We start from the raw sequence: 456,607 nt of genomic DNA on the forward strand, positions 1-456,607 counted from the left end.
GGTGCGCCCCACTCGGTCGTCTTCGCCGGTTTCTCCGCGGACGCGCTCGCGACGCGGATGAACTCGGCGGACAGCGAGTACCTCGTCACCTGCGACGGCTACTACCGCCGCGGCGACGCGCTCGACCACATCTCGAAGGCCAACGAGGGTCTCGCCGACGTCGACCACGAGGTCTCCGACGTCGTCGTCGTCGACCGACTGGGCGACGACCTCGAGCACTCCCTCGAGGACGGTCAGCACGACTACGACGAACTGGTCGACGAGCAGGAGGGCGCCTCGGTCGACCCCGTCTCTCGGGACGCCGAAGATATGCTGTTCCTGATGTACACGTCGGGGACGACGGGCCAGCCGAAGGGCGTCAAACACACGACCGGCGGCTACCTGGCGTACACGGCCTGGACCAGCCACGCCGTCCTGGACCTCGAGCCCGACGACACCTACTGGTGTTCGGCCGACATCGGCTGGATCACGGGCCACTCCTACATCGTCTACGGGCCGCTCGCGCTCGGGACGACGTCGGTCATGTACGAGGGGACGCCGGACTACCCCGAGAAGGATCGGCTGTGGGAGATCATCGAGCGCGAGGAGGTCGACGTCTTCTACACGGCGCCGACGGCGATCCGCGCGTTCATGAAGTGGGGCAAGGAGTACCCCGCCCGGCACGACCTCTCCTCGCTGCGCCTGCTCGGGACCGTCGGCGAGCCGATCAATCCGCGCGCGTGGAAGTGGTACTACAAACACATCGGTAACGAGGAGTGCCCGATCGTCGACACCTGGTGGCAGACCGAAACCGGCGGCATGATGATCACGACGTTACCCGGGATCAACACCATGAAACCGGGCACCGCCGGACCGCCGCTGCCGGGCATCAACGCACAGGTCGTCGACGCACAGGGTGAGGAGGTCGGTCCCGGGAAAGCCGGCTACGTCACCGTCGACAAGCCGTGGCCCGGGATGCTCCGCACGCTGTACAAGAACGACGAGCGGTTCCTCGACGAGTACTGGCGCGAGTACTCCGACGAGGACGCCGACGAGTGGGTGTACTTCCCCGAGGACGGCGCGAAGATCGACGACGACGGCTACATTACCATCCTCGGCCGGGTCGACGACGTCATCAACGTCTCCGGACACCGCCTGGGAACGATGGAGATCGAGTCCGCGATCGTCGGCGTCGAGGGCGTCGCCGAAGCCGCGGTCGTCGGCGGCGACCACGACGTCAAGGGTGAGGCGGTCTACGCCTACGTGATCCCCGAGGACGGCTACGAGGGCGGCGACGAATTCGCGGACGAGATCGTCGACGGCGTCGTCGACGCCATCGGTCCGATCGCGAAGCCCGAGGAGGTCGTCTTCACCGACGAGCTCCCGAAGACTCGCTCGGGCAAGATCATGCGTCGACTGCTCGAGGACATCGCGAGCGGAAACGAGCTCGGAAACACCTCGACGCTTCGGAATCCCGAAGTCGTCGACGAGATTGCAGAGCAGGTACAGGGCGACTGAGCCGGCCGCATTCTTTCATCGGCAGACAGATGACGGCCACAAACGCGAACCCGATAATATGACAGACAATACCAGCCAAGACCCGGACCGAACCGCCGAAACGGACGGCAGCGTGACGTCCGAAACGATCCACGAGGTCGAGGAGAATAGCACCTCGGATGAAAACCAACGCGATTCGACGAAAAACTCCCGTGAAGTGGCGACCGACGGCGGGATGAGCGACGTGGAGCGAGAAAAACAAATCGAATACCTCGACGTCGAAATCAACCTGTTGAAGCCGGCAACCCCGTTTATGCGGGATCACCTGCGAGTCATCTGGCTCGGCTTTGCAATCTGGGTGTTGACGACGTTCGGACCGATCACGGCGACTCGTCTTGCACCCGGCGTGATGACGAGCCAGATGCCGGTTCTCAGCTTTCCGTTACACTACTTCCTGATCGCGATTGTTGGCCCATCGGCGGCGCTGATCCTCTCGGTGTGGTACGCACGCAAGCGCGACCGGATCGACGAGAAGTACGGGATCGAACAGCCGACGGCCGCGTCGGAGACGACCGAAACGGCTCCGGATGACGCGGCGGCAACCGATGGAGGGAGCCGGGAATGATGGATCTTTACGTTCCGCTACAGGCGAGTGAAGAGCTGCTTCCGGAGGGACTCGACATCTCGTTCAAGCTGGTCCCGGCAATCATCGTCGTCGGGATGATGCTGACGTTCCTCGCGGCTGGATTCCTGTACAAGGTCGCCGATACGGACGACATGTGGGTTGCCGGTCGTTCGATCGGGAACCTCGAGAACGGGATGGCGATCGGTGCCAACTGGATGTCGGCCGCATCGTACCTCGGGATGGCGGCCCTGATCGCGCTTTCGGGCGTCTACGGGCTGGCGTTCGTCGTCGGCTGGACGACGGGCTACTTCGTCCTGTTGATCTTCATGGCCGCGCAGATGCGCCGGTTCGGCAAGTACACCGCGCCGGACTTCGTCGGCGATCGCTTCAATTCCGACGCCGCGCGTGCCATCGCAGCGATCACGACGTTCCTCATCGGATTCGTCTACGCGCTCGGGCAGGCTCGCGGGATGGGACTGGTCGGCATGTACATCCTCGGCGACTGGTCGGCGGCGACCGGTGGCGCACTGAGCGCCTACCAGGTGATGATGGTGGTCTTCATGATCGTCACCATCGCCTACCTGACGCTTTCGGGGATGCTCGGTGCGACCAAGAACATGGTCTTGCAGTACGTTATTCTCATCGGCGCGTTCCTGCTGGGACTGCTCGCCACCGGCTGGGCGGGAGGTTACTCGACGATTCTCCCACAACTCGAGTACGGACAGCTGATTACCCAACTCGACTCGGAGTTCTCTGACCCGTTCGCGGGTGGGAGCTACTACCTGTGGATCGCGACGTGTTTCAGCCTGGTCTTCGGGACGTGTGGACTCCCGCACGTGCTGGTCAGGTTCTACACGGTTCAAAACGAGCGGGTGGCCCGCTGGTCGTGTACCTGGGGGCTGTTCTTCATCGCGCTGCTCTACCTGAGTGCCCCCGCGTTCGCCGCGTTCGGGACGGCGCTGTACGGTGAAGAGATCGGTGCCGTGTACGGCGAGAACGGGATGACCGGTGCAGCCGGTGACGTCATCGTCGTGTTGGCATCGCAACTCGCAGGATTACCGACGTGGTTCGTCGGCATCGTCGCGGCGGGCGGTATCGCCGCTGCGGTCGCGACGACGGCCGGCCTGTTCATCGCTGCATCGTCGGCGATCTCCCACGACATCTACGCGAACATCATCAACGAGGACGCGACGCAGCACCAGCAGGTGCTCGTCGGTCGTCTGAGTATCATCGCGATCGGCGTGCTCACGATCATCTTCGCGCTTAACCCGTCGGCACCGGTCGCCGCGCTCGTGTCGTTCGCGTTCTCGCTGGCCGCGATCGTGCTGTTCCCGATGTTCTTCCTCGGACTCTGGTGGGAGAATACGAACCGGCCGGGCGCGCTCGCCGGAATGACGAGCGGACTGATAATCTGGCTCATCCCGATGTTCAACGAAGGTCACTTCGGCCCCGGCTTTGGCGTCGAGTGGCTCGCGACCTGGATGCCGGCCATCGGCTCCGGCCTCATCGGCGTGCCTATCGTCTTCGCCATTACCATCGTCGTCTCGCTGGTCACCGACGAGCCGCCGCTGGAGACGAAACAGATGGTTCGACAGTGTCACAGCCCCGAACCGATGCCGAGAGACAAGACCGCGGCGGACGTCGTCGCCGAAAAGAACGGACGCGCCCCTGCGGACGACTGAACTATGTACGAACGAATACTCGTCCCCACGGACGGAAGCAACGTCGCGGAATTCGCGGTCGACAGCGCGGTCGATCTCGCCGAAAAGTACGGCGCCGAAGTCCACGCGCTGTACGTCGCCGATACCGACGCGGTCGCGTACAGTCTCGGTACAGAGCAGGTCGACCGCATTCGGCAGGGCGACTTCCAGGGTATGACGGAGTTGCGCGACGACGCCGAGAGCGCGACCGAATACGTCAAAGAGCAGGCGGAGGGCCGCAGTCTGACCGTCGTCGAACGCCACGCCGGCGGACAACCGCACCGAATGATCGCCGACTACGCCGAAGACAACGACATCGACCTTATCGTCATGGGGAGCCACGGTCGGTCCGGAGTCCGACGCGCACTGCTCGGCAGCGTCACCGAGCGCGTGCTGCGCTCGACGCACACTCCCGTGCTGGTCGTCGACTACGAGGACAGCGACGACCGAACCGCTAACGCACAAGACTGACGTATTACCGATTCTTTTCTCACAGTATGAAACGATCACCGTCGGCACAGTCGCGAGGACCCGCGCGATGAGCCTCGCCGACCGCTTTCGCGAGCACGTCAGCGAAAATCAGACCGGAATGCTCTACGATCTGATGTTCGCCGTCGCCTGGGTCGGCCTCGTGAGCATCCTCTTCGATTTCGTCTTCACCGACGCACCAACGTGGGCGTTCTACATGTTCCTGCTCGCGGGGATCCCGGCTTACTTCGGGTTCTTCTTCTCGCTCGAGATGGCGAAACAACAGCAACGTCAACGGTGACGGTGACGGCGGCTTCGCCTGTAGGGCCGATCGTTCGCCGACTCGAGTGAGAGGCGGCGGTGATCACACGCCGTCGGCGAAGGGCAGGGGACCACCGTTCGACTCGAGTCGCTAGTCGTTCTCGGCGGCGGCGAGATATCGCTGTCTGAGACGGAAAGAGAGGATGCTCGCGCCACCGAAGATGATCGGGAGTGCGACGTCGCCCGGCGACCCCGAAAGCGCTGGAAGCACGCTCATTCCGGCCATCATCGCGAAGAGGAGCGACAAGAGTCCGGTGATCGGAGCGCCGAATCCGTCCGGAAACACCGACGCCTTTCCGTTTGATTCGTTGCTCATACGGAGCCCTTCGAACCGCGGTCGCTAATAGCTACGCTTCGCCGGCTCTCGATCGCTCGAGATCGCGCTACGCGTCGCCGGTCGTCGACGGCAGGCCGCCGGGACGCGGGAGCGGCCGATACTACAGCCGCGTACTCGACGGTTCGATCGCGGGTGTTCTCGAGGGCGCGTCGGACGAGCGAGCCTGCCGCCGTTCCGGGTGAGCCGGCGCGTCGGCTTTGGTTACGACTCGCGTTCGTCTTCCTCCCAGTACGACGTCTCGTCGTCGATGCGGTAGTAGCCCTCGAACGTCCGTTCGTCGCGGCCGCCCGGCGGCGAACCGACGTAGAGGCCGAACTTGCCCATTTCGGGGTAGATAGTGACGTCCGGCTCGTTCATCGTCGAGATCGCCAGGTATCGAAGCGCGTCCTCGCTATCGTTGACGACCCGGTGGCCGCCGCTTTCGTCCGCAGGCAGGGTCACGAAGTCGCCGGCCGTCAGCGGTTCCTCGCCGTTTGCGGCTCGGAGGAGTCCGTCGCCGGACAGGACGTACAGCGCCTCCTCGTTCGCCGTGTGATAGTGGTAGGGCCACGACCGCATCCCCGGTGAGAGTTCGTAGAGGCTACAGCCGAGATCGGACGCGCCGACGGCACTCGAGAGTTCCTTTCGGCGGAACGCCGTTTCCTGCCGGTCGTACTCCGTCCAGTCGACGGCCGAGTCGTTGACCTTTTCCATGCGATGAGATCACGTGGTTGGGCTAAATAACAGTTATCGGGCACTGATTGCAGGCCGAACGTCGACACCTCTAGTAGTCGCTGAAAATCAATGCACAGCCGTCGTGCGATCGGTGTGTAAATCGGTTTAGTTGGTACTATAATGCGCGCAGCACTGACTCGGAACGAGCGACGCTGCAGGCGATTAGCCACCGCTGGACCGAAAGCGAAACCCCCTAACCTCGCCCGGGAGTGCACTCGAGCATGCACGACGATAGCGAGGTCGCCGTCCTCCGGCTCGGCCACCGTCCCGGCCGCGACGAACGGATGACGACCCACGTCGGACTGACGGCGCGGGCGCTCGGGGCCGACCGCGTCTGGTTTCCCGACAACGCCGGCCAGTCGCTCGAGACCGTCGAAGACATCACGAATCGGTTCGGCGGCCCGTTCGAGGTCGAACTCACGGACGCTCCGAAGGCGCTCATCCGCGACTGGGAGGGCCGAATCGTCCACCTCACGATGTACGGCGAGCGGATTCAGGACGTCGAGACGGAGATCCGCACGACACGGGAGAGCGAGCCGCTGCTGGTCGTCGTCGGCTCCGAGAAGGTCCCCTTCGACGTCTACGAGGCCGCGGACTGGAACGTCGGCGTCACCAACCAGCCCCACTCCGAGGTGGCCGGACTGGCGGTCTTTCTCGACCGCCTGTTCGAGGGGCGCGAACTCGAGCGGGAGTGGGAAGACGCCGACCGCGAGGTGATTCCGACGGAGACGGGCAAGCGCGTGGAACCGGCCGACGAGGAGTGAGGGTGGGATCCGCAGATTCGGACGCAGACCGCAGTCGACCTTCCGCGCCGTTCGAACTTCCTTCTCGAGTTCTCTGACAGTACTCGAAAGCGACGATCATACAGAGAGAACCCGGTCCCCACGAGATAGTGCAGTATCTTCCTCGCACCGTAAACCATCTCCGGGTTCAGGGAGTGTGGGAATAAATATACCGTATCTAACCACATGCGTGGCAGAACTAATTCTATCATCTCCTGTACCCACACACACAAACGCTTCTAAACTGTATAGGTCAAAACAAACTCGATTCTGTTACCGACGCGAAATTATATACGTAAGTTTCAGTGTCATCACTATAGAACTGGCTGACGCCGATCCGGCGGCGCGCGACGGAAACGTCGCACGACTCTTCGAGGAAACTGCAGCCTACCGCGGGAACGCGCTGGCGATGAGACACCAGGACGAGCGGACGACTCACGCCGAGTTGCGTGAGCGGACGGCGGCGTTCGCGGGCGGACTTCAGGACCTCGGTCTCGAGCCCGGCGATTGAATGCTGGTCTTCCTGCCGAACTGTCCGCAGTTCCTCGTGGCGGCCCTCGGCGCGTTCAGAGCCGGCGTCGTGTTCTCTCCGGTGAATCCGCAGTACAAACGCCGGGAAGTCGCGTATCAGCTCGAGGGTACGGAGGCGACGGTGATCGTCACGCATTCGTCGCTTCAACGGATCGTCGACGAGGCCCGTGAGGGGGCAGGCTGGAGCCGGACGTCGTCACCGTCCCGAGCGAACACGCGGAGCGCGACGGACGATATCGCGTTCGTCGACGCTCTCCCGCGGACGACCAGCGGGAAGTAAAGAAGTACGAACTCCTCGAGGACGACGAGTCGTCGCCGGCGTGAACCGGCGACACGGCTGGAAGCCACGCCGCGCTCAAAAGACTTAATGGGTGCATGGCGTTACGTGTAGGCAATGGCTTTTGAGGACCTGCTCGAGGATCCGGTCATCCAGAAGTACTTGCACGAGCTGGTCGGTCCCACGGGGATGCCCGTCGCGGCGGCGCCGCCGGACGGGGAAGTGACCGACGAGGAGCTTGCGGAGGAACTGGACCTCGAGTTGAACGACGTGCGGCGCGCGCTGTTCATTCTCTACGAGAACGATCTCGCCGGCTACCGGCGGCTGCGCGACGAGGATTCGGGCTGGTTGACGTACCTCTGGACCTTCGAGTACGACAACATCCCGGAGAACCTAGAGGAGGAGATGTACCGGCTCCACGACGCGCTCGAGGACCGCCGGGAGTACGAGCGAAACCACGAGTTCTACCTCTGTGAGATCTGCTCGATCCGCTTCGAGTTCGGCGAGGCGATGGACTTCGGCTTCGAGTGTCCGGAGTGCGGTTCGCCGGTCGAATCGATGGACAACGACCGACTCGTCAACTCGATGGACGACCGCCTCGACGCGCTCGAGGACGAACTCAACATCGACGCGGACGCCTGATGGTCGTACTCGCAACCAAACTCTACGTCGAGGGAGACGCCCGCCAGCGCTCGCTCGACTCGCTGCGGTCGCTCGTCGACAACGAGATCGGCGAACTCGACGTCGAGTTCGACCTCGACGTTCGCGACGACGACTTCCCCGAAGTCACCCTCGAGGGCGAAGACGCCACCGTCGCGGGGAACGTCCTCCGCGAGGAGTTCGGCGAAATCGTTCCCGAACTCGAGGCCGGCGAGACCTACGTCGGGACGCTCGAGTCCTGGGACGAGGACGGATTCGTCCTCGACGCCGGACAGCCCGTGCGGATCCCCGTAGACGAACTCGGACTCGGTCCCGGTTCGCCCACCCAGATCCGCGAGCGGTACGGACTCGTCCAGCACCTGCCGCTGCAGTTCGTCTACGAGAGCGAGGACGACCCCTCTCGGCTGGCCGACGAGGAGCAGGATCGACTCTACGAGTGGAGTCGCGGCGACGGTCGGCTCAACGTCAACAGCGCGACGCGCGCGGAGGTACGGGCGACGCTCAACCGCGCCGGCCACGCCCAGGACTACGTCACCGTCGAACGGCTCGGTCTGCTCGAGCAGAGCGTGATCTGCACCGAAGGGACCGATCCGCCGGGTCTGCTGGCGAGCGTCGGCGAGTATCTCCCCGCAGAACTGCGGTGTGTCGTTCCGTGACATGAACCGACGGCTCGTTCTCGCAGTGATCGCGGTCGCGCTGCTGACGTCGTTAGCGGGCTGTTCGATGATCTTCGGCGGCATCTCCGACGAGGAACTCGACCGCGAGCAGGAGTACGACGATCTTCACGAGAGCGACGCCGATGTCGCCGTCGACATCGACAGCGGGAGCATGATCGGGGGCGGCGAGTTCCGCGCGGTCTACGATCTCAACGAAACCGAGGAGCTGTCGCTGTACCGCTCGAACTTCTACCGCGAGCAGGCACTGGACATCCACAGCGTCCGGTACTGGTACCCCAACGGAACCGAAGTGACGGGCTCCGACCTCGAGGTCGATCAGGGCCGCTCGAGCACCGAGGTCCGCGTCCCGGACGGGAACGGCACGCTCGCGTTCTCGGGTAGCGCCGGCAGCAGAACGTTCCAGCTCCCGGCGTACGTCGAGGGATCCTACGAGGTGACGACACCCGAAGGCTACCGGACCACGAACTTCCTGTTCGGTGACGTCAACCCGGGCGGCTACGAACGAGAGATCGTCGACGACCAGGAACGGCTGGCGTGGAACGACGTCGACAGCACGATCTCGCTGCGATACTACGTCGCCAGGGACATTCCGATCTTCGTCGGTCTCGTCGGCACCGTCGTCGCGCTCGGCGGGGTCGGGATCGCGTACTACTACCGGAAGGTCAAACAGCTCCGGGAGCAGCGCGAGGAACTGGGGCTCGACGTCGACATCGAGGACGATTCGGACGACGGCCCACCGGGATTCAACTAAGTCGCGCAGCTCTTCTACCGCTACTTAGCTGTTGATCGCGCGTTCGTCGAGCCAGACCACTTCCTCGCCGGCGAGCTCGAGGCGGCCCTTGACGAACCGAGTCGTCGTCGCGGTCCGTGGCGGTTCGAGCGCGCTCGTCCGGACGGTTCTCGCGGCGTCGACGTCGTCAACGAGCCAGCCGCGATGCGTCCCGTCCTCGTCCGTCTCGGCGAAGACGAGCAACTGAGGTTCGTCGACTCGAGCGGTAGTACGCAGCGCCGAGGTAAGGATCCGCGCGAGATCGGCGACGCGAACGCGCTCACCGGCGACGGTCACCGTGCCGGCGTTCCACGGATCCGACGTCCCCTCGAGAGAGCGGTCGTTCGTCACACCGAGGACGGAAGCGACGGCGTCGACGGCGACGGCGTACTGGTTCTCCGCGAGCGTGAAGGTGAGAAGCTTCGTCGTCTCGCCGTCGGACCCGTCGTTACGGTTCTGCGACGCGGTCATCTACTACGAACACGCGTCAACGGAGAAAAATAAAGGTTCCGAAGCGGATTATTTCCGAAAGCGCGCCGATCAGTTCGTCCCGAGAATTATCGAATTCAGTGAAAGACACGAGAGTCAACGTTTTACCGCTGGACTGTGAGTTGAAACCAGGAACATGGCCCCGGAACTCCCTGAAAAGCTCCTCGGTATCGACATCGACGACGCGGACGATCGGCGGTCCGGGAAACCGGACGATGCGGCGGACGAAACTGTCGAACTCGAGCGCTTCGTGTTCTTCCACGTCGGTGAACACCGACTCGCGTGTCCCGTCGACGAGGTGAAGACGATTACGGCGGTACCGAACGAGATGACGCGGGTCCCGCGGGCGCCGGCAGCGATCGAGGGACTGACAGATCTTCGGGGGGAGATCACTGCCGTAATCGATCCCCAGGTGCACTTCCCCACTACCGAGGAAGGTCGTGGGCGGGAACGACTGCTGGTCTTCGACCGGCCGTCGGACGAGCAGGCGGCGGCGGTCCGTGCCGACGACGTCCGCGGCGTCGACCCCGTTCCGAAATCGAACGTTCTCGACGCGGATGCGGTCGAGGATCGACCCGTCTCGGGTGACGCGCTCGAACACCCGGTGGTCGATGCGATTCTCGAGCGCGAACGCGAACCGGAGTTCGGCACCCGGCGTGGTAGCCCCGCGACGGAGACGGTCGATACCGATATCGACGTCACCGTCGGGACGGGAGACGAGGCCACACTCACAGCGCCCGACGAACAGCGCGCTCCCGGCGCTGACTCAGAGGGCGAGTTCCCCGCCGAAAACGACGTGACTGTCATCGAGGCGACACCGCTACTCGACGTCGAAAAACTGCTGTTAGCGTCCGGTCACATCAGATAAGCCGATCTATTATATCCCACTTTTAGCGCCCAGTTCTCGGTTTCTCACCGATCCCCGACGTTTATCACAACTGATAACCGAGAGACAGCATTTATGGTAGTTGTATCGCAACCAGGGGGATGGTGTACTACTGAATGTCGACAGGGGTGCTCATCGTGGACGACTCTCATTTTATGCGCAATCTCCTCCAGCAGATACTCGAGCAGGAGTACCATATCCTCGCAGAGGCGTCCAACGGTGCCGAAGCCGTCAAACTGTACAAGGAGTACGAACCCGACATCGTCATGATGGACATCGTGATGCCGAAGTGTAACGGCATCAAGGCGACCGCGGCGATCAAGAAGATCGACCCGGATGCCCGCGTCATCATGTGTACGAGCGTCGGCCAGCGTGAAAAGATGAAACTCGCCGTCAAGGCGGGAGCGGACGGATACGTGACGAAACCGTTCGAGGAACCAAGCGTCAGAAAAGCGCTTTCGGACGTCATCGCGGCATGACGCGCGTACTCGTTGTCGACGACTCCCGGTTCATGCGAACGGTCATCGACAACGCGCTTACGGAGGCCGGCTACGAGGTACAGACGGCGACGAACGGTGCGGACGCCGTCGACGCCGTCGCCGAGTACGATCCGGACGTCGTGACGATGGACGTGCAGATGCCCGGTCTCGACGGTATCGACGCGGTCGAACGGATTATGACGGCGAATCCGACCGTCGTTCTCATGCTCAGCGCCTACACGGAGCGCGGCGCCGAGGCGACGCTGGACGCACTCGAGCGCGGTGCCGCCGGATTCGTCCACAAACCCGACGGCTCCGGTTCGAGAAACGTCGCCCACCTCGCCGACGAGGTGGTCGAACGGGTCGGCGAACTCGCGGACGCGGACGTCTCCTCGCTCGCACTTGCGCGCGTGTCGGCGACCGCTCACGCGACGCGGTCCGAGCGATCGGGTCGACGGGCTACCGCGGCGACGGCGGTTTCGGCGACGGGTTCGACGGAGACGATCACCGAGTCGCAGCCACGGCCGGAACGACGTTCCGGAGCGCGATTCGGCGTCCCCGGAAACGAGGTCGAGGTCGATGCCGAGATAGCGGCGAACGAGGCGGCGACAGACGAGTTCGTGTCGAACCCGACGATCGTTCTCGGGGCGTCGACCGGCGGTCCGAAGATTATCGAACGGACGTTCGAACGGTTACCGATCGAACTCGGTGCGAAACTGCTCGTCGTCCAGCACATGCCGGCGGGATTCACCGGCCGCTTCGCGGCCCGTCTCGACTCGCGAAGCGAGTACGACGTCCGAGAGGCCGGAGACGGCGACCGTCTTCGAGCCGGTGAGGCGGTGATCGCACCAGGCGATCACCACCTCGAGATCGCGGCCAGCGTCGGCGGACGGCTTCGGCTTCGACTCGACGACGGCGACCCGCGCCACGGCGTCCGGCCGGCGATCGACGTGACGATGGAGAGCGCGGCCGAGCGGGTCGACGATCCGCTCTGTGGCGTCGTGCTGACCGGAATGGGTCGCGACGGCGCGGCCGGTATCGAAGCCATCGGCGGCGGCGGCGGCCACACCGTCGCGCAGGACGAGGCGACGAGTCCGGTCTTCGGCATCCCCGGACAGGCGATTCGGACGGGTCACGTCGACGACGTCGTACCCGCGGACGGGATCGTCGACGCCCTCGTCGACGTCTTCAGTGTGGAAGGTGAGACCGATGACTGATTATGTGACAGACTTCGTTCAGGAGAGCGAAGAGCAAATCACGGAGTTGAACAACGCGCTGCTGGCACTCGAGCAGTCGCCGGACGACGGCGAGGCGATGGAACAGATCTTCCGGATCGCACACACCCTCAAGGGGAACTGCGGTGCGATGGGTCTCGAACCGGCGAGCGACCTCGCACACGCGATCGAAGACCTGCTCGACGCCGTTCGCTCCGGCGAACTCGACGTCGACGCCGAGACGATGGACGCCATTTTCGACGCCGTCGACGAACTCGAGACGATGATCGGCGAGGTTGCCGACAGCGGCGAAATCGACACCAATCCTTCGGAAACGATCGAGTCACTGCGGACCCAACTCGAGACGGAGAGAAGGACGACGATCGACTCGCTTTCGCCGGCCGAACTCGACGCCGTGCTCGCGCGGTTCGAGCCGCCGGCCGACCCCGACCACGACGCCTACCTCGCCCGACTCGCGATCACGCCTCACGAGGAGATCAACTACGGCGAACTGGTCGTCGAGGCGCTGATCGACGCCTTCGATCTGCTCGGAACCGAGCCCCCGCGAAGCGCGATCGAGGCCGACGACTACGGTGATTCCTTCGATGCCGTCTTCGGCACCCCAGTCGGCGAAGCTGCGATCGCGTCGGGGCTCGAACCGGTCGAGGAGGTCGACGAGTTCGAGATCGTCTCGGTAACCGATCGTCTCACTGCCGTCGAGGAGGTCGAAGACGACCTTTCCACGGACGAGGCCAAGGATCTCGAGGTCGACGACCTGCTCGCGGAGTTCGACGAGTTCGATAACCTGGACGAGCGAGTCGAGGAGTTCGAAGACGACGAACTCGACCCGTTCGAGAATATGGGCGACGCCGGCTCGTTCGACGATCTGCTCGGGGACGAAGTCGACGACCTCGGGCCGGAAAGCGAGCCGACAGCTGGCTCCGACACGGCGTCGACGGCAGCAGCGGACGATTCCTCGGCGGTGGACCCTGACGACGAACCGGATGCAGACGAACCCGTCGACGACGCCGGTGCGGTTTTCGACGAACTGAAAGACGAAGTCGAGATGGTCGGCTTCGACGAACTCCAGGACGAACTCGCCGAACTCGAGTTCGACGAGTTCGACGACGACGAGGAGGTCAGCATGTCGGAACTCCTCGGCGACGACGTCGACGACGATCCCTTCCTCGCCGGCGACCTCGAGGATGACGTTGGCCTCGAGGCGGACGAGGAACCTCTTGAGGCGGACGAGTTAGACCCTTCGGGAGACGAATTAGGCCTCGAGGCGGACGGTTCGGATCTCGAGGACGATGCGCCAGCTCTCGAGCAGCGTGGCGATCAGCAGGACGTCCAGTCTGACGACGAACTCGGCGACGATCACTCTCCGGAACCGGACGAAGCGCCGTCTCCGGAAGCGAACGAGACACGGGCTTCAGCGCCGGACGACGAACCCGCTGTCGACGACGAGGACGCTATCGAAGAGGCGGACGCCGAAGCTGAAACGGTGTCCGTTGACGCGGATTCGGACGCCACGGCCGACGTCGAAACGGCCGCCGACGCCGATACCGAGCCGTCGGGAGCAAACGTAGCGTCTTCGGCAGAATCGGGGCCAGCGGCGGACGCTGGCGACGATCACGACGAGCAACCGGAGATCGGCGACGACAAGTCCGGTACGGAACTCGAGGACGACGGCGGACACCTCGAGGAACGGAGCGACCGAACCGGGGGCGAGGAGGACGAAGTGCCCGAGGACGTGGACGCTGAAGATGCGATCGAATCGGCGTCGACAGCCGGCGAACGACCGCCCGAATCCGATGCTGACGAAGCCGATGTGGACGATACCGACCCGGTCGCAGCGGATCGAACGTCCGCGGACGGTTCCGAGACGGAGTCGGCCACGGCCGCCGTGCCGGACGACTCCGGATCCGAGGCCTCCGCGACGGACGAGAACGAGTCGAGTGTCGCGTCGTCACCGGCCGAGCCGGAGATGGACGACGTGACGGCAATCGCGAACGCCGAGGACGCGCTCGAGACGGACGGCGTGACCGACACCGCTGACGACTCGACTGTCGACCAGTCGACGAACGTTGCCGGTGAGAAAGAGGACGTCGAAACGATCGACGATACCGAGACGGTCACCGACGTGGACGGATTCGATGCGAGCGACGACACGGACGGATTCGACGAAAGCGATGACACGGACGGATTCAGCGGGAGCGACGAGGCTGACACGCTCGAGACGGCGGGGTTCGGCGAGGACGAACTGAACGAATCCGACCCGTTCGACGTCGGGACCGAGGATGCAGACGAGTTCGAAACGACGTTCGGCTCGGAATCGCTCGAGGCGAGCGGTGCGGAGGCGTTCGAGACGGAGTTCGCGGCGTTCGACGGCGAGTCCGAGAGCGAGGAGCCGGACTCGATCGAGTCCGAGGACGACGCAGCCGACGACTTCGAAGAAACGTTCGGTGATCCGTTCGCCGACGACGCGGGATTCGAGACCGACTTCGACGACTCGTTCGCGGACGAGGTCGGGACGGACGACACCACGTTCGCCTCGGAGTCGGATGCATCCGCGGACGGTTTCGATACGGACGCGACCGGTGACGACGGGACGAAAGGACCGATCGTCGACGAACCCGATCTCGAGATTCCGGACGTTACCGTCCCGGAGCGGTCGGATCGGACGCGCGGAGACGATGAAGGTGACGAGGATACCCAGTCGGTTCGCGTCGACGTCGAGCAGATCGACTCGCTGCTCACTCTGGTCGAGGGGCTCGTCACGAGCCGCGTTCGGCTTCGACACGCGATCGACGAGGGGGACGACCTGCGAGCGATTGCGGCGGAACTCGACGACCTGGAGGACCTGACGACGGAACTCCAGGAGACGGTGACGAACGTTCGGCTCGTTCCGCTGAACACGGTTACGAACCGGCTCCCGCGAGTCGTTCGCGACATCGCTCGCGAGCAGGACAAGGAAGTTGTCTTCGAGATGACCGGCGAGGACGTCGAACTCGACCGGAGTATTCTCGATCGGATCGGCGATCCGCTGATTCACCTGGTTCGAAACGCCGTCGACCACGGGATCGAACCGCCCGAACAGCGAGAGAACGCGGACAAACCGCGGGAGGGGTCCGTGACGGTTACCGCCGAGCGGGCCCGTGATCGCGTGACGATTACGGTCGCGGACGACGGGAGCGGTCTCGATCCCGACCGACTTCGGTCCGAGGCCGTCGAGGCGGACCTCCTCACCGACTCCGAGGCGGCCGACCTCTCGGACGACGCGGCCTACGATCTCGTCTTCCACCCGGGACTGTCGACGGCCGACGAGGTGACCGACGTCAGCGGACGCGGCGTCGGGATGGACGTCGTCGAGCGGACGATCGAGGATCTCGACGGGACCGTCACGGTCGACAGCGACCCCGACGAGGGGACGACCGTCACGATGACGCTGCCGGTCTCGATCGCCATCGACGACGTGCTCTTCCTCGAGAGCGGCGGCGAGGAGTTCGGTATCCCGACCAAGGCCGTCGCGGACATCCAGGCCGCCGAAGCCGTCGAGACGGCCGACGACGACTGCCCGTTCGTCTCCCTCGACGAGGCACTCGAGACGCCGGAGGCGAGGACGGACGGCGACGGAATGATTGTCAGAATCCGCGACGATATTCGGTCGATCGCGCTGGGCTGTGATCACGTTCACGGCCAGCAGGAGGTCGTCGTTACGCCGTTCGAGGGCTTCATGAGCGACGTCCCCGGGGTCAGCGGTGCGACGGTCCGCGGGCGCGGCGAAGTGGTCACCATTCTGGACGTAACGACGCTATGAACGAACACACACCCCCACCGAGCAATCCATGACGCTGAAGGTAGACATTCGGAAACTAAGTTTCATAAACGAACTGGCAAAAGTCGGGACGAACGGCGTCGCCGACAACATGAGTAAACTAACCGGCGAGGACGCGCAGATGGAGGTGACGAAGACGAACTTCATCGCCGTCGACGACCTCGAGGCGCAACTCGATCCCGGAAAGCGCGTCGGCGTTCGCGTTCGACTGCTCGACCCGCCACACGGACACATCCTCGTCCTGTTCCCGGAGGCGAGCGCGAAGAAGATCACGGCGATCATGCTCCAGGACGTCGTCGACGACATGTCCGGCGTCTCGGGGAAGATGGCCAGAAGCGCCGTCGAAGAGATGGGGAACATGATGGCGAGCGGCTTCATCGACGGCTGGGCCGACGTGCTCGGTCGTGGGATCGACACCGCCGCGCCGCAACTCGTCTACGCGTCCGCCGGGGACATCGCCGTTCGGACGGCGGGACTCGGCGGCGACGACCTCGCGCTGTTCTTCGACTCCGATCTGACGGTGCCGAGCTATCAGATCGAGGCCGAGATCTACGCGTTCCCGGAACTCGAGGAGTTCGTCGAGATGGTCAACGACCTCGAAGTCACCACAGCATGAAACTCGACGTCAACGTACTCGGGACGTTCTACCGGATGGCTCGAGAGGGAGCCGGACTGGCAGCGGGCCGGCTGACCCACATGACGGGCGTCGAGACGCGAGTCGGCGTGACGAAACTCAACTTCATGCGCGGCCGGGAGATCGGTCGGGAGTTCGCTGACTCGGCGCAGAAAGTCGGCGTTCGCGTCAAGCTCACCGGGGCCATCGAGGGCTACTCTGTCATCGTCTTCGACCGCGAGAACGCCCTTCGGATCGTCGAGACGCTGCTCGACGAGACCGATTCCGAGGAGTTCGACGAGATGGCCAGGAGCGCGACGACCGAGGTCGGCCACATCATGAACAGCGGCTTCATCGACGGCTGGGCCGACGTTCTCGAAGCCGTCATCGACGTCTCGACGCCGGAGTTCGTCGAAGGCGCCTCCGCCGAGCCGTTCTTCGGCGACATCGACGAAACGCCCGCGGAGGACGACCTCGCACTGCTCTTCCAGAGCCGGATCGAGACCGTTGGCACCGAGATCGGCTTCAGTCACTACCTCTTTCCGAAGCGGGAGTCGATGGCACGACTCCTCGAGCAGCTCCGGACGAGTGAGGGTATCGACTACGACAAACTCGACGGCTTCGACCGGATGGCCGAACGCGGTGCCGAGGAGGTCGCCGAGACGGCGACGACGCTGACCGGAATCGACACCAGCGTCGAGATTCGGCGGCTGAACTTCGTCTCGCTCGAGGCGATCCCCGAACAGATCGCAGAGGAGATGCTCGTCGGCGTCGCCTTCGAGTTCGACGGGTTGCCGAGTGGCTACCTGCTGTTCCTGTTCGACGAGGACTCTGCCCACGAGATCGCCGACGCGATGTTGCCGACGGCGGTCGACGAGGACGGGTTCGGCGAGATGCGCACGAGCGCGATCACGGAACTCGGAAACATCATGGCGAGCGGCTTCCTGGACGGGTGGGCGAACGTGCTGGATACGACGATCGATCACTCGCCGCCGGAGTTCATCCACGACATCGGCGCTGCGGCCGTCGACCCCGTCATCATCCAGCTCGGCGAGAACCAGGACTTCGCGTTCGTCTTCGACACCGTCGTGATGGCCGACGGGAAGGAGTTCGACTGCGAGGTGTACGCGATCCCCGACGAGGACGACCTGGAGCGCGCGCTGAACGACCTCGACGTCGATCGAATCGAGGACGCGCCGACGACGGCCGAGTTCCAGGAGCTCGAAAACGTATGAAGACGTACGGAAGCGAACCCGGCGCACCGCAGTCGGTCCAGGTCGGCATCTCCGAACTGGCCGTCAGCGACGGCAACGACACCCTCCGATCCTACGGGCTGGGCTCGTGTCTCGCGATCGCCCTCTACGATCCCGACTCCGAGATCGGCGGCCTCGCTCACACGATGCTCCCCGACGGCGACAACGCCGACAACAGCGACGTCAAGCCGGGGAAGTACGCCGACACCGCGATCCGGGCGCTGCTTCGACGGATGGTCGAGCGGGGCGCCAGCTACACGACCGTCGAGGCGAAGCTCGCCGGCGGCAGCGACATGTTCGAGTTCGAGAGCTTCGGCGACGGCGTCGGCGATCGAAACGTCGCCGCCGCCCGGGCCGAACTCGAGAAACTCGGCGTGCCGATCGTCGCGGAAGACGTCGGCGGCGACTACGGCCGGACCGTCGAGTTCACGCCCGGCTCGGGAACGCTGCTCGTCAAGACGGCGAGCAGCGAGGAGAACGGAGTGACCGAACTGTGAGCGCAGACGAGGCGTTCGTCGACATTCTCGAGTTCGTCGAGTGCGAACTCGAGTTCGCGACGAGCCACTACAACGACAGCTACCTCGATCGGCGCATCTCCTCCCGGATGCGCCGAACCCGAACGGAGACGTATCGGGATTACTTCGCCCTCCTCCGTCGGGACTCCGAGGAACAGGTCGCGTTGCTGGACGCGATGAGCATCAACGTCACCGGCTTCTTTCGAAACCCCGACGTCTGGTCGGGAATCCGTACGGTGCTCCGGACGCTCTCGAAGCGAAACGAGACGGTCCACGTCTGGAGCGCCGCGTGTGCGGACGGTCGCGAACCGTACTCCGTGTCGATGCTCGCTCACGACGATTCCGAGATCGACGACTCTCGCGTCCACGTGCTGGGAACGGACATCAGCGAACCGGCCCTCGAGACGGCCAGATCCGGCGTCTACGAGGAATCCAGAACCGTCGATCTGGGTGACCAGCTCTCCTTTCTCGACGAGTACGCGCAGTACGTCGATGTCGACGGACGTCGGTACCGGGTCGCCGACGACGTTCGACGCAACGTCCGGTTCGAACGACACGATCTGATCAACGACGATCCCAAGGCCGGTTTCGACCTCGTCGTCTGTCGCAACCTGTTCATTTACATCGACAACGACTACAAGCGACCGATGCTCCGGACCATCTCCCGGTCGCTGCACGCCGACGCGTACCTCGTCATCGGTAAGGCGGAGACGATTCCGCCGGCGCTCAAGTCCGCGTTCTCCGTTCAGAACGCCCGGCTCCGAATTTACCAGCAGGCAACGAGCGGGAACGGTCAGACGGGCGGTCGCACCGCGAACCCGAGTTCGCAATCGTAGCGCGTCGGCCGCTTCCTCACCTTTCTGAGACGAGCGTCAGAACGTCAGTGCGTTCTCGACAGCGTTTTCCGGTCTGCAGTCTCTCCGCGGCTACCGAGTCTGCGGAAGGTATCACGAACCCTTACATCGGCGTCCGTCGACTATTCACGAACGATGACCGATCTCGACGTGGATCCGTTCGTCGCTCGCGGCCTGTCGATCGTCGGTTCGACGCCGCCGACGACGGAACGCGAAACCCGTACCTGGCTCGTCGAGCCGTTTCTCGAGGCGCTCGGATGGTCGCTCCGTGACGAAGGATGGTGGACCGATCGAACGCTCGAGGACGCGCGATTCGAGTACGTTCTGGCCGTCGGTTCGATCCCGGCCGTGTTCGTCGCCGTCGAACCCTGCCCGGAGTCGCTGGACGAATCCCGCGTCCCGGAGCTGCTCGAGGCGATGGCGTGGACGGGCGTCGACCGCGCAGTCTACACGAACGGTCGCGAGTACCTCCTGTTCGCCGGGACGACCGACGTCGAGCAACTGGCCTGTCGACTTCCGTCGCTCTCGGACCACGAATCGTCGCTGCGACACTACTCGCGTGCAAACGCCCGGGATCGTCTCGAGCGTGGCACCCGCGAAGCCGTCGCTCGCCAGCTTGCCGTCGAACGGACGGCGATCCGCGACTCGATCGTCGACGAGCTGACGGCCGCTACCGGCGACCGACGCCACGCGGACGAGTTCGAGGCCGGCGCCGAGCGATTGCTCGACCGGCTCGTCGTCTCGTTCACCGACGAGGACCGTGACGCGGTGAGCGACCGGGATGGCATCTCACTCGAGTACACGGGGTCATCACTCTCGACCGACGAACTCGATCTCGACGACGGCGATCGGACCGAAACCGGCACGACGGAGCCACAACAGGACGAGTCAGACTCGAGTCCCGACGTGAATTCGGAACTGGCCGACGGCGACCGGCCAGCGTCCGATCGCGACGACGACGACGGCGAGTACGTCGTTCGCTTCTTCACCGACCGCGGGTCGATCGGTGCGATCGGTCACTCCTCGGCTACGCGGGCGCTCGTCCAGGCGACCGAGTACTGCCTCGACCGCGGGCTCGCCGGAGTCTCGGTTCCCTGGAGCCCGTCGAACGGGGACCTCGAGACGGTCCTGAACGACGAGCCGATTCGCGCCGACGGCTCGCCGATGGGGTCGCCACGGCAGCTTTCGAACGGCTACTACCTCGAGACCGACGGCGACGTCGACCGTCAGGCGAGCCGGGTCGAAGCGCTGGCGTCTCGAGCGGGATTGCGTGCGATGCTGACCGGCGACTGGGAGTAGCGAAGAAGAAGAGTCAGTAGTCGATGTCGACGGTCACGACAGTTACCTGTACCTGGGTAGCATCACAATTGTTCCAGTCATCCTCGACGGATTCCCAGGCTCGGTCGTACGATGTGTCCTCGACTTCGATCGAAACGTCGTCCGAAACGCCGTACGTTGCGCTATTCCGCTCTTCGACGCGCATCGTGAATCCGACGCCGTCACTGCTCTGTATCGATCGGCTGTCCGCGTCGATTTGCACGAGCGAGACGATCGCGGTGTCATCGCGGCAGGTCAGCAGCGGGTCCTCGAGCATGACGCTCCCTGACTCGCTGGCTCGAACGACTCCGCCGCCTTCGTACGCGATCGTCTCGGAGTCGTACTCGTAGTTGAACGTACCGAGCTCGACCCTCTCGTTTTCCACGGTCGAGAAGGCGCTCTTGGTTCCGATGGGGTCACCATCGACAAAAACGTTGATCTCGGTCCCGCCGCTGCCGGTCGTTACCGTCCCCTCCCGGAGCGACAGTTCACCGTGTCGTTTATCGATCGCGTCGTACCGGAGGACGTCGTTGAAGTTGTCCGCGAGGGCGTCCATCGCGCGTTCGCCGTTTCGAAGCTGTTCGCCCTCCTGGTAGCCCTCCATCGCCTGGAAACCGGTCATCGACAGCACTGCGACCGACGTCATGATGATCCCGAAGACGAGCACGAACGAGAGCACCTCCGAGACCGCGCGATCCTCGTCGCCCGTTCCTGGTGTTCGATTTCGTCGCATCAGTTCGCCTCCTCTAGTGTGATTTCGTTCTCGGTATCGTCGTAGACGATTTCGATCGTTCCACCCGAGACCAAACTCCCGTCGTCGATATCGACACCGTCTGCGAGCGGGACGTAGACGACGACGTCGACGTCGGATGCCGACAGCCGGACGCAATCGGTCTCGCCGTCGAGCAAGGGCGCGTCGCAGTCCTCACGCAACTCTACGGTGTATCCCGTGTTCGAAACGGTCCGCGGGTGATCGGCGGTGACTCTCACGTCGTCCGCGCCGGAGTTCTCCATTCGATCGACGTTGTCGATCTCACTGGCGAGTCGCTCACCGACGGTCTCGAGCGACGAGTCGACCGAGCGGTCGGTCTGCGCCTCGAGTACCGAACTTCCGGCGATCAGCAACATCGCGACGAGGATCGTCGTAATCCCGATCGTCAGGACGTGCGTGACGGAGATGGAGACTGCACGGTCATCGGTAGCGAATCGGTCGCCCCTCGTCATTGTCGTTCCTCGTAAATATCCACAGTCTTCGTTTGTCCGTAGGACACGTCGTGCGACTCGTAGGTGATCCTGACCTCGACGGACCATGCTCCGTGGTGTTCGTCTGCGAGTCCCAGATCCTCTTCTCCCTTCGTAACGAGATCGTACGTTCCGCTGATATTGCCGTTCGCATTATCAACCGCGATCGTATCGTACTCGGTAGTCGGATCGATCAGTGACACGTCACAATCGTTGTCCGTCGGAACGAGTACGTCACCAGTAACGAGGTCGACGCGAGGCTCATCGTGATCAATAGCGCACGTGTTCCCCTCGTAGTCCACCTCGAACGCTCCGTTGCTTTCTACGAATATTAGATTCTCGGAATTTCCGCCTGATTCGACTTCTATCTCGAGTTCCCCGTCTTCTCCGCCGCTTTCGAGTTTGTATTCGAGGTGACCGATTTGATTATCGATGTCAATCTCGAGTGGATCGATACTTTTGTCCCGGACGACGGTGGCGTCCTCGTCGACCTCGATGAACTCGATTCGGGCCGTTTCCGGTCGGCTGTTCGCTTTCGAGTTCAGATACGTCTCGTCGAATCCCTCCGTAGCTGCGGTCATGTCCGATTCGTAGTCGGATCGATTCTCCGCGCTCCACTCGAGGTTCCCCTGATGAGCGAGCCCACCGACACCCGCTCCGAGTTCGTACTCGATCGTGTTGGTATCGAGTTCGCTTTGACTCGAGGACCCCGAAGAGAGTGCCTCCGTGTAGAGAATTCCGTTAAATACGACGACGATTCCGAGTACGATGAACGCCAACGTGATCGCGCCGATGAGGATGATCTGACCGCGATCTCGAGAATCGTTAGCACTGCTTTCCTGCCGGTCTCGAGAGCGAACGTCACTTACCATACGACCACCCGTACTTCGACGACGTTGTAGAGAGGATCGTCACCCTCATTCGAGACTGGATACGTACTGCTATTCTCCAATGTCGACGGATTATCACTCGGGGCCGTCAGAATATCGTCCTCGTACAGCGTCACGGTGTAACTCGCAGTGAAGGCGTCCGGCGGCGCCGACCCCTGGTACACCAGTCTGGTCGCGTTGAACTCCCCGCCGTCGTTGGCGACGAGTTCGACGTTGTAGCTGCGACCTTTATCGGCGAATCTCGACTCGAGGATCTCGCCGAGCGTCGACTGGTTCGCGAAGGAGCCGACATCGTACGTCCGTTCTCCATCGGGCCCCGGCTGACTCGCGTTGTGGAACCCTCCCTCTCCGTCATTCGCATCCTCGTCCCAGTTCCGAATCGTCTCCGAGAGATCACCGTCCTGCGCGGCGACGACGAGGGCGTCCTTCGTCTCCTGCTGGAGTTGATTCTGAACCCCTCGATCCGCCGTCCCGCTGGTCGTCGGCATGATGACGACGGACTGGAGCGCGAGGAGGACCGCCATCAGCACGACCATCGCACCGATGAACCCCTCGAGCGTGTAGGCCTGCCCGCGATCGGTTCCTGACGTGGTGTCGCTCTCGAGCATGGTATCACCAGACCCTCACGACGAGCCGATAGGCGGGCTCGTCTTGGAACTCGGTAACGAGTTCGAACTCGTCGCTATCGGCGAACGTAACGATTCGAGCCGAACTCGCCGCGGACTGGTCGTCGTACGTCGCGGTCCCTGTGACGAGCGATCCCTCGTCCTCCTCCTCGAGAACCTCTCCGTCGAGCGTCTCGAGGCGCACACTCACGTGGTCGAAGACGGCGTCTCCGTTCGCCCGTAATCCGAGGTCGATCAGCTCGTCCTCGTCAGCCATGTACGGATCGACGAATTCCCCGCCGTCGATCTCGTTCTGATCTCCCGCGGAGAGTTCGTAGACGAGTCGGTCCGCGATGCGGTCCGCTTGCGCCGTCTCCGCGCCGCCTACCGGAGAGTCGAACGGCGTCGTCAGCGACGGAATGTACGAGAAGACGAACGCGATCGACAGCAGGAAGACGCCGATGCCGACGGCGAAATCCTGGGTCGTCTGGCCGCGGTCCGGCAGCGAGACCGAAATCGTTCTTGGCCGCTGTTCGCATGTTCGTTTCCGGCTTCGATCGGAGGATCGGTTTCTGCGTCTCATGTCAGGCCACCATCACCCAGCCGACGAGCGCGATCGACGCCAGTCCCACCGCGTACTTGAGCCCGCTCAGCACGTCGGCGTCGCGCATGTAGCCGCAGATGAACCCCGACATGATCGCCTGCAGGGTCACCGCGTGGAAGAACAGCACGGAGAGCATGTCGACGTCGATGTTCTCGCTGAGGTTGGCGTCGGCGAGTTCGCCGTCGCCGCCGCCGTCGCCGCCACCGCCGGTCTCGAGACCGGCCATCGTATCGATGAACTGCGTCTTGAGGATCGCGATCACGGCGAGCACCGTCAGGAACGTCATGATGATGATCACGACCTGCATCATCGTCCGCGACTTGCGCTCGCGTTCGATATCGTCGTGGTTCTCGCTGGCTTGAGCGGCGGTGCGGAGGACGGACGAGATCTGGTTCGACGCTTCCTGCGCCTCGGAGATCAGCCGCGTGGTTCGGGCGAGACGCGGAATGTGGTACTTGTTGTTGAACTCGATGAGCGCCTCCTTCAGGCTCATTCCGTAGTTGACCTTCGTGTGCATCATCTCGAACTCGCGAGCGAGTCTGCCGCTCGTCGTGTCCGAAACCGACTTGAGCGACTCGAGCAGCGTCAGTCCGGTATCGTTCGCACTCGAGAGCTTTCGCAAGTCCTCCGAGAGGTTGTTGACGACGGCGTTTCGGTTTCGTACGTTCCACTCGCGGAAGATCGCCAGCGGGATCGCGACGACGTACAGCGGCAGGTAGATGTAAACGAACGTTCCCCAGACGGCGCTCTCGAGCAGCCCGTCCCAGGAGGTCGGTGCCGAACCAGTCATGATGGCCGTCGAGACGATAACGAGCATCGCCGGAACGGTAAGCGCCAGCGTGTACAGCGGGTTATCCCGGAAGAAGATGTGCGGCTGTCGCAACACCGACACGGTTTCGTGGGTTCCCTCGCGGTTCTTGATCCGGTCGAAGACGCTGTGCTCGCCCGTGAACTGTTCGACGAGGCCGAGGTTGAGCAGGCTCTGTTCCTGGGCGCCCTGGACCCGCCGGTTGCCGTCGCCGAGGGAGAGGTAGCCGTCGCCGGGCTCGTCCTCTTTCACCGTCGAAAGCATGACGAGAAACCCGACTCCGATGAGGGGAATCAGCCCGTAGACGGTCATGTAGAGCATCTGATTCGAGACGTCCGCGTCCGGGATCATCTGCATGATCACCATGATGATGATCAGCAGCAGCGGGAACAGCGACAGCGTCATGTACATCTCCCCGAAGAGTTCGAGCGTTTCGAGGGTGATCTCCTGTTCCTGCTTGGCGGTGCGCATGTGCTTTTCCTTCTTGTCCTCGAGGAAGCTCTCCATGTCGCCGCCGCTGTTGACGATCGAGAGCATATCCGTCAGAAACTGCGAGAGTTCGTCGCTCGGCGTCTCGAGGGCCTGTTTGCGGATCGCCGTTCGGTAGTCAACGTCGAAGTAGTCCGACTCCTTGACGATGCTCTGGAACTCCTTTGCGACCTCGCCGTACGTGTCGTCGGCCTGGGCCATCGCCTCGATGATTTCGAGTTGGTTGAGCCCACCGACCGACAGCGCGTACATGAACGAGACGGAGTCGGTCAGGAGCATGTTGATCTGGCGCTTCCGGGCGGAGGCACGCGAGTACGGGATCGAAACGAGTGAACCGAAGCCGATCGCGAAGCCGATCGATCCGAACACGATTCCCGTTACGGTGATGAGAGCCGGAATTCTGAGCAGCTCGATGATCGCGAGGACCGTCTGGCTCCGGACGGGAAACCCGAGAATCTCGTCGACGTGGATGATTCCGGTGGCGAAGAGCGCGTAGCCGAGAATCGTCCCGACGATCCACAGACAGAGCCCGGTGATGACGCCGATACCGAGCGCACGCGAGAGGTAGAGTTCGACGGTGTCGGTCATCCGCGCCTGCGCGAGCTTCGTCTCGACGTCGGCGACGAAATCGCTGTCCTCGCTGAACAGCCGCGCGTACAGCGGATAGAACCAGTCTCCGAACGAGTCGGCGCTCCCCGAGAGGGATCCGGACCCCTCGCTGCTGTCGGTCCCGAGGCTCATGCGTCCGATTCCTCGTCGTCTGCGTCGTTCTCGGCGGTTGCTTCCGTTCTGAAGATCGAGTCCTCGTCGGAATCGCTGGCGCCATCACCGGCTTCGTCCTCGCTCGTTCCGGCGGCGTCGCCGAAGATCGATTCCTCGCCGCTCGCCGCCTCGTCGGTTACCCCAACGTCGATCGTCGGGGGGTCGGGCTTCTCGGTCTCCGGGCTATCGTCGGCCCCGACGTCGATGCTCGGGACTTCCGCATCGCGCTCGGCCGTCTCGGCCGCCGTTGTCGCTTTCCCTGTCTCGGCCGCCGCTGTTGCTTCGCTCGTCCCGTCCGTCCCACTCGTCTCTCCAGCCTCGCTCGTTTCCGCCGCATCGTCCGTCTCCGACGGTTCGTCGCGATCTCGCTCCGACTCGGCGTCCGTCGGCGTCTCACTTCCCGAATCGTCAGATGCGTCGTCCGCCGTCGCCTGCTGAAACTCGCCGCTAAACGCCGCAGTCGACTCCTCGTCGGGAGCACTCGGATCGAAAATCGAATCGAAACCCGTCTCCGTAAACTCGTCGTCCGGCGTGTCGGCGTCGGACTCGTCGGTTTCGTCCGGCGGGTCGCTCGCGTCGAGTTTCTCGAGCGTCTCGTTCATGTCGTCGAACAGGCCGCCGAAATCGCTTTCGTCGGCGTCGTCCGTCGGCAGTATCTTCGGCTCGGCCCCGGAGCCGTCAGCATCGGATCCGTCGTCCGAGTTCGTCTGCAGGTCGCTGTCTTGGTCCGCCGTGTCGGTGCCGTCGCCGATGGCAGGAAGGTCGGCCGTCGAAGCGGGTGTCTCCGTCGGCTGTCCGTTGGGTTCGCTCTCGTCGTCCGCCGTCTCGGCAGGGGCCGGCGACGAAGTGTCCTCGGACGAAGTGGCAGCCTCCGCGGTGACGTCGAATCCGGCGTCGTCCTCGAGCCACGATGGCGCGTCGCTCGCGTCGCTCGTCGCTGTCGTGAACCCGTCGTCTTCGTCGTCGAACTCCCAGGCGTCGATCGTGCTCGAGAAGTCGACCGGTTCGGTGTCGGAGCCGTCGACCTCGATGGTCGACTCCGCGTCGACGTCGCCGAGTGTACTCGCGAGACCGCTCGGAACCTGCCCGCGGTACTCCTCGAACAGCGACTCCTCCGCTCGCTCGAGGAGATCCATCGAGAGGTTGTACGTCTCCGAGGTCGCTTCCGGCCGCGGGACGAGTTCCTCTTTCTCCGGATCGACGTCGATCAGCACGCTCTCCATCTCGCGGAGATCGTCGAGGCTGTCCTCGAGTTGCCCGTTCGCGATGAGCGTGAGGATCGTATCCGGATCGTTGATGAACGCCTGAACCGTCGCCGCGACCTCGGCGTACGTGTTCAGCCCGTTTTTGATGAGGTAAGCGATGATGACTTCGCGCTTGAACAGTTCCTCCTCGAGTTTTTCCGTGCTCCAGCCCCGGTCGAACTGGATCGCCTCCATGGTGTTCGAGTCCCCCATCCTGAGGTACTCGTCGGTCTCGGCCTGCCACTGGTAGACGTCCTGGACGTTGATCTCGTCGTGTTCGGCCTCGTAATGGTTGATCTCGGTGAGCGACTTGTTTCGGCGGACCTTCCGACCCTGGACTCTGGTCTGGGTCTGGATCGAGACGAGATCCAGTGCGGTGAACATCGTCTTCGAGACGTTGATGGGGTCCGTCGTGAACCGCTTCAGTACCTCGTCGACGGAGTCGGCGTGGAACGTGGTGTAGGTGGTGTGACCCGTCGACATGACCTGGAACAGCGTTCGCCCCTCCTCACCGCGGATCTCACCCATCACGATGTAGTCGGGTCGCTGTCGCAGCGCGGCCTCGAGCAGGTCGAACTCGTCGACGTCACCCTGCGAGTCGTCGGAGAACGAGGGACGGGTCACGGACGCGATCCAGTTGCGCTGCGGGAGTTCGACCTCCCGGGTGTCCTCGATGGAGACGATCTTCGCGCTGGACGGGATGAACAGCGAGACCGCGTTCAGCGAGGTCGTCTTCCCGGACGCGGTACCGCCGGCGAAGATCAGGCTCTTGTGGTTCTCGATCGCGAGCCAGAGGAACGCCATCTCCTCCAGGCTGAAGGTGTTCCAGTTGATGAGGTCGATCGGCGTGAACGGGACGTCCTTGAACTGGCGGATCGTGTAGTTCGTCCCGTGGTCGGACACTTCCTTTCCGAGGGTCAACTGCGCACGGGAGCCGTCCGGGAGGGTCGCGTCGACCTGGGGGAGGCGTTTGCTGATCCCCTTCCCCGAGCGCTGGGCGAGTTTGACGACGAAGTCGTCGAGTTCGTCCTCGCCGTGATAGATGTTGGAGATGATCTGCTCGTACTCCGAGTGATAGACGAAGACGGGCGAGTTGTAGCCGTCGACGGAGATGTCCTCGACGTTGATGTCGTGTTTGATCCCGTCGATCCGCTCGTAGCCGATGAAGTTCCGCTTGAGCAGATAGAGCAGTTTCTCGACCTGGTACTCGCTCATCGTGTCCGGATCGTCCGCGAGAAGCGCCGGCTCCGGTCGCACGGCGATTCCCTCGAGTTGGCTCGGCCCCGAATCCTCGTCGTCGTCGTCTTCGTCGAGGAGACTCGTGATCGACTCGAGCAAGCCGGCTTCGGTGCTGCCCGACGTCTTCTCGAAGAGGTCGTACCGTTTGAGTAGCTTTCGCGTCTCCTCCTCGATGACCGTGCGTCGACCGTCCTCGCTGGCTTTCTCCTTGACTCCCTCGTCCGAGTACTTGATCGCCGTCCTGAGTTTTCCCGAGAGGAACTCCTGGAGTTCGGCCTCGATCTCGGTCCGGTACGGCTCGATCATGTAGTACTTCTTCTCGTTTTCCTTCTCGGAGTGGAAGATGACGACGCAGGCGTAGGGTTTGTTCACCCAGTAGCGCTCGACCTCCCGGAAGTGAGTCTTCTTCTCCATCGGGACGGCCTTCTCGAGGTCGTAGCGGTTGGTGACGGTCGTGTTCCCCTCCACTGTCGAAAAGAACTCGTCTTCGTCGAGATCCTCCTGGACGTCGACCGTCCGTTCTTCGACGATATCGTCGAGTTCCATCGCGGCGTCGTCGCCGGCGGCGAGTCGCTGCTCGAGGGTGTCGAACCCGAGCGCTTCCTCCCTGTCGTGGCGAACGATCTCCCCGTCGTCGTCGCGTGGCCGGTTCCCGTCCTCGTCGTAGTAGTACTCCCACTTGTAGTGCTCCCAGGTCCAGACGTCCTTGACGACCGGCGTCGTCTCCGGGTCGACGTACTCGAGAAAGATCTCGTTGAGCACGTTCCCGTTCGCTCCGGCGACGTCCGTGATCAGCTCCTCGAGGTCGTCGGGGTGGTAGCCCAGATAGGATTCGGGATCGAACTCGACTCGGTCCCAGTCGTCACCGCTCGGAACCGACGGCTCGACCGGTTCGTCCGTGTCGAGTCCGAGTTGATCCTCGGTTTCGGGTTCGTCCGGATACAGAGCCGATACCTCGTTTCCGTGCCCGTTCTCCTCCATGAACTCCGCCCAGGTGTACGTGCCGACGCGAACGTCCGGTTCTGACTCCACCTCCGTCGATCGATCCGCCTCCGACACAGGACCAGACGCCTCGCCGTCAGAAAACTGTCCGGCGTCTGACTTGTCGGTCTCGTCAATAGCCATTATCCCGACCTCTCGTTCACCCCTCAAAAAACTCATCCGCTCATTACCAGTTCTGATAATCTCGTTTCCGTTATGATTTGTCACGAATCGAACGAAACGTTCGCCCGGCTGATACCGGTCGATCGTGGCAATTTTCCTTCGAATACAGCTGCAATAGAGAAGTATATTTATTTTGTATAAAATTGACACAAAGCGACTATATAGCCAACGAGCTCCGGACGGAAGAAACCGGACGAGCGATCGAATGCTTCGATGAGATGTTCGGACGAACGAAACCGCCCACCGGGGTGACGGACCGGTCCTGTGAACGCCGTTCCGATCACGAAGGACCATCGGGGAAAGGACTTGGTAGTATCGCTCCCGACAGGAGGAACGATGACGGATCTATTCGATCTCGACGGGCGAGTCGCGCTGGTAACCGGCGGCGGACGCGGTATCGGACGGGCGATCGCGATCGAACTCGCGAACGCCGGCGCTGCGATCGTTCCGACCGCTCGGTCGACCGCCGAAATCGAAGCGGTTGCCGAGGAGATCGAAGCGGCCGGCGGCGACGCGCTCGCCGTTCCCGCCGACGTGACCGATCCGGACGCCGTCGCCGACGCGGTGGACCGAGCCGTCGACGCGTTCGGTGATCTCGACGTCGTCGTCAACAACGCGGGAATGAATCCGGAGGACGCGCTCGGTCGGCCGGAAGACGTCTCCAGGGAGGGGTTCGATCGCACACTCGAGGTCAACCTCGGCGGCGCCTACGAGGTGACGACCACGGCGGCGGCGTCGCTCCACGAGAACGGCGGCGGATCCGTCGTCAACGTCGCGAGCGTCGGCGGGATCGTCGGCCTGCCGCGTCAGCATCCCTACGTCGCCTCGAAACACGGACTCGTCGGGCTTACGAGGAGCATGTCGCTGGACTGGGCACCCGAGATCCGCGTCAACGCCGTCGCGCCGGGATACGTCTCGACGGCCCTGACCGAGGAGGTTGAAGCGAACGACCGGCTTCGGGAATCGATCCTCGAGCGCACCCCGCTGGATCGGTTCGCCGACCCCGAAGAGATCGCCGGTCCGGTCGTCTTCCTGGCGAGCGACGCCGCCAGCTTCGTCACCGGCGCCTGTCTCTCGGTCGACGGCGGGTGGACGGCTCGTTGAGGGTGGGGGGTAGTGCGTGTAGCTGGTACTCGAGGATGTGGTTCGCTCGAGGTGGCGCACACTCGCAAGAAGATGGTGTGTAAGCGGGCGCGGCGGGATTCGAACCACGCGAAGACGTGCTCGGTTCGCTGCGCGCGACTTCTCTAATTCGAATCCCGGGCCCGTTGCGGTCACTCACGTCCGTTCGCGACCGCAACGGGCGTGGCGGGATTCGAACCCACGATCAGAAGGTTAGGAACCTCCTGCCCTATCCGCTAGGCCACACGCCCCGTCGGAAAAAAGCGCTAGTTCGATTCCGTTTCGGTTTCGGTCTCTTCCTCGGTGGTGACCGGTTCCGTGTCGACGAAGTCGTCGTCGGTGTCGAGTTCGCCCTCCGCCTTGGCGGCGGCGAACTCCTCTTCCTCGCCCTCTTCGAACCCGGCGTCGCGCATCTCCTCGAGTTCGGTTTCGACCTTTTCACGCCCCTTCTGGAACTCGCCCATGGCTTCGCCCGTCGACCGTGCCAGCTTCGGGATCTTGTTTGCCCCGAAGAGCAGAATGGCGATGAAAAGGATGATCAGTAGTTCCGGACCCCCTGGGATGGGGGCAAACAGCGGTGCAATTTCGAGTGCCATCTCTATGCGTGGCTTACCGACTGGCAATTATAATCTTTTTGGACCGGACGGTAAATTCGTGAGGCGGACATTCAGCCGCTGGAGAGAGATCTCTCGGAAGATACGGAAAACGGAACCCCGAAATCAACTGTTCGAACTGGGGTCGTCGCGTCTGCTTCGCGCCAGCCGTTTCGATTCCCGCGTGAGCCACTCGCACCGATGAACCGGGCTACCGGGAACGAAACTGTCTTTCCCGTATGGACGTAACTCACGTCCGATGGTAGAAACTGGAGACGCCGCACCGGACTTTACGGCACCGCTCGCAAACGGCGACGTCGACTCTGTTACGCTCTCCGAGGACCTCGAGGACGGCGCGCCGATCGTCCTCGCGTTCTTTCCCGGCGCGTTCACGAGCGTCTGTACCGACGAGATGTGCACGTTCCAGGATCGGCTCTCGGCGTTCGACGAGGTCGACGCCAGCGTCTACGGCGTGAGCCGCGACTCGCCGTTCACGCTCAACGAGTTTCGCGACCAGAACGACCTCGAGTTCGGCCTCATCAGCGACCTGAACAAGGACCTCATCGAGGACTTCGGCGTCGAGATGGACTTCGACGACCTGGGCGTCTACGGGGTCGCCAAGCGCTCAGTGTTCGTCGTCGACGACGACGGCGAGATCACCTACGCGTGGGTCAGCGACGATCCCGGCGTCGAACCCGAGTACGCCGAAGTCGAAGACGCGGTCGCCGACGCAGCGTAAGCTATCGTAGCCGCTGAAAGTCACTGCACACCCGATCGCACGACGGGAGCGCGGTTCGGAGCGAGCGAAGCAAGCGAGAACCGCGGACAGTGCGACCGGTGCGTGAATCGTTTCAGTTGTCACGGTACCCGCAGCGCTTTTTTAGCCCGGAGCCGACGTTCGGATATGAGCGATTCTGCGACTGACGATCGAGACGGACGCGTCTACGTTCCTGATGCCGACCATCATTTCCCCGATCAGAAGCTCAACCAGGTCCTCGAGTTCATCGAGGAGGACGAGGAGATTCAGACCTACCTCGAGGCCCAGAACATCAACGCCGTCGACCGGATGCGGTACAACGATCACGGCGAGAAACACATCGAGATCGTTCGCAACCGCGCACTCTGTCTGTACGATCTGCTGAAGGCGGGCAACGTTCAGTTCAACGGCGCCAGCCAGCAGGGCCTCGAGGAAGCCGACGAGGCGGTCATCGTCGCGCTCGCGGCGACCCTCCACGACGTCGGCCACGTCGTCCACCGCGACCAGCACGCCTACTACTCGATTCCGCTGGCCGCCGATATTCTCGACCGGGTGCTCCCCGAGTTCTACGACGTCGCCGACACCGTCCGGATGAGAGGCGAGGTCCTCCACGCGATCCTCTGCCATCATACCGCCGAGACTCCGCTGACGACCGAGGCGGGCGTCATTCGGGTCTCCGACGCGCTCGACATGGAGCGCGGTCGATCGCGGATCCCCTACGAGCAGGGTGGCCGCGGAATCAACACGCTCTCGAGCCAGGCGATCAGCCGCGTCTCGCTTCACGAGGGTGATTCGCGTCCCGTCATGGTCGAGATCGCGATGACCAACGCCGCCGGCGTCTACCAGGTCGACAACCTGCTGAAGGCCAAACTCCAGGACTCCGGTCTCGAGGACGAGATCCGCATCGTCGCCGTCAACACGAACGAGAATCGCGAACAGCTGGTCGAACGAATCGAACTCTAGCGCGAATCCGCCGTTTTCCCGCGTCTCTGTACGAGCGTAATCGACGCCTCAGCAGAGCCTGTACCGACCGTCGACTCGCTCGAGGTGGCCGCGGCTGCGAAGGGTCCGCGTAATCGAGAGCACCGCGCCCTTGTCGACGTCGAGTGCGGTACAGATCTCGTCGGCGGTCGACTCCGATCGGACGTGAAGATAGAGGTAGATCAGCTTCGCCTGTGCTGATTCGAAATCGTCGGGTAACGATACGTCCGGTTTCGATTGCCCGTCGAGTTGCATACTACATCATCCGTAGTTCGACGATATTAAAACTGAGTATCGTCACCTGTCGAAAATCGTAGCACGATACCGACCAGAACGGCACGGAGCAACGCGAACAGATCCGGTGAGTCCGCGTCTCGAGCGATCCCATTCCGAGTCAGGGCGCTTTTGTCGCCGCTCACCGTCTCATCGGTATGAATCTCCAACTCGTCGCACTCGGTCTCCTAACCGGTGCGTGCACCGGCGCGTTCTTCGCCCTGTTCGACGTTCCGATCCCGGCACCGCCCGAACTCCCCGGGCTCATGGGTATCGTCGGGATCTACCTCGGCTACAAACTCGTCGAAATGTCTGGCGTCAGTCTCGACGTCCTCGAGTCGATCGGATTCTAACGTCGACTGTCGAACGGGGTCGTGTCAGGAACTGACATCCAGCTCGGCGGCGAACTCGCGAGCGCGTGACCTGATCGACTCGGCGTCGGCGGCGACGACCTCGCCGTCGCGCTGCAGCACCTCGCCGTCGACCATCGTGAACCGGACGTCGTCGCCGTGGGCGACGAACGTCAGGTGCGAGAGCGCGTCGTGGATCGGCGTCGCGCGGGTGATATCGGTCTCGAGTCCGACGATGTCGGCCTTCCATCCCTCTCGAAGCTTGCCGACGCGGTCGAAGCCGGCCGCCCTGGCACCGTTGATAGTCGCCATCTCGAACACCGTCCGAGCCGGCAGCGCCTGGGGCTCGAGGCGGTCGACCTTCTGGAGCAGGCTGGCCTGGCGCATCTCCGTGAACGGATCGAGCGTGTTGTTGCACGGCGGGCCGTCGTTGCCCAGCGCGACGTTGATCCCCCGATCCAGGTAGTCGAGCACCGGCGCGACGCCGCTGGCGAGTTTCATGTTCGAGGAGGGGCAGTAGGTCACGTGGGTACCGGTCTCCGCGAGCACCTCGCGCTCGGATTCGTCGGTCCAGACGCAGTGGGCGAGGACGACGTCCTCGCCCGTCAGCCCGACCTCGTTGAGCCAGTGAATGTTCCGCCGGCCGGTCTCCTTCTCGACGGTTTCGATCTCGCCGCGGTTTTCGCTCGCGTGGGTGTGAATCGTCACCCCGTCGTAGGCGTCCGCGAGCTCTCTGGTTCCGCGGAGACACTCCTCGGTACAGCTCACGGCGAAGCGAGGCGTCACGGCGTACCGAATCCGACCGTCGGCCGCGCCGTGGTACTCGCGGATGAGTCGCTCGCTCTCGGCGAGCGCCTCGTCGGTGTCCTCGAGCAGTCCCGGCGGCGCGTCCTTGTCCATCATCACCTTCCCGAGTCGGCCGCGGATCCCGAGGTCGCGGGCGGCCTCGAACGCCTCCTCGGCGTGGGCGACCGAGAGGTGATCGATACAGGTCGTCGTCCCGCTCTCGATCATCTCGAGGTAGCCCAGTTCGGCGGCGGTGCGCATCTCGGTGGCCGAGAGCGACGCTTCCATCGGGAGGACGTACTCGAAGAGCCAGTCGAGCAACTCGGTGTCGTCGGCGATGCCGCGACCGAGACTCTGGACCGAGTGGACGTGTGCGCCGACCGATCCCGGCGCGAGCAGGTCACACGAGTGGCGCTCGTGGTCCGGATACTCCTCGAGACACGTCGAGCGGTCCCCCACGGCGACGATCACGTCGTCCTCGACGACGACCGCACCGTCGCCGATGACGGTGTCGGCGTCGGCGACGACTGTTCCCGACAACAACATTCCTTCTCTCGATAGCCGGTCCGATGCCTTATCTCTGTGGATGCCTCCGTACGGTGTCGAGAACGCAGCCGGTGGTTCCCGTCGCCGTGCGCCCCTTTCGGGCTACCCGGCCGAAGGCGTTAGGACGCTCGCCACTTCGTCGACGCTTTCGCGAGTCCCCCACGCGAGGCAGATGAGGGCGACGAACGTGAGATAGCCCACTCCGAGCGGTAACACGAGCAACGGCAGCTAGTCGGCAACCAGGTAACCGGCGAGGATGAGCGCCGGAACGAGAACGAGGTTCGATCGAACGAATCGCTCGAGTCCCATCTACGTGGAGGCACGCTGGACGAGACGTATAGCCCTGCTGATCTCGGTCAACAGCCGATACCGTCGAAAAAGACCCGCGACGGTCAGTAGCTGCGGATCTTCGGCTCGTAGGTTTTGTCCTCGCCCTCGAGGATCACGGGCCGGTAGAAGATCGACGGCTCGCCGTCGTCCCAGGAGATGAGCGTGTGCTTGAGCCAGTTCTCGTCGTCGCGCTCCTGGTTCTCCTGGCGCCAGTGAGCGCCGCGGAACTCGTTGCGCACGAGCGCGCCGAGCGCGATCGTCTCGGCGACGTCGATCAGGTTGCGCGTCTCGTAGGTCTGCTGGAGGTCGGTGTTGAACGTGCGCGAGGGGTCGTCGACGTAGACGTCCTGGTACTCCTCGCGGCACTCGCGGATGATCTTCAGCGCCTTCCTGATGCCGTCGCCGGTGCGGAAGACGTTGACGTAGTCCGTCATCGCCTTCTGAAGCTTCGCACGGATCTCGGCGTGCTGGACGCCGTCGTCCTTGTCCATCAGGTGGTCGACGCGCGCCCGTTCCTGCTCGACGGCGCGCTCGAGCAGTCCCTCAGCCTCTGTTGCAACTCCGCCGTCGGCGGCGACGCCGCCCGAACTATCGAGGCCCGCCTCGCCGGGGGCCACGGGCAGTTCCGTCTCGGTCTCGTCCTCGACGTCGTCGCCGTAGCCCGTCTCGATCTCGGCCGCGCCGAGATCCTCGCCGGCGGCGTGGCGGCCGGCGCGCTTTCCGAAGACGATGAGTTCGGGCAGGGCGTTGCCGCCCAGGCGATTCCCGCCGTGAACCGAAACGCAGGCGCACTCGCCGGCGGCGTAGAGGCCGTTGATGCAGGTCTGGCCGTTCTCGTCGACGTCGATCCCGCCCATCGCGTAGTGCTGGCCGGGTTTGACCGGCATCGGTTCGACGAGTCCGTCGACGCCCTCGAAGTCCTCCGCGAGGTGGAGGATGTTCTCGAGGCGGTCGAGGATGCGGTCCTCGCCGAGGTGGCGCATGTCGAGGTGGACGTACTCGTCCTCGACGCCCCGACCCTCGCCGACCTCGGTGAGTTCGGCGCGGGCGACGACGTCGCGGGAGGCGAGTTCGCCGGAGTTGTTCGCGTAGCCGTACTCGAACATGAATCGCTCGCCGTCGTCGTTGTAGAGGATGCCACCCTCACCGCGGACACCTTCCGAGATGAGAACGCCGGTGGATGGCAGCGAGGTCGGGTGGAACTGGATGAACTCCATGTCCTCGAGCGGCGCGCCCGCACGATAGGCCATCGCGTGACCGTCGCCGGTACAGGAGACGGCGTTGGTGGTGTGGTCAAACGCCTGGCCCGGACCGCCGGTCGCGAGGATGACGCCCTGGTTCGCCTTGAACCCTTCAACCTTGCCCGACTGGACGTCGTAGGCGACGACGCCCTCACACTCCCGGTCGTTCGGGTCGGGTTCGTCGCCAGTTACGAGGTTCATCACGTACCACTCGTCGTAGACCTGGATGCCGCGCTTGACGACCTGTTCGTACATCACGTGCAGCAGGTGGTGGCCGGTTTCGGCTCCGGCGTAGGTCGTCCGCGGGTAGGAGAGGCCGCCGAACGGTCGCTGGGAGACGCGGCCGTCCTCCTCGCGAGAGAACGGCATCCCCCAGTGCTCGAGGGTGATCGTGTCGTCGGGGGCGTCCTGGGCCAGCGTTTCGACGGCGGGGGCGTCGGCCAGGTAGTCCGACCCCTTCATCGTGTCGTAAGCGTGGAGTTCCCAGTCGTCGCCCTCCTGGAGGGCGGCGTTGATCCCACCCTCGGCCGCGCCGGTGTGGCTGCGGACCGGGTGAAGTTTCGAGACGATAGCCGTGTCGGCTCCCGCCTCGTGCGCTGCGATCGCGGCGCGAAGGCCGGCGCCGCCGGCGCCGACTACGATGACGTCGTGTTCGTACATGTTACCAGAACTTCAGGTTCTTCTTGACCGCTTCCCGCTTGAGCTCCTGAATGTGCTCGGTGAGCGGGATGTCCTTCGGACACACCTCGGTACAGGAGAACTGGGTCTGGCAGCGCCAGACGCCGTGTTCCTGCTCGACGATGCGGAGTCGGTGCTCCTTGATCTCTTCGTCCTCGCGTTCGTCCATCGCAAACCGGTAGGCCTTGTTGATCGCCGCGGGGCCGAGATACTCGTTGTCGCCCGCCGCGATGTTACACGAGGACATACACGCGGCACACCAGATACAGCGCGTGGACATCTTGACCTTCTCGCGGTTCTCCCGCGACTGGCGCTGCTCCTCGAGGTCACCCTCGGGGAGGTCCTCCTGCTGGAAGTACGGCTCGACCGCGTGCATCTGGTCGTAGAAGTGGTCCATGTCGACGACCAGGTCCTTGACCACCTCCTGGTGAGGCAGCGGTTCGATCCGAATCGGCTGCTCGAGGTCGGAGATCTGGGTCTTGCAGCCGAGTTGCTGTCTCCCGTTGACGAAGAAGGCGTCGGAGCCGCAGACGGCCTGCCGGCAGGAGTGGCGGAACGTCAGCGAGGAGTCGAACTCGTCGCGGGCGTACATGACCGCGTCGAGGACGGTCATCCCCTTCTCGAAGGGGACGTGGAAGTCGTCGAAGCGAGGTTCCTGTTTGGCTTCGACCTCGGGATCGTAGCGGAACACCTTGATGTGAACCGTCTTTCCCTCGAGGTCGGACTCGTCGACGGTCTCCTCCTGGGCCAGTCCCTGCTCTTTCTCCTTGAGTCGCTTGTCCTGTGGCGACTCCGCGCCCCGCATCTCGGGGTCTTCCGGTGCTTCCTGTGATTCGGGTTCTTGCGGTTGTTCTTGTTGCGTACTCATATTAGGTCCACCCCGCCATCGCGATCGCGACGTAGATTCCCTGGGCGATGAGTGCGGCGCCGGCGAGCACCAGGACCGAGAGCACGACCTTCTTCTGCGTGCCCTCGAGACCCTGGTTGACCAGGGCGTTGTAGACGCCGTTGACGCCGTGGAACGCCCCGGCGATCAGGAACAGCACCATCGTCACGAAGTATCCGATAGTGCTCATCCGCTCTTGTGTCCCAGCGAACGTAACTTCTGCGGCGTGGTTGACGAAGTGCAACTGGAAGAAGTGGAAGGCGAGAACGACGACGAGAAACGCCGCCGTAATCCGCTGGAGCAGCCACGCGGTCCCGCCGGGTGCGAACGAGGAGTAGCGTTCTGCCATCAGAAACCCACCCCGTCCATGAAGGTCGGCACGCTCGCGACGGTGATGACGCCGGTCAACACCAGCGAGGCGTAGAAGCTCTTGTCCTGCGCCGAGAGTCCGACGCCGAGATCGACCATCAGCAGTCGGAGGCCGTTCAGAATGTGGAAGACGGCGACGGCGAGCAACCCGACTTCGAGCACCCGCACGATGAACAGCGACTCGAGTCCCTGAATCGTCGTCGTGTACACGTCCGTTTCCTGCTGGATCAGCGCTGCATCGCCGCTCGCTGCGCCGATTGCCGTACTCAGCACGGCGATGTGGGTAAACAGGTAGCCGATCAGCATCCACCCGGTGAACTTGTGGAAGATCCACGCCCACATCCCGGCTGAGAACTCCTTCCAGCGACCGAAATCCTCGATGAGACCGCGATTGTAAGACTGACTCATACGCTCATGTGGAGGGTTTGACCGTGAGGGTATAGAAGTTACCTTTATCGTGTTCACTTACCGTATTCTCGAGCGACGACTGTCGATACAGAAACAGGTTCGTCGACGAGGGGAGGCTACATTCGAAGCTGCGACTGTGACTCGGTTTTCGTCCGCTCGGTCTCGAGCACCGTGCGCGTATCCGCCGAGAGTCCGACGAGGTGACAGAGCGGGTTCCCCGGGTAGACGACCGGGTTCTCGAGGACGCCGACGATAAGCCCGGTAAAGGGCGCTTCGACGGTGACGATATCGTCTTTCTCCTTGAACGGGTTGGTGATTGTACAGATCACCTCTCCCTCTCTGACGAGCCCGCCGCGACCGCGCTTCATGTCGACGATGCCGCCGGCGTCAGCCCGGAGCCAGGTCTTCTCGTCGTCGGCCGAGATGACGGTGCGCCAGCCGGGCCAGTGGACCGCGGAGTCGCGGTGGACGCCGAACTCTGCGAGCACGCTCGCGACGCCGGTGAGCGCGCGATCGATCAGTCCCCGCTGGAAGCGGTGGGCCTCTCCCATCTCGACCGTTACGGTCGGGACGCCCGCCTCGGTCGCCTCGCGCCGGAGGGTCCCGGAGGGTCCCTCGCCCGCGATGATGACGTGGGAACTGAACGCGTTCGCGAGTCGGGCGACTGAGGAGTCGTCCATGTTCGCCCGGACGTGGAGCATGTTCGTCCGCCCCCGCGTCGACGTGTGGAAGTCGACTCCGAGATCGCAGGGCTCGATGAAGTTCGAGAAGATCCGGTGTGCCATCCGCCTGGCGCTCGTCGAGCCCTCGCGTCCGGGAAACGATCGGTTGAGGTCCCGGTCGTAGATCGGGAGATACCGCTCCTGGGCCAGAAATCCGGGAACGTTCATCACGGGCAGGCAGACCAGCGTGCCGTGGAGTTCGGAGTGGTCCCAGTCGTGTGCCACTTCGCGAACGACCTCGATGCCGTTGAGTTCGTCGCCGTGAGCCGCCGCCGAGAGGAAGACCGTCGGGCCGGGGTATCTTCCGTTGATAATTGTCACCGGAATTCTGACCGGGTCGCCGAGGTACGTCTCGCTGATTCCGTATCGGATGTTCGCCGATTCGCCGGGGTCGACTCGTCCACCGTTGTACGTGAACGCGTCGTCCATCGCGTCGGCGTCGGACGACTCCCTCGAGGAACCGACCATCGCATCGTCACCGCTCATACACCAGTTTTCGTCGGCACGAACGTGAATCTTTGTCTTGGCCGATCGTTTCGAACCCCCCTAACGAGTCAAACGAACGATAGGGTGACTTTCGGTTCCGGGGCATACGTTTTGTACGAGGGCATGGTACGATCGAGCATGGAAATTCGCGAAGCTACCGAATCGGACGTCGACACCATTCGCTCGATCGCCCACGATTCGCTCGCATCCACTTACACCGACTTCCTCGACGAGGAGACGATCAGTAACGCGATCGACCAGTGGTACGGGGACGCGTTCGCCGACGATCTCGACGACGACCACTTGCTGATCCTTGTCGTCGAACGCGACGGCGAGATCGTCGGATTCTCCCAGAGCGAACTGGTCGGCCAGCAGTACGAGACCGGACAGCTACAGTGGCTCCACATCGATCCCGACCACCGGGGGAGCGGAACCGGCGTCCGACTGCTCGTTCGCACCCGGGAGAAGCTCCTCGAGGAGAGCGCCGACCAGGTCCAGTGTTTCGTCCTGGAGGACAACGAGGGCGGCAACGAGTTTTACGCGGCACACGGCTTCGAGCAGGCCGACCAGCGCGAGGTCGAGATCGGCGACGAGACGTTCATCGAGAACGTCTACGTCGAGAGCGAGATCGAAAGCGGCGAGGACTGGAACGCGATCGACGAACTCGACGTCGACGACGAAACGGTCTACGTCAGCTACGGCGAAGCCGTCCGCGGCTCGCAGGCGCCGTTCTACGGCGCCTACGAGACGGAGGATCAGTCCTCCCGCTACGGTTGGTTCTGCGGCAACTGTGACTCGATCGACAACGCGATGGATTCCATGGGTCGCATCGAGTGCAATACCTGCGGCAACCGGCGCAAGGCGACGCGATGGGACTCCTCGTACCTCTGAGCGGTTCGCCCCGAAACAGAGCGGTTCGGTTCTCCCGTTTCGGTGTCGCATCGAGTCCGTCTCGAGCGGACTCTCGCGAACGAGTCGGGTACGGTATCCGAACCAAACCGGGTCGTAGGTCGGCCGTAACGGGATGTGACACCGTGAGACCGGCGAAGCGGCGATGTCGTCCGTCGGCCACGCGATCCGCTCCGCAAACCCGGTAATCCCGTCCCTGATCGTTCTCCTCGAGCGGTTACTCGACGCGTACCGGGCGGCCTCGTGCCCGTTGGCCGGCGTTACTATTCTCGTTGTGACTGTTGTCGCTGCATTACGAGAGTTGTCGCTGCATTACAATTGCCCGTTCGCTCCATGATTTCGATCAGGTTCCGGTCTCCGCCGGTATCCGTCGCAGTGCGTGAGTGACGTACCCGTACTCTCCAGTCATATGAACAGACAGTCTCACATCATCCGCGGTTTCAAGGCAACGCTGGTCGCGCGAGCGATCTACATGCTCTCGAGCGCGCTGCTCATGCTGGTCCTGGCGCGATATCTCCTCGATCCGGACGGCTACGGCGCGCTCTACTGGGCGATCGGCATCCTCGCGGTCGTCCAGCTGGTCGCAGACCTCGGACTGGGCAAGTCCGCGGCGCGGTACTTCTCAGAGTATCGGGAGAAGGATCCGGGCCAGATTCCGCACCTGATTAGATCGGCGGTTGCGATTAAGATCGTCCTTCTCACGGTGGTCACGTCCGCGCTCCTGCTCTCTCACGAGTGGCTCGCCACCGTTCTCGGCGACCCGGAAGTAGCCCCGTTTCTCGCGGCGGGCGCGCTCTACATCGTCGCTTTCTCGTTTAGCGGCTTCTCACAGATCGCGTTCCAGGGGTTCAACAACCTCGGCTACAGCGCGATCATTCAGGCGATCAGCGGCTTCGCTCGCCTGGTGTTCGCCATCGCGTTCGTCCTTCTCGGCATGGGCGCACTCGGCGCTCTCTTCGGCTACATCGTCGGCTACACCATCGCCGCCGTCGTCGGGCTGACGATCCTCTACCTCGAGTTCTACACCAAGCACGAACCCGCAGACGAGTACGAGTCCGGACTCTCGCGTCGCCTCGTCGAGTACAGCATCCCGCTGACGGCCACCCGGAGCGCGAACGTGATCGACAAGCGGATCGACGTCGTGCTGGTCGGCATCTTTCTGACCCCCGCGGCGGTCGCGTTCTACACGGTCGGCAAGCAGATCACCGACTTCGTGCTCGCGCCCGCCGAGTCGCTCGGTTTTACGATCTCCCCGAACTTCGGCGAGCAGAAGGCGGCCGGACAACTCGAGGAGGCGCGCCAGATCTACGAGGCCTCGCTGACGAACGTCCTCCTGCTCTACATTCCTGCGACGGTCGGCCTCGTGATCGTTGCCGACCCGTTCATAACGATGGTCTTCGGGAGCAACTACGCGGGTGCGGTCCCCGTTCTGCAGATCCTCGCAGGATTCATCATCCTGCAGGCGATCACGAACCTGACGAGCGACAGCCTGGACTACCTCGGCCGCGCGAGGTCCCGTGCGATCGCGAAAGGAGGGACGTCGGTGGCGAACTTCGGGCTGAATCTCGTACTGATCCCGACGTTCGGCGTCGTCGGTGCCGCCGCGGCGACGGTCGCCACCCACACCGTCTACGTCGCGGTGAACCTGTACATCGTCCACAGCGAACTCTCCCTGCGACTCGAGCGGCTCGTGCGGACGGTCGGATGCATCTGTGCGATTACGGGCGTGATGGCCGTCGCCGTACTGCTCGTCACGCCGTTGATCTCGAGTTTCGTGATGCTCGTCGGCGCCGTCGCGATCGGCGTGCTCACGTGGTCCGTCCTCGCCGTCACGACCGGAATGATCGACGTCCAGGAGGTCCGGTCGGTGATCACGTGAACCGGGCCGCGCGTTTTGTCGGTTGCAGTCGCCTATGAACGCTTATCAACACCGTTCGTGTCTAGGAGATATGGCCGTTACCGAACCCGTCACCGTCGGGGTGTTGAGCCTCCACACCAGCAAGGAAACGAAGGCGATACTCAACGCCGTCGACGCGCTGGGACACGATACGGAGTGGCTTCGAGCGGAGAATACGTCGATCAGCGTCACCGGCGGGAGCGTCTCCATCGAGCCGTCGGTCGACGTGATCGCAAACCGGATGCTGCTGTCGAACACCGAACAGCCCGCCGAGGAACTCGGGCTCGCGAACACGTTCTCACAGCTCATTCCGATGCTCAACGAGCCGTCCACGGTACTGACGGCGATCCACAAGCTCTCGACGGCGACGACGCTCGCGGCGAACGACGTCCGGACTCCCGACGTCACCCTCGCGCTCAACAGCGACCAACTCAACGCCGCGCGCGGTCAGTACGGCGAGGAAGCGGTCTACAAGACGGCGATCGGGACCCACGGCGGCGGAACGTGGAAGGTCGGTGCCGACGATCCGATCAACGCGAAGGTGGGGAACCGATACGCGTTCCTGCAGGAACTCATCGACCGCGACGACGCTCGCCACCGCGACGTCCGCGTCTACGTCGTCGACGACGAAGTCATCGGCGCGATGTACCGCTACGCGCCCGATAACGACTGGCGAACCAACGTCGCGCTCGGCGGCTCCGTCGAGGATGCGACCGACGACCTCCCCGAAGAAGCCCGGCAGATGGCCCGTCGTGCGTCCGAGGCGATCGGTCTCGACTACGCCGGCGTCGACCTCGTCGAGGGCGACGAAGGCTGGTTCGTCCTCGAGGTCAATCCGACGGCGGGATTCAAGGGGCTCTACCAGGCGACCCAGATCAGTCCGGCGCCGTACATCGCCAAACTCGCGATCGAACGCGCCGGCGGTGAGGTCGACGAGGAGCGCGTTCACGACCTCTCGAACGTTCTCGACGACTCCCGGCCGATGGCCCAGCCCATAGAGGCGACGTCGCCGGAGACGGAACCGTCCGTGATCGGCTACACCGAGGAAGTGGTTCTCTCGGGAACCAGCGGCTCGAAATCCGTGCTGGCAAAATCGGACACGGGTGCGACGCGGACGAGCATCGACACCGGTCTCGCGGCCGACATCGGCGCCGGGCCGATCAAATCCATCACGCGAATCCGATCCGGCAGTAGCAAGACCGCGAAGAGCCGTCCCGTCGTCGACGTCGTCGTCGGGGTCGGCGGCAACCAGCACACGGTCACCGCGAGCGTCGAGGACCGCAGCCACATGGACTACCCGGTCATCCTTGGCCGAGATATCCTCAAGAACTACCAGGTCGACGTGAGCCGACGATCGGATGCGGACACACCCGACACCCCCGAAGAAGAGGAGTAATCGAGGGTTCGGTCGAGACTGTCGCGCGACGATCACCGGCTGCCGATCGGTACTGATTGCCCTCGTTCGATCGCTTCCAATCGCCGCAAACCCACCCCGGACTCGATCTGCAACGTCGTTTTTCGGTACGGAAACTATCTCGAGAAGATGGCCCAGTTCAACCGGGAGCGCATCCCGGAGGGGGTCGGCCACGCGAAGGGCGGTCGGCGCGTACGGGACCTTCACCTGCACGAACGACGAGCCCTCGAAGCACACGACCGCCGAGATGTTCTCCGAGGAGGGCAAGGAGACCGACCTGGCCTCGTGGAAACCCTCGGGCTGTGACAGGTTTCAGCAGCCACGCTGAATACGGAGCGAGAATACATCACTGACAAAAGTTCTCGGCTTCGAAATATTTCTTGGGCTGTATCGAAGACTTCATTCCGAAATAGACAATCTTAACATGCGAAAGCAGCAATTGTCCGATGATGAACGGGTCAGAACAAGATTGGTGGCCGAATCAGTTGAACTTGAAGATCCTCGACCAGAACGCCTGCGAAGTCGGTCCGATGGACGAGGAGTTCGACTACGGTGAAGAGTTCGAGAAACTCGACCTCGACGAGCTGAAGGCGGACATCGAAGACGTGATGACGACGTCCCAGGAGTGGTGGCCGGCGGACTACGGCCACTACGGGCCGCTGTTCATTCGGATGGCGTGGCACAGCGCCGGCACGTACCGCACCAGTGACGGTCGCGGCGGCGCGACCGGCGGCACGCAACGCTTTGCGCCCCTCAACAGCTGGCCGGACAACGCGAACCTCGACAAGGCTCGCCGAGTGCTCTGGCCGGTCAAACAGAAGTACGGCGACAAACTCTCGTGGGCCGACCTGATCGTCCTGGCCGGGAACGTCGCCCTCGAGTCGATGGGATTCGAGACGTTCGGCTTCGCCGGTGGACGCGAGGACGAGTTCGAGCCCGACGAAGCCGTCGACTGGGGGCCCGAAACCGAGTGGGAAGCCTCCGAGCGCTTCGACGAGGACGACGAACTCGACGAACCCCTCGCCGCCACCGTGATGGGCCTCATCTACGTGAATCCGGAGGGCCCGAACGGTGAGCCGGATCCGGAGTGGTCGGCGGAACGGATTCGGGAGTCGTTCGGCCGGATGGCCATGAACGACGAGGAGACGGCCGCGCTCATCGCCGGCGGACACACTTTCGGGAAGGTCCACGGCGCCGACGACCCCGACGAGCACATGGGTCCCGAGCCCGAGGCGGCCCCCATCGACCAGCAGGGCCTCGGCTGGGAGAGCAGCCACGGCTCCGGGAAGGGTTCCGATGCGATCACCAGCGGAATCGAGGGGCCGTGGAACGCCACGCCGACGATGTGGGACACGAGCTACCTCGACAACCTGCTCGACCACGAGTGGGAGCGCGAAGAGGGTCCCGGCGGCGCGTGGCAGTGGACCACGACGGACGACGCGCTCGATGGCGTCGCACCGAGTACCGAGGGCTCGTCGGAGAAGGAAGACGTGATGATGCTGACGACGGACGTCGCCCTGAAGCGGGATCCGGAGTACCGGGAGATCATCGAGCGCTTCCAGGAGAACCCGCGCGAGTTCCAGGAAGCCTTCGCGAAGGCGTGGTACAAGCTAATCCACCGTGACATGGGCCCGCCGATCCGGTTCCGCGGCCCGGAGGTTCCGGACGAGGAGATGCTGTGGCAGGACCCCATCCCCGACGCCGACTACGAACTGATCGGGGACGAAGAGATCGCCGAGCTCAAAGAAGAAATCCTCGCTTCGGAGCTGTCCGTCTCCCAGCTGGTCAAGAGCGCCTGGGCGGCGGCATCGACGTACCGCGACAGCGACAAGCGCGGCGGAGCGAACGGCGCCCGCCTTCGCCTCGAACCGCAGAAGAGCTGGGACGTAAACGAGCCGGAGCAACTGGAGACGGTGCTTTCGACCCTCGAGGAGATCCGGGAGGAGTTCAACGGCTCCCGATCCGATGACGTGCGAGTCTCGCTCGCCGATCTGATCGTCCTGGGCGGCAACGCGGCCGTCGAGAAGGCTGCGGCGGACGCCGGGTACGACGTGGAGGTTCCGTTCGAACCGGGCCGCACCGACGCTACCCAGGAACAGACCGACGTCGAATCCTTCGAGGCCCTCGAGCCGGAAGCCGACGGCTTCCGCAACTACCTCGGGCTCGAGAGCGACCGCTCGGAGGAGGAGCTCCTGGTCGACAGGGCCGACCTCCTGGACCTGACGGCTTCCGAGATGACGGCTCTGGTCGGCGGCATGCGCGCGCTGAAGGCCAACTACAAGGATACCGACCTCGGCGTCTTCACCGACCAGCCGGAGACGTTGACCAACGACTTCTTCGTGAACCTGCTCGACATGGAGTACGAGTGGGAGAGCTCCGAGGAGTCCAGGGACATCATGGAGCAGGAAGCGTCCTCGGAAGCTCAGGAGATCTACGAGCTGCGCGACCGCGAAACGGGCGAAGTCGAGTGGACGGGGACCCGCGTGGATCTCGTCTTCGGTTCGAACGCGCGGCTTCGGGCCATCGCGGAAGTCTACGCATCCGACGAGAACGAGGAGAAGTTCGTTCACGACTTCGCCGATACGTGGAGCAAAGTGATGACGCTCGACCGCTTCGATCTCGAGTAAGCGTAGCAGAACGTCAGAATCGGTGACCGTCGACGACGAACTGCTGGCCGTCGAGGACGAGATCCCCGACGCCGACGTCGTCGCCGACCTCGTCGAGTAACGCGCTCGCGGTCCGGCCTCGAACCTCGAGGGCCGCCGTTCGATTTCTTCGCGTTCGTTCAATCCGCGATAGGCCGTCCGCTCTACAAGCGGTCACTCGCCACGGAGGACGATCTCGTCGTCCGTGACCTCCGATATCTGCGCCGGTTCGATCGGGTAGTTGTCGTCACCGTGGCCGCCCCAGTCCAGCCGGGCCTTGAGCCGGTCGGTCAATCCGGGCTGAGGATCGATGTACGCCGTCTGCCCCTCGACCTCCGCGACGATGCCGACCGTCTCGCCGCGTTCGTCGACGACGTCTTTCCCCTGGTCGTCCTTCGAGAGTTCGATCGCCGGCTCGCCTGCCGGCGGTTCCGATTCGGTATCGGCCATGCCTTCCGCTCCGGCCGTCTCCATCTCCGATTCAGTGCCTCCGGCAGCCACATCCATATCCGATTCAGCAGCCCCGGCGGCCATCGTCTCCGAGTACTCCTCGACGTCGATGATCTCACCCTCGAGCAGATCACTGCCGATCACCTCGGATGAGACCAGTTCGGTTTCCTCGAGGACGAACCGCAGCCGCCGCTCTTCGTCGATCTCCTCCTCGAGCGTTCGCCGCTCGATGAGTTCGCTCCGGACGGCGTCACCTTCGGCGCGGTTGCTCCGGATGACCTCCTGTTCGAGGACCTCGTCGGGCGTGACGTCTGCGCGGACGACGTCGCTCTCGAGGATCGACCGCTGGACGCTCTCGAGTTCGATGTTCGTCTGGATCGTGTCGCTCTCGAGTTCGCCGTGCTGTTCGACGTCGACGTCGACCACGCGACTCTCGACGGTGTAGCGTTCGATCTCCTCGATCGTGTCCAGACGGCTCTCGTCGACGAGTACTTCGATGGTCTCGTCGTCCAGGAACTCGGTCTCGACGACGTCCCGGCGCAGCAGTTCGGAGTCGACGATCTCCCGTTCGACGACGTCCGACTCGATCACTTCGCTCTCGATCGTGTCCCGTTCGACGACCTCCGTCTCGACGACCTGCGTCTCGACGATCTCGGTCGTCACGGTCTCGCCCCGCCGCAGCGAATCCTCGAATTCGTCCCGGCCGAGGTCGGCCCGTTCGAACGCCCGATCGCGCTCGACGAGTTCGAAGAAGCCCAGGCCCTCGCCTTCGCCCGCCGTCTCTTCTTCGTGGTAGACGAACACCAGATCCTCGTTCTCGAACGTTTCGGTGAACTCGTCCCAGGTGTACTCTTCGTGGTCGCTCCCGAGTTCGTCTCGGTGAGCGAACGAGTGACCGTGACCTTCGCCGCCGCGAATCGAAACGGGGACGGCGTCGTGGGCTTCGGCCCACTCTCTGATTCGTTCGGGATCGGTCGTCATTCGCCGTTCGTCGGGCGCGTCGTGGGGTGTATCGTTTGCCATCGGGGGCGGTAGAACCAGTCTGTACTTTAGTCAGCGTGGTCGTCTTGTCGATCAGTCTTTCCTTTCTTCCGACCCCGGAGGGGGCCTGCAGTGGCGGGGTCGTAATCGACGGTTGTCCGGTTCCGGTGGTGATCGTTTCGCGGCTCGATGAGTCACAGTGATCGATTACCGGTGGACAGGTTCACTCCGATTCGTATTCGGCCCAGACGTACCGCGTCGCGACGCTTCGATACGGTCGCCACGGTTCGGCGATCTCGCGCATCTCCCCGCGGGTCAGCTCCTCGCCGTTCCCGTACAGCGCCTCGATGCCGCGACGAACGGCGAGGTCGCCGAGGGGGAGCACGTCGGGCCGCTCGAGAACGAACAGGAGGTACATGCGCGCCGTCCACGCGCCGATACCCTTGATTTCGGTGAGGGCGTCGATCACCTCCTCGTTGGAGTGTTCGGCCAACCCTTCTCGGGTGTAATCGTTCCGCTGGAAGGCCCTCGCGGCGTTCCGTACGTACTCAACCTTGCTTCGAGAGAGCCCCGCCTCACGGAGCGCCGCCTCGTTCGCGGCCAGTACGGTCTCCGGCGTCACGTCGTCCTCGAGGAGGTGGAACACCCGCTCGCGGACGGCCGCCGCGCTCGCGGTCGAGAGCTGCTGGTTGATGATCGAGATGCAGAGTCGCTCGTACTCGTTCCAGTTCGGTTCGACGTAGGGATCGTGTCGCTCGACGAGGTCCGCCATTACGGGGTCCCGACGGAGGACGGGGTGTGCCTCTTCTAACATGCGCAGTTGTGGATACACGGTTACGGTTCCGAGAACGGATATGCGTCTCGGTTGGGAAGATAGCGGCTGGCGGGGAACGCGCTCGAGCGACGTGACGACCGTACTAGTGGTATTATTACATAATAATTGGATATATTTGTCAAAACATTCTATAAGCAGTCACTGGTAACGAGGTTCAGGCCATTCGTATGTTCACCGATGACTCACTAACAGGATCGACGAGACGTGCGGTGCTGAAGGCTGCCGCGGGCGCGCTGGGAATCGCAACCGTCGGCGGCGTCGCGAGCGGTCACAAGTACACGACGGACGGCGGTCTCGGCGACCAGTTCGACGGAAACCGCGCTGACGCCGCGGAACACACCGACGTCGTCGGCTATCACAGCCTCGGCGGGATCGGTTCGGCGTCGCTCTCCGGTTCCCCCGACGACCCCCACTACGGCGGACTCAGCGAGCTTCGAGTTCACGACGATATCGCGGTCATCTCGGCGTTCTCCTCGCGCGACGAGACGCCGGGCCGCGGTATGGCGATTCTCGATATCGGTCAGTTCACGCGCGCCGAGAGCCGCGAGCGGCTCGAGTCGGCCGAGCTCACCGTGCTCTCGTTTTTCGGCAACGAGAACGACGGGGCCGCCTGCATGGACGTCAAGCTCTCCGACGACGGCCGGTACGCCTTCATCTCGAAGCAGCCGTTTACCGCGCTGTTCGACGAGACCGAACTCGCCCTCGCCGACGACGATGCCGACAGCGGCGGCGCGGACGCGGCGGCGCTCGAGGTCGTCGACATCTCCGATCCCGGCAATCCCGGGCTCGTCACGCAGACGTCGCTGTCGGTGTGGACGCTCGGACCGCACAACGCCTGGTACCACCAGATCGGCGGGACCGAGTACGTCTTCACGACCCACGGCGAGGACGGCGTGACGGGCGGGATCAACGTCTTCGAGTTCGATCGGGAGGCCGGAACGCTCGACCACGTCAACTGGTGGAACTACTCCGCGGAGTTGGCCGAACCCGAAACGGAAACCGACACGGACGGCGGCGAGGCCTACGCTCACGACATCGTCGTTCAGGACGATCCGCGGTTCGGAACGCCCGTCGCCTACCTCGCGAACTGGAACGCGGGGACGCGCCTGCTCGACGTGAGCGATCCGACGGCCATCGAAGAACTCGGCGTCTTCGAGCAGGACCGCGCCCACCACTCGGTGCCGGCGCCGACGCTTCAGAACGGCAAGCGCGTGTTCGTTGCCGGCCACGAGAACCCCTCGAGCCACGAGGACGGCGGCTACGTCCGAAACGAGGGGGAGAGCGGCCACTACTACCTCGTCGACGCGGATCCGATCGACGACGTGCTCGCCGGCGAGCGCGACGATCCGGTCTATCTGGGCGCCTCGTCGACGCTGCGAGAGGACGGCGTCGAGCCCGCGACTCGAACGGCCTTCGAGACGTACGAGGACAACGGACGGACGGAACTGGATTACTGGATTCTCTTCGAGTCGACGGACCAGACGTTCGACGAGACGCCCAGTTTCGAGGAAGAGGCCGCAGACGACGACCGCGAGTACGAGGGGTTCGACGACTTCAACCTGAGCTCCCACAACCTCGACATCGACGCCGACGGAACAGTCGTGGCGGGACACTACCACGCCGGGACGCGGTTCCTGGAAATCACCGACGGCTTCGACCTCGAGTCGGCCGGCCACAGCCGCGTCGGCGCGGATATCCCCGAGGACGCGTCGCTCGAGGCGCTGTCGACGGGAACGCCGTTCCACTGGTCCGCGGTCATCCGCAACGGCGTCACGTTCTCGAGCGGGATCAACGAGGGGCCACAGGCCATCGCACACGAGGACGTCGCGGTCGGCGAGGACACGCCGGTCGACGCCGCGGTCGAACGCGAGGCCGACGCCTCGCTGTTCACGGCGGGCCAGACCAGCCAGGTTCGGATTCACGTCGACAGCGACGAACCCGTTCAAGTCCGGGACCGCATCCCGGGCGACTGGGAGGTCGTCGGCGGCGACGTGACGGTCGACGAGATCAGCGGCGGCGATCGCAAGGTCGTCACCGCCGACGAGACGGTCGAATCGGGTACGGTTCGGTACTTCGTCGAGGTCCCGTCCGAGTTAGCCGAGACCGGCTCCTACACGGTCGGTCCGGTCGAGTACGCTCGCCCCGATGCCGCGGGCGAGTACGGCGGCGGCGTCAGCGTCAACAACTTCTGCTGGCGCAAGGAGAACGGCGAGACCGTCACGAAGACCGTCGTCGGACTCGATCTCTGACCGAACTCGGAAACGGCGGATTTACTCGAGGTGGTGGTAGTCGAGTTCGTACCCCTCCTCGAGTGCGTCCCGGACCGGCTCGCTGGGTTCGGCGACGCCGCGGCGACGGACCGAGAGCCACCCCTCGTCGGCGGAAACCAGGAGGTTGGCGTGCCAGTCCGACTCGGTGTCGGGGTGGTCGGTCCGGTAGTGGGCCCCGCGGGATTCGGTTCGTTCGAGGGCGGATCGAAGCATCGTCTCGGCGACGGTGAGGCTAAACGAGAGGTCCACGGCGTACTCGAACGAGCGCGAGGTGAGGTCGCCGTGGACGCGAATGTCGGCCGTTCGCTCCCGCAACGTCTCGAGTTCCGCCAGCCCCTCCCGGAGCCCCGCCTCGTCCCGAAGGATACCCGCGTGCTCCCACAGGAGTTCGCCGAGTTCCTCGAGAACCGCCTGCGGCGCGACGTCGCCGTCGGCGTCCGCGAGGCCCTCGAGCGCCCGGAACTCCTGTCCCGCCAGCGCTCGCTGGTCGTCGGTCACGGTGAGATCGCGATCCTCGTCGGTCAGTTCGCTCGCGACGTGGTCGCCGACGAGTTTCCCGACCGCGACGGTTTCGGCCAGCGAGTTGCCGCCGAGGCGGTTCGCGCCGTGGACGCCCGCGACCGACTCGCCGACGGCGTATAGTCCCTCGACCCCGGTCTCGCCGGTTCGGAAGTCGATGTCGACGCCGCCCATCGTGTAGTGTGCCGTCGGCGCGACCTCCATCGGCTCCTCGGTGATGTCGACCCCGAGCGACTCGAATCGCTCGACCATCGACGGCAGTCGATCGCGGACGTAGTCGGGATCCCGGTGGGTGATATCGAGGTAGACGCCGCCGTTGTCGGTACCGCGCCCCTCGCGGACCTCCCGGGCGATCGCTCGCGCGACGACGTCTCGGGCGTCGAGTTCCATCTGATCGGGCGAGTATCGCTCCATGAACCGCTCGCCGTCCGTGTTGTAGAGCCGTCCCCCTTCGCCGCGAACCGCCTCGGTGACGAGACGGCCGTCCCACTCCTCGCCGTAGCGCTCGCCGACCATCCCGGTGGGGTGGAACTGGACGAACTCGAGGTCGAGCAGCCGCGCTCCGGCCTCGAGGGCCAGCGCCTGACCGTCGCCGTTGTTCTCGTCGTCCCGGGAGGAGTGACGCCGATAGAGCGCCGAGAAACCCCCGGCCGCCAGCACGACGCGGTCGGTCCGAAACAACAGCCCCGTCCCGGTCTCCATGTCGAAACCGACGGCCCCGGAGACGCGTCGGCCGTCCGAGAGCAGCCGCGTGATCATCACGTTCTCGCGGTAGGGGACCTCGAGTTCGCGGGCCCGGTCGATCAGCGTCTCGAGCATCGCCTCCCCGGTCCGGTCGCCGACAAAGCAGGTGCGGCGATACGACTGGGCGCCGAAGTAGCGCTGGTTGATCTTCCCGCCGTCGGTGCGGTCGAACGGCATCCCCCACTCCTCGAGTTCGCGGATCCTGTCCGGCATGTGCTTCGCGGTCAGTTCGACCGCCTCGGGATCGTTCAGGTGGTGTCCCTCGTTCAGCGTGTCCGCCGCGTGGATCGTCCAGTCGTCGTCCGGGTCGAGCGATCCGAGCGCCGCGTTGACGCCGCCGGCCGCCCACGTCGTGTGTGCGTCGCCGTGATCGCGCTTGCCGATCACCAGCGGTTCGATCCCCGACTCCGCGAGTGCGATCGCGACGCGAGCACCGGCCGCGCCCGCCCCGATGACGAGCACCGGCGTGGTGACGACGTCGTACTCGAGTCCGTCGACCGAACTCGCGTCCCCGCCGTCGATGCGGTTCTCGACTCCCGCGCCGGTGACGACCGCCGACTCCTGGCGGTCGTCGATTGGTGTTTCTGTCATCAGCGTGAGAGAGGGGACGAACGGATTTAGGTGTCGTCCCAAACGGCGTCGGGGCGACAGAACGGTCTCCGACCGGCGGTTGACAGCCCGAGGCTTAGGAGACTCGTGGTCGAAACGGTCGACAGGATGCAGCCGGTCGTCCACCTCGTCGTCGGCTACCTCTGTTACGCGGCGTACACCCGGTGGGACCGCGACGAACCGCCCGCCGAAGCTCCCGCGATCGTCGCGATCGTCGGCGCGGCGCTGCCCGATCTGATCGATAAGCCGCTGCACGCCGCGGGCGCTGTTCCCGTCGGACGGACGATCGGCCACTCGTTGCTATTCGCCGCGCCGATCGTAGCTGCCCTCTGGCTGCTGGCGCGGCGCCGTAACCGGGCTCGGCTGGGGCTCGCCTTCGCGATCGGTTACGGCTCGCACCTCGCGACGGACGTCCCGTGGCACGTACTCTCGGGGGACTACGACGAACTCGGCTTTCTGCTCTGGCCGGTTACTCACACGCCCGACTACACCGGCGTCAAGCCGCTCGGAGCGGTTCCCGGTCTCGGACTCGAGGCCACGACGCTGTGGCTCGAGGCCGTCGTCCTCGTCGGCGGCGTCGCTCTGTGGTGGATCGACGGACGGCCGGGGCTCGAGTGGATCAGAAATCGGATCGGGTGATCGAGGCGCCCCTGACAACTCGGTTGCTGCAGCCGCCAAAAATATGGAGGGACGAGATAACTCTCAGCCAGCGATTCGGTCGTCGTGAACTCCGAGATTCGGCGCGGGCTGCGGACGCTGTGGCGTGACGAACGCGGGTCGACCCTCCTCTCGCGATTCTTCCTGAAAAGCGACGAAGATCGAGGAGGTTACTCGTCCTCCTCGAAGGTGTCCGGCGTCTCGGGTTCGACGCCGGCGAGTCGCATCGCGTTACCCGTCACGCCGAGACTCATCCCCATGTCGCCGATGACGACCGCGTGGATCACGGTCACGATACCGAACGGTGCGCCGGCCGCAAGCACGGCCTTGACGGCCAGGCTCGCCCAGATGTTCTGCCGGATGACGCCGTTGGCCTTGCTCGAGAGGTCGTAGAGGTACGGCAGTCGGCTGAGGTCGTCGCCCATCAGCGCGACGTCGGCCGTCTCGAGCGCGGTGTCCGTCCCCGCCGCGCCCATGGCGATGCCGACGGTGGCGGTCGCGAGCGCGGGCGCGTCGTTGATGCCGTCGCCGACCATCGCGACGCGGCCCTCGTCCGTCTCGTACTCGGCCTCTAACCGGCGAATGGCCTCGAGTTTCTCGTCGGGCAGCAACTCGGCGTGGTGCTCGTCGATCCCGACCTCGCCGGCGATGGCCCGCGCGGTCCCCTCGTTGTCGCCGGTGAGCATCACGACGCGGACGCCCTGCTCCTGCAGTCGGGAGACGGCCCACTGCGCCTCCGGACGGACCCGATCCGCGACGCCGACGACGCCGATCGGTCCGTCCCCGGTGCCGACGATCACGACGGTCTTGCCCTCGGCCTCGAGGTCGGGGACGACCTCGGCGAGCACGTCGAGACACGCCTCGCGCTCGCACTGGGACCGTGCCTCGTAGCCCATCGACTCGAGAGTCAGCCCGCCGTCGGTCGTCGCGTGGACGTGTTCGAGATCGGCCAATCCTTCAAAGAGGTCGGGTTTGCCGACGTAGTGTGTGATCCCGTCTACCTCGGCACGGACGCCCTTCCCGGTCAGCGCCTCGAACCCGGAGACGTCGGGATCGTCCGGTTCGAGCCCGCGCTCCTCGGCGTGATCGACGATCGCTCGACCGATCGGGTGCTCGCTCCGGCGCTCCGCGGCGCCGGCCCGGCGGAGCACGTCGTCCTCGTCGGCGCCCTCGAGCGGGATGACGTCGGTCACGGAGAGGTCGCCGGTGGTCAGCGTCCCGGTCTTGTCGACCGCGAGGACGTCGCTCTCGCCGACCGCCTCGAGGTGGCGACCGCCCTTGATCAGCACCCCGTTCTTGGCCGCGCTCGTGATCCCGGAGACGACGCTGACCGGGGTACTGATGACGAACGCGCAGGGACAGGCGATGACGAGCAGGGTGAGTCCGCGAAGGAACCACGTGTTCCAGGAAGCCCCGACGAGCAGCGGCGGCAGTGCGGCGACGGCGAGGGCGAAAACCACGACGATCGGCGTGTAGACGCTCGCGAACTGGTCGACGAACTGCTCGCGCTTCGTCTGCTCGCGCTCCGCGTCCTCGACCAGCCGGACGATCCGTGCGATGGTCGAGTCGCCCGCCTCGCTCTCGACTTCGACCTCGAGATAGCCGGATTCGGGAATCGTTCCGGCGTAGACCTCGTCCCCCTCGGTCTTGTCCGCGGGGACACTTTCGCCCGTGATCGGGGCCTGGTCGACCGCGCTCTCGCCTTCCAGCACGATTCCGTCGGCCGGAATCTTCTCACCGGGCCGAACCACGACGACGTCGCCGATCTCGAGCGTGTCGGCCGGAACGGTCTCCTCGGAGCCGTCCTCGCGTCGCACCGTGGCGGTGTCCGGCGAGAGGTCCATCAGCTCCCGGAGCGAGTCGCGCGCGCGGTCCATCGAGAACCGCTCGAGCAGCTCGGCGACGCTGAAGAGGACGGCGAGCATCGCCCCCTCGAAGGGGTGGTGGGTCGCGACGCTGGCGACGATGCCGGCACTCATCAGGAAGTCGATGTCGAGGCTTCGGTTTCGCACCGAGTAATAGCCGTTTCGGAGGATCGGCGCGCCGGCGATGGCCGCGGCCGCGACGAAGAGGGCGTGCGAGAGATCGTACTGCTGGCCCGCGATTACGCCCAGCGACGGATCGAGCGCGGGGAGGACGAACTCGAGGACCATCCCCACGACGAGGAAGGCGGCGCCGATACCCGTGCCGACGGCTCGACGGCTTCGCCAGACCGCCTCAGATTCGGCCGTCGAGTCGCGCTCGTCGGCGATCGGCGTCGCCTCGTAGCCGGCGGATTCGATCGCCCCGGTGATCGTCTCGGGATCGGTTCCCTCGACTCCGGTCACGGTAACTCGTCCCGTTGCTGGTCGGGTCTCGACCTCGGCGATCCCCTCGACGTTCGCGAGCGCGTTTTCGACTTTCGTCGCGCAGGACGGACAGTCCATGCTGGGGACCGAGACCGTGAGTTCGGATTCCGACGATTCGATCCCGTAGCCGGCCGCCTGGACGCGCTCGCGGATCGCCGACTCGCTCGTCAGCGTGGGATCGTAGTCGACGACGAGGCGACCGCTGGTTACCCGCGGCTCGAGACGGTCGATGCCGTCGAGTCGTTCGACGCTGTTTCGAACCTTGCCGGCACAGGAGGGGCAGTCCATCTCGGGGACCCGCAACTCGAGCGTGCGACTCGAGCCCGGCCGTTCGGTGGAGGGCTCGCTCATCACCTACTCGTAGTTCCTCGGACGCTATACGGATTATTTGGCGTGCGCCAAATCTGGGCTAGAGCGAGCTGCCCGCGCCGGGGACCGAAAGCGCCTCGAGCGAGTCGTCCTCGCCGACGAACGTCGCCGCGAGGGCCGCCTCGGCGCGCCGCAGCCGGTAGGAGAGGGTCGATCGGGGGACGTCCAGTCGGTTGGCGAGCTCCGAGAGTTCGATCCGTCGCGGCGTCTCGTAGTAGCCGTGTTCGACGGCCGCCCGCAGCGCCTCGCGCTGTTCGGCGGGGACCGAGTCGTCGGGACCCGTACTGTGGCGGTCCGGGTCGAGTTCCGTCAGCCGAAGCATTTCTATGCCCGTACACTCGCCGACCTCCTCGCCCAGCGCGTCGAAGAAGTCGTGAATCGGTGCGTCGCTGCCGAGGACGATCCGCCAACGGTGGCGCCGGCCCTCGCGGTAGGTCTCGAACAGTAGCCCCTCGCCGAAGTGCTCGAGCGCGACGTGGGGGACCGACGTACAGACGTCCGTGCGGGCCCAGTAGGTGTAGACGACCAGCGTGTCGCTCGACCGGTCCAGTACCTGCGTCTCGCACTCGGCTCCGCAGTGGTCTTTCACCAGACAGTCGGCGAAGTAGTCCGCCGTCTCGTAAGCGGCCTCGAGTTCCGCGAGCGCTTCTTCGGAGCCGGTCGCGAGATCGACCCGCCAGAGGCTGTCGGGGGTGACGTGACACGACAGCGACCGGATCGAGGCGTCGGGATACGCCGCGAGCACGTCGGCGACGGGGTTCGTCCCCGGATCGTACTCGAGGGCGAAGACGAATTCTCTCATACCAGTCGTACGGGACGGGGCGAAAAAGGGTTCCCGGTCGCTCGCGTAGTGTCGATAGTGATCTCGGCCGTGATCCGGTGGACTCGGGGACTGTGGACGTTTTACCTGGCGTACACGAAGACCGGCGTCCACGCGGCGTCGGCGGCAGCGTTCGCTATCTTCGGCCTGCTGGTGTTCGTCGATTCGCTGTTCGCCGCCCTGGCGATCGGCTCCTACGTGCTTCCGCCCGTAGTCCTGTACGTCCTCGCGGACGATCCGATCGACGAGTACGTCCGGGACGAGAGCCCGGTGGAAGCAATGGTCGTTCGAGACGCCTCGCGGCTCGCAGAGGAGACTACCACGGACGGCGGAGCGGGCGAGACGGATCGTACCACGATCGCCGATGAGGGCGGGTCGAGCGCCGATCGCTCCGCTGGCGATACTGATTCGGATAGCGACGACGGCGACACCGACTCAGACAGCGATGACGGCGACACTGATTCGGACAGCGACGACGGTGATACCGACTCCGACAGCGACAGTTGAGCGAGGGTGTCGCTCGAGAACCAGACTGACATAGATGGCCGGGAACCCGGTCGGCGGAATCCGCCGACCCGGAGACTCGGGGAAGGGCAGGCAGCTCATCGATACTCACCGTGAGTGAGCCCGACGGGCGAACGAGCGGGCCGACGACTGATGGGAACGAGCGACTGAAAGGAGTGAGAGAACGGAAGGAGGAGGCTTTTCATCGAAGCTAAGCGGGATCTTCGATCCCGCGAGGTCGTCGGCGCGAAGCGCCGACTGCTCGAGGAACCTCTGGTTCCTCGCTGTCCGAGAGAGCTTCGCTCTCTCGAGATTTTGCCGAGGGCCGGCGAAGCCGGCCCGCAGAGTAAAAGTTCGTTCTTAGAACCCCTTCCCGAGCATCTCGCGGGCGATGACGTTCTTCTGGATTTCGGTGGTGCCCTCGTAGATCTGGGTGATCTTGGCGTCGCGGTAGAACCGCTCGACGGGGAAGTCGTTGACGTAGCCGGCGCCGCCGTGGATCTGGACGGCCTCGTCGGCGACGTCGACGGCGACGCGGGAGGCGTACTCCTTGGCCATCGACGCGAGTTTGGTGATGTCCTCGCCCTGGTCGACCTTCCAGGCGGACTTGTAGGTCAGGTTGCGGGCGGCCTCGGTGTTCGTGGCCATCTCGGCGAGTTTGTGCTGGATCGCCTGGAACTCCGAGATCGACTGGCCGAACTGCTCGCGGTCCTCGGCGTACTCGAGGGCCGCGCGGGTGGCCCCCTTCGCGATGCCGACGCCCTGGGCGGCGACCGCGGTACGTGTCTCGTCGAAGAACTGCATCTGCTGCATGAAGGCGGCGTCCTCGGTCCCGACGAGGTTCTCCTCGGGCACGCGGACGTCGTCGAAGATGAGTTCGGCGGTATCGGAGGCGCGGATGCCGAGCTTGCCGGTTATCTTGTCGGCCTCGAAGCCGTCGCGGTCGGACTCGACGACGATCTGGCTGAAGCCGTTGTAGCGACCCTCCGCGTCGGGGTCGGTCTTACAGAGCACGACGAAGAAGTCGCCGATGCTGCCGTTGGTGATCCACATCTTGTTGCCGTTGATCACCCACTCATCGCCGTCCTTCTCGGCTTCCGTCGAGACCGAGGAGACGTCGGAGCCGGTGTCCGGTTCGGAGATCGCCGCGCCGGAGATCTTCTCGCCCATCGCGACGGGCTCTAAGTAGCGCTCCTTCTGATCCTCGGTCCCGAAGTTCATGATCGCCTCGCAGCCGAACGACGTCGAGACGATCGAGAGGGCGATTCCCGGATCGTAGGAGAACAGTTCCTCGGTGATGATCGCGGTGTCGAGGATGGAGTAGCCGGCGCCGCCGTAGTCCATCGGGATGTAGGCGCCGGTCAGGCCCATTTCGGCGGCCTTGTCGATGACGTCGTGGGGGTACTTTTCTTCCTCGTCGTACTCTTGGGCGACGGGAACGATCTCGTTCTCCGCGAACCGGGTAACCTCGTCGCGGATCTGCTCTTGTTCTTCGGTGAGGCCGAATTCCATAGACGATCGTTACCTATGGAGCGGTAAAGAGGTTTGTAACCGTGAGTAAACGGAAGTATAGTTTTCTTTGTGAAATAGGGAAACGTTCAAACGGCTCCACATTGCATAGATAACCATGGATATCGACGATATCAACACCGTCGCAGTTCTTGGAGCGGGTAACATGGGCCACGGTATCGCGGAGGTCGCCGCGATAGCAGGTTACGACGTCAACATGCGCGATATCAAGGACGAGTTCGTCCAGAACGGCTACGACCAGATCGAGTGGTCGCTGGGCAAACTCGCCGAGAACGACCAGCTCTCCGAGGCGGAAGCCGACGCCGCCCTCGAGCGCGTGACGCCGCTGGTCGACATGGAGGAAGCCTGCGGGAACGCCGACGTCGTCATCGAGGCCGTTCCGGAGAAGATGGAGATCAAGCGAGACGTCTACGAGGAACTCGAGGAAGCCGCGCCCGACCGCGCGATCTTCGCGACGAACACCTCGAGCCTCTCGATTACGGATCTGGCCGAGTTCACCGACCGTGCCGGCCAGTTCTGCGGGATGCACTTTTTCAACCCGCCGGTCCGGATGCCCCTCGTCGAAGTGATCTCGGGCGCCGAGTCCGACGAGGAGACGCTGGATCTGATCGAAGAACTCGCCGAGGACTTCGAGAAGTCGCCCGTGCGCGTCCACAAGGACTCGCCCGGTTTCATCGTCAACCGCGTTCTCGTGCCCCTGATGAACGAGGCCTGCTGGCTCGTCCACGAGGACGAGGCGACGATCGCCGAAGTCGACTCGACGACGAAGTACGACATGGGGCTGCCGATGGGCAGTTTCGAACTCGGCGACCAGGTCGGCAACGACATCAGCTACCACGTTCTCGAGTACATGCACGAGGTGCTCGGCGGGGCCTACGAGCCGTGTCCGCTGCTCGAGCGGAAAGTCGAGAACGAGGAGCTCGGCAAGAAGACCGGCAAGGGCTTCTACGACTACGAGGACGGCGAGGGCGTCGACATCCCGACCGACGAGCAGTCCGACCTCGTCAAGGAGCGCCTGACCGCCACGATGGCGAACGAGGTCGCCAAGCTGATCGGCGGCGACGTCGCTCCGCCGGAGTCGATCGACGAGGCGACGAAGCTCGGCGCCGGCTTCCCCGACGGACCCGTCAAGCTGGCCGACGAGTTCGGCCTCGAGAACGTCCTCGAGGCGCTCGAGGACGCCTACCAGGAGACCGGTCACGAACGGTACGAGCCCGCTGACTACCTCGAAGAGCGCGCGAGCGAGGGCGGCTTCTACGAGACGACCGAGGACGAGGACGGCGTCGAGTTCGACGCTATCCGCATCGAGCGCCCCGGCGAGATGGTCGGTCACGTCGTGCTCGACCGACCGCACCGGATGAACACCATCAGCGGCGAACTCCTCGACGAACTCGGCGAGGCCGTCGACCTTCTCGAGGAGGACGACGAGGTTCGGTCGATCCTCATCACCGGCGAGGGCGACCGCGCCTTCTCCGCGGGGGCCGACGTCCAGAGCATGGCCGCCGGCGGTGCGGATCCGCTCGGCGCCGTCGAACTCTCGAAGAAGGGCCAGTCCACGTTCGGCAAACTCGAGTCCTCCGAACTCCCGGTCGTCGCGGGTATCGACGGCTACTGTCTCGGCGGCGGGATGGAGCTGTCGACCTGCGCGGACATCCGCGTCGCGAGCGAGCGCTCGGAGTTCGGTCAGCCCGAACTCGACCTCGGGCTGATCCCCGGCTGGGGCGGCACCCAGCGACTCGCGAACGTCATCGGCGAGGGGCCGGCGAAGGAGATCATCCTCACCGCCGATCGCTACGAGGCCGACGAGATGAAGCGATTCGGCTTCGTCAGCGACGTCGTCGACAACGCGGACCTCGAGGAGCGGGCGTTCGAACTGGCCGCCGATCTGGCGGGCGGCCCACCGATAGCGACGAAGTACACCAAGCGCGCGATGCTCGCGGGCCGCCACGACACCGACGCCGGCCTCGAGTACGAGGCCGCCGCGTTCGGTCAGCTGATGGCGACCGACGACCTCATGGAGGGCATCACAGCGTTCATGGGCGACGAGGATCCGGAGTTCGAGGGGAAGTAAGGCGACCGTCGAACGACTCGCTCTGCTCGTGGTTCGGAAAGGGTCCGGAGTTCGAGGAGGACGTGAGCGGCCCACGGAGCCGCCTCGCACGGTCGCGAGCGGGTGACGACGGCAGCCGAGGTCTGGCTCGGATTCACCCGTTCCAACGAAGACGTATCGAACTACCTTCTAGTAGCCTATTTTACACGTAGTCGCGAAATTTATCACAACACGGAACTATCTATAAACCGTGGCGGTAACCGATGACGAAAACGGAAGGCGATCAGATGAGTGACGAGCGAAACGTGCTCGTCGTCGACGACGAGTCGCAGCTTGCAGATCTCTTCGCGACGTGGCTCACTCCGGAGTGGACGACCGAAACGGCCTACGATGGGACGGAAGCGATCGAGAAGATGGACGCGTCGGTCGACGTCGTTCTGCTGGACCGGCGGATGCCGGGTCGATCCGGCGACGACGTCCTCGAGGAGATTCGTGCGGACGGATACGACTGTCGCGTCATCATGGTAACGGCGGTCGACCCAGACTTCGATATTATCGAGATGGGGTTCGACGACTACCTCGTCAAACCCGTCTCGAAGGAGGAACTCCTCGATCAGGTCGCGGAGATCGCCGGCCGCTCGGAGTACGAGTCGACCATCCGGAACTACTACGCGCTCGTCTCGAAGAAGGCGTTACTCGAGTCCGAGAAGGGAGACCACGAACTCGCGGACAGCGACGAGTACCAGGACCTCCGTGAGAGAGTCGAGGATCTCGAGCACCGCCTCGAGGAAACGGTCGACAGTTTGTCGACCCACGACGACTTCGTCGGCGCGTTCGAGGATCTCGACTCCGAGTACTGAGTTTTCGGATCGCGACGAGTGTCGATAGTCGAGCCGTCTCGCCCGTTCCGGAAGCCGCCCTCTCCTCCGTTCGATCGCACTGACGCCCGGCTACGGCGCCTGTCCGTAGATCAGGTTGCGCTGGACCTCGTTTGCACCCTCGTAGATGACGGGGATACGGGCGTCTCGATAGACGCGAGCGATTCGTCGCTCGTCGAGGATCGATCGGCCGCCGTGGAACTGCATCCCTTGCTCCGAGATATCGACGGCCGCTTCGGTCGCTTTCGTCTTCGCCATCGCCGCCCAGTAGCCGGCGTGGTCGTTGGTCTCGACCTTCTCGCAGGCGCGCCAGGTGAGCGCTCGAGCGCTCTCGAACTCGAGGAGCATGTCCGCGAGGCCGTGCTGGACCGCCTGGAACTCGTTTATCGTCCGGCCGAACTCCTCGCGGTCGTGGGTAAACTCCCAGGCCTCCTCGATGGCGGCGGCGGCGATGCCGAGGCCGTGGCCGGCGACGATCGCTCGACCGTGGTTGAAGAAGTCGGCGAGCATCATGAACCCGGCCCCCTCGTGGCCGATCAGGTTCTCCTCGGGGATCCGGCAGTCGTCGAAGGTGATGTGGGCCTGCTTCGAGGCTCGCATCGCCATCTTCTCGGGGATGTGTTCGGCCTCGTACCCGTCCGCGTCGGTCGGCACGATGAACATCGAGTGGCTGCCGTAACGGTTGTCCTCGTCGTCACCCGTCCGCGCGTAGAGGGTTATCCAGTCGGCTTCGACGCCGTTGCCGATCCAGTACTTCTCGCCGTTGATGACGTACTCGTTTCCCTCTTTCTCGGCACGGGTCTGCATCCCCGCGAGATCGCTCCCCGTCTCCGGTTCCGAAACGCCGAGGCCGGAAATCTGGTCGCCTGCCGCGACCGGGCGGACGTACCGCTCGCGCTGCTCGTCGGAGCCGTACTCGTAGGTGATCTCGCAGCCGAAACTCGCCAGCTGGAGGGTGAGAGCGATGCCCGCGTCCGCACGGTAGAACTCCTCGGTGAGCGCGAGCAGCTGCGGGAGCTCGAGTCCCCGGCCGCCCCACTCCTCCGGGATGTCCTGAGCGACGAGGTTCGCCTCCTGGCCCGCCTCGAGGATCTCGTGGGGGTACTCACCCGATTGAAAGTACTCCTGGGCGTTGGGTTCGATGTGTTCGCGGGCGAACTCGCGGGCCTCGGTTTTGACCTCGCGTGCGTGTTCCGGAACGACGCTGGGGTCCAGCAACTCCATACCGTGCCAGTCGATATCAATACCCAAATAGGCAGGGCCGGCGTGATACTCCGAACGACACCGACTCGAGCAGGGTTCGAGAGAGGAATCAGAGCGACTGCGCCGCGTCGTCCGGAGGAATGTCCGTCCCTCGTAGTCGCTGGATGTCCCAGGCGACGTCGGTAACGATGTGGACGTAGAGGACGGCGGCCGTGACGACTGCGAGCGGCAGGCTCGCGAGAGCGAGTGTCGGAACGAGGACGCCGGTGAGAAGCAGGTGGCTCAGCAGTCGCGAGAGTGCGCCGACGTCCCCCCGGTCGAAAATTCGATCCTGATCGGTGAAGGCGGCGAGCGGATTGACGAGACAGAACCGGAGGGCGTTCCACGTCCCCGTCTTGAACCGAGCGATGAGGAAGTGGTCGAGGTCGATGAACACGCCGAGAGCCGTGCCGTAGGCGACGACGACGAGGCCGGGAACGGTCGCACTGCCGACTTCGACCGGTCCGAGTGCGGAGACGAGAATTGTGGAAACGACGAGCGAAACGGCCGCGTGGTGTTTCGAGTAGATCGGGTCTCACCTGCTAGAAGCGACGACGCAGAGCCACTAAATAGTCTCCCGGTCCTCAGCCGGCGAACCCGGAAAGCAGCCAGTCGCCGTCCTCGTGCTCCTCGTCGGCGATTCCCGGCGCGCTCACGAGGACGAATGCGCTCTCGTGATCCCCGTTGCGAATCTGGCGCGTCGACTCCGGCGGAATCCACAGCGCGTCGCCGGTCTCCATCTCGACGGGTTCGTCGTCGATGATGACCGTCGCCTCGCCCTCGATGAGGACGTACACTTCCTCGTGTTCGTTGTCCGCGTGGTCGTGTGGCTGACTCTTCCAGCCCGGATCACAGCGTGCAACCGTCACCCCGACCTGCTCGGTCTCCAGCGGGTCGCTGAGAAAGTGCATTGCACTCGAGACCTGATCGACGTCCTCGTAATTGACCTTCCGGTAAGACATAGCTGGCAATACGTCGGGCCGATAGTAAAACTACGCGTTCCGTGAAAATAGGCCGTCGTCCGGATCGGCCCGTCTCTCCGTAGAAGCGACGTCCGGCGGGGTTCGTCGGAAAAACGTCACGGAGAGCAGTCCTCCGCGGCCAACCGGCGTTGTTCGAAACTGGCTACGCGTTTCGTCTGACGACGGAGTACCCGTCCAGAACAGTTTCCGCGGTACGGGACCGCGTTCGCTGGCCGGCCCTACTGTCCGCTGCCGTCCTGCGAGATCGGATCGAAGCTGTCGACTGGCGTCACGGAGTAGTCGACCGTCAGCGCGTCCTTGGTCGCCCGAATCTTTCCGACGAACGTCGAAATATCCTCGAGTTCACCCTCGAGAACGAACAGTTCCATACAGTAGTGGTCGCCGACGTGGCTGTGGAAGTTCGAGGCGACGAGGTCCTCGTGTTCGTGACGCAGGTGCATCATTTGCTCCTCGACGCTCGTCGTCTCGTAGTCGAACAGCACGGTGACGATGCCCATCAGATCGCGGTCCTCGAGTCGGGTGTCCTCGAACTCGCCGAGGAGGTTGCGGGAAGCCTCCCTGACGACCTCACTGCGACCGGTGTAGCCGTGTTCGTCGGCGAACTGGTCGAGTCGCTCGAGGAGTTCGTCCGGCATCGAGACGCTGACGACTGCCATGTAATAACTCAGTGCCGTTCAACTATTAAGGTTTACTATCGTCTCTGGAAATCGACCGCAGCTAGTCGGTATCCGAGACGATCAGTTCGACTTCATGGTACGTATCGGCCACACAACGTTTTGCCGATCCGCGGCAAGGGTGGGATATGTTCTTGCCACACCAAGCCTGGCCGGATCTCACCGACTACGTCGCGAGGGACTCCCTCGCGGTGATTCCGCTCGGATCGACGGAACAGCACGGGCCCCACCTGCCCGAGGGCACCGACTATCTGATCGCGAAGGCGCTCGCTCGAGCGGCGACCGATCGTACCGGTCACCTCTGTACGCCGCCGATTCCGATCGGCGTCAGCTCTCACCACCGACAGTTCCACGGGACGATGTGGGTCGATCCGCCGGTGTTTCGCGACTACGTGGAGAACCTCTCGCGCAACCTCACGTACCACGGGATCGACCGGATCGTCTTCGTCAACGCTCACGGCGGCAACGTCGCTCACCTCCGCGAAGTCGGCCGCCGGCTGCACGAGGGCGGCACGGCGTACGCCATCGAGTGGATGTGGGACGAATCGATTCCCGGGCTCATCGAGGAGGTTTTCGAAACGCCGGGGCCGCACGGCGGTCCGAAGGAGACGGCGATGATCATGCACATCGCAGCGGAACTCGTCCACGACGATCGCCTCGAGGAGGCCCGAGATGGCGGCGCGGTCTTCGATTACGATACCGAGCGCGTCCACGGCGCGACGACCTTCTACGACTCGATAGAGAACAGCCCGAACGGCGTTTTCGGCGACCAGACCGACGCGACCCCCGCGGTCGGCGAACGGCTCTTCGAGGCCGCAACCGACCAACTGGTCGCGCTGCTCGAGTGGCTCGACGAGCAGCCGTTCGACGTGCTCAGGCCCGAACCCCACCTCGATCCTCACCCCGGAATCGGAGGATAGCCCGGTTCTGAGTGCGCGGGATGCACAGACGGGCACCTTCGAGCAATCATCCATTACCAAATCTATCACTCTACGCAACTCTTCGTCGGTCGACGGCGTTTTCGCCGGACGGAGTTCGTTACGGCCGGGTTCGCGTTCACGACGTCTGGCTCTCCGTCGCCCGAATTTGCCAGACACGGTGCCTCGAGCGTGCGATTTGACCGCTCCGGGTGCAACCGGCCGTCCGTACGAACGCGCTCGAACGAGAATCGTGGATTCGAGCCCGGATCGGTCCCGAAAAGCGAACGAGGTCGGCGTTCGTTCGTGAATGAAACTCGGCAGGTTCGCTCGGGCAGCGGTCACAGAACCGGATGATAACGCGGCGAGGAGTATCGGTCGGCTGGCGGCACTGGCGCCAATTGTCGTTTATCACTAGCCGGTACGACGACGTTCGGGTCGTCCCCCGTCGGCCCGTCCCGCCGGCAACTCGGTTCCGACACGGATCGGGCACGGTCCGCTCGAGACGCAATTCGGGGTAACAGACACTTCAATTGAAGTGTGATTGTCCGCCCAAATAAGTTGATTCAATGATATTTTGATAGGCACTCAATTACGAAGACAGAGACGCGACAACGCTGTTCGTACATGGTACAGCTCCAACCCGTCCAACAGGTACAGGTCCCCGAATGGCTCCAGGATCCCGTTGCAGAGCTCGTCACGTTCCTCCCCCGCCTGATCGGTGCGCTGGTGATCCTCTTCATCGGCTGGATCATCGGCCGACTCGCTGCAGGCGTCGTTCGGCGCCTCGCCGACGGCGTCGAACTCGACCGCATGGTTCTCGAGACGCCGCTCGGCCGCATACTCGGTGGCACAGAACAGGCCGTCTCCAGTGCGTTCGGCTCGCTGGCGAAGTGGTTCGTCTACGCCCTCGCGATCCTGGCGGCGGCGAACGCCCTCGCAATTCCGACGCTGTCGGAGTGGATCTCGACGGCCGTCTCCTACCTGCCGGCGTTTATCGCCGGGCTGCTCGTCATCGTCCTCGGGTTCGTCGTCGCGGACTTCATCGGCGACGTCATCGAGCGGACGCAGGCGGCGGCCGAAACCGCGTACGCCGGCTGGTTCGCCAACGGCGCCCGGATGTTCCTCTACTTCACGGCGATCGTCATCGGTCTCGACACGATGGGGATCGGCGTCGGCATCCTCTACGTCTTCGCGCGAGCACTCGCTTGGGGACTCGCCGCGGCCGTCGCCATCGGTGCCGGTGTCGCGTTCGGCTGGGGCGGCAAGGACTACGTCTCCGAGAACATCGACCGCTGGATGGGGCGCGCTTCCAGCGTGTCGCCCGACGAAGGTTCCAGCACCGGCGGAGGATCAGGCTCGAGTGATCGGTCCCGTAGTCGGACTCGCGGCACCGATCGTGAATCCGGGTCCGAACCCGGTCCGGGTGACGACGACTGAACCGCACAGTGCGAGTTACTCCGGGGTCGATCGAACCTCCGGCGCTTTTTTGATCGACTCGTCCGGAAAAAGCGGTTTAACCGGGACGACGATGAACGACTTGACGAGTTGGCCGCCGCTCGGTCGCCACTTCTCGAGACGTGCGATCGAGTGGGTCTCGGCGTAACACGCCTCGACCCGGTCGAGAGCACTCTCGAACGCGTCCCTGTCGAACTGGTCGTCCCGGACGCGGTCGCTCGCTACTGCGATCCCGTTCGTTCGTGCGTACACGTCGAGGCGTCCCTCGAACGCGTACTCCAGTTCCTCGATGCACTCGTGGACCTCACCGAACGCCGATCGATCGTCCTCCGTCGGAAAAGAGACGTACGCCTGATACCGATCGGGTTCTTCCGTAATGTGTCGCTTCCAGAGTCGCTTCGCGAACGCCAGACTCCTTCCCCCTGGAAGTCGCGACGCGATATCCACCCCTGCGGGAGCCGCTCGACGACGGATCGCGAGCGTCCACATCGCCTTCGACTGGATCGCCTTCCACATCCGTTCTCACGTTCGACTCGTCGCCACCGGTAATACGTCCTTTGTTGTCGACCGCGGACGAACGGTGATCACGCCCGCCCGGTTCGACGCGGCCAGTTCGCGAGAGTTTTATACGACAGGCCGAAACCTGCCCAGCAGGCATGACTCGACCGTTTTTCGCCGTCCGGTCGCCGCTGCTCGTCGGTTCCGTCACCGCCGTCGCCGTCGGCGTCGGGGTTAATACCGGATTGGAGTCGCCGTACCGGCTCCTCCCGGCGCTGTTGTTGCTGACCGGCGGCGTCGCCGGCGTGGCTAACGGCGCTCGCGACTACACCGTCGATCGGCTCCGTCTCGCGACGAAACGCTGGTGGGCGCTCGCGTTCGTCGCGTTCCTCCCGTACGGACTGGCAACGGCCCCCGCGAGCGAATCGGCGGCGGCCGTCGGCGACGCGTTCGCCGGACCGATCGCCGCGATCGTACTCGAGTCGATCGCCGGGGCAGCAGTCTGCTGTGCAGTGGCGATAACGGTACTGTACGGCTTCGCCACCTACGGCATCCATCCTGGACGCCGGTCCCCGGAAGAACGCGTCCTGGTCGACGGGCCCGAAGAGTAGCGGCTGCAGTCAGCCAACAGCTATTTATACGGGCGAGTGCTGGTCCCACGAAAACGGTGCTCGACGTGGTTTCAACAGCTCCTCGTTCAAATCGGCTCCTGCTCGCCGTCTCGTTCGCGCTGTTCGCCAGTGCTGGTGCGGTGACTACGACTGGGGATAGCCTCGGTCCGACCGCGGGTGCGACCGCGTTCGCTGTCGGCGGCGTCTACTGCACCGCACACTACGCCGACCGCGTTTCTCGAAAGGAACTCGCCCAGCTTTCGCTCGGGCTCTGGATCGGCTTCCTCGCCATCGCGGGCCTTCACCTCGTCGGCCTCGGAACGGTCGCATCGGTCGTTTCCGGCTCGACGACGCTCCTCGTCCACTCGCTGATGGCGGTCACGTGGGCGTCGTTGCTCTCGTCCTGTTCGGCGACGGTCTTCCTCGGCTTCCGCGAGTACGCACGAACCGGGACGGAACTCCCAGAGGAACAGGTGCTCGAGGGCGAAGCGAACTCCGATTACTCTACGCGGTAACTCACGGCGATCCCCTCGCCGAGCGGGAGGACGATCGTTTCGAACGCGGGATCCGAAGCTACGCGCTCGAGGTAGTCGGCGATCCCCTGCGTGTGTTCGTCAACCTCGACCGGAGTCCCTCCTTCAGCAATCGCGAGCAGTTTCTCGAAGTCGATCGGTCCCGCAGTGATCGCGTTGTCCGCGACGACGACGCCGCCGATGGGGACCTTCGGGCGGACGGCGTCGAAGGCGTCGACGTACCGGTGTTTCTGGTGGTCGATCAATACCACGTCGAACGGCCCCTCGTAGTCGGCGATCGTCTCGAGCGCGTCGCCGAGTTCGTACCGCGCCAGGTTCTCGTACCCTCCCGCCGCCATGTACTCGCGGGCCTGCTCGAGCTCCACCTCGTCGACCTCGGTCAGCACGATCTCGCCGTCTGCGGGGAGCGCGTCGGCGAACCAGTAGGCCGAGTAGCCGTAGCCGGAGCCGAACTCGAAGATACGCTCGGCATCCGCGAGTCGGGCGACGAACCGAAGGAAGCCGCCGACCTCGGGCCCGACGTGGGGGAACCCCTCGGCGCGGGCGTACTCGTCCATCCCCCGGAGCGTCTCGTCGGGTTCCGGGCCGACTGCACGAACGAAGCGACCGATGTCGTCTGGAAGGACGTCCGTCATACCAGGTCGTACGGTCCGGGACACATAGAGTTCCGGGACGGCAACGAGTTCGATCGATGCGACACAATACTACGACCGTCGGTGATCGAGGACGTCTCAGCCGAGGACGCTCGCGCGTAGCGGACGGATCGTAGCCGGTCGGCTTCCAGATCGTCCCGGGCTGACACGACGAGGCGACGGCGTTAGGTTCGCTCGAGCGTTCGAAAAGAAGGCGTAGTCTGTCGTCGCCGGCGGCTCTTCGGCGACTATTCGGTCGAAAGTTCCGCCACCGCACCGGCGAGCACCCGCGTCGCCGTCGTGCAGTCCTCCCAGTCGGTCCACTCTCGCGGGTTGTGCGAGATGCCGTCTCGGGAAGGCGCAAAGAGCAGGCCGGCGTCGGTGACTCGCGAGACGCGCATCGCGTCGTGGGCCGCACCCGAATGCATCGAGAGCGCTTCGACGTCGGCGTCCGACGCCCCCGCGTCGAAGGCCCGTCGACACCGGTCGCTCATCGGCGCGGGCTCGAGTTCGAGGTCGCGGCTGAACGACGTCTCGACGCCGCGTTCGTCGCCGATCCGGTCGAGACGCCGCTCGGCGCGCTCGAGGATCGTCGTCATCGTCTCGTACTCGACGTCGCGGACGTCGACGCCGAGTTCGGCAGTTCCAGGAACGACGTTCGTCGCGTTCGGTCGCACGTCACAGCCCCCGACGGTCGCGACGGCCGTGTTCTCGCCCGCGACCGCGTGCTCTCGGCCCGCCCGTTCGAGGTCGAGGATCAACTCGCTCGCGGCCGCCAGCGCGTCGCGTCGCTCGTTCATCGGCGTCGCACCCGCGTGGTTCGCCTCGCCGACGATGCGCGCGGTCGACTGACTGATCCCCGTGATCGTCGTCACGACGCCGACGGGAACGCCGGCGCTCTCGAGCCGAGTATCCTGCTCGACGTGCAGTTCCAGAAAGGCGTCCCACGCGCTCGCGTCGAGTCGGCCCTCGCCGCGGTACTCGATCCCCGCGAGTGCGTCCTCGAGAGTCGTCCCCTCGCCGTCGGTCAGCGCGAGCGCGTCGTCGACGCCGCGCTGTCCGGTCGCGACAGCCGATCCCAGCATTCCGCCGCCGAAGCGCGAGCCCTCCTCCTCGGTGAAACAGACGACCGCGATCGGCCTGTCGGGTTCGAATCCCTCGTTTCGAAGCGTGCGGACGGCCTCGAGCGCGCCGTAGACGCCCAGCGGCCCGTCGAAGATTCCGCCTTCGGGGACCGAGTCGAGGTGGCTTCCGACCGCGACGGGTGCGGCGTCGGGGCCTGCGCTCGGCGGCGTCCACGTGGCCGCGATATTTCCGACGGCGTCGACCTCGACGGAGAGGTCAGTCGCCTCGCACCGGTCGACGAAGCGGTCTCGAGCCGCCCGGTTCGCCTCGGTTCCCGCGAGAACGGTCCGACCGCGACCGGTCTCGGACTCGATCGCGCCGAAGGTCGCGTTCGTCTCGATGTCCGTTCGGAGTCGCTGCTGACTGACGTCCATACGTTGTCGTTTCGCGCCGGGCGGGAGACGGTTTCGCTCCGTGAGCGGACGCCACGTTTTTTGCCGCTCCGAACCGTCGTCTCTCCCGGAATGAGTGCCGAACATCCGCTCGCGGAGTACGTCGACAACCTGGTGTACGAGCCGGTACAGGTTCACGAGCACGGGATCGACCTGACGGTGAGCGCGATCTACGAGGTCGCCGCCCCCGGAAGCATCGACTTCGGCGGCGACGAACTCGAGGACGCCGATCTCGAGCCGGTCTCTACGGAGCTTCGCGACCCCGACGACGAGTACGGCTGGTGGGAACTCGAGGGCGGCCAGTACGTCTTCCAGCACAACGAGTTTCTCACCGATCTCGAGGAGCCGCTGTTGCTCCAGCCCACCAACGAACTGCTCGCCCGCGGCGGCTCGCATCCGACGGTGCAGGTGGCCTCACACCTGCCGCTGATGCCGCTGACCGTCACCGGTTCCGGACTCGAGATCAAGGAAAACGCGCGCGTCTCGACGCTCGTTCCGATCGGTACCGGACGGTTCGAGTGAGCCGCCGATTTCGGTCCGTGTCGTCGAACCGGACTACAGCGGCAACGGTCCGCGGAGTTGTCTCAGTGATCTTCGGACCGGTCCCGCCGTTCTCGCTCGAGCCGCTGACAGCCGACCACGAGCGAATCCGGGATATCGATCGCCATCGCCTGTAAACTCTCGAGGACGACGGTGACTTCGTCGAATCGCGATCCCCGAGCGGCGGTGAGCGGGTCGGTCTCCCACTCGACGAACTCCCCCTCTTCCAGCATCGGTAGATGACGGTGGTACAGGTCGCGCCGAAGCTCCTCCGGATCGGGGGGAACGTTCGGATTTACCGCCGCTTCCGGGAGCGAGATCGACTCGTCTGCGGAACGGTCCAGAAGAGAGACGACCAACTGTCGACGGGGTTCGGCCGAGAGGGCGTCGAACACCCGATTCCATCTGCGAATAATACGCTTTCCGTTTTCGAATCGGACGGCTGTCATACGCTTCGATACGGTTCGTTCCCAATAAGGGATGGCCCCACCGACAATATTGGTAATTACCCGGTTGAAACGAGAGTCTCTCGCGGGAGCATCCGAGCGGTAGGTCCCCCGTTTCCTCCCGTCGAATCGGCTCGAGCCGCCGGTCGGATCACTCCTCCTGGCGAAGTAGAGCCGGCACCCTACCGGTTGCAGCGCCTACCGGCCCTCGAACTCGGGCTCTCGATCCTCGAAGAACGCGGTGGCGCCCTCCTCGTGGTCGTCGGTCCCGAAGACGATGCCCTGTGCGGTCGCCTCGTCGACCAGCGCCTGTTCGATGGCTTTCTCGATCCCCTCTCCGACGAGCCGTTTCATCTGCCGCATCGCGACCGGCGGGCCGGAGACGATCTTTTCGACGACGTTCTCAACCGCCTCGTCGAACTCCTCGTCGGGGTAGACGTGATTGACGAGTCCCAGTTCCGCGGCGCGATCCGCGCCGACGATATCGCCCGTGAGGACGAGTTCCTTCGCGACGTTCTCGCCGACGATCCGCGGCAACAGGTAGGAGGTGCCCGCGTCGACGCTCAGGCCGACCTGGCGGAAGACGAAACCGAAGGCGGCCTCCTCGGTCGCGAGCTGGATATCGCAGGCTAGCGCCAGGTTCGCCCCGGCGCCGACGGCGGGGCCGTCGACGAGTGCGATCGTTGGGAGCGGGAACTCGACCAGTCGCGCGATCGTTTCGTTCGTCGTCCGTTCGAGGAGACGGACGCGTTCGTCGATCGGCATCTCGGACTGAATCCCCTCGACCATCGCCTCGATGTCGCCGCCGGCCGAGAACGAACCGCCGGAGCCCTCGATTACGACGCAGCGGGCGTCGGTCTCCTCGATTTCGTCGAGCGCCTCGACGATGCCCGCGCCGATCTCCCGCGAGAGCGCGTTCCGCCGATCCGGCTGATCGAGGGTGATCGTCGCCGCACCCTCCGCCTCGATCTCGAGGAGGACTGCCTCGCCGAGCGCCATCACTCGGCCTCCGCCTCGACGTCCTCCTGGTCGCGGAGTTTGAACTTCTGGACCTTCCCCGTCGTCGTTCGTGGAAGTTCCTCGACGAACTCGACCTCGCGGGGGTGTTTGTACTCGGCGAGGTTCGTGAGACAGTACTCCTTGATCTCCTCGGGCGCGACGTCAGCGTCGGGAGTTGGCACGATATACGCTTTGACGGTCTCGCCACGGCGCTCGTCGGGAATCCCGACGACGGCGGCGTCGGCGACGGCCTCGTGCTCGAAGAGCAACTCCTCGACCTCCCGGGGATAGACGTTGTAGCCGCCGGTGACGATCATGTGCTTCTCGCGGTCGACGACGTAGAAGAAGCCGTCCTCGTCGTGGTAGCCGAGGTCGCCGGTGTGGAACCAGGTCTCGCCGTCGGCCTCGGTGAACGCCTCCTCGGTCGCCTCCGGGAGCCCGTAGTAGCCCTTCATCACGTTCGGTCCGGAGACGACGATTTCGCCCGTGATTTCCGTGAGATCCGCGTTCTCTTCGTCGATCGGTCCCTCCCCGACCGGCTGAACCTTCTCGAAGTCCTCGTCGACGACGCGGGAGTCGACGCCCGGAACGGTCTTGCCGACACTGCCGACGCGTCGTCCCTCGATCGGGCTGTTGAAGTGCGTGATCGGACTCGTTTCCGTCAGTCCGTACCCTTCGTAGAGCTGTACGTCGTAGAGTTCCTCGAACTGGCGGAGGACCTCGACGGGGATTCCGGAGCCGCCGACCCCGCAGAGCCGCAGCGAGGAGAGGTCGAACTCGTCGGCGTCCGGCTGGTTGATGACGTCGTTGTACATCGCCGGGACGCCGTGCATCAGCGTCAGTTCCTGCTCTTCGATGATCGAGACGGCCTCCTGGGCGTCCCACTGCGGGACCGCGTAGTAGGTTCCGCCGCTGAACAGCGTCGCGTTCATCACGACGGTCATGCCGTAGATGTGGAACAGCGGCAACACCCCGAGCTGTTTGTCGTCGGGGCGGATCCCGTCGGGGATGAGTTCGTCCGCCATCGAGGTGTTCGACTCGAGATTCCGGTGGGTCAGCTGCACCCCCTTGGGCTGGCCGGTCGTCCCGCTGGTGTACGGCTGGACCGCGACGTCGTCGTCGTCACGCTCGACGATGTCGGGTGCGCCGGGTACCAGGAACTCCGCGAAGGGAATCGCGCCCTCAGCCTCGCCGCCGACATCGTGAGACGACGTCTCACTGCCCGGTGAGCTCCGCTCGCCGACGCTGACGACGTGCTCGACGCTGGTGTCGTCCCGTACCTCCTCGACGAACGGGACGAGGTCGGCCAGCGCGACGACGACGTTCGCCTCGCTGTCGGCCAGCAGGTGGCCGATCTCGCGAGCCTTGTACTGCGGGTTCATCGGGACGACGACCCCGCCGGCCCGCAGCGTCCCGTGGAAGGCGATCACGAACGGCGGGACGTTCGGCAGATAGAGTGCGATCCGGTCGTCCTCGCCGATTCCCCTCTCCTCGAGTGCGGCGGCGAACGCGCCGGTCTGGCCCCAGAACTCCTCGTAGCTCGTCTCCTCGCCCCGGAAGCCGACCGCGGGGTTCTCCCCGTACTCCTGGACGGTCTCCGCGACGTGGTTGACAAGATTTGTCATGGCTCACGGCCAACGTTGCCGTGTGTCGTAAAAAAGATTTACATTGTTCGGATTATCTCGGCAATAGTCTTACCGAGGATAAACGTCGGAAACCGACCGATCGATCGGAAGCGACGCGCCGCTCGTCGAGCGGTTTCCGACGCGGGGTATTTATCGCCGCCGTCCCTAGTCCCGTCTCGATGTATCAGGACGTCCTCGTTCCGACCGACGGAAGCGACGGGACCCGACGAGCGATCGCACACGCCCTGACGATCGCCGACCGCTTCGATGCGACGGTGCACGCGCTCTCGATCGTCCCGCAGGGACCGCTCGGGACGGTCGAAGAAGAGGAGACGACCGCGGCCGCACGCCGGGCCGTCGAGCGCGTCGAGTGCGAGGCCGGACGGAACGGAACCGCGGTCACGACCGCGATCGAGTACGGCATCCCGCACGAGGAGATACTCGCCTACGTCGAGGACAACGGAATCGACATGGTCGTCATGGGGACGCAGGGCCGAACGGGACTGGATCGGGTGCTGGTCGGAAGCGTGGCGGAACGCGTCGTCCGCCTGGCCGACGTTCCGGTCGTCACCGTTCGGCTGACCGACGAAATTCGGCTCGAGGACGCCGAGGAGGTCGAACGACTCGCCCGCGAGCGAGCCGAATCGGACGGCTACGAGGACGTCTCGCTCCGCGACGAGCCACACCGGACGAGTGCGTCGTGGACCGTCCCGCTCGAGACGGCCAGCGGACCCGTCTCCGTACAGGTCGACGCGGTCACGGCCGACGCTCGAATCACGACGGCGGCCTGATCGGTCGTTGCTTCGAACGGATCAGATCTGCCGCAAACAGAAAAAGCGGTGCGAAGATACCCACCGAGACCCCACAGTAACCCCGTCGAAGCTCGCTTATCTCAGCGGTTTCACGTCGGCCGGAACGAGCGAGGACGCGTAGTTCCTGCCGATCGTGAACGCGAACAATGCGGTGGCGATCGTGCCGAGCACCATCCCCGGAATCGCGACCGCTCCGATCGCGAGTGCGAGCGTGAGACTGGTTTCGACGGCGCTGATCGCGGCGTACACGCCGATCGCGGAGGACAGCAACAGACTGGCACTCGCGACGGCGAGGACGGTGGAACGCTGCCGCAGCGTGCCTCCTCGTCCGTCTTCGTCTCCGGACTCGTCGGTATCCGTCTGCAACTCGAGGTACGGTCGGAACAGTTCGAGTTTCTCCGTCGGACGGACGATACCGCGAGACTTGTTGTACTCGATGATGCCTTCCTTGTCGAGTTTCGGAAGGTGTGACTGGTAGAGCGGGATGTAGACGCGCTGGCGTTCCGTCGAGGACAGTTCCGCGACCGTCGTGTCGTTTTCCTTGGCGGCGACGTACTCGGCGACGTCTCGCATCTTGACGGCGTCGTTTTTCTCGAGGAGGTACCGAATCGAGTCCCGACGACGGTTCGTCTGCAGAATGTGAAAGATGTCGTCGTCCGGGAGCGTTGATACATCCGTGTCGGTGCTCTGCGCGTCGGAGGAGGGTTCGTCTGCGGGATGTGGAGGGCGGTCTGTTTGGAGGGACATCGTCTGCACTCAAACTGTGAGATCAACACTACATAATCTTTTTCTTATTTCGCCTAGTGAAAATTACTATTTCTTTTTTATGGATGGTTTCGTGACATTCGTTGTATTCGTACGGTGAATCGGATAATTCGTCGTATTCCCGTCCGAGAGCGCGAGCCACGGTCTGTGACCGACGGTGACGGTCTCGAGGGCAGCGACAGCGGCGCGGCTCGACGGAACCTAACCGAGACTATCGGGTGATTCGATTCACGACCGGCGTCGCCGTGATCCCGTGGACGAAAATCGAGATCAGGATTACCGCCCCGACCAACGCCCACAGCAGGTCGGCGTCGGCGAACGCGCCCTCGTTCAGACCGTGGGCGAGGTAGTAGAACGAACCGATCCCCCGGATCCCGAAGAAGGCGATCGTTCCCCGCTCGCCCCACCCGCGATCGAATCCGAGCAGGGACGTGATCCCGGCGAGGGGCCGAACGACGAAGACGATCGCCACCGCGGCGAGGATCGCCTCGAGCGTCAGCGGCTCGAGGAGACCGCCGGCGATCGCGCCGCCGAAGAACACCATGATGACCGCCATCGCGGTCTGCTCCGACAGCTCGCTCATCTGGTGAAGCGCCTCGTTGTAGTCGTGCGATCGCTCGTAGTCGCGGATCATCACCGCGGCGACGAAGACGGCGATGAACCCGTAGGCGCCGACGAGTTCCGTGATTCCGTAGACGAACAGCGTTCCGGCGACGGCCTCGAGTCCCTGAACCGACTTCGAGATCTGCGTCTCGGGGTTCGTCAGGAAGACGAGCCGAGCGACCACCCAGCCGAGGAGGATGCCGAGGATCGTGCCGACGACGATCTTGTAGACGACGTCGATCAGGAGCCACTCGCCGGCCCAGTTGCCGGGAGCGATCCCGACGAGTGCGATCGCGATCGCCAGGTTGGTGAACGGAAACGCGAACCCGTCGTTCAGCCCGGCTTCGGAGGAGAGCGCGAACCGGACCTCGTTCTCGCGGTCGATCTCGTCCGCGCCGTCTGCCTGCCCGTCGCCGTTCGGTCCCTCGCCGGGGTCCGCGACCTGCACCTCCGAGGCGAGCACCGGATCGGTCGGCGCGATACACGCCCCGAGCAGAACGGCCGTCGGGAGGAACAGTCCGACGTACCACCAGCCGAGCAGCGCCGCGCCGGCGATCGACAGCGGCATCGCGATCAGGAGCAGTCGCCAGGTCGACATCCACGCGCGCAGTCCCGGCGGACGGTCGATCTTCAGCCCGACTCCCATCAGCGCGATGATGACGCCGAACTCCGCGAGCCGTTCGGTGAGCAACCCCTGCTCGAGCGGATCCGGCGCCGGCAACCCGGTCGGGAGTCCGAACGCGAGCAGCCCGAACGAGACGAAGAAGATCGGAAGCGAAATCGCCCTGTCGGAAGCGAATCGCGGCAGGATCGAAACGCCGAACAGGACGACCCCGATGAGAACCAAGCCGACGTCGTACAATTCGAGAGCCATCGATACTGCAAATCAACGTGTACTCGGGCATGAGTAACGGGCTGGCAACTGCAGAACCAACGCCTATTGCCGGGGGGTTCGGAACGTTTGCTATGGAATCAGGATTTCCCTCTGGGAACGCGAGTCGGTCGCTACGCCGGCGACGGCTCCTGCAGTTGGGCGGACTCGGCGGGTTGTTGCTTCTGAGCGGCTGCACCGAAGACGTCGGCGAGGAACTCCCGCCGAATACGGAGTGGCCCGTCGCCGAACTGAAGCCGGAGTTACCGGTGGCAGAGAGGACGGAGGTCCTCGAAGAGCGCATCCAGGCGATGGCCGACGCCGAGATCACCGACGAGGACGAGTTTGCCGAGGCCTTCGACGAATACGCCTTCGAGATCGAGTCCGTCGAGCGAGAGCAGGAGGTCCTGACGGTCGAGTACGTCAGCACCGAGCGGTACGCGGAGGGAACCCTCCACGACGTCGCGCCGATCGCGGGTGCGTTCGCGGCGCTGCTCGAGTCCGACTACGACGCCCTCGCACTCAGCATCACCACCCTAGACGGGGCGCCGGCGGCGTACGGGTCAGCTTACGTCGAGGCCGAGTGGGCCGAGGCCTACAACGAGGGGGAGCTGACCGCCAAAGAGTACGGCGAGCTGGTGGAGGGAACGGTCGAGTCCGAGCGCCAGCCCCCGGAAGTCGAGACCGAACCGGACGAGTGAGCCGGCGACGATCGGTCCGCAGCGCCGCCGCCGATCGAGTTCTCGCCGGGCGCCACCTCGTCCGAGAGGCAACACCGCGGGCCGGGTTCGGACGGAACTGACGGGTCGATTCGATCGATAGGCGCCGACCGGTCCACGCCGGTGAAACATATGTCCCGCTTCGGCCCCTCGAGTGCGTATGGACAGCCGGACCGACGTTCTCGTCATCGGCGGCGGCGCAACCGGAGCCGGGATCGCCAGGGATCTCGCGCTCCGAGACGTCGACGTAACGCTAGTCGAACGCGACGGACTCTCGGCCGGAACCTCGGGGCGATCGCACGGGTTGCTCCACAGCGGCGCGCGCTACGCCGAGGCCGACCGGCCGGAGGCACGGGCCTGTCTCGAGGAGAGCCGAATTCTGAAGGAGATCGCGGGAGTCTGCGTCCGCGATACGGGCGGGCTATTCGTCCAGTTGACCGAGGACGATCCGGACTACTTCGAGGCGAAACGCGCGGCCTGCGAGGAGGTCGGTATCTCGACCGAGGTCGTCGACGGCGAGACGGCCCGCGCGGAGATTCCCGACCTCAGCGACGACGTCGAGCGGGCGATGCGGGTTCCCGACGGCGTCGTCCTCCCGTCCCGGCTGGTCGCGGCGAACGCGGCGGATGCGCGCGATCACGGTGCGCGAATCCTGACTCACGCCCCGGTCACGGAGATGAGTCGCGAGCACGGCCGCGTTACCGAGGTTCACCTCGGCGGCGACGTCGACGAGACGATCGCGCCGACGTACGTCGTGAACGCCGCAGGTCCCTACGCGGCGTCCATCGCGGGCCTGGTCGGCGCGAGCGTCGGTCTCCACCCGACCAGGGGCGTCATGGTCTCGGTCGAGTACGACCGACTCGAGCCGGTTCTCAACCGGTGTCGCGATCCCGACGACGGCGACATCATCGTTCCGCACGACGACGAGGTCGTCCTCGGAACGACGAGCGTCCCGGTCGACGATCCGGAGGAGTACGAGCGAGCCGACTGGGAGATCGAGCGCTCGGTCGCGGAGTGTGCGAAGATGCTGCCGCCGGTCGCCGACGCCGCCCACGTCCGGACGTGGTGGGGCGTTCGCCCCCTCTACGAACCCGAGGAAGCCGCGCTGGACGAGCGCGGCATCTCCCGGGGCTTTCACCTGCTCGAGCACGCCGACGAGGGCGTGGATAACTTCGCCACCGTCGTCGGCGGGAAGCTCACGACGTACCGGAAGATGGCCGAAGCGACGGCGGATCTGGTCTGTAACCGACTCGAGGTCGAGGCCGACTGCGAAACCGCGACGCGGCGGCTCCCCGGCGCGGCCGATCCGGAGCGGGTCGACGAGTTCGTCGCCGAATTCGACGGCCAGGGACCGACGGACGCGGACCTCGTCGGCGACTGATCGGCGCAGAACGACTCGAATCGAACGGCTCGATAACGGAGAAACCGACTCGTCGCGCCAGCAGGAGACGACCGGCCACCCCCAGCTATATACTCGATAACGCCGTCCGTTGTCACGGATCATGGGAGCAACTGCCAAGGTAATCAAGCTCGTCGGGAACTCGAGCGAATCGTGGGAAGACGCCGCACAGAGCGCGCTCGACGACGCGGACGAGACGCTCGAGAACATCAGCGGTATCGAGATCGACTCACAGACGGCGGACGTAGAGGACGGCCAGATACAGCACTACAGAACGACGGTCCACGTGTCGTTCGAACTGCAGCGATAACGGGTTCGGTCCAAAAGCGGTATCAGACGGCTTCCCCGTCGCGACCGGGGCTGGAAAACGCTCCAGTCGGACCGAGAAGCCGCGGATCGACCGGTCGGTCCGATGCGAACTGGGCTACTCGAGGACGACGATCACGTCGCCCATGTCGACGCTCTCGCCCTCCTCGACGGCGATCTGGGAGACCGTTCCGCCGCGGGAGGCGACGATGTCGTTCTCCATCTTCATCGCCTCGAGGACGACGAGCACGTCGCCCGCCGCGACCTCGTCGCCGACCTCGACCTCGACGCCGAGGATCGTCCCCTGCATCTCGGCGTCTACCGTCTCGCCCTCCCCCTCGATCTCGGTCTCCTCGCTGGAGCCGCCCGCGGGTTCCGGCGGACTCGCGGCCTGACTGCCGCCGTCGCCGGTCGGGATCGCCGGCGCGCCGTGTTCCTCGAGATTGACCTCGAAGCGCTTCCCGTTGACCTCGACCGTGAACTCGCGTTCGACGGACTCCTCGTCGTCGGCGCCGCCGGTGTCGGCGGCACCCCACTGCTCCTGGGCGTCCGCGATGCGGCTCTCGTCGAGTTCCTCGTCTAAGTACTTCGTGGTGTGCGTGCTGGCGACGAACTCCTCGTCGGTGAGCATCAGCCGGTGGAACGGGATGATCGTTGGGATGCCCTCGATCTCGTACTCCCGGAGCGCGCGCAGCGATCGCTCGAGACACTCCTCGCGGTCCGCGCCCCAGACGACCAGCTTCGCGATCATCGAGTCGTAGTCCGTGACGAGTTCGTCACCCTGCTTCAGCGCGTCGTCGAGGCGGACGCCGATCCCGCCCGGCGGGTCGTAGGTCGTCAGCGTGCCGCCGGTCGCCGGCGCGAAGTCCTTGGCCGCGTTCTCGGCGTTGATCCGGAACTCGATCGCGTGGCCGTCGATCTCGACGTCCTCCTGATCGAAGTCGATCGTCTCGCCGGCCGCGATCCGGATCTGGCGCTTGACGATGTCGATACCCGTGATCTCCTCGGTGACCGTGTGCTCGACCTGGATTCGGGTGTTGACCTCGAGGAAGAAGTAGTTCGCGTCCGGACTCAGCGGGCCGTCGCGGCCGGGTTCCTCCTCGACGAGGAACTCGACGGTGCCGGCGTTGGTGTAGTCGGCGGCGGAGACGCCGCGACGTGCTGCCTCGCCGATCTTCTCGCGGAGTTCGTCCGTCAGCGCGGCCGACGGGCCCTCTTCGATGACCTTCTGGTGGCGGCGCTGGAGCGAACAGTCGCGCTCGCCGAGGTGGCGGACGTTGCCCTCCCCGTCGGCGAGGATCTGGACCTCGATGTGCCGGGGCTGCTCGAGGTAGCGCTCGAGGTAGACCGAGTCGTTGTCGAAGTAGGCCTCGCCCTCGCGTTTGGCGCTCTCGAGTTGGTCTTCGACCTCGTTCTCGTCCCAGACGACCTTCATGCCGCGGCCGCCGCCGCCGCCTTCGGCCTTGATAGCGATCGGGTAGCCGTACTCCTCCCCGAACTGCTCGACCTCCTCGGGTTCGGTAACGGGGTCGGTCGTGCCTGGCACGATCGGGACCTCGGCCTCCTCCATGATCTTCCGGGCTTTCGTCTTCTCGCCCAGTGACTCCATCGCGCCGCTGGCGGGACCGATCCAGGTAATTCCCTCGGCCTTCTCGACCTTCGCGGCGAACTCGGCGTTCTCCGCGAGGAACCCGTACCCCGGATGGATCGCGTCGGCGTCGGCCTTGCGCGCGGCCTCGATGACTGCCTCGTGATCGAGATACGAGTCCGCCGCGCGCGCCGGACCGACGTTGTAAGCCTCGTCGGCGTACCGGACGTGCCCCGAGTCCTTGTCCGCCTCGGAGTAGATAGCGACGGTTCCGACGTTCAACTCTTCGCACGCCCGCATCACGCGGACGGCGATTTCCCCGCGATTCGCCACGAGAACCTTCCTGAACATTCCTGCTAAAACCGTCACGGGGCGCCTACCTTACTTTTTCGCAACGATTCCGTCAACTACAGAACGTATTTTGGTTGACGGTCCGAAGACGGACCGGGACGCTCGCGGCGTTGGCTGGCGATTTCCCCGGATCTGACGCCTCGAGGCGTCAGAACCGATCCGTTCGGCCCGCGGCGCTCCAGGGATCGGTTGGCGCATCCCGCGGGACGCGGACGTGGCGCTGCTGCTGGGCGCGGATCCGGCCGCTGAACGCCCACCGCCGGTTGTCCCAGGTCTTTTCGTCTTCGGACGCCGCAGCCGCCGCCAGCGCCTGGTCGTGGAGGTGTGCACCGATGGCAGCGACGATCGCCGCCGCTTCCTCCGAGTCGGCGTCGTCCGGCAGTTCTAGATCGACGCCGGCCGGAAGGATACCGGCCAGCGGGTCGGCGTCGGCCGCGTTCGACTGGTGCTGTGCGGTCATCTCAGAGCGGGATGTTGCCGTGTTTCTTGTCCGGGTTCTCCTCGCGTTTCGTCTCGAGCATCTCGAGGTCGGCGATCAGCCGCGGCCGCGTTTCGGTGGGGAGGATGACGTCGTCGAGGAAGCCCTTGTCCGTCGCCGTGTAGGGGTTGGCGAACTCCTCGCGGTACTCCTCGATGAGTTCGTCCCGGAGCTCGTCGGGGTTCTCTGCCTCGGCGAGTTCCTGACGGTAGAGGATGTTGACCGCACCCTGCGGGCCCATGACGGCGATTTCGGCGGTCGGCCAGGCGTAGTTGACGTCGGCGCCGAGGTTCTTCGAGGCCATCACGCAGTAGGCGCCGCCGTAGGCCTTGCGCGTGATTACCGTCAGCAGCGGGACGGTCGCCTCCGAGTACGCGTAGAGAAGTTTGGCGCCGTGACGGATGATCCCGCGGTGTTCCTGGTCCGTTCCGGGCATGTAGCCGGGGACGTCGACGAAGGTGACGATCGGGATGTTAAACGAGTCACAGAAGCGGATGAATCGCGAGCCCTTCATCGAGGCGTCGACGGTGAGCGTGCCGGCGTTCACGCGGGGCTGATTGGCGACGAGACCCACCGAGCGACCGTCCAGCCGGCCGAAACCGACGACGATGTTCTTCGCGAAGTTCTCGGCGACCTCGAAGAACGAACCCTCGTCGAGCACCGAGTCGATGACGTTCGTCATGTCGTACGGTTTCTGCGGACTGTCGGGAACGATCGACTCGAGCGCCTCGTCGCGGCGATCCGGATCGTCCCAGGGATCGACCCGCGGCGGATCCTCGACGTTGTTCTGCGGCAGGTACGACAGCAGACGCTTGATGTCGTCCAGAGCCTGCTCTTCGTCCTCACAGGCGAACTCGGCGACGCCGGTCTTGCCGGCGTGGGTCATCGCACCCCCGAGTTCCTCGTGAGTAACGTCCTCACCGGTGACGGTCTTCGTGACGCCGGGACCGGTGATGTACATGTGGCTCGTATCCTTCACCATGAAGATGAAGTCGGTGATCGACGGGGAGTAGACGGCCCCGCCCGCGCAGGGACCCATGATCCCCGAGATCTGAGGGACGACGCCGCTGGCTTCCTGATTACGCCGGAAGATCTCGGTAAACCCGGCGAGGCTCTTGACACCCTCCTGGATTCGCGCGCCCGCGGAGTCGTTGAGCCCGATAACCGGTGCGCCGACCTCCATCGCCATATCCATCACCTTGCAGATCTTCTCGGCGAAGACCTCGCCCAGCGAGCCGCCGAAGACGGTGAAGTCGTGCGCGAAGACGAAGACGGTTCGACCGTTGACCTCGCCGTAGCCCGTGACGACGCCGTCGCCGGGAATCTGCTTCTCCTCCATCCCGAACTGGCTGGTCTGGTGGGTCCGGAGCTGATCGAACTCCGTAAACGTCCCGTCGTCGAGGAAGTAGTCGATCCGCTCGCGGGCCGTCATCTTCCCCTTGTCGTGTTGTTTTTCGATCCGTTCTTCGCCGCCGCCCATCCGGGCCTCCTCCCGGAGTTCCTCCAGTTCCTCGATCCGGTCCTCCATCGTCATGCCGGGAACACCTCCGTCGGTCTCATACGCCGTTGTGTGACGACCAACAGGAAAAGAATTCCGTAACCCGCCACAATTAGTCATGACCCAATTACGCGGGGACGAGAAGCACTACGAAAAGTTATATATGACTCCTCTTTTAACGAGGGGGATATGGTACAACGTGAAACATGGGCCACGAGAACAGGGTTTATTCTCGCGGCCGTCGGGAGTGCAGTGGGGCTTGGTAACATCTGGCGATTCCCGTTCGTTACGGGAGAGGGCGGCGGTGCAGCCTTCCTGCTGGTCTACCTCCTGTTCGTCGCGCTAGTTGGCTTTCCGGCGATCCTCGCCGAGTTCGTCGTCGGTCGAAAGACCGAGCGAAATCCGGTAGGTGCACTGAAGGAGTACGGCGGTGACGCCTGGAAGTACGTCGGGGGAATCTTCATCGTCACCGGTTTCGTCATCCTCTCGTACTACAGCGTCGTCGCCGGCTGGTTCATTCGATACTTCCTCGAGGGGTTCACCGACAGCTACGCGGGACACCTCGCCGGATACGAGGGCGCCGCCGCGGAGGCTGGCCAGCCCGAGACGGTCATGATGTTCCTCGACTTCGCGACGGGGCTCGAAGCGTTCGTGTTCCACACCATCTTCATGGCGATCACCGTCGGGATCGTCGCCCTCGGTATCCGCCGCGGGATCGAATTCGCGGTGAAATTGATGGTTCCGGCAATCATCGTCCTGATGGTCGTCCTGGCGGTCTGGGCCGCGACGCTTCCGGAGGCTGGGACGGCGTACAGCTACTACCTGTCACCGGACTTCGGCGTCGTTGCCGAGAACTGGGCCAACATCCTCCCCGCCGCGGCAGGACAGGCGTTCTTCACCCTGTCGCTGGGGATGGGCGTGATGATCACGTACGCCTCCTACCTCGGTGAGGACCGCAACCTCACCCAGGACGCGGCGCTGATCATCGGCTTCGACACCGGTATCGCGTTCCTCACCGGTCTCGTCGTCTTCCCGATGATCTTCGCCGCCGGTGCGGATCCGGGGACCGAGGGGGCCGGTGCGATCTTCTTCAGTCTCACCGAAGCGTTCGCGACGATTCCGGGCGGCCGCTGGCTGGGTATCCTGTTCTTCGGAACCGTCGCCATCGCCGCGCTCTCGAGTGCGATTTCGCTGCTCGAGGTCGTCACCTCCTACGTCATCGACGAGAAAGGGATCGAGCGGTGGAAGGCCGCACTCGGGATGGGTGGTATAATCTACCTGCTCGGCGCGCCGGTCACGTACGACATGATCTTCCTCGACCTGCTCGACCTGTTCGCGGACGCGATCCTGCTCGTCTTCGGTGCGTTGATGCTGGCGATCCTCGTCGGCTGGGTCGCACCGCAGGTCGCTATCGATGAACTCGAGAAAGGGATAGGTAGTCTCGACGGCCTCGGCCAGGCGTGGATCTGGGCGATCCGCGTGCCGATCATCATCGTGCTGGTCGTCTCGCTATACCTCGGCATCGTCGAGTACGTCGAATTCCTCACCGGACCGTTCGCGGAGTGGACGGACGGGAACCTGTAACGGGCGCAACGTCGGTTTCGTTTTTGCGGCTCCGATCGACGGATCGTCCGCGGAGTCACCGGCGCGGTCCCCTTCCACGAACCGCCGGCGGGCGTCGCTATCGGCGCTCCGCTGAGACCGAACACGCGGTTTAAACGCCGCTTCCCTTCTCGAGAGCGGCCGTCCGCCCGTCGAACCGGCGACCCAAGTTCCAGTTCGGAGGCAAACGCGGTAACTGAGGCATTTTCTTTCCCGGTGAAGGCCGCGTTATCATCACACAAACTCTATATATGGTTGCGTGCGATCATATGCCATGGGTAGGGAACTCAATCGACGAAGGGTGCTCAGTGGAATCGGTACTGCTGGGGCGCTCGGTATCGCCGGCTGTATCGGTGACGAAGGTGAAATCGAAGGGGAAGGGCCCGATGTCCTGAACATTATCGGATATCCGGAAAGCGGCATCCAGATCTTCCGAGACTACTACTCGGAGTTCGGCACTGGCTCGGCCGAGATCATCGTTCCGGACGGCCTGCTCGACGAGGCGCTGCCGGGTGAGGTCGGCGAGGACATGAGCGACGTCACGGGGACTGCGCCGTCCTCGGCGGGCCCCAACGAGCAAGCGTTCGAGGAGATGTACCAGGACGAGTACGGCGAGACGGCCGGCGTGTTCAACTCGCACACGTTCGACGCCGTCGCGGTGATGGTCCTCGCGAACATCGCCGCGGGCGACAACGATGGCGAAGCCCTCCGGGATCAGGTGCGCAACGTCGCTAACCCGGACGAGGGGGACGAGTACGGACCGGACGAACTCGAGGAAGCCGCCGAGGCAGTCGCGGACGGCGAGATGATCAACTATCAGGGCGCCTCGAGCGCGGTCGACTTCGACGAGGTCGGCGACCCAGCGGAGGCAGCGTACGACATCTGGACGTTCACGGAGGATGGAACGGAGACTGAAGACACCGTCAACTTCGAGGGCGAAGGTCCCGGTGGCGACGCAGCTGACGAAGTCCAGGGTGGAACCGATCGGGACGAGGTGAGCGTCGCCATCCTGCTCCCGCAGACGGGCGATCTCGGTGAACTCGGGAGCCTGATGATCCAGGCCGGCCAGCTCGCGGCCCAGGAGTTCGGGGGCGTCGTCGACATCGATCTGCAGGTTGAAGATACCGCGACCGACGAGGACACGACCCTGAGCGCGGGGGAGTCGCTCATCGACGCCGGCTATCCCGCGATCGTCGGAGCGGCGTCGTCCGGCAACTCCGTTCCGCTCAGCGGCCTCACCAGCAGCGCCAACGTCGTCCAGTGTTCGCCGGCGAGCACCGCGCTGAGCCTCTCCGAAATCGACGACGATGGGTACTTCTTCCGGACCGCACCCAGCGACCTCCTGCAGGGTCAGGTGATGGCGGAAGTCGCCGCCACTCGACTCGAGGGTGCAACGACGTCCACACTGTACGTCAACAACGACTACGGTCAACAGCTCTCCGAACAGTACACGGAGATGTTCGAAGACGAACAGGACGGCGAGACCTACAACCAGGTCTCGTTCGAACCGGAACAGGGGTCGTACACGAGCGAACTCGAGTCGGCGCTAGCTGACAACTGATCGAGCCGTCTCGACGGTTTTTTCGGTGCACAACGGGTCTCGAGCGACGTCTCCGATCCGGTTGGTGCGGTCGGCGGCTGGAGAGTGAGACCGGACTGACGCGCTCGCGAATTCCGTCGCCGGAGCGGTCGTCGATCGCCGACGGTGGGTGAAAAAGCAGCGCCGTGGATTAGCCGCCGAGGAACTGCTGACGAACTTCGTCGTCCTCCAACAGCGCTTCGCCCGTGTTCTCGTAGCGGTTCTTCCCTTGCACGAGGACGTAGCCGCGGTCACATCGGCGCAGCGCCTCCTTGGCGTTTTGCTCCACGACCAGAACCGCGGTACCGCTCTCGTTAATCGAGTCGACGTGGTCGAACATCTCGGCGACGAGATCGGGTGCGAGCCCCGCACTCGGCTCGTCGAGCAACAGCAGATCCGGATCGAGCATCAGCGCCCGTCCCATCGCGACCATCTGTTGCTGGCCGCCGCTCATCGTTCCGGCTTTCTGGTCGCGGCGCTCCTGGAGGACGGGAAAGTGGTCGAAGACCGTCTCGAGCGCCTCTTCGGGCACCTCGTCGAGGATGTACGCGCCCATCTCGAGGTTCTCTTGCACCGTCAGTGACGGGAAGACGTTGTCGTTCTGGGGAACGTACCCGATCCCCTCGTGGATGACATCTTCGGGGGGGCTGTCGGTGATGTCTCGGCTCTGGAACTCGACTACACCGTCCATGTAGGTCGTCAGTCCGAAGACGGACTTCATGGCCGTCGACTTGCCCGCGCCGTTCGGACCGACGATCACGACGTACTCGCCCTCGGCAACGTCGAGAGTGACGTCGTAAAGGATCTGCAGGTCGCCGTACCCCGCGTCGAGGTCGCGAACTTCGAGCATAGACATCTACACCTCACCTCCAAGGTAGGCCTCGATAACCTGCTCGTTCGAGGTGATCTCCGCCGGTCTCCCCTCGGCGAGGACCGATCCCTGGTGCATCACGATGACGTGCTCGCAGTTGTCCATGATGACGTCCATGTCGTGTTCGACGATCAGGAAGGTGTAGCCCTCCTCGCGCAAGCCGTGGATGTGCTCGAGGAGCTTCTTCTCGAGCGTCGGATTGACGCCCGCAAACGGCTCGTCGAGCAGCAGCATCTCCGGGTCGGTCATCAGCGCCCGGGCCATCTCCAGGAGCTTGCGTTGCCCGCCGGAGAGGGTTCCGGCTTTCACCTCGGCGAGGTGTTCGATCTCGAAGAACTCGAGGGTATCCCACACCCGTTCCAGAAGTTCGCGCTCTTGCTGTTCGACTCCCTGTCTGACGACGGGCGTCACGGAACGCCAGAGCGCTTCTCCCTCCTGGTGTTTCGCCGGAAGCATCAGGTTTTCCAGGACGGTCATGTTCGGCATCTCGCGGGCGATCTGGAACGTCCGAACGACTCCGTAGTCGACGACCTCGTAGGGAGACAGCCCGGTGATGTCTTGCCCTCGGAACGTGACCGTGCCCGCGTCCGGTCGGTGAGCGCCGGTGATGCAGTTGAACGTCGTCGACTTGCCGGCCCCGTTCGGGCCGATCAGACCGGTCATCGACCCCTCCTCGACCTGGAACGTCGCACCGTCCACGGCAGTGATACCGCCGAAGCGTTTGACGAGGCCGCGTACCGTGAGCGCGACGTTCTCGACTCGATCCGAATCCGGCTCTTCGACGGACGTAGGCGTCGACTGATCGCTCGCTGCGTCGCTCACGTCGACTCACCTCCGTCTTCGACGGCGACGCCATCTGACGGACGTCTCGTAAGTGGGATCGCCGCCGCCGTCTCCTCGCGATGGCCGAGTAACCCTTCCGGCCGTCGTTGCATCAGTACGATGAGCGTGATCCCCATAATAACGAACTGGAGGGTCAGCAGGTTATCGAACGTGTACCGCAGCAGCGGTATCGGATCGGCCGCCAGCAGGGCTCCGGACCCTTCCGCGAACGTGTTCGGGGCCGCTTCGACGTCGACCCACGAGTAGATCAGTCGACGGATGTACCGCGGCCCCTCGAAGAGGACGGCCACGAACAGCCCGGATCCGAGGATGCTTCCCGTGTTCGATCCCGCGCCGCCGATGATCAGTGCGATCCAGATGAAAAACGTAACGTGCGGGCGGAACGCGTCTGGCGTAACCCCAGTCCGGCGGAATCGCCACAGGATGCCCGCCAGCCCCATAAGCGCACACCCGAGGACGAACACCTTGATCTTGAACGTGTTCGTGTCCTTCCCGAGTGACTGTGCCGCCTCCTCGTCTTCGCGAATCGCCTTGAGTACGCGCCCGAACGGCGATCGGCTGGTTCGCTGGATGAGCCAGTAGAAGCCGACGAGAAACAGGAGGAGGACCAGCGAATACGCGAGCGCTCGCGCCTGTCGCGGCCCGAATCCGAACCACCGATTCGTCGCGTCGACGAAGGTCGTGAACGCGGGGAGATCGAAGATGAAATTCATCGGATCCGAGTAGTTCGCGATGATTCCCCGACCGCCGCCCGTTCCGAGCTCCGTCCCGAAGATCGTAAAGCTCTCTAACGGGCCGGACTTGAGAGCGAGGCGCACGATCTCGGAGAACGCGATGGTGACGATCGCGAGGTAGTCAGCGCGCAGTCGCAACGCCGGAAGCGCGACGATGAGTCCCGCGATAGCGGCCGCGAGAACACCGCCGGCCACGGCGATCGGCATCGGAAGGCCGAGGCCCGGATACTGGGCCGCACCCGTCGTCTCGACGGGTTTGGCGAGCATCATCGTCACGTACAACCCGATCGCCATGAACCCGGCGACCCCGATGTTGAACAGTCCGGTGTAGCCCCAGTGTAAGTTCAACGCGAGGGCGACCATGCCGTAGACGGCGATGAGGTACGTCAACTGTCTGAGCGTGTTGACGATACCGTCCATCGAGTATCCGAGCGCCAGCCCGATCGCCGCGTACACGACGTAGATGGCGCCGATGACTGCCAGGATCTTCACCGCGTCGTACTCCCAGTACTCGTCGAACCGATCTCGTACGTTGATTTCGTTCGTGCTCATGCTGTCGTCTTCCCTCCGAACAGTCCCGATGGTTTGATCAGCAGTACGACGATCATGATGAGGAACGCGGTGATCGTGGTGAAGTCACCGCCCGGTAACCAGATCAGGGAGAGGCGCATCGCCAGTCCGATGACGATTCCGCCGACGATGGCGCCGTAAACCGAACCGATACCGCCGAGGATCACCGCGGAGAAGATAAGCAGCAGTAACAGCCAGCCGAACTGATAACTGATCGTTCCCGTCCAGAGCACCATGAGGTACCCCGCGACGCCCGCCAGGCCGCCGCCGATGATCCACGTCCAGCGAATGACGCGTTCGGTCGGAATGCCGGTCACCTGCGCGAGGTCCTTGTTGTCGGACATCGCGCGCATCGCTTTCCCCAACTTCGTTTTCTGGAGCAGGAGGTGGACACCGATCATGAGGCTACCCGCCGCCACCAGCAGTGTGAAGTCGTGCATGTCGACGTTGACGGTTCCGTCGACCAACAGGAAATCGAACTCCGGCAGTCCGAAGGTGCTCGTCGTTCCGCGCGTACGCGACGAGTAGACGAACACGAGGAGGTACCGGAGCGCGAACGCGACCCCGATACTCGCGATCAACAGCGGAATCCCGCCAGAACCGCGCATCGGCTTGTACACGTACCGATCGATAAGCAGGACGAGTGCGGCGGTGGCGACGCCGGTGAACACGAGGCCGATCAGAATCGCCAGCGGCGTCGACCAGATCGAAATGCCGATCTCAGCGCCCCCGACCCCGCGCTGCGGGGCGACGAGGGCGAGGTGTCCGAAACTCACCTCCTCCCCGAACATGAGCGTTCGTCCGGCGATGAGATACGTTATACCCCAGCCGAGAAACGCCCCCGTCGAGATGTAGTCCCCGTGGGCGAAATTCGCGAAGTTCAGGATGCTGTACGTCATCGAGAGGCCGATGCCGGCCAGTCCGATGATCAGACCGTACATCAACCCTTGCCAGGCGTACCTGCCGATCCGGGAGATGCTGTATCTCCCCGTCACAACCCCGTGGACGAGATCCACGGCCAGTACCAGGGTCACGAATACTGCGAGTACGAGCATAATCTGCTCGAGAGTGAGCCCCCGCCCTCGATTTACCACCTCATCGACAGTCGCCATTGGTACCCCTCCACATAGTCACCTACTTTTTCGGACCCCCTGTTATATGTTCCGGTGTGACACGGTGTTGTGACCCATAACAGGTGCGTTCGGCCGGATCCGTTTCACACGCCGTCCGATTAATCCGCCACTAGCGAGCGACGGTTGGAGACCGGGACCCCGGTCTCGTTAGGCCTCGCCGTAAACGGGCACGGCTGCACCGCTCGTCACTGCCGCCCCGTCGCTACAGAGAAACGCCAGCACGTCCGCGATCTCGCGCGGTTCGACCCACGAGTCGTGATCGGCGTCGGGCATCATCTCACGGTTCATCGGCGTGTCGATCACGCTGGGCATCACGCAGTTCGCCCGGACGACGCCCTCGTTCTCCTCGGCCAGCGTCTCCGTCAGCAGTCGGATTCCGGCCTTCGTGATCCGGTAGGGACCGTCACCCTCCCCTCCCTCGAGCGACGACCGAGCGCTGATGCTGACGATCGATCCTTCGGACTGCTGGAGGTGGGGCAGCGCGCGCTTCGAGGCCAGGAAGGCCGTCTTCAGGTTCACGTCGACCAGCAGGTCGAACTCCTCGAGGTCGGTCTCCTCGATCGGATCGCCGCCGCGCCAGGTGCCGGCGATGTTACAGAGGTGATCGATCCGACCGTGGTCGTCGACGAGATCGTCGACGAGGCGCGCGACGTCGTCCTCGTCGGTCAGGTCGGCCTCGTAAAAGTGGGTTCCGGCGTCGGTCTCGAGCAAACTGCCCTCGTCGTCGGGTTCGACCACGTCGACGGCACAGACGGTCGCACCGGCCTCGCGAAAGCGGTCGACGGTCGCGCTTCCCAGCGCACCGCTCGCACCCGTGATCACGGCGACGGTTCCGTCGAAGTCGACGTCGAAGGCTGTCTTCGGTGACATACCGTCCCCTCCAACGGCAAGACAGATCAATCGTCGGGGCGCTGGCGGCAACGTCTGCGGAGCCGGGAGTGAGAGGGATCCGGCGAAGAAGAACCGTCAGGAGGAGATCGGCGGAAGCGAGGCTCGCTCGAACCAGAAGCGCTCGATCGCGCTCGCGATCCGCTCGAATGCGGCGGGGTCGGACGGCTTCGTGAGGTAGGCGTTTGCGGCGCGGTCGTAACTCTCGTTGACGTCCTCGCTGGCGTTCGAGTTCGTCAGCACGAGTACCGGTAAGTGAGCCAGTTCGCCGTCCGCTCGAACCGCCTCGAGAAACTCGAATCCGTCCATTCCGGGAAGTTCCAGGTTGAGAAGCACGAGGTCCGGAACCGGATCGGTCTCGTCGACGCGCTGCTCGAGGAACTCCAGTGCCGCCTCGCCGTCCGGCACCACGTCGATCGTGGTTTCCGTCGAAACCGCCCCGAAGGCCTCACAGACGAGTTGCGCGTCGTCGGAGTCACTCTCGACGAGTAACATCCGTACGCGGTCTTCGGCCGCGGCGTCGTATCGGTACTCCTCCAGGACCGAGGACCCCGAGGTCAAAACATATTGACTTTTCATACTATACTGAAACTATGACTGTTTACTTATCGTGACTATATAAGTCTGTTTGCCGACAGGCGACGATTACTGATCACTCCTATATGGCGAATAGTTATTCGTGGGGCGCTGAGTCTCCCGTTTATTACGACTACACGGACAATCTAAATCATATCGGAACGGTATCATATGTGCGGAGTCATCCCGGTCGGCAGCTGTGACGGAATCGGCAGACCACAGGCTAAAGCCGTCCCCCGTCGTTTCTCCGTTCGAATGCGTCTGATCGCTCATCGCGGCTTCGCCGCGACGGCTCCGGAGAACACGATCGCTGCCGTTCAGTCCGCGGCAGCCCAGGCCGACGCCGTCGAGTTCGACGTGAGACGTTGCGGATCGGGCGAACTCGTCGTGATCCACGACGAGACGATCGATCGGGTCACCGGGAGCGTCGGCACGGTCGCCGACACCGCACTCGAGGAGCTGCGGACGCTCTCGGTGTTCGAGTCGGACGAGCGAATCCCGACGCTCGAGGAGATGCTCGAGGCGCTCCCGCCACACGTCGAGGTCAACCTCGAGATGAAAGAGCTCGGTATCGCCGGGGACATCCTCGAGGCCGTCACGGCCGTCGAGAATCGGGTCGTCGTCACCTCCTTCCTGCTCCCCGAACTGCGATCGATCCGGGAACACGACCGTGACCAGCCGACGGGACTGCTCGTCAGCCGGCGACTCGAGTCTCCGGTCACCACCGCCGTCGAACTCGATTGCGACGTCATCGGTGCGAACTACTGGCGCTGTCTGACGACGCGTCTCGTCCCCCGGGCGAAGGCGGTGGGACTCGAGATACACGCCTGGGCGATCGAGCGATGGACGACCGCGCGAGTGCTCGGACTCCGCGGCGTCGACTGTATCTCCGCGGATCGTCCGATTCAGCTCGTCGGCCGCTGAAACGACGCCACGGCGCTACCTGCCGGCTACGAAAGCTGATCACAGGCCCACGCCGCCCGATCGCGTACAGTCGGCTCCGGATCTCCGGTCGCGAGCCGCGAAAGTTGCTCGCGGGCTTCGGTGACGTTCCCGTAGCCGAGCGCGACGCAGGCGTTCGCGCGGACGGACGGGGACTCGTCCCCGAGCAGTTCGAGCAGTTGCGTCCGCGCAGGATCGACGACGTTCGGTCGTCCGGCGGCGACGCGGCCGATCGTGACCGCCGCGTTGGCCCGCGTCTTCGCGTCGTCGCTCTCGAGGGCCGGGGCGATCACGGGGCAGGCCTCCTCGACCGCGGACGGCGTCTGATGAGCGACGTCGGCCAGACAGCCGATCGCGTTCCGCCGCAGCGAGTCGTCGTCGTGATCGGCGAGTTCGATCGCGTGCTCGACGAACGAGAGCGACGAAAGCGAGAGCTCCGAGCGAGCGACGCGACCCAGCACGGTGAGCGTCGGGACACCGTTCGCCTCGGGGTTCGCCGCCAGCGCGTCCGAAAGCAACGGTACTGCCGGCTCGAGCGCGTCCGGATCCGTCCGCGAAACGCGCATCAGCGTCCGGAGTCCCCAGCGGTCGTACCCCCGACGAACCGACAGCACGGCGACGATCGTCGGGACGTGACCCGCGACGGCCTCCGGCTGGTCGGCGGCGACGGCGGCGAGACAGCGAAGCAGGTGTCGCGTCGCCGGTGCTCGTTCGTGGTCGGCGGCGAACCAGATGAGTTCGTCGACCGACGGAGCGACGTCGGCCGGCGCCTCTCGCGCCAGTTCGGCGAGACAGTACGCGACGTCTTCCCGGGCCTCGAATTCCGGTCGGGTCAGCAACCCCCGGAGCTTCGGAACCGTCGGCACGTACGCGCCCGGTCGGTCGTCGATCCCCTTACGGATCGTTCGTACGGCGGCCTGTCTGGTTTCCGGTTCCTGAGCGTCGAGCCGTGCGAGTACCGACGGCAGATCCGCCGTGCCGGATCGACGACTCTGCTCGACGGCCTCGCCCCCATCCCCGTCCATCTCGTGTGAGCCATGCGTGAAAGTCAGTAAAAGTGTTCCGACCGTTTTTTCCATCCCGGTTCGCACAATCGGCGGCTCAGGCGAGCCATTCGTCCGGCTTCGTGTCGTAGTCGACGTCGTCGGCCGAGAGGTGTTCGACCTCCTCCCAGGGGACGTCCTCGATCGTCACCTCGGTCCCGTCGTACCGGAGCAGTTTCCCGCGCTCTTCGGGTTCGGGTTCGCGGTTGCGACGCTTTGCGACCTCGACGTCGTGTTCGTCGACCTCCTTGACGATCGTCAGCAGGTTCACGGGACGACCCCAGAGTTCGAAGATCCGCTTCAGCGTCTCCCGGGCCTGCCCGAGGTCGAGCATCACGCCGTTGTACTGGTGGCCGAGCAGCAGTTCGTTCGCGTTGTTGTAGTTCCCGTCGTAGACGGCGATCGTCGGCTTCCCGAAGTTCGTGAACTGCAACAGCAGCTTCTTTTTGACGTCCTCGGCGGCGTCGCTGGCGACGTGGAACTGCCCCGTCGCTTGCGAGTGCTCGTAGGTGAAGTAGTTGTTCTCCGTGATGAACTCCTGGGTGAGAAACTCGTCCAAGAACGTGACGTCGTTGTGGCTCTCGCGGACGTCGAAGAGCCGATCCCAGCCCGCGGCGAAGTCGACGTCTTCGAGCGCCTCCCCGACCGACGCGTACCGGGCGTCGTCGAAGAGGTAGCGGCCGATCCGCTCGAGTTCGTTCTGGTTGACCCGGCTCAAGAACCCGCGGTTCTGACGCTCGACCAGCGAGTAATGTCGGCGGGCCAGCCCCTCGTAGGTGAGCAGCTTCCAGGGGTACTTTTCGACGCTAATTTCGCCCACCCGAGCGCGCTCGAGCGCTTCGTCGTCGATCCACTCGTCGGGAAGCTCTGCGAGATCGTCGAGGCTCTCGGCATCGATGCTGGCGAGCGCTTCCGGCGGCTCCAGGATCTCGAGGACCTCGTCGAAGTCGACGACCTCCGTCAGGTTGCGCCAGGAGATCCCCTCGACGCGCAGCAGGCGCTCGAGCACCTCGCGGCGGTTGGTCGTGTTCTCGACGTACTCCCACAGCTCCATCCCGAGACTGTAGGGGTTGAGACCGCCGGAGGCGAGCACCTTCGCCATGTGATCCGCGTAGTTTACGAACTCGTCGTCGCCGGCGAACACCTCGTCGGTCATCATCGTCGACTCCCAGTAGGCGGCCCACCCTTCGTTCATCACCTTGGTCATCTTCTGGGCGGCGAAGTAGTACGCCTCCGCCCGCATCATATCGAGGACGTCCCGCTGCCAGGGCTCCATCTCGACGGCGCGCCCGGCATCCTCGTCGTACCGTTTGCCGTGCTCGCGGACGAACGCCAGCACGTCCTTCTGGGGCGTTTCGGGGAAGTTCGAGGGGCCATCTTCGCCCTCGAGCTTTTCGATCCACTCCTCGTCGAACACCTCCCCTTTGATCTCGTCGGAGAGCCCCAGTTCGTCGAGTTTCGCGGCCAGGTCCTCGTCGATCTCCTCGACGGGGCCGTCGATGTCGAGTCGACGGGTAAACACCTGGTGCTGGTCGATGTTGTCCTCGAGCGAGAGACCGTGATCGATCCACTTCTCGACCTCGGCGCGGTCGATCTCGGGATCGGACATGTACTCGTCGATCGAGCGAGCGTGACGCTCGAGCATGGCCGCGGCGTTGACCTGCCCCTCGTCGGACTGGCCCCGAGTGAAGAGGCCGAACCACTCGTTGTTCGCGAAGAAGTCGGAGTGGGCCTCGACGTGCGTGATGACCGCCTTCTGGTCGGCCAGCGTGTTCGACTCCTGGAGGAACGCGTGAGCCGGGTTGTCGTTGTTGACGATCTCGAAGGCCTTGCCGCCGCCGTACTGGCCTTGTTTCTGCTGGCGGTCGTACTGCATCCCCCACCGCCAGTGGGGGTACCGCGACTGGAACCCGCCGTAGGCGATGAGTTCGTTCATCTCGTCGTAGTCGATGATCCAGTAGTTGACCGGGTACGGCTCGAGGCCGAGCTTCGTGGCGAGGTTGCGCGCCTCCAGAACCGGTTCCTCGAGGTCGGTCGCGATCGCCTGTTTGCGGAATCTGTCGGCGTTTGAGTTGGACTTACTCATCGGTCTCACTCTCCGTGCTGAGAATCTCGTAGATCGCGTCGGTCACGTCGTCCTTGCCGTTGACGTAGGCCACGGCCACGTCGGCGGCGTCGGTGCCGAAGTGGCGCTCGAGTTCCTCGGCGTGGGTGGCGTTGATCGCGTTGCCGCTCGGCTGGGTCTCCACGTAGGCGTGAAGGTTCGCCGGGATCTCCTCCATCAGCGGAATCACCCGTTCGCCGGTGTCGTTGCTCGAGTTCTCGGAGTCGCCCGCCGCGAAGACGTAGCGGTTCCAGTCGGTCCAGGGGTACTCCTCTAACAGCTCGGCGGCGAGTTCGTACGCGCTCGAAATCTTCGTTCCGCCGCCGGATCGGATGCCGAAGAACTCCTCGCGATCGACCTCCCAGGCGTCGGCGTCGTGAGCGATGTAGACGAACTCGGCGTTGTCGTACTTCCCGGTGAGATACCAGTCGAGCGGCGTGAAGGTGCGCTCGACGAGTTCGCGTTTCTTCTCGCGCATCGATCCGGAGACGTCGCGGATGTTGACGACCACGACGTTTTTCTCCTTCTCCTCGATGATCTTCGGGTAGCGGTAGCGCTCGTCCTCGCGGCGGAAGGGGACGTGTTTGATCCCCTCGCGCTGGATCTTCTGCTGAACGCTCTCGCGCTCGACGTTCTGCTCGACCTCCTCGATCGAGGCCCACGTGTTCCGTTCCTGGGACGGGATATCGTCGTAGGCGTCCTGGATCCAGGCCATCGACACGGGTAGGTTCTCGCCGCGGGCCCACTCGAAGACGTCGCGGGGGCCGAAGCCCTCGATCTTGCACACCTCGCGGAGGTACTCCTCGTCGAAGTCCATCGCGAGTTTGCGCTTTAACCCCTCCTTGAACATCCGCTCGAAGTCGAGCGTGCTGTCGGGTCCGGTTCGGGTGAGGTCGGTGAAGGGACCCTCCTTCTCCTCGACGACCTTCTTGCCCTTCGGATCGAGGTCGAGCCCGAGTTCCTCGTCGAGTTCCTGCGCGAACTCCTCGGGGTCCATCTCGTAGTACTCGTGGTCGCCACCCTCCTCGCCGGGTTCGTCGCCGTCGCCGTCGTCGTCACCCGGCTGGGGCTGTGGCTGGCCGACCGGCTGGCCGACGTCGGGGGTACCGCCGTCACCCTGTCCGACGCCGCCCTGGTCGCGCTGATCGTACTCGAACTCCGGCAGCGAGACGATCTTGACCGGAATCTGGATCTGGTCGGATCGACTGCCGCCGAGGTCGCCGTACTTGATGAAATCGGCGAGGTCCTCGCGGCGGTCCTCGCCGACTTCTCGGAATCGTTCGAGGTCGTCTCTCAGTCCCATCTGTAGCACACCTGTCCCATAACGTGTCTGCTGGTCAGTTCGGCCGACGCCTCGGAGTAGTCGAAGCGCTCGACCATCGTCTCGATCGTCTGTGCTTTGACCGTCTCGGTCTCCGTCCCGCCCGGCGGGTCGTCCCACTGGCGCGGGTCGAAGTCTTCGAAGGTCCGCTCGACGTCGTCCCAGTCGTGGCTCTCGAGGACGGACCTGATCACCGGGATCGCCGCCAGGTCGACGTCCTCGACCGAGAAGTCTTCGTCGCGGTGCTCCCACGCGTGGCGGTTCAGCGACGTGATCACCTTCTCGCGGCGGAAGTTCCGCACGCTCTCGCGGGGCGTGTTGCCCTCGTACTCGGCCTCGGAGAACCGGCCCAGATGCTCGATCTCGAACAGCTTCATCTTCAGCGGATCCGGCTCGACGCGCTCGCCGCGGTCGTTGTACAGCGGCTCCTCGGTCTCCCAGGCGTAGACGTGTTCGACGTACTCGGCGACGGTCTCCTCGTCGACTCGTTTCTCGTGCATGATCGCCTCGATGACGTCGCTTTCCTGCTGATCGAAGACGTAGTTCTTCACCGGAACGACCCGGTTCTCGAACTCCGAACGCTCGCCCGTCGAGAACACCGGCGCCTCGGATAACCCCTCGGCCATCGTGTTCAGCACGTCGCGAGGCATCACGACGTCCTCGACCGGGAGCTCCGAGTGGTGGCGATCCCGGTCGGTCTGGAGCAGTTCCGCCAGGGTATCCCGCGTGTAGGTGACGGGAATCCCGTGATCGCCGTCCTGTCCGTCGTCGTTGAAGTCGAACTCCTCCTTGTCGCGGCGCGTGTCCCCCTCCTGGAGGTAGCCCTGATCGAAGATCAGCGCCTTGTCGACGAGGTCCAGCCCGTTCGGGAGGTCCTCCTCGTCCAGTCGGGTGACGACCGCGTACAGCGCCGCCGCTTCGAGCGCGTGCGGGGCGAACTCCCGAGGCCGCGTCTCGCCGTCGCGGTCCTTGACTTTCACCGTCACCGGTTCGCGGATACGGTCGGCGAGGTCGCCGTAGCGGTCGTCCTCCCAGACCTCCGTCTCGTTGGTCAGTTCCCGGCGGATGAGCTCGGTCTCGAGGCTCAGGTTCGTCAGGTAGCCGAACTCGTGTCTGTCGAGCCGCCGTTTGAGCGCCTTCAGCGGATCCATCCCGTTGCGATCGGAGTGCTGGTTGAGTTGCGCCTCGAGATCGGGATTCGAGATGATCAGCATCTGCGTGTCGACGTCCATCCCGATCCCCTGATCGAGTTTCACCGACTGTTCGTCGGGAACGTTCAGCAGCTTCTGCAGCAGGTCGGCGTGCTGGGCCGCGTCCTCGACGACCGTGAGGACGCCGTTACCCTGCGACAGCACGCCGTCGTAGCTGAACGCCTGCGGGTTCTTCCGCCCGCGCGAATCCAGTTCCTGGAGCATTCCGTGCATCCACGAGCCGACGAGTCGCTCCTTGGGACGGCCGTCGTCCTCGCTGTGGAGGACGCCGACGCCCTGGCCGATGCCGACGACGTAGTTTTTCACGCGGAGGTGCTGGTCGTCGGCGATCGCCGAGAACAGGGCTTCCTCCCCTTTGCGGCGGTAGTGCTCCTCGAGGTAGTTGTACGCCTCCCGAGAGAACGGATCCAGCGCGGCGTCGACCCGAACGGGGACGTGATCCTCGAGGTGGCCGTTTAGCTCCCCGAGGAGGTCCTCGCGGATCTCGTCGGGGAAGACGGAGAGCGGATGCGCCTGGACCGGACTCTCGTACCAGTTCGTGTCGTCTACGGCGGTCGAGTCGGTGCCGTAGCTCAGGCCGCGCTCCTCGACGTCAGCGGTGGTGACGTTCCACTCGACGGTGTATCGGCGCCCCTCGGGCGTCTTCGAGTACTCGCGCAGCCCGTTGACCAGACAGCGCTTGAGTTCGGACTTGCCGGTCGCCGTCGGGCCCTCGAACCAGATGATCTTCTCGTCCTTCGCTCGGCCCGCCGCGATCGACCGGAGATCGTCGACGAACTGGTTCAGCACCTCGGTGTTGCCGAGAATCGCGTGTTCGCCGTCGTTGTGCGGATCGTCGAAAAATCGGTAGCGCTCCTTCTCCTCGCCCTCCTCGACCACGGTACGGGTGCCGGCGGCCTCGATCGCCTCGAGCAGGTACTTCGAGGCGTGGGAGGCGATCGTCGGGTTCTCGAAGACGCGGTCGACGTAGGTAGCGAGGGTCATCGGCTCTTCGTAGGTCTCCTCCAGGGTGCGGTCGGCCTCGCTGACGTAGTCGCGTCCGGTCATGTTAGTCTTCCATCTCGGCTTTGGCGACCTCGGCGCCGGCGAACTCGAGCACTTCCTTGGCCCCTTCCTCGGAGTAGCCCTGTTCCATTAGCGCGTCGATCCACGCCGAGCGCTCGTCGTCGTCGAACTCGTTGGCCGACACCAGCGCCGAGAAGTTGATGTTGTGCTTCTTGTCCTCCCAGAGCTTGCGCTCCAGGGCGCGGCGCAGGCGCTCGTTGTCCTGCGGGTTGAACGCCTCCCCCTCGCGGGCGCGCCGGGAGACCCAGTTGCTGACCTCCTGGCGGAAGTCCTCCTTGCGATCCTCGGGCACCGCGAGCTTCTCCTCGACCGAGCGCAGGAACGTCTCGTCGGGCTCCTGTTCGCGGCCCGTGAGCTCGTCCTCGATCGTGTCGTCGTCGATGTAGGCCATCACGTGGTCCATGTACTTCTCGCCCTGGCGCTGGATCTCGTCGATGTCGTAGGCGAGGGCGTGACGGACGTCCTCGATGGCGCGCTCGCGGTACTCCTCGCGGACCGTCTCGAGGTAGCGGTAGTACGTCTCGAAGTTCTCCTCGGGAACCGAGCCGTGGTGCTCTAAGTTCTCCTCGAAGAAGTTAAACACCGTCAGCGGCGAGAGGAACCCTCGAGAGCGGTGTTTGGAGTCCATGATCGCCTCGGCGATCTCGTCGCCGATAAAGCGGGGTGAGATTCCGACCATCCCCTCGCCGATCTCGGCTTTCGCCTCGGCCTCCTCGCGGAGCTTTTTGATGTCGATGTCGTCGCCCTCGTCGATCTCGCCGTTGTACGCCTTGGCCTTCGAGAGCAGGTCGACCGTCTCGGTGTCGGGTTCTTCCACTCTCGTCAGGACGCCGAACAGTCCCGCCATCTCGAGCGTGTGCGGCTCGACGTTGATGTCGGGGACGTCGGCGTTGTTCAGCATCTTGTCGTAGATGAGCGCCTCGTCCTCGTAGGAGAGGACGTACGGGAAGTCGATCCGCTTGGTGCGGTCGTTGAACGCCTCCATCTTCTCGTCGCCCTTCTTGTCCTTGTACTCGGGCATGTTCGTCCGCCCGACGATCACCTGGTCGATGTCGATCCGGGGATTGTTCTTCGGCTTGATCGTCTGCTCCTGGGTCGCGTGGAGGAAGTCGTAGAGGAATTCGCGCTGGAGTTTCAGCAGCTCCTCGCCGGAGAAGACGCCGCGGTTGGCGTTACAGAACGCCCCCGAGTAGTCGAACGCGCGCGGATCGCTCTCGCCGTAGATGGCGATCTTCGAGTAGTTGACGTCGCCCGTTAGCTCGGTCTCGTCCTGGTTCTTCTTGTCCTTGGGTTCGAACGTCTCGAGACACTGGCGCTTGTTCTCGTCGGCGATCAGTCGGATGACCTCCACGTGGTTCTCGAGCACCTGCTGGAGGTCGTCCTCGTAGTAGGCGAGCAGCCTGTCCATGTAGAACTCGCTTTCGGGGTCCAGGGCCTGCTCGTTCTGGACCGTGTACGGCGCATCGAGTTGCTCGTTCAGGTCGTCGATCACCCGCTGGCGCTGCTCGAGGGGCAGCAAGACGAGCGGATCCTGGTTCATCGGCGACCGGACGACGTCGTCGGACGGGTCCTGGTCCTGGATGACGTCACAGAGGTTGGTCCACCGGAACGTGTACATCCGCCCCTCCTCGCGGAGCGTGTAGTCCTCGAAGTACTTGCGGACCTGTTTGTCGAAGTGTGACTTCCCGGAGCCGACCGGCCCGAGCAGGAGCTTGATCCGCCGTTCCGGACCGAGTCTACGAGCGCCCGATTTCACCTTGTTGACGAACTCGTGGATCGACTGGTGGATCACCTTCCCGTAGAAGGTGTTCTCGCCGTCGCCGAGCGGGTCCTTAGAGGCGAGTTCGTACTCCACCACCCCTTCGGTTTCGTCGTAGGTGGTACCGTAGTAGTCGAACATGTCCGCAACCCGTTGGTGGGCGTTGCGGGTAATCTTCGGGTCCTCGTAGCACTCTTCCAAGTACCAGTCGAAGGACTTGGTCTCCCGCAGGTCTGCGGGCATCGATTCCTTGTAATCCGTACTGAGCTTCTCGAGCGTCTCGATGTCACCGTTCATGGTATCATTGCCAGTTGCGGTTTCCCCCGTCGTCGGGTAGTATCGGAGTTGACGTCGTTCGACCAGCCGCGGCATCGCGTTGCCGGACCGTCGGGATCCGCCGTCCCGTCGAAGCCCGACACAGACCCCACGCGCTCGGTGCTCCCGGCGAGACGGCTCGCAGAGAGCGCGAACCTGTGCGGGCGGCGTCGATGTGCCATGCCATATGTGATCTTTCACCACTCGACGTCGCGCGAGAACCGGGTTACCGGTCTCGGACGGCGGTGCGCCGGGGACGGGCGCGGAGTGGATCGGTCCGACGAACGGATACCGATAGTATTTAATGAGTGAGTAATCCAGCTACTTAAGGTTAGCCCCAAAAGGTATTTATCAGAACTTTATTTCAGGCAACCCGTGTAGAACGTATCGATCGTAACTGATACCACGTACCACGGAGGAGGGTCAATGAAATAAATTCTCGGCCTGCAAACCCCGCGTTCACCGACGCGCGTTCGTTCATCGAATCTCATATATCCTCGAGAGAGCGGTTCTTTTCGGACTCCTGTCCCGGTCCGATCCAGCGCACGCCGGTGGACCGTCACTCCGTCCGCGGGTCGACGACGCTGATTTACGGGCGCCGTCCCTACCGCCGGCCATGACCGAACTCGAGTCGCTCCCCGACGGCTGGGAGGTCTGGTCGGCCGGCGAAGACGGCCGCCTGGTGCTCGCCTACCGACCGGACGTGTTCAACGGGGAGGCGTTTCCCGCGGCCTGCCTGCCGACGCTGTACCTGACACACGGCAAGCGGACCCGGCGGCCGGGAACGAATCCGACCGACCGCACCCTCGAGAACGACTGGTTCGTAACGCTCTACCTCGAGCCCGACGTGTCGCTGAACGACACGCACCGGTTCGAGACGCGCGCGGAGGGGGTCGACTGTACGCTAAAGCTCGCCCGGCAGTTCGACGACGGCGAGATCGACTACCGCGACCTGTACCAGGTGCCCCGAGAGCGGTACTTCGAGCGGCTCGACGAACTCACCGGCTCCGTCGTACAGGACTCGTAACTCCGGAGCGCCGTCCGGACGACGGGACGTGAGGCTTAACCAGCCCTGGCGACTATCGGTTCGTATGTCGACTGTCACCCTCGTCGGATCCCGCCTGGCGGAGTCGGGAACCGAGTTCGTCTACCACGGCGAGGCCGACGGCTGCGCCGGCTGTCCGTACCGAAGCCAGTGTCTCAACCTCTCGGCCGACACCAAGTACCGCGTTACGTCCGTCCGCGAGAACGCCCAGACGCTCGAGTGTGCGATGCACGACGAGGGGGTTCGCGCCGTCGAGGTCGAACCCGTCTCCGTCGCGGCGAACATCCCCTCGAAGGGCGCGTTCGCCGGCAGCAAGACGAGCCTGTCCGGTCCCTGTCCGTACATCGAGTGCCCGAGCCACGAGTACTGCGAACCCGACGGCGTCGCGTTCGACGAGGAGTACCGCATCCGGGATATCGTCGGCGATCCGCCACACGAGGTCTGTCACCTCGACCGCTCGCTGGAACTGGTCGAACTCGAGACCGAGGACTGACGGTCGCCGAAAATCCGGGACCGAATTCGGATCGCAGCGTAGGGTCGCCGATCAGCGGATCGAACGTCTCATCTCTCCAACCGGTGCTCGGATCCGGCGATCCCGACCAGTACCGTCCCGAGCACTCCGATGATTCCCGCTCCGACGAACGCGGGTGTGTACGTGCCGACGAGGTCGTAGACGAGACCGGCGAGCCAGGGCGCGGTCAGCCCGGAAACGGCGAACGAAAGCGACACGAGCCCGAAGATCGCGTTCGGGTTCGCGGCACCGAACAGATCGACCGTGAGCGGCGAGAGAAGCGCTCCGTTGCCGCCGTAGGCGATGCCGAAGACGACGGCGAAGCCGTACAGCGCCGCCGCCGAACCCACGAGCGGGAGAACCAGCGTCGAGGTACACATCACGGCGGAGCAGACGACGAACGTTCGAACGCGACCGGTCCGATCGGCCAGACTGCCGATGCAGATCCGGGCGGCGGCGGTCGTGATGCCGATCGTCGCGAGCGCGAGCGCGCCCGTTCGCTCGTCGAGACCGATTTCGCCGGCGTACGGGACGATGTGGACGAGCACAACGTACAGCGACGCGTAGATGAGCACCCAGCCCGCGAACACGAGCAGGAAGGATCGCGACGTCGCGACTGCGATCACCTCCCGTCGATAGGTCGTCCACTCCGCGGGCTCGCGGTCCGGAACGCCGCCGGGAAACTCCTCTCCGGGATCGACCTCGCTCGAGGCCGGATCGTCGGCGAACAGCGGCGTCACGGCCGCGACGGCGACCGCCGCTCCGGAGACGAGCGCGAGGAGGGCGAGCCGCCACCCGAGGGCTGCGACGAGGACGCTCGCGGCCGGTGCCAGCACGACCATTCCGACGCCGAGTCCGGCGGTCGTGACGCCGGTCGCGAGACCGCGACGGCGCTGGAACCACCGGGGGACCGTCGCGTAGGAGACGACGTAGATCGCGCCGAGTCCGATCGCGACGACGACCCCGTAGGAGAGCAGCAACGCCCCGTAGGAGTCGGTGCGACTCGTCCAGACCCCGCCGATCGCGAGCGCGGCCCCGCCGACGAGCAGCAGTCGACGAACGCCGAACCGATCCGCGAGGACCCCCAGCCCCGCCGCCGAGAGGTAGATCACGACGGTCTGGACGGAGAACACGAACGAGATGCCGGACCGAGAGACGCCCAGGTCTCGCTGCATCGGCTCGAGAAAGACCCCGAAAGCGTAGGAGAGGCCGAAGACGATGAGCGCGCCGACGAAGCCCCCAGCGACGACGTACCACCCGCGGTAGACGATTCCGTCGCCCGTCCTGTCCGCAGTGTTACCGCGGGAGCGGACAGGGTTATCGTCGCGATCCATCCCGTATCACTGGTCCGTGAATTCACATAGTCTTTAGTATGTGGTCAGTTCACATGGACATATGTCGACCGAATCACCGGCGGCACGTGGCAACGTTATCGAACGAGCGGGGGAACGCATCGCGGACGCGGTCGAGCGGTGGATGCCGAGCCCGTTCCTGTTCGCGATCATCCTCTCGTACGTCGTGTTCGTGGTAGGAATGGTCGTTCAGGGGGAAGGGCCGACGGACATGGTGTTTCACTGGTACGACGGCTTCTGGGCCTTCCTGACGTTCGCGATGCAGATGGTCCTGATCATCATGACGGGATTCGTCATCGCGTATCACCCCTACGTCAACAGCGCGCTCCAGCGGCTGGCGACGATGCCACGGACCAACAAGCAGGCGGTCGTCCTGGTTGGCGTCGTCTCGATGGCGCTGGCTTGGGTTCACTGGGGGTTTAGCCTCGTCGTCGGCGCGATCTTCGCCCGGGAGATGGGGAAAGCCGCCTATCGTGAGGGGATTGAGGTCCACTATCCGCTCCTCTGCGTCGCCGGCTACATGGGACTCGGACTCACCTGGCACTGGGGACTATCCGGGTCGGCACCGCTCTTGCTCGCGACGCCGGGCAACGAGTTCATCGAACTCGGCATCGTCGACGATCCCGTCGGTACGTCGGCGACGATCTTCAGTTCGTACGCGCTCGCGCTGACCGCCCTGTCGATCGTCTTCGCGGCGATCGTGCTCTACCTGCTGACGCCCTCGCCGGAGCGGTCGAAGGGCATCACCGAGTACATCGCCGAAGAAGAGCTGTTCGAGGCTACGCCGGACGGCGGGCGCGACGAAGAGGTGACGGACGAACCCGCGCCGGAGCCGAACGCGGACCGGCGTGACGAGACGCTGCCGGCGGAGCGGATCGACAACAGCCGACTCCTCGGCGGATTCATCGCTCTGACCGGCGTCGCCGTGGTCGGCTGGCAGTTCTGGACGCTCGGACTCGACGCGCTCGACCTGAACGTGCTGAACTTCGCGTTCCTGTTCGTCGGCCTCGCGATCTACACCCGTCCGGCCGTCTACCGCGAGCGGTTCGGAGAAGCCGCGGAAGCCGCCGCGGGAATTATTCTCCTGTTTCCCTTCTTCGCGGGGATCCAGGGGATGATGGCCGGCTCCGGGCTCGCGGAGACGATGGCCGAAGGAATGCTCGCGATCTCGACGCCGGAGACGTTCCCCGTGATCGCCTGGCTCACCGCGGCCGTGGTCAACCTCTTCGTTCCCTCCGGAGGCGGCGAGTGGATCGTCCTCGGGCCGTCGGTACTCGGGGCCGCGCAGGATCTGGGAATTCCGATCGGACACGCGACGATGGCCTACGCCGTCGGCGACGCCCACACGAATCTGCTGAATCCGTTCTGGGCGCTCCCGCTGCTCGCGATCACGCAGATCAGGGCGCGAGAGATGTTCGGGTACGCGATCGCCATGCTACTCGCGCTCGTTCCCTTCCTGGCGGTGGTGCTGTACTTCCTGCCGTACTGATCCGCGAATACTGATCCGCGAATATCCTTTCCACCGTCCGGAACGAAGCGAGCGACGGCACTGCAGCACCTCGTCCCGTCGGCGTCGGTATCGTCGTCGAGCGAATAGCCGAAAATTATCGGTGCCGCGGCGCCGTTACCGTTTCTCGAGCGCCTCCTCGTCGAGCCAGCTGGTCGCCCAGCACGCGACCTCGTCGAACACCGGCTCGAGCGATTCGCCTTTCTCCGTGAGGCTGTAGTAGGTGGCGATCGGTGCGTCCTCCTCGAGACGACGCTCGACGAACCCCGTCTCGCCGAGGTCGTCGAGCACGCGCGAGAGCGTCCGCGCGTTGGCGCCGGTCGCCCGTTTGAGTTCGTTGAACCGGTGTTCGCCGTCGAGCAGCGCGTGGAGGACGGCGAGTCGCCACTGTGAGCCGATCTGTTCGAGCGATTCGACGACGGGACAGGCGTCGTCGTGGTCCTGGTGCTGACTCGAGGATTCGGGGGGTGCCATCGTGGAAATCTACCCGCCGCTACGACTCGATGCAGTATACCAGTTCGGATTAGAACCAGCTATCACACAGTTACCGAAGACGCTGCGGTGGCTCAGCGAGCGCCCGCTTCCTCCTCGAGGACCGTTTCGATCCGCTCGAGCGCTCGCAGACAGACGGGCGCGTATCCGGACGCGCGCAACGGGAGTTCGAAGACGAGTCGGCACCGGTCGTCGCCGAGGTCGTCCACGCGGTGGCCGGTTACGGGCAGTCGGGCGACCTGCCACGTCCAGCGGTGATCCGCACAGGAGGTGATTTCGAACGGCAACCAGACGCCGGGGAGACTCACTCGCCCGGTCGTTCCCGTTCGAACCCGACGATCCGTCGCTTCGACGCCGGTGATGAGCGGCGACCACTCCGGCCACCGCTGCGTGTCGACGAGCAGATCCCAGGCTTCCTCCGACGGGGCGGCGAAGACGTGCGAGGCCTCCAGTCGGCGGCCGTCCGGGGTCGACGCGACCTGGAGCCGAGTCATAGCCCCTAGTAGGCGGACGATCGTTAAGGGCGTTCGTCCGCGCGTACCGTACCGGAACCCTTCAGCCATCGGTGGCGTTCCTCGCGGCCCTGAATCGCCGCCTGCTCACCCCGGCAGTTCCGTTCGAACACTGACAGTTATGTGGGCGGCGTCGAACTATTCTACCAGTGACAGCAGATCCGACTCGGCGCACCGTCCTCGCCGGCGCACTCGCCGCCGGCGTCGGCGGGCTGACGCTCACGTCCGCCCGGGAGTTGCTCGAGCAGTTCGCGCCCCTCTCGGGAACCGCCTGGGACGCCGCCGACAGGACGTTGCCCGAAGCCGTCGAGAGCCCGTACGGCGCCGCGACCGTGCGATACGACGACTACGGCGTGCCACACGTCGACTCGGAGTCCGAACCCGCGGCGTACTTCGCCGTCGGCTACGTGCAGGCGTTCGACCGCCTCGCGCAACTCGACCTGCAGCGGCGGGTCATGCGGGGCCAACTCTCGGAACTCGTCGGCGATGCGACGCTCGAGGACGACGAGTTCCACGTCGCGATGGACTTCGCGGGCGCGGCCGAGGCGACCTGGGAGCACGTCGCCGAGACGCCCGCCGGACCGCTCGTCGAGGCCTACGCGGACGGCGTCAACGCGGTCGTCGACCGCGGCGCACTGCCGCTCGAGTTCGAACTGCTCGGCTACGAGCCGGAGCCGTGGACGCCCGCCGACTCGATGCTGATGGAGAAGCAGATCTCGTGGACGCTGACGGGGAACTTCGGCGAGCTCCGCCGCGCGCTGATCGCCGACCGACTCGGCGAGGACGTCCTCGAGGAGCTCTACCCGGAACGGATGGACCACGACGTTCCGATCCTGCGGGAGTCGGTGGATGGGGAGACGCTCGAGCGACCGTCCATGACCGAGAGCGAGCCGGTCGATCCGGCCCTGACGAACTGGCTCTCTCGGTTCGAGTCGCCGACGGGCGTCGGCTCGAACAGCTGGGTCGTCTCGGGCGACCACACCACCAGCGGGCAGCCGATCGTCGCCTACGATCCGCACCTCTCGCTGATGGCGCCGCCGCTGTGGTACGAACAACACGTCGAGACGCCCGAAACATCGGTCCGCGGCGCGACCTTCCCCGGCGTCCCGTTCGTCATCACGGGCGCGAACGAACACGGGACCTGGTCGTTCACGAACGTCGGCGCGGACGTGCTGGATTGCTACCGGTACGAGATCGACGAGGACGGCGAACGATACCGCTACCGTGGCGAGTGGCGCGAGTTCGAGACCGAGGAGCGCGAGATCGCCGTCGCCGACGGCGAAAACCGGACGCTCACCCTCAGGAAGACCGTCCACGGACCGGTGATCGAGCGCGAGGAGCGGACGGTCGGGGTCGCCTGGACCGGCCACACGGCCACGCGAACGACGGAAGCGATCTACGAGTACGAGCGAAGCGAGGGGATCGACGACCTGCTCGAGGCGACCCGGCGGTTCGACCTGCCGACGCAGAACCTCGTCTACGCCGACGCCGACGGCCGGACGCTGTACTACGCGACGGGCAAACTCCCGGTTCGGGAGATCGACGGCGAGGCGGTCTCGGGGAATCGGATCTTCGACGGCTCCGCGGCCGAGGGTGAGTGGGAGGGGTTCACCCCCTTCGGCGACTCCACCTGGGACGGGTTCGTCCCCTTCGAGGAGAAGCCCCACGAGATCGATCCGGGCGTCCTCGCGACGGCCAACCAGCGCGTCGTCGACGATCCCGAACACTACATCGGCGTGGCCTTCGCGACTCCCTACCGCGGCGCGCGCATCTACGACCGCCTCGACGAGCGCGTCGAGTCGAGCGAGCCGACGGATCCCGACCTTCACCGCACCCTTCAGAACGACATTTACGACGCCCGGGCCGAACACCTCGTCCCCGAGTTGCTCGAGTCGCTGGAGGCGCACGACGATCGCTCGGACGAACTCGCGGATGCCGGCGAGACGCTCGCCGCGTGGGAGTACGAGATGGAGGCGGATTCCCGCGGCGCGCTGATCTTCGCCCGCTGGATAGACCACTTCCGACGACTGGTCCTCGAGCCCGAGTTCGACGACGCCGGCCTCGACGAGTCGTACTATCCCAACGACTGGGTGATCGCGACGCTGCCCGAGGAGAGCGCGTTCTTCGAAGTGCGGTCGCGAGCCGAGACGATGGTCGAGGGGCTCGAGGGTGCCCTCGACGAAATCGACGAGGAAGGGTGGGGCACCTACGGCGACTGGAACTCGACGCGCGTGATCGAGCACCCGTTCGGCCCGGAAGCGCCCTTCCTCAACTACCCCGAGAGAGCGGCGGACGGCTCGCGGGCGACGGTGAAGAACTACCGCGTCGAGACGGCGGTTGGCGCGAGCTGGCGCATGGTCGTCGAACCCGGCGGCGACGCCACGGCAATCTTGCCCGGCGGCAACTCCGGGGACTACTTCTCCGAGCACTACGCCGACCAGTTCGAGCGCTGGCTCGCGAACGACCAGAAACCGATGGACCGGGTGCTCGAGGGGGAGCCCGACGTCACCTTCGAGGAGGGGTCGTCGTGACCGCAAACGATCGTTTTGCGGATGGTCGACGGGTCCTCGAGCGCGTGCGAACGGAGCCGCGGGTGCACGGAATCGCCGTCTTCGCGGTGGTCGGTGTCGGACTCGCGCTCGCGTGGCTCCACTGGTTCGGCCTCGTCGTCGGCGGTGCGCTCGTCGGGCTCGTCTCGCCGAGCGTGTGGCGCGGTGTCGCCGGCGCACTCGGCTTCGGCGTGCTCGTCCTGGCGGCGTTCGCGATCGGACTCGGCGACGCCGCGTGGCGCGTCCTCGAGATGTCCCCGATCGTCTACGTCACCGTCGCGAGCGCACTCGGCTTGCCGGCGTTCGGGGCACTGGTCCGGGGGATGGTTTGAGAATCGAGAGCGAGAATCGTCTGCGCGTATTCGCCCGCTACGGACGTCCGAGGAGACGTCGTTCGTCACCGACGACTGACGGCGAACGAGAACTCTCGTCGGTTGCCGGCCCACGTACTGTTTTTTCGGTCCGGTTCGTACGCGCCGGTATGGAGTACACGACTCTCGGAGACACGGGGATGGAAGTCAGCCGACTCTGTCTCGGCTGCATGAGCTTCGGCTCGAGCGACTGGCGCGAGTGGGTTCTCGATGACGAGGAGAGCGAAGAGATCCTCGACCGCGCGATCGATCTCGGGATCAACTTCTTCGATACGGCGAACATGTACTCGCGAGGCGAGTCCGAACGCATCCTCGGCGAGGCGCTCGAGGGCCGCCGCGAGGAGTCGGTCGTCGCCACGAAGGGCTACTTCCGGATGCGCGAGGACGACCCGAACTCGGGCGGCCTCTCCCGGAAGGCGATCGAACAGGAGCTCGCGGCCAGCCGCGAGCGACTCGGGATGGACACGATCGACCTCTACCAGATCCACCGCTGGGACGACGATACCCCGATCGAGACGACGATGCGAGCGTTAGACGACGCCGTCCGCCGCGGCCACGTGCGCTACGTCGGCGCCTCCTCGATGTGGGCCCACCAGCTCGCCGAGTCGCTGCACGCGAGCGATCGGCTGGGTCTCGAGCGGTTCGCCACGATGCAGAACCACTACAATCTCGTCTACCGCGAGGAGGAACGCGAGATGCTCCCGCTCTGTGACAGAGAGAACACTGGCGTGATGCCGTGGTCCCCACTGGCTCGAGGGTATCTCACGCGCCCGCACGAAGAAATCGATACGACGACGCGCGGCGAGACGGAAGAGCACATGTACGAGCATCCCTACCGCGAGGGCGGCGGTCGGGAAATCAACGAGCGCGTCGCCGAAGTGGCCGCCGAGAAGGGTGCGACGATGGCTCAGATCGCCCTCGCCTGGCTGCTCCACAAGGACCGGGTCGACGCCCCGATCGTCGGGACCACGAGCGTCGAACACCTGGAGCAGGCCGTCGAGGCGCTCGAGATCTCGCTCTCGTCGTCGGATATCGCGTACCTCGAGGAGCCGTACGAGCCGGTTCCGGTGTCGGGTCACAGCTGAGTGGCGGCACCCGCTCCACCGGGCGAACGGCACCGATTGGGGGACCGAAATCAGCTCATGAACAGCCGCCGACCGGCCCGCTCGTGGCGCATGCCCATGATCTCGGCCAGCGGCGCGAACGAGGTCATCGCCGTCACGTCGGCGTCGGCGTACCGCTCACAGACCTCGGTGACGACCGACTGCACCGACTCGAGAACGGCCTGAATCTCGGTGTGGCCGAGCCGACCGAGCCGTTGCGCCGCGCCGAGCAGCCCTGTCACGATACGAGTACGCGTGCGCGAGGCAGGCCTCGAGTCTCGGAACTCGGCACCGACCGCCTCGACTCGCGCGATGCGGTGACGGAGTACCTCGCGGTCTGATCCGGACGTCCACCGCTTCCGGAAGTAGTTCCGGCGCTGGCAGTCCGACGCGAGCGCGTCGACCGACGACGTCTAGGAGAACCGCGCGGCGATGTCTGCCTCAGTGATGATACCGACGGTCTCGCCCGCCTCGGTGATCATCACGGCCTTGTAGTGTTCGAGCAGATTGCTGATCTCGTCCAGCGTCGCGTCCTTCGACACCGTCGGAAAACTCTCGCTCATGTGTTCCTCGATGGGTTCGTCGCGCGCCTCGGAGTCGAGGTGGACGAGATCGCTCTGACTGATCGAGCCGACGGGGATGCCGTTCTGGATGACCGCGAGCTGCGAGTAGGCTTCGGCCTCCATCTTTCGGGCGGCCTCGCTGACGGGGTCGTCCGGCGCGACGTTCACGACCGCTTCGTTCATGAGGTCTTCCGCGCGGACGACGTCGCTTTCGGCTTTCTCGAGTGCGTTGACGATCCGCCGCAGCGTCGAGAGGCGCGGATCGACGTCACCGCCCTCGATTCGGGCGATCAGCGGCTGCGAGACCTCGGCCTTGTCCGCGAGTTCGCTCTGGGTCAGCCCCAGTTCGGTGCGGCGCTGGCGGAGGTCCGCTGGCGTCGGGAGTTCCATACGAACCAATAACTACGGGTTATAGAAAGGTGTTTGGGTGCCGTCGAATCCGGCGACAGCGGCTACTCGTCTTCCTCGGTTTCGATGATCTCGACGACGGAGAGCGGGACGTCGCGCAGCGCGCCGCCGACCTCGCTCTTCGCGATGCGAGAGGCGTGTTCCTCGCCGTCGGCGTTGAACACGTCCATCTCGAGCGCCAGTCCGACCAGTGCGGTGTCGGCCGCGACGAACGCGGAGTCGAAGGGCTCACCGCAGGCGGGACAGCCCGTTGCGCCGACCTCGACCTCGACGTAGTCCATGCCTTCGCTGTTGAGTCGTTTTCCGGCCTCGCTGACGGCGACGCCGATCGCATCGTCGATCTCCTCGACGTCACGTACCAACCATGCTGCTTCCATCGCGACGAGATAATTTCCCATATCGGGTGGTCGGTCCGGGGGGTTTCCTGCTTTGCGGTTCCGGTCGCCGTTCGTAACGATCGACCGGTACGTAGCGCGCACGGGAATTCGATAATGCGCATAAGTTACGAGAATTGAGCGAGTCGATTCGGACCAAGATAGCCGGATGTCGACTCGAATCCGCTCTGAGTTGGTGAATCAACAACTGAGTTTGAACCGCAAGCAGGCGTCGACCTCTATCTGAGTGTACAATAATTATGTATTTCGAATTTCAGTAAGACATATATATGGGCTCGGGCTGTCCTTCGAGTGAACGCCGATGAAATCCCGCGTGCACCGCGCGACGCTATTCGCACTGTACCAGCTCTGCATTGTGGTCGGCATCATCGCGATGCCTGTCGCAATGGCCACCCGCCGAGTCGGGTTTACCCTCCCCCTCCACCGACTGATCGAGAACGTCGGCGAAGCGTACGAAGCCGCACAACACGAATGAGCTGACGATACTTCTCTCCGTCCCGAACCGTCGAGCCACCGGCATCGACGAGAGCCGCGAAGACGGCCGGGAGTGGACGCAACCTCGCCCGCGAGCGGCGCCGTCCGGCACCGGAGGACGAGTCGTGCCATCGGACGAAAGCGGAAACGACGGTTGTGACCGCCGATGTTTTATATGCTCCCGGTCGTAACGTTCGGTCAATGCGTACGCCTACTCACGAGTCGGAGTTCTCCCGGACGAGCAGCCAGCTGTCGGCTGATATGAACCCGTACGAGCCGGAAGTCGGCTCCTTGCCCCAGAACGACCTCTCGCGTGCCGACCTCGATAACGTCAACAAGACCGGCACGACGACGATCGGCATCACGACCGCCGACGGCGTCGTCATCGCGACCGACATGCGCGCCAGTCTCGGCGGCCGGTTCGTCTCGAACAAGAACGTCCAGAAGGTCGAACAGATCCACCCGACCGGTGCGCTGACGATGGTCGGCAGCGTCGGCGGCGCCCAGTCGTTCATCGCGAGCCTCCGCGCCGAGGTCAACCTCTACGAGTCTCGCCGCGGCGAGGCCATGAGCATCGACGCGCTCGCGACGCTCGCAGGTAACTTCGCCCGCGGCGGTCCGTTCTTCGCCATCCACCCGATCCTCGGCGGCGTCGACGAGGAAGGGAGCCACGTCTACAGCATCGACCCCGCCGGCGGCGTCATGGAGGACGACTACACCGTCACCGGCTCCGGGATGCAACTGGCCTACGGTCACTTGGAGCAGTCCTACGAAGAGGGCATGTCCAACGAGGAGGCGAAGACGGTCGCCGCTCGCGGCATCAAGTCCGCGGCAGAGCGTGACACCGGCTCCGGTAACGGCGTCTTCCTCTGTGAGATCACTGACGAGGGCGTGGACATCCGCGGCCACCACGACTTCGACGACGTCATCTAAGGCGGTCGTTCGTCCCAGCTTCTTCGCCGCTACCCGTTCGTCCGTGAGCATCGCGGCCGCCGCGCCCGCAGTCAGTGGGGAGCCGCCGCCGTCGTTCTCGAGTCGGGCTAACAGTTATACCGCACGTTGTTGGGTGATACCACATGGCGACAGAATACAACCTCGAGGACTACGAGACGGCTCGCGAATCGTTCAGCTGGGAGGAGATCTACGCGGACGCCGACTGGGACGCGCCGGAGTCGATAAACGTCGGACACGAGGTGTGTGATCGCCACGTCGCGGACGGCGATCGCATCGCGCTCCGCCAGGTCGGAGTCGACGGCGAGTCGCGGACGCTGACGTTCGAGGAACTGGCCGATCGATCGAACCGGTTCGCGAACGTACTGACCGATCTCGGCGTCGACCGGGGCGAGCGCGTCTTCTCCTACATGCCCCGAATTCCGGAACACTACGTCGCGCTGGTGGGGACGCTCAAACACGGCGCGGTCTTCGGCGGCATCAACGAGCGGTTCGGTCCCGACGGGATCTCCTACCGCCTCGCGGACTGCGACGCGTCGGTCGTCGTGACCACGAGCGAGAACCGCGAGACCGTCGCCGAGGCGCTTTCGGACGCGCCGTCGGTCGAACACGTCCTCGTCGTCGACCGCGGCGACGGCGTCGAGAGCGAGGAGGTCGACCTCGAGTCCGCGCTCGAGGACGCCTCGTCGACCTACGAGACGGTCCGAACGAGCGGCGAGGACGACGCGCTGCTGTACTACACGAGCGGGACGACCGGCCCCGCGAAGGGCGTCCTCCACAAGCACCGCTGGGTGACCGGCGTCGCGGCGACCCAGCGGTTCGCGGGCGATCTCCGAGAGGACGACCTCTACTGGTCGACGGGCGACCTCGGCTGGCTCACCGGCCCGATCAACACGCTCGGGGCGTGGTTCTGGGGAACGTCGCTGTTCACTTACGAGGGAGAGTTCGATCCGGAGACCTGGGCCGAGTTGCTCGACGAGTATCCGATCACGGTGCTGTTCAGCGTGCCGACGGCCTACCGGATGCTCCGAGAGAACGCGGAACTGCTCGAGGGATGCGATCTCGACCTCCGCCACGCCCTCTCGATCGGCGAACCGCTCTCCGCCGGGGTCGTCGAGTGGGGCGAGGAAACGCTCGGCGTGACGATCCACGACACCTACGGCCAGACCGAGACGGGAAACATGATCATCAACAACTATCCCTCGATGGAGCTCCGGCCCGGAAGCATGGGGAAGCCGCTTCCCGGGATCACCGCGGAGATCGTCGATCCGGAGAGCGGAGAGCCGCTCGAGCCGGGTGAGACCGGCGAGATCGCCCAGCGCGGCGACTACCCGTGCTTTTTCGCCGAGTACTGGGAGAAGCCCGAGAAGACCGAGAGCTGTTTCGTCAACGGCTGGTACCTCTCGGGCGACCTGGCCCACAGGGACGAGGACGGGTACTTCTGGTTCGAAGGGCGAGCCGACGACGTCATCATCTCCTCGGGTTACCGAATCGGTCCCTTCGAGGTCGAGAGCTCCCTCGGCGAGCACCCGGCCGTCGCCGAGGCGGCGGTCGTCCCGAAGCCGGATCGACAGCGCGGGACCATCGTCAAGGCCTACGTCGTCCCGAGCGAGACCGCCGACCCGTCCGCCGAACTGAAAGAGGACATCAAGAGCTACGTCCGCGAGGAACTATCGGCACACGAGTATCCCCGCGAGATCGAGTTCCGCTCCGAACTTCCGAAGACGGTCACCGGCAAGATCCGGCGCACCGAACTGCAGGACGACGCCGCGGAGGAAGTCGACGAGGCGGCGTGAATACCTGAAAAAGCGGTCGTCGCTTCCGTCCCCTCTTTCGGTGGGGTGCGGTTCACTCGACCTGCTGTGAGGCCTCGAGGTCCGCCGTTTCGGCTTGCTCGCGAGTTGCCGTCTCGGCTTCCTCGGTGTCGACCGTCTCGGCTCGGTGGCGCTCGGGCGTCTCGATCTGCTGTGCGCGGCCCGTCTCGCTCGAGCGATAGATCGCGTCGATCACGCGCTGGACGGTCAGCGCCTCCTCGATCGTGTTCGTTTCGGGTTCGATGCCCGCGGCGACGGTCTCGAGGAACGTCGCGTCCTGTTCCTTGTGGCCGGTCAGCGAGGAATCGCCGGTCATGTTGACGTCCGCGTAGTGGTCACAGCCGACGGTTCCCGCCTCGAGGATCTCCATGTCGGTGGAGCCGATGTCGAACTGCGCACCCGCGTCGGTTCCGCGCACGCGGAAGTCCATACTCGGTTCGCGGTTCGTCGCCCAGGCGGCCTCGAGCGAGATCGTTTTCCCGCCCTTACAGCGAATGAACGCGGTGACGGAGTCGTCGACGTCGTAGGCCTCGGCCTGCGCGTCCCAGGCGTCGCCGAAGCCGTCGGGATCGGCGTACTCGCCGTTCGTGCCGAAGGTCGTCCTGGCGACGCCGCTGACCTCGACGATCTCCGGAAAGTCCATCGCGTACAGCGCGAGATCGAGCGCGTGGACGCCGATATCGAGCAGCGAGCCGCCGCCGGCGAGATCCGGATCGGTGAACCAGGAGCCGGGACCCGGAACGCCGCGCCGGCGAACGTAGTTCGCTTCGACGTGAGTCAGGTCGCCGAACCGGCCGCGCTCGTCCTGCTCGTCGAACATCGCCATCGACGCGGCGTGGCGGTTGTGGAAGCCGACCATGCAGATCCCCTCCGCGTCAGCCGCCGCGTCGGCGATCCGTTCCGCGCTCTCGAGCGTGTGCGCGAGCGGTTTCTCGACGAGAACGTGACAGCCGGCCTCGAGGGCGTCGACGGTGATCGGCTCGTGGAACCGGTTCGGCGTCGTCACGATGACGGCGTCGACGTCGTCGTCGACGACGAGTCCCTCGTGGGTCTCGTAGGTCCTCGCCCCGAACTCGGTAGCGAACTGCTGTCGCTGCTTCTCGACGAGATCCGCTCCGGCGACGACGTCCGCGCCGAACTGTTCGACACTTCGCGCGTGGAGATGGCCCATTCCGCCCAGGCCGACGATACCCACGTCGATTCCATCACCGATCACGGAGAAACCCCCCATTTCTCACCCGTTGTCTCAGTTGTCGTGTGAAAAATACCGTATTTCGCTGTCGTTTGCGAGTGACCCCGAGCCATACTGGAACGCGGGGAGCAACCGGAATAAGTATTGTGTCCCGTAAATCGGTACGACAGCGCTGTCATATTAGATTTCTTATACTATGATCGGGTGTGACAACGCGGTTGTAGATCGGGTAGTGAACTATTACCGGACTCACGGCGATATCAGCGGGATAAATCCGCACTTTCACTGAAGACTCACGGCGACTGACCGGACCAGCTAAGGGCGTCGAGAAGGGATCACCCGGCGATGGTCGCAGTCACGATCTGGAACGAGTTTCGACACGAGCAGGAAGACGAGGACGCCGCCGCGGTCTACCCCGACGGGATCCACGCGACGATCGCCGACGCCCTCGAGGACGATCACGAGGTGCGAACGGCGACGCTCGACGAACCCGAACACGGGCTCACCGAGGACGTCCTCGCGGAGACCGACGTCCTGCTGTGGTGGGGCCACATCGCCCACGACGAGGTCGCCGACGAGATCGTCGACCGCGTCCAGGAGCGCGTGCTCGAGGGGATGGGACTGCTCGTTTTGCACTCCGGGCACTTCTCGAAGGTCTTCAAGCGACTGATGGGGACGACGTGTAACCTCCAGTGGCGCGAGGACGGGGCGACGGAGCGGCTGTGGGTCGTCGACCCCGGCCACCCGATCGCTGACGGCGTCGACGAGTCGATCGAACTGCCGCAGACGGAGATGTACGGCGAGCCGTTCGACGTTCCCGAACCCGATCGGCTGGTCTTCACGAGCTGGTTCGAGGGCGGCGAGGTGTTCCGCAGCGGCTGCTGTTACCGTCGCGGAAGCGGACGGATCTTCTACTTCCGACCGGGCCACGAGACGTATCCCATCTACGAGAACGACGAGATTCGGCAGGTGCTTCGAAACGCCGTCGACTGGGCGAGCCCGACCGGCGGGTCGCCGCGGACGTTCGGCGAGCGGGAGTGAGGACGGGAACGGCTCAGCCGCTTCGCTGCGTATCGACCAGCTCGACGGTGACCTCGAGATCCGTCCCGGTCGCGGTCTCTAACCGCTCGCGAACCGTGTCGGCGAAGTCCGGCGGCTCCCGTTCGCCGGGCGGCCGCTCGGCGAGGACGACTACCGATGGCCGGGTATCGGCGTAGACGTCGACGAGTTCGTACTCGACGGCGATCTCCTGAAACCGCAGGTCTTCGAAGGCCGGGTCGTCGCTCATCGCCTCGAGTTCGGTCCGGATGTCGTGTTCGACGGCCGCGGTCTGGTAGGTGCCGTAGGTGGCGCCGCCGAGGACGACCGAGAGCACCGCGATCGCGACGAGAAGCACGACGATTCGGGAACGGAGTCGGCCGTAAACGCGCTCGATACGGTCCGTACGGTAGGGTCGGTAACCCGAGGCCCACAACAGAATCAGCGCGGTGAGGTTGATCGAGAGCAGGTTGACGAGGACCAGCGTCCCGGCGGTGAGGACGACCGTCGGTTCACCCCAGGCGATGCCGAGACCGGCAGTCGCGGCGGGCGGAACGAGCGCGACCGCGATCGCCACGCCGACGAGTACCGAACCGACGTTGCGGATGAGACTGATGACGCCGGCGACCCCGGAGCCGAGGGCGAGAAAGAGCGCGAGCAGATTCGGCGTGATTCGTTCGCCGATCTGGGGAACCGTCGTAATATCGAATCCGGGTGGAAGCAACACCGTCCCGCGGAGTGTCCAGCCGATCGCGGCAGCCGTCAGAACCGTGACCGCGAGACCGGTCGTCTGCAGGACGATCCCGCGCGCTGCGAGCTCCTCGTCGTCGACCACGACGCCGACGCTCGCCGCGAGCGCCGGCCCCATCAACGGGGCGACGACCATCGCACCGATGATCGTCGCCGCGGAATCGAGCAACAGTCCGGCCGTTGCGATAACGGTGCTCACCACGAGCAGGATGAAGTACGTCGAAGCGGTCGGTGCGAGGTCCTCCGCCCGCGACTGTAACTCCTCTCGAGAGATTCTGGCTCCCTCGAACTCCCTGGACAGGTCATCCGTTCTGTCCGAGACGATCGTCTCCGCGGCCGTGACGACGGTGTACGACTCCGGATCCAGTCCGGCGGTGCGTAGCGCCGAGAGCAGCGGCTCGACGGCCGCCGGCGGAACGGGAATCGAGACGACTGACTCGAACTCTCCGCGACTCGTCTCCTCGGAAACCGCGTAATCGACGCCCGTCGCGTCCGCCGTCTCGAGAACGGTCTCTAGATTTCCGCTCGGAACGAACACCTGTACGAGACGCATACACACGCTACCACAGTGGCGGTGATAGCCTGTCGCCACAGGGGGGAGACTGTCCGAAAATCGAGCAAGTGGCGGTTCCGGAACAGTAACCTAGAGCTCCTGGCGGCCCTCGTCGGTGATGACGCTCTCGATCAGGGTGATGGGCGTGGCGTCGTATGACGGGTTCTCGATCGTGAACCCCTCGGCAGGCTCCGACATCACCTCGCTTCCCGGTCGGAACTCGTTTTCGAAGACGAAACCACTGTCGACGATCTTCGAGGCGGAGCCGACGACGGTGACGGGAACGCCGAGCTGGCTCGCCGTCGACGCGATCGGGAAGGTTCCGACGCGGTTGTACAGCGTCTCGTCGACGATACAGTCCATGCCGATAAGGACCCGGTCGCACTCCTCGAGGTAGACGCCGTGTGCGCTGTCGGTGATCAGCGTCGCGTCGACGCCCTCGAGGTCGGCGAGCGACCGGGCCGTCTTGCGACCGATGAAGCGCGGCCGAGCCTCGGTGATGTAGACGTCGAACTCCTTGCCCGCCTCGACACCCCGCTCGAGGGCCTCGAGAACGGTCGAGGAGTAGTCGTGAGTCAGCAGCGTCGCGCCGTCCTCGAGGTGCTCGAGGGCGTTTTCGGCGGCCAGGTCTTTCCCCGACTCGACCCGGGAGACGACCGCGTCGATCCGCTCCTTGGTGAGTCGCTTGGCCTCGTCGACGTTATCGATGTCGGCTTCGGTGACGTCGTCGACGACCTCCCGAACGGCGTTCTGGAGCGAGGCGTGCGAGGGGTTGGCCCGCCGGAGGACCGAGCCGTTCCGCTCGAGGGCGCGCTCGTACTCCTCGACGGTGGCGAACTCGCGCTCGAGCAGTTCCTCGAGCGCGCGAGTCGCGTTTACGGCCACTACCGAGGAGCTGTGCGTCTGCATGTCCTTGATCTCCTCGACCGTCTCGTCGATCATATCTCCACGAATTCCCGTGAGGGCAAAAGGTGTTCCGGGTGGCTGCGGCGGTCCGTCGCCCCGCCGATCCGCTCAGGCCTCGAACTCGAATATCCGTCGCAGTTCGCTCTCGATCCGGTCGCGAAACTCCTCGAGGACGGCGTCGAACTGCTCGCCGTCCGCGCCGACCGCGGCTCGAACCTCCTCGACGCGCTCGTCCGGCAGTTCGACGTCGAACTCGCCGTCGCCTCGATAGACGGGTTCGCTCTCGCTCAACACCTTCCGGTCGACCGCGCGGAGCACCTCGGAGTCGTACCGGCCGTGAAGCTGCTGGTAGGCGTTCGAGTACGCCCGCTCGAGTTCCTCGAAGTAGTGGACGTACTTCTCCTCGAACTTCTCGGGATCGAACTCGGTCATGGCGGGTTCTGGGAGAGCGAGCGAGTAAACGGTTCGGAAAGTTTCGATTCGGCGGCTATCCTTTCCAGTCTCTCCCGCAGGTTTACGTTCTCGACCGCCCTAGGGCCGCCGATGACCGTCGCCGTCCGCTACACCTGTCCCCACTGCGGTGCCGTCCACAGCCTCGAGCGACCGCCGGATCTCGCGGACCGCTCCGTCACCACGGTCTCCCAGCCGGGGTGGGAGTACGCCGAACCCGACGATCCTGGCCGGGAATTCGCCGACGGCATCGCCTTCGTCTGCGGCGAGGACGGGATCGTTACCGACCTCGAGGGCGACCCGGTCGAGGGCTGCGGTCGCCCCTTTTACCTGAACTTCGTCAGGTACGAGCGCGGGATCGAACTCGAGCCGGATCCGCCGACTTACGGCGGGCCGCGGTTCGATTTTAACGAGTAGGGAACGACCGGTCAAAGCGATACGGACAGGTCAATCACACAACATTCATAGTATTTCTTTCCAGAGAAGATTATATGAACGAGAGATGGTTTGATTTCGTACTGCTTCTCCTGTGTCTCCTGTTCGGCCTTTCTGTGGCAACTATAGGGCTCGAATTCGGTTGGACCGTGGTTGTCACCGGATTCGTGTTCGGAAGTGTTCTGATAGCAGCCGCCTCTCCTCTGTTCTCTGAATCGTTTATTTTGAATCGCGTTCCGTAGTGTTCAGTTCGCACCTGTACGTAACGCGGTGTCTTCTCGAGTCAACCTGGTTGTACTCTTACCGTGTTCGAAGGCCTAGCTGGGAACTCGAGCGTTCTATTCGGACCGACAACACGGGATCGCCACACCCTCCCCAACCGATTCGCTCACTCACTCCGTTCGTTCGCTCATCCCTCGTGCGGCGTCGAACTGTGCCTCACGCTGTGTTCGGCACAGTTCAGCGCACGCCACCGTCGGTAGTACCGATCGAGCTGATGTACGGAGTGCTTCTATCTCACGGGCGTAGAAATCCCGTATCGCCGGGGCAATGGCACGCTCTCTTCGCCTCCTGTTCGATCGAACTCCATCACTTCACCCATCGCCGTTCACCGCACTACATACAGGGCGTCGCTCCCGCCGGACGAGTCGAGACTCGGTATCCGAACACAACCCTTTTCGACGGCGGGCCATACCCTTCGGACATGGACGAAGACGCCGTTCGCGACCGCCTCCGGACGGTCGAGGATCCGGAACTGGGGGACGACATCGTCTCGCTGGGGCTCGTCAACGAGCTTTCGGTCGACGGCGACGAGGTCGACATCGACCTCGCGCTCGGGGCACCGTACTCGCCGACCGAGACCGATATCGCCGGCGAGGTCCGCGAACTGCTCGTCGAAGAGGGTCTCGAGCCGAACCTCTCCGCGAGCATCCCGGACCGCGACGCGTTCTCGAGCGACGAACAGGTGCTTCCTGACGTCAAGAACGTCATCGCCGTCGCCTCCGGGAAGGGCGGCGTCGGCAAATCGACCGTCGCTGTCAACCTCGCCGCGGGGCTCTCGAAACTCGGCGCCCGCGTCGGTCTCTTCGACGCCGACGTCTACGGTCCGAACGTGCCGCGGATGTTCGACGCCGACGAGCCGCCGATGGCCACCGAGGACGAAACCCTGGTACCGCCCGAAAAGTACGGCGTGAAGCTGATGAGCATGGCCTTCCTCACCGGCGAGGACGACCCGGTCATCTGGCGCGGTCCGATGGTCCACAAGGTCATCACCCAGCTTACCGAGGACGTCGAGTGGGGGAGCCTCGACTACCTCGTCATCGACCTGCCGCCGGGGACCGGCGACACCCAACTGACGATGCTCCAGACGATGCCCGTGACGGGCGCCGTCATCGTCACGACCCCGCAGGACGTCGCGCTGGACGACGCCCGAAAGGGGCTCGAGATGTTCGCCAAACACGACACCGTCGTGCTCGGGATCGCCGAGAACATGTCGACGTTCGCCTGTCCCGACTGCGGCGGCGAGCACGACATCTTCGGCTCCGGCGGCGGCAGGGAGTTCGCCGAGACTCACAACATGCCGTTCCTGGGAACGATTCCGCTCGACCCGACCGTCCGCGAAGGTGGCGACGGCGGGAAGCCGACCGTCGTCGAGGACGAGGGCGAGACGGGCGATTCGTTCCGGACGATCACCGAGAACGTCGCGAACAACACGGGGATCGTCCACCGACGCGGCGTCTCGGAGACGACGAAGCGTCAGTCGCCCGCGCCGGACCGATGAGCGACGACGCCGACGGGCCGGCGGAGTTCGATCCGGATCCCGAGCGGGTCGCGACCCTCCGGGAGATCGCCGACGAGATCCGCGGCGAGAGCAGCGAGCGAAAACAGCTCGCGAACATCCTCTACCGGACGAGCGACCTCTACGACGAGGACGAGGACACCTCGCCCGAGGAGATCGTTCGCAACGTGAAGTTCATCCTCGAGGTCACGGAACGCGGCGGCCTCGGTCGCTGAGCGTCCGCGTTCGATTCACCCGTCGCCAGACGGGTCGCTTTTGGTTCCCTGCACCGAGACTCAACCGTGGACGCGAATCAGCGATCTCGGGCGAACCCGTACGGCATGGACGAGGAGTGTCGGAACTGTCCGTCGCTCTGTGAGACGCGCACGCAGGTCGTCCACGGCTACGGCGACGTCGGAGCCGACTTCCTCTTCGTCGGCGAACGGCCGACTCCCCGCGCCGACGAGATCGGGATCCCGTTTCTCGTCGACGAGGACGAGTCGGACGGGGGAACGTCGCTTCGTCGGATGCTCGAGCGCCTCGGCCTCTGTGACGCCACCTCCCCGACCGACCGACCCGAAATCGAGAACGTCTACCTGACGAACCTCACCCGGTGCCGGGATCCCGACCGGAAGCCGACCGACGAGGAGATCGGCAACTGCGAACCCTACCTCAACGCCGAGATCCGGATGATCAACCCCGAGATCATCGTTCCCGTCGGCGAGCGCGCGCTATCGGAGATCGGCGTCGAGTACACGACGACGCCGGTCGAGGACCTGTGCCTCGAGTCGGACCACGCGACGACGATCCGGGGTCGCGGCTTCGAACTCGTTCCGATGATCGAGCCGCGCGAGCAGACGGACGAGCAGACTCAGGCGTGGCTCGAGCGCTTCGTCGAACTGATGGCGTCGGATTACCGGCAGACGAAGGGACGACGAGAACGGTAGCGAATCGGGCGGCGCGACGCTCACCAGTACGGGTTCTGCCGCCAGCGCCTCGACCGCGCACCGGCGACGATCAACGCGCCGACGACAGCGACGGCGACGGCGAGCGTGCCGATCGTCGGTGCGAGCCACGCTCCCGGGGACTCGAGCGCGTAGCCGGTGAGGAATCCGAAGAGACCGAGAGCGACCAGCGCGACGATCACGAGCGTCGCGAACAGTCCGGTACTCGAGCGAGTATCCATACCGGAACGACGGTCGCGGGTCACATAACTCTAGTCGGCAGGACGGACAGTTCGCTCCGCGCGGAAACCCGTCGCGTTCAAGGGTCGCGGCGACCGACGGATGCGTATGATCGTCGTCGTTCCCGTCGACCCGCCGCGCGAGGGCCTCGTCCTGTCGTCGCTCGTCGATCGAACGCCGCTGACCGAAGCCGAAGCGGCCACGCTCTACGAGGCGGCCGTCGTCGACGTGCTTCGGGCCGTCGCCGCCAGCGGCGGCGAACTCCTGGTGAACTACCGCGACGCGGAGACGCTTCCGGAGTCCGCGGTCGTCGGCGATCCGGAGGACAACATTCGCGATCTGGCGGACGCAGCCCTCGAGGACCTCGAGGACGTCCGGTTCGAACGGCAGGTTGGCTCGACGCGCGCCGCCCGCGTCGGAAACACGGTCTCGCACCTGCTCGAGCAGGAGGATGCGGGGAACGTCGGGATCCTCGAGCCGACGGCACCGCTGGTCGCCCGGACGGAGATCGACGGGGCGGCGATGTCGCTTCGCCGCCACGACGTCGTTCTCGGTCCGTCCTCGGCCGGCCGCACCTACTTCGCCGGCTTCGGCGAGTCGGTCGACTTCACCGACGCCTACGCGGTCCCCGAACTGGCGACACTCGCCGAACGGGCCGACGACGCCGGACTCGGCGTCGGTTTCGCACCGATGCTGCCGACGATCGCGACCGAGTCGGGACTGTGCGCCACGATCGCCGGCATCCGGGCTCGAGCGGTCGGCAACCGCCCCGGTGCAGCGGCGACGGCAGCCGTCGTCAAGGAGCTAGGGCTCGGTGTTTCGGACGACGAGTCGCTCGAGCGCGAGTAGACCGATAACCCTTTTTGAACGGGTGGAGAAGGCGTAGGTGAGGTGGGGTGGCAGAGCGGCCTAACGCGCCTGCCTTGAGAGCAGGTGGCTGTCAAGCCTCATGGGTTCAAATCCCATCCCCACCGTTGCTGTCGCGAACAATTTCGTGAGCGACAGCGAGGTCGATGGATTTGAATCAGGGAGTGAAGGGACCAACGCGAGCGGAACGACCGTGGTTCAAATCCCGTCCCCACCGTTTTCTCACGGGAGTTCAGGTGGTTCAAATCCCATCCCCACCACATCTGCGACGAACGGTACGTGAGGAGCGAGGCGTGAAGGACGGATCTGAATTAGACCAGTCGCGCGCAGCGAGAGCGCGGTCGCGCTGCGACCGCGATTGCGAGCGGTGAAACCGTGATCGAGCGCGTCTGGGGGTGGTTCAAATCCCATCCCCGCCGTTGCCCGTTCAGGCATGATCAACACGCCGTACTCTCACGAGAAAATGATTATCATCTCTATAATAATGTCTCCGCTGCCGGGAGTCTCCAGTAATGCCAAACCAAACGAATACCCGGAGGCGGTTTCTCGCACTCTCCGGAGCAGCGACGGTTGCAGGCCTTGCCGGCTGTATGGGGACCGATTCGGACGCGTCGGAGAACGGCGGTAACGGCTCGTCGGACGAAAACGGCGACGGAAACGAGTCGACCAGCTACGGACCGCCGGAACTCCAGGTCGAAACCGAGTACGATAGTCGCGAGGAGTTCGAACAGCCCGGCGAGCAGTTCGACAACTTCGAAGATCTCGATCCGTGGGAGGTCGTTCAGGGATCTGCGGAAGCAGACGAAGACGTCGTCTTCGACGGCTCCCAGAGCCTCAGGCTCAGCGCCGAGGACAGTGAAAACGTCGTCGTCGAGCGGCGGATCGACACGACGGACATGAGTGACCTCGAGCTCTCGATGGCCGTCCGGACGTCCACGCCCTCCAATATCGCGATCGACATTCGGCTCATCGACATTTACGGCGGCTACGCCCACCACCAGCTTCGGTCGGTCACCTACCGTGATTCCGATCCCGGTTGGTTCCGAACGAACCCCGGTGTCTTCGAGGAGAGTTCGATGCCCCTCGAGCGAGACGTGGTCGAAGAGATCCAGATCATCGTCTACAACACCGACGACGAAGCGGAGGTGTGGGTCGACGATATGCGAATCCACGAGAAGCCCGAGAAGGGCTACGTCGTGCTCTGCTGGGACGACGGCGTCGAGGACTTCTACGACACGGCAAGCCCGCTCCACGACGAGTACGGCGTCAACGCGGTCCAGGCTGCCGTTCGACAGTGGACGCGAAATCAGCGCGACGGGATCATGACGGTCGCTCAGCTCAAAGAGCGCCAGGAGGCCGGCGACCAGATCGTCGCCCACGGTACCCACACGCAGTTCGCGGAGATGGACGAAGCGGATCTCAGGGACGCACTGCGGCGGGACAAGAACTGGGCCGTCCAGAACGAATTCGAAGGCGGACACTACATCGTTTATCCCCACAACAGCTTCGACCAGACGGTTCTCGACGTCGTCTCGGACTACTACTACGCGGGCGGGTTCAACCAGTCCGGCAACGTCAACCTCACCGGCGTCCACGGCTTCGATCCGCTAGCACTGCCGCGGACGATCGGCCACGACCTCGATATCTCGCTTCGAGCTGTCGACCTCGCCGCGAAGCACCGACAGTGTACGATCCTGAACTTCCACGCCTTCGACCAGGACAACACGCTGGACGAGGGCGAGTACGAACAGCTGCTCGAGCACATCCAGAGCAGGGGCGACGACGTCGAGGTCATCGACTTCGACGACCTCTGGACGATGCGTCGCGAGGGACACCGACCGGACAACTGACTAACAGGACGCAGATCGAAACTGTACTCTCGCTGCTGCTGTGCGGGCCGAACTACCGGTAGACGCCCTGGTATCGCTCTCGGTAGTCGCGCAGCGCGATCCGAGCGCGGCGTCTCGAGGCAAATCCGAACCCGACCGCGAGGCACCCGTCTTCTGCACACTCCCACCGGAACGTCTCCGTCTCGGAATCGCGTCCGACCGAGACGTCCGTTCCACACCGCGGACACCGCCACCCCCACCGCGTGTCGCCTGCGTAGTCTCTCGAGCGAGTCATGCCAACCCTGTGTCGAGATTGAACTCACCGGTGAAAGGAACACGGCTGAACAGAGTCTCGCTATTTACGGCTCGACGAACCGTTCGGCTCCAAGCGCTCGAAAAGGGTCCGAAGAGCGGGAGTCGGACGACGCGCTATCGGTAGGACAGTTCGAGTTCGAGCGCTCGCCCTAACAGGTCGTCGTCGTAGCGCTCCCCGGTCTGATCCGACCGGCGGTCGTGGATCACTCGCACCTTCTGGACCGTGTTCCGGAAGTTCTTGAACGTCGCCTCGTCGACCATCTGCCCGTCGATGGTGACCGCGCCGGTGCCCTCGCGCTTGGCCTCGTTGAAGCGCTCGATCTTGTGCACGTCGCGCTCGAGTTCCTCCGGCGTCGGCATGTGAATCGTGTTCGCCTGGATCGTCTGCTTGGGGTACAGCGACCAGGAGCCGTCGAGACCGAGTTGTGCCTCGTGTTCGACCTGATCCGCGTACTCGTCGGCGTTGTAGAACGTTAGTCCGGCGCGTTCCTTGAACAGGTCGTCGAAGGGGCCGCCGATCGAGAGCAGGTCGCCGGCGCTGGCCTCGTTCGACAGGGCCTCGAGCAGGCCGTCCCAGCGTGGGCGGCCGTCGCCGAGGTCGCGTCCGCCGAGTTCGGCGGTGTAGTCGACGGGACCGAAGACGAGCGCGGTGAGTCGGGAGTTCTCGCCGAACTTCGAGATTTCCCGGAGATCCGATCGAGCGCGGCCCGTCTCGACGATGATCGAGAGCCCGATCGAGTCGTCCGGATAGCCGTGTTCGCGCTCGGCCTCCGCGACCGCCGCGGCGGCGCGCTCGACGTCCTCGAGGCGGCCGACCTTCGGGACGACCACGCCGTCGATCTCGTCGCCGACTTCGGCGACCAGCCGGTCGATCTGCTCGCGGCCCTTCTCGCGGTACTCCTCGTCCTCGTAGCTCCACTCGACGCGGGGCCAGATCTCGCCGGGGAAGTCGTACTGCGGGACCTTCTCGACGGTGTTCTCGAGCCCCTCGGCTTTCATGTCCGGCGCGGTGCCGTCCTCCAGGTCGGGGACGAGCCAGTCGGGCGCCTGGAACCCCTCCGCTTCGAGGGCGGAGACGAGGTACTTCGCCGTCTCCTCTTTCGGGACGGCGGCCGGTGCGGTCTGGAACGTGCGACAGAGTCGGATGTCGTCGGTCATGCGTGTGCGTGTGTCTGTGGTGTAGAGGTCGGTCGTAGACGGTTCAGCTCGAGCGCCTTCGGATCTCCGCGATCCGGGTGCCGGAGTACACCGGCTCGTCGTCCTGGTTGAACGCGATGTGCTCGAAGCGGACGGTGCCGGCCTCGTCGTTGGCGCCGTCGTTCTCGGACGGCGTCCGGGAGCCGGTCGAGGGTTCCCCGACGCTGTCCTCGGCCTCGAGCACGCGCGTGAACGCGTAGACGGTATCTCCGGGGGTGACGAACGTGTGGAACTGCTCGTCGTCGAACCCCACCTCGCGGTAGGTGTGCTCGTCGGAGCGGGCGTGGCCGAGCGCCGTCGACCGGGTGACGTCGCCGTAGGTGACGATGTCGCCCGACGGGGAGTCGGCCATGACGTCGGCGTTGTGGTGCTGTTTGGCCGTGTTGAGCGTCGACAGCGGCAGCCCGGCGACGGTCACGTCGTCCTGCGTGCGGCCGCGCTCGTGTCGGTAGGCGACCGCCGCGTCGCGGTTCTCGACCTGCTCGAGCGCGTCGACGAAGTCCTCGAAGTACCCGCCGTCGGGTGTGACGAACTCGTCTGGAAGGGAAGGGCCACCGTCGGAGCGCAACTCCGACGAGGATCGCGAACCTTCGGTTCGCTCACCGTTCTCAGGGTCCTCGGCGGCAGCCGCGCCGCCTCCGTCCGTCGCAACGGGTTCCCGCCGCGGGATCATGTTCGTCCGCTCGTAGGAGCACACCACCTCCCCCGTTTCGGCATCCCTGCCCCGGGTTCGCCAGGTGACGATGCCGTACTCGGGTCGGGAACTCGAGGTCGCCGTACCGACGACCTCGCTCTCGACGTGCAGTTCGGCGCCGGCGTAGACGGGCGCGCCGGGGAACCGGACGTCGGTGCGTCCGAGGAAGTAGCCGCCTTTCTCGCTCAGGTCCTCGACGGTGATACCGAGCGTTGCGGCGGTGAGGTAGTCCGGGTGAATCGGCGGTTCGTCGAAGCCCCGTTCCTGCGCGGCGTCGGTCCGCCAGTAGGCCGGATCGTGGTTGAGCGTCTGGCTCATCCACGCCTCGTTGCCCCACCGCGTGAGCGTGAGTCCGGGGTCGTGTTCGATGAGGTCACCTTCTTCGAAGGCCTCGAAGTAGTTGCCCTTCTCGCGGGTGTCGGCCCGCTCGAGCGCCCGTGCAAACGTGTCGGAGTCGGTCCAGTCGATCGGTTTGGGTGCGTCCTCAGTCATCCGCAGTCACCTCGTCCGTGTTCGCGGGTCGTCGTTCTCGCTCTCGTCGAGCGACGGTTCGTCGCATTTCGTTTTCGACGATCATGTATCCCTCGTCGAAGCCCATTCCGGGCTTTGCGAGCACCTGCGCGGCGTCGGTCGCGAGCGCGACGTGTGCGCAGGCGCGCGCGGAGGTTTCCGTCTCGTTGCAGGTACCCCCGAGGTACGCGCGGGTATCGGTACCCCCGCAGTACCTGACCGCCTGTCCGCTGCGGTGGACGCCCCCGAGATCGGGGGTCTTGATCTGGACGACGTCGGCCGCACCCGCGTCGACGAACTCCCGGACGTCCTCGAAGGTGTTGCACCACTCGTCGGCGACGATGTCGACGCCGACGGTGGCGTCCCGGAGTCCGTCGCGCAGTTCGACCATCGCTTCGATCTGACCGGCGCGGTCGCCGACGTCCATCGGCCCCTCGATCTGGAGCGGGTACGGCGCTGCGGCCTCCTCGAGCGCGGCGAAGTAGTCGATCACTTCGTCGCGGTCGTAAGGGGCGCCGAAGAGCTCGCCGATCATTCCGTACACGTCGATGTGGAATCTGGGTTCGTAGCCCTCCGGTCCGAGTTCTTGCGAGCGTTCGACGAGCCACGCGACGTACTCGAGCAGGGCCTCGCCGTCCGGACCGATCTTCTCGACGCTGTTGATCAGCGCGTGCGGGAGGACCGGGACGCCCTTGATGAACATCTTCTCGGCGTTCGCGTAGCGGGCGTCGCCGGACTGTCCGAAGACGGACACCGGCTCGCTCGCCGGCTCCGTCTCGAGTTCGTCGGCCAGAACGTCGGTCTTCGTCACTCCCTCGGCTCGTGCGGCCGCGTCGAGCAGCGCCTGCGAGACGCCGTACCGGATCGCCGTGTGCAGTCGGCTCCCGTCGACTTCGAGTTCCTCGAGCAGTTCCGCGTTCGCGAGGAACTCCCTCGCGTCGCGGCCGACCAGTTCCTCGGCGACGGCGCCCTCGATCACGGGGACGTACGCCTCGGCCCGGAACAGCGGATCGCGCCCGCCGGCGCCGGAGTACTGGACCGCGGCGCAGTCCCCGCGGTGGACGCTGCCGTCCGCGAGTTCGACGTCGACGATGAGCGTCTCGCCGGCCTGACGGATCTCGTCGAAGCCGTCGGTGACGGGGTCGCCGTCGTAGGTGAACCCGTCCTGACGGGCGCCCCGCTTGATCGCGCGCTGGTCGTCGAAGAAGAACCCGGCGTAGCCGGGCGTCGCGTGGATGGCCTCGATCCGCATCAGGCATCACCCTGCGGTCGGCCGATGAGCTTGCCGTCGCTGATCGCGTCGACGTCGTCCGCGACCATACGGAACGACTGGTCGCGACCCTCGGTGTCGGCGCGCTGTGAGAGGCGGGCCTTGTGGATCTCTTTGATTTCGTCGTCCATCTCGAGGTCGCCCCACTCGAAGATCCGCACGCGGCCGTGGTCGTCGCGGGCCGGCAACACGGTGCCCTTCGCGCTGTCGCTCGGGGCGAACGGCACGTCGAGCGCGCCCGAGTCGAACGCCTCGAGCGTTCCCCGGACGACGTCGCCGTCGCCGTGCGCGAAGATCGCGTCCATGAGACACCGGGTTTCGCGCTCGATCAGGTCCTGTTCCTCCGCGATGCCGTCGATGTCGATCTGCTGTTCGATCGCCATGTCGATGACCTGTCGCGTCGTTCGGAGTCCGGCGGCGTTCGCCTCCTTCGTCGGCACGCCCTGGAACTCCTGGGGCGACTTGGTGATGACCTTATCCGGCTGGGCGATGGCGGCGGTCATCCCGCCGAGTCCGATGACGCCGTTGGCGCGGGCCTCGTCCGGCGGGAACCCGCCCATCCACTCGTGGAAGACGGTCGTCACGCACACCTCGTCGGGCAGATACTCGTCGCCGAGTTTCTGGAGGGCGTTCAGCGCGGCGACGTCCTGGACGACGTTGCCGACCTGGCCGTAGCCGAGGGTGATCGAGCGCACTCCCTGTGTCGCCGCCATCTTTCCCTCGACGATCATGATCGCGATCGCGATCGAGGGCGGCACGAGCGTCCCCGTGAGGGGGCCGAACGGCTCGCGGTTGATCCGCACGCCGCGTTCGGTGTAAGCCCCCGCCAACCGGTCGACGAACTGCCACTTCTCGATCGTTTCCTCGAGTCCGTGGCGCTTGGTGTAGGGGATGTTGTAGGAGATCGGGCCGCCCTCGAAGCTCTGGAAGCCGCCGGCGAAGGTGATCGCCGCCAGCAGCCGCGCGTCGGGCGTGCCGTGGCGCACCTCGATCGGGGCGTCGATCGCCTCGATCAGGTCGCGACAGCCGTCGATTCCGTGGTTCACGGCCGGAAAACCGTTGAGGGTGTCGTCGCCCGTCTCGCGGGCCTTCTCGAGTCCCTCCTCGGCCTTCTCGTACTCGTTGTCGCGCGTGTACGAGTCGATCGTCGTCGGCAGGAGATCCGCTTTCCCCTCGCCGTGGAGGTACTCGAGCAACTCGATCTGGTCCTCGAGTCGGGGGACGCCGGCCCGAGGCTGCAGGAGCGGCTTGTCGGCGGACTCGAGGACGTCCGCGAACTGCTTGTGCGCCGGCAGCGATTCGTGGTAGGCGACGGCCTCCTCGAAGTCGACAGCTCCGCCGGTAGTCCAGCCGGACCGAATTTCTTCGTCGATACGCCGTAGCTCTTCGGATGGTATTCGTTCGTCTCGTATCATCGAGGTGGTAGCTATGAGGTGACGGTGACCTGCTCCGACTCGGTGGTCGTAACGTTGAGGTCTCGCTCGAGGGCGGCGATGGCTTCCTCGGGATCGGTCTCCGAGTCGAAGACGCGGTCGAATCCGAGTTCCTCGAAGGTCTCGCGCGTCTGCTCGAAGTCGTCCTGCCCGACGGCGAGGTTACCGCCGATGTAGGTGCACGCGTCGACGCCGGCCTCCTCGAGGACGTCGTGGAAGCCCTGGCAGTCCTGCTCGGCGTGGCCGTAGAGCGAAGAAACGAGTACAGCCTCCGCGGAGTGTGCTACTGCGGCGTCCGCGAAATCCTTCTGGGAGGTCTGGACGCCGAGGTTGACGACGTCGAAGCCAGCTGCACTGAGGGCCTGCTCTAGGATGGTAATGCCAACGACGTGGGCGTCGGAGCCGATCACGCCGAGGACGACCGTTCGGGACATCGTGTCCACAACCATGATGAATCGCCGTATAAACTTAATGGTCGATCATGATAATACTCCTTATACACCCTAACAGCCCCCCTTTGGCACACAACCACACCTTCATGATCTATTGCAAAGGTTTTTGCGCCTGTCCGCAGACAGTCGGTTCCATGGGTGCACTCTCGAATCTGCGAGTGATCGACCTGACGCAGGTGCTCGCCGGGCCGTACTGTACGATGTTGCTCGCGGATATGGGTGCGGACGTGGTCAAGATCGAACGCCCCGGCGGCGACCTGATCCGGTCGAACCCGCCGTTCGTCGAGGACGCCGAGGAAGAGGCCTACGGCGGCTACTTCCAGAGCGTCAACCGCGGCAAGCGAAGTCTCGAACTCGACTTCAACGACGACGAGGACCGCGAGGACTTCCTCTCGCTCGTCGAGGGGGCCGACGTCGTCGTCGAGAACTACCGTTCGGGGACGATGGAGAAGTACGATCTGGGCTACGAGACGCTCGAGGAGCGCAACCCGGAGCTGATCTACTCTTCGATCCGGGGCTTCGGCGACCCGCGTACGGGCGAGACCCACCGCCAGGGCCAGCCGTCGTTCGACCTCATCGCCCAGGCGCTGGGCGGCGTGATGGAGATCACCGGCCAGGAAGACGGCCCGCCGACGAAGGTCGGTCCCGGTATCGGCGACCTCTTTACGGCGACGCTGAACTGTATCGGCATCCTCGCCGCGGTCAACCACCGCGAGCAGACCGGGAAGGGGCAGTACGTCGACACCGCGATGTACGATGCCATGCTCAGCATGACCGAACGCGCCGTCTACCAGCACTCCTACACCGGCGAGCCGCCCTCGCGTCGCGGGAACTCCCACCCGACGCTGTTCCCGTACGACGCCTTCGAGACCCGGGACGGCTACGCCGTCGTCGCCGCCTTCGGGACCAACCACTGGAACGAGGTCTGTGCGGCGATGGATCGGGAGGATCTGGCTGCGGAGTATCCCACCGCCGCCGACCGTCTCGAGCACCGCGACGAACTGCGCGAGGAGATCGCCGCGTGGGCGGCCGACCTCGAGACGGAGGCACTCGTCGAGACGCTCGAGGGCCGCGTTCCCGTCGCGCCGGTTCAGAACACGGCCGACATCTTCGACGACCCGCACGTCCAGGACCGGGAGATGCTCGTGCCGGTCGAACAGCCCGGTTCGAACGAGACGGTCGAGATTGCGGGTTCGCCGATCAAGATGACCGAGACGCCGCCGGAACCACACGGTCGCGCGCCGCTGCTCGACGAGCACCGGGAGGAACTCCTCGGATCCGAAACGGACGTCGAGACGGCGGCTGACGACTGATCGGCGGTTACGACTCCCCGACGCGATCGAACCGAGTTTTGCGAACTGCGGTCCAGTATACGAGAACAGCAGCCGTCGCATCGGTCCGGTAGAGTTCGGCCGGTGTGCTCTCGTCGGTGACGAACGTCGAAGTCCTCGTCGGGAAGGAGTAATCCTTTTGCGCCCCCCACACACACCTCGGAGTATGGACTGGCCACACGACCCGGACGGCGAGGAGGGGAGCGAGGGCAAGCGGAAGTACGACATGGCGATCATCGCCAAGAAGGTCGACGAAGACGAGGACTTCCCCCTCGACCGCGACGAGTTCGTCGCGGAGTACGGCGACGACCCGATCCGAATCAACTACGAGCGAGTGGTCCCGCTCCGCGAGATCTTCGAACACGTCGAACCCGAGGAGTTCGAGACGATGGTCGACATGCACAAGGCCGTCGGCGCGGCGATGCGCGCCGGTAATTTCTGGGAGTACCACCCGCAGGGTGCAGACCCCGAGAAGAAACGCGCTTGAGTCGGCATCACGGATCTGGATTACGTATCACTTATACGACGGCGTTCGAAACCTTCGGTCACCGTGACTAACACGCAGGTTACGCTCCTTCAGATCGACAACTACGGGCCGTGGACGGTGACGCCCGAGCCGCGACGGGAGGCCGACCTTCAGACGCTCCAATCGCGGCTGTACGCCGATATCTCCCAGTTCGTCGGCAACCGCGGCGGATACGTCTTCTTCACTCGCTTCGACAACATGATCGCCGTCACGAACGGACTCTCCTTCGAGGACCACGCCCTCCTCCAGGAGTCCGTCGGCAACCGCTACCCCGTTACGCTCAGTCTCGGCGTTGCAACCGGAAAAACGCCCGTCCAGGCGCTTTCGGACGCGACCGCCCTGATCCAGGACGCCGGCAGCGCCCAGGACAAGAACCGCCGCGAGTGTCTCGAGGGCCGCGTCATCGACGACGACCACCGAACCGACGACGACGTTCAGATCGCTCACTTCGACGTCATCGACGCGACCGGCGAGTACACGGACGAACTCAACGCGTTCGACACGTTCATCGAGATCGAGCAGGGGTACGCCTCGCTCATGCGCTACATGCGCGAGGCCCACGACAGCCTCGCCTTCTTCGTCGGCGGCGACAACGTCATCGTCGTCTGCCCGGATCTCGAGGAAGGGGAGTACGAGGATGCGATCTATCACGTTCAGGAGGAAGTCGACGTCGAACTCCAGGTCGGCGTCGGTCGAGGGAAAAGCCCCCACGAGGCGGGTATCGCCGCGAAACACGCGCTGGAGGTCTGTCGCGCCGACGGAACCAGGGTCGAACTCGGCTGGTAACCGATCCCCACGAACCGCAGATCTTCGCTACGTGTTCACTTAACGGTGCCGGAGGTAGTTTTTAGCCCGTCCGTGAGCTTTGTTCACATATGGAATCGGAACTGTCAGTCAGGGACGTCCTGACAACTGAATACGTCGGCGTCAGCGAGTCTGACCCTGTCCTGGGCGCCGTTCGACTGATGCGCGAGGAGCGATCGGGCTGTGTGCTCGTCGTTCGCGGGTCGAAGCCGGTCGGGATCATGACCGAGTGGGACGTGCTCGGACTCGTCGCGGACGAGGGCGATCCCGCCGAAACGACCGTCGAGGAAATCATGACGAGCCCCGTTATTTCGGTCGGTGCCGACTGGTCGCTCGCCGACGCCGCCACGACGATGGCCCGTCAGAACATCCGCAACCTGGTCATCGAGAGCGACGACGGGATCCTCGGTCTGCTCACTCAGCGCGACGTCATCGCCGCCGCCGGTTCCTTCCAGGCCGCGACGTCTCCGACCGGCGGATCGAACGATTCGCTGCTCGAGCCGGACCGCCCGATGGACGAGACGGCTCGAGCAGCCTCCGGCGAGGAGGTCGACGCCCAGTTACTCCCGAACGGCGGCGACGAGTTCTCGACGCAGGGCGTCTGCGAGGCGTGCGGCTCGCTCGCGGACTCGCTGTGGGATGCGAACGGACAACTGGTCTGTTCGGACTGTCGATCGGTGTGATCGCGCGTCGCTCAGCCTCGATGGCAAGGGCTTTCGGCCCCTATGACCGACCGACGAACGATGAGCGACGACGCTGACGCCTGTCCGAACGACGACTCGCGAGACGCCAGCGACAGTTCCGAACGGCAGTGTCGCACATGACCGCGAATCCACGACCGGCTATCGAACCGGCGACGCAGGACGATCTCGAGGCGATCACGGAGCTGTGGGTCCGACTGGCTCGCGACCAGCGCGACCACGACTCGTTCGTCCACGCCGACGCCAACCGCGAGACGATGCGAGAGACCCTCGCGGCGCACGCCCACACCGACGGACTGCTCGTCGCACGCGATGACGGCCGCGTCGTCGGGTTTACGTCGTTCTCTATCGAACGCGGCGCGCTGTCACTGGACGCGACGCGAGGGGTACTGTCGAACATCTACGTCGATCCCGCGTACCGCGAGCGCGGGGCCGGGACGGCGCTCCTCGAGGCGGCCGAGGGAGCGCTTCGCGAGCAGGGCGCGGAGGTCGTGATTCTCGAGGTGATGGCGGACAACGAGGCGGCGAGACGGTTCTACGAGCAACGGGAGTACGAGACGTACCGGGTCGCGATGAAACGATCGCTCGGGAATCCATCGGAAAACGATACACACTCAAAGGAGGACGGCTAACCAACCGACTGCGCCAGGGGAGCATGGGCGGTTCATGCACTCGACTTGTAATCGAGACTTCGTGGGTTCAAATCCCACCCCTGGCTCTTTCCGTTCGAGCGGCAGTGAGAACGAAAGAGCGACCGGTGGGATTCGAATCAGGGAACAGCTTTGCTGCGACCGCAGTTCAAATCCCACCCCTGGCTTCCTGACGGACACTCCTGTGCGGCCGTCGGTAAACACGTAGTACCACACACATGGTACACCGTCCACATTAGTCGACTGTCAGGTCCGGGGAGAGGGGAGTCGTTCGGCTCGGTGTTAGCCTTCATCCTTCAGTAAATCTGATATAGAACGAACGACGGCCGTATTCAGTTCTGCAATCGGATCGTCGAATAGGTGCAAATTCTGCAACGTTCCGTTTCAGAATTCGAAACCGTTCGATAGGTATAAACGCCTGTGTCGGTCCGCGACGAAACTGTTCTATCTCTACACCCGTCAGCTGCTAGTTTCTTATGTAGCTGATAAGGAGTCGGTGCACCAACGGGTACAGACCGGATGCAGACTTTCGCTACGGGCCCAGAAACAGTTGAGGAGCGCCCGTTCGCGAACTGAGATAATTTCCCCTCAGATTACTTCGAGTATATGTATTACTTACCCGTTTCTAGGGAGGAACGTGACGTCGAACGACTCACGTAATTGGCTGACAGGTAGACGATCGTATCTGAAGGGGTGTCTCGCTGGGATCGGGACAGCACTTTCGGTCACTGGTGTCGCGGCTGCAAGCGCACAAGAGGAGCAATACAACACCGTCGTCGACATGGTCGATGCCGGTGCGGATCCGGAAGGGAACGAATCGGTTTCCTCTGTTATCCAGGAACATATCGACGACAACACGCTTCTCAAGTTCCCCGAAGGAGAGTACTACATGGACCAGCAGGTCCGGTTTACCTCCTTCGAGAACGTCGGCATCGTCTCGGAGGCCGGGGCCAAGGCGACGCTGGTTCCGGCGAGCTACGACGACTTCGACGGGCCACCCCGTCTGTTCCGACTCGGGACCGGTTCGAATCCCGGCCGCGACCTGCACTTCGAGGGGTTCCACGTCGACCAGACCGCCGAAAACACGGGAATCCGCGTCATCAACGCCGAGGTCGAAGACGGGCTTCACGTGAAGCACGTCTTCATCCACGGCGAGCACGACAGCGGAACCTGGGGTCCTGGACTGTTCAACATTCGCGACCCGAACGGAGAGGGTGTCGTCGAGTGCTTCCGAGCGTTCGACGGTGGGACGTTCTCCGATGAGACGCCGAACAGTGGAACGGTTCGACGGGGCCCGACTGGGATCCACGTCAACAACCACGTGGGAGCGCTCACCTTCAAAAACTGTGTGCTCGGTGGCTTCGCGGGAACCGGTCTGTACGCGTCCAGCGACGGCCGAGTCGACGTCGAGGGGGGCTGGTTCGAGAACAGCGTCACCGGTTCGATCCGACTCGGTGTAACCGAGGGACGGATCGAAGACGCGATCCTCGTCGTCGACGATCCGATCGAGGACCGCTCGGTACTCCAGCATCCGATCCGCCTCGATTACGGCAACCAGATCGAGGTCAAGAACGTTACCATCGACGCTCCGGACCCGAACGGCAACGCGGTCAGGGTGATGGAGGGAGTCGACGACGCGACGGTCTCGAACACCCGAATCCTCGTCGGAGGCGATAGCACCGCGGTCCGGATCGACGAGGGCGCGGGGGCGACGACGTTCGAAAACGTCGAAGTCGAAATGGACGGCGACGCGTACGCGTTCCGTCTTCTCGGTGACGACGCCGGTGCAGTCACGCTCCGGAACGTCGATATCACCGGCGACGCGAGCGGCTCTCCGGTTCAGCCGGCGATCTTCTGTACGCGAAACAACTGTACGTTCGAGAGTATCGCCGTCGATCAGCCGGGCGACAGCCGTCGACGGGGGCTCGAACTTCGCGGCGAGAACTACGTCGTCTCCGACAGCGAGTTCGAAACGACCGAAATTCCGATCGTCGTTCACAACGCGGACGACGTTCTCATCGAAAACACCTACGCGGAGGCGGACGAGGGCAACTACTCGGTGCGTATTTTCGGCAACTCCGGCGCTGTCACTCTCCAGAACAACGAGTTCCCTGATGGCGTAGACGACCGCCGGTAATTCGGCCACGAAACGGCAGGGGATTTCGCGGTTCGTATCGATCAGTGGGTGATCGATTCTTTTCGTCCCGAGTGGTTCTCGGAGTGACAACGACGCCGCACTCTGGCAGAACGTTCGCTCGAGAACTGCAGATCTGGCCATCCACAACCGACTTGCAAGTACGGGACGATTCCCGAAATCGATCACAGCACGAGCTTGTAAGACGAATAGTATCTGTTGAACAGTTCCCACAAAAAAGAATTTTACAATTTTAACCTCCAGGAGGTACCCAAATAGATCTTCAATGTACTATTTTGTACTGAACTGGGCAGAGATGTGTGACAAGATCGAGCTGAGGACAGTGGATTTATATACCCCGACAGAAAGATTCCGATCAATGCTACTCTCAGTCGATCGCTCGAACACAGCTACCGCGAAGCCGCTGAGTTACGAGGTAATCACCGCTGTCGCCGAACGAGAGGGTGTCGAACCGACTGAAATCGAGCCGCCGAAGTACGACGCACTCTACGAAGTCGTCAACCCAGAGGCCCTCGATTCTCTGTTTGCGCCGCGCGAGAACGGCGCCCACCGAGCGACCGGACATGTCGAATTCGACTACTGTGGCTACCACATCGTCGTGACTAGCGACGGCGAGGTCGAGGTTACCGATCACGATCAGCAGCACGACTAGGTTTGCGAACGCTACCGACGCGCTGACTAGCTCCGACTGACTCGAACCTGATCAGCAACAGCCAACTCGAGCGTACGCCCATCGGTTCCGGGCCCGTCGCGGTTACTCGCCCCGGCACGCCGCTTCGAACACCGACTCGTGAAGACGATCCGCGACGAGATTCATCAAGGGCTCCATGTTCTTCGTGTCCGCACGGTTGTACTCGACGAGCGTCTCGAGCGCGCCGTCGTCCCCGCGCTCGTACTCGTGCCAGAGCCGAACGGCGTCGCGGCCGCTGAGATCGGGCATATCACGGTCGATGCCGAGATCGCGCTCGATCGTCTTCAGTCCGCCGTCGAGGCCGACCTTCTTGCACGGATACATGAGGTCGACGTGGGGCACCGTGACGTCCAGATCGTAACACGTCTCGAGGAACGGTACGTCGAAGCGCTGTCCGTTGAAGGTGACGAGCAGCGACGCCCGCTCGAGTTCCGACGCCAGCCGCCGAGCGGTCAGGTCCCGACCGTTGACGAACGTCTTGGTCTCGCCGTTGCGGTGGAGACTGACCGTCGTCACGTCGTTACAGCTCGCGTCGAGACCGGTCGTCTCGATGTCCAGAAAACAGGTCTCCTCGCGGACGTTCTCGTAGAGGCGCCACCGGCTCGCGGCCGGCAGCGCGTCGGCAAAGACGGAGACGTCGCCGCGCTCGAGGTGATCCCACCCCTCGTCGATGAACGACTCGATCCGGTCGGCGACCGTCTCGCCGACGACGCTGCCGTCGAACTCCTCCCAGTGGGTGATTCCGTTCTCCCAGAGCCGGCGTTCGGTGACTTCCCCGACGCCCCGGACGGGAATGAAACTGTTCTCGATTCGCACACCCGTGTAGGGGACCCAGCGGGGCAAAAGCGCTTGGTTCCGCACGAGCGGATCGGGAGAGGTGATCGAACGGAAATCTCACCGATCACCCGGCTTTTCATCCCGGCGGCCGTAGAGCAGGTATGGCCGAGTCCGACGACGACGACGACCTCGCCGACGCCATCCGGGAGCTCACGCGAACGATCGACGAACTTCGAACCGAACTCGAGGACTCGCGAAACCGGACGCCGCGTCGACCGCCCGCGCTTCGTCCGCCGACGCCCCGTGAGCTGCTTCGGGTGGCCGACGAGGTCGCCATTCCGGCGCTGCTCGCGGGCCTCGAGTCGAGCGTGCGCGCGCTCGAGGCCGTCCAGCGCGGACTCGAGATCGTCCGAACGGAACGGGAGGTTCGCGAGCAGGTCGACGAGACGACAGACCGGACGAGGACGCGCGCGAGCGACCTGCGCCGGACGACCCTCTCGCAACTGGACACCGTGCTGGCCGAACTCCAGCGGGCGGCATCCGACGGATCGCTGCCCGCAGACGAGGACGCGCGCGATCTCCTCACGGAGGCGCGCGAACTCCGCGACGAGGTCGACAGCCGACTACAGCGCGCCGTGAACGACCGGGATCCGGACCAGAGGGGACCGATTCAGATCGACATCGAAGACTCGGGCGAGGGCGTGGATTCCGCCGGCGACGCCGAGGACCTCGCGGACGACCCCGATCCGAGCGTCGACGTCGATGCGGAACTCGAGACGCTCAAGGACCGGTACACGCCGGACGAACGCCCGGACGGGGACGAGACGGACGGCAGCGACGCGGAAGACTCGGAGGACGCCGAAGGCGCGAACGACGGACGCGACAGTACCGAAAACGAAGACGACGGCGACGATCAGGCCGGTTCGAACCGGTAGCCGTCCCAGTCCTGACTCTCGGGCTCTCTGATGCCGGCACCGGGTTCGCGAAGCTCCTCGGCGTAGACGGGGCGGACCTCGTCGCCCGTCTCGACGTCGCCGGTGGTGAGTTGGACGAGCGCCCGGACGGACTCCTCGTCCTCGTCGACCGCGTCGCCGACGTCGAACTCGACGATCGCGAGGTGGTTCGGTTCGCGGACGCCGGGCGGGGTTGCGGTGCTGGTCGTCCACGTCACGACCTTCGCGGTGTGCTCGCTCAGATCGATCGTCTCGACCGGCTCCGCGCCGTTCCGGCTGCGCGGGTGGCCGGGGTAGCTGATCGTGCCGTCGTCGTAGCGGGTTGCTTCCATCGTCATCGTGCTGCCTCCATGATCGTGGTGATAACGCAGTTCCCGAAGCCGCCGACGTTACAGCAGAGGCCGACGTCGGCCTCGACCTGTCGCGGACCGGCCTCGCCGACGAGCTGTTCGTAGATCTCGACGCCCTGTGCGACGCCGCTCGCCCCGAGTGGATGCCCCTTCGACTTGAGGCCGCCGGAGGTGTTGATCGGCAGTTCGCCGGTGTCTCGCTCCGTGTACCCCTCCTCGACGAGCTTCCAGGCCTCGCCCTGGTCGGCGAAGCCCAGTCCTTCCATCTGGAGGAACTCGAGGATGGTGAACATGTCGTGGAGCTCCGCGACGTCGATATCTTCTGGGTCGCGGCCGCTCATCTCGTAAGCGCCCTTCCCGCTTTCGACGACGCCGCCCATAACGGTCGGATCCTCCCGTTCGTGGACGACGTGCGTGTCGGTCGCGCCGTCGATCCCCGAAATCAGGACGTAGTCGTCGGCGTACTCCTCGGCGACAGACTCCGGACAGAGCATGAGGGCCGCCGAGCCGTCCGTGATCGGACAGAAGTCGTACAGCCGCAGCGGGTCGGCGACGATCGGCGACTCGAGCACCGTCTCGAGGTCGACTTCCTTCCGGAACTGCGCGTGAGGGTTGTCGACGCCGTTCTTGTGGTTCTTGACGGCGACCTTCGCGAGACTCTCGCGGGGCGCGTCGAACCGCTCGAGGTAGTGACGCGCGGTCATCCCCGCAAACGAGGGGAGCGTGACGCCCGTCTTGTATTCGACCGGGTGAGTGAGTGACGCGATGACGTCGGTCGCCTCGCCGGTCGTCCGATGGGTCATCTTCTCGCCGCCGACGAGCAGCGTCATCTCGCTGGCGCCGCTGGCGACCGACTGCCAGGCGGCGTAGATCCCCGCACCGCCGCTGGAACTCGTCTGATCGATTCGCTGCGTGTACGCGGGTATCGCGCCGAGGTCGTGTGCCAGTCCGTTCATCACGCCGGTCTGTCCCTCGAACTCGCCGCTGGCCATGTTCGAGACGTACAGGTGTTCGACGTCCGTCGCGTCGACGCCTGCGTCCTCGAGACACTCGAGTCCGGCCTCGGCGAGGAGGTCCTGGATCCAGCCCTCGCGTTGCCCGAACTGGGTCATCGAGCAGCCGATGATTGCAACACGTTCCATATCCTACGGGACTCGAGTCAGCGATTTATATGGAGGGGGTCGCGGCAGCGTTCGAGAGCGGTGGGCTCGGGACGGCATGGGGAGCGCCGTCGTCGAGGCGTCGAAAATGTCGGCTCTCTGCTGCTATATCTGTGAATAATTTGTGGATAGAAACGCTCATTAGGGGAACAAGCCGTTCGAATCGGTGGGGAATGGCGAACAGGGACGATGTGACACGAGAGCTAGCAGAGTGTATCGAGTGCGGCTCCGTTTACGCGGCCAGGCGCTGGCCCGACGGCGACATTCAGACGATCGGTAGCGACGGCTGCAGCTGTGGCTCGACCGATTTCGTCCTCGTCGACGACCTCGAGAGCGTCGATAGCGACGGCTCGCCCAGCGGAGTCGGAACGGAGTGAGAGCCGAACGGGGCGCTCGAGGGGCGAACTACGCCGATTCCGCCGCGGTCGTCTGGAGCTCGCTCGCCCGCGAGCGCGCCTGCGAGATCACGGCGGGCCGCGCCTCGAAGGCGACGAGGACGTCGTCGTCGCCGTAGGTGACGTCCTCGACGTGAGCGTTGTCGTGAAGCCACGAGACGACGCTCATCGTGTCTTCGGTCATCGGGAGGACGAGTCGTTCCTCCTCCCAGTCGGGGAGTTCCCTGTCGATCCGCTCGAGCAGCCCATCGACGTTCGTCCCCTCCCTGGCGCTGACGACGACGGGGTTCGGTGCGAGCGCCGAGAGTGCTTTCCGCTTCGTCTCGAGTTCCTCCTCGTCGACCTTGTCGGTCTTGTTGAGCACCGTGACGATCGGCGCCTCGTTGCGCTCGTAGAGGGTGTCGTGGCAGGTGACCAGCTTCTCGTGGATCTCGTCGACGTCCTCGCTGACGTCGACGACAAGCAGGACCAGATCCGCCCGGTAGACCGAATCGAGCGTCGACTTGAACGATTCGACCAGCCAGTGGGGCAGATCGCTGATGAAGCCGACGGTGTCGGTCACCAGCACGTCCCGCGGCTCGATCGCGGCTCGCCGGGTCGTCGTCCCGAGCGTCGTGAACAGCTTGTCCTGTGATTCGGCGGTCGTGTCGAGGTCCGGGTGGAGATCCTCGTTCTCCTCGACGTCGAGATCGGACGCGAGACGGCGCAGTAGCGTCGATTTTCCGGCGTTGGTGTAGCCGGCGAGTGCGACCAGATCGAAGCCCGAATCCCGCCGACGCTCCCGGCGGTGTTCCTCGGTCTGTTCGATCTGCTCGAGTTCGTCCTTGATGCGGCTGATCTGGGCCTTGATGTCCCGCTCGCGGCTCTCGTCGTACTCGCCCAGGCCCATGAAGCCGGGGTGTTCCTCGCGTTTGGCGAGGCTCGTCTTGGCCTCGGCGCGCGGCAGTTCGTAGCGGAGTTCGGCGAGTTCGACCTGGAGCTGGGCCTTTCGGGTCTGGGCGCGCTGGCCGAAGATCTCGAGGATCAGCGTGAACCGATCGATGACTTCCACCCCCTCGGGCAGCAGCTGGCCGAGGTTGTACGTCTGGTACGGACCGAGCCGGTTGTCGAAGATGACCGTCGTCGCTTCGGTCCGTTCGGCCGTCTCGGCCAGTTCCTCGGCCTTTCCTTCGCCGAACTGGAGGGCCGCATCCGCCGTTCGCGACTGTGTGAGTTCGCCAACGACGGTGTAGCCCGCGGCTTGGGCGAGGTCACGGATCTCGGTCGTATCTGCGGTTCCGGTATCGACGCGTTTGGCAATGATCGCGTTCATGCGGGGGGTCCTGCGTGCATCGGGCGTGCGTGCGTACTCGAGACGGATCGCTCGTCACCGGTACGATCAGCCGTCGTCGTGGCGCGTTCGCCGCTCGTGTAACGGCGCGCGCGCCCGGACACGCTACTGATGCCGGCCGAACACCTCCGTTCGACTGCCGTAGCACATATGTCGAGTTATGCGTCGGATCGTCTTGAATCCCGTGCACGATACGCTGTCACACGGCGGCGGTCGAACGCCGGTCGGAGCCACAACAGTCATTATCGGTGACGCGAATGCCTGCCGTGATGATCGACGTCGATCCGACGGCGCTCGGGCTCGAGTTCGGTGCTGGTGCGGTGGTCGGTGGACTCATCGGCTTCGCAGCGAAGAAAATCGCAAAGCTGCTCGCAGTCATCGTCGGCGTACAGCTGATGCTCTTTCGGTATCTCGAGTCCCAGGAGATCGTCGTCGTGGACTGGAATCGCCTCTCTGCCGGTCTCGTCGGCGCCCAGGAGTACACGCCGGGAACGGAGGTCCACTGGCTCGAATCGGTCCTCTCGACGCTGTCGCTCGGTGCCGGCTTTACCAGCGGCTTCCTGGTCGGCTTCTACAGAGGGTAGCTTATCCGGCCGGACGCCTACCGCGTATCGAGATCGTCTTTATCCTTGATGAGTTCGGTTTCGGCCTCGCCGCTCGAGTGCTCGTTGACGGTGTCGTAGAAGTCGTTCTGTAGCCCGGCCGGGAACGTCAGTACGCCGATCCACGAGCCGTCGGCCTGCCACTCCTCGCGTTCGAGGTCGCCGAATCCGCGGATCTTCGACTGGGCGCTTCCGGCGTACTCCGCGGGAATCTGGACGGCCATCGTCACCTCCTCGAACCGGATCGGGATCACCGGTCGCAGGTCGTCCAGCGCGTCGTCGACCTGCTGTTGAACCGGTTCCATCGGGTCGACCGTAAACCCCGCCTCCTCGAGCGCGTTGTCGATCCGCTCCGGGGGATGGGGCGCGTTGTCCATCTGGGGATTGACGGCGTTGCGCGTGATGGTATCGATCAGCTGTTTGCGCTTCTGCTCTTGCATCTCGCGGCGCTGCTCTGCGGTGATCTGGATCTCCCCTTCCCTGATTACCTCGGGAATGATCTCGAGGGGATCGGTCGTCTCGAAGACCGTCTCGAGGTCGTCTTCGGCCGGACGGTCGCCGCGGGCGGCGTTTTCGAACACGTCTTCGGCAGCGATAACCTCCTCGAGGTCGCCCTCGAACTCGCCGCGCTTGATCTCGAGTGCCGCGTCCGGGTCGACCAGCACTTCGAAGCGCGCCCCGTGTGACTCGAGTCGCGCAGTCACCGCCTCGTCGAGTGATATCATACCGGAGCATACCTCCGGCCGGTTAAAAGAGCTTTTCCTGCCGAGACGCCGTCGGCGGGTTATCGTCGACCCCGTGACGCTCGATTACTCGTCGGTCTCGTCTTCGCCGTCGTCGAGCAGGTCGTTCTCTTCGAGGTGGCTCTCGATGCGGTCGTAGTCGAACTGTTCGAAGCGCTCCGTCTCGACGTCGATGGTGGCGAGTCCGACTTCGTTCGGCAGCAAGGAGCCGTCGTTGACCGACGCGAGCGCGTCGAGCGCGAGCGAGATGCCGCCGTCGAGGTCGGCCTCGTCGTCGTAGTTCTCCTCCAGGTACTCCTGGAGTTCGCCGCGGTCGGAGCCGACGGCGAGGGCCTTCCACTCGTAGGGCGTGCCGGAGGGGTCGGTCTCGAACAGGCGCGCCTCGCCGTTCTCGACGCCGCCGACGATCAGCGCGACGCCGAACGGGCGGGCACCGCCAACCTGCGTGTACTGCTGGATGTGGTCGGTAACTTCCTTCGTCAACGTCTCGACGCCGACCGGCTCACCGTAGCGCAGCTGGTTGACCTGTGCCTGACGGCGGGCGAAGTCGATCAGCTGGCGAGCGTCGGCGACGTGGCCGGCGCTGGCGATGCCGACGTGGTTGTCGGCCTTGTGTATCTTCTCGACGCTCGAGTCCTCGAGCAGCGGCGACGGGACTCGCTTGTCGACGGCGAGAACGACACCATCACTCGTTCGAACGCCGATGCTTGCTGTTCCTCGCTTGACCGCCTCGCGAGCGTACTCGACCTGGTAGAGTCGGCCGTCGGGCGAGAAGATCGTGATGCCTCGGTCGTATGCCTGCTGTTGTTGTTGTCCCTGCATAGTATCACGCTAGATTGTAATCGAGGTCTGTCGCACCCGCAAACGCATCATCGAGTCGCACGTCTGCAGACCCGTCGCGCACGACGGCGACTCGCTCCTCGTTCCCGAACACGACGTTTCTCTCTTCGGATTCTTGCCGGCGGCGTCCTAAATAGTTTTCTTCACCGGCACGGATCGTACCACTGATACCGCGGATCCGAATTCCGACCGGAGAGCCGTCTATCTCGTCGATACAGGCGATCGCCGCTCGAGCGGGCTCCGTCTCGCCGCGGCGCACCCTGACGATCGCCGACCCGACTCCCTCGCCGAACTCGAACCTGACGACCGTCAGATCGGCCGCCGCGCTGCCCGGATCGCCCAGCAGGTTCTGGCCCGCGTACCAGCACTCCCGCTGGAACGCCCGCCTGTCGATCGAGGCGTCGGGCCACCCCTCGAGTTCGACGGTGAGGTATCGCCAGCGGGGCTGGAGATGTTTTGGCAGGTGTTTCATTCGCGTGGCTGCGTCTCAGGCGTCTCGGCGCCGGCCATCGGACCGCGCTCGGCGACCAGCACGCCGACCTGGTCGTGGACGCGTTCGACGGCGGTCAGCGAGAACCCCGCGTTCGTGAAGGCGTCCGCGAGGGTTCCGACGGTCGCGGGGTCGTCGACGTCGGGCGAGTAGAACGGCTCGCTGGGGTCCGGATCGCCGAAGAACATCACGTCGCCGAGGATGAATTTACGCGGCTCGAGGTCCGCGATCACGTCGATCGCTTCGCGCTTTTGCTCGTCGGAGAGGTGGTGCATCGCGAAGTTCGAGGTCACCACATCGACCGGCCCGTCGTACTCGGGTTCGCGGAAGGTTCCGCGGTCGAACTCGAGGTTATCGAGCCCTGCTTCCTCGGCCTTCGCTCTGGCCTCGTCCATCATCCCCTCGCTGATATCTCGGCCGACCACGCGCTCTGCGTCGGGCGCGAGGGCGAGCGCGATAGCGCCCGTTCCGGTCCCCAGGTCGAGCACGACGGCATCGCTCTCGGGGCTGGCGTGTTCGATCACCAGGTTCGCACAGGCGCGGTACTCCTCGGACTTCGAATCGTCGTACTCGCTGGCTTTCTCGTCGAAGCGGGCCGCGTGATCCTCAAGATTCCTCTTCATACCTGCCCCGTTCGACCCCCGGCTCAATGAACGACTCGGACTGGATCTGACGATTCCGCTCGATCAGTCGCCCCCACTCGGCGAGCCCGTCCTCGATAAAGTCGCTCGAGAACCCGATCTCCTCGCCGAGCGCCTTCAGCTCTCGGGGTGCGCGGAGTTCGAGGTGCGAGCGCGGATCCGCGCTCACGACGTAGGGTGCGTCGTAGTAGTCGACGATCTCACCCAGCTTTTGCAGCGACTGGATGGTCCGCACGCGGCGGCCGCCGCTCGCCCGGAGCACGCCTGAAAGGTTGAACTCGAGTCGAACGCCGTTCTCGACGGCGGCTTTCGCGAGGACGTGGTTGACGTCGCCACTGCCGGCCATCGGCCCGGCGAGGACGTCGATCTTCGGCTGCTCGACGGCGAACCGGTTCAGGGCGTTCGAGCCGCCCTCGAGGGCGACGATGGTGTGGGAGGGGCGGTAGTTCCCGACGGAGCCGCTGGCCTGCTCGGGGTCGTCGGCTCGGATCTCGACGCCCTCGACGACGTCGATCCCGTACTCGTCGGCGATCCGGTCGGCGTCGTAGTCGGCCCGGTCGCTCGAGTGGTTGCGCACGACCACGCCCTCGAAGCCGTAGTCGGCCGCCGTTTTCGCGAGCCTGGCGACCGTGCTCTCTCCGTCGGGGTGGGCGTGGACGGCCTCGTACATACTCGAACCGTCTCACGGCTGCGACTTGGGCGTTGCGCCACGGACCAGCCCGACGATGGAAGCAACAAGTGCAACGAACGGCCAGGAACGCGACCGAACGAACGTGAGGGCGCGTGACTCGGGGAAAGGCAGGCCGTTCACCGAGATACACCGCGAGCGCCACAGGCGCGAGCGGGCCGACGACCGATGTGAGCGAGGACGAAGGACGAGCGAACGGAGGGAGGAGCGCTTTTGATCAACCTTTTACTGAGTGCCGACGCGCCGTGTGGCAGCTACGCTGCCGTCGGCGCGGAACAAACGTGGTTCGAGACGCCTTCGGCGTTTCGTCATCGCGAGAGAGCTCTGCTCTCTCGAACGACAGAGTAAAAGGTTGTTAGTTGAGAATGCTCTGTGCCACTGTCGCGAGCTGACCGTTGTCGGCCTCGTTGAGGCGATCGTCGCCGATCTTCAGGCGCAGGCGCGGACGGCCGACATCGATCGGGACCTTCTCGGTGTCGATCAGGCCCATATCCTCGAGTTTGGTCTTCGTTCGGCTGAACGTCGCCTTCGAGGCGATGCCGACGTCTTCGCCCCACTTGCTGATGTCGTAGAGCAGCGCCTCGTTTTTGGCGGCGACGAGCAGCGAGATGGTGACTTCGTCGAGGCCGTCGCCGTCGCCGCGGGCGGTCTCGAGCGAGTTGAGGATCGCGGTGAAGTCCTCCTCGGCGTCGGGACTGATCTCCTCGGAGAGCGTCTCGCGGACGTTCGTGATCGGCGGCGTCCGGAGGTTGAACGTCGGGGCGTCCTCCCAGCGGGCCGCGTAGGCGTCGCGGGTGTCCTCGACGAAACTCTCGTCGTCGGTGATGAGTCCGCCGACGCGGTCGCCGGCGTGGACGACGGCGACGACGCGGTCTTCGGTGATCAGCAGCGAGTTCTCGGGAGCCTCCTCGAGGGTCCGAAGCGCGAGCGCGTCCTCGGTGATGAGGTCGGCGGCGTTCGAGGCGACGATGAAGTCGTCCATGACGTCCTTGAGCGTGCGTTCGTCGGCGAGCATGTGTACCGACGGGAGCGTCCCGTCGAACGACGTCGCGACGGAGACGAACTCTTCGATGGCATCCCAGGAGGGATTGACCATGTAGACGTCCCCGGACGCATCTTCGAGGATCGATTCGAGGATATCGTCAATTTGGTGGTTGAGTAAATTCGAGGTCATGCCAGTACAGAAGTAAACGAGATACAATTACTTAATTTTGGTGGCCGTTTCGCCGTCAGAACCCTTTCACGACGGCTGAACTGGACTTTTTGATCCAGAACCCATCAATTCTCCATAGTTGTTCACCGGCTGGAGAATATATTATTTTACGTATATTGATTCTGATTGTTACTGTCGGAAATCTGCCCTCTACCTGTAGTTGTATCGAATATTACAATAAATATATAACCTCCATCTGTTATTGTAAGATCGTATGGGAGTCATTGACTATCGGCTACGGACGGTGTGCGACTTCGTCGAACGACAGTTGATGGATCGGCAGGTGGAACAGCGACTTATCCGCGCCAGCGGCATAAGCACCTATAGCGGCCCGTAGATCGGTCACACTGCCTACCGGCGATTTTGGAGGTCTCGACCGAGCGGTCGTCGAAACCCGTCAGTCGTTCCGTCCGTCTCAGGCGAACTGCGGCCAGAGTTCTTCGGACCAGTAGACGTCACCGTCGTAGATGACGGACGCCTCGGTGTCCCTGAGCAGCGACGACAGCTCCGATCCGGTCACCGTAAAACTGGATTCGTTGCCACAGAGGTAGGCGTACTCCTGGTCTACGGTGTGCGGAACGTAGTACGATCCAGTTGCGCGCGTCGAGTAACAATCGAAGGTCAGCAGGTAGCGGTCGTCCTCGAGTTCCTCGAGCGTCGCCGTCGCCGGAAGACGGCTGTCGCTCTGGGTGAGCGAGTGGGTGCCGTCACCGACGACGGCGTAGTCCTTTCCCATCATGATGCGTCTGCGCGCGAGACGCAGCGCCCGTTCGATGCTGAATCCGTGGACGAGGAGTTTAGCGAACGTTGAACCGACCTTGACGGCGTGGTCGTTCAGGACCGTTCTGAACGTCACCGCGCCCGCGACGCTCCCCTTCTCGACGAGATTCATCCCCTGGTAGAAGGAGCCACAGGCGTTGAGAAAGAACGTCTGTGCGGAACACTGCTCGAGGCTCGCGGTCGAGAGGTAGCCGTCGGTACAGCGGAGTCCGTCGGTTTCGCAGTGGCCGATGTAGTGGACGAAGTCGTAGTCGTCCTCGAACACGCGGGCGAGTTCGGCCGTCGTGAGCCCCTCCTCGACGGTAACGTCCATCGTCACCTCCTTCGATCGACGGCGGTAGATCGCCGCGACGTCGTCGTGCTCGCCGGCCATATCGGGATCGTTCAGAACGACGCAGATCGAGGTCGACTCGCTCGAGCGCTCGAGGTACTCGAGGCGGTTGTGGTAGGCTGCGGGTGTGGATTTGAACACGTCGATCGGAACCCCGTCGGCGAGCCAGCCGTGGATCCGCGCGTCTCTGAGATCCGGCTTGACGATATCCACCGAGGCGACCCGTCCGGAGTGAGCCCTCGGCCCCGACGGTTCGTCGCCGCCGCGGTAGAAGTCGGCCAGGGAGCGTTCGATCAGTTCCCGCCCCTCGAGTTCGGACGTTCGCGGCGTGTAGAGCATGCTCATGCGGTCGAGCAGGAAGGGAAGCGTCTCGGCGAGTTCGTAGTCGGGACTCACGTACGTCGCGAGGTGCCACTCGGGAAGGCGGTGTTCGACCGCCTCGTACGGCACGTCGAGGTACGCCGCGAGTCGATCGGCCGCGGACGTCTCGTAGAGGCTGTTGCCGTCCAGTCCTAGCACCTCGAGGAGGCTCGACTCCGCGAGCGACGTCCCGTAAGGGCCGGCGTTGCGAACCAAACAGTCCAGGAAGAAGGTCTTGCGGAGGAGCCGTTCGACGGACCGCTCGAGACCGGGCATGGACGTGAGCCGTGTTTCGATTCCGTGATCAGGAATTCGAAGTCGGGGTCGCGTGCGGCCGCCGCCGTCGGTTCCGCGGCTTCCGGGGTCTCCGTCGGTCGTTCGCACCGTCGCCTGGAGGTAGTACGCGAGCGGTGCAGTGACGTACAGCGACTCGTAACAGGGCGGGACGACGAGTTCGATCCCGGTGTCGTGTCTCCTGGACCGGATTTCGTCGGGAATGTCGAGCTCGTCGCCGGACTCGATCAGCGGCGGGTGTCCGCGGAGCGTCGGGTAGGTGCGATCCGGTCGGTCGGTCTTGTGCGAGGACGCGAGGTGGGTGATCGCGGTCGCGACGTCGGCCGGCGAGTCGGGGACGGTTATCGTCCCCGCGGGAAACTCGTGGCGGCTTCTGAAGCCGACGATGACGCGCGTTCGTTCCGGAAACGAGACCACGATCGACTCGAAGTCGTCGGTCTTCTCGATGGTGGCCGGCCCGGAAAAGCGAAGGTAGCTCTTGATCTCCGTGTCGACGTCGACGACGTACTCGCTGGGCGGCAGGGAGAGGGGGTCACCGCTGTGATCGAGTTCGTATCGGGTGCTCGAGCCGAGCGCGAAGGCGTAGACGATCGCGTGCGGGAACCGGAGTTCGTCCGTCGTGACGGTGACCGTCTCGTCGACCGGACGGGAAATCTCTCGGCCGGATCCGGAGACCGCGAGATTAGATCCCTCTACCGAGAGTTCCGCGTTGTCCGTGTCCATGACGTGGAGCGTATCCCCCGCTGACGCCCACTCTATCATTCGGTACGCTGAATGTTCGCCCGATAAGTTAGGTGTATCGGACGGGACCTCTTCGTGACGGCCGACGGGCCGAACGCGACCGCGCGTATACTGGCACGACTCGCCGAAGACGGGTACACTTATACGGTCACCAGACCGCACACCAGACATGGAACACGAGCACGTCCGGGAGGTCGATCCCGCCGTCGCCGACGCTCTCGAAGCGGAGGTCGATCGCCAGCGAGACTCGCTCCAGATGATCGCCAGCGAGAACCACGTCAGTCGCGCCGTCGTCGACGCTCAGGGGAGCATTCTGACGAACAAGTACGCCGAGGGCTACCCCGGTTCCCGGTATTACGGCGGCTGCGAGCACGCCGACGAGGTCGAACAGCTCGCGATCGACCGCGCGAAGGAGCTGTTCGGCGCCGAGCACGTCAACGTCCAGCCCCACTCCGGCACGCAGGCCAACCAGGCGGTTTACTTCGCGATGCTCGAGCCCGGCGACAAGATTCTCTCGCTGGATCTGACCCACGGCGGGCACCTGAGCCACGGCCACCCCGCGAACTTCGTGGGACAGCTGTACGAGGTCGAACAGTACGAGGTCGACACCGAGACGGGCTACCTCGACTACGAAGGCCTCGCCGAGCACGCCGACGAGTTCGAACCCGATATCATCGTCTCGGGCTACTCGGCGTACCCGCGCGAGGTCGAATGGGGCCGAATCCAGGAGGCCGCCGACGACGTCGGCGCGCTCCACCTCGCCGACATCGCTCACATCACGGGGCTCGTCGCCGCCGGCACTCACGAGTCGCCGGTCGGCGTCGCCGACTTCGTCACCGGCAGCACTCACAAGACCATCCGCTCCGGACGCGGCGGCATCGTCATGTGCGACGAGGAGCACGCCGACGACATCGACGCGGCGGTCTTCCCCGGCGGTCAGGGCGGTCCCCTCATGCACAACGTCGCCGGCAAGGCCGTCGGCTTCGAGGAAGCGCTCGAGCCCGAGTTCGAAGACTACGCCGAGCAGACGGTCGCGAACGCGAAAGCGCTCGGGGACCAGCTCTCCGAGCACGGTTTCTCGCTGGTCTCGGGGGGGACCGACAACCACCTCGTGCTCGTCGACCTCCGCGAGAGCCACCCCGACACCAGCGGCGGTGACGCCGAGGAGGCCCTCGAGGAGGCCGACATCGTCCTCAACGGGAACACCGTTCCCGGCGAAACCCGCTCCGCGTTCGATCCGTCGGGGATCCGCGCCGGCACGCCCGCGCTGACGACTCGCGGCTTCGACGAAGACGACTGTCGAACCGTCGCCGACCTGATCGCCCGAGTCGTCGACGCGCCCGACGACGAGGACGTCATCGCCGAGGCTCGCGACGAGGTCTCGGCGCTCTGTGAGGAGAATCCGCTCTACGAGTAGGGAACCGTCTCCGACCGCTTTTTTGCTCGCGCTCGCCGGGACTGTCAGTCGCTGGCACGCGGCTTATCCGGCCCCTCGATGTACGGCCGGCCATGTCGAAGCGTCCGACCGGCACGACGATGGACGACGATCGATTACACGAATTCAGAGAGACCGACGAGACGACGGCATCGACGCTCGCGATCGACGTCTCGGCGCTCGCCGACCGGATGCGGGCCAGTCCCGGCGATCCGACCGACTGGACCGTCGACGACGACCGGCGCGAGGAGTTCCCGATGCTCGTCGTGAACGCGATCGACGAGGCGGAAACCGACGACGTCGACGAGACCGCACTCGATATTGCCCGCGAGGTGCACGAACGGCAGGCGGAGCAGCTGATCGAGACGGCGGACGATCCCGAGTACCGCGACGCCGTCTCGGAGTACGACGTCGCGGTCACCGACGTGCGCGATACCTCGGAGTGGGAGTTCTCGGAGCCGGGAACGAGTCGCTGAACTATAGTAGCTACTGGAATTCAGTGCACATTCGACCGCACGGCGGCTGTGCGATCGGTGTGTGAACCGTTTCAGTTGTTATTGTAGTGGGCCTCGGCGGAGCCGCGACGCTCGTCGGATTGGTCCCGTTCGATTGCCGTTGGCGAACCGGATTGGTCGTCGAGGACGGCCATACTCTGTTCACGACAGGAACCCTCGAGTTACCACACGAACATGGATATGTTGCTGTTCTCGAGCATGAGTATGGGCACGAACCCGAGGGTTGATTAGCCTCGCGGCCGCCCACTCGAGTGATGACCGAGATCATCGACGGCAAGGCCGTCGCGAGCGAGATCCGTGACGACCTGACGGGCGCGATCGAGAACCTGGCCGACGCCGGCGCGCGACCGGGGCTGGCAACGGTGCTGATGGGCGACGACCCCGCGAGCCAGACCTACGTCAACATGAAGCAGCGCGACTGCGAGGAGGTCGGAATCGAGAGCATCCACGTCGACGTCGACGGCGACGCCCCGCCCGAGGAACTGTACGACGCGATCGCGGACCTCAACGACGATCCGGCGGTCCACGGCTACATCGTCCAGGCCCCCGTTCCGGACCACGTCGACTACCGCGACGTGATCCGCCGGGTCGATCCGCGCAAGGACGTCGACGGCTTCCACCCCGAGAACGTCGGCCGACTCGTCGCCGGCGACGCTCGGTTCCGTCCGTGTACCCCCCACGGAGTCCAGAAGCTCCTCGAGTCCGCCGGCGTCGACCTCGAGGGCGCGGACGTGACGATCGTCGGTCGGTCGGACATCGTCGGCAAGCCGCTGGCGAACCTGCTGATCCAGAAGGCCGAGGACGGCAACGCGACGGTCACCGTCTGTCACTCCCGGACGAAGAATCTCGCAGAAAAAACCCGACGCGCAGATATCGTCGTCGCGGCCGCGGGTGCCCCCGAACTGATCGACGGCTCGATGATCGGCGAGGGTTCAGTCGTGATCGACGTCGGCGTCAACCGTGTGGAGGCGGACACCGAGAAGGGGTACGAACTCGTCGGCGACGTCGAGTTCGAGAGCGCCGAGGAGCAGGCCAGCGCGATCACGCCCGTTCCCGGCGGCGTCGGCCCGATGACTCGCGCGATGTTGCTCTACAACACTGTCAGAGCCGCGAGCCAGCAGGAGGACGTGGCCGTCGACCTTCCCTGACGACGACCGTTCACGCGTCGACGCTTTTCTTCACTCGACCCCGAACTCGAGTCCCTCGAGTCGTTCCTGCGCCTGCGTGAACGCGAGGTCGTCGCCGCGGAGTCCGTTCGCGAGGTCGCGGGTCGCGTCGACCAGCCGCTCGGCCGTTCGGGGATCGACCTCGCCGTCGAGCATCCGGATCCGCTTGACGTGTTCGCCGAGCGTCTCTACGGCGGCGCGCTCGGCCGGCGTCAGCTCCCGGTCTTCGGTCCAGGTCCGGATATCTCGACGGTACTCGCGAACCGCGTTCGCGTACGCGAGTCCGCGAGCGCCCCGGAGCGTCGGCGGAACCCCGTCGATCGGCGGCCGCTCGCCCTCGTCGGCGTCGCGCAACAGCGAGAGGAAGTACAGTTCCTCGCGCTCCTCGAGGCGGACCTCGCGGCCGACGACGTCGGCGACGTGAAGCAGTTCGGCCGCCGCCAGGTAGGTGTCGTCGAGTTCGCGGAGGTCGCCGGCGCTGATGAAGCCGCGACGGCGAACGTATTCTCGCGCGTGCTCGCGCGAACGATCCGCGAGGTCGTCGGTCGAGACGTCGTCGATGGCGTTTCGCACGCCGGTGAGGTCGAACTCGACCGACAGGTCGGTGTGTTCGGTTCGGTCGTCGAGTCCGACGCTGCGGAGACTGCCGCAGGCCGGACAGCCGACGCTGCCGGTCTCGTAGTACGACCAACGCGTCCCGCAGTCCTGACACTCGCGCTCGCCCCGGATCTTCATGTGCGAGGCTACGGTCGGAACGCCCAAAAGACCCATCGACCTGCGCTACGGCTCGCGGAGCAACAGGACGCCGGCAGCCGCCCCGCCGACGCCGATCGTGAGCCAGTACGTACAGGCGCGGTAGATGAGCGCGACGGTCAGGGCGGCTGCCGGGCTGAGACCCCCGAGGGTCGTGAGGACGGCCGTAACCATCGCCTCGACGCCGCCGGTGCCGCCGGGTGCGGGGACGGCGGAGCCGAGCTTTCCGAACGCGACGGCGAGGGCGACGACCGAAAGCGGGAGCTGATAGCCGAGCGACGCCGCCCCGACGTACACCGGGAGCATGAGAAAGGCCATCCCGAGATGGGCGTACGCGGCCGCGACGACCACGGTTCGTCTGTCGGCCGTGATCGTGCCGACGGTGGCGTAGAACCCCTCGAGACGGCTCCGAACGGATTCCGCGGCGAGACGGTCGTCGAACCGGGTGGTGAATCGACCGATAAGACGACGAACGACGTTCGCCACGCCAACGACCAGCGAGTAGACGAGTTCGGGTTGCCGCACGACGAGGACGACGACGGTGGCGATAACGAGAAACAGCACGCCGAAGGCCACGAACTGGTTGATCAACCCGTCACCGAGCGCGTCGTCGGCGACGATCAGTCCGAGCGCGGCGAAACCGAACGTGTAGTAGGGAGCGTAGTTCAGGAGGTCCGCGGAGAGAACGCTCGCGAGTCCGTCCTCGTAAGCCATCTCCTCGTCTCGAGAGACCAGGTAAGCGACGAATGGCTCCGTCGCGATCTGTCCGTACGGCGTGACGTACTTGACGAACATCGCGGTCAGGAACAGCCCCGCGATCTGTCCGCGGGAGAGACCCTCGTCGATCAGCGAGAGGAACTGTTCCCAGACCAGTCCGCGAAACGTCAGCGCGAGGAGCCCGGAGAGAACGCCGAACGTGAGGAGACGGTAATCCGCCCGTGAGAGCTCCGCGAGAAGATCCTGGCTGCCGACGACACTTATCAGGACTACGAGGAGAAACACGGCGAACGTGAACCCGACCGCGATCCGTCGTTTCACAACGCTAACGTCGCACCGGGTATTCAATTGTGTTGTCATCTTCGTGCGGCTGTCGCCGCGGAAAATCACTCGTTGCGTTGTGGATCGCACTCACGATGCGTGTTTAACCGGGCAACACCCCGCTATTGGTTCGCCGTTCCCGGAGACGAGCGTTCCGCCAACCGATTCTCGTTCGATGACGTTCTCGATCGGTGAACGATACGTGTCCGATGAGAGTCATGAGATCCTGTCTACTTTTCAATAGGTCATTAACGTACGGCAGGTGCAGGCCACATCGAAACCAATGTGAGCGTTCTATCTGGAGATATGTCACGCCCAGAACTCAACCGACGTAAGTTCGTTGCTGCAGCAGGTACCGCAAGTGCGCTCGTGCTCGCCGGCTGTGCCGACGAGGGCCCTGGCGACGAGGAAGACGACGAGATGATGAACGACGACGAAGAGGAGCCGGGTGCTGACGGCGAGGAAGATAACGACACGATGGGCGACGACGAGGACGAGACTTACACGCTGACGGTAACCGTCGAAGACGAGGAAGGTGAACCCGCCGAGGGTGCGACCGTCACCCTCGAGGAAGCGGACATGCTGGACGATGACGACGAGATGGAAGACGACGACGGAACGGGCGAAGACGGTAATGAGACGGAAGAAGACGATAATGAGACGGAGGAAGACGACGGAATGGGCGAAGACGGTAATGAGACGGAAGATGACGACGGAACGGGAGAAGACGACGAGGAGATGGACGAAGACGATTGGGAAGACGAAACCGACGAGGACGGTGAAGTCGAGTTCGAGGACCTCGAGGACGGCGACTACACCGTGACCGCCGAACACGAGGGCGAAGAAGCCGAAGAGGACGTCGAGATCGACGGCGACGACGAGGAAGTTACGGTGACGCTCGGCGAGGATGGCGAAGACAGCGAGACCGACGAAGAAGAGGAGGACGACGACGGCATCTGATCGGCCGGCCGCGCCCGAATCGACTCCGAACCGACGCCGTCGATGTGTCCTATTCGCTTTTTCGAGCCGAACCGAGACCGGAAGCGGTCCGTAGCGTTCGAACTGAGTCGATCTGGTCGACGGAGTTGAAACCACGCCGCTGTTAGGTCTCCCCTTGCGATTCGGTAACAAGGGTCTTTTGTGAAGGCGAAAGACACCACTTACCCCTGAAACGGATTCGAGTGGCGATTACGGATCGAGCGCGGGCGTGCTAACGACTCACTAGCAGTCGGTCACGGCGAGCTTTTTTGCGTGTCACCGAGGTAGTGGGGGGTATGCGTGACGAGGAAGAAATCCGGGAGCAGTACGAGTTCCTCGAGGAGCAACTCGAGAGCGAGGAGATGCGACACGACGGCGTCAGAGAGATGTTTACCCACTATAAACGTGCGCTCGGCTGGGTGCTCGAAGAGGAACACATCTGAGCGTCCCACAGTCCGGCGAGACGTATCATCTGGTCAGCCGGTTGCGACATGTTTAAGTACAGGGAGCGGAATCTTTCAAGTGACGCTTCGCTTGGAGGGCCGAAGCGTCAGCGGGGACCAATTCAGGGCGGCAAGCGGTCGTGCGACATTTTCCGTCGTACGACTGCTTTCCTGTTTCCTGTTGCTGACTCACGTCCGAGCGGTTAGCAACTCGTTTGCAGCTGTCCGAGTAGTGCCAGATAACAGTGGTACGGACACCGGTACAAACGAGACGCACTGTAAACATGAAACTAGTATTATGTATCCAGAGCCGTCCGATCCATCACTGAGATTACTATTTAAAACTGGCCGAAACAGCTATCTTCGATGGTAATATCCCTGTTTCGACCGAAACAACCCGATAGCCTTATTAAAATTCGACAGTAAGAACAGGTGGTACTTTCCCAATGTACGACCTGACAGGATTCCAGCGTGATCTACTCTACGTCATCGCTGGCGAGGACGAGCCCCACGGACTGGCGATCAAGGAGGAACTCGAACAGTACTACGAGAAGGAGATCCACCACGGCCGCCTCTATCCGAACCTCGATACCCTCGTCGACAAGGGTCTCGTCGAGAAGGGGCGCCGAGACCGGCGAACCAACTTCTATACGCTGACTCGCCGCGGTCGCCGGGAACTCGAGGCGCGCAGGGAGTGGGAAGCCCAGTACGTCGATCTGTAGGGCGTGGTCTCCTCACGGGCGGTTACCGCGATCGTCGGACTGGGGGCCGGACTCGCCGTGAGTGTCATCGCCTGGATATACCTCGACACGTTCCTGCTGTTTCTGTTCCTTCCGTTCGTTCCGTTTCTGTTTCCCGGCGGGAGCCGCGGTACCGAACCCGAACGCGAGTATCGCCGGTGCCCCCGCTGCGGGTTCGAGACGACGGACCCGGACCACGAGTACTGTCCTCGAGACGGGGAGCGACTCCGGGAGCGAACGACCGACGATCGCGGTGGAGTGCGGTGAGATCCGAGGTATCGCTCGGCGGAAGAGGTCCCCAGCCCGGGCGCCGATGAGGTTCGAAATCCGGCAGACCGTTTATGTGCGCCCGCGGTGAACTACGTGGAGTGAACGAGGTCACGTTGCAGGTCGCGGAGGGGCCGCTCGACGAAACCGTCGTTCGGATCGCGCTCGCCGGCGCGCTCGGGCTGTTCCTGGGACTCGAGCGCGAGTGGTCACAGAAATCTGCCGGGATCCGGACCTTCTCGCTGATCAGTCTCCTCGCCGCCGTCTTCACGATTCTCGTACTCGAGACGGACATCGGAGAGAGTTTGCTGATTCTCGGTGGACTGCTCGTGATCGTCCAGGGAATATTGCTCGCCACGCAGGGACTCATGGGCGACGAGGAGGCCGGGCTCTCGCTGACGACGTCGGTCTCGATGCTCGTCGCCTACGGCGTCGGTGCGCTCGTGGCAGCCGGGTTCATTATCGAAGGCATCACCGTCGCCGTACTCTCGTCGCTGCTGCTCGTACTGAAGCGGGAACTCCACGAGTTCGCGTGGGGGCTCTCTCGGGAGGAGATGCGCTCGACGGTCGAGTTCGCCATTCTCGCGTTCGTTATCTATCCGCTGCTCCCGGCCGAGACGGCCCTCGATCTCGGCGGCCTGACGATCCCGCTCGAGCCGCAGGTTATCTGGCTGATGGTCGTCGCGGTCGCCGGTATCGGGATCGTCAACTACGCGATCGTCTCGACGTACGGCGGTCGCGGTATCGCCGTTACGGGCTTTTTCGGCGGGCTCGCCTCGTCGACGGCCGTCGTCGGGACCATGCTCGATCACGTTCGCCAGCGACCGGAGGCCGCTTCGTACGCCGTCGCCGCAATCTTGTTGGCGAACGCGGCGATGGCCGCGCGGAACCTCGCGATCGCCGTCGGTTTCACGATCGGCAGCGGCACCGCCGTTCTTCTCGAAGCAATCGTTCCGCTCGGAGCCGTCATCCTCGTGGCGTTCGCTATCGCCGGACTCACGGCCGACTGGAGCGAATCCGGTGCGATGGAGCTCGAGAGTCCGTTCTCGATGAAGAACGCGCTCGCGTTCGGCGCCGTCTTCCTCGTCGTGCTCGTGTTCGGGTCGCTCGCGGAGACGTGGTTCGGGACGCTGGGTTTCTACGCGACCGCCGTCGCGAGCGGTTTCGTCTCGAGTGCGGGTGCGACCACGTCGGCCGTCGTCCTCTACCGCGGCGGACAGCTCACCGCTCCGGAGGCGACGATCGCGATCCTGCTGGCGACGGTCTCGAGCATTCTGGTCAAGGCCGCGCTGGTGGCAACCTCTTCGAACCACCGCTTCCGCAACCAGGTCGCAGCCTACAGCGCGTTGTTGCTGCTCGGCGGTGCGTTAGCGACCCTGGTCGTCGTCATCTAACGGCGACGAACAGGTCGGACATGTTTAATTGATGCGGTCCAACAGGACTGCATGGACCGCGATACGGTCGAACCCGAGGTGGAGACGATTCCCGGTGAGCGAGCGAAACGGTGGGCCGAGTACCACCACCAGTACGCCGCTCCGAGCACGTACGTCTACGAATTCGTCTGGGACGCCCAAGCCGAGGCGACCGGTCCGTTCTGTACGGACGTCGACGGCAACGTCCTGCTCGACTTCACGAGTCACGTCGCCGCCGCCCCGCTCGGCTACAACAACCCCGTCATCCGCGAGAAGCTCGAGGAGTTCGATCTCGTCGATCCGCTGAAGATCGCCGGCCAGGACTTCTACGTCAGCGGCGGCTGGCCGCCGGAGGAACCCGAGTTCCCCGGCCCGACCCAGCTTCAGGATCGACTGATCGCGATGACCGACCACTACGACATGGATCGGGTCTTCCTCTCGAACTCCGGCGCGGAGGCCGTCGAGAACGCGATCAAGAGCTGCTACGCCGCCGGCGGCCACCGCGCGTTCACCTTCGACGGCGCGTTCCACGGCCGCACCCTGGGTGCCCTGTCGCTCAATCGTTCGAAGGCCGTTCACCGCACCGGCTACCCCGAAGTGCCCGGCGTGATCAGCGTCCCCTATCCATCCACACGGGAGGCCTACGAGGCAGACTGGCGGACCGACGGTCCCGGCGGGAACGTCATCGCCGACAAACTCCATCCCGACCGCGGCGTCGTCGACCCCGCGGAGGTCGCGTACATCATCCTCGAGCCAATCCAGGGCGAAGGCGGCTACCGCGTCGCCCACCCCGAGTTCGCTCGCGACCTCGAGGAGCTGCGCGAGCGCTACGACCTGAAGATCATCGCCGACGAGATCCAGTCCGGGCTGGGTCGAACCGGCGAACTCTGGGGCGTCGATCACCTCGATCTCACGCCCGACGTCATCACCAGCGCGAAGGGGCTTCGCGTCGGTGCGACCATCTCCCGGTCGGACGTCTTCCCCGAGGAGACGGGACGACTCTCGTCGACCTGGGGTGCCGGCGACGTGATGGCCGCGATGCAGGGCGTGCTGACGATCGATACCATCCACGAGGAGAACCTCCTCGAGAACGCCCGCGAGCGCGGCGACCACCTCCGGAGCCGTCTCGAGGAGTCCGACGCGCCCGGACTGATCGACGTCCGCGGACGCGGGCTGATGCTCGCCGTGGAGTTCGATACCAAGGAGCGACGGGAAGCCGTCGTCGAGGCCGCGTTCGAGCGCGGGCTGCTCACGCTCGGCTGCGGCTACAAGACGCTTCGACTGCTGCCGCCGCTCGACGTTACCGAACGGGAGATCGACCTCGGTGCGGATCTCTTCCTCGAGGCGATCGACGACGTCGCCGCGGAGATCCGGACGCCATCCTCGTAGGATCGCGTCGCTTCGTACCGATTCGCTTCCCCACGAAAGCCGCACGCTCTTGCCGTCACCGGTGCTACAGTAGCCACTATGATCGGTGCACTCACCGTGGGGCAGAAAGCAGTAAAATTCGGCTACAAACGCTACGGAGTTCCGGGTGCGGTCGCCGCAGGAGGGGCCGTGCTGGTCGGATACGTCGCCGTCCGGCGGGCGCTGAACGCGGCCGCCGACTCCGATCGCATCAACGAATCCGTCGACGTCGAACTGCTCCAGTCCACGGCCGAAAACGAGGGACTGGAGGCGATAGCCGATCCCGACCTCCTCGACGAGGCGATCGATCCGGAGGGACAGGGCTCTTCGGTCGCGATGAACGACCTCGAGTCCGAGAACGCCGACGACCTCGACGCCGGTTCGATCGACGATATCGACGACCTCGACGACAGGTCGACCGACGACGCCTCCGACGACACGCGGGACGACTCGAACGGAGAGCGATAGCGACCGGCGCTAATACCGACGCAGTCGGCCCAAAAAGGCGTATTCGACGGCCGGCGAGATCGGTTTCCGGGCGTCGAGGGTGGCGTTCACTGCGACGAAGGCGTCTTCGTCGGCTATCGGCACTTCGACGCCGCCGGCCGGGAGCCGACGTATCCGTTCGATCACGGTCACAGCTACGCCGAGTTCGAGGACGCCGACGCGCGGATCGACGACGGCATCGTTCGCGTCACCGTCGAGAACACGGCGGAACGCGACGGACGGGAGGTCGTTCGAGTCTACGTTCGTCCGCCGGCGGTCTCGAACGCCGACCGACCGGTTCGCGAACTCGCCGACTTCGAGAGCGTTGCGGTCGCCGCTGGCGAAGGCGAATCAGTTGCGATCGATCTCGACGAACGAGCGTCGACGAGCGAGCGCTGGCCCGCTACGACGAAGCTGACGGCTGGACGGTCGATTCTGGCAAGTACGCCCTCGAGATCGGCCGTTCCTCGCGGGACGTTCGTGGGACGCTTCGGATGGACGTCGACGGTCGGTTTCGAGAAATGGTTCGTCGTTCGCTCGCTCCGGCGGCTGACTCGAGGGACGACCGCCGCTAACGGTCCCTGAGTTCCGCGACGTGATCGATCCGCTGCTGGACGAGGTCGGGTTTGCCGATGTCGTGGCGCATGTGGAGTCCTTCTTCGCCGGCGACTGCGAGCGCGTCCTCTGCAATTTCCTCGGCCTCAGTGATCGAGTCGGCGAGACCGACGACGGCGAACGAACGCGAAGTGGTCGTGTAGACGCCGTCGTCTCGCTCGTCCACGCTGGCGTAGTACAGCAGTGCGTCGCCCGCACTCTCCTCATCTACTTCCACCTTCGCGCCCGCCTCAGGATCCGTCGGGTACCCCTCCGGTACGGCGTACTTGCAGACGGTCGCCTGGGAGGCGAAGGAGAGGTCCGGCAGCCGTTCGCCGTCCCGGGCGGCGGTCAGGATCTCGAGGAAGTCGGACTCGAGAACGGGGAGCGTGTTCATCGCCTCGGGATCGCCGAAGCGGGCGTTGAACTCGATGACCTTCGGCCCCTCCGCGGTGAGCATGAACTGGCCGTAGAGGATCCCGCGGTAGTCCTCGAGCGCGTCGGCGGTCCCCTTGATGATCGAGACGGCCTCGGCGTAGTCCTCCTCGGTCATGAACGGAAGCTCGAAGGTGGCGTCGGAGTAGCTCCCCATCCCGCCGGTGTTGGGTCCCTCGTCGCCCTCGTAGGCGCGTTTGTGGTCCTGCACCGCGGGGGCGGTCCGGACCTCGTCGTTGGCGACGAACGCCTGGATCGTGAACTCCTCGCCGACGAGCCGTTCTTCGAGGACGATCCGGTCGTAGTCGGAGTCGCGGATGTACTCCTTGCCCTCCTCCGGGGTGACCTGGTCGCCGATGACCTTCACACCCTTGCCGCCGGTCAGTCCGGCGGGCTTGATCGCGAGGTCGCCGTCGTACTCGTCGATGAAGTCGCAGGCGGCGTCCGTGTCGTCGAAGGTCTCGAAATCCGGACAGCCGGGGATCTCGTTCTCGGCCATGAACCGCCGCTGGAAGGCCTTGTCCGTCTCGATCCGGGCGTCGGCTTCCTTCGGTCCGAAGGCGTAGATGCCCGCGTCCTCGAGTTCGTCCGCGACGCCGGACTCGAGGGGCGCCTCGGGGCCGACGACGGCGATCGTCGCCTCGACTGACTCGGCGTACTCGCGGACGGCCTTGGGGTTGGTCGTCTCGAGCGTCTCGAACTCGGTCGCGATCCGAGCGATACCCGGGTTTCTGTTACCGGCGCAGGCGTAAAGGTCGGCCTCGCTTTTCTCGAGCGCACGCGCGATGGCGTGTTCGCGGCCACCGCCACCGATCAGGAGCACCGTCTCTGTCATGGTCGATAGCGGAACGCACGAACCTGTAAACGTTGCTCTTTCTTCGAGTGCGTATTATGCACGAACGCGACCAGGGCCGGACAGTCGAATCAACGAAACGACTATACAGCCGCCCACAACTGTCACGTGCGTGAAACGCCGTCCGTTCCTTCAAGCGATTGCAACCGGAGGTGCCCTCCTCTCGGCCGGCTGTGTGGAATCGATCCCGTTCACGACGACACGACTCGAGTCGGAGGACGTGTTCGAGGAGCACTGGTACGAGGAGACGGAACTGATCGTCCAGTTCCGCGAGGACGTCGACGTCGAACGCGCAGTCCTGACCGAACTCGGGACCGACGAGGAGTACGAGACGGTCGAACGGCCCGGTTCGACCGTTCGATTCCCGGTCGTCTTCCCGGAGCGACGGGAGACGTACCTCTCTCGTTCGTTGCGCGTCGCAGCCGAAACGCCTGACGGAGAGGCTCCGCTGAGGGTGGGAGGCCCGGTCCACGCGTACGTAGACGTGGTCGAATCCCTTCTGGACGGTCGAGCCCGACTCGAGATCGAAAGCCAAACCGACGCACCGCTGCTCGTCGGGTTCGTCGGCATCTACGGCGACGTCCCGAACCCGACGGCCGACCCGCAGAGCGATTCGTTCGACCGGTCGACGCTCGAGACAGGACCCGGCGTCGTCGGCGTCGGCGAGAACCGGCCAATGTCGCCGTCCAGAACCGATCTCGTCGTTCCGCCCGGAGAGACCCGGTCCTTCGAGACGACGTACGCGCCGTTCGCGTTCCCGAACGACGCCGACGAGATCGACTGCGACGGTACCGAACGCCGGGGGCAGATTGCGGTCGTCCACGGCTCGGGGGGCAGCGCCGCCTACGGCTTCACGTACCGTCTCGAAGGCGACCCGGAGGCCCTGGACGGGGACGCGACGGTCTGTGACGGACTCGATTCCGGGTGATCGGCGGAAACTGCTCTCTCGCAGACGCCGACACGGCGGTTCCGCGACCGGTCGGTTCAAGGTATCAGCATCAAATACGGTCGATATGAACTCGGCCGGTCCTCCGCCGACGAAACGCGAGAACACGAGTTACGAACGACACGGCGACATCGTCGAGGATCCGTACCTCTGGCTCGAGAACGGCGGCGAGGCGGTCGACGAGTGGGTCGATCGACAGAACGAGTACGCCGACGCCTTCCTCGAGTCGGTCGACGTCCGCGAGGAGTTGCGACCCCGGTTCGAGTCGCTCGCGCGGACGATCGACTACGGGACGATCACGGCCGCTCCGGCGGGCTACTTTCAGGAGGTCGAACACCCCGAGGACGACCAGCCGGTCCTGTACTTCCGGGAGTCGCTCGAGGACGAGCGGGAGGTCCTCGTCGACCCCAACGAGTTCAGCGAGGACGCCACGAAGTCGATGGGGTGGTGGACCGTCTCGCCGAACGGCGAGCGCCTCGCGTACGGCGTCGACGAGGGGGGCAACGAGCTGTACGACGTGGCCGTCGTCGAAGTCCTCTCGGGAACCGTCGTCGAGGAGCTGTCAGACCTCGGCCGCGTGAATCCCGGAATGTTCGCGTGGACACCCGAGGGATTCTACTACGGTCGCACCGGTCTGGTCGACGAGGCCCAACTCGAGAAGGCGATCCGCTACCACGAGCACGGCGACGATCCCGACGAGGACGAACTCGTCCGCGAGGTCGACGAGCCGTCCACGTGGCCGCTTCTCTCGACGGATCGGGACGGAACCCACCTGCTCGTCGCGCTCGTGACCGGCTGGGAGCGAAGCGACCTGCTGTACGTCGAGGTCGGCAAAACCGATCTGACGTCCGTCATCACCGATTCGGAACACTTCTACACGCCGTTGATCCACGGCGACACGGCGTACGTACGAACCGACCTGGACGCACCGTACTACCGATTCCTCGAACTCGATCTCTCGGGCGACGTCGGCGAGGTCGACCCCGCGGAGTTGCCCGAAATCGTCCCCGAACGCGACGCGATCGTCACGGGTGCGACGATCGCGGACGATCGCCTGCTGGTCCAGTACGAGCGCGCGGCGGTCTCCGAACTCGAGGCGTTCGACCTCGGGGGCGACCACCTGCGCTCGATCGATCTGCCCGGGACGGGGACGGTGACCGGGCTAAGCGGCAACCGCGACGCGCCCGAGGCGTTCTTCAGCTACCAGTCGTTCGACCACCCGCCCGCGGTGTTCCGCTACGACCTCGACGCGGACCACGCCGAGGAACTGGACCGACCCGACGTCGCCCTCGAGTTCGACGTGACCGTCGAACAGGTCCGGTACGAGTCGGCCGACGGGACCGAGGTCCCGATGTTCGTCGTTCATCGCGCCGGCCTCGAGCGCGACGGCGACAACCCGACGCTGCTGTACGGCTACGGCGGCTTCGAGAACAGCCTGACGCCGGGCTTCCAGAAGTTCGGCCGCGAGTTTCTCCGCTCGGGCGGGGTCTACGCCCAGGCGAACCTCCGCGGCGGCGGCGAGTTCGGAAAGGAGTGGCACGAGGCGGCCCGCCACGAGCACAAGCAGAACACGTTCGACGACATGATTGCCGCCGCGGAGTACCTGATCGACGAGGGGTACACCTCGAGCGAGCGGCTGGCGATCCAGGGCGGCTCGAACGGCGGGCTAACCGTCGGCGCCGTGCTGACCCAGCGGCCGGACCTGATGACGGCGGTCTGCTGTCACGTTCCCCTGCTCGATATGCTTCGCTTCCACAGCTTTCTGCTCGGCGCGTCCTGGACGAGCGAGTACGGGTCGCCCGACGATCCGGAGGCCTACGAGTGGATCGAGGAGTACTCGCCGTATCATAACGTATCGGGCGGCGAGGACGGCCCCGAGTATCCGGCCGTCTTCTTCAAGACCGCCGAGGGCGACACTCGCGTCCACCCGGTTCACGCCTGGAAGATGGCCGCCCGCATGCAAGCCGTCGCGGACGGCGGCCCGTTCCTCTGCAAGACCAACCGCGACACCGGTCACGGGACGGGCAAGCCGACCTGGATGGTCGTCGAGGAGCAACTGGACGTCTGGTCGTTCGTCTTCGACCGGCTCGAGGGCGACTACGTCGAGCCGTAGTCCGGACGCGGAGTCCCACGGTCGTCGCGTTTCGAACGCCCGACGCCTCCACGCGATCGATCGAATCGACTACAGTCGGTCGCTCGACGCATTCTGTTGCGACCCCCGGTACTATGACGGCCACAGGTGTAGGCCGGGTACATGTCCGAGGGGGCCTCCCGCTATCGGTGGCGATTCGTCGTCGCCGCGGCGCTCGCCGCCGGTCTCGCCGGCACCTACCAGTTCGTCTGGCCGGTGCTCCGGGATCCGATCGTCACCGAGTCCGGCGCCTCGAGCGTCACGATCGGGACCGTATTCACCGTCCTGGTCGTCACCCAGACGCTCGCGGCGTTCCCGTCGGGGTGGGTCCGCGACCGCGTCGGGCCGCGGATCCCGATGCTGGTCGCGACGCTGTTCGTCGTCGTCGGCTACGCTGGCGTCGCGCTCGTCCCCGGGGTACCCGAACTCTACCTCTGGTTCGCGATCGGCGGCGCGGGCGTCGGCATCGCCTACAACGTGGCGATCAACACGCCCGCGGAGTGGTTCCGCACCCGCCGCGGGCTGACGACCGGCGTGGTGAGCATGTCGTTTAGCCTGACGAGTTTCGTCCTCGTTCCGGTCCTCCGCTGGAGCGTCCACGCCGACTACGCCGCGACGATGCTCGCGCTCGCGGCCGCGGCGGGCGCCACCTCGCTGCTCGCCGCGCTCGTCCTCCGAGACCCGACGCCCGGAGGCGGAGCCGTCGACGCGACCGCGACCGACGGCGGAACCAGGCCCGTCGGTGACGATGCCTCCGCCGAGCCGGAACGAGTCGTCCCCTGGAGGGCGATGATCCGAACCCGTGAGTTCTGGCTACTGTATGCGATCTTCGTCGCCGTCAACGGCGTGGGGCTCATGGTCCTCGAGAAGGCGGTCACCTACGGGAGCCAGCTGGGTTTTACCGGGGCCCAGGCGACCGCTGCGGCGGCGGTCATCGCGCTCGGGCAGGGGATGGGCGTGCTCTTCGGCGGGGCGGCCTCCGATAAACTCGGGCCGAAACGAACGATCGCCGGCTCGCTGTTCCTCTCGGGGATCGCCGTCTGCGGGATCGTCTCGGCGGACCAGCTCGGCCTCGGCTGGGTCTTCGTCGCCTGTGTCGGGCTCGTGATGTTCTTTCGGAGCCCCGCGTTCGGCATCCTGCCGGGCGTGGTCAACCAGCGCTACGGACAGGCGTACGCCTCGGAGAACTACGGCGTCATGCTCACGGCAAAGCTCTGGGGCGGCGTCTTCGGCGGCACCCTTACCAGCCTGCTCGTCGCGCGGGTCGGCTGGTCCGCGACGTTCCTCGTCGGCGCGGCGCTGGCCCTCGGCGTCGGTGCGCTCGCGCTCGTCGCGTTCCACCGTGAAACCGCATGAGCGGGACGGCCAAGAGCTACGAGTAGAACAGTGGCGGCCGGCGATCGCCGCCGTACTCGCCGTCAGGCAGGTAGGCGTCCAGCACGTCGACGTCCTCGTTCCCGAGAAGTTGATCCAGCACGTCGATCGCACACGCCCGGTGTAACGGCTGGTTGTCGTTCCCGCACTGGTCGTCCATCACGCAGGCCGGACAGCCGTCGGCGCGGCCGCAGTCGCAGTCGGCGATCAGGTCGCGCGCCCGCACCGCGACCGCCTCGAAGTTCTCGTAGATCGCCCGCGCGAAGCCGAGCCCGCCGTCGATCCCGTCGTAGATGAACCAGCCGCTGACCGGCTCGCGCTCGAGGCCGTTCGCGATCTCCCGAACGGTGGCCTCGGCCGCGGCGACGTTCCGGGGTTCCGCACCGCTCGCCGTATCTCCGGATTCCGCGTTCGGCTCCTGCTCGAGGTGCGAGTCGATCGAGAGCGTCGCGAGTCCGCCGAGGTCGCGCTTGTCGACCATCAACTCGAGCGGGGCGACGCCGATCGTCGCGTGCTCGGCGGCGTGGAGGCCGCCGGCGTAGCCGAGGTGTGCGGTCTCGGCGAGGTCGCCGTCCATCTCCGGCACCGAAAAGTCGCGATACTTCTCGACGAGTGCGGTCTCGACGCGGTCGGGCACCTCGAGCCAGCAGAGCTGCGTCTCGATCGACAGCGGCGGGTTCTCGGTCGGGATCCCCTGCTCCTTCTTCTCGCCGCCGTGGACGGCGACCTCGTCGTAGGTGCCGTGGTAGACCAGCACCCGGCCGGAGCCGAAGTGGAGCGTGAACGCACCGACGTCGCGGGACTCCTCCGAGACGGCGTCGAGAACCGTCACGTCGGTTCGGGTCCGCGTGTAGTAGTCGACGTCCGTCGGCCGGAGCGTCACTGTGGGTCGCGGCGAGCTACGGTCGACCTCGCACACCTCGTACTGCTGACCCTGGTGAAGCCTGACCGCTCCTTCGTGGAAGTCCCGCAGAACGCGCTCCTCGGCGAGGGGCTCCATCCCCGGGTCGTGCGCCTCGTCGACGCCGTCCGCGAGTTCGACCTCGTACTCCTCTCCCGACGTCGCGTACAGCGAGATCGATCCCTGCGGCCGCGGCGGGCCGACGTACGAGACGCCCGTCTCGAGGTGGCCCGCAAGCTGGCCCGCGCGCCGCCACATCTCGACGGCGCGCTCGAGGCGCTCGCGGTCGGCGAACTCGTCGGCGTCGGCCTCCTCGAGCGCGAGTTCGTCGGCCGCACACCGGAGATGTCGAGCGAAGACGGCGTCGTTGTCGACGTCGACGACCGCGTCCTCGACGTCGCTCTCGAGCAGGTAGTCGGGATTCGAGACGACGTACTGGTCGAGGGTTCGGTGATCGGCGACGAGCACCGAGAGCGCGCGCTTGGTGCCACGGCCCGCGCGGCCGATTTGCTGCCAGAACGACTGTCGCTGACCGGGATAGCCGAGCTGGACCGTCGCGTCCATCTCGCCGACGTTGATCCCCAACTCGAGGGCGTTCGTCGAGGCGACGCCGTCGAGGATGCCCGTTTTGAGCTGGTGTTCGGTGCCGTGGCGGTTGGCCCGCGAGTGACCCGCGTGGTAAGGCTGGATCGCGCTGCCGCGGTCGGGGTTCGTGTAGTACCGCCGTCGGTCGCGGCGGTGTTTCGACGCGCGCTTGACCGAGAGTTCCGCCAGCTTTCTCGAGGGCGTAAACAGCAGCGTCTGGGCGTCGTGGTAGGTCAGGTGCGAGAGCAGTTTCGGCGCCTCGACGGTCGCCGGGACCCGCTCGACGATGGCGTCCTCCGTCTCGTCGGTCTCGCCGCCGCCCTCCTCTCCCTCCTCACCGTCCTCGCTCTCTCGCGCACGAGGCGGGGGATTCCAGAGCACGAGATCCCGCGGCCCCGTCGGCGAGCCGTCCTCGTCGACGACGGCGACCGGTTCGTCGATCAGCGCGCTCGAGTGCGCTCCCGGATTGCCGATCGTCGCGCTCGTGAGGACGAACTGCGGGTCGGCGCCGTAGTAGTCGAGGACGCGCTTCAACCGGCGGACGATCCAGGCGACGTGCATGCCGTGGACGCCGGTGTAGGTGTGGGACTCGTCGATCACGAGGAGGTCGCAGGCCGAGAGGAATCGCGCCCAGCGGTCGTGATCGTGCAGGTAGGTGTTCACCCCCGCGAAGTTCGAAATCACGACGTCGGCGTCCTCGCGGATCCGCCGGCGCGTCTCGCCGGACTCGGTGTCGCCGTCGTAGACCCGAACCGAAATATCGAGTCCGAGATCGTCGAAGAAGTCGTTCAGTTCCCGCTCCTGGTCCCGCGAGAGCGCCTTCGTGGGGTAGAGCACGTACGCCGTCGCGTCCTCGTTTCGAGCGCGCGCCTCGAGGTAGTTCCGGGCGATCTGGAGGGCGTAGATCCGGGTCTTGCCCGATGAGGTGCTCGTCGCCGCGCACACGTTCTCGTCCCGTCCGAGCGCGGAGAGCGCTTCGGCCTGGTGAGAGAAGAGGTCGTCCTCGAGCGGCCCGGCGAGTTCGGGTCGGAGCACGTCCGCGTTCGGGGCCGTCGCCGCCGAACGGCCGGGAATCTCGAGGACGGAGACGTCCCCCTCCTCCCGATACCGGGGGAACGTGTCGATCAGCTCCTCGCCGGTGATCGGGATCGTTTTCGAGGAGTTGGTCCGCTCGTCGTCTTCGGTGTGCATATCAGAAGTCACCCAATCCGGTCTGTTCGCCGTCGGTCGCGGTGTTCGAGGCCGATCTTCCCGAGCCGGAATCGCTCGAACCCGTCGATCCGGTCGTGTTCCCGTCCTGCGGCACCCGTTCCGCCTCTCGGAGTCGCTCGTAGACGCGCCACAGCGCTCGGCAGTCGTCCTCGCAGTAAGCTTCGTGGCGGTCCCACTCGAGTTCCCGGCCGGTTCGCATAAACCGCTGGTAGGCCGCCGCAGTTTGCGCCCCGTCGAGGCCGGTCTCCCTCCCCTCGTAGCCGAGCGCGTCGGCGACGACCGCGAGTTCGTTCGTCCGGCCGGGAAGGATCGCGTTCTCGTTCCCGACCGCCCAGTAGTAGAGGTCGAACTGGGGGATCGACTCCCACTCGTCGACGTAGTAGGGGAGGTGGCGGGCGATGAAGGCTCCGAGGTGGCGGTAGTCGAACCGCCAGCCGTTCCAGGTGAGCAGCGCCCTGTTCGGGTGGACGCCGAGGAGCCAGTCGCAGAAGGCCTCGAGCACCGACACCGGGTCGTCGGGATCGTCGCGCTCGACGAACGCGCGGTGGGTGTCCGTCGCGGGATCGTAGACCCCGACCTGCCAGACGATCGTCGGCGAGAGGCCGTCGGTTTCGACGTCGAGACACAGCGGCGGCTCCGACCAGTTCTCGCCCGGCAGCGACTCGTCGGTGAGTCGTCGCGGCTCGCCCGTCTCGAGGACGGTCGCGTGGTGATGCATCGTACGCGCGCGGGTTCGACCGACGCCGGGACAGTCGGCGAGCGTCTCGATCGGCGTCTCGAGAAGCGCCGAGCGCGCCGTCACGCCGCGCTCAGCGAGCCGTCCGGCGGTTTTCGGGCCGACTCCGGAGACCGCCTCGAGGCCGAAGTCGGTCGCCGCGCGCGTGTCGGCGGCGACGGTACCGTCGGCTGCGAGTTCGAGGATGCCGATCGATTGCGAACCGCCGTATCCCTCGGCGGGGCCCGATCCCTGTACGCGAACGGAGACGCAGTCGTCGCCGGCGGGTTCGCAGCCGAGCGCGGGATCGTGATCGACGGCGCGGATCGTCCCGGACTCGGCTTCGAGGTGCCACAGCGCGTCGTAGCCGGCCGGTTCGCCGCCCGTCAGGACGGTCGTTACGCGGCCGGCGGGGAGCGCGTCGGTCAGCGCCGGCGCGTGCTCGAGAGTCGTCTCGAGGGCCGTCGGTCGGGTCGCCGTCGCGACGTCGTCGCAGACGAGGGCGACGACGTCGGGATCGCACAGCGCGTTCGAGACCGCGTCGGGGGACACGCGAAGCGCGCTCGGTCCCTGGACGGCTGCAACCTCGAGACCCGGTGCGAGCGGCTGTCGGGAGATGCGACCGTCGCCGGTCTCGAGCGGCGGGTGAAAGGTCGGCGCGTCGAACGTCCGTCGAACGCGGGCGAACGCCTGCGACTCGCGCGACGGGCCGAGCACCCAGACGCCGTCGGGCTCGAGGGTCGCGTCGATATCCCGAAGCGTCGCGATCGGCCGATCGGCGATAGCCGACGGCGGGAGGGCGAGCAGGCGGGCGCCGTCGCGACCGGTCATTGATCCTCGAGAGACGTCCGGAGACAAAGAGGGTTTGGTCACCGGGGTGAAAGTGAAGGCGTTTGTACGGGCGATTCAAATGGAGCGACAATGCAACAGTACCTCGATCTCGTCGACTCCGTGCTTTCGGACGGGTCGTACAAGCCCAACCGAACCGGCGTCGACACGATTTCGTCGTTCAGCGAGCACTACGAGGTCGACCTCCAAGAGGGGTACCCGCTGCTCACGACGAAGCAGATGGACGGCTATCGGTGGAACTCGATGCTTCACGAGGTCTGCTGGTACCTCTCGGGCGAGGAGCACATCCGCACCCTTCGCGAGGAAACCAAGATCTGGGACGCCTGGGCAGACGACGAAGGGCGACTCGACACCGCTTACGGCCGGTTCTGGCGGCGGTACCCGGTTCCGGACGGAGAGAGCCAGCTCGAGGGCGAAAGCTGGCCCGACGCCTCCCAACAGTGGGTCACCGAGGAGGAAGACGGCCGCCGCACGTTCGACCAGCTCCAGTACGTGATCGACACGCTCTCCGACTCGCCGAACTCCCGGCGGCTCGTGGTCAACGCCTGGCATCCCGCCAACGCGGCCGTCTCGATGCTGCCGCCGTGTCACTACTCGTTCGTCTTCAACGTCCAGGGAGACCGGTTGAACTGCCACCTCACTCAGCGCTCGGGCGACGTCGCGCTCGGGATTCCGTTCAACATCGCCGCCTACGCGCTCCTCACGAAGGTGATCGCCCAGCAGACCGGCTTCGAGCCCGGGACCTTCGCCCACACCGTCGTCGACTCGCACGTCTACTGCGGCCGCGGCGAGCGCGGCGAGTGGTACGCCGACAACCTCGAGGAGCTCCAGTCGAGGCTCGCGGACGCCGACGAGCGCGAGGACTACCTCGAGGTTCGCGAGTGGCTCGAGTCCGAAGCCCCCGCCGAGGTCGAGGGTGAGGAACGCTTCGATCACGTTCCCGGCCTGCTCGAGCAGCTGTCCCGCGAACCGCTCGAACGACCGACACTCGAGGTCGCCGACGTCTCCATCGACGAACTGTCCGCGGACGACCTCGAGTTGAAGAACTACGACTCCCACGAGGGACTCGAGTTCGCGGTGGCCGAATGACCGGGAGTAGCCGCGACGCCGCGGAACCGGCGGCGCTCGAGACCGACCTCGAACTCGCCGCCATCGTCGCCGTCGCCGACAACGGGGTGATCGGAAACGACGGGGAGATGCCGTGGCACCTCCCGGCGGATCTGGCCCACTTCAAGGAGACGACGATGGACCACCCGGTGATCACGGGTCGGGTGACCTACGAGGGAATCCTCGAGGCACTCGGCGAACCGCTCCCGGGACGGACGACGATCGTACTGACGAGCCGAGAACTCGAGACGCCCGAAAACGCCGTCGTCGCCGGAAACCTCGGGGAAGCGCTCGAGGCGGCGGAGCGGGCCGCCGAGCGCCACGACGGCGCTGAGAGGGCGTTCGTCGCGGGAGGCGCCACGGTTTACGAACAGTTCCTGCCCGCACTCGATCGACTGCTCGTGACCGAAGTACACGACGAACCGGTCGGCGATACGCACTTTCCGGACTGGGATCGGGACGCGTTCGAGGAGGTGTCGCGCGACGAGCGCGACGGCTTCGCGTTCGTCGAGTACGTCCGCGGGCGCGGGTAACCGGCGCAGTGCGATAGGTGGCACGTCCGGTTCTTTCGTCCGCGCGGCTTTCGAACTGGAGGGGAAACGCGTCGGCGGTCCGGAGACGCGTCGCTTCTTCGACAAGATCGGAGGAAATATTCGCGTCCTTATTACGGCAACACAATGACCGTTTGAGAGGGGCGACGGAAAACCGAGCAGTTCGGCGCGGAACCTGCTTCGGTCGTACGGTCTGACTATCGATCGGCGCCCGACGGGTCGACGGCCAGCGGTGACCGAGAAATCCACGGCCAAATCGCTGTCGGAACCCCGAACGGTTACGAAGCGTGATCCGTTTTCCGTACTGATTTCCCGACGAACAGTCCGTGGAAATCATCTCTTTTGTCGTATGAAACGTTTCGGCCCGCGGCTTTGCTGTCGCGAACCGCTCCGCAATCCGACCGCGACGCGACGTCGCGTCCCGTCGAGCAGCCGCCGCCTGCGAGACGGATCGATCTCGATTCTCGAGAGCGACGCGACGTAACGATCCAGAACGCAGAACGAGAACGGCGAAACCCGTTCCGCCCGATAAACGACTATTGGTAGCATCCGTCGGCCGCATTCTCGTAATGTGCCGGAATCCGTCCATAGTTGGGTCAACGGGCGCATTTTCTGAGTACGGTTCGTCTTAGACCGTGGAACGATCGGGGCCACTTATGCCAGAATTAGATCAAGAATCGTCTACCCCGAACAGGGGAACGCCGGTGAGAGACATGACAAAAGATAACACTGAAACCCTCAACGACTCGAGAGATTCGCTCGTGAAGAAGGGGGCGCTCGCCGCGACGGCGGTCGCCCTCGGCGCAGGCGCGACGGCGGGAACCGCTTCCGCCCAGGAAGACGGTGAGGTGGTCGTCCCGGGCGACGACTACCACCCCGATCTCGACTTCGAGGTCACCTCGCAGCTGGACGAAGGGTCGAAGAACGACCTGCTCGAAACCGCCGGTCTGGACGCAGAGTTCTCCGACCCGGACGACTGGGACGTCTACGTCATCAACTACGATATGGGCGGGTCCGCCCAGGCGCTCGGCTACCTGATGACGGAGGACCTCGACATCGAAGCCGGTGACAGCGGCACGATGGACGAGGATGCAACGATTCGCAACTCCGAGCTGAACCTGATGGAATTCACGCCCTGATTTCGACGACGGAGCGAGCCGCTCGAGACGGTCGAAGGGAAAGCGAACGGTTCGGCGTGGAACCCGTTTGAGTCGTGCGATTTCGACCGCCGAGCGACGTCCGGGTTCCCGCTGGTTCGAGGCCCGCAAACCGGTCACCCGCGTCGCCGAGACTGTTCCGTTTTGCACGGCCGGGACGACGCTCGACGGACCGACGGCCAGGAGTGACCGAGAAACCCAGGGCGAAATCGCTGTCGGAACTGCTGACGATTGTGGAGGATGATTGGTTTCCCGTACTGATTTCCGGACGGACAGTCCTGAGAAATCATCTATTTTGTTGTACGAGTGTCCCCGATCCACGATTCTTCTGTCGCGGAATCCCGAGAATTCGGCTACATCCGGGGTGTCGTACCGACGGATACCATCCACCGCGTACGAGGCGGATCGATATCGGTTCCTATCAGCGACGTGATTTAACGGGTCCAAAACGGGTGCGGCAAAGTCCGTTCCGCCCGATAAACAACCATTTCTGATATCTGTCGCCGATCTCCGCGTGATGTGCCGAAATCTGGGCGTATCTCGGCCAATGACCATATTTTGCGAATACAGTTCGTCTTAGACCGTGAAACGATCGGCCTCACTTATGCCAGAATTGGATCAAGAACCGTCTACCCCGAACAGGGGGAACAAAAGTGAGAGACATGGTAGAAGACAACAACGTATTCAGTGACTCGAGACGCTCGTTCATGAAGAAGGGGGCGCTCGCCACGACGGCGGTCGCCCTCGGCGCAGGCGCGACGACGGGAACCGCTTCCGCCCAGCAAGACGACGGCGCTGACGTGGTCGTGTTCGGCGACGACTACCTCCCCGGTGTCGACTTCGACATCGCCTCGCAGGCGGACACGGGAACGAGAGACGACGTGTACGAAGCCACCGGTCTGGACGAAGAGTTCTCCGACCCGGACGACTGGGACCTTTTCTTCATCAGTTACGACACGGGCGGCTCCGCCCCGACGCTCGGCTACCTGATGACGGAGAACGGCCTCAGTGCCGGCGACAGCGACACGATGGGCACGGACGGGTCGGTTCGCAACTCCGAGCTGAACCTAATTGAAGTAACCCTCGGCGCAGCGGCGGAGGAAGAGGAGCCGGCGGAGGAAGAGGAGCCGGCGGAGGAAGAGGAGCCGGCGGAGGAAGAGGAGCCGCCGGAAGAAGAGGAGCCGGAGGAAGAGAATGAATCCGGCGGCGGCGGCGGCGGTGGCGGCGGCGGCGACTGACGCGGCTCACCGATCCCTATTTTTCTGGTATCGGACCATCTGATAGAGCGGATCTAGAAACCGTTCGATCGGAAGCTGTTGGCTTCCCCCGACTGTCGAGATTGATCGCGCTACCCGGTCTACCGGGCGATTACCGAGTGACGATACACCGAACGAACGGCAGCACTCGATCCGTCCCCGTGAATCGATTCCGATCGCTCGATCGCCCGCAGTGAGAGCGTTCGATCCTTCGACCGGTCGCCCGGCGGGCTTTTACAACTCCTGGCCGTAGACGAATCCAATGAGCCACCCGACGGAGCGCAACCGGCTCGAGGAGGAGCAAAGCCCCTACCTGCGCCAGCACGCGGACAACCCCGTCAACTGGCAGCCCTGGGACGAACAGGCGCTCGAGACCGCCCGCGAGCACGACGTCCCGATCTTCCTCTCGATCGGCTACTCGGCGTGTCACTGGTGTCACGTCATGGCGGACGAGAGCTTCGCCGACGAGGAGGTCGCCGAGGTGCTCAACGAGCACTTCGTTCCGATCAAGGTCGACCGCGAGGAGCGTCCGGACGTCGACAGCATCTACATGACCGTCTGTCAGCTGGTCAGCGGCGGCGGCGGCTGGCCGCTCTCGGCGTGGCTCACGCCCGAGGGCAAGCCGTTCTACGTCGGCACTTACTTCCCCAAGGAGCCGAAGCGCGGACAGCCGGGCTTTCTCGACGTTCTCGAGAATCTCCGCGGCTCCTGGGAGACGGACCGCGACGAGATCGAGAACCGGGCCGACCAGTGGACCGAGGCGGCGGCGGACCGACTCGAGGAGACGTCCGACGCGGTCGGCGCCGCGGAGCCGCCCTCGAGCGACGTCCTCGAGCGCGCCGCGGACGCGGCGCTCCGGAGTGCGGACCGCCAGTACGGCGGCTTCGGCTCCGGCGGACCGAAGTTCCCCCAGCCGTCGCGGCTGCGCGTGCTCGCCCGGGCGTACGACCGCACCGGCCGGGAGGAGTACCTCGAGGTGCTCGAAGGCTCGCTCACCGCGATGATCGAGGGCGGGCTCTACGACCACGTCGGCGGCGGCTTCCACCGGTACTGCGTCGATCGGGACTGGACGGTGCCCCACTTCGAGAAGATGCTGTACGACAACGCCGAGATTCCGCGGGTCCTGCTCGCCGGCTACCAGCTCACGGGTGAGGATCGCTACGTCGAGGTCGTCGCGGAGACCCTCGAGTTCGTCTCCCGGGAGCTCACCCACGACGAGGGCGGCTTCTTCAGCACGCTCGACGCCCAGAGCGAAGATCCCGAGACCGGCGAGCGCGAGGAGGGCGCGTTCTACGTCTGGACGCCCGCCGAGGTTCGGGACGTCCTCGATGACGAAACCGACGCCGAACTCTTCTGCGAGCGCTTCGACATCACGGAGTCGGGTAACTTCGAGGGGCAGAACCAGCCGAACGTCGACGCGTCGATCCCCGAACTCGCCGAGCGGTTCGACCTCGAGGAGAACGAGGTCGAAGAGCGGCTCGAGTCCGCCCGCGAGCAGCTGTTCGAGGCCCGCGAGGAGCGGCCGCGACCCAACCGCGACGAGAAGGTGCTCGCGAGCTGGAACGGGATGATGATCGCGACCTGCGCCGAGGCCGCGCTCGTGCTGGGCGAGGACGAGTTCGCCAGTATGGCGGTCGACGCCCTCGAGTTCGTTCGAGATCGGCTCTGGGACGCGGACGAGAAGCGGCTGTCGCGGCGCTACAAGGACGGGGACGTGGCCGTCCAGGGCTACCTCGAGGACTACGCCTTCCTCGCACGCGGAGCCCTCGGTTGCTACGAGGCGACGGGCGACGTCGACCACCTCGCCTTTGCCCTCGAACTCGCCCGCGTCATCGAAGCCGAGTTCTGGGACGACGAGCGAGAGACGATCTACTTCACGCCCGAGAGCGGCGAGTCGCTCGTCACGCGGCCCCAGGAGTTGACCGACCAGTCGACGCCCTCCGCCGCGGGCGTCGCGGTCGAGACCCTTCTCGCGCTCGACGGCTTCGCCAGCGAGGCGCAAAGCGCCTCGAGCCGTGCGAGCGGGCAAAGCCCGCGAGCAGAAGCCGTCGACGACGAGGAGTTCGAGGAGATCGCCGCGTCCGTCCTGCAGACCCACGCCGGTCGCCTCGAGTCGAACGCGCTCCAGCACGCGACGCTCTGTCTCGCCGCGGATCGCCTCGATGCGGGCGCGCTCGAGGTGACGGTCGCCGCCGACGAACTGTCCGCGGAGTGGCGAGACCGCTTCGCCTCGCGGTACCTGCCGGACCGGCAGTTCGCGCTCCGGCCGCCGACCGAGGACGGCCTCGAGGACTGGCTCGACCGACTGGGGCTCGAGGGCGCGCCCGCCGTCTGGGCCGGTCGCGAGGCCCGCGACGGGGAGCCGACGCTGTACGTCTGCCGGAACCGAACCTGCTCGCCGCCGACCCACGACGTCGACGAGGCGATCGCGTGGCTCGACGGTTCGAGTACTGGTGGGGAAAACGCAGACGCCGAAATCGAAGACGACGTGCCGTTCTAGCGACGATCAGGCCGTTTCCGTCTCGAGTTCGGCCTCGAGTTCCTCCGCGAGCCAGACGGCCGGCGGGACGTCCTCCTCCTCGACGAAGCGCGTGATCTCCTCGCCCGCGTCGTCTTCGACCACGATCGTCGGGATGTACTCGATATCGTACTCGTCGACGCCGGGGCCCTGCTTGTCCTGGTCGAGGGCGATCTCGTCGATGCGCTCTTCCGGTACCTCGGCGGCCTCGAGCGCCGCGCCGAAGTCCGGCAGCAGGGCGCGACAGTCCTTGCACCAGTCGCCGCCCCAGACCTTGTAGGTCAGGTCGCCGTGGGCGGCGAGCGTGTCGACGGTGTCGTCGTAGGAGGCGGCGTCCCACGTCGGGTTCGGCCGCATGGTTTCGAGACTCATGGACACGAGTTTCGCGCCCGGCGGCTTAACGACCGCGTTTCCGACGGGCGTTGCGTTTGAGTGACCGATCCGTTACTCGCGTGCGACGAACGCGACCGGCGCCGAGTCGGTAGCATTTTTACACCAAACCCAAGAGTTATCACCATGGTATTCGACTCGATCGCCGAACCAGGTCACGAGCAGATATCCTACTTCTCCGATCCAGAGACGGGCCTGACGGCCATCGTTGCGATTCACGACACCACTCTTGGCCCGAGCCTCGGCGGGACACGTATCCTCGACTACGAGTCCGAAGACGCCGCACTGACGGACGTACTGCGGCTCTCGGAGGCGATGACCTACAAGGCGGCCGCGGCGGACCTGCCGCTGGGCGGGGGGAAAGCGGTCATCATCGGCAATCCGGAGGAAGTCAAAACCGAGGACGTCCTCGAGGCCTACGGCCGGGCCGTCGACTGTCTGGCCGGCCGCTACGTTACCTCGGTCGACATCAACTCCGGCGCCGAGGAGATGGACATCGTCGCGCGCGAAACGGACCACGTCGTCGGCGTCAGCGACGGTCTGGGGAACCCGTCGAAGGTCACAGCCCACGGCGTCTTCCACGGTATCCGTGCCTCCGTCGAGCACGTCTACGGCACCGACTCCGTCAGCGACCTCGACGTCGTCGTTCAGGGACTGGGCAAGGTCGGTCGCCTGCTCGCCGAGGAATTACTCGAGCACGGCGCCTCCGTGACGATCTCCGACGTAAACCGGGACGCCGTCGACGACTTCACCGACGCCTACGACGTCGACGTCGTCGCGCCCGGTGCGGTCTACGAGCGGTCATGCGACGTCTTTGCACCCTGTGCGATCGGCGCTATCGTCAACGACGAGACGATCGACCAGTTCGAGTGTGACATCGTCGCCGGCTCTGCGAACAACGTCCTCGCCGAGCGGCGTCACGCGGCCGCACTCGCAGAGCGGGACATCCTCTATGCGCCCGACTACGTGATCAACGCGGGTGGGCTGATCACCGTCGGCAAGGAGTACCTCGGTGGGACCTACGACGAGGCTTACGAGGGGGCCGAAGCGATCGGCGACCGACTCGGCGAGATGATCGAGCGTGCCGAAGACGAGAATCGCACGGTCCTCGATGCTGCGGAGGCGTACGCCCAGGAGCGGATCGACGATTCTGAGAGGGTGACGCCGGCACTGCCGTCGAACTAGCTGCTATCGCTGCTCTCTACGCGTACTGCCCGCCGATCGGCCCGTTTCTCCCTCCGTCGTGTCACCACCGGCACGTCCTGCCGAGGTCCAGTACGGGTTTACGTCTCGACTTCCTACGCGTTTCCAATGAAGGGAAGCATCCTGGACACGATCGGCTCGCCGCTCGTCCAGGTCGACTCGCCGGAGGGGGCGACCGTCGCCACCAAAGTCGAATCGTTCAATCCCGGAGGCTCGGCAAAGGATCGGCCGGCGCTCGAGATGATCCGGGCGGCCGAGCGAGACGGGAAAATCGAACCCGGCGACTGGCTCGTCGAACCGACTAGCGGCAACACCGGGATCGGCCTCTCGCTCGTCGCCGCCGCTCGCGGGTACGACCTTACGATCGTCATGCCGGCCTCGAAGTCCGAGGAACGCCGCCGGGTCATGGCCGCCTACGGCGCCGAACTCGAACTCGTCGAGGGCGAGATGACGGACGCTCGCGCTCGTGCGGACGAACTCGAGGCCCGGGGGGCGGTCCAACTCGGCCAGTTCGAGAACCCCGCGAACCCCGAGGCACACTACCGAACGACCGGCGAAGAGATCGTCGAACAGGTTGGCGACCGCGAGATCGACGCCTTCGTCGCCGGCGTCGGCACCGGCGGCACGCTGTCGGGCACCGGTCGGCGGCTCCGCGAGGAGTTCCCCGAGATGGACATCATCGCCGTCGAACCGGCGCGAAACGCCGTTCTCTCGACCGGCGAATCCGGAACCGACGAGTTCCAGGGCATGGGTCCCGGCTTCGTCAGCGACAACCTCGACCTGGACCTGATCGACCGCGTCGAGACGGTTCGGCTCGAGGACGCCGAGGACGAGTGTCTCCGGCTCGCCCGCGAGGAGGGCATCCTCGTCGGTCAGTCCAGCGGCGCGACGAGTCTCGTCGCCCAGAAGATCGCCGAGGAGATCGCTAAACCCGAGACCGACTGTCCGGAGGTCCCGGGCGTCTTCGACGGTCAGCCGCAGGCAACCCCCGAAACTGACGGGGGTCAGAGCCCCGAGGACTGTCCGCTGGTCGTCACCGTCTTCTGGGACAGCGGCGAGCGCTACCTCTCGACCGGGCTGTTCGGATAACTGGTTGCTTCGGTAACAAAATCAGTCTTTCACCTTCCCAACCGAATTTATATTAGGCTCGCCTGTGAGGAAACGATGACAGACAGCACCAGGCGCGGTCTGCTATGTGGCGGGGCAGGATTGCTCGCACTCACCGCCGGGTGTATCGCGGACGATCTCGGCGGGTCGTCCGAGCCTGACGACGGAACCGACGGTGACGACGACGCTATGGGCGATAACGGAGCCGACGACGAATCCGACGACGGGTCGACCGACGACGAGGAGACGGGAGGGACCGAAACACAGGCGTTCCGGTACGGCGAGCCCGCGACCGAACCGAACGCAACCCTGTTCCTCGAGCGCGAGGAGGCCGAGGAGTGGCTCGATGAGCGACGTATCGGCGGCGACTCCGAGGACGCTGTCGCCGAGATCGTCGACGAGACGTCGTTCGAGGAGTGCTCGCTGACCTCACTCGAGGCCGGCGCACCGAACCTGTGTTACGAACTGCTCCTCGAGTCGGCTACCGTCGAAGACGGGAGACTCGACCTCGAGGCGGTCGTCAGCGACGAGGAGAGCGACGAGATGGGATGTGCCCAACAGGAGACGACGGTCGGAGTGCTCGTCCGCGCGTCGGACGGCGGCGAACCGGTGACCGACGTCTCCGCGACCGTCGTCGACCGCGAGGGGAGCGAGTACGAGTTCGAACTCGCCAGCGATAGCGACAGCGACGGGAGCTCCGGTTCGGACTCGACGTCCGACGGCAACGGCGAGGAGGAGACGGACAACGATTCAGACGACGAGTGACGCTGCGTAGTGACCGCCGGACGTGGTGTCTCGGCGGTCCCGCTGACTTACGGCGAGTACTCCGACTCCGTGAGCCGCACGACGAGCGTCTCGTCGACGTCCCGGAGGTCGTACGTCGGCAGTTCACCCCCCGTTCGGCGGACGTACAGCGGTTCGACGAGCCGCGGCAGCAGGGTCGTCGGACCCATTCCGTCGGTTTCGGTCCCGTCGGCCGGCTCGTCCTGTTGTTCGTCCTCGCCGGCTCGCTCGAGTCCGTAAATCTTGCAGAACTCGTCGGTGTCGGCGGGCGCGACGGTACCGTTGCGCAGTTCGCGGGCTAGCGGTCGCGAGAGCCACTCCGTCTCGTTCACCGAGGGTTCCTGGACGAGCGCTTCGTCGACGAACCGGGTCAGGTACCAATCGAGATCGTTCAGCAGCGAGACCGCCGCGCCGATGCTGACGGTCCGAACCGCGAGCGCGTTCTCGAACGGTCGCTCGAGGTCGTACGTCGCGAGCGCCTCCCGGGACGTCTCTCGCGAGAGCAACTCGTACTGGAGGTTCACCTCGGGGTCGCCGACGAGACAGACGCGGGTCACTGTTCGGTGGTGGGAGTGTCTCGATAATGTGCGTTTCGTCTCCCAGTCGCGAATTCCGGGCCCGACGATCTCGTTACTCGGTCGGTTCGTCCGCGTCGCCCCGTCGACGGAGCCACTCGAGGCCGAGCGCCCCGCCGACGATTCCGGCGCCGGTGGTGAACCCGGGCATTCCGTCGTCAGTATCGGTGTCGTCTTCGGAGTCCGACGTCTCGTTCCCCGTTTCGTCTCCGTTCCCGGTTTCTCCGTCGTCTTCGTCGTCGACGGCTCCGCTCTCATCGCCATCGCCGTCATCGTCGTCTTCACCGGAGCCGCCATCCTCGTCGATCAGGTCGCCATCGTCTTGCTCGTCCGGACAGTCGGATTCGGTGTCTTCCGGACAATCGGACTCGGTCTCGTCCGTCTCGTCGTCTTCGCCGTCGGTCTCGTCCGGGCCCTCGTCTCCGTCTTCACCCTCGGTCTCGTCGTCCTCGTCCTCCTCGTGTTCTTCGCCGTCTTCCTCCTCGTCGTCTTCGGCTCGAAGGGCCAGCAACTCTCCGTCGCGGCTGACGTAAACGGTGTTCTCGTCGGCGGCGATCGACATCCCGGCGGCCGTCCAGTCGCGATCGTCGAAGGTGTATCGCCACGCCTCTTCACCCGTCTCGAGGTCGTGGGCCATTAACCGATCTTCGTCCTCCGCTTCCTCGGGCCGATCGGCCGGATCCGGTCCGTACGCAGTGATGACCGTGTCTCCGACGAGTGCCGGCATGCTGTGGTCGGAATCGAGGCTCCACGCGTGCGCTCCGCTATCGGAGAGATCGTGCACCGAGAGGCTGCCGTTTCTCCCGTTAGCGAAGTACGCGTCATCGATGATGGCGTGAGTGAGCGTGATGGAGGTACTGCCGACTACCTCCCGGGAGGACATGTCGAAGAGAGACGTGGCGTCGTACCCGGGAAAGATGGCAACGTGGCCCGAACCCGCAGTAACCTCCGTTACCGACTCGTCGTGCTGCACCGTTACCTCCGTCTCGCCCGTCGTCGGATCGAGCCCGGCGAACACTCCTCCATCAGCCCCGACGGAAGAATCGAACGCGTAGACGGTCTCCTCGGAGACGTCGCCTATCAGCAACTCGTCGGCCGTTCTCTCCCCGTCGTCGGTCTCCACCGTAACGCTCTCGCGCTCCCACCGGATCGAACCGTCGTCAGCGTCGAGCGCGTAGACGGTGTAGTCACTCGACGTATAGACCATGCCGTGACCGACAGCGATCGTTTGGCTGCTGATCTCGCTCTCCCAGCGGACCTCACCGGTCTCGGCGTCGATCGCTTGGATCGGATCGCCGGCCACGTAAACGGTGTCGTCGTCGACAGCGGGCGTTCTTTCGGCCCCGATATCTCCCGTTTCCCACTCTTGGGAGCCGCCTTCGGCGTCGAGCGCGTACACGCTTCCCCCGGTCTGGGTATAGATACGGCCGTCAACGACCACGGTCGAATCGATGTCGTACGGCCCGTCGTACCGCCAGGCGACCTCGGTGGGACGCTCGACGTCCGAGGGTTCATCTCCACCCCCACTGCCGTCGTCCTCTCCGTGTTCGTCTGCGGCCGTCGAACCGATCGACGCGAGTCCGACGCCCGTCGAAAGCGCTGCACCAGTCGCGAGTATCGAACGGCGATGCCAACGTGGCATACCGGTCACAACCCTAACTGGTTCTATTATTATCTGGTTATTATCCGTACGTATCCGATCCACAACTATTTACCAACGACGAGAAAACGATGGATACTCGCGAAACGATGGGGTTTCGGGTAGTTGTTTTACAGACTCAACACAGGTAACGAATAGATCAGTTCGAGCGTTCACTCGGAACCAAGTCTCAAAACCGCGCGACGAGCTACCGTTACGGCTCGACCAGTTCGGCGTTCTTCGCGGCCTCCTCTGCCCGCTCGAGCAGGTCGTCGGGTTCGACCGCGAGCAGCGGCTCGAGTCGGGCGTTGGTCTCCGCGCGGTCGGGCGCCACGCGGTTGCAGCCGGCGTCGATCGTCGAGTCGGTGAACGTGCCGATCTCGCGGGCCTCGGCGACGATCTCGTGTTTGTCCCGGGTGAGCAGCGGCCGGTGGATCGGCAGGCGGGTGACGCGGCTCGTGACGCCGAGGTTCTGGAGAGTCTGGCTCGACTTCTGGCCGACGGCCTCGCCCGTGACGATGCCGTGGGCGTCGACGCGGTCGGCGAGGACCTCGGCGGCCCGGTAGAAAAAGCGGCGCATCGAGAGCATTCGGCCCTCTTCCATCGTCTCGACGAGCACGGAGAGCGTCTCGCCGCCGGGGATCTTGTAGACCTGCATGTCGAAGTTCGGGGCGTACTGCGAGAGCACGCGGACGGTCTCCATCGCGCGCGCCTCGTGGTCGATCCCGCCGAACGGCCCGAGATCGACGTAGACCGGCACGACCGGGCTGCCGCGTTTCATCATCTCGTAGGCGGCGACCGGCGAGTCGATCCCGCCGCTGATCAGCGCGATCACGGGCTCCTGCGCGCCGAGCGGGAGGCCGCCCGGCCCGGAGCGCTTCTCGAGGTAGATAAACGAGGCTTCCTCCCGGACCTCGATACCGAACGTGATATCGGGATCGTCGAGGTCGACTTCGGGCTCGAACTCGTCCTCGACGGCCTCCCAGATGGCCGTCCCGCCCTCGCGAGCGAGGTCCTCGCTCCCGTAGGGAAGGCTCTTGTCCGCCCGTCGGGCGTCGACGGCGAAGGTGCCGCCGTCGTAGCGGGTGCGGGCCGTCTCCACGAGGGCCTCGAGGATCGCTTCCATCTCGGTGCCGACGGTGAGACACGGGCTCGCGGAGACGACGCCGAAGGCGTCGGCTGCGGCCGCTGTCGCGTCCTCGACCGCTTCCTCGCTCGTGTGGATCAGCGGCCGGTTCCACCGGCGCTCGACCTCGCCGGGGATCGACCGGTCCGCGAGGAGGGCTTCGAGGTTCTCGGCGAGGAGTCCCTCCATGTACCGCTTGACGGTGTTGCTCTTGGTGTTGACGTCACCGTGACGGAGGAGGACGGTGTCGGCTCCCGGCGGGTGCATACATCGGTATAGCCAACCGCGGCTATAAGGGGGTTACGAGGCAGGGACGGCGCGGTTCCGGCGAGGCTCAGCGCCCGGTGACCTCGAGCGTCTCCTCGACCGCGGTGCCGACCTCGTCGGCTCTCGCGTCGTCGACCGGGACCAGCGGTGGCCGAACCTCGTCGGTAGAGAGCACGCCGCGGTGGACGAGTCCCGCCTTGGTCGCCTGGGCGAAGCCGTAGGACGCACACAGCTCGAACAGCGGCGCGATAGCGTCTGCCTGGAGCTCTCGGCCGCGACCGGTCTCCGCCTCGTCGACCAGCTCCCGGAACGCTCCGGGAACGACGTTCGACAGCGCGTTGATCCCGCCGTCGGCGCCCATCCGTAGCGCCGGAACCACCAGGGAGTCGTAGCCCATCAGACAGAGGAAGTCGTCGGGTGTCTCCCTGATGACCGACTGGAAGTACGAGAGGTCGCCGCTCGAGTCCTTGATCCCGACGAACCCGCCGCGTTCCGCGAGGGCGGCGACCGTCTCGGGTTCGATTCGCCGGCCCGTACACTGGGGAATGTTGTACAGCAGCAGCGGAATCGACGTGGCGTCGGCCACCGCCTCGAAGAACCGCTGATTTCCCACCGGCGCGTTGGCCGCCGTGAAGTACGGCGGCACCAGCGCGGCGGCATCGGCGCCGACGGAGACGGCGTTCTCGACGTGAGCGACGGTTTCGTCGACGCTCGTCGCGCCCGCGCAGGCGACGACCGGCCCGTCGGCGTGGTCGACGGACAGTTCGACCACGCGCTGGCGCTCCTCGGGAGCGAGGCTCGGGAACTCGCCGGTCGTTCCGCAGGCGAAGACTCCGTCGATTCCGCCCTCGTGGAGGTGCTCGAGCAGGTCGACCAGCGCGGACTCGTCGATCGATCCGTCGTCGAACGGCGTCACGGTCGGGCACGTGATACCGCGGAGCGCGTTCCGGAGATCCATGGTTGAGACACCGTCTCTCGAGGCAAAGCCGTTATCATCGCGGCGATACAGCGGCGGTTCCGAAGGACGGACGTCGACGGTCGGCTAGATGGCCGACTCCTCGACGGTCGGACTCAGACTCCCGGTGTGGGAGTAGACGCCGATGACCAGGACCACGCCGGCCAGCAGCGGGATGATCGCACTGATTGCGTACATCGTCTGGAAGCCGACCGCATCGGCGAACGGCAGCGCGACCAGGGGACCGAGTCCGCCGCCGACGTCGCCGAGGACGTTGTTCGTTCCCATCGCTCGCCCCATTCGCTCCTCTACCGTGAGATCGGCGAGCAACGCGGTCAGCGGGCCGCCGACGCCGCCCTGGCCCGCCCCGATCAGCGCGCAGGCGAGCACGACGTACCAGAACGACGGCGCCACCGTGAGGACGGCGAAACCGGCGCAGGCCGTCACCAGGAAGAGGACGAGAACGGGGACGCGGGCGCCGAACGAGTCGCTCAACACGCCGCCCGAGATCGTGAAGATCGAACCCGCGAGAACGGAGACCGCCATCAGTACGCCCGAGGTCCCCTGCTCTCCGTACTCGATCCCGTAGCCGAACGCGGTCGTCGAGATCGTGAGCGTCTCGGCCTGTAAGTACAGCACCAGCGTCGAGAACAGCACGCCGATGTACGCGAAGTAGAGCCCGAAGTTGACCAGTCCCACGGTGAGCGCGGGCAGCGTTAGCTCGAGGTCCCACGGTTTGACCGAGGAGTCCGAGCCGTCGACGTGGGTTTCGGGAACGACGAAGTAGGCGATGATGCTCGCGAGACCGGCGAACGCGGCGGCGAGAACGAACGCCTCGACGTTCCCGTACGTCTCGCTGACGAGTCCGCCGAGCACGAGTCCCGCGGGGAAGCCGAACGTGATCCCCGCCCGGACGATCCCCATGCTCGTGCCGCGCGAACTGGAGTCGCTGACGTCGGCCGTGATCGTGTACGCGGTCGCGAACACGAGCGCGCTACCGAGGCCCCACATGATTCGGGCGAGGACGAACCACGCCTCGGGGACGTCCGGCAGGAACCCCATCGACGGACGGGATGCGATCAGCGCGATCACGTAGCCGAACGTCGCGACGCCCTCGATCGCCAGTCCGGCGATGAACGGCTTCCGGGTTCCGATCCGGTCGACGAGAACCCCGGCGGGCGCGTTTGCGACCAGCCGAGTCCACCGATTCGCTGCGAGGATGACGCCGACCATGAACGCCGAGATGCCGAGCACCTCTCCAAGGTTCGGCAGTATCGGGAAGATGACGCCGCCGCCGAAGCCGACGAAGAAGGTACTCGCGACGACGGCGAAGACGACGCTTCGTGGGCGGGGACTCGAGTCGGACACGTCGATCGTACCTACTGTTTCGAATCGTAACAGCTAGGGGACGGTAGCCCGCCGGGGGAATTGATTCTATCGAAAGCGGAACCGATTGCTCTTGCGGACCACGACCGGTATCGACGGTAGAGTCGCCACCTGGGCGAGTTATCGGCTGAACGCGGACCGGTTGGTTTCGGACGGAAGCGGCGGTCCGCTGGTCGCGGGTCGTCTCTCGAGTCACGGTCACCTCACTTCCCCCGAGAGTTCGGTCGGTACGGAGCCGCCGACCGCCCTCCAATAAAAGAACGCGCCCCCGGTGCGCACGCTCCGATACCGGTCGGCGAGAAGCGAAGATCGAGGTCGAAGCTGGTATCCGGGACGGAACGGACTGCCTCGAGCGCTCAGAAGGTCGTGAGTTCGCCGTCGATGACCTGGCGGGTGATCTCGGTGACGTTGCCGAGTTCCTCGTCGACGATGGCCTCGACGTCGGCTTCGACGTCCTCGAGCGAGACGTCCTCGGCGGTGACGACGTGGACGTCGGCGACGTGTGGCTCGTCGATCGGGCGGCCGATCTGGGAGAGCAGGCGGACGCGCAGGTCGCGGATGCCGTCGACGTCGGCGACGACCTCCTCGGCGATCGACGTCGAGAGCAGGTTGTAGATCTTTCCGATGTGGTTGACGGGGTTCTTCCCGCTCGTCGCTTCCATCGACATCGACCGATTGGGCGTGATGAGGCCGTTCGCGCGGTTTCCGCGGCCGACGGAGCCGTCATCGCCCTGCTCGGCGGAGGTGCCGGTGACCGTGAGGTAGATCGAGCCCTCCTCGTAGTCGTCGGCCGTGTTGACGTAGACGTTGACGTCGCGGTCGGTGTGTTCGTTCGCGACGGAGGTGACGAACTCCCTGACGTCCTCGACGGCGTCGGCGTACTCGTCGAGGTCGGCGACGTACTCGTCGACCATCGCCGCCGCGACGGTGACGTCGATCTGGTCACCCTCGCGCTTGCCCATGATCTTCACGTCGGGGCCGAGTTCCGGGTTGGTCGCGGCGTACTCGCCGTTCAGTCGTCGCTCGGCCTCGAGGACGATCTGCTCGGTCTCGGTCAGCGGCGCGTGGCCGACGCCAAAGCTCGTGTCGTTGGCCATCGGGACGCCCACCGGACTGGAGGGCTCGTCATCGTCCGCCGGATTCGACTTCTCGTCCTCGCCAAAGACCTCCTGAAGGTCGCCGCTACCCTCCCCGAGTTTGACGTCGACGATGATGTCCTCGCCGTACTCGAGCTGGGGGATCGTCTCCTCCAGGTACTCGCGGGCGGCTCGCAGCGCGATCGTCTCCGTCGGAATCGTCTGCCCCTCGTACCGTTTGGTCGCGCGGCCGACGATCAGCAGATAGATCGGATCGACGACCTCGCCGCCGCCGAACGCGGGTGCCGCTTCTCCCGCGACGAGCTGGGTCTCGTCGGTGTTGAAGTGCAGTACCTCACCGACGCGGTCGATGTACTCGCGTGCGAGCGCGCCGGCGACGCTCTCGGCGACGCCGTCGCAGATCGAGTCCGGATGACCGATCCCCTTTCGTTCGACGATTTCGACCTCCTGATCCTCGACTGCCTGGCGGTCGATCGGTTCGACCCGGATATTCCGTTCGCTCATTATCGGGGATAGATGGTTCGAGGTTCTATAACTTCCGGAAACAAATCTGGACAGAAAATACCCCGTGGTAATCGAATCTCACGGCCTGTTCGAAATCCGGACCTTCCCGACGGCACTCCGCGGACGGACGCGACGGCTCGCTCTAACCGTAACGCTCGAACCGAAGCGGCGATGACGCGTCCCGGAGAGTGTGCCTACTTTCCTGAAACTCCGCGTCGAGACACCGCTCAGCGCGCCGACGTCGAGATCAGCCGTTCGATCGGGACTCGAGCAGTAGCCCGAGATACGACGTTCGAAGTTGATCGTCCGGATCGAGCCCGAGCCGTTCGAGCACCTCGTACGCACCCTCGCGCGCCGACTCGAGGTCGGCTTCGCCTTCGACCTCGGTCTCGACCTCGACGTACTCGCCGACGCCGTCGACCGAATCGAGCGTGACCGTGTACCCCTCGAGCGCGAACCGCTCGCGATTCTTGCGGACCGTCGCGGCGGCGTCGAAGCCGAGTTTCGTCAGGATAGCGTCGATTTTCTCGTCGCTCCCGACTGCGGTTTCGATCTCCTCTCGCGTCTTCGATTCGTCGTCGACGAGCGGTCCCTTGTAGGTGAGACGCGTCACCTCGTCCCCGCTCTCGGGGCGCTCGGACCGGATACGGAGCGCCTCGTCGGTCTCCGGAAACGACCGGTGTGGCGCGTCGTAGTAGGTGTCGGCCTGGACGACGGCGTCCGCGGGCGTCGCCTCGAGTTCGTCCAGCCGATTGCGGACGCGCTCGAGATCGGCGGGTACCTTGATCTCGACCTCGTACATACGGTCCGGAACGGCGACCGCTCGTAAGTATCGGTCGCTCTCGGGAGAAAACGTCGTCCTTAAATGTAGACGGGGGGACGTACAACGTATGACCGAGGAAGAGGAGGCCGAACTCGAAGAGCAGGCCGATGACGTCGACGAGAACGCAGACGACGCCGCCGAAGCCGAAGGGCTTCAGGCCGGCGACTTCATAACGCTCGCCTACACGGCGTACACCGTCGAAGATGATCAGTTGGTCGACACGACCGACCCCGACGTTGCCGAGGAGGAAGGGGTCGACGACCAGGCGGAGGAGTTCGAGCCGCGCACGCTCGTGCTCGGCGAGGGTCACATCTTCGACGAGGTCGAAGAAGAGATCATCGGCAGCGAGGTCGGCGACTCCGGCACAGTGACGATTTCCGCCGAGAACGCCTTCGGCGAGTACGATCCCGACGACGTACAGACCGTCAGCGCCGAGAAGATCGACGAGGACGACCGGTACCCCGGCGCGAACGTCCAGATCGACGGCAAACAGGGCTACATCAGCACGATCGTCGGCGGTCGCGCTCGCGTCGACTTCAACCACCCGCTGGCCGGCGACGACGTCGAGTACGAGTACGAGATCGTCGACGAAGTCGACGACGTCGAACAGCAGGCCGCCGGCCTGTTCGAGATGTACCTCGGCATGGAGCCGGATCTCTGGATCGAGACCGACGAGGTCGAGGAAGAGGTCCCCGTCGAATCCGACGAGGATGAGGACGAGGACGCCGAACCGGAGTTCGAGACCGAGATCGTCGAGAAGGAGACGCTCTACCTCGAGGCCACGCCCCAGATGACGATGAACCAGCAGTGGATGATGGGCAAACAGCAGATCGGTCAGGACGTCATCGACAAACTCGGCGTCGACCGCGTCATCGTCCAGGAGATCATCGACGGCATGGGCGGCATGGGCATGCCCGGTATGATGGGCGGTATGGGCGGCGCAGGCGGCGAGGCCGACATCGAAGAGGCCCTCGAGGACGCCGACGTCGACGCCGACGAGATCGTCGAAGAGCTCGAAGGCGCCGAAGAGTAACGACGCAGTTTCTTTCAGTTTTCGCCGTTCGTTCGTCGACCACTGCTCGCTCCGCAGCGCGACCGCCGGCGGGTTTCTCCCGACTGGATAAGCCACGACGGGCGGTAATGAAAGGGGCGTTCCGTCTCGAGGAACCCGGACGAAGTCCTCGCGAACGGAGTGAGAGAGGGGGCAGCGAGACGGTACGCGTCTCGCAGAGCAAACACCGCAGGGAGGGAGTCCTGCGACCGACCGAGGCGCGTGGTTCGAGAGAGCTTGGCTCTCTCGTCACTGAGCGGAGCGAAGCTCCGCGAGGTCGTCGGGCGGCACTGCCGCCCGACTGCAAGCGATTCCTTCGGAATCGTCCAGTCCAAAAGAGCGCGAAGCGCTCTTTTGAAGATCACGAAAATCGAAGATTTTCGAACGACAGCGAATCCCGGGAGTCGAGACGGAACGGGGCTTTCGACACGTTCGTAGCGGAACGGTGCGGGGCCCGTTCGACGACGAAACCGACTAGGCGATGTCGCGACTCGTGTCGATCGCGACCTCCTCGGTCAGTTCGAGTTTGATCGCCTCGGTCGGCTGCCGTCCGCTGCGGAACTTCGGGATGGAGAGGTGGTTCTCGAGTTCGCTTCCGGTGATCTCGGTCCGGAGGTCGAAGACCGCGTCGGCGGCGTGGTGGGTCCGCATCCTGTTCGTCGGCTCGGTCTCACCTTTCAGACAGTGCAACACCGCGATACCGTCGGTTTCGAGCATTCTCGTCTTGAGATCGTTGAGGAAAGCGACGTAGTCGTTGGCCTCAGCCTGCTCGAGGACGTCGGCCGTGTCGACGATGAGGTTCGCCCCGTCGGGAAGCGCCCCGACGAACCGTCTGGCTTCCTCGAGCGGCGCGTCACCCGTCACGTGTCGGACCGTCGGACTGCCGACCGTCGACGGGGAATGTTCAAGTGCGTGACGAATCGATTCGGTGGATCGCTCGGTCGTCAGATAGAGCGTTCCGCGTGCGGCCGTCAGCTCGTACAGCAGGAGCTCGGACTGGCTGGCCGGATCGGCCGTGAACGCGACGATACAGCCCGGCGGCACACCTCCGTCGAGCTTCCGATCGAGCACGTCGATCCCCGTCTTCAGCCGACCCACCATACGATTGTGACCATTTGTAACAGACTCTGTATAATTCTTTGCTTTCCGTAAATTTAGTTCCGTTGACACCATCTCGCCGGGAGCTGATCGAACTCGAGACGGGCTCCGACGAATGGGGAGATTCAAGGGGGCTGCAGATGGCAGTTCCAACAGATGCGCCACGATCACGTCATCACGAGCAAACAACTCTCGCGGTCGGACATCGAGACCGTCCTCGACCGGGCGGCCGAGATCCGCGACGATCCCACGGCCGTCGCGGATCGTCACGCGGGGGCGTTGCTCGGCCTGCTCTTTTTCGAGCCGAGCACGCGGACGAAGATGAGCTTCGAGACCGCGATGAAGCGACTCGGCGGCGACGTCGTCGACATGGGGTCCGTCGAGTCATCGAGCGTGAAAAAGGGGGAGACGCTCGCCGACACGGTGCGAGTCATCGAGGGGTACGCCGACGCGCTCGTCCTCCGTCACCCGAAACAGGGTGCGGCGACGATGGCGAGCGAGTTCGTCGACGTCCCCCTGTTGAACGCCGGCGACGGGGCGGGACAGCATCCGACGCAGACCCTGCTCGACCTCTACACGATCCGGGAGAACGCCGGCCTCGAGGACCTGACGATCGGTATCATGGGCGACCTGAAGTACGGTCGGACCGTCCACTCGTTGGCGTACGCGCTCTCGAACTTCGACGCCCACCAGCACTTCATCAGCCCGGAGAGCCTTCGGCTCCCCCGCGAGGTCGTTTACGATCTCCACCAGGAACAGGAGCGGGCCCAGGTCCGCGAACACGAAGCGCTCGAGGAGATCCTGCCGTCGCTGGACGTGCTCTACGTCACTCGGATCCAGCGCGAGCGGTTCCCCGACGAGACGGAGTACCAGAAGATCGCCGGCGAGTACCAGATCGACGTCGACACGCTCGAGGCGGCGAGCGACGATCTCACTGTCATGCACCCGCTGCCGAGAGTCGACGAGATCGCGCCCGAAGTCGACGAGACCGAACACGCGGCCTACTTCGAACAGGCACACAACGGCGTTCCCGTCCGGATGGCACTGCTCGATCTGCTCCTCAGCGACGACGAGGGTGAGACCGATGAGTGACGACGACCACGAACTGCGCGTCAGCAAGATCCGGAGCGGAACCGTCATCGACCACGTTCCCGGTGGCCAGGCGTTGAACGTCCTCGCGATCCTCGGCATCGACGGCAGCAAGGGCGAGGAGATCTCCGTCGGGATGAACGTCCCGTCGGATCGACTCGCGCGCAAGGATATCGTGAAAGTCGAGGGCCGAGAGCTGAGCCAGGACGAGGTCGACGTCCTCTCGCTGATCGCACCCGACGCGACGATCAACATCGTCCGGGACTACGACGTCGTCGAGAAACACCGCGTCGATCGCCCCGAAGTCGTCGAGGGCGTGCTCTCCTGTCCCAACGCGGGCTGTATCTCGACGGGCGACGAACCGGTCAGTTCGACGTTCGACGTGTTCGACGACGCCGTCCGCTGTTCGTACTGCGGGACGATCGTCCGCGAAGAGATCGCGTCGCTGATCGACACCTGACCGGATCGTCCGTTCCCGAAGCGTCGCCCGTTGTGAAGAATTTCAGAATTGATAAATGGATCCTTCTCGAGTACTCGAATGGATATGTCACGCACTATCAAAATCCTGATCGCCACGTTCGTCATCGTCGCCCTCTGGAAGGTCGTCTTCAGCGGCCCCTCGGACGTCGAGTACGAGTACGAACCCGAAACGCAGTAACGCACCGTTCCGAACGGCTTACGAGTGCGGCGCCGTACAGTTTTGGTATGTACGGCGTCGTCACGCGTAACGCGGAGGAAGTCCGCTGGCCGGAGTTCGACCGCGGTTTCTACGAGGTCAAGGACGTTACCGGTCGGTCCGCCGAACCGATCGCCGACGGTGTGAACATGGTGTCCTGTTTCGGCGACAACGCCGCCGCCGACGCCGATCCGTCGCTCGTTCCGGTCGACGACCTCGGCCGGCCGGCGACCCGGGATCGGCAGTACTTCGACTGGGCGTACGTCTGTCCCTCCCGGAAGGACTACCGCGAGGGGCTGTTCGAGATCATCGACGACTGCGCCGAGGCGAACGAGGACGTTCGGCTGGACGACATCGGATTCCCGCGGGCCGAGTACTGTCGCTGCGGAATCTGCGAGCGGAACTTCGAGGAGAGCGAGTACGACGACCGGTTCGACTGGCGTGCGAGCGTCATCACCGAGTTCGTCGCCGAGGCCGTCGAGCACGTTCCCGGTCGCGTCTACATGACGCTCTACCCCGATCCCTACCCGGGCCACCTCTACGAACGCGCGGGGATCGACCTCGAGGCGCTTGAGGAGTACGTCGACGAGTTCGTCGTTCCGCTGTACGACACGGCCTACGAGACGACCTACTGGCTCGAGACGATCGCGAAGGGGTTCGAGAGCGCGCTCGAGACGCCGTTCAGCATCGAACTGTACGCGGTCAACGTCGACATCGACAACCTGATCCACGCGACGGAGGTCGCGGAGGCGTACGGAGAGGACGTCTTCTTCGGCTACGAGGCGTCGAACGCTCGAGCCGCGCTGCGACGGCGACGGGCGGACGACCGCGAGGGCGTCACTCACGGTGAGCCAGAGGGCGACGCCTGACTCGATCGAGCCCGAGTGACGCCGTCGCGGCGATTCGGTCGAGCATACTACGACTCGAGTCGCTTTCGATGGGACGGCGACGGCTTCCCTCGCGAAGGTGCTGAGCATTGGTACCGTTGAACATACACTTTTGGTTCTTCGCCCCGAATCGACGACCGTGTACGACCGCATCCTGCTCCCGACCGACGGCGGCGCACCCGCAGAGCAGGCGCTCGAGACCGCACTCGATCTCGCCGAGCAGTACGAGGCGGAGTTGCACCTGCTCAACGTCGTCGATACGACGATCTTCGCCGGCGAGGTCGAGACCGGGCCCGTCATCGAGCAGTTCGAGCAGACGGGATCGGCGACCGTCGAAACCCTCGTCGAAGAGGTCTGCGAGCAGGGACACGATCGAGTCGCCGGGAGAGTCGTTCACGGCCGTCCCCACAGCGGGATTCTCTCCTACGCCGAGAAGAACGACATCGATCTGATCGTGATGGGAACGCACGGACGGACGGGTCTCGACCGGTACCTGCTCGGGAGCGTAACGGAGAAGGTCGTCCGACTGGCGGACGTGCCGGTGTTGACGGTTCGTCACGGATCGGAGTAAGTGGACGGCGGTAATGGACAACGAGAACGGGTAGCGAACGCGTTACCTGGGAGGACGAGGGCTGTTTTCGGCTCGAGTGACGCCTCTCCAGAGATCCGGCTGTCGTCCGAACCCGCGGTTGAACGACGTCTAGCCGTCGAAAAACCCAGAATTTGAACCGTGATCGACCGGCGTCGAACTCCTGGAAGTCGCGGTTACCGCGTGTCGTCGTCCAGGAGATCGTCGTCGTCGTCGCCAACACGATTATCGTCGTCATCGCCGATGAGATCGTCGTCGTCATCGTTACCGATGAGGCCATCATCATCGTCGTCGCCGATGAGACCGTCATCGTCGTCATCGCCGATGAGGCTGTCGTCATCGCGGGTGCGGCTATCATCGTCACCGATGAGATCGCCGTCACCGGGACCTCGTTCGGTGGTCGTGTCGTTACCGCCGATCATGTCGTCGTCGTCGGTGCCTCGCTCGGTGGTCGTGTCGTCACCGCCGATCATGTCGTCGCCGTCGGTGCCTCGCTCGGTGGTCGTGTCGTCACCGCCGATCATGTCGTCGCCGTCGGTGCCTCGACCGGTTTCGGTCCCGGCTGTCGATCCAGCACCGGCGCCGGCACCCGCACCCGCCGCACCGCCGGACTCGAGGTCGTGCTGAAGATGAACCTCGTCGCTGGTCACTTCGGCGACCGACTGCTCCTGGAGGGGGTACGTGTCACCGTTCGTACCCCCCCAGCCGAGTTTCGCCTTGATCGTGTCCGTGATTCCGGGGTCGGGTTCGACGTGTGCGGTGCCGTGTTCGACCTCCGCGACGATGCCGACCTCGTCTCCCTCTGCGTTAACAACTGCCTTGCCGATGTCGTCGTCGGTAAACTCTGGGGTCATTACGATTTGAAATACGACGGAGAGCCGTACAATGGTACTGCTTGCGGTGGCTTGCGACTCGAGTAACAGACGGGGAGGCTTTCACCGGGTTCCGTCGAGTTGGGTCCGGTCGTCACTCGTTGAACTCGGGATCCCGTCCTTCGAGGAACGCGGCGACCCCCTCCTCGTGGGAGTCGGAGGAGCGCGCCTGGACCTGGAGCACGTTCTCGTAGTCCAGCGCTTCGTTCCAGTGGCGGCCCATGTTCTCGTGGAGCGCCTGTTTCGTCATCCCGATAACGTCGGTGGGCCGACGACCGAGTCGGTCGACGGTGTCACGCACCCGGTCGTCCAGTTCGTCCGCGGGAACGGTCTCGTTGACCAGGTCCAGGTCGGCCGCCCGCCCGGCGTCGAAGAACTCACCGGTGAACGCGAGTTTCTTCGCCGCTCGCAGGCCGATAATGTGGGGGAGCATGAACGTCCCGCCGGTATCCGGGATGAGACCGACCCTGACGAACGCACAGGAGAACGTGACGTCCTCGGCCGCGTAGGCGATATCCGAGAGCGTGACGATCGCCAGCCCCGCACCGACGGCGTCGCCGTTTACCTTCGCGACGATCGGAACGGGGCACTCGAGCATCGCCTCGACGACGCGGCCGAACGTCTCGGTGACCTCCGCGTAAGACTCCCGGGGCGCGGCGGGCTCTTCGGTCATCGCTTCGATGTCACCGCCGGCGCTGAAGGCGTCTCCCTCGCCGGTGATCGTGATCGCGTGGTACTCCTCGGGATCGGCGCTCTCGACCGTCTCGGCTAGCTCGGTGGCGATCTCTCGGGTGATCGCGTTGAGTACGCTCGGTCGATCGAACCTGATTTCGAGAACGCCGTCCTCGCTGTCGACGTGCATAGCTCGAGCACGTCGTTCACGACTAATAATGGTACTCGATTCGCGACCGGCACGCCGCTTCCCGGCTGACGACCGCTAAAATAGTGAAACCGACCGATAGCGGACTGATTACGGACGGAACGTTAGTCCGACGGAACCGGCGGGGCGGTCGCCTCCTCCTCGGCCACGTTGAGCTCGGAGGTAACCAGCGCGCGGTACGCCCGGCGGAGTCGCTCCGAGAGGGCCTGGTGGGAGATACCGAGTTCCTCGGAGAGCTCCTGCATCGAGACCTCGCGCGGGATCTCGAAGTAGCCGTGGTCGATCGCAGCGACCAGCGTCTCGTACTGTCGTTCGGTGAGTCCGCACTGGGAGTGAGACTCGTCCGCGACGTCGAACAGGCGGACGATCGTCGGCGTGATGTCGCGATCGACGAGTTCGTCGTAGAGCGAACTGACGTCCTCACGATCGAGGACCCGGACGCTCAGCAGCCAGGAGCCGTCCGAGGCCGACGCGCTCAGGACGGTTCCGCCCTCCTCGAGGACGAGTTCGAAGACGTCGACCGTCTCCGGATCGAACTCGATGTCGAACAGCCAGCGATCCTCGTCGCTGCTTATCAGCGAGTACTCCTCGACTGCGGACGCGTCCGACAGCGCCTCCTCGATCTCGGCCTGGGATGGGCCGGAAAGCCAGAGGCAGTGGCCGCTCGAGGCGATAACACGCTCCATCTCGCACGTGAGCGATGGAGCGGCTTCGAACAACTCCGCCAGTCCGGTTCCGTCGCCCGGGATCTCGAGGTCCGCGATCGATGTCATAGTTCTCACCTACAGGTACAGTAGGAAACGCAATAACCCCACTTCCAAAGTGATTTGCAACCGCGATAGTGACTCTCAATTTCTACAGAGATTTCATTCTATTCACGTGTGAAGAACTGAAGTCGTTTGGTTATGATCGATCAAATTCGTGGTAGAGAGTCCCTTACGGGACAGTATACCGGGTTTTCGACCGCGTCCGGTCTCGGGGTTCGTCGCTCGAGGGCTCGAGAACGCGGCTGGTCGACGGCGGGCCGGATCTCGTGACCGATCGTCGGCGCCGTCGTCGTACCGAGTACGGTCGGGATTACGCGGTTTCGCGATGACTCACGGAACTGTTCGCTGTGAGAAACCGGGTAGACGCGACTTCTGCCTCGGAGTCAGTCAAACCGGACGGGAGCCGTTTACTGAGTAGTTCGATTCAGACGGCAGAAAGGCTACCTCTCTTTCCGCCCTACCCAGCTGTTACGAGTCAAAGACACGCAGATCAGCACAGTCTTCCACACCTCGCCCAGAGATTTTCCTCGCAGTTAACGAGGAGTTGCTCTATGCGTCGTCAGCGTCGTCGATCTCTTCGACTTCCTCCGCATAGATACGGAAACCGTACGTAAGGTCGGCAGGAGCGCATTGGCCACCTGTGTTCCAAAAGTCAGCTGTTTCACCCGGCTCGAGCTCGACCGCGGTGTGGAACTCACCGTCCGGCCCTCTAACGGTGAGCCGATAGTCCTCAGTGATGTTTTCCACCGTTGCGGACTTACCGCAGCGTTTACTATCGTAGATCGGAGCGTAGTCGCTATCTCCAAACCCGATCGAAGCGTCCGTGACCTCGAGTTTCTCTTCGAGCTCAGCGTCGAGGTCGAAGTCGGGCTCTAAGTCATCGACATGCACGTACGCGTTGAAATTTGAAATTCGGACCCTGTACCCAGCTGCTTCCTCAACCCCCTCAGGATCTATACCGACTGAGTACATTCGGATCTCGCCTTCGTCGAGTTGCTCACGTCCACTCGGACCAAGGCGTGGATTCCCAGTGATCGTCTCACCGTCGTCGTCATAGACGGTTGTACCGGACCTAAAGGAGAAGTGATACTTATCGGCGCTGGTTTTCTCAAGTTCAATGCGAACCTCAACCTCGGTTCGGTCTGCGTCACGCCAGACGAGGGCGTGGTCTCGAACCTCCAGATGCTCTTCGGCTTCTTCGGAGAGGGTCACTTCGCCTTCTGCATCGATCTCCTCGTTGTGATCGTTGACAACTTCGGCGTCATCGATCTTGTAGTCTTCCGTTCCGATCTGAACCATATATCGTTCGATGTCCTCGGTACAGGACCCCTCAATCTCCTTGCTATCACTTTTACCTGGCTCGAGGTTGGTTAATCCGCGATCGATATCATTGCTATTTGCGGTGGCACTGATGACGGAATCCTGGGTAACGTTTCGGGCACTTATATTGATTCGACATCGACCACTACCAGGTTCATCCACCCAGCTGAACTCGTGATCGATCTCGAGCTTCTCCTCGAGCTGGGGATGGATGTCGACATCAGCCTCCATCGCGTCGGCCGATAGGATGGCGCCGAAATTCGCAACCTGGAACGTATACTGATCGGCCCCATCGCAGTCATCGAAACTGATCGAGTAGACTCGGCTCTCGCCCTCTCCGGGATCATCCCTACTCATACTCGGGCCTGATTTCTCTGCGATCGTCTCACCGTCGTCAGAGTAGAGCGTTATCTCGGTATCGAAGAAGACGTGGTACTCGTCTTCGCTGCTGGTTCGCTCGAGTTCCACGTAAAACTCGCACCCATCCCCACTCGATTCGAGATCGTGATTTCGGACGTCCAGATGCGCTTCAGCTTCCTCAGGAAGGATCACATCGGGTCGCTCTTCCGGTTCGTCGTTAGAATCGTCCTCTTCAGTGTCCTCGTCCTGCTCCTCGTCTTGATCCTGTTCGTCCTCCTCTTGGATCTCGTACTCCTCTTCTTCGTCCGACTGCTCGTCATCCTGATCGGGATCCTCGCTTTCCTGGTCCTCCTGATCGTCGGCGCTATCGTCCCCACCGAGATCGTCGTCCTCACTGAAATCGTCGGCACCGTCATCTTGGTCGTTCTTCTGATCATCGAGGTCGTCGCCATCTTTCTCTTCAGCGTCGTCCTCGAGCTCGGAACAGCCAGCGAGCGCAGCAGAGAATGTAATACCAGTACTCGCTAATACCGTTCTTCTATCCATACTGAAAGTATCAGACACAGCTGTTGATAAGATTGGCGGAAAGAACTGTACATATGAAATATTTTAGAACAAGATGCTACCATCACGCAATTTTATATGGGCTCGTTCCGTTTCATTATTGCAGCAGAGACGGGATCTCGTTTCATACTTTGAAAATTAGATACCGTCAAGAGAGAATTTTGGTATCTCTCAGCGGAGCATGACGAGGGGCACAACGATAGCCAAGTACTGGAACCATGACGGATAGACCTGGCTTCAGCGGATCCGACAGCGATGGGTCTGCTGATCGTTCTCGGCATCACGCTGTTCAGCGGCTCGTTTGCTGTTCTGATGGAAGCCTAATGCTTTGATCGCGACTCAACGTCGTGAAGGAAGGAATCGGGGTTGACGCGATTGTGAACTACGCTGAGACGTTCCAGTTCGCTCTGCTCGCTCACGGGCGTCGGCGCTTTGTGCTGACTGCTCGAGGGCTCTTCGATCCCTCGCGGGCTGTGACTCGTCTACTTCAAATCGCTCTAGTCGCTTTCGCTCGTCACGAAATAGTTCGTCGCAAAAGCGGGCCGGGCGCGATTTAAACACGCCCACCTTTTACCTGCGCGGGCGTGCGGCGGCTTACGCCGCCGTTCCTGCTCGCAAAAGCTGGACCAAAAATTGAAGAGTCAGCCACTGTCAAAAGTGGAGCTACAGGTCTCTTGCGCGCGTCAGGCCTCGGGTCGAGTCGCTCACGCAACCATGACAACAAACGACCTCGACCCGATCGACCCCGGAACAACGCTCGAAATGTACTTGCAATCCCGGCAGAGCGAACTCGCTAATAGTTCACTTGCAGCGCATCGACGACGGTTATCTCTGTTCGTCGATTGGTGTGACGAAGCGGGGATCAATACTCTCGACGAGCTGTCTGCCCGAGACCTGCACGAGTTCCGCGTATGGAGACAGCAGGGGATTAAGAAAGATAGTATCTCACCAGAGACGCTCCGTTCTTCATTGTTGACATTACGTGTCTACCTCCGATTTGCAGCTTCGGTGGATGCTGTCGATCCCGATCTTCCTGAACAACTCGTACTACCAGCCGAAGCGAAGCGAGCAAGAGACGTAATGCTCGATACGGATCATGCTGAGGAGCTTCTTTCACACTTAAGTAAGTTTGAGTATGCGACCACCCCACATAGTATGCTGCGCATTTTTTGGGAGACGGGTATCCGTTCAGGAACACTCAGAGCATTAGATCTGGATGATTATCGTCGAGATCAACAATGCCTTAGAATCCGGCATCGGCCGAAGACTGGAACACCCTTGAAAAACGGCAATGACGCGAATCGTCTCGTTGCAATCAAAGAGCGGACGTGCCGTATTCTCGATGATTATATCGACGAGTACAGGTACGATGTGACAGATGAACACGGACGACGACCGCTATTCAGCACGGAATTCGGTCGTCGATCATGCCAATCTGTTCGGGCGAACGCCTATTTTTGGACATGCCCGTGTAGAGTAAACCTGCAGTGCCCACACGGGCGAGATCCGGATACGTGTGAGAGTAATAACTGGGAGGATGCATCAACGTGCCCGAGTAGCGTATCGACGCACCCAATTCGACGAGGCTCAATCACGCATCACCTCCGTGAAGGCGTACCTGTAGCCGTAGCGTCCGACAAAACGGATGTATCACCATCTATACTAGACGCCCACTACTCAGAAATTTCCGAATCGGAGGCTATGGAGGTGAGAAGAGATTATCTGAGCAATATTTAAAGACATCTCAAGACCAGTCTCGTAGAATATTAAGCCATACAACCGTTACTCGTCATCTTCACCATTATTTTCGCTGTCCTTTAGTACCGAATATTGCATCGTCAATATGTAGTGTAGGCCACCTATGATTAACACCCCAACAACGACGAGAAGGGCGACTTGAACCCAATACGCAAGCGTCACGAATAGGAGAATACCACCAATTGAGAGAGTGAGAACACCAACAACCAGTGCCGAAAGAGCATACCGAAGACGTCGGCCCTTTGCTCGCATTACCTTGATATTGTTCTTGATGTTCTTTGAGTAACTCTTTGTAACTAGTCCAGGGTAGTCCTCATCATCAATGTTACCTTCATTTAGAGCATCTGCGAGTTCAACCCTGAGACCGAATCCAGCCGTCGTACTTAGAATACACAGTGCAGCAAAAATAAGCGACACAACCAGCGCCGAGATCCCCACACTTACCGCAACGATCACAGGGAGATGTTCTACGGTCAGTTGTACAGTTACGTCGGCTGAGAAGACTGATATACCAGTGAAAAGCACCCCTAAGAGAATACCGACTAACCGCGCAACCCTCCAAGCCTTCGTGTCAAAATTCTCAATTGCAGACAACTGGCTATCTAGCATATCCTGATAGCGGTCAGCTAGATCCTCCTTCGCTGAGAGTTCACTCTTTTCTACAATCTCAATGTCATTTTCCGCTTGTATTAGAACTTCAGCGTCCTCTCCCATTAGTATTAGAATTCTCCAAGTTCAGGTTGTGTAAGATCTTTTCGAGGCTCGTCAGGGCCGTTCGATGTATCTGCTTTCACCAATTCTTGGAGTTCCCTGTCCTCCATTTCAACAGTATTTTCACAGTGCCATTCGGCAAAGAGGTGAGCTAAATCAGAGTGTTCACTTCGGTCGCTAAGTGCGTCGTTATATTCTCTGCGCTTGTCTCGAAGATTTCGGAATTTTATGTAGTACTCACCCTCGGAAATTTTCTCGGCAGTTTCTGCAACACACATGTACTCCAACGTATTGGTCACCCATCCCTCATGCACACCTCCACCGGGAATGTAATCATGATTCAGACGCTCAGTAAGGTCATTTACATCGACGACAAGATCAAGAGTCTTGGTTGGATCCCTTCGTTGCCATATGATTCGCTGGTCATCGTCCAGAAGGTCGTATAGGACTGTGTGCCAAATATAACACGCGAGATACAGTGACGGAGGCTCACTATTGAATAATACCCCGGTCGCCTTCCGATCATAGAAGACCGCGGACGGAATATCGACGTTCTCGAACGTGCCTCCTTCCATCGACATACGTGTGCTCATCTGAAGCCTATCGGGTAGGGGGTCATCTCGGAAATTGTCCCCAACCATTGAGGCCCTTTGGAACTGGTACTTTGGATTGGTATCTTGGTCAATATACTTGTAGCTCAGCAACACCAGATTTGAATTGATACTCAACTTATCGCTCTCAAGCGCTTTCTTGATACGAAGCTTTTCGGTTTGGAAGTTATCCCCATGAATTAACAGCACAATATCATGCTGTGGAGGAACGGTTGACCCACCGTTTCCGGTGTGGAACTGCAAGTCCTGGTCGTATCGTTCCAGCTCGCGGAGTTTCGATTCAAATTTGGTCTCTACTGATGGTAGCTGTTGGTTCACGTCAAATACGATGCCATAGTCTTCATTGAACAGTACTGAGAAGCTTGGTTCTATTGGCTCATCTGAATCGTTGGGGTAATACGCTGGGAATCGGTCAAATTCGAACGTGTCGTTGATATCGTACTGCTCAATGAGGAAATGTTCCCAACAGGACACTACGTCAACGTATTGGTCATAGGCTCGAAAGTTTTCAAATGTGCTTTCAACGCACTCCCGGTACTCTTCCTCACCCATGCGTGTCTACCCCTCTGAGAAATAATCGTCAAAATCGCGTTTAGATCCGCGTCCGACGGATATTTCTCCTTCGCGGAATCCCTCAAGAATTTGGTCTGTAATTCGGGAGAGAGCCTGTTGGGAGGCGTTGAAGCCTGGAATGATGGAGACATTGCTGTCGGAGGTGAGGAACACGTCAGCTGAGGTCCCGTCGTTGAAATCAAGAACGGACGCATGCATGTATGGATTGTCATGATATACAGTGACAGAGGATTTGCTCAGGCCGTCTAGTGCGCGGATTAACCGGTAATTCTCTTCACGGCCTTCAATCGCCCCCTCCCGGTAGGTGATTTGTATGGGTTCGGCCTCTCTGGAACCGTATTTCCGAGATCGGTTAGAGAATAGGTCACTCTTGTCAGAAATGAGTGACGCAATGTTTTCCAGCAAGAGCTGAAAGTAAATTACACTTTCACCATCAACGAAGCGGGATTCACCCTTTCGAGAAACTTGTCCGCTGAATTCGCGGGATGATTGCCTGACTTCAAATTCCAGTTTATCTACGTAGTAGGCCTCTTCGTTGACTTCGGGTGAATTGAATACCTCGAAGTAGTCGGTGTCATCAAAATACCGAACATCAGTGTTTGCTCCAGGGGACTTGATAACCGCTCGCGTAGCAATAAGTTGTCCATCGATACTATCATCCAGTGCTTCGAATAGACGCCGAAGGTCACTGCTGTCTATGAAGGACAGAGTCAGTTCTGGTGGGAGAGCCTGGAGGTAGCGCTTGAGTCCGTATTGGTAGAAATCGTTGTCAGAGATTGTGTATGCAGTATAGACCTCTGGGTTGGTGTGTGAGAAGAGGTAGAATTCACCGTTGACATAGCGGTATCCATCTTCGTCGTATTCTTCTCCCTGACCCTTTAGCCGTCGTGTAAGAGAAGCAGTAACGAACTCGCCTTGATCTTCAATCTCAATACGGAACCCATCTGGCTCAAATTCATTGAAGATTTTGACTGGAGATCGTTCTGAGACGAAGGTAATTGCTCTAACGGGGTCGTCTTCACGTTGTACCCGCTGCTCGGTATATTGCGACAATTTGGAGAGCGTATCGATCTGTGCGAAATCGAGCAGTGTTCCTGATTTTTCCATCCTTTCTCTTCGTGGTGAGCGCGAGCGTCAGGTTGGTTGCTTTATGATTTTCTGACGGGTTGTTTAATGTATCTTTCCTTCTACGGTTGCCTACGATGTTGTACCCGAACTACCCCACCTGGATTGACTCGCAGATCTCATGTGTTAGACTCTAATGCGGAAATGGATATAACTGGGTGAACCGGATCGGAAGTGAAATACGAGACTGATAGCGGACTCTACTGGAGTTCGCTTAGCGTGGTGTATTTACGAACCATCTCTGCTGCCCATACACTACGCTAAACGTGGTGTGCGCCGGCTCATTTCTGACCAGAATCGTATTTGCGTATCTGGATCTGCAGGTACCGGTTCGACTGTTGAACAAATCGACCTTTCAGGCGTGAGGCGTCCAAATTCGACCGTCTCAAAATCACCGTTTCTAACAACCAAATCGCACGTCTGTGCTTTCTATACAGGATATCGCGTGCGAATCTCTGACGACCAATGGAGTAGCGCTAGGGAGTTCTGAACGAGGCTATCGTTCTCCGACTTGCACGTCGAAAGACGTCGTAATCAGTTCCCCGTCGGGTTTCGTTTGGAGGAAGAGGCGGTATCGACCGGAAGTAGGGAATCGGACAGCGAATCGAACGACTCCATCCTCCGGATCCGTCTCTTCAGGGTGGACGTGGAGATACCCGAGGTCTCCGTCCCGAAGCGCGACGAGGTGACCGAGTGCACCGAGGTAGGGGTCGAGGCGAGCGCCACCATCGTCTCCGCGCACTTCGAACTCGATACTAACAGTCTCGCCAGCGGGGATCTGCTCCGGAGTGAGTTCGACAGTGTACCCCTCGACCACAGCCTCGCGCGTGGTTTGCGGACGGTCTTCGTACTGGGCCGGACCCGATGACAGTACGTCTACGCCGAGTGTTGTCGGCTGACCATCCACGAGTACGTCAACGAATGCCCGATAGACGCCAGGATCCGGAAGGACAAACTCGGCGGACCACGTCCCATCATTGGCAAGTGTCGGGTGGAGATGCTGGAACCGAGTAAGGTCACGACGGACAAGAATCAAGTGAGCGAGTTGATCGTGCGTCTCTTCGAACGCAGTGACTACGTTTCCATCCTCCGTGTGAATTTGGTACGTCCACTTGTGGGTCTCCCCTGACTCGACTCGCGTCTCGGACGCCTCAAGTTGGAGTCCTTCCGCTGCGACAGTGAGGCCACCGGGGAGCGCGTGACTACCTGCGTCAGTGTAGCCGTGAGGAGCGTCGTGGCCGCGATCATTCGTCCCATGCCCAGAATCGTGGTGTTCGTCAGCCATATGCAACGTATGCTCGCCAGCACCTACTGTCTTGTTCCGCTCCAAAGGCGGTCAGCAAACAGAGTTACCAGCAACGGGAGTTACAGGTCTACGGAATCTCGGAGATTACATATACGGATACTCTTGGTCTCTCTGCAGGCGCTGTCGCCGTTGCTCGAACTCCTCGTCAGTCAGGTCCCCGCGGGCATACGCTGTTCGCAACTCTTCGAGCGCACGATCGTGTCCGAGAACCTGACCGCCCACAAGACCACGGTACAGTAAGTATCCGATACCGAGTAGGACGAGGAAAAAAGAAGCCTCATTCCGAGGCCCCAAATCGGTGAAACTCCCATACCTGAGCCGCCACTCCACCACCCCATCATTCCCATCATCGGCATCGCAAACACCATCATCAACAGGGGAACGAGCACGATGACAGCGAGTACGATGAGGACTATTCGAAGGAGCGAGTCGCCCTGATGTTACTCTCAGTGATGTGTTCAGCAGTATCCGGAATCAGCTTCGCCAGTTCGTCGAGCGCACTGGATGCGCGATGAACGCTGCGCATCTCGATCCAGTGCCCGAGCAGCATGATGTCGATCAAAGTCACGAGCTCTCAAAAGAACGCGGTCTGTGAGGGGAAGACGAGGGTCGCCAAACTGTAGACGAACGCCACGCTGATTGCCATGGAGATGAGTGTCATCATCCCCGGCGAGTGATCTCGCACTTCCGGGACGGCCATCTCCAAGAAGGGTATCCCACCGTAAGCGAACACAATCACTGCGAAGACAGTGTTGATCCATTCGCTGCCGGAGAACGCCGGGACAGAGAAGCCCAGACAATTCTGGAGCATCGGGCTGTATAAGAGGACGGGAATTGAGAGCAGCGTCGAGACGGAAAATCGCCGCTGGAACATCTGCTCGTGGCCTTCGTGCATCCCGCCGTGACCGTCATGACCATCGGTGTTGATCGTGTGTACTTTGGTGCTCTTCGTGGGATGGCTGGGCTGCGTAACGGCCTCGCATCCGTCATCGAAGGGGGCCTGCTCTCAGAGTTTAGCACCCATCACTGACAAGTGAGTGACTCCGTCAAAATCTTGGTAGTCATCGATTCGAGACCCAAGCACTGTTTCACTGTAAGAACCCGTTCTGCGTCGCTGCTTCGTTCGATGAATATTCAAGCGGTGATTTGTTTTCTCGAATACGGCCAGTTTGGCTGTACGCGAATCCCTGTGGAAACCACTCCCTTGTTCGACCATCAAACGAAAGCAAAATCAGGCCTGTTCGACCGATAATCGCTGCCCTATCCGACGATTATCGTGTGTCAAATGGAGGTGCGCTGTAGGCTCTAGTTCGATCATCTATCGAAGTCCGATCTCCTTGCCAGTGTGAACCTCAATAGAGCTATCAAATACGAATAACGTATTCCACAATAAACAATAGACTGATAGCGGAATCTGTTGGGGTTCGTTTACCGTGGTGTATTCATATACCATAGAATTCCAGCAACAAACGATCCGATAAACGCCTGAATCAGAACCTCCTCGATCGAGGTTGGTGGAAGGTATTCTGAAATGAAGTAGAACAGCACTGCTTCAAGGACATCACCCTCCCCGAATAGATGTGTAAGCCCAGTTAGGAATGACAGAATACCTCCCCCAAAAAGGTACATCGAAATAAAACCCACTACGGTTAGCGGTGTTTTGATGATGTATTTCACGAGTCCTCTTTCGTAACCGAATGCTTTTCCCATATTCTACCCCCTACCAATGCAATTGGGATTATAACAATATAGACTTTCAGGAATAATTGGATATAAGATCGGTAGTGAGTTCTGCTGGAGTCCGAGTCGGATGGCCAAGTACCGTCTTAACGCACCTAATCTATCGTAGATTGATTACCAGCCACTTACGCGAGATACACTCGTAGTGCGGACGAGTGAATCATTGTGTACGGTGACAGTGAATAACGGTACCACGGAGCAGTATCGTGGTGGTGTGCCATGTATCCATGACACGGTACTGGCACTCGGATCAGTACCAGGATAGTGTACCAAGTTTCTGTACCACGGTACAGATCCGTGCTCTAGTACCATGGTCCTGTACCAAGAGCCAGATACAAGCGAATGTTCCTCGTCAGTGTACCGTAACGAATCAAAATCACCAATAATTCACTGACCTACTTGACGGCACTAAGAGCGGAGAAATTGACCACGTAGTCGTGTGGAATATCTCTCGTATCTAACGTCAGGGTTCAATACTCTAACAACTCTTCGATACGTACGAAGAGAATGAAGTAACGGTGTGGACTCACCCAATATAATCTCTAATGATTCAAGGCGTGACTCGTACGCCGTCGCGCGGCTCATCATGTTCGTTCATTTCTTGATTGATGTTCTACGATCCTATGAGACGTGATGGAAAGAACACCTGAAAAACAAATCTTTAGAAGTGTAATTTAGACACCCAGGTTACTTAATTGGGGGCGGGGGAGCAAAGAGTGCCAACAATGACAACAACCGAAACCACACTCAATGCGACCACTCTAAAGGAAATCCACGAACTCAATCGGGAGCACTTTACCGATTTCCGTGACAACTATGATGTCGTGTTTGAAAACGACAAACTCGTCGTGTTCTGCGGGGCAAACGCCGAACTCAACGCAGTAGCTGACTACTACGACGTGCCGTATAGTGTCGTCTGTGAAATGATGTGGGACGAGTGCCCCTCCCATCTCGGGAGTGGCGTCGGCACTGCGTTCGAATACGGCACCCCGTTCGTCGTCAAAAAGTAACCCGCGTTGGCATAACTGGGAGTGTTACCTCGGATGGGCTTCCGCTGCTGGAACCACAGACTATGCACACAATCACAGACCGAAACGAGACTGAGCCAATGCGCACGATCGGCATTGATCCCGACGACATCATCGCCGCGCTCCAACTCAACGCAACGCTTGACGGCGAAAAATACTTTTTCAATATCCAATGGAACGGGACATGCTATGCGACCGCTGAACTCGTCGTATACGATCCGAACGAACCCTTCGACCCAACTGACGAAGCGTTGATCGCTCCGACCGCATTCGTGCGAGACAGTGCAATATGGGGCGTACCGCCGACACGCGACAAAATTAGCACGGAACTCGCCGAGATGAACCCGTCCTCAAGAGACGTGGACGAAATCCACGCACGAAGCGTCGCTGCGTGGCGACGCGAAGTCCGCAAACGCGTCGTGACCGATGTCATGCTCGATCGGATTGACAGAGAGGTAGCGCGCGTTGAAATCACTGACAATGATGAGCAGCAACCCTGAGCGGTGGCACCTCCATTGGTTCAACTCCTGGGCAAGGCTACCGTCAACAACTAGCCAGCAAAGATTCAACTATGAACGCAAAAGCTGAATTAGACTTAACCGACTTTGGGACCAAAGAAACGTTTCAGAAACTCCTGGACAAGCACGGTCTTGAATACTCCGGAGTCGAGTTACCAACCGAACTCGAAGGTGTGGAACTACCTGGTGTACACGTGTGGAGCGGTGAAGAAGTTAGAATCCACACGACGTGCAACCCGTTAACGGGTGAACACACTACGATCGAAGCGACTCAAGACCTCGGGTGGGCGTCGTTCGTCACGATCATGGGCGAGGAAAAGGCCGCGGCAGACCTGTACTGCGACGTTTTGTGCACGGCGAAAAACGTCAAGGGTGAGATCGACCCGCTCATGACTGACAATGGGCGCGTGATAGCATCAACAACAATTCTAGAACCGTAGTGAATAGACATCATTCACTCGATAACTCAGCTGAGTAAAAGTCATGCAAAATTCTGACTTACTCAAACTGATTGGTCTCCTTGAGACTCTCGACACCACACTTCGAGATTCTCCACTCACTATCCTCGTCCTCGACCAAACCCCGATCTCGAAGTTTCGGTAATTGCTCGCGGAGCTCTTACTCATCGTTCCGTTCGGACGGCGAACTCGTGTTCGTGAGCGACACGGTATCTGTCGCCAAGAGTTACTGCATACGGAGTACATCAACAGCTGAAAAGCCATTCCAGAACGAGTCGTCACTCATACTTCTGCTTCGTCGCATCAGATGTTAATCGTTTGTCCGTGTGGATTGGGCCCTAATCCGGCCCACAAATGATGAGTGAGTTATGGCTCTCCGTTTGGAATCTGCGGAGTGGCCCTGTAACCAATGAAGTGGTTGTCTTTAGTCTGCAGCGGAAATTAGGCCCATATATAGAATAGATAGCACAAACTACAGTCAGGTATATTCCGAGAATAGATTGTAATTTTCTATACATTAGTATCTCATCACTGTTTGAGACATAAAATAGGCCTAATTCGACTCTCCGATGGAATCTTACCGGAGAAGGGACCCCTCGTTTGGAGTGAGCATGTTTCAATCCGGACAATTCTATTTGTGATATTGAATCGCCATGATTTCCAACGAATATTACAATTCAGAACATGTCATATTCTGTCTGTAGATTGAACATCTTCAGAGGAGGGTGCGTAGATTCCAAACGTGATTTGGTTGCCGTACAGCGTTTTCAAGCAAAACACGGTATAGACCAGGTTCCAAACGGTCATTTAGGCTGAGAGTCCCCCAAAACCCATTTTTAGGACTTCTAACGATTATTCTATGGCTAATAGGGCTGGATAGTATAATGGTCAAAAACCACCCAAAAGGAACTGAGTGTGTGCGACTGCAGGAACGGAGATCAACGACCATACTCGTAGAGTGTCTCGTCGTACCACTCGACACCGCGGTTCGAAATCCGTGACACTGTTGCTGCAGGTACTCCGGTTGCGTCCGCGACGGCACGCACGGACTCTCCCCGCTCCCGGCGGTCAATAACCTCTTCAACGATCTCCCATTCGGGACCGTGACGTTCTAGATGGCACTTGTCGTCAGCGAACGTAAGACCGAACGGGACCGATCCTTGGTAGCACCCATTCCGCTGCCGTTCACGAATCGCTGCCTTCGCTTTCTTAATCTCCTCTTCTTTCGTTTGTCGTTCAACACGCCGGTGAATGTCGAATGCGAGGTCGTCGGTTTGCACGTCGTCGCTCACGTATGCGAACTCGCAATTACTCTGCACGGCGGCGTGTTTGATCACGTTGAAGTACTCATCACGGCACAACCGTCGGTCGTCCCACGCGACGAGTAGATCGTACTCACCACGTCGAATCGTATCAACGGTCTCTCTCACGTCGTCACGTTGATCGAGAAGCCCATCCGGGTCGTCACGGGTGAGTGTGCTGAACCCAGACTGCACGCCTAAGTCGAGCGTGTGAACGTTGTCAGCGAGTTCCTCAGCGAGCGCCGGGACTTTTTCACGCTGCAGTTTGAGACCGACGTCATCATCGCTACCTTTCGACTTGCGAATCCACGCGAGTGCCCGGGTCACTGGTTATCACCCATGTTTTCCGCTTCGGTGAATTCTACTTGGACCTTTCCGTTCTCCGGGTTTATCGACCACTCAACCTCGATGTCTGACTCTACGGGAACATCTTTGATTGCGAGTATCTCTCTCGGGACAGTCGAAGCATAACTGTTTTGCGAACGCTTCCACAGCTTCGTGGTAAACTTCATGCTTCTCCACCTCTGAAGAGGTGATTTCGGTTGTCTCCAGTCATGTTCTATTACATGTTATACTGAGTGTTATATCTATTTAAAAGATAGGTGGGTTGTTCAGGTGTTTCAGCTACCCCGGTCTATGAAACGATCATCAGCAAAATAGAAATCGAGGGGTGTCAAACAACCACACTGTTTAACGACCATGTATTGGTATCAGTGGATGTAGCACAGTTTCATCATTTATATATATATGATTAAATCTGGTCAGGCGATACAGCAACTACAGATGCATAGTTATCGGAGAGCCAGTGATGGAACAGATAGTTTGCTCACTTGTTGGTTGGGGATTAGTTTGAAGGTAGCCAACTGCTCTGTAATCCCTCCACGATACACTTAATTATCATTAATACAAATACGCCAACACTATGGGTGGAGGAGGAGGCGGCTACAATCGCCCGTCTAATAGCGGCGGATCGGGAGAGGGTTCTGACAATTCTGATGAAGATGGATCTAATAGCGTACCTCCTCCTGAATCAGATTCTGAGGGGGAGACGACTGGAGATCAGTCTGATGGGTCAAATGGAACAAATGACGAAGCGACTCCAGAAGGTCTACCAGCAACTGGTGGTGGGGGAGGTAGCGGTGCACCAGTAGCTGGCCCCGGAGAAGGGTCCGATGTCACGTCTGAAGAGGATGATTCAGAGTCTGTAGAGGAAAATACCGACTCTAAAAAAGATGAGCAGAAAAGTGATCAAGAAGATTGTGGGGAGGAGCATGAAGAAGAGCGAGGCGATGAGGAGGCTGACGATAATCAGGAAGAAGACGAAGAGGATGACGAGGCCGATGATGAAGAAGACGAGTGTCTAATTGCAGAATCAGCTCTTCTCCACTCGCCGAACCCGGAACCGTTAGAAGATGCAGTTGAGGGAGATATCTGTTCAGTACGTCTTCGAGAGAAGGCAGTCTGTGTTGTAGATTCACGAGGAAGGACCATCGGAGCTATCGCTGAACCGTGGGTTAGTACATTGAAGGAGTGTATCGAACAGGGCCGACAGTATCGGGCTCGGATTCTCGACATCGATGGTGGGAAATGCGAAGTCCAAGTAACCAATAAGTGTCTGCTTCACAAGGACATCAATCTGACCGCTATCAATACTGCAGTACGGGATCAGCTTCATCCGGAGCTTCCCTTGTCAGTTGAAACAACGACTGAAGAGGTGGTTATTGTCACCGCTGACGGATCCAAAGTTGGCGACGTTCCTGATCCATGGGCTCAACTTTTTAAGGAGTGTATCGATCAAGGACGGTCATACCAGGCAGAGGTTCGTGATGTTACACCGGAGTATTGCAAAGTCAATATTCAGAGCGACACAAGTGACGAATGATTATCGCAGGTGGCACTTATCACGAGTTGTGCCAGTTTCCTCCTGACACAGCTTTCTTTGGGTCAGGTGTACGAGCAGCCGCAGCTACTGAGACCATCGTCTCCTCTCGTAACCAACTCCACACATACATCGGGCCTGCCGACAAAGAGACACTCGAAACTTACGCGGCCACGTTTGACTTCGATGTCCACATAACCGGAATTCCAGAGACAGTTAGCTTCGATTATCTGCATAACCACTCAAATCCCGTGCTCTCTCCATCAGAGGCATCCAACTATAATCGTAAACTTTCAGGAATTAGTGGAGACGCAATCCTACGATTCGGGCTCCTTGAAGGGACAGCAATTGTTTCCGGTGAGCGCGTTGTCTATGACCCTCAATCAGCAGATCCTGTCTCGTTCCATGCGAACGGCTCAACTGCCGATGAACTCGCTCTCGTTCTGAACTGTGACGAAGCTGCGCAACTATCTGGAGAAGACGACTTAGAATCGATTTTTACAGAACTCATGACAGGCACTACTGCCGCAGACGTGGTCGTCCTCAAGCGGGGAGCCAGAGGGGCAATCGTTAGAACACCCAGTATGACAACCCGAATCCCAGTTTTTCAGACGAAATCTATTTGGGGAATTGGAAGTGGGGATGTGTTCACTGCTGTCTTTGCTGGGGAATGGGCCGAAAACGGCGAAACTGCCGTAGACGCTGCAATGACCGCTTCAAAGGCGACAGCGTATTACTGTAGACATCGGCATCTGCCGATTTCCAAAGAACTCGGTGAATCAGTATCCAATAGTGGTTCATCAACATTTATTTCACCGAACGCTACTCCTCCGACGGTTTATCTGGCAGGACCGTTCTTCGACATTGGCGAACGGTTCGTTGTTGAGGAAGTCAAACACCTCTTGGAGGGCGAGGGAGCTAACGTAATTTCACCCGTCCATGATATTGGTCGAGCTGCTGATTACGATAGTCCAGAGGAGGTAGCACAGCAAGACTTAGATGCAATTGAGCGAGCAGATCTCGTGTTTGCGTTATTGGACCATTTGGATTCTGGAACGCACTTTGAGTTGGGATATGCTCGGAAGGATGGGACACCAGTTATCGGGTATGCGAATGATTTCGATACAAGCAGTGAAACCATGCTTTGCGGCTCTGGGTGTGAGGTGTATGAGGATCTGTCATCAGCGATCTATAATGCAATCTGGAGGGCATATGCCTGAGTCCGTTCTATTATTATCCGGCGGTCTCGATTCTGCTACACTTGCATATACACATAATCCGGACCTTACGGTGACTGTTGATTACGGGCAATGCTGTGCGGACGCAGAGATCCAAGCCTCAGCACAAATTGCCGATCAGCTGAATCTTGAGCATGAGGTCATCGATGTGGATTGTAGAAGTTTAGGTGCTGGTACAATGGCAGGCCAGCAGGAGACTGACCTCGGTGATGCTCCGGAGTGGTGGCCATACCGGAATCAACTCGTGATCACGCTAGTCGCAATGGATGTCGTTCGTCGAGATGCAGAGCGATTGTTAGTCGGTGCGGTCGCCGACGATCAAGACCATGCTGATGGGCGGGAAGAGTTTTTCGAGCTAATGGATTCTCTCCTCTCTTTTCAAGAAGGAGATCTCAGGGTTGAAGCTCCGGCAATAGATAGAACAACAGAAGAGTTTGTACGCGAAGCCAACCCTCCTGAATCACTCCTCGGGTGGACTCATTCTTGTACAGCATTGAACGCCGCATGCGGCGAATGCGGTAGTTGCAAGAAACGGCAACGTGTTCTCACTCGCATCTACTAGATATCGCACGGTTACGACCACTAAGTGGGTTCACCAATGTACCTTCTACCGTCGAAACTATAGTAGCCACTGAAACTGTTTACACACCGATCGTACAGCACTCGTGCGATCGGGTGTGCACTGACTGTCAGTGGCTACTATATTTCTATCAACGGCCGATACCCTACTCTTCTGTTTCTTCTTCTAGAAGTTCCCGTGCGCGCTCTTCCCCTACTTCCCCGATTAGGTCCGATAATGACTCACGGGACACGGTGTCGAGGTACTCTTGAGACTGAACGTACATCTCTACACGTGTTCCTGTCGCCTCAGCAACGGCCTGTGCTGCTTCGAAGGCAGCTCGATTATCCCGATCCGCATCCTTGTCGTCAAACGAACTCCCCCATCGTCCTGGTATGTAGATAGGACCGGCTCCATCTTCACTTCGGTTGTACTGGAATCGAAACCGACCCATACAGTTGTAGTGCTCGTACAGACCAAGAGCGACCTCTATTGATACGTCAACGTCACCCCCACGCTCAATTTCCTCTATTCGCCACTGCTTGAACTCCGAGCTAAAATTATCGGACCCCATAATGTCCACTTTCAGAATGGCTGCATCAGTATTCCGGTGGACACACTCTGGCTCTAATGGGTGAATTGATGTGCTAAGTAGGTTCAGGCGATAGTCGAGATAGGCTTTGGTGAATCACTATCAATAGATAGTGGCATGGATTCGTAATTTAGAATTCTATCTGAAACTGAAGCGGATGGTTCGGTAACAACGTGTGTGTATATTAACCACAAAACCAAAGTGATAATAGATCTTATAGATCTATCTGTGTCCGTCACGACCTAGGGGATGCAAACGGGTTCAAATCCCCAGAAGGGAATGGGCTCAACACCCAGTCGGTAGGGAAGGTACTGCTGAACCTGGGCAAAGTGGCGGTCACAGGCGGTATTGAAGAGGTGGTCATCTACATTGGAAAACAAATGCTGAGAAAGATTGCAGTACGACTTAACGAGAGGTATAGCATCAAACCGAAAGCGGCCAAGTGGGGCATGAGGGTCGTCAATCGGGTCAAATCCCGACTAAAGTCTCACATTCCCTTTTCCCTCCCGACAACAGACTGAGTTTCTACACTATACTTGCCGTAATTTCCACACCATTATTTGGCGAAAAATCCACCGCCAACTACTGCTATAGGTCTTCAACATAGGGGTCTCCAGCCCTTTCTTTACTAGCAAATAAATAAACACTGTCCAGTCGAATTCCGTAGGTTTATGCCAGCAGAAAGTCCTGTCGACAGTGCCGACGCGCGCCGGCACCTCACAGAATCCTTGTGTGGTGACCCTCTGCGCAGTGTGGTGACTGCGCAGATCTCCACATCGTCTAGTCATTATTTACTCAAAAGCCGACATTAGATGCGCTTATATGCAGGATTTCCGTTTGGAATGTGGTCAGGATAGTCATTTGCTGAAAAACGCCCGACAGCGATCAATTTACGTTTGGAATCTGCGCACCTTGTTGTGTGGAACTCGAATAGGATTTTGATTGATCAAGGACGTTATTAACTGTCCTACGCTATAAATAGCTCAGTTAGAATTATCCGATCTCACTCCAAACAAGGGGTGGTCCATATCTGTTTCCGGACTAATGGATAGAGAATGTGAAATCACTGCAGTAAAATATAAAACAATGAACTACTGTGTCGACATGAGTGTTCGCCCAAGATCGGCACTCCACAACCACCACTTATGCCAATACAATTTGAGTACACATGTCAGACGTGCACACGAGAAGTAGTCTGGATATACAATGAAGACGCACATCAAATTGAGGAAAGTACCAGGATAGGTTGTCCTGGCAAGGGATGTACCGAGATTCATGAAGTCAATACACGGAGACTCGATAAAGAAGAAGGCGACAGTCTCGCTATTGAATTCAAATACCTGTGTTTGAATTGTACAAATGAAATAAAATGGGTGTACGATGAGGAGAAGAACGGGATTAGAGGGAGGAATTTAATGGGGTGTCCCGGAGATGAGTGCACTTCGATTCATGAACTATCTACAAGCAGACTCAACGGGGAAAATGGATCTGTTCCGATTGAGATCTCCTAATACGTAGATAGGGACATAATTGACTCCGTAGTCACCTCAAAGTAGTGTAAAACTTGGAGTACGCTCCTGGGATAAAATAAGGTGTTTTGACGACTACCCCCACCCCCCTCATTTCGGACGTTCTTTTGACTAAGAGTAACCCACTACTCCAGCTACCATGAGTGATTAGGCGTTTTGACAACCACATTCTCCTCTCATTTAGATATTGCTTAAGTTGAGGATGTAGAGGAATGCATATAGGATCAGTAGTGATCTGGATTCGGGTTAGATGTATATAAAGAAATCGCACCAATCAACTGATGGAAATTCATATGGTGCTCTTAGATGCTCTTAACCACATTCAGATAATAGAACGTAACTTGAAAGGGGATAGAACACCCGGTATAGTAAAGTATATAATAACGTTCTAGATAGTAGTAGTAGTAGTAGTAGTACTCCATACTAGGATTAGATGTCTCGCAGAACCATGTAGGATCAATCACTAAGCACAAGATCTATTTAACCTATAATCTCCATAGAGCGTCTGTACCTACCGGTTCCAAGAATTCATAATCGCTCGCTTTCAGTTCCTCATCTGTGAATCACTCCCCCACCCCCTTTCGAGACTAACTACGCGCGAAATGAGGGGGGTGGGGGTCCCCATCTCTCAACAGGTCATAAACAGTATCGGCTATCAGTTCAGTAGTGTCTGTCAAGGGATCTCGTAAACACAATAGATCAGTGATTTTGATGGTGGTTATCGCTCTCATCGTTAGGATGATGTTTGGGTTCTTCACTCAGCTAAAAGTATATTAATTACTACACCATTCTTCTACACAGTTTCAAATGGACACACCCTTCCGAACTCGATCGCACAAAACGGAACCGAATCCATTAGCGGATATCTTTGAAACTAGAGAGCCATTCACAGAGGGATTCATCCCAAACAGGATTGTTGAACCTGAAGAGGAATTCCAGCAGCTCGTGTTTACCTTCCAAGAATATGTATCTGGAATGGAGATGAAGGATATATTTGTATATGGAAGACCAGGTGTAGGGAAGCGTACAGTAGTTAAACACTTGATAAGACTCGTTAGAGATGAGATTGATAAAGAAATCAATGTAGTGACCATCGATTGTAGATTACACAGTACAATTTATCAAATATATATTGAACTTGCTAACAGCCTAACTGAGGAAAGATACAAAGAAGGATATCCAGAGCAAACTCTCTTAACGTCGGCATTCTCTCAAATAGAGAAATCGGATACACCACATTATATTCTTGTAGAGAATATGGAGCACCTTAGTCCAAGCGAGTGTCTTTTCTACGAATTTGAGACAAGCTGGTCAGAATATGGATCTCCTGATAATGAACTCGGAGTTATTGGTTTTTCTAATGAAAATAAAATCAGAGATGCTCTACTAGATCATTCAGCAAAGAGGCTACTTAGTAGAGCACAAGTTGCGGAAATCAAATTCCATACGCATGACTCCCAACATCTCAACGATATCTTAGAACTGCATGCAGATATAGCATTTGTAGATGACGTACTCAATTCAGGTGTTATACCCAAATGTGGGGCGATAGCAGCTCAACTCACTGGTAGCGCAAAAACAGCCTTACAATTACTTGAACTATCTGGATATATCGCGTCTCAACTGGACGAAAAAGAGGTAACAGAGGATCATGTGGAGTTAGCCAAAGACGCATTGGAAGAGCTGGAGGTGTTTTTGACCTTCACTCAAAATCTGAGCATTCAAGAGCAGTTACTTTGTGTTTTGATTACTGTGGATAACGTTGTTACTGGGGAAAGAGTTACTTCTAAAAAATTATATAAGGAATACATTGATGATTGTGAGGTGTTTAATTTAGATCCTGTTTCAAAACGGCGTGTTCGGGATTACATTCACACCTTGGAAGACAATCATCTTGTTACATCCACTGAACACAATACTGGAAGGCGAAAAGGAAAATGGTATGAATACCACCTATTACCCCATCCAAAACCGGTTGTAGAGGCAGCTGTCGTAACAGCTCCACAATTTGAGCGCATACTTCAACAAAAAGGTGCAACAGTTGGAGATTTGAATAATGATGCAGAGTTTAACATAAACCTTGAGCATTTTACAATGCGTTCTCTCTAATGTGTTTTTGGTACATTTAACTCCTATCGTCTTTCCACTTACCGAAATCCGTCAATTCAAGATATCGAATCGATAAAGAGGAGTAATAACTACACAGATATACACAACTTGTTCTCTCTCCACTGAATTGATAGCGAGCGCATCAATTCCCATATAGTCTCCCTCCTGTCTGAATTGCTGATTACAACTGGAGGTCTCATAGCTACTAACCAGTTTGCAATAAGCACTGACAAACTTCACCTCTAGTTGTGAACTGACTACATCTTCTTACTGAATTCTGTTCTTAAGGGTTAAACGAAGTACAGCTTCGGCACCGAAGTGAATCTTTGATAGTCTGTAGAGGATTCTCTGCGGTAAGTTCTCGATCACAAGACGAACATTGAGCGTTTTCTGTGGGTCCGATACCGTTCCCATATCCGACAGTGACTGTTCGGATTACTCCTTCCTCAGCCAATTCGATATCCATCTCTCCTCGCTCATACTCTACTTGCGTTACCGTGAGAGGGGCCACTCGAACGTCTAACGCGTGGCGCTTACGGATCTCTTCCTGCTTCTGAGGATATCCCTGATCTCGTTGCTCGTGCAGGTCTCTTAATTCCGAATCAATCTCCTCGTACTCTGCTTTCAGCTTTTTTCTCTCCTTAAGTGCCTCTACGCGGTCATCTTGGTCACTACCGTTGATCGCTTCACTCAGTTCGTCGATCTTCGAGGATAGCTTCGAACGTTCTTCTTCCAACTCTTGGATACGTTGTTGTTGCAGCTCGCGGTACTCTTCGACCTCTGCGTCTGCAGCTCTGGATGCCTCTCTGTGAACTTCGTCAATTTCGGTCTGCACCTTTTCCATTAGCTGACTCTGAGCGGTGTCGAGAAGTGAACGAGTGTCTGTTTCCGAAAACGACGATTGAGAGTTAGTAGATATCTTGTCTGTGGTCATCGACGTCATTCGGAGAAACGTCTCTTCCAACTCTGGAAGGCTCTGTTCCGAGTGACCATCTATGGCGATGGCCCGAAGGAACTCTTGCTGATACTCACTGACGGTCTCGATACTCACCCGGAAGAGCACCACAATCGCCGCTCGGTCGTAATATGGTGTGAATTGGGTTTCCTTTACTTCAACATCGCTTCCCTCCAGCCACTGTGGTATCTCTACTTCGGCCTGATCGGTTTCTATCGTCAGCTTTCCCGTGGGATGACGTTCACTCGCTTCTCTGAGAATCCGCTGGAAAAACTCACTCTCCGGATGAAGAGGCTCTCCAGTAAACTCCTCATCGATGTCGTCGCCAGTGAGTAACGACATCTTCCCGGCTGGCAATCCCGTGTCCTCATTCTCGGGGACGATAACCTCCCATTTGTCCCCTTGTTTCTCGATAGTACCGCCAAGCGATTCTAAGTAGCGTTCGGTAAATTCCTCGACTGCGGACTGTGTAACCGCGAGGGCTGCATCAGTCATCGCTTTCCCCCAGATCAAAGCCTTCGAAGACACCGCTGTTGAACTCCTCCAGTTTGTCAGCGAGTTCGCGTTGCTCCTGTAAATCGACGGCCATCGCATCGAAGTCGTTCTCCAAATCGACTTCTGAATCAGCATTGACCAGTCGCTCGAAAATCTGGTCTTCGAAACTCGTCCCGGACTCTTCTAATCGACTCAGGATTGAACTCAGTTCTCCCACACTCTGTTGGAACAAGTCGATTTTATGGTAGAGCCGCTCCAGCACGTATTCTTCAACAGTATCCTTCAGTGCCATATTGAAAATGAAGACATCTCGTTTCTGTCCGATACGATGGACACGCCCGATCCGCTGTTCAACGCGCATCGGATTCCACGGTAAATCCATGTTCACCAGCAAATTACAGAACTGGAGATTGCGTCCTTCACTCATCGCATCGGTTGAAACGAGGATACCTCCTTGCTCCTCGAAGTTCTCCACGATCTCCTCTTTCTCACTACTGGAGTGCCCGCCATGGAACGCGTGAACTGTATACCCCTCTGAGGCAAGTCGGTCGAGCACCTGTCGTTGGGTCGCTCGGAACTGCGTGAAGACGATCACGCGCCCCATCTCGACATTGTCGCGGGCCTCTTCGACGATGTCCAGGAGTCGCTCCTGTTTCGTTACCGTATCGATATCTTCGATCAGGTCCAGAATTGACTCCAGTTCGTCCGCGTGAGTGAGTTCAGATTGCTCATAGAGTCGTTTCTCGATTGTTTTCTTGAGCGCTACGGGGCTGCTAACGACCTCCTTCTGGAGGAGCATCAACACGAGCTTCTGTCCCTGATTCTGGCTGTAGGCACCCTTGACGTAGTCAGAGACTGCTTGGTAGAGTTCACGTTCCTTTGGAGTCGGATCGAACGTCCGTGTATCGACAGTTCGGTCCGTGAAGTCAATATCCGTGTCTTCTCGTCGGTTCCGGATCATCACCTTGTTCAGTCGTTCCTGTAGCTCGTCTCGGTTCACCAGCGTCTCCTGATTGCTGTTCACGAAGTACTGATGGAAGACATCGCGTGTGCCGAACAGGCCGGGGCGGAGTAGCGAGACGACGTTGTACAAGTCCGTTAATTCGTTCTGGATTGGCGTTGCCGTCAGGAAGAACGCGTAGTTGTACGTGAGCCGGTCGATCAGGGCATATCGGTCTGTCTCTTCGTTCTTGACGTAGTGTGCCTCGTCGAGTACCAAAACGTCCCAGTTGCGGTCAAGTACCGTCTGTCGGTGTCGTTCACTCTTCGCAGTGTCGATGCTCGCAATGATGTAGTCGTGTGCGTCAAAATCCTCGAACTCATCGTCATAGTTGCATACAAAGTCGAGGCCGAACTTCTCACGGAGCTCAGCCTGCCACTGTTTCGCCAGTTGTGCAGGCGTGAGAACGAGCACGGACTCATCCGTGTCCCGAAAATGCATCTCCTTGAGAATCATCCCGACCTCAATGGTCTTTCCAAGTCCGACCTCGTCAGCAAGGAGGGCTTTCCCATCCATCTCGAAGAGGGCTCGGTAGGCTGCATCCACTTGATGTTCGAGTAGCTTGACGGAGTTTTCGTCCAACTCCTTCAGCGACCGAAGTTCAGAGTCCGGCTGACCCGCCTGAAGACGAACGGCCTGGATACTCTGTAGATGGTTCCCATCGGTAGTGTCGGTAGATAGGGAGTCGAGAAGATCGTCCGCAGGCTCGTGTGAGACCTCAACATCGACGAGGTCGTAGCCTCTCATACTTTCGTAGAGACAAGTATGCGTGAAATACGTTTTGTGACCGACAACCCTGATCAGTACATCTTACGAGACTCACAAAACAGACTGAACCCACAGGACCATAGTGCTTATTGGGTGTCAAAGGAGTCTGGTAAGTATCAAGATGGCACAAACCGGATCTTTATCAAATACCCTCGAAGACACGGTGACTCTCAGCCGTGAACTTCGAGAAGACGGACAGATCGATGGTCAAGTAAAGCTCTACAACGTTGACGACGACAACGAATTCGAGTCCGACGCGGAGCTCTTCTTCGAACGGACGCTGATGACTCAGGGGCTCCGAGAGGCCCTCTCGATCCTCCGAGATTCCTTGACTGGCGATGACCCACGGGGGACGCACATCCTCTATGGCCCGTACGGCAGTGGGAAGTCGCACCAGATGGTAGCACTATACCACTGTTTTGATGACCCCCAAGCAGCAGGCGCATGGACGAGCGATTCAATCGAAGGGTTTGATGCTGCGCTCCCGGAGTCGGCAACGCCGATTACGGTCGCCATGCAGAACGAACAGTACGAGTACCTCTGGGAACCGTTCTTCGAGGCACTCGATTACGATCCTGGAACGTTCAGCTCGGGCGGGTATCCCGATATGCAGACGATTCAGGAGGCTGTCGGCGACGAAACGGTCGCGTTCTTCGTGGACGAACTGGAGGACTGGTTTGACACACTCCAGGGCGACCGCAAGAGTGCGAACAAAGCCTTCCTTCAGTCACTCCTCGAATCGACGGCGCTCTCGGACCTCGAACTGTACACTATCGTCTCGGTGCTCCGTGAGGGTTCCGAGGTTCACGACATTCTGAACCGGGAACAGGCGGTCGAGGTTAATATGAACAACCAGGTGGACAAACGCGAGGTCCTTCGCCACCGCCTGATCGACTCCGTGGACGAGAATGCTGCCCGTGAGATCGTCAACGGGTACTTTGATGCCTACGACCAGTCCGACCACGTCACCATTCCCGACGGTCTGCTGTCGGAAATGCATGACCTGTATCCGTTCCATCCCGTGCTTCTGGACGCGCTTGAGACGCGCTACTACGCCGACGAGGACAATCAGAACACGCGCGGGATGATCTACCTCTTCTCGAAGGTCCTCTTGCAGATGCAGGATCAGACGGACCTGATCACGCACGGCGACATCGACGCCATCGAGTTCGAGGACGAGCTGGCGAAGATCAATTACGAACGGTTGAACGCCGCAACTGGTGACATCAAAAGCCGTGTCGACACAGATGAAGTTCCTCACGGTCGCCGCATCTTGAATACGATTCTGCTATACTCGTTGAAGCCCAGTGAGGGCGAGGGGGCGGAGGTCTCTGAGATCGTGATGGGGGCCTACCAAACGGACGACCTCGTCTCCGACGTCGTGCTCAACCTCGAACGACTCCACGGTGTCGCGTGGCACCTCCACAAACTGAACGGGAAGTATGCTATCCGTGACCGTCAGAACCCGAACGCACTTATTCGAAATGCAGCTGTTGATGTCTCGGAGACGTCAGCGAAAGCCGAGATCGCGGACTTCATTACGGATATCTTTGGCTCGAACGCGTACCCGGTCGGGTTCCGGACGAACGACATGCGGGACATCCCGGATGACCGTGAGGTGAAAGTCGTCGTGAAGGACAGTCAGTGGGTGCAGGAGGAAGTTAAGAAAGTAATCACGAACGATGGCCGCGGACGCGAATGGCGCAACACGCTCGTGTTCGTCCAGCCATCCGGTGACAAAGCCATCGAATCAGGCACGCGGTACATCGACAAGGCGCGGTACATCGAGGGAGCGCGGCAGGTACTCGCGGATGAGTCCCTCGACAACGAAATCCGCGCGTCGATTCGGGGTATGAAGGAGCAAGAGGAGAACGAACTCCGTGAAGAGCTTCAACTCCTGTACGGCGAAGTCATTGACGGCGAGAATCTGTTGGATGACGACGAGTGGGCAGACGTAGAGCCGATGGATCTCGACGTTTTCGTCCTCGATGACGCCGAACTCGACGCGACAAATATCGCAGATTCAGCTGCTGCTGACCCGTTCGATCTTCAGTCGCACGTCTGGGATATCGCTGAAGACCTGCTGGAGCGACGCGGGGAGATCTCGGTCGAAGACATCTACGAGCAGTTCCTCCGCGACCCGGAACTCCCGATTCCCGGAAGCGCGAACGACGTGCTGAACGCGACGGTCAAGGCGCTCTCAGACAAGCCGGTTCTCGCCCGTGATACAGGTGGATTCCGCGACGACCTCTCTGGAAGCTCGCTTGATACCGTCCTCGTCCGGCAAGATGACGTGGACGTGTGGGGTGTTGATGACGTCGAACAGGAACTACGCCAGCGCTTCGGTAGTGGGACGACGGCGCTCGATATCGGAGACTTCGAACTGGAACTCGTCGAAGATGGGGAAATCTGGCTCGATGGCGATAGCCACGACGTCGTTATGCGTGCCATTGGTCGGCTCGCCCGTGAGGCACAGTATGTCATCGTGAAAGGGAACGAGATTCTCGACAAGCCGCAGTCCGACGCAACGCTCCGCGATGTCGGCGGTGCGGATGTCGTCGGTGCATCGTCCCTCGTGGACCGCATCGAGACACACATCAACGAAGACGGCTACGCGAACCTCGACACGATCATCGGCGAAATCCGCGGGGAGGAATCGGTGTTCCTCCCGCCGGACGAGACTGAGTCCGTCGCCCGCGAGGCGGTCAACGATTTCCTTGTGGACGACTACGTCTTGGAAGCCGGCGGTCGATACCTCGGGTCGCTTGGCGACCGCGACCCGACGACGGTGAAGATCGTCCCGACGGTTCCCGACCGGATCGGTGACCAGATTCTGGAATACATCGAGGACCTAGAACCGGGTGACCAGTTCACGGTGAACAAAGTCACCGATCGGTTCGACAGCAGCGTCACCGAGTATATGGTACGGACATACCTGCTGGAGAACATCGGGAAGGACGAAGAACCAGAGTACGTCGTCAACACGACCGGCTCGGAGAAAGCCTCCGACTGGGTACCTGGGTACCCGTTCCGGAAGGCCGACACGGAAATTCCCACGTGGCGCTTCGAGTACAACGGTGACGACGTCGCTGCGATGCGGAGCAAGTGGCGGAACAATCACCAGACAGGGAGTGTCGATTACGGCGACGTCACGTTCATGCTACCGGACAGGGAGGGTGTTCCCGGCGCTCTTCAGGGGACCGCCGACGTCGATCGGACGCAGGTCAGCCTAACATTGCGGTCTGGGCAAGACTACACGAAAGTGCAGGACCTGTTCGAGCGAATGCCCGATGAAGCATCGAGTCTGAAGATCGAGATCAGTTTCCAGAAGTAATCTATCAAGGTCTTATACTGCTGTCACAGCGTTCCTGTGTACCGGACTCTAGAAAGCTATTCAACATTTCAGTATACACACTCAATATGGCTCAATACGAGAATTACAAAAATACCGCAGTTAACTCTTTCCGGATTGCTGTTGAGTTATTTAATCGGCCCTTCAATAACGGTCGAACGGAAGGTGTGCTGATATTTCTTGATCACAGTTTTGAAATGTTACTGAAAGCAGCGATTTTACGAAGGGGTGGCGAGATCCGAGGTGGGGGAGGTACCGGTCAGACGATCTCGCTGGAAAAATGTGTAAAAAGGTGCCGAGATGGAACAAGAGATAATCAGCGGATGCAATGTCTATCGCCTTCCGAATCAGCCGCGGTTTTTTCGCTAAATAATTTGAGAGACTATGCCCAACACGAGCAGGTTGATGTCACAGAGCAACAGCTGTATTTACAGTCAAGGCAGTGTACAGACATTTTTGAGCGTGTGCTTAACAATGTATTCAACGAGTCGCTATCCGATTACCTCCCCGGTCGTGTATTGCCTCTATCGACTACACTTCCAGTAGATATTTCGGCTGTTATAGACCGAGAGATGGAAGAGATACAGAATCTGATGCGGGATGGTGCCACTAACAAGGCTAGAAGGAAAATGAAAGCCTTGGATTCGTTGGAACGGGGTCTCGCTGATGAAGGTCAAACACCTGATCTTAGTGAATTGAATTCAAAATTAGAGTCAGTTGACGATCAGGAGATAGACGAAATCTTTCCGAGTACTTTCGCAGCGCTTTCTGACGGTGTAGATTCAGGAGGCGGCATTCGGATAAATTTGGGATCGGATGATCCCGGTATTCCTGCACGGTACGTTCCTGAAGATCAAATTGGCGAAGAGGATGATGTATACCTATTCACAGAAAAGAATATACATGGGCGATATCCTTTTAATCCAATGCAGTTCAAGAAACAGGTTGATTCTGAATTATCAGATGATTGCAGTTGGAAAAATGAACTCTCTTTACCAAGGCTGAAGACGATCTTAATGGAAATGGGGATTTGGGAGCGAGATGAATTTCATCAATCCGAATTATCACTAGGGGCTGGCGATACCCGGCCCGGTTATAGTCCGAAATGTGTGGATCGGGTTGTAGATACTATTGAGGCAGAAGAGGCCATCGTGGAGGATGCTTGGGATAATTGGAAATCTGAACTAGGTTACTGATATCTTCGACCCCCCTCGTTAAGGATGACTATTGTCAAACCAGCCAATTGTACTTTTCCGGTTAGTCTCTAACCAAGAGAACGCACACTTATGTGGCTCGTGGATAATCGCATCTACATACTGAATAATGTCTGAGCAATCTGGATCTTCACAGGGTCGGCAGGAACGGACGGAACTCCCCATCGAACGCGGGTTCCCCATTGAGCGCGTGAACGAGATCGCCGAGAAAGAGGGAAGGGCGAAGATGTACTACCGGCCGATCTACACGATGCACAAGTGGTGGGCGCGACGCCTCGGCTGTGTCTTCCGTGCGATCTCTCTCTACACACTACTTGACGATCCGGAGAAGGTCTCGGTGTTCGAACCGGGCCACGAGGGCAGCACCCTCGCAGCCTACGGTGACGACGCCGACGGCGAGTCCGATCTCGATGTCGCCTCGCTCCTTGAACGTGTGGATATGACTGACCCGGAGAGCCTTTGGGAGCTCTACCCGAAGGACGTTCAGGTTGAGGACAAGAAGATTCTCGATCCGTTCATGGGCGGTGGGACATCGCTCGTCGAGGCGTCACGCTTCGGCGCGGAGGTCGTCGGCAACGACCTGAACCCCGTCGCCTGGTTCGTCACCAAGAAGGAACTCGAAGCGGGCCAGACCGACGTCGAAGAGCTTGAGGAAGCCTTCGAGCAGGTGAAAGAGGAGGTTGCCGACGAGATCACCCAGTACTACAAGACGCCTTGTCCGAACGGCGACCACGACGCCGACGTGATGTACAACTTCTGGGTGAAGGAACTAGACTGCATCTCTTGTGACTCAGAAGTCTCGCTAACTAATGACTACCGGCTTGGTAAAGGTAGGTATAGCGAAGATGACCGTTATAATGTAGTCTGCCCTGAGTGTGACTTCACTAACTTAGTGAAAGACTGGCATGAGGAGACTGTTTGTGGAGATTGTGGCAATGGATTCGTTCCGGATCAAGGGACTGTCGGACAGGGGAAATACACTTGTCGTGATTGCGGGCAGAAATATAAGATTGTAGATGCTGTAAACGAGCAGGACGGATTCTCTACTCGTCTGTATGCGATCGAGTACTATTGTTCGGTGTGCGAACAACAGGGAGCCAATAAGAGTGAATATAAGGGGTATAAGCGGGCTGAAGAGGAGGATATCAAACTCTTCAATGAAGCATGCAAACAGTGGGAAAACACAGATGAACACAAAAAATTTGTACCTGATGAAGAGATTCCGTTAGGAATTCTGTCAGATAGTTCAGCGTTTGAAGGCGGTATCGGCGGTGGACACAATATCCTGCGACAGGGGTACGAAGAATGGGCTGATATGTTCAATGAACGCCAGCTTCTTTGTCTGTCTAATATCTTAAGTCAGATTGACGAAATTGAGAACGAGAACATTCAAGAATATCTGCTCTTGGCGTTTTCTGAGAGTCTGAACTATAATACTATGTTGACAGACTATAATCCCGGATATAACAAAATCCAACCGATTTTCAAAACAAACGCCTTCAGGCCTCCAGTAAAACCTATAGAAAACAATGTGTGGGGGACTGATGAAGGGTCAGGCACATTCTCTGCAATGTGGGATATGGTGAAAACAGGAGTTGACTACGCTAATGCACCAACAGACCGTTACGTCACGAATGGAGAAACAAATAAGACTGCAGAATTTGAGCAGACAGTCGGTAGTGCGAGTGAGTTGTTCTGTGGTGACGCCCGAAAGTTGGATTTCGAAGACGAATTTGATGCAGTAATAACTGACCCACCATACTACGATAATGTGATTTACTCCGAACTATCGAATTACTTCTACGTATGGCAGCGTCTGCTATTGAAGGAACGCTACGATCATTTTCAACCTCACGAAACACCAAGAGCAGAGAGTATCGTTGCGAATCCCGCGGAAGGCAAGGGAGCTCCAGAATTTGAATCTGAATTGAAACAGGCATTCAGTTCGGTTCACAAAGCTCTGACATCAGATGGATCACTCACCTTCACTTATCACCACGCAAGTTCAGAGTCTTGGGGAGAACTGCTTGAAGCCCTCTGCGAGGTCGGATTTGAAGTTACCGCCACATATCCACTCACGGCAGACATTAACAAATTCATTGAGGGCGAAGCCGTCTCCTTCGACATCGTCGTCGTCGCCCGCCCTCTAGACGACACCGAGCCCGCCTCATGGAAGTCGCTCCGCCGTGACATCTACCGCACAGCCCGCCGCACCCGAAAACAACTCGAAGAGAACCGCGACCTCTCACGTGGTGACATCGGTGTGATGGAGATGGGGGCGTGTTTCCGCGAGTACTCGAAGCACCACGGTAAGGTCCAGCGCGACGGCGAGATCATGAGCGCGAAGGAGGTCGTCCAGGAGATCTACGGCATCATCCAGGAGGCCAGCGACATCGGCGTCGAGGACGTCTTCATCGACCTGCTGGACACATCGAACGTCTCCTACGACGACGTGAACAAGCTCTGCCGCGGGACCAATGCCACCCCGGAGGACCTCAAGGAAACGTGCCTCTACAATCAGGATGACGGCTTCGAACTCGGTACCTGGGACAACGAGAAGCGCCAGGCGTACATCCAGGAGCGTGTCAATGGCGACGGCGGCGACCACCTGTCGAACCTCGACAAGCTCCAATTCCTCCGCTACCGCTACGAGAAGGGTCAGGCTGTCCAGAACTACGTCGAGAAGTGGGATGTTGATGACGACATGCGTGAGCTCGCTGGCCGACTCGCGGACGTGACTGGCGACGACACGTACACGCGCGTGCTTGGGGACCGAGACATCACGAGTTACTGAAGGTCGTACCCTAACTCTACGCGGCTACGTTTTTCCTCCGTCGATTCCGATATTGTCAGTGATGTTTTCACCGCCTCTCCTGCTATAGTGATCTATGACTACATCTGGCGAGACAATCGTCGGCGTCGATGCCTGCCCGATCGGATGGTTTGCGACAGTTATTCACAACGACGGCGTCAGAACGGAGACCTACGAAGAGTTCGAGACACTCAGTGAAACCTACACTGAAGCAGACAGAATCCTCGTAGACATCCCTATTGGACTCCCAGAAGACGAGCGACGTCGATGTGACGAGGATGCAAGCGATCTACTAGGTAGCCGGGGAATGTCGGTCTTCTACCCGCCGTGTCGAAGCGCAGCTGAACTCACTCATTACGAAGAGGCGAACGATGAACACCGCGACCAAATCGGCCACGGACTTTCTCAACAGGCACACAATATCGGTCGAAAGAGTCTGCAGGTCGCCGACGTCGTTGGAGAGCGATATGACGGGGTGGTGCGTGAGAGCCATCCCGAACTATGTTTTGCTGCCCTGAACGGCCAGCCAATCGCCTATTCGAAATCTTCAGACCGAGGTCGCGGGCTTCGGATGAAACTGCTCAGTAACGAACTCGACGACGCCGAAGCGCTTTATCGGGATACACGAGATGAATACCTTCTCAAAGAGGTCCGAAGAGACGACATCCTCGACTCTATGGTGCTTGCCGTCGCCGCGCGAGATGGGAACTTGACGACAGTACCCCCGGATCCCTCATCGACTGAACCACGAATCTATTACCCGGAGTTCGATGTGCCGATCTTGGAGAGATAATGACATCCCAAGGTACTTTCTACCCTCCCTGAGCAATCAACTGTATGGAATCAGGAAAGAAATCGTTAGAGGAACTGACGACAGCGGGGGTGTTCCACGTTCCGGAGTATCAGCGCTACTACTCCTGGACCGAACCAGAGTGGGACGACCTCTGGACTGACCTCTACACGCTTCCACCGGACAAACAGCACTACTTCGGGACGATCATCATCCAGAAGACGGACAAAACGGAAAGCGGCGGGAGTACCAGTGGCTACGGCTCTTCCAGAGCGAAACCGATCAATCTCCTCATCGATGGCCAACAGCGCCTTACCTCGCTTTCGCTGCTGGTCCGCTCGATGACGGAGTGTCTGGAGAAAATCGCGCCGGAGACGGATCACGAGGCTGAGATCCTCGATGACGTCGAAGAGATGCGCGAGACGCTTCTCGTTGAGGACAACATCTACCAGCTCCAGTTACTCGACAAAGAGGACAACAAGTACCTCGAATGGCTGCTCACTGGGCACAACGTTCACGAGCCGGAGCGTCCGTCCCAGCGGAAGATGATCGAGGCGAAGGAATACTTTGACGAGCAACTCGACGACCTCACTGCATCCCCCAATGTCGATCCCGTGGACGTCGCTAAGAAACTCAAGCAACTCTGGGAGGCCATCCTAGAACTCGAACTGATGGTATATGTCGTTGACGCAGCCAACCCCGAAAAGGCGACACTAATCTTTGACAGCGTCAACGACCGCGGTCGGTCGCTCTCAACGTTCGATAAGACGAAATCTTTCCTGATGCGGATGGCCTACCTCGCTGCGGACGATGAAAGCGAGGCGCAGGCAACCATTCACCGAATTCGGCAATCCTTCGGGGAAATGTACAATGACCACCAAACGATGCTTGAGTCGCCATATGTCACCGACATCAGCGATGATGCGGTCCAGCGCTACCACTTCATCTCGTACTTCGACTGGTCGAACTCCGACGAGTACAGTGATCCTGCCTTCCTCAGCGAACTGAAAGAGCACGTTCGTACGCTTCGGCGGGAAGATCCCCAAGCGTGCTTGGAATACATTCGAGACTACACCAACAGCTTGGAGCGCGGATTCAACGCATTAGCAAAAGTGCTTGACTGTACCGGCGATGACGAAATTTCGAACCTCGTCTACCGAATACACCGTCTCCGTCATGCGACGAAATTCTACCCGTTGCTCCTCAAAGCGTGGCCGACCCTCAATGACGATGAAAAACGGGATCTACTGAACGCGATTGAGACGTACATCTTTCGCGTCTATTCGATTGGCAACCATCGTAGCCACACCGGAGAGTCCAGCCTCTACGTCCGCACACGGGACATCAGCGAAGACAGTCCCGCTGACGTCTGGGTGAGTAAGGTAGTTTCTCTGATGAACCGATACGAGGATGACTCGCAGTTTCGGCGATCCCTTACAGCTTCTGACCTGTACTCGAAAGCGAGCTCGCAGGATCTCCGGTACCTCTTCTACTTCTACAACAAACATCGAGCTGACGAGAAGGGTGAGCGCGGTGGACCAACGCTCACGGAAGCGATGAGCAACGATTACACGGTCGAACACATTTGGCCACAAAGTCCTGACGAACTCCCGATCGAGAACGCCGACGAGTATCCTAGCCCCGAAGCACGGTACGACGCGTATGTTCACCGACTCGGGAACCTCACGCTGGCGAGCAGACCGTGGAACTCGAAGTGGGGTAACGCTGAGTTCGAGACAAAGCGCGACGAGGGGTACGTGGAGTCGAAACTCTGGGTGCAATGGGACATCCAGAACGAGTACGACGAGTGGTCCGTCGAAAACATCGAGAACCGCGAGGAGACAATAATCGAGTTTGTCCTCGAAGAGTGGGCGGCACCCGAGACACGTCTTGGCGATATCGAAGAACCTGCAGACGCGGTTGACCGGCTTACGAAGGGGGAACAGTTCGTTCTCAAGGCGCTTCGCCAGAACACCGGCGGCGCGGTTCGTCGTGTCATCCACGGAGATGCGAGCGAACTTCCCGATTCACCGTTCGAAGAACCAAATTCGAACGGCAAAGAACGAAGCGAGGTGGGTTCAATTCTGAGTCGCCTACAGAACGTTGGCCTTGCTGAGCAGAATAAGTATACCTGGTCACCTACCGATGAGGCACTCGCCGCTGAGGTCCCTCCCTAACATCCGATTGCCGTAGCCCGCTTGAACTTGTCACACCGAGCTAGAATCAATCAATCACAGGTGATGAAACGGTTATTCTGTCTCATACGTGAAGTTGAGTATGAAGAACCATGCGACAAGCTGAAAGCAGACGCCGACGAGCGTGCCGACCAACCAGACTTCGACGCGTTACTCCCGCCGGAAGGCTTCGTCCGCGAAGACTGAAGTACCGTACCCCTTTTTGACCCCTCGCCAACATTCCGTAGGTAATGGCAGGACCTGGACAAATACCCGGACAGTATAATCTTGTTATCGAAGGTGCCTACGAAACCTTCGAACATCAGATCCCTGTGGAAGAGTTCCTCCAGCGGCTCAAGAAAGACGATGTCCCCAAGAAGGTGAGTGTCGTCGGACTCTCAGATGCCTTGAGTGATGACGACCTGGCGAACGAACTCGCCCATGAGATGGACCGACGTGCGAACGATCTGGAGTATCAGAGCCCCACGGTACAGTTCGTTGTCAAAGGATCGTTCCACCGAAGCGGGAAGACCTACGACCTTCGATACGATGATGAACTCTACCCTCTCCAGCAGATCTTCGGTCCACAGCTTGAACGGAAAGAGGACGGAGAGTGGCTCGTCGCGCCGTTCTAACGCGCTACAGAAGTTTCAGTGGTCCTTCTTTCTCGACTTCACCACTTCCGTTCAGGAAGTACAGGTCGATCCACTCCTGACCCTGTTCACGGCAGAACACAGGGATGCACGTTGTCGTGTGCTCGTAGCGCTGCTTACAGCGCGTCTCGATTTGCTCCCGCGTCCAGTCACCGTCCTGCTCTAGGTCGTACCGATTGCGGACCTCCCACGAGTGCTCGTCGGCGGCAGCCTTGAGAACGCGCAGCGAGAAATCCCGAACGTCCTTGAAGATGAACGGCCCACTCATTGATTTCGCTTCACTCAGATCCGCCTCTTCGACGCCGTCGAGGCATAGTCGATTCTCTGCGACAGCGCGGAAGGCTTCGAGTTCGGTTGATTTCCGAACGAGTACGTCGTGCAGGTAGCCGTGGACGACGTTGCCGTATCGGTCCAAGGTGAATTCGCCCTCAGGTGAGACAATTTGCAGTTCAGCACCAGTTTGGGTGACTCGCCGGCGCTTCGGTTCAAGTAGCGGACAGAGGAACGCGAGTCGGTCAGCGTGGAGGAGGTAGGCGTAGCTGAACAGTCGTGACCTGGACGGTGATTCCTTAACCGGATCGTGACCCTCCGCGTAGTACTTCGAATCCAGTACGGCCAGTGTCTCGTCACCCTCCTGCAGCGCGTGGTCCGGTTCGTGGTATATTTGTCCCTCTCCCTCGAACGGATTCACGGACGGTGACCGAACGGGTGTCACGTCGTCGAGGTCGCCGAGGTGGTCGTAGGACTTGATGTACGAGAGCTCGCGCTCGATGACGACCTGAGAGTACTGTTCAAACAATGACTCCATGTTTAGGACGTAATCTACGACCAACTCTCGCGGACCGTCACGAAGTTGCTGGCCGAGTGACGACGACATCACCGCTTTAGCGACGTCGAACGCCTTTTGATAGTACCGTCGCTGCTTCGGAATGTCACTGAGCGAGAGGCGTCGATACTCGTCCATCCGGTCCAACCCGCTCCCGACACCCATACTCTCCAAGCGTTCCACCTCTCGGTGAACTTCCGAGAAGATGCGGTCGTACGCAGGGTGGTCGTTCTGCTGCGAGTTCTGTCGGAAGAGCCGAAGCAGGGTCTTTCCGGCGAAGTGGAGCAGCGAGTTCGCGGCGTTATCGTACTCAGTCTCGTTGCGGACCCAATGTGGCTCCAGCGTCCCGCGCGCGTGGTTCAAGAGCGTCTGTTCGACGTCGATCTCACCCCGCCCATCGAGACTGTCGAGTCGCCGGATGACCAGATCGCGGATGTACCCTTGTCGGTGAATCGTCTCTAACCCGTCGAGGTAGTTGATTGCCAAGACCACAAAGACGTCGTCGAGGTGGATATCGTCGGAGAGGAAATCCTGCAGCGGGATCCCATGATACTCGATGGACCGGTTCTGGTCGTAGACGGCCAACAGCATGTCGAAGATGTGCTCCCAGTCAATCTTCGGATCGACCTGTACTTTCGACGACGGTGTGAGGCTCACTACGCCGATGATGTCCGTCGCCTCGACGTGGATCACCTCGTTCTCGTCTCCGTCTACGGTGACCGTCACGACCTCGTACTCCTGATCGCCGTTGAGTGCCGCCTGACTCTTCGTGAAGACGCCTGGACTCTTTTGTGTGAAGGAAGCGCGACGAAGCTGGTCCCCGATGGACGACGGACAGCCCTCTATCCGGATCTCCCCTCGCTCGGGGACGTTGAAAGTGTCTTGCCCGTACTCGTAGACTTCGTCAACGGTGCTCATTATTCGTAGGAGCCCATCTGACGTCTTTCCTGTTCGAGTTCTCGTTCGGCTAACTCAGCAGCAGGGGCGAGGTCGAACTCCTCGAACTCTCCGTTCATCGCGCGGTAGTGTTCTGCGATTCGCTCGATTTGCGGGAACGCGGCGGCGTTCAGGAGTCGCGGAACGATGTACGTCCGGAACGCCTGTCCGACCGCATCAGTCTGGTCGTACTCATACTCGCCACCCTCCCGACAGCCGACGCCGAGGAAAACGGCGACGTCGCGGTAGTGCATCGGACCGAAGCGCATGATCGATCCTTGCGACGTCGATTCGTGACCGTGATTAATTCCCTGATAATCGCGCTCGAACAGTCGAAGGATCTCGCTTTCGCCGAGATCCGTGTTTTCGGTGACGTGTGTGGTGATCCAATCTTTGAACAGCTGCCGGCGTTTGTCCTCCTCGTACTCGTCCAGTTCGATCATGGCGAACCGGCGGGTGATCGCGTTGTCAAGTTCGTTCACCGTCCGGTCGGACATATTCATAGTGCAGATGATGTTCACCCGCTCGTCGAGTTCAATTGTCTCACCTTCGTCAGTCTCGAAAATGGTCTGGTGAGGATTCTCGATAGCAGTATACAGCGGGCCAAAGATTTTGGAGATATCTGCGCGAGTGATTTCGTCTAGGATCACGCCGTATTGGACGTCAAATCGACGGGCACGCTGTACGGCCTCCGAAACGCAGCCTAATTTCGTACGGTAGCTCAGAGATTCTCCGGTATAGTCTGGGCTGATGCCCCCGATGATATCTGACGGTGTCCACGAAGGCGTTGCAGTATTGAGACTGTATCCGATACCGGTGTCTTGGGCCAGCTGTTTTGCGAAGGTTGTTTTCCCTGTACCAGTAGGACCGTACAGAACGACTGGCTTTCCGGTTTTGAGGGCAACCTTTGCGTTTCGCATCACATCGTCTGGGACAAGGACTTCCTCAGGTGTTTCATCTCCTCGCAAACTCACGAGACGCTTAAGGCTGTCAGAAGCAATCGAGGATTCCAAGACTGCACGTCGAACTTTACCGAGTCCACGCTTTCCATCGTGGATCCTATCCAGTTCTTCGTCTTCGATCAAATACCGAACTACGCTTTCGTCTTCTGCGTTTTTGATTGCATCTACAACATCCTCCTCGACGCGACGAAGGATATCTATCTCCTCCTCTGCATCCTCTCGTGTGTAGACCTCGTCAGATGAATTACCCATTTATAGAGAGAAGCCATGGAAACCTTATAAATTCTCTCGAACGAATCTGTCAGACCAACTTCTTCGGTAGATAGGTGTCAGAGCCAGCAATGAATAGCGGAATGTCTGCAATTGAATGACTCAAATCACAGTATGACGATATCCCGGCAAAAAGGAGTAACAGAGAACATCATCAGTAACTGACTCGTGTTACAGAACTGTGGTACTGTATCATGGTACAGGAGCGTGGTACTGGAATTCGGTACTAGATCGTGGTACACAATCTTGGCACTACCTCCTGTACCAGTAATCAGGTACTGGACCCCGTCACGCCTCTACAATATAGTTCGATTCTTGAAGGGCGCACCAACTTTGCATAGATATTTAATAGCCTATCCAGGAATCGAAAGCAGAATGCCACTACCATACCCCGAACAGGCTCGATTCTACGGACTTGACGAATACCAGGTTGACGTTCTCTTCATCATCACATGGTGGTATAACGGGAAATGCCTGAAAATGGGCAATGAGAAACGGCAGCTAGGGACTCATTCCGAACCCCAACTTCGGGAATTGTTCAGTGGATGGTCAGCTGAGGAGTACTCTGATCATGAAGACGCTCATCAACAGTTATTGGATCGGGGCTTTCTACGCGAAGGATGGATTTGTCGTCGAAAAATCGATTGGATTCCGACCGAGCAAGGACTTCAAGCCATTCGTGACATCTTCAAGGACTGTGCAGATGATTTTAACCTCCGCCCTGGCTGGGCTTCAGAGGATGACTCCGGTCCAATTTTCGGAGATCCGAACGAACTACTCCTACACCGGAAAGGTGTCGAGGCTGCTGCCCACTATGTGGAGAATTACACGTGGGTCGAACGCCTCACCTGGTACCCAATATTAGGTACCCACGAACATCATCCAGATCTTAAGATGCGCACGCCACAGAAGACTTTAGATTGGTTTGTAGAGGTTCTCACTAGCACAGGTGATCGTGATGGATGGGTTGAAAAGTGGGAAAGTTACAAGAAACGGTTTGTGAAAGTGTGGTGGATCTTTGAGGGACGGTCGGATATGTGTGCCTTTTTCAACAAGCTACACGATGAAAGGATCTACACGCTTGATGGTGGTCCGTTCTCTGAACCATACAAAAATTGGTCAGCAGACGCTGTGAACCGGAAAATTTGGCGCAGCCGTAAGGTTGGGAACAACGATCAAGAAGCGGCACATCTCGTTAGTACGATTACGAGCCTTGTTGAGGCCGAGTCAGATGATGTGACGGAGTGGTTTGATACCCACTTTGAAATGAGAGATACACTCAATCCAGTCCAGCAATATCACGGGGTAGATGAGTTCGGTAACGAGAAATGGTCAGGAATCCGAAAATACTGAAATACCGGGTGTATAGACACTTACCGAATGGGAGACGTGGGGTACCGCAGTGTGGATGCATACACAGATTTCGCCGTTTTGAATTCAGGTGTCTATGACTCTCTCTGGCCTGTGTATCTGTGTAGAGGTGCTCTCTATCCCTGTGTAAAATTCCCCCGGCTGTGCAAATCACCATTTACACACATTCTATAACAATTCTAGACTATTGGTTCGAGAATTTGTTCGTGCTCTTGTTCAACAATTCACTACAGTAGTGCGACTATATTATTACACATACATTTCCATCATCAGCCTGTACAAGGGTCGTTAGCGTGATTGGCCTATTCGTGATCATTTGAGGGCCACCGGCCATCCAGTGCGGTCCCACCGAAATCCAACTCGTCCAGCGTTCGGCTACTATCCTTACGTCGTGGCCGATCCTCCTTAGGATCAATACCGGCGTCGCGGAGTTCCTCGTTGGTGTATTCCTGTGTCCCTTCGCCTGTGGTAGCGTCGATGACATCATCGAGTGCAGAGAGCGCCTCAGTGCGGGTGTCTGCATGAGCATCAATTGTTAGGATTTCGTCTCTCGCAGTCCATGTCCCCTTCTCATCCTTCAGGAGTGTAATGATGCGCTCGTTCATATAGGAGTGTACGTAATGAGATTACAAAAACATCCGCTTAGACTCAATTTCTCAATAAGTATTGTCGATGTGCCAATGAGCCATATATGCTGCAGCGGCAGCAGGCTCAGGTTCCATGGCTTAGCGTCGCCAGGCCCATTGAGGCGAGCGACATCGAGATACGCCTAACGCCTGTCAGCAATCCACTGTGGCAACCAGTGTGAGTACAGGAGCGAGTAACCACACACCACGTACCGACCGCAGTAGTGTGCGAGGAAGCAGTCTTCACCGAGTTACTTGTCAATGATGGCCAACGATATCTCGAACATACCTGATCTCAGTAAAGAATCTACTACCACGCGCGAGTAGCGAACGCGCACTAAGCGTTGCGCGGTCAGAACCAAACGAATCCTGCGACCCCACGGCGATCATACTCAACTCGATCAGTAGGATCCGAATTTGCTCAGGTCCGATCACGTCACGAACCGCAGTCATGCAAGCACCGCCGATTGGATTATGGATACCAATTCAGCGCTGATGAGAACTGCGAATACTACACCAGTCACCCATAAGACCCACGCAGGGACCATAGAGGCGAGGGTTAGGACCGCGGCGGTAGCAGTGAGAATCGCCGCGATAGTCGTGACGCCCTGTAACCCGATCATCACGGTCTAAGTGAGGTGTGGTCTGACTAATAATCGACCCCGGACAGCTAGCGCAGCCAGCAATCCCACTCGCGCGCACCATCTTGTTAACGCCCATAGCTTTAACACGTACACCCTCGAATCGCGGGATGACTCTGACCCGAGCAACCCGACGTTGCGCACCGTCTCGCAGAATGCGTGCCAGCGCAAGCTCAACTCGACGCATGCTGGCGATTACTCTGGACTCTGTTACGCAAGGCGCAGAAGCGGGCCGGGCGCGATTTGAACACGCGACCGTCTGATTAAGAGTCAGACGCTCTGCCGGACTGAGCTACCGGCCCTGTACCTGCGACTTTCGGGTGTGGACAAATATACGTTTCCCTTAGCAGGCGTCGTGTGAGTGGTCGCCAAGCCGCTTGTAACCGTGTCCCCCACGTTCGCTGACGTAACGTGCCAATGTTCGGGACCGTTAAGTACGGTCGGTTCGACCACACTGTCACATGAGTACGGGGGTTACGATCTCGTCCATCTCGGATTACGCGATTCTCGGCTGCGGGAGTGTGGGGTACGCCGTCGCCGAGGAACTCGTCGAGCAGGGGAAGGACGTCGTCATTATCGACCGCGATGAGAGCCGCGTCGAATCCCTGCGCGATCAGGATCTCGACGCCCGCACCGCCGACATCCGCGAACCCGAGTCCGCCGACCTCGTCGCCGAACGCGACGTCGTCTTGATCCTCGCCTCCGACGTCGAGGCGAACAAGAAAGCGGTCGAGCACATCCGTTCCAGAAACGACGAGAGCCAGTTCCTCGTCGCACGCGCGAGCGACCCGGTCTCCGGCGACGAACTCTCCGACCTCGGCGCCGACATCGTCATCAACCCCTCGTCCGTCATCGCGGAGTCCGCGCTCCGGGCGCTCGAGTCCGGCGAACTCGAGTACAACGCCGGCAAACTCTCCCAGCTGGTCGAGGAGACGGACTCGCGGCTGGCGATCCTGACCCAGGACAGTCCCGATCCGGACTCGATTGCTAGCGCGGCCGCGCTGCAGGCGATCGCCGACCATCTCGACATCGAGTCGGACATCATCTATCTGGGCGACGTCGGCCACCAGGAGAACCGCGCGTTCGTCAACCTTCTGGGAATCGACCTCGTCCAGTGGGACGAGATCGAGGACCACTCGGTGTACGACACCGTCGCGCTCGTCGATCACGCGACGTCCGCCGAAATGAACCTCACGGTCGACATCATCATCGACCACCACGAGGCCGAGGAGACCCACGATCCCGACTTCGTCGACATCCGACCGAACATGTCCTCGACGTCGACGATCATGACGAAGTACATCCAGGAGTTCGATATGAACGTCTCCGAGGAGGTCGCCACGGCACTCCTCTACGGGATCCGCGCGGAGACCCTGGATTTCAAACGCGACACTACCCCCGCCGACCTGACCGCTGCGGCCTATCTCTACCCCTTCGCGAACCACGACACCTTAGAGCAGGTCGAGTCGCCGTCGATGTCACCCGAGACGCTGGACGTCCTCGCCGAAGCGATCACCAACCGGGACGTCCAGGGGAGTCACCTCGTTTCGAACGCCGGATTCGTCCGGGATCGAGAGGCGCTCACGCAGGCCGCGAGTCACCTCCTCGATCTCGAGGGCGTCACGACGACCGCCGTCTTCGGCATCGCCGACGAGACGATCTTCCTCGCGGGTCGTTCGAAGGACATCCGTATCAACATCGGGAAGGTGTTAGCCGACGCCTACGGCGAGATCGGCGAGACCGCAGGCCACTCGACGCAGGCCAGCGCAGAGATTCCGCTGGGTATCTTTACCGGGATCGAGATCTCGGAGGATACCCGCGATACGTTGCTCAAGCTAACCGAAGAGGCGGTCAAGCGGACGTTGTTCGACGCGATGGGTGTCGACGGCAGCGAAGGGTCCAACGGGAACTGATCAGGCGACGATCTCGTCTTCCTCTTCCTCGTCCGGTTCGCGAACCCGTTCGATGACGTCGTTGACGAGAATCACGTCGCCGACGGATCGGACCCAGCGGTACGGGACGATTACGCCCTGTCCGATCTTGGCCTCCTCGCTAAACAGTTCCGAGTTCAGGTTGCCGAGCGCGAGTCCCTGAATCGTCTCGCTGTCGACGTTCAACTGGAGGTCTTCGACCTCGCCGACGAAAACGCCGTTGTTCGAGTAGACCTCACGACCGACGAGAGAAGTGATCTCCTGGTGTGTGTCGTCCATACCAGCAGTCATGTGTGGGTGACTCTTAATTCTTGGTCAGACGTAATCTACACGAATCTGTGACTGTATCTCTGCATGATCGGTTTGCTGCGGTGTAACTGCTCACTCCACCGCCGGGTCGGGAGACAGGCGCCGGGCGTTCGTCCATATCGTCTCGAGTCGCTCTCTCGCCCACTCGAGTGCGGCGGGCGTCTCGTTGACGACGAACCCGCGTATCGCGTCGTCGACGCAGACGGCGACGATGGCCGCAGCGTCTGCCTCCTCGCTCGCCAGTCCACTGCCGTCGACACGCTCGACGACGATCAGCGCGTACGGCGGCGTCCGCTCCGTTTCGTGGATCGTCAGTCGTCCCGTCTCGAGCGCCGCGACGGTCGACTGACGGCGATCGACGAGCAACGTCTCGATGTCGGCACTCGGCAGGGCAACGGCGACCGAGATCCCCTCGTGGATCGCGTCACGGTAGGCGTCGATGACGTGGTGTCTAACGTCGGGGAGGACCGCGCGGTGAGAGTCGCCGGTCGCGAGCAGTTTCTCGAGCGCGCGTTCGGGTTCGATTCGCTCCGCGCGAGGTGTGTGCAGCGTCGAACCGGGGGCCTCGCTCGCGGATGTGAGCACGACGTTACAGCCTTCCAGAAACGGCGGATCGAGCGGTACGTTGGTCGCTATCGGCGCGAAGAGGTGGCTCACGCTGGCAGCAGTGGTCAGACGATCCGCGAGTCGATCGAACTCCTCGAGCGCGAGTACTCCGGCGACGGTCGTTCGGTACCGGCCGTTCGTCCGTTCGATCAACCCGGCCGTCTCGAGGTCCGACACCGCCCTGTCGACGGTCGACCGCGACCGGCCGAGTTCGGCGGCCAGCCCGCTCGCATCTAGCGCGTCCGTCACGAGTCGTTCGAGGATCGTCCGTCGGGCGCTCACGACGTCCAGTACCTCGTCCTCCTCGCTCATCGTTCTCCCTCGCACAGATACCGAAATAAGAATGACGATCGGCGCTTTCCAGTACCAACGGGCAACGGCGACGTTCCTACATAAATTACGGAAATGTTTAAATACGATTAGGCAGCGAATGAGGTGTCGTTCGGGGAATGAGGGTATATCAACGGCGATCGATAGGTGAACTGCCGGGGTGCCTCTGACATCCGGCAGTTTTCGGGAGGGGTGGTGTGCCCGGACCACCCCTCTCGAGCACGTTTTCGGTCCGACTGGGAGCCGCGAAATTCGACGAGGGCTACCCGTCCTCTCGAGACCGCGTTTTTCCGGAGAAGAGAGTTCGTCACCGACGGTCGGCTATCGGACTCCTCACTCTATCGTACCGACTGAAACGGGTTACACGCCGATCGCACGACGGCTGTGCACTGACTGTCAGTGGCTACTATAGTATCGCATCGACGGCCGCGTGATCGGCGAGCAACGCCTCCATTCGATCGACCGTCTCCGCATCTCGAGTGCGCCCGCTCCGGACGACGTCCTCCGCGCGCTCGACCGTCGTCAGCGTATCCGTTTGCACCGAAAGGATCGGGACGCCTTTCTCGGTAGCCTGGCCGAGGATTGCGCCGGACGGCCGATGTCCACCCGTCAGGATAAGACAGCGGACACCCGGCGCCTCGAGCGCGGCGGTGTGGATTTCGGCCCGATCACCGCCCGTGATGACCGCGACGTCCTTCGTGCGTCGAAAGTGGCGCAGGGCGCTGTCGGCGCTCATCGCACCGACGGTAAACCGCTCGACGTAGGCGTCGGCACCCTCCTCGACGAGCATCGACGCGCCCAGTTCGTCCCCGAGATTCGCGACCGTCACACCCGAGAGCGTTCGTTCGCTCGGAATCACGCCGTGAACCGGGATTCCGCGCCCCTCGAGGAAGGGGACGACGTCCGTCTCGAGCTGATCGTACGCCGCGTCCGCGACGTCGTTGAAGACGATACCGGCGAGTCGATCGCCGAACGTCTCGACGGCCGCGAGCACGTCGTCGACGTCGCCCGGAACCTCGTAGGGAGCGACCAGCAGCACGCGTGCGTCGAGCAGATTTGCGAGGTCGACATCGGTGAGGTCGACGATTCCTCCGACGTCGTACCGCCCGCCGCCCTCGAGAAACATCCGGTCGTGATCGGCCGCGAGTCCGTCGAACGCTTCTCGGACGCGCTCGCCGAGTTCGTTCGGATCCTCGCGGCCGCGAACCGCCTGCTCGACGAACGTCGGCGAGTAGACGACCGGCTCGAGGTCGTGCATCTCGGCCTCGAGATCGAGCAGTTCGCGGGCGAGCATCGGATCCTCATCTACGGTCTTTCCGACGTTGCTCTGCAGGCGAGTCCCCTTCGGTTTCATGTAGCCGACGCTGTCGCCCTTCTCGCGGGCGAGGCGGGCGAGCGCCAGCGTGATCGCCGTCTTGCCGGTGCTCTCCTCGAGCGAACTGACGAGGAGCGTCCCCGCGTCGGTCGTGGTGTCGGTCGATTCGATCTCCGTGTCGGTGTCGGTGTCAGTCATAGTTCCTCCGTGTCGACGGTGAGTCTGAGGTCGATCGCCCGTACGCCGTTCGGGCCGGCGACGAGCGGGTTCACGTCGAGTTCGAGAATCGACGGGAACTCCGTTACCAGCTGTGAGAGCCGCTGGATCGTCTCGACGATGGCCTCGACGTCGGCCGGTTCGCGGCCGCGGGCGCCGCGCAACAGCGGCGCTGCCTTGATCTCGTCGACCATCCCGCGAGCCTCGCCCTCGCCGATCGGGGCCACCCGGACCGAGGTGTCCTCGAGGATCTCGACGAAGATGCCCCCGAGACCGAACAGGAGCAGCGGGCCGAACTGCGGGTCGCGGTTCATCCCGACGATCGTCTCCGTCGACTCGTCCATGTCGAGCATCTCCTGGACCTGGACGCCCAGGATCGACGCGTCGGGCTGGTAGTTGCGCGCTCGAGCGACGAGATCCTCGTAGGCGTCGTAGACGTCGTCGTCCTCGACGCCGACTTTCACGCCGCCGATGTCCGACTTGTGGGTGATGTCGGGGCTGACGATCTTCATGACGACGTTGCCTTCGATCGACGCCGCGACGTCGCGGGCCCGGTCGGGATCGTCGACGATATCGCCGTCAGGCGTCGGGATACCGTAGGCCTCGAGTAAGTCCATCGACTCGACGCCGAGCCGGTTGTCGTCGCGGTCGCGGGCGCGCTCCAGAATCTCGCGGGCGCGATCGCGATCGGCGTCGAAGCCGGTCGGTTCGTCGATCGTTCGGTCCCGCACGTCGCGGTAGCGAGCCAGCGCGTCGACTCCCGCCACCGCTCGCGAGGGGTCGAAGTAGTTCGGGATGCCGAACTCGCGGAGGACCTCCTCGGCGGCGCGCGCGCGGTCGCCGCCCATCAAACAGGTGACGACCGGCTTCTCGTACTCTTCGCGTTTTTCGATCACTACCTCGGCGAGTTTGTCGTACTTGAGGACGGCCGTGGGGGCGCTGACGACGACCGCGCTGCCCACGTTCGGATCGTCGAGCGCGACGTCGAGTGCCGTCCCGAAGCGCTCGACGTCGGCGTCGCCGATGGCGTCGATCGGGTTGTAGACGTTCGCCTCCTCTGGCATCGCCTCCGCGAGCGCGTCGATCGTCTCGTCGGTGAAGTTCGCCATCTCAAGGCTCGAGTCGCCGACGGCGTCGGTGGTCAACACCCCGGGGCCGCCGGCGTTGGTCACGACGGCGACGCCGTCGGTGTCGGGTTCGGGAAGTCCCGACAGCGCCCGCGCGCAGTCGAACAACTGCTGGACCGACGTGGCGCGGATTACGCCCGCCTGCTCGAGGCCGGCCTCGTAGGCCCGTTCGCTGCCGGCGATCGCACCGGTGTGCGAGGACGCGGCCTGCGCGCCGGCGTCCGTTCGACCCGATTTGACGAGGACGATCGGCGTGTCGTCGGTTACCTCGCGGGCCGTTTGCACGAACCCCTGACCGTCGTCGATGTCCTCGAGGTAGCCGATGATGACGTCCGTCTCCGGATCGTCGCCCCACTCGCGGACGAAGTCGGTCTCGTCCAGCACGGTCTTGTTGCCCAGCGAGACGACGTCCTGAAAGCCGATCCCCTGCTCGTTCGCCCAGTCGAGCACGGCCGTGATGAACGCGCCAGACTGACTCATAAAGGAGATCGACCCGTCGAGGGCGTTTTCGGGGCCGAACGTGGCGTTCATGTCGACCGGCGTCGACATCACGCCCAGACTGTTCGGACCGACGACGTTGAGATCGTACTCCGCGGCGATCTCGCGGAGCCGTCGCTCGCGTTCGGCCCCCTCGCCGCCGGTTTCTGAGAAACCCGCGGTGATGACGACCACGTCGTCGGTTCCGGCCTCGGCGACGTCCTCGAGCGCGTCGATCACGACGCTCGGCGGGACGACGATCAGGGCCAGATCGATCGACGGCGCGCTCTGCACGTCCTGATAGCACTCGAGTCCGAGGACCTGATCGCGGTTGGGGTTGATCGGGATCACCTCGCCCGCGAACTCGTCCTGCAGATTCTCGAGGATCGCCCGACCGACGGCGCCCTCGCGATCGGTGGCACCGATCACGGCGACGGACTCGGGTGTAAAGAGGTCAGATAACCGTCCCATCGCCCGGAAGTTGGGCGAGGAGCGGGTTAAACGTATAGCGTGGTCCCGCCGTCCGGGAACGGCACTCACGCGCTAGTGCATCGAGATCGCGGTTCCGGATCGGTTGGAGACGAGAAGCGCCAGCAGGTAGATCCCGATCGCCACGACGACGATCGATCCGCCGGGCGGCAGCCCCTGCGAAATCGCGAACGCGAAGCCGCCGAGAATCGACGCCTGGCCGAACAGGATCGAGAGCGAGAGCGTCTCTCGGAAGCCGTGTGCGACCTCCGAGGCGGCCGCGACCGGAATTACCAACATCGCAGCGACGAGGATTACGCCGAGAATCTGCATCGCGCCGACGACGACGACGGCCGTCATCACGATCAACAGCGTGTTGTACCAGGTGACGTTGAGTCGGGCGACGCGGGCGGCCTGCTCGTCGAAGGTGATGAACAGCAGTTGTTTGTACGTCAGCGCGACGACGCCGACGACGGCGACGGTGAGAATTGCGACCATCCGTGCACCCTCGGCGGGGATGACGGCGGCGCTGCCGAACAGGTAGTCCTCGATGCTGACGCCGGAGAATCCGCCGCGGCCGTAGCTGATGATGAGCGTTCCGACGGCGAAGCTGCCGGTGAGCATGATCGCGATCGGGACGTCGCCGTACGTGTTGGTCCGCTCGGCGAGGAACTGCACGAGAAGCGCGCCGATCACGCCGACGACGAGCGCGGCGAACAGCAGCGAGCCGTCCCACTCGGTCGTCGCGCTGAACAGCAGTCCGATAGCGACGCCCGCGAAGGCGGTGTGGGCCAGCGTCTCGCCGATCAGCGCCATCTCCCGGTGGACGAGGTAGGTGCCGACCAGCGGCGCGGCGATCCCGATAAGCACGCCCGTCGCGATCGACCGCAGCATAAACGAGTAGCTGAAGACGCTCGTCCCGAGGAGGTAATCGAGCCACATGCCCGCGATCATGAACTGGTCGTAAAGCATCCCCGCGTAGGGGTACTCCTGGAGCCACTCGAGCGTCAGAAAGCCGATCATCACAACCGCCAGCAGGCCCGTAAGCGCGATACCGACTCGCTCGAGGGCTCGTCTGGTGTCGTGGTGCATCAGTGGTGGTGGTGAACGACCTGTCCGGTCGATCCGTACGCCTGCTCTAGGGCGTCGCTTTCGACGAACGATTCCGTATCCCCGTGGTGGTAGACCTCCTGGTTGATGCAGGTGATCCGATCCGCACGGTCGGTGACGACGCCGATGTCGTGTTCGATCAGGACGATCGTGATTCCGGCGTCGTTCAGCGAATCCAGGAGCCGGTAGAACGCGTCTCGCGATTCCGCGTCGACGCCGACGGTCGGCTCGTCGAGTGCCAACAGATCCGCTTCGGACGCGAGCGCTCGGGCGATGTACGCTCGCTGTCGCTGTCCCCCCGATAGCTGATTGACCCGGCGATCGGCGAGATTGGAAATGCCGACGGTTTCCATGGCGTCGTCGACGATCTCGGAATCGGTCGCGGTCAGCCGCGAGTGGCCGGCGTGGGCGAACCGCCCCATCGTGACGGCCTCGCGGACGGTGACCGGCATCGTCCCGCCGCGGCTCGTGGCCTTCTGGGAGACGTACCCGATGCGGCTTCCCTGATCGAACTCGTCGACCGGCTGGCCGAACAGTTCGATCGTTCCGCTATCGGGCTCGTGCAGGCCGAGCATCAGGTGCAGCAGGGTCGTCTTCCCCGACCCGTTCGGACCGACCAGTCCGAGAAAGTCACCCTCTTCGATCGTCAGTGAGACGTCTCGAACGGCGACGGTCTCGCCGTATGCGAACGTCACGTTCTGGATGTCGACGATCGGGGTCACAGTAGCTTCACCAACGTCTCGAACGCGGATATTCTTATGTCTTCCATTTCGGTGATCGGGTTCGTTCCGGTCGTCCGCGCTCATTCGGCATCGAGCGCCTTCGCGAGCGACGGAAGGTTGATCTCCTCCATCTGTTCGATCCATCCGTAGCCCCGTTCGTTCCACTCCTGGAGCGTCCCCCCGGTCGCCGTGATCGGTTCGGACCCGGTCGCATCGGTTTCGTCGAGTAACACGTCGACCATCTGCGGAACGTCGTCGCCCGGGTTCTGCGTCTCGAACGGATCGTAGAGGATCGTCTCGATGTCGTGTTCCTCGACGACGCCGATCAGTTCGGACACGTCCTCGCTCGACTCCACTGCATCGGGCGAGACACCGACCGGCGTCCGAAGTTCGAAGCCGTAGCGCTCTTCGAGGTACTGGAACGAGTCGTGGCCCGCGACGACGGCAACCTCTCGAGTCGCGTTCTCGGCGAGTTCCTCGAACCGTTCGTCGACCTCGGCCATCCGGTCGGTGTAGTCGGCCGCGTTCTCCTCGTACTGCTCCGCGTTGTCCGAATCGAGTTCGCCGAGTCCCGTCGCGATCGTCTCGACCATCTCCTGTGCGAGGACCGGATCGACCCAGACGTGGGGGTCCGCAAACTCCGTCGATTCGTCGTCGGGTTCCTCGACGACTTCGACGGAAGCGTTGTCCTCGCTCGTGTCCCAGACGACCTCGCCGTCGGCGACGAGTTCGAAGACGATCATCGTCCGGCCGGTCTCGGCGCCGTGTAACTCGACGTGATCGCCCTGCGGTTCGATCTCGAGGACGTCCGGATCCGCACCGTCGACGACCCGGGCCTCGAGTTGGAACGGCTCGTCCTTCCCGAGCGGGAGAACGCGGTCCTGCTCGTCCTCGAAGACGCTCTCGATCGCGACGTGCTGGTCGAGGATCACGTCGGGAACGCCGCCGTGCCAGTGGCTGTCGTGCCAGTACCCGACCTCCTCGCCGGTTCGACGGTCGTAAATGCCGAACTCCGCGACCTGGACCTCCGCAGGATCATCGTCGTACTCGTCTTCGGGTTCGCGGTCGTCGTCGCTGCCGCGATCCACCGGCAGTAGCTGGCTCTCGAGTCCCTCGAGGCCGTCGATCAGCGCGACGTCCTCGGCCTCGAGGTCGGCTGCGACGTCCTGCGCCCAGGCGAACTCGGGACTGTCGAGATAGATGAAGGCCGCCGATTCCGCGATCTCGCGCTGGAGGTCGACCGGCGGCTCCCAGCCGTGGCCCATCTCTCCGGTTTCGACCGGGTTCTCGATCTCCATCTCGTCGCCGACGACGTGGTTTGACCAGTCGGCGAGTGCAAAGAAGGAAGCGTAGCCGTCCTCTCCGGCCCCGCTGTCGGCGCCGGGTTCGCTCAGACAGCCGGCGAGGGCGCCGAGCGCGAGCGCCCCGGCGCCGGATCGCAGAACTGCGCGGCGTGAACGAGTCATACGAGAGACTACGCCTGCGCGGATAAAAGGGTTATTATCTCTAGCAGGTTGATTAATAACTCGTGGTAGCCCTCCGCTCACGATAGCAATCGGGCGGAGACGATCTGGACCGTCGCAGTCTTTTGTCGGAGAAAACGACACGCGAGTTACTCACGGCGTCGCGACGAGTTCGTTCGAGCGATTAGTGGTCGTCGTCGTGACTGTGGTCGTCGTCATCGTCGTGGTCGTCATCGTGACCGTGCTCGTCGTCGGCGTGGTTCTCCGCGTCGTCGTACTCCTCGACGACTTCCGTCTCGAGTTCGGGCGAATCCCAGTCCGAGTGATCGTCGTGCCATATCTGGACGGTAATCTCGGTGATCCCCGTTTCTTCGCCGGTCAGTTCGAGGTGATCGTCGTGCGATTCGATCTCGACGTTCTCCGCCGCGCCCTCGACGACCTCGGCCTCGAGCTGGTACTCCTCGTCCTCTCCGAAGACGATCTCCTCGCCGTCGGCGTCCTCGGCGTGGACTTCGACCGAGAGGGTGTCCTCGAGCGGAACGTACAGCGGACCGCCGTCCCAGTGGTTGTCGTGGACGTACGCGAGCGGTTCGTCCGCATCACGGTCGACGAGTTCGAACGTCTCGACGTTCATGCGATCGTCATCGTCGTGACCGTGATTATCATGGCCGTCATCGTGGTCGCCGTGGTCGTCATCGTAATCGTCACCGTTAGCCTCGTCGTCACCGCTGTCCTCACCCAGACAGCCGGCGATACCGAGTGTCGCGATGGAACCGGACGCCGCGAGCAGCGTTCGGCGGGTCGAACGGATTTGGTTAGTCGTCATTGATAGGTACCATCCGTAGAGTGAGAGTAATTAGTAATGAAGTTGGCGATCTTATTAACCTCCCCGCGGTCGTTTGATCAGACTGTTAGGAAGGTATCGTCTCGAAGTCCGCCGTCACTCCGCATCGGCAACGGGATCCTTGCTCGCGAGGGATCGCAGTATCTTTCCAACGAACGCGCTTTTCGCGCCGATTTCGATCCCGAAAACGAACCGTCTCACGGAATCGGCAAGACGCTCTCACTCGGCGACGGACGCCGGCTCCGCATCGGCGTACTGCCGCAACGTCTCGGGAGCGATGGGAAATACCGCCGTCGGCGTTCCCGCAGCCGCCCAGACGGTGTCGAACTCGAGCAGCGTCTCGTCGACGACGACGGGAACCCGTTCGTCGTGACAGAAGGGCGGCACGCCGCCGATCGACCAGCCGAGCGTCTCCCTGATCCGGTCGGGGGACGCCATCGTCACCTCGTCCGCCGGCGCATCGAAGGCGGCTCCGAGGGAGGGTTCGCTGACTCGGTTGGCCCCGCTCGTGACCGAGATGACGAGCGAATCGTCGATCTCGAAGACGAGGGAACTGGCGATCTGTGCGACGTCACAGCCGACGGCGTCGGCGGCGTCCGCCGCAGTTTTCGTCCCGTCGGGGAACTCCTCGACGGCCGGGTCGAAGCCGTGCTCCTCGCGGACCCGTTCGGCGAACGTCGCTGCACGCGGGTGCATATCCGGTCACTCCGATGCGAGGGATAAAAAGTCGTCGGCCGCGCGAGGACGGCGATCACTCGAGCGAGATATCGAGGGCGACGCCGTCGAGCCGACGGTAGGCGGGGATCGGATCGCGGACGACCTCGAACGCGTCGAACCGGATCACGAGCCGTCCGGGATCGATCGTCGTTCGAAGAACCGGCCCGCGACTCGTCACGGTAACGTACGGCGGCGCGGGAACGGGTCGAGCCTCGAGTTCACAGTCGGCTGCCTCGACCGCGTCGGCGAGGAGAAGCGGTAGCTGCTCGAGCAGACCGGCCGACTCGAGTGCCGCTCGCAGGGGAACGACGACGCGATCGGGATTCGTCGTTCTGGAGGTATCCCAGGGCTCGGCGACCCGGTTTGCACAGTCGTTGACGCCCTCGACGAGCGGCCGCCACTCGTCCTGAATTCGGCGGCGTGCCGCCCGAACTGGATGGGACACGAAGCGAAATGGGAGGGGGATCCACTAAGCTTTCCCGACTTCCACCGGCGTCATCGGCTCCGGTCCTCGATCGTGCCGATCCGGAGCGTGTCGACCCGCGAGGCGATCTCGTGGACCGCCTGCTTCCACTCGGGTTCGTCACGGACCTCGAGTTCGCGGCGCAGGCGTTCGTTCTCCGCCTCGAGCGTCCGCGTCGTCGCTTCGAGTTCGTCGACTCGGTCCTCGAGTCGGTACCGTCGTTCCCGGTGCGCCTCGAGGTTCTGTTGGAGCATGTTTCGCTCCCGCCGGAGTCGCTCGCTCCCCTCGCGCAATCCCTCGTTCGTTCGTCGACTGCGAGCGAGTCTGCGTTCGCGAACCGCAATCTCGTCGGCCTCCTCGTCCTCGAGGGTGATTCGGCCCGACCGCGTCGCGTTGACGACGGCGCCCGCGAGCAGAATCAGCCCGCCGAAGTACAGCCACGTGAGCAACAGCAGGATCGCTCCGACCGGTCCCGCCGCCTCCGAGTCGGACGCGACGGCGACGTACACCTGGAAGAGCGACTGGAGTGCTGCCCAGCCGACCGCGGCGACGACGACGCCGGGGAGTATCTCGCGGACGGAGACGCCGACGTCCGGGAAGAAGTAGTACATCGGAAGGAACGCGACCGTGAGTCCGACGACGAGCAGGAGCGGGTTCACCAGTCCGATGAAGGGAATCTCGGGGAAGGCCGCGAAGACGACGGTCGCGCCCCCTGCGGCGAGGAGTGCGAGCGCGATGGCTCCGAAGACGATGAACGCGTCTCGAAGCTGTTCGAAGAAGGAATTCTCACTGGCGGACTCGTAGATCTCCGAGAAGGCGGTGTCCAGTCCGCGGAAGATCTTCAGCGACCCCCACACGAGCGTGACGAGCCCGATGATCGATGCGCCGGTCGTCGCGGCCGACCCCTCGATGGAGTCTTCCAGCAGAACCTGGCCGCTCTCGGGCAGGAAGCCCTCGGTCGTCGCGGCGACCTCGGTGGCGAGTTGTTCGTCTCCGACGATCGAGACGAGAAAGAAGACGAGCACGAGCAGCGGAATGAGTGAGATGAACGCCTGGTAAGCGATGCTCGCGGCCATGAAGGGAACGTTCTTTTCCTGGATCCCGGCCACGACAGCCTTCACGAACGAGACGGTTCCACGGGCGTCGGCAGTCATAGGAGACGGATCCACCCCAAGAAGGATAGATCAACGGCTTGCAGCGACCTCGCCGATGCAACAAAACCGCGTGGAACCGAGAATTCGTGGCCGGTCGAGGCGACGACCCGTATCGCGCTCTCGCGACCGCGGAGATCGCAAACGATGTTGCGTTCGATCTCTCGCCGAATGAAAGGTACAATCTACTCGACACTCGCGGAACCGATACGGTTCGAGCCAGTTTTCGAGTCGGTTTCTCGATTATCAGCACGGCCGACTCGACGAGAGAGGATCGTGGAACCCGAACATGAGGGTGCGATTTAGAAATGTCTTTTTCTCGTTTCGTAAAAATTGTTTTGTCAAGGGTAACGTTTAAGAGCGAGGCGCGTGTATTCCTGCGTACGATGAGCACCCAGAAGACCGTCCGTCAATCGGCCGACGCCGTCGAGGAGAACGAACTGCGCCTCGAACAGGACAAAGCCGAGCAGATCGTCGACGCACTGAACACGGAGCTCGCGAACGCGTACGTGCTGTACCACCAGCTCAAGAAACACCACTGGGTCGTCGAGGGCGCTGAGTTCCTGCCGCTCCACGAGTTCTTCGAGGAGGCCTACGAGAACGTCGAGGAGGCCGCGGACATCATCGCCGAACGAGCCCAGGCGCTCGGCGGCGTCCCCGTCTCCGGACCCGCGAACCAACAGGAACGCGCAACGGTCGAGTTCGAGGGCGAGGACGTCTACGACATCCGGACGATGATGCAAAACGACCTCGAGATGTACGGCGAGATCATCGCGTCGCTGCGCGACAGCATCGAACTCGCCGATAACCTCGGCGACTACGCCACCGCCGAGATCCTGCGCGAGATCCTCGTCACCACCGAGGAAGACGCCCACCACTTCGAGCACTACCTCGAGGACGACACCCTGGTGCTCGAAGAGGCGACGAAGTAAACAGTCGGACGACGACGGACCCGCGCTGGCAATTCGTTCTTTTTGAAATGCCGTACGAGAGGAAGAGACGTCTCTTCGTCGATCAGTCCGAGTGAGAGGAGAACCCGATCGCTACGGCTCGAGGTCGACGGCGAGGTCCGTCGCGATCCAGCCGTCGGTGTTGTTTCGTTCCGTAAAAACGATTTTTCCTGGGCGGGGCTCGTGCCTGCTCACGATTGCGTCCGGCTCCTCGACCGGATCCTCGAGGTCGGCGTCCTGCCGTCGGGCGGGTACGTCCATCGAGTTGGATTAGGTGCGCCTAAATCTAAAAAGGTTTTGGTCGACCTAGTAACTCGAAGTGAAGAGTGTCCTCCCGTTCGTCGATCCGGTTGGCTGCGATCGCGGGCGGCGAACGGGTAGATCCGAGCACCCCCTCTCGAGACGACTACATCCCCGTTCGCTTGGCTCGCCGGGCGTACTTTCAAACTCGTCACCGTCGTAGCCGCGCCTATGGAGTTCGACGTTATCCAGGGAAATATCGCCGAACAGTCCGCCGGTGCGCTGGTCAACGCCGCCGGCACGAGCCTCGAGATGGGCTCCGGCGTCGCCGGCGCGCTCCGCGATCGGGCCGGCGAAGAGATCAACGAAGAGGCCACGGAAAAGGGGCCGATCGATCTCGGCGAGGCCGCTGCCACCGACGCGTACGACCTGAACGCCGATTACGTCATCCACGCCGCCGCGATGCCGCACTACGGCGATGGCCAGGCGACCGGCGAGAGCATCCGCGACGCGACGCGAAACGCCCTCGAGAACGCCGACGACCTGGGGTGTCGGTCGATCGTCGTGCCGGCGCTCGGCTGCGGCGTCGCCGGCTTCGACCTCGAGGCGGGTGCCGCGATCATCGGCGAGGAGATCGAGAACTACGAGCCGGAGCACGTAGAGGAAGTTCGGCTCATCGGCTACAGCGACGAGGAGTACGAGGCGATTCGCGCGGCGACCGGAAAGGCGACCGAATCCGAGCAGGGAGAAGCCGAAGCGGACCGATGAGAAGCGACTGCGACTGGATCGTCCGTAATCAGGAGAGCGAGAGACCGCGAATCTCGACGCCGTCGCCCTCCTCGACGCGGCCGATAATCTGACCGTCCGTCTCGTCGACCAGCGACTCGGCCTGCTCGTCAGGGAGTGCGACGACGAAGCCGGTTCCCGTGTTAAACGTCCGGTGCATCTCTTCGTCGGTGACGTTCCCCTCCTCCTGGACGAACTCGAAGATCGGCTGGGCCGGCAGCGGATCGTCGATCACGTACCGGCGCTCGCCCATTCGCTCGAGGTTCGTCCACCCGCCGCCGGTGACGTGTGCCGCCGCACGCACGCCGTGTTCGCGCATCGGCTCGAGCAGGTCCGTGTAGATCCGGGTCGGTCGGAGCAGTTCCTCGCCGATAGTCACGTCGGAGTTCGGCGGGAACGGATCGGTGTAGTCGTGTTCTCGGGTCGCCGCCTCGCGAGCGAGCGTCAGCCCGTTCGAGTGGATTCCGTTCGAGGGGAAGCCGACGAGCGCGTCGCCGACCCGGGCCTCGCCCTCGAAGATCTCCCCCTTCTCCGCGAGCCCGGCGCAGGTGCCCGCGAGGTCGAAACCGGAGACGACCTCGGGCATGACCGCCGTCTCGCCGCCGAGCAGCGTGAGGTCGGCCTCCTCGAGGCCGACCGCCAGCCCCTCGCCGATCTCGTTCGTGAGGTCGTCGTCGGGCTCGTCGACCGCGAGGTAGTCGACGAAGGCGACGGGTTCGACGCCCGCCGCGACGAGGTCGTTGACGTTCATCGCGATGCAGTCGATGCCGATCGTCGAGAAGTCCTCGATCGCCTCGGCGACCAGGAGCTTGGTGCCGACGCCGTCCGTCGCGAGCGCGAGGTAGCGGTCCCCGATGTCGAGCAAGCCGGCGTACTCGGTGGTCAGATCGCTCCCGAAGGCCTCGAGCAGCGCCGCCGTCGCGTCCTCGCTGGCCCCGATGTCGACGCCGGTGTCGGCGTAGGTGAGTCGCTCGCCGTCGGTGTCGTCGTCCGCTGAGCGCGTCATACTCCAACGACTGCGTGGGGTGTGCAAAAGATCACCGGTCCGGGCGGCGAACCGCTAGAAGGGAAACCCGAACACCAGGTAGAATCCCGCCAGAACCACCAGACTCAGCCCGAAGACGGCGGCGAAGACGAGCTTGTTCCACTCGAGGACGGACTTTCCGTCGAGCGGGCCGAAGGGGATCATATTGAACGCGGCCAGGAAGAGGTTGATAAGGACCCCGAGGTGGCCGACCAGCTCGAGGATGCCCGGGAAGAGCATCAGTGGGAGGAACAGCAGCGCGAGCAGGTGGTTGGTCACCGGCCCCGCGATCGCGATCAGGCCGTTCTCGCGCTTCGTGATCCGACCGCGGTGGTAGACCGCGCCGGGGGCAGCGAAGAGGAAGCCGATCAGCGCGCTCATGATCGCCAGGAACAGCATCTGGTAGTCCGCTCGGAACTCCGCGGTCTGGCCGTGTTCGATCGCGACGACTTTGTGGGCGAGTTCGTGCAGCAGGAAGGCGACGCCGACGGTGACGAAGCTCAGCCCGATCATCGTGACGAAGTGACCGACGCCGACGTCTACGACGTGAATCGGCGCCAGCAACAGCGCGAAGGCCACGCTCAGGGTGACCCACGCCGCCGCGAGGTCGAACAGCTCCTTGTCGCTGAAGGAGAGCTCCGAGGTGGTATCGGTTCGGTAGCTCACGTTATCACCCCTCTGATCAGCTCGAGGCTGTTCTCGGCGCCGCGGATCAGCTCGTTCATCAGCGCGTCGACGCCGCCGACCTCCGGCGCCAGCCAGGGGAGGACGACGAGCGGGAACAGCACGGTCGCGATCATGCTCCCGACGTTAGTCAGCGCGACGATCATGATCAGCCGGAACAGCGGCACGTCGAACATCTCCTCGAGCGCGTCGCTCATCGATCGCTCGGTGTCACCGATGATGGTGTTGAGCGTCTGGATGTCCCGGACGTTGACCGGACGATGTTTGAGTTCGACGTAGCCGGCGAACCAGCCTGGCGCCAGCAGCGGGTTGATGCTGGTGAGCCAGGCGACCGAGCCGCCGACGCCCGCGCTGGTCCAGCGAGCGCCGGCCAGCCGAGCCAGCGTGAACGCGAAGATCCCGTTGAACAGGAACCACGCCAGGAAGAGCTGAAGCAGGAAGGTGTTCTGGACTCCCGCCATGATCAGCAGGAAGAAGAACGCGAGGAAGCCGACCGTCGCCAGATAGCCGACGATCTTCACCGGCGAGAATCGTCGTCCCGACGCCGTCCCGGTCAGCGACTCCATCGGGGGGAGCTCGTTGGGATTCCGGAGATACCGTTCGATACCGGCCTTGTGGCCGGCGCCGACGACGGCGACCACGTGGTATCCCTGCTCTCGAAGCCCGTGGAGCTTGTGTGCGATGTAGGCGTCGCGTTCGTCGATCAGGGCGTTGGCGCCCCGCGGACTGAACCGGCGGAACTCCTCCATCATCGCCGCGACGACGTCGCCGTCGGTCATCTCCTCGATATCGATCTCGTCGATCTCCTCGACGTCGCCGCCGAGCGCCTCGAGGACCGTCCCGAGGACGGCCCCGACGGCGACGCCGACGCCGAGTCCCGCGAGGGAACCGACGGTTCCGCGGAGAACGTAGCCGCCCGCGCTCTCGAAGGTGGTCGCCGAGAACGGGCCGACGAACGTGTTCGTCCAGACCACCGCGAGACAGCCGGCGATACCGACGACGACGCCCGCGAGCAGCCGAATCGAGAAGCCGCTGGCGAGTCCGCCGGTGTACCGGTTCGCCGACTCGATCGAGGGCAGAAAGATCAGCCCGAGGAGCAGTCCGCCGACGATACCGACGCCGCCGGCACCGACGTACTGCAGCGTCCCGGCACCGGTGATGCCGAGCGACAGTAGCTCGCCGAAGCCGAACAGCGGCGCCAGGAACGCCCCGAAGATGAGGCCGAGGGCTAGACCGATCGTCGCCCCGAAGGTCAACCCGATCGTCCGCGGATCGGTGACGCCGAGCGCGAGGCCGCCGACCATCTTCAGCTTCTCGGTGAACGAGAGCCGACTCCAGAACCGCTGGATCGTTATCTGGATGTCCCGGTCGACCAGGGCGACCCCGCTTCCGTTTCGTTCGGCGGCGTCGATCGCGGCCCGCATGTCCGCACCCGGTTCGATGTCGAACCTGTTGCCGAGCCTGGACTGGACGTACGAGAGCATCCAGTAGGCCAGAAACTGAAAGACTGTGTTTCCTGAAAGGAGGTCCTTCGCTTCGATGTCGTCGGGGGCACCGCCCTGCATCTGGCGGTACCGGCTCTCGTCTAGTTCGACGGCAACGACGTCCGGATCCGCTTCGTCGACGGTTTCGTGTACGTCGTCGACGCTCGCCTGGGAGACGTGTGCCGTCCCCAGTACGTCGACGGAGCCACGCCCCTCCGAACCGGGATCGGGTGGCTCCGGGACGTCGGCGTCGCCTGCATCACTCATTAGGGGAGTCAACTCGGCGACGACTTTTACCAGTATCGAAGAAGAGAACGTTACGCACACCCACACCGGCCGGCCCACCCGGCAAACCTAATTGCGGGCGTAGGCAACCCCCCGTCGATGACCGATCTGATGGAGACGCTGGTCGAGAACCGGGAGATGGTGCAACCGAACCACGCGAATATGCTCGAGGTCGCCCACGGAGGAAACGTGATGAAGTGGATGGACGAGATCGGCGCGATGTCCGCGATGCGGTTTTCGGGAGAGACCTGCGTCACCGCCCGGGTCAACCGGATGGATTTCGAGCGGCCGATTCCGGTCGGCGACACGGCGTTCATCACCGCGTACGTCTACGACGCGGGTACCTCGAGCATCAAGGTTCGCCTGATCACCGAGCGCGAAGACCTGCGGACGCGGGAGCGCGAGAAGACCACCGAGTCCTACTTCGTTTACGTCGCGATCGACGACGAGAACCGGCCGACGACGGTCCCGGAGCTAACCGTGAGTTCAGACGAGAGCGAGCGTCTTCGGCGGGCGGCTCTCGAGGGCGAAAACGGGGACTCCTGACCGCGGACGGAGCGGAGTTTCGGTTCGATAGTATCGACGGCGAACGAAGGTGCAGGTATCGGAACGGATAACCGGAGCATACCGGCGAAAAAAGCTAAAGCGGTACTGGGCCAATGGCCGGCATGGTCGCGCTGGACACGGTCTTCGAACTACTTCGAGACGAGCGGCGGCGGCGGTACGTCCTCTACTATCTCAACGATCGGGACGGTCCGGTGTCGGTCAGAGAACTCGTCACGGTGATCGACGAGTGGGAGGACGATCCGGCCGGCCGTCACGACTCCCTGGACACGTTCGAGGAGATTATGGTCGAGTTGAAACACGTTCACCTGCCCCGTTCGTCGGAGGTCGAGTTCATCCAGTACGATCCGGACCAGGGGCTCATCCAGATCCAGGGGTCGCCGCGGGAGTTCGACGCTCTCGTGACGGTCGCCCGGCTGATCGAGAAGCCGGATCAGTAGAGGTCCCGCAGGCCCTCTCGAGTGCGCTCGCCTCCGAGTCGCAGTTCAGGTTGCGGGCCGCTCACGACCGACCGTTCACGATCGACGAGCCGACCACGGTCGCGATCGCGCGACGTTTCAGGAGCGCGAAGCCGAGTGCGACCAGTCCGAAGCCGACGATCGCCAGCGCGCTGATCGACTCCCCGAGCACGAGGACGCCGACGATCGTCGCGACCACCGGAACCAGGTACGCGACGAGCGCCGCCTCGAACGCGCCGTTCTCCTCGAGAATGGTGAAGTAGATCAGGAAGGCGATCGCGGTCGAGAACACGCCGAGGTAGACGATCGCGCCGATCGCCGCCGGGGCGGTCGCGTCCGTTCCGGGGAGTTCGCCGAGCCAGAGGCTGACGGCGTGCAGGACGAGCGCGCCGACGAACATCGACCAGCCGGTCAGCGAGACCCGTCCGATGTCCGGCCCGGCCCGCTGGACGAGGACGCCGCCGAGGGCGACGCTCGCGACCTGCCCGACGATAATCAGCCGAGCGAGCGTGTCGCCCGCCAGCAGGTCGTTCGGATCCGGCTGGACGACGAACCCGATTCCGAGGAAGCCGACGGCCACTCCGGCGGCGCCGATCCCGGAGAGGCGCTCGCCGAGCAGCGCGAGCGCCCACAGCGCGGTGAAGATCGGAACTAACCCCTGGATGATCGCGGCGACGCCGCTCGGGACGGTCTGCTGACCGACGAACAGCAGGCCGTTCCCGGCGACCAGGAACAGCCCGCCCCCCGCGATGGCGGCCAGGTTGTTTCGACCGCGAGGCCACCAGTCGTCGGTTCGGACGACGGCGTAGCCGAGGAGCAGGACCGCGGCGGTGTCGTACCGGGTGGCGGCGAACAGGATCGGCGGAAGGTATTCGAGGCCGACGGAGATCGCCGGAAACGAGAGCCCCCACAGCACGGAGAGCAGCAGGAACAGCGAGACGTCGAGAAAGCGGATCACGCAGGACGATACGCACGATTCCCGTAAGATGGTAGCGATTCCGGCACGACCCGCTGAGACCGTCCAGCTCGACTACAGCAGGCTCTCGACGTCGGCGAGCGACTCGAGGACGTGATCCGGTTCGACGGCCGCCGACTCGAGGTCCGCCCGATCCGTGACGCCGGTGAGGACGACGGCGGTCGTCATCCCCGCCCGATTCCCGAGTTCGATATCGGTGTCGAGGCGGTCGCCGACGACGAGCGTCCGTTCCGGGTCGGCCCCGAGGTAGTTCATCGCCGCCGTCGCCGCGACGCTCGAGGGCTTGCCGAGGATCGCGTCGGGTTCGCGACCGGCGACGGCCTCCATCGCGGCGAGGATCGCTCCCGATCCCGGGATCAGCCCGTCGTCGACCGGAATCGTCACGTCGGGGTCGGTGCCGTAGAACGAGGCGCCGTCCTCGAGCGCCCGCAGAGACTCCCACAGCGTGCCGTACGAGAAGTCGCTGTCGAACGAGCCGAGCACCACGTCGGCCGCCTCGGGATCGTCCGTCAGCTCGACCATCGCGTCCGCGAGGATCGACTCGAGACGGTCGTCGCCGACGAGATAGACCGTCTCGTTGGGATGAGTCGACGCGAGATACTCCGCCGACACCGTCGCCGACGTGAGGACGGCCGTCGGATCGATGTCGATTCCGTGTGGCTCGAGTTTGCTCCGGTAGTGAGCGCTGCCGCGCGTCGGGTTGTTCGAGAAGAGCAATCGCGAACAGCCGGCCGCCTCGAGCGCCGCCAGCCCGTCGGTCACGTCGGGCAGGAGTTCCTCGCCCCGGACGATCGTGCCGTCGACGTCGAGAATCGCCGCCTCGTACTCGGTCATCCCGCAGTGCTACGTACGGCCCTGGATTGAGTGTTCGGATCCGCGAACCGAGAGCGGCAGGTATTTGCCCGACCTGTCCCGTACGATCGTCGAGAGACCACCGTCGGATGACACTCGTCCCGCTGCTCGTCGACGTCGGAACCGCCCTCGAGGAAGCGACCGGAATCCTCCAGTACGTCCTCGTCTTTCTCTTCGCGGCGATTCCGGTGATCGAGATCCTCGTCGTCGTGCCGATCGCGATCGGTCTCGGGCTCAATCCGGTGGCGACGGGGGTCGTAGCGTTCGCCGGCAACGTCGGCTCGGTGTACGCGTTGCTCCTGTTCTCCCGACGGATCGTGGCGTGGTGGACCGGCCGCCGGGGGAACGACGGGGAACCGAGCGATCGGTACGCTCGAGCGCGACGACTCTGGGATCGGTACGGACTCCCCGGCGTCGCACTGGGCGGCCCGATACTGACCGGCGTCCACGTCGCCGCGCTCGTCGCGCTGCTGGCCGGGAGCCGGAGCCGCACCGTCGCGGTCTGGATGACGATCGGCATCGCCGTCTGGACGGTCCTTCTGGTTCTCGGCTCGGTCGCCGGCTTCTCGCTGCTGGGAGTCGTGTGACCGCCCGCCGCCGGTGTGGGAATTCTTATCCGGCGACCCGGCGTACGACGGAGTATGGGACTCGAGGTCGAAGCCCCCGATCCGCCGGAACTGTCGTTCGTCGATCCGAACGAGTACGACGACGCCACGATCAGCGCCGACGACCCGACCGAGATCGACTACCGCCGGGAGGAACTTCAGGAGTTCCTCCGCGAGGGCGCCTGGGAGGAGGCGTTCGACGAGTGGCTCGAGGACACCGACCTCGAGGAACGCGAGTACGGAATCGCCCGCGACCTCGATCTCTTCTCGGGGTTCGACTTCTTCTGGGACGACTTCGCCGACCGCGTCGGCTACCACGCACCCGGCATTCCGGAGGACTGGCAGGAACGCGAGTACCACCCGGGGCTCGATACGTGGGGCACCGTCTCGTCGATAAACGCCGAGTTGACCGAGTTCGGCCAGATCGTCTCGATCGTCCTCAAGGAGGAGTACATCGACTGGGAGGCCGAGTACGAGCCACCGGAGGACCTGCCGGACTTCGACTGATCGGCTCGAGTCGGCCCATCGAACCGGCGGTGTGACTACCCGCACGGAACCGCGATATTCTGGAGGGCGCTATCGCAGTCCGGACACGATCCGAGCGAGTCGGTTCGTTCCCGATATCCACTGCGACGACACTCGTAGTGCGATTCGGCCGGCGTGTACGGGTCGGTGAATACCGCGGCGAGACGGGAACGGTTCGCACGACAGGAGCGCGGTTCGGAGCGAGCGAAGCAAGCGAGAACCGCGGACGGCGCGATCGGTGTATGAATCGTTTCAGTTGTTACTATGGGCTACATCGTCGAGACAGCCACCAGGAGCGGACGGTTCCGAACCTCCCTGTTACTGCGTCGCAGCGATCGCAAACGTCTCGGGTCGCTCTCGAGCGGACTCGATCGCGAACCCGGCCGCCTCGAGCTGGGCGACGGCCTCCTCGAGCGAGAACCGTTCCGTGATCGGCGGGCCGGACTCACCGGATCCGTCGGCCGACCAGTCGACGGTCGCCAGCCGTCCGCCGGGACGGAGCACGCGTGCGAGTTCGGCGAACGCATCGTCCGAAGAATACTCGTGGTGCGTCATCGTCGAAAACGCCCCGTCGAGGTGGTCGTCTTCGAAGGGAAGCGACGCGACCTCGGTCGTCACGAACTCGACGTTCTGCGGAACCCCTTTCTCTCGATACTGATCGTGCATCGCCGCCTGAACGTCGACCGCGTAGATCGCGTCGACGAACGGTGCGACGTCGTCCGTGTAGAATCCGGTTCCCGAACCGAGATCGGCGACGACGTCCTCGCCGGTCGGCGCGAGCATCTCGAGCAGTTCTTCGCGCGAGCAGTACCGGTACCGCGACGGGTCCTCGAGCGCGTCGGCGCGCTCGATCGGATACGTGTGAAAGCCCATACTGCCGTTCGGACCCGACGGTACTTCCCGGTTTCTGGAGCCTGCGGCGCCGTCGTGCCGTAGGTTCAGTTGTTTGACCAGTTCGGCGATCGGACGGGTCGGGGCGGTCTATCAGTCGTAGAGCGCGTCTCGAGCGTCGGCCTCGCTCGCGACGTCCGGGTGGATTCGCTCCTCGTTCATCGCGTCGACGCAGCACGAGAGACAGAGGAGCTGGTAGTAGTTCGGGCCCTGCCAGGTCTCGCGCTCCAGCCACCACCCCTCGACGTCCTCGCCGTCGACCATCCGGTCGCAAGCCCGGCAGGGTTTCGACGTGCACTGCGGGTTCGGTCTCGGGAAGTACGTGTCCATACGGGGTCGGTCTCGAGAGGACCTTATTGTTAATGTGACGACTAGTCGGGCGCTCGTGGTCGCTTCCCGTCGGAAGGCACCCACCCGACGGTCGAGGGCGACCCCGGTCTCGCTGCGGTCGGGGGACCACCCGGATCGACGACCAACCGGTGCGCGCCCCACCCGCGTGAGTACCCGTCGCCTGACGACCGTCCGGGCGATTCAGGCCTCGAGCGTCCCACCGCGACCGATCGTTTCGAGACGGGAACCGAGCGTACGAGCGGTCTACCGTCGACCGGTTCCGGTGACTACCGCCGGTATTCGCGGGGTACTCGGTAGCGGACACCGTCGTCCGTGGCTCGATCCGCAATCGGAGGATACTCACTCGCTCGAGGAAACGGTCGAAACGAAAACAGCATGTCGGTCCGGGAGACGATCGCTCGACTCGCGCGGTTCGACGTCCTCCTGCTCACCGCGGGAATCTGGTTTCTCGCGAAGTTTCTCCGGTACGCCTTTCCGCCGCTGTTCGACTCGTTTCAGGCCGGCTACGGCGTCTCGAACGCCGCGCTGGGAACCGCGTTCACCGGGTTCATGCTCGTCTACGCGGCGATGCAGTTCCCTTCGGGCGTGCTGGCGGACCGACTCGGGCCGATAACCGTCGTGACGGCGGGCGCGCTGGTCGCCGCGAGCGCCGCGCTCGCGCTGGCCGTCGACGCCGCGTTTCCCGTGCTCGTCGCGGCGATGCTCGCGATGGGAGCGGGTACCGGCGCGCACAAAACCGTCGCGGTGCGACTGCTCGCTCGAGCGTATCCCGCCCGGACGGGTCGCGCGCTCGGCGTGCTCGACACCTTCGGCGCGTTCGGCGGCGTGGTCGCTCCGGCGGCAGTCGTCGCGGCCGCGGGACTCCCCTTTCTCTTCGTCGACGGCTGGCGTGCGATCTTTCTCGTTGCCGGACTCCTCGGTTTCGGACTCGCGGCCGCGTTCCGATTCCGAATTCCGGCGCGGTCCCCGTCCACTGCCGACCACGGTGACGCCGCAAATCACGGCGGCAGCGTTCGCCGGTACGCCGCGCTCTTTCGCGACCGGCAGTTCTCGGCGTTCGCGCTGCTGACCGTCCTCTTCTCGTTCACCTACAACGGCGTGGTCGCGTTCGCCCCGCTCTACCTGACCCGGGAGGCCGGCCTGACGCGGACGACCGCGGGAATTCTCTACAGCGGCCTCTTCCTCGCGAGTCTCGTCCAACTGGTGACCGGCGACCTGAGCGACCGGATCGGCAGGCTTCCGATCGTCGTCGCAACGCTCTCGCTCGCGTCGGTTTCGCTGCTCGCGTTCGTCTCGCTCACCGGTACCGGAAGCGCGATTCTGCTCGGCGGGACGCTCGTCGCGGTCGGCCTCGGATCCCACGGTTTTCGGCCCGTTCGCGGCGCGTACCTGATGGCCGCGATCCCCGACGACGTCGCCGGCGGCGGGCTGGGAATCGTCCGAACGCTGTTGATGGCCGCCGGCGCGGTCGCCCCGGCGGTCGTCGGCGTCCTCTCGGATATCGCCGGCTTCCGCCCCGCGTTCTGGCTCCTGGCCGGATCGATAACGGGCGCTACGCTGCTCGGAGCGGCGCTCTGGGCGCTCGAGAATCGTCCGTGAGACGTCGTCGAGACCGACCCACGACCCGCCGCTCCCGCTGGCATCGCTTTTTTGCTGTCGTTCGTGGAACCGCTGCGTATGTACTCGCTGATCGACCTCGACAACGTCGACTCGCACGAACTCGACCAGGAAGCCCCCACGCTGTTGCCGGTCGGACTGGAGCTACAGCCCGAGCAGATGCGACCGAGCGTCTGGCAGTACGAGGAGGGCGAGGAGAACGCCTACCACCGTCAGAACGAGCAGGAGGAGCTGTACGTCGTCCTCGAGGGAACCGTCGACGTCACGATCGAACGCGAGGACGAGCGCGACGTCGTCACGCTCTCGAAACACGACTTTCTCGTCGTTCCGCCGGAGTCCTGGCGCCAACTCAGGGCCGTCGAGGAGAGCACGGTGCTCGTCATTGGCGCTCCGAACGTGAAAGACGACAGCATCCTCCCGGAGTGACGGCGAGAGCGGAAAATCACGCTCGGCCTTCGAGCAGGACCGCGACCGCGAGCAACAGGAGGCCGACGACGGCCGCGACGGCGCCGACGGTGACCGCACCCGCAAGCGCGACGGCCCCGCCGGCGACGAGTCCCGCACCGCCACCACCGGCCGCGACGGCGGGGACGACGCCGGCTGCCTCGGTCGATCCGGTTCGGACCGACTCGAGTTCCGTCCGGAGTGCGTCGATCTCGTTCCGGAGGTCGGGTGTCCGGTCCGCGGCCGATTCGTCCGACACCGCCTCGAAATCGGTCGTAAGTTCGTCGACCTCCGCGGCGACCGCGTCGACGCGCCGTTCCTGTTCTTCGAGCCGGTTCGCGTGCTCGCTCGTCCGCTCGTCGAGCGCCGACTCGACCGCGTCGACTCGGTCCGAGACGTCGCTTTTGCTCACTTCGAGCCGCGATTCGACCGTCTCGAGGTCGGCTGCGAGCGAGTCGAGGGCGGTCGAGTCCGAAACCTCGTCCTCGAGATCGGCAACCGCATCCGAAACGCTTCCAACGGTCTCCTCGAGGTCCGCGTAGTCGTCGGTCAGCGACTCGAGATCGTCGTCGATCGCTTCGACGCGCTCGTCGGTAGCAGCCGCCGACCGGAGCTCGTCGGTCGCTCGCTGGACGGTTTCGATTCGGTCCTCGAGCGTCGCCGACCGCTCCAAGACTGACGCTTCGAGCCCCTCGAGTTCGTCCTCGAGGGTAGTCTCGACGCCGTCGATCCGCGCGTCCGTCCGTTCCGAGACCTCCTCGAGCCGGCCCGAGACGCCGCTGATCCGGGTTGCCTGTTCCTCGAGACGGTCACCGATCCCGTCCGTCCGGGAGCCCAGCCCGCTGAGCCGGTCGTCCATCTCGTCGAGGGCGTCCGCCAGCCCGTCGACGCGAGCGTCGATCGGTTCGAGATCGGCCGTCGTCGCGGCTCGCTCGCTGAGGTCGTTCAGGCACGTCCGCAGGTTTTCGAGTTCCGTCCCGACGGTTTCGCTCCGGTCGGCGACCGCTTCGAGGTCGGTCTCGACTGCCGAAATCTCCTCCTCGAGATCGTTACGTTCGCTCGACGCGGTGTCCACGAGTTCCACGAGCGCACCGTCGAGGTTCTCGACGCCGTCCTCGAGTGCGGCGAGATCGTTCGAGAGGTCGTCGACCGACGTTTCGAGTGCGTCGACTGCCTCGCCGCTCGCGTACGTGTCGCTCTCGTCCACGAGTGCCGCCATATCGTCCGCGACGGCCCCGAGTTCCTCGTCGAGTTCCTGCAGGTCGGCCGCCGGCGCGGATCGTTCCTCGACGGACTCGACCGTGTCAGCGAGATCCTCGAGATCCGCGCTCACCGACTGGATCTCCTCGTCGCGGTTCGCGAGGCGGTCGAACAGCTGGTCGATAGCGTCGTTCGCCCGTTCGGTCTCGCGCTCGTGGTCGAGCGATCCGTCGAACGAGAGCGTGATTCCGTCGGCGTCGGCATCGGTTTCGCGGGAGTCACCGGCAGTAGCTGCTTCGTCGGCTTCGGCCGCCGGTTCGTCGACGGCGACTCCGTCGTCGCCGGTGACACCGTCTCGCGCCGCCGCGAGTGCTCCTCTGGCCGCGCTCGCAGCCGGGTCGTCGGCCAGTCTGACACCCCGAACGGAAACGGGGAGATTCGAGGCGTCGAACCGGCCGCCAAAGAGGTACTCGACGCCCTCGACCGCCCCCTCGCCGCCGATCGCGAGCGGGACCGCGAGCCCCTGCTGGAGTTCGCTCTCGTCGGCTTCTGCCCGGATCGCGTCGGCGAGTTCGCCGACGAGATCGTCGTACGCCTGTGCGAGCGCACTCTCGATCTCTCCGGTCGCCGCGTTCGGATCGAGTTCGAACTCCTCGAGCGCCGCTGCAACTCGTGCCGGCGCGTGTCCGGTGTCGGCCGCCGCTCGGTCGACGAGCCAGTCGCCGCCTTTCGCGACCGAGAACGCCATCGCCGGGACGCCGTAGTACGCGAGCGCGACGCTCGTGGTCTGACGGTCGATACAGACGCCGAGACCGGTGTAGTTGTCCGTCGCGAGTTGGTCGTAGACGACGGCGAACCCCCTGCCGATGGGGGTCGGGTCGACGTCTCGTGCGGCGCGAATCGACTCGAGAACGCCCTGGTGCGTTCCGGCCGTTGCGGCCGTGTCGACCACCGTGCCCGGCGTCGTGTAACAGCCCCGCCCGTCCGTCTCCTCCGGGAGAACGGCGTCGACGATCGACTCCAGTGCCGGACGCGCGTACGCCTCGTCCACGAGCACTCCGTTCCCGAACAACTCGCAGGGCTCGTCTTTCGCGGCGTTCGCGGCCGAACCTACGACGTACACCGTATCGCCGACGTCGACCGTCAGCGTGTCCGCCAGCGAGAGCCCTGCCGACTCGAGCGCCGGTTCGGCGACGGGAGCCACGACCGGCAGTTCCGACCTCGCCGGTTCGTCGCCGTCCGTAACCGCCGTAATCGCCCCGGATCCGATATCGAGACCGTATGCCATGACCGCGGGAACTCGGAGCGTCCTCTTGGAGGTTTGGTCTCGAGTACCAGAAGTGAAAATTAGGCTGTTGCCGCCTGATAGGCGCGGGTGTATCAACTCGAGAGGTCGACGCCGATACGAGTGATACCACACTGGAACGGGCGAGTGATCGCATTCAACCTATTTACCGCTCGCCGATGTCGAACGCGCTATGTCGGCAGATGACGCGTTCATCCGAACGCTTCTCCTCTTCGTCGCGATCGTGCTGCTCGTCCCGTTTCTCGTGATGCTCGTGCTGATGCCACTGATGGGATTCTGGGGTGGAGGCCACATGTGGAACGGCTGGAGCGGAGGGGGAACGATCTGGACGTGGGTGCTGCCGTGGGCTGTGTTTCTGGTGGTGATCCTCGGCGGTGGGTATCTCCTAGCCCGTTCGCTGGACAGAGGCGAGCGCCAGAAAACGGACCCCGCACTCGAGGAGTTGCGGGTAGCGTACGCTCGGGGTGAACTCTCCGACGAAGAGTTCGAGGAACGGCGCGAACGGCTCCGGCGCGAGCGATAATCGGTCGATCGGCCGTCGTTCACCCGCGAGATCCCTCGTACGAGTAACAGTTCCTGCGTTCCTCGAGATGCGACACGAGCAGGGACGACAGAGCCCAGTTATCGATTCGAGAGCGAGTCGTCGACGGCCACGCCGTCCCCGACGGACAGCGTCGCTCCCCACGCCGACTCCGGAACGCGGGTGTTGACCATCAGCCGGAAGTAGTGATCGAACCACGCCTCGCTCGCCCACGCCGGCAGGGTCGCCTCGCGCCGCTCGACGAACCGCTCCCGGAAGCCGTCGGTTTCCTCGCCGGTGTCCGGATCGCGCGTCGGGACCACGCAGCGCTGGCACGGGTTCACCCCCTCGAAAGAAGTCTCGCCGACGGTGAACGGGACGACTCGACCCGGTGTCTCGTAGAGTCGATCCTCCCAGAACGCCGGAACGTCGCCTACGACGAGATTGGGCCGGAGGCGGCGACACATCTCGGCGGCATCGATGCCGTCGTACCATGAGGCGACCGCCTCGAGCGTCCCGCTGCTAATAACGGTCGGTCCCGAGGCGTCCGTATCGTCGGGAAACCCGCCCTCACCGTCGCGGACGACCTCGACCGGATAGCCGAGTCGATCGGAGAGCCATCCGGCGAGTTCGTCTCGATCACGTTCCAGGTGGAAGGTGGTCGCCTCGTCGTCGTCGTCGCGATCACGAACCGTCACCGTCGCGCGTTCGAGGTCGTACCCGACCGCCAGCAGGTGAATCTGGGATTCGCGTTTGCCGTTGACGTACGGGGCGTCGTCGGCCGTCTCCGTTCGGTCCGTCGCCTCGACGATCGCGTAGCGGCGATCCCAGTCGAGCCCACCGTTGGCGACGATCTTCGCGGTCTCGACCGACGTCGCGTCGAGCGACTTGATCGGGTGAACGCGAATCCGCTCGAGGACAGTCATCGACCCGGGTATCGCCTTCGCTCTCGTTTAGCACTGTCCATTGTCAGCGCCGCCGTCCCGAAAGCGTCGATCGGCGTCGATTGTTCCGCTCCCGTTTCCACGACGATCCTCCGGATACCGATCGACTCTCAGCGGGCGAGTTATCGGCGTTACGGATAGCTGTTAAATTTTATTCTTATGCGAGTACGATCTCAGAACCATATTGATTCTGAGAGGAGTATTGGAATTACAATATGGCCGAGAACATCCGTGATGACGTAGGAGATGCATACATCGCTCGATGGGAAGATAGGACGTGACATATCCGAATCAAAATCCTGCAGGTTTATACATCAGGAAGTTGGTGGCTCAGGTGTATGTCCGAAACCGGAGCGGAGTCACGTCCGCTGGGTCGGCAGCTTCCCGATCCAGTTACCGCGTCGAACGTCCGGTACAATCCACCGCTCGAGGAGCTTCGTGAACTCGCCAGAGCCGACGAGACGACGACCGAGTTCGGTTCGCCGTCGTACGTCAGCGACGTTCGCTCGCGGAGTTCCGACCGAACGAAGAACGCCGTCGATCACGGGTTCTCGGAGCGCGATCGCGAACTGGTCGACGAGGCGGTCACCGCCGTCGGAAGCCGCGAGATGCTCTGCGTGGACCGGCTGATGGGGCGACACTCGGAGGCGACCTTCTGCTGTCGGTTCTACGTCCCCGTCGAACACGCTCGAATCGCCCTCGCCTGGGCGAACCTGTTCGAACCGAGCGACGGTCGGGAGCCGGACCTGCGAACGGTACAGCTCCCCGACTACGACGAAACCGCGATCCGAATCCGACCCGACGACGGATTCACAGCCGTCCTCGGCAGCGACTACACGGGCGAAGCGAAGAAGTCGTTTCTCCGGCTGTTCATGTATCGCATCAAACAGCAGGGCGGACTCGGTCTCCACGCCGGGAGCAAGCGGGTGCGCGTTCGCGGCGCTGACGGCGAGTTACGGAACGTCGGACAGCTGTTCATGGGGCTCTCCGCGACCGGCAAATCGACGCTCACCGCACACGGCTGCTGGCTCGAGGAGCCCGAAGGCGCTACCATGCTCCAGGACGACGTCTGTGCGCTGCTCCCGGACGGGTCCGTGCCCGGCAGCGAGGGGAAGGGACTGTTCATCAAGACGATCGGCCTCGACGAATCCGAGCAGCCGGGTCTTTACGAGGCCGCGACGAACGAGTCCGCCATCCTCGAGAACGTCGCCGTCGACGACGACGGCTCGGTAGACTTCGACGAGCCGCGGTACACGGCGAACGCCCGCGCGATCGTTCAGCGCGACGAACTCCGGAGCGCGGCCGACGATATCGATCTCGAGGAACTCGATCAGGTCTTTTTCATCACGCGGAACCCGCTCATGCCGCCCGTCGCGAAGCTCTCGACCGAGCAGGCCGCCGCGGCGTTCATGCTCGGCGAGTCGATCGAAACCAGCGCCGGCGATCCGTCACGGGCCGGCGAGTCGATCCGCGTCGTCGGAACGAACCCGTTCATCGTCGGCCCGGAGGGCGAGGAGGGGAACGTCTTCTCCGACCTCATCGATCTGCTCGACGTCGACTGTTACCTGCTCAACACGGGGTATCTCGGCGACGAGACCAAGGATATTGGCGTCACCGAATCGGTGACGATCCTCACCGAGACCGCCCGCGGCACGATCGAGTGGACCGACGACGACCGCACCGGGCTGACGATTCCGGAATCGGTCCCCGGTATCGAAATCGGCGACTATTACGTCCCGGACTACGTCGACGATTACGACGCAACCCTCGCCGACCTTCGACTCGAGCGCCGCGAGTACCTCGAACAGTTCGACGAACTCCGCGAGGGGATTCTCGAGGCGGCCTACTGATCGAGAATAGAACGCGATCGGGCACAATTCAGTTGTTCGTGAACGTGACCTGTACGGATTTCGACTGATCCGATCCGGGGATGTGAGCGTGTGTTCCAAACGCCACACCTGATAGTTGGCAAACCGACAATAGGAGCACCGTTCAGCGCCGTTATACCGGGACGAGATTCGGACGATCGTTCGGCGAAACGTGCTTCGTAATTAGTGTTTTCTGCCTCGAGAGTTGTCGGTATTCCGGATTACGTCGCGGAACGAGATATTTATCACTGAAATGGCAGTACCAGTTTAAGCAGCACGACACCCCGTATCAGGAACGCGGGACATGAGCGTACGCAATATACTCGTTGTAGTAATCGCACTGATGGTACTCGGCTCTGGCGGAGCCGCAGCGGTCGCAGCAGGGCCCGCTGCCATGAGTGTCGACGAACACGAGAACGACGAACTCACGGAAGAGGAACCGGACGACGCTCCTGACGGTGAGGGGCTTCACGTAACAATTGAACAGGCGACCATCTTCGTCGTCGCCGATGACAATGAATCGGCTGAAGAGCCGATTGACGGCGAACCGGTCGATGAGAACGGCGTCGAAGACGAGCCCGTTGACGAGAACGACAGCGGCATCGACGACAACGACGAGATCGAGGACGAGCCCGTCGATGAGAACGGCGTCGACGACAACGACAGCGACATCGGCGACAACGGCGTCGACGACAACGACGAGATCGAGGACGAACCCGTCGATGAGAACGGTGTCGACGACAACGACGAGATCGAGGACGAGCCCGTCGATGAGAACGGCGTCGACGACAACGACAGCGACATCGGCGACAACGGCGTCGACGACAACGGCGTCGATGACGACGAGGTCGAAGATGAGCCGGTCGATGCTCCTGACGGCGAGGAGATGCAGGTAACCATCGAGCAGGCCACCATTTTCGTCCACGTCCACGACGCTGGCGAGATGGTCGACGAGAACGGCGTCGAAGACGAGCCCGTTGACGAGAACGACGAAGCTGACGACTACGACGAGGAGGAACCGGTAGACGAGAACGGTGTCGACGACAACGACAGCGACATCGGCGACAACGACACCGACGACAACGACGAGATCGAGGACGAACCGGTCGACGAGAACGGCGTCGACGATAACGACAGCGACATCGGCGACAACGGCGTCGAAGATGAGCCCGTCGACGAGAACGGCGTCGAGGAAGAACCCGTCGATGAGAACGACGTCGGCGAGGACCAGGAAGTCTCGATCAGCGAGGCGACCGTCTTCGTCGTCCTCGACGAACACCCGATGGAGGAGGAGCCGGTTGACGAGGAAGAGCCCGTTGACGAGAACGGTGTCGATGACAACGGCGTCGATGACGACGAGGTCGAAGATGAGCCGGTCGATGCTCCTGACGGCGAGGAGATGCAGGTAACCATCGAGCAGGCCACCATTTTCGTCCACGTCCACGACGCTGGCGAGATGGTCGACGAGGAACCGGTTGACGAAGAGCCGGTCGACGAGAACGGCGTTGACGAGAACGGTGTCGAGGAAGAGCCCGTTGACGAGAACGACGAGGCTGACGACTACGACGATGGCGTCGACGACAATGACACCGACACCGTTGCGGACGAACCTGCCGACGATGGGAATCACGCTTACGACGGATCGATCGAGGTGACCCTCGAGCAGGTGACCATCGTCAACCTCGCCGACCACGAAGACGAATCGGTCGAGGAGAACGATGTCGAGGAAGAGCCCGTCGATGAGAACGACGAGGCTGACGACTACGACGAGGAGGAACCGGTCGATGAGAACGGCGTCGACGACAACGACAGCGACATCGGCGACAACGGCGTCGACGACAACGACAGCGACATCGGCGACAACGGTGTCGATGAGAACGGTGTCGAAGATGAACCGGTCGATGCTCCTGACGGCGAGGAGATGCAGGTGACCATCGAACAGGCCACCATCTTCGTCTACGTCCACGACACCGACGAGATGGTCGACGAGGAAGAGCCGGTTGACGAGGAAGAGCCGGTTGACGAGGAAGAGCCGGTTGACGAGGAAGAGCCGGTTGACGAGGAAGAGCCGGTTGACGAGGAAGAGCCGGTTGACGAAGAACCGGTCGACGAAGAGCCGGTTGAAGAGGAGCCAGTTGAAGACAATGAGTCCGTCGACGACAACGACTTCGAGAACGACACCGAGGAAGAAGCGATGACGTCCTGCTAGCGCTTGCAGGGTACGCTGACCACTTCCTCCCGCTCATTTTTGATCGAGGACCACTGACTCGAGTCTCTCGACCGGCGAACGAGAGATCGGTACGAGAGTGCGTCCGCTGGAGGAGAGACGGGACTTCGGCCGCGTAGTGACCGAACCGGGAATCGTTCGTACGGCGAGAATGTGGCAGTACTTGCCACACATAGACACTGTTATGTGTGCCGAGTTCTCACAGCCGATAATGAACGCACAGGTACGGAAACCGACGATGCGGGTATGTGAGGAGTGTGACCGAGCCGAACGGTGGGACGAGGACCTCGAGGCGTGGCAACTCGTCCGTGAAGACGGAGAGCGACAGACTGGAAATCCCCACTGCATTCACGAGTGGGACATCAACGGTGCCTTCAATCCGATTACGGGAACGATCAACGGCGCGTAGCCGCCGTTCGTCATTGCCGTTCTTCTCGCGTTCTCGGAGCAGGCCGACAATTCGACTACCCTTTTGACGGCGTCCGCCGTACCCGCGAGTATGCCGACCGTCTACGTTACGGCGCCGCCGGAGAACGCGGAAACGATCGCCGAAACGCTGGTTCAAGAGCGACTCGCCGCCTGCGTCAACCGACTGTCGACGACGTCCACCTACCGGTGGGACGGCGAGATCCACCACGACGACGAGGTGGTACTGCTCGCCAAGACGACCGACGACGGCTACGACGACCTCGTTTCCCGCGTTCGGGAGCTCCACCCCTACGACGTGCCCTGCATCGAGCGGTTCGACGAAGCACACGTCCTCGAGTCGTTCGCGGACTGGCGCGCGGAGAGCGTAGACTGACGTTCGAGACGGCCGTCGTTCGGCGGTTACCGCGCCCCGATTCGCACGTGAGTCGGTGACAGGCGCTGACTGCCCGAAAAAGCAATCCTTAAAACTCGCGCACGGGTTGTGACGGGTATGGCTGGAACCATCGAAGTGCTCGTTCCGGGTGGCCAGGCCAACCCTGGCCCACCGCTCGGTCCCGAGCTCGGACCGACTCCCGTCGACGTACAGGCGGTCGTGCAGGAAATCAACGACCAGACCGAAGCGTTCGACGGCACCGAAGTCCCCGTCACCGTCGACTACGACGACGACGGCTCGTTCTCGATCGACGTCGGTGTCCCACCGACGGCGGCGCTCGTCAAGGACGAGGCCGGGTTCGAAACCGGCAGCGGCGAACCCCAGAAGGACTTCGTCGCGGACCTCTCCGTCGAACAGGTCAAGAAGATCGCCGAGCAGAAACACCCCGACCTGCTCGCCTACGACACGAAAAACGCCGCGAAGGAAGTCGTCGGCACCTGCGCCTCGATGGGCGTCACCATCGAGGGCGACGACGCTCGCGAGTTCAAGCAGAAGGTCGACGACGGCGAGTACGACGACGCGCTGGCCGCGTAAGATCCGGCATTTTCGTTTCGAGACGACCGACGACACCGAGCAGTGACGGGCACTGCGTGTCGCTGCCGGACGCTATTCTCGCTCGAGCGGAGCCACCCCAGGAGCGTCGCGCTACTACATCCAGATTGTGCGCGACGAAGACGAGTTCGCCGCGCTCGAGTTCGCCGTGTCGTCGATCGAGCCACCGCAGTCGTTCGGCGGGATCGAGCGTCGGTTCCGGAAGCTCCCCGAGCGCGTCGGCGATCGTCTCGAGAGTGCGCACCGCCGACGCGGTTGTCGATCGGGGCGGTGCCGTACTCCTCCCCTCGAGGTAAACCATCCCGAAGCCCTCGTGGCGGGAGGGACGGCAAGCACGTGCGATCGCTCGTATACGGTCACGGTCTCGATCGCGTCGTCCGGGACGCGGCCGGTGAACTCGACGCGATCCGTGATCTCGAGCGTCGCCGCGCGGTCACGAACCTGGGCAGCGTACGCCGGATCGACCGCGTGGCTCCCGACTACCGTCAGTGGTGAAGTGATGGGAGTGTGGCCTCCCCTCGGGCCCGGGCGAGATCGGGAACCGAGATAGTGCCGGGCGACGATGGACCGCGCGACCGAGACGGCGTACATGAATCCGACCACCGCGAGGAGCGCGTAAACTGCTCTGTCGGCTGACACTCGACGTGAATCGCGTCGAAAAACGAACGTCGCTACTCGAGTCGAAGGACGCGCGTCCACTCGTGTCCGCACTCGCCACAGGTCAGCGCCACCGTCACCTCGCCGTTCTGGCGCTGCTTTTCCATCTGGCCCGCCGTTCCGCTCTCACAGTTCGGACACTGAGTTTTGATTTCCTCTTCCATGCTCTGCTCTCGACCCTCACTGTTCATCAATGACCGGCTTGCATATTACTAAGTCGCGAAAAACCGACTGTTCGGGTCTCGGGACGGGCTCGACCCGTGGAAGGTCAGTGGACGCTGGACATCGGTCTCCAGTTACCGGTGGTGGCGTATCGCCTGCAGCATCCAGAACAGCACGTAGCCGCCTTCGAGGAATGCGATGATGACCGCACCCAGATCGACGAACGAGAGCAGGGAGGCGAGACCGATCTCGAGAAGCGCGTCCGTATCTCCGAGTAGGCATGCCGAGGATAAACACCACTCGAGAATCGGCGAGCAACGTCCGTCGACGTCACTCGTCGCTGCCGATCGAAATGTCGGAGAGCGTAATTTCGACGTCCTCGACGGTGATATCGAGCTGACAGACGTAGTAAGTCGTGTCACCGTAGTCGACGGTCAGCCCTTCAGTCTGGATCGACAGCGAGTCGATCGTGTGTGTTCGCTCCTCGATCGTTACCGACGGGAGTCCGTCTCCCGTAATTTCAGCGCCGTCGATATGATACTCGTTATCCTCGATCGAGACGTCGACGCTGCCGATCTCTTCGACGTTCGTTTCGCCGGCGGCGGCGACTGCTGTCGCCGACAGCCCGCCGAGACACGTGGCGACGACGAGTACGACTGTGAGGATCTGCGTGCGTGAGCGCATACTCGTATCAGATCACCACAAACTCATTGACTGAATGGTTTGCACTATCAACGAGTATAACACCGGTACCGTCCGTTCGTGTTCGACGGTGCGATCGCTGACTGCTCACTCGTAGGTCAACAGCACCTGCACCGCCTCGTCAGGACTGGTCTCGAGTAGTTCGTACGCCTCGCTCGCGTCCTCGAGCGGGAACTCGTGTGGGGAGAGCTCGAGGCGCTGTAACCGATTCTAGACCGTTTTGTGGCGACGATCGCGGTTCCATCGAACGGAGAGGCGGGGAGCGATTGTGCTCACCTGGCTGCTCCGGCTGTCGATCCGATCGCGGTGGAAGCGACCGCCGAGGCCGACCGTCGCCGGCTTCGTCCCGTGCTACGAACCGACGAGAACGCGTCCGTCGAAGCCGGTCGTCGCGACGGCGTCGAGCGCGTTCGGGTCGCCGGAGAGTTCGTCGGTGAGATCCGCCCGCGACCCGGCGACGCCCTCGAACCTCGAGTCGACGTCGATCCCGTCGGGATCGAGCGACCGGTCGGCGCCGAACGTCTCGGAGAGTCGACGCCGCCGCTCGTACCGGTCTACCGTGACGAGCGTCTCGAGGGTGCGTCGTCGAGCAGCGCCGTCGTCAGGAGGCCGACGATCCCCTGGCCGAAGACGGCGGCGGGTTCGTCGAGCAGCGGTCGTCCTCCAGCAGGAACGTGACCGCCGTCTCGAGCGTGGCGAAGATAGCAGCCTTCCGCAGCGAGACGTCGTCCGGGCCAGGTTCGGGACGGGACGCGTCTAAACTGCAACCGTCTGCGGCGCGGTAAACGAGAGCGTGTGCGCGTTCAACACTGGTGTCCTCGACCATGTGGGAGCGTCTGTCTGCGGGCGGCACCAGTCACGTTGGAAATACGTTCGATCGGGAAACGCTCGACCGTTTGTGCGAGCAATCGTTTTCGTCACGAAATCGGGGCCGCGTCGGAGCACTTCGTCGAGCGTACCGGGCAGAAATCGAGTGGTACACCCCAAGTGACGGCCCAGAGAGGTACGAGGTGGAGCATCCTTACACGACGAACGCGGTCGATATGACTGCACTACGAGTAATTCAGTTCCCCGTATCCATAGATATCAATCGAATAACAAAACTGCATGACCCAGTTGGAGGCTGCTATGCAGGTCACGTATCTCGAATCGGCCGCGATACTTATCGAAGGCGAAGACGCGTCGATCCTCTGCGATCCCTGGCTGATCGACGGCGCGTACTACGGTTCGTGGGCGCACTACCCCGAACCGGAGTTCGAACCGGAGGACTTCGACGACGTCGATTACATTTACATTTCACACATCCACCCGGACCACTTCGATCCCGATACGCTCGAGCGGATGGATACTGACATTTCGATCCTCATCCACGACTACCGGTGGGACTACCTGCGGGACGCCGTCGAGGATCTCGGATTCGAGGCGATCGAGCTGCCCCACGGCGAGCGGACGCAGCTGACCGGTGACCTGCACATTAACATCCTCGCGGCCGACGGCTGCGACCCGGAGCTGTGCGGGAACTACTTCGGCTGCTCCTGGTACGACTCCGAGGCCGAGTCGCCCGGATCGACGCAGGTCGACTCGATGGCCGTCATCGACGACGGCGAGTTCACCGTGATCAACACCAACGACGTCCCCTTCGGTATCGCTGAATCGAGCTGTCGAAAGGTCAAACGCGACTACGGAGACGTCGACCTCCTCTGTCACCAGTACAGCGCGGCGCAGTTCTACCCCCAGGCCGTGACGAATTACGGTCACGAGCAGAAAATCCGCGAACGCGACCGCGTCGTTCGCGAGAAACACGAACTCGCCATCGAATTCATCGACGTCTTCGAACCGGCGTACTACATGCCGTTCGCCGGAGAGTACGTGCTCGCGGGCGACCTCGCCCACCTGAACGAGTACACGGCCAACCCGCCGCGTGAGGAAGCCCTCGAGTTCTTCGAGAACGCCGTCGATCCCGACGAGCACGAGTGCGTCTTCCTCAACTCCGAGGAACACATCGACCTCGAGACCGGCGAGCGTTCCGCCCCGTTCGAACCCGCCGATCCGGAGACGAAGCAGCGCTACATCGAGGAGGTGCTAGCCGAACGGTCGTTCGACTACGAGAAGGACCCGATCCCGACGCTGTCGGAGCTGCAGGCGTACGTCCCTTACGCCTACGATAATCTAGAGGAGAAGCGCAAGGAGATCGGCTACAGCACCGATACGACGGTGCTCGTCTCGACGGTCGACGACGTCTACCTCGAACTCTCGATGGACGGCGGCGGCTACCGGTACGTCACCGATCCGGACCTCGAGGTCTACGACGGCTACCTCAAGATGGAGGTCGATCCACGGCTCCTGAAACGCCTCTTCGAGGGACCTCACAGCGCTTACTGGGCGGACGCGAAGATCGGATCCCACCTCGGGATCAGCAAGGAGCCGGACATCTACGAGCGAGGGTTGTTCCTCTGTTTCGGCTCGTTCCACACTCACGGATACGACGTGAACCCCGCGCCGAACGAGGCGCCGAACGCGAGGGTCGCACAGGATTGAACGGAGCGTCATCAGCGGCGCGATCGGCGCGAGTACGCGTCGTAATCGGCGAGGGTTCGACGAGCGCGACGATCAGCGGCCCCTGTGCGACCTCGTCGACGACTTCGGAAACGGAGAGGGTGCCAACGGCGACCGGTTCGTTGACGAGATACCGGAAGGCGATCTGGGCGCCGGTGAACGGGATTTCGGCGAAGTAGACGAGACGACGGTGATAATCGACGGGAGCGAGGACGATTCCGAAGAGGAAGCCGGCGGTCGCGAGCAGGAACGCCACGCCCATCCGGTGCGGAAGAAACCCGATACCGAGAACCAGGTGGACGGTCGCAGAGGCGGTCGCCAGCGCGATCGCCGCCCGGTGAAGGGCCGTAAGCGATTCGAGCGCGATGGAACCCTCAGAACCGGCCATACCGACGTGCTACCGGAAGTACGAAAAACGTTTTTCGGCGGCGATCGATACCTCAGATCTTGTTCGCGGGCGGAATCGTCCGCTCGTCGGGGCTGGTCGTTTCGCCGACGCCGAACAGAACTCGTACCCCGGCACCGGTTCCCAGGATCGCGGCGATCCCAGTAACGACGACGGCGACCGGCACCGATAGCGCGGAGACCCCGCTCAGGAGTGCGCCGAGTACCACCCCGATCCAGAGTCGATCCTGCCCGAGTCGCGTCGCGATCGAGATGCCCACGGCGACGAAACCGAGCGCCGTCAGAACCGGGAGAAAGGAGAGACTCAAGACGAGCATGATGACGCCGAAGAACATCCCGACGCTCGTCTCGAGCAAGAGGTAACCGCCGCTCGCGAGGCCGCCGAGAACAAGCGCGGTAGGGATGCCGATACAACTCGAGATGACGGGGCTCTGCCGGGACTTCGTGACGATCCGCGTGCCGTGTCCCTGGAGCAGTCCGAGAACGACCGTCGCGAGGAGCAGCGTCGCGGCGAACTGAACGCCGACTCGCTCGAGTGGGCCGAGCGACTGGAGCAGTTCGAGTTCGCCCCGGATCGTCGCGAGATAGCCGATCGTCTCTCTGGTCGAGCCGTCAGCGGAGTATAATAAGTTTGTTGGCCACATATACTGTTTCGATACATTCTCTATGGTTAATGTTTTCGGTTCGCACGACGGAGAGATCGATCGGCGACGGGGAGTGTTCCTGTAGCCCGTTCGGTCCGGAGACACACGGGCGGTGGAGTTCGACGGGTTTAAGTTCAGCATGGCACTTCGTTCAACAGAGACAGGCATTGCCTGTTTCACTGACCCGTAGGAGCACTCCTGCGTACTACGGAGGTGAACGATGGCAGATTCGGATATTGAAACAGCAGTAACTCGCGCACTCGAGGACGCGCCCGATCGGAATTTCACCGAGACGGTCGACCTCGCGATTAACCTGCGCGATCTTGACCTAAACGAACCGTCGAACCGTGTTGACGAGTCCGTCGTCTTGCCGTCCGGAACCGGCCAAGAGACGCAAATCGTCGTTATCGCCGAGGGAGAAACCGCCGTCCGTGCCGAAGAGGCAGCGGACGAGGTTCTCTCGGAGAGCGACGTGGCCGATCTGGACGACGACGAGGCCAAAGACCTCGCAGACGAGACGGACTTCTTCATCGCCGAAGAGGCGATGATGCAAGATATCGCCCGGCACCTGGGTACCATTCTCGGTCCCCGAGGGAAGATGCCGGACCCGCTCGGTCCCGACGACGACGTCGTCGAGACAGTCAACCGGCTCAAGAACACCGTGCAGATTCGCTCGCGCGACCGCCGCACGTTCCACACGCGCGTCGGCGCCGAGGACATGAACGCCGAGGATATCTCCGATAACATCGACGTTATCCTCCGGCGACTGCACGCGGACCTCGAGAAGGGGCCCCAGAACATCGATTCCGTCTTCGTAAAGACGACGATGGGCCCGTCGGTGGAGGTGGCCTAAGATGAGCGCACAGGCTGAACGCAAGACCGAGAACCTTCCCCAGTGGAAGAAAGAGGAAGTCGAGGAGCTCGAACAGCTCATCGACGACTACGAGAGCGTCGGCGTCGTCGGTATCGCCGGCATTCCGAGCAAGCAGCTCCAGGACATGCGTCGTGACCTGCACGGCACCGCCGTGCTGCGCGTCAGCCGCAACACCCTGCAGGTTCACGCCCTGGAAGACGCCGGATTCGACGAACTCGTCGGCCACATCGCGGGACAGGTCGGTCTGGTTGCGACCAACGACAACCCCTTCGCGCTCTACAAGGAACTCGAGGCGTCGAAGACGCCCGCACCGATCAACGAGGGCGAAGTCGCCCCGAACGACATCGTCATCCCCGAAGGGGACACCGGTGTCGACCCGGGTCCGTTCGTCGGCGAACTCCAGAGCATCGGTGCGAACGCCCGGATCGAAGACGGTTCGATCCAGGTCATGGAGGACTCGACGGTTCTCGAGGCCGGCGAGGAAGTCTCCGCCGACCTCGCGAACGTCCTCAACGAACTGGGTATCGAACCCAAGGAAGTCGGTCTCGACCTTCGCGCCGTCCGGGCCGAAGGCGTCCTCTTCGATCCCGAGGACCTCGACATCGACATCGAAGCCTACGAGAGCGACGTTCGGACGGCGGCCGCTCGCGCCCGAAACCTCTCGGTCAACGCGAGCTACCCGACCGAGACGACGGCGCCAACCCTCATCGCCAAGGCCACGGGCGAGGCCAAGAGCCTCGGCCTGCAGGCCGCGATCGAGGACGAAGACCTGATGCCCGACCTCGTCGGCAAGGCCGACGCGCAGCTTCGCGCGCTCGCGGCCCAGATCGACGATGAGGAAGCCCTGCCTGAGGAGCTTCAGGGCGTCGAGGCGCCCGCCGCCGAGCCGGCTGCGGACGACGAAGACGAATCGGCAGACGACCAAGAGGAGACCGAGGCCGAAGCAGCCGACACCGACGACGATGACGACGAAGACGACGGTGACGGCGCGGAAGGACTCGGCCAGATGTTCGGATAACACCAACTGGAGAATTCAACAATGGAATACGTTTACGCTGCACTCATCCTGAACGAGACGGACGAAGAGATCAACGAAGACAACCTGACGAACGTACTCGACGCCGCCGGCGTCGACGTCGAGGAGTCCCGTGTCAAGGCGCTCGTCGCCGCACTCGAGGACGTCGACATCGACGACGCGGTCTCCGAGGCCGCTGCCGTCCCCGCCGCCGGTGGCGCCGCAGGCGGCGCCGCGGCTGGCGAAGCCGCAGGCGACGAGGACGAGGAAGTCGAAGAGACCGAGGACGTCCCGGACACGACGGACGACGACGAGGACGACGAGGACGAGGACGCCGGTGGCGAGGGCCTCGGCGAACTCTTCGGCTAAGTCGCGACGCGACGATCTCGACCGATCCCGATTTCTTTCGACGCGGTGACGCAGTAGCTACTTGTCCGTACCGCGTGATCGACCAGGTATGACAACTACCGTGTACTTCGACCTGGACGGGACGCTCTGTGCGTACGACGTCCCCTTTAAGGAGCAGTTCGCGACGACGGTGTCGCCGTACGGCGAGCCGACGGAGGCGGCCTACGAGGCCTACGTTGACCGGCTGTTCGACGCACTCGAGAACTGCGAGTCCGAACCGTACCGTCGCGCGTTCGAGGACGCCGCGGAAACGACGGAGTTCGAGGCGGCACCTGCCACGCTCGCCAGCGATCACTGCGAGACGGAACTCGAGGCGTCAGTCGTGTCCGCAGACGCGAGGCGCGTAGTCGAACGCGTCTCCGAGAGGAGTCCGACCGGCATCCTGACCAACGGCGACGGGAGGCAGCAGCGGGCGAAGCTCGCGCGCCACGGACTCGGCGAACTCGTCGACGAGGTACTCGTCTCGAACGATATCGGTGCCCGGAAACCCGCGGATCGGATCTTCGACCTCGCGAAGGAGCGACTCCCCGCGGACGAGCACGTCTACGTCGGCGATAGCTACGAGGAGGACATCGTCGGCGCTCGGTCTGCGGGGTTCCGAACGGTCTACGTCGACGAAACCGGGACCGGAAGGAACGATGCCGACGCCGCCGACGAAGTCGTCTCGAGCGTCGAGGAACTGCTCGAACCGAACGCGCTTCCCGACTCGATCAGCACACCCTTCGAACGGTCTGGAGAGTAGCACGCGACTCGTCCCCCCGCGAATTTAAATCACAGGACGCGGCCAGACCGGTCGATGGTCGGCCTGCCAATCGAGCTCGTCGGCGACCTCGAGCTGACGCTGCGATTGCTCGCCTGGATCCTGGCCGGCTCGATGCTGGGCACCGTGAGCGGACTCGTCCCGGGATTACACGCCAACAACTTCGCGCTGTTGCTCGCCGGCGTCGCGCCGTCGGTCCCCGGCCCGCCGCTGTTCGTCGGCTGTGCGATGCTCGCGGCCGGCGTCGTCCACACGTTTCTCAACGCCGTTCCCGCGATGGCGCTGGGCGTGCCCGACGCCGAGATGGCCGTGACCGCCCTTCCGGGCCACCGGATGGTGCTCGCGGGACGCGGCTACGAGGCGATCCGCCTCTCCGCGCTCGGAAGTCTCCTCGCCGTCCTCGCGGCGGTCCCCCTCGCCGTGCCGATAACGTGGGGAGTGACGGCCGCGTACCCGACGATCAGGGACAACCTGTCGCTCGTGCTGGCGGCCGTCGCCGTCGCACTGGTCGCTTCGGAGCGGACCTGGCGTGCCAGGGGCGGCGGCCTGCTCGCGTTTGTCCTCGCGGCGATCCTGGGCGCGCTGACGCTCGATCTCTCGCCGGACGCGCCGCTCGAGGCCGGCGGTACGCTCGCCCCGCTGTTCGCGGGGCTGTTCGGTGCACCGGTACTGATCGACGCGATCCGCGGAAGCGGGATTCCGCCGCAGGAGACCGGGACGATCGCTATTCCGCACCGACTCGTCGGCGCGACGGCGCTCGCCGGTGCACTGGCTGGAGCCGTGGTCGGCTACATTCCGGGTATCTCGGCGGCGATCGCCGCCGTCGCGGTGCTCGTATTCGTTCCGGGAAACGCGGGTGACCGGGGCTACATCGTCGCCACGAGCGGCGTCGACACGGCGAACACGATCTTCGCGCTGTTCGCCCTGGTCGCCATCGGACAGCCCAGAACCGGCGTGATGGTCGCCTTCGACAGCGTGAACGCGCCGCTCGAGATTCCCGCCCTCGTTTCCGGCGTGCTCGTCGCCGGGGTCGTCGGCTTCGTCCTCGTGCTCACGGTCGGCGACGCCTACCTCGACCTTGTCGGTCGAATGGAGTACTGGAAGATCTCGGCCGTCGTGCTCGGCGGGCTGCTCGTACTCTCGTACCTCTTTACCGGACTCATCGGAATCGTCGTCTTCGTCGCCGCGACGGCGGTTGGACTGATCCCGGTCCGACTGCGAGCCAGGCGTGTTCACCTGATGGGAGTGCTGATCGGCCCGCTTATGTTCGGAATCTGGGGATAGGAGACTCGTCGTCCGAACGTTTCGTAACACGGTTGCTACGCGCAGGAATATTCGAGAGAACGCCGCGTTACGTCAGGTCAAGTAGATAACGGAAGGGCAATCGATTTCACGGATAGCTGTCAAGAACAGCGTGCTGAATGCAGAGGACACATTCAGCGGATTGTTACCGACAGGTGGGCTTGATACCAATTGGGAGTTCACGGACTGCTTACGGCTGGAAGCGTAAATGAGAAGATCGCGCCCTCGCCGGGTTCGGACTCGACCCAGATCTCGCCGCCGTGGCGCTCGATGATCCGCTCGCACAGTGCGAGGCCGATGCCAGTTCCGTCGTACTCGTCTTGGCTGTGAAGGCTCTGGAACACCTCGAACACCCGGTCGGCCTGCTCCGGGTCGATGCCGATCCCCTCGTCGCTGACCGAGATCACCCACTCGTCGCCGCCGTTGGCCTGCTCGGCGGAGACGTGCACTCGCGGAGGATCGTCGCCGCTGTACTCGATCGCGTTGTCCAGCAGATTCTGGAAGAGCTGGCGGAGTTGCCCGGTGTTGCCCATGGCGCGGGGGAGCCCTTCGGCAGTGATCTCGGCATCGTGCTCCTCGATTTTCACTTGGAGGTCCTGGTGGACGTCCGCAAATACGGCGTCGAGGTCGATCGCCTCGAGGGAATCTCCGCGAGTGTCGACACGGGAGTACTGGAGGAGACCGTCCATCATTGCGCGCATGCGGTCGGCGCCGTCCACGGCGAACTCGAGGAACTCCGCTCCTTCCTCGTCGAGGGCATCGGCGTATCGGTTTTCGATAAGTTGGAGGTAGGACGAGACCATCCGCAGCGGTTCCTGAAGGTCGTGGGAGGCAGCATAGGCGAACTGTTCGAGGCGTTCGTTGGACTCCTCGAGTTTGTCGACCACCTCCTTTAACCGTCGCTCGCGCTCCCTGCGTTCGGTGACGTCTTGGGCGGCCCCGCGGAACGAAACAACCTCGCCGTCGACGGTCTCCGGAACGCCCTGCAGTCGAAGCCAGCGCACATCGCCACTGTCCGTCCGGATCCGTACCTCCACGTCAAAGGGATCACCAGACTCGAGCGCGTTCTCGACGGCTTCTTGGACGATCGGCTGATCGTCCTCGTGGTACATGGTGAGGGCCTCCTCCAGCGGCGGCTCCTCGTCGGCGTCCACCTCCAGAAGCTCGAAGATGTAGTCGGTCCAGAACACGTCCTGTGTCTCCACGTCGATCTCCCAGCCGCCAACGTCTGCAATGCGCTCGGTCTTCTCGAGCAAGTCCAGTGCTCGTTCGAGCTCTCGTTCGCGATCTTTCTGCTCGGTAATGTCGCTCGCCATACCGATCCACTCGACGATGTCTCCGTCCTCATCCAGCATCGGTACCGCACGCGAGAACGTCCAGCCCAGGCCCCCATCGACCTGCTCTACCCGGTGTTCCAGCTCGAAGGAGCTCTTGGTCCGGATCGCTTCGTCGATGGCCTCCATGACGCGTTCCTGGTCGTCCGAGTGAATGTATTTGTTAGTCCAATCACTGGTCGATTCGTGTGTATCGGCGATGAAGCCTTGGCCTTCGAGGTATTGCATTTCGCTCCAATCGGGGCTCATGCAATACACTACGTCCGAGCTAGCATTGACCAACGCTCGGAATCGTTTCTCGCTCTCCTGAAGCGCCTCCTCGGTCTCCTTGCGCTCGGTGATATCGCGCGTCGTCCCGGCGATGGCTTCGACTTCCCCCTCGTCGTTGAGTACGGGGGCAAAGATGTAGTCGTAGATTCGCCGGCCGAGCTCGGCGTGTGGGAACGCTACCTCGCCGCGGACGGGTTCTTTAGTCTCCACGACCTGGTCAATCTCGCGTTCGTGCATTTCCGCGTGCCACGGCTCGTAGCCGATTTCCCGCGGGGTCTTTCCCATGGACTCTTCGAGGGTCTGGCCCCACATTTCCAGCAGTGCGTCGTTGGCGAATACGAAGCGGTAGTCGAGGTCGAACGCGTAGACGAGGTCGGGAGTACTGGAGATGATGGTCTCGTAGAGCCGCCGCTCCTTCTCGGACTCAACGGGCACTCTCGTCAGCTCCGGCTCCGCTTCCTTTCGCTCGGTGCTATCAGTATTCGCGGACGACTCCGAAGTCTCGACGGCGTATGCGATTGTTACTCCTAACTCCGCGAGCGATTCTCGTTCAGCCGCGCCAAATCCTTGCGGCCGGTCGGTAGCCAGTTGCAAAACACCGTATAGCGTCTCTTCGTAAACGAGGGGGATGAACGCGCAGATTTGATAGTCGTGGTTGAGGGCATGCTCGCGCCAATCCTCGCACGGTGGGTCGTCAACGAGATTCCGTCTGATCGTAACCTCCCGTGTGCGCACTGCCTCGTTTACCAGTTCCTGTTGGGGTGACCCCTCAGTGATGGTGATCCCATCGAGCGTGTTCTCCGCAATCCCGGCGGAGGATGCTGGAATTACCTCTTCTTTCTCCGGATTATAGCGCCCGATCCACGCAAAGGAGTACGACTCCGATGCTGCGAACTGCTCGCAAACGCGTCGTTGAATCTCGTTTTCAGCGGTGGCTGACACCAACGCTCGGGTGACGTCTCCTATCACCTCAGTTACGGAGTGTTGTCCGCCAAGACTCATTGGTAGCACCATACCGCCAGAATTGGTTTACTCCTAACGATGTCGGAAGTCGAGATGTTACACTCCTCACTCATCGCTGGAGCAAGTGAAGGATCCCGCGATCGACGTTATCCAGTTCCGAGAGCATACGTGCGATTTGAGTAGCGAGCACCATGTATGCTGGGACAGCACACGGCAAAACACCTTATTCACTCTGTTATAACCGCATACCTCGTTACCGCTGGTACCGTGGAAGAACGAATGCGAGATACGCGCCTCGTATTCGGCACGGTTCTATCAAAGTATCCGAAATAGGGCGGATATACCGGTGTGAGGTTTGCACTCTATAACGAACCACCTGATTCCGAGACGGTTTCGCTCCCGAGCGGGAGCCCGAACGACGGTCGTTACCGGGACTCGCACTCGCGAACTGCCGCCACGAGGGCGGCCACGCGCTCGCTCGAGACCGGATTCGTCGTCTCGCCGCCTTCTTTGAGCGCCGTCCCGACGACGACGCCGTCGGCGCCGGCCTCGAGGCAGTCGCCGACCGTTTCGCTCGTGACGCCGCTGCCGAGGAACACGGGCGCTCGCTCCGGGTCGCGTTCCGCGAGCACTCCGGCGACCCGTTCGACGTCCGCGAGCGCCGCCTCGGCGCCCGTTCCGGGCCCCGAAACGACCACGCCGTCCGCCCCGCCGCGTTCGACCGTCTCGAGCGCCGCCTGCCGGATGTCGGCGTCGCCGACGGGCGTCGCGTGCTTGACGTGGACGTCCGCGAGGATCGCCGCGTCGGTGTCGATCCGGTCGCGAAGGCGCAGCGTCTCGTGGGCTTGTCCCTCGAGGACTCCCTGGTCCGTGGCGGCCGTCCCGATGTGGACGTTCACCCGGACGAAGTCGGCGTCGGCAGCGGCAGCGATCGACATCGCGGCCGCGGCGTCGTTCCGAAGCACGTTGACGCCGACCGGGACGTCGACGGCACTCGTCAGCGTCGTCGCGAGCGCCGCCATCTCCGCGACGGTGTGGGTCGGCACGTCGTCGGGGTAGAACGGCGCGTCGCCGAAGTTCTCGAGCATAATTCCGTCGACGCCGCCGGCCTCGAGTCGCTGTGCGTCCTCGAGCATCTTCGTCCGGATCGCGTCGCGGTCGTCGGTCGCGGAATCGTATCCCGGTGCGCCGGGAAGCGGCGGGAGGTGTACCATCCCGATCACCGGATGGGTCGCGTCGAACCGGTCGCGAAGATCGATAGCCATAGCGAGGGTGGCTTGGCGAGAGGGATAAGTGTACTCTCCTCGGACGCTCCGGCAAGGGCGTCGCCCTTCACGCCCGTTAACTCCCAGTGGTCGCAACGACCGAGCGATGACTGACCTGTTTGCGCCGCTCTCGATGCGGGATCTCGAGGTTCGGAACCGGATCGCCGTCTCGCCGATGTGCCAGTACTCCTGTGAGCCCGACGGGTTGCCGACGGAGTGGCACCGGGTCCACCTCGGAAGCCGCGCCGTCGGGGGTGCCGGTATCGTGATGACAGAGGCGACGGCCGTCGAACCGCGGGGTCGGATCACGCCCCGCGACCTGGGCATCTGGAGCGACGAGCACGCGGCCGCGCTCGAGCCGATCACCGACTTCGCCCGCGAGCAGGGGGCGACGCCGGCGATCCAGCTCGCTCACGCGGGACACAAGGCGAGCAAAACGCGTCCCTGGGACGGAAACGAACCGATCCAGCCCGACGACGGCGGCTGGGAGGTGCTCTCGCCGTCTTCCGACGGCTATCCGCCGTTCGGCGGCGAGCGGCCCGCGGTACGTGAGATGGACAACGACGACATCGAGGCGGTGATCGACTCGTTCCGTGCAGCAGCAGAGCGCTCGCTCGCGGCCGGCTTTAAGATCGCCGAGGTTCACGCGGCCCACGGCTACCTACTCCACGAGTTCCTCTCGCCCGCGACGAATCGGCGCGAGGACGAGTACGGCGGGAGCTTCGAGAACCGGACGCGGCTCGTTCGCGAGGTGACCGCGGCGGTTCGCGACGTCTGGCCCGACACCAAGCCCGTCTTCGTGCGGATCTCCGGCACCGACTGGCTCGACGACCGACCGTCCTGGGATCTCGAGCAGTCCGTCCGCCTGGCGCGCGAGCTCGACCAACTCGGGGTCGACCTCGTCGACGTCAGTTCGGGCGGCCTTCACCCCGAACAGAACGCCCCCGTCGGACCGAACTTCCAGGTTCCGCTGGCCGAACGGATCGGCGAGGAGACGGACGTCGCGGCCGGCGCGGTCGGCGGCATCACCGAGCCCGAACAGGCCGACGCGCTGGTCCGGAACGAGCGCGCCGACCTCGTGCTCGTCGGCAGGGAATTCCTGCGCGATCCGTACTTCGGCCTGCACGCCACGGACGAACTCGAGGGAGAGTCGATCGAGTGGCCGATCCAGTACCGACGCGCCGTCCGATAGTTCGGCCGACGGGGCGTACGAAGCAATATACACCCGAACGTGATCTCCCGTTCTCCCAGTTCTCGGGAACGGGCAGTACGGTTCATCCCGTTCCGACCGAAAGCGTTCGGTACAGGCCATGACCCGATCGACACTCACCCGACGAACGATGTTGAAGGCCGTAGGCGCATCGACCGCCGTTGCGGTCGTCGCTGGCTGTCTCGGTGACGACGACACAGGCGAGGAGAACGGTGACGACACCGACGGTGGTACCGACGGAATCGAGATCGACCCCGGGACGGAGATCCTGTTCGAGGCCAGAACGAGCGGCTGGGAGGGCCTCGAGCCTGCGGAGATCGAGGACGAACAGAACCCGACGATCATCCTTCAGGACGGCGAAGAGTACGAAATCGGCTGGGCGGAAGGCGACGGAAGTCGACACAACATCGAGATCTGGGACGACGACGGCGACGTCGTCGAGGGGTACGAAACCGACCTCGCGAGCGATCCCGGCGACGATCAGATCCTCTCGATTACGGCTACCAACGAGATGGCCGCCTATCGGTGTCGACCGCACGGCAGTATGCAGGGCGACATCCGCGTCGAGTAGCGGCCGTCGCTGACGGGTCTCGACTCCCACCGCAGCGGCGAGTGAAACGCGCTCGAGGGTTCTCTTTCGCTCAGTCGTCGGTCGTCGAGATCCCGGTCTCCTCTCGAGGCGAATCACCGATCCGGAATCCACCCTTTCGCGTCGAGTGGACGCGCTGCGGATAGGGAATCTCGATCCCCTCTCGATCGAACGCCGCTCTGATCGCTTCGATCATGTCCGTCCGCGCGTCGAGCGTTCGTCGCATCGTCGGCTGACCGATCCAGGCGTGACACTCGAGGAGGATCGACGAATCGCCGAACTTCTTCGTGACGGCCTGCGGATTGGGCGCGTTCTTGACCGACTCGAGGTCGTCGACGGCGTCGACGGCGACCTCGCGAGCGCGTGCAACGTCGGTGTCGTAGTCGACCCCGACCTCGACCTCGAGTCGGAGCTGATCGTTTTGCGAGTAGTTCGTCAGCTGGCTGTTCGTCACTTCGTCGTTCGGGACGAGAACGTGTTTGTCGTCGAAGGTCTGGATCTTGGTCGTGAAGATGGTGACGTCGGTGACGATCCCGCTCGTCTCGTTGACCTCGATCCAGTCGCCGACCCGAAACGGTCGGGAGAAGAGGAGTACGAAACCCGCGAGCATCGCCGTCAGCGTCTCGCGTGCAGTGAGCGCGACGACGGCCGTAATCGCCCCTGCACCGATGAAGATGTTCGTCAGGTCCACCTGCCATACCGTAAGCAACAGCGTCACGGTAGCGGCGATGATCGCCACGTCGGCGACGTGATAGGCGACCTCACTCTGGTGTTTCGTGAACGCACTCGTCTCCGCCAGCTTGTCGATCGAGCGGTTGACGAATCTAATCGTCAGATAGGCCGTGGCGATAGCCGCAGCCGTTACGAGCTGGCGGGCGACGTCCCATCGGGAGAACGCCACCGACTCGAGCGTGTACTCGAGGACGAAGGTGACGCCCCAGATCACGGTAAAGCTGTAGATGGCACCGGCCACGACGAGACCGAGCACGAGGATGGAGCTGATCTCGGCGAGTTGCCGGCCGTGTCGACGGCGGACGACGTCCTGAACGCGGGACGCGCTTGCTGTGCCGAGGACGATCAGCGCCAGCAGGAGGGCCGTGGCGAGCAACTGTACTTCGAACGAATCGAAATAGGTCCGCTGGATCCATCGGATCGGATCCGGACGCAGCGATGTCTGAAGTAAGCGGGCAGCCAGGGCGGTAGTCGACATTCCGATGTTCATACTGAAAGACTGTAGCTACTTGAACGGACTCCCAGAACGATTCACAGCCCGCTCCAACGTGTGCGCTGTGACACCGACGTCCATCGACAGGCGGACCACGGCTCCGGCGGCCCGCACACAGGGTCGGCTACTCGTCGGTCCACTTGATCGAACAGCCCTGGGACGGCTGCCACTCGAGGTCGACGTCTTCGTCCGCGAGCGTGCTGTCGATCGCCTCGCGAACGTGGAATCGCGTCGGTTCGTCGTCGGGGTTCAGGGCGTCGTCGAGTCGGCCGTGGTAAACCAGCCTGAACTCGCCGTCCTCTCGGCTGAAGAGAAACGGATCCGGCGTACAGACCGCGCCGTACTCTCGAGCGACGTCTTGGCTCGCGTCGCGGAGGTAGGCGTCGTACTGGATCCGTCCCTTCTCGACGTACTCCTCCATCTTCTCGAGCGAATCGTCGGGATACTCCTCGGCGTCGTTGGGATTGATGCCGACGACCGAGACGTCGTCGTACTCGGCGGCCAGTTCGTTCAGCAGGTCGAACTTCGCCTCCGCGTACGGACAGTGGTTACAGGTGAAGACGACGAGCAGCGCCTCGTCGTCGGCGAACGACTCGAGCGTGTACGTCGAACCGTCTGCGCCCTCGAGCTCGAAGCCGGGTGCGGCGTCGCCGGCCTCGAGTTTCGAGTCGGACTCTTTCAGAACCATACCAGTCGATTACCGCCATTCGGCCTTATAGATTCGGCTCTCGACGGACAGCGACGGAGTCGAACGAAACCCCTACTCGAAGATAAAAACGGGATGACTCCGGGATCAAGAGCTATACTCCTCGTTGATCGGCGGATTCAGGTAACACGCGTCGATGATCACGAGAATCCCGACGACTGCCGCTGGAACGAGCGTCTGTTCCAAGCTCGGGTCGGCCACGATCGAGACGATCGCTGAAACGACGAACGCGAGCAGGATCAACCCGAGCTCGAGGTCGTACCGAGAGATCACAGTAGAAGCCTCGATCAGTGTTTCCGGTGGAGTCGGTGGCTGCGACAGAGCCGAAGAGTGGCGCTAACAGACACCTCGCCTCGGCACACACCAAGAGGAGACGAACTGGAAAAAGCGACGGGCAGGAACGTGCAAGTTTTCGATAGAATCCGTCGGGTGACGGTTCGAGTGCTCGTTTTTCGGTATCGATCGAATCGACGGTGGATCCTCGTTCACTTCGAAACGATCCGTCTATATCGGCAGGTGCGACCGGTCGGCAGAGCTCTCGAACAGGGTCGCGTTCACCGCTTCTTCGTGGATCCCGCGGGGGACGACCCACCTATTTGTACCAGCACTGTAATCGGTCTGGTATGCAGACACTCGAGGTCACGGACGAACAGCACGCGTTCATCCAGCAGTTGCGGGAAGCGATCGGCGAGAACGTCGTCGGGAAGTACGGATTCGTCCGCGAACGGGACGCCGTCCAGTTTCTGATCGACAACCTGGACGACGATCTCGAACTCGAGGTCGACGGCGAGTCGACGGGGGCCGGAGCCGTCGCCGACACCGTCAGCGCCGCGATCGACGAGGGAGCGGCGGCGACCGACCTCGAGGAGGTCTCCTACATCGAGGACGAGGTCGTCGAGGGGGACGACGAGACCGAAGCGGACGGGAGAGCGGAGGACGAGGATGATGGTGACGAGGACGAACCGTCGTCGACCGCCGATAGCGAGGACAGCGGCGTCGACGCCGAGGGAGGCGACGAGTCCGACGGCGAGGATGGCGGCAACGCGGACGACGACGACATGCTCGACGAGATGATGAGCCTGCTCGAGACCTACGACGAGAAGTGGGAGGAGTCGTCCTCGGCGGACTACCGGTACACGGTCACGCTGCCGGACGGGTCGACGAAAGACGTCCAGACGAAAGACGACGTTCGCGCACTGTTATTCAAGAACTACCGATAATTCCCGACCGCCGGGTGCCGACATCGGTAGTCGACTGATGCCGGCGGTGCCGTCGGATGCAAAAAACCGGGGATGGACAACGTTTTACTTCCCGCTCGCGCTTGAGGTGGGTATGAGCGAACGCGAGGTGCTCGAGTTGCTCCGTGAGAACGCGCGATACTCGACGGCCGACATCGCGCGAATGACCGACCTCGAGGAAAACGAGGTCGAGGCGACCATCGAGGAACTCGAAGCAGCGGGGGTCGTTCGCGGCTACCAGGCCGTCGTCGACTGGGACAAACTGGAGGACGAACGCGTCCGCGCCGAGGTCGAACTCAACGTTCGCCTCGACCGCGAGACGGGGTACGCCGACATCGCAGAGCGCCTCGCGCGGTTTCCCGAAGTGAAAGCCCTGCGGCTGGTCAGCGGCGATTACGACTTCGACATGGAGGTCGAGGCCGACTCGATCCGCGAGGTCTCCCAGTTCGTCAGCGAGAAGGTCGCACCCGTCCCCGAGATCACCCAGACGGTCACCCACTACGTGATGACCTCCTACAAGGAGAACGGGATCGAACTCGGCGACGGCGACGAGGACGATCGACTCTCGTTCTCGCCATGACGATCGAACTCTCGGATCGCGTGAAGGCGGTTCCGCCGTCGGGCATCCGGCGGTTCTTCGAGATCGCCGAGGAGCGCGACGACGTCATCTCGCTCGGCGTCGGCGAACCCGACTTCTCGACGCCGTGGGCGGCCCGCGACGCCGCGATCGCCTCCCTCGAGCAGGGCAAGACCTCCTACACGGCCAACCGCGGCATGCGCGAACTCCGCGAGGCGATCGCCGATTACGCCGCGGACCGATTCGATCTCGGCTACGATCCCGCCGAGGAGATCATCGTCACCGCCGGTGCGAGCGAGGCGGTCGACCTCGCCTTCCGCGCGTTCGTCGACCCCGGCGACGCCGTCGCGATCGCCCAGCCGTCCTACATCTCCTACGAACCCGGCGTGATCTTCGCCGGCGGCGAGGTGCTGTCCGTCCCGACGCGAGAGGAAGACGAGTTCCGGCTCACCGTCGACGCGCTCGAGGAGGCCGGCGCCGGAGACGCCGAGATGCTCGTGCTCTGTTACCCGAACAACCCGACCGGTGCGATCATGCGCGAGGAGGATCTCGAGCCGATCGCCGAGTTCGCCCGCGAGCACGACCTGACGGTGCTCTCGGACGAGATCTACGCCGAACTCACCTACGACGGGGAGCACACCTCGATCGCGACGCTCGAGGGGATGCGCGAGCGAACGATCGTCTTCAACGGCTTCTCGAAGGCCCACGCGATGACCGGCCTCCGACTCGGCTACGCCCTCGGGCCGGCCGACGCGATCGCCGCGATGAACAGGATCCACCAGTACGCGATGCTGTCGGCGCCGACGACCGCCCAGCACGCCGCCCTCGAAGCGCTCGACTCCTGCGAGAACGACGTCGGGGAAATGGTCGACCAGTACGACCGACGCCGGCAGTTCGTCCTCTCGCGGTTTCGCGAGATCGGAATGGACGTCTTCGAGGCGAAGGGCGCGTTCTACTGCTTCCCCGAGGTTCCCGACGGCTTCACGGCGGAGGAGTTCGCCGAGGGAGTCCTCCGCGAGGAGGGCGTCGCCGTCGTTCCCGGCGACGTCTTCGGCGCGGGCGGCGAGGGCCACCTCCGAATCTCCTACGCGACCGGTCTCGGAGACCTCCGCGAGGCGCTCGCCCGAATCGAGGCGTTCGTCGCGGATCACGCGTAAAACGCCGATACGACGCGCCGCCTCGTTTTCCCGTCAACGAAGATACCACCGTTGTTACGTCTCCGGAACCGACCACCGAGCGAATGGATTTCGTCGAACGGTACCAGACGGTGCTCGTCGCCGTCGCCATCGTCGGGGGGCTCGCGGCCGGACAGGTCGACGGCGTCCCCTCGCTTGCGGAGCGACTCATCCTGCCGTTCCTGATGGTGATGCTGTTCGCCGCGTTCGCCGGCATTCCGTTATCGAGACTCCGGGCCGCGTTCGGCAACCGGCGCGTCGTCGGCTCGAGCCTGCTGGTGAACTTCGTCTGGAGTCCGCTGCTGGCCGTCGTCCTGGGGGCCGTCTTTCTCCGCGACCATCCCGCGCTCTGGGTCGGGCTGATCATGCTCATGGTCACGCCCTGTACGGACTGGTACCTGATCTTCACCGACCTCGCCGACGGGGACGTCCCGCTGGCGACGTCGCTGCTGCCGTACAATCTCGTCCTCCAGCTGGTGTTGCTTCCGGTCTACCTCTACTTCCTGGCGGGGACGCTCGTCGAACTGCCGCTGGCGGTGCTCCTCGAGAGCGTCGCGGTCGTCCTCGTCCTCCCGCTCGTCCTCGCGGGCCTCGCTCGACGGGGGCTGACTCGATGGCGGAGTCGTTCCTGGTTCGCGGAGACGTTCCTGCCGAAGCTGAGCCCGATCCAGATCGTCTTCCTCTCGCTCGCGATCGGCGCAATGTTCGCGTCGCAGGGCGAACTCGTCCTCGAGCGTCCCGGACTCCTCGTCCTGATCGCGGTTCCGATCGTGGCGTTTTACGCGATCAACCTCGGGCTCGGCTTCGCCCTCGGCCGACTCCTCTCCTTGTCCTACGACGAGCTGGTCTGTTTCAACAACACGATCCTCTCGCGGAACTCGCCGACAGCGCTCGCGATCGCGGTCGTCGCGTTCCCTCACGAGCCGCTGATCCCGCTGGCCTTGGTCGTCGGACCACTGCTCGAGCTGCCGCTGTTGAGCGTGATCTCGCAGGTTCACCTGGCGATCCGGCGCCGGGAGTGGTGGCCCCTCGAGCGCGGCAGTCTACCGTCTCGAGGGTCGTAAGGATCGTCGACGACCGCCGGCGTCCCGCCGATACCATCAGCAACGGTTTTCCCGGTCCCTCTCGCGGTCGTTCGTATGGTCGACTACCGTCCCATCCCGGACGAGCGGGAGGTCTTTCACGAGTACCGCAGCTACGCGTTCAGGCCCGAGGAGGGCCTCCCGCCGTACGATCCCGACGAGCACGAGGATCCGCGGGCGACGCGCGGTGCGCGCCGCGCGATCTACGACGACACCGACGCTGGCGACGAGCGCCCGCGAACCGTCTGTCGGCACTACTGGCTCGAGGCGCGCGTCCGCGGCGAGGCCCACCCCACCGCCGGGCTGGCGTCGGTCGCCACGCCGCCGGAGTACCGCCGTCGCGGCCACGTCCGGCAGCTTCTGAAACACTCCCTCGAGGAGTACCGCGACCGCGGCGACCGGTTCTCGATTCTGTGGCCGTTCGAGTACCGCTTCTACCGGCAGTACGGCTGGGACACCGCGAACCGGCTCGTGAGCCACGCGTTCGAGCCGGACGTGCTGTCGTTCGCCAGGGGCGCCGACGCCGACGGCTCGTTCCGCCCGTTCGGGGCCGACGACTACGACGCGCTCGAGCCCGCCTACGAGGCCGCCGCCGAGGGGCTCGCGCTCGAGCGCGACGACGAGTGGTGGCGCCACCGCGTTTTCGGGGGCCACGACGTCGACCCGTTCGTCTACGCCTACGAGCGCGACGGAGAGGTGGCCGGCTACCTCGTCTACGCGATCGGTTCGGACGGCGACGGGCGGACGATGCGCGTCTCGGAGCTGATCGCCGTCGACACCGACGCCCTGCTGGCGCTGCTCGCGTTCTGCTACGACCACGACTCGCAGGTCGGACGGATCGAACTCCGCGTCTCCGAGACGGTTCCGATTCGGGAACTGGCGATGGAGCCCGACGAGATCGAGACGACGATCGACGACGGTCCGATGGTCCGCCTCGTCGACGTCGCGGAGACGCTCCCCGCGCTGTCGCCGCCCGACGCGAGCGCATCGCTCACGCTCGCGGTCGAGGACCCGTTGGCCAACTGGAACGACGGACGGTTCGCGCTCGAGGCCGCGAGCGGACGGCTAACCTGCGAGCGGCTGGACGCGGCTTCGGACGCCGGTTCCGACGCGACGCTCGATGTCGGTGCACTCTCACAGCTCGCCGTCGGCGCCCGGTCGGCGACGGACCTCGAGCGCACGGGCCGGCTCGAAGCGGATCCCGACGCGGTGTCGACGCTCGAGTTCCTGTTCCCGGAGACGGACGTTTACTTCGGCGAGTACTTCTGAGCGCTCACACCACGTTCCGCTCGACCCGCTCGATTCCGGCCTCGAACCGGTCGCTCGAGAGCGCCTCGATGTCGACCAGCGACGCCTCGCCGTCGACGATCAGTTCGGCGACGATCCGGCCGGTCGCCGGTGCGTGCTGGAAGCCGTGGCCGGAGAAGCCGGCCGCGGTGACGAGTCCGGGAACCGTCTCCTCGAGAATCGCGTTGTCGTCGGGTGTGACGGCGTACAGGCCGGCCCAGCCGCGCTTGATCCGGGACTCCGGTCCGAAGTAGGTCGTCCACTCCGAGGCCGTCTCGAGGACGTCGGCGGCCCAGTCGAACTCGATCCCCCGATCGTAGCCGTCCGGGTCGCGGTCCGGGTCGTCGTCCGTGAGGTGGCCGCCGACTAACGCCTCGCCGTCTCGCTCGGGCCGGAAGTAGGTCCCCGTCTCGAGGTCGATCGTCAGCGGGTCGGTCTCGGGCACCGGTTCCTCGGGATCGACGACGACCATCTGGCGTCGCTTCGGCGCGATCGGCAGCGAGACGCCCGCCATCTCCGCGACCCGTCGGGCCCACGGCCCCGCGGCGTTGACGACGAAGTCGGCCTCGAGTCGGCCGTCCGGTGTCTCGACGCCCGTAACGCGCCCTTCGTCGCGGCTCCCGCTTCCCTCAGCGTTCCGGAGCACGTCGGTGATCAGCGTCTTCGTCCGGATGTCGACGCCCGCGTCGGCCGCCGCCCGCGCGTACGCCTGCAACGCGAGGTGCGGATCGGCGAAGCCGTCGGTCGGGGAGTAGGACGCGGCCACGAATTTCTCCGGATCGATCCCGGGACAGTGCTCGCGGGCGGCGTCGGGATCGAGTATCTCGCTCGGAACGCCGCGCTCGTTCTGCATCTCGACGGCCTGTTCGAGCGCCGACGCGGTTTCCGCGGCGCGCGCGAGGAAGAGATAGCCCGTTCGCCGATAGTCGATGTCGGTCCCGAACCGCTCCTCGAACGTGTCCCAGACCGCCATGCTCGCGACGGAGAGTTCGACGTTGGTCGGCGTCGAGAACTGGGCCCGGATGCCGCCCGCGGCCCGTTCCGTGCTGCCGCTCCCGATCGATCCCTTCTCGCAGACCACGACGTCGACCCCGCGCTCGGCCAGCGCGTAGGCGCTCGAGAGTCCGACGATCCCACCACCGATAACGACGGTGCGCATGTGGGTTTCGTTGGCACGTGTGAGGATAAGCGTTCGTTCGCTCTGCAGCGACTGTCACCGAGTCCGTTCGGTTCGATCGTCCCGGAACCGGTCCGGCGAGAGGCGCCTGCGGACCTCGGGATCGACCTCGTCTGCGAGCATCTCGCGGACGACGTCGGCGACGGCCGGCGCGAGGGTAATCCCCTTCCCCGTCATCCCGACCGCGACGAGGTAGCCGTCGACGGCCGTCTCGCCGACGATCGGGCGCCCGTCCGGCGTGACGGTCCGGTACCCGACCCACTCGTCGACGACCGACGCCCCTTCGAGCGCGGGGACGGCGGTCTCGAGGGCCGTTACCGACTCCGCGAACCCCTCGGGGAGGGAGCGATCCCGCAGGTCGTAGCGCTGTCCCTCGACGTACTCCGTTCGGTACGCGCCGATCCACGCCCCCGTTTCGCCGGCGGGGCGGACGTACCGCTTCGACTCGAAGATCGCCGTCGGACACTCGAGCGGCTCGCGACAGTCGAGGGCGACCATCGGTCCTCGCGTGTGACAGAGCGGCAGCGAGACGCCGACCAGTTCGTTCAGTTCCGGCGCCCACGGCCCCGTCGCGTTGACGACGCGGTCGGCCTCGAGCCGGCCCGCGTCGGTGTCGACGGCCGAGACGGCGCCCGAGCGCGTCTCCACGTCGGTCACGCTAACGCCCGTCCGGACGTCGACCCCCGTCTCTCGAGCGCGGTCGGCGAACCAGTTCGCGACCGCGGTCGGATCGCAGATCCGGTCGTCCGGCGTGTAGAGCCCGCCCTCGAGGCCGGCGGGCTCGATCCCGAACTCGGCGAGTTCGGCCGGCTCGAGGAACGACGCATCCGTTCCGTGTTCGCGAAGTGTCGCTGCGGAGTTCTCGAGTCGCTCGGCGAACGTCACCGTCTCCGCGACGTAGACGATTCCGATCCGATCGGCCTCGAGATCGCCGCCCTCGAACAGCGGGCGGTAGGCCTCGTGTGCGCGGTTTCGAAAGCGCAGGTCGAACGGCTCCGGGTCGACGGCGGTCCGCATCAGGAGGCCGGCGGAGGCCGCCGTCGTCTCGGTCCCGATCCGGGAGCGCTCGATCAGGGTCACGTCGTGGTCGGTCGGACCGAGCCGCGACGCGATCGCCGTACCGACGATCCCGCCGCCGACGATGACGATGTGCATACCGTCTCGTACGACGGCGGGCGATAAATCACCATTCTCGACGTTCCGTCGTGTCGGCCGGCGTCCCTGATACACACTGAAGTGCTCCCCTCGCGATGGTCGCGACATGGTGCGGATACTCTCCGACGAGGACGTCGCGTCGGTGCTCGACCTCGAGGAACTCCTCCCAATCGTCGCCGACGCATTCGAGAAACAGCACGCGGGCGCCGTCGAACGACCGGAGCGCCCACATTACCCGATCGGAACGGGCCTCGATCCGGATGCCCCGAGCGAGCCGACCGGGACGGGTCTCTGTATGCCGGCCTACGTCCACGGCGCGTCCTACGCCGCCACGAAACTCGTCGCCGTCTGCGAGGACAACCCGGAGCGCGGGCTGCCGACCGTCACCGCGCAGATCGCGCTCACCGACGCCGAAACCGGCCAGCCGGTCGGCTACCTGGCGGGGAACCGGGTCACCAGCGCCAGAACCGGCTGTATCGGCGGCCTCGCGGTACGCGAACTGGCGGCGGACGGTCCGATCGATCTCGGGGTGATCGGCGCCGGCACGCAGGCCCGGTGGCAGACGCGAGCGATCGCCGCCGCGGTCGGGACGGATCTCGAGTCGATCAGGGTTTACTCGCCGAGCGACTCCCGCTTCGCCTGCGCCGAGGAACTCGAGGGTGAACTCGGCGTTCCAACGACGCCGGTCGAGAGCCCCGGCGAAGCCGTCTCCGACGCGTCGGTCGTCGTCACGGCGACGACGAGCACCGAGCCGGTCTTCCCCGGCGACGCGCTCGCGGACGGAACGCTCGTCGTCGCGGTCGGCGCGTACACGCCCGAAATGCGCGAACTGGACGAGGAAACCGTCGACCGGGCGGAGCAGATCGTCGCCGACGTCCCGACGGAGGCCGCCGAGACCGGCGACCTTCGCTCCCACTCCGACCGCGAAATTCGGCCGTTCGGCGGCGTTCTCGCCGGCGAGTTCGGTCGCGAATCGCCGGACGAGCGTATCGTCATGGCGAGCGTCGGGACGGCGGTGCTCGACGCCGCGGCCGCCGAACTCGTCTACGACCGGGCCGCCGAGGACGAGGTCGGAACGAGCGTCCCGCTCTGAGAACCCCCCGTGCGGCCACGACACTCAAATACCGCGTCCGTGAAGCATTCGTCTGTATCGATGATCGAAACCGGAGCTGGGAGGCCCCGCGCTCGTCGCGAGGGTTGGATGCGGCGCGAACGGGGTAGACAGTCGTGACCGCTGGGTCAGCAGCCTACGTCGATCGCGTCACGGACGCCTTCTTCGCCCTCGACACCGACTTCCGATTTACCTACCTCAACGAGCAGGCGGCAGCCCTGCTCGAGGGGTCGCCTGGAGAACTGATCGGTCGGGCCGTCTGGGACGAGTTTCCCCGCGCCGTCGAGACGCAGTTCCCCGGCGGATTTTACCGGGCGATGGACGAGCAGGTCCCGGTGACGTTCGAGGTGTACCACGGTCGTCTCGAAAGCTGGTTCGAAGTCCGGGCGTACCCCTCCGAAACCGGCCTCTCGGTGTATCTGCTCGACGTCACCGAGCGAAAGGCCCAGGAGACGACGGCCGCCCAGCACGCCGCGGTCATCGAGGCTATCGACGACGGCGTCGTCACGCTCGACCGAAACAGACGGATCGTCGCCGTCAACGGGGCCATGACCGCCCTCCTCGACGTCGACCGGGACGAACTGATCGGCGAGCACGTCGAGGCCGTCACCGAACTCGCCGGGATCGACGACGAGGACGCTATCGCGATCGGCCGAGGGATCACGGACGTCGACGCGGGCAACGCCGAACAGCGTCGACTCGAGGTCCAGTTTACCGACTGCGAGGGAATCGACCGGGTCGGCGAACTTCGGATCGTTCCAGTCCAGGACGAGACGGCCACCGTCGCAACCGTCGTCCGCGACATCACCGACCGCCGCGAGTACGAGCGCATCGTCACCTCGCTCCACGAGGTCACCCGGTGGCTTCTCGACTCCGACGATCCCGAGGAGATCTGTGCCATCGCCGTCCACGCCGGGAGCGACCTGCTCGACCTGCCGATCAGCGGCGTCTGGCTGCTCGAGGAGGAGCGCGGCTATCTCGAGCCGATCGCGGGAACGGCGGGTGCCTACGAGGAGTTCGGGGGGCTGCCCCGATTCAACCCGGGCGAGGGTCTCGTCTGGGAGGTGTTCGAGTCCGGCGAGATCGAACGCTTCGACGACCTGGAGAACGTCGACGAGCTGTACAATCCCGACACGCCGATCCAGTCCGAGATCATCGCACCCATCGGGACCCGCGGCGTGCTCATGACCGGCTCGTTCGAACCGTATCAGTTCGACGAGACGGACGTCGATCTGCTCTCGACGCTCGTCGAGAACACTCGCGCCGCACTCGACCGGGCCGACAGGGAGCGCGTCCTCCGCCGGCGAACGAAGCAACTCGAGCAGCAGACGAAACGCCTCGAGTCGATCGCCGACGTCCTCTCGAGCGACCTGAAACACCACCTCGAAACGATCGCGGACGCGCTCGAGGACGACGTCGACGCGGCCTGGGAGTTCCCGCTCGCAGCGGACTCGGTCGAGACGACCCTCGACAGGACCGAACACCTCGTCGACGACGTCCGGGAGTTCGCGCGCAACGCGTCGGACGTCGGAACGCGCACCCGGATCGAACTCGCGGACTCGATCGAGACCGCCCTCGAGTCGTCGCAACTCGAGGGCGAGACGGTCGTCTTCGACGAGCGGGCGACGCTCCGGGCGGACAGGGAGCGGTTTCGGCACCTCCTCGAGTCCGCGTTCGACAACATCGCGGCCCGCGCCGGCGACGACGACGTGACGGTCCGGATCGAACTGTGCGGCTTCGGGAGCGACGATCGATCGCGAGGCTTCCGCGTACTCGACGACGCGGCCGCAGTCGCGACCGACGGACGAGATGGAGCGTTCGGACCGACCGTCGACGACGAGACGGCCATCGACGGGCTGGGACTCGCGGTCGTCAGAGCGATCGCCCAGGCCCACGACTGGACCCCTGCGATCGAAACCGACGAACGCGAACGAACCCGAATCGAAATTCGAAACGTAACGACCCTCGAGCGGCGAGAACAGTAACGAGCGTCAGTCCGGGCACGTGGGGATCCGGGCGATCTCCTGGTAGAGCTGCCGGTAGCCGGTCCGCTCGAGCAGTTCCGCCCGGGTCTCGTCGACCTGGACGCGGAGCACCGCGAGCCGGTCCTCGAGTTCGGCGTACTCCTGGCTCGATTGCAGTTCGGCCTCGCTCTTCCGGCTAACCAGCATCGCCTTCTTCGAAGCGAGGGTGAAAAACTCCCGTAACTGTTCGTCGTAGGCGCGTCGCAACAGCAACTGATCGATACTGTTCCGGAGTTCGTTCCTGGACACCGGCTTGAGGAGGTAGTCGTCGAATTCCGTGTCGACGCTATCCGGGTCGGGTTCGGCCGCGGTTACCATCGCCACCCGTAACTCCAGTTCGCGGTCCCGGATCGCGTCGAGCACGGTCGTCCCCGACTGGCCTGGGATCCGTCTGTCGAGCAAGACCACGTCGAACGCCTCGTCGATCGCCTCGACCGCCTCGGTCCCGTCGTGTGCCGTCTCGACGCGACACCGATCCTCGAGCCAGGATGCGTATAGCTCGGCGAGTTCGGGCTCGTCTTCGACGATCAGTACGGATACGTTGTCGGCAGCCATCGAACGAAACACTTCCCTAACTGGCGGTTCGTTGTAGTCATCGTACCGGTAGCATATGAAAATATCGGGTGCTCCGGCGAGTTTTGCAGGGGTACCCGCCACAGTTCGCCGAGCGGAGCCGTCCCGTCGCTACTCGAGTTCGCGTTCGATCGTCGCGCGCCGGTCGGCGATGGCGGCCGCGTCGGTCGCGATCGTCCGGTCGCCGACGCTGATCTCGAGCGTTCCGTCGGCCGTCGCGCTCCCGAGGTCGAAGACCGGTGCGACGTCCTCGAACGCCTCGCGGACGGTCGCGGGGTCCTCGGTCTGGATCAGCGCGCGACCCGGCTGTTCGTGGAACAGCGCGCCCGCCGAGTCGCCGCCGGGAAGCGAGACCTCGAGACCCGCGTCCGCGGTGACCATCTCGGCGAGTGCGACAGCTAACCCGCCGTGACTGACGTCGTGGACCGCGAGCGTCGAGTCGTCGTTCGCGACGGCAGCGAGCGCCTCGACGACGGCGGCGGGCTCGTTCGGAAGAGTCGGGAACCGGTCGCTACCCTCGAACTGCGCGAGGTACTCGGAGCCGCCCAGCCGGCAGTCGTCCGACTCGAGGCCGAGATCGCCGACGAGCAGCAGATCGCCGTCGGATTCGACCGACAGCGGCGGCGCGTCGTAGCCGTCCTTCGTGCCGACCATCGCGAGCGTCGGCGTCGGCGGGATCGGCCCCGCGACGGAGTCGTTGTACAGCGAGACGTTTCCGCCGACGACCGGCGTCGAGAGCGTCTCGCACATCTCGGCGAGGCCGTCGACGATTCCAGTGAAACCGCCGTAGACGTCCGGCTTCTCTGGGTTGCCGCCGTTCAGGCAGTCGACGGCGGCCAGCGGCGTCGCGCCCTTGGCCGCGATGTTCGTCGCGTTCTCGAGGGCGATCGCTCGAGCCCCCTCCCGGGGTGCGGTCGTCGTCCAGTTCGGCGCGGCGCCCGACGAAATTGCGAGACCTCGTCCGGTCTCGCGGTTACCACCGCTCGACTCGTCCGCGGAGCCGCGCTCCGCGCTCGCCTCTCGAATCGCGATAATCGCCGCGTCGTCGCCCGGCCCCACGCTGGTCCGGACGCCGACCTCGTGGTCGTACTGGCGGTAGATCCACCGCTTCGAGGCCGTGTTCGGGCTCGAGACGACCGTCTCGAACGCGTCCTCGAGATCCGCATCGGGAAGGTCGGTCTCGGGTTCGGTCGGCTCCTCGGTCTCGAGGTCGTTCATCGGCGCGCCCTCGCCGAGGAAGGAGGCGTCGACGTCGACGACGGTCTCGTCCCGGAAGGTACACACATAGTTCTCCTCGGTCACCTCGCCGATGACCGAACAGCCCAGGTCGAACCGCTCTGCGATCTCGCGGACGCGCTCGACGTTCTCCGGTTCGACCTCGTAGCACATCCGCTCCTGGGACTCCGCCAGCAGGATCTCCAGGGCGTTCATGTTCGGTTCGCGCTGGTGGACGCGCTCGAGTTCGATGCGGGCACCGAGGCCGCCCTTGGCGACCAGTTCGCTCGAGGCGCCGCCGAGGCCGGCGGCACCGAGGTCACGAGCGGACTGGATCAGGCTCTCGTCGACGAGGACCTCGTTGGCCTCGATGAGCAGCTTTTCCGCGTAGGGGTCGCCGACCTGGACCGCGGGACGGTCCTCGGTCTCGGCATCTTCCGCGAGATCCTCGCTGGCGAAGCTCGCACCGCCGAGTCCGTCGCGGCCGGTGCCGTTGCCGACGAGCACCAGCTCGTTGCCGGGCTCCTGTGCTTCGGCGGTGACGAGGCGCTCCTCGTTCGTGAGGCCGACGCAGGCGACGTTCACCAGCGGGTTCCCCTCGTAGTCGGGGTGGAAATCGACGCTGCCCGCGACCGTCGGCACGCCGATACAGTTGCCGTAGTGGCTGATGCCCTCGACGACGCCCTCGAGGAGGTACTTCGAGTGCTCGCGGTCGAACTCGCCGAAGTACAGCGAGTCCGCGAGCGCGATCGGGTAGGCGCCCATCGAGAGCGTGTCTCGGACGATCCCGCCGACGCCCGTGGCGGCGCCGTCGAACGGGTCCACGTAGGAGGGGTGGTTGTGGCTCTCGATTCCCATCGTGATGTACGTGTTCCCGTCCTCGCTCCCGGGCAGTGCGACGACCGCCGCGTCGTCACCCGGCCCGACGACGACCTGCTCGCCCTCGCTGTCGAACGCCGACAGCAGCGGTCTCGAGGAGCGGTACGCGCAGTGTTCGCTCCAGAGGTTCTCGAACAGCGCCGCCTCGGCCGGCGTCGGCTCTCGCCCGAGCTCGGAAACGACGAGTTCGCGGTCCGAATCGGCAAGACTCATTCACCTAGGTGATGAAAGTCGGTCGATAAATGGGTTTCTATATGCACGTTTGTGTATTGTATCGGGTCGGTCGGTGGCAGTCACGTCTGGCCGAGTTCCGATCGAGCGGTTACCCAGGATCTCCATCGAACACTCGGACGGAACGTTCCGTCTGGCGGGCGCTGTTTCACTGCACGATACACGGACCGCCACGCGGATACAACAGTAATTTCCTTTGGAAAATTACTTGTATCGATCGTGAATAGTCAGGTCTGCTCGAGGGTCCCGTCGATCGACCGCTGACGCACGTTCCTCCACCGCCGAAATCGGCCCTCGTCCCGCACCTCCGCGCTCGAGCAGCGAACCGCTGCGACGGGGGCTCTCACCGACCGTCCCGTTTCTCCGCTCGCGACCCGGTATCGGGGCGTTTTTGACCGATCGCGAAAAACGTACACGCGTGCTGTCGGTCGAACTCCACGTCCACTCGTCGCTGTCCTACGACGGACGCGACTCCGTCGATCTCATCCTCGAGCAGGCCGAAGCCGTCGGACTCGACGCGATCGCCGTGACGGATCACGACGAGATCAGCGCGAGTCTCGAGGCCGCCGAACGCGCGCCCGACTACGGACTGGTCGGCATTCCCGCGATCGAAATCTCGAGCAAGGCGGGACACATCCTCGGCCTCGGCGTCGAGGAAGCGATCGCGCCGGGACTCACCTACGAGCGAACCCTCGAGGAGATCCGATCCCAGGGCGGGCTGGCGGTGATCCCGCACCCGTTCCAGGAGTCTCGTCACGGCGTGATGGCCCGGATCTCCCGCGAGGAACTCGCCGAGGCCGACGCCATCGAGGTCTACAACTCGCGACTGTTTACCGGGCGAGCGAACCGCCAGGCCAAGCGGTTCGCCACGTCCCGCGATCTGCCGATGACGGCGGGCAGCGACGCCCACATCAGCGAGATGGTCGGACAGGCGGTCACCCGCGTCGACGCCGACGAGGGGTCCGCCGACGCGATCCTCGAGGCGGTCCGCGAGGGGAAGACCTCGGTCGAAGGAAAACGGACGCCGTGGCACATCAGCTTCCGGCAGTTCAGCGGCGGCGTCACGCGGCGCATCAGGAACACCGTTCTGGGGCTGCTCCGATGACGCTTCGCGGCGCCGATCCCGACACCGTCCGCGAGGCCGTCGAGTCCGGCGACCCGTTGCCCGGAACGTTCGGCTTCGCCGGCGAGGTCGACGGCCGCCTCGTCCGGGACGTGCTCGGACGGATCCCGCTGTTCGTCGAACGCGAGCCCGACGAGTCGCCGGACCGGCAATGGGCGTTCGAACCGGCCGCCCTCGAGGATCCGGTTCGCTTTCCTTCGGGGTCGGTCTCGCGGTCGGCCGGAGCCGACCCGGAGCGCGTCTGGTCGCTTCCCGAACCGACGCCCGAGAGCGATCCGGACGCCGCCCTCGACGCTCTCGACCGAGCGATTCGGACGGCCACGGATCAGGTTCGGTCCGACGACTGCGCCGTCGCGTTCTCCGGCGGCGTCGACTCGGCGCTGGTGGCCGAAGTACTCGACGCACCGCTCTACGTCGTCGGTTTTCCGGATAGCCACGACGTCGAAGCCGCACGCACGGCCGCAGCGGCGATGGATCGCGAGCTCACGGTCGTCGAACTCGAGCCCGCGGACCTCGAGCGAGCGGTCCCGGAGGTCGCTCGAGCGATCGGGCGGACGAACGCGATGGACGTCCAGATCGCGCTTCCGCTGTATCTCGTCGGCGAGCGCGTCGCCGCCGACGGCTACGAGACGCTGGCGGTCGGACAGGGCGCCGACGAACTGTTCGGCGGCTACGAGAAGGTCGTCCGACTCGATCACCGCGTCGAGGCCGAGACGGTTCGCGGTGCGGTCCGCGAGCAGATTCTCAGCCTGCCCGGACAGCTACCGCGAGACGTGCGTGCGATCGAGGCTGCGGGGCTCGAGCCCGTGACACCGCTGCTCCACGACGCCGTGATCGACGCGGCGCTACAGTTACCGGACGAGCTACTGGCCGACGAGAAGACCCGGAAACGAGGCTTCAGACGCGTGGCGGCGCAGTACCTTCCCGAAGAAGTTTCGAGCCGGGACAAGAAGGCGGTCCAGTACGGCAGTCTCGTCGCCCGCGAACTCGACCGACTCGCTCGCCAGGCCGGCTACAAGCGCCGGATGGACGACCACGTTACGAAGTACGTCGAGTCGCTGCTCGAGGCCGAGTGAGCGTCGAGCGACGAACTGTTCTCGAGCGAGTGCCTACGACGGCAGCGGGCAGAGACTCGCGGTGAAGACCACCGTCTCGTCGGTCTCGTTTTCGGCGCCGTGATCGACGCCGCGCTCGTGCAACGCGACGCCGGGCGCCTCGATCTGTTCTCGTTCTCCGTCCTGGAGGACCGTCACTGTCCCCTCGAGGACGTGGAACACGTTCGTGCTGTCGCCGTGTTCGTGCGGCTCGAGCGTCGCGCCCGGTCCGAGCGCGAACGCCTTGACGAGTACGTCGTCGGTGACGACCAGTTCCGCGGTTTCGACCTCGCCGTCGGCCGGCTCGAGGTCTGCGAGCGCGTCGGCGTATCTGTCGAGCGTCATCGGTTGCCGGTTCGGCTTACGGTCGTATAAATCTCGGACACACGAGGGCGATTCTGTCGAGTTGCTCGGACTTCAGAACGGCAATTCGTTACGTAGGGATGCACAACGAACTTTTTCCGCCTCGGGTTCGCTCGCTGTGCTCGCTCACCCTCGGCGCAAAAACTTCGATGAAAAAGGCCGCTCGCTCGCTTCGCTCGTTCGCGGGTGCTGCGCTCGAGCGGCTACCGCAGCGTTACCTACTCCGCCTTCACGTATCGGTGACTGGAAGCGTAAACGAGAACATCGATCCCTCACCGGACTCAGACTCGACCCAGATGTCGCCGCCGTGGCGCTCGACGATCCGTTCGCAGAGCGCGAGTCCGATGCCGGTCCCGTCGTACTCGCCGTGTGTGTGAAGGCGTTGGAACACATCGAAGATGCGGTCCTGGTCGGCCGGATCGATACCGATGCCCTCGTCGCGAACCGACACGACCCACTCGGAGCCGTCGCGTTCGGCCGAGACGCGGATCTGCGGCGGTTCGTCGCCGCTGTAGGTGATCGCGTTCTCGAGCAAGTTCTGGAACACCTGGCGGAGCTGGCTGGCGTCGCCCTCGACGCGGGGGAGGTCGTCGGCGGTAATCTCGGCGTTGCTCTCTGCGATCTGAACCTGAAGATCTGACAACACGTCGTCGAAGACGGCATCGAGGTCGATGGGATCCAGTGGGTCGCCCTGAGATTCGACCCGCGAGTATGCGAGCAGTCCGTCGATCATTGCGCGCATCCGATCGGCACCGTCCACCGCAAACTCGAGGAACTCCTCGCCTTCCTCGTCGAGTGCGTTCTCGTAGCGGCGTTCGAGAAGCCTGAGGTAACTCGAGACCATCCGCAACGGCTCCTGAAGGTCGTGTGAAGCGGCGTAGGCGAATTGCTCGAGCCGTTCGTTCGACGCTTCGAGTCTATCGATCACCTCTTCCAACCGTTGCTCGCGCTGTTTGTGCTCGGTAACGTCCTGGGCCGCCCCGCGGAGCGAAACGACCTCATCGTCGACGGCCTCTGGAACGCCCTGCAGCCGAAGCCAGCGCACTTCGTCGCTGGCTGTACGGATTCGCACCTCCACGTCGAAGGAATCGCCGGAGTCGAGTGCGTTCTCGACAGCACCTTCGACGATCTGCCGGCCCTCCTCGTGGTACATGTCGAGGGCCTCATCCAGCGGCGGCTCCTCGTCGGCGTTCACCTCCAGGAGCTCGAAGATGTGGTCGGTCCAGAACACCTCCATCGTCTCCGGGTCGATCTCCCAGCCGCCGACGTCCGCGATGCGCTCGGTCTTCTCGAGCAGGTCGAGCGCCCGTTCGAGTTCGCGTTCGCGCTCGACCTGCTCGGTGATGTCGCGTGTCAGCGCTATCTGAGCGATCGTCCCATCGGGGCGACGCAGCGGCGCTGCATGCGTTTCCATGTGTCGGCGCGTCCCCTCCAGACCGACGACGTCGAATTCCAGGGTCCCGCGTTCACCCCGACAGATTCGCTCGTTGAACTCGCGAAACGCCTCGCGGTGGTCGGGGGCGATCAGATCGTAGACGCATTCGCCGATCACGTCCGATTCCGAGTCGGCTTCCACCATGTCCAGGCCGGCGGGGTTCATCCGAAGCAGGGTACCGTCGGCGGCAACGGTTTTGATGCATTCGGGCGTGGTCTCGATTAGCGAACTCAGATGCGCCGTGCGCTCGCGCAGTTCCCGCTCGCGCTGGCGGCGCTCGAGTTCGTATTTCACCCACTGCCCCATCAGGTGGTGGAACGTCCGCTCGGCCTCCGAAAACTCCGTTTCCCGGGGCTGGTTCGAGAGGAAGAAGAACGTCCGGTCGTCGTCGTTGTCGAGTTCGAGGTACATGCCCAGGTACGTCCGGACGCCGAACCGTTTGTAACAGAGTTTGCTTTCGAAACCGCGGCTGACGGGATCGGTAACCCCTGCAGTCTCTCCGTCGTCCGAAACCAACCGGCAGTAGGTTTCGGAGAGCGGGTACTGTTCGCCCGGTACGAGGTGGTCGTGCTCGCCGTTGATCGTTTCTACCTCGAACAGGTCGGTCTCGGGATCGACCCTGGCGATCCCGCCGAAGTCGAGATCGAAGTGCTCACAGCCCAGTTCGATGACTGCCTCGAGCTTTTCGTCGAACGTCCGGTCGGGAGTGGACGTGATCTCGTACAATCTCCGTTGGGCCCGTTCCCGTTTCCTGCGCTCGCTAATGTCACGGACCACCGCGAGCACGACTGGACGGCCGTTGTGCACCATCCGAGACGCGGAGATCTCTGCCGGGATCTGGCCCCGGTCTTTGGTGTGACAAGAGAGTTCCTCTACCCAACCAGTGCCGTCCTCGAGTACCTCCTCGACGAATTCCTGGAACTCGTCGAGTTCGTTGGGGTGAACGTCGGAGGGACCGAGAGTCAGCAATTCGTCGTACGTGTAGCCGAGCATCTCGGTTGCGGCCGGATTCGCGTCGACGATCTCGTCCGCTTCGGGATCGACGACGAGAATAGCGTCGTGACTGCTCTCGAAGACCCGCTCCAGGAATTCTTGACGCTCCTTCAGCCCCGTCTTCACCTCGGTCCGCTCCTGCAGCGTCCCCATCATCCGATCGACCTTCGTCTCCATCTTCTCGGAACCGAAGAATTTCTCGGGTGGTGTGTAGTAGAAATTCTGCGAGACGGTGCCGTCGGAGACGATGTGTGGGTGGGTTTTGATAACGTCGTGGATAACCGCTGCCGGGAACCGCTCTCGGTTGTACTGGCACATGACGACGTAGTCGTCGTCCTGGTAGAGGGAATTGAGCACGGCCTCGTACTCGACCAGTTCGTCGGCGCTCGTCTCCCCGTCCAGTGCCCACGTCATCTCGGCGGCCGCTCTGAGTCCCGTATGGTCGCCCTCGCCGATCGCCCGTTCGAGCGACTCCTCCCAGAACTCGAGCATTTTAGTCCGGTCGAACTCGCCGGTTCGGCGGTACGTGTCCGCTGGCGTGAGGACGGAGAGCGCACCCGATTCGAGGGCAGCGTCCACGTCGATGCCGTGGTCCCGCATCGCCGTTAGGACGTCTTCCCTGGAGTTGTCGTCGGCGACGTACAGACAGCGCTCGCCACGTTCGAGCCCCTGAGAGATGAACGGAATTGCAGCTGAAAACTGGTCGTCGCGGCTCTCGTAGACGAGTGCGAAATGATCGTTTGAGTGGTCGTGGTCGTCGAGGGGTTCGGCCGGACCGCGGAACGCGGGATTCGACTGGAGTGCCTCGTGCCCAGTCTCGAAGCTCACCGATTCGTCCGGTACTTTGTTCGAGGATGAGCGCTCACTCATACATCACCCCCGCACCTGCTCGAAACTGGCACCATCTCACCTGAATCAATCCGCTCGAGAGGGTGATTGGAAGGAGGAGAGAAGAAGACCGCCTGCCGATCCGCATCCGCCGATCCGGTCGCCGACATCGGGATACCGTTCATACAGAGAGTTGATACAGCCAAGATAAAAAAGGCTATTGTAGTCTGTATTCCCACGGTTACGACCACTTAGTTGAGGGCGCGAGAACGTGGTAGATACCGTCCTCTACTGAAAGACGACAGTCGAGTCGTCGAAAAGCGCTCGAGCCGGCTCGAGAATTCCTCAGTCCTCGACTTCGGTCGGGAGGGCGTCGTCCGGCTCGTCGGGGGCGTTCTTGGCGACCGTTCGGCGGTTGGCCTCGCCGATCCGATCGGCGACGTTGCCGACCAGCTCCTCGAGGATATCCTGGACCTCGCTGTCGTCGTCCTTGACGAGGGCGCCCTTGCTGCCGTCGGCGCCGAAGTCGGGGTGGATCGGAACCCTGCCGACCATCGGCACGTCGTACTTGTCGACGATGGTGTCGGCACCTTCGGTTCCGAACAGGCCGTGCTGGTCGCCACAGCTCGGACAGACGAACGAGCTCATGTTCTCGACGATGCCGAGGACCGGCGTGTCGTGTTTGTTGAACATCTGGACCCCCTTCCGGGTGTCGTCCAGCGCCATCTCCTGAGGCGTTGTCACGACGACTGCGCCCGTAACCGGCATCGACTGCAGCAGGTTCAGCGTCGCGTCACCGGTACCCGGCGGCAGGTCGACGATGAGGTAGTCGAGGCGTCCCCACTCGACGCCGTCGAGAAACTTCATCATGAACTTATTGACCATCGGGCCGCGGAGGATCGCCGGATCGTCCTCTTCTTCCATCATGAACCCCATGCTGATCACCCGGACGCCGTCGGAACGCGGCGGCACGATGTCTTCGTTCGGCGTGACGCCGGGATCGCTCTCGACCGGCAGAATTCGGGGGATGTTCGGCCCGTGAATGTCGGCGTCGAGGAGGCCGACCATCGCGCCGCGTTTCTCGAGACCGGCCGCGATGTTAGCCGCGACGGTCGTCTTCCCGACGCCGCCCTTCCCCGAGGAGACAGCGATGACGTTGCGCACCCGCGGCAGGACCTCGTCGTCGAAGCCGTGTTCCGCGCCGGCGTGAGCGCGCAGGTCGGCCTCGAGTCCCGCTTCGTCGCAGACCTCTCGGATCCGGTTGCCGAGTTCCATCTCGGAGGGTGCGTACGGCGCGTTGAACGCGAGCGAAATCCGGGCGGTCTCGTCGTCGATCGTGACGTCGTTGACGAGTCCGAGCGAGACGATGTCCTCGCCGATGTCCGGATCTTCGATGCCCTCGAGTTTGATCTTGAGTTCGTGTTCTGTGATACTCATGGTGCGTCGAGATGCTCTACGCGAACGGAAGGGGTGGAGCGGGATACGTGTGATGGTTCGGTCCCTGAAAACCAGGGTAACGAGAACGAACGACGGTAAACAGCGACGAGAGCGATCAGTGACTGTCGCCGCCAGCGCAAAAAACGAGCGAAACGGTGATCGGCTGCGTTACGGGCCGGGAGCGCTGAGCGGCTCCGGCATCCCGCCGTAGAACACGATGCCGATGATCACGGTCAGGATGAACATCCCGATCCACATCTGGGCCGTGATGGCGACGAGATAGGAGACGCCGAGCAGCCCGGTGCTCGTATCGCGCGGCTCACCGAGGAACCACGCGGCGACCATAACGTACACGGGAACGAGGATCACGGCGAAGATGAGCCAAGTCCCGATGTTGGGGAAGCCGGTCAGCCCTTCGGTGCCGTCGAACCCGTGGTAGAGCACGTGCGAGAGGGCGTTCGAAAGTGCCGGAATCATGCTTCAACCTCCGGCTTCTTCGTACTTTCGTCTACCGGTTCGTGTTCGTGTTCGTGTTCGTGACCGTGATCGCCACGGAGGTGTTCGACCGCGTGGAGTTCGACCACGGGCACGATCTTGGCGAGGACGAGGAAGAACAGCGTGACCATGCCGACCGTCCCGACCAGGGAGAGCCACTCGATCGCGCTCGGGAAGTACTCCCCGGGGGTCGCCGCGTAGATCTCGAAGGTGGGGTGCATGAACCCCTCGACCACGAACAGGATCTTCTCCATGAGCGTCGCGAGGAGCACCGCCACGCCGGCGACCATCGCGCGAACCCTCGTGAACAGCGCCGGACGGATCGTCTGGGCGAAGATGAAGACGAGCGTGCCGAAAACCATGCTCATCGAAAGGAGGTAGACGGGATGGTGGAAGGTGGCTTCCTGTGCGACGCCCACGTCGATCGGCGCCTTGAACAGGCCGACGACGTTCTGCTGGAGCTGGAGCCAGAGGAACAGCAGGCAGAAGAAGCCGAGCCACAGCAAGAGACCGCGGAAGACGTCGTCGGTCATGATGTGCTCCCAGTCGTAGGCGCGCCGGAAGGCGGCCGCGACGAGAATCACGCCGCTGATCGCCGACGTCAGTGCGATCGTGAGGAACTGCGGACCCTGCACGGCGCTGAACCAGGCCGGCATGCCCGGCAGCACGGCGAACAGCCACGGAATGACGCCGCCGTGAAGCAGCAGCGGTGCCATGATGATGATCGCGAGTGCGAGCCACCAGACCATCCGCTCGACGATCTCGTCTTCCTGCTCGGTGTAGCCGAGCGTCATGACGTTATAGATCGGATTGAAGTGGTCCGGAAGCTGGTCGCGAAGTCGCGTAATGTCGTACCGGAGCGTCAGTGCGAGGTAGGTCGCCGTCAGCACGAAGTATGCCGTGATGACGGTCACGTCCCACACCAGCGGCGAGTTGTTGACCGTGATGTGGTAGTGGCCGAGGACGCTCGTGACCATCCGGTCGGGACGGCCCATGTGGACGAGAATGTAGAACCCAGCCGCGGAGAGGCCGGCGAGCGTCAGCATCTCTGCGAGGCGGGCGACCGGCATGTACCGATCCATCCCGAGCAGTCTGACTGCCGCGGAGAGGATGATACCGCCGTGGGCGATCCCGACCCACCAGATGAACGCGCCGATGTACAGCCCCCAGGTGACGCCGCCACCGCTCCCCCAGTCGGAGAGTCCGGTGACGACCATTCCCTGCTGGAGCTGATACATCCAGGCGACGAGGAACGCTCCGAGTGCCAGGGCGGAGACGGCGAACAGCGCGAAGAACTTCTTCGACGTGTTCTGGATCGGGCGGAGGATGTCCGCTTCGGTCGGGGTCTTCGTGCTCATAGCGACACCCCGGCGTCACCGACCGTCTCCTCGTCGGTAACGTCCTTGCGCTTGTCGACGAGACTTACGGACTCGCCGTTCGCGCGTTCGTAGCTGAGGTCTTCGTACTGAACGCCGGTTCCCGTCGGCTCGTCCTTCTGTTCCGCGTTCGGACCGGGCTCGTTGCCGAGGTAGATGATGTTCGGGTTAGTTCCGACGTCTTCGAGGAGCCTGAAGTTCGAGGCGGGCGTGCCGGCGAACTGCTCGAGCAGGAACTGAGCCGCTTCCTCGTCCGGCTCGAACTCTTCCTCGTCTTCCGATTCTTCGTCGTCGGCTTCCTCCTCCTCTTCCTCGGCTTCTTCGTCGTCGCCGTTCTCGTCTTCGCCGTTTCCGTCGGACTCTTCCTCTCCGTCGTCGGCGCCTTCCTGGTCGCCCTCCTGCTCTTCGGCCAGTTCCGGTCCGTCCGCGAGGTCGAGTTCGGCGAGAACTTCCTGGCTCTCGAGGTCGAGTCCGTGTTCCGAGAGCGCGTCGAGGACGTCCTGAATGTCCTCTTCGGTGTCGGCGTGGTCGCCGTCCGTCTCGGCCAGATCGTCGGTGACGATATCGACCGCGACCATGAGCGCGAGCTCGTCCTGCTCGAGGTCGGTGGCCTCGATGACCGAATCGAGGTCGTCACCGGCGCCGTCGAGACTCTCCTCGAGGTCGTCAGCGGACGGCGGGTTGAGCTGTGCGAGCGTTCGACCGCGGCTCGGGTTCTCGGCGTACCGCTGCGGGTCGCTGGTCGAGTCGTTCATGTCGCCGAACTGAATCGCGTCCGGCGGACAGGCCTCCTCACAGGCGGTCGTGCCGACGAACTCCTCGCCGCGGTGACCGTCCTGGCGGGAGGGGCACATCGTACACTTGCTCATGGTACCGCGTGGGGAACGACTGTCGACCCAGCGGCCACGCTCGTCCTCCATGTGGTTGCCTTCCATCCCGTCGTGTTGTTCCGCAATCTCGTCGGTCGAGATGTCGGGTTCGTCCCACTGGAAGTAGTTGACGCCGTAGGGACAGGCGACCTGGCAGTACCGGCAGCCGATACAGACGTCGTAGTCGGTCAGGACCAGCCCGTCTTTATCGCGGGTGTGACGGGCGGTCGTCGGACAGACCTTCTCACAGGGCGCGTCGGTACAGTGCTGGCACGGCCGAACGAGTCGGTTTCGGCTCGTGCTGCTCGGCGCACCGGCGTCCTCGTACTCGAGGACGTACATCCAGTTGACCCCCTGGTCGAGGTTGTTCTCCGAGGAACAGGCGGTGACGCAGGAGAGACAGCCGTCGCAGCGCTCGAGGTCGATGGCCATCCCCCACTGGACGCCCTCGCCGTCGCCGCCTACTCCGACGTCTCCGTCTTCCTCTTCGGCAGCGGCGAGCGCTTCCTGGTTCCCGTCGTCGACGGTTCCCCAGGCGCCGAGACCGACGGCGGCGGCGCCGGCCCCCATCTTCTTCATCACGTCACGTCGAGGCTCTTCGCCGTCGCCCTCGAACTTCTCGAGCATGCTCGAGAACGTACCCTTCGCTTCCTCCTGGGCGTTCTCGTAAGCTTCCTCGGTCGGACGATCGTCGACGCCGAACTCGTCCATCACGTCGTCGTGATACTTCTCGTGGAAGTCGGCCTCGGAGAGTTCACCCTTCGTGACCCGCATCGCGTCTTCGGCCATCTCCATCCCGAGATCGGTGTCGTACTCCGTGTCGTCGAGCATTCCCTCGAGATCGTTCTCCCACTCTTCGCCGAGCGGGTGGAACGACTCGTCGTCCGTGCTCATTACCGGAGAACACCTCTGGACGTGACGGTTCGGTTACACGCCAGTACGTAGTTGGATACAGTCATATGTCTCCTCTATCCCGCACTCACGACTAAACGTTGTTGAAGTATCGACCCGATTTCCAACTACTGAGAATGGCACCGAATATGTTCGTCTCTATATTACGGCCCAGCTCGCAAACGATCGCAGTCCACGGCCACCTCGAACGACGCCCGTCGTCGAGTTCGGAACCCCACGAGTTACCGAGGCACACCTTCGTCTCTGTTAGCCGCTCGCGAGCTGATCCTCGAGCGACCCGGGACGGCTGTCGGGGAACTCCTCGACGAACCGCTTGATGATCGCCTCTTCGGCCCGATGGAGCGTCTCGCTGCAGGTCGACTTGGCGATGTCCAGATGGTCGGCCAGTTCCGTCAGCGAACAGCGACGCGGGGTGTCGTAGTACCCCTCGTCGACGGCCGTGACGGCCACTTCGAGCTGTCGTTCCGAGAGAAGCTGACTCTCGTAGAGCCGCTCCCGGACCTGTTCGATCCGATACCGGAGGCCGGCCCGCTCGAGTCGGTCGGCGAGCGCTGCGAGCTGTTCTCGCGACCCGGTGACGTCGATCACCGCCTCGCCGTCCTGGATTTCGACCGGGAGATCGATCGGAATTCCGGACTCGCGAGAGGAGAACAACAGCAGGGGGGCCGTCGTGTCGAAGTGAACCGTCGTCTCGTCGTCGGTCCGTCCGGCGGTCGAGAGGTTCGAAATCTGCGGGTGATCGTCCAGCTCGCCGACCGCCTCGGTGACTTCGGAGCCGGTGAGGCGAACGAGCGCGAAGCCCGATCCCGCGCCCGGGACTGCCTCGAGCATTCGGAACGTCGTCTCGGGGTAGGCCGTCGAGACCTGCCACATCCAGACCTGCTCGGGCATCGTGATGGTGAGTGTCGCCTGGGCCATGCGAACGGGTATCCCTACGGTCGTCACGGGGAATACCACCATCCACATTCCTACGGCGTGAGAACACACGGCGAACATGTTCCCCTGATGTCCCCCGCCGCTTCGAAGGCAGTAGTCCGTCCGAGGGGTCGTCAGCGCAGGTGATCGAGCAACAGGTCGGTCGTCCGCTCCGGCTCCTCGTGGGGAACCCAGTGACTCGTCTCGGGGAGGCGTTCGAGCCGACCGCGCTCGCAGAACTGCACGCTCGCGAGTCCGAGTTCGGGGACGAGCGCCTCGTCCTCCTCGCCCCAGACGACGACCGTCGGCTGCTCGAGGGGGGGTCCCGCGGCGCGTCCGGCGGGTAGCGTGCGAGCGCCCGGTACCAGTTCAGCATCCCGGTGAGCGCGCCCTCCCGTCCCCAGGCCCGACGGTAGTGAGCCAGCTCCGCTTCGGCGAACGTTCCGGGGGGACGCGGTCTCCCGCAGCGCTCGCTCGAGGAGTCGGAAGTCGCCGACTCGACAGAGTCCCTCCGGGAGCCACGGCAACTGGAACGCGAGCACGTACCAGCTTCGCCGAAGCTGTTCGGGATTCGACGCGAGTTGCTGGCGAAACGCGACCGGATGAGGCGCGTTGATGATGGCCAGGCGGTCGACGACGTCCGGGTACCGGAGCGCGAGATCCCAGCCGACGGCGCCGCCCCAGTCGTGGCCGACGACGTGTGCCGTCTCGCGGCCTTCGCTCGCGATCAGGTCGACGATATCCCTCGAGAGATCCCGGAGCTGGTACGCCCGCACGTCCTGTGGCTTCTCGCTCAGGTTGTACCCCCGTTGATCGGGGACGACCACCCGGTAACCGGCCTCGACTAGCGGTTCGATCTGTTCCCGCCACGCGTACCAGAACTCGGGAAAGCCGTGGAGCAACACGACGAGCGGATCGTCCGCGTCGCCGGCGGTAACGGCGTGCAGCCGAACCCCGTTCACCGTTCGGGACGTCGATGTCGCCTCGGCGAACGAGAGGATCGACGCGTCCGTCTCGAGGGGCGCTGGAGGCGCGTCCATACGTCCGGTTCCGGTTCGCGGCCGGATTTACGTACCGGTCGCGGAAGGGACTCCCGTCTCGGCTGGTCGGCGCGAAGTGATCCGTGCGAACGCGTTCGACACTTCCGTTTCCGGAGAGTCAGCCGCTCTCGTCTCGCCGCCGAAACGCCGGAGCCGAGCACGCGCTCGAGCACGGAGATCAGAAAGCCCGACCACGCGCTCGCCACGGTCGAACCGTGTCAGGTCCAGGCTCGAAGACAGTCCGCCGAGCAGAAGTACAGATCGACGGACTCACCGGGGGTGGAGTCGGTGTGCGTCGTCAGCGTGTACGCGACCTCGTCGGTTCGACAGTTGTCACAGCCCATACCGAACCCGACTGGAGAACGGGATATGATTATGCACCGATTAGCGCGCTGCCATCGCAGTTAGCGACTGATTACGACGGGCGCAATCCGACGTTGATACAGAGCGACTGGCCGCTCAGACCGGCGCACCTTTCTCGGCCTCGAGCAGTTCGTGGTACCGGTTTCGGATGGTGACCTCGGAGATGCTGGCGACCTCGCTGACGTCGTTCTGGGTGACCTTCTCGTTGGTCAGCAGTGCGGCCGCGTACATCGCGGCGGCGGCGAGGCCGACCGGGGACTTGCCGCTGTGAACTTCCTCCTCCTTGGCCGTCTGCAGGAGGCCGCGGGCCCGTCGCTCGGTCTCGTCGGAGAGGCCGAGGTCGCTCGCGAACCGCGGGACGTAGCTCTCGGGGTCCGCGGGCTGAACCTCGAGGCCGAGCTCCCGAATGACGTACCGGTACGTCCGGGCGACCTCGTCCTTTTCGACGCGGCTGACGGCCGAGATTTCGTCGAGGCTGCGCGGCGTGCCGGCCTGACGGGCGGCCGCGTACAGCGACGAGGTCGCGACGCCTTCGATCGAGCGGCCCGGGAGCAGGTCCTCCTCGAGGGCGCGGCGGTAGATGACCGACGCGGTTTCGCGGACGTTCTCGGGGAGGCCCAGCGCGCTGGCCATCCGGTCGATCTCGCCGAGAGCCTGCTTCAGGTTGCGCTCTTTGGAGTCGCGGGTGCGGAACCGCTCGTTCCAGGTGCGAAGCCGCTGCATCTTCTGGCGCTGGCGACTCGAGAGGGACTTGCCGTAGGCGTCCTTGTCCTGCCAGCCGATGTTCGTCGAGAGCCCCTGGTCGTGCATCATGTTGGTCGTCGGGGCGCCGACGCGGGACTTCTCGTCCTTCTCGGCGGCGTCGAACGCTCGCCACTCGGGACCGCGATCGATCTCGCCCTCGTCGACGACGAGCCCGCAGTCCTCACAGACCGTCTCGGCGTGCTCGGCGTCGGAGATGACCCGACCGCCGCACTCCGGACACTCTTCGCGCTGTTCCGCCTGCTCGTCCGTCTCCTCACGTTCGCTCGAGCGTCGCTCGTCGCTCCGGGTTCGGATAGTGGATTCTGTCATCTGTGGGAAAATCCAGCCGGGGTAGGCTGAAAACGCTCTACTCCTTCGTAATGTAGTCGATGCACTTAAATACTCCGATAGTATTGCGCGCGTTTCAGCGACTATACCGCCGTTACGAGCGGATCGAGAAATCGCCTCACCGTCGGCGGTATCGAAACCCTTACTCTCCGGAGGCCGGTGAGATCTCGTATGAGCGACGACGCCGTCAGTCCCGAGGAGGTCCGCCACGTCGCGGAGCTGGCTCGCGTCGACCTCGCGGACGACGAGGTCGACCAGTTCACCCGGCAGTTCGCGGACATTCTCGAGTACTTCGAGACGCTCGACGAGGTACCGGAGGTCGACCGCGACGCGGATCTGACGAACGTAATGCGTCCGGACGAGAAACGCGACTCACTCGACCGCACCGAGGCGCTCCGAAACGCCTCCGAAACCGAGGACGGCTACTTCAAAGGCCCGAACGTCTCCTGATCATGTCGGCGAACATTTTCATCACGGAGGAGGAGATCGACGGCGACGACGACGGTCCGCTGGCCGGCACGACGGTCGCAATCAAGGACAACATCTCCACCGAGGGCGTCCGGACGACTTGCGGCTCGCGGATGCTCGAGGAGTACGTCCCGCCCTACGACGCGACGGTCGTCTCCCGACTCAAAGAGGCGGGGGCGACGATCGTCGGCAAGGCGAATATGGACGAGTTCGGGATGGGGACGACCAACGAGACCTCCTACTTCGGTCCGACGGACAACCCGGCGGCACCCGGCCGCGTCCCCGGCGGGTCCTCCGGCGGCTCGGCCGCTGCGGTCGCCGCCGGCGAGGCCGACGTCGCGCTCGGCACCGATACGGGCGGCTCGATCCGCTGTCCCGCCGCGTTCTGCGGCGTCGTCGGCATCAAGCCGACGTACGGACTGGTCTCGCGGTACGGACTGGTCGCCTACGGCAACAGTCTCGAGCAAATCGGCCCCTTCGGCGAGACCGTCGAGGACGCCGCGGAACTGCTCGACGCGATCGCCGGCAGCGACGAGCGTGATGCGACTACCCACCCGGAGGGTGACGACTCGAGCTACGCCGACGCCGCCACCGGCGAGGTCGACGGCCTTTCGATCGGCGTTCCCACGGAGCTACTCGAGGGCGCCGACGAGGGCGTCGTCGAGACCTTCTGGGACGCGATCGCCGATCTCGAGGAGCAGGGCGCCGAGTACCACGAGGTCAGCCTCCCCTCCGTCGAGCACGCCGTCGAGGCCTACTACGTGATCGCGATGTCCGAGGCGTCCTCGAACCTCGCCCGGTTCGACGGCGTCCGCTACGGCCACGACGCCGACGTCGAGGGCAACTGGAACGAGACCTTCTCGCAGGCACGCAAGGAGGGCTTCGGCGACGAGGTCAAGCGCCGGATCCTGCTCGGCACCTACGCGCTCTCGGCGGGGTATCACGACAAATACTACAAGAAGGCCCAGGACGCCCGCGCGTGGGTTAAACAGGACTTCGACGAGGCGCTCTCGGAGGCCGACGTGCTCGCGTCGCCGACGATGCCGGTGCCGCCGTTCGAACTCGGCGAGAGCCTCGACGATCCGCTCCAGATGTATCTCGCCGATGCCAACACGGTGCCGGTCAACCTAGCCGACCTCCCTGCGATCTCGGTACCCGCCGGCGAAACCGACGGTCTCCCCGTCGGCCTCCAGCTCATCGGTCCGGCGTTCGGCGAGGAGCAACTGATCCGCGCCGGCAGCGCGATCGATCGATAACCCGTTTCGGTCGGGACGATCCGCTATCTGGTTGGATATCCGAACGGTTTATTTTTATACACCGTTCGCGAATGGTAGGCCACTGAACGGATTACGCAGGTGGCATGTGATAGAGATTGCACCGGACGAAGAGGTCGCGTTCGACGAGTTCGCTCGCGTCTGTGATCTCGTCGACGGTTACTTCGACGAGACGATCGACGAGGTGGCGATACAGACGCCGGTGTCGCGACGGCAGCTCGTGGCAATCCTCGCGAGGGTACAGCTCTCCGGCCGACAACGCGCGGTCGAGAGCGGCATCCAGCAAGCCGACGTGGTGTATCGGTCGCGCGAGGAAACGTTCCTCTGGTTCACCGACGAGTTCTGGACCGACATCGGCGGGCAGCACGACCTCGACGCCGACGAGCGGCGAGCCGCTCGAGCGGTTCACCGGCGGGTGATCGGCGTCGTCGACGGAGACGACGCTCGGGACCGTGATCCGTTCGTGCTCGTCGGACGGTTCGGGCCGTACGAATCGCCGTGAGCGGCGTCCGCTTCGGCCGGTCGAGTCCGATCGTCGATCGACTCGAAGAGAGCGGCCGTTACTCCTCGTACGCGAGATTCATGATCCACTGCGAGAAGGCGTCGCTGTTGGGATCGACCTCGTCCTCGCCGATGAACGGCGAGAGCATGTCGCCGGCCATCAGCAGGGTGAAATCGAGGTCCCGTGCGGTCGGCGAGATGTAGTAGGTGTTGTGGCCGTTGTAGACGGTTTCCTCGCGGTCGACCAGTTCCTTCTCGACGAGCGATTCGACGATTCGGCTCCCCTTGCGCGAGGAGACGTCGAGTTCCTTCCAGAAGTCGCTCTGGTGGATACCGCCGGTCTCGCGGACGAGTTCGAGTCCGGCACGCTCGTCTTCGGAGAGCTCTGATTCTGTCGCAGAGACGCTCACGGTGACCACCTCTCCGTGCTCGCCGCTACGGGCGCGAGTGCGTTCATACTCGTATGAGGCAGGGCGAGCCGCTTAAATGTGCCCTTCGCGCTCTTCCAGCGAGTCGGTTCCGACCGCGACCGACTCGTAGCTCGTCTCGCAGGGCGGCTCCGGAGCGAACGCGTACCGAGACCGTTCGCCCAGGGCGATCAACGAGGAGGAACGGGTGCCGAACCCGTCCCCGTGAACGCAGACGCCGTACTCGTGATCCCCGAGCACCGTTCCGGCTCGCTCGAGCCACTCCTCGGCCGTCTCGTCCGATTCAGCGGCCAACTCGCGACGCAGCCTGCGACCGTTTTCCGCCTGTTCCCGCGCCGCATCGGGCCGGATCTCTGGAACCCGAGCGTCGTCGTCGACCGCGACGTTGACGACGACGTGGACGCCGGGGTCGAAGTCGGTTCGCTCGAGGTCGCCGCCCCACTCGTAACAGAACGCGTCCGTCTCGTCCGCGATTACGAGGTAGAACCCCTCGTACTCCCGGCTCTCGGTCTGCTCCTCGACGATCGTCGCTGCGTCGGCGGCGGAGCGGGCCTCGAGGACGTCCGCGACGAGCAACCCGCGGGATCGTTCACCCGCGAGGTCGGCGTCGCCCCACCGGTTCGTGATGCCGGCGAAGACGCCGAACTCGTTGTAGCCGATCCAGGTCCCGCCCGCTTCGACGTCCCGCGGCGCGACGATTCGCGGCTTCTCGCGGTAGACGTCGGGCGGCAGGGACTCGCGCTCGAGCGCTTCGTCACGGTTTGCGGCGACTGCGACGGGTGTCTCGTCGAAGACCTGCCAGGCGAGCGTGAGCGTACACACGGTCCGGGATAGGAGCGCGAACGCCTTAACTTCGCGTCTGTTCGACGGCTTCGAGGCGCGGTTCGCGAGTAGATTACGACGACCGCGACCAGTCGGAAACGTCGATTCCCGACTCGAGCAGGCGCGTTCGCGTCGCCTCGCGGTCGACGGTCCCCGACGGCGTCCGCGGAAGCGACGCGACGACGGCGATCATCTTCGGCCGCTTGAATCCCGCGAGGCGATCGTCGCAGTGGCCGAGGACGGACTCGAGGGCCAGCGATTCGGCGGCGGTCTCAGACCGGCCTCCAGCCGGTCCGTCGGCTCCCTCGGGAACGACGAGCGCGCCGACGCGTTCGCCCCACTCGCGGTCCTCGAGACCGACGACGGCGGCGTCGGCGACGCCTGGATGCGAGCGCAGCACCGCGACGACCTCGCCTGGGTCGACGTTCTCGCCGCCGGTGACGATCCGGTCGCTTCGGCGGTTGAGCACCCACAGCCGGCCGTCCTCGTCGGCGTAACCGACGTCGCCCGTGTAGAGCCCCCGGCCGCCGAACGCTGCGTCGGTTCGCTCGGGCTCGAGGTAGCCGGGCGTCACCGTCGGCCCCGAGACGACGAGTTCGCCCGGTTCGCCTATCGGAACTCCCTCCCCATCGTCGTCGACGACCGTCACGTCGGCGAAGAGGAGCGGCTGGCCGACGGTCCCCTCCTGAGTCCGCGTCTCGGCGGGCGTCGCCGTGGCGATCTGGGAGGCCGTCTCGGTCATTCCGTAGGTCGGGTGAACCGGCACGTTGGCCGCGTGGCAGCGCTCGAGCAGTTCGCTCGAGGCCGGCGCGCCGCCGAGGAGAACGAACCGGAGCGCCTCGGCGGGCTGCCAGCCGGCGTCGAGCAGCCGCTTGCACATCGTCGGTACCAGGGAGACGCCGGTCGCGTTCTCGCGCTCGAGAATCCGGGCCGTCTCGCGCGGTTCGAACGCGCGCTGGATCACGACGGTGGTACCGTAGAGCACGGACCGAACGACGGGGGCCAGCCCGCCCATGTGGTACATCGGGAGACAACAGAGCCACCGGTCGTCCGGATCGACGCCGAGCCGGAACGCGGAGGCCGTCGCGCTGGCGACAAGGTTTCCGACGGTCAGTCGCACTCCCTTCGGCTCGCCGGAGGTCCCGGAGGTGAACATGATCAGTTGCGTCTCGTCGCGCCCGAGCGAGACTGGTTCGACGGTCCGATCCCCCTCGAACTCCGACTCAGTTTCGCGCCGGTCCGAGTACAACGCCCGGACCCGCTCTATCTCGGGATCGTCGACGGACCAGACGCACTCGCCCTCGAGCGCCGCCTCGTCCGCTAGCTCGAGCGCGCTCGATTCGGTCCCCGCCTCGCAGACGATCGCCTCGAGCCCCGTTCGGTCGACCTTCGCGGCGAGTTCACCGGTCGTCTCGCGGACGTTCAGCGGAACGACCGTCGCGCCGAGTCGCATCGCGGCGAAGAAGACCGTCGCGAACGCGGGCCGGGTGTCCATCAGGACGCCGAGCCGATCGTTTTGGGGGTTCCCGAGCGCTCGCCGGATACCTCGAGCGGCGTCGTCGACTCGCCGGTCGAATTCCCGGAAGCTCCAGCGATCGTTCGTCTCCATATCGACCACAGCCGTTCGCTCGGGCGTCGCCCGGACACGGTGTGTCACCAGGTTGTGAGTCGGCCAGTCGACCGGCGCGCCCGTCACTCGTTCCACACCCCCTCGACGCCGAGTCCCTTCGCCTGCGGGACGACCGCCGAACCGTTCTCGAGCAGGACGGGATCGCGGCCGAGGTCCTCGGCGAGCAGCTCTCCGGTCGCCAGCCCGCAGGCCGGCAGATCCGGGATCGCCGCCGCGAGGTGGACCGCACCCGTTCGGGCGACGACGCCGTCGATCGTCGTCGTCACCAGCGGCGTGATCTCGAGTTCGGCGATCCACGCGGTGATCTGCTGGGCGACGTCGAGTCCGCCGAGGGCCATCGGTTTGATCGCGAGGACGTCCGCGGCCCGGGCTTCGCAGATCGCGTCGACGCCGTGCTCGAGCAGCCCCTCGTCGAGGGCGACCGCGACGCCCTTCCCCCTGAGTTCGGCGTGGCCCTCGAGCGCCCCGGCCGGCAGCGGCTGTTCGACGATCGACACGCCGACGTCGGCGAAGGCCTCGATCGCGGCGGCGGCTTCGTCGTAGGACCAGGCGCCGTTCGCGTCCGCGCGGAGTTCGACGTTAGGACCGACGGCCTCACGGACGCGGCGTACTCGTTCGACGTCCTCGTCGACGCTTCGGCGGCCGACCTTGAATTTGCAGCAGTCGAAGCCGCGGTCGACGGCGCGTCGTGCCGCCGTCACGCTCTCGTCGACCGATCGATCCCCGATCGTCGCGTTCACCGGAACCCGCGCGACGAGCGCGTTCGGGCTGAAGTAGCGGTAGAGCGGCGTCGACTCGGTCGAGGCCTCGAGATCCGCGAGTGCGAGCGAAACGCCGTGTCTCGCGGCGACCGCCTCGTCGACCGCCGCCAACGCCTCCCTCGCGCTACCGCTCCGGATCGTCCGCTGTGCCCGCTCGAGCGCGGCGGCGCAGTCTTTTCGGGACTCCGTCCAGCCTGGAAGCGGGGTCGCCTCGCCGTAGCCGACCGCCCCGTCGCTGTGCCGGGTAACGCGAACGAGGAATCCGTCGCGGGAGCCGATCGTTCCGCTCGCGGTCTCGAGCGGCGTGGCTAGCGGCAGCGAGAACGGACGGTGCTCGAGGTCGAGTGTCGGTTCGTCGGTCATAGCAGCACGAACCCTCCGGCGAACAACAGCGCGTACATCGCGAGCAGTTTCCCGGTCTGCTCGAGGGCGGGGTTGAGCGCCTCGCCGTCGGTCCGCGTCAGGACGGTTCGCGCGATCAGCGCGGCGTAGGGAAGCGTCACGAGGGGCAACAACACTTCGGGACCGAACCCTTCGCCGAGCCAGAACCACAGCGGCGTGAGGTAGGCGAGCGCGAGCAGGGCAGCGAACTCGAGACGACTCCACCGATAGCCGAGGCGGACGGCGAGCGTCCGCTTTCCGGTCTCCGCGTCGGTTTCCCTGTCGCGGATGTTGTTCACGACCAGGACGGCCGTCGAGACGCCGGCGATGGGGAGGCCGGCGAGGATCGACTCGCGGGTCACCGTCCCCGCAGGAACCGTCGTCGTGAACGGCTCGAGGTGGGCGGCGGCCTGGACGTAGTACGTCCCGGTCACGGCGACGAGTCCGAAGAAGACGAAGACGAACGGGTCGCCGAGGCCGTGGTATCCCAGCGGGTACGGTCCGCCCGTGTAGGCCCATCCGCAGCAAACGCTCACGAGACCGATCACGAGAATCGGGACGCCGCCGACGTAGACGAGGTAGGTTCCCGAGAGGATCGCCAGCGCGAACGTGACGATCGTCGCGAGTTTGACCCGTTCCGGAGCGATGAGTCCGGACTGGGTGACCCGCGTAAAGCCCTCCCGATCGTCGGTATCGGCGCCCTTGATCGCGTCGTAGTAGTCGTTCGCGAAGTTGGTTCCGATCTGGATCAGTGCTGCACCGATTACCGCCATCAGCGCCGGTATCGGGGCGAAAACGCCCTCGTAGACCGCGAGTCCGGTCCCGACGATGACGGGCGCCGCCGCTGCGGGCAACGTCTGCGGGCGTGCGGCTATCACCCACGCCTTCGTCCGCGAAATATCGACTTCCGCCGTGCTCATTGCTCGAGTAGTCCCACTCGAGGAAGTGTCAACGTTGGCATTGCGGTCGAGAGTGAGCGACCGACCACCGGTGCGTTACCGACGGGAATGGCGGACGAGCAGCGTCGCGATACCGAGGATCGCTGCGATCGCGGTGAATCCGGGAACGGAATCTGCATCGTCGCCGTTACCCTCGGTCGTCGTCTCGTCCTCGTCTGCGTCGTCGCTCGCGTTCGACTCGTTCGCCGCCGGTTCGTCCGCGAGTGTGACACCCTCGGGGTCGTCGTCGCCGTCGAGGGCGTCCTCCGGTTCCGCCCCCTCGTCGGGCTCCGCGCCGCCCTCGACGTGGACCGTGGCGTCGCGTTCGACCGTATGCTGCGGGTAGTCGGTTATCAGCATCGTCGACGACTCCGTGATTTCGATCCTCTCCGTCGTCGGCTCGGCGTCGTCGGCCACCTCGAGCGTGAGCGTGGCCGCGGTTCCGGTTCCCTTTGTCCCGTCGCCGGACGGCGTTCGCTCCTGACCGATCGTTACCGTCCCCGCCTCAGCCTCGATCCCGGCCGCCCCTTCGACTTCGGCGTCCGGATCGTCGCCGGCGAGCATCGGTCCGTGCTCGACGTCCGTCACCGTGAAGACGGCGGGGTCGTACGCGACGGTAGCGGACAGGTTGTCGATCCCGTTACCGCTGTAGTCGCCGTGATCGCTCACGACGAGTTCGAGCGTGACGGTCTCGCCCGCGTCGGCGTCGACCTCGCCGGAATCGAAGGAGACGACGGTTATCCCGTCGCCGGCGCTGGCCGGCGCTGCGGCGATCCCGAGTGCGAGCGTGAGACAGCAGACGAGTGCGAGCGCGACGGCGGCGCGCGGCGGCGATCGCCCGGTCATCGTTCCTCCGGAACGGTTAGCTCGAGGGGTGGCATCTCGAGAAACGCCGTCTCGTACCCCTGGTGGCGAGCGACCTGCGGGGGCGAGTCGATCGTGACCGTCACCGAATCGCCCGGCCGGATCGACGACAGCGACGCGCCGTAGTGGAGGTCGTACTCGCCGTCGATCGTCTGCTCGAGCGGCGATTCGGCGACGACGGAGCCACCCCGTTCGACCGTTGCGCTGAGGGACATGTCCGCGAGCGGGACGCGGTTGTACGGCGTCCGCGGCGAGACGAGCAGATACCGGTCGTCGCCGTCGGCCAGCCGGGATTCGGACTCGAGAAGGGTTTCGAGAAACGCTGCGTCGCCACTTCGCGGCAGATCCGTCGTCGACTCGGGGACGTCGTCGCCGTCGGAGTCGACGAGGAGCGTCCCGGGGTATTCGCCAACGCCCGGGAGCGCGGAGTAGGGGACGCGGTACCAATCGTCGTGACCGTGCGCTTCGTCCCCCTGGTCCCCATCCTCGCCTTCGTCCGTATCCCCTCGCTCTCCGTCCTCGTGGTGCTCGTCCTCGTCAGCTGAGCCGCCGTGGTCCATCGGCTCGAGGGCGCCGCGTTCGCCCCACAGGCTCTCGTCGAGGTAGTCGACGCCGCCGACGACCTCCTCGCGGAACGCGTCGTCGTAGACGAACTCGAACGTCGCGGTTTCGCGTTCCTCCAGTCGCCCCTCGAGTTCGCCGGTCTTCCGAGTCGAGAGCGGCGGAACGGTCACCTCGACCGTGTACGTTCCGTCCTCGGGGAGGGGAACGTTGTCGCCGAAGTGAAAGCCCATCTCCTGGGAGATCATCGCCCACGGCGACCGCGGGGAGCCGACCCGTTCGCCGTCGCGCTCGAGGCGAATCTGTGCGCCCTCGTCGACCGGGAGGACGGTCCCGGTCGCCTCCTCCCAGAGGACGAACATCATGTGGACGCCGCGACCGTCGTCGGGGCTCTCGCGCGAGATCGCGTCGCCCGCGCCGTCTCCGGCGACCAGCCAGAACGGGTGGGGGTACGAGAGCATCGGTGCGAGCCTGTACCCCCCGGCGTCGACGGGCTCGAGCATCCGCATCGCCTCGCGGTGCGTGGGGACGTACACCGCCTCGGGCGGATCTTCGACTCGGACGGTCTCTGGAACGGCCGATACGTCGTCTTCGTCGTCCTCGTCGGTTTCGGTGTCGTTTCCGAGACAGCCCGCGAGCGCGAGCGTCCCCGTCGCTACGCCTGTTCGTCGAACGAAGGTACGTCGGTCGATGGTGTCTCGATCCTGCATGGATTGTCGGTCGTGGTAGTCGTCTGGTGCGTTCAGATCGGCCCTACGAGCCAGTATCGGTTTGCGGCCGGGCCGATCGAACGGGGAGTCGGCGGCCGTCGTTCGCGTCAGCGGTCGGCGACCGGATTCGCCGGCGGCAGCGAGCGCAACGACCGCGGCGGTAGCAGGTAGTTCCCGCGCCGATCGACGAAGACGTAGTGACGAATTCCGTTGTTCGCAGAGGGAACGTCGAGATCCGCCCCCGTCATCGCCTCGCGGACCCGGACGAAATCGCCGATCCGTCGCTGGAGGGCGATGAAGTGGAGTCCGGGACGATCCCCGTCGACGGTGTTGACGTCCCGTCGCAGGAGCGACGGCTCGCCGTCCTCCCTGGCTCGAGCCGCCTTCTGGGCGTGGCCGACGACGTTGTGCTCGCGGGCGTCCGCTTCGGTCGCCTCGATTCGCTCGTCGGTCAGCCCGTTCGACGCGGCCAGCTTCTCGCCGACGTCGCCGACCCGCTCCTCGACGGCGTGCTCGCGGCTGAACAGTTTCGCGACGCGCTGGAAGTGATTATCCTGCTCGAACCACGTCTCGAGCTGAATCGCCATCGAGGAGACGTGCTGGGTCGTTCCGCCGGCGAAGGGGCCCGACTCGATCGTCACGCGGTCCTCCGTCGCCTGGCTTCGATCGAAGCCCGCACGAAAGCCCATGAAGAACGGCGCCTCTTCGGGGATCGATTCGGGAACCCCTGGAACGGCCGTGTGGTCGGCAGGGAGCCCCTCGCCGACGAATCCGGTCCGGCGGTGTTCCTCGAGTCGGTCGAAGGCGTCCGCGAGCGGCGTCTCGATCTCCACTCCGTTGGCCGTCTCCCGGTCGCCGAACAGCGCTTCCTCGGCCTCGAGGACGACCCGCGAGCGGTCGCTCGCGAGGTGTAATACGGCGTCGTACCCGTCGAACGTCGGCTCCTCCTGATCGGTCAGCGCGACGGGTTTCGGGAGATCGGCCGACTCGGGCAGCGACGTATCGAACCGGTCGAAGTACGCCGGCGTGTAGCCGAGCGTGAAGACCAGTCCCTCGTTGCTCCACTCGTAGGCTCGTTCGAGCGTTCGTAACGCGTCTTCGGTCGTTCCTCGGGCGTCCTCGTCGACACCGTCGGTGAGCGACAGCGCGATCAGAACGTGGTGGGCCGGCGGCCGAACGTTGCCGTGGTCGTCCGTCGGCAGGACGTCGTTCCAGGCGTGTTGTCGGTCGGGAAGCGAGTCGTAATCGCCGGTTCCCGTCGGCACGTCCGCACCCTCGGCGGTGAGTTCGAGGCAGGCGCTGAGCGCGCTCGCACCGCCGGCGGCGACCAGCGCGCGCAGCGTCTGTCGTCGCGAAAGCGAGGCGCGATCGAGGGACGTCACTACGCGATCGTCCGGGAGCGAACGAACAAAGCATTTCGTTTCCGTACAGCAAAGACCGCTATCGGTGACCGCACCTGCGGCTCAGTAGTGCCACGGATAGTCGTCGAAGTCGGGTTCGCGGCCCTCGACGAACGCGTCGCGGCCCTCCTTCGCCTCGTCGGTCATGTAACCCAGTCGCGTCGCCTCGCCGGCGAACACCTGCTGGCCGACCATCCCGTCGTCGGTCATGTTGAACGCGTACTTGAGCATCCGCATCGCCGTCGGGCTCTTCGCGTTGATCCGGTCGCCCCACTCGAGGGCCGTCTCCTCGAGTTCCTCGTGCGGGACGACCTCGTTGACCATCCCCATCTCTTCGGCCTCCTCGGCGCTGTACGTTTTGCCGAGGAAGAACACTTCGCGGGCCTTCTTCTGGCCGATCTGCTTGGCGAGGTAGGCCGAACCGAAGCCGGCGTCGTAGCTCGCCACGTCGGGGTCGGTCTGGAGGAACTTGGCGTGCTCCTCGCTGGCGAGCGTCAGGTCGCAGACGACGTGCAGCGAGTGGCCGCCGCCGACGGCCCACCCCGGAACCACGCAGACGACGACCTTCGGAACGTGGCGGATGAGTCGCTGGACCTCGAGAATGTGCAGTCGTCCCTGTTCGGATGCACGGTCTTCATCACCCTCGTACTGGTATCCGTCCTCGCCGCGGATCGTCTGGTCCCCGCCGGAACAGAACGCCCAGCCGCCGTCCTTCGGGGAGGGACCGTTCCCGGTCAGCAGGATGCAGCCGACGTCGGTCTGGCGTTTGGCGTGGTCCAGGGCGTCGTACAGTTCGTCGACCGTTCCCGGCCGGAACGCGTTGCGAACCTCGGGTCGGTCGAAGGCGATCCGGACCGTTCCGGAGTCGACCGCCCGGTGGTACGTGATGTCGCGAAAGTCCCGATCGACGTCCTCGATCGGCTCCCACTGCTCCTCGTCGAAGAGTTCCGAAACCATTGGCTCGAGTTTGGTGGCCGTCGGGTGAAATAGGTTCGCGTCGCCGGCCGGCGCGCTCCGAACCTCTCCGGGAGGCGACGGTCTTCGCGCCGTTAGTCGTCGCTTCCGCCCCCGGGAGCGCGATCGAAGCCGACGGCCTGCCCGTCGCGGTTCGGATCGGCCGCGCCGATCAGCCGGTCGCCGTCGACCTGGATCGCCTGCACGTTGCCGAGTTCGCTGGGTTCGTCGTCCCAGACCTGTCCCCACTCCGCGGTCGTCTCGCGGACGTGCTCCGGAACCCCTTCGTCCCAGATGATATCCATGCAGTCGTTCGTGAAGATCGTCGGCTCGGTGATCGACTCGAGCGGATCTAGGCCGTAGACGTAGTGGTGAAGCAGCGTCTGCGCGACCGAGGTGATGATCGTCCACCCGCCCGGCGATCCCACGGTGAACTCGGGCGTGCCGTCGCGCAGGACCATCGTCGGGCTCATGCTACTCAGCGGGCGCTTCCACGGTTCGACCTCGTTCGGTCCGCCGGGTTCGGCGTCGAAGTCCGTCAGTTCGTTGTTGAGCATGAAGCCGCGGCCGGGAACCATCATCCCCGACCCCATGAACTGCTCGATCGTCGAGGTGTAGGCGACGGCGTTGCCGTCGCCGTCGACGACCGAGAAGTGGGCGGTCGATCCGGGAATCTGATCGACGAACGCGCCGGTCACCGCCGCCTCCGCACCCGGCGGCACGCCCGGATCTACGCACTCGCCGGCGCCGTAGTCCGCGAGCGTGTTCCCGAGACAGACCTGCGCCGCGCGACTCCGGAGGTACTCGTCGTCCAGCAGCCCCTCGATCGGAACGTCGACGAACTCGGGGTCGCCCATGTACTCGTCCCGGTCGGCCCAGGCCAACCGCGTCGTCTCGGCGATCAGGTGGAACGCCTCGGGCGAGCGGAGGTCGTACCGGTCGATCTCGAGGAACTCGAGCATCCGGAGGACGGCGGCGACGACGCTCGGTCCCGAACTCGGGAGCGGTTGGCCGACGATCTCGACGTCGTACCACTCCTTGCGGACGGGGTCGTCGATCGTGACGTCGTACGCGGCGAGGTCGTCGGTGGTCATGCTGCCGCCCGCGTCCTGGACCGTCGCCGCGAGGTCCTCGGCGATCGGTCCTTCGTAGAACGCCTCGGCGCCGTCGCGTTTGATCCCCTCGAGCGTATCCGCGAGGTCCGCGTTGACCAGCGTGTCTCCGGCCTCGAGCGGCTCTCCGTCATCGTCGGAGAAGACCTCCCTGGCCTCGTCGTTGAACTTCTCCCAGTTCTCCTCGATCTCCCTGGCCAGGATCGCGTCCACGGTGAACCCGTCTCGGGCGAGCGTGATCGCCGGTTCGACCAGCCGCTGGCGGGAACAGGTGCCGTAGCGTTCCAGCGACGTCTCGAGTCCCATCACGGTACCCGGAACGCCGACGGCCTGTCCCTGCTGAATGCGTTCGTCGAAGGGGATCGGCTCGCCGTCGTCGTCGAGGAACATGTCCGCCGTCGCGCCCTGGGGCGCTCGCTCGCGGCTGTTGACGACGTCGACCTCGTCTTCGTCGGCGCTGTAGACGACCATGAAGCCGCCGCCGCCGATACCGGAACCGTGTGGCTGCGTGACCGTCAGTACGTACTGGAGCGCGACGGCGGCGTCGATGGCGTTGCCGCCCTCGCGCAGAACCGTGGCGGCGACCCCGGAAGCGATCGGATCGACGCTCGAGACCATCCCGTCGCCTGCGGTCACCTGCTGGCCGCACGTGAACTGCGGTTGCTCGCAACTGAAGCCGGGGACGTCGGTGACCTCCTGGACGTCCGCGCCTGCAATAGTCGAACCCCCGAGGGTGAGCGCACCGGCGGCGACTCCCGTCCGCGAGAGGAACGCTCGACGCCGGAGGCCGGATGACTCTCTCGTCTCGTCCGTGTGGTTCTCGTTCGCTGATTGCGTGTGATCTCGTGACATGAAGTGGTGCGCCGTCCGTACGCTCAATATTATTGTTAAAAACCGTTTCGGGAAATATAGACTATCGAATGAGTGTATTTTCGGGTTTGCGAACGATCGGTACTGATCGATACCGGGCGAGCGTCTCGGTTCGACTGGAGTCAGCAAACGTACCGCTGATCGAAGTAATAGCGCCGCTTTCCGGTAGTATCGGAGTCGTATTACTTAAAGGAAATTAATGAAAGCGATATTTAAATCTATTCGACAAAGTCAAAATATGTTGATTGCGGGAACTCGTATATCTGTGGTAACTCCTCCATCGAGTGTATCATGCATCGACGTGACACACTCAAGCTGGTCGGTGGAATCGGCGGCGCGAGCCTGGTCGGATCCGGTCTCGTCAGCGCCGAACGGACGTGGGCCCGCGAAGAGACTCGCCGCTGGTTCACTCACGGCGAACTGCTGAACGAGCTCGATCGCATCGAACGGAACGCGACCGGGAGCGTCGAACTCGAGCAGATCGGCGAGAGCCTCGAGGGCCGCGAACTCGTCGTCGCGAAAGTCGGTAGCGGCGAGACGGACGTCTTCATCACGACCGAACAGCACGGCGACGAGCCGACGGGGACGAACGCGATGCTCAAAGAGCTCCAGCACCTCTCGAGGAGCGGTTCCGACTACGCCACGACGGTGCGCGAGGAACTCACCGTACACGTCCTGCCGATGCATAATCCCGACGGCGGGATGCGCAACCAGCGGGAGAACGCGGACGGCGTCGACCCGAACCGCCAGCACCACTACGAGCCCGGTTCGACCGACAACCCCTCGCCGGAGACGCAGGCGATGATCGACTACGTCACGGAGCTCGACCCGCTGTGGGTCGCCGACCTCCACACGCAGGGCGGGCCGTACTACGGCGACGGCGACAACCCCGGTGATAACTACACTTCCTCGAACTTCTGGCCGATTAACGAGAACGCGGATCCAGACGCAGTAGCGCTCTCTCGCCGGCTGAACGTCGCGATGTGGGACGAAGTCGAGGGCTTCGCGAACCGCCAGCTGTCCGTCTATCCCGGCGGCACGGGAGGGAACATCGCCCGCAACGCGTACGGCATCCGCGGCTACGGCAGCGTCCTGAACGAGATGACCGGTCAGATCCCGGACAAGGGAGAGCGGATGGAGGGCCAGATGATCCGGCAGTGCCGGAAGGAGAACCGGGTTATCCTCCTGGAGACCGCTAACGGGACGGTGTTCGACCGGGATCCCGGCCGAACGGACGAAATACCCGACCGTCCGGGGTGGAACGAGGGCGGCGAGTGGCCCTGGGAGAACAAGCCGGAGTAGTCGGCACGCGGCCGTGACGCCCTGATCCTTCCGCTTCTTTCGGTTTGAGCCTCGAACGGACACCGGGCGCTCGTTTCGGATCCCGTAACCGATGGTTCGCGCGGTGTCTCTTCCTCGAGTAGAAACGACTACGGAAACACGCTGTACGACTTCGAGGACCCGGAAAACGCCAGGAAAGTTCGCCGCACCGAACAACAACAAGTTCGACGGCACCCGGAGCGGACTCTACTACCGGACACGGAGGGCGGCCTGACGGGATTCGAAGTGATCGACGACGGCGGGGGGTATCCCGAACCCCGGACTCCGGATGCCGTTCTTTCAGTGGCCTCGAGCGGTGGGGGTCCCCTCGCGGATGTAAATTTCGGAAGCGGCGCTCGCCCGTTCGATCTCGTCGATGGGCGTCAGCTCGTGGTCTCGTGCTCGGCGCGGACCGATCAGTAGATCAGTTCGTCGTCGTTTTCGACCATGTACAGCGTTCGCGCGGCGATGTTGACCGCGTGATCGCCGACGCGCTCGAGGTCGCGGATCGTCAGTAACATCCGGGACACGTCCTCGAGAAGCGGTTCGTCGCCGGCCTCGGTCTCGAGCAGGTCCTGGATGACGACCTCGCTCGCTCGTTCGCAGAGCGCGTCGATCTCGTCGTCGTCGGCCGCGACCTCGTGTGTTGCCGCGGCGTCGTCGCTCGCGTAGGCCGCCATCGCGTCCTCGATCATGTCGATCGTCTCCTCGCCGACGTAGGCGATGTCGATGTCCGAGTACCGATCCCGCTTCGCCTGCTGGGTGTACTCGCCGATGTTCACGGCGAGGTCGCCGATACGCTCGAGATCGGTGATGATCTTGAACGACGCCGCGATGAACCGCAGGTCGCCGGCGACGGGTTGCTGGAGCGCGAGCAGGTCGATGCACTCCTGTTCGAGCTCGAGGTACAGCTCGTTGATCTCGTGGTCGCTCGCGACGATCGACGCTGCGAGTTCGTCGTCCTTCCGTTCGTACGCCTCGAGGGCTCGTTGCAGCCGTCGACGGACGGCGTCGCTCATCTCCACCACGTTCGTGCGCAGTTGCTCGAGTTGCTGCTGGTAGTCAGTTCGTGCCATGGGTAGTCGAATTTTCAGCGAGATAGTTTCCGACCCGGTTTTCTACGTCGATCGATGGCGCGGGTAACGAACCGATCGCGTCTTTCTCGCCGGTCGAATCGAGGGCGGCGTTCTCGCCGCGATCGGGTCGCGATTCGGTGCTGCTGTCAAATGTGGAAGTGGTGTCGTAACTCATAACCGCTCACTCCTGGCGCTGGTACCTGTTTCGCAGGATGATTGCGGACCCGTTCAGCATCAACAGCACGACGAGCAGCGTGACGACCCCTGCGGCGAGAACGCCGTACCTGAAGTCGGCGTCGATCAGTCGCGACCAGGAGTAGATCTGTCGGGGCATCGCGCTGGACAGACCGAAGAACGAGTCGGGCGGTACGCGGACGACCGCGGCCATTCCGATCATCAGGAGCGGAGCGGTCTCGCCGATCGCGCGGCCGAGCGCGAGAATCGTTCCCGTCAGAATGCCGGGCATCGCTCGCGGCAACACGACGCTGCGGACGGTTTGCCACTTCGTCGCACCCATCCCGTACGAGGCCTGCCGAAGCGACTCCGGCACGCCGCGGATCGCCTCCTGTGCGGAGACGATGACGATCGGCAGGATCAGCAATCCGACGGTCAGCCCGCCGACAACGATGATTCCGGACTGCATCCCGATTCCGCGGACGAACAGCGCGAGCCCGAGCACGCCGTAGACGACCGACGGCACGCCGGCGAGGTTCGCGATGTTGATCTCGATGAGTTCGACGAGCGAACTGGGTCGTCCCTGACTCGGGCTGTACTCCTCGAGGTAGACCGCGGCGCCGACCCCGACCGGGAACGCCGCGACGGCGACGACGACGAGCATCATCACCGATCCGACGAGCGCGGGGTAGATCCCCGCATCGCGCGGCGTCGTACTGTGACCGGACGTCAGGAACTGCCAATCGAGCCAGAGATCCGGACCGGCGAAGCCGAACGTTTCGACGACGACGGCGCAGGCTACCGCGCCGATCCCGACGGCGACCGGGAACGCCAATCCGGCGACCCCCTCGCCGCGACGGAGGACGGACTCGACGTACAGGCCGGTCGGTACCCCGACGACCGTCGCTCCGATGATCCACGCGGTCGCCGAGAGGCCGATCGCCGGTGCGGCGACGAGCCCGAGGCCGGCGGCGGCGACGGTCGCGCCGCCGGCGAGCGCTGCGCTTCGGTCGCTGGCCCGAACGCGCCGGATGTACCGGGCGGCTGCCGCGGCGATCGGAATCGTAAACGCCAGGAGAAGGGATACCGGCGCGATCGGCAAAACGGGAAGCGAGAGAATCAGGCTCCGCAGGCTCGGAACGAGGGACGGGACCGAGACCGAGAGGTGAAACAGTTCTTGCCCGAGCAGCGGCGTTCGAACGGGGTAGTCCACGCCGAATCCCGGAACGCCGACGACCGCGAGGATCGGAACGAGCACCGCGACTGCGGTTCGTTCCGAGACCGAGGCCGAGCTCCCTCGGAATCGCGTGTGAGCCCCGAGCAGTCCGTACGCGACCCCGGCAGCGATTACGAGCGCGAGCCACTCGCGGGGAGCGATGACGTGTCTGAAGACGATGACGACGCCACCGCCGAGCAAGGTCGTCACGATCGGCGCGCCGAGCGCCGTGTACGCGACCTCGCCGGCCCGCGTATCGCGCCGGTAGTAGTACGCCGCGAGAACGACTGCGGGCAGAACGATCGTCCCGACGACCGTGAGGAGCCAACCGGTGTCGGCCGTGGCCGGCTGGATCGCGTCGTTGAACACGTACAGCAGGAACACGAACACGAGCGCGAGGGCGAGCATCGTCGCACCGAGACAGGACAGCTTGAACGCGGTGCCTCGGAGTTGGCTGACCCGCCCTTCGGCTCCGAACCAGCGTCCGGTTCTCTTGTCGGCGGCTCCCATCAGCGGCTTACCCCCGTCGATTCCGGCAGTTTCGTTTCGTCCCGTCGAACGGCTTTCATTGGTACTCCTCCCGGTAACGTGCGGCGATTCGGTTGCTCAGTAGGTTCATGGCGAACGTGATGAAAAACAGCGTCAGTCCGATCGCGAACATCGAGTAGAACTCCGGCGTACCGCCGGTGGCGTCGCTCGTGACCGCGTGAACCATCGCGGCGGTCATCGTCTGACCGGAGTTGAAGAGGTTCGCGAAGGGGTTCGTTACGTTCAACATCCGCGCCTGCATCCCGCCGGCCATCACGACGATCATCGTCTCGCCGATCGCTCGCGAGAGCGCGAGGATGTACGACGAGAAGATCCCGGAGATCGAGGCGGGGATGACGATTCCGGTCGACACCTCGTACTTCGTCGCGCCGAGGCCGTACCCGGCCTCTCGCAGGGAGTCCGGCACCGCGCTCATCGCGTCCTCGCTGATCGAGGAGACCATCGGAATGATCATGATTCCCACCATGATCGACGCGGAAAGCAGGTTGAACAGGCTCAGGTCGAGCCCGACCGCTCGCAGCCACGGCGTCAGATACACCAGCGCGAGGTAGCCGTAGACGACCGTCGGGATGCCGGCGAGGATCTCGAGCGACGGTTTCAGGATCGATCGCGCCCGGTCGCTCGCGTACTCGCTCAGGTAGACCGCGGCCGCGGTGCCGACGGGGATCGCGACCATCGCCGAGACAACCGTGACGATCAGCGTCGCGCTCACCAGCGGCAGGACGCCGAACGTATCACGGCTCGACTGCCACTCCGTGCCGGTGAGGAACGCGACGGCGTTTACCTGTCGAAAGAACGTGACTGCGTCCACTGCGAGCGTGATCACGATGCTGACGGTCACGAACGCGGTCAGTGCGGCACAGCCGAACAGCAGCCACTGGTACAGCCGTTCTTTCTCGGTTCGTCCGTCGACCGACCCGGTGAGGTCGGCACTTATTGAATCAGTACTCATTTTGAAAGATAAGTGTTGAATCAAGCGGCGGCGTCGATCGGGGCCGCTAGTCCCCCGCGGCGTCCTCGAGGGCGGCCATATTTTCGTCGACCTGGTCCTGGTTCGCCGGGACGTACCCGATCTCCTCGGCGATCCAGTCGGCCGACGAGTTCTCGATGTAGAACTCCATGAAGTCGTAGACGGGGTCCTGATCGAGGGATTCCGCGGCGGGGTAGACGAACAACGGACGAGCCATCGGGTAGCTCGGGTTGTTCAGTCCCGGTTCGATGCAGTCACCGTCCTCGTTCTCTTTCACTTCGAGCGCCTTCACGCGGTCCTCGTTCTCGGCGTAGTAAGCGTAGCCGAAGTAGCCGATCGCGTGCGGGTCGTCCTCGAGCCCTTCGACGATGATGTTGTCGTCCTCCGTCGGTTCGTAATCGGTGCGGTGGTCCCCCGCTTCGCCGACGACGTTCTCCGTGAACCAGTCGAACGTCCCTGAGGTCGTGTCGGGACCGTAGAGGACGAACTCCTCGTCCGGCCAGTCGTCGTTGACGTCCTGCCAGGTTTCGGCGCCGTCTTCCCGCCAGATCTGGGCCATTTCGTCAAAGGACATGCAGTCGACCCAGTCGTTCTCCGGACTGACCGCCATCGTCAGCGCGTCGCCGCCGACCTCCATCTCGATCGGCGTGACGTCGTTCTCCGCGCAGCTATCCTCCTCTTCGGATTTGATCGGCCGGGAGGCGCCGTTGATATCGGCTTCGCCGGGACAGAAGTGGTTCTCGAAGCCGCCGCCGCTCCCCGTGGAGTCGACGGTAACGTTGACGCCCGGGTTCTCGTCCATGAACCGCTCGGCCATCGCGTCCGAGATCGGAAACACCGTGCTGGAACCTTTGACGACTACCTCCCCGTTACCGTTGCTGCCGTTTTCCGCGTCAGTTTCGGAACAGCCGGCGACTGCAACCGCACCCGCGGCGCCGGTCGCACCGAGGAACTTCCGTCGTGAGACACCGTCCACCCAACGTCCGTGCTGGTTGTCAGCCATCACGTGATCGATTCGAGAGGTGATAAAAGTACGATGCTATGTGATCTATATATCGTAAAAGAGCCGCACGTTTCGATATAGCCCGGTTTTTGACCCCTCGATGGATTTGATCCGCGTCTCTAAATACCCCGATACAGGTGCAAGTCGAGCCGAAAAGGAAATGCCTTCGTCGGTCTCGGAAGTCCGTATTTCGAGTGCAGACGGAGCTGAGTCCCGGTGGTCCGACTCCGGTCGGTGGGTGCACCTCCTCGGTCCGGCTCGCGCTCCCGAGTACCGATGATGCGGAATTACACATATCTATATAGTCCTATAGCATGCTATCACACACAACGTATCTGAATATCCAAAAGAATTCCACATATTCGAGTGTTGCGCCCTATATTGCCGTTTAGAACCGTTATCGGTACTGCTCTATAGATTCAGCCAGGTTTATATTCTCCCTGCCGAAACCGGCGTGTATGGAGACGCGAAAAGTCCAGGTGACCGGGGGGTCGACGTACACGGTTTCGCTCCCGAAGACGTGGGCGACGGAGAACGGGATCAGCAGCGGGACGACCGTCGAGATCTACTCCGAGGACGAGTCGCTGTTCGTCACGCCGCAGCGCGATACCGACCACCACGAGGGAACGCTCGAGGTATCCACGCTCGACGACGAGCAACTGGTACGAGCGATCCTGACGATGTACGTCAGCGGCTTCGACATCATCCGACTCGAGGCGAATCGGATCACGACGGAGCAACGACGGGCGATCCGAACCGCAATCCAGGGCCTCATCGGCGTCGAGGTCGTCGAGGAGCAGAGCGACTGCGTCGTCGTCCAGGATCTGCTCGACTCTGCGGAGCTGTCGATCGTCAACGCCGTCTCTCGGATGCGCCTGATCGCTCGAGCGATGCTCGACGACGCGATCACCGCCCTCGTCGAAAACGACGACGACATCGCCCACGACGTCATCGAACGCGACGACGACGTCGACCGACTCTTCCTCGTCGTCTCGCGGGTCTTCCGAGCGACGCTCCGGTCGCCGCGCGCGGCCGAGGGGCTCGGCGTCTCCCGCGAGGACTGTTTCGACTACCACTCGAGCGCTCGCCAACTCGAGCGCGTCGCCGACCACGCCGTCAAGATCAGCCAGCTAGCGCTCAAACTCGACGACATCCCCGAAGCCGTCGCGGAGGCGCTGTACGAACTGCACACCGACGCCGCCGGCATCATCGAGAAGTCGATGGACGCGCTGTTCGCCGAGGAGAGCGCCGAGGCGAACGAACTCGGACACGACGCGCTCGAGGCCGTCCCCGAAATAGACGAACACACCCGGCACATCGACGAGATACTGCGCGAACTCGACCCCGTTCAGGCGCAGTTACTGGGTCTGATCCTGGACTCGATCTCGCGAAGCGCCGACTACGGCGGAAACATCGCCGAGACCGCGCTCCAGAAGGCGGCACCGAGACCGTAACCGCCGCTCTTCGGCCGTCGCTTCTTCACACTCGAAACGCCAGACCTCAGTCAGTTCGGCAGCAGTTCTGCTTCGACAGATCTCCGAACGGATTGAGGCAACGTATTTAGTATACCACCATAGAGTTTATTCGTTGGAGCTCGGTCACTGTGGCGACAGCCTTTGCCGCGATTATCACGGTCAGTACGACTGGAGCGCCGACTCGAACGGACGCCTGTCCGCGAACGGCGGACTCGCCGCTAGCTGGCGGGTAATCGAAAACGACTTCGATCGAACGAGTAGTCACCGCTCGGGAGGCCCTACGAGTCCGAACCGCGTGCTAAGTCGTCCGAAACCGCGGTTCGTCCCTGCGCCTCGAGTTCCTCGCGGCGTCGGTGACTCGACTCGGACTCGAACTCGAGCGAGAGCACCTGCGTCCCCTCGGACTCGAGCGAGCGGCGGTACGCGTCCGAGAACTCGACGGGTGCAACGCGTTCGAACTCGAGCCCGTACAGCTCGGCGAGCGCGTCGAACTCGAGTCCGTGTGGCGTCTTGAACTGCGACGTAAACGGCGGGTCGAACTCCTCGATCGGGAGTTTGTGGAAGATCCCGCCGCCGTCGTTGTCCAGCAACACGATCGTCGCGTCGACCCCGCAGCGGTCGACCGCGAGCAGCCCGTTGGCGTCGTGGTAGAGGGCGAGGTCGCCGGTGACGAGCACGAGCGGGTCGTCCGTCGCGCTACCGGCGCCCAGCGCCGTGCTCGTGATCCCGTCGATCCCGCTCGCACCGCGGTTGGCGAGAACCGTGAGATTCGCCGTTCGCGGGCGAGCAAACCGGTCCGCATCTCGAATCGGCATGCTGTTCGAGACGAAAACGGTCGTCGGATCGGGTGCGTCCTCGAACACCGACGCGAGGATCGCCCCCTCGAACGGGGTCTCCTCGAGCGCGCCGGGTTCCAGCGCGGCGTCCCGAACTCGCCAGTGGTGTTCCTCCGCCCGTTCGAACCGCTCGAGCCACTCGGCACTCGAGTTCGGTACGGTCGCTCCGCCGTCCTCGTCGAATCGCTCGAGCAGGGCAGTGACGACGGAGTCCGGCGTCGCGGCCAGGAGATTGGTCGCAGTGAACGTCGCCTCGCGCCACTCGCCCGCGGGGTCGACCAGGTACTGGGCGGCGTCGGCGTCCCGGAGGGCGTGTCGAAGCGGCTTCGACGTCGGCGAGGCGCCGATCCGGAGAACGACGTCGGGTGCAGGGAGTTCGTCGACGTAGTCGTCGTACCCCCCGAAGACGGGGCCGTCATCGACGTGGACTCCGAACCGGAGGTTCGAGAGCGGATCGGCGAGAATCGGCGCGCCGACGCGTTCGGCGAGGGAGGTCACCGGTTCGGGCTCGAGATCGACGAGATCCGCGGGGTCCGCCGGACCGGCGACGAGCAGCGGACGGTCGGCGTTCGCGAGCGCACGCGCGAGGTCTCGAACGGAGCTGTCGTCGGGTGTCGGTCGGCCGCCGCTGGTCTCGACGAACGCTCCCTTCCGGCCCCTCCCGGCGAGCGTTTCTGCGAAGGCGTCGGGGACGTCCCCGGTTTCGGTCGGCTCGAGCGGCTTCCGGAACGGACAGTTCAGGTGTACCGGCCCCGGCGGAGTTCCCGTCGTCGCCGCGAGGGCTCGAGCGGCCGTCGTCCGAAGACTCCGAACTTTTCGCTCGTCGGCCTCGGGTTCGGGGAGTTCCGCGTCCCAGCGAACGGCGTCGCCGTAGAGTTCGACCTGGTCGATCGTCTGGTTCGCGCCGCTGTCTCGAAGCTCCGCCGGTCGGTCGGCGCTCAACACGAGCAGCGGGACTCGAGCCTGATTCGCCTCGATAACCGCCGGGTGGAAGTTCGCTGCGGCGGTGCCGGAGGTGCAGACCAGGGCGGTCGGCTCCCCGGTGCGACGGGCGCGACCGAGCGCGAAGAAGGCCGCCGAGCGCTCGTCCAGGTGCGAGAAGACCTCGACGTCGGGATGCTCGGCGAACGCGACGGTCAGCGGCGTCGATCGGCTTCCCGGTGCGATACAGACCGCCTCGAGCCCGCCCTTCGCGAGTTCGTCGACGAGGGTGCGACCCCAGAGCGTCGCGCGGTTCGGGGCACTCATCTGAGCTCGTCGAGGATCGGTCGGAACTTTAGCTGTACCTCCTCCCACTCCTCGGTCGGATCGCTGTCGGCGACGATGCCGTTGCCCGCGAACAGCGTCACCGTCTCGTCGGCGGCGAGTCCCGATCGAATACCGACCGCGAACTCGCCGTCGCCGGCGGCGTCGAACCAGCCGATCGGCGCGGCGTACCAGCCGCGGTCGAACGACTCGATCTCTCGAATCGTCTCGAGGGCCGCACGCGGCGGCACGCCGCCGACCGCCGGCGTCGGGTGCAGCGCCTCGACGAGGTCGAGAATGTGAGTGTCCCGCTCGAGCGTCGCCGCGATCGGCGTCTGCAGGTGCTGGATCGTCGCCAGCTGACGAATCGTCTGGTCGTCGATCGCGAGTTCGCGCGCGAGCGGTTCGAGCTGGTCGCGAATTGACTCGACCACGAGGCCGTGTTCGCGCTGGAACTTGTCGCTGTCGACCATCCGCTCGACGTACTCGTCGTCCTCCTCGGGCGTGTCACCGCGCGGGACGGAGCCCGCGAGCGCCTCCGTCTCCACACGGTCGCCGCGTTTCGAGACCAGTCGCTCGGGAGGCGCACCGAAGAACGTGCCGCCGCCCTCGCGACCGATCAGGAATCGATAGCAGTTCGGGTACCGGCGGCGCAACCGTTCGAGCGTCGCGGGGACGTCGACCGGCCCGTCGAGTTCGACCGAGAGCGCCCGCGCGAGGACGACCTTCGTGAGGTCGCCGTTCGCGATTCGCTCGAGCGCCGTCTCGACCTGGCTCTGCCACGCCGCGGGCGCGGTCGTGCGGCCCGTCGAGCGAACGCCGGGACCCGACCCGCTCGGCCGCATCGCCGGCAGGTCGCCCAGTCGTTCGTGCCAGTCCTCGAGCCGACGCATCGCCTCGCTCTCTCCCGGTGCGACAGTCGTGAGCCAGGTGCCGTCGTCGCTCCGGGTGACGAGAACCTGCGGAACGACGAACGAGGCCGCCTCGAAGCCGCTCCACCGGGTATCTGGCTCGTGAGCGTCGTGAAACGAAAAACCGCCGAACGCGCGCGGACGTGCGACTGCAGGGCCGACGTGATCGAGGCCGTCGAACGCCGCGGCGGCCTGCGTTCGAATCTCGTCGAACCGCTCCGGGCCGCTGGCGGCGAACCGGGAGGCGACGCCGCGGCCGACGACCTCGAGGCCGACGGGCGTCGCCCACTGAATCCGACACGCGTCGCCGGCGTCGACGATCGCGCCGAAGGAAACGTCCTCGAGTTCGCGACTCCGACTCACCAGCTCGATACTCTCTTCAGTGGTCGCCGGCCGTGAGTCGCCAGTCAGTTGTCGCCCGCCCGACGTTCGGTCCATCGAACGCACGTCGGGACTGCCACGCCTTCAGCCTAACTATTCGATCGACTCGTTAGCTGTATCGCTCCTCGTTCCACGGATTCGCCGTCTCGGAGTAGCCGCGTCGCTCCCAGTAGCCCGGTTCGGGTTCGGCGAGGAACTCGATCCCGTCGACCCACTTGGCACCCTTGTAGGCGTACTTGTGTGGTGTGACGACCCGAAGCGGACCGCCGTGGTCCGCCGGTAGCTCTTCACCGTCGTAGGCCCACGCGAAGAGGACCTCCTCGCGGAGACAGTCCTCGAGCGGCAGGTCCGTGGTGTAGTCGTCGAGTGCGGAGAACATGACGTGGACTGCATCGTCACGGATGCCGGCTCGTTCGGCGATGGTAGGGAAGGGAACCCCCGTGAACGCGCAGTCGAACTTGCTCCAGCCGGTCACGCAGTGGAAGTCCTGGCGCTGGGTCACGGTCGGGAGCTCTCGGAACTCCTCCCAGGAGAAGGAGAGCTCCTCTTCGACGGCGCCGGTGACGGTGAACTCCCAGGTTTCGGGATCGAACTCCGGCGTGCCGCTCTTCGAGAGCACCGGAAAGGCGGACGTTTCGCGCTGTCCCGGCGGCAGCCGCTCCTCGCCGAACTCCTGATAGAGTTCCGTAACGTCGGTTGCGTCGTTCGTGCTCATACACGAGCGTCGGGTTCCGATCACGTAGGTGTGACGCTGGCGGCGTCACCGACCGGCAGACGGCCGCCCCGACGTCCGGAACGCCGAGGACGATTCCAGTCGCCGTACCTGAGCACACGATCGTGCGGGATGATAACTATAATCGCGATAGGATCTCTCGAGGGAAACGTCGAATTTGCCAGACGGCGCTGTCGTCGAAACGGGACGAAATAGTCGAACCGGCGTCACAATTCGGGGGTACCTCGCGAAACCCTCGCCATCCATTAGTAGCGTCTCGCCGACTGTGCTCCCTGTATGGCTAGTAAACAGCAGATGGCAGACCGTGAAATGTCAGGACAGAAAGCAGAGGAGGTCGGCGAACAGGCTATCGGCCCCGCGGCCATCGCATCCGCCGCCTCGGTCGGACTGTCGTGGTACTACTTTTTCATCCGCGGCGACCGCCAGCGAGGGATATTCGTGGGGCTCTGGCCGCCGACGATCCTCGCGTTCGCGAGCTACTTCAATCAGCGAAAGATGCGCAAACAGCTCGATTCGGTCATGCAACCGGGCACGACGCTCAAGAACGCGATCGATTCCATGATGGGGAACAAGTAACCTCGTCCCCGTTCGGTCCCCCGCCGACGCGACTCGGCCAGTAATGCAGGACGATCGCCCTGGACATCACGACAGGGGAACAATAGTTTCACGCGAGAAATTTTTTCTTTCCCATCGACGTAGATTCCCCGTCAGAGCTAAATACCCCCTCGCCGAAAGCGGAATCAGATGCCGAAAGTAGAGATCACCATCCCGGAACACCTCGAGATGCAGATCGCGCAGATGGTCGAGCGGGGCGAGTTCGTCAACCGTGAGGAAGCGATCGAGGACCTCCTGTCGACGGGCATCAAAGCCTACAAGACCAGCGGACCGATGGACGAGGACGACGAAGGAGGAATGGGTAGCGGACTCGAAGACGACGGAATGATGGGCCACGACGACGAGTACGTCTTCTAGCTTTTACAGACCGAGCGCGAGCAACGGAATCCCGAACGCGATCAGGATCCCGACGAGCGTGACTGCAATGCCGACGCCGACGTCGCGCGTCGTGTAGTCGCCCATCGGCGCGGTCGTTCTGTCGGCCTCGAGGTCGTGGCCGACGTCGGCTCCCGAGTCGTGATCAACCGCAGGATCGGTGTCGTTGTCGTCTGCCATACCTGCGTGTTGCCGACTCGGGATCTTAAAATCACCTACAGCGATTCGAGCGACTGCGTTCGGGACGGTTCCTCCCCTCCGAGATCGCTCCCGCAGCGATCGGTTGTTCGATCCAGACGGCTTTACTACTCCGGGTGCCAACGTCGAGATAGCAAATGGCCCTGACCAAGCGAGTCATCCCGTGTATCGACGTCGATCTCGACGAGGACGGGAACCCGGCGGTCTACACCGGCGTTCACTTCGAGGATCTGAAATACACCGGCGATCCGGTCGAGATGGCCCGGGCGTACAACGAGGCGGGCGCCGACGAGTTCGTCTTCCTCGACATCACCGCCTCGGCGGAGGGACGAGAGACCATGCTCGACGTCGTCCGCGACGTCGCCGACGAGGTCTTCATCCCGCTGACCGTCGGCGGCGGCATTCGGACCACCGACGACATCAAGGAGACGCTCCGGGCGGGCGCCGACAAGGTCTCGATCACGACCGGCGCCCTCGAGCGACCCGAACTCATCACCGAGGGCGCGCGCGCGTTCGGCAGCCAGTGTATCGTCATCAGCGTCGACGCCAGACGGCGGTTCGACGAGGAGGGCGAACACTACGTCGAGGTCGACGGCGAGTCCTGCTGGTTCGAGTGCACCAAGAAAGGGGGTCGCGAGGGAACCGGCATCGACGTCCTCGAGTGGGCCCGAGAGGCCGAAACCCGCGGCGCGGGCGAACTGTTCGTCAACTCGATCGACAAGGACGGCACCAAGGACGGCTACGACGTTCCGCTGACGAAGGCGGTTTGTGACGCCGTCGACACGCCGGTTATCGCCTCGTCGGGCTGTGGCGGTCCCGAGGACCTGTACGAAGTGTTCACCGAGGCCAACGCCGACGCCGGCCTCGCGGCGTCGATCTTTCACTTCGACGAGCACTCGATCCGGGAGTGCAAGGAGTACCTGGACGAGCGCGACGTTCCGGTTCGACTCTGAACCGCGAGCGATGCGCGCTTCGGAGGGTGAAGGCCGAGAACCGCAAAAGGCGAACGACGAGCGTCTGCAACCGCAAGTGATCAACGCGAGCGAGCGGCTTTTTGGTGCAGATTTTTGCGCGAGGGTGAAGCGAAGCGAACCCGAGTGGAAAAAGGTGCTAACGGAATACCTGGACGAGCGCGACGTTCCGGTTCGACTCTGAACCGCGAGGCGCGACCGAGGTGAGCGCCTCGGAACGCGAACGGGGAGGAATGACCCGTGAGCGGACGTGACCCGGAAGCGAGCGAAGCGAGTGAGCGTGTTTTTGGTCCCGGATTTTGCTCGAGCGGCGGCTACGCCACCCGAGAGGAAAACGGTGGCAGCGGAGTACCCGGACGAGCGCGGCGTCCCGGACCGACACTGAATCAGCCTTCGGGAGCGCCCTCGGTGGGTCGTCTATCACACCGTCGCATTTTCGCGCCGATTGCGATCACTCCTCGAGCGCACCCCACGACCGCGTCTCGTCGACGCGGATCGCGATGATCGGTCCCTCGTGGAGGTCGTGGTCGTCGTACTGCTCGTAGGTCGACCGGAGCGCCCGAACGGCCGCTTCGTGGCCGCTCTCGTCCGGGCGGATCACGTCGGCCCGTCCGCGGACCTGTACCCACGCGAGACGAGACCAGTCCTCGCTGTAGCGGTCGACGAGCACCGTGATCCACGGGTTCGACCGAACGTTCCGAACCCGCCGGAGTTCCAGCGTCGATTTCGGCTTCTCGTCGATCGCCGAGACGAGTCGTAACCCGTTCGCCCCGTCGACGAGCGCGTAACAGATCGGAACGGCGTGCGGTCGGTTCCGTGCATCGACCGTCGCCAGCGTTCCGACTCGAGCCCGCTCGAGAAACGCTCGCTCTGCCGGCATCATACGAAGACGACAGCGACGAGCGGGAAAACGCTGGTCCCGGACCGGAGCGCCCTCGCCGTTCGACGGGCCAGCGAGATCGGTATCCAATACCCTTATAGCGCCGCGGCCGCGCCGTTGTACCAGTGAAGTGGCGGTGCACGTGGTGTGGTAAACCACACGCGGAAGACGACCCTCCCTGTGACGAGTGCGGACACAACACCTTCGAGAAGGCGGTCGTCCGACAGGGCGAGGAGGGGCCACCACGGACGGAGACCGTCGACACCGGCACGACCTACGTCTGGCGCTGCCAGAACTGCGGCCGGGATCACGTCAAGAACAACCCTCCCTGCGCTCGTTGCGGCGAACACGACCTCGAGAAGACCGAACAGAGCTACGACGATGCCGATCGCGACCTCGACGTTCCCGGCTGGCTCGAGGTCGCGAAACCCTACGTTCCGGCGTTCGCCGTCATCGGACTCGTCGCGCTCCTGTTCGCGACGGGCATCATCTCGCCCTCGATCCTGCCGGGAATCGGTCATCCTGCTCCGCCGGACGCGCCCGGCGAGGGATCCGCGGCCGCCGGACTCGACCTCGAGCAGACCGAACTGCTGGTCCACGAGCGACTCGAGACCGAACGAACCGGCGGCGAGACGCAGTACGACGACGACCTCGCGGCGTTCGCGGAGTACCACAACCGGGCGTCGATCGCACGGGAGTACGAGGGCGCGGATCCCGATCCAGCCGGACTCGACGAGTTCGGCGTCGACTGTAGCGTCGACCCCGCCGGGACGTCGCTATCGCTCACCGGATCGTCGATCGACGACTACGACGACGAGGCGGCGCTCGCCGACGATATCGCCGCCGCGTTGCTCGCCTCGGATCTCGGCGACGACGTTCGGGCCGGCCATCCGAGAGCGGGACTCGACGTCCACGCGACCGACGACGGCACCGCCCACGTCACCTACGTTACCTGCTGAACCGGATTTTCGGCCGGAACGGAGACGCTGCTCTCGAGAACGAGTGTGAAACGCGACGAGAAGGGTCCGATTCGAAACCGGGTTACGCTGCGGCCTCGAAGGCGTCACGGAAGCTGGTCGCCTTCTCGCGGACGTCGACCGCAGCCTCCTCCAGGGCCTCGAGGGGATCGACGCCGCTCTCGGTCTTGATCGTCAGGATCGGCTCCGTCTGCCCACCGGACTGTTCGGGATTCACGTCGTACGTTGCCGCGCTCACGTCGTCGTGCTCGAGGAGGGCGCCTTTGAGGACGTTCATGAACGTGTGATCCTCGCCGGCGATCTCGATCGAGAGTTCATCCTCGCTGCTCTCGGTGACCCGCAGTTCCATGTCCGTTCCTGGGGTCGTCAGCCGCTTGTACCTTTCCTTTTCGACCCCTCTCGTCGGCGCACGATCGTCACGAACGCGGAGAAATTCATATATGGATACGGCCAAACCACAGGACATGGATCCGATCGCGGTCGCGGTCGCGGGACTCGTCGCGGCGGCGCTGCTCGGTTCCGTAGCGGTCGTCCGGCGACTTCACCGGCCGGATCGTCCGTGGCTCGAGGTCGCACGGACGCGACTCGTGATGGGCGTCCCGTGGGGGTCGTTGGTCGTGATCGGCGCGGTCTGTTTCGTCTATCTGTTCGTCCAGGACGGGATCACGAACGTCAGGGAACCCGTCACCGTTCCGTACCGAGCCTGGTCGTACTTCTACCCGCTCGGGATGCTCACCGCGTCGTTCTCTCACGTCGGGCCGACGCACCTCATCGGGAACGTCCTGGGTGCGGCCGTCGTCGCACCGATCGCCGAGTACGCCTGGGGCCACTACCCGGACGAACGCGAGAACGGGGCGGCCGACTCGTGGCGAACCGATCCCCGGGTGCGCGCGCTGGTCGTCTTCCCGCTGGTCGTGTTCGCGATCGGGCTGGTTACCAGCCTCTTCGCACTCGGGCCCGTGATCGGCTTCTCGGGACTCGTCTTCGCGTTCGCCGGCTTCGCCATCGTCCACTACCCGATCGTGACGCTCGTCGGGACGCTCGGCGTGCAGGGGGCGCTCCTGACGATCGTTCGGGCGCTACGAGATCCCGTCAGTGTCTACGTCGCCGAGCCGAGTCCGCCGGGGCCGCCTACGTGGGCGACGATCGCCATCCAGGGACACGCGCTCGGGTTCTTCATCGGCCTCGTCCTCGGAATCCTGGTGCTACGGCGCCGCGGTAGTCGCCCCGACCCGCTCCGCCTCTGGATCGCCATCCTGCTGTTCGGCTTCGCCAAGTCGCTGTGGGCGATCTACTGGTTCGGCGGCGACAACTCGTTCGTCCTCTTTCAGGGGCCGGGGGTCGTCGTCGTCGCGGTGCTGGCCGTCCTGATTACGCTCGCGGTCGCCGGCTCCGAGCGGTCGGTCGTTCCACGGCGATTCCGATCGGACGATACCCGCTCGAGAACGGTCGGGGACGGATCGTCGCCCGACGTGCGACCGCTCGAACTCGTCAACGGCCGTTCCGGCCACACCGACGCCGCCGCACGGCTCGAGCGGATCACAGAACTCGCTCGCGGTACGCGGACGGCCGAACGGACGTCCGGTCCGAGTCTCCGCCGAACTGCGTTCCTGGCGATTCTCGTCGTGACCGCGATGCTCGCCGGAATCGCCGTCCCCGCCAATCTGCTCGTCGTCGAGGGTGCCGACCCGACTTCGGAGTCACACGTCGAAATCGACGGGTACACCGTCGAGTACGCCGAGAGCGTCGAGAACGAACTCGTCTCGCCGGTCGCCGTCGGCCCGTTCGACGACGCCGTCACCCTCGAGTCCAGCGGGGTGATCGTTTCGAGCGATCAGCGCCAGATCTGGCTCGAGGCGGTGACGAGCCAGCGACTCGCCTTCACCGGCGAGGAGACGATCTACGTCGGCGGCCTCGGCTGGCGGGAGGCCGTCCACGTCGAGCGAGTCGGCTGGGAACCGATCGGGAACGAGACGGTCTATCAGGTCTGGATTCGGGAAGACGGCGCGGAGCGCCAACTCGCTTACGAGTCGAACAGTTCAGCGGCGGACGTCCGTATCGACGGCCGTACCGTCGCGGTCGCCTCCGAGGACGGCGAGTTCGTCCTCGAGGTGACTGCAGCCGAGACCGATACCGTCACGACCGCGCCGATCCCCGAAGAGAACGAGTCGACCGAGGCGGACGGACTCACCTTCGAGCGCGACGACGGGACGATCTACGCGATCTCGGACGGCACGGAGGTCGCCCTCGCGGCCGAGGAGACGTACGACTAGTCCCACTCGATCCGGAATACTTCCGCCTCGAGCGTCGCCTCCGCCTCGGTGTGAAAGTCGAACCGCTTGGCGATCGGGAACGCCGCACGAAATCCGTGCGTGACCTCGCCACCCTCGTCGGCGGCGAACGATTCGACGAACGATTGACTTCCCTCGTTGTGGATCGTGTAGGAGACGTCCGCGATCGTTCGGGTCGTCTCGAGAAACTCCCGGTCGGCGTGACGATTGCCCCGTTGTGCCCCGAACGGCGGGTTCGAAAGGACGGTCGCGTCGGTGATCGACAGCGGATGACGCGTAACGTCACCGCGGACCCAGTCGATCGCGGCGGTCGCGTCGACGCGCGCCGCGTTCTCGCGAGCCAGCGCGAGCGCGCCGGCGTCGACGTCGACGCCGACCACCCGGCCGGCGCCCGCCAGCGCGCCCGCGACCGCGAGCATCCCCGTTCCGGTTCCGAGATCGACTATCGGCCGCTCGAGATCGCCCTGCAGGCTCGCGAGGTGACAGATGTGGGCGGCGATCTCGGGCGGCGTGAGATACTGTTCGAGCGTCGCAGACGGCTCGGCGAAGTCCTCGAGCGACTCGAGCCGACGGGCGAGCGTGCGCCGGGAGGGGCCGGACATTACGCCGGCGTCAGTGCTCGATCGTAATGGGCCCGTCGAGTTCCAGTTCGATACCCTCGCGTTCGGCGCGCTCCGCGCAGGCTGCGAGCGCCGGACTGACCTTCTCGACGTTGGCGACGTCGTCGGCCGAGACCGTCACGGAGCCGACACCGAGGAACGCGCCCGCACGAACGTAGCCTCTGATTCGATTGATCTCGTCCTGCGTGGCGAGCGAGCAGTCCTCGTCGAAGCAGGCGTCGACGGTCAGGCCCGCCGGGAACAGCCCTTCCTGGGTCAGTTCCCGCTTGAGACCGCGAAGGTATCCGGGCGCCGTCGACTCGAGCGCCGACGCCTCGAGGGTTACCGGCGTGACGTCTGCGGGTCGGCAGCGATCGATCGGCGACTCGAACTCGGACGATGGGGTGGTGCTCATTACCAGCACATACATAGGCTGCATACAAAAAGTTTGTTAATACCCCACAGTAATACCTGCCCGACGAAGGGGCTCGAACTGAGTCCGATTCGGCGGGGCGATAGTTATCTACTGCTTGGTAGGTTCAAATAGAGTTAAGAACGGGCCGGAACAGGGACAGATATGGACCAGTGTCCACGGTGTCAGAGCCCGCTCGAGGAGCTCTCGTTGGGAGAGGTTGCGACGGTTACGTGTTCCCGCTGCGGGTACGCGGACGTTCCCGTGGAGCACGAGCGTCTCGGTCACGAGGGAGAATCCTGGCGCGACGCGCTCAACCGCTTCTACGAGGAGTAACGCCGAGCGGGTCTCGTAACTCGAGCGTATCCGGAGAGCATCTCGCTCGAAAAGAGTCGAAAACCGAACCCCGCTACTCGTTCGCTGCCGCTTCGACTTCCTCCGCCTCCTCCTTGTCGTGGTCGACGTCCTCGTCGGAGCGGGCGGCGACGAGGCCACCGCGCGCGACGCTGTACAGCGGCTCGTTGGCGTGAGAGACGCCGCTGATCGAGAACGGAATGTTCGCGTCCTCGAGGTGGTCGCGGAACAGGTCCTCGAAGCCGCTGGGGCTCGAGGTTCCGCCGGTGACGACGACGGGAACGTCGAGTCCCTCCTCGACGTCCTCCTCGTCGACTTCCGTGACGATGTTCTCGATGACGTAATCGAGCAGGTTCTCGTAGTAGATCGACAGTGCGCCCTCGACGCCGCCGACGTCCGTCGTGAAGTCGAGTTCGAAGTCGTTCTCCTTGATCGAGGTGACCTTGTCGACCGGCGTCCCGGTCGCGCGCGCGGCCTGCTCGTCGACCCAGTCGCCGCCGCGGGCGACGGAGAACTTCATGACGGGCACCGCGTAGTAGGACAGACAGACGTTCGTCATCCCCGCACCGAAGCTGATGCCGAGTCCGGTGAAGTTGTTGTCCGCGAGCTCGGAGTAGATGACGGACATCCCCTCATTGATCGGTTCGGAGTCGTATCCCATGTCGTTGAGGAACGACTCGATCGTTTTCTGGTGGTACAGCGTCGAGAGATCCGAATCGATCGGATCGGCCGGTGACGAGAAGTACAGCTTCTCGTCCGGGTACGCAGGTTCTCCGACGACCTGTTCGATGATGAGCTTCATCATCGGGATCGCGCTCTTCTCGTCGTTCGAGAGGATCCCGTGTTTCATCGGTCGGCGCGTCTCCTTGTTGAAGATGTTCGCGAAGTTCAGGGCGTCGTCGCCGACGACGTACACCTTGTCGTCCTTGCGGATGTGAAGAACCTCGCTTCGTGAGAGCATCTGCTCGGCCATATCCGAGTACTCGATCTCTACGAAGGAGTTTCGCTGCTGTACGAACACCGTGTCGTTTCCATCCTGCTGTGCTGACAGGATATTCATCGTTCCGACGTCTAGGCCTTTGGCCATATTGGCCAAGGTAACTGATTCGTTATAAGTCTAGTGTCCCGACTGTCTTAATTTGATGAGAGTTCGAGAGGAATACGTCTCTCGAGGAGCTGATCGTTACTTCCGCGCGACCAGCGTGCGGAACCGACTGAGGAGTGCCGAGACGACTCCAGCGGACCGTGATTCCTCGTCGGCGGCGGCCTCCCGGCGCTTCTGTTCGCGAAGTTCCTTCAGTTTCGTCGTCTGGTCGTCGACGGTCGAACTCGAGGTCGTCTTCTTCGTCTCGCCCCCTTTCAGCCCCTTGAGGCCGTCGACCTGCGCGTCGACACCCGAGGAGCGGGTCGTCTTGGTTCCGGCGCTCGCGTCGATCGAGACGCCCTCGAGATCGTTCTCGGAGAAACTCAGCCGCTTGTGTTCGGTCTTTTCGACGCCGCCCCAGGAGAGTTCGACGTCCTCCATCGCCTCGTCGATGTCTCGCTGGACGTCGGCGTCGGATAACTCGTCCTCCTCGTCCGCGTCGTCGATCTCGACCGTTTCCGCCTGTCGCGCGAGGTCGAGGTAGTGAGCGACGAGCGCCGCGCCGGTCGACGCGATGAGCCCGGACAGTCCGACTGCGTACGTCGCGACGACCTCGACCGTGTAATCGACGTCGCGGACGAAGTGCCAGTTCGTGGGGTAGGCGTAGAGGAATCCGCTGACTGCGACCGCGGTAATCACGGCGCCACCGATCGACGTGTACAGCATCCGGCGCTCGGACGGCAAGAGAACGACGATTCCCAGCATCATCGCCGGGAGCGAGAGCATTCCCAGCGCGTACGCCGGCTGAATCCAGTTGTAGTACGCGCTGTCCAACGTGTGTGCTTCGTGCGTGCTTCCCCAGAGGAAAAGCACGAGCGCCGTCACCGCGATCCCGATACCGCCGAAGAAGAGACCGAATCCGACGTAGACGTCGGTTCGTCCCTCCGGTTCGCCGATGTACCGACGGTAGAGATCGAAGAGGTATCCATCAGGGGGCTGTTCCGCTGCCATTGACTCCCCGTTTACACTCCAGTACTATGACTGTTGGGCTCATAAACAGGTAGTGTTTCATGAATTTCACCGACCGTGAAAGCGGTCACGACAGGTCTTCGGGTTCTAGAAGGCGATATATCGGCACACCGATCGGAGCGACTCCGCCAAACCCTTATACTTCTGATATATTATGGCGTGGCAACCGTTTACTACAGGTGCGTGTGCAGCACGACAACTTCAGTTCTCAAGATTGTCCCTAAACCACCGGTAGGGAAACTATAAACGCCCGAAAGGCTCGTTTCCGATATCGGTTTTGGTGAGAGGACTGATTGGATGGCGCGGCCGTTTTTCTCACGATATTCCGACTCAACCATCGGTATTTTGGCGAGTTATGAGACAGCGTTTCCGTCGATCCGAGTAGAGTTATCTCGATTACTACTGTTGTAGTTCCGCTCAAGTTGTGACAAACTCAACATTGGTAAACTCAAACCGTGTCCCACCGCTCTCGCTGTCGGTGAGTGTCCAGTCCCAGTCGTACAAATCGGCAAGCTGTATGACGACCGTGAGACCGAGTCCCATCCCGCGTGATCTCGTAGTAAAGCCCGCCTCAACCACGTCGTTGTGGGTATCCTCGGGAATACCGGGACCGTTATCCTCTACGTAGAACCCGTCTTCGAGATCGCCAATACGAACGGTCACCCCCTTCTCACTGTGTTCGATGCTGTTTCGAAAGAGGTTCGCCAGCAGATGCTGCATGTGGATCGGGTTACCTCGAATCGTCTGTACGGTATTCACGACGAGTGTCGCTGACTCCGTTTGGATTGAAAGCTCGTCCCACATTCTCGCGGCCAGCGCCGCAATCACAGTCGGTTCGTCGTCAATGTTTACTTTCGATCCTCGCACGGTGACGAGCAGAATGTCGATCATCTCCTCGATTCGCTCGTGAGCGAGTGCTACCTCCTTCGCGGCATCTTCGTTTCGGGGCTGGGACTGCTGGTGGTACCCCTTGGCGATCGCCAGTGGGTTGCGAAGTTCGTGTGCGAGCAGCCTCGCGAAGTTTTCTAACCGGTTGTTCTGATAAGCGAGTTCGCGGCTTCGTTGCTCGGCTTCACGCGCACGTGTTTTCGCCTTCGCGTCGTAGATTCCCGTCCCGAAGCCAGCACCGCTACCGAGTGCTGTAAGAATGAGGGCGTTGGGGACGAGATTGGTGAGGCCGCTGACAAGTCCGCTGAGTGCGAGAATTCCACCCATCACCCCGGCCCCGGCGAGGCACCAGCCTGCAATACGGTCGTAGAGCGCAGGATGAATAGTAGCTCGGGGTAACCGATACCCGCCATAGAGGAGCACAGAACCAGGGATCGCCGTCAGCAAGGACACGACCACTACGATTTCGAACGGCATTTCCCCAGCGGTCTGTATCAGTGGGAAAAGCGCAGCAAGCGCGACGTACATCACTCCGAGAGCGACGATGACTCGTCTTCCGTTGGCTGCCGAGAGAGTCCAAAGAGATTCTCGCATTGCTACCACAAGAAAATGTGGATTTATTACATTATTGGCCTTTTGCTGATGAGATCGCCACTCAACGGGACAGTTCGTGGCTGCCGTGATAGTCTCGGCGGAAGACACAGAAAGCGAACGAGCGTCAGCCCAGCTTCGATTGAGTGTAGGAATCCCAATACGAGCCGCCGATAATAGTACTATCACAGATGCTACAGGTCCAGCGCGTCGGGCGTACTGCATCACACCAGCGGACAAACGCTACTGGTCTTCGGCCGTTTTCGTCCTGCTTACCGAGTCTGTTTCTCCCACGAGGGAGTCGTCGAGACGGGACGCCTACTCGTGGCGAAGTCACGGGTTAAGCGCGGTGGTCCAGTAAATGCGATCGAGAGCGCGATGAGCCCGAACACCGTTATACCGATAATGCCGCCCTCGCTGGCAACGAGTTGTCTGAGAACGGCATCATCGGTGGTTGCGTACCCGACGAGCCCAACTGCGTTGAACACGCCGTGGAAGATGGCCGCGGGGAGAACGGATTTCGATCGAACGACGATGTAGGTGAACAGCGGGGCCAAAGCGATACACGCGACCGTGAACGCGACGATGCCGATGATCGGGAACGACGGATAATTGTGCCCGGCAAAGACGAGTGGCGCGTGCCAGATCCCCCACGCGGCACCGATCGCTAGCGACGCCTTCCAGAATCCCAGCGGGGCAAGCTCCCATAAGAGGTAACCCCGCCAACCGAACTCTTCACCGAAACCGAAGATCGCATTGAACGTCGCACCAATCGCTACGACGATACCCCACGCAGCGAACGCCCAGAACACTCCCGACGGAAGGCCGACTTCGGCCGCTGTATCGAGTGATGAGTTGAACGTTACGCCCGGTACGCCGAGCGAGAGCACCGTTATCACGCTGAGAACCGGGAGTGGCAGGATCGCGGCCAGAGCGAGCCACCGCTTCCGCCCGATCCGGAGACCGACGTCTGAGAGTGCGATCCCATTGTGCAGGCACACAGTCAGTCCGGCGATCCCGGGCGTGAACATGTAGAGTGGTCCAACCGCTACGATGTTGATACCCGTAACGCGGGTGATGGCGGTGAATCCCAGGGCGAGCGCTGTCAGGATGACGAGGAACTCCGCGAGGTTGCGCGTATCGATGCCTTCCGGTGTTGAGAGGGGCCTGTTCATTGGGATCACAGGTTGAGGACAATGATGACGAGTTGGCCCGCGACAACTGTTCCGAGGATCAGCAGGACACAGATGTCGTAGATGGCGTGGAATTCGTCGAAATCGTCGATCTCGCCGGGACGCTCCAGGTGCGTCTCGAGCCACCGTGATCCGACGTATAGGCCCGCTACAATTGCTGGAAACGCTACGAGCATAGGTAAAGTCGAGATGTGTTCTGGTCCGTAGTGTTGGAAGGTTCCGACGGTCCATCGGATCCGGACGGTATCTGCAAGGTGACTGTAGGAAACGATGCTGAGGACGACGCTTACGAGGGCGATTACGAGCCCGCCGAGCGTCGTCAATCGCACTCGTACTGGGTTTTCAGCGGCGGTGTGTGCTGCCATAGGTGGAGTGACGGAGGGGAGTCGCATAACGGGTCGAGCACAATTTCAGTCCCTGTAGTTATGCTAATCTCTTTAAAATGTAGCCACGAAAGGAGGGTGTTGTGAGTGAGGATGATGATATCGACCGATTTGCGGCCGTGCTGGAAGACCCGACTGCACGGGCAATCCTCACTGAAACGAGTCAAGGACCAATGTCAGCAACCACACTGAGCGAACGCTGTGGCGTCTCCGAACCGACGATCTACCGCCGTCTGGAGGATCTTCGGGAGTGCGACCTGCTCATTGAGCGGACGAAACTCGATACGGACGGCGGCCATCATCGAACCATGTACGCGACAAACTTCGAACGACTCACGGTCGAGCTTCGAGACGGACAGTTAGTTCTCGAGGTTGATCGCCGTGAGGATCCAGCCGATCGATTCACGCGGCTTATCGAGGGGATGTGACGTGCGCCTTCCGCTCCTCCAACTCTGGGAGCCTGCGATGCCACCGGACTGGGTCATTGTGTTCCAACAGGGGACACAGATCCTGAGCGTTATCATTGGCATCTTCATCGCGTATCAGGCCTACCGCGGCTACAGACGGAACAACAGCCGTCCGATGCTATTCATCGCACTCGGTTTCGTGCTCGTACTTGCCGTCCCGTTCTGCATCTTCCTCCTGTACGGAATTTTTCCGGGTATACCAGTAGCAGTGGTCATCATCGCCTCACAATCGAGTCAGGTGTCAGGGCTGCTAGCGATACTGTATGCTCTCTGGATGCCACCGTAATCGACCGATAGATCCGCTGTATTCGGCAGTTGTTTGTGACAGACGTCAGACAGATAGCTAGTAATCGTGGTACGTTGTCCGCCTGTACTCACTCGAAGGATGCCAAACCTATCTCTCGAGAAAAACTTCGATAGAGCCACAGGAGTAGTTCGTCGACCGCTCGAGTTGCCCTCGCAGTACAAGCGGGGTCGCGGACGTCGTCTAACACGAGAAGCGCCGCCGTTATACGTCCGTGGCCGTTACGACGGACAATGAGCCAGGAGTCGGAGTACAGCGAAGGGGACCTCAGAAACGTGGGGATGAGCCTCAAGCACGATCGAGAGTGGGACTACGAACTCGACCGCATCCTCGAGGCGATCGAGGAGCGCGACGCGGCGAAGGTCGGGCTGCAGTTTCCCGAGGGGCTGAAACGACGCGGTCCGAAGGTCGCGGACGACCTTCGCGAACTCGCCGACGACGACGTGACGTTCATGCTCTCGGGCCAGCCGTGTTACGGCGCCTGTGACCTCGACACGTATCTGATGAAACGCACCGACGTGTTCGTCCACTTCGGCCACTCGCCGATGAAGAACACGGACAAGGTGATCTACGTCCCGCTGTTCTCGAACGTCGAAGTGCAGCCGATCATGGAGGAGGCTCTCGACACGCTCGAGGACCCCGAGGAGACCGAGGGCGTCGGCCTCGTCACCACGGCCCAGCACATGAACCGCTACGAGGAGATGACCGAGTTCCTGGAAGAACGAGGCTACGAGGTCCAGAGCCGTCGCGGCGACGACCGACTCACGCACGAGGGCCAGGTCCTGGGCTGCAACTACGCGAGCGCTGACGTACCCGCGGACCAGGTACTCTACGTCGGCGGCGGCAAGTTCCACCCGCTCGGTCTGGCGATGGAACACCCCGACAAACACGTCGTCATCGCCGACCCGGTCAACAACGTCGTCACTCCCGCGGACACGGAGAAATTCATGAAACAGCGCTACGGTGCGGTCCACCGCGCGATGGACGCCGAGAAGTGGGGCGTCATCTTCTGTACGAAGATCGGGCAGGGTCGCTGGGAGCAGGCCGAGCAGATTCTCGACGACAACGACAACGCCTACCTCATCACGATGGACGAGGTGACCCCCGACCGGCTCCGAAACTTCGACATGGACGCGTTCGTCAACACCGGCTGTCCGCGGATCACGACCGACGACGGCCCGCAGTTCCACAAGCCGATGCTGACGCCCGGCGAGTACGAGATCGCCGTCGGCAACAAGCCGCTCGAGGATCTCTCGTTCGACACGTTCCACGGCACCTGGTAGGACCCTACCGGAACCGTCGATCGAGGCTCCCGCTCAGTCGCCGTCCGGGTACTCCTCGGTGTTATTTCGCCGGTCTCTCCCCGTTTCGTCGACGGTTCATCGATAATCGATTTCACTCAACAAATCGGAGCCGCGTGTCGATCAGTCGTGCGCTTCGTCGGCTGCATCGCTCGACACCTCGTCCGCTCGGACCTGGGTCAGAAGGTTGTAGCGACGGCAGACGTCGGTCCAGTCGACGACGTTCCACCACTCCTCGACGTAAGCGCCGCGGTCGTTCTCGTACTGGAGGTAGTAGGCGTGTTCCCAGACGTCGAGGGTCAGGATCGGAATCGCACCCTGGTGAGCCAGTTCGTTCTGGGACTCGACCTGTCCGATCACCAGGAGGTCCGCGACGGGTTCGTAGAACAGCATCGCCCACCCGCCGCCTTCGACGTTCTCCGCGGCCGCGGTGAACTCGTCTCGGAACGCCTCGAACGAACCGAACTGCTCCTCGAGCGCCGAGCGCAGTTCGCCGTCGGGTTCGCCGCCGCCGTCGGGGCTCATGTTCTGCCAGAAGACGGTGTGGTTGACGTGGCCGGAGAAATTAAAGGAGAAGTCCCGCTTTGCGGCCTTGATATCCTCGAAATCGCCGCCGGAGCGCATCTCCTCGAACTCATCGAGCGCAGCGTTCGCCCCCTCCACGTACGCCTGGTGGTGCTCGCTGTGATGGAGTTCCACGATGCGCTCGTCGATGTGGGGCTCGAGCGCGTCGTACTCGTAGGGAAGTTCCGGTAGAGCGTACCGTCCGTTCTCCGTCGCGTCGGAGTCCTCCTCGGCCGTCGCGGTCGATCCCACTAGCGCGAGGCCGGTGAGCCCGCCGATCGTTTGGAGAACGTCGCGGCGTTGTCCCGTCGGGAGAATCGAGTCGTTCGTCATGCGCTCTTGAGCTCGACGGTTCCGCCGATCAAAGTTTACCCGGAAATAGAAAGGATTGAAATTAACGGACGGATCAATGAGAGTAATCTCCCGGAGTCAATTCCTGTCGAAGGGCGATCTCCTCACTCGTTCGACTCACGGTACTCGCGGAGACAATAACACTTACCCAGTCGGTCCGCACATCCTCGAGTATGACGCGAAGCGACTGGGACGACTGGCTCGTCCGCGACATCGAAGCGGCGACACCGGGCGGCGTTTCGATATGGTATCTCGGCTGTAACGGATTCGTACTCAAGGACCGCGAGGGAACGACGATCTTCATCGATCCCTACGTCGGCCTCGGCGATCCGCCACGAACCGTTCGCATGATTCCGGTGCCGTTCGATCCGGCGGACGTGGCCGAGACGGACGCGATCCTCGCGACCCACGAGCACACGGACCACGTCCACGGACCGAGCCAGGCGCCGATCCTCGAGAACACCGGTGCGACCCTGTACGGACCGGACGACAGCCTGGCGGTCGCACGCGAGGACGAGAACTGGACCGAGGAGTGGGACATAACCGACGAGCAGTTCACCGAAGTTAGCGAAGGAGAGAGTCTCGACATCGGAGCGTTCACCCTTCATGTCGAGGAGGCACACGATCCGGACGCGACCAATCCCGTCAGTTACGTCCTCGAGCACGACGCGGGAACGTTCTTCCACGGCGGCGACACGAAACCGACCGAGGAGTTCGAACGGATCGGCGCGGAGTACGACATCGACCTCGGCGCGCTCGCCTTCGGTACCGTCGGCCAGATCCCCGACAAGGAGACGGGAGAGCCGAAACGGACGCGCTGGTACAACGACGAGAACCAGATCGTCGAGGCGGCGGCCGCCCTCGAACTCGAGGCGCTCCTGCCGAGTCACTGGGACATGTGGCGCGGTCTGACCTCTGATCCGAAGGTGCTCCACCACCACGCGAAGAGTTTCGAGTACCCGCGCCGACTGGAACTCGTCGAGATCGGCGATCGCGTCGACCTCTGATACGTATATCAGAACTGATACTGTCCGCACAATTTATAGTAATGGTCTGGTAACGTTGGCGCCATGAGTAGCACCGCCGACACGGACGACGTGATCGAGGTCAGTGCCGATGGGTTGACCGTCCGAAAGCGGTTCGCGGCCGACGAGTTTCCCGTCCCGGCGATCAGGTTCGAGATCGAGTCGGACCACGACGAACCGGTCACATTCCGCCTCTCCGAGGAGATCCCCGAATCGTTCCCGATGGACAAGGTCGGATTCCACCCCGACTACTACAGCGACGACTGGACGGCGTTCCAGGACAACCACGTCGAGTTCACCGGGACGCTCGAATCCGGCGAACCGCTCGTAACCGTCTACGGAATCCGGATCGACGACGAGAGCGTCGTGACCGAGTTCCTCACGGAGCCGACGGTCGTCGAGGTCAGTTCCGAGGACGCGGCCGACTCGGACGCCGACGCGATCAGCGACGACGTCATCGAGACGATCGTCGGAGACGACCGCAATCAGGCGGTCAAAGACATGATCTCGGGCGAGTCCGATTCCGTTCCGGGCCTCGAGGACGAGGAAGATCTGGATCTCGATCTCGAGGACGGCGTGGACTCGACCGACGAGGGAACGGAGCGCGAGGACGACGAGCCGGACATCGCACTTGGGTTCGAAGAGGACGAGATCCCCGAAGCAGAGGAGGACGAGGCGATCGAAGCCGCGCCGCCGGACGAGCAATCACTCGATCTCGGTCTGGAGACCGACGAAGCCGACGACGACCCGGAGCCGTCCGAACTCGATCTCGGCCTCGAGGACGACGCCGATATCGAGCCATCGGAAGACACCGCACCCGACGACGTCGAGACAGACACGGAGACCGCCGCCGAGGAGAGACCGGACGTCGACACCGAGGACGGAGACGGTGGTACGGAGACCGCAGTCGGTGACGACGACGCGGACGAGGCCGATCTCGAGGCCGGCGAAGCCGACGAGGAGCCGGCAGCCGAATCGCCGCCGACGGACGTCGAAGACACTGACGCTGAACCGGCCACACCTGACGAGCCGCCCATAGCTGACGAGGACGAGGGCCTCGACGACGAGTCGACCGCCGAAGCGAACGAGACCGACGCGGCAGAAGACGAGTCCGCCGACGAACCCGCTATTGCACTCGAGGGTTCGATCGGCGATCGACTCGCAACCGAGATTCGCCAGGGAATCGTCGACGAGGAGGATCTCGAGGTCCTCCGTTCGGAACTCCATCTCGAGCCTTCGGGGTCGGAGACCGCGAAGGTCGAGCATCTCCAGTCACGGGTCGAGGAGGTCGCCGCCTACACCGACGCGCTGGAAGCGTTCCTCGACGAACAGGGAACCGGCGAACAGCTAATCGAAGAACTTCGAGACGAGTTGGCATCGTTCGAGGACGACATCGCCGCGATGGACGACCGACTCGAGGGCACCGAATCGCGCGTCGACGGTGTCGAAACCGACGTCGAGTCGCTGACCGACTGGACCGCCGACCTGGAAACCGATCTGGGCGAGGTCACGGACGACGTCGAGACCGTAGAGACCGACCTCGAAAACGTAAACGACGACGTCGAAACGGTCGACGAACGCGTCGACGACCTCGCAGACGACGTGGACGACCTCGAGGACGATCTCGCGGACGTCCGGGAAGGGCTGACGGACATTCAGGACTGGCGCGATCAGCTTGGTTCGATGTTCTCGGACAGCTGAGTAGCCACTGAAAGCCGGTGTGCTCCCGTTCGCACAGTCGCGGTGCGATCGGTGTGAACATTTCAGTTGGTACTATCATCTCCGTTTCGCTGGAAACGCAACTCGTTTATCCGTCGCTCGTTGAGAACTGATCGATGGGTGAGACGATCCCGATCGCAGTTCCGCGGAAGGGCCGGCCGCTCGAGTGCGTGCTCGATCGTATCGCTGCACGTCTCGACGTGCCGACCCTCGCGGACGACATCACGTCGACGCTTCGACACGAAAAAGCACGGACGAAAGGCACCGTCGACGCCGAGGAGGACGTGTACCATCGTCTCGCCACCTACAGTACCGTCGACGATCCGAACGAACCCGAGTACACGCTTCTTCGTGACGACCGCGCCGGGAAACCACGACGGATCGTCTTCGACAGCGTGACGATTCCGCTCGACGACGCAGATACCGTTTCAGAGGAGATGTCGGTCCAGCTCGTCGGTCGCGAAGAGCCGTTTCGCGCGCTGCGAACCCACGAGTTCGCGCTCGGGTTCGACAGCGCCGACCTGGTCCTCGAGGAGGTCGTCGGACTCCGGCCGGAGCCCCTCGACCGAATCGCCGACATTAACGCCCGAATCGACCCCGTCGACACCGACGTGCGGGTCGTCACTGGTCTGGGAGATACCGTCTACCACACCCTGATGGCGACCCCCGAAACGGCGCCGCCGTCCGAATCGATCGACCGGGACTTTCTCGAGGCCTACGAGGGGCCGCTCTGTATCGAACCCCGGTACGAGCGACTGGTCCAGGCCGTCCTCGGCACGAAAACCCTCGACGGCGTCGAGTTCCACTACCCTGCGAACGGTCGCGAAGAAGAGGCGGCGATCGCCGAGACCGGCCTCGGCGTCTATCTGACGGTGACCGGCTCGACCGCCCGCGACCACGGCCTGTTGCTCGGCGAGCAGTTGTTCCCGAGCGAGACGGTGATGCTCGAGAACACGCCCGAGGTTACCGAGACGGTCGCCGCGGTCCGGTCAGTGCTGGCAAACGGTACTGCGGAGACGGAACTCGCAGTCACTCACTGATCCGTTCGGTTCTTCCTGTTTTCCTCGAATCACCGTCATACAGCCGTTAGAGCTTCGGCTACGCTAGTATTTGTAACCTGACTCGAGAAGCTGTATCGATCAAATTCGATATAGCATTACAGAGTTTATCTGTCCGGTGTCGGCCACCACAACGCTAACGAATTACACGTTTCGAATATGTCAGTTTCGCAGAGGCGCTCTACAGAAGCGAATAGATGTTCGCCTCGTAGACCGTCCGCACCTGGTCGCCCCAGTTGTGCGTGTAGGTATCGATGACGTCGCTGGCGACGTCGCCGCGGAGGTACTTGACGACGCCGCGATCTCCCGTTCGATCCCGGAGGTGCGTCGTGAAGAAGTGTCTAAAGTAGTGGGGCGTCACGTTTTCCGTCGCACCTCCGCCCGTTCGATACCAGCCGCGTTCGCGAGCGTGTTTTTCGACGATGGACCGAACGTCGGACGGCTGCAGTCGCTCTCCCCAGGCGCCCCTGGTGTTGAGGAACAGCGGCTCGGCCGGTGAAACCGGGTCCGGACGGATCGCTACCCACTCGAGCAGCGCTCGTCGGAGTTCGGCGTCGACGGGAATCACCGTGTCCCGCTCGCGCTTGTTCGAGGCGCTTCGCTCCTCGCCGTTGACGATCCGACCGCGAGCGGGCTCCGCGGCGACGAACACCGACGCCGGACGGCGCTCGAGCTGGACGCGCGGCGTCCACTCGAGATCGAGTTCCGGCACCTCGAGGTGACAATCCCGTAGGTCGAGATTACAGAGTTCGCCGACGCGCATCCCCGTTTTCAGGTGGGTGACGATCACGGCGCGCTCGAGCGGGTGGGAGACCGAATCGACGAACGACCGCATCTCCGGCACCGAAATGTCCCGACGAGTCGGATTCGTGTCGATGGACTCCGAGAGTTCCTCCATCACCAGTACCATCGGATTTTCTTCGAAGACGCCGACCTGGGTCATGTAGTCGTAGAACCGGTTGAGATAGGACGCGTACGTCGCGATCGTGCTCGGTTCGAACCGATCGCGGAGCGAGTGCACCCAGGCCATGCACTCGCGCCGGCCGATCGCGGAGACGCCCTCGCCGTCGTCGAAGCGGTCGCGAACGAACTCCTCGAACTGCCGGAGGACGCGCTCGTAGGCCACGAGCGTCCGTTCGCTCTTCCCGTGATAGCGCTGGTCGTCGAGGAAGTACGCGATCGGATCCGCGACCTCCTCGGGCGCGTCGGTCCTAGTTGCCATCGTCCCCGACCATCGTGTATCCGCCGTGGCGACCGCTGTACCGAATTCGGTTCTCGGCCTGGAGCTGTTCCAGCGCGTCGTCGAGCCGCGACTCGATGTCGTCGCTGACCGCCTCGAGGAGTTCGTTCCACGAATACGTGTCAGACGAGAGTAATTCGAGGACGCGTGTTTCGAGGCCGTTACCCCGAGGGTTTTCGTCCGGAGAACCGGGTTCCTCGCGATCGCCCTCGAAGCCGCGACGGCCGGCCTGGACCATCGTTCGGACGTACTCGCTCTGACTCATCTCGAGATCGTCGGCGTGATCCTGCCACTCGGATTTCTGATAAGACGGGACGTAGGTCTTGACGACGGCGCGGGAAGTATCGGCCGAATCACTCATACACGACCGATCAAACTCCGAGACCTTCAATCCTCCTATTGAATGAGATAAGGGACGTTATCTTACTTGACGTCCCAAAATATGCGCCAGATTTAGTACTATAGGATTAGCTAAAGGTCGATAGAGTACTATAGCTTGAGATCTAATTATCCGATTTGTAGTACTACCAAACGAGATATTGATCGAAAAACACAGAGTTCCGGAGGTCGGACTCCGGTCGAGAACGGAACTCGCTCGGGTTCGAGAGGGGAAATCCGTGTGTCTGTCTCGTGGTAATTCGTCACTGTTCGTGCCGTCATCAGGTCGCAACTGTCCATCCGGCGACGAGCGGAGCACTCGTCCGCACGTCGACCTGTGGTAGTTTCTCTCGTCCGAACGAAGTGGCCGGCTTCGAGGTCCGTTCCTGCTAACCGGGAGCGTGCCAGAGACGGAACTCGAGAACGATTCCCCCTCCGCTACGGGGCTCGAAGCTTCCCGGGCCGGCCGGCAGTTCCGCCGGTGTCGTTCGACCGGAACAAACTCCGAGATAGAAACCGCGTCTTTCAGGATTAGTACGCGCCCGTGAAGTCGCGTGTTGGCTTCCCGACGTCGGAGGTTGTGACACCCAACTCCTGACCTGATCCAGTTCGACTCGTCGAACATCGGTCGCCGAGACGCATCGATTAGAGACAGCCGAGTATTTCTGACCGGATTCGGCGGCGCGGCGAGACTCCCGCGTCCCGGAGCTCTCGATTTCGAACGGAAGAGAGCCTATAGCAGCGCCACATAGCGTCGTGAGCGGGTTTGTTCGGATATCGAGGAGGGCGTTGAAGAACGCGACTCGAGCGATCACTCGGCAATTCACGGTCGAAAGGCAACCGCAGAACCGACGAGCGAGGTCGTTCGTTCGACGTTCGTTCGATCGGCCTCATCGTCTCCGCCGCGGCTCCCGGTGGGTCCGAGCACTCCCGCGTGAACGCAGGTGCGCCGTTGCGGGAGTTGGTCGTGTCTTTCGGTCACTCCTACGCACGCAGTGCTCTCTGTCTCCTTACGACCCGGAACGAGGCACGGACGACGGGCCAGCAGACTTCTCTCGGACGGGACGGCGGCCCCGTATCAGAACCCCGTGGTTGGCCCGTTTGGCGACTGGACTCCGGTTCGAGCCGTCCGTCCCGGGGCGACGAAGACTACGCCAGTTCCCGTTTCCGTGGGTCGGAGAGGCGTCCGCCGATCGGGAGATTCCACACCGGATGAGTGCCGGTATTGCGAAGGTGATGGGTGACCAGACGAACGGGTCTCGTCGGTCCTGCTGGTCGAGCGTTCGATCAGCGGATTTCGCTTCCCGCCGGGCTGTCGCTATCGGTCATCGGCTCGTATCGCCAGAAGCCGGGTGGCACCCTCCGAGATCGAACGGCAGTTCTCGAGGAGATCGGACCGGCAGCGACGCGATCGAGAAGCGTTCGGCAATACTCTGATTCGAACAGAAGTGGGATGGAGATATTTACTATAATTCGAGTTCTTGTTAGATATCCCGGCGGTCCGAATCGGACGTGTGAATCATATACCGATATACAGAAAGATCGAAGACGGTGTCGGTCGAACTCGAGGACGATACGCCCGTCTGGGGGAGTGTAGGCCCTCGTTTATCGGGTCTTCGGTACCGAGCAGAAATCGGACTCGAGTGAAAACGGAACTCGTCGACGCGAACCTACGTCGATTCGGTCTCGGATCGATCGTCCTCATCGCTCGAGACCGAGCGCTGGAACCACTCGCCGACCGTTCGCTCTCGTTTTCGCGCGCGAAGTCGTTCCTGCAGGTGATCTTCGATGTGTCGCTGCAACTCGAGTCCCCTGTCGGCGTCGATATCGTGTGCGATGGCCGCTCGCCCGAGAAACGAGGCGGAACTCGCGGTGTCGGCCGTGACGCTGGCGAGTCGCCGCCGGCGCTGGAAGATGGACTGAGTGTGGACCACTGCCTGGACGCGGTAGTAGGGGACGACCTTCGTCGATCGGTTCCAGAATCCGGTCCGCGTGAGGACGTAGCGGTCGCCGGCGCGGTAGCCGCGGTTCGACCACTTCAGGTGGGCGGCGACCGGAACGAGGGCGAGCAGGCCGGCGAGCAGGTACCAGCGTTCGACGAACGTGACGCTGGCGAGCAGGTAGCCGATGCCCACCACGACGGCGACGACCAGGAGGTACCGGACGCCGTATCGCTCCCGCGCCCGTTTCGGCGGCGCCTCGAGGTCGACGTCGCCGAAGGGTTCGATCGAGCGGGCGAGACCGACGACCCGGTCGAACCTGGCGAGGGGAATCGCGGACTCCGATCCGCGGCTTCCCGACTGGCCGGGCGCGTAGCCGGCGGTTTCGACGGCCAGCGCGCCGTAGCCGAACCACCGGAACGGAATTCGTTCGGAGATCGTCAGCGTCTGGACCTTCTCGAGCGGAATCGTCCCGCTGTAGCGCTGAATCAACCCGCGCTCGTAGTAGAGTTCGTCGTCGACGCGCGTGAGCCGGAAGCCGTAGTACCGGTTGAAGGTCAGGACGGCGCTCACGACCCAGGCGGCGAGCAAGAAGAGCAGAACGGCCCACGCGATCGCGGCGACACCGCTACCGGGACCGGGAATCCCCTCGACGAGGTCGACCGGAATCAGCGTCGTCGGGTCGAAGCCGCTGACGAACGAGAGGGCGATCCCGCCGAGGAGGCTGGCTCCGGGGTCGATCGTGAACACGCTCAGGATCGCGAGTTCTCGAGGCTGAATCTCGAAGAGGAGTTCCTCTTCGGCGTCCGACTCGTCGTCGACCGCGTCGCGATCGGTCTCGTCGGTTGCCGTTTCGCGTTCGTCCTCAGCCCGTTCGCCGTGACGGAGTTGCCGTCTGAGCCGCCGGGCCTCGTCTTCACCGACGTACTGCAGCGAAACCTCCGTCTGTCCGCCGCCCGCGGTTTCGATGTGGACGGCGGCGACGCCGAGCGCCCTGCTGAGAACCGTCTGTCGAATGTCGACGTTCTGAATCCGCCGGAGCGGAACCTCGCGATCGCGCCGCGCGACGACGCCCGAGGCGACGTCGAACGTGTCCGCGGTGAGTTCGTACCGGAATCGTTCGTAGTAGGCGACCTCGTAGACGATCGCGACGACGATCCCGGCGAGAACCATGCCGCCGACCGAGAGGGCGTTCGGTCCGGCACCGCCGGGAGAGGCGACTATCCCCGCGATAAAAAACAGCAGGCCGACGTTCACGCTGCGCGAGATCGAGCGAACCGCGATCGACACCGGATGGAGTTTCTTCATACGGCGTCTTCACCCTCGCTCTCGATCGCGAGTCGCCGCAGTTCCTCGCGGAGTTTCTCGGCTCGTTCCGGTGTCAGTCCGGGAATCGCTACGTCGGCGCTTCGAGACCCCGCCGTGTAGACGACGACCGTCGAGAGTCCGGTCGTCCGCTCGAGCGGTGATCGCCGGGAGTCGACGTGCTGGACGCGGACGTACGGGACGACCGTTTTGATACGAGTGAAGACGCCTCGCTCGATGAACAGGCCGTCTTCCTGTACCTCGAACCGCCAGACGGAGTAGCGGAGCCAGGCGACGACGAGACGAACGATAGCCAGGATCACGGCGAGCGCGACGGCTCCCGGGACGAGCAGGTCCGGTGGGTTGCCCCAGAAATCGGTGATAGAGAGCAGCAGTGCTCCCCCCACGATGAAGCCGCCCGCGAGACCGGCCCGAAAAACCGCCACGATGAGCCAGACGACGCGGACCCGTGGGTTGAGTCGTTCCATAGCTACCGAGATGTTCGGTATGAGAATAAAGAGTGGGATAGCGGGTCCGGGCGTCAGACGATGTCACGAGCGCGAAGGAACGACACCTGGCGATACATCCGGCAGCCGAGACAGAAACCGGTCGCCGCCGCGAGTCCGGCAGCCAGTCCGACCAGTGCAGCGACGGCGAATCCGAGCGTGGGGACGTCCGCGATGAGCAACAGGGTCGCGAGTCCGGTACCCGCCGCACCCAGGAGTTTCGCGAATCGGTGCGGTGACGCGGCCTCACGGTGCTCCGGTCGACCGACGAGCGGGATCATGATCCGTTGCCAGAGGAACCGGTACAGGTCGAGCCGCCAGCCGGAGAGCACCGAGACGCCGAGGATCACGGCGACAGCAGCGACCAGTATCGGCTCACTCAGCCCGACGCCGAGTAACAGGAGCGTTGCGGTAATCGACTGGCCGAATCGGGGGGCTCGAGGGTCGACGAGCGTGACGCTCGAGTCGGTCGTCCGATCGGCCTGTGATCGTGTACTGGTCACACACCTGTTACGCGCTCGGACCGTATGAGTGCGCGGGCGTTGCAGAAGCAGACCGGATGTAACGTAGAACGGTTCGGGAGATACCGTAGAACGGTCGAACCGAAATCGTCGCGCGGTCGACGTCAGTGCGTTGCGGTCCTGAGGTCGTCGATCTGGTACAGGTCGTCCTGCAGTCCCGTCCCGTCGCACTCTTCGTTCGGACAGTCGTAGTGCCAGCCGTCCTGGGTCGCGTCACCCTCGCGGAATCGCTCGCCACAGACCTGACAGAACAGCTGTCCTTTCTCGCAGGTGTCTCGGTGGAGTTCCAGCGCGAGTTCCGTCTGGAACGACTGATTACAGTCTCGACAGGTGCGCATATTTCGTCTGACGCGAGCGGACCTCAAAATTGCTTGGGTTCGTTTCTTCCGTCCGGATTGCCAGTGATTCGGCTCCGCTACGCCGGTTTACCGCGAACAGACTGGGAAAAAAGAAGTATCGAACGCACTGTGTACTCGAGAGCGTGTTTCTCGGATTCCGGTAGCTGTGTGAATCATCGACATTGTCGAAATACCGTCGGGAAACACTGTCTATTGATCGAGAAGTTTGGCCGCGGGTCGGTATCAGTTCGATCGACGAGGGACGAACGCGAGCGGCGAGTCCGCGGTCGCGCTTTATCCGGTCAGTCGTCCTGACCCAGGATCCCGCGGTGGGTCATCTTCTCCGGGTCGAGCACTTCGTCGGCCTCCCCCTCGTCGAGATAGCCCTTCTCGAGGACGACCTCGCGGACGGTTTTGTCCTCCTTGAGCGCGGTCTTGGCAACCTCGCTGGCCTTATCGTAGCCGATGTGGACGTTGAGCGAGGTGGCGAGCGCCATCGACTGCTCAACCTGGTCCTCGCAGTGCTCGCGGTTGGCCTCGAGCGGGTCGACGAAGCGCTCGGCGAAGACCCGGCTCGAGTTCGAAATCAGTTCCGCCGACTCGAGGAAGTTGTGCGCCAGCACGGGCTTGTAGAGGTTGAGGTCGATCTGGCCCTCGGCGGCGCCGGCGGAGACGGCGGCGTCGTTGCCGACGACCTGTTTGTGGACCTGGTTGACCGCCTCGGCGACGACGGGGTTGATCTTGCCGGGCATGATCGAGGAGCCGGGCTGGTTCTCGGGCTGTTCGATCTCGCCGAGTCCGTTCCGGGGTCCGGAGGCCAGCAGTCGAAGATCGTTGGCGATCTTGTTCAGCGAGCCGGCGACGACGCGGAGTGCGCCGTGAGCTTCGGACATCGCGTCGTGGGCGGCCTGGGCCTCGAAGTGGTTGTCCGCTTCTCGGAACTGGACGCCGGTCTCCTTCGTGATGTACTCCGCCGCGCGGCCGGGGAACTCCTCGTGGGTGTTCAGTCCCGTACCGACTGCGGTGCCGCCGAGTGCGAGCTCCGCGAGGTGATTTCGGACCTTGTCGACGCGGTCGAGTCCCTTCTGGATCTGCGCGCGGTAGCCGCCGAACTCCTGGCCTAACGTGACGGGCGTGGCGTCCTGCAGGTGGGTCCGACCGGTCTTGACGACGTCGTCGAACTCCTCCTCTTTGGCCTCGAGCGCCTCCCGAAGCGTATCGAGGGCCGGGATGACGTCTTTCTCGACGGCCTCGAGGGCGGCGACGTGCATCGCGGTCGGAATGACGTCGTTTGACGACTGGCCGTAGTTGACGTGGTCGTTGGGGTGGACGACGCGGTCGCCGATCTCCGCGCCCATGAGCTCTGCGGCGCGGTTGGCGATGACCTCGTTGGCGTTCATGTTCGAGGAGGTGCCGGAACCGGTCTGGAAGACGTCGACCGGGAACTGGTCGTCGTGCTCGCCGGCGATGACCTCGTCGGCGGCCTCGACGATCGCCTCGACGACGTCGTCCGCGACCAGTCCGAGGTCGCGGTTGGCCTGTGCGGCCGCCTTCTTGACGACGCCGAGCGCGCGGACGAACCGCCGGCCGAAGCTGATCCCCGAGATGGGGAAGTTCCGGATTGCGCGCTGGGTCTGGGCGCCCCAGTAGGCGTCTGCCGGCACCTGCATCTCCCCGAGGCTGTCGCGTTCGACTCTGTAGTCCTCGCTCATGTGTAGAGCGTTTCCCGCCGGGTGCGTAAAATCCACCGGTCCGGTCTCGAGCGCCCGTCCCGGCGCGGTTCTCCGGCGCCCGTATCGGATAGAGCCATTGTAGCCGTTACAAATCGGGTTACTATAACAATTCACTCGCCGCAGAATTAATAATCGAAAACCATTAAGTATCCCCTCCGTAATACGGATAGCGTGTACAATGACTGATAAGGGAATATTCTCCCGACGAACGCTTCTCGAGGGTGCCGGAGCTGCTGGAACCGCGAGCCTCGTTGCGCTCGCGGGATGTACGGGTGGTGAAGGCGACGGAGACGATACGCTCGAAGTGCTCCACGGGTGGACCGGCGGTGACGGTGCCGAGGCGGCCGACGCGCTCTTCGGTGCGTTCGAGGACGAACATTCCGATATCGACCTCGACGAGCAGCCGATCGGCGGCGGCGGTAACGAGAACCTCGATCAGACGGTTGCGAACCGTCTCCAGGGGGGTGACCCGCCGAGTTCGTTCGCGGGCTGGCCCGGCGCGAACCTCGAGCAGTACGACGGCGTCCTCGGCGACATCGAGTCCGAGGTCTGGGACGAGGCCGAACTGAAAGACACTCACGCCGAGGAAGCGGTGGAACTCTGTCAGTTCGACGGCGGCTTCTCGGCGGTGCCGATCGGCTCCCACCGACTGAACGACCTCTTTTACAACGTCGAGGTCCTCGACGAGGCGGGCGTGGACCCGGGCTCGATCGACAGCGCCGACGCGTTCATCGACGCGCTGGACACCGTCGACTCCGAGACCGACGCGACGCCGCTCGCGATGTCGCTCGAACCGTGGTGTATCCTCCAGACGTGGGCGCAGACGATGCTCGGCGAGCACGGTTACGACGCCTACATGAGTTTCATCGAAGGAGACGGTGAGGAGGACGCCGTTCGATCGACGTTCGAGACGCTCGAGGAGATCCTCGACAACTACATCAACGCTGACGCTGCCTCGGTCGACTTCACCGAGGTCAACCAAGACATCATGAGCGGCAACGCTGCGTTCATCCACCAGGGCAACTGGGTCGCCGGCGCGTACATCGCGGAGGAACTCGAGTACGGCGAGACGTGGGACGCGATTCGATACCCCGGAACGGAAGACTACTACACGCTGCACATCGACTCGTTCATCTACCCGGGCGACAACCCGAGCCCCGAGGCAACCGCCGCCTGGCTGCGATTTGCCGGCGGCGAGACGGCCCAGGTCGCGTTCAACCAGTACAAGGGATCGATTCCGACGCGACTGGAGGTGCCCACGGACGAGTTCAACGCCTACCTCACGGATACGATCGAGGACTTCGACGACGCGTCGGAGAAGCCGCCGACGCTCGCACACGGCCTCGCCGTCGATCAGAGCACCCAGTCCGACCTCCAAGGGGTACTCAACGATAACTTCGCGGACCCCTACGACGTGGACGGCGCGACGGATGGGTTCATGAACGCCTTCTGACCACGAATACCAGTTTTATGAAAGGCGTTCTAGAACTATTGCGTAGCGTCCGGCGCGGTCGAAACGCGGGGCGGGACGGCGCCGAGAGCCGTCACCGCGAGCGCCCGGTCAGGACCGACGGCGGGGCCGTCGACGAGCGATCGTCGCTCCGTCGCTGGCTCGACAGCGATCTGGTGCAGTCGGCACCGTTCTGGCTCCCGCCGTTCCTCCTGATGGGCTTTTTCGTCTACGCCGCGATCGGGTGGAACGTCCTGCTCTCGCTGACCAGCTACTCCGGGTTCGGTGATCCCGACTACAGCGACCTCAGCTTCGGGAACTACTGGGCGATGCTGGAGGACCCCCAGATGTGGTCGGCGACGTGGAACACGTTCGTTCTGCTCGTGGGATTCACCCTGGCGTGTCTGGTCGTCGGACTCGTGCTTGCGCTGCTGCTCGACCGCGAAATCCGCTTCGGCAGGTCGCTCCGGACGATCTACCTCCTCCCGTTCGCCCTGTCGTTCATCGTCACGGCTCAGTTCTGGCGGTGGATGTACAACGTCAACAACGGCATCGTCAATGAGTTCGTCGGGATATTCGGTCTCGGACCGTACAGCTGGCTGGGGAGCCCGCGCCTCGTGCTCGGGTCGGTGATCTTCGCGCTCGTCTGGCAGTTCAGCGGCTACACGATGATCATCTACCTCGCCGCGCTCCGATCGATCCCGAACGACCAGTACGAGGCCGCGCGGGCCGACGGCGCCAGCACGCTCCGGATGTACCGGCGCGTGATCATCCCGCAGTTACGGCCCGCGATAGTCAGCGCGTCCGTGGTCCTGGTGCTGTTTGCATTGAAGGCGTTCGACTTCCTGTACGCGATCTCGGACGGCTACCGGCCCCGACGCGGAGCGGACATCCTGGCGACGAAGATGGTTCGCGAGTCGTTCGGTCGATCGGAGTGGGCGTACGGGTCGTCGATCGCGCTCGTGCTGTTCGTGTTGTCGCTGGCGGTCATCGCCCCGTACCTGTACAGCCAATACAAGCGAGGGAACCTATGAGCGAAAAGTCAGTTACGACCGAGACGCCGACTGCAACGGACCGCGCGACCGATCGGATCAACCTCGGACGAGTAGGGCTGTACGCAACCCTGGTCGGTCTCGTCGGCTTCTACCTCGTTCCAATCGAGTCGGGATTCGTGACGTCGATCAAGACCTCGGAAGCGGTGCGAGAGACCCTGCCCTTCTTCCCGCCCGGTCCCAGCGGGACCACGGTCGAGAAGTGGCAGGTCGCGTTCGACTTTCTCGCGCCCGGGATGGTCAACAGCGTGCTGTTTACGATCCCGTCGACGATTCTCTGTGCGATCCTCGGCAGCATGGCCGCCTACGGCCTGACGCTGGTCAACTGGCGCGGCCAGATCGCCGTGCTCGCGCTGTTCATCGCGGGCATCTTCGTCCCGTACCAGGCGGTGATCGTTCCGCTCTACGAGTTCTGGACCCAGTGGGCCCAGCTGGAGGCGCGACTCGCGTTCCTGTGGGGGCTGCCGCTGCTCGCCGAGCACCACGCGACGATCCTCGAGCTGATCATCACGCACACGGCGTACGGGGTTCCGATCGTGACGCTGCTGTTCCGTTCGCAGTACAAGACGATGTCCCAGGAGATGATCGAGGCCGCGAGGCTCGACGGCGCGTCGGTCTGGCGGATTTACCGCCGGATCGTCCTGCCGCTGTCGGTCCCGATGTTCGCGGTCGTGTTCATCTTCCAGTTCACCCAGATCTGGAACGAGTTCCTGTTCTCGCTGACGATCATCGGGAGCGTCAACAATCCTGCCGCGTCCGCGACCCTGATCCTGTCGGGGCTGGGCGAGGCGCTCGAGGGAACCGACTACCCGCTGCGGATGGCGGGGGCGTTCATCACGGCGCTGCCGACGCTGCTCGTCTACGTGCTGTTCGCCGACAAGTTCGCGGAGGGCGTGCAAGTATGACCGACCGACGACCGACTTCGAAGAAATGGAGGCTCTGACGATGGGAGAAACGCAACTCGACGACATAACGAAAGTGTTCACTGACGACGACGGCGGCGATATCGTTGCCGTCGACGAGGTATCGATCGACATCGAAGACGGGGAGTTCCTCGTTCTCGTCGGCCCGTCCGGCTGCGGCAAGTCGACGACGCTGCGGATGATCGCGGGACTCGAGACGATCACGGACGGCGCGATCCGTCTCGACGATCGAGTGGTCAACGACCTGCCCGCGAAGGACCGGAACATCGCGATGGTGTTCCAGTCCTACGCGCTCTACCCGCACATGACCGTCCGGGAGAACATGTCGTTCGGGCTCGAGGAGTCCACCGATCTCCCGGACGACGAAATCGCCACTCGGATCGAGGAGACCGCCGAGATGATGGGAATCGGAGACCTGCTGGACCGAAAACCGGGAGAGCTCTCGGGCGGACAGCAACAGCGCGTCGCGCTCGGGCGTGCGATCGTCCGCGAGCCGGCGGTGTTCCTGATGGACGAACCGCTCTCGAACCTCGACGCCAAACTCCGCGCGCAGATGCGTACCGAGCTCCAGCAACTCCAGGAGGAACTCGAGACGACGACGGTCTACGTCACCCACGACCAGACGGAAGCGATGACGATGGGCGACCGCATCGCCATTCTCAACGACGGCGAACTCCAGCAGGTCGGGACGCCGCTCGAGTGCTATCACGAACCCGCAAACGTGTTCGTCGCGGACTTCATCGGCGAACCGGCGATGAACTTCTTCGACGTTACGCGCCGCGACGCGGACGGCGAGGGTACCGTGCTCGTCGGCGACCCCCTCGAGTACGCCGTCTCAGCCGACGTCTCGACGGCGATCGGCGACCGTACCGAGGTCGTCCTCGGGGTGCGTCCGGAGGACGTCGGCATCGAAATCAGCGACGGAGAGCGACGGCGAGAAGACGGTCACGCCGTCCCCGCGACGGTCACCGTCGTCGAACCGACCGGCGACGAGAACATCGTCTACCTGACGCTCGGCGAGGGCGACGGCGAGACGGCCATCGCGACGATCGACGGAATGAGTCGGATCGAGTCCGGCGAACGCGTGGTCGCCTACATCCCCGAAGACGCGATTCACGTCTTCGACGCGAAAACCGGCGAAGCGCTACACAACCGCCGCGTCGAGAGCACCGAGCCCCGAGCGCCGAACATCTGATCGTCGAAACGGCTCGTCGGCTCTCGATGGGGTTCGCGCCGACTGACTCTTCCGATACTGCTTCGTATCGCCGCTTTTCGTCTCCGTCCGCATCTACGTGCGCTGCACTTCGACGCGAGCGTCGTTCGAACGCCTCACCGTGACTTCGACGCCGATCGGTCGCCCGACGCTCGAGCGTAGCCGATACCGACGGCGCGGGCACCCGCGACGTGGAGGTAGGCGGCGACCGCCGCAGCGATCAGTCCCAACGCGTCACCGCGGCGGACGGCCGTGACGGCGAACCACGTCGCGAGTACGACGAGCGAAAACCCGACCGTCCAGCGCAGGAAGTACGCGGGGTCGGTTAGCACGGGGAGCAGGGTGTCGGCCTCGGCGGCCGCTCGCAACCGCCCGGTCGACGCGCTCGCGGCTACCGCGACCGGATACACGTACGTACACGCGACGAAAAAGAACACTAGCGCGGTCGACGAGACGAGCGAGAACAGTCCCGCCCCGTTCTCGAGCGCCTCCGGCGTCTCCGTCAACGAACGCGCCAGCAGGGCGGTCGACGGAACGAGCACCGCAACCGCCAGCGCGAGGGCTCCGAGACCGGGTCGGACTACCGCCCGCACGGACGGCCGCGGTCTCCGCTCGTCGGAAACGAGCACGAACGACGTCGTTCCGAAGAAGACGACGACGCCGATGAGCGCGACGGTCGCGGGTACGAGCGCGAGCGTCGCGGGTACGAGCGCCGCCGCGTACCGCAGCCCGACCGCGATCGCGACGACGCTGATACCGCTCCTGAGCAACGTCGCTCGTCCGATCTCGTCGCCGACCGGGTACCGAAGCGCATCGCCGATCATATCCGTCCCCGGCGACGCTCCTCGATCGGTCGATCGATCCCTTCCGTACCCATACGCGGCGAGTGGGGCGGTCGGGGCAAAAACGTCGCGGTCCCGGCCGTGACGCCGCGGACGGACGCCGACTCCGTCAGTGCAGTTCGCTCTCTCTATCGCCCCGTTTACCGTACGCGGTGAAATTACGCCGATCAGGTAAAATCCACCGAAAACCCGACGTCGTCGGCTCGAGCGCGCTCTCGCAGGGCCGACTGCAGGCGCTTCCGTCCGGTCCCGTGTGCGGCGCGCGCGTCCTCGAGATCGACGTCGTAAACGGTCGGCGTCGCCCAGAAGAACGTGCGCGAACTGGCGGTGTCGACGACCAGCGACGCCAGCCCGAGCCGGCGCTGGAAGATCGACCGTCGCGTCGTGACGGTCTGGATGCGGTAGTACGGGATCACGGTCGTTCGCCGACGCCAGAATCCGCGTCGAATCACCAGATGGTCCTCCCCGACGTAGTAGCCGAGGTGGGTATACCGCAGGTGCGCCGCCGGCGGGACCGCCACGAAGACGACCGCGGCGAGGTACCAGCGCTCGAGCGGCGTCACCTGGGCGATAACGAACCCCGCGGCGACGATCACGGCCGCGATCAGCGAGTACCGGACGAGATACCGGCGGCGGGCCAGCGGCGGCGGGCTCTCGAACTTCGGCGTCTCGACGCCCGTGAGGGTCTCGGTGAACCGGTGGACGTGCGACGTGCGGGCCAGGGGGACGGCGGACTGGCTTCCGCCGCTGCTGTCCGGACCGTAGCCGGCAGTCTCGACCCACAGGCCGGCGTACTCGATCGCCCGCTGGATCGGGTTGTCGGTGACCGTCACCGACTGGACCTTCTCCACCGGAATCGAGCCGCTGTAGCGCTGGAGGAGTCCGCGCTCGTAGACGAAGTCGTCGCCGACGCGGCCGAGCCGGAAGTCGTAGTACGTGGCGAACGTGTAGGCGACGCTGACCAGGTAGGTGATGACGATCCCGTTGATCGCCGAGACGACGGTCAACACGCCGTAGCTCCGGGCGTCGCCGGTCGTGAGGTCTTCCGGTCCGCCGAACGGCTGGGAGAGGGCGACGAGCACCTCGAGGATCGTGTCCGTCGCGAGGAAGAATACGAAGCCGACCGCCGCGACTGCGGCGGGTCGCAGCGTCGTCAGCGAGTAGAGGAGCAGTTCCCTGGACTCGAGTTCGAACAGTTGCTTTCGCCGGGGTTCGCGCTGGCGACCGGACGAGGGGGCCGGTCGCGGTTCCGCGGACTGACGGTCGGTTTCGATCGGCGAGGGTCGCTCGTCTTCGTGCGACTCGGCTGGAGCCTTCCGGCTTCTCGTCGCGTCGGCGTCGGCTCCGGGCGCGCTCGACTCCGTCGGCGCTTCCGACTCCGCGTGCTCCGGCGGTGTGTCCGCTTCCGTCTGCTCCGTCGCGGGCGCATCGGAGCGACCGTTCACCCGGGCCGTCCGGCGCCGGATCTGGTGCTGTAATCTGTCGGCTTCGGACTTGCTGACGAAATTCAGGGCAGCCTCGCTGCTCCCGCCGCCGGCCGTCTCGACGGTGAGGACGGCGAGGCCGAGCACCCGCTGCAGGACGCCCTGCCGGACGTCGACGTTCTGGATCCGGCGGTACGGGATCTCCCGGGAGCGACGAGCGAACACGCCGGAGGCGACGTCGAACGTGTCCGGCGTGACCGCGTACGCGAACCGGTAGTAGTAGACGACGCCGTAGCCCGCGCCGAGGAGAAACCCGAGCAGCGCGACGAACGGCAACCAGGACATACTGGCGAAATCGAAAACGCCCGCGAGTCCGATGACGAGAAAGACCGGGACCCAGAGCCAGAGTAACCCGTACTGGACGGCGTACGTGATCGCGCTGAACGAATGGAGTCGGTTCATACGGCGTCGTCGGCCTCGCTCTCGACGGCCAGTTCGCGGAGCGTATCCTGCAGGTTCCGCGCCCGCGTCGGCGGCAGTCCGGGGATCCGGACGTCCGCGTTCCGCGAGCCGGCAGTGTAGACGACGACGCTCGAGAGGCCGAGCGCCCGTTCGACGGGGCCAAACTGCGTGTCGACGTGCTGGACGCGGACGAACGGGACCGCCGTCTCGACGAACGTGATGACGCCGCGCTCGAGGTAGAGCGCGTCCGACTGGAGTTCGAACTGCCAGACCTGGTAGAGCCGGATCGCGTAGGCGGCGCCGAGTGCGATCGCGACCGCGACCACGCCCACCAGTCCGGCCGTCGGGACGGACGTGATCCACCGGTCGACGGCGCCGAGAACGGCGCCGAGAACGATCGCCATGATCGCCGCCTGGGCGATCCAGAGGATCCTGATACGGGGATGAAGCGACTCCATACGAGTATCCTATCAGGAGTGAAGGATAAACCTGCGGTTCGAGCCGGTGTTCGCCCGACGGACGGCCCGTGCCGACGCGGTGGGCGAACGCATACCGAGTCGCGACGACGTGTTTCGTCCGGCCGTCGCCGAGCTCCGTTACTCGAGCTCTGCGTACTCCTCGGGCGTGTACGTCGAGAGCTCGAGCGCGTGGATGTCCGTCGTCATGCGATCGCCGAGCGCGTCGTAGACCTGCTGGTGTTGCTGGACCAGCGGGAGTCCCTCGAAGGAAGGCGAGACGACCGTCGCCGCGAGGTGGTCGTCGTCGTGTTTGTCGCGTGCGTGCGTGACCGTCGCGTCGGCGTCCTCGAGTTCAGATTCGATGACCGCCTCGACGTCGTCGGGCTTCATACGGGATCGATCGGCCGCTCGAGGCAAAAACACCGCGGTCGACGGCGCGTGATCACGATGCTTATGCCGGCGCAGGAGTGTGTCACGTCTATGTCACTCGCGAGCGAGACGCGCCGCGCCGTCGATGGCCATCCGTTTCTCCTGTCCGCGTTGCGGGCCGACGTCGTGAACTACACCGCTGCTGCCCGGTACCTCGACGTCGACGGCGAGGTCGACGCGGTGGCGACGGCGATTCGCCGGTACGCCGAGGAGCTACCGGCGTACGAGACCGACGCACGCGACGCCCGTGTCAGGATGGAAAGCGGAATCACGGCGGTTCCGATCGATGGATCCCATCCGGAAACCGCGCTGCTCGCCGTCGGCGGAACGTCGTTCAGGACCGACGGCGGCGATCTGACCGCCATCGTCGCGACCGGCGACGTCGATGCAACCGCGCTCGCAGAGGCGCTGCAACATCTCTCGCACGAGGCTATCGCGCCGGTCGCCGCCGGCGTGAGCGAGGGCGCGATGATGATCATCGTCGAGCGCCTCGAAGGGGCGAACGCGCTGCGCGCGGTCGAGGACGCGCTCGAGGCAGTTCCCGCGACAGATAGTAACGACTGAAACGATTTACGCGCCGATCGCACTGTCCGCGGTTCTCGCTTGCGTCGCTCACTCCGAACCGCGCTCCTGTCGTGCGGTCGGGTGTGCAGTGACGTTCAGCGGCTACTATCGTTCTCGAGAGCGGACTGCCGGAAAGCTACTTGCGGCCCGCTCACGGAGTGTTATCGATGACAGTCTCGAGAGCCGTACGGCCCCTTCCGGAATCGAACGATCGATCGTGTCCGCGGACGCCCGTCGGTCCCGAACTCGGGGGGGAGAGCGAATGAACGACGATCGGACGCAGGTGGCGATCGCCTGCCAGGGCGGCGGGAGCCACACCGCTTTCACGGCCGGTGTCCTCCGCGAATTCCTCTCGCAGTGGCAGACCCGGGAGGAGACGTTCGAACTGGTCGGGATCAGCGGCAGTTCCGGGGGCGCGTTCAACGCGCTCGCGGCCTGGTACGGATTCGTCACCGGCGACGAGACGAGGGGGATCGCGATCCTCGACGACCTCTGGGACGACATCGCTGCGAGCAACGTCGCAGACCAGCTATTCAACGACTGGGTGACGAGCTACGCCCGGCTCGCCAGTACCGGTGTCGGGCTCCCACAGGTGAGTCCGTACTACTCACCGGCAGCCAGATGGAGTCAGGGGCAGCTCGCCGACCTTCTCGAACGCCACATCCCCTTCACGGAGATTCCGGTCCTCTGTGCAGCCGAGGTGCCGAATCTGGTCGTCGGCGCAGTCAACGTCAACGCCGGCGAGTTCGTGACGTTCGTCAACGAAGACGTTACGGTCGACGCCGTCCTCGCTTCGGCCGCAGTACCGGGGCTGTTCGAGGCCGTCGAGATAGACGGCCACCACCACTGGGACGGGCTGCTCTCGCAGAACCCGCCGGTCGGGGACCTGCTCTCCCTTCCCGGCGACCGGACGCCCGACGAACTGTGGATCGTTCAGATCAACCCCCAGGCCCGGCCGGAGACGCCGACCTCGCTTTCGGAAATCGGCGATCGACGCAACGAACTCGCGGGCAACATCTCTCTGAACCAGGAGCTTCGCATCGTCGAGCGGATCAACGAGTGGATCGAGAGCGGTCACTTCGACCACCCGGAGTACACGACGACGGAAGTCAAGCGGATCGAGCTGACGGGCTATCACCAGTCGACCAAACTCGACCGCGACCAAGACTTTCTCGAGCAACTCGCGGCCGAAGGCGAGGAGCGAGCCGCGGCGTTTCTCGACGACCGGACGTCCGACTGAAAAACGATCGACTGCGCCGAAAACCGACTCGAGCGGCGGCCACCACACTGCTTAACTGCCGTCCGGAAAAAATCAGGGTAATGACCCTGCACGTGACGAACACGTTGACGGGCGAGAAAGAGCCGTTCGAGCCACAGGACCCCGAGAACGTTCTCCTCTACTACTGTGGTCTGACGGTCTCCGACCCGCCCCACCTGGGACACGCCCGCTCGTGGGTCCACGTCGACGTCATGCACCGCTGGCTCGAGCACCTCGGCTACGACGTGCGTCACGTCGAGAACTTCACCGACGTCAACGAGAAGATCGTCGCCCGCGTCGGCGAGGACGACCTGGGCGAAGACGAGGCCGGCGTCGCGGAAACGTACATCGAACGGACGCTCGCGGACATGCGCTCGCTCAATCTCTTGCGGGCTGAGGTCTACCCCCGCGTCTCCGAGCACGTCCCCGAAATCGTCGACCTCGTCGAGACCCTGATGGAGAAGGGCTACGCCTACGAGTCCAACGGCTCGGTCTACTTCGACGTCACGGAGTTCGACGGATACGGCGCGCTCTCGAACCAGGATCTCGAGGAGATCGAGTCCCAGGGCGACCCCGACGAGCGCTCGGAGAAGCGCAACCCCGCCGACTTCGCGCTCTGGAAGGCCGACGGCGTCGATCCGGAGGCGATCGAGGAGCACCGCCACGAGGGCGCAGCGCCCGCCGAGGAGGCCTGCGAGACGGCCCTGACCTGGGACTCGCCGTGGGGCGAGGGCCGGCCCGGCTGGCACATCGAGTGCTCGGCGATGAGCACGACCCACCTGGATGACACGCTCGATATGCACGTCGGCGGCCGCGACCTGGTCTTTCCCCACCACGAGAACGAAATTGCCCAGTCCGAAGCCGCGACGGACCAGCAGTTCGCGAAGTACTGGCTCCACTGCGAACTGTTCCAGATGGACGACGAGAAGATGTCCTCGAGTCTGGGGAACTTCGTCACCGTCGACCAGGCGGTCGAGCAGTGGGGGACGAACGTCCTTCGAACCTTCCTCACCGCCGGCGCGTACAACAACGCGCAGCTCTACTCGGACGAGACGATCGCCGAGGCCGAAGAGCGATGGGACCGCCTCGAGCGCGCCTACGAGGCGGCCGTCGACGTCGTCGACTCGCCGGAGATGAACGCGAAAGCCGCGGACGACGACCTCCGCGAAGCCGTCGCCGACGCCCGCGAGGAGTTCACGGCCGCGATGAACGACGACTTCAACACCCGCGAGGCCCAGTCGGCGCTGCTGTCGGTGGCGACGGCGATCAACCGCCACCTCGAGGAGACGGCCGAGGACTACGACTACCGCGGACTGCGGCGGGCGATCGAGACCCTCGAGGAACTGGGCGGCGTTCTCGGACTCTCCTTCGAGGGCGACACCGACGGAACGGCGAACCTCGCGGGCGACGTCGTCGAACTCGTCCTCGACGTGCGCGAGCACGAACGCGAGTCTGGGGACTACGAGCGGGCCGACGAGTTGCGCGACGAACTCGAGGCGCTGGGGATCGAAGTACAGGATACGGACGACGGGCCGACGTATCGGCTCCCGTCGGGCGACGAGTAGCAGTCACTCCCCCGATCCGAACAGCCGTCTCGTCTCGGACACCGGTTTTCGATCAGCGAGTAGGCGACCGCTTCGAGAGGATAGGAACCGACTACCTCGCTCGAGTGACTGATACAGCAGTGAGACCAACCACGTAACTTATGAGTTAGAGTACGGTGAACGAGACTAGTATGAATCGACGACAGTTCGTTGTCACGGCCGCGGTCGGATGCATCGGCGTCTCGGCCGGCTGTCTCGGCAGCCTCATCGACGACGTGACCTCCTTCTCGGCGTCGCCGGCGGTCGTCAGCGAGAGCGCGGCCGACGAGGCCGGCTACGAGTATCAGGGGACCGAAGAGACGGTGCGATCCGAGGAGGTCGCCGGCGAGGACGTCGAGGCGACGAACTACATCTCGGAGTACACCCGAACGATCGAAACACCGCTCGGCGCGCTCGGCGGCGACGTCGACGCGGGCGTCTTCGCCGCCATCACGACGCCGCAGGTCCGCGTCGCCGGCGAGGACTTCAACCCGGTCGGCGACATGAGCAACGAGGAGATCGTCGAGTTGATCCAGAACCAGTACGACGAACTCGAGGTCGAGAACTCCGTCGGCGGGCGCGCGGTCGAGGCGCTCGACGGCACGACCGTCTCGCTCGAATCGTACGAGGGGGAGGCGACCTTCCAGGGCCAGCAGGGTGTCGACGTCTTCCTCGACATCGCCACCCCCGACTACGGCGGCGACCACTTCGTGATCGTCGCCGTCTATCCGGACGACGGGAACCTTCCGCTCGAACCCGAGCGCGACCGGGTCGACGTGATGATCCGGGGACTCGAGCACGGCGACGACGTGGACGCGGAAATCGTTGAGGACGACGCCGACGGCGAATAACTGGCGAGAGACGCTGAAAGAATCGCGGATCGGTATCGGCTGGAGCGTTTCGGCCGGAGAGCGTGTTTTGGAACGGATCCTGTGCCACCAAACAAATATAATCAGTTTCAGCTGAGAAAATTATTTCTGCCGGCGAGAGAACAGGGGACTGGCCGGGGATCCATCGACAGTCACAAACTCCTATCAGCCAACTCCCCGGTCGTACCCTATCTAACTGTGACGTGAGAGGATCGCTGAATATCTTCTGGCTCGAGAGAGCTATCGATCCGCTTTCACTCGTCCCTCGATCGGTGAGGCAGACAGCGGTGGGAGATCGTTTGCCGTTCCGAACATCCTCGAGTTCACCCGAGCGGCGAGAACACTCGCTGCGCTCCGGGTGAGCGAGCCTAGAGGCCGAGCGCGCCGAGGAGCGAGAGACCGCTCGCGAGCGCGCCGAGCAGGTAGCCGCCGATCGCACCGCCGTTGAGCAGCGGCAGTCCCGCGTGGGGGCGACCCTTGAGCACCATGTGCATGAGTACGAGCAGACCGGCGAGCGTTCCCAGGATGGCACCGAGTGCGGGGACGTTCAGGGCGACTCCGGGCACCTCGAGCGTTCCGGCGTCGACGAAGTACGCCGCGCTCGCGACGAGGATGGTCGGGATGACGGCGTCGCCGAGTCCGATGAAGAGCGCGTCGCGCTCGAGGTCGCCGTCCTCGCCGTCGCCCGGTTCCGAACCGCCCGTGGCCGTCTCGTCCTCGGCGGGGAGACTCGAGCCGCCGTCGGTCTCCTCCTCGAGAACGTCGTCGGTGCTCCCGTCCGCCAGATAGGAGTAGGAAAGCGTCGTCGGGATCACGAGGACGACGGGGATCTTCAGATCCATCACGCCCTCGGCGAGGTCGAGCATGTGCTCGGTCCGGTAGACGCTGATCGCGTCGTAGACGGCGAGGACGGCGAGCAGCAAGATCGCCGGCAGCAGTCCGAAGCTGATCCCGAACAGGGCCGCAGCTCCCGCCCCCATCAGGACCCCGGTGAGATCGATCACGTACCACTCGGGGTAGAACAGCAACGCCGCACCGACGCCGAGCGCGGCGAGGACGGCGAGCACGTTGGTCGAGCCGGCCGTGACGACCGGCGGCACGAGTTCGGTGAAGACGAACCAGGCGAGCATCACGCTCACGCCGATGATCATCGCCCTGATGAGCCACTCGAGGTCGTACCGAAAGGTCGCGAGCATGAAACCGGTCGCGACGAGGATGACTGCGAAGTAGACGAGGCTGTTGGTCGGGTTCTCGGGGTCGTCGACGGCCTGCCGTTCCGAGTCGTGGAACGGCTCGATCAGTGCCAGCGCCCCGAGCTGGACGCCGAGAAACAGCAGGACCGTCACGCCGACCGCCACGAGGACCCGGGTCCGGTGGTTCATAGCGCGGCGTTTGCACCCGTTCCTCTTGGGGTTTTTCGTTGGTCCGCGGGCGACTCGACCGGTCGCCGCCGGCTCACCGCGTGTACAGCGTCGAACTGACCAGCGACGGAAGGTGGACGCCGTCGTCCGGCGTCACCGCCAGGTAGGGGCGGTCGACGGGGCCGAAGACGTCGACGACGCGGCCGACGGTCTCGAGCGAGTCGTCGAGCACCATCGTCCCGATCTCGTCCTGGAGGGTATCGTCGTCGCCGCCCGTATCCGTTCGTAAGATCGCCAACCCCTGGGCGGTGCGAACGACCTGTCCGACGCGACGCATCAGTCTCGCATCGCCGCGACGTACGCCGCGACGGCCTGAACGAGGTCGTTCTTCGTCGAGTCGTCGGCACCGCGAACGACGACCCGGCCGCGGTCGGCCCAGTGCTCCCGCGAGTAGGATTTGTCCCGCTCGATCGTGGCGTCGTAGCCGATCTGCTGGACGGCTTTCGCGATCTCGTCGACCGTCGGCTCCTCGACCGCCAGATCCTCGGCGACCCGTCGTCCCTCGGCCCGGGAGAGGGTCGTATCGAGATAGGCGGGCCAGATGACGTTCTCGACCATACTCACATTTCGGCAGGCCTACGGGTAAACACTTTTCAAAAGTGGTCGGTTCCGCGCTCGAGTCGGGTCGCGGTCTCGAGAGCGAGCTATTGGCGGCGAACGAGTCCGGCGAGCAGGGCGAGAAGCGCCGCGACGGCGGCGGGAACGCCGAAGCCGGGGATCGTGTCGTCCCCACCGGCCGCGTCGTCGGCGTCTTCGTCGTCGCTCGCGTCATCGTCGGCGTCGTCGCTACCGGCCTCGAGTTCGGCCTCCGCTTCGGCGTACGCTTCGGCGTGAACCTCCTGGACGATTTCCTCGATCGCGAGCACGACGAGCGGTCCGGGCTGGTTGATGAACTGAGCGTTGACTTCGACGAACTGCTCGTTCTGGTAGGCGGTCGTCCCCATCGCGGATTCGCTGACCGGCGGCTCCTCGGCGGAGTCCTCGTAGATGATCCACTCGGGGTCCTCCTCGATAACGTCCTCTTCGCTAATCTCCTGCCAGCCCTCGAGTCCCACTTCCGCGCCGAGGTTCTCGACGCCGGCAGTCGTCAGGAGTTCGTGCTGGAAGGTGGCTTCGCCGGGGGTGTAGCTGCCGATCATCGCGTAGTACGCGAGCGGGTGTTCCTCGTCGGCGGTCGCCTCTTCGATGATCTCGAGGCGCTCGTTCATCCACTCGACGGATTCGGCGGCGCCCTCGCACTCGCCGACGAGTTCCCCGGTCGTCCGCACGTTCTCGGCGACGTCGTCGAGGGACTCCTCGACCGGGAAGACGTAGACGGTTAGCCCCGCGTCGCGGAGCTGGTCGACCACGTCGTCGTTCGCGAGGTGGCTCGCCGCGAGGACGACGTCGGGGTCGCGGTCGATGACTTCCTCGGCGACCGGACTGCCCATATCGTCGCTGATATCGAGTTCCTCCTCGGCCTCGAGGTAGGCGGTGTACTCGTTGACCGGCATGCCGTCGACTTTCGCCTCGGCGCCGATCTCGAACGCGATCTGGGCGTCGCTCGGTTGCAGCGCGACGACCGAGTCGGGTTCTTCCTCTATCGTCACCTGCTCGCCCGTCGCGTCCTCACCCTCGAAGGGGAACTCGCAGCTCGGCTCTTCCTGCGCGACATTCGCCGTCTGTCCCCCTGCGGCGGCGGCAGGAGTGAACGCGGCGAGTGCGGTCAGTACGGCGACGAAAACGATCAGTGAGTTTCGCATTACTCGAACAGTGGACCCCACTCCAACAAATATTTGCCTACTGCAAGCGAGCTTTCAGCCGTGTCTGATCGAGGTCGCATCGTCTCGTGGTCATTCGGGCTATCGGTACTGCTCGTCTCCGTCGTCGTCGCGAGCGCGGCGCTCGGGCCGGTTCGGATCGATCCGGTGACCGTCTCGAAGGCGATGATCAACTTCGCCGGAGTCGGAACGTACGACGTGCCGGCGACACACCAGACGATCGTCGCGGACGTCCGACTCCCCAGAATCCTCCTGGCGGCGACGGTCGGTTTCGCACTCGCCGCCGCCGGGACGGTCATGCAGGGCTTCTTCCGAAATCCGCTCGCCGATCCGTCGATCATCGGCGTCTCCTCGGGGGCGGCCGTCGGCGCCGTCGCCGCGATCGCGTTCCCCGCGCTCGTACCGATCGGGAGCATCCACCTGCCCGCGTTCGTCGGCGCGGTCGTAACCGCGTTTCTGGTCTACGCCATCGCGACCGAGGGCGGTCGAACGCCGGTCGCGACGCTGTTACTCGCCGGCGTCGCCGTCCAGGCGTTTCTCGGCGCGGTGATCTCCTACATGCTGGTCCACAGCGGCGAGAGCCTTCGGGAGGCGGTCGTCTGGATGATGGGCCACCTCCACCGGAGCAACTGGGGCGACGTCGGCTTCGCGCTGCCGGTGACGCTCGTCGGCGTCCTCGTGCTGGGTGCGTACACCCGCGAGATGAACGTCCTCCTGCTCGGCGAGGAGGACGCCCGACACCTCGGGGTGAACGTCGAGCGGACCAAACTACTGTTGCTCGCGATTGCGAGCATCGTCACCGCCGCCGGGGTCGCCGTCGCCGGGATCATCGGCTTCGTCGGCCTCGTCGTTCCCCACATGATGCGGCTGGTCGTCGGCCCGGATCACCGCATCCTGCTGCCGACGAGCGCGCTCGCGGGCGCGTCGTTTCTCGTCGTCGCAGATACTGCCGCTCGAGTCGGCGCGTTCGGGATCCCGATCGTTCCCGTCGGAATCGTCACCGCGGTCGTCGGCGCGCCCTTTTTCCTCTACCTGCTCACCAGCCGGGAGGTGCACGCCCTGTGACCGGCAACCGAGCGGAATTGCCTGCGGCGAACGGGGCCCGGATCGACGTCAGAGACGTCGACGTGTCGCTCGGCGAGGTGGACGTCCTCGAGAACATCTCCGTGACCGTCGAACCGGGGGAGTTCGTCGGCCTCGTCGGGCCGAACGGTTCGGGCAAGACGACGCTCCTGCGAACGGTAAGCGGCGCACTCTCGCCGACGCGGGGGAGCGTCACCGTCGACGGAACCGACCTCCACGGCCGCTCTTCGAAGGCCGCGAGCAGACTGGTCGCGGTCGTTCCGCAGGATACGAATCTCTCCTTTTCCTTCGACGTCCGGACCGTCGTCGAGATGGGGCGGTACCCGCACCGATCGCGCTTCTCGCCGCCGACAGAGGACGATCGAGCGCACGTCGAGTGCGCGCTCGAGCGGACCGAAACCGCCGCGTTCGCCGACCGGCCGGTCGACGAGGTCAGCGGCGGGGAACGCCAGCGGGTCGTCCTCGCGCGGGCGATCGCACAGGACACGCCCGTCCTGTTGCTGGACGAGCCGACGGCCAGCCTCGACGTCAACCACCAGATCGAGACGCTCGAACTCGTTCGCGACCTCGTCGAGGACGGCACCACCGTCGTCGCCGCGATTCACGACCTGGATCTCGCCGCGCGCTACTGCGATCGACTCGTCGCGCTCGGAGACGGATCGGTGCTGGAGGCGGGACCGCCCGAATCGGTGTTGACGGCGAACACGCTCGAGTCGGCGTTCGACGTGACCGCGACGGTGATGGAGAACCCCGCGACGGGAACGCCGGCGGTGACCGCGCTCCGCGAGGCGGAGACGGGATCGCTCCCGGAGCGAGTCCACGTCGTCGGAACCGGGTCGACCGCCGCGAGCGTCGTCTCCAGACTCGCGGCCGCCGGCGTCGAGTGTACGGTCGGTCCGGTCTCGAGCGGCGACGTCGCCGCCGAAACCGCGCGTCAGCGCGGAGTCGAGACGCTCGAGGTCGAGCCCTTCGCGGCGCTCTCCGCCGACGATCGGGCCTCGATCAGACGGGCGCTCGAGGCGGCCGACGTGACGGTCGCGGCGGATCTCGACGTCGGCGCCGGGAACCAGCTCGTTCTCGAGGATCTGACCGAAACGGCACCCCTCGTCGTCATCGAGCGCCGCCCCTTCGCCGAGCGAAACCACGCCGGCGAACGGGCGCGATCGCTGTACGAGGGCTGCCGGCAACGCGCGGGCGCCGTCTCGCCTGACGCGGTTCTCGAGGCGATCGTCGAGGCGGGGGGGCGTTCACGGTCACCGTCGTCGACGGTCGAACCAACGGACGATTGAGCGCTGAACAGTGTTCGACGGCCCCTTCGGTCGTCGACGTCGAGATCGAGCGCTGGACCGCATAATCCGTCACTACGCCCGAGTTAGCCACAGTTCCGCGCGCCAACCGAACTCTGCGCGTAGAAACGGGGTCTCGGATTTTTGCGCCCCCGAATGGCGGGTCGGACCATGCATCTCGACAACAGTCAGACTCGCCGAACGGTGCTCCGAATCGCCGCCGCAGCAGCCGCATCTGCCGGAGTTGCGGGCGTTGCAACGGCGCAGGAGACGGAAGACGAAGACGACGAGACCGAACGACTCCCGATCGTTCTCGGCGCCCGGGCGGCGTACTGGTACGGCGTTGCCCCCGAGGAGATCGAGGGCGAAGAGAACCCGACGCTCGACCTCGAGGACGGCGAGGAGTACGAACTCGTCTGGATCAACCTCGACGACGTCGAACACGAGTTGGTCCTCGAGTCCGAGGACGGCGAGGAGCTCGCGGTCTCGGAGGAGACGGAGACGGCGGGCGAGGCGGTGTCGATGACCGTCGAGGCGTCGGAGGAGGTCGCCGAGTACTACTGCGAGTACCACCCCGACTCGATGCGCGGCGACGTCGAGCTGAACGACGGATTCGATCTCACGGGGGACGGTAATGACGAAGACGAGGACGATCACATGGACGGCGAGGACGAAGACGATAACGGGGACGGGGGCTACTGAGTCGAATTCGGTTCGAACCTCGTCGACCGTCCAGCCTGGCGGTCCGGACTGAACGGTTTTTTACCCCCGCGCGCCCGAGTGGCGATCAATGACCGAGTACGACTACGACGAGCTCGGACTCGTCGCCGGACTGGAGATCCACCAGCAACTCGACACGGCGACGAAGCTGTTCTGCCAGTGTCCGACCGAGATTCGCGAGCCCGAGGAGTCAACGCGGGGGTTCACCCGCTACCTCCACCCGACCCGCAGCGAACTGGGAGAGATCGACGACGCCGCCTTAGAGGAGAGCAAGGTCGACCGCGAGTTCGAGTACCTCGCGTACGACACGACCTGCCTCGTCGAGGAGGACGAGGAACCGCCGCACGAACTCGACGCGGAGGCCCTCGAGACGACCCTCGAGGTGGCCCAGCTGATGGAGATGAAGCCGGTCGACCAGGCCCACGTTATGCGCAAGATCGTCGTCGACGGCTCCAACACCTCCGGCTTCCAGCGCTCGACGCTGATCGCCACCGAGGGCGAGATCGAGACGAGCGATGGAGCCGTCGGGATCGAGGACCTGCTGCTCGAGGAGGAGAGCGCCCAGCGCGTCGCGGAGACCGACGACGGCGTCCGCTACAGCCTCGATCGACTGGGAATCCCGCTGGTCGAGATCGGGACGAGTCCGGACATCTCGACGCCCGAACAGGCGCTCGAGGCCGCCGAGCGGATCGGTATGCTGCTGCGCTCGACGGGGAAGGTCAAACGCGGACTGGGGACGATCCGCCAGGACGTCAACGTCTCCATCGCGGCGGGCGCCCGCGTCGAGATCAAGGGCGTTCAGAGCCTCGACGACATCGACGACATCGTCCGCAACGAGGCCGCCCGACAGGTCGAACTCGTCGAGATCGCCGACGAACTCGCCGAACGCGAGGCGTCGATCGGCGAGTCGCAGGACGCGACCGAGGTCTTCGAGGACACCGACAGCGGCGTTATCGGCAGTGCACTGAACTCCGGCGGCTCGGTGATGGCCGTCCCGCTGTACGGCTTCGACGGACTGGTCGGCCGCGAAATCGCCCCCGACCGCCGCCTCGGCACCGAGTTCTCCGATCACGCGAAGCGCCACGGTGCCGGCGGAATCTTCCACACCGACGAACTCCCCGCCTACGGGGTAACCGAGGACGAGGTCGCGGCGCTTCGAGACGCGGTCGGTGCCGATCCCGAAGACGCCGTCGCGATCGTCGCCGACGACGACGAGACCGCCGGGTCGGCGATCGAAGCCGTCGCCGAGCGGGCGGGAACCGCCCTCGAGGGCGTCCCCGAGGAAACCCGCGGGGCGAACGACGACGGGACGACCCGCTACCTGCGCCCGCTTCCCGGCGCGGCGCGGATGTACCCCGAGACGGACGTCCCGCCCGTCGAGCCCGATCCGAGCGACGTCCCCGAGCCGGAGCTGCTGACCGAGAAGGTCGAGCGCTACCAGGCGGAGTACGATCTGGGATCGGGGCTGGCCGAGCAGGTCGCCTACGGCAAACGCATGCCGCTCTTCGAGGACGTCGTCGCCGACGGTATCGATCCGACGCTGGCCGCGACGACGCTCGAGTCGACGCTCACCGAGCTCCGCCGCGGCGACGTCCCGGTTTCGGAACTGAGCCGGGAGCACCTCGAGTCCGTGCTCTCGATGGCCGAGGACGGCGACCTCCCCAACGAGGGCGTGCCGGACCTGCTCGGAGCACTGGCCGAGGACCCCGAACGAACGGCCGAGGAGGCCGCAGAAGCGGCGGGGCTCGGCGGTGCCGACGAGGACGCGGTCCGCGAGACCGTCGCCGAGGTCGTCGAGCGAAACGAGGGACAGGTCGAAGAAGAGGGGATGCAGGCGTTCTCGGGACTCATGGGCGAGTGTATGGGCGCGCTTCGCGGAAAGGCCGACGGCGACCTCGTGAGTCAGCTACTGCGCGAGGAGATTCAGAAGCGAGCCTGATCGCGGCTCGAGGGCGACCCAGCGATACGTCGACCTGCTTCGGAGGGACGCGCTACTCGATTTCGGCTACCAGTCTCTCTCGCGGATATTGTAGTAATGTCGGAATCTGATGTACGGCAGAAAATATGGTAGTTTAGGGGCGCCTGCAAACGGCTGCTGGTGAGAAGGCCCCGAAAGCCCCCGGCGCTGAGCGGACGCTTCGCGTCCGCGATGCTCGAGAGAGCAAAGCTCTCGCCGGGCTCGAATCAGTGCGCTCGCTGTGCGCTTTGCTCCAGTGCTTGCGTCGCGCACCGTCCCTCGCACGGCATCGCGGCCGAGGGCGAGCACTGCGAGCCCTCGTCCTCAGCGCGCCGAAGTGATGGCCGGGAACGCGGCTCGAACGGTGGTGAGAGCCGCGCGACCCGGGGGAGGGCAGGCCTACTGTTGTCCTGGCGGACTGAACGGGCGAAGTGGGGTCGCGTGGAAAGGAGTCGCCCCCGACGGCTCTATCGATGCGATGAGCAGTGTTCGACGCGAGGAGCGACGATATCCGTCGGAGCGACGGCGAGCCTACTAAGGGCTTTCAATGTCTTCCCGAGACCAGAGATGTATCTAAAACTATCCTTGGTCAATAAAGTAAAGATGAGATAACCTCATAGCCGGGGTCAAACACGGCGGACCGATGGCCGTAACTAGTCGACGAGTTCCTCGAGCAACGTCTCGAGTTCGTAGCTCTGGAGCGCGTCCCGTTCCTCGATCGCCGAGATGACGAACGTCGAGTCCGTCCGGTCGACGCCCTCGATCTGCTCGAACTCGGCGATCAATCGTTCGACCATCTCGCTGCCGCTCAGTCGAGCGATGACGATGAAGTCCGTCTTCCCCATCGTGAAGTAGACGTTCGTCACGCCCTCGACGGTCAGCAGCCGCTCCGCGAACGTCTCGTAGGAGCCCTGGTAGTCGGCGTGGATTTCGACGATGACCGTAACGCCGAGGCCGAGTTCCTCGAGGTCGACCTCGTAGCGGTCGTTCGCGATGATGCCCTCCTCCCGGAGATTGTTGAGGCGGTAGTGGATCGTCGAGACCGGAATCCCGGTCGCCTCGTTGAGCCGTTCGGGGCTCCCGGTCTCGAGTTCGGCGATCGCTTTCAGCAGGCGCACGTCGCGTTCGTCCATGGGTCGAATTCGGGCGGGGATGGTTTCTGTGCTTCGAAGAAGTCGCGCCTAGTTAGAGATAACTCTAACTTGGGTCCGCTGTGGCGGACGTGAGTTCGGATACGATTCATATGTGTGGTTCTACATCCGACCTCCGGAGAGTTCTTGTAGAAGGGACTAAATACGGGCGCAGATTTCGAACGGAGCGTGAGTCAATTTCGATCTCTCCGTTCTGGCTATCAGGATACGGTGCTGTTCTCGATCCTCGCACTCTGCTGGGGGACCTCGTTCGTCGCGATCGAGGTCGGCCTCGAGTACGTGCCACCGTTACTGTTCGCCGGACTTCGCTACGCCCTCGCCGGCGCGATCGTCCTCGCGTACGCGGCCGTCGTGACCGACCGACTGCGACCGGTCGACCGGGCCGAGTGGCTCGCGGTCGGCGTCGCCGGGGTGTTCGTCATCGCGCTCTATCACGCCCTGCTGTACGTCGGTGAACTGTACGTCCCCGGTGCGATCGCGGCGACGATCGCCAGCACGGCCCCGATCCTGACGGCCGCGTTCGCCGGTGCGGTCCTTCCGAAGGAGCGATTCGCTCCGGCGGGCGTCGTCGGACTCGTCCTCGGACTCCTCGGCGTGATCGCCGTCGTGCAGCCGTCGCCGACGGGACTCGAGAGCGAGATCATTCTCGGGGCCGGACTCGTGTTCGGCGCCGCGATCGCCTTCGCGATCGGGACCGTGCTCATGCGTCCGATCGACGCCGCACTGCCGGTCGAGACCCTTCAGGCCTGGGCGATGCTCGTCGGCGGTGCGGTGCTCCTGGTCGCCGCACCCCTCCGCGGTGAATCGCTGGCCGCGGTCGACGTAACCCCGCCGGCGCTGCTCTCGTTTGCCTACCTCACGCTCGTCTCGAGCGTGTTCGCGTTCTTCCTCTACTTCGAACTGCTCGACCGGGCCGGCGCGACGCAGGTCGCTCTCGTAGGGTACGCCGAGCCGGTGGTCGCGATCGGCGTGAGCTGGCTGGTGATCGGCTACGTCGTCGACTCGCTGACGATCGTCGGACTGCTCACGATCCTCGCCGGCTTCGCCGTCATCAAGCGGCGGGCGCTCTGGCGAGTCGGACGGTCGACCGTCGAGAAACGGCGACGGTCGACCGGTTCGGCCGTATCTGCCGAGCCACACCCCGAGGCGAGAACCGACGGCGGCGTCCACTGCGAGGCCGAGGACGTGGATCCAGAACCGCCGGTCGACCGACAGTAGCTCCGGCGGCGTCGTCGACCAACGGTAGTACGGCAGGTGGTCGAGGGCGCGGCGACGTGCGGTCGACGGTACTTTCGGCGCCTCGTCCGCGGATCCCCGACCGGGATTTTTGCATTTTTATTCGGGATATATCATCGTGGTAAACGCTCTCACGAAGTTTTATACGACCCAACGTGGCCGATCACACGAGAGCGGGGTACAACGATGAACACGAAAACAACGACACTTACGGCGGTTTGCTACGTGCGGGCGCCACTGCTCCTCGAACCGGTCGACAGACAGGTCGAGACCGTACGGGCCTGCGAGTCCGAGGGGACGATCGACGACCTCCTCCTCCGAAGCTGGCCGAAGGAGGTCACGCTGTCCGACGACAGTCCGTATCAGGAGGCGCTCGAAGCGTACGATCGATTCCGGACGTGGGCCGACCACGTGGGAGTGGACGTCTGTCCGCCGTTCAGAGAGCGAACGACGACGTCACAGGTGACCGACGAGACGAAGGAGTTGCTCGTGACGCCGCTTCTCTGCCTCGAACTCTACGCCGACGACGAGCTGGTCGGCGTGTTCCCTCACTCCGACGGCGACGAAACGATCACGACCGAGGATGCGATCGCCAGTCTCCGGTGTGGCGAACTTCCGACGCCGCTCGAGGGCGACGCATCCGACACGGTGCGACGCGCAGACGACGCATCTGTTCCGACGTTACGCACAGGTGGTTCGTCCGGACCTCTCGAGTCCGGCGAGTCGACGGCCGTGGAGTCGGACGGCTGTCCCGACTGCAACAGCACATTGATCGACGGACAGGGCCTGTTCGCCTGCACCGACTGCGGGTGGACCGGCGCGATTACTGAGCGGGGTGTGTACGTGTCAGAAACGACGCGGGAACTCGAGACGCGCGAAGTGGTCTCTCCGGTCGACGGGAGCTAGCGACGACAGGTACTCACCGGTCGACGGCAGATAGCGGCGGTAGATCACGACGACGGACGGCGGCGCAGTTACTCCTCCTCGACGGCGGTATCGTCGTACGCGGCCTCGATCGCAACCGCGGTTCCGTCGCGAACGGTCTCGACGTCGTCCGCGTCCGTTCCGAACGACGACTCGAGTCGATCCACGTCGACGCGGTCGTCGTCTCGATAGCTCACGACGGCGTTCGCGGTCGCACTGCCACCGTCGAGAGAGAGCTGCTGGTGGATGCCCGCAGCGCCCTCGATGGCGTCGAACTGGAAGCCGAGTTCGTCGGCTTCCGCGTCAGTCTGGTCGTTCTCCAGGTCGTCCGCCGTGAACGCCTCGTCCGGAGCGTACAGTCCGAGCGAGATCCCGTCGGCCTCGTCGGCGCGGAGAAGCCCGGCGAACTCGTCGTCGATCTCGTACTTCGGCTTCCGCTCGCCGGCGGCCGTCGCGACGGTTCCCTCGACGGCAGTCGCCGGATCGAACGCGTCGTTCTCGCTCGGATACGAGTAAGCGAACAGTTCGTCCGTGACGCCGACGGCTTCCCCGCTCTCTCCGTCGACGGAGACCGCATACGCGTCACCGAGCGCCGCCGGATCGTATCCCGTTTCCTCGAGCGCATCGGTGAGATCGTCGCGTTCGTAGGTTCCCGTGATCGCGTAGACGCCGTCCGCGTAGACGAACGCGCTCGCGTCGCTCGTCTCGCCGTGCGCGTTGAAGGCCTCTACTGCCGGGGAGTCACCGAGTTGTGCGAGGCCGAACGACGAGAGCTGTGCGAACGCGATCGGATTGACGAGCAGCGAATCCGTGGGCTGCTCGTCGTCGCCGAGATCGGCGCGCTGGAAGCTCGCACCGAACGCGATGGCGCCGTAGAACGACGACGACCGATCGGTCTCCCGAAGTAGCGACGCGTACGACGGGAGGTCACCGTCGTCGAGCAGTTCGTGGTCGGAGTCGGCGACCGACTCCGAGTCATCGCTACCGCTGGAGTCGCTATCGTCGGTGTCGTCGGTTTCGTCGCTCGTTTCCGAACAGCCGGCGAGAGACGCCATCCCTGCGGCCAGGAGGGAGAGGGAGGTTCGTCGATCGAGACGTGTCATGTAGTGGTGGTCCTCGCCGGACGTTCTTCACTGTACTGGAAAGTATTGAAATAGTGAACGTAGGGGCGTAGAAGAGGGTGCTCCGGTGCGAGTCGGCTAGCGAACCGGTGGAGATCGGTACTCAATCCTCTGCCGGCCGCTCGGTCGCTCGACGGAGCAGACCGAGCAGCGTGTTCGCCTCCCCCGTCGTCAGATCGGCACGGCCGAACACCCGGCGAAGCATTCGCATCGTCTTATCGCGTTTCTCGACCGGATGGTTGATCTCGGCGAGCAGCGCACCCCACTGGTCGTAGAGGCGATCGATCGTCTCCTCGGGGGCACGAGTGCGCTCGAGGTCCGGCAACTGCGTTTCGGCCGGCGAGAGGGTGAGCGTCCGCAGTTCGTACAGCGTCACCGTCGCGGCCTGTCCGAGATTCAACACGGGATAGTCGGCGCTCGCGGGGATCGCACAGATTTCGTCGATCCGCGCGAGTTCCTCGTTCGTGAGCCCGACCTGTTCGCGGCCGAAGACGAGCGCCGTCGGTCCCTCGACCGTCGGGAGACGTTCGGCGAGATCCGCGGGCGTGGAGTACGGAAACCGGATGTGACTCCGATCGTCTTCGTTCGTTACCGCCGTACAGCCGATCGTGTGGTAGCGTTCGACGAGTTCGTCGAACGCGAGTTCGGTCGCGTTCGGGAGGACGTCCTCGCGGGCGTGTCCGGCGAACCCGTACGCCTCGCCGTCCGGGTCGAGCGTCGGCGGGTCGACGAGCAGGAGGTCCTCGAAGCCGAAGTTCTTCATCGCTCTGGCGATGGTGCCGACGTTCCCCGGCGTCTGTGCGTCGACGATGGCGACCGCCGGCGGCGTTCGATCGGTTTCCGACGTCGATTCTTCGCAGGCGGTGTGCGTACTCGAGTCCTCAGTCATGATTTGGTGTAATGAATCGTGGAAAGCGATTCGTTTCCGTCGACCACTCGAAGGCACCCGTGTCGGGAGAAGATGTCGTTCGGAACGGATGCGTCCATCGAACCGTGTTCATACCGCAGGTAACGAGTGCGGGTGCAAAAGTCACCTGATGCCGGGGTGAAAGACCTGGTACAAAAAAGACGTAGTACGAGAGAACTAGTATCCGCACTGGAACTAGCTATTCGCTATTTCTCAATAACTTCCTAATATATCTTACTAGAAACTAGTCTAGTACTCCTCTAGTTGTTGGGTAGAATACACTCAATTCGATCGCGTGTTCGTCGCTCTATCTGGATTCGTCGTTCCTGTTCGTCCGTTACCGGTCGGTTGCATCCCTCTCGACGAAGTTCTTCGCCAGGATCCGTTGACGAATTTGTCCGCTGACTGCCGTCAGAAGCGAAATTCCGGAACAGATCGACCGGATGGGAGAGGGACACACCCCCGTCGCGTTTGTAATGGCGATCAGGTGGGGGGGAGGGTCTGTTCTGCAACACACCAGTGTCGCGCTTGTAAAATATCGGGGTAGTGGTCGAGATTTGCGCCAATTCGGCTATTTTGATTCAGGCCCGCCCACCTGTTTCCCGTTACATCCGCGACGGTGGTGTGTGTGCCATCCGTTGCACAGCGTCTCGAGTCTGCGCCCGCAGCTAGCGTAGTTTTTAGGCTGTGATCCGTGTATTCTATCGCTACCGCCTCGGAACGCCCGACAGTCTTCGTTCCGGCTTCGAGAGTGCAACCGCCGTACGCACCTTCGAGCCCGTTACATCCGCGATGGGGGTGTCCGCGCCCCCGCCGCGAGTCGGACGGACGATTAGAAACGCGAGGTCGGCGGTTTCCGGCGCGCACTCCAGTGAATCGCTTGAGTCGGGTATGAGGCGCTCACGGGGACTATTTACATCCGCGATCGATCTCCATACCTTTATTTCAGTTCAGTTGGAAGGCACGGGCTACCGCAATGTCCGCGAACGACGATCGTGATCCACTCTTTCGATACGACGATCCGGTCTTTGCCGACGAGCGATTGCTCGAGATCACGCACCTCCCCGGCCCGGACCGGATCGTCGGTCGCGACGAGCAGATGCAGCGCGTGGCGGACGCCCTGAATCCCGCAATCTTCGGGAGCGAGCCCAACCACCTGTTCATCTTCGGCAAGACCGGTACCGGCAAGTCGCTCATCTCCAGATCCGTGACCAAGCGGGTGATATCGGAAGCGAAACGCGACGACATCACGGTGAAGTACGCCTTCATCGACTGCGGCGAGCAAAACACCGAGGCGTCGATCGTCAAAACGATCGCCCAACTCGTCAACGAACCCGGAACGAGCGGGGTCTCCGTCCCCGATAGGGGGCTCGGGACCGGCGACTACTACAAGCGACTCTGGCAGGCCGTCGACCACTGTACGGACGTCACCATCGTCATCTTGGACGAGATCGACATGCTCGAGGACGACGAGGTGCTCCGAAAGCTCTCGCGTGCGGGCGAGAACCGACGGATCTCCGACTCCAGCATCGGTATCATCGGCATCTCGAACAAGATCGACTTCCCCGACCACCTCTCCGAGCGCGTCAAGTCGAGTCTCTCCCGGGACGAACTCGTCTTCTCGCCGTACGACGCCAACCAGCTGGTCGAAATCCTGGAGAAGCGACGCGACGCGTTCCACGACGGGGTGCTCTCGGGCGACGTCATCCCCCTGACGGCCGCCCTCGCTGCCCAGGAACACGGTGACGCGCGCAAGGCGATCGACATCCTCCGGAACGCGGGTCGGATCGCCAAGAAGCAAAACGCCAGCCGGGTAACTGCCGAGCACGTCCGCGACGCGAAGGAGAAGACCGAGGCCGACCGGTTCAACGAACTGATCGAGGGCTCGCCACAGCAGGCGAAGGCGATCCTCTACTCGCTGACGCTGCTGACGGAGAACAGCACCGAGAAGGAGTTCCCGACGAAGATCATCTACAACCAGTACAAGGAGGTCGCGCGTCGACTCGACTTCGACGTCCTCTCGGAACGACGCGTCCAGGAGATTCTCCAGGAGCAGAACTTCCTCAACGTCATTCAGTCCGAGCGCGAGGGTCGGGGACGCGGCCGCGGCGCGCACGCGAAACACCGACTCCTCGAGAACCCCTCGATCGTCAAGAAGGTGTTACTCCGAGATTCGCGGCTCGCACCCCTCGAGGAGGGCGCGTAGCGGAACGAGGTCCGGCCCGCCGGGATCGCGGTATCTTTCTGCTTCGCTTTCACAGTACTCGTATGGACAGCGTCGACGCGGCCGGGCTGGGGATCGGCGACGAGTTTCCGACCCGGATCATGGGGGTGTTGAACGTCAGCGAGGAGTCGCCGTACGATCCGAGCGTTTACGACGATCCCGACGAGGCGGCCCGGTACGTGGACGAGGAACTGATCGGCGAGGGCGCGGACATTATCGACGTCGGCCTCGAGTCGGCCAACAAACGGTTCGACGTGCTCCCGGCCGAGGAGGAACTCGATCGGCTCCACGTCGCTTGCGAGACGATCGATCGCGTCTCTGGCGACGCGATCTTCTCCATCGAAACCCGGTATCACGAGGTGGCCGAGGCGGCGCTCGAGCGGGGGTTCGACATGGTCAACGACATCTGTGGCTTCGCGGACCCCGAAATGCCGACCGTCTGTGCGGCCCACGACGCCGCCGTCGCGAAGATGGCGAGCCCGCCGGACCTCGAGCGTCCCGGTGCGGTCGAAGAGACCGATTGGGAACGTCGGAGGTCGCCGGACTGGGCCGCCGAAGCGGACTACGTCGACCAGGTGTACGAGGCGTTGAAACAGAACGGGCTGACGGACGAGACGATCGTCGATCCCGCCTTCGGCGGCTGGAGTGAGGCCCAGACCCTCGAGGACGACCGGGAGACCTTCCGTCGGCTCCGAGAGTTCCGCGCCCTCGATCGGCCGATGCTGGTCTCTATCAATCGGAAGAACTTCCTCGGCGAACTCGCTGGTCGCGGGACCGACGAGCGCCTGCCGGTCAGCCTGGCGGCGACGTCGCTGGCGATCGAGCGCGGAGCCCACGTGATACGGACTCACGACGTCGCCGAGACCCGGGATGCGGCCGCGATCGGCGACGCCTTCACGGAGCGTGCGAGCGCACAGACCGACGGCGTCACCGTCGCGGAACTGGACGTTCGGTCCACTCGCGAGCTTCGACTGCACCTCGAAGAGCGCGGGATCGATCCGTCGATCGCAGACGAGTGGCGGACTCGCGTCTTCGAAATCGAAGGACTCGAGCGCGACGATCGGGACAGATTGCGGTCGATCGCTAGCGAGTACGACGTATCTGTGCTCGATGTGAACGATGAACGGAGTATTGTTCTCGGATCGGAAACGTCGATTTCTGCCCTTTCAGAACGAATACGGAATAATTACAATCACCTCGATCGTATCAGTTCTGATTTCCAACGATTGTTGGAGTAAGAGAAAGCTTATGACGGAGGCTCCGAAAGGAGATGATGGACGCCGGGCGGTCTCCCGGGTAGGGGTACTTGGAGGCGACCCCCGGCCCACAACACGGAATTATTGTGATGGTACGTCAACCAGTGACGACGCCATCTGGAAATACGCAGACACATAGTCACACGGAGACGAGCACGAGTATGGAGTTCGACGAGTGGGTGCCCGTCTACGACGCCATCTGCCGCGATTTCGGCTACGGACGAGAGGGCGACGAGCGAGCACGAGACGTCCTCGCATCGCTGACCGGGCCGTTCGACCTCGATCGACTCGCGGCCGTCCGCGGCGCGACGGTCGCCGTCGCGGGAGCCGGGCCGTCGCTCGAGACCGACGCCGCGATCGAGCGCGTCCGCGAGGTCGACGTCGTCTTCGCGGCCTCGACGGCGGCGGATACGCTCGCCGAAGCGGGACTCGACGTCGACTGTATGGTCACCGACCTCGACAAAAATCCCGACACCGTCCGCCGATTGACCGACCGGGAGACGCCGGTCGCGGTTCACGCTCACGGGGATAACGTGGCGGCGATCCGTACGATCGTCCCCGACTGCGCCGACGAGTACGTGCTCCCGACGACGCAGGCCGAACCGCGGGGACCCGTCTCGAACTTCGGTGGGTTCACCGACGGCGACCGGGCGGCCTTCCTCGCCGATCATCTCGGCGCCGCCCACCTCCGGTTCGTCGGCTGGGATTTCGACGATCCCTCGGTAGATTCGACGAAGGCTCGAAAGCTCGAGTGGGCCGAACGACTGCTGTACTGGCTCGAAGCGCGGCGCGGCGACCGTTTCGGGGTGCTGGACGGGCGACGGGACGGGATCGAAACGACGGCGCTTCCGATCGACTGACGTCCGCCGTGGGCTGTCCGTCGATACCGAGCGATCGTCCGGCTGTCGACGAATCGACGGGGTCGTCGCGGTTAGCGCTGCCGATCACTCGATCCGGTATTCGACGATGTCGTCACACTCACAGACCGGACAGGGGACGCGGGCGGACTCGACGGTCGTTCCGCAGCGGCGACACTCCTCGATGATCGTCGCGTTACCGTCACGAGACAGCACTGATTCGAGCCTCGCTCGCACGGTCGACACCGATACCGCTCCGTCGTTTTGCCGTTTGCCGTTCATGTCCCGACTATCGATCGTATCAGTGTTTGTTATTGTACGATTAACGTGAACGTCGTTCCTGAAACGGCGACTACAACGTCACACCGTGGATCCTCAGACGTAACCAAATCGACAGTATCGCGGGTGGTCGAGCGTCGGAGAAGGACGAACCGCCGCGTTGCAGTCGGAGAACACCCCTGTCGTCTTCCGATTCGAGACCGTCGTGCCGATCCGATTCGGTTGATGAATCGTTGCGATTTTCGGTTCGAAATACTGTATGTCAATCAATTCTACCATTAGTTCGACAAGAAAGCTTATGCCGGGATGCTCAACTTATGGAATTATGTCACAGGACACTTCGGTGCAGAACGAAACTGCTGGGGACGACCCCGATCGTCTTCCGAACCTCGTAACGATCGTCGGTCGTGGAGTCCCGTCGAACTTCGAAATCGCCGTCGACGGCGAGATCGAGATGATCGCCGACGATCCCGTCGCGGAGGGGACGGTCATCTCCGGCGGCGTCGCGGAGGGTGCGATCGAGGTTGGGGTCCAGCGATTCCGATTCTCCGGTCAGATGGCGAACGTTCACGTCGTCGACTGGAACGGAACGGAGATAGCCGACTCACCCAGTACGCCGGAAGTTCACGTCGATTACGGCGTCGTCACCCGCTAACTGTTTTCGCGAGTATCGGTTGCGTCCTGAATACGCCCCGCCCCTGCATCGGGTGTCTCTCACCCGGCACGTGGTCGGCTCCGGTACTGACAGTTCCATCTCGTACGCTATACCGCGTTCGCTGTCCGCTCGCCGGATTGCGGGTCGACTCGTCCCTCGAGTCGATCGGTCACGGACCGACGCGCGATCGCGTTCATTCGTCCGGCGCGAGTTCCTCGATCGTCGCTTCGATCTCGTCGCTCGAGGCGCCGCGAGGGAAGCCGATCGCGACGTCGTCGACGCCGTCGATGTCCTCGAACTTCGCTAGCTCCTCGCGGGCGCGCTCCGGCGTCCCGGCGGCGCCGAGATCGTCGAGCAACTCGTCGGAGATACAGTCGAGCGCCTCCTCCGTCTCGCCGCTCGCCCACGCGGCGGCGATCTCGTTGGCTTCCTCCTCGTAGCCCTGCCGCGAGAGCGATTCCCGGTAGTAGGTCCCCATCGCGCCGACGTAGAACGCGAGGTGCTGGCGGGTAAGCTCTCGGGCCCGGTCGCCGTCCTCGAGCGCGCACGCGGTCAGCGAGAGCGTCACGCGGACGTCGTCGGGGCGGCGATCGCCGAGTTCCATCCCGCGACGGAGGTCCTCGAGTCGGTCGGCGAGTCCGTCCGGGGTGAAGACGACCGCGTGCCAGCCGTCGGCGAACCGGCCCGCGAGTTCGACGGACTTCGGTCCCATCCCCGCAGCGTCGATGGGGACCGGTTCCGTCGGTGGATCACAGCGAAGCCGAAAGCCGGCCAGTGAGAAGATATCCCCGTCGTAGTTCACGGTCTCGCCGCTCATTACCGCGCGCATGATCTCGAGGTACTCCCGGGTGCGACGGAGCGGCCGGTCGAACTCGACGCCGTGCCATCCCTCGATGACGGCGGGGCCGCTCGAGGCGATCGCCATCCGCAGTCGGCCGTCGGCGACCTCTTGGAGGGTCGTGGCGGTCTGGCCGAGCAGCGCCGGCGACCGCGAGTAGACGTTGACGATACTCGGCCCGAGCCCGATCTCGTCGGTCTCGCGGGCGATCTCGGTCAGAACGGTGACCGCGTCGCGACCCCAGGTCTCGGGTAACCAGGCGTAATCGTAGCCGTGGCTCTCGCCGAGGCGCGCGAAATTGACGAGCGAATCGACGGATGGCTGTGCTGCGACCGGAAGGTGAAGGCTTCGTACTGTCATAGATTGGATTCTACCGGATCGGACGCCGTTCGGTCGGCCCGGTCTCGCACGGCCGGCGACGACCGTTCGCGCCGGTCGGCTCCCACGACCGTGTGAAACGTTCCCGTCCGGAAATACACAATCAACTCTCTTAATGTTGACTACTGCTCGCGGCTCTCGGCGCACCGTTCGAAAACTGGAGCGAAACCGGACGACGACCGTTCAGAATAGCGCGTCGAGTTCGCCGCCCGTGTCCATCAGGGTGGCGAACTCGTCCTGCGCGTTCGCCCGAACCGTTTCGGTGGTTTCCTGGGCTTCGATCGCGACCTCCTGGAGTTGCTGGATGCGCGGGACGTCGGTTACCCCCGAGAGGAGGACGATCGCTCCGACCTCCTCCCGGTCCGTCGTCGGGTAGTCGCCGCCGCGGATCTCCATGCTTCCCGTCTCGTCCTCGAGCCACTGTCGACCGCGCTCGACGCCCTTCCGGTTCAGGTGTTCGGGCGGTCCGGTCGCGACGACCAGTCCGCGCTCGGCACTCGAGACGTCACAGGGGAGGGTGAGCCGACCGAGCGTCGCCTTCCGGACCAGGCTCGTCATCCGGTTCGTCGCTTCACCCTCGTCGAACCCGTCGTCGCTGGTGAACGACGAGAGCAGGCCGCTCGAGGTATCGACGGTCTCGCTCGCGTACCCGATCGTCGAGATGCCGTCCGAGAGCGTGTTGATTATCTCGGAGGAGTCGACGACGCTCTCGGCGACGTGATCGTCGTGGCCGACCTCGCCGGCGGCGAATAGCAGTCCGAACCGCTCGACGATCTCTCGGTTGATCCGGTCGTAGCCGCCCTCGACGGACTCGCCGGCGCTTCGCCAGACGTCGTTGTCGAAGACGAGCAGGTTGTCGACCTCGCGGACGAACGTCCGGAACGAACGGGCCGCGTTGAGCGTGTAGATGCCGCCCTCGTCGGTCCCCGGGAGGACGCCCAGCCCGTAGACCGGTTCGGTGTAGATCCGCTTCAGGTGTTTCGCGAGGACGGGCGCCCCGCCGGAGCCGGTACCGCCGCCCATGCCGGCGACGATGAGGAAGGCGTCGATCTCGTGTACCGGAACCCGGTCGATCGCCCCCTGGATCTCGTCGATGTCCTCCTCGGTGACGTGAGCGCCGAGTTCGTTGTCCGCACCGACGCCGTGACCTTTCACGCGGGCCTGCCCGATGAGTACCCGGTTCTGCTGCGGGACGTGCTCGAGGCCCTGCAGATCCGCGGTCGCCGAGTTGACCGCGATCGCCGATTCCACGAAGCCGCCGTCGATCCTGCTGTCGAACGCGAGGAACTCGTCGACGACCTTTCCGCCTGCCTGACCGAAGCCGATGAGTGCGAGTTTCATAGCTGATTCTCGTGGCCGTTTCCCACCCGCCACGGATCGAACGGATCGACCGGTCGGGAAACGGGTTCCACGTGCGGAGCAATTCCGGAATAGGGTATTGTTATGGCCGATTTACCATCGAGTAAAGAGTGTCTTCTTTACGTGAAAGTAAAGAAAAATGACTCTGCTGTAACGATGATAGACAGACACCTCGATCGGAGACGTCGTTCGCGAGTGGTCGCATCGAGCTGAGATCGCCGGTGTCAGCTGGGATCTCGAGGGAGATGGGGGGCCGAAACGCCGTTTTTCGAGTTGTCGCTTCCAGAGTAAGTCCTATACACGGTGATGGCATAGCTGCTCGTATATGGACGACGTCGGTGCGTCGACGACGCGTCGGAGGGTACTCGCCGGGGCGACTACCGGGATCGCCGGTGCGCTCGCCGGGTGTGCGGAGAACCTCTGGTCACGGGCCGAAAACCCCGGCCCGGAGCAGGTTTCTCTCACCATCAAGGCAGTGCCCGCCGACGACGACGTCGTCGGCGCGAAGATCGCGAGTAAACTGCGAGAGAACTTTCAGAAGGCCGGAATCGACGCGACGTTCGAGCCGACGGCCAAGGCGGAACTCTACCGGGAGGTCCTCCTCGACGGCGAGTACGACGTCTTCATCGACAGGTGTGCCGAATTCGACGAGTACGACTGCCTTCGCGGGCTGCTCCACTCGCAGTACGTCAGTGAACGCGGCTGGCAGAACCCGTTTCACTTCTCCGACGTAACCGTCGACGAACTGCTCGAGTCACAGCTTACGACCGAGGGAGAAGAGCGCGAGCAGTCGCTCTCCGAACTATTCGATCACCTGACGGAGACGGTTCCGTACACCGCCGTCGCGTTCCCCCACCGAATCGGCGCCGCACGGAACGAACTCTCCGTCCCCGCACCGCCGCAAGAGCCGCTCGACTACGTCGAGATCATGTCCCGGGAACCCGACGGAGGCTCCCGGGACGGACCGCTCGAGGTCGGCGTCTTCGGCGAGCAACTCACCGACCGGCTGAATCCGATCGTCGTCGATCGCAACAGGATCTTCGGGCTGTTGGAACTGGTGTACTCGCCGCTGGTCTACCGAATCGACGACGAAGATATCCTGTGGCTCGCCGACGACATCGAGTGGGAGTCGGGTAGTCGACTCGGTGCGACGGTCACGTTGCACGATAACGTGACCTGGCACGACGGATCGTCACTCGACGCCGACGACGTCGCCTTCACGTACCAGTTCCTCGAGGATACGTCGCTGGGCGAGGCCGAAAGCGGTATCCCCGCACCACAGTACCGGGGCCAGCAGAGTCTCGTCGAGAACGTTGCCGCGATCGACGATCGAACGGTCGAGTTCACCTTCGGAACCGTCAACCGGTCTATCGCGAACCGGGCGCTCCGAATCCCGCTGTTGCCAGAACACATCTGGGAGCCTCGCTCGGCCATCGTCGGAGAGCGCCAGACAGAGGCGCTCGTCGACGACAACGAGGAACCGATCGGCTCGGGCCTGTTCGCAGTCGGTGACATCACCGACGATGCCGAGATCGAACTCGAGCCCTTCGACGATCACGTCTTCCGTGACGAGTCGACCGATCGGCCTTCGATCCTCGATGATTTCCCACAGTTCGAGGGGATCCGGTTCCAGATCGCGCCGAACGCCGGCACGCTCGTCGACCTCCTCGCCGAGGGAGAGGTCGATCTCACGGGCAGTCCGCTCCCGGCGGACGAAATCAACGCGGTCCTCGAGAACCCGGATCTCTCCGCGCTCACCGAACCGACCGACGAGTTCTACATGGTCGGCTACAACGGCCACCACCAGGAACTCGGCAATCCCAACGTTCGCCGAATCCTCTCCCGGCTGATCGATCGCGAACACGCCGTCGACGAACTGTTTTCCGGCTTTGCGGAGCCGGCGCGAACGCAGGGCTCGCTGTTCGGGATCAGAGACACCGAACTGGCGGACGACGAGGACACGATGATCACGAACTTCCCCGGTTCGGACGGCGAAGTCGACTCGAGTCGGGCCCGAACTCTCTTCGAGGAGGAAGGATACGGCTACGAGGACGGCGTCTTGCTCGAGTAGCCGGCGATAGCGCGCTCTCCGGAGCGGGACGGACGTCGATTCGCGTCTTCGTAACCGCGACGCGGCGGTGAGTCAACCGGACCGTATTAATGCCTTCCGAGCAGTATGTACCATATATGACGCTGCTCGACGTCGTCCTCGAGCTCACGATCGTCGTGACGGCGATGCTCGTCACGGCGACGCTCGTGCTCGTCGGACCGCAGCGGATCGCGGCTGCACTCCGCGGCTATCGGTGGCGGCTCGAGGCGTGTCTGCTCTCGATCGCCGCGCTCGGAGTCGTGTTAGCTCTCCGGCTGTCGACGCGAGACGTGGTCCGGCGGCTCGAGTGGCGCGTGGTCGGACACAACATCACGAACGACCTCTTCGCGCTGGAACAACAGCTCTTCGGCGAGACACCCGTCGCGATCCTCCAGTCCGCCCAGACCGAGGTGCTCACCTCGTTTTTCGTCTTCGTCTACATCTACGGCTACGCGTTCTTGCTCCTGTTCCCGATCATCGCCTACTTCGCGCTCGACGAGATGGACGAACTCTCCACGCTGATCCTCGCCTTTGCGGCCAACTACGGGATCGGACTGCTCTGTTACGTCCTCTTTATCGCCTACGGGCCGCGAAACTTCGATCCGATGCAGTTCGAGGGGCTGCTCTATAACGCCTTCCCCCAGGCGCGAAGCCTCACCAACCAGGTCAACCAGAACACGAACGTGTTCCCGTCGCTGCACACGTCGCTGTCGATGACGGTGTTCTTCGCCGCCTGGCTGACCCGCGATCGGTATCCGCTGTGGGTTCCGCTCTCCGGTTTTCTCGCGATCAGCGTCGCGATCTCGACGATGTACCTCGGCATCCACTGGTTCTCGGACGTCGTCGCGGGAACCCTGCTCGCGCTGGTTAGCGTCCACATCGGCGCCAGCTACACCGTCGAAGGGTTCGTCGCGACGGGGCGACAGTACCTCGGCCGGCGATTCGACGGGCTCGGAAAACCGGGTAGCGAGTGAGGGTGGCGCCGCAACCAGCCGTCGATCCGTCGTGTGACGCGGTTCGTCGGCACGCGGGAGGTTTCACACACCCCCGCGTTCGACCTCGGTAACCGGCCTCTTCAGCACGTATTCGGCCCGTACCGGCCGTTTGTCACGGTACCACAATGACCACTATCCTTATCGGTGGCAACCTGTTAGCTACTCGTATGACCTCTCCACACGATACGTCGGCGCCCGGAGGAGAGGAGAAACCGACGCAGTCGATCATCGAGGGAGTCGCTCGTCACGAGGGCGTCGACGTAACGGAGGTCGAACCACCCGCGTACGAACCGCTTTACACCGTTGTAAATCCCGAAGCGCTCGACACCCTGTTTCGAACCGCAACCGGTTCCGACACGGCCAACGCGCGCGTTTCGCTCGAGTACGCGGGGTACGATATCACCGTCTACGGCGACGGACGCGTCGACGTCGCGGATCCGTCGACCGGGGAGGTCGTTCCCGACCACGTCGAGGAGTAATCGGGATCGACCGAAAACGACGCTGCGACTGTTTTACTCGGTAATTTCGATCGTTCGACCCTCGTCGCTCGAGCGATAGATCGCGTCGATCACCCGCTGGACGGCGAGCGCCTGTTCGACGCTGGCGTCACTGCTCTTGCCGGTCGCGACCGCGTCGAAGAACGCCCGCTGCTCCGCGCTGTGGGTGTCGTTCTGGTGGGTTTCGATCGACGTATCTTCGAGGTGGTCGGGGCCGACGTTGCTCGCGGAGTGAACGGAGAGGTTTCCATCGAGGAGGTCGAACAGCGCGGCCGACTCGGTCCCGCGAACGACGAACTCGTTGTTCTCCGGCCGGTTCGTCGCCCAGGCGACCTCGAGCGAGATCGTTCGGTCGTCGGTCGTCCGAATGAACGCGCTCGCCGAATCGTCGACGTCGAAGCCGGCCGGCCCCGCGTCGTCCCCCCACATATCGAGATACGCGTACTCCTCTCGGGAGCCGAACTCGCCGCGTGTGACGCCGTTTACCTCCGACACGGAGGGGTAGTCGAGCAAGTAGAGCGCGAGGTCGATGGCGTGAACGCCGAGATCGATGAGGGCGCCCCCGCCGGCGATCTTGCGTCGCGTGAACCACGAACCGCGACCCGGAATTCCGCGGCGGCGGACGTAGTTCGCCTCGACGTGCGAAACGTCTCCGAGATCACCCTGATCGATCCGGTTTTTGACGATCTGGACCGTATTCGCGAACCGGTTGTTGAACCCCACCATACAGTACCCGTCACTCTCGGCTGCAGCACTGGCGATCCGCTCGGCGCTCTCGAGGGAGTGTGCCAGCGGTTTCTCGAGGAGAACGTTCAGATTGCGGTCGAAGGCGTCGACGGCGTACTCTTCGTGGTACTTGTTCGGGGTGGTGATGACGACGGCGTCGACCGTGTCGTACAGTTCCTGGTGGTCGTCGTAGACGTCGACGTCGTACCGGCGGGCAAAGCGCGTGCGTGCTTCGGCGGCGACGTCCATCCCACCGACGAGCGAGACGTCGAGGTCGCGAAGGCGCTCGGCGTGATACCGGCCGATGTTCCCGAGCCCAACAATACCGGTTTTGATGTCAGTTCGTGGTGTTGTCATTGGCGTCGTGTTCCGAGGAGTGGTCGTAATTCGGTACGTCGATTCGAGCGCGACGGGTTCATTCTCGGTTTCGTATTGGACTTCCTTTGCTCCGTCGTTTGTTCACCGCGATCCCGGCCGCAGAACGGCCGTTTCACTGGCTAGTCGACGGCTATTTCGAGCACAAAAGACGGACCGAGATCGGGCTAGTCTTCGGCTTCGGTCGGGGTCGTTCCGGGTTCGGATCCCGGGAGATCCACGATCCCGTGAACGAGCGCGTTTCCGTCCGCCGTATCGAAGAGGTGGATGTTCGACCGGTCGAGCACTACGTCGACCGTTTCTCCCTCACGGATGTCGGTGTCGGGGCTAACGCTCATCAAGAGCTGATCCGGAGACTCCATCGGATCTTCCTCCATCGTCCGCTCTGCCCCCTCGTCGAGCATGAGATAGACGAAGATCTCGTCGCCCATCGGCTCGAGGACGTCCGTCGTCACCTCGATGGGACTCGTCGGATGCGTAATCGCGTCGGCCTTCCTCGCGAGATGAATGTCCTCCGGCCGGACCCCGAGCGTGAGGGTGTCGCCGGTGCCCGCACCGGGAACCGCTGCGTGGTCGAACTCGATGTCGAAGTTCTTCGTCTCGAGTCCGCCGTCGACGACCTCTCCCTGGGCGAAGTTCATCGACGGCGACCCGATAAAGCCTGCGACGAACAGGTTGGCGGGCTCGTTGTAGCAGACGAGTGGCGGATCGATCTGCTGGAGTTCGCCGCCGTCGAGGACGGCGATCCGATCGGACATGGTCATCGCCTCGGCCTGGTCGTGGGTGACGTAGATGATCGTCGTCCCCAGTTCGCGGTGGAGCCGCTGGAGTTCGGTCCGCATGTGGACGCGCAGCTTCGCGTCCAGGTTCGCCAGCGGCTCGTCCATCAGGAAGACGTCCGGGTTGCGGACGATCGCGCGGGCGATCGCGACGCGCTGGCGCTGACCGCCGGACATCTCGTCGGGCATCCGGTCTAACATTCCCTCGAGCTGAACGATGTCGGACGCCTGTTCGACGCGTCGCTCGATCTCCTCGTCGTCGTACTTGCGCAGTCGGAGACCGAACGAGATGTTGTCGAAGACGTCCATGTGCGGGAACAACGCGATGTTCTGGAAGACCATCGCGACGCCGCGGTCCTTGGGAGCGAGGTTCGTGACGTCGTCGTCTCCGATGTAAACGTGCCCCTCCGAGGGCTGGGTCAGCCCCGCGATGGTCTCCATCGTCGTCGACTTCCCACACCCCGAGGGGCCGACGAGACAGACGAACTCCCCGTCCTCGATCTCGAGGTTCATGTCGTCGACCGCGACGACGTCTTCGTAGCGCTTCGTGACGTGTTCGAGTTGTACTCGTGCCATTGTTGTAGATTGGGTGGATCGGTTTGGATCGGATTGGTGGTTCGTATCGGATTACTCCTTGAGCGCGCCTGCGGTGAGTCCGCTGACGATCTTTTCCTGGGCCACGATCACGAGGATCGCGACCGGAAGGACACCGATGATGCTCGAGGCAGCCATCAGGTGGAACAGGATCTCGTACTGTCCCTGGTAGCCGAGGATACCTTCGAGCAGTGGCGCCCAGTTCTCCGGTTGGCCGTCGGTCATCAGAAACGAGAAGAAGAACTCGTTGTAGACCGCGATGAACGTCAACACGCCGGCAGTCGCGACGCCGGGTGCCGACAGCGGAATGATGACCCGAAACAGCGCGCCCAGGCGGGTCGTTCCCTCGACCCGGGCGGCGTCCTCGAGGCCGTCGGGAATCTGCGCGTAGAACGTCGTGAGGATGAAGATCGAGAGCGGCATGAAGATCGCCGAGATCGGGATCACCATCGCACCCGGCGTGTTGTAGAGGGTCCCGTCGCTCATGATGGGTTCGAGCATCGCGACCGGCGTGTTGAACAGGTCGTTTAGCGGGATGAAAAACGCCGCCGGCGGGAAGAACGACACGACCAGCACGAGCAGCATCAGCGGCGTCTTCCCGGGGAACTCGAGCCGGCCGAACGCGTAGCCCGCGAGGCTGGCGACGACCAGCACGAGGATCGTGGAGGCCGTCGCGATGACGAAGCTGTTGAACATGTACCAGTGGAACGGCAGCACCTCGAACACCTCGATGAAGGCGCCGGGGTTGAACCCGTTCGGCGTGAACACGATATCCTGCAGCTGTCCTTCGGGGGTCAACGCGACCATCAGCAGCCAGTAGAACGGGAACAGCGTCGTGAACAGGAAGAATATCGCCGCGACGTAGAACATCGCTTTGTAGACGCGCTGGGGGTTCTGAATGGAGCTCTCGACCCATCGCGAGAACGGTCCGCGCTCGAGTTCGGCCTCTTCGGTACCCCCGAGCGTTGCGCCTCCGTCGGCGACCTTGGTGTGCGGTCGACCGCCGTCCGGAAGACGGCGATTCGAATCCCCGCTGTATCCCTCGGAGCTGGCGTCTTCGCCGGTAGCTTCGGCGTCGGTGCCTCCGTGCGGAGTCGTGTCGTTATCGTTGGATTTCATCAGTAGAGACCAGCCTCCCTGTCGCGGAAGAGGACGATGTACACCATGATGAACAGGCCGATGACCAGCGCCGTCAGGAACGCCACGGCTGCGGCCGTTCCGAAGATGCGGGTGCCGCCGAACATCGCCTCGACGACCATACACGTCAGCGACGGGACGGTCGTACAGCCGACGCTCGACTCGATCAGTCCGTACACGCGCATCGCGTCCATCGTACGGAACAGCATCGCAACGAGCAGCGCCGGCATGATAAGCGGCAGCGTGATCATCTTGAACCGCTGCCAGGGCGAGGCGCCGGACACTCGAGCCACGTCGTACAGGCTCCGGTCGACGCTCTGGAGCCCGGCGAGGATCAACAGCGCCATGAACGCCGTCGACTTCCAGATGTCGGCGACGAGGACGATGATGAACGCGTCCTGACTGTCAGCGAGCGGGTTGGGACCGAAGAGACCGAGCCACTGCATCAGGTCCGTCCCGAAGCCGACCTCCGGCTGGAACATTAGGAAGAAGATCATCCCCTGGATGACGATCGGGACGGCCCAGGGCAGGATGATCGCGACTCGCACCCAGCGCCGGCCGCGGAACTCCTGATCGAGGATGAGCGCCTGGCCGAAGCCGAAGACCGTCTCGAAGAAGACGCTGATGATGGCGAACCCGAGCGTGACGAACAGCGCCTGCTGCAGGAACGGGACGCCGAATTCGACGAACGGGAACGACGTCGATAGCGTCACGTCCATAAACTGCTGGGCCAGCCTGACGTCGCCCGTGAGTACGTCGACGTAGTTCTCGAGTCCGACAAAGCCGCCGAGCGTCTCGCCGCCGCGTGTCCGGTCTTCCCGAAGCGACATGACGAACGTCCTGAGGAGCGGGTAGAACGCGATGAACCCGAGCAACAGGAACGACGGGATCAACAGGAGGTACGCGTAGGCCGCCTCGCTGAGGCTCTCCATCCAGTTGACGACGGCGTTGCCCGTCCGCTCCTGATCGGGCGTTTCCCCGCCGATTCCGGTGTCGGTATCAGTTGCCATCTTGCTCCCTCACGTCTGCTTCGCTCAGTTCGAGCCGTTCCTGCAGGTCGTTCATCGCCTCTTCGGGGGACTTCACGCCCCGATAGGCTCTGTTCACTTCCTGGTAGATGTGCGCCGACTGCTCCGGCCAGACGTCGGTCACCGGCCGAGGAACGGCGTTTTCGCCGGCGATCTGGATTGTTTCGGCGTAATGTGCGACCGGGCCGCTCTCCTCGGGATCGACTTCTTCGAGCAGTTCGACGATCGGCGGTATCCAGCCCTGGATTTCGAAGATCGTGAGCATGACCTCCTCGGTCGCGAACGCGTCCATCACCTGGATCGCTTCCTCTTCGTTCTCGGCATCCGGGTTCAGGGTGAAGTGCCAGCCGCCGAGGGCGGATGCGGTGCCCCCGAGTCCGTCGTACTCGGATTCTCCCTCGTCGACGCCGTACGGCATCGGCATCATCCCGATATCGTCGCCCATCCCTTCCTCGTGAGCGATCGCGATCGAGTACGGCCAGTTTCGGTGCATCACGGTGTTCCCGTTCGCGAAGGGGCCGCGAGCCTCCTCCTCGGTGTACTGGACGATCGCCGTCGGGGCGATCTGCTCGTAGCCGTCGAGGGCGTACTCGTCCTCGTCGCCACGGATGAACGTGCGCATCATTCGGATGGCCTCGAGGACGGGTTCCTCGTCGACCGTGACCGGGCGGTCTCCGGCCTCGAACAGGTTGTCAATTCCGCCGAAGTACGCGCCGCCGAAGGTACTCATCACCTCGTTGAAACTACAGCACGAGAGTCCCTCGTACGCGGCCCCCTGCGTGGTGAAACCGAAGTCAACGCCGGACTGATCTCGGACGTCGGCCGTGATTTCGGAAAACTCCTGCCAGGAGAGCGGTTCGGTGGCCCAGTCGCCGGTATCGTACCCCGCTTCCTCGGCGAGGTCCTGCCGGTACTGCATCGTCCCGAAGTCGGGAAACAGCGGTAGCGCGTGTAAATCTCCGGTATCCGGGTGACGTGCGGTCTCGACCGCCGCGTCGAGGTAGTCGTTGTCGATCATACTGACGGTGTCACTCGAGAGTCGATCCTCGAGGTTGACCGTCTGTTCGCGCAGGATGAACGGGATCGTCCACCCGCTGTCCATCATGAACAGGTCCGGCTGGGAGCGCCCTGCTTGCAGCGCGGATTGTGCGGCGGATCTACGCTGCTCGGTTTCGTCCGGTCCGGTGCGAACCTCGACGGTGATGTCCTCGTCGAGGCCGGCGTCCCAAAGTGCCTGGTGTAACTCTCCGTCAGGGGCCATAAGCCCCTGAAAGTCGGTGTCGCCGTAGGCGACGACCGATCCTTCTTCCGCCCCCCTACCGAGACACCCTGCCAGACCGATCGATCCAGCGCCAGCCACCGAGGCCGCAGCGACGAACGACCTCCGAGATACACCGACACCAGTCTTCTGTGCTGTCCTATCTCGATCCATCTTTCCTTGCAGAATACTTTCAGGGGCTTAATTCTTAGCCTTTAAATATCATAATAACGGGAATGTGTTGACAAACGATCCATATAATCCGGGAATACTTGCTTATCTACCCAAACGATTGTAATATCCGCTGTTAGGTAGGAGTACGCTGATCCGGGGCTGGCGAGTGGTCTATAGACGAGCGCTAGCGTGCCGCCCGGACCGGGCCAGGATTTCGTCGTCACTGGCTATCTCAGAGACCAATCGACGCGTACCGACCCACAGACGGCCCGCGACACGAGTCTCGGGTGCGAACTTCCGCGGGACGCGTTCCCCGAATCGACCGTTGGCGACTACGATGTGGGTTGGACGCGATCCAGTAGCATCACGCTTCACTCATCGATCTTCGAGGACCGGCGACCTGTGACGACCGATGTGAATCTCGTGGGCCTCGACGTCCTCGAGTGCGGCAACCCGACCGCCGACGGTAACCTCCGTTTCCTCTTCCGTCTCGAGGGTGATCGCGGCAACCTCCTCGCTCACCTCGAAGGAGACGTCGATGATGCGCCCGCGAACGACCCGTTGTCCACCGACGGCGACGTCTCGTCCGACGATCGTCGCGTAGAACTCGCCGCCCTCTTCGATGATATCCTTCACGCAGCGGCGGATCGACGCGTACTTTCGGGGATAGTTTCGGGGATCGCTGTCTTCGCCGAGCGTTCGCTCGGCGGTCGTCCAGAGGACGGTCCCGAAGAACCCGGAGACCAGAAAGCCGAGCGCCGATCGGTTGAAAATGACGCCGTACCGATCTTTGTCGTCCCGGAGCGCGTCCTGGGTCGCGTAGACGGAGTAGTTCCCGTCGGCGACGGCGACTACCGGGGTCGTGATTCCGCGTCGCGCACGCGTCGTCGTCGCGACCGACGTGTAATCGAAGTCGTCGGGTTCCGGCGCCTCGCCCGCCGGCGTAACGATCAGGTCGATGCTCACGCCGCTGTCGAGTGCGGCCGCGAGTTCGTCCTCGAATCGGGTGAGCAGGTCCGGCGTCAGCGAGAGGGAGAGTTCGTACTCGGCGTCGTTGATAATCTCCTCGAGGTAGCGCAGAATCGTCGATCGGGACTTGACGAGCGAGACGGCCTCCGTCTCCCGGGCCGGCGCCGTGTACCGAGCCTCGAGTTCGTCGATCATCTCCTCGAGCGAGTGCTGGACCTCGTCGAAGGCGTCGGCGGGATCGATCGCGACCACCTTCATCGGCCGGGATTCGCGGAGTTCGACCAGACCGCGATCGCTGAGACTGCGGACGGTGTCGTAGACTCGCGGCTGCGGAATATCGGTCCGGTCCGCGATCTCGCTCGCGGTCAGTTGTCCCTGCTCGAGGACGGTCAGATAGGCGTCGATCTCGTACTCGCCGAGGTTGAACCGGTCCCCGACGTGCTCGACCGTCGAGCGAAGTTCGTCTGGTGCCATACCTGTTCGCAGTATTCCAACGGGTAAATGATTTATTCTGACTCGAGTAGCATCCTGTTTCGAAACAGGGTTATCGCTCGGGGAGCGAGACGGTCAGAACCCTTAACCACGACGGCCATGAGTGTGTTGCCATGCTGCAGGTGACGGAGGAAACGGAGATCGAGGGCACTATCGATATTCTTCCGAGCCTCGATTCCGAGTTCGCGGTCCAACTCGTTCTCGCCGCGCTCGTCCTCGTAATCGGCTGGTACCTCTCGAAACTCGTCGTTCGCATCACCGGTCGGACGATCGCGCGTCGAATCGAACGACCGAGCGTCACGCGGACGGCCCTGCGCGGCGTCAGAGCGTCCGTACTGGTGCTGACGCTCGTGGTCGTCGCCCGAATCCTCGGCGTCGGTGACACGCAGATTCTCCTCTCGGTGACCGTCATCTCCGCCGTGATCGCGGTCGTCCTCGCGCCGCTGGTCGGGAGTTTCATCAACGGACTGTTCGTCCTCGCCGACCGACCGTACGAGATCGGCGACATGATCGAGGTCACGGACGAGGGTCACAAGGGATTCGTCGAGGACATCACGATCCGATACACCAAGATCTTCACCCTCCACAACACGTTCATCGTCATCCCGAACTCCGAGATCCAGCAGCGAGACGTGATCAACTACTCCGCCGAGGACGAACGCACGCGAATCTCCCTGGAGTTCGAAGTTACCTACGAGAGCGACCTCGAGTCGGCTCGAAGCCTGGCCGAGCGCGCGGCCCGGTCCGTCGACGTCGTCATCACGGGCGGCCCCGATATTCGGATCGGAAGCGCTCGGTACGGGGCCGCACCGGCCTGTATCATTCAGGAGTACGGCGATAACGGCGTCATGCTGGAACTGTTCTTCTGGGTCCAGCATCCGTACAAGCAGGCCGTTGCCCGCTCGGCCGTGCAGACGGCTATCTGGGAGCGGTTCGCGGACGCCGACGTCGAGTTCGCCTATCCGCACCGTCACCACGTCTTCAACGAACACAGCGGCATCGCACAGATGGCGTTCGACGAGCCCCGTCCGGATCGGTCGAGCGTTGACTCGTCGGTCGATCCGGTCGAGGGTCCCACCGATCGCGGCGATCAGTAGTGAACGCGGAGGAGAACGGAGTGGAGTGAGAACGGAGATTACGTCGCGCGCGCGCTCTCGACGGTGATGACCTCACAGTCGAGGTGAGTGCGCAGGTAGCGGTCGATGTCCGGATTGTCGGTGAACCGGCGGAAGAGCCGACGCAGCCGGCTCGCCTGCTGGCTTCCGATGACCACGGCGTCGGCTTCCTCGGCGGCGACCTCGTCGAGAATGCTCTCCTCGACGAGAAAGCCCGTTCGAACGACGTAGCGCGCGTTCTCGAGTCGCCCGAACGTCGATTCGACGGCGTTTTTGAGGTCGATTCGCGTCACTTTGTTCCCATTTTGGTAGAGGTCGACGTGAAGGACGGTCAGAGCCGCGTCCCGTTCGCGCGCGACCTCGATTGCCCGCTCGAGCGTCCGGCGCGAGTGTTTCGACAGGGGATACCGAACGGGAACCACGAGCAGCGTCATCAGACAATCGAACGATACCCGGCCGGGTAAACCTTTCAGTTAGGACAGTCCGGGACGTGAACGTATCGCACGTGAGGGTTCGTGACAGTCGCTCTCGGAGAGACAGCCATTTACTGCGAGCGCTGGTACGAAGCGACATGGAAACGAGGTCGACCGATGACGGTGATACCGTCTACGTCTCGACAACGGACGGCGACAGAGGCTCCAAGGGCCCGTTTCTCGTCGCGTACGAGACGGGCGATGCGGAGCGACGATACGGCTGGTACTGTACCAACTGCGAGAGCTTCGACAACGCGATGGATTCGATGGGTCGGATCCAGTGCAATCAGTGTGGGAACTTCCGGAAACCGACCGAGTGGGACGCTGCACACGAGTAGGCGCGGAGGTACGATTGCGGGACGGGACGGAATTGACCGGCGGGCTCTGTCCCGCCGGCTTCGACGATAATCCCTACTTACTGTCCACCGATCGCGGACCGTCGTTTGCATCTGTCGTCCAAAAACCGAATATTTCGTTTCATCACCCCTCCTTCGAGCGAACGAGTGTGCAGGACCAACGTTTATGGGGTATGCTATCGTAAGTGGATATTGAATGGGTCCTGTTAACATGCGACTCGTCGAGCAGGCCAGATCGATTTTCGCCGACATGGGTTACACCGTCGAAGGCAACGGCCCCGAGTTCCGTGCTGAACGCAAGTGGAAGGTCGTTCACGTCAGTACAGTCCTCGAACTCGACGAACTTCCGCCAGCCACCGGCCAGTTCCACTGCTTCGTCGCCCAACCCGAGGATGCGGATACCCTCGAAGCAAAACTCGAGCGGATGAATCCGAGCTACGAGTGGGCAATCATCGTCGTCGACGGCGACGACTATCAGGTCGAACGCGCGCCGCCCGGACCGCACGTCTCCGCCTGAGCCGTCTCCCGGATCACCGTTTTTGGAAAAACAGTCGCGTAGAGCGACCGGACCGTTACTCCAGTGCCCCGCGCGTCGCCGTCACGCCCGCACCGGGATCGACGTCCGCTCCCATCGACTCGAGGACGTCACCCAGCGCCGTCACCACGTAGATCGCGTTCTGGGGCTGGGCCGAGTGACCCATGCAGCCGATCCGGAAGATCTCGCCGTCCAGGTCGCCGAGTCCGCTGGCAATCTCGAGATCGTAGCGCTCGAGCAACTCGCCGCAGACCTCGCCGTCGTCGACGCCCTCGGGAACGCGGACGGCGTTCAGGCTCGGTAGCCAGTACTCGTCGGGCGCGTTCATCTCGAGGCCCATTCCCTCCATGCCGGCTTTCAGCGCGCCGGCCAATCGTTCGTGGCGCGCCCACCGCTTTTCGATTCCCTCCTCGGCGACGAGTCGCAGGGCCTCCCGGATCGCGTAGACGTTCGTGATCGGCGCGGTGTGGTGGTAGGATCGCTCGTCGCCCCAGTAGCCCTCGAGCAGGGAGAGATCGAGGTACCACGAACGGGGCTCTTCCTCGCGCGTGAGGACCTTGTCCATGGCCTCCTCCGAGAGGGTGAGCGGACTGGCACCCGGCGGACAGGAGAGACACTTCTGGGGGCCCGCGTAGGCGACGTCGATATTCCACTCGTCGACGCGGAGTTCGACGCCGCCGATCGAGGTGACGGTGTCGGCGATCACGAGGGCGTCGTGGTCGTGAGCCGCGGCGGTGAGTTCCGGCACGTTCGGTTGCAGGACGCCCGTACTGGTCTCGGCGTGGACGAACCCAAAGACGTCGGGATCGTACTCGGCCAGGGCGTCGGAAACCTGGGCGGGATCGAGCGGTTCGCCCCACGGCGCGTCGACCTCGACGACCTCGCCGCCGGCACGGCGGGCCATCGACGCCATTCGGCCGCCGAAGTAGCCGTTCGTCGGCACCAACATCGTATCGCCCGGCTCGACCACGTTCCCGATCGCGGCCTCCATCGCGGCCGATCCGGTCCCCGAGACGGGGATCGTCCACCGGTTGTCCGTCCGGAACGTGTATCGCAGTAGCTCCTGGACTTCGTCCATGATCTCGACGAACGACGGGTCGAGATGGCCCACGAGTGGCGTGCTCATCGCCCGGAGCACGCGGGGGTGGACGTCGCTCGGCCCCGGTCCCATCAGGGTTCGATTCGGTGGCGTCAGTTCGTCGATCTCGGATACGTCGATCGAATCGTCAGCACCTGCCATGCCGCGTAGTGGGACGGGCACCCTCAAAAACGTTCACCGACCGGCGAACGATACCACTACCGGACTCGAGCGATCGTGCGTTCCGGACCGTCATCGGCCGCGACCCGGTCGCGTCTTGCTATCACTAGCCGTACTTTGAATACCCGTCGCGGCGTACCGTAGCCAGCAATGGTATTCAAGAAGATCACACTGATCGGAACGAGTACGGAAAGCTTCGACGCCGCCGCCGACGACGCGATCGACCGGGCCGAAGACACGCTCCAGAACGTCCATTGGGTCGAAGTCGACGAACTCGGTGTCGAAGTCGCAAGCGCCGACGACCGCGAGTACCAGGCGGAGGTCACCGTCGCCTTCGAACTCGAGGACTAACGTTCTCTCGAGCGTCCCTCGCCGCCGGCTACGAGACGATCGGGACGAGCGTTTCTCGAGAAGACGGGCCTGGGAACGGACTGCTCGCGGCGACGAGTTCGGAACCGGACTACGTTCGGAACGACTCACCACAGCCGCACTCGCTGACGACGTTCGGGTTCTCGACGTGGAATCCCTCGGCCTGCAGGCCCTCTTCGTAGTCCAGGATACTTCCTTCGATATACTTCAGGCTCGCCGGATCGACGAACACGCGCAGCTCGTGGTGTTCGTAGATCGTGTCGTCCTCGTCCGGGGCGTCGTCGAACCGCATCCCGTAGGAGAGACCGGCGCAGCCACCCTGCTGGACGAAGAGTCGAAGTCCCGCCTCGCCAGCGTCGAGATCCTCGCTCTCGAGCAGCGAGAGCGCCTGTTCGGCCGCTATTTCCGTCACCTCGATCTCGGGACGTGCGTCCGCGGTCCCACTGTCCACGCTATCCGTGCTCATATGGTATCCTTCCGGCGCGACAGTGTTAACCTTGACGCCGCGAGAACAGGTTACCGACAGCGCCAGCGCTGGCCGTATCAGTCCGGGTACGACGACCTGCCGGCGGAACGATTCCCGCCGTTCCACACGGCCTCTCGAGTCTCGCCACCGACGTCGATTCCCGCTGTTGTCGCTCGGACTCGCCCTACACTCGCGATCGCTGCTGGACAGACCGATAGTACGTCCCGAACAGCCGTTCGTCGTTTGCCGAGAGTTCGACGTTGTTTTCGGCTAGCAACTCGATCATTCGTTCGATCTCGCACTCGTACCACATCGAGAGGAGTCGAACGTTTTTTTGTGCGTAATCGTAGTTACGTTCGAGGACGCGTGCATCGGTCGGGTCGACCTCACACGGTTCCATCTCTCCTGGTACTCTGTTATGCAGGTACGTAAAACCAATCGCAGATTAGTGACGTGTGTCGTGACCTCTACGTTCGCGTAGGATCGGGCTACGAGTCGTCGACGGGATCGGCTCCGAGTCGTAGCCGGACGCTCTCGGCGTGCGCCTCGAGTCCCTCCGCCTCGGCGAGGCTCGTAATCGTCCCGCCGAGCTCCTCGAGTCCCTCGGTCGAGAGCCGCTGGACGGTCGTCGACCGAAGGAACGTTTCGACCGAAAGCCCGCCGGTCACGCGCGCACCGCCGTTCGTCGGGAGCACGTGGTTGGTCCCACTGGCGTAGTCGCCCGCCGCGACCGGCGTGTCCGGGCCGAGAAAGACGCTGCCGGCGCTGTCGATCCGCTCGAGGATCGATTCGTCATCGTCGGCGAGGATCGAGAGGTGTTCGGGGGCGTAGGACTCGGTAAAGAGGATCGCCTCGCTCATCGAGCGGGCGAGCAGGACGCCGCTGGCGTCGTTCGAGAGGGTTTCGCGGATCACGTCCTCGCGCTCGCGCTCGCTCGCCTGTTCGTCGACGGCGGCGACGATGGCGTCGGCGGTCTCCCGGTCGTCCGTGACGGCCACGACCGACGCGTTCGGATCGTGCTCGGCCTGAGCGACGAGTTCGGCCGCGACGAGTTCGGGTGCTGCGGTTTCGTCGGCGACCACGACGATCTCGCTCGGGCCCGCGAGGAAGTCGATCTCGACGTCGCCGCGAACTTCGGCTTTGGCCGCGGTGACCCACCGGTTTCCGGGACCGACGATCTTTTGGACGCGGGTGATCGTCTCCGTCCCGTACGCCAGCCCCGCAATGGCCTGTGCGCCGCCGACGCTGAAGACCGCGTCCGCGCCGGCGACGTGAATTGCCGCCAGCGTCACCGGGTTGAGTTCCTCCGCCGGCGGCGTGACGACCGTCACGTGGTCGACGCCCGCGACGACCGCCGGGACGACGCCCATGATCGCACTCGAGGGGTACGCCGCCGAGCCGCCGGGGACGTAGACGCCGACGCGCTCGAGCGGCCGGAAGCGGCGACCGAGTTCTCGCCCGTCGTCGAATTCCTCGCGCCAGTCCGCTGGAAGCTGAGCCTCGTGGAATTCCCTGACGTTTTCGGCGGCCGTCTCGATCGCTTCCAGCAGGTCGTCGTCCAGTTTCTCGGCGGCCCGTTCGCAGTCGTCGGTGATCTCGAGATTCCCGACCTGGACGTCGTCGAACTCGTCGGTAAACTCGCGGACGGCGACGTCACCCTCCTCGCGGACCCGGTCGACGATCTCCCGAACGTCTCCCCTGACCGCCTCGATCCCGGCGTCGCGCTCGAAGAAGGCGACGCGGTCGTCCGGCCCGAGGTCGGCGATCTCCCGCACATCGACTGTCATACCCTCGCCTTCGCGTGGCGATCGAAAAACCGTTTTCATCACGACTCCGGATCCTCGATCCGCCAGATTCCCGTCGCGTCGAGCGTCGCTCTGACGAAGAGATAGATCAGGAGCGCGAACCCGACGACGGCAAACGGCGCCTGAAACAGCTCCGCGACGCTTCGACCGAACGCGAGCTGGCTGAACCCCCGAACGAAGAAGCTCAGGATAACGAGTCCGAACGCGACGACGGCGAGTTTGACGAACCCGGATCGATCCATACGTCGACGTACGTGCAGGACCGCTAAATCGTACCGGTTGTGTCCCTCACCGGACGTCCGCGCTCGCGACACGACCGACCGCGTAAATAGCGCCAGTCCCGAAGATGGTCGCCAGGTCGAGCAGTACCGCAAGCGCCGGAACCAGCGTGTCCTCCACCCCGACGAAAGCCGTCACTTCGAGGACGGTCATGGTATCCTCGCCGAGCATCACGCGCGTACGGCGTCGACGCCTACGTAACCGGGGTGAACGCCACGAGGGTCTGGATCCAGTCGGGCAGGTCGACAGCGGAAGGAAGGCACTCGAGACGAACAGCAAGGGCAACTGCAGCGAGGTTGCGCCGATGATCGTCGACTCCTCGTCGCGGGTCGACACCGCCAGCACGTCGATTCCCGCGTCCAGAAGTGCGACAAATCGAATCTGTTTCGCGCGTGTGCGCGTGAAAGGTGAGATTGTAATCCCTGTCGCCGTCGACTCGACCGTCGCATCCCCTTCGAACAGGTCTGCCTCACGAGCGATGGCGAGGGCTCGCTCTCGCCGCGCCGGATCGGCCAGTTCGGCCTCGAGAACGTCCCCGCCGTCGCGGCGTTCCAGCGCTACCGGCGTCTCCTCCGCGACGACGGCTCCGTCCTGAACGACCGAGAGGCGATCGCAGAGCCGATCGGCCTCGTCGAGGTACCGCGTCGTCAGGAAGACGCTCGTCCCCTCGTCGTCGATCCGCCGGAAGTACTCCCCTCCCCGGTTCCGCGCGGCGGGGTCGAGTCCGGTCGTCGGCTCGTCCAGGAAGACCAGCGGCGGTCGGTGGACCAGCGCCGTCGCGGCGTCGAGACCCTTTTTCATCCCGCCGGAGAAGTCGTCGTCGGCCCCCAACGCGACGTCGTCACGATTAGTCTCGGGCGTCGGCGCAGATACACGCTCGCGCGTTCTCCGTTCATCTCGCATTGACTCCCTCTACGCGTCTCCGCGTGGAAGGACGGATCCGACGGTCGGTTCGGAGGGTCGCACTCCCGCCGTCTCGAGCGGGATGGGATCTCCGTGATCCGTGTGAACCCGCGCGAGTGGTTTCAGCGGTACGCAATCGTTACTCCACTGTCGGCCGTTCTCTGGCCCGTCGAACCGTTCTTCCTGCCCGCGAGACCTATCTACCGCGGATCTCGGTGGTCCCCGAACACCCACAACGCCAGCATAACTATCCCGTCCCCGCCGCATCACCGACGTATGTGGCCCTGGGAGCACGCAATCGTCGGCTACCTCGCGTACTCGGTGTTCTGTCACGCCGTCTACCGGGAGTCTCCCGGCGGACTCGAGGCGTTCGCAGTCGTTTTCGCCTCGGTACTGCCGGATCTCATCGACAAGCCGCTCGCGTGGGAGTACGGCGTCTTCCCGTCGGGATACGCGCTCGGCCACTCGATTTTCTTCGCCGCGCCGCTCTCGATCGTCATCGGGCTCCTCGCACATCGAGTAAGTCGACCTCGAGCAGGTCTCGCCTTCGGAGTCGGCTACCTGCTGCACCTCCCGTCGGACGTCCTCGACGCCTACGTCCGTGAGGGTGTCGTGCAGTTCGAATTGATGCTCTGGCCCGTCGAAACGAGCCAAGGCTCGAGCCGCGGGCAGGGGTTCATGACGTACTTCATGCAACTGTTCGAGGGATACCAGGGAGATCTCCTCGCGGGAGAGCTCTCGACGTACCTCTGGCTCCAGCTCGGTCTGGGACTGTTCGCGTTCACGTTGTGGCTCTACGACGGCGCGCCGGTCCTCCGCGAGTGTCTGCTGGGAGCAAGGCGACTCCTCGTCGATCTGTGCGAACGAGCCTCCGGGTCGCTCGAGGATTCTCCGGAGCGCTAACGGCCGGGTTCGGGGCAACTACTGTCGCCACTCCGTTTGCGTTGTCAGAATAGGATAGTTGGAACGTCCACCGGGGCTATCACTCTTCTTTCGGTCATGCTCACGGGCGAGTGTGATTCCATCTCTCGATAATGATCAACGTGGGGCAGTCAACGTCCGAGACGACGGCCTTATGTATTACCCGGGCACTCGATACTAATGCGAACGACGTGGCGCACGCCGCCGCGTTCCCTCCGGCCGTTCTCCGGCACGGAGGTAGGTTACACATCCGACCCTCGTCTTCGACGCCGTTCTCGGCGTCGCGGTACGACGGCCTTATAAGGATAGGTCGCGTACTCTGGAACACGTGCATCACCCCGCCGGATGCGGTTTTCGGCGCGGGAGCGATCCGTTGCCCTTAAGTGCATACGGGGATTCGGATGCAATGTAAGACGTGATCGACGGAGCGTTCAACTCGCTCCGTCATCTCGGGCTGACGTGGCTTCGAAGGGGTTAAGTACTCCTCGGCGCTTACGAATACGTCCGAAGGAAATGAGGATCCTACCCCTGCGGTCCGCCGTACAGATGGGATCTGATGTTAGCCTTGGTAGTTCGGTGACGCCCGATCGGTCCGCGATCGTGGTCGATCCGAACGTGGACCATAGCAAGTGAGTGTGTATTCATTACATACTCCGCCAAACCCCCCGGCTCTGCCGGGGATAGAGCACTCCGGTTGATCCTGCCGGAGGCCATTGCTATTGGAGTCCGATTTAGCCATGCTAGTTGCACGAGTTTAGACTCGTAGCAGATAGCTCAGTAACACGTGGCCAAACTACCCTACAGAGCGCGATAACCTCGGGAAACTGAGGCTAATAGCGCATACGGCTCATCACCTGGAGTGGTGTGAGCTCGAAACGCTCCGGCGCTGTAGGATGTGGCTGCGGCCGATTAGGTAGACGGTGGGGTAACGGCCCACCGTGCCAGTAATCGGTACGGGTTGTGAGAGCAAGAGCCCGGAGACGGTATCTGAGACAAGATACCGGGCCCTACGGGGCGCAGCAGGCGCGAAACCTTTACACTGCACGCCAGTGCGATAAGGGGACTCCAAGTGCGAGGGCATAGAGCCCTCGCTTTTCGTGACCGTAAGGTGGTCACAGAATAAGTGCTGGGCAAGACCGGTGCCAGCCGCCGCGGTAATACCGGCAGCACGAGTGATGGCCGCTCTTATTGGGCCTAAAGCGTCCGTAGCTGGCCGCGCAAGTCCATCGGGAAATCTCTCCGCCTAACGGAGAGGCGTCCGACGGAAACTGCGTGGCTTGGGACCGGAAGATCCAGAGGGTACGTCCGGGGTAGGAGTGAAATCCTGTAATCCTGGACGGACCACCGGTGGCGAAAGCGCTCTGGAAAGACGGATCCGACGGTGAGGGACGAAAGCTCGGGTCACGAACCGGATTAGATACCCGGGTAGTCCGAGCTGTAAACGATGTCTGCTAGATGTGGCACAGGCTACGAGCCTGTGCTGTGTCGTAGGGAAGCCGTGAAGCAGACCGCCTGGGAAGTACGTCCGCAAGGATGAAACTTAAAGGAATTGGCGGGGGAGCACTACAACCGGAGGAGCCTGCGGTTTAATTGGACTCAACGCCGGACATCTCACCAGCATCGACAGTATGCAATGAAGGTCAGTGTGATGAGCTTACTGGAGCTACTGAGAGGAGGTGCATGGCCGCCGTCAGCTCGTACCGTGAGGCGTCCTGTTAAGTCAGGCAACGAGCGAGACCCGCACCCTTAATTGCCAGCAATACCCTTGTGGTAGTTGGGTACATTAAGAGGACTGCCAGTGCCAAACTGGAGGAAGGAACGGGCAACGGTAGGTCAGTATGCCCCGAATGTGCTGGGCAACACGCGGGCTACAATGGTCGAGACAGTGGGACGCTACGCCGAGAGGCGACGCTAATCTCCGAAACTCGATCGTAGTTCGGATTGAGGGCTGAAACTCGCCCTCATGAAGCTGGATTCGGTAGTAATCGCGCTTCAGAAGAGCGCGGTGAATACGTCCCTGCTCCTTGCACACACCGCCCGTCAAAGCACCCGAGTGAGGTCCGGATGAGGCCCCTGTATAGGGGTCGAATCTGGGCTTCGCAAGGGGGCTTAAGTCGTAACAAGGTAGCCGTAGGGGAATCTGCGGCTGGATCACCTCCACAGATCGGGACTGGGGCGTCGCCCCAGCCCACCTAACAGCGGTTCCACGTTCGGTCGACCCATTACGGGCCGACTGGGCACCTTTGAACTACCAAGGCTAACATTACGCTCCCGTCCGCCTCGATCGAGGCGGACGGGGTGGGCCCATAGCTCAGCGGTAGAGTGCCTCCTTTGCAAGGAGGATGCCCAGGGTTCGAATCCCTGTGGGTCCATGTCTCGGTGCGATTCGAAGCAAACCACTCCCCTTAAGTGGGAGAGGGCGCTACGAATCAATCCGAACGAACCGATGCACCAGCCGCGCAAGTGTGGCTGGGAAGGGTTAATGCAGGCTTGCCGTCTACAAGCGTGCAAATGAGACCGTGTGTACGTGTAGTCCAGGCGTCCACTGGACCCGTTCCCGGGTCACTCTACGGTTGCAACGCCGCGTTGCAACCCCGATCCGACGAACGTGGCTACTGTGCCAGCTGGTGGATCGCTCGGCTTGAGAGCTGAAGAAGGACGTGCCAAGCTGCGATAAGCCCAAGGGAGCCGCACGGAGGCGAAGAACTTGGGATCTCCGAATGGGAATCCCCACCGCAATTGCTTCGCGCAATGGGGAACGTCGAGAATTGAAACATCTTAGTATCGACAGGAAAAGAAAACGTAACGTGATGTCGTTAGTAATGGCGAATGAACGCGATGAAGTCCAAACCGAAGCCTTCACGGGCAATGTGGTGTTCGGACTGACGATCACTCTCCGAAATACAACACGAAGTCTCCTGGAACGGAGCACGACACAGGGTGACAGTCCCGTACTGTCGTAGAGTAAGAGACGAGTCAGCTCCAGAGTAGCGGGGATTGGATATTCCTCGTGAATGTTGCAGGCATCGACTGCAAAGACTAAACACTCCTCAAGACCGATAGCGAACAAGTAGCGTGAGCGAACGCTGAAAAGCACCCCGAGAAGGGAGGTGCAATAGGGCGTGAAATCAGTTGGCGATAGAGCGACGGGGCACACAAGGTCCTGATCAAAACGAACTGGGTGCGAACCCATAGTAGGACGATCAGGAAGCCGGTGTTCCGTCGTACGTTTTGAAAAACGAACCAGGGAGTATGCCTGTTTGACGAGTCTAACCGGATTATCCGGGAAGGCGTAGGGAAACCGACAGGGCCGCAGCACTTTGTGTGAGGGCCGCCGTGTTCAAGCGCGGGGAGTCAAACGGGCATTACCCGAAACTGGATGATCTAGGCGTGAGCAAGATGAAGCGTGCCGAAAGGCACGTGGAAGTCTGTTAGAGTTGGTGTCCTACAATACCCTCTCGTGACTTACGTCTAGGGGTGAAAGGCCCATCGAATCCAGAAACAGCTGGTTCCAACCGAAACATGTCGAAGCATGACCTCTGCTGAGATAGTTCGTGAGGTAGAGCGACGGATTGGGGGACCGCACTCCGAGAGGAGTGCGCCCCCCTGTCCAACTCCAAACTTACGAACGTCGTTTGACGCAGGGAGTCCGGTGCACGGGGTAAGCCTGTGTACCGTGAGGGAGACAACCCAGAGCTGGGTTAAGGTCCCCAAGTGTAGACTAAGTGCGATCGAAGGTGGTCTCAAGCCCTAGACAGCCGGGAGGTGAGCTTAGAAGCAGCTACCCTCTAAGAAAAGCGTAACAGCTTACCGGCCGAGGTTTGAGGCGCCCAAAATGATCGGGGCTCAAGTCTACCACCGAGACCTAGCAGCACCACTTAACTGGTGATCTCGTAGGTTGGCGTTCTGTTCGGGCGGAAGCACGGTCGAGAGATCGTGTGGACCGTTCAGTAACGAAAATCCTGGTCATAGTAGCAGCGTTAGTCGGGTGTGAACCCCGACGGCCGAATGAGTAAGGGTTCCTCAGCAATGCTGATCAGCTGAGGGTTAGCCGGTCCTAAGTCAGCCCGTAAGTCGAAGCTGACAACAGGGAAATAGGTTAATATTCCTATGCCAGTGTGTACTCAAAGCCAACGCTTTGGGGCCGCCTCTGCCGGGCATTCGCCCGGTCGAACAGTCGAAATTCGTGGAAGCCGTAATGGCACGAAGCGAACGAATGGCTGGATAGCGCAAGAGAGGTCAACCTAGAGCCCGTGAAAAGGCGAACACACTGTCCGTACCGAGATCCGACACAGGTACTCATGGCGGCGAAAGCCAAGGTCTGTCGGGATCAACCGACGTTAGGGAATTCGGCAAGTTAGTCCCGTACCTTCGGAAGAAGGGATGCCTGCCTCGGAAAGAGGCAGGTCGCAGTGACTCGGGCGCTCCGACTGTCTAGTAACAACATAGGTGACCGCAAATCTGCAAAGACTCGTACGGTCACTGAATCCTGCCCAGTGCGGGTATCTGAACACCCCTTACAAGGGGACGAAGGACCCGTTAACGGCGGGGGTAACTATGACCCTCTTAAGGTAGCGTAGTACCTTGCCGCTTTAGTAGCGGCTTGCATGAATGGATCAACGAGAGCGCCACTGTCCCAACGTTGGGCCCGGTGAACTGTACTTTCCAGTGCGGAGTCTGGAGACCCCCAAGGGGAAGCGAAGACCCTATAGAGCTTTACTGCAGGCTGTCACTGAGACGTGGTCGCCATTGTGCAGCATAGGTAGGAGGCATTACACAGGTAGCCGCGCTAGCGGCTCACCGAGCCATCATTGAAATACTACCCGATGGTGACTGCGACTCTCACTCCTGGCGGAGGACACTGGTAGCCGGGCAGTTTGACTGGGGCGGTACGCGCTTGAAAAGATATCGAGCGCGCCCCAAGGTTTCCTCACCCGAGTCGGAGACTCGGGAAAGAGCGCAAGAGCATACGGAAGCCTGACAGTGTCCGGCACAACGACGGACGCTGACGCGAAAGCGTGGTCTAGCGAACCAATTATCCTGCTTGATGCGGGAAATTGCTGACAGAAAAGCTACCTTAGGGATAACAGAGTCGTCACTCGCAAGAGCACATATCGACCGAGTGGCTTGCTACCTCGATGTCGGTTCCCTCCATCCTGCCCGTGCAGAAGCGGGCAAGGGTGAGGTTGTTCGCCTATTAAAGGAGGTCGTGAGCTGGGTTTAGACCGTCGTGAGACAGGTCGGCTGCTATCTATTGGGGGTGTTACGGTATCTGACGGGAACGTTCGTATAGTACGAGAGGAACTACGAATGGGTGCCACTAGTGTACCGGCTGTTCGAAAGAGCACGTGCCGGGCAGCTACGCACCACGGGGTAAGAGCTGAACGCATCTAAGCTCGAAACCCACCTGGAAAAGAGATACCATCGAGATCACTCGTAGAAGACGAGTTCGATAGACTCGGGGTGTACGTGCCAAGGCAACGAGGCATTGAGCCCGCGAGCACTAACCGATCGAGCCACACAATCATAACCGCATTCGGATCAACAGTACCCGCGAACGGGTCCGGACGCAAACTGGACTACACATACACACGGTCACAAGCCACCGATATTGGCATGATCACGGTTCGATTCCGTGAATCGGCGTTACGGCGGCCACAGCGGCGGGGTTCCTCCCGTACCCATCCCGAACACGGAAGATAAGCCCGCCTGCGTTACGGTCAGTACTGGAGTGCGCGAGCCTCTGGGAAATCCGTTTCGCCGCCTCCACTCATACTTTCGTTCATTCCGCGCCCGATCAGCGGTCGCGCCCTCCGTGGGGTGGCCCTGCCACTTCCACGTTTCAACGCCCGCACGGAGCACCAGCTTCGTGCGGGTTCCTGTATTTCGTCCGTCACCCGGTGACAACGCCGCATTACCACTGTTTTCGTTTCGAAATAGAGACGGTGACTCGCGCGACATGCATTTTAGATAACAGTTCAAATACAGCAACGGCCCTCTGTCTCCAAATATATTTGGACTCGGCCTTATGTAGGTGTAGTAACAACAGATTGTATATGCCAGAACCGAAGCACACCGATCTCGACACCGTTTTTGAACTTCTGTCTCGGTCCCGCTGTCGGTACGCTATGTACTATCTTCTGGAAAACCAACATACCAACGTCGATAAACTTAGTAAACAGATAACCGCATGGGAAACAGAAACGTCCGTCCAATCAGTGGCTGAAGAGAAGAAACGGACAGTTGCGGCATCACTGATCCACAACCATCTGCCGCGACTCGCAGAGCAGGACGTCATCGAATTCGACCACCGCAGCGGAGACCTGACCGTCGCTGATGGATTCGAATCGGTTCGTGACTCTGTCGAACGGGCGCGAGTCCTCGACGATGGCCCGGTTGCCGACAGCGAGCCGGTCGATTCGGTTCTTTACAGCGACCCGCTCACAGAGACGTCCACAAGCCCGTCTTCGAGCGAATAGGGCAACGACCGGTCGAGATCGACGCTTCGCTTCTTGTTTCGAGCATTTGATAGCTGTCTGACGCCTGGCAGACGCGCGTCCGATCACGGTCCCCGGAATTTATGTATCAGACCGATGGCTCGACAAGCTATGGCGCACGCAGACGAACTCCCGCTTGTGATCGCAGAACGGATCGCGGAACGCGAAGGCCTCACACCGATCAACCTGCAGCCCCCGCTCTACGAATCGGTCGATACGGATGCCCTCGAAGCGCTCCTCGACTCGAGTAACGACGCGATTTCAGTATCGTTCACCTACCGGGGATACACGGTCCACGTCGACGGGACTGGCTCTGTTCGGATCTCGGACCCGCCTAGTGGCGAACCGCGGACGAAAGCGGAGGTGTAACGTCGTACTGTTTGAACGGGCCGTCCGATCGTAGACAGGAGTGAAACGATTGACGACCGGTTTCGGCTGCGTTCCGCAAACCCAGTACCGTCGATCGAACTCCACCAGTCGACCACGAAAGTCGGGTGGTCAGCACCGTTTTGTGAGTCCGTAGCCATCGCCAGCACTACTCCCTCGAGACGACGCTATGGGAGCGTTGCAACTCGCGGACTGGCGTCGGAGCGCAGAAATATCGCCCGGAACACTAACGTCCAGCGTCATCCCGTGGCGGCGTGCCGCGTCGGCTGGCTAACCCTCGTGCCGGGCGAGGGACAGGGACACGTCCCTGGGTGTGACGGCAGTAGCCGTCGAATTCGATTCCGGTTGGAATCTCGTATGTTACGTGCCTGGGTTCGCCGTACTGTCATCGCACCCGAATGGGTTTGCTCGGACGGGGACTAATGGCACGCAGTCGAACTAGGGAGGTGAGCGGTTTAAGTCTTCGTTCAGGGAGCGTCCGGTGCCGTCGCCTGCTCTCCTTCGTTCTCCTCGAGCCACTCGTCGTAGCTCTCACGGTCGACGACGGTCACCTCCGCAGTCATCCGCGAGTGGCCGGCTCCGCAGAACTCGGTACAGGCTGCGTCATACTGGCCGGTCTCGTACGCGACGGTCCGAAGTCGCGTGTACTCTCCGGGGAACGCGTCTTGTTTGGCGCCGAGATCAGAGATGAAAAGCGAGTGGATGACTTCCTCGGCGGTCAACCACATCGTGACGTCTTCGTCGGCGGGTATCACGATCTCGTCTTGCGTCGTGACGTTGGCATCCGGATAGGTGACCTCCCAGCCCCACTGGTAGCCGTGGACGATCAACTCTTCGTCGTCAGTCTCGGGAAGGTCCTCCACCGACGCGTATTCTTCGTTGGCGCCGTCGCCGGCGAGCTCGGCCGGTTGCGCCGGTGAGACGTACGGACTGACGAGCACGCTGTAACCGGAGATGCCGACGAACAGCAGAATAATCGCGGTCGCCGCGGTCCAGGTGATCTCGAGCGCGGGATCTTCCGCGGTCGGCTGTGGATCGTCGTTGTCGTGAAACTTGACGGTCGCGTATATGAGGATCATCAGAACGAACAGCGAGAGCGGGAGTGCAACGTAGAGCAACTGGTAGTTGAGTCCGTCGATGAGCTCTCGGTTTTCCGACTGTGCCGCGGCCGTTCCCGTTAGCGTGAGCAGTCCCGCAATCACTCCGACGACGAGTGCGGATATCGTCGACCTGCGGCCGTTCATTGCCGGTGGTTCGATGACTAGGTTGTTATAATCCCGTTATTGATTATTTGAAATACATTCCATTTTGAGTTACCTGATATCTGAGGTGTGAAGCCGACATCCTGACGACGGCGGGCGATCGATGTTTACTTTTATTGGGGCCGATGGTGAGTGGACGGCTATGTATGCCGGCGAGCGGGACGACCACCGCAACGCCCTCGGACGAGAGGTGAAGCGATGAGCCGAGCGGTAATACAGGTATCGCTGTTCGTCGCTATCCTGACTGGGTGTTTTCTGACAATCTATTTTGCGCGCCAGCTACGAGCCGATCCGTCGCCCGACGGCGGCTACGCAGCCATCGGTGAGCACGGGCTCACCTGGAGCGAAGCGAAAGCGGCCGCGATTCGCTGGACGACGACGACGAATCACCGAGAGATCGGCTTGCTCTACATCGCGTTCGGCACGGTCGCAGCGCTCTGGGGCGGGGTCGACGCGATGATGATTCGGACGCACCTGTTGACTCCCGCTGCGGATATCTGGACGGAGCAGACTTACAACGAACTGTTCACGATGCACGGGCTGACGATGCTCATCTTCTTCGTCGCCCCGGTCTTCTTTGGTATCGGGAACTACTTCCTGCCGCTGCTGATCGGCGCCGACGACATGGCGTTTCCCCGGCTGAACGCCGTCGGCTTCTGGATGCTGCCGCCTGCACTCCTGCTCTCCCGTCTCGGGATCATCGCCGAGGTGACGGGAACATCGCTCGCGCTGGTCGTTCCCGAGGAGTGGCTCTCCATTCTGTTCGCGCTGCGCGAGCCAGCGATCGGCTGGACCATGTACGCACCGCTTTCTTCGACGACGCCGGACCCGCAGATCAACTTTCTCCTGCTTGGCCTCCACCTGAGCGGCATCGCGACGACGATCGCCGCGATCAACTTCGTGACGACCGTCGTCTACGAGCGCGCCGATGGAGTCGGCTGGGCGAACCTCGACATCTTCTCGTGGAACATGCTCGTTACGAGCGGTATCGCCCTCTTTGCGTTCCCGCTGCTCGGGACTGCCCTCCTCATGTTGCTGTTCGACCGGAACTTCGGAACGACCTTCTTCGCTACCGAGGGTGGCGGTGCCATCCTCTGGCAGCATCTCTTCTGGTTCTGGGGCCACCCCGAGGTGTATATCGTCTTCCTCCCTGCAACGGGACTGATGAGTCTCATCTTACCGAAATTCGTCGGCCGCAAACTGTTCGGCTTCAAGTTCATCGTCTATTCGACGATCGCGATCGGCGTCCTCTCCTTTGGCGTCTGGGCCCATCATATGTTCACGACGGGGGTCGATCCGCGTATCCGAGCGAGTTTTATGGCAACCTCGATCGCGATCGCCGTACCGAGCGCGATCAAGATCTTCAACTGGATCACGACGATCTGGAACGGAAACGTCAAACTCGCGGCCCCGCTCGTGCTCTGTGTCGGCGGCATCGCCACGTTCATCTACGGCGGCATCACCGGCGTCTTCCTCGCGGTGATACCCATCGACATCATCTACCACGACACCTACTACGTCGTGGGTCACTTCCATCTCATCATCATGGGTATTATCCCGCTCATGATGTTCGCCGCGAGCTACTACTGGTATCCGATCATCACGGGCAGACTGTACGACCGCCGGCTGGCACTCTTTCAGTCGATTCTGCTGGTCATCGGGGTTGCCCTGACGTTCGGGACGCTCATGATCATCGGCTTCCTCGAGCTCCCACGCCGGTACGCGACCTACCCCGCCGAGTTCCAGACGCTGCAGATTGTCGCAACGGTCGGTTCGTACATCATCGGACTCAGCGTCATGCTGTGGTTATACAACGTGCTCTGGTCGTACTTCCAGGGTGAACCGGTCGAGACGGCCGACCCGTGGGATCTCAAGTCGACGAACCAGTTCAGCCGCGAGTGGCAGTGGTTCGAGGAGAAACTCGAGCGCGAGCGCGGGATCCCCCCGAGCGAACCCGCGGAGGTCCGTCGAACCTACATGCCGGCCCAGGAGGAGGAGCCACCGTCGCTCTACGGCCGGATCGTTCCGGTCGCCCGAACCGTCGTCAACGACGCCGGCACGGGTGCGATCGGTGGCTTCGTCGGAACGGTGCTCATGACCGGCGTGCTGGCCGTCGCCGTACTGCTCGGCGTGTTCGACCTCGAGTCGTTCGCCGATCTGGCCACGCTTGTCGGGCTACCCGCAAACACCACGTTCGGATACGTGGTCTTCCTCGCCGGCGGGATGACGACCTGGCCGCTGCTGTTCCTGGCGCTCGGCGAATACCTGCCGGGTGAGCTCTCGCTGGTCACCGGCCTCTGGTACTCGACGGTCATCGCCTCCGGGTTCGCCATCGGGTTCTTCACCGGCCAGACGGGTCTCGAACTGGTCACGTATCTGCTGTTCGTGTTGCTCTCCCACTGGGTCTACGGACTCGGGCTCGCCGGGACAGTCGAGTACCTCGGTAGCCGACACCCGTCGCCACCGGAGGACCAGGGATGAGTCCGGACGACGCACCCGAGCGAGACGGCCCCGCCGAGGACGACATCGAAATCGAGGGCGAGCCGACCGAATCCGAGGAGTCGCTGTTCCTCACGTACGTGGCGCCGTTTCTCGGCGTCCTCCTGATCGCCGTGGGGATTCCGCTCGCGATCCTCGGCGGCTACGTCGTCATGCAGGACACGCTCGGACTCTGCGGCGATCCGGATCTCGAGATCCGCGCGCTCGAGGATGACGAGCGGCCGTCGACGACTGTCGGGGATCTCGAGTACGAGGAACTCTCGGACGCCGAGCAGCGCGCGCTCGAGGAAGCCATCGACAGTCCGCTCGAGGAAGCCGCGGTCGAAGGCGAGATGGCGAACGAGGACGTCCTGCTCGAGGGTGCCATCGTCGAGGTCGACGACGACCGGTACTACGTCCGCATCGCGTCCCTGAACTCCTGTCTCGAGACCGAGCCGCTGTTGTTCCCGATCGGTGTCATCGGGATCCTTCTGGGAGTGGCGGGCGTGTTGACGCCGCCGATCTACCGGAAGATGGCCGGATTCGAGGAACGCATCCAGCGGTGACGACTCGCGGAGTCGACGGGTCGGAGCGCCGTTACTCCTCTTCCGGAGTATTGTACGTGCTCGGATCCGGCTCCGGCGGGATTCCGTCGCCGTCGCCCGGCTGTTCGGCGAGGTAGGAGAACTCGCCCTTGCCGTCCGGGGCGTCCCCCTGGGTCCAGGGCGCTTCCGGATCCGGCTGCGGCTCCCGGCGGGTCGACACGAACGCGTAGTTGACCTCCTGGTTCTCCTCCTCCTGCGGGAAGCTCGCCGGAACCGGGACCGGATCGTCCAGGGACTCGAGCGCCTCGAGCCACTGGTTCTGGTGCATCGTGTCGCGGGCGATGAGATACGAGAGCATGTCCTTCATTCCGGGATCGTCGGTGTACTCCCAGAGCCGAGTCGCGAGGGTGCGGCCGGTCGCTTCGGCCATCACGTTCGCGTAGAGGTCGCCCGCGAGGTTTCCCGAGGCGGCGACGTATCCGCCGGTGAAGGGCACGCCGTTACTGTCGACGGGCATCGCCGAGAGGCCCGATGAGAGGAACTGACGCGGGTTCTGTCCGGTCATCGCCGCGGCGGCGGCCGCGGTCTCTTCGGTTTCCTCGCGCATCTGCTTCGGTGATCTCCGAAGGTTCTTCGTGACCGCCGTCGCGAGCATCTCGATGTGGCCGAGTTCCTCGACTGCGGTCTCCATCAGTAGGTTTCGATACCCTTCGTACTCCTCGGGAAGCGCCCAGGCCTGGAACATGTACTGGAGCGCGACGCGCATCTCGCCTTCCTGTCCGCCGATCGCTTGCTGGAGGAGCTTCGCGAAGTGCGGATCCGGTTCTTCGACGGTAACCTCGTACTGTAACTCTGGTTCGTGAAAGAACATCCACCGTCACCGGCCATCGCCAACGGTATAAACGACAGTTGCGGCCGCCGCTGAAAGTACTCGAAAGGAGCCGTTATCGAGCGCGGAGGAGTAAGTGGGAGAGAACAGTCACCGATAGCGCGAGATCGACGTCTCAGCATGGCAAACGACTATGCTACCCTCGATGGTCGAACAGGGCGTGAGAATCGATGGATCGAAACAGCTTCCGACCGGTATCGCGACGAACGTTCGCCAAGTACGGCCTGCTCACGGCGGGAACGGTTTCCGGTGTCTCGGGTGCGACTGCGAGCGACGGCCACGCGTCGAACGAGGTGCCTCGTGAAGGCGGCTCCAACGAGAGCACGGCGATCGCCGAACGCGGAGTGATGCTTCCGTACCAGTTCGTGCCGGATAGCCGGTTCGCGGTCGTCGAGCGCGACCTGGCCTGGCAGCCGGCGAGCCTCGAGTCGACCTCTCGGACGCACGTAATCCGATACGAACACTCCCCCTCGTTTCGAGCGTTTCTCTTCACCGGGACGCCCCTTCGATCGGGGCGATCGTTCGCACTCGGGGAGGCACTGGAATTCCCGACGGACACGGACCGTCACCTCGTTTCCGTCGGCGTCGAGGGTCTCGAATCGACCGGCTCCGACGCGCAGTGAGCGGTCCGCTTCTCAGACGGGGTCCGTGAATGAGCACTGTGGCTTTTTTCTACTGGACCTCGTACGAGATTCCCTCCCGAGGTGAATTCGGTGGATGACAACGACGAGAAACAACGAGCCGCGGCGAGATGTGAACAGTGTGGCGCGATCGGAATCGTCAAGCGGCAGTCCGACGGCACGCTCAAACCGCTCGGACAGCCGACGCTCTGTGACTGTCCCGACGGTACGCTTCGCGTCCTCGAGACCGATCCCGATACCGACGACCTTCCCTGACGGCGATTCGAGACGCGGAGTTCGACGGCGGCGCGATCAGAGCGCGCCGCCGACGTAGAGGACGATCACGAGGAGGACCCAGACGACGTCGACGAAGTGCCAGTACAGCGAGACGGTCGCGACGGAGACGTCCCGGTCGGGACCGTAGTGACCCCGGAGGGCGCGCCAGAAGACCGCGCCGATGCCGCCGATGCCCAGCGCGACGTGAATACCGTGCAGTCCGGTCAGCCCGAAGAAGGCGCTCCCGAAGATCCCCGTCGAGAGCGCGAATCCCTCGTGGACGACGAACTCGTAATACTCGATGACCTGGCCGCCGAGGAAGACGACTCCGAGAAGGAGTGTCGTCCCGAGCAGTCCGAGAAACCGCCGTCGGTTGTCGTCGTGCAACGCCTCGTGTGCGTAGTGGAACGTGACGCTGCTCGCGAGCAGGATCAGCGTGTTGACCAGGACCAGCGACGTCAACAGCGGCGGCAACTCCTGGGGCGGCCAGCTACCGATCCGCACGAAGAAGTAGTAGATGAACAGCGCACCGAACGTCGAAACGTCCGTCGCGAGAAAGAGCAGCGTCGTCGAGACGTACGACTGCCGGGAGTTCCCGTGCTCGTCTCGCGTCCCGAGAAACGCCTGGTCGACCCAGCCGGCGACGCCGGCCAGCAGGACGATCGTTCCGAGGACGGCGAGAACGACGCCGACGACTGGAGGGAGGACGCCGGCCGCGGCTCCGAGCAGGGCGATCGCGACTCCGCTGTAGAGCCCGCCGGCACCGAGTGCGGCGACGAGCGGCCACTTGCTCTCGTGTTCGTGGTCGTCGTGATCGCCGTGTGATTCCGGCGGCGGATTGTGCGGCCCGTATCCGGCGCTGTCGGCTTGCAGCTCCCGGGACGAGTCGGGACCGGTCCCTGTTCCCATACCCCCGATACGACGTCGACTCCGAAAAAGTACCGCCGATCAGTAGAAGTAGTCGTCTTCGGTGAGCTGGACGTAGCGGCCGTCGCGGTACGAGAACTTTCGTTTCTTGTATGCCGCGAGGAGCTTCGTTGCGGAGATGCCGGCGGCGTACCCCCGTTCGATAATTGCCCCGCTCTTCTCGGTACCCTGCATCCCGTCGATGGTATCGAACGCTCGGTCCCAGTCGTCGGGGCCGTACTCCGCGACGATATCGGCGAAGGCGACGTTACGCAGGATTTCGTCGCCGATCGCGCGCTTCCAGACCTCGTTGTAGCTCTCGAGCGAGTCGGTCGCGGCGAGGCGACCGGCGATCTTGCCGGTTCGAACCGCAACGTGGTAGCCGCCCTCGTGGAACGCCGAGGTGGTCCCCATCGCCCCGCCGGCGACGGCGATGTTCGCACCGACGGGCGACTCGATCGGCCGCGTCGAGGATATCGGATACGTCTCCGTCCCCTTCGATTTCCCGCGGTCCTCGACGATCGGAATGTCCGTCTCGATATCGTACTCGTCGCCGTACTCCTGCTCGAGGAGGCGCCTGATGTACTCCGAACCCGAGGGGATCTGCTCGTCGGTCGGTTCCAAAAGCGCGTAGGAATCGGGGTTCGAGACGTCCGCGAGATCCATGCCGATGGGCATCGTCAGACCGACGCGGGCGACCGTCCCGTCGTTGGGGAACACCCACGGATAGGCGGTCTCGCCCGGCATGTACCCCCACCAGAACTTGAGGCGATCCTCCTCGAACAGCTCCGGCGGGAACTCCCGGTACTCCTGGTAGGCGATGTGGTTCGCCTCCGGTGGCGAGAGGTACTCTGAAACGCTCCGACCGGGGGCGGTGAACTGGTCCAGTGCCTCGAGCGTGATCCGCCGCTGTGGACCGTCTGCGAGGACGACGTACTGAGCCTCGATCCGGTCGCCGTTCGAGAGCGTCAGCGTGTGGGTCGGTCCGCCCTGCGCCCGCAGGTCGGTCTCGAGTGATTTCACGCCCGTCCCGACCCGGAGGTCGGCACCCGCGTCGCTCGCCCGTTCGTGGAGCCAGTCGTCCATGCGGGCGCGGTGGAACGTGTAGCCGAAGTGCGGATACTCGGCGTCCATTCCGGTGGTCGTCAGTTCGACCCGACTCTCGGGGCCGATGAACTCGGTGGACTCGAGTTCCTGCAGGATGATCTCGTCGGGAATTTCCCGATAGTCGAAGCCCATGATGTCGATCCAGTAGTCGAGCATGCCCGCGGCGTCGGTCGAGTCGGGCCCGAGTTCCGCCCGATCTTCCCGTGGCACACCCTGTTCGAAGAGGACCGTCTCGGCGCCGTGGGCGGCGGCCCGCTCCGCAGCAGCGGTGCCAGCGGGCCCACCGCCGACGATCGCGACGTCAACGCGTTCCATACTCCGTTGGGTCTCAGCGGGTCATATTAAACTGCCTGAAACTCGTATCGAAAAACCGTCGTGTTCTCGGCGACGGAGACCGTGAACTGAACGCTTTTCACGACACCGGTCGACGCCTCTGATATGACTGCTGTCGACGAGACGCCGTCACCCGGTGGAACCGACGATCCGGACCTGCTCGTCCTCCGAAAGGGAACTCACGGAATTCCGATCGAACAGTACGCCGCGGCGCTCCGGGAGCGACTCCCCGACCGAACCGTCGAACTCGCCCGCACCCCCGCAGCAGAGCGCGAGGCGATCGTGGACGCCCGCTTCGTCACCGGGATGGTCCTCGACGAGGAGTTGCTCGAGACCGCCGCAAATCTGGAGGTGTTCGCCTGCGCGTACGCCGGCACCGGTCACCTGCCGCTCGAGGGCCTCGAGGAGCGCGGCGTCGCGGTGACGAACGCCTCGGGCGTCCACGGGCCGAACATCGGCGAACACGTCCTGGGCTCGATCCTGTACTTCACCCGTCGGTTCAACGTCGCCGAGCGCAGGCAGTGTCGACGGGAGTGGCGCCACTACCGGGCCCACGAACTCCAGGGATCGACCGTCACGGTCGTCGGCCTCGGTGCGATCGGGCGGGCGGTCTGCGACCGACTCGAGCCGTTCGGCGTCGACACGATCGGCGTCCGCTACTCGCCCGAGAAGGGCGGTCCGACGGACGAGGTCGTCGGATTCGAGGAGGAACCGTTTCACGACGCGCTCGCCCGGACGGACTACCTCGTCCTCGCGTGCCCGCTCACGGACGTCACGCGCGGGCTGGTCGACGAGGACGCCATGATCACGATCGATCCCGAGGCCGTGATCGTCAACATCGCCCGCGGACCGGTGATCGACACCGACGCGCTCGTCGACGCGCTGCGGTCGAACTGGATCCGCGGCGCCGCCCTCGACGTCACCGATCCCGAACCGCTTCCCGAGGAGCACCCGCTGTGGAACCTCGGAAACGTCCACATCACGCCGCACAACGCCGGTCACACGCCCGAGTACTACGAACGGCTGGCCGACATCGTCGCCGAGAACGTCCGCCGGTTCGACGGGGAAGGATCGGACGCCGACCTCGAGAACCAGATCGGTCTCTGACCCGCTCGAGCGTAGTCGACCCACCGCTTCCCTCGCCGCTTCCGCGTGTATCTTTTTGGCCGGGGAGAACGACACTCCGACTATGGAACCGCGAGCGACCGCTCGGTCGACGCACCCGTACCGACTCACCACTGGCCGTTCGGTTCCGAAGGTGGAACGATGACGCTCGCGTTAGACGGGACGGTGATCGTTCCCGTGGCCGATCCGGACGACGGCGAGCGGACCGCCGCGGCGCTCGAACCCCATCTCGAGACGAGCAGCACGGTGATCGTCGTCAACGTCATCGAGAAGTCGGGCGGCGGGATCGACAAGGCGTCGGTGGAACAGCGCGAGGAGCACGCAGACGACATCTTCAGGCGGGTCAGAACGACGCTCGACGACGCGCCCGGCACGCTCGAGACGAAGACGATCTACGGAACCGACATCGTCGAACGCATCTTCGAGGCCGCACGGGAGGAACGCGCCGACGCCGTCGTGTTCAACGCTCGCGAGGGGAACCGGCTCGCCGAGTTGCTGACCGGTAACGTGGCGAGACGGCTGGTCAAGGGGGCGGCCGTACCGGTCGTTGCTCTGCCGCGGAAGGAGTCCTGAACCGCGCCGACCGAACGCCGACAGCAGTTCGGACGGTTACCGGTAGTCGTCGCGCTCGTCGACCGAGTCGAGTCGGACCAGAAGCTCCGTTCCGGCTTCGCGAAGGGAAACGGTGTTCGTCTCGAGGTCGAACTCGACGGCGTCGGCCGCTTCGAGTTTCGGGACGTGAACGTGGCGCAGGGAGATACGAATACGGCGTCGCGTTCCGAGAAGCGCGTCACCCAGGTCGGCGACCGGTCCGCTCTCGCCGGGTTGTTCCTCGAGCGCGACGTGGTCGGCGAGGTCGTCCACCGGCACGGGCGAGTCGGCCATCTCGAGATATCGAAGGACGGCCCGGCGGCGGCGGTCGGCGAGCAGGTCGAACGCCGAACTCGCCCCGTCCGGAGACTCGGTCACGGACGTCAGGGACTCCGGATCGGACATGACTGGTAGCATTGCCTGTGATAGCGGCCAGAGGCATTTGTGCACCCCGCCAAACTGTGAAGGGAGTAACGACGAGTTCGTCAGGAAGCACCCCGATCGAGCGCGAACAGCGGCGTTCCGACTCGAGGACGATCACCCGGACGTAACGACCGGGGACGAAAACGGGGTGAGGAACTCGAACGCGGCCTAGAGGTAGCCGTTCTCGAGCAGCAGTTCGCCGTTCAGGACGCTCGCGCCGGCGGCACCGCGGATCGTGTTGTGGGCGAGGCAGTTGTACTGCAGGCCGAAGGAAGACTCGCGCAGGCCGCCCGCGGCGATGGCCATCCCGTCGCCGAGCGTGCGGTCGAGGCGGGGCTGCGGTCGATCCGGCTCCTCGAAGACGCGGATGAGCGGTTCGGGCGAGGAGCGCAGGTCGAGCGAGGGGTACTCCCGCATCGCTGTGGCGGCCTCGTCGGGGCTCGGTTCGTCTTCGGTCTCGACCCAGACGTTCTCGAGGTGGCCGTCGATCGTCGGAATCCGGTTACAGGAGGCGGCGACCTCGACGCCGTTGTGACTGAGCGCGGCGCCGTCGAACTCGCCGAGCAGTTTTCGGGACTCGGTCTCGAGTTTGTCCTCCTCGCTGCCGATGTAGGGGATGGCGTTGTCGATGATCTCCATCGAACTGACGCCGTCGTAGCCGGCGCCGGAGACGGCCTGGAGGGTCGCGACGTGAACCTTCTCGAGGCCGAACTCCGCGAGCGCGGCGAGTGTGGGAACGAAGGTGATCGTCGAACAGTTGGGGTTCTTGACCATCGCGCCGTCCCAGCCGCGCTCGTCGCGCTGGACCTCGAGGAGGTCGAGGTGTTCGGCGTTGACCTCCGGGATGACGAGGGGCACGTCGTCGTCCATCCGCGCGTTCGAGGAGTTCGAGGACATGACGTAGCCCGCCTCACAGAACGCGGGTTCGACCTCCGCGCCGACGCTCGAGGGGAGCGAGGAGAACAGCAGGTCGACGTCGTCGGGCACCGCGTCCGGCTCGGTCGCCGAGACGGTGGTTTCCGCGACGTCCTCGGGAATGGGACTGTCGACGCGCCACTTTGCGGCCTGTCGGTACGTCTTGCCGGCGCTCGATTCGCTCGCGGTCAGCGCGGCGATTTCGAACTCCGGATGCGGGTCGAGAAGCTGAATCAGTCGTTGCCCGACGGCTCCGGTTGCGCCGAGTACGCCTACTCGTACTGCCATTTTCCCGTCCTCGGAGTTGTGACCGCAAAACGGTTTGGATTTCCGCGACTGCTGCGGGTTCGTTACAGCCGAGTGAACCGTCCGCGGTGGTGACCGTCGGCAGACGACCGCATAGAAGAAATTAAGAAAACGGAGTGGGAGGTATCGACCGATGCACTACCAGAATCCACGCGTTTCGAGTACCGATCCGGTCCGGTTCGCGTCGGCAGCGGACGCCGAGACAACCGATCAGCGACGCGTCGTCACCGCCAGCGATTCGGGGTGGTCCCGATGACGGGTTCGACCGCGAACACCGGCGATCTGGGCCTGTTCGATACGACGTTCAGCACCGGCGCGACGGTCCTCTCGGCGCTCGCGCTCCTGATCGGAATCGGCTTCATGGTGATGGGGTACCAGGATATGGCCCTTCCCGTCGTCGGAACGGAGCTCTCGATTCTCACGGGAATGGTCGGTCTCCTGTTCGGTCTGTTCATCGCTATCGTGGCGTTCGTCGCCGCGGTCTACATGGAACCCGGCTTCGACGACGAACACTAGCTGGATCACTCGGCACGCCGAACGGCCGTTCTGGCAGCTCTCCGACTTTCGCGTTCGACCCGCGGTTACTGACGGCTCTCGGGTTTCGAATTCGGCGAGTGCCCTCGAACTACCTCGTTCGAGCCGAGAATCGAGTTACGCTGCAGTTTCGGCGCCTTTCTTCCGCGTGACGTAGCCGGCGATCCGGTTGCGAACGCCCTTGGATTCGACGTTCGTGAGCTTGTCGACGCTGTCCTTGTTCTGTTCGAAGTCGGTCGTGAACGCGTCCGGGTACCGCTCCAGCAGCAGGTTCCCGGTCTTCTTGACGTAGGCCGGTTTGATTGCCATACAGGGTGGTTCTTCGAGCGCGCCCTAAAGCCATTCGTTCTGCGGCGGGGCCCAGTATCGCGGATTTCCGGCGGCGCGCGGCGGTCGGCGTCTCCGCTCCGTCACCACTCCGAGTACTCGCGCACGCGCTCGAGTGCGTCTCGCTCCCGTCGGCTCCCGGCGCGGTCGACGACCGACGCACAGTACTCGAGGCGGTCTCGCAGTTCTCCGTCGTCGTACCCCTCCACGCCGAGGCGCGAGGCGGCGACGGTCGCCTCGATCACGGCGCCGAAGCCGCGGTCGATCGTCGGCACGGTCTCCGAGACGGTCGCCGCCTCGAGGGGATGAAGCTGCCACTCCTCCCATCGCGTTTCTCCCTCGATTCCCGAATCGACCTGCTCGACTCGCACCCGAACCCAGGCGTTCGCCGACTCGAGTACCGGCTCCTCGAGTTCGCGGATCGAGAGCGCGGCGTCGACGAAGTCGACGGGGTCGGCGGTGAACTGGACGTACCCCCCGCCCTGACGGTGGAAGTTCCGCCGGGTCCGGGTGTTTCCCCAGGTTTTCGCGGTGACGGGACCCGGGTCACCGTCGTCATCGTCATCGTCATCGTCGCCGCACAGTCCGAGTGCCGCGGCGTTCCACCGGCCGTTAGGACCGAGCGTCGTCACGACGGACTCGGTGACGCCCTCGAGCGAGACGGGCCACTCGACCGTCTCGGCGCTCGCGTTCGCCCCCTCCGGCCTCGGATCGTCGCTCATAGCGTGATCGTTTCGTGCTCGAGGGCGATGAACAGTCCGGCCGCGGTGACGTCCGCCGTCGTCCCCGGATTGACGCCGCGATCGACGAGTTCGTCGGCGAACGCCTCGACCGCCTCGCGGTCCGTTTCGACCGCGTCGCGCTCGGACAGTTCGGCGGCGCGCTCGGTCACCTCCGCCGCGACGGCCTCGCCGCTGCGTTTCGCCACGAGGGTGTCGGGACGCTCCGCGAGCAGGGAGAGAAAGACCGCCGCGGTCCGCTCGAGGATCGGCCCCTTCTCCGCGGCGAGCCGTTCGGCGGCCGTAAAGGAGCGATCGAAGCCGCGGACCCACTCCAGGGCGACGTCGTCGCCGGGAACGCTGCGATCCATCACGTCGAGCAGCGTGAGCCCGCGCTCTTCGAGGGCCGGAATCGCGTCGGTTCCGCGGCGAACGTCGAGCGGTTCCATCGCCTCGGGCGGATCGGAGACGAAGACGTCGACGTGCTCGAACGCCCGGTAGAACGCGGCCGCGTCGGCGACGGTCGTTCCCTCCAGAACGGACTCGACGACGGGCTGTGAGAGGTCGTCGCGGGCGGCCCGGACGAGCGGCGCGAGCAACAGGAGCGCGCCGAACTGGGTGTTTCCGCCCTCCTGGACGGCCATCCCTTCGACCGCACGTTCGAACGACGGACCGACCGCTGCGCCGCTCGCCGCTATCTCGAGGCCGTCGCGAGCGCCGACGGCGCCAGCGAGGAAGTGTTCGAAACGCAGATCGTCGAGGTCGCGGTGGCGGTCGACGTTGCCCGGCTTGGGAGTACCGGCGACCTCGAGCAAGAGCGCGAGTTGGGCGTTCTGAGCGGGATTAGTCATGTGAGTTCCGTGCGTACTCCTGTCGCGCGAGAATACTTGGCTCCGTCGTGACGACGACGTTCCGGAACGGTTCGAACGCCGTCTCGAGTACTCCGGTTGGCCTGCGATCTGCTCGCGAGCGCCGTCGCTCGAACTCGACGACCGGCGTGACCGCACCGCTCATATACGACTGCACCGTATAGGAGCGAAGATGCCGCACCGATCGCGTTACATCTCCGGCCTGGGCGTTCTGCTCATCGTGATCGCGGCAGGGCAATCGACTCTCAAGGTGATCAGTCACGGATCGACGCTGGAAGCGGTGATCGACTTTCTGCTGCTCGGGTTCACGGGCGTGCTGTTTCTGTACGTCGGAAACTGGCTCTCGAGTACCGAACTCGATCCGGAGCTCTATCCGCGGATCGCCGCCTGGAGTCTCGGCGGCGTCGGAGTGATGCTCGTCTTCCTCGTCCTTCGTGCGATTCATCCGGGTATTCCGACCGAATTCACGTTCGGGACGAGAGCGATCACGCTGGCGATCGGTTCGATCGCCGGCCTCGGCATCGGTATCCACGAAGCCCGGGCTATCTCCCGGGAGCAGGAGGTCGAACGCCGGAACGAGGAGCTGGAACGAATACGAGCGAAACTCGAGCGGCGAAACGGCGAGTTGACCCGGACGCAGGCGGAACTCGAGGCGACGGTTCGGAAACTGGAGGCGTCGAACGAGCGGCTGGACCAGTTCGCCTCCACTGCCTCTCACGACCTCCAGGAGCCGCTACGGATGATCTCGAGTTATTTGCAACTGCTGGAGGATCGTCTCGGCGACGAGATCGACGACGAGGCCGAGGAGTTCGTCGAGTATGCGGTCGACGGCGCCGAGCGGATGCAGGTGATGGTCGACGACCTGCTGCAGTACTCGCGAGTCAAAACGCGCGGCGATCCGTTCGAATCGGTCGACCTCGATGCGGTGATCGAGGATGCGTTAACCGATCTGCAGGTGCGAATCGGGGAACGCAACGCCGAGATCACGGCCGACGACCTTCCTCGCGTCGAGGGCGACTCGAGCCAGTTGCGCCAGCTGTTTCAGAACCTCCTGAGCAACGCGATCGAGTACAGCGGTGACGAGCCGCCCCGGATCCACGTCTCCGCCGACCGGATCGGCGACGAGTGGAAGATTTCGGTCCGCGACCACGGAATCGGCATCGACCCCGAGCATCAGCAGCGTATCTTCGAGATTTTCGATCGGCTCCACAGCCACGAGGAACACGAGGGAACGGGCATCGGCCTCGCGCTCTGTCAACGGATCGTCGAGCGCCACGGCGGCGAGATCTGGGTCGACTCCGAACCCGGCGAGGGATCGACGTTCTCCTTTACTCTCGAGCCGGGTATCGAAACGCCGGCACCGTCCGGCACTAACTCCTGTCCTCGATAGCACCGAGGCTCCGGACTCGACGGTCTCATCCTCGACTAAAATATTTCTCTCGAGTGCGCTACAGCGAGGTTATCGAGATGCTGTCTCGAGATCGGATCGAAGGTGCCGATCGACGGACGCTCGAACGCGATCGAGCACGACCGGATCGTCACTGGGCCGTCCGACGCTGACCGCGTCGGCGCCGTACTCGACGTACTCGCGGACCGTCTCGTCGTCGCGCACGCCGTTGTTGGCGATGACGAACAGGTCCGCCGTCGCGTCGCTGATTCCGTCGATCACCGACTCGGTGTCCATCGCGTCGACGTGGACGAACGACGCACCCGCCGTCTCGAGGGCTCGAGCGAGCGCGGGAAGGTCGACGCCGAGAACCTCCGCGCGAACCTTGACGCCGACGGTGGCGCCGGTCCCGGCGGCGCGCTCGACGTATTCGGCGAGTCGGTCGCCGTCCCGAAGCAGCGTCTCGCCGCAGCCGACCGCGCACAGTTCGTCCTGCCGGCAGTGGGCGTTGATCTCGAGGAGCGCGTCCCGGTCGCGGCAGACGCGAGCGGCGTCGACGACCGGCTCCGGGGTCGCACTCCGGACGTTGAACGCCGGCTGGATCGGCACGTCCTCGAGCGCGGCGAGCTGGCGGTCGACGAATCGGACGGGATCCTCGGGGAGGAACTCGTTGCGGTCGCGGTCGCCGACCATCTCGCGGGCCGCCGCTCTCGAGTCCTCGTCGAGCGCGATCCCGCCGAGGAAGGCGGCACCGGCGTATTCGGCGCCGGCACGCGCCCAGTTGGCGTCTGCCTCGCCGCTGAGACTCGCCAGCGCGAGCGGTGGCTCGAACACGTTAGCTCACGAGGCCGATCGCCTCTTCGACCGCGCCGATTACGCGTTCGGCGTCGGCCGAATCGTCGATTCTAATGTCGGTTCGGACCGTCGGTCGCTCGAAGGTCGTGTCGTCGCTCTCGTCGATCACGAACGCGTCTGCGAAGGGGTACGCCTCGGCCAGCCCCCCGGTGCTCGGCTCGTAGCCGACGGCGGCCATCAGCTCCGCGGCGGGTCCCGAGAACGCCTCGTTCCCGAGAAACGGCGAGACGGCGACGACCGTCGTCTCCGCGAGCGCGTCGGCGATCCCCGGCACTGAGAGCATCGGCCCGATGCTGGTGACGGGGTTCGACGGCCCGAGCACGACCGTCTCTGAAAGCGCCTCGAGCACGCCCAGCGCGGGGTCGGCCTCTTCGGCGCCGCGGAACTCGACGTCCTCGACGGTCGGCTCGCCTCGATTCGCGACCCAGTACTCCTGAAAGTGCATCGTTCCCCGGTCGGTGTGGACGACACTGGCCACCGGATCGTCGCTCATCGGGAGCAGATCGATCGTCAACCCGAACGCCTCGGCGAGTTTTCGAGTCGCCTCGCTCAGCGAGTGGCCCCGATCGAGGAGGCTCGTCCGGGTGATGTGGACGGCCCGGTCGCGGTCGCCGATCGTCATGAACTCCGCGACGCCCGAAAAACGGCGCCAGTCGGCGATCTCTCGGCCCGCGGTCTGTTTCGACTCCTCGAGGTACTGCGGCCCGTCGGGCAGACCCGCGGCGTCGGCGAGATCCATCAACTCCGCGTTCGTCCGGTGGGTGTCACCCTCGATCCCCCACCAGGTTTCGCGGTCGAGGACGTCGCCACCCTGGAAGAGCACGGTGTCGACGTCCGGCGACACGATGAGTCCCCCGAGCTCGATGTCGTCGCCGGTGTTGGCGACGACCGTCGTCTCCGCCGGCGAGAACGCGGCGTCGGCACCGTCCAACAGCTTCGGCGTCCCGGTGCCTCCGGAGAGGAACGTGACCATACGCGACACTCTCGATTGAGAGGCCTTAATGACTTGCAACCGGTGTCAGTCGGGACGACGGTCACCCGCGACGACCGTCGCCTCGAACGCCGACTACCGGTTCCAGGCCGCCTCGTCGGGATCGACCAGTCGTTCGCCGCGGTCGAGCGCGTCGATCCGCTCGCGTTCGTCCTCGCTCAGGTCGATCTCGAGGGCCGCGTAGTTCTCCCGAATGTGCTCGTCGCTCCCCTTCGGGATCGGGACGACGCCGTCGCGCCCGTAGTGCCAAGCCAGCGCGATCTGGACCGGCGTCGCGTCGTGGGCGTTCGCGATCTCCTGCAGTTCGTCGATCTCGTTCACCTCGGCCTTCGCGATCGGACAGTACGCGACCGTCTGAACGTCGTGGTCTCGCGAAAAGGAGACGAGGTCGTCCTGCTGGAGTCGGGGATGGAGTTCGACCTGGTTCGCGAGGATCGGCGACTCGAGGATCTCCGTCGCCTCCTCGAGCAACTCGGTCGTGAAGTTGCTGACGCCGACGTGGCGAGTCCAGCCCCGGTCGCGGACCTCGTCGAACGCCGGAAGCGTCTCCTCGGGGTCGTACGCACTGGTCGGCCAGTGGACGTACAGCAGGTCGACGGCGTCGACGCCGAGGCGTTCGAGGCTCTCCTCGGTCGTCTCGATCACGTCGTCGGCCGCGAGATTCGACGGTTCGACCTTCGTCGCGAGAAAGACGTCCTCGCGGTCGACGTCGGTCTCCTCGAGCGCGCGACCCACGGCCTCCTCGTTATCGTACATCTGGGCCGTGTCGACGTGTCGGTAGCCGGCCTCGAGCGCCGTTCGAACGGACTCGGTACAGGCGTCGTCCTCGTGGCCCGACGTTCCGAAACCCGGCTGCGGGATATCTATCGGTGGCACGGACGAGGCTACGCCCACCCGCCACTCGGCGGTGTGGAAACCGGCAAAACGGGTCCAGTTGAAGCCGCTCGGCGTCGACAGGTTTCCAGCGATCGTGTTCCGACAGGGAATACGCGTGAGAGGGCGTTCAAGTAGTATCGATACGGAAAATAGAGGGAAACGCCTCGAGGACGATTCAGTCTGAATGGGGAATGTCGTTCAATCGTTCGTGGATTCCTTAGCCACCTCTGCGATAGCGTCGATGTCGAGCCCGTGAATCGAAATATCCTGTCCGATTTTGTACTCCGATATTTTCCCGCATTCGTAGCATTCGAGCACGATGTCAGTCCTGTGTGCCATCCTGGAAATGTCATTTCGTTCATTGCATGCGGGACACCCCAGCCAATCCCTGAACCGGTTAACCATGCGAGTTGGTAACTTTCATCACCTATTTATAGATTGTGTGACTATCTGGGTGAAGAATGTGTCCGCGCAATATATGATCCGTGTTGAGTCTCCTAAATATCGTTCTCTCCAGAGAAGGGTGCGATACGTTCGCACTCTTCACATAACAGCCGTTTCAGACGACACCTCGTCTGAAGAAAGAGCGCCACGAGAGGCGCGAGGCGGTAATCGACCGGGTCGCCGTCTGCCCGTTCGGAAACCCGCTACTGTTCGACGACCCAGTCAGCGAAACTCCCCTCGAGCAGCGTCTCGGACTGGTTCTCGACGTAGCTCTGTTGCATCGACTCGATCGCGTCGGCGAGGACAGCACCGTCCTCAACCGCGGCGCGAACTCGGTCGTGCTTCCAGCGAGCGGGCGTCATCTTCTGGCGGACGCGCCGACGAAGCGGGTAGAGGTACTTCGCGGCCTCCTCCTCGGTCAGCCCGCGGTTCGTCAGACCGTCCTCGGCGTGGGCGAGCAGGTCCTCGTAGAGTTCGAGGCGGTCGGTGGTCTCCTTGCCGTCGTTGGTGATCCAGGTCAGTTCGGCGTCGAACCCCTCGCGCATCGCGGCGTAGAAGTTCTCGTGGGCGACCTCCCAGTCGAGTTCGACGACCGGGTGCTCGAGCCGGGTCAGGCTCTCGAGGAGGCCGGCGAACGCGGCGAGAAACGCGATCGAGTCCCGGACGGTCGGCTGGGCGGCGATCGGGCGCAACTCGATGCGTGCGTTGGCTGCCGAGCGCGTCGGGCCGCCGAATACCGGCCGAACCCACCGCCAGTAGGTGCCGTGTTTGCGCCGGAAGTGCGAGAAGCCGTCGTCGAACCGCTCTCCGGGTTTGATGTGCATCGGGACGATGGTGTCATCCGACGCGATCCGGTCGATCGCCTCCTCGACGGACGACAGGTCGCGCGGGAATCGGACCTTCCCCTCGCCGGTGGCAGGATCGTTGAGCGCCGTCTCGAAGACGCTGATCCGGTGTTCCATCCAGGCGTCCTCGAGGATCTCCTCGGCCGCGGCGTCCTCGTCGTAGAGGTCCGGCGGGAAGAACGGAGAGTTGACGCCGAGTGCGAGCAGCGGTCCGGCGATGCGCAGCGCGTAGTTGAAGTAGATCGGGAGGTCGGGTGCGTGGGCCACC

The 456,607-nt window shown here is 63.3% G+C and carries 429 protein-coding genes, 5 tRNA genes, 3 rRNA genes and 5 pseudogenes (2 of these 442 cut by a window edge); 207 read left to right on the top strand and 235 right to left on the bottom strand.

Features of this window, described 5'->3' with window-relative positions; all coding sequences use genetic code 11:
• From acs to NED97_RS06080, 5 genes are all read left to right on the top strand, one after another.
• Positions 1-1,497, top strand: partial view of an acetate--CoA ligase gene (gene acs, locus NED97_RS06060; RefSeq protein ID WP_252489824.1) — the 3' portion only. 480 nt of this gene lie to the left of the window's left edge; only the last 1,497 of its 1,977 coding nucleotides appear in the window; its start codon lies off the left edge, out of view; the stop codon is at positions 1,495-1,497.
• A 58-nt stretch (positions 1,498-1,555) separates the two neighbouring features.
• Positions 1,556-2,101, top strand: a complete 546-nt coding sequence (locus NED97_RS06065; protein WP_382206088.1) for a DUF4212 domain-containing protein — start codon at positions 1,556-1,558, stop codon at positions 2,099-2,101.
• Positions 2,098-3,783 carry a sodium:solute symporter family transporter gene (locus NED97_RS06070; RefSeq protein ID WP_252489825.1) on the top strand — a complete coding sequence of 562 codons (1,686 nt, stop codon included), beginning with the start codon at positions 2,098-2,100 and terminating at the stop codon, positions 3,781-3,783. The genes NED97_RS06065 and NED97_RS06070 overlap by 4 nt, the downstream gene beginning before the upstream one ends.
• A 3-nt stretch (positions 3,784-3,786) precedes the next feature.
• Positions 3,787-4,272 (top strand): universal stress protein, encoded by a 486-nt coding sequence (locus NED97_RS06075; RefSeq protein ID WP_252489826.1) that lies wholly within the window; start codon positions 3,787-3,789, stop codon positions 4,270-4,272.
• A gap of 67 nt (positions 4,273-4,339) precedes the next feature.
• Positions 4,340-4,570: a hypothetical protein gene (locus tag NED97_RS06080; RefSeq protein WP_252489827.1), complete on the top strand. Its 231-nt coding sequence runs from the start codon at positions 4,340-4,342 to the stop codon at positions 4,568-4,570.
• 111 nt (positions 4,571-4,681) lie between these two features.
• Here the strand turns inward: NED97_RS06080 and NED97_RS06085 are convergent, their stop codons facing one another.
• Together NED97_RS06085 and NED97_RS06090 are read right to left on the bottom strand one after the other, a co-directional pair.
• Positions 4,682-4,906 (bottom strand): hypothetical protein, encoded by a 225-nt coding sequence (locus tag NED97_RS06085; RefSeq protein ID WP_252489828.1) that lies wholly within the window; start codon positions 4,904-4,906, stop codon positions 4,682-4,684.
• Between the two features lie 222 nt (positions 4,907-5,128).
• Positions 5,129-5,620 (bottom strand): cupin domain-containing protein, encoded by a 492-nt coding sequence (locus NED97_RS06090; RefSeq protein WP_252489829.1) that lies wholly within the window; start codon positions 5,618-5,620, stop codon positions 5,129-5,131.
• A gap of 242 nt (positions 5,621-5,862) precedes the next feature.
• Between NED97_RS06090 and NED97_RS06095 the strand changes: the two genes are divergently transcribed.
• The 5 genes from NED97_RS06095 (at position 5,863) to NED97_RS06115 (ending at position 9,319) form a co-directional block, all read left to right on the top strand.
• Positions 5,863-6,405 (top strand): tRNA (cytidine(56)-2'-O)-methyltransferase, encoded by a 543-nt coding sequence (locus NED97_RS06095; protein ID WP_252489830.1) that lies wholly within the window; start codon positions 5,863-5,865, stop codon positions 6,403-6,405.
• A 529-nt stretch (positions 6,406-6,934) separates the two neighbouring features.
• Positions 6,935-7,234 carry an AMP-binding protein gene (locus tag NED97_RS23205; RefSeq protein WP_345781228.1) on the top strand — a complete coding sequence of 100 codons (300 nt, stop codon included), beginning with the start codon at positions 6,935-6,937 and terminating at the stop codon, positions 7,232-7,234.
• A 114-nt stretch (positions 7,235-7,348) separates the two neighbouring features.
• A complete protein-coding gene (locus NED97_RS06105; protein WP_148858871.1) occupies positions 7,349-7,873 on the top strand; it encodes a transcription factor in 525 nt (174 codons plus the stop codon).
• Positions 7,873-8,547, top strand: coding sequence for a DUF2110 family protein (locus NED97_RS06110; RefSeq protein WP_252489831.1), 675 nt, complete (start codon positions 7,873-7,875; stop codon positions 8,545-8,547). The genes NED97_RS06105 and NED97_RS06110 overlap by 1 nt, the downstream gene beginning before the upstream one ends.
• A 1-nt stretch (position 8,548) precedes the next feature.
• Positions 8,549-9,319: a DUF5803 family protein gene (locus NED97_RS06115; protein ID WP_252489832.1), complete on the top strand. Its 771-nt coding sequence runs from the start codon at positions 8,549-8,551 to the stop codon at positions 9,317-9,319.
• A gap of 24 nt (positions 9,320-9,343) precedes the next feature.
• On the opposite strand, the gene NED97_RS06120 is transcribed toward NED97_RS06115, so the two are convergent.
• On the bottom strand, positions 9,344-9,808 hold the full coding sequence (locus NED97_RS06120) for a chemotaxis protein CheW (protein ID WP_252489833.1): 465 nt from the start codon (positions 9,806-9,808) through the stop codon (positions 9,344-9,346).
• Between the two features lie 154 nt (positions 9,809-9,962).
• Between NED97_RS06120 and NED97_RS06125 the strand changes: the two genes are divergently transcribed.
• From NED97_RS06125 to NED97_RS06165, 9 genes are all read left to right on the top strand, one after another.
• A complete protein-coding gene (locus NED97_RS06125; protein WP_252489834.1) occupies positions 9,963-10,694 on the top strand; it encodes a chemotaxis protein CheW in 732 nt (243 codons plus the stop codon).
• A gap of 134 nt (positions 10,695-10,828) precedes the next feature.
• A complete protein-coding gene (locus NED97_RS06130) occupies positions 10,829-11,191 on the top strand; it encodes a response regulator (RefSeq protein ID WP_252489835.1) in 363 nt (120 codons plus the stop codon).
• The gene (gene cheB, locus NED97_RS06135; RefSeq protein WP_252489836.1) at positions 11,188-12,408 is read left to right on the top strand and encodes a chemotaxis-specific protein-glutamate methyltransferase CheB; all 1,221 of its coding nucleotides are present in this window, start codon (positions 11,188-11,190) and stop codon (positions 12,406-12,408) included. The genes NED97_RS06130 and cheB overlap by 4 nt, the downstream gene beginning before the upstream one ends.
• The gene (locus NED97_RS06140) at positions 12,401-16,225 is read left to right on the top strand and encodes an Hpt domain-containing protein (RefSeq protein WP_252489837.1); all 3,825 of its coding nucleotides are present in this window, start codon (positions 12,401-12,403) and stop codon (positions 16,223-16,225) included. The genes cheB and NED97_RS06140 overlap by 8 nt, the downstream gene beginning before the upstream one ends.
• 28 nt (positions 16,226-16,253) lie before the next feature.
• Positions 16,254-16,859 carry a chemotaxis protein CheC gene (locus tag NED97_RS06145; protein ID WP_252489838.1) on the top strand — a complete coding sequence of 202 codons (606 nt, stop codon included), beginning with the start codon at positions 16,254-16,256 and terminating at the stop codon, positions 16,857-16,859.
• Positions 16,856-18,091, top strand: coding sequence for a chemotaxis protein CheC (locus NED97_RS06150; protein WP_252489839.1), 1,236 nt, complete (start codon positions 16,856-16,858; stop codon positions 18,089-18,091). Before NED97_RS06145 ends, NED97_RS06150 begins: the two co-directional genes overlap by 4 nt.
• Positions 18,088-18,606 (top strand): chemotaxis protein CheD, encoded by a 519-nt coding sequence (locus tag NED97_RS06155; RefSeq protein ID WP_252489840.1) that lies wholly within the window; start codon positions 18,088-18,090, stop codon positions 18,604-18,606. The genes NED97_RS06150 and NED97_RS06155 overlap by 4 nt, the downstream gene beginning before the upstream one ends.
• A complete protein-coding gene (locus tag NED97_RS06160; RefSeq protein ID WP_252489841.1) occupies positions 18,603-19,460 on the top strand; it encodes a CheR family methyltransferase in 858 nt (285 codons plus the stop codon). The genes NED97_RS06155 and NED97_RS06160 overlap by 4 nt, the downstream gene beginning before the upstream one ends.
• Before the next feature lie 153 nt (positions 19,461-19,613).
• Positions 19,614-20,777 carry a hypothetical protein gene (locus tag NED97_RS06165; protein WP_252489842.1) on the top strand — a complete coding sequence of 388 codons (1,164 nt, stop codon included), beginning with the start codon at positions 19,614-19,616 and terminating at the stop codon, positions 20,775-20,777.
• A gap of 13 nt (positions 20,778-20,790) precedes the next feature.
• On the opposite strand, the gene NED97_RS06170 is transcribed toward NED97_RS06165, so the two are convergent.
• From NED97_RS06170 to NED97_RS06200, 7 genes are read right to left on the bottom strand one after another with little or no spacing between them, the layout of a single operon-like run.
• The gene (locus NED97_RS06170) at positions 20,791-21,528 is read right to left on the bottom strand and encodes a DUF7289 family protein (RefSeq protein WP_252489843.1); all 738 of its coding nucleotides are present in this window, start codon (positions 21,526-21,528) and stop codon (positions 20,791-20,793) included.
• A complete protein-coding gene (locus NED97_RS06175) occupies positions 21,528-22,019 on the bottom strand; it encodes a DUF7266 family protein (protein WP_252489844.1) in 492 nt (163 codons plus the stop codon). Before NED97_RS06175 ends, NED97_RS06170 begins: the two co-directional genes overlap by 1 nt.
• Positions 22,016-22,909 (bottom strand): hypothetical protein, encoded by an 894-nt coding sequence (locus NED97_RS06180; RefSeq protein ID WP_252489845.1) that lies wholly within the window; start codon positions 22,907-22,909, stop codon positions 22,016-22,018. Before NED97_RS06180 ends, NED97_RS06175 begins: the two co-directional genes overlap by 4 nt.
• A complete protein-coding gene (locus tag NED97_RS06185; RefSeq protein ID WP_252489846.1) occupies positions 22,903-23,535 on the bottom strand; it encodes a DUF7288 family protein in 633 nt (210 codons plus the stop codon). The genes NED97_RS06180 and NED97_RS06185 overlap by 7 nt, the downstream gene beginning before the upstream one ends.
• 4 nt (positions 23,536-23,539) lie before the next feature.
• Positions 23,540-24,115 carry a DUF7287 family protein gene (locus tag NED97_RS06190; RefSeq protein ID WP_252489847.1) on the bottom strand — a complete coding sequence of 192 codons (576 nt, stop codon included), beginning with the start codon at positions 24,113-24,115 and terminating at the stop codon, positions 23,540-23,542.
• A gap of 1 nt (position 24,116) precedes the next feature.
• Entirely contained in the window at positions 24,117-26,174 is a 2,058-nt protein-coding gene (locus tag NED97_RS06195) for a type II secretion system F family protein (RefSeq protein WP_252489848.1), read from the bottom strand.
• On the bottom strand, positions 26,171-29,803 hold the full coding sequence (locus NED97_RS06200; protein ID WP_252489849.1) for an ATPase, T2SS/T4P/T4SS family: 3,633 nt from the start codon (positions 29,801-29,803) through the stop codon (positions 26,171-26,173). Before NED97_RS06200 ends, NED97_RS06195 begins: the two co-directional genes overlap by 4 nt.
• Before the next feature lie 375 nt (positions 29,804-30,178).
• Here NED97_RS06200 and NED97_RS06205 point away from each other — a divergent pair, with 375 nt between their 5' ends.
• On the top strand, positions 30,179-30,946 hold the full coding sequence (locus NED97_RS06205) for an SDR family NAD(P)-dependent oxidoreductase (RefSeq protein ID WP_252489850.1): 768 nt from the start codon (positions 30,179-30,181) through the stop codon (positions 30,944-30,946).
• Positions 30,947-31,142: 196 nt separating this feature from the next.
• On the opposite strand, the gene NED97_RS06210 is transcribed toward NED97_RS06205, so the two are convergent.
• Positions 31,143-31,215, bottom strand: a tRNA-Arg gene (locus tag NED97_RS06210).
• A 15-nt stretch (positions 31,216-31,230) separates the two neighbouring features.
• Positions 31,231-31,560, bottom strand: a complete 330-nt coding sequence (tatA, locus tag NED97_RS06215; protein WP_252489851.1) for a twin-arginine translocase TatA/TatE family subunit — start codon at positions 31,558-31,560, stop codon at positions 31,231-31,233.
• 256 nt (positions 31,561-31,816) lie between these two features.
• Here tatA and NED97_RS06220 point away from each other — a divergent pair, with 256 nt between their 5' ends.
• Positions 31,817-32,296: a redoxin domain-containing protein gene (locus NED97_RS06220; RefSeq protein ID WP_252489852.1), complete on the top strand. Its 480-nt coding sequence runs from the start codon at positions 31,817-31,819 to the stop codon at positions 32,294-32,296.
• Positions 32,297-32,461: 165 nt separating this feature from the next.
• On the top strand, positions 32,462-33,277 hold the full coding sequence (locus NED97_RS06225; RefSeq protein WP_252489853.1) for an HD domain-containing protein: 816 nt from the start codon (positions 32,462-32,464) through the stop codon (positions 33,275-33,277).
• Positions 33,278-33,325: 48 nt separating this feature from the next.
• Here NED97_RS06225 and NED97_RS06230 read toward each other — a convergent pair whose 3' ends face one another.
• Positions 33,326-33,550, bottom strand: coding sequence for a helix-turn-helix domain-containing protein (locus NED97_RS06230; protein WP_252489854.1), 225 nt, complete (start codon positions 33,548-33,550; stop codon positions 33,326-33,328).
• Positions 33,551-33,726: 176 nt separating this feature from the next.
• On the opposite strand from NED97_RS06230, the gene NED97_RS06235 reads away from it, so the two are divergent.
• Positions 33,727-33,921 carry a XapX domain-containing protein gene (locus NED97_RS06235; protein WP_252489855.1) on the top strand — a complete coding sequence of 65 codons (195 nt, stop codon included), beginning with the start codon at positions 33,727-33,729 and terminating at the stop codon, positions 33,919-33,921.
• Between the two features lie 24 nt (positions 33,922-33,945).
• On the opposite strand, the gene NED97_RS06240 is transcribed toward NED97_RS06235, so the two are convergent.
• The 6 genes from NED97_RS06240 to NED97_RS06270 all read right to left on the bottom strand — a co-directional run bounded on the left by NED97_RS06240 (position 33,946) and on the right by NED97_RS06270 (position 40,370).
• A complete protein-coding gene (locus NED97_RS06240; RefSeq protein ID WP_252489856.1) occupies positions 33,946-35,250 on the bottom strand; it encodes a 5'-deoxyadenosine deaminase in 1,305 nt (434 codons plus the stop codon).
• A gap of 392 nt (positions 35,251-35,642) precedes the next feature.
• Entirely contained in the window at positions 35,643-37,481 is a 1,839-nt protein-coding gene (locus NED97_RS06250) for an FAD-binding protein (RefSeq protein ID WP_252489857.1), read from the bottom strand.
• 1 nt (position 37,482) lies between these two features.
• Positions 37,483-38,367: a succinate dehydrogenase/fumarate reductase iron-sulfur subunit gene (locus NED97_RS06255; protein ID WP_252489858.1), complete on the bottom strand. Its 885-nt coding sequence runs from the start codon at positions 38,365-38,367 to the stop codon at positions 37,483-37,485.
• A gap of 1 nt (position 38,368) precedes the next feature.
• Complete coding sequence (locus NED97_RS06260) at positions 38,369-38,734, bottom strand: succinate dehydrogenase hydrophobic membrane anchor subunit (protein WP_252489859.1); 366 nt, start codon at positions 38,732-38,734, stop codon at positions 38,369-38,371.
• Positions 38,734-39,162, bottom strand: coding sequence for a succinate dehydrogenase, cytochrome b556 subunit (gene sdhC / locus NED97_RS06265; RefSeq protein WP_252489860.1), 429 nt, complete (start codon positions 39,160-39,162; stop codon positions 38,734-38,736). The genes NED97_RS06260 and sdhC overlap by 1 nt, the downstream gene beginning before the upstream one ends.
• 116 nt (positions 39,163-39,278) lie before the next feature.
• Positions 39,279-40,370 (bottom strand): succinylglutamate desuccinylase/aspartoacylase family protein, encoded by a 1,092-nt coding sequence (locus NED97_RS06270; protein ID WP_382206114.1) that lies wholly within the window; start codon positions 40,368-40,370, stop codon positions 39,279-39,281.
• A 138-nt stretch (positions 40,371-40,508) separates the two neighbouring features.
• On the opposite strand from NED97_RS06270, the gene NED97_RS06275 reads away from it, so the two are divergent.
• The 5 genes from NED97_RS06275 (at position 40,509) to katG (ending at position 47,217) form a co-directional block, all read left to right on the top strand.
• Entirely contained in the window at positions 40,509-41,261 is a 753-nt protein-coding gene (locus tag NED97_RS06275) for a GNAT family N-acetyltransferase (protein ID WP_252489861.1), read from the top strand.
• Between the two features lie 427 nt (positions 41,262-41,688).
• Positions 41,689-43,158 carry an oligosaccharide flippase family protein gene (locus NED97_RS06280; protein ID WP_252489862.1) on the top strand — a complete coding sequence of 490 codons (1,470 nt, stop codon included), beginning with the start codon at positions 41,689-41,691 and terminating at the stop codon, positions 43,156-43,158.
• A 70-nt stretch (positions 43,159-43,228) separates the two neighbouring features.
• On the top strand, positions 43,229-44,572 hold the full coding sequence (locus NED97_RS06285) for a RimK family alpha-L-glutamate ligase (RefSeq protein WP_252489863.1): 1,344 nt from the start codon (positions 43,229-43,231) through the stop codon (positions 44,570-44,572).
• 147 nt (positions 44,573-44,719) lie between these two features.
• Positions 44,720-44,896, top strand: coding sequence for a catalase (locus tag NED97_RS06290; RefSeq protein WP_252489864.1), 177 nt, complete (start codon positions 44,720-44,722; stop codon positions 44,894-44,896).
• A 143-nt stretch (positions 44,897-45,039) separates the two neighbouring features.
• A complete protein-coding gene (gene katG / locus NED97_RS06295) occupies positions 45,040-47,217 on the top strand; it encodes a catalase/peroxidase HPI (protein WP_252489865.1) in 2,178 nt (725 codons plus the stop codon).
• A 13-nt stretch (positions 47,218-47,230) separates the two neighbouring features.
• Here the strand turns inward: katG and NED97_RS06300 are convergent, their stop codons facing one another.
• From NED97_RS06300 to NED97_RS06310, 3 genes are all read right to left on the bottom strand, one after another.
• A complete protein-coding gene (locus NED97_RS06300) occupies positions 47,231-47,413 on the bottom strand; it encodes a hypothetical protein (protein ID WP_252489866.1) in 183 nt (60 codons plus the stop codon).
• Positions 47,410-48,708 (bottom strand): hypothetical protein, encoded by a 1,299-nt coding sequence (locus NED97_RS06305; protein ID WP_252489867.1) that lies wholly within the window; start codon positions 48,706-48,708, stop codon positions 47,410-47,412. The genes NED97_RS06300 and NED97_RS06305 overlap by 4 nt, the downstream gene beginning before the upstream one ends.
• A 181-nt stretch (positions 48,709-48,889) precedes the next feature.
• Complete coding sequence (locus NED97_RS06310) at positions 48,890-49,480, bottom strand: DNA-3-methyladenine glycosylase family protein (protein WP_252489868.1); 591 nt, start codon at positions 49,478-49,480, stop codon at positions 48,890-48,892.
• A gap of 188 nt (positions 49,481-49,668) precedes the next feature.
• On the opposite strand from NED97_RS06310, the gene NED97_RS06315 reads away from it, so the two are divergent.
• A complete protein-coding gene (locus tag NED97_RS06315; RefSeq protein ID WP_252489869.1) occupies positions 49,669-51,750 on the top strand; it encodes an LVIVD repeat-containing protein in 2,082 nt (693 codons plus the stop codon).
• A 21-nt stretch (positions 51,751-51,771) separates the two neighbouring features.
• On the opposite strand, the gene NED97_RS06320 is transcribed toward NED97_RS06315, so the two are convergent.
• Positions 51,772-53,625 carry an L-aspartate oxidase gene (locus NED97_RS06320; protein ID WP_252489870.1) on the bottom strand — a complete coding sequence of 618 codons (1,854 nt, stop codon included), beginning with the start codon at positions 53,623-53,625 and terminating at the stop codon, positions 51,772-51,774.
• Positions 53,626-53,751: 126 nt separating this feature from the next.
• On the opposite strand from NED97_RS06320, the gene NED97_RS06325 reads away from it, so the two are divergent.
• The gene (locus NED97_RS06325) at positions 53,752-54,282 is read left to right on the top strand and encodes a metal-dependent hydrolase (RefSeq protein WP_252490582.1); all 531 of its coding nucleotides are present in this window, start codon (positions 53,752-53,754) and stop codon (positions 54,280-54,282) included.
• 188 nt (positions 54,283-54,470) lie between these two features.
• On the opposite strand, the gene NED97_RS06330 is transcribed toward NED97_RS06325, so the two are convergent.
• Both NED97_RS06330 and NED97_RS06335 read right to left on the bottom strand, forming a co-directional pair.
• On the bottom strand, positions 54,471-56,999 hold the full coding sequence (locus NED97_RS06330; protein ID WP_252489871.1) for a heavy metal translocating P-type ATPase: 2,529 nt from the start codon (positions 56,997-56,999) through the stop codon (positions 54,471-54,473).
• Positions 57,000-57,057: 58 nt separating this feature from the next.
• Entirely contained in the window at positions 57,058-57,819 is a 762-nt protein-coding gene (locus tag NED97_RS06335; RefSeq protein WP_252489872.1) for a helix-turn-helix domain-containing protein, read from the bottom strand.
• Between the two features lie 57 nt (positions 57,820-57,876).
• On the opposite strand from NED97_RS06335, the gene NED97_RS06340 reads away from it, so the two are divergent.
• The gene (locus NED97_RS06340) at positions 57,877-58,344 is read left to right on the top strand and encodes a hypothetical protein (RefSeq protein ID WP_252489873.1); all 468 of its coding nucleotides are present in this window, start codon (positions 57,877-57,879) and stop codon (positions 58,342-58,344) included.
• A 357-nt stretch (positions 58,345-58,701) separates the two neighbouring features.
• On the opposite strand, the gene NED97_RS06345 is transcribed toward NED97_RS06340, so the two are convergent.
• Positions 58,702-59,853 carry an acyl-CoA dehydrogenase family protein gene (locus NED97_RS06345; protein WP_252489874.1) on the bottom strand — a complete coding sequence of 384 codons (1,152 nt, stop codon included), beginning with the start codon at positions 59,851-59,853 and terminating at the stop codon, positions 58,702-58,704.
• Positions 59,854-59,968: 115 nt separating this feature from the next.
• Here NED97_RS06345 and NED97_RS06350 point away from each other — a divergent pair, with 115 nt between their 5' ends.
• Positions 59,969-61,942: a 3-hydroxyacyl-CoA dehydrogenase/enoyl-CoA hydratase family protein gene (locus NED97_RS06350; protein WP_252489875.1), complete on the top strand. Its 1,974-nt coding sequence runs from the start codon at positions 59,969-59,971 to the stop codon at positions 61,940-61,942.
• Positions 61,943-62,208: 266 nt separating this feature from the next.
• Positions 62,209-62,781: a HalX domain-containing protein gene (locus tag NED97_RS06355; protein ID WP_252490583.1), complete on the top strand. Its 573-nt coding sequence runs from the start codon at positions 62,209-62,211 to the stop codon at positions 62,779-62,781.
• Between the two features lie 90 nt (positions 62,782-62,871).
• Here NED97_RS06355 and NED97_RS06360 read toward each other — a convergent pair whose 3' ends face one another.
• From NED97_RS06360 to NED97_RS06375, 4 genes are all read right to left on the bottom strand, one after another.
• Positions 62,872-64,023, bottom strand: coding sequence for an acyl-CoA dehydrogenase family protein (locus NED97_RS06360; RefSeq protein WP_252489876.1), 1,152 nt, complete (start codon positions 64,021-64,023; stop codon positions 62,872-62,874).
• An 88-nt stretch (positions 64,024-64,111) separates the two neighbouring features.
• Positions 64,112-64,525, bottom strand: a complete 414-nt coding sequence (locus tag NED97_RS06365) for a hypothetical protein (protein ID WP_252490584.1) — start codon at positions 64,523-64,525, stop codon at positions 64,112-64,114.
• 100 nt (positions 64,526-64,625) lie between these two features.
• Complete coding sequence (locus tag NED97_RS06370) at positions 64,626-65,003, bottom strand: cupin domain-containing protein (RefSeq protein ID WP_252489877.1); 378 nt, start codon at positions 65,001-65,003, stop codon at positions 64,626-64,628.
• Positions 65,004-65,242: 239 nt separating this feature from the next.
• Positions 65,243-65,680, bottom strand: coding sequence for a CopG family ribbon-helix-helix protein (locus tag NED97_RS06375; protein ID WP_252489878.1), 438 nt, complete (start codon positions 65,678-65,680; stop codon positions 65,243-65,245).
• Positions 65,681-65,826: 146 nt separating this feature from the next.
• Here NED97_RS06375 and NED97_RS06380 point away from each other — a divergent pair, with 146 nt between their 5' ends.
• On the top strand, positions 65,827-66,618 hold the full coding sequence (locus tag NED97_RS06380; RefSeq protein ID WP_252489879.1) for a creatininase family protein: 792 nt from the start codon (positions 65,827-65,829) through the stop codon (positions 66,616-66,618).
• Positions 66,619-67,242: 624 nt separating this feature from the next.
• Positions 67,243-68,055, top strand: coding sequence for a mechanosensitive ion channel family protein (locus NED97_RS06385; protein WP_252489880.1), 813 nt, complete (start codon positions 67,243-67,245; stop codon positions 68,053-68,055).
• A gap of 15 nt (positions 68,056-68,070) precedes the next feature.
• Here the strand turns inward: NED97_RS06385 and NED97_RS06390 are convergent, their stop codons facing one another.
• A complete protein-coding gene (locus tag NED97_RS06390) occupies positions 68,071-68,589 on the bottom strand; it encodes a hypothetical protein (RefSeq protein ID WP_345781229.1) in 519 nt (172 codons plus the stop codon).
• A gap of 140 nt (positions 68,590-68,729) precedes the next feature.
• Here NED97_RS06390 and NED97_RS06395 point away from each other — a divergent pair, with 140 nt between their 5' ends.
• Entirely contained in the window at positions 68,730-69,182 is a 453-nt protein-coding gene (locus NED97_RS06395) for a DUF1467 domain-containing protein (RefSeq protein ID WP_252489881.1), read from the top strand.
• Between the two features lie 140 nt (positions 69,183-69,322).
• Entirely contained in the window at positions 69,323-69,697 is a 375-nt protein-coding gene (locus NED97_RS06400; RefSeq protein WP_382206130.1) for a hypothetical protein, read from the top strand.
• On the opposite strand, the gene NED97_RS06405 is transcribed toward NED97_RS06400, so the two are convergent.
• Together NED97_RS06405 and NED97_RS06410 are read right to left on the bottom strand one after the other, a co-directional pair.
• Positions 69,682-70,350, bottom strand: a complete 669-nt coding sequence (locus NED97_RS06405; protein ID WP_252489883.1) for an O-methyltransferase — start codon at positions 70,348-70,350, stop codon at positions 69,682-69,684. The genes NED97_RS06400 and NED97_RS06405 overlap by 16 nt on opposite strands.
• A gap of 245 nt (positions 70,351-70,595) precedes the next feature.
• On the bottom strand, positions 70,596-71,846 hold the full coding sequence (locus tag NED97_RS06410) for a M20 family metallo-hydrolase (RefSeq protein ID WP_252489884.1): 1,251 nt from the start codon (positions 71,844-71,846) through the stop codon (positions 70,596-70,598).
• Positions 71,847-71,936: 90 nt separating this feature from the next.
• Here NED97_RS06410 and NED97_RS06415 point away from each other — a divergent pair, with 90 nt between their 5' ends.
• Positions 71,937-72,386 (top strand): dCTP deaminase/dUTPase family protein, encoded by a 450-nt coding sequence (locus NED97_RS06415; protein ID WP_252489885.1) that lies wholly within the window; start codon positions 71,937-71,939, stop codon positions 72,384-72,386.
• A 62-nt stretch (positions 72,387-72,448) separates the two neighbouring features.
• On the opposite strand, the gene NED97_RS06420 is transcribed toward NED97_RS06415, so the two are convergent.
• The 3 genes from NED97_RS06420 to NED97_RS06430 all read right to left on the bottom strand — a co-directional run bounded on the left by NED97_RS06420 (position 72,449) and on the right by NED97_RS06430 (position 75,474).
• Complete coding sequence (locus NED97_RS06420; protein ID WP_252489886.1) at positions 72,449-72,853, bottom strand: hypothetical protein; 405 nt, start codon at positions 72,851-72,853, stop codon at positions 72,449-72,451.
• Between the two features lie 195 nt (positions 72,854-73,048).
• Positions 73,049-73,849: an enoyl-CoA hydratase-related protein gene (locus NED97_RS06425; RefSeq protein ID WP_252489887.1), complete on the bottom strand. Its 801-nt coding sequence runs from the start codon at positions 73,847-73,849 to the stop codon at positions 73,049-73,051.
• Positions 73,849-75,474, bottom strand: a complete 1,626-nt coding sequence (locus NED97_RS06430; RefSeq protein ID WP_252489888.1) for a long-chain-fatty-acid--CoA ligase — start codon at positions 75,472-75,474, stop codon at positions 73,849-73,851. Before NED97_RS06430 ends, NED97_RS06425 begins: the two co-directional genes overlap by 1 nt.
• A 179-nt stretch (positions 75,475-75,653) precedes the next feature.
• Here NED97_RS06430 and NED97_RS06435 point away from each other — a divergent pair, with 179 nt between their 5' ends.
• Positions 75,654-76,265, top strand: a complete 612-nt coding sequence (locus NED97_RS06435; protein ID WP_252489889.1) for a universal stress protein — start codon at positions 75,654-75,656, stop codon at positions 76,263-76,265.
• Positions 76,266-76,361: 96 nt separating this feature from the next.
• Here NED97_RS06435 and NED97_RS06440 read toward each other — a convergent pair whose 3' ends face one another.
• A complete protein-coding gene (locus NED97_RS06440; RefSeq protein ID WP_252489890.1) occupies positions 76,362-77,033 on the bottom strand; it encodes a DUF7344 domain-containing protein in 672 nt (223 codons plus the stop codon).
• Between the two features lie 229 nt (positions 77,034-77,262).
• Positions 77,263-78,528 carry a cation:proton antiporter gene (locus NED97_RS06445; protein ID WP_252489891.1) on the bottom strand — a complete coding sequence of 422 codons (1,266 nt, stop codon included), beginning with the start codon at positions 78,526-78,528 and terminating at the stop codon, positions 77,263-77,265.
• 92 nt (positions 78,529-78,620) lie between these two features.
• Between NED97_RS06445 and NED97_RS06450 the strand changes: the two genes are divergently transcribed.
• The 3 genes from NED97_RS06450 (at position 78,621) to NED97_RS06460 (ending at position 80,953) form a co-directional block, all read left to right on the top strand.
• Positions 78,621-79,226, top strand: a complete 606-nt coding sequence (locus NED97_RS06450) for a hypothetical protein (RefSeq protein WP_252489892.1) — start codon at positions 78,621-78,623, stop codon at positions 79,224-79,226.
• A gap of 178 nt (positions 79,227-79,404) precedes the next feature.
• On the top strand, positions 79,405-80,625 hold the full coding sequence (locus NED97_RS06455) for an FAD-dependent oxidoreductase (protein ID WP_252489893.1): 1,221 nt from the start codon (positions 79,405-79,407) through the stop codon (positions 80,623-80,625).
• Positions 80,626-80,746: 121 nt separating this feature from the next.
• Positions 80,747-80,953 (top strand): dodecin family protein, encoded by a 207-nt coding sequence (locus NED97_RS06460; protein WP_252489894.1) that lies wholly within the window; start codon positions 80,747-80,749, stop codon positions 80,951-80,953.
• A gap of 114 nt (positions 80,954-81,067) precedes the next feature.
• Here the strand turns inward: NED97_RS06460 and NED97_RS06465 are convergent, their stop codons facing one another.
• The 3 genes from NED97_RS06465 to NED97_RS06475 form a co-directional block, all read right to left on the bottom strand.
• The gene (locus NED97_RS06465) at positions 81,068-82,888 is read right to left on the bottom strand and encodes an acetyl-CoA carboxylase biotin carboxylase subunit (RefSeq protein ID WP_252489895.1); all 1,821 of its coding nucleotides are present in this window, start codon (positions 82,886-82,888) and stop codon (positions 81,068-81,070) included.
• A gap of 148 nt (positions 82,889-83,036) precedes the next feature.
• Positions 83,037-83,348: a hypothetical protein gene (locus NED97_RS06470; RefSeq protein WP_252489896.1), complete on the bottom strand. Its 312-nt coding sequence runs from the start codon at positions 83,346-83,348 to the stop codon at positions 83,037-83,039.
• Between the two features lies 1 nt (position 83,349).
• Entirely contained in the window at positions 83,350-84,894 is a 1,545-nt protein-coding gene (locus tag NED97_RS06475) for an acyl-CoA carboxylase subunit beta (protein WP_252490586.1), read from the bottom strand.
• 159 nt (positions 84,895-85,053) lie between these two features.
• Here NED97_RS06475 and NED97_RS06480 point away from each other — a divergent pair, with 159 nt between their 5' ends.
• On the top strand, positions 85,054-86,448 hold the full coding sequence (locus NED97_RS06480; RefSeq protein WP_252489897.1) for a sodium-dependent transporter: 1,395 nt from the start codon (positions 85,054-85,056) through the stop codon (positions 86,446-86,448).
• A 292-nt stretch (positions 86,449-86,740) separates the two neighbouring features.
• Complete coding sequence (locus tag NED97_RS06485; protein ID WP_252489898.1) at positions 86,741-88,027, top strand: ABC transporter substrate-binding protein; 1,287 nt, start codon at positions 86,741-86,743, stop codon at positions 88,025-88,027.
• Positions 88,028-88,196: 169 nt separating this feature from the next.
• On the opposite strand, the gene NED97_RS06490 is transcribed toward NED97_RS06485, so the two are convergent.
• From NED97_RS06490 to NED97_RS06515, 6 genes are all read right to left on the bottom strand, one after another.
• Positions 88,197-88,901, bottom strand: a complete 705-nt coding sequence (locus NED97_RS06490) for an ABC transporter ATP-binding protein (protein ID WP_252489899.1) — start codon at positions 88,899-88,901, stop codon at positions 88,197-88,199.
• Positions 88,902-89,738 (bottom strand): ABC transporter ATP-binding protein, encoded by an 837-nt coding sequence (locus NED97_RS06495; RefSeq protein WP_252489900.1) that lies wholly within the window; start codon positions 89,736-89,738, stop codon positions 88,902-88,904.
• Positions 89,735-91,045: a branched-chain amino acid ABC transporter permease gene (locus NED97_RS06500; protein ID WP_252489901.1), complete on the bottom strand. Its 1,311-nt coding sequence runs from the start codon at positions 91,043-91,045 to the stop codon at positions 89,735-89,737. The genes NED97_RS06495 and NED97_RS06500 overlap by 4 nt, the downstream gene beginning before the upstream one ends.
• On the bottom strand, positions 91,042-92,175 hold the full coding sequence (locus tag NED97_RS06505; protein ID WP_252489902.1) for a branched-chain amino acid ABC transporter permease: 1,134 nt from the start codon (positions 92,173-92,175) through the stop codon (positions 91,042-91,044). Before NED97_RS06505 ends, NED97_RS06500 begins: the two co-directional genes overlap by 4 nt.
• Positions 92,176-92,343: 168 nt before the next feature.
• Positions 92,344-93,066 (bottom strand): SDR family oxidoreductase, encoded by a 723-nt coding sequence (locus NED97_RS06510; protein ID WP_252489903.1) that lies wholly within the window; start codon positions 93,064-93,066, stop codon positions 92,344-92,346.
• Positions 93,067-93,162: 96 nt separating this feature from the next.
• Positions 93,163-93,645, bottom strand: a complete 483-nt coding sequence (locus NED97_RS06515; RefSeq protein WP_345781230.1) for a response regulator — start codon at positions 93,643-93,645, stop codon at positions 93,163-93,165.
• 270 nt (positions 93,646-93,915) lie between these two features.
• Between NED97_RS06515 and NED97_RS06520 the strand changes: the two genes are divergently transcribed.
• The gene (locus tag NED97_RS06520; protein ID WP_252489904.1) at positions 93,916-94,584 is read left to right on the top strand and encodes a glycerophosphodiester phosphodiesterase; all 669 of its coding nucleotides are present in this window, start codon (positions 93,916-93,918) and stop codon (positions 94,582-94,584) included.
• Positions 94,585-94,610: 26 nt separating this feature from the next.
• On the opposite strand, the gene NED97_RS06525 is transcribed toward NED97_RS06520, so the two are convergent.
• From NED97_RS06525 to NED97_RS06545, 5 genes are all read right to left on the bottom strand, one after another.
• Complete coding sequence (locus tag NED97_RS06525; protein WP_252489905.1) at positions 94,611-95,627, bottom strand: HEAT repeat domain-containing protein; 1,017 nt, start codon at positions 95,625-95,627, stop codon at positions 94,611-94,613.
• A gap of 76 nt (positions 95,628-95,703) precedes the next feature.
• Positions 95,704-97,731: a SpoVR family protein gene (locus NED97_RS06530; protein WP_252489906.1), complete on the bottom strand. Its 2,028-nt coding sequence runs from the start codon at positions 97,729-97,731 to the stop codon at positions 95,704-95,706.
• Complete coding sequence (locus tag NED97_RS06535; protein ID WP_252489907.1) at positions 97,724-99,052, bottom strand: YeaH/YhbH family protein; 1,329 nt, start codon at positions 99,050-99,052, stop codon at positions 97,724-97,726. Before NED97_RS06535 ends, NED97_RS06530 begins: the two co-directional genes overlap by 8 nt.
• Positions 99,043-101,328, bottom strand: a complete 2,286-nt coding sequence (locus tag NED97_RS06540; RefSeq protein ID WP_252489908.1) for a PrkA family serine protein kinase — start codon at positions 101,326-101,328, stop codon at positions 99,043-99,045. Before NED97_RS06540 ends, NED97_RS06535 begins: the two co-directional genes overlap by 10 nt.
• Position 101,329: 1 nt before the next feature.
• Positions 101,330-103,402 carry a PrkA family serine protein kinase gene (locus NED97_RS06545; protein ID WP_252489909.1) on the bottom strand — a complete coding sequence of 691 codons (2,073 nt, stop codon included), beginning with the start codon at positions 103,400-103,402 and terminating at the stop codon, positions 101,330-101,332.
• Positions 103,403-104,036: 634 nt separating this feature from the next.
• On the opposite strand from NED97_RS06545, the gene NED97_RS06550 reads away from it, so the two are divergent.
• Positions 104,037-104,447, top strand: coding sequence for a DUF5820 family protein (locus tag NED97_RS06550; protein ID WP_252489910.1), 411 nt, complete (start codon positions 104,037-104,039; stop codon positions 104,445-104,447).
• Between the two features lie 64 nt (positions 104,448-104,511).
• Positions 104,512-104,958 (top strand): UPF0179 family protein, encoded by a 447-nt coding sequence (locus NED97_RS06555; protein ID WP_252489911.1) that lies wholly within the window; start codon positions 104,512-104,514, stop codon positions 104,956-104,958.
• Positions 104,959-105,026: 68 nt separating this feature from the next.
• Here NED97_RS06555 and NED97_RS06560 read toward each other — a convergent pair whose 3' ends face one another.
• Positions 105,027-106,310, bottom strand: a complete 1,284-nt coding sequence (locus NED97_RS06560) for an MFS transporter (protein WP_252489912.1) — start codon at positions 106,308-106,310, stop codon at positions 105,027-105,029.
• A gap of 61 nt (positions 106,311-106,371) precedes the next feature.
• Between NED97_RS06560 and NED97_RS06565 the strand changes: the two genes are divergently transcribed.
• Entirely contained in the window at positions 106,372-107,817 is a 1,446-nt protein-coding gene (locus NED97_RS06565; protein WP_252489913.1) for a short-chain fatty acid transporter, read from the top strand.
• 135 nt (positions 107,818-107,952) lie between these two features.
• Here NED97_RS06565 and NED97_RS06570 read toward each other — a convergent pair whose 3' ends face one another.
• On the bottom strand, positions 107,953-108,309 hold the full coding sequence (locus NED97_RS06570; protein WP_252489914.1) for a winged helix-turn-helix transcriptional regulator: 357 nt from the start codon (positions 108,307-108,309) through the stop codon (positions 107,953-107,955).
• Positions 108,310-108,401: 92 nt separating this feature from the next.
• On the bottom strand, positions 108,402-108,821 hold the full coding sequence (locus NED97_RS06575; RefSeq protein WP_252489915.1) for an SRPBCC family protein: 420 nt from the start codon (positions 108,819-108,821) through the stop codon (positions 108,402-108,404).
• Positions 108,822-108,988: 167 nt separating this feature from the next.
• On the opposite strand from NED97_RS06575, the gene NED97_RS06580 reads away from it, so the two are divergent.
• From NED97_RS06580 to NED97_RS06590, 3 genes are all read left to right on the top strand, one after another.
• A complete protein-coding gene (locus tag NED97_RS06580) occupies positions 108,989-111,370 on the top strand; it encodes a penicillin acylase family protein (protein WP_252489916.1) in 2,382 nt (793 codons plus the stop codon).
• A complete protein-coding gene (locus NED97_RS06585) occupies positions 111,367-111,720 on the top strand; it encodes a hypothetical protein (protein ID WP_252489917.1) in 354 nt (117 codons plus the stop codon). The genes NED97_RS06580 and NED97_RS06585 overlap by 4 nt, the downstream gene beginning before the upstream one ends.
• A gap of 149 nt (positions 111,721-111,869) precedes the next feature.
• Positions 111,870-112,844, top strand: a complete 975-nt coding sequence (locus tag NED97_RS06590; protein WP_252489918.1) for an aldo/keto reductase — start codon at positions 111,870-111,872, stop codon at positions 112,842-112,844.
• A 50-nt stretch (positions 112,845-112,894) separates the two neighbouring features.
• On the opposite strand, the pseudogene NED97_RS06595 reads toward NED97_RS06590, so the two are convergent.
• The 3 genes and pseudogenes from NED97_RS06595 to NED97_RS06605 form a co-directional block, all read right to left on the bottom strand.
• Positions 112,895-113,141, bottom strand: a pseudogene (locus NED97_RS06595) (urease accessory protein UreF); the annotation flags it as partial.
• 134 nt (positions 113,142-113,275) lie between these two features.
• Positions 113,276-113,815 carry a CBS domain-containing protein gene (locus tag NED97_RS06600; RefSeq protein ID WP_252489919.1) on the bottom strand — a complete coding sequence of 180 codons (540 nt, stop codon included), beginning with the start codon at positions 113,813-113,815 and terminating at the stop codon, positions 113,276-113,278.
• A gap of 62 nt (positions 113,816-113,877) precedes the next feature.
• Entirely contained in the window at positions 113,878-114,231 is a 354-nt protein-coding gene (locus tag NED97_RS06605) for a DUF555 domain-containing protein (protein ID WP_252489920.1), read from the bottom strand.
• Between the two features lie 298 nt (positions 114,232-114,529).
• Between NED97_RS06605 and NED97_RS06610 the strand changes: the two genes are divergently transcribed.
• From NED97_RS06610 to NED97_RS06620, 3 genes are all read left to right on the top strand, one after another.
• A complete protein-coding gene (locus NED97_RS06610) occupies positions 114,530-114,703 on the top strand; it encodes a hypothetical protein (RefSeq protein WP_252489921.1) in 174 nt (57 codons plus the stop codon).
• A 200-nt stretch (positions 114,704-114,903) separates the two neighbouring features.
• On the top strand, positions 114,904-115,635 hold the full coding sequence (gene psmB / locus NED97_RS06615) for an archaeal proteasome endopeptidase complex subunit beta (RefSeq protein ID WP_252489922.1): 732 nt from the start codon (positions 114,904-114,906) through the stop codon (positions 115,633-115,635).
• Positions 115,636-115,778: 143 nt separating this feature from the next.
• Complete coding sequence (locus NED97_RS06620) at positions 115,779-117,449, top strand: acyl-CoA synthetase (RefSeq protein WP_252489923.1); 1,671 nt, start codon at positions 115,779-115,781, stop codon at positions 117,447-117,449.
• Positions 117,450-117,501: 52 nt separating this feature from the next.
• On the opposite strand, the gene NED97_RS06625 is transcribed toward NED97_RS06620, so the two are convergent.
• Entirely contained in the window at positions 117,502-118,683 is a 1,182-nt protein-coding gene (locus NED97_RS06625; RefSeq protein ID WP_252489924.1) for a Gfo/Idh/MocA family protein, read from the bottom strand.
• 321 nt (positions 118,684-119,004) lie between these two features.
• Here NED97_RS06625 and NED97_RS06630 point away from each other — a divergent pair, with 321 nt between their 5' ends.
• Positions 119,005-119,700 (top strand): ThuA domain-containing protein, encoded by a 696-nt coding sequence (locus NED97_RS06630; RefSeq protein ID WP_252489925.1) that lies wholly within the window; start codon positions 119,005-119,007, stop codon positions 119,698-119,700.
• A 13-nt stretch (positions 119,701-119,713) separates the two neighbouring features.
• On the opposite strand, the gene NED97_RS06635 is transcribed toward NED97_RS06630, so the two are convergent.
• The 3 genes from NED97_RS06635 to NED97_RS06645 form a co-directional block, all read right to left on the bottom strand.
• Positions 119,714-121,000 carry a TIGR00341 family protein gene (locus tag NED97_RS06635; RefSeq protein WP_252489926.1) on the bottom strand — a complete coding sequence of 429 codons (1,287 nt, stop codon included), beginning with the start codon at positions 120,998-121,000 and terminating at the stop codon, positions 119,714-119,716.
• 90 nt (positions 121,001-121,090) lie between these two features.
• Entirely contained in the window at positions 121,091-121,942 is an 852-nt protein-coding gene (locus NED97_RS06640) for a translation initiation factor eIF-2B (RefSeq protein ID WP_252489927.1), read from the bottom strand.
• 72 nt (positions 121,943-122,014) lie between these two features.
• Complete coding sequence (locus NED97_RS06645; protein WP_252489928.1) at positions 122,015-122,338, bottom strand: DUF5783 family protein; 324 nt, start codon at positions 122,336-122,338, stop codon at positions 122,015-122,017.
• Positions 122,339-122,449: 111 nt separating this feature from the next.
• Between NED97_RS06645 and NED97_RS06650 the strand changes: the two genes are divergently transcribed.
• The 4 genes from NED97_RS06650 to NED97_RS06665 all read left to right on the top strand — a co-directional run bounded on the left by NED97_RS06650 (position 122,450) and on the right by NED97_RS06665 (position 125,515).
• Entirely contained in the window at positions 122,450-122,773 is a 324-nt protein-coding gene (locus NED97_RS06650; protein ID WP_252489929.1) for a hypothetical protein, read from the top strand.
• A gap of 721 nt (positions 122,774-123,494) precedes the next feature.
• The gene (locus NED97_RS06655) at positions 123,495-124,571 is read left to right on the top strand and encodes an Mrp/NBP35 family ATP-binding protein (protein WP_252489930.1); all 1,077 of its coding nucleotides are present in this window, start codon (positions 123,495-123,497) and stop codon (positions 124,569-124,571) included.
• Complete coding sequence (locus tag NED97_RS06660; protein ID WP_252489931.1) at positions 124,568-124,804, top strand: hypothetical protein; 237 nt, start codon at positions 124,568-124,570, stop codon at positions 124,802-124,804. The genes NED97_RS06655 and NED97_RS06660 overlap by 4 nt, the downstream gene beginning before the upstream one ends.
• A gap of 66 nt (positions 124,805-124,870) precedes the next feature.
• Positions 124,871-125,515 (top strand): uracil-DNA glycosylase, encoded by a 645-nt coding sequence (locus NED97_RS06665; RefSeq protein ID WP_252489932.1) that lies wholly within the window; start codon positions 124,871-124,873, stop codon positions 125,513-125,515.
• A gap of 20 nt (positions 125,516-125,535) precedes the next feature.
• Here the strand turns inward: NED97_RS06665 and NED97_RS06670 are convergent, their stop codons facing one another.
• On the bottom strand, positions 125,536-125,754 hold the full coding sequence (locus NED97_RS06670; protein WP_252489933.1) for a hypothetical protein: 219 nt from the start codon (positions 125,752-125,754) through the stop codon (positions 125,536-125,538).
• Between the two features lie 106 nt (positions 125,755-125,860).
• Between NED97_RS06670 and NED97_RS06675 the strand changes: the two genes are divergently transcribed.
• The 3 genes from NED97_RS06675 to NED97_RS06685 all read left to right on the top strand — a co-directional run bounded on the left by NED97_RS06675 (position 125,861) and on the right by NED97_RS06685 (position 128,469).
• Positions 125,861-126,601 (top strand): glycosyltransferase family protein, encoded by a 741-nt coding sequence (locus NED97_RS06675; RefSeq protein WP_252489934.1) that lies wholly within the window; start codon positions 125,861-125,863, stop codon positions 126,599-126,601.
• 41 nt (positions 126,602-126,642) lie between these two features.
• Positions 126,643-126,726 (top strand) — tRNA-Ser (locus NED97_RS06680).
• A gap of 405 nt (positions 126,727-127,131) precedes the next feature.
• Positions 127,132-128,469: a polysaccharide deacetylase family protein gene (locus NED97_RS06685; protein WP_252489935.1), complete on the top strand. Its 1,338-nt coding sequence runs from the start codon at positions 127,132-127,134 to the stop codon at positions 128,467-128,469.
• Between the two features lie 52 nt (positions 128,470-128,521).
• On the opposite strand, the gene NED97_RS06690 is transcribed toward NED97_RS06685, so the two are convergent.
• The 6 genes from NED97_RS06690 to glmS form a co-directional block, all read right to left on the bottom strand.
• Positions 128,522-128,743: a hypothetical protein gene (locus tag NED97_RS06690; RefSeq protein WP_252489936.1), complete on the bottom strand. Its 222-nt coding sequence runs from the start codon at positions 128,741-128,743 to the stop codon at positions 128,522-128,524.
• A gap of 134 nt (positions 128,744-128,877) precedes the next feature.
• Positions 128,878-129,921 (bottom strand): L-malyl-CoA/beta-methylmalyl-CoA lyase, encoded by a 1,044-nt coding sequence (citE, locus tag NED97_RS06695; protein WP_252489937.1) that lies wholly within the window; start codon positions 129,919-129,921, stop codon positions 128,878-128,880.
• A gap of 43 nt (positions 129,922-129,964) precedes the next feature.
• Positions 129,965-131,146: a 2-methylfumaryl-CoA hydratase gene (gene mch, locus NED97_RS06700; RefSeq protein WP_252489938.1), complete on the bottom strand. Its 1,182-nt coding sequence runs from the start codon at positions 131,144-131,146 to the stop codon at positions 129,965-129,967.
• Complete coding sequence (locus tag NED97_RS06705; RefSeq protein ID WP_252489939.1) at positions 131,139-132,416, bottom strand: methylaspartate ammonia-lyase; 1,278 nt, start codon at positions 132,414-132,416, stop codon at positions 131,139-131,141. The genes mch and NED97_RS06705 overlap by 8 nt, the downstream gene beginning before the upstream one ends.
• The gene (locus NED97_RS06710) at positions 132,416-133,849 is read right to left on the bottom strand and encodes a methylaspartate mutase subunit E (protein ID WP_252489940.1); all 1,434 of its coding nucleotides are present in this window, start codon (positions 133,847-133,849) and stop codon (positions 132,416-132,418) included. The genes NED97_RS06705 and NED97_RS06710 overlap by 1 nt, the downstream gene beginning before the upstream one ends.
• Before the next feature lie 11 nt (positions 133,850-133,860).
• Complete coding sequence (glmS, locus tag NED97_RS06715) at positions 133,861-134,316, bottom strand: methylaspartate mutase subunit S (protein WP_252489941.1); 456 nt, start codon at positions 134,314-134,316, stop codon at positions 133,861-133,863.
• 137 nt (positions 134,317-134,453) lie between these two features.
• On the opposite strand from glmS, the gene mct reads away from it, so the two are divergent.
• The 8 genes from mct (at position 134,454) to NED97_RS06755 (ending at position 141,138) form a co-directional block, all read left to right on the top strand.
• Positions 134,454-135,632, top strand: a complete 1,179-nt coding sequence (gene mct / locus NED97_RS06720; RefSeq protein ID WP_252489942.1) for a succinyl-CoA:mesaconate CoA-transferase — start codon at positions 134,454-134,456, stop codon at positions 135,630-135,632.
• A gap of 184 nt (positions 135,633-135,816) precedes the next feature.
• Complete coding sequence (locus tag NED97_RS06725) at positions 135,817-136,137, top strand: DUF5785 family protein (RefSeq protein WP_252489943.1); 321 nt, start codon at positions 135,817-135,819, stop codon at positions 136,135-136,137.
• A 63-nt stretch (positions 136,138-136,200) separates the two neighbouring features.
• Positions 136,201-136,962 carry a GTP cyclohydrolase III gene (locus tag NED97_RS06730; protein WP_252489944.1) on the top strand — a complete coding sequence of 254 codons (762 nt, stop codon included), beginning with the start codon at positions 136,201-136,203 and terminating at the stop codon, positions 136,960-136,962.
• 89 nt (positions 136,963-137,051) lie between these two features.
• Complete coding sequence (locus NED97_RS06735) at positions 137,052-137,663, top strand: CBS domain-containing protein (protein ID WP_252489945.1); 612 nt, start codon at positions 137,052-137,054, stop codon at positions 137,661-137,663.
• Positions 137,664-137,800: 137 nt separating this feature from the next.
• The gene (locus NED97_RS06740; RefSeq protein ID WP_252489946.1) at positions 137,801-138,313 is read left to right on the top strand and encodes a GNAT family N-acetyltransferase; all 513 of its coding nucleotides are present in this window, start codon (positions 137,801-137,803) and stop codon (positions 138,311-138,313) included.
• 12 nt (positions 138,314-138,325) lie between these two features.
• Positions 138,326-138,399: transfer RNA gene (locus NED97_RS06745), tRNA-Thr, on the top strand.
• A gap of 713 nt (positions 138,400-139,112) precedes the next feature.
• Complete coding sequence (locus NED97_RS06750) at positions 139,113-140,468, top strand: hypothetical protein (RefSeq protein ID WP_252489947.1); 1,356 nt, start codon at positions 139,113-139,115, stop codon at positions 140,466-140,468.
• A 376-nt stretch (positions 140,469-140,844) separates the two neighbouring features.
• On the top strand, positions 140,845-141,138 hold the full coding sequence (locus NED97_RS06755) for a HalOD1 output domain-containing protein (RefSeq protein WP_252489948.1): 294 nt from the start codon (positions 140,845-140,847) through the stop codon (positions 141,136-141,138).
• 102 nt (positions 141,139-141,240) lie between these two features.
• On the opposite strand, the gene NED97_RS06760 is transcribed toward NED97_RS06755, so the two are convergent.
• Positions 141,241-141,993, bottom strand: a complete 753-nt coding sequence (locus tag NED97_RS06760; RefSeq protein WP_252489949.1) for a ribonuclease H-like domain-containing protein — start codon at positions 141,991-141,993, stop codon at positions 141,241-141,243.
• A gap of 122 nt (positions 141,994-142,115) precedes the next feature.
• Here NED97_RS06760 and NED97_RS06765 point away from each other — a divergent pair, with 122 nt between their 5' ends.
• Positions 142,116-142,889 carry a DUF7547 family protein gene (locus NED97_RS06765; RefSeq protein ID WP_252489950.1) on the top strand — a complete coding sequence of 258 codons (774 nt, stop codon included), beginning with the start codon at positions 142,116-142,118 and terminating at the stop codon, positions 142,887-142,889.
• Here NED97_RS06765 and NED97_RS06770 read toward each other — a convergent pair.
• Together NED97_RS06770 and NED97_RS06775 are read right to left on the bottom strand one after the other, a co-directional pair.
• Positions 142,868-143,245 carry a PhlB family protein gene (locus tag NED97_RS06770; RefSeq protein WP_252489951.1) on the bottom strand — a complete coding sequence of 126 codons (378 nt, stop codon included), beginning with the start codon at positions 143,243-143,245 and terminating at the stop codon, positions 142,868-142,870. The genes NED97_RS06765 and NED97_RS06770 overlap by 22 nt on opposite strands.
• Complete coding sequence (locus NED97_RS06775) at positions 143,242-144,399, bottom strand: thiolase family protein (protein ID WP_252489952.1); 1,158 nt, start codon at positions 144,397-144,399, stop codon at positions 143,242-143,244. The genes NED97_RS06770 and NED97_RS06775 overlap by 4 nt, the downstream gene beginning before the upstream one ends.
• Positions 144,400-144,590: 191 nt before the next feature.
• Between NED97_RS06775 and NED97_RS06780 the strand changes: the two genes are divergently transcribed.
• Positions 144,591-144,794: a hypothetical protein gene (locus NED97_RS06780; RefSeq protein ID WP_252489953.1), complete on the top strand. Its 204-nt coding sequence runs from the start codon at positions 144,591-144,593 to the stop codon at positions 144,792-144,794.
• A 28-nt stretch (positions 144,795-144,822) separates the two neighbouring features.
• Here the strand turns inward: NED97_RS06780 and hflX are convergent, their stop codons facing one another.
• Positions 144,823-146,124 (bottom strand): GTPase HflX, encoded by a 1,302-nt coding sequence (hflX, locus tag NED97_RS06785; protein ID WP_252489954.1) that lies wholly within the window; start codon positions 146,122-146,124, stop codon positions 144,823-144,825.
• A gap of 287 nt (positions 146,125-146,411) precedes the next feature.
• On the opposite strand from hflX, the gene NED97_RS06790 reads away from it, so the two are divergent.
• Complete coding sequence (locus NED97_RS06790; RefSeq protein ID WP_252489955.1) at positions 146,412-146,726, top strand: FUN14 domain-containing protein; 315 nt, start codon at positions 146,412-146,414, stop codon at positions 146,724-146,726.
• Between the two features lie 17 nt (positions 146,727-146,743).
• On the opposite strand, the gene NED97_RS06795 is transcribed toward NED97_RS06790, so the two are convergent.
• From NED97_RS06795 to NED97_RS06825, 7 genes are all read right to left on the bottom strand, one after another.
• Positions 146,744-147,469, bottom strand: coding sequence for a ribosome assembly factor SBDS (locus NED97_RS06795; RefSeq protein WP_252489956.1), 726 nt, complete (start codon positions 147,467-147,469; stop codon positions 146,744-146,746).
• An 84-nt stretch (positions 147,470-147,553) separates the two neighbouring features.
• Positions 147,554-148,309 carry an archaeal proteasome endopeptidase complex subunit alpha gene (psmA, locus tag NED97_RS06800; RefSeq protein ID WP_252489957.1) on the bottom strand — a complete coding sequence of 252 codons (756 nt, stop codon included), beginning with the start codon at positions 148,307-148,309 and terminating at the stop codon, positions 147,554-147,556.
• Between the two features lie 4 nt (positions 148,310-148,313).
• Positions 148,314-148,799, bottom strand: a complete 486-nt coding sequence (locus tag NED97_RS06805) for an Rpp14/Pop5 family protein (protein WP_252489958.1) — start codon at positions 148,797-148,799, stop codon at positions 148,314-148,316.
• Entirely contained in the window at positions 148,796-149,440 is a 645-nt protein-coding gene (locus tag NED97_RS06810; protein ID WP_252489959.1) for a class I SAM-dependent methyltransferase, read from the bottom strand. The genes NED97_RS06805 and NED97_RS06810 overlap by 4 nt, the downstream gene beginning before the upstream one ends.
• Positions 149,424-150,128, bottom strand: a complete 705-nt coding sequence (locus NED97_RS06815) for an RNase P subunit p30 family protein (RefSeq protein ID WP_252489960.1) — start codon at positions 150,126-150,128, stop codon at positions 149,424-149,426. Before NED97_RS06815 ends, NED97_RS06810 begins: the two co-directional genes overlap by 17 nt.
• 373 nt (positions 150,129-150,501) lie before the next feature.
• Complete coding sequence (tbsP, locus tag NED97_RS06820; protein ID WP_252489961.1) at positions 150,502-151,320, bottom strand: transcriptional regulator TbsP; 819 nt, start codon at positions 151,318-151,320, stop codon at positions 150,502-150,504.
• A gap of 454 nt (positions 151,321-151,774) precedes the next feature.
• The gene (locus tag NED97_RS06825) at positions 151,775-153,886 is read right to left on the bottom strand and encodes a hypothetical protein (RefSeq protein ID WP_252489962.1); all 2,112 of its coding nucleotides are present in this window, start codon (positions 153,884-153,886) and stop codon (positions 151,775-151,777) included.
• Between the two features lie 148 nt (positions 153,887-154,034).
• Here NED97_RS06825 and glyA point away from each other — a divergent pair, with 148 nt between their 5' ends.
• The 3 genes from glyA (at position 154,035) to NED97_RS06840 (ending at position 156,963) form a co-directional block, all read left to right on the top strand.
• Positions 154,035-155,282 (top strand): serine hydroxymethyltransferase, encoded by a 1,248-nt coding sequence (gene glyA, locus NED97_RS06830; protein ID WP_252489963.1) that lies wholly within the window; start codon positions 154,035-154,037, stop codon positions 155,280-155,282.
• A gap of 92 nt (positions 155,283-155,374) precedes the next feature.
• Positions 155,375-155,776 carry a hypothetical protein gene (locus tag NED97_RS06835; RefSeq protein WP_252489964.1) on the top strand — a complete coding sequence of 134 codons (402 nt, stop codon included), beginning with the start codon at positions 155,375-155,377 and terminating at the stop codon, positions 155,774-155,776.
• Between the two features lie 293 nt (positions 155,777-156,069).
• Positions 156,070-156,963: a bifunctional methylenetetrahydrofolate dehydrogenase/methenyltetrahydrofolate cyclohydrolase gene (locus NED97_RS06840; protein WP_252489965.1), complete on the top strand. Its 894-nt coding sequence runs from the start codon at positions 156,070-156,072 to the stop codon at positions 156,961-156,963.
• Between the two features lie 30 nt (positions 156,964-156,993).
• Here NED97_RS06840 and NED97_RS06845 read toward each other — a convergent pair whose 3' ends face one another.
• On the bottom strand, positions 156,994-157,716 hold the full coding sequence (locus NED97_RS06845; RefSeq protein WP_252489966.1) for a DUF7117 family protein: 723 nt from the start codon (positions 157,714-157,716) through the stop codon (positions 156,994-156,996).
• Positions 157,717-157,761: 45 nt separating this feature from the next.
• Positions 157,762-158,772, bottom strand: a complete 1,011-nt coding sequence (locus tag NED97_RS06850) for a lysylphosphatidylglycerol synthase transmembrane domain-containing protein (RefSeq protein ID WP_252489967.1) — start codon at positions 158,770-158,772, stop codon at positions 157,762-157,764.
• A 306-nt stretch (positions 158,773-159,078) separates the two neighbouring features.
• Between NED97_RS06850 and NED97_RS06855 the strand changes: the two genes are divergently transcribed.
• The 8 genes from NED97_RS06855 to NED97_RS06890 all read left to right on the top strand — a co-directional run bounded on the left by NED97_RS06855 (position 159,079) and on the right by NED97_RS06890 (position 165,090).
• Complete coding sequence (locus NED97_RS06855; protein ID WP_252489968.1) at positions 159,079-159,732, top strand: hypothetical protein; 654 nt, start codon at positions 159,079-159,081, stop codon at positions 159,730-159,732.
• A gap of 314 nt (positions 159,733-160,046) precedes the next feature.
• Complete coding sequence (locus NED97_RS06860) at positions 160,047-160,193, top strand: hypothetical protein (protein ID WP_252489969.1); 147 nt, start codon at positions 160,047-160,049, stop codon at positions 160,191-160,193.
• A gap of 446 nt (positions 160,194-160,639) precedes the next feature.
• A complete protein-coding gene (locus tag NED97_RS06865; protein WP_252489970.1) occupies positions 160,640-160,915 on the top strand; it encodes a PadR family transcriptional regulator in 276 nt (91 codons plus the stop codon).
• 3 nt (positions 160,916-160,918) lie between these two features.
• Positions 160,919-161,200 (top strand): hypothetical protein, encoded by a 282-nt coding sequence (locus NED97_RS06870; protein ID WP_252489971.1) that lies wholly within the window; start codon positions 160,919-160,921, stop codon positions 161,198-161,200.
• Between the two features lie 101 nt (positions 161,201-161,301).
• Entirely contained in the window at positions 161,302-162,594 is a 1,293-nt protein-coding gene (locus NED97_RS06875; RefSeq protein WP_252489972.1) for an MgtC/SapB family protein, read from the top strand.
• Positions 162,595-162,645: 51 nt separating this feature from the next.
• Positions 162,646-164,001 carry an aminotransferase class III-fold pyridoxal phosphate-dependent enzyme gene (locus NED97_RS06880; RefSeq protein ID WP_252489973.1) on the top strand — a complete coding sequence of 452 codons (1,356 nt, stop codon included), beginning with the start codon at positions 162,646-162,648 and terminating at the stop codon, positions 163,999-164,001.
• A gap of 78 nt (positions 164,002-164,079) precedes the next feature.
• Positions 164,080-164,487, top strand: a complete 408-nt coding sequence (locus NED97_RS06885) for a hypothetical protein (protein WP_252489974.1) — start codon at positions 164,080-164,082, stop codon at positions 164,485-164,487.
• Between the two features lie 216 nt (positions 164,488-164,703).
• Complete coding sequence (locus NED97_RS06890) at positions 164,704-165,090, top strand: fibronectin type III-like domain-contianing protein (RefSeq protein WP_252490588.1); 387 nt, start codon at positions 164,704-164,706, stop codon at positions 165,088-165,090.
• Here the strand turns inward: NED97_RS06890 and purD are convergent.
• Entirely contained in the window at positions 165,077-166,369 is a 1,293-nt protein-coding gene (gene purD / locus NED97_RS06895; RefSeq protein WP_252489975.1) for a phosphoribosylamine--glycine ligase, read from the bottom strand. The two genes, NED97_RS06890 and purD, sit on opposite strands and share 14 nt — an antisense overlap.
• 130 nt (positions 166,370-166,499) lie before the next feature.
• Here purD and NED97_RS06900 point away from each other — a divergent pair, with 130 nt between their 5' ends.
• The 3 genes from NED97_RS06900 (at position 166,500) to NED97_RS06910 (ending at position 170,820) form a co-directional block, all read left to right on the top strand.
• Positions 166,500-167,315, top strand: coding sequence for a hypothetical protein (locus NED97_RS06900; protein WP_252489976.1), 816 nt, complete (start codon positions 166,500-166,502; stop codon positions 167,313-167,315).
• 85 nt (positions 167,316-167,400) lie between these two features.
• Complete coding sequence (locus NED97_RS06905) at positions 167,401-169,446, top strand: prolyl oligopeptidase family serine peptidase (RefSeq protein ID WP_252489977.1); 2,046 nt, start codon at positions 167,401-167,403, stop codon at positions 169,444-169,446.
• Positions 169,447-169,587: 141 nt separating this feature from the next.
• On the top strand, positions 169,588-170,820 hold the full coding sequence (locus NED97_RS06910; protein ID WP_252489978.1) for an MFS transporter: 1,233 nt from the start codon (positions 169,588-169,590) through the stop codon (positions 170,818-170,820).
• A 16-nt stretch (positions 170,821-170,836) separates the two neighbouring features.
• Here NED97_RS06910 and NED97_RS06915 read toward each other — a convergent pair whose 3' ends face one another.
• Both NED97_RS06915 and NED97_RS06920 read right to left on the bottom strand, forming a co-directional pair.
• A complete protein-coding gene (locus tag NED97_RS06915; RefSeq protein WP_252489979.1) occupies positions 170,837-173,515 on the bottom strand; it encodes a DEAD/DEAH box helicase in 2,679 nt (892 codons plus the stop codon).
• Between the two features lies 1 nt (position 173,516).
• Positions 173,517-175,082, bottom strand: coding sequence for a ribonuclease H-like domain-containing protein (locus NED97_RS06920; protein ID WP_252489980.1), 1,566 nt, complete (start codon positions 175,080-175,082; stop codon positions 173,517-173,519).
• 90 nt (positions 175,083-175,172) lie between these two features.
• On the opposite strand from NED97_RS06920, the gene thyA reads away from it, so the two are divergent.
• The 5 genes from thyA to NED97_RS06945 all read left to right on the top strand — a co-directional run bounded on the left by thyA (position 175,173) and on the right by NED97_RS06945 (position 181,671).
• Positions 175,173-176,189, top strand: a complete 1,017-nt coding sequence (thyA, locus tag NED97_RS06925; RefSeq protein WP_252489981.1) for a thymidylate synthase — start codon at positions 175,173-175,175, stop codon at positions 176,187-176,189.
• Positions 176,186-176,740 (top strand): dihydrofolate reductase, encoded by a 555-nt coding sequence (locus NED97_RS06930; RefSeq protein ID WP_252489982.1) that lies wholly within the window; start codon positions 176,186-176,188, stop codon positions 176,738-176,740. The genes thyA and NED97_RS06930 overlap by 4 nt, the downstream gene beginning before the upstream one ends.
• A 731-nt stretch (positions 176,741-177,471) precedes the next feature.
• Entirely contained in the window at positions 177,472-177,897 is a 426-nt protein-coding gene (locus NED97_RS06935) for a calcium-binding protein (RefSeq protein WP_252489983.1), read from the top strand.
• A gap of 680 nt (positions 177,898-178,577) precedes the next feature.
• On the top strand, positions 178,578-179,153 hold the full coding sequence (locus NED97_RS06940) for a twin-arginine translocation signal domain-containing protein (protein WP_252489984.1): 576 nt from the start codon (positions 178,578-178,580) through the stop codon (positions 179,151-179,153).
• A gap of 280 nt (positions 179,154-179,433) precedes the next feature.
• Positions 179,434-181,671 (top strand): thioredoxin domain-containing protein, encoded by a 2,238-nt coding sequence (locus tag NED97_RS06945; protein ID WP_252489985.1) that lies wholly within the window; start codon positions 179,434-179,436, stop codon positions 181,669-181,671.
• 6 nt (positions 181,672-181,677) lie between these two features.
• Here NED97_RS06945 and NED97_RS06950 read toward each other — a convergent pair whose 3' ends face one another.
• A complete protein-coding gene (locus NED97_RS06950; RefSeq protein WP_252489986.1) occupies positions 181,678-182,061 on the bottom strand; it encodes a TlpA family protein disulfide reductase in 384 nt (127 codons plus the stop codon).
• A 144-nt stretch (positions 182,062-182,205) separates the two neighbouring features.
• On the opposite strand from NED97_RS06950, the gene NED97_RS06955 reads away from it, so the two are divergent.
• From NED97_RS06955 to NED97_RS06965, 3 genes are all read left to right on the top strand, one after another.
• Positions 182,206-183,264 (top strand): Leu/Phe/Val dehydrogenase, encoded by a 1,059-nt coding sequence (locus NED97_RS06955; protein ID WP_252489987.1) that lies wholly within the window; start codon positions 182,206-182,208, stop codon positions 183,262-183,264.
• Between the two features lie 126 nt (positions 183,265-183,390).
• Positions 183,391-184,371, top strand: coding sequence for a PLP-dependent cysteine synthase family protein (locus NED97_RS06960; RefSeq protein WP_252489988.1), 981 nt, complete (start codon positions 183,391-183,393; stop codon positions 184,369-184,371).
• Positions 184,372-184,446: 75 nt separating this feature from the next.
• Positions 184,447-185,154: a hypothetical protein gene (locus tag NED97_RS06965; protein ID WP_252489989.1), complete on the top strand. Its 708-nt coding sequence runs from the start codon at positions 184,447-184,449 to the stop codon at positions 185,152-185,154.
• 47 nt (positions 185,155-185,201) lie between these two features.
• Here NED97_RS06965 and NED97_RS06970 read toward each other — a convergent pair whose 3' ends face one another.
• The 7 genes from NED97_RS06970 to cyaB all read right to left on the bottom strand — a co-directional run bounded on the left by NED97_RS06970 (position 185,202) and on the right by cyaB (position 193,523).
• A complete protein-coding gene (locus NED97_RS06970) occupies positions 185,202-185,729 on the bottom strand; it encodes a DUF5804 family protein (RefSeq protein ID WP_252489990.1) in 528 nt (175 codons plus the stop codon).
• 73 nt (positions 185,730-185,802) lie between these two features.
• Positions 185,803-187,389: an outer membrane protein assembly factor BamB family protein gene (locus NED97_RS06975; protein WP_252489991.1), complete on the bottom strand. Its 1,587-nt coding sequence runs from the start codon at positions 187,387-187,389 to the stop codon at positions 185,803-185,805.
• Positions 187,390-187,600: 211 nt separating this feature from the next.
• Positions 187,601-188,779: a tRNA sulfurtransferase gene (locus tag NED97_RS06980; protein ID WP_252489992.1), complete on the bottom strand. Its 1,179-nt coding sequence runs from the start codon at positions 188,777-188,779 to the stop codon at positions 187,601-187,603.
• A 67-nt stretch (positions 188,780-188,846) separates the two neighbouring features.
• Complete coding sequence (locus tag NED97_RS06985) at positions 188,847-189,737, bottom strand: dihydrodipicolinate synthase family protein (protein ID WP_252489993.1); 891 nt, start codon at positions 189,735-189,737, stop codon at positions 188,847-188,849.
• Positions 189,738-189,821: 84 nt separating this feature from the next.
• Positions 189,822-191,102 (bottom strand): MFS transporter, encoded by a 1,281-nt coding sequence (locus tag NED97_RS06990; protein ID WP_252489994.1) that lies wholly within the window; start codon positions 191,100-191,102, stop codon positions 189,822-189,824.
• A 374-nt stretch (positions 191,103-191,476) separates the two neighbouring features.
• Entirely contained in the window at positions 191,477-192,721 is a 1,245-nt protein-coding gene (locus NED97_RS06995; protein ID WP_252489995.1) for a methionine adenosyltransferase, read from the bottom strand.
• A gap of 247 nt (positions 192,722-192,968) precedes the next feature.
• Entirely contained in the window at positions 192,969-193,523 is a 555-nt protein-coding gene (gene cyaB / locus NED97_RS07000) for a class IV adenylate cyclase (protein WP_252489996.1), read from the bottom strand.
• A gap of 88 nt (positions 193,524-193,611) precedes the next feature.
• On the opposite strand from cyaB, the gene NED97_RS07005 reads away from it, so the two are divergent.
• Positions 193,612-194,577: an FKBP-type peptidyl-prolyl cis-trans isomerase gene (locus NED97_RS07005; protein WP_252489997.1), complete on the top strand. Its 966-nt coding sequence runs from the start codon at positions 193,612-193,614 to the stop codon at positions 194,575-194,577.
• A gap of 492 nt (positions 194,578-195,069) precedes the next feature.
• Here the strand turns inward: NED97_RS07005 and NED97_RS07010 are convergent, their stop codons facing one another.
• A complete protein-coding gene (locus tag NED97_RS07010) occupies positions 195,070-195,696 on the bottom strand; it encodes an RAD55 family ATPase (protein WP_252489998.1) in 627 nt (208 codons plus the stop codon).
• Positions 195,697-195,849: 153 nt separating this feature from the next.
• Between NED97_RS07010 and pyrB the strand changes: the two genes are divergently transcribed.
• From pyrB to NED97_RS07030, 4 genes are all read left to right on the top strand, one after another.
• Entirely contained in the window at positions 195,850-196,785 is a 936-nt protein-coding gene (gene pyrB / locus NED97_RS07015) for an aspartate carbamoyltransferase (protein WP_252489999.1), read from the top strand.
• Positions 196,778-197,242 carry an aspartate carbamoyltransferase regulatory subunit gene (gene pyrI / locus NED97_RS07020; protein ID WP_252490000.1) on the top strand — a complete coding sequence of 155 codons (465 nt, stop codon included), beginning with the start codon at positions 196,778-196,780 and terminating at the stop codon, positions 197,240-197,242. Before pyrB ends, pyrI begins: the two co-directional genes overlap by 8 nt.
• A gap of 245 nt (positions 197,243-197,487) precedes the next feature.
• Positions 197,488-198,327 (top strand): hypothetical protein, encoded by an 840-nt coding sequence (locus tag NED97_RS07025; protein WP_252490001.1) that lies wholly within the window; start codon positions 197,488-197,490, stop codon positions 198,325-198,327.
• A 157-nt stretch (positions 198,328-198,484) separates the two neighbouring features.
• On the top strand, positions 198,485-198,916 hold the full coding sequence (locus tag NED97_RS07030) for a universal stress protein (RefSeq protein WP_252490002.1): 432 nt from the start codon (positions 198,485-198,487) through the stop codon (positions 198,914-198,916).
• Positions 198,917-199,110: 194 nt separating this feature from the next.
• On the opposite strand, the gene NED97_RS07035 is transcribed toward NED97_RS07030, so the two are convergent.
• The 4 genes from NED97_RS07035 to NED97_RS07050 all read right to left on the bottom strand — a co-directional run bounded on the left by NED97_RS07035 (position 199,111) and on the right by NED97_RS07050 (position 203,679).
• Positions 199,111-199,788, bottom strand: coding sequence for a hypothetical protein (locus NED97_RS07035; protein WP_252490003.1), 678 nt, complete (start codon positions 199,786-199,788; stop codon positions 199,111-199,113).
• A 112-nt stretch (positions 199,789-199,900) separates the two neighbouring features.
• On the bottom strand, positions 199,901-200,668 hold the full coding sequence (locus NED97_RS07040) for an enoyl-CoA hydratase/isomerase family protein (protein WP_252490004.1): 768 nt from the start codon (positions 200,666-200,668) through the stop codon (positions 199,901-199,903).
• 122 nt (positions 200,669-200,790) lie between these two features.
• Positions 200,791-201,459: a helix-turn-helix domain-containing protein gene (locus tag NED97_RS07045; RefSeq protein ID WP_252490005.1), complete on the bottom strand. Its 669-nt coding sequence runs from the start codon at positions 201,457-201,459 to the stop codon at positions 200,791-200,793.
• Positions 201,460-202,002: 543 nt separating this feature from the next.
• Positions 202,003-203,679, bottom strand: a complete 1,677-nt coding sequence (locus tag NED97_RS07050; RefSeq protein ID WP_252490006.1) for a DNA polymerase V family protein — start codon at positions 203,677-203,679, stop codon at positions 202,003-202,005.
• Positions 203,680-204,459: 780 nt separating this feature from the next.
• On the opposite strand from NED97_RS07050, the pseudogene NED97_RS23330 reads away from it, so the two are divergent.
• Positions 204,460-204,642 (top strand): annotated as a pseudogene (locus NED97_RS23330) (site-specific integrase); the annotation flags it as partial.
• A gap of 837 nt (positions 204,643-205,479) precedes the next feature.
• Here the strand turns inward: NED97_RS23330 and NED97_RS07055 are convergent.
• Genes NED97_RS07055 through NED97_RS07065 form a run of 3 tightly spaced genes read right to left on the bottom strand, consistent with a single transcriptional unit; the run spans position 205,480 to position 208,457 of the window.
• Positions 205,480-206,169, bottom strand: a complete 690-nt coding sequence (locus NED97_RS07055) for a hypothetical protein (protein ID WP_252490007.1) — start codon at positions 206,167-206,169, stop codon at positions 205,480-205,482.
• Between the two features lie 5 nt (positions 206,170-206,174).
• The gene (locus tag NED97_RS07060) at positions 206,175-207,329 is read right to left on the bottom strand and encodes a hypothetical protein (protein WP_252490008.1); all 1,155 of its coding nucleotides are present in this window, start codon (positions 207,327-207,329) and stop codon (positions 206,175-206,177) included.
• A gap of 6 nt (positions 207,330-207,335) precedes the next feature.
• Positions 207,336-208,457 carry a hypothetical protein gene (locus NED97_RS07065; protein WP_252490009.1) on the bottom strand — a complete coding sequence of 374 codons (1,122 nt, stop codon included), beginning with the start codon at positions 208,455-208,457 and terminating at the stop codon, positions 207,336-207,338.
• Positions 208,458-209,031: 574 nt separating this feature from the next.
• On the opposite strand from NED97_RS07065, the gene NED97_RS07070 reads away from it, so the two are divergent.
• On the top strand, positions 209,032-209,343 hold the full coding sequence (locus tag NED97_RS07070; RefSeq protein WP_252490010.1) for a hypothetical protein: 312 nt from the start codon (positions 209,032-209,034) through the stop codon (positions 209,341-209,343).
• A 522-nt stretch (positions 209,344-209,865) separates the two neighbouring features.
• Here the strand turns inward: NED97_RS07070 and NED97_RS07075 are convergent.
• The 3 genes and pseudogenes from NED97_RS07075 to NED97_RS07085 form a co-directional block, all read right to left on the bottom strand.
• Positions 209,866-210,197, bottom strand: a pseudogene (locus NED97_RS07075) (SHOCT domain-containing protein).
• Positions 210,198-210,226: 29 nt separating this feature from the next.
• Positions 210,227-210,676 (bottom strand): annotated as a pseudogene (locus NED97_RS07080) (heavy metal translocating P-type ATPase); the annotation flags it as partial.
• A 533-nt stretch (positions 210,677-211,209) separates the two neighbouring features.
• Positions 211,210-211,491 (bottom strand): hypothetical protein, encoded by a 282-nt coding sequence (locus NED97_RS07085; protein ID WP_252490011.1) that lies wholly within the window; start codon positions 211,489-211,491, stop codon positions 211,210-211,212.
• 755 nt (positions 211,492-212,246) lie between these two features.
• On the opposite strand from NED97_RS07085, the gene NED97_RS07090 reads away from it, so the two are divergent.
• The 3 genes from NED97_RS07090 (at position 212,247) to NED97_RS07100 (ending at position 213,507) form a co-directional block, all read left to right on the top strand.
• On the top strand, positions 212,247-212,531 hold the full coding sequence (locus NED97_RS07090; protein ID WP_252490012.1) for a hypothetical protein: 285 nt from the start codon (positions 212,247-212,249) through the stop codon (positions 212,529-212,531).
• Between the two features lie 98 nt (positions 212,532-212,629).
• Positions 212,630-213,049, top strand: a complete 420-nt coding sequence (locus NED97_RS07095; RefSeq protein WP_252490013.1) for a hypothetical protein — start codon at positions 212,630-212,632, stop codon at positions 213,047-213,049.
• Positions 213,050-213,120: 71 nt separating this feature from the next.
• Positions 213,121-213,507 carry a hypothetical protein gene (locus tag NED97_RS07100; protein ID WP_252490014.1) on the top strand — a complete coding sequence of 129 codons (387 nt, stop codon included), beginning with the start codon at positions 213,121-213,123 and terminating at the stop codon, positions 213,505-213,507.
• A gap of 956 nt (positions 213,508-214,463) precedes the next feature.
• Here the strand turns inward: NED97_RS07100 and NED97_RS07105 are convergent.
• Together NED97_RS07105 and NED97_RS07110 are read right to left on the bottom strand one after the other, a co-directional pair.
• Positions 214,464-215,153, bottom strand: a complete 690-nt coding sequence (locus NED97_RS07105; protein WP_252490015.1) for a serine integrase family protein — start codon at positions 215,151-215,153, stop codon at positions 214,464-214,466.
• A complete protein-coding gene (locus NED97_RS07110; RefSeq protein WP_252490016.1) occupies positions 215,150-215,338 on the bottom strand; it encodes a hypothetical protein in 189 nt (62 codons plus the stop codon). Before NED97_RS07110 ends, NED97_RS07105 begins: the two co-directional genes overlap by 4 nt.
• A gap of 410 nt (positions 215,339-215,748) precedes the next feature.
• Here NED97_RS07110 and NED97_RS07115 point away from each other — a divergent pair, with 410 nt between their 5' ends.
• From NED97_RS07115 to NED97_RS07125, 3 genes are read left to right on the top strand one after another with little or no spacing between them, the layout of a single operon-like run.
• Entirely contained in the window at positions 215,749-216,708 is a 960-nt protein-coding gene (locus tag NED97_RS07115) for a hypothetical protein (protein ID WP_252490017.1), read from the top strand.
• Positions 216,705-217,925, top strand: coding sequence for a PfkB family carbohydrate kinase (locus NED97_RS07120; protein WP_252490018.1), 1,221 nt, complete (start codon positions 216,705-216,707; stop codon positions 217,923-217,925). Before NED97_RS07115 ends, NED97_RS07120 begins: the two co-directional genes overlap by 4 nt.
• Complete coding sequence (locus tag NED97_RS07125; protein WP_252490019.1) at positions 217,918-218,505, top strand: 7-cyano-7-deazaguanine synthase; 588 nt, start codon at positions 217,918-217,920, stop codon at positions 218,503-218,505. Before NED97_RS07120 ends, NED97_RS07125 begins: the two co-directional genes overlap by 8 nt.
• Positions 218,506-218,668: 163 nt before the next feature.
• Here the strand turns inward: NED97_RS07125 and NED97_RS07130 are convergent, their stop codons facing one another.
• Positions 218,669-219,076 carry a hypothetical protein gene (locus tag NED97_RS07130; protein ID WP_252490020.1) on the bottom strand — a complete coding sequence of 136 codons (408 nt, stop codon included), beginning with the start codon at positions 219,074-219,076 and terminating at the stop codon, positions 218,669-218,671.
• Positions 219,077-221,430: 2,354 nt separating this feature from the next.
• Here NED97_RS07130 and NED97_RS07135 point away from each other — a divergent pair.
• Positions 221,431-222,732 (top strand): Cdc6/Cdc18 family protein, encoded by a 1,302-nt coding sequence (locus NED97_RS07135; RefSeq protein WP_252490021.1) that lies wholly within the window; start codon positions 221,431-221,433, stop codon positions 222,730-222,732.
• 283 nt (positions 222,733-223,015) lie between these two features.
• Here NED97_RS07135 and NED97_RS07140 read toward each other — a convergent pair whose 3' ends face one another.
• Together NED97_RS07140 and NED97_RS07145 are read right to left on the bottom strand one after the other, a co-directional pair.
• The gene (locus NED97_RS07140) at positions 223,016-224,182 is read right to left on the bottom strand and encodes a V-type ATP synthase subunit I domain-containing protein (protein ID WP_252490022.1); all 1,167 of its coding nucleotides are present in this window, start codon (positions 224,180-224,182) and stop codon (positions 223,016-223,018) included.
• Positions 224,175-225,929 carry a DEAD/DEAH box helicase gene (locus tag NED97_RS07145; protein WP_252490023.1) on the bottom strand — a complete coding sequence of 585 codons (1,755 nt, stop codon included), beginning with the start codon at positions 225,927-225,929 and terminating at the stop codon, positions 224,175-224,177. The genes NED97_RS07140 and NED97_RS07145 overlap by 8 nt, the downstream gene beginning before the upstream one ends.
• 142 nt (positions 225,930-226,071) lie before the next feature.
• Between NED97_RS07145 and NED97_RS07150 the strand changes: the two genes are divergently transcribed.
• The 6 genes from NED97_RS07150 (at position 226,072) to NED97_RS07175 (ending at position 236,927) form a co-directional block, all read left to right on the top strand.
• On the top strand, positions 226,072-229,284 hold the full coding sequence (locus tag NED97_RS07150; protein ID WP_252490024.1) for a DUF499 domain-containing protein: 3,213 nt from the start codon (positions 226,072-226,074) through the stop codon (positions 229,282-229,284).
• A gap of 86 nt (positions 229,285-229,370) precedes the next feature.
• Positions 229,371-230,498: a DUF3644 domain-containing protein gene (locus tag NED97_RS07155; RefSeq protein ID WP_252490025.1), complete on the top strand. Its 1,128-nt coding sequence runs from the start codon at positions 229,371-229,373 to the stop codon at positions 230,496-230,498.
• A 127-nt stretch (positions 230,499-230,625) separates the two neighbouring features.
• A complete protein-coding gene (locus NED97_RS07160; RefSeq protein WP_252490026.1) occupies positions 230,626-233,310 on the top strand; it encodes a DUF1156 domain-containing protein in 2,685 nt (894 codons plus the stop codon).
• A gap of 94 nt (positions 233,311-233,404) precedes the next feature.
• Positions 233,405-234,121, top strand: a complete 717-nt coding sequence (locus NED97_RS07165; protein WP_252490027.1) for a DUF429 domain-containing protein — start codon at positions 233,405-233,407, stop codon at positions 234,119-234,121.
• A 44-nt stretch (positions 234,122-234,165) separates the two neighbouring features.
• The gene (locus tag NED97_RS07170) at positions 234,166-236,295 is read left to right on the top strand and encodes a DUF262 domain-containing protein (RefSeq protein ID WP_252490028.1); all 2,130 of its coding nucleotides are present in this window, start codon (positions 234,166-234,168) and stop codon (positions 236,293-236,295) included.
• A 248-nt stretch (positions 236,296-236,543) separates the two neighbouring features.
• Positions 236,544-236,927 (top strand): hypothetical protein, encoded by a 384-nt coding sequence (locus NED97_RS07175; protein WP_252490029.1) that lies wholly within the window; start codon positions 236,544-236,546, stop codon positions 236,925-236,927.
• A 4-nt stretch (positions 236,928-236,931) separates the two neighbouring features.
• Here NED97_RS07175 and NED97_RS07180 read toward each other — a convergent pair whose 3' ends face one another.
• Together NED97_RS07180 and NED97_RS07185 are read right to left on the bottom strand one after the other, a co-directional pair.
• Positions 236,932-238,689 carry an McrC family protein gene (locus tag NED97_RS07180; RefSeq protein ID WP_252490030.1) on the bottom strand — a complete coding sequence of 586 codons (1,758 nt, stop codon included), beginning with the start codon at positions 238,687-238,689 and terminating at the stop codon, positions 236,932-236,934.
• The gene (locus NED97_RS07185) at positions 238,689-239,921 is read right to left on the bottom strand and encodes an AAA family ATPase (RefSeq protein ID WP_252490031.1); all 1,233 of its coding nucleotides are present in this window, start codon (positions 239,919-239,921) and stop codon (positions 238,689-238,691) included. Before NED97_RS07185 ends, NED97_RS07180 begins: the two co-directional genes overlap by 1 nt.
• A 393-nt stretch (positions 239,922-240,314) precedes the next feature.
• On the opposite strand from NED97_RS07185, the gene NED97_RS07190 reads away from it, so the two are divergent.
• The gene (locus tag NED97_RS07190; RefSeq protein WP_252490032.1) at positions 240,315-241,292 is read left to right on the top strand and encodes a hypothetical protein; all 978 of its coding nucleotides are present in this window, start codon (positions 240,315-240,317) and stop codon (positions 241,290-241,292) included.
• Between the two features lie 320 nt (positions 241,293-241,612).
• Here NED97_RS07190 and NED97_RS07195 read toward each other — a convergent pair whose 3' ends face one another.
• Together NED97_RS07195 and NED97_RS07200 are read right to left on the bottom strand one after the other, a co-directional pair.
• Positions 241,613-241,915 (bottom strand): type II toxin-antitoxin system HicB family antitoxin, encoded by a 303-nt coding sequence (locus NED97_RS07195; RefSeq protein ID WP_252490033.1) that lies wholly within the window; start codon positions 241,913-241,915, stop codon positions 241,613-241,615.
• 890 nt (positions 241,916-242,805) lie between these two features.
• A tRNA-Lys gene (locus NED97_RS07200) sits at positions 242,806-242,879 on the bottom strand.
• Positions 242,880-243,038: 159 nt separating this feature from the next.
• Between NED97_RS07200 and NED97_RS07205 the strand changes: the two genes are divergently transcribed.
• Positions 243,039-244,490 carry a DHH family phosphoesterase gene (locus NED97_RS07205; protein ID WP_252490034.1) on the top strand — a complete coding sequence of 484 codons (1,452 nt, stop codon included), beginning with the start codon at positions 243,039-243,041 and terminating at the stop codon, positions 244,488-244,490.
• On the opposite strand, the gene NED97_RS07210 is transcribed toward NED97_RS07205, so the two are convergent.
• The 11 genes from NED97_RS07210 to NED97_RS07260 form a co-directional block, all read right to left on the bottom strand.
• Positions 244,491-244,787: a PRC-barrel domain-containing protein gene (locus NED97_RS07210; RefSeq protein ID WP_148860072.1), complete on the bottom strand. Its 297-nt coding sequence runs from the start codon at positions 244,785-244,787 to the stop codon at positions 244,491-244,493.
• Between the two features lie 102 nt (positions 244,788-244,889).
• The gene (locus NED97_RS07215) at positions 244,890-245,735 is read right to left on the bottom strand and encodes a helix-turn-helix transcriptional regulator (protein WP_252490035.1); all 846 of its coding nucleotides are present in this window, start codon (positions 245,733-245,735) and stop codon (positions 244,890-244,892) included.
• A gap of 424 nt (positions 245,736-246,159) precedes the next feature.
• Positions 246,160-247,266 (bottom strand): phosphotransacetylase family protein, encoded by a 1,107-nt coding sequence (locus NED97_RS07220; RefSeq protein ID WP_252490036.1) that lies wholly within the window; start codon positions 247,264-247,266, stop codon positions 246,160-246,162.
• On the bottom strand, positions 247,263-249,359 hold the full coding sequence (locus tag NED97_RS07225; RefSeq protein WP_252490037.1) for an acetate--CoA ligase family protein: 2,097 nt from the start codon (positions 249,357-249,359) through the stop codon (positions 247,263-247,265). Before NED97_RS07225 ends, NED97_RS07220 begins: the two co-directional genes overlap by 4 nt.
• A gap of 72 nt (positions 249,360-249,431) precedes the next feature.
• Entirely contained in the window at positions 249,432-250,448 is a 1,017-nt protein-coding gene (locus tag NED97_RS07230; RefSeq protein ID WP_252490038.1) for a metal ABC transporter permease, read from the bottom strand.
• On the bottom strand, positions 250,448-251,188 hold the full coding sequence (locus NED97_RS07235) for a metal ABC transporter ATP-binding protein (protein ID WP_252490039.1): 741 nt from the start codon (positions 251,186-251,188) through the stop codon (positions 250,448-250,450). The genes NED97_RS07230 and NED97_RS07235 overlap by 1 nt, the downstream gene beginning before the upstream one ends.
• An 80-nt stretch (positions 251,189-251,268) precedes the next feature.
• Positions 251,269-252,654, bottom strand: coding sequence for a metal ABC transporter substrate-binding protein (locus NED97_RS07240; protein WP_252490040.1), 1,386 nt, complete (start codon positions 252,652-252,654; stop codon positions 251,269-251,271).
• Between the two features lie 181 nt (positions 252,655-252,835).
• Complete coding sequence (locus NED97_RS07245; protein ID WP_252490041.1) at positions 252,836-253,477, bottom strand: hypothetical protein; 642 nt, start codon at positions 253,475-253,477, stop codon at positions 252,836-252,838.
• Between the two features lie 237 nt (positions 253,478-253,714).
• Complete coding sequence (locus NED97_RS07250) at positions 253,715-254,191, bottom strand: YbaK/EbsC family protein (protein ID WP_252490042.1); 477 nt, start codon at positions 254,189-254,191, stop codon at positions 253,715-253,717.
• Positions 254,192-254,246: 55 nt separating this feature from the next.
• Complete coding sequence (locus NED97_RS07255) at positions 254,247-254,657, bottom strand: hypothetical protein (RefSeq protein WP_252490043.1); 411 nt, start codon at positions 254,655-254,657, stop codon at positions 254,247-254,249.
• A 50-nt stretch (positions 254,658-254,707) separates the two neighbouring features.
• The gene (locus tag NED97_RS07260) at positions 254,708-255,829 is read right to left on the bottom strand and encodes a YhjD/YihY/BrkB family envelope integrity protein (protein WP_252490044.1); all 1,122 of its coding nucleotides are present in this window, start codon (positions 255,827-255,829) and stop codon (positions 254,708-254,710) included.
• A 383-nt stretch (positions 255,830-256,212) separates the two neighbouring features.
• On the opposite strand from NED97_RS07260, the gene dpsA reads away from it, so the two are divergent.
• Positions 256,213-256,758, top strand: coding sequence for a DNA starvation/stationary phase protection protein DpsA (gene dpsA, locus NED97_RS07265; RefSeq protein ID WP_252490045.1), 546 nt, complete (start codon positions 256,213-256,215; stop codon positions 256,756-256,758).
• A 111-nt stretch (positions 256,759-256,869) separates the two neighbouring features.
• Here the strand turns inward: dpsA and NED97_RS07270 are convergent, their stop codons facing one another.
• Entirely contained in the window at positions 256,870-257,037 is a 168-nt protein-coding gene (locus NED97_RS07270; protein ID WP_252490046.1) for a hypothetical protein, read from the bottom strand.
• Between the two features lie 210 nt (positions 257,038-257,247).
• Here NED97_RS07270 and NED97_RS07275 point away from each other — a divergent pair, with 210 nt between their 5' ends.
• Positions 257,248-257,784, top strand: coding sequence for a macro domain-containing protein (locus NED97_RS07275; protein WP_252490047.1), 537 nt, complete (start codon positions 257,248-257,250; stop codon positions 257,782-257,784).
• A 28-nt stretch (positions 257,785-257,812) separates the two neighbouring features.
• On the opposite strand, the gene purM is transcribed toward NED97_RS07275, so the two are convergent.
• The 3 genes from purM to NED97_RS07290 are packed head-to-tail and all read right to left on the bottom strand — an operon-like array spanning position 257,813 to position 261,261.
• Complete coding sequence (gene purM, locus NED97_RS07280) at positions 257,813-258,808, bottom strand: phosphoribosylformylglycinamidine cyclo-ligase (protein ID WP_252490048.1); 996 nt, start codon at positions 258,806-258,808, stop codon at positions 257,813-257,815.
• Between the two features lie 54 nt (positions 258,809-258,862).
• Positions 258,863-259,492, bottom strand: a complete 630-nt coding sequence (locus tag NED97_RS07285; RefSeq protein WP_252490049.1) for a zinc metalloprotease — start codon at positions 259,490-259,492, stop codon at positions 258,863-258,865.
• Positions 259,489-261,261 carry a TraB/GumN family protein gene (locus NED97_RS07290; protein ID WP_252490050.1) on the bottom strand — a complete coding sequence of 591 codons (1,773 nt, stop codon included), beginning with the start codon at positions 261,259-261,261 and terminating at the stop codon, positions 259,489-259,491. Before NED97_RS07290 ends, NED97_RS07285 begins: the two co-directional genes overlap by 4 nt.
• Positions 261,262-261,378: 117 nt before the next feature.
• On the opposite strand from NED97_RS07290, the gene NED97_RS07295 reads away from it, so the two are divergent.
• Positions 261,379-261,825: an acyl-CoA thioesterase gene (locus tag NED97_RS07295; RefSeq protein ID WP_252490051.1), complete on the top strand. Its 447-nt coding sequence runs from the start codon at positions 261,379-261,381 to the stop codon at positions 261,823-261,825.
• A 122-nt stretch (positions 261,826-261,947) separates the two neighbouring features.
• Complete coding sequence (locus tag NED97_RS07300; RefSeq protein WP_252490052.1) at positions 261,948-262,283, top strand: DUF7344 domain-containing protein; 336 nt, start codon at positions 261,948-261,950, stop codon at positions 262,281-262,283.
• A 61-nt stretch (positions 262,284-262,344) separates the two neighbouring features.
• Here NED97_RS07300 and NED97_RS07305 read toward each other — a convergent pair whose 3' ends face one another.
• Entirely contained in the window at positions 262,345-263,259 is a 915-nt protein-coding gene (locus tag NED97_RS07305) for a DMT family transporter (RefSeq protein WP_252490053.1), read from the bottom strand.
• A gap of 72 nt (positions 263,260-263,331) precedes the next feature.
• Positions 263,332-264,111, bottom strand: coding sequence for an HAD-IIA family hydrolase (locus tag NED97_RS07310; protein WP_252490054.1), 780 nt, complete (start codon positions 264,109-264,111; stop codon positions 263,332-263,334).
• Between the two features lie 107 nt (positions 264,112-264,218).
• Here NED97_RS07310 and NED97_RS07315 point away from each other — a divergent pair, with 107 nt between their 5' ends.
• Positions 264,219-264,716, top strand: a complete 498-nt coding sequence (locus tag NED97_RS07315; RefSeq protein ID WP_252490055.1) for a small multi-drug export protein — start codon at positions 264,219-264,221, stop codon at positions 264,714-264,716.
• A 54-nt stretch (positions 264,717-264,770) separates the two neighbouring features.
• The gene (locus NED97_RS07320) at positions 264,771-265,241 is read left to right on the top strand and encodes a hypothetical protein (protein ID WP_252490056.1); all 471 of its coding nucleotides are present in this window, start codon (positions 264,771-264,773) and stop codon (positions 265,239-265,241) included.
• 35 nt (positions 265,242-265,276) lie between these two features.
• On the opposite strand, the gene NED97_RS23210 is transcribed toward NED97_RS07320, so the two are convergent.
• The 3 genes from NED97_RS23210 to NED97_RS07335 form a co-directional block, all read right to left on the bottom strand.
• Complete coding sequence (locus tag NED97_RS23210; protein ID WP_345781239.1) at positions 265,277-265,525, bottom strand: rubrerythrin-like domain-containing protein; 249 nt, start codon at positions 265,523-265,525, stop codon at positions 265,277-265,279.
• Between the two features lie 52 nt (positions 265,526-265,577).
• The gene (locus tag NED97_RS07330) at positions 265,578-266,132 is read right to left on the bottom strand and encodes a class I SAM-dependent methyltransferase (RefSeq protein WP_252490057.1); all 555 of its coding nucleotides are present in this window, start codon (positions 266,130-266,132) and stop codon (positions 265,578-265,580) included.
• 111 nt (positions 266,133-266,243) lie between these two features.
• A complete protein-coding gene (locus NED97_RS07335) occupies positions 266,244-266,480 on the bottom strand; it encodes a hypothetical protein (RefSeq protein WP_252490058.1) in 237 nt (78 codons plus the stop codon).
• A 396-nt stretch (positions 266,481-266,876) separates the two neighbouring features.
• Between NED97_RS07335 and NED97_RS07340 the strand changes: the two genes are divergently transcribed.
• Both NED97_RS07340 and NED97_RS07345 read left to right on the top strand, forming a co-directional pair.
• Positions 266,877-268,100: an MFS transporter gene (locus tag NED97_RS07340; RefSeq protein WP_252490059.1), complete on the top strand. Its 1,224-nt coding sequence runs from the start codon at positions 266,877-266,879 to the stop codon at positions 268,098-268,100.
• Positions 268,101-268,178: 78 nt separating this feature from the next.
• Entirely contained in the window at positions 268,179-268,544 is a 366-nt protein-coding gene (locus NED97_RS07345) for a cupin domain-containing protein (protein WP_382206230.1), read from the top strand.
• A gap of 16 nt (positions 268,545-268,560) precedes the next feature.
• Here the strand turns inward: NED97_RS07345 and NED97_RS07350 are convergent, their stop codons facing one another.
• Positions 268,561-271,050: a disk-shape morphogenesis protein volactin gene (locus tag NED97_RS07350; protein ID WP_252490060.1), complete on the bottom strand. Its 2,490-nt coding sequence runs from the start codon at positions 271,048-271,050 to the stop codon at positions 268,561-268,563.
• A 190-nt stretch (positions 271,051-271,240) separates the two neighbouring features.
• On the opposite strand from NED97_RS07350, the gene NED97_RS07355 reads away from it, so the two are divergent.
• The gene (locus NED97_RS07355; protein ID WP_252490061.1) at positions 271,241-271,591 is read left to right on the top strand and encodes an SHOCT domain-containing protein; all 351 of its coding nucleotides are present in this window, start codon (positions 271,241-271,243) and stop codon (positions 271,589-271,591) included.
• Positions 271,592-271,689: 98 nt separating this feature from the next.
• On the opposite strand, the gene NED97_RS07360 is transcribed toward NED97_RS07355, so the two are convergent.
• Positions 271,690-272,514, bottom strand: coding sequence for an MOSC domain-containing protein (locus NED97_RS07360; RefSeq protein WP_252490062.1), 825 nt, complete (start codon positions 272,512-272,514; stop codon positions 271,690-271,692).
• Between the two features lie 356 nt (positions 272,515-272,870).
• Between NED97_RS07360 and NED97_RS07365 the strand changes: the two genes are divergently transcribed.
• From NED97_RS07365 to NED97_RS07390, 6 genes are all read left to right on the top strand, one after another.
• A complete protein-coding gene (locus NED97_RS07365; protein ID WP_252490063.1) occupies positions 272,871-274,382 on the top strand; it encodes a phosphoenolpyruvate carboxykinase (ATP) in 1,512 nt (503 codons plus the stop codon).
• A 412-nt stretch (positions 274,383-274,794) separates the two neighbouring features.
• Entirely contained in the window at positions 274,795-276,609 is a 1,815-nt protein-coding gene (locus tag NED97_RS07370; protein ID WP_252490064.1) for a midas domain-containing protein, read from the top strand.
• A gap of 229 nt (positions 276,610-276,838) precedes the next feature.
• On the top strand, positions 276,839-277,036 hold the full coding sequence (locus NED97_RS07375) for an HEWD family protein (protein ID WP_252490065.1): 198 nt from the start codon (positions 276,839-276,841) through the stop codon (positions 277,034-277,036).
• Positions 277,037-277,126: 90 nt separating this feature from the next.
• Positions 277,127-277,429, top strand: a complete 303-nt coding sequence (gene cutA, locus NED97_RS07380; RefSeq protein WP_252490066.1) for a divalent-cation tolerance protein CutA — start codon at positions 277,127-277,129, stop codon at positions 277,427-277,429.
• Between the two features lie 117 nt (positions 277,430-277,546).
• A complete protein-coding gene (locus NED97_RS07385; protein ID WP_252490067.1) occupies positions 277,547-278,023 on the top strand; it encodes a 50S ribosomal protein L11 in 477 nt (158 codons plus the stop codon).
• A 354-nt stretch (positions 278,024-278,377) separates the two neighbouring features.
• Entirely contained in the window at positions 278,378-278,536 is a 159-nt protein-coding gene (locus NED97_RS07390; protein WP_252490068.1) for a hypothetical protein, read from the top strand.
• Between the two features lie 176 nt (positions 278,537-278,712).
• Here the strand turns inward: NED97_RS07390 and NED97_RS07395 are convergent, their stop codons facing one another.
• The gene (locus NED97_RS07395; protein ID WP_252490069.1) at positions 278,713-278,862 is read right to left on the bottom strand and encodes a hypothetical protein; all 150 of its coding nucleotides are present in this window, start codon (positions 278,860-278,862) and stop codon (positions 278,713-278,715) included.
• 96 nt (positions 278,863-278,958) lie between these two features.
• On the opposite strand from NED97_RS07395, the gene NED97_RS07400 reads away from it, so the two are divergent.
• Positions 278,959-279,138, top strand: coding sequence for a hypothetical protein (locus NED97_RS07400; protein ID WP_252490070.1), 180 nt, complete (start codon positions 278,959-278,961; stop codon positions 279,136-279,138).
• Positions 279,139-279,190: 52 nt separating this feature from the next.
• On the opposite strand, the gene NED97_RS07405 is transcribed toward NED97_RS07400, so the two are convergent.
• Together NED97_RS07405 and NED97_RS07410 are read right to left on the bottom strand one after the other, a co-directional pair.
• A complete protein-coding gene (locus NED97_RS07405) occupies positions 279,191-279,544 on the bottom strand; it encodes a hypothetical protein (protein WP_252490071.1) in 354 nt (117 codons plus the stop codon).
• Between the two features lie 105 nt (positions 279,545-279,649).
• Positions 279,650-280,301: pseudogene (locus tag NED97_RS07410) on the bottom strand (zinc-dependent alcohol dehydrogenase); the annotation flags it as partial.
• A gap of 389 nt (positions 280,302-280,690) precedes the next feature.
• Here NED97_RS07410 and NED97_RS07415 point away from each other — a divergent pair.
• A complete protein-coding gene (locus tag NED97_RS07415; RefSeq protein ID WP_252490072.1) occupies positions 280,691-282,100 on the top strand; it encodes an MBL fold metallo-hydrolase in 1,410 nt (469 codons plus the stop codon).
• 458 nt (positions 282,101-282,558) lie between these two features.
• Here NED97_RS07415 and NED97_RS07425 read toward each other — a convergent pair whose 3' ends face one another.
• Complete coding sequence (locus NED97_RS07425) at positions 282,559-283,167, bottom strand: hypothetical protein (RefSeq protein ID WP_252490073.1); 609 nt, start codon at positions 283,165-283,167, stop codon at positions 282,559-282,561.
• Positions 283,168-283,387: 220 nt separating this feature from the next.
• On the opposite strand from NED97_RS07425, the gene NED97_RS07430 reads away from it, so the two are divergent.
• The 5 genes from NED97_RS07430 to NED97_RS07450 all read left to right on the top strand — a co-directional run bounded on the left by NED97_RS07430 (position 283,388) and on the right by NED97_RS07450 (position 287,508).
• On the top strand, positions 283,388-284,020 hold the full coding sequence (locus tag NED97_RS07430) for a 50S ribosomal protein L1 (protein ID WP_252490074.1): 633 nt from the start codon (positions 283,388-283,390) through the stop codon (positions 284,018-284,020).
• 1 nt (position 284,021) lies between these two features.
• A complete protein-coding gene (locus NED97_RS07435; RefSeq protein WP_252490075.1) occupies positions 284,022-285,059 on the top strand; it encodes a 50S ribosomal protein L10 in 1,038 nt (345 codons plus the stop codon).
• 21 nt (positions 285,060-285,080) lie between these two features.
• On the top strand, positions 285,081-285,425 hold the full coding sequence (rpl12p, locus tag NED97_RS07440) for a 50S ribosomal protein P1 (protein ID WP_252490076.1): 345 nt from the start codon (positions 285,081-285,083) through the stop codon (positions 285,423-285,425).
• Positions 285,426-285,513: 88 nt separating this feature from the next.
• The gene (locus tag NED97_RS07445; RefSeq protein WP_252490077.1) at positions 285,514-286,206 is read left to right on the top strand and encodes an HAD family hydrolase; all 693 of its coding nucleotides are present in this window, start codon (positions 285,514-285,516) and stop codon (positions 286,204-286,206) included.
• 54 nt (positions 286,207-286,260) lie between these two features.
• Positions 286,261-287,508: a tripartite tricarboxylate transporter permease gene (locus NED97_RS07450; protein ID WP_252490078.1), complete on the top strand. Its 1,248-nt coding sequence runs from the start codon at positions 286,261-286,263 to the stop codon at positions 287,506-287,508.
• A gap of 197 nt (positions 287,509-287,705) precedes the next feature.
• On the opposite strand, the gene NED97_RS07455 is transcribed toward NED97_RS07450, so the two are convergent.
• A complete protein-coding gene (locus NED97_RS07455) occupies positions 287,706-290,099 on the bottom strand; it encodes a PAS domain-containing protein (protein WP_252490079.1) in 2,394 nt (797 codons plus the stop codon).
• 419 nt (positions 290,100-290,518) lie between these two features.
• A complete protein-coding gene (locus NED97_RS07460; protein ID WP_252490080.1) occupies positions 290,519-291,358 on the bottom strand; it encodes a BtpA/SgcQ family protein in 840 nt (279 codons plus the stop codon).
• A 106-nt stretch (positions 291,359-291,464) separates the two neighbouring features.
• Here NED97_RS07460 and NED97_RS07465 point away from each other — a divergent pair, with 106 nt between their 5' ends.
• Together NED97_RS07465 and NED97_RS07470 are read left to right on the top strand one after the other, a co-directional pair.
• A complete protein-coding gene (locus NED97_RS07465) occupies positions 291,465-292,550 on the top strand; it encodes an NADH:flavin oxidoreductase/NADH oxidase (protein ID WP_252490081.1) in 1,086 nt (361 codons plus the stop codon).
• 148 nt (positions 292,551-292,698) lie between these two features.
• Positions 292,699-293,139 (top strand): cupredoxin domain-containing protein, encoded by a 441-nt coding sequence (locus tag NED97_RS07470; RefSeq protein ID WP_345781231.1) that lies wholly within the window; start codon positions 292,699-292,701, stop codon positions 293,137-293,139.
• Between the two features lie 70 nt (positions 293,140-293,209).
• Here NED97_RS07470 and NED97_RS07475 read toward each other — a convergent pair whose 3' ends face one another.
• From NED97_RS07475 to NED97_RS07485, 3 genes are all read right to left on the bottom strand, one after another.
• Complete coding sequence (locus NED97_RS07475; protein WP_382206249.1) at positions 293,210-294,379, bottom strand: mechanosensitive ion channel family protein; 1,170 nt, start codon at positions 294,377-294,379, stop codon at positions 293,210-293,212.
• Positions 294,380-294,506: 127 nt separating this feature from the next.
• The gene (locus NED97_RS07480; RefSeq protein WP_252490083.1) at positions 294,507-295,070 is read right to left on the bottom strand and encodes a thioredoxin family protein; all 564 of its coding nucleotides are present in this window, start codon (positions 295,068-295,070) and stop codon (positions 294,507-294,509) included.
• 105 nt (positions 295,071-295,175) lie between these two features.
• A complete protein-coding gene (locus tag NED97_RS07485; protein WP_252490084.1) occupies positions 295,176-295,361 on the bottom strand; it encodes a hypothetical protein in 186 nt (61 codons plus the stop codon).
• Positions 295,362-295,711: 350 nt separating this feature from the next.
• Between NED97_RS07485 and NED97_RS07490 the strand changes: the two genes are divergently transcribed.
• The 5 genes from NED97_RS07490 to NED97_RS07510 all read left to right on the top strand — a co-directional run bounded on the left by NED97_RS07490 (position 295,712) and on the right by NED97_RS07510 (position 300,429).
• On the top strand, positions 295,712-296,308 hold the full coding sequence (locus tag NED97_RS07490) for a hypothetical protein (protein WP_252490085.1): 597 nt from the start codon (positions 295,712-295,714) through the stop codon (positions 296,306-296,308).
• Positions 296,309-296,420: 112 nt separating this feature from the next.
• Positions 296,421-296,906: an Lrp/AsnC family transcriptional regulator gene (locus NED97_RS07495; protein ID WP_252490086.1), complete on the top strand. Its 486-nt coding sequence runs from the start codon at positions 296,421-296,423 to the stop codon at positions 296,904-296,906.
• Complete coding sequence (locus NED97_RS07500) at positions 296,903-298,060, top strand: pyridoxal phosphate-dependent aminotransferase (RefSeq protein ID WP_252490087.1); 1,158 nt, start codon at positions 296,903-296,905, stop codon at positions 298,058-298,060. Before NED97_RS07495 ends, NED97_RS07500 begins: the two co-directional genes overlap by 4 nt.
• 83 nt (positions 298,061-298,143) lie before the next feature.
• Entirely contained in the window at positions 298,144-299,142 is a 999-nt protein-coding gene (locus NED97_RS07505; protein WP_252490088.1) for an arsenic resistance protein, read from the top strand.
• Between the two features lie 75 nt (positions 299,143-299,217).
• Positions 299,218-300,429 (top strand): GNAT family N-acetyltransferase, encoded by a 1,212-nt coding sequence (locus NED97_RS07510; RefSeq protein ID WP_252490089.1) that lies wholly within the window; start codon positions 299,218-299,220, stop codon positions 300,427-300,429.
• Between the two features lie 4 nt (positions 300,430-300,433).
• Here NED97_RS07510 and NED97_RS07515 read toward each other — a convergent pair whose 3' ends face one another.
• On the bottom strand, positions 300,434-301,606 hold the full coding sequence (locus NED97_RS07515) for an NAD(P)/FAD-dependent oxidoreductase (RefSeq protein ID WP_252490090.1): 1,173 nt from the start codon (positions 301,604-301,606) through the stop codon (positions 300,434-300,436).
• A gap of 54 nt (positions 301,607-301,660) precedes the next feature.
• Positions 301,661-302,779: an NAD(P)/FAD-dependent oxidoreductase gene (locus tag NED97_RS07520; protein ID WP_252490091.1), complete on the bottom strand. Its 1,119-nt coding sequence runs from the start codon at positions 302,777-302,779 to the stop codon at positions 301,661-301,663.
• 106 nt (positions 302,780-302,885) lie between these two features.
• On the opposite strand from NED97_RS07520, the gene NED97_RS07525 reads away from it, so the two are divergent.
• Entirely contained in the window at positions 302,886-303,872 is a 987-nt protein-coding gene (locus tag NED97_RS07525) for an ornithine cyclodeaminase family protein (protein ID WP_252490092.1), read from the top strand.
• 134 nt (positions 303,873-304,006) lie between these two features.
• Positions 304,007-305,875, top strand: a complete 1,869-nt coding sequence (locus NED97_RS07530; protein WP_252490093.1) for a PAS domain-containing protein — start codon at positions 304,007-304,009, stop codon at positions 305,873-305,875.
• Between the two features lie 6 nt (positions 305,876-305,881).
• Here NED97_RS07530 and NED97_RS07535 read toward each other — a convergent pair whose 3' ends face one another.
• Both NED97_RS07535 and purL read right to left on the bottom strand, forming a co-directional pair.
• Positions 305,882-306,469 (bottom strand): response regulator transcription factor, encoded by a 588-nt coding sequence (locus tag NED97_RS07535; RefSeq protein WP_252490094.1) that lies wholly within the window; start codon positions 306,467-306,469, stop codon positions 305,882-305,884.
• A 129-nt stretch (positions 306,470-306,598) separates the two neighbouring features.
• Positions 306,599-308,794: a phosphoribosylformylglycinamidine synthase subunit PurL gene (purL, locus tag NED97_RS07540; RefSeq protein ID WP_252490095.1), complete on the bottom strand. Its 2,196-nt coding sequence runs from the start codon at positions 308,792-308,794 to the stop codon at positions 306,599-306,601.
• 436 nt (positions 308,795-309,230) lie between these two features.
• Here purL and NED97_RS07545 point away from each other — a divergent pair, with 436 nt between their 5' ends.
• On the top strand, positions 309,231-309,917 hold the full coding sequence (locus NED97_RS07545; protein ID WP_252490096.1) for a PHP domain-containing protein: 687 nt from the start codon (positions 309,231-309,233) through the stop codon (positions 309,915-309,917).
• A complete protein-coding gene (locus NED97_RS07550) occupies positions 309,914-311,011 on the top strand; it encodes an asparagine synthase C-terminal domain-containing protein (RefSeq protein ID WP_252490097.1) in 1,098 nt (365 codons plus the stop codon). Before NED97_RS07545 ends, NED97_RS07550 begins: the two co-directional genes overlap by 4 nt.
• Before the next feature lie 33 nt (positions 311,012-311,044).
• Here the strand turns inward: NED97_RS07550 and NED97_RS07555 are convergent, their stop codons facing one another.
• The 10 genes from NED97_RS07555 to NED97_RS07595 form a co-directional block, all read right to left on the bottom strand.
• Positions 311,045-311,374: a cupin domain-containing protein gene (locus NED97_RS07555; RefSeq protein WP_252490098.1), complete on the bottom strand. Its 330-nt coding sequence runs from the start codon at positions 311,372-311,374 to the stop codon at positions 311,045-311,047.
• Positions 311,375-311,621: 247 nt separating this feature from the next.
• Entirely contained in the window at positions 311,622-314,648 is a 3,027-nt protein-coding gene (locus NED97_RS07560; protein ID WP_252490099.1) for an MEDS domain-containing protein, read from the bottom strand.
• A gap of 345 nt (positions 314,649-314,993) precedes the next feature.
• Positions 314,994-316,085 (bottom strand): Mrp/NBP35 family ATP-binding protein, encoded by a 1,092-nt coding sequence (locus tag NED97_RS07565; RefSeq protein WP_252490100.1) that lies wholly within the window; start codon positions 316,083-316,085, stop codon positions 314,994-314,996.
• Positions 316,086-316,253: 168 nt separating this feature from the next.
• The gene (locus tag NED97_RS07570) at positions 316,254-316,562 is read right to left on the bottom strand and encodes a DUF2062 domain-containing protein (RefSeq protein WP_252490101.1); all 309 of its coding nucleotides are present in this window, start codon (positions 316,560-316,562) and stop codon (positions 316,254-316,256) included.
• Positions 316,559-317,938, bottom strand: a complete 1,380-nt coding sequence (gene nrfD, locus NED97_RS07575; RefSeq protein WP_252490102.1) for an NrfD/PsrC family molybdoenzyme membrane anchor subunit — start codon at positions 317,936-317,938, stop codon at positions 316,559-316,561. The genes NED97_RS07570 and nrfD overlap by 4 nt, the downstream gene beginning before the upstream one ends.
• Positions 317,935-319,719: a 4Fe-4S ferredoxin N-terminal domain-containing protein gene (locus NED97_RS07580; protein WP_252490103.1), complete on the bottom strand. Its 1,785-nt coding sequence runs from the start codon at positions 319,717-319,719 to the stop codon at positions 317,935-317,937. The genes nrfD and NED97_RS07580 overlap by 4 nt, the downstream gene beginning before the upstream one ends.
• 264 nt (positions 319,720-319,983) lie before the next feature.
• Positions 319,984-320,655, bottom strand: a complete 672-nt coding sequence (locus tag NED97_RS07585) for a helix-turn-helix domain-containing protein (RefSeq protein WP_252490104.1) — start codon at positions 320,653-320,655, stop codon at positions 319,984-319,986.
• 131 nt (positions 320,656-320,786) lie between these two features.
• On the bottom strand, positions 320,787-321,692 hold the full coding sequence (locus tag NED97_RS07590) for an alpha/beta fold hydrolase (protein WP_252490105.1): 906 nt from the start codon (positions 321,690-321,692) through the stop codon (positions 320,787-320,789).
• 218 nt (positions 321,693-321,910) lie between these two features.
• A complete protein-coding gene (locus tag NED97_RS23080) occupies positions 321,911-322,036 on the bottom strand; it encodes a hypothetical protein (protein WP_256493414.1) in 126 nt (41 codons plus the stop codon).
• A 115-nt stretch (positions 322,037-322,151) separates the two neighbouring features.
• On the bottom strand, positions 322,152-323,129 hold the full coding sequence (locus NED97_RS07595; RefSeq protein WP_252490106.1) for a transcription initiation factor IIB: 978 nt from the start codon (positions 323,127-323,129) through the stop codon (positions 322,152-322,154).
• Between the two features lie 189 nt (positions 323,130-323,318).
• Here NED97_RS07595 and gatC point away from each other — a divergent pair, with 189 nt between their 5' ends.
• From gatC to NED97_RS07610, 3 genes are all read left to right on the top strand, one after another.
• Positions 323,319-323,597 (top strand): Asp-tRNA(Asn)/Glu-tRNA(Gln) amidotransferase subunit GatC, encoded by a 279-nt coding sequence (gatC, locus tag NED97_RS07600; protein ID WP_252490107.1) that lies wholly within the window; start codon positions 323,319-323,321, stop codon positions 323,595-323,597.
• 2 nt (positions 323,598-323,599) lie between these two features.
• Complete coding sequence (gatA, locus tag NED97_RS07605; protein ID WP_252490108.1) at positions 323,600-324,871, top strand: Asp-tRNA(Asn)/Glu-tRNA(Gln) amidotransferase subunit GatA; 1,272 nt, start codon at positions 323,600-323,602, stop codon at positions 324,869-324,871.
• Between the two features lie 109 nt (positions 324,872-324,980).
• Positions 324,981-325,391: a hypothetical protein gene (locus tag NED97_RS07610; protein WP_252490591.1), complete on the top strand. Its 411-nt coding sequence runs from the start codon at positions 324,981-324,983 to the stop codon at positions 325,389-325,391.
• A 58-nt stretch (positions 325,392-325,449) separates the two neighbouring features.
• Here the strand turns inward: NED97_RS07610 and NED97_RS07615 are convergent, their stop codons facing one another.
• The 10 genes from NED97_RS07615 to ggt all read right to left on the bottom strand — a co-directional run bounded on the left by NED97_RS07615 (position 325,450) and on the right by ggt (position 336,803).
• Complete coding sequence (locus tag NED97_RS07615) at positions 325,450-325,800, bottom strand: helix-turn-helix transcriptional regulator (RefSeq protein ID WP_252490109.1); 351 nt, start codon at positions 325,798-325,800, stop codon at positions 325,450-325,452.
• 72 nt (positions 325,801-325,872) lie between these two features.
• Positions 325,873-326,640, bottom strand: coding sequence for an NRDE family protein (locus NED97_RS07620; protein WP_252490110.1), 768 nt, complete (start codon positions 326,638-326,640; stop codon positions 325,873-325,875).
• Between the two features lie 73 nt (positions 326,641-326,713).
• Positions 326,714-328,336: a class I adenylate-forming enzyme family protein gene (locus NED97_RS07625; RefSeq protein WP_252490592.1), complete on the bottom strand. Its 1,623-nt coding sequence runs from the start codon at positions 328,334-328,336 to the stop codon at positions 326,714-326,716.
• Positions 328,333-329,394, bottom strand: a complete 1,062-nt coding sequence (locus tag NED97_RS07630) for a mandelate racemase/muconate lactonizing enzyme family protein (RefSeq protein ID WP_252490111.1) — start codon at positions 329,392-329,394, stop codon at positions 328,333-328,335. Before NED97_RS07630 ends, NED97_RS07625 begins: the two co-directional genes overlap by 4 nt.
• Complete coding sequence (locus NED97_RS07635; protein WP_252490112.1) at positions 329,391-330,332, bottom strand: 1,4-dihydroxy-2-naphthoate polyprenyltransferase; 942 nt, start codon at positions 330,330-330,332, stop codon at positions 329,391-329,393. Before NED97_RS07635 ends, NED97_RS07630 begins: the two co-directional genes overlap by 4 nt.
• A 75-nt stretch (positions 330,333-330,407) precedes the next feature.
• Complete coding sequence (locus NED97_RS07640) at positions 330,408-331,196, bottom strand: cohesin domain-containing protein (RefSeq protein ID WP_252490113.1); 789 nt, start codon at positions 331,194-331,196, stop codon at positions 330,408-330,410.
• The gene (locus tag NED97_RS07645; protein ID WP_252490114.1) at positions 331,193-332,485 is read right to left on the bottom strand and encodes a DUF7350 domain-containing protein; all 1,293 of its coding nucleotides are present in this window, start codon (positions 332,483-332,485) and stop codon (positions 331,193-331,195) included. The genes NED97_RS07640 and NED97_RS07645 overlap by 4 nt, the downstream gene beginning before the upstream one ends.
• 107 nt (positions 332,486-332,592) lie before the next feature.
• On the bottom strand, positions 332,593-333,867 hold the full coding sequence (locus NED97_RS07650; protein WP_252490115.1) for a DUF7405 family protein: 1,275 nt from the start codon (positions 333,865-333,867) through the stop codon (positions 332,593-332,595).
• 81 nt (positions 333,868-333,948) lie between these two features.
• The gene (locus NED97_RS07655) at positions 333,949-334,842 is read right to left on the bottom strand and encodes a 1,4-dihydroxy-2-naphthoyl-CoA synthase (protein WP_252490116.1); all 894 of its coding nucleotides are present in this window, start codon (positions 334,840-334,842) and stop codon (positions 333,949-333,951) included.
• Between the two features lie 92 nt (positions 334,843-334,934).
• Positions 334,935-336,803 carry a gamma-glutamyltransferase gene (ggt, locus tag NED97_RS07660; protein WP_252490117.1) on the bottom strand — a complete coding sequence of 623 codons (1,869 nt, stop codon included), beginning with the start codon at positions 336,801-336,803 and terminating at the stop codon, positions 334,935-334,937.
• A 309-nt stretch (positions 336,804-337,112) separates the two neighbouring features.
• Here ggt and NED97_RS07665 point away from each other — a divergent pair, with 309 nt between their 5' ends.
• Positions 337,113-338,123, top strand: a complete 1,011-nt coding sequence (locus NED97_RS07665; RefSeq protein WP_252490118.1) for a M14 family zinc carboxypeptidase — start codon at positions 337,113-337,115, stop codon at positions 338,121-338,123.
• A 434-nt stretch (positions 338,124-338,557) separates the two neighbouring features.
• Here the strand turns inward: NED97_RS07665 and phoU are convergent, their stop codons facing one another.
• Genes phoU through NED97_RS07690 form a run of 5 tightly spaced genes read right to left on the bottom strand, consistent with a single transcriptional unit; the run spans position 338,558 to position 343,129 of the window.
• Entirely contained in the window at positions 338,558-339,217 is a 660-nt protein-coding gene (gene phoU / locus NED97_RS07670; protein ID WP_252490119.1) for a phosphate signaling complex protein PhoU, read from the bottom strand.
• Positions 339,204-339,392 (bottom strand): hypothetical protein, encoded by a 189-nt coding sequence (locus tag NED97_RS07675; RefSeq protein ID WP_252490120.1) that lies wholly within the window; start codon positions 339,390-339,392, stop codon positions 339,204-339,206. Before NED97_RS07675 ends, phoU begins: the two co-directional genes overlap by 14 nt.
• 6 nt (positions 339,393-339,398) lie before the next feature.
• Positions 339,399-341,117 carry a phosphate ABC transporter permease PstA gene (pstA, locus tag NED97_RS07680; protein WP_252490121.1) on the bottom strand — a complete coding sequence of 573 codons (1,719 nt, stop codon included), beginning with the start codon at positions 341,115-341,117 and terminating at the stop codon, positions 339,399-339,401.
• Between the two features lie 55 nt (positions 341,118-341,172).
• Positions 341,173-342,108 carry a phosphate ABC transporter permease subunit PstC gene (gene pstC, locus NED97_RS07685; RefSeq protein ID WP_252490122.1) on the bottom strand — a complete coding sequence of 312 codons (936 nt, stop codon included), beginning with the start codon at positions 342,106-342,108 and terminating at the stop codon, positions 341,173-341,175.
• Between the two features lie 46 nt (positions 342,109-342,154).
• Positions 342,155-343,129: a PstS family phosphate ABC transporter substrate-binding protein gene (locus NED97_RS07690; protein WP_252490123.1), complete on the bottom strand. Its 975-nt coding sequence runs from the start codon at positions 343,127-343,129 to the stop codon at positions 342,155-342,157.
• A gap of 458 nt (positions 343,130-343,587) precedes the next feature.
• On the opposite strand from NED97_RS07690, the gene NED97_RS07695 reads away from it, so the two are divergent.
• A complete protein-coding gene (locus NED97_RS07695; protein WP_252490124.1) occupies positions 343,588-344,583 on the top strand; it encodes a phosphate signaling complex PhoU family protein in 996 nt (331 codons plus the stop codon).
• 299 nt (positions 344,584-344,882) lie between these two features.
• On the opposite strand, the gene menD is transcribed toward NED97_RS07695, so the two are convergent.
• The 3 genes from menD to NED97_RS07710 are packed head-to-tail and all read right to left on the bottom strand — an operon-like array spanning position 344,883 to position 348,692.
• The gene (gene menD / locus NED97_RS07700) at positions 344,883-346,688 is read right to left on the bottom strand and encodes a 2-succinyl-5-enolpyruvyl-6-hydroxy-3-cyclohexene-1-carboxylic-acid synthase (RefSeq protein ID WP_252490125.1); all 1,806 of its coding nucleotides are present in this window, start codon (positions 346,686-346,688) and stop codon (positions 344,883-344,885) included.
• On the bottom strand, positions 346,685-348,034 hold the full coding sequence (locus NED97_RS07705) for an isochorismate synthase (protein ID WP_252490126.1): 1,350 nt from the start codon (positions 348,032-348,034) through the stop codon (positions 346,685-346,687). The genes menD and NED97_RS07705 overlap by 4 nt, the downstream gene beginning before the upstream one ends.
• Before the next feature lie 52 nt (positions 348,035-348,086).
• Positions 348,087-348,692, bottom strand: a complete 606-nt coding sequence (locus NED97_RS07710; protein WP_252490127.1) for a sulfite oxidase-like oxidoreductase — start codon at positions 348,690-348,692, stop codon at positions 348,087-348,089.
• A gap of 294 nt (positions 348,693-348,986) precedes the next feature.
• On the opposite strand from NED97_RS07710, the gene NED97_RS07715 reads away from it, so the two are divergent.
• Both NED97_RS07715 and NED97_RS07720 read left to right on the top strand, forming a co-directional pair.
• Positions 348,987-349,286: a hypothetical protein gene (locus NED97_RS07715; RefSeq protein ID WP_252490128.1), complete on the top strand. Its 300-nt coding sequence runs from the start codon at positions 348,987-348,989 to the stop codon at positions 349,284-349,286.
• Positions 349,287-349,454: 168 nt separating this feature from the next.
• Positions 349,455-349,682, top strand: coding sequence for a ribbon-helix-helix domain-containing protein (locus NED97_RS07720; RefSeq protein ID WP_252490129.1), 228 nt, complete (start codon positions 349,455-349,457; stop codon positions 349,680-349,682).
• A gap of 3 nt (positions 349,683-349,685) precedes the next feature.
• Here NED97_RS07720 and NED97_RS07725 read toward each other — a convergent pair whose 3' ends face one another.
• Complete coding sequence (locus NED97_RS07725) at positions 349,686-349,880, bottom strand: DUF7550 family protein (protein WP_252490130.1); 195 nt, start codon at positions 349,878-349,880, stop codon at positions 349,686-349,688.
• Between the two features lie 155 nt (positions 349,881-350,035).
• Between NED97_RS07725 and hisF the strand changes: the two genes are divergently transcribed.
• Positions 350,036-350,851 (top strand): imidazole glycerol phosphate synthase subunit HisF, encoded by an 816-nt coding sequence (hisF, locus tag NED97_RS07730; protein ID WP_252490131.1) that lies wholly within the window; start codon positions 350,036-350,038, stop codon positions 350,849-350,851.
• Between the two features lie 469 nt (positions 350,852-351,320).
• Here the strand turns inward: hisF and NED97_RS07735 are convergent, their stop codons facing one another.
• Entirely contained in the window at positions 351,321-351,749 is a 429-nt protein-coding gene (locus NED97_RS07735; RefSeq protein ID WP_345781232.1) for a TIGR03668 family PPOX class F420-dependent oxidoreductase, read from the bottom strand.
• Positions 351,750-351,874: 125 nt separating this feature from the next.
• Here NED97_RS07735 and NED97_RS07740 point away from each other — a divergent pair, with 125 nt between their 5' ends.
• A complete protein-coding gene (locus NED97_RS07740) occupies positions 351,875-352,708 on the top strand; it encodes a hypothetical protein (RefSeq protein WP_252490133.1) in 834 nt (277 codons plus the stop codon).
• An 82-nt stretch (positions 352,709-352,790) separates the two neighbouring features.
• On the opposite strand, the gene NED97_RS07745 is transcribed toward NED97_RS07740, so the two are convergent.
• Positions 352,791-353,075: a DNA-directed RNA polymerase subunit L gene (locus NED97_RS07745; protein WP_252490134.1), complete on the bottom strand. Its 285-nt coding sequence runs from the start codon at positions 353,073-353,075 to the stop codon at positions 352,791-352,793.
• Positions 353,076-353,190: 115 nt separating this feature from the next.
• Here NED97_RS07745 and NED97_RS07750 point away from each other — a divergent pair, with 115 nt between their 5' ends.
• On the top strand, positions 353,191-354,999 hold the full coding sequence (locus tag NED97_RS07750; RefSeq protein ID WP_252490593.1) for a rhomboid family intramembrane serine protease: 1,809 nt from the start codon (positions 353,191-353,193) through the stop codon (positions 354,997-354,999).
• Here the strand turns inward: NED97_RS07750 and NED97_RS07755 are convergent.
• Together NED97_RS07755 and NED97_RS07760 are read right to left on the bottom strand one after the other, a co-directional pair.
• Positions 354,996-355,619 carry an METTL5 family protein gene (locus tag NED97_RS07755; RefSeq protein ID WP_252490135.1) on the bottom strand — a complete coding sequence of 208 codons (624 nt, stop codon included), beginning with the start codon at positions 355,617-355,619 and terminating at the stop codon, positions 354,996-354,998. The two genes, NED97_RS07750 and NED97_RS07755, sit on opposite strands and share 4 nt — an antisense overlap.
• 10 nt (positions 355,620-355,629) lie before the next feature.
• Complete coding sequence (locus tag NED97_RS07760) at positions 355,630-356,031, bottom strand: hypothetical protein (protein WP_252490136.1); 402 nt, start codon at positions 356,029-356,031, stop codon at positions 355,630-355,632.
• Between the two features lie 162 nt (positions 356,032-356,193).
• Here NED97_RS07760 and NED97_RS07765 point away from each other — a divergent pair, with 162 nt between their 5' ends.
• On the top strand, positions 356,194-356,364 hold the full coding sequence (locus NED97_RS07765; protein WP_252490137.1) for a zf-TFIIB domain-containing protein: 171 nt from the start codon (positions 356,194-356,196) through the stop codon (positions 356,362-356,364).
• A gap of 73 nt (positions 356,365-356,437) precedes the next feature.
• Here the strand turns inward: NED97_RS07765 and NED97_RS07770 are convergent, their stop codons facing one another.
• The 5 genes from NED97_RS07770 to NED97_RS07790 form a co-directional block, all read right to left on the bottom strand.
• Complete coding sequence (locus tag NED97_RS07770; protein ID WP_252490138.1) at positions 356,438-357,469, bottom strand: disk-shape morphogenesis protein volactin; 1,032 nt, start codon at positions 357,467-357,469, stop codon at positions 356,438-356,440.
• A gap of 96 nt (positions 357,470-357,565) precedes the next feature.
• On the bottom strand, positions 357,566-358,477 hold the full coding sequence (locus NED97_RS07775; RefSeq protein ID WP_252490139.1) for a DUF7139 domain-containing protein: 912 nt from the start codon (positions 358,475-358,477) through the stop codon (positions 357,566-357,568).
• A 435-nt stretch (positions 358,478-358,912) separates the two neighbouring features.
• Positions 358,913-359,911: a sensor histidine kinase gene (locus tag NED97_RS07780; protein WP_252490140.1), complete on the bottom strand. Its 999-nt coding sequence runs from the start codon at positions 359,909-359,911 to the stop codon at positions 358,913-358,915.
• 335 nt (positions 359,912-360,246) lie between these two features.
• Positions 360,247-361,149, bottom strand: a complete 903-nt coding sequence (locus NED97_RS07785) for a CPBP family intramembrane glutamic endopeptidase (RefSeq protein WP_252490141.1) — start codon at positions 361,147-361,149, stop codon at positions 360,247-360,249.
• 5 nt (positions 361,150-361,154) lie between these two features.
• Entirely contained in the window at positions 361,155-361,532 is a 378-nt protein-coding gene (locus tag NED97_RS07790) for a hypothetical protein (protein WP_252490142.1), read from the bottom strand.
• 191 nt (positions 361,533-361,723) lie between these two features.
• Between NED97_RS07790 and NED97_RS07795 the strand changes: the two genes are divergently transcribed.
• The 3 genes from NED97_RS07795 (at position 361,724) to dph2 (ending at position 363,604) form a co-directional block, all read left to right on the top strand.
• Complete coding sequence (locus tag NED97_RS07795) at positions 361,724-361,978, top strand: ArsR family transcriptional regulator (protein WP_382206286.1); 255 nt, start codon at positions 361,724-361,726, stop codon at positions 361,976-361,978.
• Between the two features lies 1 nt (position 361,979).
• The gene (locus tag NED97_RS07800) at positions 361,980-362,303 is read left to right on the top strand and encodes a DUF7521 family protein (RefSeq protein ID WP_252490144.1); all 324 of its coding nucleotides are present in this window, start codon (positions 361,980-361,982) and stop codon (positions 362,301-362,303) included.
• A 251-nt stretch (positions 362,304-362,554) separates the two neighbouring features.
• Positions 362,555-363,604: a diphthamide biosynthesis enzyme Dph2 gene (dph2, locus tag NED97_RS07805; RefSeq protein WP_252490145.1), complete on the top strand. Its 1,050-nt coding sequence runs from the start codon at positions 362,555-362,557 to the stop codon at positions 363,602-363,604.
• Between the two features lie 141 nt (positions 363,605-363,745).
• Here the strand turns inward: dph2 and NED97_RS07810 are convergent, their stop codons facing one another.
• Positions 363,746-364,519, bottom strand: a complete 774-nt coding sequence (locus NED97_RS07810) for a superoxide dismutase (protein WP_252490146.1) — start codon at positions 364,517-364,519, stop codon at positions 363,746-363,748.
• A gap of 191 nt (positions 364,520-364,710) precedes the next feature.
• On the opposite strand from NED97_RS07810, the gene NED97_RS07815 reads away from it, so the two are divergent.
• From NED97_RS07815 to NED97_RS07825, 3 genes are all read left to right on the top strand, one after another.
• Positions 364,711-365,544 (top strand): MBL fold metallo-hydrolase, encoded by an 834-nt coding sequence (locus NED97_RS07815; protein WP_252490147.1) that lies wholly within the window; start codon positions 364,711-364,713, stop codon positions 365,542-365,544.
• A gap of 63 nt (positions 365,545-365,607) precedes the next feature.
• Positions 365,608-367,263 (top strand): prolipoprotein diacylglyceryl transferase, encoded by a 1,656-nt coding sequence (locus NED97_RS07820; RefSeq protein ID WP_252490148.1) that lies wholly within the window; start codon positions 365,608-365,610, stop codon positions 367,261-367,263.
• Positions 367,264-367,397: 134 nt separating this feature from the next.
• Positions 367,398-368,321 carry a hypothetical protein gene (locus tag NED97_RS07825; RefSeq protein WP_252490149.1) on the top strand — a complete coding sequence of 308 codons (924 nt, stop codon included), beginning with the start codon at positions 367,398-367,400 and terminating at the stop codon, positions 368,319-368,321.
• A 199-nt stretch (positions 368,322-368,520) separates the two neighbouring features.
• Here NED97_RS07825 and NED97_RS07830 read toward each other — a convergent pair whose 3' ends face one another.
• The 7 genes from NED97_RS07830 to NED97_RS07860 all read right to left on the bottom strand — a co-directional run bounded on the left by NED97_RS07830 (position 368,521) and on the right by NED97_RS07860 (position 376,279).
• Positions 368,521-369,561: a tyrosine-type recombinase/integrase gene (locus tag NED97_RS07830; protein ID WP_252490150.1), complete on the bottom strand. Its 1,041-nt coding sequence runs from the start codon at positions 369,559-369,561 to the stop codon at positions 368,521-368,523.
• Positions 369,551-369,940, bottom strand: coding sequence for a DUF5805 domain-containing protein (locus NED97_RS07835; RefSeq protein ID WP_252490151.1), 390 nt, complete (start codon positions 369,938-369,940; stop codon positions 369,551-369,553). Before NED97_RS07835 ends, NED97_RS07830 begins: the two co-directional genes overlap by 11 nt.
• A 1,687-nt stretch (positions 369,941-371,627) precedes the next feature.
• Complete coding sequence (locus NED97_RS07840) at positions 371,628-373,205, bottom strand: PH domain-containing protein (protein ID WP_252490152.1); 1,578 nt, start codon at positions 373,203-373,205, stop codon at positions 371,628-371,630.
• Positions 373,202-373,690, bottom strand: coding sequence for a PH domain-containing protein (locus NED97_RS07845; protein ID WP_252490153.1), 489 nt, complete (start codon positions 373,688-373,690; stop codon positions 373,202-373,204). The genes NED97_RS07840 and NED97_RS07845 overlap by 4 nt, the downstream gene beginning before the upstream one ends.
• A gap of 53 nt (positions 373,691-373,743) precedes the next feature.
• Entirely contained in the window at positions 373,744-374,211 is a 468-nt protein-coding gene (locus tag NED97_RS07850; protein ID WP_252490154.1) for a DUF4395 domain-containing protein, read from the bottom strand.
• 122 nt (positions 374,212-374,333) lie between these two features.
• Complete coding sequence (locus NED97_RS07855; RefSeq protein ID WP_252490155.1) at positions 374,334-374,567, bottom strand: transcriptional regulator; 234 nt, start codon at positions 374,565-374,567, stop codon at positions 374,334-374,336.
• Positions 374,568-374,869: 302 nt separating this feature from the next.
• Positions 374,870-376,279, bottom strand: coding sequence for a class II fumarate hydratase (locus NED97_RS07860; protein ID WP_252490156.1), 1,410 nt, complete (start codon positions 376,277-376,279; stop codon positions 374,870-374,872).
• 199 nt (positions 376,280-376,478) lie between these two features.
• On the opposite strand from NED97_RS07860, the gene NED97_RS07865 reads away from it, so the two are divergent.
• Genes NED97_RS07865 through NED97_RS07880 form a run of 4 tightly spaced genes read left to right on the top strand, consistent with a single transcriptional unit; the run spans position 376,479 to position 380,920 of the window.
• A complete protein-coding gene (locus NED97_RS07865; RefSeq protein WP_252490157.1) occupies positions 376,479-377,753 on the top strand; it encodes an ABC transporter substrate-binding protein in 1,275 nt (424 codons plus the stop codon).
• A 17-nt stretch (positions 377,754-377,770) separates the two neighbouring features.
• The gene (locus tag NED97_RS07870) at positions 377,771-378,784 is read left to right on the top strand and encodes a carbohydrate ABC transporter permease (RefSeq protein WP_252490158.1); all 1,014 of its coding nucleotides are present in this window, start codon (positions 377,771-377,773) and stop codon (positions 378,782-378,784) included.
• On the top strand, positions 378,781-379,707 hold the full coding sequence (locus NED97_RS07875; protein WP_252490159.1) for a carbohydrate ABC transporter permease: 927 nt from the start codon (positions 378,781-378,783) through the stop codon (positions 379,705-379,707). The genes NED97_RS07870 and NED97_RS07875 overlap by 4 nt, the downstream gene beginning before the upstream one ends.
• Positions 379,708-379,747: 40 nt before the next feature.
• Positions 379,748-380,920, top strand: coding sequence for an ABC transporter ATP-binding protein (locus NED97_RS07880; protein ID WP_252490160.1), 1,173 nt, complete (start codon positions 379,748-379,750; stop codon positions 380,918-380,920).
• A 134-nt stretch (positions 380,921-381,054) separates the two neighbouring features.
• On the opposite strand, the gene NED97_RS07885 is transcribed toward NED97_RS07880, so the two are convergent.
• The 4 genes from NED97_RS07885 to NED97_RS07900 all read right to left on the bottom strand — a co-directional run bounded on the left by NED97_RS07885 (position 381,055) and on the right by NED97_RS07900 (position 384,514).
• Positions 381,055-381,762: a DUF4013 domain-containing protein gene (locus NED97_RS07885; RefSeq protein ID WP_252490161.1), complete on the bottom strand. Its 708-nt coding sequence runs from the start codon at positions 381,760-381,762 to the stop codon at positions 381,055-381,057.
• 185 nt (positions 381,763-381,947) lie between these two features.
• On the bottom strand, positions 381,948-383,666 hold the full coding sequence (locus NED97_RS07890) for a PH domain-containing protein (RefSeq protein ID WP_252490162.1): 1,719 nt from the start codon (positions 383,664-383,666) through the stop codon (positions 381,948-381,950).
• Positions 383,663-384,124, bottom strand: coding sequence for a PH domain-containing protein (locus NED97_RS07895; RefSeq protein ID WP_252490163.1), 462 nt, complete (start codon positions 384,122-384,124; stop codon positions 383,663-383,665). The genes NED97_RS07890 and NED97_RS07895 overlap by 4 nt, the downstream gene beginning before the upstream one ends.
• Before the next feature lie 138 nt (positions 384,125-384,262).
• Positions 384,263-384,514: a BolA family protein gene (locus NED97_RS07900; RefSeq protein ID WP_252490164.1), complete on the bottom strand. Its 252-nt coding sequence runs from the start codon at positions 384,512-384,514 to the stop codon at positions 384,263-384,265.
• Between the two features lie 90 nt (positions 384,515-384,604).
• Between NED97_RS07900 and NED97_RS07905 the strand changes: the two genes are divergently transcribed.
• From NED97_RS07905 to NED97_RS07920, 4 genes are all read left to right on the top strand, one after another.
• Positions 384,605-385,117 (top strand): DUF7523 family protein, encoded by a 513-nt coding sequence (locus NED97_RS07905; RefSeq protein ID WP_252490165.1) that lies wholly within the window; start codon positions 384,605-384,607, stop codon positions 385,115-385,117.
• Positions 385,118-385,379: 262 nt separating this feature from the next.
• Positions 385,380-386,357 (top strand): patatin-like phospholipase family protein, encoded by a 978-nt coding sequence (locus tag NED97_RS07910; protein WP_252490166.1) that lies wholly within the window; start codon positions 385,380-385,382, stop codon positions 386,355-386,357.
• 80 nt (positions 386,358-386,437) lie between these two features.
• Complete coding sequence (gene cysS, locus NED97_RS07915) at positions 386,438-387,940, top strand: cysteine--tRNA ligase (protein WP_252490167.1); 1,503 nt, start codon at positions 386,438-386,440, stop codon at positions 387,938-387,940.
• 170 nt (positions 387,941-388,110) lie between these two features.
• Entirely contained in the window at positions 388,111-388,809 is a 699-nt protein-coding gene (locus tag NED97_RS07920; protein ID WP_252490168.1) for a DUF6517 family protein, read from the top strand.
• A gap of 386 nt (positions 388,810-389,195) precedes the next feature.
• On the opposite strand, the gene NED97_RS07925 is transcribed toward NED97_RS07920, so the two are convergent.
• From NED97_RS07925 to NED97_RS07940, 4 genes are all read right to left on the bottom strand, one after another.
• Positions 389,196-390,209, bottom strand: a complete 1,014-nt coding sequence (locus NED97_RS07925; protein ID WP_252490169.1) for a presenilin family intramembrane aspartyl protease PSH — start codon at positions 390,207-390,209, stop codon at positions 389,196-389,198.
• Between the two features lie 73 nt (positions 390,210-390,282).
• Positions 390,283-390,525, bottom strand: a complete 243-nt coding sequence (locus tag NED97_RS07930; protein ID WP_252490170.1) for an H/ACA ribonucleoprotein complex subunit GAR1 — start codon at positions 390,523-390,525, stop codon at positions 390,283-390,285.
• Positions 390,525-390,806, bottom strand: a complete 282-nt coding sequence (srp19, locus tag NED97_RS07935; protein WP_252490171.1) for a signal recognition particle subunit SRP19 — start codon at positions 390,804-390,806, stop codon at positions 390,525-390,527. Before srp19 ends, NED97_RS07930 begins: the two co-directional genes overlap by 1 nt.
• A gap of 86 nt (positions 390,807-390,892) precedes the next feature.
• Positions 390,893-391,990, bottom strand: a complete 1,098-nt coding sequence (locus tag NED97_RS07940) for a PGF-CTERM-anchored ABC transporter substrate-binding protein (RefSeq protein WP_252490172.1) — start codon at positions 391,988-391,990, stop codon at positions 390,893-390,895.
• 60 nt (positions 391,991-392,050) lie between these two features.
• On the opposite strand from NED97_RS07940, the gene btuC reads away from it, so the two are divergent.
• The 4 genes from btuC to gatE all read left to right on the top strand — a co-directional run bounded on the left by btuC (position 392,051) and on the right by gatE (position 397,036).
• Positions 392,051-393,073: a vitamin B12 ABC transporter permease BtuC gene (btuC, locus tag NED97_RS07945; RefSeq protein WP_252490173.1), complete on the top strand. Its 1,023-nt coding sequence runs from the start codon at positions 392,051-392,053 to the stop codon at positions 393,071-393,073.
• Positions 393,070-394,380 (top strand): heme ABC transporter ATP-binding protein, encoded by a 1,311-nt coding sequence (locus tag NED97_RS07950; RefSeq protein WP_382206309.1) that lies wholly within the window; start codon positions 393,070-393,072, stop codon positions 394,378-394,380. The genes btuC and NED97_RS07950 overlap by 4 nt, the downstream gene beginning before the upstream one ends.
• Positions 394,381-394,548: 168 nt before the next feature.
• Positions 394,549-395,079 carry a cupredoxin domain-containing protein gene (locus tag NED97_RS07955; protein WP_252490174.1) on the top strand — a complete coding sequence of 177 codons (531 nt, stop codon included), beginning with the start codon at positions 394,549-394,551 and terminating at the stop codon, positions 395,077-395,079.
• Positions 395,080-395,167: 88 nt separating this feature from the next.
• Positions 395,168-397,036, top strand: coding sequence for a Glu-tRNA(Gln) amidotransferase subunit GatE (gatE, locus tag NED97_RS07960; protein WP_252490175.1), 1,869 nt, complete (start codon positions 395,168-395,170; stop codon positions 397,034-397,036).
• Positions 397,037-397,707: 671 nt separating this feature from the next.
• On the opposite strand, the gene NED97_RS07965 is transcribed toward gatE, so the two are convergent.
• Positions 397,708-398,187, bottom strand: a complete 480-nt coding sequence (locus NED97_RS07965; protein ID WP_252490176.1) for an Lrp/AsnC family transcriptional regulator — start codon at positions 398,185-398,187, stop codon at positions 397,708-397,710.
• 228 nt (positions 398,188-398,415) lie between these two features.
• Here NED97_RS07965 and NED97_RS07970 point away from each other — a divergent pair, with 228 nt between their 5' ends.
• Complete coding sequence (locus NED97_RS07970) at positions 398,416-399,423, top strand: DMT family transporter (RefSeq protein WP_252490177.1); 1,008 nt, start codon at positions 398,416-398,418, stop codon at positions 399,421-399,423.
• 204 nt (positions 399,424-399,627) lie between these two features.
• A complete protein-coding gene (locus NED97_RS07975) occupies positions 399,628-400,347 on the top strand; it encodes an HTH domain-containing protein (RefSeq protein ID WP_252490178.1) in 720 nt (239 codons plus the stop codon).
• A gap of 68 nt (positions 400,348-400,415) precedes the next feature.
• Here NED97_RS07975 and NED97_RS07980 read toward each other — a convergent pair whose 3' ends face one another.
• The gene (locus NED97_RS07980; protein ID WP_252490179.1) at positions 400,416-401,468 is read right to left on the bottom strand and encodes a hypothetical protein; all 1,053 of its coding nucleotides are present in this window, start codon (positions 401,466-401,468) and stop codon (positions 400,416-400,418) included.
• A gap of 121 nt (positions 401,469-401,589) precedes the next feature.
• Positions 401,590-402,375 carry an RNA methyltransferase gene (locus NED97_RS07985; RefSeq protein ID WP_252490180.1) on the bottom strand — a complete coding sequence of 262 codons (786 nt, stop codon included), beginning with the start codon at positions 402,373-402,375 and terminating at the stop codon, positions 401,590-401,592.
• Positions 402,376-403,369: 994 nt separating this feature from the next.
• On the opposite strand from NED97_RS07985, the gene NED97_RS07990 reads away from it, so the two are divergent.
• The 3 genes from NED97_RS07990 to NED97_RS08000 all read left to right on the top strand — a co-directional run bounded on the left by NED97_RS07990 (position 403,370) and on the right by NED97_RS08000 (position 406,733).
• Positions 403,370-404,599, top strand: coding sequence for a Cdc6/Cdc18 family protein (locus tag NED97_RS07990; RefSeq protein ID WP_252490181.1), 1,230 nt, complete (start codon positions 403,370-403,372; stop codon positions 404,597-404,599).
• A gap of 62 nt (positions 404,600-404,661) precedes the next feature.
• Positions 404,662-405,855, top strand: a complete 1,194-nt coding sequence (gene folP, locus NED97_RS07995) for a dihydropteroate synthase (RefSeq protein WP_252490182.1) — start codon at positions 404,662-404,664, stop codon at positions 405,853-405,855.
• A 179-nt stretch (positions 405,856-406,034) separates the two neighbouring features.
• A complete protein-coding gene (locus NED97_RS08000; protein ID WP_252490183.1) occupies positions 406,035-406,733 on the top strand; it encodes a 6-hydroxymethylpterin diphosphokinase MptE-like protein in 699 nt (232 codons plus the stop codon).
• An 84-nt stretch (positions 406,734-406,817) separates the two neighbouring features.
• Here the strand turns inward: NED97_RS08000 and NED97_RS08005 are convergent, their stop codons facing one another.
• Complete coding sequence (locus NED97_RS08005; RefSeq protein WP_345781233.1) at positions 406,818-406,946, bottom strand: hypothetical protein; 129 nt, start codon at positions 406,944-406,946, stop codon at positions 406,818-406,820.
• 388 nt (positions 406,947-407,334) lie between these two features.
• On the opposite strand from NED97_RS08005, the gene NED97_RS08010 reads away from it, so the two are divergent.
• The gene (locus tag NED97_RS08010; RefSeq protein ID WP_252490185.1) at positions 407,335-407,664 is read left to right on the top strand and encodes a hypothetical protein; all 330 of its coding nucleotides are present in this window, start codon (positions 407,335-407,337) and stop codon (positions 407,662-407,664) included.
• A gap of 193 nt (positions 407,665-407,857) precedes the next feature.
• On the opposite strand, the gene NED97_RS08015 is transcribed toward NED97_RS08010, so the two are convergent.
• Both NED97_RS08015 and NED97_RS08020 read right to left on the bottom strand, forming a co-directional pair.
• Positions 407,858-408,862 (bottom strand): TIGR04024 family LLM class F420-dependent oxidoreductase, encoded by a 1,005-nt coding sequence (locus tag NED97_RS08015; RefSeq protein ID WP_252490186.1) that lies wholly within the window; start codon positions 408,860-408,862, stop codon positions 407,858-407,860.
• A 201-nt stretch (positions 408,863-409,063) separates the two neighbouring features.
• Positions 409,064-410,221, bottom strand: a complete 1,158-nt coding sequence (locus NED97_RS08020) for a tubulin/FtsZ family protein (protein WP_252490187.1) — start codon at positions 410,219-410,221, stop codon at positions 409,064-409,066.
• Between the two features lie 343 nt (positions 410,222-410,564).
• Between NED97_RS08020 and NED97_RS08025 the strand changes: the two genes are divergently transcribed.
• The 3 genes from NED97_RS08025 to NED97_RS08035 all read left to right on the top strand — a co-directional run bounded on the left by NED97_RS08025 (position 410,565) and on the right by NED97_RS08035 (position 413,802).
• Positions 410,565-412,310, top strand: a complete 1,746-nt coding sequence (locus NED97_RS08025; RefSeq protein ID WP_252490188.1) for an ABC transporter substrate-binding protein — start codon at positions 410,565-410,567, stop codon at positions 412,308-412,310.
• Between the two features lie 116 nt (positions 412,311-412,426).
• Complete coding sequence (locus NED97_RS08030) at positions 412,427-413,302, top strand: phosphatase PAP2 family protein (protein ID WP_252490189.1); 876 nt, start codon at positions 412,427-412,429, stop codon at positions 413,300-413,302.
• Between the two features lie 188 nt (positions 413,303-413,490).
• Complete coding sequence (locus NED97_RS08035; RefSeq protein WP_252490190.1) at positions 413,491-413,802, top strand: HalOD1 output domain-containing protein; 312 nt, start codon at positions 413,491-413,493, stop codon at positions 413,800-413,802.
• A 33-nt stretch (positions 413,803-413,835) separates the two neighbouring features.
• Here the strand turns inward: NED97_RS08035 and NED97_RS08040 are convergent, their stop codons facing one another.
• The 6 genes from NED97_RS08040 to trmB form a co-directional block, all read right to left on the bottom strand.
• Positions 413,836-414,903 (bottom strand): Gfo/Idh/MocA family protein, encoded by a 1,068-nt coding sequence (locus tag NED97_RS08040; RefSeq protein ID WP_252490191.1) that lies wholly within the window; start codon positions 414,901-414,903, stop codon positions 413,836-413,838.
• A 185-nt stretch (positions 414,904-415,088) separates the two neighbouring features.
• On the bottom strand, positions 415,089-416,276 hold the full coding sequence (locus NED97_RS08045) for an ABC transporter ATP-binding protein (RefSeq protein ID WP_252490192.1): 1,188 nt from the start codon (positions 416,274-416,276) through the stop codon (positions 415,089-415,091).
• A 51-nt stretch (positions 416,277-416,327) separates the two neighbouring features.
• Positions 416,328-417,413, bottom strand: a complete 1,086-nt coding sequence (locus tag NED97_RS08050) for a carbohydrate ABC transporter permease (RefSeq protein ID WP_252490193.1) — start codon at positions 417,411-417,413, stop codon at positions 416,328-416,330.
• A complete protein-coding gene (locus NED97_RS08055; RefSeq protein WP_252490194.1) occupies positions 417,413-418,441 on the bottom strand; it encodes a carbohydrate ABC transporter permease in 1,029 nt (342 codons plus the stop codon). Before NED97_RS08055 ends, NED97_RS08050 begins: the two co-directional genes overlap by 1 nt.
• Positions 418,431-419,891 (bottom strand): extracellular solute-binding protein, encoded by a 1,461-nt coding sequence (locus NED97_RS08060; protein WP_252490195.1) that lies wholly within the window; start codon positions 419,889-419,891, stop codon positions 418,431-418,433. The genes NED97_RS08055 and NED97_RS08060 overlap by 11 nt, the downstream gene beginning before the upstream one ends.
• Before the next feature lie 375 nt (positions 419,892-420,266).
• Positions 420,267-421,334 (bottom strand): HTH-type sugar sensing transcriptional regulator TrmB, encoded by a 1,068-nt coding sequence (gene trmB / locus NED97_RS08065; RefSeq protein ID WP_252490196.1) that lies wholly within the window; start codon positions 421,332-421,334, stop codon positions 420,267-420,269.
• Between the two features lie 131 nt (positions 421,335-421,465).
• On the opposite strand from trmB, the gene NED97_RS08070 reads away from it, so the two are divergent.
• On the top strand, positions 421,466-422,449 hold the full coding sequence (locus tag NED97_RS08070; RefSeq protein WP_252490197.1) for a mechanosensitive ion channel family protein: 984 nt from the start codon (positions 421,466-421,468) through the stop codon (positions 422,447-422,449).
• Between the two features lie 38 nt (positions 422,450-422,487).
• Here NED97_RS08070 and NED97_RS08075 read toward each other — a convergent pair whose 3' ends face one another.
• A complete protein-coding gene (locus NED97_RS08075) occupies positions 422,488-422,901 on the bottom strand; it encodes a universal stress protein (protein WP_252490198.1) in 414 nt (137 codons plus the stop codon).
• A 137-nt stretch (positions 422,902-423,038) separates the two neighbouring features.
• Here NED97_RS08075 and NED97_RS08080 point away from each other — a divergent pair, with 137 nt between their 5' ends.
• Complete coding sequence (locus NED97_RS08080) at positions 423,039-423,278, top strand: DUF5816 domain-containing protein (protein WP_252490199.1); 240 nt, start codon at positions 423,039-423,041, stop codon at positions 423,276-423,278.
• Between the two features lie 229 nt (positions 423,279-423,507).
• Positions 423,508-423,813: a DUF7116 family protein gene (locus NED97_RS08085; RefSeq protein WP_252490595.1), complete on the top strand. Its 306-nt coding sequence runs from the start codon at positions 423,508-423,510 to the stop codon at positions 423,811-423,813.
• Between the two features lie 55 nt (positions 423,814-423,868).
• Here the strand turns inward: NED97_RS08085 and NED97_RS08090 are convergent, their stop codons facing one another.
• On the bottom strand, positions 423,869-425,071 hold the full coding sequence (locus NED97_RS08090) for a pyridoxal-phosphate-dependent aminotransferase family protein (protein ID WP_252490200.1): 1,203 nt from the start codon (positions 425,069-425,071) through the stop codon (positions 423,869-423,871).
• Between the two features lie 168 nt (positions 425,072-425,239).
• Here NED97_RS08090 and NED97_RS08095 point away from each other — a divergent pair, with 168 nt between their 5' ends.
• Positions 425,240-425,440: a dodecin gene (locus tag NED97_RS08095; protein ID WP_252490201.1), complete on the top strand. Its 201-nt coding sequence runs from the start codon at positions 425,240-425,242 to the stop codon at positions 425,438-425,440.
• Positions 425,441-425,549: 109 nt separating this feature from the next.
• On the opposite strand, the gene NED97_RS08100 is transcribed toward NED97_RS08095, so the two are convergent.
• The 5 genes from NED97_RS08100 to NED97_RS23335 all read right to left on the bottom strand — a co-directional run bounded on the left by NED97_RS08100 (position 425,550) and on the right by NED97_RS23335 (position 428,839).
• Positions 425,550-425,924 (bottom strand): HesB/IscA family protein, encoded by a 375-nt coding sequence (locus NED97_RS08100; RefSeq protein ID WP_252490202.1) that lies wholly within the window; start codon positions 425,922-425,924, stop codon positions 425,550-425,552.
• A gap of 184 nt (positions 425,925-426,108) precedes the next feature.
• Positions 426,109-426,324, bottom strand: a complete 216-nt coding sequence (locus tag NED97_RS08105; RefSeq protein WP_148859642.1) for a hypothetical protein — start codon at positions 426,322-426,324, stop codon at positions 426,109-426,111.
• An 88-nt stretch (positions 426,325-426,412) separates the two neighbouring features.
• On the bottom strand, positions 426,413-427,711 hold the full coding sequence (hisD, locus tag NED97_RS08110) for a histidinol dehydrogenase (protein WP_252490203.1): 1,299 nt from the start codon (positions 427,709-427,711) through the stop codon (positions 426,413-426,415).
• A 38-nt stretch (positions 427,712-427,749) separates the two neighbouring features.
• Positions 427,750-427,971 (bottom strand): hypothetical protein, encoded by a 222-nt coding sequence (locus NED97_RS08115; RefSeq protein WP_252490204.1) that lies wholly within the window; start codon positions 427,969-427,971, stop codon positions 427,750-427,752.
• Positions 427,972-428,017: 46 nt separating this feature from the next.
• The gene (locus NED97_RS23335; protein ID WP_382206330.1) at positions 428,018-428,839 is read right to left on the bottom strand and encodes a DrrA family ABC transporter ATP-binding protein; all 822 of its coding nucleotides are present in this window, start codon (positions 428,837-428,839) and stop codon (positions 428,018-428,020) included.
• Positions 428,840-429,187: 348 nt separating this feature from the next.
• On the opposite strand from NED97_RS23335, the gene NED97_RS08125 reads away from it, so the two are divergent.
• The 7 genes from NED97_RS08125 to NED97_RS08155 all read left to right on the top strand — a co-directional run bounded on the left by NED97_RS08125 (position 429,188) and on the right by NED97_RS08155 (position 436,698).
• Positions 429,188-429,814, top strand: coding sequence for a metal-dependent hydrolase (locus NED97_RS08125; RefSeq protein ID WP_252490205.1), 627 nt, complete (start codon positions 429,188-429,190; stop codon positions 429,812-429,814).
• A 705-nt stretch (positions 429,815-430,519) separates the two neighbouring features.
• A 16S ribosomal RNA gene (locus tag NED97_RS08130) occupies positions 430,520-431,992 on the top strand.
• A gap of 140 nt (positions 431,993-432,132) precedes the next feature.
• Positions 432,133-432,204, top strand: a tRNA-Ala gene (locus NED97_RS08135).
• 231 nt (positions 432,205-432,435) lie between these two features.
• Positions 432,436-435,357, top strand: a 23S ribosomal RNA gene (locus NED97_RS08140).
• A 122-nt stretch (positions 435,358-435,479) separates the two neighbouring features.
• Positions 435,480-435,601, top strand: a 5S ribosomal RNA gene (gene rrf / locus NED97_RS08145).
• The 16S, 23S and 5S rRNA genes sit together here with 1 tRNA gene alongside, the layout of an rRNA operon.
• Positions 435,602-435,888: 287 nt before the next feature.
• The gene (locus NED97_RS08150) at positions 435,889-436,311 is read left to right on the top strand and encodes a DUF7344 domain-containing protein (protein WP_252490206.1); all 423 of its coding nucleotides are present in this window, start codon (positions 435,889-435,891) and stop codon (positions 436,309-436,311) included.
• 129 nt (positions 436,312-436,440) lie between these two features.
• On the top strand, positions 436,441-436,698 hold the full coding sequence (locus NED97_RS08155) for a HalOD1 output domain-containing protein (RefSeq protein ID WP_252490207.1): 258 nt from the start codon (positions 436,441-436,443) through the stop codon (positions 436,696-436,698).
• Between the two features lie 485 nt (positions 436,699-437,183).
• On the opposite strand, the gene coxB is transcribed toward NED97_RS08155, so the two are convergent.
• Positions 437,184-437,960 (bottom strand): cytochrome c oxidase subunit II, encoded by a 777-nt coding sequence (coxB, locus tag NED97_RS08160; RefSeq protein WP_252490208.1) that lies wholly within the window; start codon positions 437,958-437,960, stop codon positions 437,184-437,186.
• 216 nt (positions 437,961-438,176) lie between these two features.
• On the opposite strand from coxB, the gene NED97_RS08165 reads away from it, so the two are divergent.
• Both NED97_RS08165 and NED97_RS08170 read left to right on the top strand, forming a co-directional pair.
• Positions 438,177-440,459 (top strand): DUF6789 family protein, encoded by a 2,283-nt coding sequence (locus tag NED97_RS08165; protein ID WP_252490209.1) that lies wholly within the window; start codon positions 438,177-438,179, stop codon positions 440,457-440,459.
• Complete coding sequence (locus tag NED97_RS08170) at positions 440,456-441,022, top strand: hypothetical protein (RefSeq protein ID WP_252490210.1); 567 nt, start codon at positions 440,456-440,458, stop codon at positions 441,020-441,022. Before NED97_RS08165 ends, NED97_RS08170 begins: the two co-directional genes overlap by 4 nt.
• A 31-nt stretch (positions 441,023-441,053) precedes the next feature.
• On the opposite strand, the gene NED97_RS08175 is transcribed toward NED97_RS08170, so the two are convergent.
• Positions 441,054-441,872, bottom strand: a complete 819-nt coding sequence (locus NED97_RS08175; RefSeq protein ID WP_252490211.1) for a manganese catalase family protein — start codon at positions 441,870-441,872, stop codon at positions 441,054-441,056.
• A 188-nt stretch (positions 441,873-442,060) separates the two neighbouring features.
• Between NED97_RS08175 and NED97_RS08180 the strand changes: the two genes are divergently transcribed.
• Together NED97_RS08180 and NED97_RS08185 are read left to right on the top strand one after the other, a co-directional pair.
• On the top strand, positions 442,061-442,513 hold the full coding sequence (locus NED97_RS08180; RefSeq protein WP_252490212.1) for a hypothetical protein: 453 nt from the start codon (positions 442,061-442,063) through the stop codon (positions 442,511-442,513).
• Between the two features lie 90 nt (positions 442,514-442,603).
• Positions 442,604-442,786 (top strand): hypothetical protein, encoded by a 183-nt coding sequence (locus NED97_RS08185; RefSeq protein WP_252490213.1) that lies wholly within the window; start codon positions 442,604-442,606, stop codon positions 442,784-442,786.
• A 36-nt stretch (positions 442,787-442,822) separates the two neighbouring features.
• Here the strand turns inward: NED97_RS08185 and NED97_RS08190 are convergent, their stop codons facing one another.
• Positions 442,823-443,695, bottom strand: a complete 873-nt coding sequence (locus NED97_RS08190) for a cytochrome c oxidase subunit 3 (RefSeq protein WP_252490214.1) — start codon at positions 443,693-443,695, stop codon at positions 442,823-442,825.
• Positions 443,696-443,734: 39 nt separating this feature from the next.
• Positions 443,735-445,114: an NAD(P)/FAD-dependent oxidoreductase gene (locus tag NED97_RS08195; RefSeq protein WP_252490215.1), complete on the bottom strand. Its 1,380-nt coding sequence runs from the start codon at positions 445,112-445,114 to the stop codon at positions 443,735-443,737.
• Positions 445,115-445,237: 123 nt separating this feature from the next.
• Here NED97_RS08195 and NED97_RS08200 point away from each other — a divergent pair, with 123 nt between their 5' ends.
• Together NED97_RS08200 and NED97_RS08205 are read left to right on the top strand one after the other, a co-directional pair.
• Positions 445,238-446,239: a D-2-hydroxyacid dehydrogenase gene (locus NED97_RS08200; protein ID WP_252490216.1), complete on the top strand. Its 1,002-nt coding sequence runs from the start codon at positions 445,238-445,240 to the stop codon at positions 446,237-446,239.
• Between the two features lie 159 nt (positions 446,240-446,398).
• A complete protein-coding gene (locus tag NED97_RS08205; protein ID WP_252490217.1) occupies positions 446,399-446,830 on the top strand; it encodes a universal stress protein in 432 nt (143 codons plus the stop codon).
• Positions 446,831-446,866: 36 nt separating this feature from the next.
• Here NED97_RS08205 and NED97_RS08210 read toward each other — a convergent pair whose 3' ends face one another.
• Together NED97_RS08210 and asd are read right to left on the bottom strand one after the other, a co-directional pair.
• Positions 446,867-447,226: a DUF7344 domain-containing protein gene (locus NED97_RS08210; RefSeq protein ID WP_252490218.1), complete on the bottom strand. Its 360-nt coding sequence runs from the start codon at positions 447,224-447,226 to the stop codon at positions 446,867-446,869.
• 213 nt (positions 447,227-447,439) lie between these two features.
• Positions 447,440-448,474, bottom strand: coding sequence for an aspartate-semialdehyde dehydrogenase (gene asd, locus NED97_RS08215; RefSeq protein WP_252490219.1), 1,035 nt, complete (start codon positions 448,472-448,474; stop codon positions 447,440-447,442).
• Positions 448,475-448,735: 261 nt separating this feature from the next.
• Between asd and NED97_RS08220 the strand changes: the two genes are divergently transcribed.
• Entirely contained in the window at positions 448,736-449,008 is a 273-nt protein-coding gene (locus NED97_RS08220; RefSeq protein WP_252490220.1) for a hypothetical protein, read from the top strand.
• A 135-nt stretch (positions 449,009-449,143) separates the two neighbouring features.
• On the opposite strand, the gene NED97_RS08225 is transcribed toward NED97_RS08220, so the two are convergent.
• From NED97_RS08225 to NED97_RS08235, 3 genes are all read right to left on the bottom strand, one after another.
• On the bottom strand, positions 449,144-449,335 hold the full coding sequence (locus NED97_RS08225) for a 30S ribosomal protein S17e (RefSeq protein WP_148857590.1): 192 nt from the start codon (positions 449,333-449,335) through the stop codon (positions 449,144-449,146).
• Positions 449,336-449,436: 101 nt separating this feature from the next.
• Complete coding sequence (locus NED97_RS08230) at positions 449,437-450,075, bottom strand: DUF447 domain-containing protein (protein WP_252490221.1); 639 nt, start codon at positions 450,073-450,075, stop codon at positions 449,437-449,439.
• A complete protein-coding gene (locus tag NED97_RS08235) occupies positions 450,072-450,923 on the bottom strand; it encodes a triphosphoribosyl-dephospho-CoA synthase (RefSeq protein ID WP_252490222.1) in 852 nt (283 codons plus the stop codon). The genes NED97_RS08230 and NED97_RS08235 overlap by 4 nt, the downstream gene beginning before the upstream one ends.
• Positions 450,924-451,113: 190 nt before the next feature.
• Here NED97_RS08235 and NED97_RS08240 point away from each other — a divergent pair, with 190 nt between their 5' ends.
• Positions 451,114-452,331 carry a sensor histidine kinase gene (locus NED97_RS08240; protein ID WP_252490223.1) on the top strand — a complete coding sequence of 406 codons (1,218 nt, stop codon included), beginning with the start codon at positions 451,114-451,116 and terminating at the stop codon, positions 452,329-452,331.
• 69 nt (positions 452,332-452,400) lie between these two features.
• Here NED97_RS08240 and NED97_RS08245 read toward each other — a convergent pair whose 3' ends face one another.
• The 5 genes from NED97_RS08245 to NED97_RS08265 form a co-directional block, all read right to left on the bottom strand.
• Positions 452,401-453,162 (bottom strand): tRNA-dihydrouridine synthase, encoded by a 762-nt coding sequence (locus tag NED97_RS08245; RefSeq protein ID WP_252490224.1) that lies wholly within the window; start codon positions 453,160-453,162, stop codon positions 452,401-452,403.
• A gap of 1 nt (position 453,163) precedes the next feature.
• Positions 453,164-454,156 carry a 2-phospho-L-lactate transferase gene (gene cofD / locus NED97_RS08250; RefSeq protein ID WP_252490225.1) on the bottom strand — a complete coding sequence of 331 codons (993 nt, stop codon included), beginning with the start codon at positions 454,154-454,156 and terminating at the stop codon, positions 453,164-453,166.
• 93 nt (positions 454,157-454,249) lie between these two features.
• Entirely contained in the window at positions 454,250-455,050 is an 801-nt protein-coding gene (locus NED97_RS08255) for an aldo/keto reductase (protein ID WP_252490226.1), read from the bottom strand.
• Positions 455,051-455,248: 198 nt separating this feature from the next.
• Positions 455,249-455,455 carry a hypothetical protein gene (locus NED97_RS08260; protein WP_252490227.1) on the bottom strand — a complete coding sequence of 69 codons (207 nt, stop codon included), beginning with the start codon at positions 455,453-455,455 and terminating at the stop codon, positions 455,249-455,251.
• A gap of 242 nt (positions 455,456-455,697) precedes the next feature.
• Positions 455,698-456,607, bottom strand: partial view of a hypothetical protein gene (locus NED97_RS08265; RefSeq protein ID WP_252490228.1) — the 3' portion only. 653 nt of this gene lie beyond the right edge of the window; only the last 910 of its 1,563 coding nucleotides appear in the window; its start codon lies off the right edge, out of view; the stop codon is at positions 455,698-455,700.

This window comes from Natronococcus sp. CG52 (assembly GCF_023913515.1).
In the GTDB taxonomy this organism is placed as follows: Archaea; Halobacteriota; Halobacteria; order Halobacteriales; family Natrialbaceae; genus Natronococcus; species Natronococcus zhouii.

Excerpts from the sequence above, each read along its gene's own strand:
- NED97_RS06065 (WP_382206088.1), top strand. The coding sequence starts at position 1,556 with ATGACAGACAATACCAGCCAAGACCCGGACCGAACCGCCGAAACGGAC.
- NED97_RS06070 (WP_252489825.1), top strand. The coding sequence starts at position 2,098 with ATGATGGATCTTTACGTTCCGCTACAGGCGAGTGAAGAGCTGCTTCCG.
- NED97_RS06075 (WP_252489826.1), top strand. The coding sequence starts at position 3,787 with ATGTACGAACGAATACTCGTCCCCACGGACGGAAGCAACGTCGCGGAA.
- NED97_RS06080 (WP_252489827.1), top strand. The coding sequence starts at position 4,340 with ATGAGCCTCGCCGACCGCTTTCGCGAGCACGTCAGCGAAAATCAGACC.
- NED97_RS06085 (WP_252489828.1), bottom strand. The coding sequence starts at position 4,906 with ATGAGCAACGAATCAAACGGAAAGGCGTCGGTGTTTCCGGACGGATTC.
- NED97_RS06090 (WP_252489829.1), bottom strand. The coding sequence starts at position 5,620 with ATGGAAAAGGTCAACGACTCGGCCGTCGACTGGACGGAGTACGACCGG.
- NED97_RS06095 (WP_252489830.1), top strand. The coding sequence starts at position 5,863 with ATGCACGACGATAGCGAGGTCGCCGTCCTCCGGCTCGGCCACCGTCCC.
- NED97_RS23205 (WP_345781228.1), top strand. The coding sequence starts at position 6,935 with ATGCTGGTCTTCCTGCCGAACTGTCCGCAGTTCCTCGTGGCGGCCCTC.
- NED97_RS06105 (WP_148858871.1), top strand. The coding sequence starts at position 7,349 with ATGGCTTTTGAGGACCTGCTCGAGGATCCGGTCATCCAGAAGTACTTG.
- NED97_RS06110 (WP_252489831.1), top strand. The coding sequence starts at position 7,873 with ATGGTCGTACTCGCAACCAAACTCTACGTCGAGGGAGACGCCCGCCAG.
- NED97_RS06115 (WP_252489832.1), top strand. The coding sequence starts at position 8,549 with ATGAACCGACGGCTCGTTCTCGCAGTGATCGCGGTCGCGCTGCTGACG.
- NED97_RS06120 (WP_252489833.1), bottom strand. The coding sequence starts at position 9,808 with ATGACCGCGTCGCAGAACCGTAACGACGGGTCCGACGGCGAGACGACG.
- NED97_RS06125 (WP_252489834.1), top strand. The coding sequence starts at position 9,963 with ATGGCCCCGGAACTCCCTGAAAAGCTCCTCGGTATCGACATCGACGAC.
- NED97_RS06130 (WP_252489835.1), top strand. The coding sequence starts at position 10,829 with ATGTCGACAGGGGTGCTCATCGTGGACGACTCTCATTTTATGCGCAAT.
- cheB (WP_252489836.1), top strand. The coding sequence starts at position 11,188 with ATGACGCGCGTACTCGTTGTCGACGACTCCCGGTTCATGCGAACGGTC.
- NED97_RS06140 (WP_252489837.1), top strand. The coding sequence starts at position 12,401 with ATGACTGATTATGTGACAGACTTCGTTCAGGAGAGCGAAGAGCAAATC.
- NED97_RS06145 (WP_252489838.1), top strand. The coding sequence starts at position 16,254 with ATGACGCTGAAGGTAGACATTCGGAAACTAAGTTTCATAAACGAACTG.
- NED97_RS06150 (WP_252489839.1), top strand. The coding sequence starts at position 16,856 with ATGAAACTCGACGTCAACGTACTCGGGACGTTCTACCGGATGGCTCGA.
- NED97_RS06155 (WP_252489840.1), top strand. The coding sequence starts at position 18,088 with ATGAAGACGTACGGAAGCGAACCCGGCGCACCGCAGTCGGTCCAGGTC.
- NED97_RS06165 (WP_252489842.1), top strand. The coding sequence starts at position 19,614 with ATGACCGATCTCGACGTGGATCCGTTCGTCGCTCGCGGCCTGTCGATC.
- NED97_RS06170 (WP_252489843.1), bottom strand. The coding sequence starts at position 21,528 with ATGCGACGAAATCGAACACCAGGAACGGGCGACGAGGATCGCGCGGTC.
- NED97_RS06175 (WP_252489844.1), bottom strand. The coding sequence starts at position 22,019 with ATGACGAGGGGCGACCGATTCGCTACCGATGACCGTGCAGTCTCCATC.
- NED97_RS06180 (WP_252489845.1), bottom strand. The coding sequence starts at position 22,909 with ATGGTAAGTGACGTTCGCTCTCGAGACCGGCAGGAAAGCAGTGCTAAC.
- NED97_RS06185 (WP_252489846.1), bottom strand. The coding sequence starts at position 23,535 with ATGCTCGAGAGCGACACCACGTCAGGAACCGATCGCGGGCAGGCCTAC.
- NED97_RS06190 (WP_252489847.1), bottom strand. The coding sequence starts at position 24,115 with ATGAGACGCAGAAACCGATCCTCCGATCGAAGCCGGAAACGAACATGC.
- NED97_RS06195 (WP_252489848.1), bottom strand. The coding sequence starts at position 26,174 with ATGAGCCTCGGGACCGACAGCAGCGAGGGGTCCGGATCCCTCTCGGGG.
- NED97_RS06200 (WP_252489849.1), bottom strand. The coding sequence starts at position 29,803 with ATGGCTATTGACGAGACCGACAAGTCAGACGCCGGACAGTTTTCTGAC.
- NED97_RS06205 (WP_252489850.1), top strand. The coding sequence starts at position 30,179 with ATGACGGATCTATTCGATCTCGACGGGCGAGTCGCGCTGGTAACCGGC.
- tatA (WP_252489851.1), bottom strand. The coding sequence starts at position 31,560 with ATGGCACTCGAAATTGCACCGCTGTTTGCCCCCATCCCAGGGGGTCCG.
- NED97_RS06220 (WP_252489852.1), top strand. The coding sequence starts at position 31,817 with ATGGTAGAAACTGGAGACGCCGCACCGGACTTTACGGCACCGCTCGCA.
- NED97_RS06225 (WP_252489853.1), top strand. The coding sequence starts at position 32,462 with ATGAGCGATTCTGCGACTGACGATCGAGACGGACGCGTCTACGTTCCT.
- NED97_RS06230 (WP_252489854.1), bottom strand. The coding sequence starts at position 33,550 with ATGCAACTCGACGGGCAATCGAAACCGGACGTATCGTTACCCGACGAT.
- NED97_RS06235 (WP_252489855.1), top strand. The coding sequence starts at position 33,727 with ATGAATCTCCAACTCGTCGCACTCGGTCTCCTAACCGGTGCGTGCACC.
- NED97_RS06240 (WP_252489856.1), bottom strand. The coding sequence starts at position 35,250 with ATGTTGTTGTCGGGAACAGTCGTCGCCGACGCCGACACCGTCATCGGC.
- NED97_RS06250 (WP_252489857.1), bottom strand. The coding sequence starts at position 37,481 with ATGTACGAACACGACGTCATCGTAGTCGGCGCCGGCGGCGCCGGCCTT.
- NED97_RS06255 (WP_252489858.1), bottom strand. The coding sequence starts at position 38,367 with ATGAGTACGCAACAAGAACAACCGCAAGAACCCGAATCACAGGAAGCA.
- NED97_RS06260 (WP_252489859.1), bottom strand. The coding sequence starts at position 38,734 with ATGGCAGAACGCTACTCCTCGTTCGCACCCGGCGGGACCGCGTGGCTG.
- sdhC (WP_252489860.1), bottom strand. The coding sequence starts at position 39,162 with ATGAGTCAGTCTTACAATCGCGGTCTCATCGAGGATTTCGGTCGCTGG.
- NED97_RS06270 (WP_382206114.1), bottom strand. The coding sequence starts at position 40,370 with ATGAGCGGTGACGATGCGATGGTCGGTTCCTCGAGGGAGTCGTCCGAC.
- NED97_RS06275 (WP_252489861.1), top strand. The coding sequence starts at position 40,509 with ATGGAAATTCGCGAAGCTACCGAATCGGACGTCGACACCATTCGCTCG.
- NED97_RS06280 (WP_252489862.1), top strand. The coding sequence starts at position 41,689 with ATGAACAGACAGTCTCACATCATCCGCGGTTTCAAGGCAACGCTGGTC.
- NED97_RS06285 (WP_252489863.1), top strand. The coding sequence starts at position 43,229 with ATGGCCGTTACCGAACCCGTCACCGTCGGGGTGTTGAGCCTCCACACC.
- NED97_RS06290 (WP_252489864.1), top strand. The coding sequence starts at position 44,720 with ATGGCCCAGTTCAACCGGGAGCGCATCCCGGAGGGGGTCGGCCACGCG.
- katG (WP_252489865.1), top strand. The coding sequence starts at position 45,040 with ATGAACGGGTCAGAACAAGATTGGTGGCCGAATCAGTTGAACTTGAAG.
- NED97_RS06305 (WP_252489867.1), bottom strand. The coding sequence starts at position 48,708 with ATGGCAAACGATACACCCCACGACGCGCCCGACGAACGGCGAATGACG.
- NED97_RS06310 (WP_252489868.1), bottom strand. The coding sequence starts at position 49,480 with ATGTTAGAAGAGGCACACCCCGTCCTCCGTCGGGACCCCGTAATGGCG.
- NED97_RS06315 (WP_252489869.1), top strand. The coding sequence starts at position 49,669 with ATGTTCACCGATGACTCACTAACAGGATCGACGAGACGTGCGGTGCTG.
- NED97_RS06320 (WP_252489870.1), bottom strand. The coding sequence starts at position 53,625 with ATGACAGAAACACCAATCGACGACCGCCAGGAGTCGGCGGTCGTCACC.
- NED97_RS06325 (WP_252490582.1), top strand. The coding sequence starts at position 53,752 with ATGCAGCCGGTCGTCCACCTCGTCGTCGGCTACCTCTGTTACGCGGCG.
- NED97_RS06330 (WP_252489871.1), bottom strand. The coding sequence starts at position 56,999 with ATGAGCGAGCCCTCCACCGAACGGCCGGGCTCGAGTCGCACGCTCGAG.
- NED97_RS06335 (WP_252489872.1), bottom strand. The coding sequence starts at position 57,819 with ATGAGAGAATTCGTCTTCGCCCTCGAGTACGATCCGGGGACGAACCCC.
- NED97_RS06345 (WP_252489874.1), bottom strand. The coding sequence starts at position 59,853 with ATGGAATTCGGCCTCACCGAAGAACAAGAGCAGATCCGCGACGAGGTT.
- NED97_RS06350 (WP_252489875.1), top strand. The coding sequence starts at position 59,969 with ATGGATATCGACGATATCAACACCGTCGCAGTTCTTGGAGCGGGTAAC.
- NED97_RS06355 (WP_252490583.1), top strand. The coding sequence starts at position 62,209 with ATGAGTGACGAGCGAAACGTGCTCGTCGTCGACGACGAGTCGCAGCTT.
- NED97_RS06360 (WP_252489876.1), bottom strand. The coding sequence starts at position 64,023 with ATGGAGTTGCTGGACCCCAGCGTCGTTCCGGAACACGCACGCGAGGTC.
- NED97_RS06370 (WP_252489877.1), bottom strand. The coding sequence starts at position 65,003 with ATGTCTTACCGGAAGGTCAATTACGAGGACGTCGATCAGGTCTCGAGT.
- NED97_RS06375 (WP_252489878.1), bottom strand. The coding sequence starts at position 65,680 with ATGGCAGTCGTCAGCGTCTCGATGCCGGACGAACTCCTCGAGCGACTC.
- NED97_RS06380 (WP_252489879.1), top strand. The coding sequence starts at position 65,827 with ATGTTCTTGCCACACCAAGCCTGGCCGGATCTCACCGACTACGTCGCG.
- NED97_RS06385 (WP_252489880.1), top strand. The coding sequence starts at position 67,243 with ATGGTACAGCTCCAACCCGTCCAACAGGTACAGGTCCCCGAATGGCTC.
- NED97_RS06390 (WP_345781229.1), bottom strand. The coding sequence starts at position 68,589 with ATGTGGAAGGCGATCCAGTCGAAGGCGATGTGGACGCTCGCGATCCGT.
- NED97_RS06395 (WP_252489881.1), top strand. The coding sequence starts at position 68,730 with ATGACTCGACCGTTTTTCGCCGTCCGGTCGCCGCTGCTCGTCGGTTCC.
- NED97_RS06405 (WP_252489883.1), bottom strand. The coding sequence starts at position 70,350 with ATGACGGACGTCCTTCCAGACGACATCGGTCGCTTCGTTCGTGCAGTC.
- NED97_RS06410 (WP_252489884.1), bottom strand. The coding sequence starts at position 71,846 with ATGGACGTCAGTCAGCAGCGACTCCGAACGGACATCGAGACGAACGCG.
- NED97_RS06415 (WP_252489885.1), top strand. The coding sequence starts at position 71,937 with ATGAGTGCCGAACATCCGCTCGCGGAGTACGTCGACAACCTGGTGTAC.
- NED97_RS06420 (WP_252489886.1), bottom strand. The coding sequence starts at position 72,853 with ATGACAGCCGTCCGATTCGAAAACGGAAAGCGTATTATTCGCAGATGG.
- NED97_RS06425 (WP_252489887.1), bottom strand. The coding sequence starts at position 73,849 with ATGGCGCTCGGCGAGGCAGTCCTCCTCGAGATCGAGGCGGAGGGTGCG.
- NED97_RS06430 (WP_252489888.1), bottom strand. The coding sequence starts at position 75,474 with ATGACAAATCTTGTCAACCACGTCGCGGAGACCGTCCAGGAGTACGGG.
- NED97_RS06435 (WP_252489889.1), top strand. The coding sequence starts at position 75,654 with ATGTATCAGGACGTCCTCGTTCCGACCGACGGAAGCGACGGGACCCGA.
- NED97_RS06440 (WP_252489890.1), bottom strand. The coding sequence starts at position 77,033 with ATGTCCCTCCAAACAGACCGCCCTCCACATCCCGCAGACGAACCCTCC.
- NED97_RS06445 (WP_252489891.1), bottom strand. The coding sequence starts at position 78,528 with ATGGCTCTCGAATTGTACGACGTCGGCTTGGTTCTCATCGGGGTCGTC.
- NED97_RS06450 (WP_252489892.1), top strand. The coding sequence starts at position 78,621 with ATGGAATCAGGATTTCCCTCTGGGAACGCGAGTCGGTCGCTACGCCGG.
- NED97_RS06455 (WP_252489893.1), top strand. The coding sequence starts at position 79,405 with ATGGACAGCCGGACCGACGTTCTCGTCATCGGCGGCGGCGCAACCGGA.
- NED97_RS06460 (WP_252489894.1), top strand. The coding sequence starts at position 80,747 with ATGGGAGCAACTGCCAAGGTAATCAAGCTCGTCGGGAACTCGAGCGAA.
- NED97_RS06465 (WP_252489895.1), bottom strand. The coding sequence starts at position 82,888 with ATGTTCAGGAAGGTTCTCGTGGCGAATCGCGGGGAAATCGCCGTCCGC.
- NED97_RS06470 (WP_252489896.1), bottom strand. The coding sequence starts at position 83,348 with ATGACCGCACAGCACCAGTCGAACGCGGCCGACGCCGACCCGCTGGCC.
- NED97_RS06475 (WP_252490586.1), bottom strand. The coding sequence starts at position 84,894 with ATGGAGGACCGGATCGAGGAACTGGAGGAACTCCGGGAGGAGGCCCGG.
- NED97_RS06480 (WP_252489897.1), top strand. The coding sequence starts at position 85,054 with ATGGTACAACGTGAAACATGGGCCACGAGAACAGGGTTTATTCTCGCG.
- NED97_RS06485 (WP_252489898.1), top strand. The coding sequence starts at position 86,741 with ATGGGTAGGGAACTCAATCGACGAAGGGTGCTCAGTGGAATCGGTACT.
- NED97_RS06490 (WP_252489899.1), bottom strand. The coding sequence starts at position 88,901 with ATGTCTATGCTCGAAGTTCGCGACCTCGACGCGGGGTACGGCGACCTG.
- NED97_RS06500 (WP_252489901.1), bottom strand. The coding sequence starts at position 91,045 with ATGAGCACGAACGAAATCAACGTACGAGATCGGTTCGACGAGTACTGG.
- NED97_RS06505 (WP_252489902.1), bottom strand. The coding sequence starts at position 92,175 with ATGGCGACTGTCGATGAGGTGGTAAATCGAGGGCGGGGGCTCACTCTC.
- NED97_RS06510 (WP_252489903.1), bottom strand. The coding sequence starts at position 93,066 with ATGTCACCGAAGACAGCCTTCGACGTCGACTTCGACGGAACCGTCGCC.
- NED97_RS06520 (WP_252489904.1), top strand. The coding sequence starts at position 93,916 with ATGCGTCTGATCGCTCATCGCGGCTTCGCCGCGACGGCTCCGGAGAAC.
- NED97_RS06525 (WP_252489905.1), bottom strand. The coding sequence starts at position 95,627 with ATGGACGGGGATGGGGGCGAGGCCGTCGAGCAGAGTCGTCGATCCGGC.
- NED97_RS06530 (WP_252489906.1), bottom strand. The coding sequence starts at position 97,731 with ATGAGTAAGTCCAACTCAAACGCCGACAGATTCCGCAAACAGGCGATC.
- NED97_RS06535 (WP_252489907.1), bottom strand. The coding sequence starts at position 99,052 with ATGGGACTGAGAGACGACCTCGAACGATTCCGAGAAGTCGGCGAGGAC.
- NED97_RS06540 (WP_252489908.1), bottom strand. The coding sequence starts at position 101,328 with ATGACCGGACGCGACTACGTCAGCGAGGCCGACCGCACCCTGGAGGAG.
- NED97_RS06545 (WP_252489909.1), bottom strand. The coding sequence starts at position 103,402 with ATGAACGGTGACATCGAGACGCTCGAGAAGCTCAGTACGGATTACAAG.
- NED97_RS06550 (WP_252489910.1), top strand. The coding sequence starts at position 104,037 with ATGACCGAACTCGAGTCGCTCCCCGACGGCTGGGAGGTCTGGTCGGCC.
- NED97_RS06555 (WP_252489911.1), top strand. The coding sequence starts at position 104,512 with ATGTCGACTGTCACCCTCGTCGGATCCCGCCTGGCGGAGTCGGGAACC.
- NED97_RS06560 (WP_252489912.1), bottom strand. The coding sequence starts at position 106,310 with ATGGATCGCGACGATAACCCTGTCCGCTCCCGCGGTAACACTGCGGAC.
- NED97_RS06565 (WP_252489913.1), top strand. The coding sequence starts at position 106,372 with ATGTCGACCGAATCACCGGCGGCACGTGGCAACGTTATCGAACGAGCG.
- NED97_RS06570 (WP_252489914.1), bottom strand. The coding sequence starts at position 108,309 with ATGGCACCCCCCGAATCCTCGAGTCAGCACCAGGACCACGACGACGCC.
- NED97_RS06575 (WP_252489915.1), bottom strand. The coding sequence starts at position 108,821 with ATGACTCGGCTCCAGGTCGCGTCGACCCCGGACGGCCGCCGACTGGAG.
- NED97_RS06590 (WP_252489918.1), top strand. The coding sequence starts at position 111,870 with ATGGAGTACACGACTCTCGGAGACACGGGGATGGAAGTCAGCCGACTC.
- NED97_RS06600 (WP_252489919.1), bottom strand. The coding sequence starts at position 113,815 with ATGGAACTCCCGACGCCAGCGGACCTCCGCCAGCGCCGCACCGAACTG.
- NED97_RS06605 (WP_252489920.1), bottom strand. The coding sequence starts at position 114,231 with ATGGGAAATTATCTCGTCGCGATGGAAGCAGCATGGTTGGTACGTGAC.
- NED97_RS06610 (WP_252489921.1), top strand. The coding sequence starts at position 114,530 with ATGAAATCCCGCGTGCACCGCGCGACGCTATTCGCACTGTACCAGCTC.
- psmB (WP_252489922.1), top strand. The coding sequence starts at position 114,904 with ATGCGTACGCCTACTCACGAGTCGGAGTTCTCCCGGACGAGCAGCCAG.
- NED97_RS06620 (WP_252489923.1), top strand. The coding sequence starts at position 115,779 with ATGGCGACAGAATACAACCTCGAGGACTACGAGACGGCTCGCGAATCG.
- NED97_RS06630 (WP_252489925.1), top strand. The coding sequence starts at position 119,005 with ATGGTCGCAGTCACGATCTGGAACGAGTTTCGACACGAGCAGGAAGAC.
- NED97_RS06635 (WP_252489926.1), bottom strand. The coding sequence starts at position 121,000 with ATGCGTCTCGTACAGGTGTTCGTTCCGAGCGGAAATCTAGAGACCGTT.
- NED97_RS06640 (WP_252489927.1), bottom strand. The coding sequence starts at position 121,942 with ATGATCGACGAGACGGTCGAGGAGATCAAGGACATGCAGACGCACAGC.
- NED97_RS06645 (WP_252489928.1), bottom strand. The coding sequence starts at position 122,338 with ATGACCGAGTTCGATCCCGAGAAGTTCGAGGAGAAGTACGTCCACTAC.
- NED97_RS06650 (WP_252489929.1), top strand. The coding sequence starts at position 122,450 with ATGACCGTCGCCGTCCGCTACACCTGTCCCCACTGCGGTGCCGTCCAC.
- NED97_RS06655 (WP_252489930.1), top strand. The coding sequence starts at position 123,495 with ATGGACGAAGACGCCGTTCGCGACCGCCTCCGGACGGTCGAGGATCCG.
- NED97_RS06660 (WP_252489931.1), top strand. The coding sequence starts at position 124,568 with ATGAGCGACGACGCCGACGGGCCGGCGGAGTTCGATCCGGATCCCGAG.
- NED97_RS06670 (WP_252489933.1), bottom strand. The coding sequence starts at position 125,754 with ATGGATACTCGCTCGAGTACCGGACTGTTCGCGACGCTCGTGATCGTC.
- NED97_RS06675 (WP_252489934.1), top strand. The coding sequence starts at position 125,861 with ATGATCGTCGTCGTTCCCGTCGACCCGCCGCGCGAGGGCCTCGTCCTG.
- NED97_RS06685 (WP_252489935.1), top strand. The coding sequence starts at position 127,132 with ATGCCAAACCAAACGAATACCCGGAGGCGGTTTCTCGCACTCTCCGGA.
- NED97_RS06690 (WP_252489936.1), bottom strand. The coding sequence starts at position 128,743 with ATGACTCGCTCGAGAGACTACGCAGGCGACACGCGGTGGGGGTGGCGG.
- citE (WP_252489937.1), bottom strand. The coding sequence starts at position 129,921 with ATGACCGACGACATCCGACTCTGTCGCACGTTCCAGACCGCACCGGCC.
- mch (WP_252489938.1), bottom strand. The coding sequence starts at position 131,146 with ATGACTGAGGACGCACCCAAACCGATCGACTGGACCGACTCCGACACG.
- NED97_RS06705 (WP_252489939.1), bottom strand. The coding sequence starts at position 132,416 with ATGCGGATCGAGGCCATCCACGCGACGCCCGGCTACGCCGGGTTCTTC.
- NED97_RS06710 (WP_252489940.1), bottom strand. The coding sequence starts at position 133,849 with ATGATACGAGACGAACGAATACCATCCGAAGAGCTACGGCGTATCGAC.
- glmS (WP_252489941.1), bottom strand. The coding sequence starts at position 134,316 with ATGGTTGTGGACACGATGTCCCGAACGGTCGTCCTCGGCGTGATCGGC.
- mct (WP_252489942.1), top strand. The coding sequence starts at position 134,454 with ATGGGTGCACTCTCGAATCTGCGAGTGATCGACCTGACGCAGGTGCTC.
- NED97_RS06725 (WP_252489943.1), top strand. The coding sequence starts at position 135,817 with ATGGACTGGCCACACGACCCGGACGGCGAGGAGGGGAGCGAGGGCAAG.
- NED97_RS06735 (WP_252489945.1), top strand. The coding sequence starts at position 137,052 with ATGGAATCGGAACTGTCAGTCAGGGACGTCCTGACAACTGAATACGTC.
- NED97_RS06740 (WP_252489946.1), top strand. The coding sequence starts at position 137,801 with ATGACCGCGAATCCACGACCGGCTATCGAACCGGCGACGCAGGACGAT.
- NED97_RS06750 (WP_252489947.1), top strand. The coding sequence starts at position 139,113 with ATGGTCGATGCCGGTGCGGATCCGGAAGGGAACGAATCGGTTTCCTCT.
- NED97_RS06755 (WP_252489948.1), top strand. The coding sequence starts at position 140,845 with ATGCTACTCTCAGTCGATCGCTCGAACACAGCTACCGCGAAGCCGCTG.
- NED97_RS06765 (WP_252489950.1), top strand. The coding sequence starts at position 142,116 with ATGGCCGAGTCCGACGACGACGACGACCTCGCCGACGCCATCCGGGAG.
- NED97_RS06770 (WP_252489951.1), bottom strand. The coding sequence starts at position 143,245 with ATGACGATGGAAGCAACCCGCTACGACGACGGCACGATCAGCTACCCC.
- NED97_RS06775 (WP_252489952.1), bottom strand. The coding sequence starts at position 144,399 with ATGGAACGTGTTGCAATCATCGGCTGCTCGATGACCCAGTTCGGGCAA.
- NED97_RS06780 (WP_252489953.1), top strand. The coding sequence starts at position 144,591 with ATGGCGAACAGGGACGATGTGACACGAGAGCTAGCAGAGTGTATCGAG.
- hflX (WP_252489954.1), bottom strand. The coding sequence starts at position 146,124 with ATGAACGCGATCATTGCCAAACGCGTCGATACCGGAACCGCAGATACG.
- NED97_RS06790 (WP_252489955.1), top strand. The coding sequence starts at position 146,412 with ATGATCGACGTCGATCCGACGGCGCTCGGGCTCGAGTTCGGTGCTGGT.
- NED97_RS06795 (WP_252489956.1), bottom strand. The coding sequence starts at position 147,469 with ATGATATCACTCGACGAGGCGGTGACTGCGCGACTCGAGTCACACGGG.
- psmA (WP_252489957.1), bottom strand. The coding sequence starts at position 148,309 with ATGCAGGGACAACAACAACAGCAGGCATACGACCGAGGCATCACGATC.
- NED97_RS06805 (WP_252489958.1), bottom strand. The coding sequence starts at position 148,799 with ATGAAACACCTGCCAAAACATCTCCAGCCCCGCTGGCGATACCTCACC.
- NED97_RS06810 (WP_252489959.1), bottom strand. The coding sequence starts at position 149,440 with ATGAAGAGGAATCTTGAGGATCACGCGGCCCGCTTCGACGAGAAAGCC.
- NED97_RS06815 (WP_252489960.1), bottom strand. The coding sequence starts at position 150,128 with ATGTACGAGGCCGTCCACGCCCACCCCGACGGAGAGAGCACGGTCGCC.
- tbsP (WP_252489961.1), bottom strand. The coding sequence starts at position 151,320 with ATGACCTCGAATTTACTCAACCACCAAATTGACGATATCCTCGAATCG.
- NED97_RS06825 (WP_252489962.1), bottom strand. The coding sequence starts at position 153,886 with ATGATAGAGTGGGCGTCAGCGGGGGATACGCTCCACGTCATGGACACG.
- glyA (WP_252489963.1), top strand. The coding sequence starts at position 154,035 with ATGGAACACGAGCACGTCCGGGAGGTCGATCCCGCCGTCGCCGACGCT.
- NED97_RS06835 (WP_252489964.1), top strand. The coding sequence starts at position 155,375 with ATGTCGAAGCGTCCGACCGGCACGACGATGGACGACGATCGATTACAC.
- NED97_RS06840 (WP_252489965.1), top strand. The coding sequence starts at position 156,070 with ATGACCGAGATCATCGACGGCAAGGCCGTCGCGAGCGAGATCCGTGAC.
- NED97_RS06845 (WP_252489966.1), bottom strand. The coding sequence starts at position 157,716 with ATGAAGATCCGGGGCGAGCGCGAGTGTCAGGACTGCGGGACGCGTTGG.
- NED97_RS06855 (WP_252489968.1), top strand. The coding sequence starts at position 159,079 with ATGTCACGCCCAGAACTCAACCGACGTAAGTTCGTTGCTGCAGCAGGT.
- NED97_RS06860 (WP_252489969.1), top strand. The coding sequence starts at position 160,047 with ATGCGTGACGAGGAAGAAATCCGGGAGCAGTACGAGTTCCTCGAGGAG.
- NED97_RS06865 (WP_252489970.1), top strand. The coding sequence starts at position 160,640 with ATGTACGACCTGACAGGATTCCAGCGTGATCTACTCTACGTCATCGCT.
- NED97_RS06880 (WP_252489973.1), top strand. The coding sequence starts at position 162,646 with ATGGACCGCGATACGGTCGAACCCGAGGTGGAGACGATTCCCGGTGAG.
- NED97_RS06885 (WP_252489974.1), top strand. The coding sequence starts at position 164,080 with ATGATCGGTGCACTCACCGTGGGGCAGAAAGCAGTAAAATTCGGCTAC.
- purD (WP_252489975.1), bottom strand. The coding sequence starts at position 166,369 with ATGACAGAGACGGTGCTCCTGATCGGTGGCGGTGGCCGCGAACACGCC.
- NED97_RS06905 (WP_252489977.1), top strand. The coding sequence starts at position 167,401 with ATGAACTCGGCCGGTCCTCCGCCGACGAAACGCGAGAACACGAGTTAC.
- NED97_RS06910 (WP_252489978.1), top strand. The coding sequence starts at position 169,588 with ATGTCCGAGGGGGCCTCCCGCTATCGGTGGCGATTCGTCGTCGCCGCG.
- NED97_RS06915 (WP_252489979.1), bottom strand. The coding sequence starts at position 173,515 with ATGCACACCGAAGACGACGAGCGGACCAACTCCTCGAAAACGATCCCG.
- NED97_RS06920 (WP_252489980.1), bottom strand. The coding sequence starts at position 175,082 with ATGACCGGTCGCGACGGCGCCCGCCTGCTCGCCCTCCCGCCGTCGGCT.
- thyA (WP_252489981.1), top strand. The coding sequence starts at position 175,173 with ATGCAACAGTACCTCGATCTCGTCGACTCCGTGCTTTCGGACGGGTCG.
- NED97_RS06930 (WP_252489982.1), top strand. The coding sequence starts at position 176,186 with ATGACCGGGAGTAGCCGCGACGCCGCGGAACCGGCGGCGCTCGAGACC.
- NED97_RS06935 (WP_252489983.1), top strand. The coding sequence starts at position 177,472 with ATGACAAAAGATAACACTGAAACCCTCAACGACTCGAGAGATTCGCTC.
- NED97_RS06940 (WP_252489984.1), top strand. The coding sequence starts at position 178,578 with ATGGTAGAAGACAACAACGTATTCAGTGACTCGAGACGCTCGTTCATG.
- NED97_RS06945 (WP_252489985.1), top strand. The coding sequence starts at position 179,434 with ATGAGCCACCCGACGGAGCGCAACCGGCTCGAGGAGGAGCAAAGCCCC.
- NED97_RS06950 (WP_252489986.1), bottom strand. The coding sequence starts at position 182,061 with ATGAGTCTCGAAACCATGCGGCCGAACCCGACGTGGGACGCCGCCTCC.
- NED97_RS06955 (WP_252489987.1), top strand. The coding sequence starts at position 182,206 with ATGGTATTCGACTCGATCGCCGAACCAGGTCACGAGCAGATATCCTAC.
- NED97_RS06960 (WP_252489988.1), top strand. The coding sequence starts at position 183,391 with ATGAAGGGAAGCATCCTGGACACGATCGGCTCGCCGCTCGTCCAGGTC.
- NED97_RS06965 (WP_252489989.1), top strand. The coding sequence starts at position 184,447 with ATGACAGACAGCACCAGGCGCGGTCTGCTATGTGGCGGGGCAGGATTG.
- NED97_RS06975 (WP_252489991.1), bottom strand. The coding sequence starts at position 187,389 with ATGCCACGTTGGCATCGCCGTTCGATACTCGCGACTGGTGCAGCGCTT.
- NED97_RS06980 (WP_252489992.1), bottom strand. The coding sequence starts at position 188,779 with ATGCACCCGCCGGGAGCCGACACCGTCCTCCTCCGTCACGGTGACGTC.
- NED97_RS06985 (WP_252489993.1), bottom strand. The coding sequence starts at position 189,737 with ATGGATCTCCGGAACGCGCTCCGCGGTATCACGTGCCCGACCGTGACG.
- NED97_RS06995 (WP_252489995.1), bottom strand. The coding sequence starts at position 192,721 with ATGAGCGAACGGAATATCCGGGTCGAACCGATCGACCGCCAGGCAGTC.
- cyaB (WP_252489996.1), bottom strand. The coding sequence starts at position 193,523 with ATGTACGAGGTCGAGATCAAGGTACCCGCCGATCTCGAGCGCGTCCGC.
- NED97_RS07005 (WP_252489997.1), top strand. The coding sequence starts at position 193,612 with ATGACCGAGGAAGAGGAGGCCGAACTCGAAGAGCAGGCCGATGACGTC.
- NED97_RS07010 (WP_252489998.1), bottom strand. The coding sequence starts at position 195,696 with ATGGTGGGTCGGCTGAAGACGGGGATCGACGTGCTCGATCGGAAGCTC.
- pyrB (WP_252489999.1), top strand. The coding sequence starts at position 195,850 with ATGCGCCACGATCACGTCATCACGAGCAAACAACTCTCGCGGTCGGAC.
- pyrI (WP_252490000.1), top strand. The coding sequence starts at position 196,778 with ATGAGTGACGACGACCACGAACTGCGCGTCAGCAAGATCCGGAGCGGA.
- NED97_RS07025 (WP_252490001.1), top strand. The coding sequence starts at position 197,488 with ATGTACGGCGTCGTCACGCGTAACGCGGAGGAAGTCCGCTGGCCGGAG.
- NED97_RS07035 (WP_252490003.1), bottom strand. The coding sequence starts at position 199,788 with ATGACCCCAGAGTTTACCGACGACGACATCGGCAAGGCAGTTGTTAAC.
- NED97_RS07040 (WP_252490004.1), bottom strand. The coding sequence starts at position 200,668 with ATGCACGTCGACAGCGAGGACGGCGTTCTCGAAATCAGGTTCGATCGA.
- NED97_RS07045 (WP_252490005.1), bottom strand. The coding sequence starts at position 201,459 with ATGACATCGATCGCGGACCTCGAGATCCCGGGCGACGGAACCGGACTG.
- NED97_RS07050 (WP_252490006.1), bottom strand. The coding sequence starts at position 203,679 with ATGGATAGAAGAACGGTATTAGCGAGTACTGGTATTACATTCTCTGCT.
- NED97_RS07055 (WP_252490007.1), bottom strand. The coding sequence starts at position 206,169 with ATGGGAGAGGACGCTGAAGTTCTAATACAAGCGGAAAATGACATTGAG.
- NED97_RS07060 (WP_252490008.1), bottom strand. The coding sequence starts at position 207,329 with ATGGGTGAGGAAGAGTACCGGGAGTGCGTTGAAAGCACATTTGAAAAC.
- NED97_RS07065 (WP_252490009.1), bottom strand. The coding sequence starts at position 208,457 with ATGGAAAAATCAGGAACACTGCTCGATTTCGCACAGATCGATACGCTC.
- NED97_RS07085 (WP_252490011.1), bottom strand. The coding sequence starts at position 211,491 with ATGGGAAAAGCATTCGGTTACGAAAGAGGACTCGTGAAATACATCATC.
- NED97_RS07090 (WP_252490012.1), top strand. The coding sequence starts at position 212,247 with ATGACAACAACCGAAACCACACTCAATGCGACCACTCTAAAGGAAATC.
- NED97_RS07095 (WP_252490013.1), top strand. The coding sequence starts at position 212,630 with ATGCGCACGATCGGCATTGATCCCGACGACATCATCGCCGCGCTCCAA.
- NED97_RS07100 (WP_252490014.1), top strand. The coding sequence starts at position 213,121 with ATGAACGCAAAAGCTGAATTAGACTTAACCGACTTTGGGACCAAAGAA.
- NED97_RS07110 (WP_252490016.1), bottom strand. The coding sequence starts at position 215,338 with ATGAAGTTTACCACGAAGCTGTGGAAGCGTTCGCAAAACAGTTATGCT.
- NED97_RS07115 (WP_252490017.1), top strand. The coding sequence starts at position 215,749 with ATGGGTGGAGGAGGAGGCGGCTACAATCGCCCGTCTAATAGCGGCGGA.
- NED97_RS07120 (WP_252490018.1), top strand. The coding sequence starts at position 216,705 with ATGATTATCGCAGGTGGCACTTATCACGAGTTGTGCCAGTTTCCTCCT.
- NED97_RS07125 (WP_252490019.1), top strand. The coding sequence starts at position 217,918 with ATGCCTGAGTCCGTTCTATTATTATCCGGCGGTCTCGATTCTGCTACA.
- NED97_RS07130 (WP_252490020.1), bottom strand. The coding sequence starts at position 219,076 with ATGGGGTCCGATAATTTTAGCTCGGAGTTCAAGCAGTGGCGAATAGAG.
- NED97_RS07135 (WP_252490021.1), top strand. The coding sequence starts at position 221,431 with ATGGACACACCCTTCCGAACTCGATCGCACAAAACGGAACCGAATCCA.
- NED97_RS07140 (WP_252490022.1), bottom strand. The coding sequence starts at position 224,182 with ATGACTGATGCAGCCCTCGCGGTTACACAGTCCGCAGTCGAGGAATTT.
- NED97_RS07145 (WP_252490023.1), bottom strand. The coding sequence starts at position 225,929 with ATGAGAGGCTACGACCTCGTCGATGTTGAGGTCTCACACGAGCCTGCG.
- NED97_RS07150 (WP_252490024.1), top strand. The coding sequence starts at position 226,072 with ATGGCACAAACCGGATCTTTATCAAATACCCTCGAAGACACGGTGACT.
- NED97_RS07155 (WP_252490025.1), top strand. The coding sequence starts at position 229,371 with ATGGCTCAATACGAGAATTACAAAAATACCGCAGTTAACTCTTTCCGG.
- NED97_RS07160 (WP_252490026.1), top strand. The coding sequence starts at position 230,626 with ATGTCTGAGCAATCTGGATCTTCACAGGGTCGGCAGGAACGGACGGAA.
- NED97_RS07165 (WP_252490027.1), top strand. The coding sequence starts at position 233,405 with ATGACTACATCTGGCGAGACAATCGTCGGCGTCGATGCCTGCCCGATC.
- NED97_RS07170 (WP_252490028.1), top strand. The coding sequence starts at position 234,166 with ATGGAATCAGGAAAGAAATCGTTAGAGGAACTGACGACAGCGGGGGTG.
- NED97_RS07175 (WP_252490029.1), top strand. The coding sequence starts at position 236,544 with ATGGCAGGACCTGGACAAATACCCGGACAGTATAATCTTGTTATCGAA.
- NED97_RS07180 (WP_252490030.1), bottom strand. The coding sequence starts at position 238,689 with ATGAGCACCGTTGACGAAGTCTACGAGTACGGGCAAGACACTTTCAAC.
- NED97_RS07185 (WP_252490031.1), bottom strand. The coding sequence starts at position 239,921 with ATGGGTAATTCATCTGACGAGGTCTACACACGAGAGGATGCAGAGGAG.
- NED97_RS07190 (WP_252490032.1), top strand. The coding sequence starts at position 240,315 with ATGCCACTACCATACCCCGAACAGGCTCGATTCTACGGACTTGACGAA.
- NED97_RS07195 (WP_252490033.1), bottom strand. The coding sequence starts at position 241,915 with ATGAACGAGCGCATCATTACACTCCTGAAGGATGAGAAGGGGACATGG.
- NED97_RS07205 (WP_252490034.1), top strand. The coding sequence starts at position 243,039 with ATGAGTACGGGGGTTACGATCTCGTCCATCTCGGATTACGCGATTCTC.
- NED97_RS07210 (WP_148860072.1), bottom strand. The coding sequence starts at position 244,787 with ATGGACGACACACACCAGGAGATCACTTCTCTCGTCGGTCGTGAGGTC.
- NED97_RS07215 (WP_252490035.1), bottom strand. The coding sequence starts at position 245,735 with ATGAGCGAGGAGGACGAGGTACTGGACGTCGTGAGCGCCCGACGGACG.
- NED97_RS07220 (WP_252490036.1), bottom strand. The coding sequence starts at position 247,266 with ATGACTGACACCGACACCGACACGGAGATCGAATCGACCGACACCACG.
- NED97_RS07225 (WP_252490037.1), bottom strand. The coding sequence starts at position 249,359 with ATGGGACGGTTATCTGACCTCTTTACACCCGAGTCCGTCGCCGTGATC.
- NED97_RS07230 (WP_252490038.1), bottom strand. The coding sequence starts at position 250,448 with ATGCACCACGACACCAGACGAGCCCTCGAGCGAGTCGGTATCGCGCTT.
- NED97_RS07240 (WP_252490040.1), bottom strand. The coding sequence starts at position 252,654 with ATGACTCGTTCACGCCGCGCAGTTCTGCGATCCGGCGCCGGGGCGCTC.
- NED97_RS07245 (WP_252490041.1), bottom strand. The coding sequence starts at position 253,477 with ATGACGACTAACCAAATCCGTTCGACCCGCCGAACGCTGCTCGCGGCG.
- NED97_RS07250 (WP_252490042.1), bottom strand. The coding sequence starts at position 254,191 with ATGCACCCGCGTGCAGCGACGTTCGCCGAACGGGTCCGCGAGGAGCAC.
- NED97_RS07260 (WP_252490044.1), bottom strand. The coding sequence starts at position 255,829 with ATGACTGCCGACGCCCGTGGAACCGTCTCGTTCGTGAAGGCTGTCGTG.
- dpsA (WP_252490045.1), top strand. The coding sequence starts at position 256,213 with ATGAGCACCCAGAAGACCGTCCGTCAATCGGCCGACGCCGTCGAGGAG.
- NED97_RS07270 (WP_252490046.1), bottom strand. The coding sequence starts at position 257,037 with ATGGACGTACCCGCCCGACGGCAGGACGCCGACCTCGAGGATCCGGTC.
- NED97_RS07275 (WP_252490047.1), top strand. The coding sequence starts at position 257,248 with ATGGAGTTCGACGTTATCCAGGGAAATATCGCCGAACAGTCCGCCGGT.
- purM (WP_252490048.1), bottom strand. The coding sequence starts at position 258,808 with ATGACGCGCTCAGCGGACGACGACACCGACGGCGAGCGACTCACCTAC.
- NED97_RS07290 (WP_252490050.1), bottom strand. The coding sequence starts at position 261,261 with ATGAGTGATGCAGGCGACGCCGACGTCCCGGAGCCACCCGATCCCGGT.
- NED97_RS07295 (WP_252490051.1), top strand. The coding sequence starts at position 261,379 with ATGACCGATCTGATGGAGACGCTGGTCGAGAACCGGGAGATGGTGCAA.
- NED97_RS07300 (WP_252490052.1), top strand. The coding sequence starts at position 261,948 with ATGGTCGCGCTGGACACGGTCTTCGAACTACTTCGAGACGAGCGGCGG.
- NED97_RS07310 (WP_252490054.1), bottom strand. The coding sequence starts at position 264,111 with ATGACCGAGTACGAGGCGGCGATTCTCGACGTCGACGGCACGATCGTC.
- NED97_RS07315 (WP_252490055.1), top strand. The coding sequence starts at position 264,219 with ATGACACTCGTCCCGCTGCTCGTCGACGTCGGAACCGCCCTCGAGGAA.
- NED97_RS07320 (WP_252490056.1), top strand. The coding sequence starts at position 264,771 with ATGGGACTCGAGGTCGAAGCCCCCGATCCGCCGGAACTGTCGTTCGTC.
- NED97_RS07330 (WP_252490057.1), bottom strand. The coding sequence starts at position 266,132 with ATGGGCTTTCACACGTATCCGATCGAGCGCGCCGACGCGCTCGAGGAC.
- NED97_RS07335 (WP_252490058.1), bottom strand. The coding sequence starts at position 266,480 with ATGGACACGTACTTCCCGAGACCGAACCCGCAGTGCACGTCGAAACCC.
- NED97_RS07340 (WP_252490059.1), top strand. The coding sequence starts at position 266,877 with ATGTCGGTCCGGGAGACGATCGCTCGACTCGCGCGGTTCGACGTCCTC.
- NED97_RS07345 (WP_382206230.1), top strand. The coding sequence starts at position 268,179 with ATGTACTCGCTGATCGACCTCGACAACGTCGACTCGCACGAACTCGAC.
- NED97_RS07350 (WP_252490060.1), bottom strand. The coding sequence starts at position 271,050 with ATGGCATACGGTCTCGATATCGGATCCGGGGCGATTACGGCGGTTACG.
- NED97_RS07355 (WP_252490061.1), top strand. The coding sequence starts at position 271,241 with ATGTCGGCAGATGACGCGTTCATCCGAACGCTTCTCCTCTTCGTCGCG.
- NED97_RS07360 (WP_252490062.1), bottom strand. The coding sequence starts at position 272,514 with ATGACTGTCCTCGAGCGGATTCGCGTTCACCCGATCAAGTCGCTCGAC.
- NED97_RS07365 (WP_252490063.1), top strand. The coding sequence starts at position 272,871 with ATGTCCGAAACCGGAGCGGAGTCACGTCCGCTGGGTCGGCAGCTTCCC.
- NED97_RS07370 (WP_252490064.1), top strand. The coding sequence starts at position 274,795 with ATGAGTGTCGACGAACACGAGAACGACGAACTCACGGAAGAGGAACCG.
- NED97_RS07375 (WP_252490065.1), top strand. The coding sequence starts at position 276,839 with ATGAACGCACAGGTACGGAAACCGACGATGCGGGTATGTGAGGAGTGT.
- cutA (WP_252490066.1), top strand. The coding sequence starts at position 277,127 with ATGCCGACCGTCTACGTTACGGCGCCGCCGGAGAACGCGGAAACGATC.
- NED97_RS07385 (WP_252490067.1), top strand. The coding sequence starts at position 277,547 with ATGGCTGGAACCATCGAAGTGCTCGTTCCGGGTGGCCAGGCCAACCCT.
- NED97_RS07395 (WP_252490069.1), bottom strand. The coding sequence starts at position 278,862 with ATGGAAGAGGAAATCAAAACTCAGTGTCCGAACTGTGAGAGCGGAACG.
- NED97_RS07405 (WP_252490071.1), bottom strand. The coding sequence starts at position 279,544 with ATGCGCTCACGCACGCAGATCCTCACAGTCGTACTCGTCGTCGCCACG.
- NED97_RS07415 (WP_252490072.1), top strand. The coding sequence starts at position 280,691 with ATGCAGGTCACGTATCTCGAATCGGCCGCGATACTTATCGAAGGCGAA.
- NED97_RS07425 (WP_252490073.1), bottom strand. The coding sequence starts at position 283,167 with ATGTGGCCAACAAACTTATTATACTCCGCTGACGGCTCGACCAGAGAG.
- NED97_RS07430 (WP_252490074.1), top strand. The coding sequence starts at position 283,388 with ATGGCAGATTCGGATATTGAAACAGCAGTAACTCGCGCACTCGAGGAC.
- NED97_RS07435 (WP_252490075.1), top strand. The coding sequence starts at position 284,022 with ATGAGCGCACAGGCTGAACGCAAGACCGAGAACCTTCCCCAGTGGAAG.
- rpl12p (WP_252490076.1), top strand. The coding sequence starts at position 285,081 with ATGGAATACGTTTACGCTGCACTCATCCTGAACGAGACGGACGAAGAG.
- NED97_RS07445 (WP_252490077.1), top strand. The coding sequence starts at position 285,514 with ATGACAACTACCGTGTACTTCGACCTGGACGGGACGCTCTGTGCGTAC.
- NED97_RS07450 (WP_252490078.1), top strand. The coding sequence starts at position 286,261 with ATGGTCGGCCTGCCAATCGAGCTCGTCGGCGACCTCGAGCTGACGCTG.
- NED97_RS07460 (WP_252490080.1), bottom strand. The coding sequence starts at position 291,358 with ATGGCTATCGATCTTCGCGACCGGTTCGACGCGACCCATCCGGTGATC.
- NED97_RS07465 (WP_252490081.1), top strand. The coding sequence starts at position 291,465 with ATGACTGACCTGTTTGCGCCGCTCTCGATGCGGGATCTCGAGGTTCGG.
- NED97_RS07470 (WP_345781231.1), top strand. The coding sequence starts at position 292,699 with ATGTTGAAGGCCGTAGGCGCATCGACCGCCGTTGCGGTCGTCGCTGGC.
- NED97_RS07475 (WP_382206249.1), bottom strand. The coding sequence starts at position 294,379 with ATGAACATCGGAATGTCGACTACCGCCCTGGCTGCCCGCTTACTTCAG.
- NED97_RS07480 (WP_252490083.1), bottom strand. The coding sequence starts at position 295,070 with ATGGTTCTGAAAGAGTCCGACTCGAAACTCGAGGCCGGCGACGCCGCA.
- NED97_RS07490 (WP_252490085.1), top strand. The coding sequence starts at position 295,712 with ATGCAGACACTCGAGGTCACGGACGAACAGCACGCGTTCATCCAGCAG.
- NED97_RS07495 (WP_252490086.1), top strand. The coding sequence starts at position 296,421 with ATGAGCGAACGCGAGGTGCTCGAGTTGCTCCGTGAGAACGCGCGATAC.
- NED97_RS07500 (WP_252490087.1), top strand. The coding sequence starts at position 296,903 with ATGACGATCGAACTCTCGGATCGCGTGAAGGCGGTTCCGCCGTCGGGC.
- NED97_RS07505 (WP_252490088.1), top strand. The coding sequence starts at position 298,144 with ATGGATTTCGTCGAACGGTACCAGACGGTGCTCGTCGCCGTCGCCATC.
- NED97_RS07510 (WP_252490089.1), top strand. The coding sequence starts at position 299,218 with ATGGTCGACTACCGTCCCATCCCGGACGAGCGGGAGGTCTTTCACGAG.
- NED97_RS07515 (WP_252490090.1), bottom strand. The coding sequence starts at position 301,606 with ATGCGCACCGTCGTTATCGGTGGTGGGATCGTCGGACTCTCGAGCGCC.
- NED97_RS07520 (WP_252490091.1), bottom strand. The coding sequence starts at position 302,779 with ATGCACATCGTCATCGTCGGCGGCGGGATCGTCGGTACGGCGATCGCG.
- NED97_RS07525 (WP_252490092.1), top strand. The coding sequence starts at position 302,886 with ATGGTGCGGATACTCTCCGACGAGGACGTCGCGTCGGTGCTCGACCTC.
- NED97_RS07535 (WP_252490094.1), bottom strand. The coding sequence starts at position 306,469 with ATGGCTGCCGACAACGTATCCGTACTGATCGTCGAAGACGAGCCCGAA.
- purL (WP_252490095.1), bottom strand. The coding sequence starts at position 308,794 with ATGAGTCTTGCCGATTCGGACCGCGAACTCGTCGTTTCCGAGCTCGGG.
- NED97_RS07550 (WP_252490097.1), top strand. The coding sequence starts at position 309,914 with ATGACGCTTCGCGGCGCCGATCCCGACACCGTCCGCGAGGCCGTCGAG.
- NED97_RS07555 (WP_252490098.1), bottom strand. The coding sequence starts at position 311,374 with ATGACGCTCGACAGATACGCCGACGCGCTCGCAGACCTCGAGCCGGCC.
- NED97_RS07565 (WP_252490100.1), bottom strand. The coding sequence starts at position 316,085 with ATGAGTATCACAGAACACGAACTCAAGATCAAACTCGAGGGCATCGAA.
- NED97_RS07570 (WP_252490101.1), bottom strand. The coding sequence starts at position 316,562 with ATGATTCCGGCACTTTCGAACGCCCTCTCGCACGTGCTCTACCACGGG.
- nrfD (WP_252490102.1), bottom strand. The coding sequence starts at position 317,938 with ATGAGCACGAAGACCCCGACCGAAGCGGACATCCTCCGCCCGATCCAG.
- NED97_RS07580 (WP_252490103.1), bottom strand. The coding sequence starts at position 319,719 with ATGAGCACGGACGACGAGTCGTTCCACCCGCTCGGCGAAGAGTGGGAG.
- NED97_RS07585 (WP_252490104.1), bottom strand. The coding sequence starts at position 320,655 with ATGGCCCAGGCGACACTCACCATCACGATGCCCGAGCAGGTCTGGATG.
- NED97_RS07590 (WP_252490105.1), bottom strand. The coding sequence starts at position 321,692 with ATGGACGCGCCTCCAGCGCCCCTCGAGACGGACGCGTCGATCCTCTCG.
- NED97_RS23080 (WP_256493414.1), bottom strand. The coding sequence starts at position 322,036 with ATGGGCTGTGACAACTGTCGAACCGACGAGGTCGCGTACACGCTGACG.
- NED97_RS07595 (WP_252490106.1), bottom strand. The coding sequence starts at position 323,129 with ATGACAGAATCCACTATCCGAACCCGGAGCGACGAGCGACGCTCGAGC.
- gatC (WP_252490107.1), top strand. The coding sequence starts at position 323,319 with ATGAGCGACGACGCCGTCAGTCCCGAGGAGGTCCGCCACGTCGCGGAG.
- gatA (WP_252490108.1), top strand. The coding sequence starts at position 323,600 with ATGTCGGCGAACATTTTCATCACGGAGGAGGAGATCGACGGCGACGAC.
- NED97_RS07630 (WP_252490111.1), bottom strand. The coding sequence starts at position 329,394 with ATGACCGACGAACCGACACTCGACCTCGAGCACCGTCCGTTCTCGCTG.
- NED97_RS07635 (WP_252490112.1), bottom strand. The coding sequence starts at position 330,332 with ATGAGCACGGCGGAAGTCGATATTTCGCGGACGAAGGCGTGGGTGATA.
- NED97_RS07640 (WP_252490113.1), bottom strand. The coding sequence starts at position 331,196 with ATGACCGGGCGATCGCCGCCGCGCGCCGCCGTCGCGCTCGCACTCGTC.
- NED97_RS07645 (WP_252490114.1), bottom strand. The coding sequence starts at position 332,485 with ATGCAGGATCGAGACACCATCGACCGACGTACCTTCGTTCGACGAACA.
- NED97_RS07655 (WP_252490116.1), bottom strand. The coding sequence starts at position 334,842 with ATGGTTTCGGAACTCTTCGACGAGGAGCAGTGGGAGCCGATCGAGGAC.
- ggt (WP_252490117.1), bottom strand. The coding sequence starts at position 336,803 with ATGTCACGAGATCACACGCAATCAGCGAACGAGAACCACACGGACGAG.
- NED97_RS07665 (WP_252490118.1), top strand. The coding sequence starts at position 337,113 with ATGCATCGACGTGACACACTCAAGCTGGTCGGTGGAATCGGCGGCGCG.
- phoU (WP_252490119.1), bottom strand. The coding sequence starts at position 339,217 with ATGGCACGAACTGACTACCAGCAGCAACTCGAGCAACTGCGCACGAAC.
- NED97_RS07675 (WP_252490120.1), bottom strand. The coding sequence starts at position 339,392 with ATGAGTTACGACACCACTTCCACATTTGACAGCAGCACCGAATCGCGA.
- pstA (WP_252490121.1), bottom strand. The coding sequence starts at position 341,117 with ATGGGAGCCGCCGACAAGAGAACCGGACGCTGGTTCGGAGCCGAAGGG.
- pstC (WP_252490122.1), bottom strand. The coding sequence starts at position 342,108 with ATGAGTACTGATTCAATAAGTGCCGACCTCACCGGGTCGGTCGACGGA.
- NED97_RS07690 (WP_252490123.1), bottom strand. The coding sequence starts at position 343,129 with ATGGCTGACAACCAGCACGGACGTTGGGTGGACGGTGTCTCACGACGG.
- NED97_RS07695 (WP_252490124.1), top strand. The coding sequence starts at position 343,588 with ATGGAGACGCGAAAAGTCCAGGTGACCGGGGGGTCGACGTACACGGTT.
- menD (WP_252490125.1), bottom strand. The coding sequence starts at position 346,688 with ATGAGTGCCCCGAACCGCGCGACGCTCTGGGGTCGCACCCTCGTCGAC.
- NED97_RS07705 (WP_252490126.1), bottom strand. The coding sequence starts at position 348,034 with ATGGACCGAACGTCGGGCGGGCGACAACTGACTGGCGACTCACGGCCG.
- NED97_RS07710 (WP_252490127.1), bottom strand. The coding sequence starts at position 348,692 with ATGAGCACGAACGACGCAACCGACGTTACGGAACTCTATCAGGAGTTC.
- NED97_RS07715 (WP_252490128.1), top strand. The coding sequence starts at position 348,987 with ATGGCTAGTAAACAGCAGATGGCAGACCGTGAAATGTCAGGACAGAAA.
- NED97_RS07720 (WP_252490129.1), top strand. The coding sequence starts at position 349,455 with ATGCCGAAAGTAGAGATCACCATCCCGGAACACCTCGAGATGCAGATC.
- NED97_RS07725 (WP_252490130.1), bottom strand. The coding sequence starts at position 349,880 with ATGGCAGACGACAACGACACCGATCCTGCGGTTGATCACGACTCGGGA.
- hisF (WP_252490131.1), top strand. The coding sequence starts at position 350,036 with ATGGCCCTGACCAAGCGAGTCATCCCGTGTATCGACGTCGATCTCGAC.
- NED97_RS07735 (WP_345781232.1), bottom strand. The coding sequence starts at position 351,749 with ATGCCGGCAGAGCGAGCGTTTCTCGAGCGGGCTCGAGTCGGAACGCTG.
- NED97_RS07745 (WP_252490134.1), bottom strand. The coding sequence starts at position 353,075 with ATGGAACTGCGGGTCACCGAGAGCAGCGAGGATGAACTCTCGATCGAG.
- NED97_RS07750 (WP_252490593.1), top strand. The coding sequence starts at position 353,191 with ATGGATCCGATCGCGGTCGCGGTCGCGGGACTCGTCGCGGCGGCGCTG.
- NED97_RS07755 (WP_252490135.1), bottom strand. The coding sequence starts at position 355,619 with ATGTCCGGCCCCTCCCGGCGCACGCTCGCCCGTCGGCTCGAGTCGCTC.
- NED97_RS07760 (WP_252490136.1), bottom strand. The coding sequence starts at position 356,031 with ATGAGCACCACCCCATCGTCCGAGTTCGAGTCGCCGATCGATCGCTGC.
- NED97_RS07765 (WP_252490137.1), top strand. The coding sequence starts at position 356,194 with ATGGACCAGTGTCCACGGTGTCAGAGCCCGCTCGAGGAGCTCTCGTTG.
- NED97_RS07770 (WP_252490138.1), bottom strand. The coding sequence starts at position 357,469 with ATGGCCAAAGGCCTAGACGTCGGAACGATGAATATCCTGTCAGCACAG.
- NED97_RS07775 (WP_252490139.1), bottom strand. The coding sequence starts at position 358,477 with ATGGCAGCGGAACAGCCCCCTGATGGATACCTCTTCGATCTCTACCGT.
- NED97_RS07780 (WP_252490140.1), bottom strand. The coding sequence starts at position 359,911 with ATGTACGTCGCGCTTGCTGCGCTTTTCCCACTGATACAGACCGCTGGG.
- NED97_RS07785 (WP_252490141.1), bottom strand. The coding sequence starts at position 361,149 with ATGAACAGGCCCCTCTCAACACCGGAAGGCATCGATACGCGCAACCTC.
- NED97_RS07790 (WP_252490142.1), bottom strand. The coding sequence starts at position 361,532 with ATGGCAGCACACACCGCCGCTGAAAACCCAGTACGAGTGCGATTGACG.
- NED97_RS07795 (WP_382206286.1), top strand. The coding sequence starts at position 361,724 with ATGTCAGCAACCACACTGAGCGAACGCTGTGGCGTCTCCGAACCGACG.
- dph2 (WP_252490145.1), top strand. The coding sequence starts at position 362,555 with ATGAGCCAGGAGTCGGAGTACAGCGAAGGGGACCTCAGAAACGTGGGG.
- NED97_RS07810 (WP_252490146.1), bottom strand. The coding sequence starts at position 364,519 with ATGACGAACGACTCGATTCTCCCGACGGGACAACGCCGCGACGTTCTC.
- NED97_RS07815 (WP_252490147.1), top strand. The coding sequence starts at position 364,711 with ATGACGCGAAGCGACTGGGACGACTGGCTCGTCCGCGACATCGAAGCG.
- NED97_RS07820 (WP_252490148.1), top strand. The coding sequence starts at position 365,608 with ATGAGTAGCACCGCCGACACGGACGACGTGATCGAGGTCAGTGCCGAT.
- NED97_RS07825 (WP_252490149.1), top strand. The coding sequence starts at position 367,398 with ATGGGTGAGACGATCCCGATCGCAGTTCCGCGGAAGGGCCGGCCGCTC.
- NED97_RS07830 (WP_252490150.1), bottom strand. The coding sequence starts at position 369,561 with ATGGCAACTAGGACCGACGCGCCCGAGGAGGTCGCGGATCCGATCGCG.
- NED97_RS07835 (WP_252490151.1), bottom strand. The coding sequence starts at position 369,940 with ATGAGTGATTCGGCCGATACTTCCCGCGCCGTCGTCAAGACCTACGTC.
- NED97_RS07840 (WP_252490152.1), bottom strand. The coding sequence starts at position 373,205 with ATGAAGAAACTCCATCCGGTGTCGATCGCGGTTCGCTCGATCTCGCGC.
- NED97_RS07845 (WP_252490153.1), bottom strand. The coding sequence starts at position 373,690 with ATGGAACGACTCAACCCACGGGTCCGCGTCGTCTGGCTCATCGTGGCG.
- NED97_RS07855 (WP_252490155.1), bottom strand. The coding sequence starts at position 374,567 with ATGCGCACCTGTCGAGACTGTAATCAGTCGTTCCAGACGGAACTCGCG.
- NED97_RS07860 (WP_252490156.1), bottom strand. The coding sequence starts at position 376,279 with ATGAGCGAGGACTACAGAGTCGAACGCGACAGCCTCGGGGAGATGCAG.
- NED97_RS07865 (WP_252490157.1), top strand. The coding sequence starts at position 376,479 with ATGACTGATAAGGGAATATTCTCCCGACGAACGCTTCTCGAGGGTGCC.
- NED97_RS07870 (WP_252490158.1), top strand. The coding sequence starts at position 377,771 with ATGAAAGGCGTTCTAGAACTATTGCGTAGCGTCCGGCGCGGTCGAAAC.
- NED97_RS07875 (WP_252490159.1), top strand. The coding sequence starts at position 378,781 with ATGAGCGAAAAGTCAGTTACGACCGAGACGCCGACTGCAACGGACCGC.
- NED97_RS07880 (WP_252490160.1), top strand. The coding sequence starts at position 379,748 with ATGGGAGAAACGCAACTCGACGACATAACGAAAGTGTTCACTGACGAC.
- NED97_RS07885 (WP_252490161.1), bottom strand. The coding sequence starts at position 381,762 with ATGATCGGCGATGCGCTTCGGTACCCGGTCGGCGACGAGATCGGACGA.
- NED97_RS07890 (WP_252490162.1), bottom strand. The coding sequence starts at position 383,666 with ATGAACCGACTCCATTCGTTCAGCGCGATCACGTACGCCGTCCAGTAC.
- NED97_RS07895 (WP_252490163.1), bottom strand. The coding sequence starts at position 384,124 with ATGGAGTCGCTTCATCCCCGTATCAGGATCCTCTGGATCGCCCAGGCG.
- NED97_RS07900 (WP_252490164.1), bottom strand. The coding sequence starts at position 384,514 with ATGAAGCCCGACGACGTCGAGGCGGTCATCGAATCTGAACTCGAGGAC.
- NED97_RS07905 (WP_252490165.1), top strand. The coding sequence starts at position 384,605 with ATGTCACTCGCGAGCGAGACGCGCCGCGCCGTCGATGGCCATCCGTTT.
- NED97_RS07910 (WP_252490166.1), top strand. The coding sequence starts at position 385,380 with ATGAACGACGATCGGACGCAGGTGGCGATCGCCTGCCAGGGCGGCGGG.
- cysS (WP_252490167.1), top strand. The coding sequence starts at position 386,438 with ATGACCCTGCACGTGACGAACACGTTGACGGGCGAGAAAGAGCCGTTC.
- NED97_RS07920 (WP_252490168.1), top strand. The coding sequence starts at position 388,111 with ATGAATCGACGACAGTTCGTTGTCACGGCCGCGGTCGGATGCATCGGC.
- NED97_RS07925 (WP_252490169.1), bottom strand. The coding sequence starts at position 390,209 with ATGAACCACCGGACCCGGGTCCTCGTGGCGGTCGGCGTGACGGTCCTG.
- NED97_RS07930 (WP_252490170.1), bottom strand. The coding sequence starts at position 390,525 with ATGCGTCGCGTCGGACAGGTCGTTCGCACCGCCCAGGGGTTGGCGATC.
- srp19 (WP_252490171.1), bottom strand. The coding sequence starts at position 390,806 with ATGGTCGAGAACGTCATCTGGCCCGCCTATCTCGATACGACCCTCTCC.
- NED97_RS07940 (WP_252490172.1), bottom strand. The coding sequence starts at position 391,990 with ATGCGAAACTCACTGATCGTTTTCGTCGCCGTACTGACCGCACTCGCC.
- NED97_RS07955 (WP_252490174.1), top strand. The coding sequence starts at position 394,549 with ATGCATCTCGACAACAGTCAGACTCGCCGAACGGTGCTCCGAATCGCC.
- gatE (WP_252490175.1), top strand. The coding sequence starts at position 395,168 with ATGACCGAGTACGACTACGACGAGCTCGGACTCGTCGCCGGACTGGAG.
- NED97_RS07965 (WP_252490176.1), bottom strand. The coding sequence starts at position 398,187 with ATGGACGAACGCGACGTGCGCCTGCTGAAAGCGATCGCCGAACTCGAG.
- NED97_RS07975 (WP_252490178.1), top strand. The coding sequence starts at position 399,628 with ATGAACACGAAAACAACGACACTTACGGCGGTTTGCTACGTGCGGGCG.
- NED97_RS07980 (WP_252490179.1), bottom strand. The coding sequence starts at position 401,468 with ATGACACGTCTCGATCGACGAACCTCCCTCTCCCTCCTGGCCGCAGGG.
- NED97_RS07985 (WP_252490180.1), bottom strand. The coding sequence starts at position 402,375 with ATGACTGAGGACTCGAGTACGCACACCGCCTGCGAAGAATCGACGTCG.
- NED97_RS07990 (WP_252490181.1), top strand. The coding sequence starts at position 403,370 with ATGTCCGCGAACGACGATCGTGATCCACTCTTTCGATACGACGATCCG.
- folP (WP_252490182.1), top strand. The coding sequence starts at position 404,662 with ATGGACAGCGTCGACGCGGCCGGGCTGGGGATCGGCGACGAGTTTCCG.
- NED97_RS08000 (WP_252490183.1), top strand. The coding sequence starts at position 406,035 with ATGGAGTTCGACGAGTGGGTGCCCGTCTACGACGCCATCTGCCGCGAT.
- NED97_RS08010 (WP_252490185.1), top strand. The coding sequence starts at position 407,335 with ATGTCACAGGACACTTCGGTGCAGAACGAAACTGCTGGGGACGACCCC.
- NED97_RS08015 (WP_252490186.1), bottom strand. The coding sequence starts at position 408,862 with ATGACAGTACGAAGCCTTCACCTTCCGGTCGCAGCACAGCCATCCGTC.
- NED97_RS08020 (WP_252490187.1), bottom strand. The coding sequence starts at position 410,221 with ATGAAACTCGCACTCATCGGCTTCGGTCAGGCAGGCGGAAAGGTCGTC.
- NED97_RS08025 (WP_252490188.1), top strand. The coding sequence starts at position 410,565 with ATGGACGACGTCGGTGCGTCGACGACGCGTCGGAGGGTACTCGCCGGG.
- NED97_RS08030 (WP_252490189.1), top strand. The coding sequence starts at position 412,427 with ATGACGCTGCTCGACGTCGTCCTCGAGCTCACGATCGTCGTGACGGCG.
- NED97_RS08035 (WP_252490190.1), top strand. The coding sequence starts at position 413,491 with ATGACCTCTCCACACGATACGTCGGCGCCCGGAGGAGAGGAGAAACCG.
- NED97_RS08040 (WP_252490191.1), bottom strand. The coding sequence starts at position 414,903 with ATGACAACACCACGAACTGACATCAAAACCGGTATTGTTGGGCTCGGG.
- NED97_RS08045 (WP_252490192.1), bottom strand. The coding sequence starts at position 416,276 with ATGGCACGAGTACAACTCGAACACGTCACGAAGCGCTACGAAGACGTC.
- NED97_RS08050 (WP_252490193.1), bottom strand. The coding sequence starts at position 417,413 with ATGAAATCCAACGATAACGACACGACTCCGCACGGAGGCACCGACGCC.
- NED97_RS08055 (WP_252490194.1), bottom strand. The coding sequence starts at position 418,441 with ATGGCAACTGATACCGACACCGGAATCGGCGGGGAAACGCCCGATCAG.
- NED97_RS08060 (WP_252490195.1), bottom strand. The coding sequence starts at position 419,891 with ATGGATCGAGATAGGACAGCACAGAAGACTGGTGTCGGTGTATCTCGG.
- trmB (WP_252490196.1), bottom strand. The coding sequence starts at position 421,334 with ATGGCACCAGACGAACTTCGCTCGACGGTCGAGCACGTCGGGGACCGG.
- NED97_RS08070 (WP_252490197.1), top strand. The coding sequence starts at position 421,466 with ATGCTGCAGGTGACGGAGGAAACGGAGATCGAGGGCACTATCGATATT.
- NED97_RS08075 (WP_252490198.1), bottom strand. The coding sequence starts at position 422,901 with ATGACGCTGCTCGTGGTTCCCGTTCGGTATCCCCTGTCGAAACACTCG.
- NED97_RS08080 (WP_252490199.1), top strand. The coding sequence starts at position 423,039 with ATGGAAACGAGGTCGACCGATGACGGTGATACCGTCTACGTCTCGACA.
- NED97_RS08085 (WP_252490595.1), top strand. The coding sequence starts at position 423,508 with ATGCGACTCGTCGAGCAGGCCAGATCGATTTTCGCCGACATGGGTTAC.
- NED97_RS08090 (WP_252490200.1), bottom strand. The coding sequence starts at position 425,071 with ATGGCAGGTGCTGACGATTCGATCGACGTATCCGAGATCGACGAACTG.
- NED97_RS08095 (WP_252490201.1), top strand. The coding sequence starts at position 425,240 with ATGGTATTCAAGAAGATCACACTGATCGGAACGAGTACGGAAAGCTTC.
- NED97_RS08100 (WP_252490202.1), bottom strand. The coding sequence starts at position 425,924 with ATGAGCACGGATAGCGTGGACAGTGGGACCGCGGACGCACGTCCCGAG.
- NED97_RS08105 (WP_148859642.1), bottom strand. The coding sequence starts at position 426,324 with ATGGAACCGTGTGAGGTCGACCCGACCGATGCACGCGTCCTCGAACGT.
- hisD (WP_252490203.1), bottom strand. The coding sequence starts at position 427,711 with ATGACAGTCGATGTGCGGGAGATCGCCGACCTCGGGCCGGACGACCGC.
- NED97_RS08115 (WP_252490204.1), bottom strand. The coding sequence starts at position 427,971 with ATGGATCGATCCGGGTTCGTCAAACTCGCCGTCGTCGCGTTCGGACTC.
- NED97_RS08125 (WP_252490205.1), top strand. The coding sequence starts at position 429,188 with ATGTGGCCCTGGGAGCACGCAATCGTCGGCTACCTCGCGTACTCGGTG.
- NED97_RS08150 (WP_252490206.1), top strand. The coding sequence starts at position 435,889 with ATGCCAGAACCGAAGCACACCGATCTCGACACCGTTTTTGAACTTCTG.
- NED97_RS08155 (WP_252490207.1), top strand. The coding sequence starts at position 436,441 with ATGGCGCACGCAGACGAACTCCCGCTTGTGATCGCAGAACGGATCGCG.
- coxB (WP_252490208.1), bottom strand. The coding sequence starts at position 437,960 with ATGAACGGCCGCAGGTCGACGATATCCGCACTCGTCGTCGGAGTGATT.
- NED97_RS08165 (WP_252490209.1), top strand. The coding sequence starts at position 438,177 with ATGAGCCGAGCGGTAATACAGGTATCGCTGTTCGTCGCTATCCTGACT.
- NED97_RS08170 (WP_252490210.1), top strand. The coding sequence starts at position 440,456 with ATGAGTCCGGACGACGCACCCGAGCGAGACGGCCCCGCCGAGGACGAC.
- NED97_RS08175 (WP_252490211.1), bottom strand. The coding sequence starts at position 441,872 with ATGTTCTTTCACGAACCAGAGTTACAGTACGAGGTTACCGTCGAAGAA.
- NED97_RS08180 (WP_252490212.1), top strand. The coding sequence starts at position 442,061 with ATGGATCGAAACAGCTTCCGACCGGTATCGCGACGAACGTTCGCCAAG.
- NED97_RS08190 (WP_252490214.1), bottom strand. The coding sequence starts at position 443,695 with ATGGGAACAGGGACCGGTCCCGACTCGTCCCGGGAGCTGCAAGCCGAC.
- NED97_RS08195 (WP_252490215.1), bottom strand. The coding sequence starts at position 445,114 with ATGGAACGCGTTGACGTCGCGATCGTCGGCGGTGGGCCCGCTGGCACC.
- NED97_RS08200 (WP_252490216.1), top strand. The coding sequence starts at position 445,238 with ATGACTGCTGTCGACGAGACGCCGTCACCCGGTGGAACCGACGATCCG.
- NED97_RS08205 (WP_252490217.1), top strand. The coding sequence starts at position 446,399 with ATGACGCTCGCGTTAGACGGGACGGTGATCGTTCCCGTGGCCGATCCG.
- asd (WP_252490219.1), bottom strand. The coding sequence starts at position 448,474 with ATGGCAGTACGAGTAGGCGTACTCGGCGCAACCGGAGCCGTCGGGCAA.
- NED97_RS08225 (WP_148857590.1), bottom strand. The coding sequence starts at position 449,335 with ATGGCAATCAAACCGGCCTACGTCAAGAAGACCGGGAACCTGCTGCTG.
- NED97_RS08230 (WP_252490221.1), bottom strand. The coding sequence starts at position 450,075 with ATGAGCGACGATCCGAGGCCGGAGGGGGCGAACGCGAGCGCCGAGACG.
- NED97_RS08235 (WP_252490222.1), bottom strand. The coding sequence starts at position 450,923 with ATGACTAATCCCGCTCAGAACGCCCAACTCGCGCTCTTGCTCGAGGTC.
- NED97_RS08240 (WP_252490223.1), top strand. The coding sequence starts at position 451,114 with ATGCCGCACCGATCGCGTTACATCTCCGGCCTGGGCGTTCTGCTCATC.
- cofD (WP_252490225.1), bottom strand. The coding sequence starts at position 454,156 with ATGGTCACGTTCCTCTCCGGAGGCACCGGGACGCCGAAGCTGTTGGAC.
- NED97_RS08260 (WP_252490227.1), bottom strand. The coding sequence starts at position 455,455 with ATGGTTAACCGGTTCAGGGATTGGCTGGGGTGTCCCGCATGCAATGAA.